The sequence below is a fragment of the Streptomyces sp. LZ34 genome (assembly GCF_053890475.1).
Map to the genome: position 1 here is coordinate 4181003 of NZ_CM132680.1, position 461373 is coordinate 4642375.

A 461373-nucleotide genomic window follows, 5' to 3' on the forward strand; every position below is an offset into this window, starting at 1 on the left:
CCTGCTCCCCCATGACCCAGGAAAGCGCGTCCACGACATTGGATTTGCCCGACCCGTTGGGGCCGACGACGCAGGTGATACCCGGCTCGAAGCGCAGCGTCGTGGCGGAGGCGAAGGATTTGAAGCCTCGGAGGGTCAGGCTCTTGAGATGCACGCCTTTGGACTCTACCTCCCGAGTCTCACCCGGCACCGCCCCTCGGCCGTGGCGCCGCGAGGTCGCCTTCGGCTTCTCTCGTGTTCTCTTCTCCGTGCTTCGCGGTTTCTTCTCGGTTTCACCGGTCAGAGGGAGGGGCACATCAGACGGTAAGGAAAGCGCGGCCGGCCGCCGCGGAAACGACGAAGGGACGCCATCGGCGTCCCTTGCAGATTCTCAAGCGGCTGACGGTGCAGCCCGACCGGCCCGGAAGCCGGGTCAGGCGAGCGCAGGCTCCGCCTGGGGTACGTCGATGCTTTCGAGCAGCGAGTCGCCGTGGTGAGCGGCGGCGGACAGAGCGTCGTTCTCGGCCTGGATCCGAATGAGCTCGGATTCGAGGTCCTGGACGCGCTGCTGAAGCCGTCGCATCTCGGCGAGGACTCGGGGGTCGGAACCGCCGACGTAACCGAGAAGCGCCTTTGCCATGATGGATGGTCCTCCACACTGAGTGACCGACCGAAGCGGTGGTGGGTCGTGAGGGATTTCGCACCCGCGATGCCTGCCGTTACTACCGTGCTGAGTGGCAAACAGTTAAGGTGCGCGGGGCTTCCAGCGTCTCACCAAATGGTTTGAGGGTCAACACGATCACAGGCCGACGGGGCCCTGCGGCCGGGGGCATATCGAGCGACGAGAAGCGCCGAGCCCGCATTGATCAGGCCGCCGAAGCGAGGGGATCATCCCCTACGCGGCAGCCTTCCACGGACCGGCCGCATTGGCAACCATCAGCTTGTTTCCGCTCACGCGCGGTGTAAAAAGCCCGCCCGGCGAGGGGCCGCGGCGGGCGGGTGCGGCGGGGTGGCTCAGCGGATCTCGAAGGTCTCGTAGCCGCCCTTGGGTGTGTCCCAGATCTCGGTCACCCCGTCGACGCGGCCGGGCGTGTCGCCGCCCCGCAGCCAGTCGAGCAGCTGTTCGCAGTACATGCGTTCCCCTTCGGCGACGACCTGGACCCGGCCGTCGGACAGGTTGGAGGCGAACCCGGCCAGCCCGCCGATGCGCAGCGCGTTTGCCCTGGTGAACCAGCGAAACCCGACCCCCTGGACCCGGCCGCGGACCCACGCGGTGAGGCGCACTCTCTCGTTCATGGGTGGCACGCTAGCTGAGCAATTTGCTCACCGGACACCGGAGCACCCCCGTCATGGCGTACAGTCCCGGCTCAACGCAATACTCACCCGTACGAGTGACGCATGTGACCCCGATCTTGCAAGGAAGGCAGGAGATGGGCCGCCATCGAAGATCTGCCCCCGGATCCGCGCCGACACCCCCCGCTCCCGGCGAAGGGCGCCACCGAGGAGCCCGCCGAAGCCATCTGGCGCCGGTGCGGACCGGACTGCTGAGTGTTTCCGCCGCCGTCGCCGTGGGCGCGGTGGCCATGGCCACCGGGCTGCTGCCGGGAGGTCCAACCCTTAGCGGAAGCAACGACCCGGCCGGAGGCGTGCGCGCCGACGCCCCGGTGGGCTCGGCCCTGGAGACCCAGGGCTCCCCGTCGGCGTCGCCGGTGGAGCGCGGTACGACCCCCGCGGACCGCGGCGACGACCGGCCGCACGCGCCGTCCACCACCCCCTCGAAGACCCCGGGCAAGTCCTCCCCCGCCCCCTCCACGACCCCCTCGAAGCAGCCGGGCTCCTCGGACTCCGGCCAAGCGACCGGGAACGGCAACGGCAACGGGAAGGCGAACGGCAAGGGGAACGGGAACGGGAACGGCAAGGGGAACGGAGGTTCGGGCGGCAAGGACTCCTCCCCGTCCAAGAAGCCCACCACGCCCCCGGGCCAGACCGCGGACCCCAACACGCCGGGGAACTCCGAGAAGACCGCCGCGCGGGAGGTCCTGGCGCTGGTCAACCAGGAGCGGTCGAAGGTCGGCTGCGATCCCGTGACCGCCGACCCGAAACTGACCCAGCTGGCCCAGGACTTCACCGACGACATGGCCCTGCGGGGCTTCTTCGACCACCTCGACCCGGACGGCGACACCCCCTGGGAGCGGGCGGAGCAGGTCGGCATCCTGAACCTGGGCGGGGAGAACATCGCCCGCGGCCAGCAGGACGCGCAGGCCGTGATGGACTCCTGGATGGACAGCCCCGGCCACCGCGCCAACATCCTCAACTGCAGCTACAAGACCCTGGGCGTCGGCGCGAACTTCGGGGACGGGGACGGCCCTTGGTGGACCCAGGACTTCGGCTACTGAGCCGGTCCTGAGCCCCGGCCCGCGCGCCGGGCGCGCCGCCCTCGCCCCCTCCCCGTCGGGCGGCGAGGGCGCCGCGCCCCACCCAGGCCACTAACTCACAGAAAGCGCAACCCGATGGTGAGCGCTGCGTGGGAGTATGCTCGTGACATGACGAGTGACCGCGCGACGGTGAGCACCGAATCGGGAGACGACGACCTGGCCTTTGACGTGTTCGCCCGCGCCTGCCCCTCCCGCGGCACGCTGGAGCACATCACCGGCAAATGGGGCGGCCTGGCCCTGGGGGCCCTCAAGGAGGGCAGCCTCCGCTTCAACGAGCTGCGCCGCCGGGTCGACGGAGTCAGCGAGAAAATGCTGTCCCAGACGCTGCACGCGCTGGAGCGCGACGGCCTGGTGCACCGCGAGGCGCAGCCGACCAACCCACCGCGCGTGGACTACGAGCTGACCCCGCTGGGCCACGCCGTCGCCGAGCGGCTGCTGGCGCTGATCGGCCTCGTCGAGGAGCGCATGCCCGAGGTGCTGACCGCCCGGGCGCGCTACGACGAGGAGCGCGGCACCGCGGTGCGGGGCGCCGCGGCCGTGCGTGCCGGGGCCGCCGGGCGCGGCGGTCGCTGACAGCGCGGGCAGAAGTAGCTGGAGCGGTTCATCCACGGGCGGCGGCGCATCGGCGTGGCGCAGCGGCGGCAGGGCTCGTTCTCCCGGCCGTACGCGTCCAGGGAGCGCTCGAAGTAGCCCGACTCGCCGTTCACATTGACGTACAGGGAGTCGAAGCTGGTGCCGCCGACCGCCAGCGCGGCGCTCATGACCTCGCGTACGTGGCCGAGGAGTTCGGCGCTGCGCGGGCGGGTGAGGCCGGCCGTCGGCCGGTCGTAGTGCAGCCGGGCGCGCCACAGCGCCTCGTCGGCATAGATGTTCCCGACCCCGCTGATCAGCGACTGGTCGAGCAGCGCCCGCTTGAGGGTGGTACGGCGGCGGCGCAGCGCGGTGTGGAAGGCGGCCTCGTCGAACGCCGGGTCCAGCGGATCGCGGGCGATGTGCGCGATCGCGGCCGGCAGTCCGTCCGCCGCGCCGGCCTCGGCCTCGTGCAGGGAGAGGCCGCCGAAGGTGCGCTGGTCGACGAAGCGCAGCTCGGTGCCTGCCGAGTCGGCGAAGCGCACCCGGATGCGCAGGTGCTTCTCGTCCGGGGCGCCGTGCGGCTGGACGAGCAACTGGCCGCTCATGCCGAGGTGCGCCAGCACCGACTCGTCGCCGTCGTCCAGCGGCAGCCACAGGTACTTGCCCCGGCGGCGGGCCACCCCGGCGCGGCGGCCCTTGAGGCGGGCGGCGAAGTCCTCGCCGCCCCCGAGGTGGCGACGCACCGCGCGCGGGTGCAGCACCTGCGCCTCGGCGACCGTACGGCCGCTGATCCAGCGCTCCAGGCCGCGGCGGACCACCTCGACCTCAGGCAGCTCGGGCAACGGGGGCCTCCTTAGACCGTCCGACAGTAGGGCCCGCGGCGTCGCGGGCCGATGACTCTCTCCCCCAGCTACCGCTGGGAGGTGCCCCCAGCCGCACCGCGCTCGTCGCACGCAGGGGGTACCGCCCAGCGGTAGCTGGGGGAGCCGCTGCGCTCTCCTCACGCGGCACACCCAGACTCGGCCCTCGACCCTCCCCCTAGGCCCTTCGGGCCTGGGAGGTACCCCCTCCTTCACCCGCGCTCCCTACCGCCGGACGGTCTTGGCCGAAGCCCTCGCCCTCCCCGTGGCCGGGGCGGTCGGGCCGCGCTCGGTCTCGGGGAGGGCGAGGAGGGTTGGATCAGTGTGCCGTCGGGGCCGTGTCGGCGGACTCGCCGTCCGAGGACACGGCGGTGCCCTGGGCCGCGGCAGCGTCGGCCTTGGCCTTGGCCTCGTCCGCCGCGGCGCGGATCGCGCGCCAGGCGGCCTCCGCCGCCTGCTGCTCGGCTTCCTTCTTGCTGCGGCCGGTGCCGGTGCCGTACGCGACACCACCGACGCGGGCAGCAGCCGTGAAGGTCTTCTCGTGGTCGGGTCCGGTCTCGGAGACCAGATACTCGGGGACCCCGAGGCCCTCGGTGGCGGTCAGCTCCTGGAGGCTGGTCTTCCAGTCCAGGCCGGCGCCCAGGTTCGAGGACTTCTCGATCAGCGGGTCGAAGAGCCGGTGGACCAGCTCCGCGGCGGCGTCCAGCCCCTTGTCGAGGTAGACGGCGCCGATCACCGCTTCGAGCGTATCGGCGAGGATGGATGCCTTGTCCCGTCCTCCGGTGCCCTCTTCGCCCCGGCCGAGCCGGATGAAGGCGCCGAGGTCGAGGCCGCGCCCCACCTCGGCGAGCGCGCGCGAGTTCACCACGGCGGCCCGCAACTTGGCCAGCTGGCCTTCGGGCAGGTCGGGGTGGATGCGGTACAGCGTGTCGGTGACCACCAGGCCGAGCACGGAGTCCCCGAGGAACTCCAGACGCTCGTTGGTGGGCAGCCCGCCGTTCTCGTACGCGAAGGACCGGTGGGTGAGCGCACGCACCAGAAGGGCGGTCTCGAGCTGGTACCCGAGCCGCCCTTCCAGGATCGTGTGGGACGAGGCCGTGTCCGCCTGGGCCGTTTCTCCCGCTCGCTTGCGGGGAGTCGTGTTGGCGTCCGACATAGAGCCTGTCACCCGCCGATCAGACCTCGAGGACCTGGCGGCGGTTGTAGGTGCCGCAGCTCGGGCACGCGATGTGCTGCTGCTTCGGCTCGTGGCAGCGCTCGCACGCCACCAGGGTGGGGACCGCAGCCTTCCACTGCGACCGGCGGTGGCGCGTGTTGCTGCGCGACATCTTCCGCTTCGGAACAGCCACGGCTACTTCTCCTGTGAGTCATCCCCGCGCTGGCGGGGTGCGTTGTCCGTCTCGCCGTCCCGAGTGGTCTCGGCGAGTCCCTGCAGTGCCGCCCAACGGATGTCGACGGCGTCGTGATGGTGGCCGGGGTCCTCCTCGAGCCGCGCGCCGCACTCGGCGCACAGCCCGGGGCAGTCCTCCCGGCACACCGGCTGCAGCGGCAGTGCCAGCACCACCGCGTCGCGCAGCACGGGTTCGAGGTCGAACAGGTCGCCCTCGAGAAAGAGCGTGTCCTCCTCCTCGGCGTCGTCGCCGGTATCCGCGAAGCGGCTCCGGTCGTCGGCGTCGGGGTAGGAGTACATCTCCTGGAAGTCCGCTTCGAGCTCCCGCTCCAGCGGCTCCAGACACCTTACGCACTCCCCTGCCAGCGGTGCACGGGCGGTGCCTGTGACAAGCACCCCTTCCATGACCGACTCCAGGCGGAGGTCGAGCTCGACGGTCACGCCCTCCCGCACCCCGATGACCTCGATGCCGAGATCCTTGGGGGCCGGGACCGAGCGGGAGAGCCTTTTGAGCGCACCGGGACGGCGGCCCAGCTCGCGTGTGTCGAACACGAGAGGGGCGCGGTGGTCGAGGCGGGCGTTCAGGGCTTCCTGCTTTCTACGGCTGCGGCGGGCCACCCGATGCCGATACGACGAAACGGGCAGCCGAGATCGCGGACCTACGCGCGACCGAACAGCCAGGATACTGGACCGGCCGCCGTAGACCCAATCCGCCTCCGGTGCGGGGGCTTGGGCCCGGCCTGGGGCTCAGCGGCCCTGCTCGTACTGACGCAGCTGGTCCAGGTCGATCATGCTGGTGTCGAACAGGCTGGTCTCGTCGAGGGCCGCGGCCGGCTGCTGGTGCTGGTGGTGCGGCTGGTGCTCGGGCTGCTGCGGCTGCTGCTGCTCGGGGGCGTAGCCGCCCGGGTCGTAGCCCTGGGGCTGCTGCTGCCAGCCGTACGCGTCCTGCTGCTGATAGCCGCCCTGGGCCGCCGAGTACGGGTCCTGCTGCTGGACATAACCCTGCTGCTGATAGCCGTAGGCGTCCTGCTGCTGGTAGCCGGCCGTGGCCGCGTAGTACGAGGCGTCGGGCGCCGCCTCGGGCCGCGCCGCGGGCATCTGCGCCTGGGACTGGGCCAGGTCCGCGAGGTAGTCGTCGTCGCTGGTCTGGTGGCCGAGCGGGGTGGCGGCGTCCTGGGCGGCCAGGTGCGCGCCCAGTTCGTCGATCGCCTGGGCCCCGAGCAGCTTCTGCCGGCCCCGGCCGACCGCCTCCAGCGTCTTGGTGAGCACCGCCGAGACCGCCCCGAGCTTGGTGTCCACGTACTCGTCGGCGCGCTGCCGCAGCGTCTGGGGGTCGGCGCTGCGCTCCGGCCCGTCCTCCAGCTGCCCCGCCGCCCCGTCCTGCTCCCCGCCCGCGGCGCGGCCGAGGAGCTTCTCGCGGCCGCGGTCGACGGAGCCGATGGTCTTGGTCAGCACGACCTCGAAGTTGGCGAGTTTGCTGTCGACGTAGTCGTCGGCCTCGGCGCGGATCTCCTCGGCCTCCCGGCGGGCCTCCTCCAGGATCCGGTCGGCCTCTTCCTGGGACTTCCTGGCCACCTCGGTGTCCGAGACCAGCGAGCCCCGGTGGGCGTGCGCGCCCTCGATGATCCGCTCGGCCTCCTGGCGGGCCTGCTCGACCATCCGGTCACGGCCGCCGATCACGTCCTGTGCCTGGGCGAGGGAGTCAGGGAGAGCGGCGCGCACCTCTTCGAGCATGGCGAGCAGCTCGGCGCGGTTGATCACACACGAGGCCGACATGGGCATGGACCGGGCGCTGCCGACGGTGCCGACGATCTCGTCGAGCTTCTTCTGCACGTCCACCTTGGGTGCTCGCCACTCTCTCTTGACGGAACTTGGCCTTGACGGAACTTGACGGAAATTGACGGGGACTTGACGGGCCTTGACTGGGACTTGACGGAACGAACGGGGACGGCCGGGACCGACCGGGGACGACTGTACGGCCAGCGGGCCCCGCCCGACACCCGTCGGCCCGGCCGTCAGCGGGTCAGCGCCGGCCCAGCCGCTCGGTCAGGGCCTGGAGCACCAGCGGGGGTACCAGGTGGGAGACGTCTCCGCCCCAGGCCGCGACCTCCTTGACCAGGCTGGAGGAGAGGAAGCTGTAGGTGGGGTTGGTGGGCACGAACAGCGTCTCCACCCCCGAGAGGCCGTTGTTCATCTGGGCCATCTGGAGCTCGTAGTCGAAGTCGCTGACCGCCCGCAGCCCCTTGACGATGGCGGGGATCTCGCGCTCCTTGCAGAAGTCCACGAGGAGCCCGTGGAAGCACTCCACCTGGACGTTTCCGTACTCGGCTGTGACCTGGCGGAGCAGGTCCATCCGCTCGTCCACGGTGAACAGGCCCTGTTTGGACTTGTTGATCATCACGGCGACGTGGACGACGTCGTACAGCTTGGACGCTCGGGCGATGATGTCGAGGTGCCCATTGGTGACGGGGTCGAAGGACCCCGGACAGACTGCGCGGCGCACTGGTGGTTCCTCGCTCTCGGGTCCGGTCATGACGCGTTGTCGCACGTCGAGGCGGCGCGACCGTACCAAAGCGTGCCCTCGCCGTAGCGACGGGCCCGCAAGCCCTCGAAACCGGCAGGCCATCCGAAATCTCCGCCTCGCGTGCTCCGCTCCACCGTGGCCAGCGCGGCGGTCGCGAGCCACCCGTTACCGGCGAGTGTGAGGAGGATCTCCCGCAGCTCCTCGTCGGCCACCGCGTACGGCGGGTCCAGGAACACCACGTCGTACGGGCCGCTCGCGGGGGCCGGTCCGGCGATGGCCTGCTCGGCCCGGCCGGTGCGCAGCTCGGCGCCGGGCAGGCCGAGCGCCCGGATGTTCGCCCGGATGGTGCGGGCGGCGCGCGCGTCGGACTCCACCAGCAGCACATGCTCCGCGCCGCGCGAGAGCGCCTCCAGACCGACCGCGCCCGAGCCGCCGTACAGGTCGAGCACCCTGGCCCCGCGCAGCGAGCCCAGCAGCGACTCCCAGGTGGAGAAGAGGCCTTCGCGCGCCCGGTCCGAGGTCGGTCGGGTGCCGTTTCCCGGCGGCACTGCCAGGCGGCGGCCGCCGGCGGCTCCGGCGATCACGCGGGTCATCGGTGACGCATTCCTTCGCGGTGGGAGGGGCAGCGGCGGGCCGTGTGGGGCCGCTGCCCTCCACGATATGGCGTCCCGGCCCGTGCTTCCGGTCTCTGGCTCCGACCGGCTGTCCGGCTGGGGCCTCTTGCCGCGTTCAGCCGTGGCTCAGCTCTTGTCACCCCTTGTCCAGATATTCTTCGCGCTCCTCGTCCAGGAACGCGTCCAGCGCCGTACGCAGCTCCGGGTACCCGGCCAGCTCGGGGTCGGCCGCGACGATCGCCGCGCCCTCCTCCCGGGCCGCCGCGATGACCTCCTCGTCGTCGATGACCGCGAGCACCCGCAGCGAGGAGCGCGCCCCGGACTGGGCCTGCCCCAGCACATCCCCCTCGCGCCGCTGCTCCAGGTCGATCCGGGACAGCTCGAAGCCGTCCAGCGTCGCCGCGACCGCGCCGAGCCGGGCGCGGGCGGGGCTGCCCTCCGGCATCTCGCTCACCAGCAGACACAGCCCGGCGGCCGACCCGCGGCCGACACGGCCGCGCAGCTGGTGCAGTTGCGAGACGCCGAAGCGGTCGGCGTCCATGATCACCATGGCGGTGGCGTTGGGGACGTTGACGCCGACCTCGATGACCGTCGTGGCGACCAGGACGTCCACCTCGCCCGCGGCGAAGCGGCGCATCACCTCGTCCTTGGCCTCGGGCTGCATCCGGCCGTACAACACCTCCACGCGCAACTCCCGCAGCGGGCCCTTGGCGAGCTGCTCGGCGACGTCGAGGACCGCGAGCGGCGGCCGCTTCTCTGCCTCGTCCTCGGGGGACTTGGCAGCGGTCTTGCCCGGGGACTTGGCCGACTTGCGCGCCGCGCCCTTGGGCTCGTCCTCCTCGTCGTCGCCGATCCGCGGGCACACCACATACGCCTGGTGGCCGGCCGCCACTTCCTCGCGCACCCGCTCCCACGCCCGCGCCAGGAAGTGCGGCTTGTCCTTCGCGGGCACCACATGGGAGGCGATCGGGGAGCGTCCGGCCGGCAGCTGGTCCAGGACGGAGGTCTCCAGGTCGCCGAAGACGGTCATGGCGACGGTCCGCGGGATGGGGGTGGCCGTCATCACCAGCAGGTGCGGCGGCTGCTTGCCCTTGGAGCGCAGGGCGTCGCGCTGCTCCACGCCGAAACGGTGCTGCTCGTCGACCACGACCAGGCCCAGGTCGTGGAACTGGACCTTGTCCTCGATCAGCGCATGGGTCCCGACCACGATCCCGGCCTCGCCGGTGACCAGGTCGAGCAGCGCCTGACGGCGGGCCGCGGCGCCCATGGAGCCGGTCAACAGCACGACCTTGGTGCCCTGTTCCGAGCCGCCCAGCATGCCGCCCTCGGCCAGGTCGCCCATCATCTCGGTGATCGAGCGGTGGTGCTGCTGCGCGAGCACCTCGGTGGGCGCGAGCATCGCGGCCTGTCCCCCGCTGTCCACGACGCCCAGCATCGCGCGCAGCGCCACCAGGGTCTTGCCGGAGCCGACCTCGCCCTGCAGCAGCCGGTGCATGGGGTGGTCGGTGGCGAGGTCGGCGAAGATCTCCCGGCTGACGCTCTGCTGGCCTTCGGTGAGGGTGAACGGCAGCCTCGCGTCGAAGTCGTCCAGCAGGCCGCCCTCGGCCGGGGCGCGCGGCACGGCGGGCAGCTGGGCGTCGGCGTGGCGCCGCCGGGCGAGGGCCACCTGGAGCACGAAGGCCTCGTCCCATTTCAGGCGGTCCCGGGCCGCCGCGATGTCCGTCTTGGTGCGCGGCCGGTGGATCTTCAGCAGCGCCTCGGGGAGCTCGGCCAGCCCGCGGCCGAGCCGCAGGCTCTCGGGCAGCGCATCGACCAGGCCGTCCCAGCCGGTGGCCTCCAGGGTGTCGAGGAGCGTCCCGACGGCCTTCTCGATCTTCCAGGACTCCAGCTGGGCGCAGGCGGGGTACAGCGGCCGCAGTTGGTTGGCCCACGCCTCCACGGCCGCGGCGCCGTCTTCCCTGCCGAGCATCTCGTACGCGGGGTGGGCCAGCTGCCGCACATTGCGGAAGACTCCGACCTTGCCCGCGAACATGCCCCGGCGGCCGGGGAGCAGCTCCTTCTGCGCCGCGTAGACCCCCCGGCCGAAGAAGACCAGTTGGAGCCGGCCGCTGCCGTCGGTGAGGGTGACCTCCAGGCGCTGTTTGGTGCCGCGGTCGAATTTGTGCACGCGGGCGTCGGCGACCTGGGCGACGACCGTCACATGCTCGTCCAGCGGCAGGTCGGACAGCCGGGTCAGCTCGCCTCGCTCGGCGTACCGCCTCGGGTAGTGGTGCAGCAGATCGCCGACCGTGTGCAGGTCGAGGTGGTCGGCCATCACCTTCGCGGTGTTGCCGCCGAGCACTTTCTTCAGAGGTTCATCCAGCGCGGGCACACTGTCCATTGCACACCACCGCACTGACAAGCGGGGCCACCCCGCCCCGGGATGTGCGGGGCCGCGCGGGCTATTCGATGCCTATGATCAGCGGCACGCCCGGCTGGCCGCCGTGGTAGACGACCGTGTCGACCGCGAAGTGCCCCTCTCGTACGTGGCGCTCCAGGTGCTCGGCGACGCCGTCGGAGACGTCCGCGCCGAGTACCAGCGTGACCAGCTCGCCGCCCGCGGCCAGCATCCGGTCCAGCACGGTCTCGGCGGTGCCCGCGAGACCGTCGCCGATCACCGCCACATCGCCGTCGATGAGGCCCAGCATGTCTCCCGCCTGGCAGACCCCGGCCATGGTCCAGGACTGGCGCTCGGCGACGGCCAGCTCGGCGTAGCGGGTGGCGCCCGCGGCGGAGGTCATGGCCACGACGTCCTCGTCGAAGCTGCGGCCCGGCTCGTGCACGGCGAGCGCGGCGAGGCCCTGGACCGGGGAGCGGGTGGGGATGACCGCCACCCGTACGCCCTCGGCGCGGGCCTGGGCGGCGGCGGCCGCGGCCGTGTGGCGCAGCTCGGCGTCGTTGGGCAGCAGGACGACTTCGCGGGCGCGGGCCCGGCGTACCGCCTCGGCGAGCTCGCCCGCGGCCGGGCGCTCACCGGGCCGCGCGGCGACCGTGGTCGCGCCGGCCTCGGCGCACAGCGCGGCCAGGCCCTCGCCGGGGACCACCGCGACGACGGCGCGCGGCGCGCGGTCGGCGCGGGCGCCCTGGGGCTCCTGGGCGCCCGGCCGGTCCGGCTGCCGCCCGGTGTCGTCCGTACGGGGACGGGGGCAGGGCTGGTCGGCGTGGGCCCGGCGGGCGGCGGCCGTGCCGAAGTGGGTGATGCGGATGCGGTGCGGGCGGCCCGCCTCGATGCCCGCCTCCACGGCCGCGCCCGCGTCGTCCACATGGACGTGCACATTCCACAGTCCGTCGCCGCCGACGACCACCAGGGAGTCGCCGAGCGCGTCCAGCCGGTCCCGGAGCCGGGCGACGGCTGTCTCGTCCGCCTCCAGCAGATAGATCACCTCAAAGGCGGGTCCGCCGTCGGGCCCGTCGCCGACGGAGCCGTCGGCGGTGGCCACGTGCCCGGCGGGCGGGCAGCCCCCGGGGACCGCGACAGGCCCGGCGCGCCCCGTGGCGGCTGCCCGGCCCGACACGGCCTCGGCGAGCGCGCCGAGGACCACCACCAGGCCGTAGCCGCCCGCGTCGACGACGCCCGCGCGGGCGAGCACCCCGAGCTGGGCGGGGGTGGCCTCCAGGGCGGTGCGGGCGCCCTCGTACGCGGCGCGGGCCACCGCGGCCGGGTCGTCCTCGGCGCGGGCGGCGGCGTCGGCCGCGGCCCGTGCGACGGTCAGCACGGTGCCCTCGACCGGGTGGGCCACACCCAGGTACGCCAGCTCGGCCGCGCGCCGCAGGGCCCGGCGCAGGCCGTCCGCCCCGCCATGGGGGCCCCCGGCCGCGGCCCTGCTGCCATCGCCGTCGCCGTCGCTGTCGCCGTCCGCGAGGACGTCCGCCATACCGCGCAGCAGCTGCGCCAGGATCGTGCCGGAGTTGCCGCGCGCGCCGATCAGGGCGCCATGGGCCATGGCGCGCACCGCCTCGGGCAGGCTCGGGCGAGCGGCGGGGCCCGGGGCGGCGGCGTGGCCGTCGAAGGCGGCGGTCACGGCCTGGGCGGCGGACTCGACGGTCAGGTAGAGGTTGGTGCCGGTGTCCGCGTCCGCGACCGGGTAGACGTTGATCGCGTCGATCTCCTCACGGGCCCGGCCGAGCGCGTCCAGCGCCAGGCCGCACCAGGTGCGTACCGCATCGGCGTCGAGCGTGTGCGGCACGTACGTCCTCCTCGGGAGGGCAGGGGCGGGACCGTCATCGCAGGGTAGTCGCCACCCGCGGCACAGAGCCGGGGGGCCATGGTAATTTCGAGGTAGCGGAGTGGGCGTTGTATGCTGCTCCGGTTGCCCGATGAGAATCGGGCCATTCCCCCCGGCACTGCCGATCGTTCACGATCCCGGCACGCTGGGGCTCACCGTAAGTGTCTGTCTCCTCGCGCAAGCGGGGTTGACCCGTCTTTGGAGTAACCCGTGGCTGCCAACTGCGACGTCTGCGGCAAGGGGCCGGGCTTCGGCAACAACATCTCGCACTCGCACCGCCGCACCCGCCGTCGTTGGAACCCCAACATCCAGACGGTGCGCGCTGTGGTCGGTCGGACCCCGAAGCGGCTCAACGTCTGCACCTCGTGCATCAAGGCCGGCAAGGTCTCGCGCTGACTTCTCCGCGTGGACGGGGGCGACCCCACTCACGCGCCGAGTGCGACCCTTCCGGTTGCCGAGCCGGTCCACCTTGGGGTGGGCCGGCTTTTCGCATGCCCTCAGCGCTGAGACCGTCCCCCCAGGCGTTTCAGCGCCACCGCCAGCCGTGATCCACCGGCCCGATCCCCCGGCCCAGCGGGAACCCGGCCGCGATCGCGCCCGTGACGTACTCCTTGGCCGCCGCGACGGCCCGCGGCACCCCCGCCCCCAGCGCCAGATACGAGGCGATGGCGGCGGCGAGGGTGCAGCCCGTGCCGTGCGTATGGCGGTTGTCGTGCCGGGCGGCCCGCAGCCAGTGCTCCTCGGTGCCGTCGGTGAGCAGATCGATCGCGTCGCCGTCCAGGTGGCCGCCCTTGATCAGCGCCCACCGCGGGCCGAATTCCAGGATCGCGTCGGCGGCCCGCCGCAGATCCCGTTCCGCCGCCACCTCCACGCCCGTCAGCTGGGCGACCTCGTCCAGGTTGGGCGTGGCCACCGTCGCGACCGGCAGCAGCCGTGTACGGACCGAGTCGAGGGCCTCCGCGGCCAGCAGGGCGTCGCCGTGCTTGGAGACGCCTACCGGGTCGACCACGACCGGGGCGGAGACGTCCGCGAGCAGCCCGGCGACGGTCTCGACGAGCTCGGCGGACGCCAGCATCCCGGTCTTGACCGCCTGCACCCCGATGTCGTCGACGACACTGCGGAACTGGGCCCGTACGGCCTCGGCGGGCAGCTCCCACGCGCCGCTCACGCCCAGCGAGTTCTGTGCCGTCACGGCCGTGATCACGCTCATGCCGTGCACGCCGAGGGCCAGCATCGCCTTCAGGTCGGCCTGGATGCCGGCACCGCCGCCGGAGTCGGATCCGGCGACGGTGAGCACGCGCGGCGGGGCCACGGGCGTGCTGGGTGGTGCGGGGGAACTCGCCATACAGCCGAATCTACTCGGCGCTTCTACTCGGACGCTTTGTCCTTCCCGAAGTGGTCCCAGCCCGCGTGCGGCCAGGGCGCGCCGTCCACGGTCACCTGCGGCAGCGCCGAGGGGTTGAGTACCTCGCCGATCACCTTCCAGCGGGCGGGCAGCTTCGCGTCGGGCGGGAAGGTGGCCACGATCGCGTGGTCCTCGCCCCCGTTGAGCACCCACTGGAGCGGATCGACGCCCACCGCCTGCCCGATGTCGGACATCTGGGAGGGGATGTCGATGTCCGCCGAGCGCAGGTCGATACGGACCTTGCTGGCCTCCGCGATATGCCCGAGGTCGGCGACCAGCCCGTCGCTGACGTCGGTCATGGCGGTCGCGCCGAGCCCGGCGGCCGCCGGGCCGGCGTGGTAGGGCGGCTCCGGCCGGCGGTGCGCCTCGACGAAGGCGCGCGGCGAGCGGAAGCCGCGGGAGAGCACCGCGTGGCCGGCCGCCGACCAGCCGAGCCAGCCCGTGACCGCGACCACGTCGCCCGGCTGGGCACCGGATCGGGTGACCGGTTCATGGTTGCGCAGATCGCCCAGGGCGGTGATGGCCACGGTGATGGTCTCGCCGCGCACCACATCGCCGCCCACCACGGCCGCGCCCGCCACCTGGCACTCGTCGCGGATGCCGTCCATCAGCTCGGCGGGCCAGGTCACCGGGAGTTCGGCGGGCACCACCAGGCCCAGCAGCAGCGCGGTCGGCACCGCGCCCATCGCCGCGATGTCCGCGAGGTTCTGGGCGGCGGCCTTGCGGCCGACGTCATAGGCGGTGGACCAGTCGCGGCGGAAGTGCCGGCCCTCCAGCAGTACGTCCGTACTGGCCACGACCCGCCGGTCCGGCGCGGCGACGACCGCGGCGTCATCGCCGGGCCCGAGCCGTACCGCCGGGGTGGTGGTGAGCCGGGAAGTGAGCTCTCTGATGAGCCCGAACTCCCCCAACTCGCCCACGGTGCCCTTCATCCCATTGCCCCTTCGCACTTGTCGCTCGCTGCCCGCCGCGCCGCGCACGCCGCGCGGGTCTCCCCGCGTCGCTCGGCGACGCGGTACCGTGGCGTCCCTTCTCCCCACATGATCCTCGTAGCCGCCCTGGAGGTTCCGTGGTACAGGCGTACATCCTGATCCAAACCGAGGTCGGCAAGGCGTCGACCGTGGCCGACGTCATCGCCAAGATCCCCGGAGTGATACAGGCCGAGGACGTCACCGGCCCGTACGACGTCATCGTGCGCGCTCAGGCCGAGACGGTCGATGAACTCGGCCGCATGGTGGTCGCGAAGGTCCAGCAAGTGGACGGCATCACCCGCACTCTCACCTGCCCCGTCGTCCATCTGTGACCCCCCGTATGCTCAGCCCGTGAATTCCGCACACCGTAGCCCCACCCGCAGGGTCCTCTCCACGTCCGCCGCCGCGGCGCTGCTCGCGCTGTCGGCGGCCGGGTGCTTGTTCACCGGAGGTTCGGACGGTTCGCTGTCGCTCACGGTTCCCAAGCCGACCGCGGAGATGGCCACGCTGTGCAGGGCGCTGCACAAGGAACTTCCCAAGACCGTGGAGGGGCTGAAGCGGCGCACCCCCAAGCCCGCTTCGGACCTCACCGCCGCCTGGGGCGACCCCGCGGTGAAGCTGCGCTGCGGAGTCGCCAAGCCCGCGGATCTCACGCCCGGCACCGAGCACTACAACCCTTACGCCCCGTCGGCCGAGGTCAACGGCGTGCGGTGGTTTCCTGAGCAGTTGGACGACGGCTACCGCTTCACGACCGTGCTGCGCAGGGCGTACGTCGAGGTGACGGTGCCCGGGAAGTACGCGCCGGAGGTCAACCCGCTCGTCGATCTGGCGGGCGCCGTCAAGAAGACCGTGCCGGAAGGCGTGGTCTGAGAGCCAGCGGTCCGAAGCCACCAGTCCGAGAGCCACCGGCCCGAGACCCGCTCCGGACACTCGCCGGTGCCCCGGGCGCGCCGCCCGGGGCGATGGCATCGTCCTTAGCGCAGCCCCGTCGGACGGCGCAGCGCGGCCTGGATGAGCCGGTCCACCAGCTCGGGGTAGCTCACCCCGCTCGCCTCCCACATCCGCGGGTACATCGAGATGGGCGTGAAGCCGGGCATGGTGTTGATCTCGTTGATCACGAATTCGCCGCTGTCCAGCAGGAAGAAGTCCGCGCGGACCAGGCCCTCGCAGGACGTCGCCTCGAACGCCCGCACCGCCAGCTCCCGCACGCGCTCGGTCTGCTCCTCGGTGAGCGGCGCGGGCACCACGCCGTCCGCCGAGTCGATGTACTTCGCCTCGAAGTCGTAGAAGTCGTGGGTGGAGACCGGCGGGATCTCGGCGGGCACGCTGGCCCGCGGGCCGTCCTCGAACTCCAGCACACCGCATTCGATCTCGCGGCCGCGCAGCAGCGCCTCGACGACGATCTTCGGGTCGTGGCGCCGCGCCTCCTCGATCGCCTCCTCCAGGCCGGAGATGTCGTCGACCTTGGAGATGCCGAAGGACGAGCCCGCGCGCGCGGGCTTCACGAAGACCGGCCAGCCGTGCTCGGCGGTGAAGTCGACGATCTTCTTCCGCGCGGCGGCGGGGTCCTTCTCCCACTCGCGGGGGCGGATCACCTCGTACGGGCCGACCGGCAGCCCGAAGGAGACGAACACCCGCTTCATGTACTCCTTGTCCATGCCGACGGCGGAGGCGAGCACCCCCGCGCCCACATAGGGCACGCCGGACAGTTCGAGCAGCCCCTGAAGGGTGCCGTCCTCACCGTAGGGGCCGTGCAGCATGGGGAACACCACGTCGACCTCGCCGAGCGCCTTGGGCACCGAGCCCGGCTCGGTGTAGACGACCTCGCGGCTGCCCTGGTCGACCGGGAGCAGGACCGAGCCCTCGGCGGACTCGGCGAGGCCTTCGACGCTGGGCAGCACCCGGTCCGCGATGGCCATCCGCTCGGGCTCGTCGGCGGTCAGCGCCCAACGCCCGTCCGTCGTGATCCCGATCGGCAGCACGTCGTACTTCTCGCGGTCGATGGCGCGCAGCACCGCGCCGGCGGTGACCACCGAGATGGCGTGCTCGGAGCTGCGACCGCCGAAGACGACGGCGACGCGCGGCTTCCGCGGCTCCCCTCCGGAGGAGGGCGGGACAGGGCTGGGGGCGGGGCTCTGGCTGCTCATAACGCGTTGAGGTTACCTTGCGGTCCGGGGCTCGTCAGTGCCGCTCGGGCTTGGCGCTGCGCGACATCAGCTCTTTCAGCGCCACCAGCGGCGGTTTGCCGTCGTGCACGACGCTCACCACCGTCTCGGTGATCGGCATGTCGACGTCGTGCCGCCGGGCGAGATCGAGCACGGACTCACACGACTTGACGCCCTCCGCGGTCTGCTTGGTGGCCGCGATGGTCTCCTCGAGCGTCATGCCCCGGCCGAGGTTGGTGCCGAAGGTGTGGTTGCGGGACAGCGGCGAGGAGCAGGTGGCGACCAGGTCGCCCATGCCCGCCAGGCCCGCGAAGGTGTGCGCGTCGGCGCCCATGGCCAGCCCCAGCCGGGTCGTTTCGGCCAGGCCCCGGGTGATCAGCGACGCCTTGGTGTTGTCGCCGAGCCCCATGCCGTCGGCGATGCCCACGGCGAGCGCGATGACGTTCTTGACCGCGCCGCCGAGCTCGCAGCCGACCACGTCGGTGTTGGTGTACGGGCGGAAGTACGGGGTGTGGCAGGCGGCCTGGAGGCGGCGCGCCACGTCCTCGTCGCGGCAGGCGACGACCGAGGCGGCGGGCTGGCGGGCGGCGATCTCCTTGGCCAGGTTGGGCCCGGTGAGCACGGCGACCCGCTCCGGGGACGCCTTGGCGACCTCCTCGATCACCTCGCTCATCCGCTTGGCGGTGCCCAGTTCCACGCCCTTCATGAGGGAGACGAGCACGGTGTCGGCGGGCAGCAGCGGCGCCCACTCTGCGAGGTTTCCGCGCAGCGTCTGGGAGGGCACGGCGAGCACGGTGAACTCGGCGCGGCGGGCCGCCTCCGCCGGGTCGGTGGTGGCCCGCACCGAGCGCGGGAGCTCGGTCCCCGGCAGGTAGTCGGGGTTGGTGCGGGTGGTGTTGATGGCCTCCACGGGGCCGGGCCGGCGGCCCCACAGCGTCACCTCACAGCCGGCGTCGGCGAGCACCATCGCGAAGGCGGTGCCCCAGGAGCCGGTGCCGTAGACGGCGCAGCGCGTCACTTGCTCTCCTCATCGGCCGCGGGGGGGTCCTCGGCGGCGCGGGACGTGCCGGGCCGGTAGTCGTAGCGCTCGATGGGCGCGGGCTCCCCGCGCACCTCGGAGAGGAGTTCGGCGACCGCCGCCATGATGTCGTCGGTGGCGGCCCGCAGCACCTCGGCGGTGGGCTCCCTGCCGTAGTACGCGGACAGGTCCACGGGCGGGCCCGCGTGCACCGTGAGCGTCTTGCGGGGGAAGAACCGGGGCCGCTTGGTGTAGGGCGGCAGCGCCTCGTTGGCGCCCCACTGCGCGACGGGGATCACCGGCGCCTTGGTGAGCAGCGCGACGCGCGCCGCGCCGGTCTTGCCGCGCATGGGCCACAGCGCGGGGTCGCGGGTGAGGGTGCCCTCGGGGTAGAAGGCCACGCACTCGCCCTTGTTGACCGCGTCCACGGCGGACCGGAAGGCGTTCGCCGCGTTGGTGGACTCCCGGTAGACGGGGATCTGCGCGGTCCCGCGCAGGAAGGCGCCCACGAAGCCGCCCTTGAAGACGCCGGCCTTGATGAGGAAGCGCGGCACGCGCCCGGTGTTGTACTGGAAGTGGGCGTAGGAGAAGGGATCGAGATGTGAGTTGTGGTTGACGGCGGTGATAAATCCGCCTTGGGCGGGAATGTGCTCCATTCCGCGCCAGTCCCGCTTGAAGAGGACCACGAGCGGCGGTTTCACCAGGACCGCCGCCATGCGGTACCAGAAGCCGATTCTGCGGCCGGACACTCGGAACATCCTCCTCTTGGACCCGCTGACCTGCTGGCTTTGCCGCCGTCCTGGCAGCCGCACAAGTGTCGCCCCAGGTACCCGGTCTGTCGAGGACACCGTAACCCCGCACGTCCCCGGCGGCTCCGGCAGCAGGCGAGAATGAGGCCCGTGGGAAGCGATGGAGCCCGTGTGGCGTGGACGCTGGTGGTGCCGCTGAAGCCCTTGTCCCGGGCCAAGAGCAGGCTCGCCGACGCCGCGGGGGACGAGCTGCGGCCGGGGCTCGCCCTCGCGTTCGCGCAGGACACGGTGGGTGCCGCGCTGGCGTGCCGGGCCGTGCGCGGGGTGACGGTCGTCACGGACGACCCGCTCGCGGGGCGGGAGCTGTCGGCCCTCGGCGCCCGGATCCTCCCGGACCCGCCGGGCGGCGGTCTGAACGCGGCGCTCGCGCAGGGCGCCCTGGCCGTGCGGCAGCGGCTCCCGACGGCCGCTGTGGCGGTCCTGAACGCCGATCTCCCGGCCCTGCGGCCCACGGAGCTCGAGCAGGTGCTCGACGCCGCCTCCGCCTTTCCACGGGCCTTTCTGGCGGACGCGGCGGGGGTGGGCACGACGCTGCTCGCGGCGGCGCCGGGGGTGGAGCTGTCCCCCGCGTTCGGCGGGCCCTCCCGGGCCCGGCACCGGGCGTCGGGGGCGCGGGAGATACGGCTGCGGGAGGTCGATTCGGTGCGGCGCGACGTGGATACGGGCGAGGACCTGCGTGCCGCGCTGGCCCTCGGCGTGGGCCCGCACACCGCCCGCCACGCCCCCTTTTTCAGGGCTCGGTTCGCCCCCAGCTAACGCTGGGAGGTGCCCCCGCCGGGGCGCCTTAGCCCCTGTCGACGGTCGACCGTGCTCGGCCCTTCGCGCGGCGGAGCCGGCTGCAGTCGTTATGCGGCTCCGCCGCGTGGCGATTGCAGCCTCAGGGCCTCCGCGCGCTCTCCCTTTCACAGCGCACATCAGCGCCTCCGGCGCGGGCGGCCGCGCCCCTTCGGATCACTCGCCAGGGGCTCGGGCGTCCAGTGGCCGCGGCAGACTCTAGGCTGGCGGCATGCAGGCGACCGCGTACACGTACGACCCCGAGACCCGCGCCGGCAGTGTGCTGCTGGACGACGGGACCCCGTTGCCCTTCGACGCGGCGGCCTTCGACGCCGGGGGGCTGCGGCTGCTGCGGCCCGGTCAGCGGGTGCGGATCGAGGTGGAAGGGCTCGAAGGAGCCCCCGAGGGGCGCCGCGTCGTGCTGGTGACCCTCCAGACCTTCTGAACGCACCGCGGGCCGGGCTCCTCAGGGGAGCCCGGCCCGACGCGTGACGCCGCCGCCGGATGCCGCTGACCGGCAGGTCAGCGCTTGCGGGCGGTGGTCTTCTTGGCGGTGGTCTTGCGCGCCGAGGCCTTCTTCGCCGGAGCCTTCTTCGCCGCCGCCTTCTTGGCCGTGGCCGCCTTCTTGGCCGTGGTCTTCTTCGCCGCCGCCTTCGCGGGCGCCTTCTTCGCCGCCGCCGCCTTCGCGGGGGCCTTCTTGGCCGCCGCCTTCTTCGCGGCGGGGGCCGCCTTCTTCGCCGTGGCCTTCTTGGCCGCCGCCTTCTTCGCCGCGGCCTGGAGGCTGCCCTTGGGGGCCTTCTTCACGGCCACCTCGCCGCCCCGCGGGAGCTTCTTCGAGCCGCTCACCAGGTCCTTGAACCCCTGGCCCGCACGGAAGCGGGGCACCGAGGTCTTCTTGACCCGGACACGCTCCCCGGTCTGCGGGTTACGGGCGTAACGAGCCGGACGCTCGACCTTCTCGAACGAGCCGAATCCGGTGACCGAAACTCGCTCCCCGGAGACGACCGCACGGACCATCGCGTCCAGTACCGCGTCGACCGCTTCGGCAGCCTGCTGCCGGCCGCCGAGCTTGTCGGCAATCGCTTCTACGAGCTGCGCCTTGTTCACGTCTTCCCCTTCGGAGACATTGCCAGAACGAATGTGTTCAAGCTTTTTCGCACGTTAGGCAGATATATACCGCAAATCAAACACGAAACGGGCTAATCACCCTTGTGCCGCAACGCACTCGGATGTCATGGACTTCCGTCGGAGTCAGGATCTTGGGGGAAACGTCCCTCGTCGAGGTCGTTCATCAACCGCTCCAGACGCCGCGCCGCGTCCGCGAGATCGTGTTTCGCCGCGGCCGTGATGACCAGCAGCTTCCGGGACAGCGCCATCCGTACGCCCTCCGGGACTTGCAGTGAGCGCACCCTTGTGTGCGCTTCCTTGAGCCGGTCCGCGACAAGCCCGTAGAGCTCGAGTTGACCGTCGCGTTCCATGCACTGATTGTGCCATCTGAGGCGAGTTGTCGCTTCAGGGGGCCTCAACATGCCGATGCGCCGCCGGTCCGAGGACTGGCGACGCATCGTGTCAAACATGCTCTGTACAGGGAAGACCCGGGGGGCTCAGACCTCAACCGTGCTCGGCTTGAAGGTCGGCCGCAGCGCCTCGTACGCGGTGATGTCGGCCTCCTGCCGGAGGGTGAGACTGATGTCGTCCAGCCCCTCCAGGAGCCGCCATCGGGCGTTCTCGTCAAGCTCAAAATCAGCCGTGATGCCCTCGGCTCGAACCTGGCGGTCGACCAGGTCCACGGTGATCTCGGCCGACGAGTCGGTCTCGATCAGTTTCCACAGCCGGTCCACGGTCTCCTGCGGCAGCACCACCGTCAGCAGGCCGTTCTTGAGGGAGTTGCCGCGGAAGATGTCGGCGAAGCGCGAGGAGACGACAGCCTTGAAGCCGTAGTTCTGGAGCGCCCACACCGCGTGCTCACGCGAGGAGCCGGTGCCGAAGTCGGGGCCGGCGACCAGCACGGTCGCGCCCTTGTGCTCGGGCCGGTTGAGCACGAAGTCCGCGTCCTTGCGCCAGGCCTCGAACAGCCCGTCCTCGAAGCCGTCGCGGGTGACCTTCTTGAGCCAGTGCGCGGGAATGATCTGGTCGGTGTCGACGTTGCTGCGGCGCAGCGGGACGGCCCGGCCGGTGTGCGTGGTGAATGCTTCCATGTCTGCTCAGGCCCCCACGGGAACGGTTGCGTCGGCGTCGGACAGGTCGGCGGGCGAGGCCAGATGACCGAGGACCGCGGTGGCGGCGGCCACCTGCGGGGAGACCAGGTGGGTGCGGCCGCCCTTGCCCTGCCGGCCCTCGAAGTTGCGGTTGGAGGTGGACGCCGACCGCTCGCCGGGCGCCAGCTGGTCCGGGTTCATGCCCAGGCACATCGAACAGCCCGCGTGCCGCCACTCGGCGCCGGACGCGGTGAACACCTTGTCCAGCCCCTCCTCCACGGCCTGTAGGGCGACCCGTACGGAGCCGGGGACGACCAGCATCCGCACCCCGTCGGCCACCGAACGGCCGGACAGGACCGAGGCGGCGGAGCGCAGGTCCTCGATGCGGCCGTTGGTGCAGGAGCCGACGAAGACGGTGTCGACCTTGATGTCCCGCAGCGCCTGACCAGCCGTCAGACCCATGTACTCCAGGGCCTTCTCGGCGGCGAACTGCTCGCTGGCGTCCTCGAAGGTGGCGGGGTCGGGGACGCTGGCCGACAGCGGCGCGCCCTGGCCCGGGTTGGTGCCCCAGGTGACGAACGGCGCGAGCTCGGCGGCGTCGATGACCACCTCGCGGTCGAAGACCGCGTCGTCGTCGGTACGCAGCGTGCGCCAGTACTCCACGGCGGCGTCCCAGTCGGCGCCCTGGGGGGCGTGGGGGCGGCCCTCGAGGTACGCGAAGGTGGTCTCGTCCGGGGCGATCATGCCCGCCCGGGCGCCGGCCTCGATGGACATGTTGCAGACGGTCATCCGCGCTTCCATCGACAGCTTCTCGACGGCGGAGCCCCGGTACTCGATGACATAACCCTGGCCGCCGCCGGTGCCGATCTTCGCGATGATCGCCAGGATCAGGTCCTTGGCCGTGACGTCCTCGGGCAGCTCGCCCTCGACCGTGATCGCCATGGTCTTGAAGGGCGCGAGCGGCAGCGTCTGGGTGGCCAGCACATGCTCGACCTGGCTGGTGCCGATGCCGAACGCGAGCGCGCCGAAGGCGCCATGGGTGGAGGTGTGGCTGTCACCGCAGACGACGGTGGTGCCGGGCTGGGTCAGCCCCAGCTGGGGGCCCACCACGTGGACGACGCCCTGCTCGACGTCGCCGAGCGGGTGCAGCCGCACACCGAACTCCGCGCAGTTCTTGCGCAGCGTCTCCAACTGGGCCCGGGAGACGGGGTCGGCGATCGGCTTGTCGATGTCGAGGGTGGGGGTGTTGTGGTCCTCGGTCGCGATGGTGAGGTCGGTGCGACGGACCTGGCGGCCTGCCTTGCGGAGGCCGTCGAAGGCCTGCGGGCTGGTCACCTCGTGCAGCAGGTGCAGATCGATGAAGAGGAGGTCGGGCTCGCCTTCGGCGCGCCGGACGACGTGGTCGTCCCAGACCTTCTCCGCGAGTGTCCGTCCCATCGCTTTCCCTCCGGCCGGCAACGTCGCCGGCCCTGCTCGTGTGTACTGCGCGCCCTGGTCTGCGGGCCCGCCATTACAGAGTGGCGCGTCGCCTCGTAAATTGAACTTGCGTTTCACAGTGTGAGACGCGAATATCGTTTCATGGACAACTCTAGTGGCGTCGGCGTTCTCGACAAGGCGGCTCTGGTATTGAGCGCTCTGGAGTCCGGTCCGGCCACCCTCGCCGGGCTGGTCGGGGCGACCGGTCTCGCGCGCCCCACGGCGCACCGGCTCGCGGTAGCACTCGAGCACCACCGGATGGTGGCGCGTGACATGCAGGGACGCTTCATTCTCGGCCCGCGCCTGGCCGAGCTGGCCGCCTCGGCGGGCGAGGACCGCCTGCTCGCCACCGCGGGCCCGGTCCTCACCCACCTGCGGGACGTGACCGGAGAGAGCGCGCAGCTCTACCGGCGCCAGGGCGACATGCGCATCTGCGTCGCGGCGGCGGAACGGCTGTCCGGACTGCGGGACACCGTGCCCGTGGGCTCGACCCTGCCCATGAAGGCCGGCTCCGCGGCCCAGATCCTGATGGCCTGGGAGGAGCCGGAGCGGCTGCACCGCGGGCTCCAGGGGGCCCGCTTCACCGCGACCGCGCTGTCGGGCGTACGGCGGCGCGGCTGGGCCCAGTCGATCGGCGAGCGGGAGCCCGGCGTCGCCTCGGTCTCCGCGCCCGTACGGGGCCCCTCCAACCGCGTCGTCGCCGCGGTCTCGGTGTCCGGCCCGATCGAGCGGCTGACCCGGCACCCGGGGCGGATGCACGCCCAGGCGGTCATCGACGCCGCCGCGCGCCTGACAGACGCCCTGCGCCGGGGAAACTGAGCCCCGGCCGGGGGCGCCTCCCGGCAGCAGCCCCGGCGAGTGAACCGAAGGGGCTGCAGCGCCCCGGAGGGGGCACCTCCCAGCGGTAGCTGGGGGAGAACCTAGCCCTCAAAAAGGCTGCCGGTCAGGCGCCCTTCAGGCTCAGCCGGTCGGCGGCGCGGTCGCCGCGGCGGCCGACCGGGATGACGCCGATGGCCTTGGCCAGGCCGAACTCCGGCATGTTGATGTAGACGGACTCGTGCGCGCCGGCCGGGACGACGAAGGTCTCATGCCAGAAGCCGACCTTGCCCCGGCCTTCCCGCAGCCGCCGGTTGAACGCGGTCCAGGCCGGCCGGTGCTCCTTGTCCTGGTCCACGGCGTACGCCAGCAGCTTCTCGTGCGACTCCCAGTACTGGACCAGATAGATCACCCGGGGCGGGCCGAACAGCAGGTGGTAGCCGAGCATGCCGCTGTCCTTGTCCCGTGACAGCTCGCGCAGCATCCGCGGCATCGACCGGAACACCGGCACCCAGCTGCGCAGCGCCCGGAAGCGGTTGATGCGCATGCCGATCATGAAGACGGTCACCCCGCCCTCGGCGTCGGCGGTCATGCGCCCGGCTATCGGCTTGGCACCCATGGCGATCCCCTCATCCCTCACAACGCGGTAATCTCGGATAGCGGCACTATCCAATGCTTGGATAGTGCCACTCTCCAACCAGGAAGGCAAGTGGATGCGTCTCAAGGAGCTGAGCGAGCGCAGCGGGGTGTCCACCGCGACGATCAAGTACTACCTGCGCGAGCGACTGCTGCCGCCGGGCGAACGCGTCAGCGCCACCCAGGCCGAGTACGGCGAGGAGCATCTGCGCAGACTGCGGCTGGTGCGGGCACTGATCCAGGTGGGCCGGGTGCCGGTGGCCACCGCCCGCGAGGTGCTGGAGACCGCCGAGGACGAGTCGTTGCCCCAGAACACCCGGATGGGGGCCGCGGTCTGGGCGCTGCCACACGGCCCCGAGCCCGCCGAGGACGACCCCGAGACGGAGGACGCCCGCCGCCAGGTCGACGCCCTGCTGGAGCGGCTCGGCTGGACGTACGGCCAGGAGCTGGGCGACACCTCCCCCGCGTACGGGATGCTGGTGGCGGCCATCGCCTCGCTGGCCCGCCTCGGCTATCCGCACGACATCGACCATCTGCTGCTGCACGCCCGCCTGGCCGCCGAACTGGCCGTCGCGGACCTGGATCTGGTGGAGAAGTACGGCGGCTCCCCCACGGAGCGGATCGAGGCGGTCGTCGCGCTGACGGTGCTGTACGAGCCGGTACTGCTGGCCCTGCGGCGGCTCGCGGAGACCGAGGAATCCGGTCGCCGCTTCAAGGATTGACTCCGGACGCAAGAAAGCCCCCCGTGAGAAACACGGAGGGCTTTCCGAAATGTACCCCCGACCGGATTCGAACCGGCGCTACCGCCTTGAGAGGGCGGCGTGCTAGGCCGCTACACAACGGGGGCTTGAGTACTGCGCTGGGCTACCAGGACTCGAACCTAGACTAAATGAACCAGAATCACTCGTGCTGCCAATTACACCATAGCCCATGGTATAGACCAGTACCCCCGACCGGATTCGAACCGGCGCTACCGCCTTGAGAGGGCGGCGTGCTAGGCCGCTACACAACGGGGGCCCTAGCGATCTCCATCTCCGGAAAGATGAAAGAGATCCGTACCCCCGACCGGATTCGAACCGGCGCTACTGCCTTGAGAGGGCAGCGTGCTAGGCCGCTACACAACGGGGGCTTGGTCCTACTGATCAAGGGATTTCCGGGAAAACCGGAAGAATCCCTTGCTGGGGTACCAGGACTCGAACCTAGACTAAGTGAACCAGAATCACTCGTGCTGCCAATTACACCATACCCCACCAAAACGCCACCCTTTTGGGGGTTTTGTCTGGCTTGCGCCCCGGTCCGGCCTCTCGGCCCGCCCGGGCGGCGCAGGAAGAACATTACCCGATGGTGGACGGGCCACCAAAACGAGTATCGCCGTGCCACAGACGGCAGAGGCGGCCACCGGGACCCGGCAACCGCCCCCTGCGCGGGTGAAGTGCGCGCAGAGCGCCTACGCCGTCAGCTTCGCCAGCGCCGCGTCGATCCGGGCGAGCGTGCGCTCGCGGCCCAGGACCTCCAGGGACTCGAACAGCGGCAGGCCGACCGTGCGTCCGGTGACGGCGACGCGCACCGGCGCCTGGGCCTTGCCCAGCTTGAGGCCCTGCTCCTCGCCGGCCGCCAGGACCGCCGCCTTCAGGGTCTCGGCGTTCCACTCGGCCTCGGCGACCCGGGTACGGACCGAGGCGAGCAGCGTGTCCGCGCCCGGCTTCATCGCCTTCGTCCAGGACGCCTCGTCCTCCACCGGCTCGTCGAGGAAGAGGAAGTCCACGTTCGCGGTGATGTCGGACAGGACCGTCAGCCGGGTCTGGGCCAGCGGAGCCAGCGCCTCGAACGCGGCCGAGTCGAAGGCCTCCGGGGCCCAGGACGCGTGCGGCGCCTTCAGCCAGGGCTCGCACGCCTCGATGAACGCCTTCACATCCAGCCGCCGGATGTGGTCGGCGTTGATCGCCTCGGCCTTCTTGAGGTCGAAGCGCGCCGGGTTGGCGTTCACCTCGGCGATCTCGAACGCCTCGACCATCTCGTCGAGCGAGAAGACGTCCCGGTCCGGCGCCAGCGACCAGCCCAGCAGGGAGAGGTAGTTGAGCAGGCCCTCGGGGAGGAACCCGCGCTCCCGGTAGAGGTTCAGCGAGGACTGCGGGTCGCGCTTGGAGAGCTTCTTGTTGCCCTCGCCCATCACATACGGCAGGTGGCCGAAGGCCGGCACGGCGCCGCCTCCGACGCCGATGTCGGCGAGGGCGCGGTAGAGCGCGATCTGGCGCGGGGTGGAGGACAGCAGGTCCTCGCCGCGCAGCACATGGGTGATCTCCATCAGCGCGTCGTCCACCGGGTTGACGAGCGTGTAGAGGGGGGCGCCGTTGGCCCGCACGATCCCGTAGTCCGTCACGTTCTCCGGCGTGAAGGTGAGCTCGCCGCGCACCAGGTCGGTGAAGGTGATCGGCTCGTCGGGCATCCGGAAGCGCACGATGGACGAGCGGCCCTCGGCTTCGTAGGCGGCGCGCTGCTCGGCGGTCAGGGTGCGGCACTTGCCGTCGTAGCCGGAGGGCCGGCCGGCCCTCCGGGCCTCCTCGCGGCGCTCGTCCAGCTCCTCGGCGGTGCAGTAGCAGCGGTAGGCGTGGCCGCTCTCCAGGAGCCGCTCCGCGACGTCCCGGTAGAGGTCCATGCGCTGCGACTGGCGGTACGGGGCGTGCGGGCCGCCGACCTCGGGGCCCTCGTCCCAGTCGAAGCCCAGCCAGCGCATCGCGTCCAGGAGCTGCTGGTACGACTCCTCGGAGTCGCGGGCGGCGTCGGTGTCCTCGATACGGAAGACCAGGGTGCCGCCGTGGTGCCGGGCGAAGGCCCAGTTGAACAGGGCGGTGCGGACCAGGCCGACATGGGGGTTGCCGGTCGGCGAGGGACAGAAACGTACCCGCACGGGAGCGGAGGGGGTTGCGCTAGCCACGCTTGATCACCTTGTTGGTGAGAGAGCCGATGCCTTCGATGGTGACGGCGACCTCGTCGCCGACGCTGAGCGGTCCGACGCCCGCCGGGGTGCCGGTGAGGACGACGTCGCCGGGGAGCAGCGTCATCGCCTCGGTGATGTGCACGATCAGGTCCTCGATCGGGCGCACCATCTCACTCGTACGGCCGAGCTGGCGCTGCTCGCCGTTGACGGTGCAGCCGATGCCCAGGCCCGCGCTGATGTCGGCGGGGTCGATGCCGGTCTCCACCCAGGGGCCGAGCGGACAGGAGGTGTCGAAGCCCTTGGCCCGGGCCCACTGCTTCTCGCGCTTTTGGACATCGCGCGCGGTGACGTCGTTGGCGCAGGTGTAGCCGAGGATCACGTCCTTGACGCGTTCCCTGGGCACCTCCTTGCACATCCGGCCGATGACCACGGCCAGCTCGGCCTCGTGGTGCACCTCCTGGGAGAAGGAGGGGTAGACGATCGGGTCGCCGGGGCCGATCACGGAGGTGGACGGCTTGAAGAAGGCGACCGGGACGTCGGGGACCTCATTGCCCAGCTCGGCGGCGTGCTCGGCGTAGTTGCGGCCGATCGCGACGATCTTGTTGGGCAGGACGGGCGGCAGCAGCCGGACCTCGCTCAGCGGGATCGTCCGGCCCGAACGCTCGAATTCGGCGAACGGATGGCCCTTGATGATGTCGATCACAGGACCGTCCTGGGCGGACGGCCCGTCCTCGACCACGCCGAAGGCGACGCTGCCGTCGATGGAGAACCTGGCAATGCGCACGGGAAGCTGCTGCCTCTTCACTGGACTCGCTGGAGACTGACGCTCCAGGCTATCGCTCCGCGTCCCGCGCACCCTTGCGCATTCTGCCCGCGAGCGGCTCCCCGGTGCTTGGGGGCGGCCGCCGGGTCAGCTGTTGGGCGCCTTGGTCAGGATGGTGCGCCTGGGGTTCGCGGTCTGCGTCGGGAGGTCGACGGGGTGCTCCGGGCGCTCCTCGGCCGCGGTCTGCAACTCACCGGCGTCCTTCAGGTGTGCCAGGGTGGTGCGCCGCGGGTTGGCTATGGTGCGGAACATCATCGTCGTCTTCACGTGAGTCATGCCTCGTGTGGTTGTCGTTTTGACCGGCTGTGTAAAGCGTCAGGCTAGAGGCCCCTTTGCCCACCGATCCGGTAAAGAAGTCGTGATCGCTCTGTGAGTTTCCTCACGACTCCCCGGGCAAATGCCGCATTAAAGGCACTTACCCCAAGCCCCCGAAACGGACATTGCCGCTCCGAAGGTGACGTTCCGATCTTGATCATCGCCACCCGGACACGAGCTGTTTGCGGGCAACTCGCAGGAAAAAGTCCGTTATCGCCGAGATGGCTTTCTACGTCCGGTAATAAATCCCGTACTGAGCGTCACGGCCGTCACAGCCTTTCCGCTTGCCCTTGTTGCAGCATCCGGCACTGTGCTGGAATTCCCGGGACCGCCGCGGACACAGCCGGCGCGCAGGGGGCGCAGGAGAGGGAGGCGCCGAGCGGCGGTGGCTCCTCTTCTCGACTACGGAAGGAAGCGCGCCGGTCACTCACGACCGCCAGGGGGGCCTGACCGTCCCCCACGACTCGACACCGCTTCACCGCACACCCGGTGAAGCGCCTGGTCCAGAGGTTGCGACACTAGTGCAGGGACGTTTCAAGAGGGAAGGTAAGGGGTCTCCCCCGGCCAGCCAGGGCCGAGGGGAAGCTTCGGCGGACCCGGAGCCGCGCGGCGGGACCGACCGCGGTTCCTCGCCCCCGCGTGCCCAAGTCACCGGGCGGGCCCCGGCCGACCACCAGAGCCCGGAGTCCACTACGCAGGCCGGCGGTGCCCCACCGGCCGGCCGGCCCAAGTCGAAGAGCCCCAGCGGACCGGGCGCCAGGCTCGCCCTGCGCAACTGGCGCATCAGCACCCGGCTGGTCTCCCTGCTGGCCCTCCCCGTGGTCGCGGCGACCACCCTGGGCGCGCTGCGTATCAACAGCTCGCTGGACAACATCGAGCAGCTCGACCGCATGAAGCTGCTGACCGAGATGACCCAGCAGGCCACCCAGCTGGCGAGCGCCCTCCAGGAGGAGCGCGACAAGTCGGCGGCGCCGCTGGCGAGCAAGGGCAACGCCAAGGACGACCGCGTCGTCGCGACCCGCGAGAAGACCGACCGCGAGGTGGCGGCGTTCAACCAGGCCACCCAGGACCTCGATCCGGGCGACAAGGCGCTGGCGGGCGTGCAGTCCACGCTCGTCGACATCAGCAAACAGCTCGGCAATATCAGCCAGATCCGCGACTCCGCCTATCAGGACGATCAGTACTACTCACTGACCGCCCAGGACTACAACGAGCTGATCGACTCACTGCTGCTGCTGTCCCAGGACATGGCCCAGGCCACCAGCAACAGCGACATGATCAACAATACCCGTGCGCTGGCCACTTTCTCCTCCGCCAAGGAGTACGCCTCGATCCAGCGCGCCCTCATCAGCGCCGCGCTCGCCGACCCCAAGGGCCCCGAGTTCTCCGCCAACGACCGCCGCTTCGCCAGGACCGCGGTCGACAAGGAGGAGGAGGCGCTGCGGCGGTTCAACCAGATCCGCGAAGGCAACTCCGAGGACCTGCTGGAGCCGCTGGACAGCCGCGCGGACATCAAGTCGGCGACCCTGTACGCCGACCGCGCGGTACGCGACCCCAGAGGGCTCCAGGCCGAGAAGCGCAGCGCCATCGACTGGTACGACCAGGACACCATCAAGATCGATGAGATGGCCCGGATCGAGCAGACGCTGCTGGGCGAGATGAAGCAGAAGGCGCGTGATCTACGCGCGGAAGCCCAGCAGGACGCGATCCTCAACGGGGCCCTGATCCTGCTGGTCCTCGGCGTCACGCTGGTCGGCGCGTTCGTCGTCGCCCGGTCCATGGTCCGCTCGCTGCGCCGGCTTCAGGACACCGCCCAGGACGTCGCCCAGAAGCGGCTGCCGGAGCTGGTCAAGCAGCTGTCCGAGTCCGACCCGCAGGACGTGGACATCTCCGTGGAGTCCGTCGGTGTGCACAGCCGGGACGAGATCGGCAAGGTGGCCACGGCCTTCGACGACGTGCACCGCGAGGCGGTCCGGCTGGCTGCCGAGCAGGCGCTGCTGCGGGGCAACGTCAACGCGATGTTCACCAACCTCTCGCGCCGCAGCCAGGGCCTCATCCAGCGCCAGCTCTCGCTGATCTCCGAGCTGGAGAGCCGCGAGGCCGACCCGGACCAGCTGTCCTCGCTCTTCAAGCTGGACCACCTCGCGACCCGTATGCGCCGTAACGGCGAGAACCTGCTGGTCCTCGCGGGCGAGGAGCCCGGCCGCCGGTGGACCCGGCCGGTCCCACTGGTCGACGTGTTGCGCGCGGCGGCGTCCGAGGTGGAGCAGTACGAGCGCATCGAGCTCAGCTCCGTCCCCACCAACGAGGTGGCCGGCCGGGTCGTCAACGACCTGGTGCACCTGCTCGCCGAGCTGCTGGAGAACGCCACCTCGTTCTCCTCGCCGCAGACCAAGGTCAAGGTCACCGGTCACGCGCTGCCCGACGGCCGGGTGCTGGTCGAGATCCACGACACCGGCATCGGGCTCTCGCCCGAGGACCTGGCGGCGATCAACGAGCGGCTGGCCAGCCCGCCCACGGTCGATGTGTCGGTCTCCCGGCGCATGGGCCTGTTCGTGGTCGGCCGGCTGTCGCTGCGCCACGGCATCCGTATCCAGCTGCGGCCGTCCGACTCGGGCGGCACCACGGCGCTGGTCATGCTGCCGGTGGACGTCGCCCAGGGCGGCCACAAGCCGGGCGCTCCGACACCGGGCAACGCGGGTCAGGGCGGCCCCGGTGGTCCCGGCGGCCCGGGCGGTCCCGGCGCCCCCGGTGGCGGCTCGGCCGGAATGCTGGGCTCCCTGCCGTCGCGGCGGCAGGTCCCCGGCTCCGGCTCGCGGGCCGCGCTGCCCGGCAGCGGACTTCCCACCCGCCCCGTCGGCGCGGGCGCGCCCGCTTCGGGCGGCGCCCCCTCCGGTCCGAACTTCTTCGAGGGCGGCAGCCGGCCTCCGGGCCAGAGGAACGCTCCGGCGGGCCCGCCCGGCGACTTTGCCGGGCGTCCCCCGCTCCCCTCGCGCGGCGACGGACGTGGCGAGGGCCCGACCGTGGCCCCGCCGACCGGTGCCCCGATACGCGCGGAGGCCCCCGGCGACCAGGGCGGCCGCCCGCAGCTACCGTCGCGCGGCGCGGCGCCCGAGCTCCCCGGCCCGCAGCAGCCCGGCACCAGCTGGGGGGCGCGCCGGTCGGGCCAGGACGACTGGCCGACCACGCGCGAGGCGATGGACTCGCCGCGCGGGCACGAGGAGAACGACACCACCGGCCCGTTCGCCCGGCCCCAGCTGGGCCAGGCGCCGAGCATGTTCGAGCCGCGGCGCGGCCCCGGTGACACCGGCGAGTTCGCGCGGCCGGGCCAGGCCGACGGCGGCGGCCGCGACCCGCTGGCGAGCCGCGGCCCGGGTGACACCGGCCAGTTCGCCCGGCCCGACTTCGGCCAAGGCCCCGGTGACACCGGTCAGTTCGCCCGGCCCGACTTCGGCCAAGGCCCGGGTGACACCGGCCAATTCGCCCGGCCCGACTTCGGCCAGGGCCCCGGCGACACCGGTCAGTTCGCCCAGCCCCGGTTCGGCGACCCCGCCGGGCAGGGCGGCCGCGGGCCCGGTGACACCGCCGAGTTCGCCCGGCCCGACTTCAACGCCCCGCGGCCGGAGGCCGACACCGGCTCCTACCGCCAGGGCGGCCCGGGCGTCGGGCGCGACCAGAACTCCGGCACCGGGGAGTTCCCGCTGCCGCAGGGCCCGGGTGGCGGCGGCGCCGCGGAGCCCGGCGCGCTCCCGCCCGCGGGGCCCGGCGACGGCCGGACGCCGATCTTCGACACGATCGAGTCGAACTGGTTCCGCTCGCAGGACGGCGGGACCCTGGGCGGTGGCCGGCGGCTCACCACCGAGCCGCCGGAATCCGGCCGCCCGGCGTCCGCCGTACCCCCCGCCCCGCGCCGCGAGCCGCGGCTGCCGTCCCGGGGCACCGGCGAGGGCCCCGCGTCGGGCGCCGGAGTCGGCACCGGCCCGGGCACAAACGGCTCCGGCCCCGGAACGAACGGATCTGGACCGAACGGCTCCGGACCGAACGGCTCCGGACCGGGACCGGACGGCTTCGGCCCCGGGGCGAACGGCAGTGGCCCGAGGTCCAACTGGCGTACGTCGCCGAATGACGAGGCCTGGCGCCGCGCCGAGCAGCTTCGCGAGGGGCCCGCGGCAGGCGGTGTGACGTCTTCCGGGTTGCCGCGTCGCGTGCCTCGCGCGAATCTCGTGGAAGGCGCCGCGCAGCAAGAGCAGTCCCGGCCGGCCGGACCGCAGGTTTCGCGCGCGCCCGATGACGTGCGCGGGAGGCTGACCAACCTCCGCCGGGGGATCCAGCAGGGCCGCCGGGCCGGAACCGGCCCGGACGGCAATCACGATCGCGGCGTAGGCCCGACTTACCAGCAGGAGCGTTAGTTGAGCCCGATGAGCCAGGCGGCGCAGAATCTGAACTGGTTGATCACGAACTTCGTGGACAACACCCCCGGGGTGTCGCACACGGTGGTGGTCTCCGCCGACGGACTCCTTCTGGCGATGTCCGAAGGCTTTCCCCGTGACCGAGCCGACCAGCTGGCGGCGGTCGCCTCCGGCCTGACCTCGCTCACCGCCGGAGCCTCGCGCATCTTCGAAGGCGGCGCGGTCAACCAGACCGTCGTCGAGATGGAACGAGGCTTCCTGTTCATCATGTCCATCTCCGACGGCTCCTCCCTGGCCGTACTCGCCCACCCCGACTGCGACATCGGCCTCGTCGGCTACGAGATGGCCCTGCTGGTCGACCGCGCGGGCAGCGTCCTCACCCCGGACCTGCGCGCCGAACTGCAAGGCAGCTTGCTGAACTGACCGACCACCTGCCGCCCACCCGCTCGGCTGACAGGCCGAACGCCCCCCAAACGGCACCGACCGACGGCAACACCGTCACCTGTCCCGACCGGAGGACCCATGACCCCGCCCCCTGCCTCGCCCGGCCCGTACGGCGGCCATCATCAATCGCCGTACGGGGCTGAAGGCGACCAGCCGTTGGTGCGCCCATACGCGATGACCGGTGGCCGGACCCGGCCCCGCTACCAGCTCGCCATCGAGGCGCTGGTCTCCACCACGGCGGACCCCGCGCATCTCCAGGGGCTGCTCCCCGAGCACCAGCGGATCTGCCATCTGTGCCGCGAGGTCAAGTCGGTCGCCGAGGTGTCCGCGCTGCTCAACATGCCGCTGGGGGTGGCCCGGATCCTGGTCGCCGACCTCGCCGAGGCGGGAATGGTGGCGATCCATCAGCCGGGCGGCAACGCGGACGCGGGCGGGACCCCGGATGTGACACTGCTCGAAAGGGTGCTCAGTGGACTTCGCAAGCTCTAGCGGCGGCGCTCCGCCGACCCGCGCGACCACCTCGGCCAAGATCGTGGTGGCGGGCGGCTTCGGCGTGGGCAAGACCACGTTCGTCGGCGCGGTCTCGGAGATCAACCCGCTGCGCACCGAGGCCGTGATGACCTCCGCCTCGGCCGGGATCGACGATCTGAGCCATGTGCAGGACAAGACCACGACGACCGTGGCGATGGACTTCGGCCGCATCACGCTGGACGACGACCTGATCCTGTACCTGTTCGGCACGCCCGGCCAGGACCGGTTCTGGTTCATGTGGGACGACCTGGTCCGCGGCGCCATCGGCGCCATCGTCCTCGTCGACACCCGCCGCCTCGCCGACTGCTTCCCCGCCGTCGACTACTTCGAGAACTCCGGACTGCCCTTCGTCATCGGCCTCAACGGCTTCGAGGGACACCAGCCCTACACCCCCGAGGAAGTCCGCGAAGCACTCCAGATCGGCCCGGACACCCCGATCATCATCACCGACGCCCGTCACCGCAGCGAGGCCAAGAGCGCGCTTATCACACTGGTGGAGCACGCACTGATGGCTCGACTGAAGTAGGCGTAAATTCCCATAAGTTGTCCGAAATCCGATGACCGGAGCGGGCTGTGTCCTACGACACGGCCCGCTCGGACGTTCATAACGTTTCGACAGAGAAAAACGCGGGATTCAATACGGAGCGCGGTCGGGCAGCTCCGTTGCGCGCTCAATTAGTTCGCCGTTTGACATGTCTCACCCGTAACGCCCGTTTTATCTCTGGTCCAGACAACTGGTCGGGCGCTTGACCGACTGTTTGGAAAGCACCGACGCAGCATGCTGGAATTCGCTGAACTGGGCGGTACGGGCTCAGCTGGGAACGGCACGACACAGGTGCCGACGCCGAGAGGTTGTTGGTCGAGTGAGGCGAAGCATGCCGGACTCCGCGAAACAGGTGCGGGGGAACTTCACCCCGCCGCCGCGCACAGCGGCGCTGCCCGCCGATGCGACGGCGCCCCCCGTCGCGGCCGGCGGGCGCCTGTCGCCGCGGAACTGGCGGGTGCCGGCCCGCCTGAACGCGATCCTGCTCATACCCGTCCTGGTCGCCCTGGTCTTCGGCGGCTTCCGCGTCCAGTCCTCCGTTTCCACCTGGAACGAGGCCGAGGACGCCGAGCGCACCGCCCGGCTGGTCCGAGCGGCCGCGTCCTACAGCCACGCCCTGGTCGACGAGCGGGATCGCACCGCCGTCCCGCTGCTCACCGGTTCCGCCGAGGACGAGGTGAAGAAGGCCCGGGCGGCGACCGACGCCGCGAAGGCCGAGTTCGACAAGTACGCCAAGACCATGCCGAACACCGCGAGCCTCAAGCGCCGCCTCAAGGCGTTCCAGGCGGTGGAGCCGCAGCTTGTCAGTCTGCGCCGCTACGCCTACACCGAGCGGTTGAACGGGGTGAAGACCGAAGAGGGCTATGTCGCGGTCGAACACTCACTGTTGGAGTTCGCAAACGAACTCGGTCTGGGCACCAGCAACATCACCTCCTACGGCCGCACCGTCTACGCGGTCTCGCTGGCCAAGGGAGCTGAATCGCTCCAACGCTCCATTGGCAGCCATCTGCTGGTCAAACCCGGCCCCTCGGCCGCCGACCGCAAGACCCAGCTCACCGCCTTCGGCTCGTACGTCTACCTGGAGAACATCGCCCTCACCGAGTTCCAGTCGGCCGGCCTCCCCGAGGACGTGAACCGGCTGAAGCAGGCCATGGCAGCGGGCAAGAAGAAGGGCGAGGAGCAGGTCAAAGAGGCCCGGCGGAAGGCCGCCGCCGAGGACCGGCAGTTCGTGGTCCCGCCGTCGATGGAACAGATGATCGCGGCCATCGGCGACGGCGGGAAACCGGCGGACCTCAAGGAGCGCGGCATCACCCCCCAGTCGTGGTTCGCCGCCTCCACGGCCAAGTTCGACGCCTACCGCGAGACCGAGAAGGACCTCGTCGACAAGGCGGTGAACGAGGCTTCGCAAATCTCCGCGAACGCAAAGCGCGACGCGTTTGTGAACTCCGCCATCGTGCTGCTCGCCCTCCTCTTGGCCTTCGTCGTGGCGGGCCGGATGGCCCGCTCCATGAGCCGCAGCATGCGGCAGCTGCGCAACACCGCCTTCGATGTCGCGGAGCAGCGGCTGCCCATGCTGGTCGACCAGCTGTCCCGCGCCGATCCGGGCCGGATCGAGACCCGGGTGACCCCGATCCCGATCACCACGCGCGACGAGATCGGCGAGGTGGCCCGCGCCTTCGACCAGGTGCACCGTGAGGCGATCCGGCTCGCCGCCGAGCAGGCGATGCTGCGCGGCAACGTCAACGCGATCTTCACCAACCTTTCCAGTCGCAACCAAGGCCTCATCGAGCGCCAGCTCTCGCTGATCTCCGAGCTGGAGAACCGCGAGGCCGACCCGGACCAGCTCGAGCACCTCTTCCGGCTGGACCACCTGGCGACCCGTATGCGGCGCAACGGCGAGAACCTCCTGATCCTCGCGGGCGAAGAGCCGGGCCGCCGCTGGAACCAGCCGGTGCCGCTGATCGACGTGCTGCGCGCCGCCTCCTCCGAGGTGGAGTCGTACGAGCGGATCGAGCTGGCCGGCGTCCCGGAGACCGAGATCCACGGCAACGCCGTGACCGACCTGGTGCACCTGCTCGCGGAGCTGCTGGAGAACGCCACCACCTTCTCCTCGCCGCACACCAAGGTGCGAGTGACCGCGACCCGGCTGCCCGACGGCCGCGTCATGATCGAGATCCATGACAAGGGCATCGGCCTGACCGCCGAGGACTTCGCGGACATCAACCACAGGCTGGCCAATCCGCCCACCGTCGACGTCGCGGTCTCCCAGCGCATGGGCCTGTACGTGGTCGGCCGCCTCGCCGACCGGCACCACATCCGGGTCCAGCTGCGCCCGCAGGGCGAGCAGGCGGGCACCACCTCGCTGGTCATGCTCCCGGACGCGATCACACACGGCGGGGGCGGCGAGGAGCTCCCCGCGGACCAGAACTTCACGGCCTCCCGGATCGCCCCGGAACAGGCCCAGCAGGCCCAGCAGGCGCCGCAGGCCGTCCCCCAGGCCCCTGTGGCGCCGCGGATGCCGCAGGCCGTCCAGGAGGCCGCAGCGCCGCGTACGGCCGCCGACTTCGGCTTCGACGACTCGGCATATGGCGGCGATCCCCTGTTCGGGCCGGCACCCGGGGCCACCGGAATCATCGGAACACCGGCCGCGCCGACCGGGCCGGCCGCACCCGCCACCCCGACCGGGCCCACGGCACAAACCGGGGCATCCGCCCCCGCGACGCCGACCGGACCGGCCATGCCGTTCCCGCCTTCTGCGGCGTATTCCGAACCGGAATCGGAATACCGGACTCCGACGGAGTCCGGGCCACCGCCGTACGCCGACTTCACTTCCCCTTCCCATCAGGGAAATTGGAGCGACACGGGTTCGTTTGAGTCGCCGTTTGGATCAAACTACCCAGTACAAGCGGAATCTGCGCCAAGCGCTCCCGAAGTTGCCGCGGAAAGCGTAGAGTTCCACCGTCCGGGGCCTGCCCCGAGCACAACCAACTCCCTGACCGACGCCGGTCTCCCCCGCCGCGAGAAGCAGTGGCAGCCGTCGGAGGACTCAGGGACCCAGCAGCCGACCGCGGAACCGGCGGCCCCCGCGGCGCCGGAGCTGCCCGGTCAGGGCTCGGGGGAGCACGCTTTCTCGGACACCTTCACGTGGCACCCGGAGAACGACCAGCGCTGGCACCGAGCCGAGCAGCTGCGTGAGCCGAAGGCCGGCGGGGTCACCTCTTCCGGTCTGCCCCGGCGAGTGCCCAAGGCCAACTTGGTCGAGGGCTCCGCGGAGTCGACCGGAGCGGGCGGCCCCCAGGTCTCCCGCGCGCCGGAGGACATCCGTGGCAGGTTGAGCAACCTGCGCCGTGGCGTCCAGCAGGGGCGCCAACAGCGTGACCAGCATGACCAACAGGGCTACGGCCCCGGCAGCACCTACGATCAGGAGCGTTAGTGTGAGCCCGATGAGCCAGGCGGCGCAGAACCTGAACTGGTTGATCACCAACTTCGTGGACAACACCCCCGGGGTGTCGCACACGGTGGTGGTCTCCGCCGACGGACTCCTTCTGGCGATGTCCGAAGGCTTTCCCCGTGACCGAGCCGACCAGCTGGCGGCGGTCGCCTCCGGCCTGACCTCGCTCACCGCCGGAGCCTCCCGCATCTTCGAAGGCGGCGCGGTCAACCAGACCGTCGTCGAGATGGAACGAGGCTTCCTGTTCATCATGTCCATCTCCGACGGCTCCTCCCTGGCCGTACTCGCCCACCCCGAATGCGACATCGGCCTCGTCGGCTACGAGATGGCCCTGCTGGTCGACCGCACGGGCAGCGTCCTCACCCCGGACCTGCGCGCCGAACTGCAAGGCAGTCTTCTCAACTAGCAAACACAAAGATGCGTTTCGCGCCACCGCGCCGTTAGGGTGCGGTGGCGCGACCGGCAGACAGGCAAGTTGGAGGAGGACACGTGACAACGCCCCCCAGTGGATATCCGTACGGCCATGGGCAGCAGGCCGAGCCGCACGGAGATGCCCCGTTGAAGCGCTTCAACTTCCCCTCCGCGCCAAGCCGTCAGGCCCGCACGGCACAGCAGCCCCCTGCCGCGCCTCAGGAGCCCGTTCAGCAGTCTCATGAGGCTCTGCCCCCACCCTCGCATCCGCAGCCCCTTCAGCAGCCGTACGCGCCGTCCTACGCCCCGCCGGGCGGCCCGGCGGGGCTCTCGTCCGAGCCCATGGTGCCGCACCAGCCGCCGCCCAGCCGGCCCGCGCCGCCGCCCGTACGGCACACGCCGGAGCCGTCCTCCCCGGCCACCGGCCACAACCCGCTGGTGCGCCCGTACGCCATGACCGGAGGCCGGACCCGGCCCCGCTACCAGCTCGCCATCGAGGCGCTGGTCTCCACCACGGCGGACCCCGCTCAGCTCCAGGGCCAGCTGCCCGAGCACCAGCGGATCTGCCACCTGTGCCGCGAGATCAAGTCGGTCGCCGAGATCTCCGCACTCCTGACCATTCCACTCGGCGTCTCCCGGATCCTCGTAGCCGACCTGGCCGAGGCCGGGCTCGTCGCCATCCATCAGCCCGGCGGCGACGAGTCCGCCGGCGGCCAGCCTGACGTGACACTGCTCGAAAGGGTGCTCAGTGGACTTCGCAAGCTCTAGCGGTGCAGCCCGCTCCACCACCTCCGCGAAAATCGTGGTGGCGGGCGGCTTCGGCGTGGGCAAGACCACGTTTGTAGGCGCGGTCTCGGAGATCAACCCGCTGCGCACCGAAGCCGTAATGACCTCCGCCTCCGCGGGGATCGACGATCTCACCCACGCGCCGGACAAGACCACCACCACGGTGGCCATGGACTTCGGCCGCATCACGCTCGACCAGGACCTGATCCTGTATCTGTTCGGCACGCCCGGCCAGGACCGGTTCTGGTTCATGTGGGACGACCTGGTCCGCGGCGCCATCGGCGCCGTCGTCCTCGTCGACACCCGCCGCCTCGCCGACTGCTTCCCCGCCGTCGACTACTTCGAGAACTCCGGGCTGCCCTTCGTCATCGCCCTCAACGGCTTTGACGGGCACCAGCCCTACACCCCCGAGGAAGTCCGCGAAGCACTCCAGATCGGCCCGGACGCGCCCATCATCATCACCGACGCCCGTCACCGCAGCGAGGCCAAGAGCGCGCTCATCACGCTCGTGGAGCACGCGCTGATGGCGCGTTTGCGATAGCGACAGCAACAGCGTCGGCGGCCACCACCGCCGCCGAACGCACAAATCCCCCGCTCTCCGGGAGAGCGGGGGATTTGTGCGCTTCGAGCCGCGTTTCCGGTTTCGGCTCCGCGGCCTCAGCCCTGCCAGCTGTGCGGGGCGCGGAAGCCCCGCTGGCGCTCCAGGCGGCGCCAGCCCGCCGCGCTGCGGCCGGTGCGGCCCGAGGAGCGCCGGTGACCGGCGTTGGCGGCCGCGCGGGCCAGGAGGACCGCGGTGACCGCGGCGAGTTCCTCGGCGTCCGCGTGCCCCTTCTCGACACGGACCAGAGTGGCGGCGCCGACGGCGGCGCCGGCCACGGTATCGGCGGGGTTGTCGGCGATGTCCTGTGCGATGCTCACGGTGGCTTCGTCTCCAATGCTCGCGTTACTGCGGCGGGTTGCCGTGCTTGCGGGACGGCAGGTCGGCGTGCTTGTTGCGCAGCATCGCCAGGGACCGGATGAGGACCTCGCGGGTCTCCACGGGGTCGATGACGTCGTCGACCAGGCCGCGCTCGGCGGCGTAGTACGGGTGCATCAGCTCGGACTTGTACTCCTTGACCATGCGGGCGCGCATGGCCTCGGGGTCGTCGGCCCCGGCGATCTGCCGACGGAAGATCACGTTGGCGGCGCCCTCGGCGCCCATCACCGCGATCTCGTTCGTCGGCCAGGCGTAGGTCAGGTCTGCGCCGATGGACTGGGAGTCCATGACGATGTAGGCGCCGCCGTACGCCTTGCGCAGGATGACCGAGATCCGCGGCACGGTGGCGTTGCAGTACGCGTACAGCATCTTGGCGCCGTGCCGGATGATTCCGCCGTGCTCCTGGTCCACGCCGGGCAGGAAGCCGGGCACGTCCAGCAGTGTGATGAGCGGGATGTTGAAGGCGTCGCACATCTGGATGAAGCGGGCGGACTTCTCCGACGCCTCGATGTCCAGCACCCCGGCCAGCGACTGCGGCTGGTTGGCGATGATGCCCACCACCTGGCCGTCCAACCGGGTCAGGGCGCAGATGATGTTGGTCGCCCAGCGCTCGTGGACCTCCAGGTAGTCGCCGTCGTCGACGATCTCCTCGATGACCTTGCGCATGTCGTACGGGCGGTTGCCGTCGGCCGGGACGAGGTCGAGCAGCGCCTCGCCGCGCCGCTCGGCCGGGTCGTCGGACTCGACGACCGGCGGGTTCTCGCGGTTGTTCTGCGGCAGCAGCGACAGGAGGTAGCGCACCTCCTCCAGGCAGCTCTCCTCGTCGTCGTACGCGAAGTGGCACACACCCGAGGTCTCGGCGTGCACATCCGCGCCGCCCAGTCCGTTCTGGGTGACCTTCTCGCCGGTCACCGCCTGGACCACGTCCGGCCCGGTGATGAACATCTGCGAGGTCTCGCGGACCATGAAGACGAAGTCGGTGAGCGCCGGGGAGTAGGCGGCGCCGCCCGCGCACGGGCCGAGCATCACGCTGATCTGCGGGATGACGCCGGACGCCTTAGTGTTGCGCTGGAAGATGCCGCCGTAGCCGGCGAGCGCCGAGACGCCCTCCTGGATCCGGGCGCCGGCACCGTCGTTGAGGGACACCAGCGGCGCCCCGGCCGAGATGGCCATGTCCATGATCTTGTGGATCTTCGTGGCGTGGGCTTCCCCGAGCGCCCCGCCGAAGATCCGGAAGTCGTGTGCGTACACGAACACGGTCCGCCCGTGTACGGTCCCCCAGCCGGTGACGACACCGTCGGTGTAGGGCCTCTTCGCCTCGAGCCCGAACCCGCTCGCGCGGTGCCGCCGCAGCGGCTCGACCTCGTTGAAGGACCCCTCGTCCAGGAGCAGATCGATCCGTTCGCGGGCCGTCAGCTTCCCCTTGGCCTTCTGAGCCTCGGTCGCCCGCTCGCTCGGGCCGCGCCGAGCCTGCTCGCGGATCGCGTGCAGCTCGGCGACACGCCCGCGGACGTCGCTCGCCTCATCGGGCGCACCTTCGAGATTGGTCATGCAATGACGGTACGTTCCCGGACCCCCCGAGACGCATGTCAATTCCATACAACGTCGGGCGCGTTTTGGTGGGTAGGCAGAACAGAACTGGACAGCGGATTTCTCGCCACCGTATGGGCCACCGGGCGATCGGCGCTGTCGGCACTCCACAAACCCCGACGTGGCGCGCCCCGGACCGGCGGACATGACCACCCGTATGGGCGCGCCCGGCCGGGCCACGGTCCGGCCCCGGGGCCGCCGGGTATCCGGAGATTTTGTGTGCGCGGGGAAAGGGGTTAAGGTAGGTGACGTTGAAGATTCAACTTAACTTCAACAGGACCAGCCCCGGCAGAGCTACACCCCCAAGGCTCCGCCGGGGCCGTGGTCACCAGCCGCTCCCCCGGCCGCCGAGCGGCCACGGTCTACTCCTGCGGCTCCACGCCGGCTCGCAGCAGCCCGTAGGCGTACGCGTCGTCCAGCGCCTGCCACGAGGCCGCGATCACGTTCTCCCCGACGCCCACCGTCGACCACTCGCCCTTGCTGTCCGCCGTCGCGACCAGCACCCGCGTCGTGGACTCCGTACCGTGCTTGCCCTCCAGGATGCGCACCTTGTAGTCCACCAGCTCCATCGTGGCCAGCTGCGGGTAGATGCGCTCCAGGCCCCGGCGCAGCGCGCGGTCCAGGGCGTTGACCGGGCCGTTGCCCTCCGCCGTGGAGACGATGCGCTCGCCCTTGGCCCAGAGCTTGACCGTCGCCTCGTTGGCGTGGGTGCCGTCGGGGCGGTCCTCGACGATGGCCCGCCAGGATTCGACGCGGAAGTAGCGGCGGGGCTGCCCCTCGACCTCCTCGCGCAGCAGCAGTTCGAAGGACGCGTCGGCGGCCTCGTAGGTGTAGCCCGCGAGCTCGCGCTCCTTGACCCGCTCGACGACGCGGCCGACCAGCTCCCGGTCGCCGCCGAGGTCGATGCCCAGCTCCTTGCCCTTGAGCTCGACCGACGCCCGGCCCGCCATGTCGGACACCAGCATGCGCATGGTGTTGCCGACCAGCTCGGGGTCGATGTGCTGGTAGAGGTCGGGGTCCACCTTGATCGCGGAGGCGTGCAGCCCGGCCTTGTGCGCGAAGGCCGAGAGGCCGACGTAGGGCTGGTGGGTCGAGGGGGTGAGGTTGACCACCTCGGCGATGGCGTGCGAGATGCGGGTCATCTCGGCGAGCGCGCCGGAGGGCAGGACCTTACGGCCGTACTTGAGCTCCAGGGCGGCGGTCACCGGGAAGAGGTTGGCGTTGCCGACCCGCTCGCCGTAGCCGTTGGCGGTGCACTGGACATGGGTGGCGCCCGCGTCCACGGCGGCCAGGGTGTTGGCGACGGCGCAGCCGGTGTCGTCCTGGGCGTGGATGCCCAGCCGGGCCCCGGTGTCGGCGAGGACCGTGCGGACCACCGCGTCGATCTGGGCCGGGAGCATGCCGCCGTTGGTGTCGCACAGCACCACGACGTCGGCGCCCGCCTCGTGGGCGGCGCTGACGACCTGCTTGGCGTAGCCGGGGTTGGCGCGGTAGCCGTCGAAGAAGTGCTCGCAGTCGACGAAGACCCGGCGGCCCTGGGCGCGCAGATGGGCGACGGTGTCCCGGACCATCTCCAGGTTCTCCTCCAGCGTGGTGCGCAGGGCGAGTTCCACATGGCGGTCGTGGGACTTGGCCACCAGCGTGATCACCGGGGCCCCGGAGTCGAGGAGCGCCTGGACCTGGGGGTCGTCCTCGGCTCGTACGCCCGCCTTGCGGGTGGCGCCGAACGCGACCAGCTGTGCGTGCCTGAAGTCGATCTCGGCACGGGCCCGGGCGAAGAACTCCGTGTCGCGCGGGTTGGCGCCGGGCCAGCCGCCCTCGATGAAGCCCACGCCGAAGTCGTCGAGGTGACGGGCGATGGTCAGCTTGTCCGCGACGGTGAGGTTGATGCCCTCGCGCTGCGCGCCGTCGCGCAGCGTGGTGTCGAAGACGTGGAAGCTGTCGTCGGGTAGGTCCTTCATGATGGTCTGGCTCCTGTGGGATCGATCTCGGTCTACCGGAATAACCGGTTCCGCGCCCTCCTATGATCCCTCGCGCTCCGCGTCCGGCGGGGTGGTCCGGAAAACGAAAAGACCCCTCGCGGGTGCGAGAGGTCTGCGCGCGGGTCTGGGGGCACGGTGTCCGCGCCGTACCGGGTCGTACGGGGCGGTCACTGCGGACCGGCGCGCCTGCTGCCAATAATCATGGCGAACGAGAGCACGGAGGCAGTCAAGCACATTCCGCCCCCGAGCCCCCATCCGTCTCAGGATGCGAGCCGCCGCACGAACACACGCCCAGACCGGAATCACGTTTCGGAATCACGTTCGGAGGGGCCGCCGCCGTGCACGACGTCGACCCGCCTCCCCGTCCGAAGCGCCCGGTGCGCCCCGTGCCCCGGTGCGCGGCTCCCGGCGTCAGCCCAGGCGGTGCATCCAGCCGTGGGCGTCCGGGGCGGCGCCCGTCTGGATGTCCAGCAGCGCCTTGCGCAGCCTCATCGTCACCTCGCCCGGCTGCCCGTCCGCCACGGTCCAGTCGGCGCGGGCGGACTTGACCGAGCCGACGGGGGTGATGACGGCGGCGGTGCCACAGGCAAAGACCTCGGTGAGGCTGCCGTCCGCGTTGCCCTCCCGCCAGTCGTCGACGGAGATCCGGCCCTCGGAGACCTCATGGCCCAGGTCGGAGGCGATCCGCAGCAGCGAGGCGCGGGTGATGCCCGGCAGCAGCGAGCCGGACAGCTCGGGGGTCACGATGCGGTCCCCGTACACGAAGTACAGGTTCATGCCGCCCATCTCCTCGATCCAGCGGCGCTCGATCGCGTCCAGCCAGACCACCTGGTCGCAGCCCTGCTCGGCGGCCTGCGCCTGGGCGACCAGCGAAGCGGCGTAGTTGCCGCCCGTCTTGGCGGCGCCGGTGCCGCCGGGGGCGGCGCGCACATACTCCTCGGAGAGCCACACGGAGACCGGCTTGACCCCGCCGGGGAAGTAGGCGCCGGCCGGGGAGGCGATGACGACGAAGAGGTACTCGTTCGCGGGCCGCACGCCGAGGCCGACCTCGGTCGCGAACATGAAGGGCCGCAGATAGAGGGACTCCTCACCGCTGCCGGGCACCCACGCCTTGTCCTGGGTGACCAGCGCGTCGCAGGCCGCGATGAAGGTCTCGACCGGCAGCTCGGGCATGCCCATGCGGCGCGCGGAGGCGCGGAAGCGCTCGGCGTTCTCCTCGGGGCGGAAGGTGGCCACGCCGCCGTCGGGCTGGCGGTACGCCTTGAGCCCCTCGAAGATCGTCTGGGCGTAGTGGAGGGTCATGTTCGCCGGGTCGAGCGAGAGGGGGGCGTACGGCACGAGCTGGGCGTCGTGCCAACCGCGCCCCTCGGTCCACTTGATGGTGACCATATGGTCGGTGAAGTGGCGGCCGAAGCCGGGGTTGGCCAGGATCCGCTCCCGCTCCTCGTCGGAGAGGGGATGCGCGGAAGGCTTGAGCTCGATCGTGGGCGTCGTCATGAGTGGTAGTCCTTCACCGTTGGTTGTAGCGGACCGCGCCCGCACCGTCCCGCCCCCGAGGGGTACTAGGACGTCCGAGCTTCCTCTCATACGACGGCCCCACGTCCGATTATCGCTCGGAGTGGGGCCGGGGTAGAGATGCGTGCGTTCGCGCGGCCCAGGTCGATGGTCGCACCCAGCCGCGCGTCGGCACAGGCTGGGGTCAGCCGGATACTCGCGCCGCGAGCGCGTCGCCGATCTCGTCGGTGGTGCGCGGCGTGTCGCCGCTGCGCTCCGCGAGGTCCTGGGCGACGGCGGTCTCGACACGGGCCGCCTCGGCCTCGTATCCCAGGTGCTGAAGCAGCAGGGCCACCGACAGCACTGTCGCGGTCGGGTCGGCCTTGCCGGTGCCCGCGATGTCCGGCGCGGAGCCGTGGACCGGCTCGAACATCGACGGGAAGGTGCCGGAGGGGTTGATGTTGCCGCTCGCGGCGAGCCCGATGCCGCCGGTGACGGCGGCGGCCAGGTCCGTGAGGATGTCACCGAAGAGGTTGTCGGTGACGATGACGTCGAACCGCTCGGGCTGGGTGACGAAGAAGATCGTCGCGGCGTCGACATGCAGATAGTCGGTGGTGACCTCGGGGAACTCCGCGCCGACCTGGTCGAAGATGTTCTTCCACAGGTGGCCCGCGTGCGCCAGGACGTTGGTCTTGTGCACGAGGGTGAGCTTCTTGCGCGGCCGGGCCGCGGCCCGGGCGTATGCGTCGCGCACCACGCGCTCGACGCCGTACGCGGTGTTCACGCTGACCTCGGTGGCCACCTCGGCCGGGGTGCCGGTGCGCAGCGACCCGCCGTTTCCCGTGTACGGGCCCTCGGTGCCCTCGCGGACGACGACGAAGTCGATGTCGGGGCGGCCGGCCAGCGGGGTGGCGGTGTTCGGGAACAGCTTCGACGGGCGCAGATTGACGTAGTGGTCGAAGACGAAGCGCAGCTTGAGCAGCAGCCCGCGCTCCAGCACGCCCGAGGGCACGGACGGGTCGCCGATGGCGCCGAGCAGGATCGCGTCGTGGTTCTTCAGCGACTCCAGCTCCGCGTCCGGCAGGGTCTCGCCGGTCGCGTGCCAGCGCCGGGCGCCGAGGTCGTACTCCTGGGTCTCGAGCTTCACGTCCTGCGGAAGGACGGCCGAGAGGACCTTGAGACCCTGCGGCACGACTTCCTGGCCGATACCGTCACCGGGGATCACTGCGAGACGAATGCTGCGAGACATACCGGGACCCTACCCCTCGTCCCACACATTGACATTGACCGTCCGAGATGTGGACAGATCCTCATCCGGATGGCTCACGTTCACCCGGCGTACCGCGTGAAGTCGCCTTCTGGGGGCAGATTCCGGCACATGGCTGACTTCTCCCGGGGCACGCCCCGCGCCTCCTCCGATGTCCCGCGGGTCGGCATTCCCGAGCGCCTGGCGCGCCGGATGACGATGGCCGAGCAGCACGAGTATCTGCGGACGAAGCTCTCCCGGCGCGGGGTGCTGCGCGGCGGCGTCGCGGGGGTGGGGACGGTGGCGGGGGCGGGCCTGCTCACCGGTTCGGCGGGCGCCGTGGAGGCGGGTCCGCCGAGTCCGCAGTCGACCCTGCTCAGCGGCCCGGCGTCGCGCACGGTGGACGGCTCGCTGGTCGCGCCCTTCGGCCGGCATCTCGCCTTCGGCGCCGACCCCAGGACCCAGATGCGGATCTCCTGGCAGGTCCCCTTCGCCGTCAAGGCGCCGCACGTACGGATCGGCCTCCAGCCCTGGGACCTGAGCCGGAAGATCGAGGCCGAGGTCCGCCATCTGCACACGCCCGCGCTCAGCGACAAGCTCCCGGCGGTCGACCAGTACTACCTCCACGCCGCCCTCGACGGGCTGCGCCCCGGCGTCACCTATTACTACGGCGTCGGCCACGACGGCTTCGACCCGGCCGACCCGCGCCACTTCTCCGCCCTGGGGACGTTCCACACGGCCCCGGGAAAGTCCGAGTCCTTCGTCTTCACCGCCTTCGGCGACCAGGGCGTCAGCTATGACGCGCTCGCCAACGACCAGCTGCTGCTCGGCCAGAACCCCGCCTTCCATCTGCATGCCGGGGATCTGTGCTACGCGGACACCACCGGCCACGGCCAGAATTCGGACGTCTTCGACGCCCGGGTGTGGGACTCCTTCCTCGCCCAGACCGCCTCGGTAGCGGCGAGCGTGCCGTGGATGGTGACCACCGGCAACCACGACATGGAGGCCTGGTACTCCCCCGACGGCTACGGCGGCCAGCTGGCCCGCTGGTCCCTCCCCGACAACGGCCCCGATCCGCGCAAGGCGCCCGGCGTCTACTCCTTCACCTACGCCAATGTGGGAGTCGTCGCGCTGGACGCCAACGACGTCAGCTACGAGATCACCGCCAACACCGGATACACCGGCGGAGAGCAGACGCGCTGGCTGGACCGGCGGCTGGGGCAGCTGCGCGCGCAGCCCGGCATCGACTTCATCGTGGTCTTCTTCCACCACTGCGCCTTCTCGACCACCAGCGCCCATGCCTCGGACGGCGGGGTGCGCGACGCCTGGGTGCCGCTGTTCGAGAAGCACCAGGTGGACCTGGTCATCAACGGCCACAACCACGTCTACGAGCGCACCGACGCCATCCGGGGCGGCCGGGCCGCCAAACGGGTCCCGGTCGGCGGCAGTGCCGACGCGGTGCGCGACGGCATCGTCTACGCGACGGCGGGCGGGGCCGGGGCGCGCCTGTACGAGTTCCCGGTGCCCGACAGCTACGAGGGCCATGTGAAGGACCTCGACGAGGTGAAGACCTTCCATTGGGCGAAGGACGGGTCGAAGAACAAGGACACGGCGGAGTGGTCGCGGGTGCGCTACACCGGCTTCTCGTTCCTCGCGGTGGAGGTGCGGCCGGGCCCGAGCCCGAAGCTGGTGGTCACGACGCTGGCCGAATCGGGTGAGCGCGTGGACCACTTCGAGGTGGTGCGCACGCCCGGGGGGTGACCCGGCTTCAGTGGCCGGTGGCGCCGCCGTTGTCGCGGCGGTCGAGCGCGCGCTGAAGCGCGGCGGCGGCGTTCTTGCGGTCGGTGTTGTCGGTCTTGCGGCGGGTCCTGCGGACAACCGTCTCAGCCATGATCGCGTCTCCCTGTGTCCTCGTGGCGTGGCCTTACGCGTGCTTCCCCGTTGCTGGAACGTCGCTGAAACCGCGAGAAGGTGCTGCTGCGGAAGATGCCGGAAGGGCGGGGGCCTGGGTGCGGCAGGGGTCACCTGCGCGTGTGCACCGGCCGCGGCCGCCATCGCTCGATGGAGCGAGACGTTCGGCTTCCACAAAAGTAAGGCCTCGGAGGCGGACTGTCCGCACAATTATTCGGACGTCCTACTATCTGAGACGCGGAAGGCGCCTTTTCGGGGCTTTCCGGGATGAAGAGAACGGCGTCGCACCACGGCGCCACGAGGAGGCCCTGTCATGGACATGGGCTGGTCGAGGCCAACCCCCGTTCGGCCTCGACCAACCAGTATTCGCGCCGTTCAGAAGGTGCTTACTCGTTGGTTAGCTTCGTAAACTGTCGTGAATAACGACTACTTGGCTGTCAGACGCTAGCACCGCCGCGCCTCCGCCGTCCATGACTTTTCGGCTTGTCACACCCGCCCGCATACGGCGCCGGCCGCCGCCTGCGCGGAGGCGCGGGCGGCGGCCGTCGGGGGTCTGCGTCGAGGGTTGGGCAGGGGTTCAACGGGGGGCTGAGCCGGGGGCTCAGCCCATGTGCGGGTAGCGGTAGTCGGTCGGCGGGGCCAGGGTCTCCTTGATGGAGCGGGTGGAGGTCCAGCGCATCAGGTTCTGCTTGGCGCCCGCCTTGTCGTTGGTGCCGGAGGCCCGCCCGCCGCCGAAGGGCTGCTGGCCGACGACGGCTCCGGTGGGCTTGTCGTTGATGTAGAAGTTGCCGGCCGCGAAGCGCAGCGCCTCGCAGGTGGCGGCGGCCGCGGCGCGGTCCTGGGCGATGACGCAGCCGGTGAGGCCGTACGGCGACGCCGACTCCATCTGGGCCAGCATCGCGTCGTACTCGGCGTCCTCGTAGACGAACACCCCGAGGATCGGGCCGAAGTACTCGTCCTTGAAGATCTCGTTGTCCGCGTCGGTGGAGACGAGGACCGTCGGGCGGACGAACCAGCCCTCACTGTCGTCGTAGGTGCCGCCGGCCACGATCTCGACGGTCGGGTCGGACTTCGCCCGGTCGATGGCCGCCTTGGACTTGGCGAAGGCGCGCTCGTCGATGACGGCGCCGAGGAAGTGGGACAGGTCGGTCACATCGCCCATCGCCAGGCTCTCCACCTCGGCGGCGAACTCCTCCTTGAGGCCGCTCTCCCACAGCGAGCGCGGGACGTAGGCGCGCGAGGCGGCGGAGCACTTCTGCCCCTGGTACTCGAAGGCGCCGCGGGTCATCGCCGTCTTCAGCACCTTGGGGTCGGCCGACGGGTGGGCGACGATGAAGTCCTTGCCGCCGGTCTCGCCGACCAGACGCGGGTAGGTCCGGTACGTCTCGATGTTGGCGCCGACCGTCTTCCACAGGTACTGGAAGGTGCGGGTCGAGCCGGTGAAGTGGATGCCCGCGAGGTCCGGGTGGGCCAGGGCCACCTCGGAGACGTCCTTGCCGTCGCCCGTGACCAGGTTGATCACGCCCTTGGGCAGCCCCGCCTCCTCCAGCAGCTCCATCAGCAGCACGGCGGCGTGGGTCTGCGTCGGGGACGGCTTCCAGACCACCACGTTGCCCATCAGGGCGGGGGCGGTCGGGAGGTTGCCCGCGATGGCGGTGAAGTTGAAGGGCGTGATCGCGTAGACGAACCCCTCCAGCGGCCGGTGGTCGCTGCGGTTCCAGACCCCCGGGGAGTGGGTCAGCGGCTGCTCGGCCAGGATCTGGCGGGCGAAGTGGACGTTGAAGCGCCAGAAGTCGACCAGCTCGCAGGGGGTGTCGATCTCGGCCTGCTGCGCGGTCTTGGACTGGCCGAGCATGGTCGAGGCGGCCAGGGTCTCCCGCCACGGGCCGGACAGCAGCTCGGCGGCCTTGAGGATGATCGCGGCCCGGTCGTCGAAGCTGAGCGCGCGCCACGCCGGGGCGGCGGCCAGGGCGGCGTCGATCGCGTCCCGCGCGTCGGCCTGGGTGGCGTTGGCGTAGGTGCCCAGCCGGGCCGCGTGGTTGTGCGGCTGCACGACGTCGAAGCGCGTCCCCGCGCCCATCCGCTTCTCGCCGCCGATGGTCATCGGCAGGTCGATGGGGTTCTGGGCCAGCTCCTTGAGCTTGGTCTCGAGGCGGGCGCGCTCCGGGGTGCCGGGGGCGTAGGTGTGCACCGGCTCGTTCACCGGCACGGGGACCTGGGTCACGGCGTCCATAGTGGCCTTTGTCTCCTTCGAGCGTCGGGTTCGTTCGTCGTACAGGCGAGGGGGCGGGGGAGCGTTCCGGCTGGTCAGCCGCGGCCGACCAGCGAGCGCAGGAAGAACGCCAGGTTCGCGGGGCGCTCCGCGAGGCGCCGCATGAAGTACCCATACCAGTCTGTTCCATACGGGACATAAACCCGCATGCGATGCCCCTCGGCAGCGAGCCGCTCCTGCTCGGCCGGGCGGATCCCGTACAGCATCTGGAACTCGTACTCGTCGAGCTTGCGGCCGAAGCGGCGCGCCAGTTCCTGGGTGATGGCGACCATGCGCGGGTCGTGGGAGCCGATCATCGGGTAGCCCTCGCCCGCCATGAGGATCTTCAGACAGCGCACATAGGCCAGGTCGACCTCGCGCTTGTCCTGGTACGCGACGCTCGCCGGCTCCTTGTACGCGCCCTTCACCAGCCGCACCCGCGAGCCCTCCCCGGCCAGCGCCCGGCAGTCGTCCTCGCTGCGGAGGAGATACGACTGCAGGACCGCGCCGGTCTTCGGGAACCGCCGGCGCAGCTCGGCGAGGATGGCGAGGGTGGAGTCCACGGTGGTGTGGTCCTCCATGTCCAGGGTGACGGTGGTGCCCGCCGCGTCGGCCGCCTCCACCACCGGGATCACATGGGCCAGGGCCAGGTCGTGACCGCCGGGCAGCGCCTGCCCGAAGGCGGACAGCTTCACCGACATCTCCGCCCGCCCGGCCAGACCCTCCGCGGCCAGCGCCTCGGTCAGCGCGAGATAGGCATCCCGGTTGCGCAGCGCCTCCGTCGGATCGGTGATGTCCTCGCCCAAGTGGTCGAGCGTCACCTCCAGGCCGCGCTCCGCCAGGGCGCGGACGACCGGGACGGCCTCGGCCAGGCGCTCACCGGCGACGAACCGGTCCACCGTCGGGCGGGTGACCGGTGCGGCCGAGATGACGCGGCGGATGACGGCACTGCGAGAAGCGGCGAGCAGCACGGGACCCAGCACGGGGCACCTCCACGATGACGGCCGTTCGGACGGCTTTGTCGACTCACCGTGAAACTTAAGGATCGCTCGGATCCGCGGCCATCGACAGCTGTCACGCATCCGTGTCCGGGATCTCAGACATATGTATGAGAATGGCAGCACGGCCGGGGGCGAAAGGAAGGCGGGAAGCCGGTGCTCGACGACTATCAGCAGCTTGTGGACGAGATCTCGGCGGCGCTCGGCGCGCCCGCGACGCTCGAGAACCGCGACTTCGAGCTGATCGCCTTCGGGGCCCACGGCAGCGGCGGAGACCCCGACGATGCCGACGGGGCGGGCGGGGTCGACGAGCCGGCGCTCGACCCGGTGCGTACCCGCTCCATCCTGCGGCGCCGGTCCACGGCGGCGGTGCGGGCCTGGTTCGAGGGCTTCGGCATCGCGCGGGCCCAGGCCCCGCTGCGGATCCCGCCGGACCCGGGGGCGGGGGTCTTCATGGGCCGGATCTGTCTGCCGGTGCGCCACCGGGGCGTGGTGCACGGCTATGTGTGGCTGCTCGACGACGGCCATCTGTCCGACCTGGAGCTCGGCGGACCGGCCGGCCCGCCGGACCCCCGGCTCGCCCGCGCCATGGAGACGGCGGCCCGGATCGGGGCGCTGCTGGCGGCGGAGGCCCGAGCGGACGAGGAGCTCGGCGGGCTGCTGCGCGACCTGTTGACCGGGCCGCCGGACGGCCGCGACACCGCGCGCACGGCCCTGCGCGCCGCGCTGCGCGGGGCGGCCGACGGGCCCCTGGCGGTTGTCGCGGTGACCCCGTGGGCCCCGGAGGACGCCGTGAACGCCGAGGATTACGACTCCGCCCGGCTGCCCAGCCCGCCCGGGGTGGCCGCCGTCTGCGTCCTCCCGGCGCCACCCGGTCCGGCCCCCGCGGCGGGCCCGGCCGCGGGGCGCTCACCGGCGTCGGGCCTGGCCGCGCTGGTCCGGCTGCGCGCCTCGACGGCCCTGGACCCGGCCCGTACCGCGGCCGAACATCTGCTGCGCTCCCCGGGCACGGCCGCCCCGGCTTCGGGCGGCGCGGCGCGCCGCGCGGCGACGAAGGGAGCCCGCGCGGCGGAGCGCCCCGAGACCGAGCGGGAAGGGAGGTTCGCGGGCGTCAGCGCGCCGCGCCGCGGCCTGGACGACCTGCCCGCCGCCTGGCCCGAGGCGCTGGCCGCCGCGCGGGCCGCCCGGGCGGACGCGCGGCTGGGCCCGGTCGCGGAGTGGTCCGCCATCGGCCCGTACCGCCTGCTGGCCGCGCTGCCCGCCGCGACCGGCCCCGACCCCGTCGTACAAGCCCTGTTGGAGCCCCCGCACGCCGAACTCGCCCGCACTGCCGAGGCGTTCCTGGACTGCGCGGGCCAGGCGAGCCGCACCGCCCAGGCGCTCGGCATCCACCGGCAGACGCTCTACTACCGGCTCTCCCGCGTCGAGCAGCTGACCGGCCTCGACCTGGACGCGGGCGAGGACCGGCTGCTGCTCCACATGGCGCTGAAGTCCGCGCGGCTGTGAGCAGCGCCCGTGACCTGGGCGCGGCCCGTTGTCGGTGGCGCGTGGCACAGTGGGCACCGCCGGTCGGGAAGGCGACCGGGAAACCCAGGAACAACAAGTAACGGGTAACAAGTAACGAGTGACGGCGACGGGGGCTGGGCCATGGGTGATTACTTTCAGCGGATCGTCGACGTGGAGACGGCCGAGGAGGAGGCCGGGCCGCTCGCCGAGCGGATGGTCGACTGGCTGGTGTCCGAAGGCGTGATCACGCGCGAGACGTCCGGCGAGGGCGTGTACAGCCAGACCGCGGACGAGGGGTATGCGCCCGGCCCCCGCTGGGACCGGGCCGTGGAGGGTTCCGCGGAGACGGGGTGGCAGCCGGGCCCGGTGGCGGTCATGGCCGGACGGGACTACTACGTCGGGGGCCAGGGGGCGGACGAGGCGGACTCCGCGATCTGCCCGCGCTGCGACGCCAAGACCGTGATCATCGACTATCCGGAGGAGTTCGAGGCGGACGAGGAGGTCTGGCGGCCGTTCCGGGACGCCATCGCCGCCTGGAAGGAGACGGGCGGGGGGAGCGTGGCCTGTTCGGCGTGCGGAGTGGCCGTCCCGGTCACCGAGTGGCGGTTCGGTTCCGGCTTCGACCTCGGGGCGCTCGCGTTCGACTTCTGGGGGTGGCCGCCGCTCGGCACCGCCTTCCTCGCGGAGTTCTCCAGGCGGCTGGGGCACCGTACGGAGGAGCAGGGCGGCAAGTTCTGAGGCCCCGCCGGGCTGGTCAGCCGGGGTCGGCGGGGCCGGCCGCGTACGCCCGCAGGAAGGTGTCCACCGCCGCGTTCGCCACCTCCCGCGTCTCGGCGGCGGAGACCTTGCGGGTGCCCAGCCGGGAGCGCGCCTCCATGGGGCCGGTGAGCAGCGCGAGGAGCTGCTCCGCGGCCTGCCCCGGGTCACACGGGCGCAGCCGCCCGGACAGCGAGAGCCGGGCCAGTCGGTCCGCCAGCGCCTCGCCGAGCCCGATCGAGGTGCGGCCCTGCACCGTCTCGATCAGCTCAGGGAAGGCCGCGGCCTGGGAGTAGGTCAGCGACCGCAGCGCGCGCGAGCGTTCGCCGCAGCACACCTTGAGCATCCGGTACGCCACGTCCTCCAGGGCCGCGCGCAGATCGTCGCCGGGGTCGCGCAGCCGCTCGACGACGGCCAGGTTCTCCCTCACCACCGCGTCGGCGGCGGTCTCCATGGCGTGCCGGAACAGGTTTTCCTTGTCGCCGAGGTGGTTGTACACCGTCGGCTTGGCGACGCCCGCCTCCTCGGCGATGTCCTGCACACCAGCCTGTGCGTAACCCCGGCGGGCGAAGACGGTGAAGGCGGCCTCCAGGATGGCCTGCCGCTTGTCGATACGTCCCCTTGAGGCCGTGCGCGCGTCCGGGACCCTCGCTCCTGTCACCTCGGCAGACTACCGCACGGCCGCGCCGAGTTGAACTCACTGGTTCATTCCCCTGTACCGCTTTACTTTTCATGTCAGGCCACTAGATTGAACCAGCGAGTTCAAATTTACGAGGATCCGCGAGGGGAGAACGCCCGTGATCGTCAACATCCTGCGCTTCAGCTTCAGGGACGGAACGACCGACGAGCAGAAGGCCGAGGTCCTGGCGGCCATGAGGCGCACGGCGGCCGTCGAGTCGGTCTCGTTCGCGACCGTCGGCCAGGACCTCGGCGATCCCGCCGAGGGCTACACCCACGCGTACTGCGTGGGGATCGACGGCCTGCCGGCCCTGGAGCGGTATATGCACGACCCCGTGCATCTCGAAGGCGACTTCGGGATCCTGCCGCACCTCGCCAGGCTCTCGGCGGTCCGGCTGTCGGACGACATGGACCCCGGGCTGGGCACCAAGGTCACGGAGATATTCCTGAAGAAGGTGGCGAAGTACCCGGAGTGGGGCCAACTCCTCAACTCGATCTCCGACACCCGTATCTCCACCGACGGCCGGACCGCCGGAAACGCCGCGTCACACGCCTGAGGACGCACCCGCGCCGTAAAAATCTGGGTCAATCGGCCGGGCGCGGTTCGGTCGCCGGGCCGGGGCGCGGGCCGGCAAGGATGCGGCGCATCGCCTCGGTCAGGTCGCGGGCACTGGGCGCGAGAGCGGGGTCGATGGCCATCTGGACGGCCATACCACCCATCAGGGTCATATAGAACGAACCCATGATCCGCGAGGTCTCCTCATCGACCTCCTCCTCCGGGATCCCGTCAAAGAGGGCCACCAGCCCGCTCCGTCCCTCCGGCCGGGCCCGCCCGAAGGCCTCGCGCAGCTCCGGATCACCCTCGACCTGCATGATCGCCTCGAGCTGGGCCCGCCACATCGCCCCGTGCTTGCCGAACAGTTCGAGCACCCGGGTCCACCCCGCCTCGAACCCCGTTGCCCGGCCCTCGACACCCGCGGCCTCCTCCTTCAGGGACCGCTCGACGTCATCCGCCCAGTCGCCCATGGCCGCGAACAGGGCCTCTCGCATCAGGGCGTCCTTGGACCCGTAGTGGTAGCCGATGGACGCCAGGTTGGCGCCCGAGGCGGCCACGATGTCCCGCGCGGTGGTGCGCGACCAGCCCTTCTCCAGCAGGCAGCGCTTGGCTCCCGCCAACAGATCCTCTCGATGTCCCATGGCGTCAGCCTATCCCGATACCCATACAACCGTCCCAGACAACCGTCCAACACAATCGTCTTACACGGTCGTACTAGACAAGCGTTTAAGACGTTCGTATAGTCCTCGGCATGACCTCGACTCCCGCCAATTCCCGTGCCGGACGCAGGGAATGGACCGCCTTCGCCGTCCTGATGCTTCCGCTGCTCCTGGTCTCCATGGACGTCTCGGTGCTGTACTTCGCGCTCCCGGAGATCAGCGCGCGGCTGCATCCCAGCTCCACCCAGCAGCTGTGGATCTTCGACATCTACGGCTTCGCCCTCGCCGGGCTGCTCATCACGATGGGGTCGCTCGGGGACCGGATCGGGCGCCGGAAGCTGCTGATGCTGGGCGCCGCGGCCTTCGGCGCCGCCTCGGTCGCCGCCGCGTACGCGAACAGCGCCGAGATGCTGATCGCGGCCCGTGCGCTGCTCGGCATCGGCGGCGCGACCCTGATGCCCTCGACGATGGCGCTCAGCCGCAACCTGTTCCAGGATCCGGGGCAGCGCGCCACCGCGATCGGCATCTGGTCCGGCGCGATGGCCGGCGGGGTGGCACTCGGCTCGGTGCTGAGCGGCGTGATGCTGGCCCACTTCTGGTGGGGCTCGGTCTTCCTCATCAACCTCCCGGCGATGGTGCTGCTGCTGGTGCTCGCCCCGGTCCTGGTGCCCGAGTTCAAGGACCCGGCCCCGGGACGGTTCGACCTGCTGGGCGTTCCGCTGTCCATGGGTGCGGTGCTGCCGGTGATCTACGGCCTGAAGGAGACGGCGGCTCACGGGTTCAGCGGGCCGCGGGCGCTGTGGATCGCGGCCGGGCTGCTGATCGGCCTCGCCTTCGTCCACCGCCAGCGCACCCACGCGCACCCCATGATCAGCCCCGAACTCTTCCGCCACCGCGGCTTCGGGTCCTCGATCGGGCTCAACCTCATGGCCTCGTTCGCCATGATGGGCTCCTCCCTCTTCACCACCCAGTACCTGCAGTCGGTGCTTGGCAAGGGCCCGCTTGAGGCCGCGCTGTGGAGCCTGCTGCCCTCCGTCATGGTGGGCGCCGCCGGCCCCGCGTCGGCCGCGATCGCGCAGAAGGTGAACCGCGCGTACGTCATCGGCGGCGGATTCCTCGTCGCGGCCGCCGGCTTCGGACTGCTGGCCCTCGCCGGCACGGACTCGCTGTGGCTCGTGCTGATCGCGGCGGGTGTCCTCGCCTCCGGCATCGTCACCGTGATGTCGCTGGTCACCGACATGGCGATGGGCACGGCCCCGGCGGAGAAGGCCGGTTCCGCGTCGTCCCTGCTGGAGACCGGCCAGGAGTTCGGCGGGGCGCTCGGGATGGCGCTGCTCGGCGTCGTCGGCAACGCCGTCTACCGCCACGACATGGCGGACAAGCTGCCCGCCGACCTGCCGTCCGACCTGCCGGCCGACGCGCTGGACGCGGCGCGCGAGACCCTGGGCGGCGCGGCGGCGGTGGCGGGCCGGCTGAGCGGGCGGGCCGGGGACGACATGCTGGGCGCGGCGCGCGAGGCGTTCACCCACGGTATGCAGGTGGCCGCCGTCGCGGGGGCGCTGGTCCTGGTCGCGGCCGCGGCCCTGGCGGCCGTCGCCCTGCGCCACGTACGGGTCGCGGCGCCCGAGGCCGAAGGGGCCGGCGCGGACACCGAGCTGAACTCCGAGCCGTACGGCATCGGTGCCGCGCAGGGGACGGCACCGGTCGATCTCCGGTCGGAGACGGTGGCGAGCCGCTGACGGCCCCCCTCACCCAACGCGACCCCACCCGGGACACGGGCGGGGTCGCGTCATGTCCGGCGCCGCCAACGACACCGAGATCACTGGAACTTGACTCGAATTCTCATCGACTCCGGCGGCAACCTTCCCCGGTGCGGCGGCAACCAGAAGCACAGAGCGCCACTCGTTTCGCACTGCCACCTGACATCCCAGAAGTCACCAAAGTCCCCTAATCCCCCCGAGAGGACTGATGCACCGTGCGCCTCATCCGAGCGTTAGTGACTGCCGCGCTCGCCACCGCGTTCCTGGTGGGGGCGGGCCATGCGCCCCAAGCCGTCGCGGGTGAACTGCCCGGCGACACCAAGTTCTTCACCGACCCCGAATCCCAGGTCAACAAATGGGTCGCCGCCAACCCCAGCGACTCGCGCCAGCCGCGCATAGCCTCGCGCATAGCCAGTCAGCCGCAGGCCGTCTGGTTCGCCCGCTACTCCCCCTCCACCGTCACCGCGGACGTCCGCAAGGTGACCTCCGCGGCGGCCGCCAAGAGCCAGGTCCCCGTCCTCGTCGCGTACATGATCCCCAACCGCGACTGCGGCGGCGCCTCCGCGGGCGGCGCTCCCGACCTCGCCGCCTACGACGCCTGGGCGCGCAACTTCGCCGCCGGGCTGGGCAGCGGGTCCTCGATCGTCATCCTCGAACCGGACTCGATCGCGCTCATCAGCTGCCTGTCGTCCAGCGAGCTCAGCGCCCGCTACGCCTCACTCGCCCGGGCCGCGAGCGCCATCCACGCCGCGAACCCCAAGGCCCGGGTCTACTTCGACGCCGGGCACTCCGCGTGGAACAGCGCCTCCGTACAGGCCTCGCGACTGCGCTCGGCGGGCGTGCTGACCAGCGGCGACGGCATCTACAGCAACGTCTCCAACTACAACCGCACCGCCAACGAGGTCGCCTTCGCCAAGAGCGTGCTCAGCCAGCTCGGCGGCTCGGGCCTGACCGCGGTCATCGACACCAGCCGCAACGGCAACGGCCCCGCCCCCGACAACGCCTGGTGCGACCCGCACGGCCGCAAGGTGGGCGAGAACCCGACGGCGAACACCGGCGACCCGGCCATCGACGCCTATCTGTGGATCAAGCTGCCGGGCGAGCTGGACGGCTGCGCGGGCGCCGCGGGCAGCTTCTCGCCGGACTACGCGTACGAGCTGGCGGGCTGACCGTGCGCGGACGTACGTCGTACGCGGTGGCGGCCGCGCTGCTGTGCGGGCTTCTGGCCGCACCCAGCGGGGCCGCCGCCGCGCGGCAGGGCCTGCCCCAAGGGCGCCCCACCGGCTGGGCCACGGCGGGCCCCGGCACCACCGGGGGCGCGGGCGCCGCGCCCGACAGCAGACATCTAGTGCGGAACCGTGCCGAGTTGAAGGCCGCCCTGGCCAACCACGGCGACCCCACCGCACCCAAGGTCATCACCATTCGCGGGGCCATCCACGGCAACCAGACCGACGACGGCCGCCTCCTCGGCGCCCAGGACTACGCCCCCGGCTGGGACCTGGAGCACTACATGGACTGCTTCGGCCCCGACGGCACGGCCTGGAGCGACGACCGCTACGAGTGGTGCAAGCGCATGCGCACGCTCCGGGTCACCGGCTCGAACGCCCAGAAGCAGCAGATCCAGCTGACCGTCCCCGGCAACACCACCATCCTCGGCGCCGGCGACGACGCGGCGCTCCTCGGCGTCGACCTCACCGTCAACACGGGCCAGAACATCATCGTCCGCAACCTCCGCTTCGAGGCGCCCATCGACCACTTCCCCAGCTGGGACCCCGGCGACGGCGACCAAGGCGCCTGGAACGCGCGCTTCGACGCCATGTCGGTGGTCACCGGCCGCAACCTCTGGATCGACCACTGCGCCTTCGGCGACGGCCGCTACCCCAACAGCCAGGCCCCCACCGGCTTCCACGGCAAGCCCGTCGAGCGCCACGACGGACTGCTCGACATGGAGGACGCCACCGACTTCGTCACCGTCTCGTACAGCCGATTCACCGACCACGAGAAGACCGTCCTCATCGGCTCCGGCGACGGCAAGGGCGACCGCGACCGCGGCCATCTGCGGATCACCTTCCACCACAACCTCTTCGCCGACACCGCCCAGCGCTCCCCGCGCGTGCGCTTCGGCCAGGTCCACGCGTACAACAACTACTTCCGCGGCTCCACCGACGACCCCGACTACCCCATGCGCGGCCAGGCCCTGGGCGGCAGCGCGTACTTCCTCGGGGTGGGCCTCGAATCGAAGCTGGTCTCCGAGTACAACGCCTTCGACCACACCGGCCCCGGCGCCTCCCCGGACATCACGGTGGCCAACTTCCACGGCCACCAGTTCGCGGATACGGGCTCCTGGTACCGGGGTCGGCGGATCGACGTGAACGCCATCGCCCGGCGGAAGTTCGAGGCCGCGGCGGCCGAGGCGCGAGCAGACGCGGAGGCGTCGGGCACCGAACCGCCGGAGTGGGCGACCCGCACCTTCACCACGGACGTCGGCTGGTCCCCCGCCGACATCTACCGCTACCGCCCGCTGCGCTCGGCGGCGGCCGTCAAACACACGGTCCTCCGCGAGGCGGGCCCCACCATCTCGAACCAGATCAACTTCCCGCCGATGCCGAACAGTTCCTCCCCGATCGCATAGCCGTCCCACGCGTCGGCACACAGCTGGACGAGCGCCAGGCCCCGCCCGCGGTCATCGTCGTCCCCCGCGACCTGCGCGCCGTCCAGCACCGGCAGCTTGGGGTTGGTGTCGCACACGCTGACGCGCAGTCGCCCCCTGGACCAGAGGATCCGGACCGACGCCGGACCGTCGGAGTAGCGCACGGAATTGGTGACCAGCTCGGACGTCAGCAGTTCGGCGGTGTCGATGAGTTCGTCGAGCCCGTGTTCCGCGAGGATCATCCGCACGGTGCGGCGGGCGATGCGGGGGGCGTGGAGTTCGTGCGGCATGTCGAGGGTGTACTGCCAGGCGTCATCGCTCATGCGGATCTCCTGTGGGCATGTGCTTCCGGCGCGTCTGACGCCGTAGCGTGAGTGACACGCGACACACCGTAGCGCATTGGAGCGATAACTTTCTCCCCTTCGGAGAAATACATCACTCCATAGACTGACGACGGCGACCACGGCAGACTGATCGCGACCAAGAAGGGGAGTGCATGACGTCGAGAGCGACACCCACCGCCCGTCAGCAACGCCTGGGCGCCGAGCTGCGCAAGCTGCGAGAGAAGGCGGGGATGACCGCCCGCGAGGCGGGCGAGGTGCTGGGCGGCAACCAAGCACGGATCAGCAACATCGAAACAGGGCGGGCGCCGGTCAGCTCAACGATGGTGCGCACACTTGCCTGTAACTACGACTGCTCGGACGACGTGCTTGTAGAAGCACTCGCCGGGATGACCGGCGAGCGCAAGAAGGGCTGGTGGGAGGAGTACCGGGGCATCCTGCCGCCGGGTCTGCTCGACCTCGCCGAGTTGGAACACCACGCCCTGGAGCTGCGGACGGCACAGACGTCCAGCATCCCTGGACTGCTCCAGACCGTCGATCACGCGCGGGTCGTCTTCCAGCAGAGCGTCCCCACACTCCCGCCACCAGAGGTCGAGCACAGGCTGTCACACCGGATCAAACGGCAGGCCGTCCTATACCGCGAAAGACCGCTCCCCTACTCCGCCATCATTCACGAGGCGGCGCTGCGCATGCAGTTCGGCGGCCGGACGACAACACGCGCGCAGCTTCAGCACATCCTGGATATGAGCGAGCGCGACAACATCAACGTCACGGTGGTCCCCTTCACCGCAGGAGCGTTCCCCGGCTCCGGCCAGACGGTCGTCTACGCTCGTGGACCGGTGCCCCAGCTCGACACCGTCCACCTGGACCAGTCCCACGGCACCGCACTGCTCGACGCCGAGGCCCAGTTGGGCAAATACCGCACACTCTTGGACCGGATGGACGCCATCGCGCTCAAGCCCGACGAGTCACGCGACTTCATCCATGACATCGCACGCAGCCTCTGAAAGGCGGAACCTTGTCCACGCTGGACTGGCAGAAGTCCTCCTACTGCGCCGAGGGAAGCAACTGCCTCAACCTCGCCGTCACCCCCGACCGCACGATACGACTCCGCGAAAGCGAAGACCCCCACATCACCGTCACCACCACCCCCGCCCGCCTCGGCACCTTCATACGCGCCGCCAAAGCCGGAGCCTTCGACCACCTCACGCCCTGAGTCCCGCAGATGCTCGACTTCAGGCACTGCCGGCCCGGATCGAGGCGCACGAAGCGAGCACGCACACGGCGTAGCACCCCCAGGGGATCGCTATTCGGACAGGGGGCGGTCGTCGACGACGTGCTTCATGACGAGGGTGGAGGTCAGTCGCTGGACTCCCGGCAGCCTGGCCAGCTGCTGGTCGTAGAGCTGCTGGAAGGCGGCCAGGTCGTTGGTGGCGACGCGCAGAAGGTAGTCGGGTTCGCCGAACAGACGCTGGGCCTGGAGCACGTGCGGCAAGGCGGCCACTGCCTCTTCGAACGCAGTGACCGTGTCGCGGCCCTCCCAGCGCAGGGTGGCGAAGACGAGGGCTTCGATGAAGTCCGGACGCACTCTGACCGTGTGCCGGCTGGAGGTGTTCGGCGTCGGGGACGGCGGGCGGTCGCTCGTCGCGAACGGGCAGCAGACGCTGATCCGCGTGAACAGGCCCGCGCAGTGACCGGCAGTCCAACCCCCAGAAGGTCCCCTTCTGGATAATCCGCCACGGATCGAATTGTTACCCTGGCGAGCATGACCGCCATGGCGCCCACGCGCAACGAACCGGACCTGTCGTTTCTCCTGGACCACACCAGCCACGTCCTGCGCACCCAGATGGCCGCGGCGCTCGCCGAGATCGGGCTGACGGCGCGCATGCACTGCGTGCTGGTCCACGCCCTGGAGGAGGAGCGCACCCAGGCCCAGCTCGCCGAGCTCGGCGACATGGACAAGACCACGATGGTGGTGACCGTCGACGCCCTGGAGACGGCCGGCCTCGCCGAGCGCCGCCCCTCCAGCCAGGACCGGCGAGCCCGGATCATCGCGGTCACCGAGGAGGGCGCCCGGGTCGCCGAACAGAGCCAGGAGATCGTCGACCGGGTGCACCGGGAGGCACTGGCGTCACTTCCCAAGTCCGACCGGACCACCCTGCTGCGGGCCTTGAATCAGCTGGCCGAAGGGCATCTCGCCACACCGACGGAGAGTCCCCGGCCGGCCCGGCGGGCGCGCCAGTAGCCGAAGCAGATCCGAAAGAGATCGTCTATAACAGAACTATCTGCTACGGTCTCTCCTGTCGCCATCATCTGAGGCACCGACAGGAGAGCCCGTATGTCCGTCACAGCCAGTTCCAAACCCGCCCTTTCCCGCTCGCGTTGGCTGGCCCTGGGCGTCATCGCCACGGGGATGCTGATGGTCGTCCTGGACGGCTCCATCGTGACCGTGGCCATGCCGGCGATCCAGGACGACCTGGGCTTCTCCCCCGTCGGCCTGAGCTGGGTCGTCAACGCCTACCTCATCGCGTTCGGCAGCCTGCTGCTCCTCGCGGGACGGCTCGGCGACCTGATCGGCCGCAAGCGCATGTTCCTGGCCGGCATCGCGGTGTTCACCGCCGCCTCGCTGCTGGCGGCCGCCGCCACCTCCCCCGCGGTACTGATCGCCGCCCGGTTCCTGCAAGGGATCGGCAGCGCCATGGCCTCCGCGGTCAGCCTGGGCATTCTCGTGACGCTGTTCACCGAGCCCAGGGAACGCGCCAAGGCGATCGCCGTGTTCAGCTTCACCGGGGCGGCCGGCGCGTCGATCGGCCAAGTGCTCGGCGGCGTCCTCACCGACGCGCTCAACTGGCACTGGATCTTCTTCATCAACCTGCCGATCGGGATCGCGGCCCTCGCGGTCGCCGTACCCGTCCTGCCCGCCGACCGAGGGCTCGGCCTCGCTGCCGGAGCCGACGTCATCGGCGCCCTCCTTGTCACCGCGGGGCTGATGCTGGGGATCTACACCGTGGTCAAGGTCGAGGAGTACGGCTGGACCGGGGCGCCCACACTGGGCTTCGGCGCCCTCTCGCTCCTCCTGCTCGCCGCGTTCGTCGCCCGCCAGGCCACCGCCCGTACGCCGCTGATGCCGCTGCGGATCTTCCGGTCGCGCAGCGTCGCGGGGGCCAACGTCATCCAAGTACTCATGGTGGCCGCCTTGTTCTCCTTCCAGATCCTCGTCGCCCTCTACCTGCAGAAGGTGCTGGGGTACGGCGCCGCCAAGACCGGCCTGGCCATGCTCCCGGCCGCCGCCGTCATCGGCGCGGTTTCCCTCGGCGTCTCCGCCCGGCTCAACGCCCGCTTCGGCGAGCGCAAGGTGCTGCTGGCGGGAATCGCGCTCCTGATCGGGACCCTCGGGCTGCTCATCCGCGTGCCCGTGCACGCGAACTACCTCACCGACCTCCTTCCCGTGATGCTGCTCGCCGCCGGATTCGGCCTCGCGCTCCCCGCGCTGACCACCCTCGGCATGTCCGGCGCGAAGGACGACGACGCCGGCCTCGCCTCCGGACTGTTCAACACCACCCAGCAGATCGGCATGAGCCTGGGCGTCGCGGTGCTGTCCACCCTGGCGGCTTCCCGCAGCGACAGCCTGCTCGCGCGGGGCGAGAGCCAGGCCGAGGCGCTGACCGGCGGCTACCACCTGGCCTTCACCGTCGGCACAGGGCTCCTCGTCGCCGCCTTCGTGGTCGCGTTCACCGTCCTCGCCCAGCCCGCGCCGATCCCCACAGCCGTGCGGAAGAACGCCGACCCGGCCGCCGAGCCCGCCACCGCCGCCTGACGTCCTCCCCCACCAGTGAAAGGCCTGACCCCATGAACGCGAACGTGGCGAACGAAGAAGAGCAGAAGCCGGGCGCCGGACCCGCGCCCCGGGCGCTCACGGACGAGGAGCTGTCCCGGCTCTTGCGAGAGCAGCAGTTCGGGGTGCTCGCGACGGTCAAGCGCAGCGGCCACCCCCACCTGTCGACCGTGCTCCACAACTGGAGCCCCGAGGAGCGCGTGGTCCGTATCTCCACCACGGCCGACCGCCTCAAGGTGCGCCAACTGCGCCGCGATCCGCATGCCGCCCTGCACGTCAACGGCCCGAATGTCTGGTCGTTCGCCGTCGCCGAGGGCGAAGCGGAGATATCCGAGGTGACGACCGAGCCCGGTGACGCGGTCGGGCGGGAACTGCTCTCCCTGACGCCCGGCTTCGACGATCCGAAGGACGAAGCGGCCTTCCTGGAGCAGATGGTGGCGGACCGGCGCGTGGTGATCAGGATCGGGGTGTCCCGCCTGTACGGAACGGCCCTCGACATCCCCGCCTCCGACTGATCAGACGGCCTGATCAAACAACCGACAGCTGCCGCAGCGCCGGACCGATGTCCGGCGCTGCGATCGCGCCGTAGCCGAAGACGAGGCCCGGGCGTACGGACCGGCTCATGGCGACCTCGGGCAGGGTGTAGAGCGCCACGCCTGAGGCACGGGCCCGGGCCGCCAGCCCGTCGAGACGCCCGGGACCGGCGAGGTCGCCGAGGGCGTAGGCGGTCACATGCAGACCCGCCGAGGACGGGACGACGTCGAGCCGGTCCGCGAAGCGCTCCGCGAGCGCGGTCGTGATCAGCTCGTGCCGGGCCGCGTACTCCTGTCGCATCCGGCGGATGTGGCGGGCGAGCAGACCGTCGTCGATGAACCTGGCCAGCGCCGCCTGGGTGGGGAGGGAGGTGCTCCAGTCGGTGACGTACTTGGCCGCGCGCAGCGCGTCCCGCAGCGGGGCGGGCGCGACGAGGAAGCCGATCCTCAGCGAGGGCAGCATGACCTTGGAGAAGGAGCCCACGTAGATCACGTGTCCGGCCCGGTCGACGCTCTGCAGGGGGTCGATCGGCCGCCCGCCGAAGCGGAACTCGCTGTCGTAGTCGTCCTCGATCACGGCGGCACCGTGACGTTCGGCCCACTCGACGAGGGCCATCCGGCGCCGCAGCGACATCGGCATGCCCAGCGGGAACTGATGGGAGGGCGTCACATAGACGACGCGGACATGGTCCGGGAGAGCGTCCACACACAGGCCCTCGTCGTCCACCGGCACCTCCACGACCGTGGCGCCCAGTGAGCGGAAGAGCATCCGGGCCGGCGGATAGCCGGGCTCCTCGACCGCGACGCCATCGCCCGGCTCGATCACCACCCGGCAGATCAGGTCGAGGGCCTGCTGAATGCCGTTGGTCACGACCACGTCGTCGGCACAGGCCCGCACCGCCCGGGAGAGGCCGATGTGGCGCGCGATCGCCGCGCGCAGTCCGCCGTGGCCGGCCGGATGACCGGGCCCCCGCGCGATCGCGGCCGACGGGCGCAGCTCGCGGGCGACCAGCCGCCGCCACGTCTGGTACGGAAAGAGCCGGGCGTCCGGCAGGCCCACGCGCAGGTCGTACGCGACGGAGGTCAGCCCGGCGTCGATCGAGCCGAGCCATGGGGAGACCACCCCGTCCCAGACAGGGCGCGGCCTGAGGGCGGAACCGGTGGTGGCGGCGCCCGGCGTCCGGCCGACGGCGCGCACGAATGTGCCCGCGCCGACCCGGCTGTCCAGATAGCCCTCGCTCGCCAGGCGGTCGTAAGCGACGCCGACCGTGTTGCGGGCCACCTCGAGCCGCCGGGCCATCTCCCGGGTCGGCGGCAGCGGATCGTCTGGGCGCAGCCGCCCGTCGAGGATGGCGGCACGGATCTGCCGGTAGATCTGGCCGGACAGGTCGCGATGCCCGTCCAGGCTGACATGCACCTCCATATTGGCTCAATCATATGCGGGGTTATTGGCCCTGGTGTTGGGCCATTGCCCGTTTCTAGGCTGCGGGTCATGGATATTCGAGAGCTGGACGTCCAAGAGCTCGACCGTCGGGCCCTGGCGCTCACCGGCGGGATCGTCGCCCAGTTGAAGGACGATCAGCTGACCCTGCCGACGCCGTGCCCCGACTGGACACTGCACGGCCTGACCCGCCATCTCGTCAGCCAGAACGAGGGTTTCGCCGCCACGGCGCGCGGCGCGGGCGGAACGCTTTCCGCCTGGCGCGGCGGCGACCTCGGCGGCGATGCACGCGCCGCGTTCGAGGCGTCGGCGACGCTGGTCAACGAGGCGTTCGCGGAAGACGGTGTGCTCAAGCGGCCGTTCGTCCTGCCGGAGGTACGGGACGGCGGCGCCTTTCCCGGGCACGTCGCCATCAGCTTCCACTTCCTCGACTACGTCGTCCACGCCTGGGACGTCGCGGTGACGATCGGCGTCCCGTGGGAACCCGACGAAGAGCTGACCGCCGCCGCGCTGCGGATCGCCGACCGGGTCCCGGACGACGGCCGCGGCCCCGGCGCCGCCTTCGACCGGCGCGTCCCACCCCCGGACGAAGCGCCACCGCACCACCGGCTGCTCAGCCTGCTCGGCCGCGTCCCGTCCTGGGCGGGCGGACCATGCTGAGATCGGGCTGGCACCCGGGGCCGGAGGCGGACACGGAGGGCCCGGTGCTCGTCAGCGTCACCGACTTCACCTTCGCCAGGCGGATGGACCTGCCCGGCATCGCTCGCGCGGCCGTTGGACTACGGCGCACCTGGCCGACGCTCGACGGGGCGGTCGGCCTGTGGCTGTGGACGGCGCCGCGGGCCCGGCGCTGCGGCGCGGTGTCTGTGTGGACCGGCGAGGAGGCCCTGCACGGATTCGTGGGCCGGCCGGACCACGTGGCGATCATGCGCAAGTACCGTGCGCGCGGCGAGGCCAAGGCGACGACCTGGATTGCTCCCCAGTTCGACGAGAGCGGTATCTGGCGGGAGGCCTACCGCGTGCTCACCGGATTCGGATCTACAGCCGGTCGATCTCGGTGAGGTCGATGTCGATGGTGAACGGCACCGGGAGCTTGAGCCGGTCGTGGTGGATGCCGGTCGGCACGTACGTGCGCGTCACCGGGTCAAGCTCGAAGACGTGGACGACCGGGCGGCGGCCTTCACCCTTCTCGATCAGCCAGAAGTGCGGGATTCCCGCCTCGGCGTAGAGCTGCGGCTTGCGCTTGCGGTCGCGTGCCTGCGAGTCCGCCGAGACCGCCTCCACCACGAGCACGACATCGGCCGCCTCGTAGCCCGTCTCATTCCCGTCGGCGGTCACCGCCTCGGCACGCAGCACGGAAAGGTCCGGCTCAGGACGGTTACACCGGTCCAGGGTCACGGTCATATCCCGGACCACCCGCAACGACTTCGGCGCCCATTGGCGCAGAGCGGTATTCAGCAGGCAGAGCACCAACGCCCAGTCCGGAAGCGGTTCTTCTGCAGTGAGAGATCCATCCATGGGCGGGATTCTGGTCGCGGATTCAAGCCCGGCGGGCCCGAACGCGGGGGCCGCCCCTCACACGAGTGAGGGGCGGCTCCTGCATTGACCGCCGCGAGTGGGCCTACCCCAGGTGCACCGGAAGCGGCGCCGTCTGCTCCGCGCCGGGCTGGCGGCTCGGCCGGGGGGTGTTCATCAGCAGACCCACCAGGACCGCCGCCACCGCGAGGATCACCGAGGACCACACGAACGCCTCCGAGAAGCCCTCGACCAGCCCCTCCTTGGCCAGCTGCGGGGTCACCTCACGGGCGCGGATCGCCGGGGCCAGGTAGTCGTTGGTGGTGCTGGTGGCGATCGTGTTGAGCATCGCCGTGCCGATCGAGCCGCCGATCTGCTGGGTGGTGTTGACCGTGGCGGAGGCGATGCCCGCGTCCTGGGGCTGGACGCCGTGGGTGGCGTAGTTCATCGCCGGGGCCATCACCAGGCCCATGCCGAAGCCGACGAGGAGTTCGGAGGGCAGGATGCCTGCCGCGTACGAGCTGCCGGGCTCCAGGGGGATCAGCAGCGCGACACCGGCGGCCGCGAGGAGCATGCCCGGGGTCACGAGGACGCGGGGCGGCAGCTTGGGGAGCAGGCGGGCGCCGATGCCGGCGGCCGCGGCCAGCACGGCCGCGGTCATCGGCAGGAAGGCCACGCCGCTGACCAGCGCCGAGTAGCCCTTGACGCGCTGCATGTAGTACGTGAGGAAGAGGAACATCGCGAACATGCCGACCACCGAGAGGCCGACCGCGAGGTAGGCGCCGCCGCGCGTGCGGTCCGCGATCACCCGCAGGGGCAGCAGCGGGCGTGCGACGCTGCGCTCGGTCAGGATGAACGCCGTCAGCAGGACCACGCCCAGGGTCAGCAGGCCGGTCACGGTCAGCGAGTCCCAGCCCTTGGACTCCGCCTCGCTGCACCCGTACACCACCGCGACAAGACCGGACACGGCCAGCAGCACGCCGGGCAGGTCGAAGCGGGCGCGGCCGCCCTCGGCGCGCTCGTCGGCGGGCAGGACGTACCAGCTGAAGACGGCGACGACGGCGATGGGGACGTTCACATACAGGCACCAGCGCCAGTTCAGGTACTCGGTCAGCAGCCCGCCGAGGACCAGCCCGATCGCGCCGCCGCCCGCCGCGATGGCGCCGAAGACGCCGAAGGCCTTGGCGCGCTCGCGCGGCTCGGTGAAGCTCACCGCGAGCAGGGACAGCGCCGCGGGGGCGAGCAGCGCGGCGAACACGCCCTGGAGCGCGCGGGCCGCGAGGAGCATGCCGAATCCGGAGGCCGCGCCGCCGAGGGCGGAGGCCGCGGCGAAGCCGATCAGACCGATGAGGAAGGCGCGCCGGCGGCCGGTGTAGTCGGCGATCCGGCCGCCGAGGAGCAGCAGGCTGCCGAACGCCAGCGTGTAGGCGGTGATGACCCACTGCCGGTCGCCGTCGGAGATCCCGAGGTCCTGCTGGGCCGAGGGCAGGGCGATGTTCACGACGGTGATATCGAGGACGATCATCAGCTGGGCCAGGCCGATGAAGAGCAGTGCCAACCAGCGCCGGGGGTTGTCCGCGGGCTGCTTGTCGAGGGGCTGGGCCATGACGGTGCCTTTCTGAGGCTTATCTGGAGATTCCATGCTTTGAGAGGCTTTCCCCGCCCGGGTTTGCCGGGCGAGGGGATTCCTCCGGAAGCGGCCGGACGGGTCAGCCGTCAGCCGGACCCGGCGTCCATCGCCCGCCCCCTGAGGCGCTTGACCGCGGCGGCGTCCAGGGCCGGGCCGGGCAGCCGGGCGTTGGGCCGGGCGCTGCCGGTGGGGCGCAGGCCGTCGATGTATACGTCCAGGTGGCGGTGTGCGAGCGCCTCGTCGTCCGGGATGACACCGCCGGGCAGCGGGCGGGACAGCCGGATGATCATCAGGGCGATGTCACCGAAGACGACGTCGGGGCGGATCAGCCCGGCCTCGCCGGCCCGCCGGAGCAGCTCGTCCACGGGGTCGGCGACGTCCTGGCGGACGGCCTCCAGGATCTCGTCGACGGTGACCCGGCCGACGAGGGCGGGCATGACCGAGCCGATCTTGAGGTCGAGGGCCGCGTGCATAAAGCGGCGCAGCGCGTCCAGCTCGTCGTACCCCGTCTCGGTCGCCTCGCGCGCGGCCTCGACCAGGGCGGTGAAGACGTCGATCGCCACCTCGCGGATCAGGTCGGCGCGCTCGGGAAACCGCCGGTAGAGGGTCGCGATGCCGACCCCCGCCCGGCGGGCGATCTCGTCGAGGGGGGCGTCGGGGCCCTGGTCGACGAAGACCGCGCGGGCGGCACGCAGGATCTGCTCGCGGTTGCGCCGGGCGTCGGCCCGCATCCGGGGCATCCGGGGCGACCCGGGCCCGTCGGCAGCGCCGGGGGCGTCGGCCGGGTCGGCGTCGGGGGTGGTGGTGGACACGGCGAACCTCCCGTGAGCAGGGGGCGCCTCCCAGCGGTCGCTGGGGGAACGGCACAGCACAGCTAGGTGGAGAGTTTTTCTCCACTTAGCTGTTTCAGCGTAGCCACCACGGCCAGGATATTCAACACGTGATGAAAAAGCGTCGTCGGGTCGCGAACGCGTACGCGGGCACGCACGCGGACGCGCCCACAACGAAGCCCGGCCCCCGCCGAAGCGGGGGCCGGGCCCTGTGCTGCTCTGTGTTGCTCTTGCTGCTCTGCCGTAAGAACGTTCCTCGCGCTCAGTCCACCAGGTTGACCGAGCGGGCCGACGAGGCCCCGATCTCCTCGGCGATCTCGGTGAGGACCGACTGCGGGATCGTGTCGTCCACGGTCAGCGCCACCAGCGCCGCCCCGCCCGCCACCGAACGCGAGACCTGCATGCCGGCGATGTTGATCCCCGCCTCGCCGAGGATGCGGCCGAGCGTGCCGACCACACCCGGGCGGTCGGTGTAGCGCAGGAAGGCCATGTGGTCGGCGAGCGTCAGGTCGACGTCGTACTCGCCGACCGCGACGATCTTCTGCTGGTGCTTGGGGCCGGCCAGCGTGCCGGAGATCGAGACCTCGTCGCCGCCGGAGAGTGTGCCGCGCACGGTCACCACATTGCGGTGCTCCGAGGACTCCGAGCTGGTGGTCAGGCGCACCTCGACACCGCGCTCCTGCGCGAACAGCGGGGCGTTCACATACGACACGGTCTCGTCGACGACGTCCTCGAACACGCCCTTGAGCGCGGAGAGTTCGAGCACCTTGACGTCGTGCTGGGTGATCTCGCCGTACACCTCGACGTCCAGCCGGACCGCGACCTCGCCCGCGAGCGCGGTGAAGATCCGCCCGAGCTTCTCGGCCAGCGGCAGCCCCGGCCGCACCTCCTCGGCGATGACGCCGCCCTGGACGTTCACCGCGTCCGGGACCAGCTCGCCCGCCAGGGCGAGGCGCACCGAGCGGGCGACCGCGATGCCCGCCTTCTCCTGGGCCTCGCCGGTGGAGGCGCCCAGGTGCGGGGTGACGACCACGTTGTCGAACTCGAAGAGCGGGGAGTCCGTGCACGGCTCCTTGGAGAACACGTCCAGGCCGGCCGCCGCGATCCGGCCCTCCTTGAGGGCCGCCGCCAGCGCCGCCTCGTCGACGATCCCGCCACGCGCGGCGTTGACGATGCGGACCTCGGGCTTGACCTTGCGCAGCGCCTCGTCGCCGATCAGGCCGACGGTCTCGGGGGTCTTGGGGAGGTGGACCGTGATGAAGTCGGAGACCTCGAGCAGTTCGTCGAGCGACAGCAGCTTGACGCCCATCTGGGCGGCGCGCGCGGGCTGGACGTAGGGGTCGTACGCGACGATCTTCATGCCGAAGGCGGACATCCGCTGGGCGACCAGCACGCCGATGCGGCCGAGGCCGACGACGCCGAGGGTCTTCTCGCTCAGCTCCACGCCCGTGTACTTGCTGCGCTTCCACTCGCCGTTCTTCAGCGCCGCGTTCGCCTGCGGGATATTACGCGCCGTGGCCACCAGCAGACCGCAGGCCAGCTCGGCCGCGGTGACGATGTTGGACGTCGGGGCGTTGACGACCATGACGCCGGCCTTGGTGGCCGCGGAGACGTCCACGTTGTCGAGGCCTACACCCGCGCGGGCGACCACCTTGAGGTGCTTCGCCGCGGCGATGGCCTCGGCGTCGACCTTGGTGGCGCTGCGCACAAGGATCGCGTCCACGTCGGCGATGGCGGGCAGCAGCTCGGCTCGGTCCGCGCCGTTGCAGCTGCGGACCTCGAAGTCCGGACCCAGGGCGTCCACCGTGGCGGGCGAGAGCTCTTCGGCGATGAGTACGACGGGTTTACCCGTGGAAGCAGTGCTCACGTGGTCTTCAGTCCTCACTAGTCCTATGCGGACGGCCGTCCCGACGGCCGCAGGCGTGAAGGGGGCAGCCGCGTGAAAGACGCACGACGCTGTGAGCCCTGACGCGTTTGGTCCCTGCAGTGTAGTAGCGTCCGGGAGGCGTTTTGCGCCATAGCGGCGGGATCACCCGCACGTGGTCTTGCATGATGGACAAGTCCGGGACCGGGCCCCCCGAGGTGCGGGCTCGGGGGGCCGGCCCCTGAGGCTCAGGCCTCGTCGTCGACCCAGCTCATCAGCTTGCGCAGCTCCTTGCCGGTGGTCTCCAGCAGGTGGTCGGCGTCGGCCTTCTTGTACTCGTTGTACTTCGGCAGGCCCGCGTGGTACTCGTCCATCCAGTTCTTGGCGAAGCTGCCGTCCTGGATCTCGGCGAGGACCTTCTTCATCTCGGCCTTGGTCTGGTCGGTGATGATCCGCGGGCCGGTGACGTAGTCGCCCCACTCGGCGGTCTCGGAGATCGACCAGCGCATCTTCTCCAGGCCGCCCTCGTACATGAGGTCCACGATCAGCTTCAGCTCGTGGAGGCACTCGAAGTACGCGATCTCCGGCTGGTAGCCGGCCTCGACCAGGGTCTCGAACGCGGCCTTGACCAGCGCGGAGGTGCCACCGCACAGCACCGCCTGCTCGCCGAAGAGGTCGGTCTCGGTCTCCTCGGTGAAGGTGGTCTTGATGACGCCGGCGCGGGTGCCGCCGATGCCCTTGGCGTACGACAGGGCGAGCGCGAAGGCGTTGCCGCTGGCGTCCTGCTCGACGGCCGCGATACACGGCACGCCGCGGCCCTCTTCGTACTGGCGACGGACCAGGTGGCCCGGGCCCTTGGGGGCGACCATGCAGACGTCCACGCCGGCCGGGGGCTCGATGAAGCCGAACCGGATGTTGAAGCCGTGGCCGAAGAACAGCGCGTCGCCGTCCTTCAGGTTGGCCTTCACCGACTCCTCGTAGACCTTGGCCTGGATCGGGTCCGGGACCAGGATCATGATCACGTCGGCCTCGGCGGCCGCCTCGGCCGGGGTGACCACGCGCAGCCCCTGCTCTTCGGCCTTGGCCTTGGACTTCGAGCCCTCGTGCAGACCGACCCGGACGTCGACGCCCGAGTCGCGCAGCGACAGCGCGTGGGCGTGGCCCTGGCTGCCGTAACCGAGGACCGCGACCTTGCGGCCCTGGATGATGGACAGGTCGGCGTCGTCGTCGTAGAACAGCTCGGCCACTTCGGGATTCTCCTAGCGTTTTCGGGTTGTGCGTCCCACCGTATGACGGGCGGGCGGGTGAAGGTTTCGGGGTCTCGCCATACGGGCCCCATACGGGCCCCGTACGGGCCACTCATGGGCCCGGATCGGCCATGATCGACCGCCCGGTGCCCGCTGACCGCTGCCCGGTGCCGCTGGTCAGGCGGTCCGGTCGAGCGCGCGCAGGCTCCGGTCGGTGATGGAGCGCGCGCCGCGCCCTATGGCGATGGTGCCGGACTGGACCAGCTCCTTGATGCCGTACGGTTCCAGCATCTTGAGCATGGCCTCGAGCTTGTCGCTGCTGCCGGTGGCCTCGATGGTCACGGCCTCCGGGGAGACATCCACGGTCTTGGCGCGGAACAGCTGGACGATCTCGACGATCTGGGAGCGGGTCTCGTTGTCGGCGCGGACCTTCACCAGGACGAGTTCCCGCTGGATCGCCTGGCTGCCCTCCAGCTCGACGATCTTGAGCACGTTGACGAGCTTGTTGAGCTGCTTGGTGACCTGCTCCAGCGGGAGCTCCTCGACGCCGACCACGATGGTGATCCGGGAGATGTCGGGGTGCTCGGTGACGCCGACCGCGAGCGAGTCGATGTTGAAGCCTCGGCGGGAGAACAGCGCGGCGATCCGGGCGAGGATGCCTGGGGTGTTCTCCACCAGGACGGAGAGCGTGTGCTTGGACATGGGCTCGGTCTCTCTTTCCTTAAGTCCCTTACGTCCCTGAGTCCTCGGCCTCAGTCGTCTTCGTTGTCGCCGAAGTCCGGGCGGACGCCGCGCGCCGCCTGGATCTCGTCGTTGGAGGTGCCGGCCGCGACCATCGGCCAGACCATGGCGTCCTCGTGGACGATGAAGTCCACGACCACCGGCCTGTCGTTGATCGAGTTGGCCTTCTCGATGACGGCGTCGAGGTCGGACGGGTCCTCGCAGCGGATCCCGATGCAGCCCATGGCCTCGGCGAGCTTGACGAAGTCGGGGACGCGGGTGCCGGCGCCGGTCTGGGCGGGGGTGTCCGGGCCGGAGTGCAGCACGGTGTTGGAGTAGCGCTGGTTGTAGAACAGCGTCTGCCACTGGCGGACCATGCCCAGCGCGCCGTTGTTGATGATCGCGACCTTGACCGGGATGTTGTTCAGCGCGCAGGTGACCAGCTCCTGGTTGGTCATCTGGAAGCAGCCGTCGCCGTCGATCGCCCAGACCGTGTGGCCCGGGGCGCCGGCCTTGGCGCCCATCGCGGCCGGGACGGCGTAGCCCATCGTCCCCGCGCCGCCGGAGTTCAGCCAGGTCGCCGGCTTCTCGTAGTCGATGAAGTGGGCGGCCCACATCTGGTGCTGGCCGACGCCCGCGGCGAAGATCGTGCCTTCCGGTGCCAGCTGTCCGATCCGCTGGATGACCTGCTGCGGGGACAGGCTGCCGTCCGCGGGCTGCTCGTAGCCCAGCGGGTAGGTCTCCCGCCAGCGGTTCAGGTCCGCCCACCAGCCGGAGTAGTCGCCGGCGTGGCCCGCGTCGTGCTCGGCCTGGACCGCGACGACCAGGTCCGCGATGACCTCGCGGGCGTCACCGACGATCGGCACGTCGGCGGCGCGGTTCTTGCCGATCTCGGCCGGGTCGATGTCGGCGTGGACCACCTTGGCGTGCGGGGCGAAGGAGTCGAGCTTGCCGGTGACCCGGTCGTCGAAGCGCGCGCCGAGGGCGACGATCAGGTCGGCCTTCTGCAGGGCGGTGACGGCGGCGACGGTGCCGTGCATCCCCGGCATGCCCAAGTGCTGCCGGTGGGTGTCGGGGAAGGCACCCAGCGCCATGAGGGTGGTGGTGACGGGCGCGCCGGTCAGCTCGGCCAGCACCTTGAGCTCGGCGGTGGCGTGGGCCTTGATGACGCCGCCGCCCACGTACAGCACCGGGCGCTCGGCCTGGGTGATCAGGCGGGCGGCCTCGCGGATCTGCTTGGCGTGCGGCTTGGTGACCGGGCGGTAGCCGGGCAGGTCGGTCTGCGGCGGCCAGGAGAAGGTGGTCCGCGCCTGAAGGGCGTCCTTGGCGATGTCGACCAGGACCGGGCCGGGGCGGCCGGTGGAGGCGATGTGGAACGCCTCGGCGATCGTCCGCGGGATGTCCTCGGCCTTGGTGACCAGGAAGTTGTGCTTGGTGATCGGCATGGTGATGCCGCAGATGTCCGCCTCCTGGAAGGCGTCCGTACCGATGGCCTTGGAGGCGACCTGCCCGGTGATCGCGACGATGGGGACCGAGTCCATGTGCGCGTCGGCGATCGGGGTGACCAGGTTGGTGGCGCCGGGGCCCGAGGTGGCCATGCAGACGCCGACCTTGCCGGTGGCCTGGGCGTAGCCGGTGGCGGCGTGGCCCGCGCCCTGCTCGTGGCGGACGAGCACGTGCCGGACCTTGGTGGAGTCCATCATCGGGTCGTACGCGGGGAGGATCGCGCCGCCGGGGATACCGAAGACGGTGTCGGCACCGACCTCTTCGAGCGAGCGGATGAGGGACTGCGCGCCCGTGACGTGCTCGACTGGGGCGGGCTGGGAACCGCCGTTACGGGGCCGCGGCTGGGGATGGTGGGCCCCGGTGGCCTGCTCGGTCATCGGCATTCTCTTCTCGGATGAGGATCTGTGCGGGGAGTAGGAGAGCGGTACGACATGTGTCAGTGCAACAAAAAACCCCTCGTGCCGTGAGGCAAGCGAGGGGAGCGCGCCGGTGGGGTCCGCAGGGCTTCTGAGATGGCCCTGCTCAGCCGACGCGCTTTCCAAGTACGAGAATTCGGGTGCGCATGGCTCCGACCCTCCCCCCGGCGCGTATCGGGTGTCAAGTGGGTGGGACGGGCGTCTCAGTATTTGAGCGGGATGGCGGATGTGTGTGAGACTCCGCCCGCCGCGGCCCATGCCCCGCGCCATGGGCGGCGCCATGCCCCGCTGGGTGGCCCGCACTATATGCGGCGATGTGGCCGAGGTGCCGGGTCGGCAGCGCGCCGCCGACCAGTACGGGGCTGTCCGAGCGCGGTACGGGGTACGAGCCGCGGTTCAGCGCGCGGCGCAGCCGGTGCTCGTCGAGCGGCCCGGAGAAGGCCGGCCCCTGGGCATGGGTGCACCCCATGGCCCGCAGGGCGACGATCTGCTCGGGCAGGTCGACCCCCTCCGCGAGGGACTGCATGCCCAGGTCGCCCGCGATCCGCAGCATCCCCGAGGTGATCTTGTGCAGCCGGGAGGACTCGACGACGCCCTCGACCAGCCCCCGGTCCAGCTTGAGCATGTCGATGGGGAGCCTGCGCAGCGCCCGGATCGCGGCATAGCCGCTGCCGAAGCCGTCGAGGGCGATGCGTACGCCCAGGCGCCGCAGCGCGCTCAGCCGGTGCTCCAGCTCGTCGAGCGGCACCCGCGGGTCGCTGTCCGTCAGCTCCAGGGTCAGCGCGCCGGAAGGCAGGCTGTGCCGGGCCAGCAGGGTCTCGACGCTCTTCGGCGGCATGGACTTGTCCACCAGGCGGCTCGCGGGGAGCCGTACGCACACCGGGACCGGGAATCCGTCGCGGCGGCGCTCCGCGGCCTGCTCGACGGCCTCCTCCAGCGTCCAGCGGGCCAGCTCGGCGGTGCGGGCCGCGTCCTCGCCGCCGCCGCGGCCCCCGTCGCGCCCGCTGTCGCGTCCGCTGTCGGCGACCCGCAGGAACTCGGCCGGGGTGAACAGGATGCCCTGGGCCGAGCGCCAGCGGGGCTGGGCGCCGACGGCGGTGATCCGGCCGCCGGCGAGCTCGACGACGGGCTGGTGCAGCAGGACGAACTCGCCGTCGTGCAGGGCGGTGCGCAGCCGGGTGGCGAACTCGGCGCGGCGCGTCACATCGGCCTGCATCTGCGGCGCGTACAGCTCGACCCGGTTCTTGCCCGCGGACTTGGCGCGGTACATCGCCAGGTCGGCGTTGCGCATCAGCTCTCCGGGGCCGATGCCGGGCTCGGCGAAGGCGACGCCGATGCTGGCCGCCACCCGGACCTCGGTGCCGCCCACGACCTGATAGGGCTGGGAGAGCCGGGCGCGCAGCCGGTCGGCGATCTCCAGGATGCGGCACTCGCGGGCGGCGGGGTCCCGGTCGCCGTCCCCGAGGATCAGCGCGGCGAACTCGTCGCCCCCGAGCCGGGCCGCGCAGTCGCCGGACCCGGAGCGCACGGACTCCTGGAGCCGGCGGGCCGCCTGGACCAGCAGCTCGTCGCCCGCCTGGTGGCCGACGGTGTCGTTGACGGCCTTGAAGCCGTCGAGGTCGATGAAGAGCACGGCGGTGCCCGCGTCGGTCCGGCGCCGCCCGGCCAGCGCGTGGCGGACCTGCTTGGTGAACAGGGAGCGGTTGGGCAGGTCGGTGAGCGGGTCGTGCTCGGCGCTGTGCTGGAGCTGGGCCTGGAGGCGCACCCGCTCGGTGACGTCCCGGCTGTTGAAGATGAGGCCGCCGTGGTGGCGGTTGATCGTCGACTCCACGTTGAGCCAGTCGCCGGAGCCGGAGCGGAAGCGGCACTCGATGCGGGTGGTGGGCTCCTCCCCCGGCGAGGCGGCCAGGAAGCGGCGGACCTCGTGGACGACCGAGCCCAGGTCCTCGGGGTGGATGAGGGAGGCCAGCTCGGAGCCGACCAGCTCGTCCGCGTCGCGGCCGTAGACCCCGGAGGCGGCCGGGCTGACGTAGCGCAGGATGCCGGTGGGCGCGGCGATCATGATGACGTCGCTCGAGCTCTGCACCAGGGAGCGGAAGTGGTTCTCCTTCTCCGCGAGCTCCTGGGTGAGCGTGATGTTGTCGAGCAGCATGATGGCCTGGCGCACGACGAGGGCGAGCACGACCGCGCAGGCGGTGAAGAGCATCACCCCGTCGATCGGTCGGCCGTCCATCACGTTGTAGAGGATCCCCAGGGTGCAGACAGCGGCGGCGAGGTACGGCGCGAGGGCGGCGAGCGAGCCCGCGCTGGCACGGCTGGGCTGCGCGGGGCGGCGGAGCGCGGCGGCGGGCGGGGCCTGCGCGGCCTCGCGCCGGGCCACCCAGGGGGCGTACGCGAGCAGTATGGAGCCCGCGAACCACCCGGCGTCAAGGATCTGTCCGGAGCGGTAGTGCTCGCGCAGCAGCGGCGAGGTGAACAGCGCGTCGCACAGCACCGTCAGCGCGAAGGCGGCGATCGCGGTGTTGATCGCGGAGCGGTTGGCCGAGGAGCGCCGGAAGTGCACCGCGACGACCATGCTGATCAGCACGATGTCCAGCAGCGGATAGGCCAGCGAGAAGGCCCTGCGCGCCACGGGCTCGCCGCCCCCGCCGAACTGGGCGGCGTGCGCGAGCGCCAGGCTCCAGGACAGGGTCAGCAGCGACCCGGCGATCAGCCACGCGTCCAGGGCCAGACAGATCCATCCGGCGCGGGTCACCGGGCGCTTGGCGAGCACCAGCATGCCGACGATGGCGGGTGGGGCGAAGAGCAGGAAGCAGAAGTCGGCGGGCGAGGGGCTGGGCACGGGGCGGCCGAGCACCACCTCGTACCAGCCCCATACGCCGTTGCCCAGCGCGGCCATGAAGGAGGACGCCGCGAACAGCAGCCAGGCGGGGCGCAGCCGCCCGGAGCGTGTACGCCCGTACCACAGGCAGGACACGGCGGCGGCCAGGGCGGCGGCGCTCAGGCCGAAGTCACCCATGAACAAGGCCAGTTCGGGAGAGCCCCAGCCGAGCGCCGCGCCCGCCGCATACCCGCCGCACATAAGGGCGAGCAGGGCCTGAGGCAGCAGCCCCACCCCGCCGCCGGACACCGACGGCCGGGCGAGCACCGCTCCGGTGGCGCTCACCGGACGGCCTTCGAGTGCCGCGCGAGGGCGCGGGAAGCTAGCAGTCGACGCCTGAGTCGCGTCGGGTCGTCGGTCCATTGGCCATACATCGCCCGTCGCCCCCCTTGAGTTCCGGTCCATCGCTGACGCCGTTAGGTCAGTGGCGCAGCCCCCGCTCGGGACGATACACCAGACTGGTCACTCAGGGACATAGGCCATCTACACACCGTAACCGACAACGGCGTTGTATATACGGAGTGCAGTCAAACCGTGTCTGTATGTGGTGCCACGGGCAATTCATCCAGTCGTTGTGACGATATGACTGAGCGGTTCACCGGCCGCGAAACGGTGCAGCTGGTCGCGCAGCAGCCGCTTCGCTCGGGGCAGGAAGGCCGACGACGGACCGCCCACGTGCGGGGTGATGAGCACTCCTGGAGCGTGCCACAGCGGATGCCCGGCGGGCAGCGGTTCGGGGTCGGTCACATCCAGCGCGGCCCGCAGCCGGCCCGTCTCCAACTCCGCGAGCAGCGCCTTGGTGTCCACCACCGGACCGCGCGCGACGTTCACCAGCAGCGCGCCGTCCTTCATCCGGGCCAGGAAGTCTGCCCCGGCCAGGCCGCGAGTGGCAGGCGTGAGCGGCGTGACGAGCACCACCACATCAGCTTCCGGAAGCAGTCGGGGCAAGTCGTCGATCGGGTGCACCGGACCGCGCTCGGTCGTGCGCGGGGAGCGCGCGACGCGTAGCACCCGCTCGCACTCAAACGGCACAAGCCGGTCCTCGATCGCACTGCCGATGGACCCGTAGCCGACGATCAGCACGGACTTGTCCGCGAGCGCGGGACGGAAGCCCTGATTCCACCGCCCGGCGTCCTGGGCGCGCACAAAGCCGGGGATGCCACGCAGCGAGGCGAGGATCAGGGTCAGGGTCAGCTCGGCGGTGCTCGCGTCGTGCACCCCGCGCGCGTTGCACAGCCGTACGCCGACGGGCAGCTCCGCGAGCACGGGCAACACATGGTCTATGCCCGCGGTAAGGGTCTGGACGACGCGCAGGTTCTTCATGGCGGGCAGCGGCCGCACGCCCTCCTTGTTCTTCATGTACGGCAGGCAGTAGAACGCGCAGCGGGCGGGGTCGGTGGGGTAGTCGGACTCGCCGTCCCAGTGGGCGTATTCCAGGCCGTCGGGGAGCCCGTCGATCTCGTCCGCGGGGAAGGGCAGCCACGCGAGGGGGCGCGGGGTGCCGGGGTGCGGGTTGTCGGAGTTGTCGCTGTGATCTGCGCTCATGCCTGGAGGCTATGCGATCACGGCGCGCACTCAGACGTTAGTTTGGTGCGGGAAACGGGAGGGGTCAGGCCAGGTGGAGCGCAGGAGAATCGGAGCGGGGGCGCTCGAGGTGGGCGCGATAGGCCTCGGGTGCATGCCCATGAGCTGGGCGTACACCGCTTCGCAGCGCAGCGGCGAGGACTCGGTGCGCGCCGTGCACGCCGCGCTCGATGCGGGCGCGAGCCTGCTGGACACCGCCGACATGTACGGGCCGTTCACCAACGAGCGGCTGGTGGGGCGGGTGCTCAAGGAGCGGCGCCGGGACACTTTTGTGTCCACCAAGTGCGGGCTGCTGGTGGGTGACGCGCACATCGTGGCCAACGGCCGCCCCGGGTATGTGAAGCGGGCCTGCGACGCCTCGCTACGGCGGCTGCAGACCGATGTCATCGACCTCTACCAGCTGCACCGGGCGGACCCGGAGGTGCCGATAGAGGAGACCTGGGGCGCGATGGCGGAGCTGGTCGCGGCGGGGAAGGTGCGGGCGCTGGGGCTGTGCGCGCTGGGGGCGCGGGCGCAGCGGCGGGCCGGGGCCGGGATGCACGACGCCACGGTGCGCCAGCTGGAGCGGGTGCAGCAGGTGTTTCCGGTCAGCTGTGTGCAGGCGGAGCTGTCGGTGTGGTCGCCGGAGGCGATGGAGGCGCTGGTGCCGTGGTGCGCCTCGCACGGGGTGGGGTTCCTGGCCGCGATGCCGCTGGGAAACGGCTTTCTGAGCGGGACCCTGACACCGGGGCAGGGCTTCGAGCCGGACGATGTACGGGCCAGACATCCGCGCTTCACCGCGGAGATGATGGCGGCGAACCAGCCGATCGTGGCCGGGCTGCGCCGGGTGGCGCAGCGACACGGGGACGCGGTCACGGCGGCACAGGTCGCGCTGGCCTGGCTGCTGGGGCAGGGGCGGCATGTGGTGCCGGTGCCGGGGACCAAGCGGGAGCGGTGGGCGGCGGAGAACTGCGCGGCCGCCGAACTGCGGCTGACGGACGGGGACTTCGCGGAGATAGCGGCGCTGCCGCCGGCCCAGGGGTCATGGGACTAGGGGGCCCAGGAGGCCTAGGGGGACCAGGGGGTGTTCCCGGTGGCGGGAACCCGCGGCGGGGCTGCGGTGTATAAGAATCAGTGCCGTGCCGAGGCACATGTGCCCACGGAGAGGAACCGAAGGTGCGACGTCCTGGTGTGACCCCTGTGCTCGCCTCCGCTGCCGCGTTGCTGTTCGCGGCGGGCTGCTCGTCCGGTGATGGCGGGGAGAGCCCGTTCGGCCACCGCACAAGCGCGTCCGGCCCCGCGAAATCCGGGTCCGGCGGCGATTCCTCGTCCTCGGGGCGGCCTTCCTCCTCCCCCTCTTCCTCTGCCCCGGCCGTCCCCAGCAAGGGCACCGCGAAGGTGGTCCGCACGCTCACCACCAAGCTGGACTCGCCCTGGGGGCTGGCCCCGCTGCCCGACGGAAACCTGCTGGTCTCCTCGCGCGACACGGGCAAGATCTTCAAGGTCGACGCGACCAGCGGGCAGAAGACGGAGGCGGGCTCGGTCCCGGGCGTCTCCCCCGGCGGCGAGGGCGGGCTGCTGGGCCTGGCGGTCTCCCCCGACTACGAGGCGAATCCGATGGTGTACGCGTACTTCACCACCGCGTCGGACAACCGCATCGCCCGCATGTCGTACGACGGCAAGCGCCCCGCCGGCTCCCAGCTCGGCGCCCCGGACACGGTCTTCAAGGGCATCCCCAAGGGCGCGATTCACAACGGCGGCCGGATCGCCTTCGGCCCCGACAAGATGCTCTATGCGGGCACGGGCGAGAGCGGCGACCGCGGGCTCGCCCAGGACCTGGACTCGCTCGGGGGCAAGATTCTGCGGATGACCCCGGAGGGCGAGCCCGCCCATGGCAATCCCAAGGCCGACTCGGTGGTCTATTCCTATGGCCACCGCAATGTGCAGGGCCTGGCCTGGGACATGGACAAGCGGCTGTGGGCCTCCGAGTTCGGGCAGGACACCTGGGACGAGCTCAATCTGATCCAGCCCGGCAAGAACTACGGCTGGCCCGAGGCCGAGGGCAAGGCCGGCAAGGAGGGGTTCGTCGACCCCATCGAGCAGTGGAAGCCCCAGGACGCCTCGCCCAGCGGCATCGCGTACGCCAAGGGCTCGATCTGGATGGCGGGGCTGCGCGGGGAGCGGCTGTGGCGCATCCCCCTGGACGGCACCCGGTCCGCGGGGAAGCCGCAGTCGTTCTTGGACGGGAAGTACGGGCGGCTGCGGTCGGTGGTGGCGACGGACGACGGCGGGCTGTGGGTGACGACGAGCAATACGGACGGGCGCGGGAAGCCCGGGAAGGAGGACGACCGGATTCTGAAGCTGAAGATCTCCTGAGGGAAGGTCCCCCGACGGGCCAGGGGAGATCATCGGGGCAGCGCTTAGACTGGCGGGAGTCGCTTGCCCCTGGGGGTCGCCGTGTTCAACATCATCGAGGAACTCTTCTCGCCGGGCCGTAGGAACACCGAGGAAGAGCGCAACCGGCTGGAGTTGACCGTGGACGACGTGGGCAACGGTGACAAGCCGTGGCGGGGGCCGATCGACCTGGACTCCGGCCGGGTGGTCGTCCGACCCCGCCAAGGCTGACCCTGACCCCGCCGGGCCTGGTCCCAGCCCGGCCAGGCCTGACCCCGGCGCCGCCGCCAGGCCTCAGCCCAGCCACAGCTCAGCCGTCACGCCCCGGCGCCCGCCCTCGGGAGCGGGCCGGCGCCCGTCGGCGCCCATCGGCGCCCATCGGCTCAGCGTGCCACCGCCTCGTCCGCCAGGCCGTCCACCAGCCTCAACCGGTGTGCCACCGCCGCCGCCTCGCCACGGCCCGACACCTCCAGCTTGGCCAGGATGTTGGACACATGCACGCTCGCCGTCTTCGGCGAGATGAACAGCTCCCCGGCGATCTGGCGGTTGCTGCGCCCCAGGGCCACCAGCCGCAGCACATCACGCTCGCGAGGGGTGAGCCCGAGGGCCTCGGCGGGGTCGGTGGGCTCGGCGGCGGGGTTCGGCGGGCAGGTCGCGGGGAGGGCGACGAGCGAGGTGGACGTGGAGCCGGGGGTCAGCGGCAGCCGGGCGCGGCGGGCCAGCAGTTCGATCCCCTCGCGCAGCGGGCGCGCCTCCAGCCGGGCCGCCGTGGTGTGTGCCGCCGCCAGCGGCTCGGCGACCCGCTCGCGGGCCGCGCCGGAGCTCAGCAGCGCCTCCGCCCAGCGGAAGCGGGCCCAGGCCAGGGGGTGCGGGCGGTCCAGCCGCTGGAAGGCGGTCACGGCGGCCGCCCAGCGGTCGGCGTCCTCCTGGCCCTCGGCGCGCGCCAGTTCGGCGTCCAGCAGCCGGCCGTAGGCCTGCCACACCGGCACCGGCTGCGCCACCCGCTTGGCGGCCGCCCGGATCCGGGCCAGCGCCTCGGCCCGGCCGGGCTCGGCCGCCGGCAGGCCGCGGGCGTCCGCCTCGGCCGCGGCGGCGGCCACCAACAGCGGCCAGGTGTAACGCTGCATGCCGGTGCGGAGCGTGTCCTCCAGGGCCCGCTCGAGAAGGGAGCGAACCTCCAGGATCCGGCCGCGGGCCGCCGCGAGGTCGAGGAAGAGATGTGTCAGCGGGATGGTGAACTGGGGCTCGCCGATGAGGTTCTGCTCCTCCCGGGCCTCCGCCAGCTCGCGCTCCGCGGTGTCCCAGTCGCCCCGGGCCAGCGCCAGCCGGGCGAACCGGTTCAGCGCCATGCGGCGCGACTTGTTGCCGATCGCCAGGCGCCGGGTGGCGGCCGCAGCCTCCTCCGCCTCGGCCCAGCGGCCCAGCGACAACAGCGACTCCGCCATATTGCCCGACACCCAGGCCAGGGAGTCCGTCAGCCCGAAGTGGTCCAGCATCCGCAGACCCTTCTCGGCGACCTCGACCGACTCGGCCGACCGACCGAGCCCCTCCAGCCCGGAGGTCAGATTGATGAAGCAGCGTCCCACGATGCTGACATCGCCCATCTCGATGGCAGCCTCGCAGACCTCCCGCATCTCGGCGAGGCCGCCCTCCGTGTCCCCGGACTCGGCCTTGAAATAGCCCAGCGTCAGCCGGGCGTGCAGCTCGGTGCTGCGGGCGCCGACCAGCCGGGCCAGCTCCACGGCCCGCTCGGCCACCGCGAAGCCTTCCGGCCCGGGACGGCGGACCATGCTCCAGCTCGCCGCCTGCGCCAGCACATCGGCGTGCACAGCGGACGGCGGCAGGCCGCGCACCAGCTCCTGGGCCCGGCCGAGCTCGGCCCAGCCGTCGCCCCGCCCCAAAGACCCGATCAGCTTGGACTTCTGGGTCCAGAACCAGGCGGCCCGCAGCGGGTCAGCGCTCTCGTCCAGCGCGCGCAGCGCCCGCCGGGCGACGGCCAGCGCCCGCTCCCGCTGCCCGGACCTGTTCGCCGCCACCACCACCTCGGCCAGCAGATCCAGATGGCGCAGCGCCTCGTCCTCGCAGCTGCACGCCGGGTACGCCTCGGCGTAGTCGAGGGGGCGCTGCGCCTGGCGGATCTCCTCGGGCACGTCCTCCCACAGCTCCATGGCGCGCTCCAGCAGCCTCAGCTGCTCGGCGTGTGCGTACCGCCGGCGGGCCTCGACGGAGGCCCGCAGCACGGCGGGCAGGGCCTTGGCCGGGTCGTGGGCGTGGTACCAGTAGCTGGCCAGGCGGGCGGCGCGCTCATCGGCCCGCACCAGCGCGGGCTCGGCCTCCAGCGCCTCCGCGTAGCGCCGGTTGATGCGGGAGCGCTCGCCGGGCAGCAGATCGTCGGCCACCGCCTCACGGACGAGGGCGTGGCGGAAACGGTAGCCGCTGTCGTCGCCCGTGGGCCGCAGGATGTTGGCGCCCACGGCGGCGCGCAGCGCGTCGATGAGGTCGTCCTCGCCGAGCCGGGCGGCCGCGCGCAGCAGTTCGTACTCCACGGTGGAGCCGCCCTCGGCGAGGATGCGCACCACCCGCTGGGCCTCCTCGGGCAGCGTCTCGACCCGCACCAGCAGCAAATCGCGCAGCGATTCGCTGAGCCCCGTGGAGCAGCCCTCGCTGATGCTGCGGGCGATCTCCTCGACGAAGAAGGCGTTTCCGTCGCTGCGCTCGAAGATGCGGTCGACCAGCGCCCGGTCGGGCCGGGCGCCGTAGATCCCGGCTATCTGGGCGTGGACTTCGGAGCGGTTGAAGCGGGGCAGCTCGATGCGGCGCACCGCCCGCATCCGGTCGATCTCGGCGAGGAAGGGGCGCAGCGGGTGGCGGCGGTGGATGTCGTCGGAGCGGTAGGTGGCGACGACCAGCAGCCGGGCGCTGATCAGGGAGCGGAACAGATAACCGAGCAACTCGCGGGTGGAGCGGTCGGCCCAGTGCAGGTCCTCGATCACGACGACCAGCGTCCGGTCGGCGGCCAGCCGCTCCAGCAGCCGGACGGTGAGTTCGAAGAGCCGGGCGCGGCTGTCCTCCTCGCGCGACTCCCGGGCCGTCTCGCCCAGCTCGGGCAGCAGCCGGGCCAGCTCGCCCTCCTGCCCGGCGGCGGCCCGGTCCAGCTCGCCCCCCAGCTTGCGGCGCAGGGAGCGCAGCACGGTGGACACGGGGGCGAACGGCAGGCCGTCGACGCCGATCTCGACACAGCCGCCGACCGCGGCGGCGACCCCGGCGGCGGTGGCCCCGGCCAGGAACTCGTCCACGAGCCGGCTCTTGCCGACCCCCGCCTCCCCTCCGACGAGCAACACCTGGGGCTCGCCCGCGGTGGCGCCGGCGAGCGCGTCGGTGAGAGTGGACAGTTCCTCGGCGCGGCCGACGAACACCGGGCTGACTGAGGTGTGGTGCACGCCGTCGAGGATCGCACAGGGGTCCGACAACGGGATACGGGCTTGAGCTGTGCCCTGCTCCCGAGTGGTGCCAGCAGTGGTGCCCACGGCAGCGGTGTCCACGGCAGCGGTGTCCACGACTCGGGCGATGTGGCGAACCCCCGCGGTGCGCGGTACGGGCAGCACGGCGCGGCCCGGCTGTCAGGCCGCGGTGCGGAACGCCCGCGACGAACGGCGGCGGCCCTCCCGCCGCTCCACGGTCTTCACCTGCCTTCCGGGTTCGTCGGCGGTGGATCGGCCCCTGCCCTCGCGCCGGGCCTGGCGGGCCAGCCGGTACGCGGCGGCCTCGCTCAGTGCCTCGGCCTCGCGGATCTTGTAGAGCTCGTGGTGGAACATCGTGTTCTCCTCGGTGACGGGTTCCCGTCGGTGACGGGGTTTTCAACGCCCCTCCACCTTCGTCCGCAAGGGGGGTCCACCACATCGGGAGAGTGCCCGATCTCCACCGGTGCCGGGGCCTTAGGCCTCCTGGGCCGCGCCCGGCGCAGGGGCCTTAGGACGGCTCTCGGGCCTTAGGCCCGGGGCCAGCGCCAGGGTGACCGCGACGGAGGCCGCCGCCATGACGGCCATCGCCGTCGCGGGCGAGGTGTACTGGGCGACGGCGCCCGCGAGGGCGGCTCCGACGCCCTGCATGGTGAGCATGCCCGAGAAGTGCAGCCCGAGCGCGTGCCCGCTCAGCTCCTCGGGGGTCAGGGCCATCAGCCGCTCCTGGAGCAGCAGGCTCGCCGCAAAGCCGACCGAGGCGAGGGTGACCGCCGCCACCGCGACCGGCAGCGCCGGGTGCAGGGCGAAGACCAGGTACGGGGCGGCGAGCAGCAGCCGCAGCGGGGCGCCGAGCCGCTCCCGCCACCAGGGCGGTACGAACCGGCCGGTCAGGGTGTCGCCGACGAGCATGCCGAGGGCGGCGCAGGCCAGCAGCAGCCCCGCGTGCCGGGGCGCGTAGGGGACGAAGAGGGATTCGCAGCCGACGATCAGCCCGTTGGGCACCCACAGCGCGAGATAGACATAGCGGCGTGGCACGGAGGACCACAGCCGGGCGTTGTCGCGCCAGGTCGCGGCGATCGACGGCCGCCCGGCGGCGCGCGGCGGCCGCCGGCTGAGCCCGAGGCGGGCGACGGCCGCGGCGGCGAGGTGGAGGGCGGCGGCGGTGAGCAGGGTGCCGCGCGGCGACAGGGCCGTCACCAGCACGCCGCCGACCGCGTATCCGCAGATCTGGGTGGTGCCCGCGGACATGTTGAGCATGGAGCGGCCGAGCAGATACCCCTCCCGCGCCAGGATCTCGTTGAGCAGCCCGGAACGCACCCCGCCGCCCAGCGAGGCGGTCGCCCCGAGGACCAGGAGGACCGCGAAGACGGCCGGCATCGGCAGGCCGGGGACGGCCTGGACTGCGGTGCCCAGGGCGAAGAACAGCGCCAGGGCGCAGATCGCCGCGCGCGGCGGCATCCGGTCGGCGGCCGACAGCAGCAGCGTCGCGCCGAGCACCTGGGCCAGGCTGGGGCCGAACATGCTGAGGGCGGACAGCAGCGGTGAGCCGGTCGCCGCGTAGACCAGGGTGCCCAGGGCCAGTCCGCTCACCGTCGTGGCGGCCACCTGGAGGGTGCCCGCGAGGAAGAGCGGCGTGAACTCCGGTACGGCGAAGACCTCTCGGTAGGTGCGCATGGCCCGGAGTCTCAGCGGTGCCCGCCCGGGGGCGTTACAGTTTCGCGCGGAGGCGAAACGATGGGTTGGTGGCTGGTCAACGCGGACACGCTCGCCGGGAGCCGGTTCCTCGTCTCACCGCTCGCCGAGGCCACCGCGGGCCTGATCTCCCTGGAGCGGGGCGTGGCCGAGCACCCGGGCGAGCGCGCCTGGCTCGACGCCCATCTGCCCGCCTACCGGGAGCGGCTGTCCGGCGACCCGCTCACCGCGCTGACCGTACGGGCCGCTCTGGGGCACCGCTGGATCGCGGACTTCCTCACCCCCACGCCCACCGGCGAGGGCGAGCCGGGCTTCGAGGAGGAGCTGGCGCGGGTCCGCGAGACCCCGCCCGGGACCGCCCGCGCCGATCTGACCGTAGCGCTGCGCGGCCCGCTCCCCGACCTGCTGCACCGCTCCGATCTCGCGGAGCGCACCGCCGATGTCCTGGAGTGGGTGTGGACCGAGACGGTGCTGCCCACCTGGCCCCGGCGCCGGCGGATCCTCGAGGCGGACGTGGTGGCGCGCACGGCGCGGCTGAGCCAGGGCGGCTGGGCCGCCGTGCTGAACGCCATGCGGCCGGGGATGCGGTGGCTCGGGGAGAGCCGGCTCCAGATCAACCCGTACGACAACCCGCCGCGGGAGATCTCGGGGGCGCGGCTGTTGTTCGTCCCGGTGACCCCGCACCACGGCTGGGTCTCCTGGGACGCTCCGCACCGGTACGCCGTGGTCTATCCCTGTTCGGGCGCGCTGGCCGAGACGGACCGGGCCTCGGTGCCCGAGTCCCTGGGCAGGCTGCTCGGCCCGGCCCGGGCGGCCGTCCTCGTCCTGCTCGACACCCCGAAGAGCACCACCCAGCTCGTCGCGCTGACCGGCCAGGGGCTGGGGTCGGTGGGCCGTCATCTCAAGGTCCTGCTCGACGCCCGCCTGGTGCGGCGGCGGCGCGCCGGGCGGTCCGTGCTCTACTACCGGACGGCCGCGGGCGAGGTGCTGGTGACGGCCCAGGCGGCCTGAGGGCCGGCTCGCGCGGCGCCTCGATGCTGATCCTCGGCAGCCACCGGTCCAGCCGGCGCGGCAGCCACCAGTTGGCCCCGCCCAGCAGGTGCATCAGGGCGGGCACCAGGAGCGTACGGAGTACGAAGGCGTCCAGGGCGACGGCGGCGGCCAGGCCGATGCCGAACATCGCGATGATCCGGTCGCCGCTGAGCACGAAGGCCGAGAAGACGGCGATCATGATGACGGCGGCGGAGTTGATGACCCGGCTGGTCTCGGTGAGGCCGACCCGCACCGCGACCCGGTTGTCACGGGTGCGGCGCCACTCCTCGTACATCCGGCTGACCAGGAAGACCTGATAGTCCATGGACAGCCCGAAGAGCACCGACACCATGATCACCGGCAGGAACGGCTCGATCGGACCGGCTCGGCCGAGCCCCAGCAACTCGCTCCCCCAGCCCCACTGGAAGATGGCGACGACGACCCCGAAGGACGCGGCGACGGCGGCCACGTTCATGGCCGCCGCCTTGACCGGGATGCCGATGCTGCGGAACGCGAGCAGCAGCAGGACGCTGCCGAGGCCGACGACCACCCCCACGAACAGCGGCAGCTTTCCGACGATCACCGTCGCGAAGTCGTCGTAGCCCGCGGTCAGTCCGCCGACGTACACCCTCAGCGAGGTGGCCTCCGCGGCCTTCGGCAGCACCTCATGGCGCAGCCGGGCCACCAGCTCGGAGGTGGCGCGCGACTGCGGGGCGGTCCTGGGGACGACCGTGATCAGCGCCGTGTGGCCGCTGGTGCTCATATCGGACCCGCTCACCGAGGCGACGCCCTCGATGCCGCGCAGGGTCTCCGGGAGCTTGCCGAAGGCGAGCCGGTCGGCGGCTCCGTCGATCCGGCCGACGAGCGTCAGCGGGCCGTTGAAGCCGGGCCCAAAGCCCTCGGCGAGAAGGTCGTAGGCGCGCCGGGTCGTCGAGGAGGCCGGGTCGTTGCCCTGGTCGGAGGTGCCCAGGCGGAGCGAGAGCGTGGGCAGCGCGAGGACCAGCATCAGCACGACCGCGACGGCGCCGAGCAGCTTCGGGCGCCGCTCGACCAGGGCCGACCAGCGGGCCGCGAACCCCCCGCGGGCCCTGGTCCGCGGCCCGTGCTTCGCCAGCCGGCGTCGCTCGCGGCGGCTCAGGGCGTGGGTGCCGATCAGCCCGAGCAGCGCGGGCAGCAGGGTGACCGAGGCGGCGACGGTGAGCAGGACGGTCAGCGCGGCCGCGACCGCCACCCCGTTCAGGAAGCTCAGCCGCAGCACCAGCATCCCCAGCAGCGCCACGCACACGGTCGCCCCGGCGAAGATCACCGCGCGCCCCGAGGTGGCCACCGCGCGCCGGGCGGCCTCGTCGACCGGCAGCCCCGCCTTGAGCCCCCGGCGGTGCCGGGAGACGATGAACAGCGCGTAGTCGATGCCCACCCCGAGCCCGATCAGCGTGCCGAGCATGGGCGCGAAGTCGGCGACGGTCATGGCGTGGCCGAGCAGCCCGACGCCCGCGTACGCGGTGCCCACGCCGACCACCGCGGTGGCGATCGGCACGAACGCCGCCGCGAGCGAACCGAAGGCGAGGAACAGCACGACGGCGGCCGCGGCGACCCCGATGACCTCGCTGAGGTGGGCCGAGCCCGTCCCCTGGGCCGCGCCGATGCCCGCGCCGCCCATCTCCACCTCGAGCCCGTCGATCGCCGCCGCGCGGGCGGTGTCGACCACCTCGCGCACCTGGGCCGCGCCGAGTTCGGAGGCGGGCCGGTCGAAGACGACGGTCGCGTAGGCGGTGTGCCCGTCGGCGCTGATCCGGGTCGCGTCCAGGGCCATGGCCGTGGCCGTATTGCCGGGTCGGTACGGCCCGGCCACGGAGACGACGCCGGGCAGCTTCTCGACCCGCTCCAGCGCCGCCGTCATGCGCTGCCGCACATCCACCGCGCGTACCGTGCCCGCGTCGCGCGCCGTGTGCCAGACGATCGTGTCGCTGTCCCCGGCCTGCCCCGGGAACTCCCGCTCCATCAGCGCGAAGACCCGCGCCGAGTCCGTGCCCGGGACGCCGTAGTCGTTCGAGTACGCGGACCCCGTGACCGCGGCCGCGACGGATACGCCCGCGAACGCGGCCAGCCACAGCGCGATGACGACGAAGCGGCACCTGAGGCACCACCGGGCGAGTGCGGCCATGGCCTGCTTTCCGGATATCGCGCCGAACGCGCCGGGCTCGGGATGGAGGGAAACGGCCGGGCCCGTGGCGGCGCACGCACTGAGGAACATGTGAGGGACCGCCACACGTCCTGGGCCTGGACCGGCGGCGAACTCCCCACGCACTCTGACAGCAGGAAGAGATCCTTTGTCCCCTTTGTGGACTTCCCCACACCTTCAGCGGCCGCTCACCAGCGCCTCGCCCACGCTCGTACGCGCATAGAGCACCAGCCGCCCGGTGCGGTGCGCGCTCACCAGGCCCGCCGCGCGCAGCGCCGTCAGGTGCTGGGAGACGCCGCCCGGTGAGAGGCCGATGCGGCGGGCGAGGTCCGTGGTGGAGGCGGGGGCGGCCAGTTCGGCCAGCAGCAGGGCGCGGGTGCGGCCGAGCACGCCGGCCAGGGCGTCGGAGCACGGCTGCGGGCGCTGCTCCCACAGGGTGCCGATGCCGCGTGGCGGATAGCGCAGATTGGGCTGCCAGTCGTCGCTGCCGAGGGTGGAGAAGATCCGCGGCCAGACGAATGCCGAGGGGACGAGCAGCAGGCCCCGTCCGTCCAGCCGCCGTACCCCACGGATGCAGCGATGGGCCATCTGCAAGGTGCCCGAATCCCAGGTGAGCTGCGGGTCGAGGTCGTCGAAGAGGCGCCGGGCGCCGCCTTCCGCGAAGCGCTTCGCGCGGTGCAGGATGTCGCTCTCGAACAGGGTGAGAATGCGTGGCCAGTACGGCGCGAGCGCCACCTCCCAGTACGCGGCGATCACCTCCGCCAGCCGGTCGAGCCCGCGCCTCGGGTCCTCGCGGAGCGCGGCGACACCCGCGTGTGCCCCCGGCGACGTCGTCCGCAGCAAGCCGGGCGGCGTGGCACGCAACGCCGCCAACTCCACCTCGAGCGAGGGCTGCGGGGTGGTGGGCGGCGGCACGAGGAAGGCGGGGATGCCCGCGGTGGGCACGGCGATCAGACGGGACAGCGGCGCCAGGTCCAGCCTCGCGGCCGCGAGCAGCGGTCGCACCTGTTCGGTCCACCGCCGGTGCATGCCGTGCCCGTCGGCGCCCTTGAGGACGCGCACGCTGGCCACCACCTCCCACAGCGGGGATACGGCGAAGCGGGTACGGGCGACGTCCTCGGCCGAGAACTCGATCTCCAGCCTGCCGCCCGCGGCCTGCGTGTCCTGCGCCTGCATCATTCAGCAGAGGCTAAATCATTGGAACGGGACCTCGGCCCCCGGCACCGTACTGGTCATGCCCACGGACAACCCCTGGCGGATACGCGACTTCCGAACACTGTTCACGGCCATGGCGCTCGGCCAGCTGGGCACCAACATCGGCTATGTCGCCGTTCCGCTGATCGCGGTGTCCGCCCTCGACGCGAGCCCCGGCCAGGTCGGGCTCCTGGCCACGCTGAGCACCGCCGCGTTCCTCCTCATCGGCCTGCCCGCCGGGGCCTGGGTGGACCGGATGCGCCACCGCCGCGTGCTGATCACCGCGGATCTGACGCGGGCCTGTCTGTTCGCGTCGGTGCCGGTGGCCTGGTCGCTGGACGCCCTCACCCTCCGGCAGCTGTACACCGTGGTCCTGCTGAACGGCTGCGCCACGGTCTTCTTCGACGTGAGTTCGCAGAGCTCTCTGCCGCAGCTGGTCGGCCGCGACGGCCTGGTACGGGCGAACGTCGCGGTGGCGAGCCTCCAGGCCGCGGGCACGGTGGCGGGCAGGGGCGCGGGCGGCGCGCTCGTACAGCTGCTCACGGCGCCGGTGGCCGCGGTGAGCATGGGGGTCTGCCATCTCGCCTCCGCGCTCCGCCTCGTCGGCCTTCGGCCTGCGCCGACGCCGTCGGCCGAACCCGCGCGGCCACCCGCCCGGCTGGGGGCGCAGATCGCCGAGGGGCTCCGCCATGTCCTGCGCGACCGTGAACTGCGTGCCCTCGCGCTCACCGCGTCCCTGACCAATCTCGGCGCGCAGATCATCAACACCCTGCTCCCGGTTCTGTTCGCCCGTGAACTCGACCTGCCCGCCGGCGTGCTGGGCGCGTACTGGGCAGCGGGCGGGATCGGCGTCTTCCTCGGCGCGTGCTGCGCCCGCCCCGCCGCCCGGCGCCTGGGCCACGGCCGCGCCCTCGCCCTGATCGGCCTCTGCGCGGCGCCCGTCGCGCTGGTCACCCCGCTCATCGACCGGGGCCCCGGGCTCTGGGCGGCCGGAGCGGCATGGCTGCTGATCACGTTCAGGATCGGCGTCGACAACGTACTGGGCGTCAGCCTGCGCCAGCGCCTGACGCCAGACCCGCTGCTCGGCCGCATGACCGCCACTTTCCGGTTCATGCTCTTCGGCGCCGTCGCCATCGGCTCCGCCGCGGCGGGCCTGATCGGTCAGTTCGCCGGGGTTCGCCCCGCGCTGTGGGTGGGCGGCTGCCTGCTGGCGCTCGCCTGTCTGCCCGTCCTGCTCTCCCCGGTGCGCACGCGGCGGGAACTGCCGCAGCAGGCGGGCCTTCCCCCTAATCACGATCCCCGCCCATCTGTGAAGGAGTAAAGAATGTTCGCGATATCGCTGGGTGACGACGGTGCCGAGCTGCGGCCGCTGGAGCCGTGGAACGCCGCGGAATACCTCGCCCATATCGACCGGAGCCGCGAGTACGTCAGCCCCTATATCGCGCTGGCGGACCGCGCCACCGACCTGGCGTCCGCGAGGGCGTTCCTCCGGTCGTACGCGGACAAGGCGGCCGCCGACAGCGGGCGCATCTACGGCATCTGGCTCGACGGCACGCTCGTCGGCGGCGTCCTCTTCAAGGCCTTCGACGCGGGTTTCGGCACCTGCGAGGTCGGCTGCTGGCTCGAACAGGCAGCCGTCGGACGTGGGCTGATCACGCGCGCGATCCGGGTGCTCATCGACTGGGCGGTCGAGGAGCGCGGGATCCACCGCGTGGAGTGGATCGCGGCCGCCTCGAACACCGCGAGCATCAATGTCGCCAAGCGGCTCGGGATGGTGCGGGACGGAGTGCTGCGGCAGAGCTATCCGCACCGGGGGGTACGCCGCGACATGGAGGTCTGGTCGGTGCTGGCACCGGAATGGCGCGCGCGGAATTACCCGGCCATCGATCAGCGCCCGAATAGGATTCCTGAATGAGACGCCTGGTGAGACGCCTGGTGAGACGCTCGATGAGATGCCCGGCTGAAAAGGCCTCATGACCGCAGCCCCGCTGCGCAAGCTGGGAAAGGATCAAGCTGGGAAAGGATTCCGCATCCGCATGAGCACGCCCTCCCCCGCCGGCCGCCGTCCGCGCATCGGCATCGGCGGCGTCTCCGCCCCCTCCAGCACCTTCAGCCCGCACCGCACCGGATACGACGACTTCCGCGTCACCCGCGGCGCCGGGCTGCGGGACCGCTACCCCTGGGCCCGGCCGGACGGCGAGCTGAGCGGCCTGGTGGAGTGGGTGCCGCTGGTCCACGCCGGGGCCCCGGCGGGCGGGCCGGTCGAGCCGGAGGCGTACCGCCGCCTCAAGACCGAGCTGGTGGACCGCGTACGGCAGGCGGGCCCCCTCGACGGCCTCGTCCACGACATCCACGGCGCGATGAGCGTGGTCGGCCTGGACGACGCCGAGGCCGATCTGACCGACGCGGTACGAGAGACCCTCGGCCCCGGCGCGCTGATCTCCGCCGCGATGGACCCGCACGGCAATGTCTCGCGCCGGCTCGCCGGGCGGCTGGACCTGATCACCGCGCACCGCCTCGCCCCGCGCCAGGACGCCGGCCGGACCCGCGAGCGCGCCGCCCGCAAGCTCGTCGAACGCCTCGTCGCGGGCAAGGGCCGCCCGCACCTGGCCTGGGTGCAGGTGCCGGTCCTGCTGCCCGGCGAGCGGACCAGCCCTCGCCTGGAGCCCGCCAAGTCGCTGTACGGGCGGCTGGGCTCCATCGAGGAGCTGGACGGCATCGTGGACGCGGCGGTCTGGGCCGGCTGCCCCTGGGCCGACGAGCCGCGCTGCAAAGCGGCCGTCGTCGTGACCGGCGACGACCCCGTCCTCGCCGTCGAGCAGGCGCGCTCGCTGGCCAAGGAGTACTGGGATCTGCGCCGCGACTTCGTCTTCGCCGGCCCCGCAGGCGACGCCGACGCATGCGTCGGGGCGGCCGTCGCCTCCCCCGCCCGCCCGTTCCTCATCAGCGACTCAGGCGACAACCCGGCGGCGGGCGGCGCGGGCGACCTCGCGTACATGCTGCGGCGGCTGCTGGCCAACGAGGACCTGGCTGCGGGGCGCGCCACCGCGCTGCACCCCGGTATCACCGACCCGGCGGCGGTCGCGGAGTGCTTCGCCGCGGGCGTCGGCGCGACGGTGCGGCTGTCGGTCGGCGGCGCGTACGGCGGCGGAGCGTACGGAACGGGCGCCGCGTGCGAGCCGTACGCGCTCACCGGCGAGGTCGTGGCCCTCCGAGAGGCCGACGAGGTCGGCGGCGACCTGGCCGCCGTGCGCCGCGGCGGGGTGACCGCGGTCCTGGTCAGCCGCCGCAAGCCGTTCCGTACCCGCGCGGACTTCGGCGAGTTGGACCCGCGCGGATACGACCTGGTCGTCGTGAAGGCAGGCTGCCCGGAGCCGGAGCTGTACGACCTGGCGGCCGACTGGCGCCTGGCCCTCACCCCGGGCGGCGTCGACCAGGACCTGGCCCGGCTGGGCCACCGCCGCGTGGAGCGCCCGCTGTTCCCCTTCGACCCGGACATGCCGGCCCCGGACCTCGCACCGGAGCTGCTGTAGCCGTAGCTCTGCGGTGCGGGACGGGCTTTGCCCCTACCTGCGGGCGGGGTCGCGGGTCAGGTGACGCGAGGAGGCGCAAAGCCCGACGGCGGGGCGCGCCCCCAGGGCACACCCCGCCGCCGCGTCCGGGACGCTCAGCCCTGGACGCCGAGCTTCTCCAGGATCAGCTCGCGCACCCGCGCCGCGTCGGCCTGGCCGCGTGTGGCCTTCATGACCGCGCCCACCAGCGCGCCCGCGGCCGCGACCTTGCCGCCGCGGATCTTGTCGGCGATGGCCGCGTTGCCCGCGATGGCCTCGTCGACGGCGGCGCCGAGCGCGCCCTCGTCCGAGACGACCTTCAGGCCGCGGGCCTGGACGACCGCGTCCGGGTCGCCCTCGCCCGCCAGCACGCCCTCGATGACCTGGCGCGCCAGCTTGTCGTTGAGCGAACCCTCGGCGACCAGGGCGCACACGCGCGCGACCTGGGCCGGGGTGATCGGCAGGGACGCGAGGTCCACGCCGTCCTCGTTGGCCCGGCGGGCCAGCTCGCCCATCCACCACTTGCGCGCCGACGCGGCGTCGGCGCCCGCGTCGATCGTGGCGGTGATCAGCTCGATCGCGCCCGCGTTGAGGACGGACCGCATCTCGTGCCCGGAGATGCCCCACTCCTCGCGCAGCCGGTTGCGGCGCACCCGCGGCAGCTCCGGCAGGGCGCCCCGCAGCTGCTCCACCCACTCCCGGGAGGGAGCGACCGGCACCAGGTCCGGCTCGGGGAAGTAGCGGTAGTCCTCCGCCTCCTCCTTGACCCGGCCGGGCGTCGTGGAGCCGTCCTCCTCGTGGAAGTGACGGGTCTCCTGGATGACGGTGCCGCCGCCGCTGAGCACGGCGGCCTGGCGCTGGACCTCGAAGCGGGCCGCGCGCTCGACGGAGCGCAGCGAGTTGACGTTCTTCGTCTCGGAGCGGGTGCCGAACTTGTCGGCGCCGTGCGGCCGCAGCGACAGGTTCACATCGCAGCGCATCTGGCCCATCTCCATGCGCGCCTCGGAGACCCCGAGCGCCTTGATGAGCTCGCGCAGCTCCGCGACATACGCCTTGGCGACCTCCGGGGCCCGGTCCCCGGCCCCCTCGATCGGCTTGGTGACGATCTCGATGAGCGGGATGCCGGCCCGGTTGTAGTCGAGGAGGGAGTGCTGGGCGCCGTGGATACGGCCCGTCGCGCCGCCCACGTGGGTGGACTTGCCGGTGTCCTCCTCCATGTGGGCGCGCTCGATCTCGACCCGGAAGACCTCGCCGCCGTCGATCTCGACGTCCAGATAGCCGTTGAAGGCGATCGGCTCGTCGTACTGCGAGGTCTGGAAGTTCTTCGGCATGTCCGGATAGAAGTAGTTCTTCCGGGCGAAGCGGCACCACTCGGCGATCTCGCAGTTCAGCGCGAGACCGATCTTGATGGCGGACTCGACGCCGGTCTCGTTGACGACCGGGAGCGAGCCGGGCAGGCCGAGGCAGGTGGGACAGGTCTGCGCGTTGGCCTCGGCGCCCAGCGCCGTGGAGCAGCCGCAGAACATCTTGGTCATGGTGCCGAGCTCGACGTGGACCTCGAGCCCCATCACGGGGTCGTAGGCGGCGAGGGCGTCCTCGTACGACACCAGTTCAGTGACGGTCACAGAAAACTAACCTCTCAGTCCGCCAGGACGTCGTCGTCGCCCATGCGCTTGAGCTCTCGGACGAGCAGAGCGACGGTGGTGACGATCGCGGCGGCCGAGACCACCGCGTCGACCAGCTGGAGCTTGTCGTTCTCGGATCGGGCCTTCTTGACCTGCTTGGCCACGCTCACCGCGCCGAAGAGCGAGGAGCCGATGGACAGGTAGGTGCCGGGCTTGGACTTCTTGAAGCTCTTGGCCTTCTTCAACGCACTCACAGTGACTGTGCCTCCTCAAGGAGCGGGTGGCCCCACTTGTCGACGAACGCGGCCTCGACCGCGGCACCCACCTTGTAGAGCCGGTCGTCGGCCAGGGCGGGAGCGATGATCTGCAGGCCGACCGGCAGACCGTCCTCCGGCGCCAGGCCGCAGGGCAGCGACATGGCCGCGTTCCCCGCGAGGTTCGCCGGAATGGTGCACAGATCGGCCAGATACATGGCCATCGGGTCGTCCACGCGCTCGCCGATCGCGAAGGCGGTGGTCGGGGTGGTCGGCGAGACCAACACGTCCACCTGCTCGAAGGCGCGCTGGAAGTCCTGGGTGATCAGGGTGCGGACCTTCTGCGCGGAGCCGTAGTACGCGTCGTAGTAGCCGGAGCTGAGCGCGTACGTACCGAGCATGATCCGGCGCTTGACCTCGGGGCCGAAGCCCTCCGCGCGGGTGAGCGCGGTGACGTCCTCGGCGGACCTCGACCCGTCGTCGCCGGCCCGCAGGCCGTAGCGCAGACCGTCGAAGCGGGCCAGGTTGGACGAGCACTCGGACGGCGCGATCAGGTAGTAAGCGGCCAGCGCCTTGTCGAAGGACGGGCAGGACAGCTCCACGACCTCGGCGCCGAGCTCGCGCAGCAGCTCCACCGACTCGTTGAAGCGCTGCACGACGCCGGCCTGGTAGCCCTCGCCGCTGAACTCCTTCACCACGCCGATGCGCATGCCGCGCACGCTGCCGTTGCGGGCGGCCTCGACGACCGGCGGAACCGGGGCGCTGATGGAGGTCGAGTCGAGCGGGTCGTGCCCGGCGATGACCTCGTGCAGCAGTGCCGCGTCCAGCACGGTCCTGGCGCACGGGCCGCCCTGGTCCAGGGAGGAGGAGAAGGCCACCATGCCGTAGCGGGACACCCCGCCGTACGTCGGCTTGACGCCGACCGTGCCGGTCACGGCGGCGGGCTGGCGGATCGAGCCGCCGGTGTCGGTCCCGATGGCGAGCGCGGCCTGGAAGGAGGCCAGCGAGGCGGAGGAGCCGCCGCCGGAGCCACCGGGGATGCGGGTGAGGTCCCAGGGGTTGTTGGTGGGGCCGAACGCGCTGTTCTCCGTCGACGACCCCATGGCGAACTCGTCCATGTTGGTCTTGCCGAGGATCACCACGCCCGCGTTCTTCAGGCGGGTGACCAGCGTCGCGTCGTACGGTGGGATCCACCCTTCGAGGATCTTGGAACCGACCGTGGTCGGGATCCCCTTGGTGGTGAAGATGTCCTTCAGCGCGAGCGGAACGCCGGCCAGCGGGCCGAGCTCCTCGCCGCGGGCGCGCTTGTCGTCCACGGCGCGGGCCTGCGCCAGCGCGCCCTCGCGGTCCACGTGCAGGAAGGCGTGCACCTTCTCGTCGACGGCCTCGATACGGGCCAGGTGCGCCTCGGTCACCTCGACGGCGGTGACCTCGCCGGAGGCGATCTTCTCGGCGATGCCGGAGGCGGTGAGCTTGGTCAGATCAGCCATGCGGGTCACTCCTCCCCCAGGATCTGCGGCACCTTGAATCGCTGCTGCTCCTGGGCGGGGGCGCCGGACAGCGCCTCCTGCGGGGTCAGCGACGGACGGACCACGTCCGGGCGCATGACATTGGTCAGCGGCAGCGGGTGGGAGGTCGGCGGTACGTCTTGGTCGGCGACCTCGGAGACGCGGGCGACCGCGCCAATGATGTCGTCGAGCTGTCCGGCGAAGTGCTCAAGCTCTTCGTCCTTCAGCTCCAGACGTGCCAGCCGGGCGAGGTGGGCGACCTCCTCGCGCGTGATGCCAGGCATGCAGCGATCCTCAGGGTGAGTGTGGAGAGTTTTCGCCCTAATCCTATGGCTCCGGCCACGCTGGGAGCGAAACGCTTTCCCCAGCCGCCCCGTACCGCCACATCGGCGCAGCCCCCGGGTTGGGAAGGGGCGGCGGGGTGGGGCGGTGGTGTGGGAAATCTGCCGGGCTATGTGACCGGCTGGTCCGCGTCCTCGTCGGCCACCGCGGCCGCGGTGGCGGCCGGGGCCGGGGCCGAGGAGGGGGAGGGGGTGGCCGCCGGGGCCGCGGACGCCACCGCGGCGGGGTCCTCGCGGTGCCAGCCGCCTTCGCCGCGGGCCCGCAGCCACGCCGTCGTCTCGTCGGGCGGCATCGCCGCCGCGACCAGCCATCCCTGCACGGCGTCGCAGCCCAGATCCCGCAGCCGCTCCCAGGTCTCGTCGTCCTCGACGCCCTCCGCGACGACCAGCAGCCCCAGCGAGTGGGCGAGGTCGACCGTGCAGCGGACGATCTCCGCGTCCTCGGTGTCGACGGCCAGCCGGGCCACGAACGACCGGTCGATCTTGAGCTCGCTCACCGGCAGCCGCCGCAGGTGGACCAGCGAGGAGTAGCCTGTGCCGAAGTCGTCGAGGGACATCCGCACGCCGTGTCCGGTGAGGCTGGCCAGCGTGTCGGCGGCCCGCTGCGGGTCCTCGAGCAGGACGTGCTCGGTGATCTCCAGCTGGAGGGCGCCCGCCGGGACGCCGTGGCGGGCGAGCCGCCCGGCGACCGCGCCGGCGAAGCCGGGGCTGTGCACATCACGCGGCGAGACGTTGACCGCGACGGGTACGTCCAGGCCGTCGGCGCGCCATCGGGCGACCTGGCCGAGCGCGGTCTCCAGGACGTACTCGGTGAGCCGGGGCATCAGCCCGGAGGTCTCGGCCATGGAGATGAACTCGTCCGGGGGGACCCGCCCCCGGACGGGGTGGACCCATCGGACGAGCGCCTCCAGGCCGGCGACATGCCCGTCGAAGCCGACCTTGGGCTGGTAGTGGAGCTCGACGTCGCCCGCGTCCAGCGCGCGTCGCAGATCGCCGAGCAGGCCGAGCCGGTCGGGGGTGTTGCCGTCGCGCCGGGCCTCGTACAGCTCGACGCCGCTGCGGTCACGCTTGGCCTGGTACATGGCGACGTCCGCGCGGCGCAGCAGCCCTTCGGCGTCGAGCGCGTGGTCGGGGTAGACGGCGACGCCGGCGCTGGCCTCCAGGACCAGGGTGAGCCCGTCCAGGTCCAGCGGCGAGCCGAGGTCGCCGACCAGGCTGCGGGCCGCCCGCTGGGCGCTGGTCAGCGAGTCGGTGGTGGGCAGCAGCACCGCGAACTCGTCGCCGCCGAGCCGCGCGACCTCCGCCCCGCGCGGCAGCGCGAGCCGCAGCCGGTCCGCGATCTGAAGCAGCAGCCGGTCGCCCGCCAGATGGCCCAGGGTGTCGTTGACCGAGCGGAAGCGGTCGAGGTCGAGCAGGACCAGCGCGCTGCGCGTGCCGCTCCGCTCGGCCTCGTCCAGCGCGGTCCAGGTGCGCTCGAGCAGCCACTGGCGGTTGGGCAGTCCGGTGAGCGGGTCGCGCAGCTGCTCCTCGGCGCGCACCCGGGCGATCCACAGTGTGGAGTCGAGGGCGATCAGGGGCACCGCGAACAGCGGGAGCAGCAGGGGCATCTCATCGGCGACGACGACGATGAGCGGGGCGATGCCGAGCAGCGCGATGCCGACGAGGGCCTGCCGGACGAGGGCGGTGCGGGCGAGGGTGGGCAGTCCGGCGCCGGGCGGAGCGAGGGAGTACCAGAGCAGGGCGCGGGTCACCGCGAGATAGCCGAAGGCGGCCAGGGCCGTCTGGGGGATGGCGGACATCTCCCAGCTCGCCGGCCGCCAGGGGTGCTCGACGGTGGGGACGGTGCCGAAGGCGGCGAGGGTCAGGGCGGCCGTGCCGACGCCGAGGATGTCGACCGCGCCGTGCAGTGCCGCCTGCCGCCAGCGGTGCCGCCGGGCGGCACCGACCAGGACGACGACGGCGAGGCTGACGAGCCCGGCCGGGAGCCAGCCGTACAGCAGCAGCGCGGCCAGGGTTAACGCGGCGCCGGATCCGGTGCCGCCCCACCAGCGGTCGCGGCCCATGGCGACCAGATGGCCGACGATGATTCCGGTGAGGACGGCGAGGGACCACCCCGCCGTGCCGTCGGGAAAGAGCGCATGGCCCGCGTCGAGCACCCGGAATACCCCGATGCCGAGTGCGAAAGCCGCCATGGCGACCGCCGCGGCGGGCAGCGCGGGCAGTACGAGCCGGCGCAGCCGCGACGCCGGGGCGGCGCTTTCGGTCGGTTTCATACCCGTCCCTCTCACAGCCGGCGGTGCCAGCGCCACGGCAGGCGCACACCATCAACAGTAGGCGGCAGATGGCTTTGCCGGGCGGCGATCGGCGACGGTTGCCCGAATGCCGCTCGACGATCCATAACCATCTGGTATGCGCTGTAAGGGTGATGCCCGCTCGCTATGCCCGGGAAGTGCTCCCGGTCGTATTCCGGCCAGGTTGGACCGGAACCCGCTCGGTACTCCACCGAACAGTTCGGCTGGACGGGTGATGCGGAGTCATCCGAGAGTCATCCGGATGACTCTGTTGACTCCGCTGACTCCGCTGACTCCGCCGGCGCCATCGCGGCCTCTCTCGCGGCCTCGGGCCCCTGTTCGAGCAGGACCGCAAATCCATCCTCATCGAGCACAGGAACCTTCAACTGCATGGCTTTGTCGTACTTCGATCCTGGATTGTCGCCGACAACAACAAAACTGGTCTTCTTCGAAACGGAACCCGCGACTTTGGCACCGCGGTTCTGTAGCGCGTCCTTCGCCCCGTCCCGCGTGTGCGATTGCAGGGTGCCCGTGACCACGACGGTGAGCCCTTCGAGCGGCCGCGGCCCCTCGTCCTCGGCCGCCTCCTCCTCCAGCCGCACCCCGGCCCGCCGCCACTTCTCCACGATCTCGCGGTGCCAGTCCTCGGCGAACCACTGCTTGACCGAGGCCGCGATGGTGGGCCCCACGCCCTCCACGGCGGCCAGCTCCTCCTCGCTCGCCTCGGCGATCCGGTCCAGCGAGCGGAACTCGCGGGCCAGCGCGGTCGCCGCGACCGGCCCGACATGACGGATCGAAAGACCGGTGATGATACGGGCCAGCGGGCGCTGCTTGGCCGCCTCGATGTTGGCCAGCATGGCAAGGGTGTTCTTCTTCGGCTCGCCCTTCTGATTGGCGAAGAAGGTGACGACTTTCTCCTCGCCGGTCTTGGGGTCGCGCTTGGGCAGTCCGCTGTCCGCGTCCAGTACGTACGACCTGATGGGCAGCAGCTGTTCGACCTTCAGCTCGAACAGATCACCCTCGTCCTTCAGCGGCGGTTCGGCGGGCTCCAGCGGCTGGGTGAGCGCCCCGGCGGCGACATAGCCGAAATTCTCGATGTCCAGGCACTTGCGGCCCGCGAGGTAGTAGACCCGCTCGCGGATCTGGGCCCGGCAGTATCGGGCGTTGGGGCAGCGCAGATCGACATCGCCCTCCTTCATCGGCTGTAGCGGAGTGCCGCACTCCGGGCACTCGGCGGGCATCACGAACTCCTGCTCGCTGCCGTCCCGCAGATCGACGACCGGCCCCACAATTTCCGGAATGACATCGCCCGCTTTGCGCAGCACGACGGTGTCGCCGATCAGCACGCCTTTGGCCTTGACGACGTCCTGATTGTGCAGGGTCGCGAATTCGACTTCCGAGCCCGCCACCGTGATCGGCTCGACCACCGCGAACGGCGTGACGCGCCCGGTGCGCCCGACGCCGACCCGGATGTCGACCAGTTTGGTGTTGACCTCCTCCGGAGGGAACTTCCAGGCGATGGCCCAGCGCGGCGCCCGCGAGGTGGAGCCGAGCCGCCCCTGTAGCGGGATCTCGTCGAGCTTGACGACGACGCCGTCGATCTCGTGCTCCAGCGAATGCCGCCGCTTGCCGTCCCCGTAATACGCGATGTACTCGCGGACGCCTTCGAGCGAATCCACGACCTTGTAATGCGCGGCCGTGGGCAGCCCCCACTCGTGCAGCAGCTCGTACGCCTGCGACTGCCGGTCGATGTCGAGGCCCTCGCGCGCGCCGATGCCGTGCACCACCATGCGCAGCGGGCGGCTCGCGGTGACCCTGGGGTCCTTCTGGCGCAGCGAGCCCGCCGCCGCGTTCCTCGGGTTGGCGAACGGCGGCTTCCCGGCCTCCACCAGCCGCGCGTTCAGCTCCTCGAAGCGCTCCCCGGGGAAGTAGACCTCGCCGCGGACCTCCACCAGCTCCGGAATCCGGTCGCCCTTCAGGCGGTCGGGGATCACGGAGATCGTCCGCACATTGGGCGTGATGTCCTCGCCGGTGCGGCCGTCGCCGCGGGTCGCGGCGCGGGTCAGCCGGCCCCGCTCGTACGTCAGGTTGACCGCGAGGCCGTCCACCTTGAGCTCGCACAGGAAGTGGTACGAGGTCTCCCCGAGCTCCTTGGCGATGCGCTCGGCCCAGGCGGCCAGCTCGTCGTCGTCGAAGGCGTTGTCCAGGCTGAGCATCCGCTCGCGGTGCTGAACCTCCGTGAACTCGGTCTCATATGCCCCCGCGACCTTCTGGGTCGGCGAATCGGGCGTCCTGAGCTCCGCGTACTCCTCCTCCAGCGCCTCCAGCCCGCGCAACAGCCTGTCGAACTCGGCGTCGCTGACGATCGGGGCGTCCTTGACGTAGTACCGGAAGCGGTGCTCCTCGACCTGCTCAGCGAGCTTGGCGTGCTTGTCCCGTACCTCGGCGGGCACTGTCGACTGCTGTTCGCCGGCCACCGTGTCGTCCTCCCGTTACTCAGGGTTTTCCGCGAGCGATCTCGCCGCCCGGACGCAGTGGGCCAGCGCGGCGCGCGCGTACGCGGGCGAGGCGCCCGCGAGGCCGCACGACGGGGTGACCACCACGGACTCGGCGAGAGTCCCCGGTGACAGCCCCAGCCTGCGCCACAGCGTCCTGACACCCATGACGCTACCCGCAGGGTCTGACAATGCGGCGTCGGTGCCGGGCACCGCGCCGACGAACAGCGAGGTGCCGCCCTCGACGGCCTCCCCGATCGCCTCCTCCTCACTCTCGGTGAGCAAGGAGAAGTCGAAGGACACCCCGGTGGCCCCGGCCCGCCGCAGCAGCCCGAAGGGCACGCCGGGCGCGCACGAGTGGACGACCACCGGCCCCTCCGCCACCGCGATCACATCCCGCAGCGCCCCCTCCAGCACGCCCCGGTCCACCGCGGCGTAGGTGCGATAACCGCTGGCCGTGCGGACCCGCCCGCGCGCCACCGCCATCAGGCCCGGCTCGTCAAGCTGTAGCACCACCTGGGCCCCCGGGATCCGGCGCCGCACCTCCTCCAGGTGGGCGCGCAGCCCCTCCACGAGCGAGGCGGTCAGGTCCCGGCAGGCGCCCGCGTCGTTCAGCGCGGCCTCGCCGCCCCGCAGTTCCAGCCCGGCGGCCAGGGTCCAGGGCCCGACGGCCGACACCTTGACCGCGCCCTGGTAGCCCTGAGTGAACTCCTCCAGGGCGTCCAGGTCCTCCCGCAGCCAGGAGCGCGCCCGCCGGGTGTCACGCCCGGGACGGTCGCTGATCCGCCAGCCGCTCGGCTCCACATGCGCGTACACCTCGACCAGCATCCCGGCGGTCCGCCCGATCATGTCCGCGCCGGGCCCGCGCGCGGGCAGCTCCGGCAGGTAGGGCAGCGCCTCCAGCGACCCGGTGACGGTCTTGGCGGCCTCCCGCGCGTCGCCGCCCGGCATCGACCCGACGCCGGTCGCGGCCCCGGCGCCCCAGCTCGGCTTGGTGGTGGTGTTCGCGTCGTTGGCGGTGTTCTTCTCGCTCACCCCGGAAGAGTACGAGCCTCAGGGCCGCTCGCGTGAACCGCTTGGCCGGCTCGCGGCGCCCGCAGGCCGAACCAGGCCAGCGCGGCGGCGGCCGCGTACGCCCCGCCGGCCAGCGCGAAGCAGGCCGCGGCGCCCGCGTACCAGCCGCCGGCGCCCGCGAGCACCGCGCCCATGACGGCGATGCCCACCAGCGTGCCGATCTGCCGGTTCGCGTTGAGCGTGGCCGAGGCGATGCTCGCGTGCTCGCGTCCGGCAGCGTCCATGAGGGCGCCGGTCATCGCCGGGGAGGCGACGCCGAGGCCGGTGTTGAAGGCGCCCAGGATCACGGCGAGCGCCCAATAGGGCAGCCCCGGGGAGAGGACGACCGCGAGGGCGATCGTCCCGGCCGCCGTGTACAGCAGCGACCCGGCGAGCGCGGCCCGGTTGCCCACCCGGTGCCCCACCCTGGCGTACAGGACATTGCCGAGCAGGAAGACCAGCTGGGTGGGGAGCAGTTGCAGGCCCGCCTCCATGGGGCTCGCGCCGCGCGCGTTCTGGAGGAAGAGCCCGAGCATGAACATCGCGCCGTAGCAGCCGAGGTTGAAGAGGAAGCCGACGGCGTTGGCGGTCGAGAAGTGCGCGTTGGCGAAGAGTTCGCCGGGCAGCACCCGGGCCCTCGTCCCCGCGGCCCGCTCCCGTACCGCGAAGGCGGCCCCGGCCAGCAGCGCGACCGCGAACGCGGCGAGCACCGGCGCCGCGCCCCACCCCGTCTCCGGCCCCTCGATGAGGCCGTACGCGAGCGCCGCGAGCGCGACCAGACCGAGCGCGTGCCCGCCCGCGCCCAACGGCATGGCCCGGCCGGGCAGCGGCGCGACGTAGCGGCGCGCGAGCGCCAGGGCGGCGAGCCCGACGGGCAGGTTGACCAGGAAGATGCTGCGCCAGCCGAGGCCGCCGACCAGCAGCCCGCCGACCGCGGGCCCCACTCCGGCCGCCGTCGAGACGATCGCGGACCAGATGCCCAGGACCCGGGTGCGCTCCGGGCCGCCCGGGAAGGCGTTCATGAGGAGGGTGAGCGAACTCGGCATGAAGAGCGCGGCCCCGGCCCCCTGCGCCAGCCGCCCGGCCACCAGCACGCCGGCGACCGGGGCCACCGCGCACACCAGCGAGGCCACGGTGAACAGCCCGAGCCCGGCCAGATAGATCCGCCGCGCCCCGAATCGGCCCGCCAGCGACCCGGCGAGCAGCAGCAGGGACGCGAAGACGAGGACGTAGCCGTCGACGACCCAGGTGAGGCCGGACAGGCTCAGATCCAGGCCGGACCGCAGCTGGGGCCCCGCGACGTTGATGATCGTCACATCCAGGGTCGCCATCACGAACCCGAGGGCCAGCGCGAGGAGTTGCACGCCCTGCCGCTTCGCCGCCTCTGCCTCTGTCGCTTTTGCTTTCGCTTTCGCTTTCGCGGGATGTTCGGGCTCGGCCGCCCGCCGCCGCGCCCTGTCCGTACGAGTGATCATGCACAGAAACTTACAGCTGTATTCATTACAGCTGCAATGGTGATAGCTGTAACTTTACTGAGCCCATACGAAAGCCCCCGGAACCCAAGGACTCGCCTGGGCTCCTGGGGGCTCCCGCGCCGCCTACCCCACCCGGTCGAGCGCCCTCAGCAGCTGCGTCCGCAGCTCATGGCGCCCCTGGTCGGTCAGGTGGTCCAGCGGCGAGTCCTTCCCCATCCGCCGCAGCAGATCCAGCCGCAGCTCCCGCCCCGCGTCGGTCAGGACCAGCTGCTTGGCCCTGCGGTCCGTGGGGTGCGGCTGCCGTACGACCAACCCCTGCTTCTCCATCTTGTCCATCACATACGTCACGTTCGGCGGCTCACAGCACAGCACCGCGGCCAGCTCCCGCGCCGTCTTCGGCTCCCCCAGCTCCTCCAGGGCCTTCGCCTGGGTGGGGGTGAGGCCGAGCTCGGCGATCCGGCTGCGCCGGTGCGCGTCCATCCGACGGGACAGCTCGGTGACGAGCCCCCGGATCTCCCTGACCCCGCACCCCGCCTGCTCGGCGGTCGCTCTCGCTTCGGCTTCGCTGCTCACCTCGTCAGCGTACGTCGGCGTGCGCGGTTCGCCGCCGACGCGTCGGGGCGCCTCGAACAACCGTCACCCCGCGCGACCGTCAGGCGAGCGGCCGCACCGACAGATCGGTGATCTCCGCGTCGCGCGGCAGGTCGAGGGCCGCGAGCACCGTCGTCGCGACGGACCCGGCCGTCATCCAGCGCTCCGGGTCGTACTCCTTGCCCTCCTGCTGGTGCACCTTGAGCTGCATCGGCGTGGCCGTACGCCCCGGATAGACCGTGGTCACCCGCACCCCGTGGCCGCTCTCCTCCCAGCGCAGCGCGTCGGCCAGCGCCTTGAGCCCGTGCTTGCTCGCCGCGTACGCGCCCCACTGGGCGCCGGCCCGCAGCCCCGCTCCGGAGTTGACGAAGACCACATGCCCCTGGGCCACCCGCAGCTGCGGCAGCAGCAGCCGGGTCAGCTCGGCGGGCGAGACCAGGTTGACGGCGAGCTGGCGGGTCCACAGCTTGGGGGTCAGCTCGCCGACCTCGCCGAGGTCCACCACACCGGCGATGTGCAACAGCGAGTCGAGCCGCTCGGGCAGCGTCTGGTGCCCCAGCGCCCAGGACAGCTTGTCCGGGTCCGCCAGGTCACCGACGACCGTACGGGCCCCGGGGAAGCGCCCCTCCAACTCCCGCGCCCGCCCGGCGTCGCGGGCCAGCAGCCACAGTTCCTCGCCCCGCTCGGCCAGCCGCTCGGTGACGGCCTCGCCGATGCCCGAGCCTGCTCCAGTGATCAGATGCGTTCCCATGCGTCCAGCTTGCCCCACCGGGTGAGCCCGCTGTGAGTCCGGGTGAGGGGGCGCCCCGTGCTCGTCCTACTGGTCCTGCGCGTACTGGTCCAGCTGATCCTGGACATGCCGGGCCTTCGCCTCCCGACGCTGGGCGCGGTACAGGTCGAGGGCCCGCAGCCGGTTCTCCCGGGCCTCCCCGGCCCGGCCCAGGGCCTGCTGTGCGTCGGCGATGTTGGCGAGGGTGTCGGCCTCGTCGTACGCGTTGCCCGCCTCGCGGAACAGCTCCAGGGCCTCGGCGTAGTGGTCGAGCGCCCGGTCGTGGCGGCCGGTGTGGTAGGCGATGTAGCCGAGGCTGTCCAGCGTCGACGCCTCGGCGCCCCGGCCTGCCTCGGCGCGGAACAGCACCAGGGCCCGCTCGCAGTGGTCGCGGGCCTCGTCGTAGCGGCCCAGCTGGGCGTGGCACCAGCCGACCGCGTTGAGCTGGTTGGCCCGCCAGACCGGGTTGCCGAGCCCTTCGTACAGGCGCAGGGCCTGGCCCGCGTGGCTCAGCGCGGCCTCTCTGTCGCCCTGTTGCTCCCAAACCCATCCCAGCGTGCGATGTGCATGGGCCTGGCCGGGGACATCGCCAGCCTGTTCGTACACCGCCAGGGCCCGGCCGAGGTGGTCCAGGGCCTCGGCCCCCTGTCCCAGGTGTGAGGCGGCCTGGCCCAGACGCCAGTGGGCGAGCGCCCGCGCGGGTGGATGACCCTGCCGCTCGGCGGCGGCGAGGCCCGCCCGCCAGACCCTGAGGTGGTCCCGGAAGTGGGCGCCGCGCCAGTGGTAGGAGATCAGCGTCCAGGCCAGCTGCCAGACCGCGGTGTGCCGTTCCTGCTTCAGGGCCAGCCGCTGGGCGGCCAGGACGCAGGCGCGTTCGGCGTCGAACCAGTCCAGGGCCGCGCCGGGGTCCTCAAGACGGACCGGGACGCAGCCGGGCGCGGGCGGGTCCAGCTCGGGTCGGAACGGCGTGTTCGGTCCGTCCACCAGGCGGTTGGCGGCGAAGGCGGTGTGCAGATAGAAGTCGACCAGCCGCCGTAGCGCGTCCGCGGCACGCCCGCTCTCCTCGGCCCGACCGCACTCGGCGGCGTAGAGCCGCACCAGATCGTGCATGCGGTAGCGGTCCGGGCCGTGCCGTTGGACCAGGTACGCGGCCTCCAGCTCGCCGAGCAGTACTCGGGTGCGCGGCACGCCGCGCCCGACGAGACAGGCCGCGGCGGGCAGGCCGATATCGGGGCCCGGAGCCAGGCCCAGCAGTCCGAACAGCTCGGCCGCCGGGGCGGAGAGGGCGCGGTGCGAGGCGGAGAAGACGGCGCGCAGATTCGCGGTCAGATCGCCGGTGTCCAGCGCGTCCAGCCTGGTCGCCGCCTCCCGCAGCTCCTCGGCGAGCGCGGCAAGGGGCAGCTCGGGGTGGGTGGCGGCGCGCGCGGCCACGATCCCCAGGGCCAGCGGAAGGCCCGCGCAGTGCTCCAACAGCGCGTCCACCACAGCCGGTTCGGCCTCGATCCGACCGGCCCCCAGGTGCCGCACCAGCAGCTCACGCGCCTCGCCCGCCCCGAAGACGTCGAGCGGCAGCGGCAGCGCGCCGTGCGTGGTGACCAGGGACGTGAGCCGGGAGCGGCTGGTCACCAGCACGGTGCAGGTGGGGCTGCCGGGCAGCAGCGGCCGCACCTGCCCGGCGTCGCGGGCGTCGTCCAGCACGACCAACACGCGCCGGCCCGCCAGCAGGCTGCGGTACAGCGCGGTCTGCGCGTCCAGGTCCACCGGAATCGAGTCGGGCACGACCCCGAGGGCGTCCAGGAACCCCCGGACCGCGACCGGCGGCGGCACCGGTTCCGCCGACGGGTCGAAGCCGCGCAGGTTGACGTACAGCTGCCCGTCGGGAAACCGCGCCATGTTCTCGTGGGCCCAGCGGACCGCCAGCCAGGTCTTGCCGACCCCGCCGATCCCGCCGATCGCCGAGATCACGACCGTCTCGCCGCCCGCCTCGGCCTCGGCGCGCACGTCGCACACCTCGCTCAGCCGCAGCAGCTCCCGCGCACGGCCGGTGAAGGCGGGCGGGGGCGCGGGGAGCTGACGGGGTACGGGGATGCGCGGCGGGGCGGAGGGGGGTGCGGGTGGCACCGCGGGTGCCGCGGGCGCCGCGGGCGCGGGTGCCGCCGATGCAGCGGGGGCAGGGGATGCAGGGGATGCCGGGGATGCTGCGAGCGCGGGGTCCGCCTCCAGGATCCGCTGGTGCAGTTGCTCCAGGGGCCGGCTCGGGCCGATCCCCAGCTCGTCGACCAGCCGGTGCCGCGTGCGCCGGAAGTGCTCCAGCGCCTCGGACGGGCGACCGCACCGGTACAGCGCGAGCATCAGCTGCCCCGCCAGCCGCTCGTCCAGCGGACGCTCCCCGGCCCGGGTGAACAGCCCGGCCAACAGCTCCCCGTGGCGCCCGCGGCGCAGCCCGGCGTCATTGCGGTCCAGCTCGGCCGCGAACCGCTCCTGTCCGAGGGTGTCGCGCAGCGCGTTGAACCAGGGCGTGTCCACCGCGCCGAAGGCGTCGCCGCGCCATAACCCGAGGGCCTGCTCCAGCAGCGCCTCAGCCCGTACGTCGTCGGCCGCGCCGCGGGCCTCGGCGACGAGCTCACGGAAGCGGTACAGGTCGATGGCCGCCGTTTCAGCCGCCAGGACGTAGCCCCCCGCCTCCTTCCCGATCCCCACCCCGGCTTCGGACAGAGCGGTCCTCAGCCGCGACAGATAGCTGTAGAGCGCCGTACGGAACCGCTGCGGCGGCCGGTCCCCCCAGACCCGGTCCGCGAGCTGATCGACGGAGACCGAACGGTTGGCGTCGACGAGCAGCGCCGCCAGAACGCACCGCTGCCGCACATGTCCGAGGTCCATCGGCCGATCGTCGACCCACGCCTCGATGCCGCCCAATAACCCGAACGTGACCGCCATTTCGCCCCCACCGTGGAAACAGCCCGCCTGTGACCGTCCATCCGACCAGCAGATTCAAGGTCTACACAAGGTCGGTGCAATGTCGGCCCTGAAGACTCTTCGTCGCGGCGCCCGACCGGGGGGCGGGTGCCGCCACACTTCGCCCGCGCGCCGCCCGGATGCGGCGGCGCGCGGCCCCCGGCCGGCGGAACCGCCCCGGCGGATGCCGAACCGGCGCGTACCGGCGTGGACCGGCGCGTGGTTCCGCCGAATTCCCGGCCCGAACACCGAATGGGGGGTGCGTCTGTCATGGACGTCACACGCCGAACAATTCTCCGCGGCCTATCCGCCGCTCCGCTCGCCGCGGCCACCGGCGGCCTGGTGCTCCCGTCCACAGCGCGCGCGGCGGGGTCCGACTTCCGGGTGAAGATGCGCGACCACCCGCGGCGGTCGACCAGCTACTCCTACCCGTACGCGATCGCCGGTCTCGCCAATGCCCTCCCGGCCGCGCCCCTGGTGGCGGAGGTGCTGCGGAACGCCGACCGTGAAGCGGCGGTGAACCACCACTGGCCCGACAGGGGCAAGCCGCAGAGGCTCAAGTACTCCTTCGGCTGGGACCCGGAGGAGGATGACGGCACCACTCGGGCGTGGTACCCGCAGGGCATCTCGACCAGCTACGACGCCTACCGCGGACCGATTCCGGGCACGAACACGGACGCGGAGAAGCAGGCGGTCCTGGTGTCCTGGTACGGAAAGGGCACGAACGCGTGGCAGGGCGCGCGTGTCACCTTCGTCGATGTGACCGTCCCCAGCAGGCCGCGATATCGGCACGTGCTGCTCGTGGAGCCCCTGAAGCGTCTCGGTCGGCCCTACGACTTCCGGCCGGTCAAAATCCACGCGGGAGGCATCGCCTGGTACGGGGACAGGCTCTACATCGCTGACAGCGCGGGCGGCGGATTGCGTGTGTTCAACATCAACCAGATGTTCCAGGTTTCCACCACTGGGCTTCCGTCCCCGGGCTACATCGGATACCACCAGGGAGACAAGAAGTACTACGCGTCGGGCTACCAGTACGTGCTTCCGCAGAGCCGTGCCTACGACAACGCGGGAGCAGAGCTGAGGTATTCGCAGGTCGCGGTGGACCATACGACCCCGCAGCCTTCCCTCCTCGTCAACGAGTTCTACGGCGGCGGCAGCACCCGGTGCGTGCGCTGGAACATGAACCCCAGCACGAGCTCCATCACCTCCGAAGATGCCGTCGACGCGACGTCGTTCGAGCGGGCCAACGTCCAGGGGGTCGTCAGCGTGAACGGCGCCTACTACTTCTCGGTCAGCAGAGGATCCAATCCCGGATACCTGTACCGCTGCCCGCGCGGCAGCTACGTGGCCAAAAAGCGCGGAAAGCTCTCGATCGGCCCCGAGGACCTCAGCTACGACGGTCACCGGAACGGCATCTGGAGTCTGGCCGAGCACCCACGCAGGCGCGCCGTGTACGTGGTGGGGCGCTGAGCCACGACACACCCAAGGCGTGGCTCCGCCCCGGCGGAGCCACGCTCACGGCTCTCACGGCTCTCACTGCTCCAGGTGCGCCAGCGCGTCCGCGCCGGTCTCCGCGAAGAAGACGAGCTCGCTGAGCGGGAGGGGCAGGAAGCCCTCGTCCTCCATCCGCTGGAACTGCTGCTTCAGCCCGTCGTAGAAGCCCGCCGTGTTGAGCAGCACCACCGGCTTGATGTGCAGGCCGTGCTTCTTCAGCTCCAGGATCTCGGTGGCCTCGTCCAGCGTCCCCGTGCCGCCCACCATGACCACAACCGCGTCCGCCCGGGCGAGCAACTGCGCCTTCCGCTCGGCGAGGTCCTTGGAGATCACCATCTCGTCGGCGTTCTCCCTGGCCTTCGCGGCCAGGAACTCCACCGATATCCCCACCAGCCGCCCACCGCTCTCCTGCACCCCGTCCGCCATCACCTTCATCAGACCGACGTCCGACCCGCCCCACACGAGCGTGTGGCCACGCTTGCCGATCAGCTCGGCGAACTCGCGGGCAGGGGCGGTGTAGCGGTCGTCCAGGTCGGCGGCGGAACAGAAGACGCAGATATTCATGCCCGCCACCCTACGGCCCGGGTCCGACAGCTCCGCGGATCCGCGCGGCTGATTCAGGCGGCGAGCGCCGCCGTGGGTGTCGGCGGAGTCCCGCCCCAGGCCAGCTCGAACCACACCGTCTTGCCGCCGAGCCCGAACGGCTCTTCCCCGATGGCACAGCCGCCCCACCGGTCGGCGAGGACGTCAAGGATGAACAGCCCCCGACCGCTGTCGAGCTCGGCGCAGGGCTTGAACGGCTCGGGGAGCTCGGGATTGGCGTCCGTGACGCTGACGCGAAGGACAGGGTGCAGCCACAGCAGCCGCACAGACGCACAGTCGTCGGAGTAGCGGACGGAGTTGGTGGCGAGCTCGGAGGTGAGCAGAGAGGCCAGGTCGACCAGTTCGCGCAGACCGTGAGCGGTCAGCACGGCGCGCAGGGTGGCCCGCACGATGCCCGGGCCACGGGGGTCTCGGGGGAAGCGGAGTTCGTACTCCCAGGGCTCGGTGAACAGCAGCGGTGGTGGATGCGGGGTCACGTGGCACCTCCGGTGGTGGTGTGTACTCCGGTACGCGGCATGGCACCGCTCGTTTTCCTCGGCGGGCGACGGCGTCAATGCCATTCGCCCTCCCGGACAGGGGAAACGTGCGCTCCCGTTGTGAGCGGCGGCGAATAGCGTGCCCACACCGTAAGGGCCCTCACATAACACGTGATACCAAGTTAGCTAGAACGGGTGAATAGTTCGGACTTCCTCACCGCACAGCGCTCACCTGGGCAAAACTGTGCGCGAACGCAAGAGAGGACCTATGGCACCCAAGCAAGCACCGACCGTCCGCCAGCGGAGACTCGGGGCTGAACTGCGGCGGCTCCGCGAGGAGGCGGGCATGTCCGCGCCGACCGCGGGCGGCCTCCTGGGGACCGACCGAACGATGATCTCCAACATCGAATCCGGCCGCTTCGGCATCAGCGAGGAGCGCCTGCGGCGGCTCGCCAGCATCTACCAGTGCGACGACTCAGCACTCATCGATGCCCTGGGCGAGATGACGGGAAGACAGAAACCCGGCTGGTGGGAGGAGTATCGAGGCAAGATCCCGCCAGGCTTCCTGGACGTCTCCGAGATCGAACATCATGCCCTCCGGCTACGAACCGTCCAGACCGCCCACCTTCCCGGCCTGTTCCAAACCGAGGAGCATGCGCGAGCGGTATTCGACCTCTTTCTGCCACCTCTACCGCGCCTGGAAGTGGAATTGCGAGTGGCCCACCGTCTCGCACGGCAATCCGTATTGCTCGGCGACAGGCCCACCCCTTACACGGGCGTGATCCACGAGGCGGCCCTGAGGATGCAGCTCGGCGGCAGGCGAGTCGCCCGCGCGCAGCTCGAACACCTGCTGAACGCAAGCGACCGCGAGAACGTCACCATCGTCGTGATCCCGTTCGAGGCGGGCGGCTATCCCCTCATGGGAGACTCGTCCGTCCTCTACGCCGAGGCACCGAACCAACGCCTGGACACCGTGCACATGGACTCGCCCACCGGCGCGGTGTTCGTCGACTCGCCCACCCAACTCGCGCACTTCCGAACCCGACTGGACTTGGTCGAGAAGGTGGCGTTGACTCCGGAGAAGTCGCGAGACTTCATCCAAGCGATCGCCAAAGACCTGTGAGGGGTTCCCTTCTTGTCCACCTTGAGCTGGCTCAAATCCTCCTTCTCTGACGCCGGCGGCAACAACTGCATAGAGCTCGCCGCCGACGGAAGCGCCATAGCCATACGCGAGAGCTCCGAGCCCAGCACAGTCCTGGCCACCGACCGAACCACGCTTCGCGCCTTCGTCCTCGGGGTGAAGGACGGGCGCTTCGACCGGCTGCTGGACCGTTAGGGCGCGGGCTGAGCGCCCGTCTCAGTGGCCGAAGGGCGGTTCGAAGCAGCCGGTCTCCATGTACGGGCCGTTCGTCCGCACCTCGTAGTTGGTCTTCTGCACGAAGGCCGTGACGCAGGCGTCGTCATGGACGCGCAGACCGACCCGGGCGCCTTCGGGCGTCACGTAGTGGTCGGTCTCGAAGCGTGGTTCCATCCCTCTCACGCTGAGCGTCCCGCCGAGCCGCGTACCCCCGGCCCCGGTCCGCTCCTCCTCGTACCCGAGCTTCAGCATCGCCGCGCGGACGCTCTTGACGTCCCACTTCTTCTCTTTCCAGAGCCGCTCGAGGACGGGCCTGATGCGGTCGGCCTCCTTCCGCGCGGCCTCCGCGCTGTCGGCGGACATCTCGCCGGGGCGGCGGCCGGCGTTGTTTTCGTTGTAGTGCGGGGCGCCGTCGCCTGCTCCGGGCTCCGCATAGGGGGAGGCGCCGGAGGAAGCCGGGCTGGTGCTCGGGGGCGGGGCCGGGACACCGGCCGCCGAGTCCGTGCCGCGCTGCTCACCACAGGCGGTCAGGGATATGGCGGTCCCCAGCAGAAGAGCGACCGCAGCGATGCGTCTGCGCCGCTCACGCGTCGAGGTCAACATGGGCATGACTCTGCCACGGCGAGGGCGGTTGGAGCCGCTTGGGACCCGTTTTCCCCGTACGCGCAGGTCGCGCCGGGCTGCCCGCCGGACAGGCAGGGGCCGTTCGCGGGAACCTTTGGGCCGTCAGGAGCGTTCAGCGCGGCGGGAGATGGCTTTGCCGTGTGCCCGTAGCCCCTGCCATCGCGGTGCGGTGAGGGCCTGATGCCGCTGTCGGCTTTGCTGTCAGGAAGGAGGTTGTGATGAGAGGTCCCTGAGGATCCCCCCAACACAGATTCACATGCGGGTAATTGGCGATACCCCGCCATCTGTATCGCCAGAAATTGGAGGAAATTATGCCGAGACTACCAAGGAGTACAAAACATGAACACATCCGGTTCCGAACTTAAGCGCTCCATCTTCCGATCGCTCGCCTGGCACTTTTTTGCCGCTTTCGCAATCTCCGTGATCACAGCATTGATCACAGGCTATATCGCCCTTGCAACAGGCTCTGAGATCATTGAATCCCTCAAGAGTACCTGGGAAATTTTCTATCAAGTGGCCACCCTATGTGTCCCGATCCTGGCCATGATCTGGACCGTGAAGGTGGCAGTGATTCTGAAATCGTAAATACTCAACAATGCGACCATGGGCCCCGGTGCGGACGCGCACCGGGGCCCGGCGCGTTACGCCCCGCCACGCGGCCGCGGCTCTGAATTGGGTAGTGACTCGACGCCCCGTGACTGATCATCGGGGGATGCGTCCGCTGCAGCATGGCTATACCAACCGCACCCTCGGCGACGGAGCCGTAGTCAAGAAGACCTATGAAGGTCCGGACGCCGAGCTCAGGCTCGACCGCGAGCGCACGCTGTTGACCCGGCTCCAGGGACGGCTCCCGATCCCACCAGTACATGAGGCCGACACCGGCACCCTCACGCTTGGCTTCATGACGGGCGTACCTGGCCAGGAACTGCTCGACGCCGGTCGCGCCGCGGAGGTCCTGGAGGCGTGCGGCGGGCTGCTGCGCCGCATCCATGGGACTGAGGCGAGGGTGCCGGCGCTGGGCGCCCGCGACGAGGGCGAGGTGTTGGTGCACGGGGACTACGGGCCCAACAATGTGCTGCTGGACCCCGTCACCTTCCAGGTCACCGCGGTGGTCGACTGGGAGTTCGCCCATCTCGGGGATCCGGTCGAGGACCTGGCGTGGTGCGAGTGGATCGTGCGGATGCACCACCCCGAGCACCGCCACGCTCTCGACGGCTTCTTCCGCGCCTATGGCGAGGATGTGGTGCCGCCCTGGCCGGTTCGCCAGGGCGCCATGCTGGCCAGATGCGAGTCCCTGCGGCAGTTCTGCCATCGCTGGGAGCCGAACGGTCCGGGCGTGACGCTGTGGCGTGAGCGTGCGGTCGCGACGGCGGGTTGGCAGGAATAGCCCAGGAAACGCGAGCTGACGCGCGGCTGACGAGGCATGAGCGGGTTAACCACCGGGTCGAAGGTAGGGCTAGCCCCATGTTCCGGGGCGGCAGAGTGTCGCTAGTTTCATCATCCGCACCGCGATTTTGGGCTACGACCTGTGCATCCGTCAGATCTCAGATTTCGGCAGCGCCGTGCGAATGGAGTTCTGCTGCGTCGGGGGCCTTGCTCTCGGTGGATTCACCGCCGAGCGCATCGACGCATTCGAGCCGCGGTTCGGAAAGGGACCCCAACTGTTCTTCAGAACCGGCATTTTCCAGCTCCATCGCGCTTCGATGCCTCCTGCGGTCGCCCGAACTGATGGAATTCCCCGAGACCTAGGAGATCTGCATGCGTTCGGAGCAAGAGCGGCCGACCGCGGACGAGCTGCTGCGCTTGCAGGACGTCCACAAGGTGTACGGGCGGTCGCGCAACAGCGTGGCGGCGCTGGCGGGGGTGTCGCTCGGCTTCCAGCGCCACACGTTCACCGCTGTGATGGGCCCCTCCGGCTCCGGCAAGAGCACCTTCCTGCACTGCGCCGCCCTCCTGGATCGGCCGACGTCCGGCAGCGTCTTCCTGGACGGCCAGGACCTGACGACGATGAGCGAGCGCTCGTTGACCAAGCTGCGCAGGAACCGGATCGGGTTCGTCTTCCAGAGTTTCAATCTGCTGCCCGCGCTGAACGTGGTGGATAACGTGACGCTGCCGCTGCGGCTGGCGGGCAAACGGCCCAACCGCGGGCTGGTGGACGACGTCATCGAGCGCACCGGCCTCACGTCCCGCCGCAAGCACCGCCCGGGCGAGCTCTCCGGCGGTCAGCAGCAGCGCGTGGCGATCGCCCGCGCCCTGGTCACCCGACCGGTCCTGCTGTTCGGAGACGAGCCGACAGGCGCCCTGGACACCGAGACCGCGCTGGAGATCCTGGGACTGCTGCGCGCGGCGGTGGATACCGGCGAGCAGACCGCGGTGATCGTGACGCACGACCCGGTGGCCGCATCGCACGCTGACCGCGTGGTGTTCCTTGTGGACGGTCGGGTGAGCGCCGAGCTCGAACGGCCCTCCGTCCAGGAGGTGGCCAGGCAGATGACCCGACTCGGCGCGTGGGCCCGGAGGCAGCAGCCCGTGCGCCCGGAACGGGTGGTCTGATGCTGCGTCTCGCGCTCAAGACCCTGCGGTACCGCAAGGGCGGGTTCCTCGCGTCGCTGATCGCGCTGTTCGTCGGCGCCGTCGTCGTACAGAGCTGCGGCGGTCTGCTGGAGACCGGTATCCGCGCCAACGTCAAGGCCGAGCGGCTGGCCGCGGCGCCCGTCGTGGTGACCGGCAGCCAGGATTATCCCGGCCACGCGGTCGGTACCGCGACCGATCCGATGACCGAGCGAGTGCTGCTGGACGAGAACCTGGTGGACGCCGTGGCCAAGGTGCCCGGTGTGGCCGCGGCCGTGCCGGACATCTCGGTGCCGATCACTGCGCTGGCCGGCCGGCCGGCCAGCGCGTCCGGGCACGGCTGGTCCAGCGCGTCACTCTCGCCGTACAAGCTGGTTGCGGGCGCCAAGCCGACCGCGTCCGGCGAGGTCGTGGTGGACAGCACCACCGCGAAGCGGCTGGGCGTGCGGCCGGGCGAGCGGCTGAAGGCGTCGGTGCGCGGCATCCCGCACGTCTTTCGGGTCAGCGGAATCGCCGAGAGCCGGATCGCCACCCAGTCTGTGCTGCTGTTCTCCGACGGCGAGGCCACTCGGCTGTACGACCGGCCCGGAAAGATCGACGACATCGGGGTGCTCGCCGCCCCGGGCACCGATCCGGCGAAGCTCGCCAACGCGATCGATGACGCCGTCGCGGACCGCGGTGCCCAGGTGCTTCACGGCGACGATCGGGGGGTTGCCGAGTTCCCGGACGCGATCAGCGGCAAGCAGAACCTGATTCCGCTCGCGGGCGCGTTCGGCGGCCTGGCCACCATGGTCGCGATCTTCGTGGTGGGCAGCACCGTGGGCATGTTGATGCAGCAGCGCCGCCGGGAGATGGCGCTGCTGCGCGCGACAGGGGTCACGCCAGGGCAGTTGCGCCGCATGGTGATGGCGGAAACGTCCGTGATCGCGCTGCTCGCGGCCGGCCTGTCGCTCGGACCAGGGCTCGCGTTCGGTCACTTCATGTACGACATCCTGGTCCGGCGGGACCTGATCCCGGGCGAGATGATCTTCAGCCAGGGGTTGATCCCGCAGCTCGCCGGCTTCGGCACCACGCTGTTCGCGGCGCTGGCCGCCGCGTTCATCGCCTCCCGCCGGGTGTCGAAAGTCCGGCCGACCGAGGCGATGGCCGAGGCAACGCTGCAGATCCGCTGGGTCAGCCCGATCCGCATGATCCTCGCGTTCCTGTTCCTGGGCGGTGCGACCGCGCTCGCGATCGTGACGGCGTCGGTGATGACCGGGCCGGTCGCGGCGAGCACGGCCGGGCCCGCCGCGATGCTGTGGGCGGTCGGGATCGCCCTGGTGTCCCCGGGCCTGTGCCGCTGGCTGGTGGCTCTGCTGCGTTGGCCGGTCGGCTGGTTCACCGGGCTGTCGGGGCGGCTGGCGATGCTGAACGCGTCAGTGCGCAAGGTCCGGCTGGCCTCGGCGGTCGTCCCGATCATGCTGGCGACCGGGCTGGCCACGGCACTGATCTACCTGCAGACCAGTCAGGACGATGCCAGCAGTCGGATGTTCGCCGACGGCCTGAAGGCGGACGCTGTGGTCAGTTCGCGGAGCGGTGCTCTCCCACCGTCGCTCGTGGACACGCTCTCCCGCCTGCCTCAGGTCGCCGGAGCGTCCGCTTCGGTGTCCGGCGAGGCGCGTCTGGAGACCGTCCTCGGCCCGGGCAAGGGCGACAGCGACAGCGACACGGTGGCGGATGGTCGGGTCAGGCCGAGTCGGCTCGACTTGCAAGGGGTCACGGCGTCCGGCGCGCGGCAGACGATCGGGCACCCGGCGGTGCGGGGCGACTACGGGCGCCTGACCGGCGACAGCATCGTGCTGCCCACGGATGTGCTGGACGACAGCGGCAAAGACGTCGGCGACCGGGTGAGGCTGCGCTGGGGCAACGGAGAGGTGACCACGATGACGGTCGTCGGATCGTTCACCCCGCCGCGCGGGTTCGGCTACGCGATGGTGCCCGCGACCGAGCTGCTGCCCCGCACAACAACTGGCGTACTGCCGCAGATCCTGGTGAAGGCGGAGCCGGGGGTGTCGTCCTCGGACCTGAAGGCGGCGGTGCGGAAGGCGGCGGGCGGTGTGCCCGGAGTCGTCGTCGTGGACCGCGCGGAAGCGACCGTGGCGCACGCGCAGAGCGATGAGACCGGCCGGGTGGCGAGCTTCCTGCTGGCCGCAGTGGTGGTCGGCTATGCGGTGATCGCGCTGATCAACTCGCTGATCGTGGCGACCGCCGAGCGGCGCGGCGAGTTCGCGCTGCAACGGTTGATCGGCTCGACCCGCGGCCAGGTGATGTGGATGATGTCGGTCGAGGCGTTGGTGACGGCGCTGGTCGGGGTCGTGCTCGGCACCGGGGTCGCCGCCGGGTCACTGGTCCCGTTCGGGCTGGCCCTGGACGGGTCGGTGCTGCCCAGCGGGCCTGTGTGGATCTACCTGACGATCGTCGGGACCGCGGTGGCGCTGACGTTCGCGACGATCCTGTTCCCGACGTCGGTCGCGCTGCGGGCGAGGCCTGTGGAGGCCACCGCCCGCCCATGACCACGGTCATGGGCGGGCGGTGAACCGGCCGTCGGGCAGTTTGTGCAGCCAGCCGCGGTCCCACGACCAGCACGAGCACCCTGAAGCAACGTCACGCCGGACCTCGGACTGGCCACTTCAAGATGGCGCAGCTTCAATGGTCCTATGCAGAACGGCGATACGGTGCTGACGGTGCGTCCCGAGCTCACCGACGACGACCTCAACGAGCTGTTCAGCGCCTCGTGGCCGAATCACACACCAACCGCCTTCGCACCGATGCTGGCCCGCAGTCTGGTGTGGATCGCCGCGAGCCGGGACGGCCGGCTCGTCGGATTCGTCAACGTGGTCGGCGACGGGGGTCTTCACGCCTTCATCCTGGACACCACCGTGCACCCCGGCGAGCGTCGGCAGGGGCTGGGGGTGCGGTTGGTGCGTGCGGCGGCGGATGAGGCGAGGGCGCATGGCGCCGAGTGGCTGCATGTCGACTATGAGCCGCACCTTGAGTCCTTCTACGCACAGTGTGGATTCCGGCAGACCGCCGCGGGCCTTATGCGCCTTTGAGCGGGCTGCCGCAGGTCACACCGGGTGCCTCAGGCGCCTCCCGCCGCTCCGCCGCCCGCCAAGCGCCGCTCCAGAGGCCGGATCGCCACGCTCGCCGTCAGTGCCAGGCAGCCCACGACCAGCCACGGCAGCACCCGGTTCATGCCGTACAGGACGCCGAAGAGGCCGGGCGTCACCATGTCCGCCGTCGCGAACGAGTACTGGAACGCCGCCAGATACGTACCGCGCGCCCCCTCCGGCGCCGACTCCGCGGAGAGCGCGTTCGAGGCCGGCCCGTGCAGCATCTCCGCCGTCGCCCACAGCAGCATCACCAGCGCCAGGTAGCCGACCAGCAGCGGACCTCGCGGCAGCAGCACCGCCACGGCGGCGGCCGCGCACCAGGCCGCCCACAGCCGGCCGCCCCAGGCCATCGCGCCGCCCCGGGAGGTGCGCCGCCGGATGCGGCGGGTGACCTCGGCCGTACAGGTGGCCACGACCGCTGTGGTGATCGTGAGGAAGGCGCCGACCGCCCAGCCCGGCGCGTGCAGCCCGCGGATCACGTAGACCGGAATCGCCACGGCGAGGAAGACCGTGCAGATGTTGAACAGGACGTTCACGCCGATCAGCCCCAGATAGGGACGGTTGCGCAGCAACTTCCGTACCCCGTCCGGGGATTCCCCGTCAGGCCCGCCGGCCGGCCGCCGCGCACCGCGTACGAACAGCCCGACGGTCACCGCCGCGACGACGAAGGAGATCGCGTCCGCCAGCACCATTCCCCGGTACGCGTGCTGCGAGGCGAGCGCGAGCAGCACGCCCGCTAGCACCGTGCCGACGCCGGTGCCGGCCGCCCGGATCATGCCCGCCCAGGCGAACCACTGGTCCTTGGCCTCCCCGTCCGCCTGCTCGGCGATCAGCGCGAAAACCGACGACCAGTACACCCGCAGCCCCACCGCCTCGACCATCGCCGCGAGGAAAAGCGACACCGGACCGGCCACCCCCAGGTACAGGAAGAACCCGGCGGCCTGCACCAACTGCCCCGCGATCACCACCGGCCGCGGCCCGATGCGGTCGACGATCCGTCCGACGAGCAGCGGCAGCACGAGCGAGCAGGCGGTGGCGGCGGTCAGCAGCAGGCCGACGTCGGCCTCCGACAGGTCGGTGACGGCGAGGAAGTAGACCATGGACAGGGGGAGATAGAGCCCGGTGCCGATGGCGTCGATGGCCAGCGCCACCGGTATCGCCCAGGCGGCGCCGTCGCGGGCCCGCGGCCACCTCACGGCTTGCCGGGTGCTGCGTACGCCGCCGCTCGGCGTCCGCCCGGGGGCGGCGTGCCGGCCGCCCGGCCCGCGGCCGCACTCGGCGCCGCCGCACTCGGCGCGGCCGCAACGCGGGCTTCCGGCTGTCGGGCGCCGCTCGTTCGCACTGGGTGGCCCTCCATCCCTGTGTGGGGGTCATCGGGATCTGCCGGATACGGCTCCCGGCGGGCCGGGGCCACAGGATCCGCGAGGCCCCCGTTGTCACCGCAGCCGTACGCCGGAGTCAACGGTATGTGGGGGCAGCGTCCCGTGGGCGGGGCACACGTAGCCGCCGGGCGTGGCGGACCGGCTCAGCTCGCGGACGCCGCCCGCTCCGCCCGCTCCGTCGTCGCGATGGTCGCCGATCCCACGACCCGCGTCCCGTCGTACAGCACGATCGCCTGGCCGGGGGCCACGCCCCGGACCGGCTCGACGAAGGTCACGCGGAGCTCGCCGTCGACGGCCTCGGCCGTCACCTCGGTTTCGCCGCCGTGGGCGCGCAGTTGGGCGGTGTAGGTGGCGGGGCCGGTGGGAGGGGTGCCGCACCAGCGGGGGGTGAGGGCGGTGAGGGCGGCGACGTCGAGGGCCTCGGCGGGGCCGACGGTGACGGTGTTGTTCACCGGGGAGATGTCCAGGACGTAGCGGGGCTTGCCGTCGGGGGCGGGGTGGCCGATGCGCAGGCCCTTGCGCTGGCCGATGGTGAAGCCGTACGCGCCCTCGTGGGTGCCGAGCTTGCGGCCGTCCTCGTCGACGATGTCGCCCTCGGCCGTGCCGAGGTGCCCCGCCAGGAAGCCCTGGGTGTCGCCGTCGGCGATGAAGCAGATGTCGTGGCTGTCGGGCTTCTTGGCGACGGCCAGGCCGCGCCGCTCGGCCTCGGCGCGGATCTCGTCCTTGGTGGTGAGGGTGTCGCCGAGCGGGAACATGGCGTGGGCCAGCTGGCGCTCGTCCAGGACGCCGAGGACGTACGACTGGTCCTTGGCCATGTCGGAGGCCCGGTGCAGCTCGCGGGTGCCGTCCTCGTGGTGGACGACCGTGGCGTAGTGGCCGGTGCAGACGGCGTCGAAGCCGAGGGCCAGCGCCTTGTCGAGGAGCGCCGCGAACTTGATCTTCTCGTTGCAGCGCAGGCAGGGGTTGGGGGTGCGCCCGGCCTCGTACTCGGAGATGAAGTTGTCCACCACGTCCTCGCGGAAGCGCTCGGCGAGGTCCCACACATAGAACGGGATGCCGATGACATCCGCGGCCCGGCGGGCGTCGCGCGAGTCCTCGATGGTGCAGCAGCCGCGGGCGCCGGTGCGGAAGGACTGCGGGTTGGCGGAGAGGGCGAGGTGGACGCCGGTCACGTCGTGGCCCGCCTCGGCCGCGCGCGCGGCCGCGACCGCGGAGTCCACGCCGCCGGACATGGCGGCGAGGACGCGCAGGCGACGGCCGTCGCGGGGACCTGTGGGCGCACCGGGGAAGTCATTCATAACCCCTCCAGGGTAGGCCCTGGGGGTGGAAGGGCATCGCCCCGCCAGGTCGTTACGGAATGTGTTCGGATGTCGGCTATCAGTGTTCGTCTGCGCCCTCCAGGACTTGCTGCGCCAGGTCCAGGGCCTGGTCCACGTCCTTGGCCAGATAGATCAGGTCCACGAAGGCGTGGCGCACGCCCGCCTCCTCCTCCGCCCGGGCCAGCACCGTCGCGATGTCCCGGACGGTGGCCTCGGATGTGGGGTTGACCCGCAGGATCGCGTCGAGCGCGGCGGGGTCCCGGCCCTCGCGCTCGGCCGCCTCCCGGATGTGCTCCATCGGGCGGACGACGGCGGCCTCGGGGTCGAACGGGCCGGGCGGGACGGCGATGGGGAGCCAGCCGGCGGCGCGGCGGGCCACCCGGCGGAAGGCGGTGGGGACGAAGCCCCCCAGGTAGACGGGCGGGTGGGGGCGGGCGGCCGGTTTGAGGTCGACGTAGGAGGCGGGCACGGTCCAGTGCTCGCCGCGGTGTTCGACGGGGTTGGCGGTCCACCAGGCGGTCAGGACGTCGAGGGTTTCGTCGAGGCGGCGGCCGCGCTCGGCCATCGGGACGTTCACGGCCTCGTACTCCTCCGGGGACCAGCCGGTGCCGAGCCCGACCAGCAGACGTCCCCCGCTGAGCGCGTCGATGGTGGTGAGGGAGCGGGCCAGCACGGCCGGCGGGTACCAGGGGGCGTTGATGACATTGGTGCCCAGCTGGACTCGCTCGGTGACGGCGGCAGCGGTGGCGAGGGTGGCGAAGGGGTCCAGCGCGGTGCGGAACTCCGGCGGGATCGTGTCGGCGCCCGCGTATCCGACGGTCGGATGGACCGGGTCGAGCAGCCGGTCGCCGACCCACAGGCTCGCCGCGCCGAGTTCCTCGGCTTGCCGCGCGAACCTGGCCACCTCCTCCGGGTGGTGCGCCAGAGCGCCGAACTGGGGCAGTGCGAACCCGATGCGCATGCTGTTCACTCCTCGTCGACTCGATAAACGGTCCTAGATGGTCCAACTTTCATCTACCCAGCGGCGGAGTGGTCGGTCCGTCGAACGCCGGGTTCACGCCATGATCCGGCAACGCCCGTGGAACCGGACGCACCTCGCCGCCCGTTGAGAGTTCCGTGAACGAACCCACGGACGCCGCCGCCCCGGAGCACGCGGGCTCCGGCAAGGACAGCGGCCAGGAGCCGTCGAGCGACGCGGCCCGCGGCGGCCGGCGGCGCCTCGGGAGGCGGGCGCTGCTGCTCGGCGGGGTCGCCGCCGGGCTGGCCGGGGTCGGCTACGCGGCGCGGGACGAGCTGGAGCGGCTGTGGTGGCGGCTGCCCGGCGTGGACCAGCCGCGCGAGGAAGGCGCGGTCGACTACCCGGGGGCGGAGTGGGTCGCGGCCTCGTCCGAGAACTGGCGGCGGGCGGACCGGCCGTACGACTACACCGTCGACCGGGTGGTGATCCATGTCGTCCAGGGGAGCTTCTACGACGCGCTGGAGGCGTTCCGGGACCCGAAGCACCAGGCCGCGGCGCACTATGTGGTGCGCCGCGACGGGCGTATCGCGCAGACGGTCCGCGAGTTGGACGTCGCCTTCCACGCGGGAAACCGCCCGTACAACGAGCGCAGCATCGGCATCGAGCACGAGGGGTTCGTGGACCGGGCGAGCTCCTTCACGGACCCGATGTACCGGGCCTCGGCGCGGCTGACGGCCAGAATCTGCGAGCGGTACGGATTTCCGGCGGACCGCGACCACATCGTCAACCACTCCGAGGTCCCGGGCACCGACCACACCGACCCCGGGCCGCACTGGGACTGGGACCGCTATCTGCGGCTGGTGCGCGCGGCCCTGGCGGACCGGTCAGCGGGTGAGCCAAAGCCGACTCCGAGCCGCTGAGCGGGGGTGTGCTGAGCGGGATGTACTGAGCGGGGGTGTTACGGCAGCCAGATGTGCCCGTTGTGCATGAAATCGAGTTCGCGCGGCGCCGTGACGGGCCAGCCGTTCGCGTCCTTCATCCCGGGAGCGAAGTAGCTGCCGTACGCGTTATAGACGCCGGAAGCCCGATTCCAGGGGCTGCGCACTTCGTGCCACACGGAGTCCTTGGAGACGTCCACGGTCGCCGCCGTGGCGTTTTGATCCCCGCCACCCGTGACGAAGGTCGTGATGTTCACCGGGACCGGAGTCCCCTCTTCCCGCCGTATCCGGATAACCGAGGCGACCTTGTACCCCTGGTCGTCCTTCTGGATGTCGTAGCAGGCCGCGACCTCGACCTCGCCGCCCTGGACACCGAACCAGGTGTGTCCGCAGAGCCTCCTCGGAGGGATTCCATTCCGGGAGGAGACTAACCGCCGGGCAGCATTTTTGAGGGCCGCCGGAAAGATATCCCGGCCCCCCTTGGAATGTTTTTCGCCACGGCGATTTCCATCATTGGTCGGGCCTTTGGTCGTGCCTTTGGCCGGGCCGTACCGGCGCAGGCGCGGCCGGCGTCCCTAGGACCTGTCCCGCAATTCTCCGAATATCCGTAACCCGGACAGCCGAGCATCGTTGAGCTGGACTCCACCGCAGGTGAAGCACAGCCTCTGCTCGGCAGATTCCGGTGGGCGACATGTCTACCCCAGGATGAGACCCGGCCTGCCGGGACCACGCCTGGGATGCCATGTTCGCAATCCGGACTGTCCCAGCATGACGGGACAGCTCTTAGCTCAAACCCGCGCCGCGCGCCCGCTCCACCACCGGGCCGATCGCGTCCGCCACCGCCTCCACGTCCGCCTTGGTGGAGGTATGGCCGAGCGAGAAGCGCAGCGTGCCGCGCGCCAGGTCGGGGTCGGCGCCGGTGGCGAGGACGACATGGCTGGGCTGGGCGACGCCCGCGGTGCAGGCCGAGCCGGTCGAGCACTCGATACCCCGCGCGTCCAGCAGCAGGAGCAGCGAGTCGCCCTCGCAGCCGGGGAAGGAGAAGTGCGCGTTGGCGGGGAGGCGGCCGGCCGGGTCCGGGTCGCCGCCCAGGATCGCGTCGGGGACGGTGGCCTGCACGGCGCTGATCAGCGCGTCGCGCAGCGCGCCGATCTCGCGCGCGAACTCCTCGTGGTGCGCGGCGGCGTGGGCGGCCGCGACCGCGAAGGCCGCGACGGCCGGGGTGTCGAGCGTGCCGGAGCGCACCTGGCGCTCCTGGCCGCCGCCGTGCAGCAGCGGCGTCGGGGTCCACTCGCGGCCGAGCAGCAGCGCGCCGATGCCGTACGGCCCGCCTATCTTGTGGCCGCTGACCGTCATCGCGGCCAGGCCCGAGGCGGCGAAGTCGAGGTCGAGCTGGCCGAAGGCCTGGACCGCGTCGGCATGCAGCGGAACGCCGAACTCCGCCGTTACGGCGGCCAGTTCGGGCACCGGCATGATGGTGCCGATCTCGTTGTTGGCCCACATCACGGTCGCGAAGGCGACATCGGAGGGGTCGCGGGCGATCGCCTCGCGCAGCGCGTCGGGGTGCACCCGCCCGTACGCGTCGACGGGCAGCCACTCGACCCGGGCACCCTCGTGCTCGGCGAGCCAGTCGACGGCGTCGAGGACGGCGTGGTGCTCGACGGGGCTGGCGAGCACGCGGATGCGGGCGGGGTCGGCGTCCCTGCGGGACCAGTAGAGCCCTTTGACCGCGAGGTTGTCGGCCTCGGTCCCGCCCGAGGTGAAGACGACCTCACTCGGGCGCGCGCCCAGCGAGGCCGCGAGCGATTCGCGGGACTCCTCGACGGTACGGCGCGCCCGGCGGCCGGCGGCGTGCAGCGAGGAGGCGTTGCCGGTGACGGCGAGCTGGGCGGTCATCGCCTGCACCGCCTCCGGAAGCATCGGGGTGGTGGCGGCGTGGTCGAGGTAAACCATGGTGGGCTCGATTCTACGAGCCGGAGCGGGGGCGCGTGCCGGGCGCACGGAAGGGGAGCCCTGTGCCCGATCCCTGCCCGGCCGCTGCTCGGTCGCTGCCCGGCCGCTACTCGGCCCCCGCTCGGCCGCTTGCCTTGGAGCACACTCCAACTCCTACCGTTCACGGCATGAGCAACGCGAACGACAAGATCAAGCAGGAGCGGTTCGAGTACGGCATGGAGGTGCTCAGCCGGATCGACGGCGAGGCCGGGGAGCGAGTGGTCGACTCGATGGCCGACATCTCCCCCGAGCTCGGCCACCAGATCGCCGCCTGGGCCTTCGGCGACATGTACGCGCGCCCCGAGCTGGCCCCCCGGGACCGGCAACTGGTCACCCTCGGCATCCTCACCGGCCTCGGCGGCTGCGAGCCACAGCTCGAGGTGCACATCAACGCCGCGCTGAACGTGGGGCTCACCCCGACCGAGATCACCGAAGCGCTGCTGCACGCGGCGGTCTACTGCGGCATTCCCAAGGCGCTCAACGCCACCTTCGTCGCCAAGAAGGTCTTCGGCGAGCGCGGGCTGCTGCCCGTCCCCGCCGCCAAAGCCGCCGCCAAAACCGCCGCCGACACCGACACCCGGCCGAACAGCTGACGGAACAGCTGACGGAACGACTGAGGGAAACAGCCTCGACAGGACTGTCATGAGCAACTAGCGTTTTGGTCATGACAGCCGAGAACTGGGCGCTGGACCGTACCCACCGCAGCTCCTCCGGCGAGGTCCGTTGGGCCGCGCTCGGCGCGCCGGACCGTCCGCCGGTCGTCCTCCTCCACGGCACGCCCTTCTCCTCGTACGTCTGGCGGTCCGTCGCCCGCGCGCTCGCCGACCGCCACCGGGTCTTCGTCTGGGACATGCCCGGCTACGGCACCTCGGAGAAGCGCGCGGACCAGGACGTCTCCCTGGCCGCGCAGGCCCGGGTCTTCACCGAGCTGCTCGACCACTGGGGGCTGGCCGGAGGCGAGCGGGCGCCGTCCGTCGTCGCCCATGACTTCGGCGGCTGCGTCGCCCTGCGCGCCCATCTGCTGCACGGCGCGCGCTACCGTCGACTGGCCCTGGTCGACCCGGTGGCCCTGGCCCCCTGGGGCTCGCCCGCCTACCGGCTGCTCGGCGAGCACGCCGAGGTCTTCGAGCGGCTGGCGCCCGGGCTGCACCGGGCTCTGGTGCGCGAGTACGTCGCCTCGGCGAGCGGCCCCGGGCTGCACCCGGCGGTCCTGGACCGGCTCGTCGAACCGTGGTGCGACGGGGAGGGACAGGCCGCGCTGTACCGGCAGATGGCGCAGAACGACCAGCGCTTCACCGATGAGATCCAGGGCCGCTACGGCGAGCTCGATCTGCCCGTCCTGGTCTGCTGGGGCTCCGCGGACACCTGGATTCCACCGGAGCGGGGGCGGGAGCTGGCGGCTCTGATCCCCGGTGCGCGGCTGCGTCTGTTCGAGGGCGCGGGCCATCTCGTCCAGGAGGACGCCCCGGCCGAGCTCACGGCCGCGCTGCTGGGCTTCCTCGGCGAGTAGGCGGCCGACCACCGTACGAACGGCCGGCCGCACGGCGCGGGTCAGCCCCGCATGTGCAGCAGCTTCGTGGCCAGCAGCGCGATGTGCTTGCGCCACTCGGCCAGCGCCGCGTCGCGCTCCTCGTCGGCCCCGGCCGGGCCGGTCTGGGTGAGGATCAGGCGGGCCCCGTGGCCGGTGCCGTCGGTCAGCCGCCAGCGGACCCGGCCCGCCGGGCGGCCGCCGAGGAGCCAGTCGTAGGCGAGCTCGCGGGGCGCGGTCACGTCCGCGACCGGGCCGGGTGGGACCGCGTCCGTACGGAACCCGATCGGCACCGCGCCGCCCACCACGGGCTCCTCGGCGCCGGCCGGTCCGGTCAGCGCCTGCCACACCGTCTCGGCCGGACGGACCAGCTGCCGCTCGAACCGCAGCCGCCAGCCGTCCTCGGTGGTCTCGACGACCCCCTCGGCCAGTCCGAACGCCTCGACATAGCGCTCGTGCAGCTCGGCCGCGTCCGCCGTTGTCCCGGTCTCTTCACCGGCCACCAGAGCGGCCAGCGCCGAGACGCAGGTGTGCCAGCCGGAGGCGAAGCTGGCCGCGCCGAAGCGGTCGCGGAAGGTGTGGGTGAGGGTCAGCGCGCAGCCCTCGGCCTCGGGGCGCAGCTCCCAGCGGAGCTGGTCGTCGCCCCAGGTGAAGGCGTAGACGCGCGGCGGGTCGAGCTCCGTGACGGCCCCGTGTGTGTCCGGTACGTCGTGCCCGGGGAAGACGAAGTCGATCCGCCCGCCGACCCGCGGCTCCAGCCGGACCTCGGCGGGGAACCAGTGGGCCAGCAGGGCGGGCTCGGTCAGGGCCCGCCAGACCTCCTCCGGCGGGCGGGCGATCCGCCGCTCCAGGCGCAGGGCGGAGCGGCCGCCATCGGTCGAGCTCAGGGTGTCCTTCACCGCTGTTCTCCCATCCACCGTGTGCTTCTCCACCGGGCGCTTCTCCACTGTGCGCTTCCCCCGTAAGAACCGCCCCTCGCCATACAACCACCGCTGACCGCGCCCTGAGCCGGCGCTGAGGGGCCCCTGGGAGGCTGCGCCGGTGAGCAATCTCGAGACGCACAAGAAGCTGACCCAGGCGTTCCGGGCCCGCGACTGGGCGGCCGCGGCCCTCCCCTTCAGCCCGGATGTGACCTTCATCGACCACCCCAGGGGCGAGGTCATCAAGGGAGTGGAGGGGGTGGTGGAGCACTCCAGGCGGGCGGCGGTGGCCTTCTCCGACGTCCATGTCGAAGAGGAGCGCTTCTACGACGCCGGGGACCACACCATCGCGGTCTTCGAGGGCTGTGGCGTCAACGACGGCGAGCTGATCCCGGGCGTGCCGCCCACCCACAAGCCGATGCGGATGACGATCTGCGAGATCCTGCGCTACGACGCGGAGGGCCGGGTGGTGGGCGGCGAGTACTTCTACGACGCGCTGTCCCAGCTCTCCCAGCTCGGGCTGATCGAGCCGCCGGCCGTGCCCTGACCGGCCCGCTCGGTCAGATTTCCTCAGCCGCCGTGCTGCGCCGGTTCCACGCGCGCGGTGCGCGCCACCCGAACCGCAACGCCATCAGCCGGACCAGGAACGCCACGGCGGCCGCGAGGGCGCTGGTGGCCCCGGTCAGCGCGTCGTAGTGGATGAGGAGGGCCGCGATCGTCGCGCCCACGATGGCCGGGACCGCGTACAGGTCGCGGTCCCAGCGCAGCACCGAGGGCACCTCGTGGGCGAGGAGGTCGCGCAGCACTCCGCCGCCGATCGCCGTGGTCATGCCGAGGACGGCGCAGAAGGTGAGGCCGAGCCCGTGGTCGTACGCCTTCATCGTGCCGGTGACGCAGAACAGCCCGAGCCCGGCCGCGTCGAAGACGCCCACCGCCGCCGTGATCCGCTCCACCTCGGGGTGGAGGAAGAAGACGAGGACGGTGGCGACGAGCGGGGTGAGGAAGTAGCCGAGATCGGTGAAGGCGGCCGGCGGCACGGCGCCGATGACCAGATCACGGAACACCCCGCCGCCCAGCGCGGTGACCTCGGCGAGCACCGCCATGCCGACGACGTCGAAGTTCTTGCGCACGGCGAGGAGCGCGCCGGAGATCGCGAAGACGAAGATTCCGGCGAGGTCGAGCGAGTGCTGGACGGAGGGGCTGAACAGATCGATGAACACCCGACATTTTTACTCATCGACACATCGACACATCGGGTGTCCTCACATCGGGTGTCCTCACCCCCGGGCTACTCCGCCTTCTTCTCCACCTTCGCAGCCGCCTCGGGCCCGGCCTTCTCCCCCGGCACCTGATCCGTACCACGCGGCGGTAGCTGCACATCGGATACAGACTCGGGGTGGTGGCAGGCCACCCGGTGCCCCGTCGCCAGCGCGATCAGCGGCGGCTCCTGCTGCTTGCACACCTCGGTCGCCTTCCAGCACCGGGTGTGGAAGCGGCAGCCGGACGGCGGCGAGATCGGCGAAGGCACATCGCCCTTGAGCAGGATCCGCTCGCGCTTGGCGCGCCGCCTGGGGTCCGGCACCGGCACCGCCGAGAGCAGCGCCTTGGTGTAGGGGTGCATGGGGCGCTCGTACAGGTCCTTGCGGTCCGCCAGCTCGACGATCTTGCCGAGGTACATCACCGCGATGCGGTCCGAGACATGCCGGATGACCGACAGGTCGTGCGCGATGATCACATACGTGAGGCCGAGCTCGTCCTGGAGGTCGTCCAGCAGGTTGACCACCTGGGCCTGGATCGAGACGTCCAGCGCCGAGACCGGCTCGTCCGCGACGACCAGCTTGGGGTTGAGTGCGAGCGCCCGGGCGATGCCGATGCGCTGGCGCTGGCCGCCGGAGAACTCGTGCGGATAGCGGTTGTAGTGCTCGGGGTTGAGGCCGACCACCTCCAGCAGCCGCTGCACCTCGGCCTTGATGCCGCCCTCCGGCTTGACCCCCTGGAGCCGGAAGGGCGCGCCGACGATGGTGCCGATCGTGTGCCGGGGATTCAGCGAGGAGTACGGGTCCTGGAAGATCATCTGCACATCGCGGCGCATCGGCCGCATCCCGGCGGTGCCGAGGTGTGTGATGTCCTTGCCCTCGAACTCGATCTTCCCGCGGGTGGGTTCCAGCAGCCGGGTGATCAGCCGTCCCATGGTGGACTTGCCGCAGCCCGACTCGCCCACCACGCCCAGGGTCTCCCCGGGCAGCACCTCGAAGTCCAGGCCGTCCACCGCCTGCACCGCGCCGACCTGCCGCTGCAGCAGCCCCTTCTTGATGGGGAAGTGCTTGACCAGGCCGGACACCTTGAGCAGGGGTTCGGGGGTGGTGGTCGCCTGCTCCGGGACCGTCATCTTCGGATCCTTCGTGTCCGTCACAGCTTCGGCGCAATCTCTTCGGTCCAGATCCGCGTGCGCTCCTCCTGCGTCATATGGCACGCGGAGAAGTGGTCACCGCCCCCGGCTTCACGCAGCTCCGGCCGCTCCGTGCGCGTGATGTTGTCCTTGGGCACATCGGCGTACGGGCAGCGCGGGTGGAAGGCACAGCCGGACGGCACGTTGATCAGGCTGGGCGGGGAGCCCTTGACCGGGATGAGGCGCTCGGTCTGGTCGCGGTCGATACGCGGCATCGAGCCGAGCAGGCCCCAGGTGTAGGGGTGCTGGGGCTCGTAGAAGACCTTCTCGGCCGGGCCGCGCTCGACGCAGCGGCCGCCGTACATCACCAGGAGGTCGTCGGCGAGCTCGGCGACGACGCCCAGGTCGTGGGTGATGATGATGACCGCGGAGCCGAACTCCTTCTGCAGATCCCGGATGAGGTCGAGGATCTGCGCCTGCACGGTGACGTCCAGGGCGGTGGTCGGCTCGTCGGCGATCAGCAGCTCGGGGTTGTTGACCAGCGCCATCGCGATCATCGCGCGCTGGCGCATACCGCCGGAGAACTCGTGCGGATAACTGTCCACCCGCTTGTCCGGCTGCGGGATGCCGACGCGGTCCAGCATCTCGACGGCGCGCTTGCGGGCCACGTCCTTGGTGACGTCGTGGTGGACCCGGTACCCCTCGGAGATCTGACGGCCGATGGTGTAGTAGGGGTGCAGCGCGGACAGCGGATCCTGGAAGATCATCGAGATTTCACGGCCGCGCAGCTTGCGCACCTCGTCCGGGTCGGCGCCCAGCAGCTCCTGCCCGTTCAGCCAGATCTCGCCGGAGATCTGCGCCTTGCGCCGACCGTACTGCCCGGCGGTGTGCAGGCCCATGATGCCCATCGAGGTGACGGACTTGCCGGAGCCGGACTCGCCGACGATGCCGAGCGTCTTGCCCTTCTCCAGCCGGAAGCTGAGCCCGTCCACCGACTTGACCAGGCCGTCGTCCGTCGGGAAGTGGACCTTGAGGTCGCGTACCTCGAGGAAGGTGGTGGGGGCCGGGGAGCCGGCCGCGGCCACCTCCCCGAGCGCGGTGCCGGTGGCCGGCAGATCGCCGGTCTTCTCGATCCCGGACTTTTCGATCCCGGACTTTTCGATATCGGTCATCCGAGCCTCACTCGCGGGTCGACGACGGCGTACAGAAGGTCCACGATGAGGTTGGCCACCACGATGAACAGGGCCGCCATCAAGGTGACGCCGAGGATGACCGGCAGGTCCTTGTTGCCGATCGCGGTCACCGCGAGTCGGCCGAGGCCTGGCAGGTTGTAGGTGGACTCGGTCAGCACCGCGCCGCCCAGCAGGGCGCCGAGGTCCAGGCCGAGCAGGGTGAGGATCGGCGTCCAGGTGGAGCGCATGGCGTGCCGTCCGATGACCACCCGCTCCCGCAGGCCCTTGGCGCGGGCCGTGCGGATGTAGTCCTCGCCCATGATCTCCAGCATGGTGGCGCGGGTGAGCCGGGCGTAGGTCGCGGCGTAGAGGAACGCGAGGGTGATCCAGGGGAGGATCAGGCTCTGGAACCACATGGCCGGATCCTCGGTGAGCCCCCTGTAGTCCACGTCGACCCAGTCCAGTTGGTAGCTGAAGATGGCCAGGGAGAGCAGACCGGTGAAGTAGATGGGGAGCGAGACACCGGCGAGGGCGACGCCCATCGCCGCGCGGTCCCACAGGGTGCCCCGGCGCAGCGCGGAGACGACGCCGGCGGTGACGCCGCCGACCAGCCACAGCACACAGGCGCCCGCGGCGAGCGAGAGGGTGACCGGCATGGCGTCGGTCAGCTGCGGCCAGACCGCCTGCTCGGTGCGGAAGGAGTAGCCGAAGCAGGGCGCGGGGCAGTGGGTGACATCGTTGCCGTTGGCATAGTCGCGGCCGACGAACAGACCCTCGATGAAGTGCCAGAACTGCACCAGCAGCGGATCGTCGAGGCTCAGCTTCTGTCTGATGCCCTCGATGGCCTCCGGGTCGGACTGTTTGCCGACGAAGAGGAGCGCGGGATCGGAACCGGCCCACTTCGGGATCATGAAGAAGATGGCGAAGGTCGTGAGTGTGACGACCAACAGCATCATGATGACGGCGAACAAGCGCCGGATGACATATGCAAGCACTGTGCGCGGCCCGGCGGCGGCCCGGGAGCCCCCGATCAGGGGACTCCCGGACCACCGCCCGCGGCCATCACCTGCCCTTCGGGCCTTATACGGTTCGGCGATGGTGGGGTGTGACGGTCGCTTGGCGAACCATCACTTGACGACGCCGAGCTGGGAGTAGTCGTAACGGCCGTTGTAGGCCGCCGAAGAGAAGGCGTTCGTCAGCCGGGAGCTGCGCCAGGTGATGTTCTTCTCGTAGAGGAAGGGCATCTGCACGGCCAGGTCGACGATCTTGTGGTTGATCGCCTTGTAGGACTCACCGGCCTTGGCGGGGTCGGTCTCCTTGAGCGCCGTGTCGAAGAGTCCGTTGATCGTCGGGTCGTTGGTCTCGGAAACGTTGTAGTTACCGGTCTGCTGGATGAAGCGGCCGTCGATCAGCGGCTGCTCGAAGCCCTGGCCGGTCGGGAAGTCGGGGCCCCAGCCGGTCATGGACAGACCCAAGTTGCGCTTCTTCATCACCGAGGGGGAGCCGGTGACGCTCGCCGAGGAGGCACCGTCGATGTTCTCGACCTGGAGCTTGATGCCGACCTCGCCCAGCGCCGCCTGCAGCGCCTCGGCGGCCTTGACCTCGTTCGGCTGGTCGTTACGGGCGACGATGTTGGCGGAGAAGCCGTCCGGCTTGCCGCACTGCTTCAGCTCGTCCTTGGCCTTGACCTGGGCCGCCTTCATGGCCGCCTTGTACTTCTTGCCCGTCTTGCTGGTGCGCTCGAGGACGCCGTACGGGTCGTAGTCGTCCCAGCCCGCGATGCTCTTGGGGAGCATGGTGGTGGCGATGTCACCGGCGGCCTGCGGGCCACCGCGAATGGTCTGCAGCGACGTGTAGTCGGTGGCGTAGAAGACCGCCTTGCGGCAGTGGATGTTGTCGAACGGCTTGACCTTGGTGGCGAAGTCGACGTACCGGACGAAGCTCGTCTCGATGTTGTCGACGTTGCCCTTGTGCTGCTTGAGCGCCTCGCTGCGGCCGGCCTGGCCCATGCCGGTGGCGCTGAGGAAGACGTCGTAGTCGCCCTTGATCAGCAGCTCGTCGACGGCATCGAGGTTGGAGTTGAGGGTCACCGTGACCTTGTCCGGCAGGGCCGGGCGGATCGGGTCGGACGCCTTGTTCCACTTGGGGTTGCGGACCAGTACCGCGCCCTTGCCCGGCTTGTACGACTGGACCTTGTACGGGCCGGAGGAGAAGGGCTGGTTGGTGTACTGGGCGCCGGTGTCCTTGGACGCCTTGACGGGCGAGCCGGTGGGCATCGCCAGCATCTGCTCGAAGTCACCGTTGGGCTTGGGCAGACGGAAGATGATGGTCTTCGCGTCCGGCGTCTCGATCGCCTTCAGGCCCAGCTTGTCCTTGGTCTTGTCCTTGTAGGGCCCCTTGTACTTGCCATCGGGGTCCAGGACCTGGCGCAGATAGGCCGGACCGCCGGAGATGAGGTCCTTGGCCCAGATGCGCTCGATGCCGTACTTGACGTCCTGGGCGGTGATCGGCGAGCCGTCCTCCCAGGTGATCCCGTCACGCAGGGTGTACGTGTAGGTCTTGCCGCCGTCGGTGATCTTGGCGTTGGACGTGGCCAGGTCGGGGACCAGCTCGTTGCTCGCCTTGCCCGGCTTGGGGGCGTAGGTGATCAGTTGGCGCGCGTAGAAGCGCGAAAAGTCCCAGGCGAAGCCGTAGTACTGGCGCTGCGGGTCGAGCGAGTCGAAGTCCTGCTTGTTGATGAACTTGAGCGTGCCGCCCGTTTTGGTCGACGCGTTGGCGATGCCCTTCGTCGCGGCGTTGAACCCGGCGCCCTCGCCCTTGTCGTCGTCCTTGCCACCACCGCAGGCCGCGGTGGCCATCAGGGCCCCGACGACGACCGCCGCACCGGCGATCCGCCTACTTCTCGACGAACGTAGGGGTTTCATTGTTTCGTGCAACCTCCGGGATATCGGTCCTTGGCATGGCGCCGGGGAACCATCGGGTGACCGCCGCCTGACAGGTGCGGCAAGGGCAGATTCGTTTCGGTGCGGCTGGGCCGCGGTCGCGCGGGGCGCCATCAACGCGTCCCCTTCGGGTCGAGGGCGTCTCGGACGCCGTCGCCGAAGAGGTTGAACGCCAGCACGGTGATGAAGATCGCCAGACCCGGAATGATCATGAACATCGGGTCGTCCTTGTAGGTGCCGACGGCATCGGAGAGCATCTGCCCCCAGGACGCGGTCGGCGGCTTCACGCCCGCGCCCAGGAAGCTGAGCGCCGCCTCGGTGAGAATGTTCGTGGGGATCATCAGCGTGGCGTAGACGGTGATGGGCGCGACCAGGTTGGGCAGCAGCTCCCGGAAGAGGATGTAGCGCCGGCCCGCGCCCAGGCTGCGCGCCGCCTCGACGTACTCCTTCTCGCGCAGGGACAGCGTCTGGCCGCGCACGATGCGGCCGACGTACGGCCAGCCGAAGAAGCCGATCACGGAGACCAGGATCGCGATGCGCACCCCGCTGCCGGACAGCCCCAGCAGATCGTTCGGCAGCACCGAGACCAGGGAGATGATGAACAGCAGCTGCGGGAAGGCCAGCAGCATGTCCATCACCCGGCTGATAACGGTGTCAACCCAGCCGCCGAAATACCCCGCGATGACGCCGAAGACAGTCCCCAGCACCACGGCGACGACCGCCGCGAGGAAGGCCACCAGCAGCGAGATCCGCGCGCCGTAGACGATCCGGCTGAACACATCGCGGCCGTTGGACGGTTCGACGCCGAAGAGGAAGTCGGAGCTGATACCGCCCCAGGAGCCCTTCGGGGTGCCGAACAGCGGGTCGATCTCCTCCTGGTGGAACTCATTGGGCGGATGCCCCAGCACGCTCACGATCAGCGGCGCGAAGACGGCCACCAGCACCAGGAGGACGACCACGGCCCCGCCGGCCAGCGCCAGCTTGTCCCGCTTCAGGCGCATCCAGGCGATCTGACGCAGCGACCGCCCCTCGACCGAGGCTTTGACTACATCCGCCGCGACATCGACGGGTGCGGCCGGTGCCGCATCCGTGCTCGTGTCGTGCAATGGTGCCGTCATCGTGGTGGGGACCCCTCTCGACCGGTGGTGACCGGCCCACGACCTGCCGCTGTAGCGGCGTGGTTCACAAACGCAGGTGAATATCGTGCTCGTGGTGCGGAAGTTTCGTGAAGGGGAAGCGCGCACTACCCGCAGGTACGGACACCTCCCGTTGCGGGAGTCTTCATCGCGTTCGTGATCACCCGCCAGCCCATCCGGGTAATGGATGCCTAACCGTGATGTGGTGAGGGGTGTTCCGTTATCCGGACCGCGACTCCGCTCAGCGGTGCGAACCGTCCGGTTAACAGGACCGTTACCGGGGTGGTGGCAGGGGTGTTACCAGGTGCTCGGCGCGGGTCCCGACTGCCGGCCGCCGTGCGGCGGCGGATAGCCGTACGAGGGGGCCGGCTGGGCCGCCCCGTAGGCGTCACGGTCGAAGAACGGGCGGGCGTTGGCCCGCATCCACATCGCCACCGGGTCGTACTCGTCGGACATCGCGACCGTGGAAACCGGCAGCCCGTCGGGCACCGCGCCGATCGACTGGCCCATCATCACCCGCGCGGCCTCCGCGCCCGCGGCGCCGGTGTCGTACAGGTCGAGCCCGATCGCCAGATACGGCGCGCCGAGCGCGGGCTGCACCCAGGCGCGGCGCAGCGACCGCACCGCGGGCGTGCGGTGCGCGTTCTGCCCCAAGAGGGCGTAGAACTGGGGGATTTCTATGGCGGGCTCGCTGAGCCGCAGTGGCCCGGCGGGCAGCCGGTCCATACCGCAGGCGATTCTGCGCAGATCGAGCCAGGGGATGCCGATGCCGCCGCCGGGGGCATGCGGATTGAGCCACAGGCCGTAGCGGTCGGGGAAGAGCGAGGACGCGATCTGACGGCCGCCCACCACCTCATGGGCGCGGTTCCAGCCGCTGGCGGCGAGCTCCTGGACGGAGGTCACACAGGGGGCGTAGCCGAGCCCGGCGACGTCCATGTTTCCGTACTGCGCGTCGGGTGAGCCGGGGGTGCCGTGCCACAGCAGCATCCAGACCTGGCCGTCGGCGAGCGCGTACAGCAGCGACTCGTAGGCGTCGTACCGGCCGGGAGCGACCTGCTGAATCATCCGCTCGACGTGGCCGCCTCCCGCGCTCACCTGGGTCCGCCCCTCTCTCGACCTGTCCACACACCTGGGCAGGGGCGCGCGACCGCGCCCCGCCACCGGTCATCCAACCAGCTTACGGGCCTTTACAGTGGTCTCCCGGGCGACTCAGCGGTCACGGTCGTAGAACGGTCGCACCCGCTCGCGCATCCAGTCCGCCACCGGGTCCTGGGCGATGTCCAGCAGAACGAGCTGGACCGTCCACGGCAACGGTACGGTGCCGAGCGCGCGACCGAGCGCCTCCACCGCGGTGGCCTGGCCTTCCGGCCCCGGAAGGTCCAGCTCGACGCCGACGAACAGCGCGGGCGGCTCCCCCTCGACGCTGGCCAGCGCGCGCCGGGCGGTCCGCACCCCGGCCACCTTGCCGAACTCGAGCCCGGCGGCCGCCAAAAAGTCGACCGGTTCTTCCTGCCAGTCCGGCTCGAAGAGACGCACCCGGCCGCCGGTGGCCGGACCGTCCAGCTCGCTGCGCCCGGTCCGGCACAACTCGGCCACGGCCGGCGGCGGAAGCGGGACGCCGACCGCGCCGCCGGGGTTCACCGCGATGCCGAGCTGGGGCGGCAGGCCGCGGGCGAATTCGACGGCCGGGGCGACGGTGAACGCCATATGGGCGCCGACGATCTGGAGGAACTGCTGTTCGGAGCTGAACACCGGCACATATGCGCCGCCTTCGATCTCCATGGTGGGCAGGTCCAGGCCGTTGCTGTCCGGGCCGCCCCCCATGGGCAGCGGCACCCAGATCCGGCTGCGGGCCAGGGTCTCGACGATGCGGGCGCCGGCGCCGGGGACGTCGACCGAGGCGGCGAGCACCTCTTCGAGCTCGTTGCCCGGAAATGCCGGAAACGCCGGAACTGCAGAAAACGCACCGTCAGGAAACCCGCCGTGAGCCGGTACTGGACCGTGCTGCTCCGGGATGCTCATTTCTGTTCAACCGCCATCTCGTCGGACCTGCACAGGCACCCTAACGGCTGCATCGCCGGGCGGCATCGGGGGCCGCCGATCTCCACAGCAAATCCCCAGGTGGAGGGCGAGGCGACGACCGAACGCGGACGACTTATGACCGCTTCAGATCACTTCAGAACGTAATCGTCGAGTTGCGTACAGTTCGCGCTCTTCGCACCGTGGTGTCGAGTACGCCCATACATCACCACAGCGAAGGAAGGTCTCATGATCCGCGCGTCCCGCAAGGCCGAAGTCCTTGTCACCTCCGTCATGGCCGGCTCTCTTCTGTTCGGCACCGCCGGCCTGGCCGCCGCCGCGGCCGGCGGATCCGGGGGCACGGCCGGCGCCAAGGCCCCGGCCCCCACCCCAGCGGCGCTCGCCGACACACGGATGAGTCCGGCCCAGACCCAGGCCATGCGCGATCTGCGGGTCCTCCTCGAGCGGGTGGTGGATCTGGCCAAGGCGGTGGAGGAGGCCCCCGACGGGATGCTCTCGGAAGCCGAGCTGGTCAAGCACGCGGCGGCGATCGACAGCGCGGTGAAGGCCGCCCGCAAGTCCGCCGAAGCGGCCCGCACCCCGCGGGCCGCTTCGCAGGTAAAGGAGAAGGTAAAGGAGAAGGAGAAGGTCCAGGGCAAGACCCAGGACAAGGGTCGGGAGCACGGCCGGAACCAGATGCCGTCGGACGACCCCGAAGCGGGCCAAAACCAGGGCCAGGGCCAGAACCAGGGGCAGGACCAGGGGCAGGACCAGGACCAAGGCCAGGCGCCGGGCCAGAACCAGAGCCAGGCTCCGGGCCAGATCACCGTGCCGCCGCAGGCCGCCGAGCAAGGGCAGGCCGCCGGGCAGGGGCAGGCCGAGACGCCGCCGTACGCCGTTCAGGTCGAGCCCACGGACATCTCGACGGACCCGCTGGACGCGCTCCAGCGGGCGATCGACGACCTGCTGGACGCCGTCGCCACCGGCGACGAAGCCACGGCCACCGCGGCGCTCCCTCGCATCGCCGACGCCATCATGGGGCTGATCAGCGCCATCATGGGCCCGCTCCCGGGGATGAACCAGCCGATGCTGCCCCCGATGCTGCCGCTCCCGGACGAGGCGTCGACCCTCGCCGACGAGGCGTCCGCGCTCGCCGACCGGAAGCCCGTCACGATGACGGCCGCCCCGGAGCGCACCACCCCCGAGCCCGGCACGAAGCCCGGCGCCGCCGAGCACGGAAAGAAGGACCACGGCAAGAAGCACGACGCCAAGAAGCAGGAGGCGAAGAAGCCGGAGGCGAAGAAGCACGACACCAAGCCCGGCGTCCCCGAGCCTGGCACCAAGCCCGGCGCCATGACGCCGAGCACGCAGCCCGACGCCCCCGAAGCCCCCGGCACCGACGTGCCTGGCGCCGACATGCCCGGCACCGACAAGCCCGGCACCGACAAGCCCGCCGCCCCTGAGCCCGGCGCCCACAAGCCCAGCACGAGACCGGACGTCAAGAAGCCGGGTACCCAGAGGCCCACCACGACGGCCGCCACCCCGATGTCCGCCGTCGAGTCCGCCGCGCCCAAGGTGGCCGAGGACGACTCCGTGGCCCCCATGCCGCTGCCTCACCCGGTGGAGGCCGCCGTCGACCAGGCTCCGTGACGGCTGCGCTCCACCGTCCCGCCGCGCGTCACTCGAAGCCGATGCGGCGCAGCGCGCTCGCGGCCGTCCGATCCAGCAGCGCCACCGAGGCGCAGCCTTCGGGCGGCCGCCCGCCCTCCGCGGCGGCGACCAGCCGCCCCACCGCGCGGCGGTGGCGCCCGAAGGCGTAGCGGGAGACCTCACGGCCGCGGGCGGCCTGTCCCTCCAGCGCCACCGCGGCCCCGACGTCCAGCAGCACCATGTGCAGCCGACGGCCGGTGCGCCGGGCGTCGCGGGCCAGCCAGCGGCGGACCCAGGAGAGCGTGCCGCAGTCGTGCACCACGACGCTCGCGCCCGAGCGCAGCGCCCGGCGCAGCCCGGCGTAGTGGGCGCACCGCACCAGCGGGCGGTAGAGGGCGTACGGCAGCCAGCGGGGCAGCCGCCGCTCCCAGCGCTCGCGGGTGTCCTGCGAGTCCACCCGCACCACCGCGCCCCCACTCTGGTCCAGACAGGGCACGGCCCGGCCGATCATGGTGCTCTTGCCGCTGCCGGGCAGCCCGGAGGCGACCACCACGTCCCCCGCGCGGTAGCGCAGCTCGCGCGCGCCGGGCCCGGGCCTGGGCTCAGGCCCGGACCCGGACCCGGACTCGGACCCGGATTCGGACCTGGATTCGGACTCGGCCCTGGCCCCGGACTCGGCCCCGGGCCTGCGTTCGGCCGCGTCGCCACCGCCGCGCAGGTCGTGCACGGGCGCCCGGCGCCCCGGCCTGAGCGCCCCTCCGGTTGGCGCCGCTCCCTGCGTCACCGGCAGGGGCCCACATGTCGTCGTCGCGTACGTACCCTGCCCGTGCACCGTGATCGTCCTCCTAGGTCGGTCACTGCGGCTCGTTCCCGAAGAGTGTCAAGAAAAGGTAATGTCCAGCAAGGTGGTATCCCTGTGGGCTGGGCATTCATGCCCTGTGAGTCGGGCCTGTGAGTGGGGCCGGTGAGTCCGGCCTGCGCGTGGGGCCTGTGAGTGGGGGGCCGGGGCGACAGCGGTTCCACCCGGTCAGGTCTTCCCTTCTCGGGCGTACGTGCGATGATGTTGCGCGCAACTCCATACCGGCCGCTTGAATCCGCGCGGGAGAGTCCTCGGCCACCGGCAGCAGTGCCGGCCGTCCGGGGCGCCGAAGGAGCAAGTCCTCCCTTGAATCTCTCAGGCCCCGATACCGCGCGGGCGAGGCAGATCTGAAAAGCGAGCCGCTGGCGTGGCTCCACCCACGGTGCAAGCCGGACCGCTCTCCGCGATGACGCCGACGATGTCGGCCGGGAGAAGGGGTCACGGCGAACCTCTCAGGTTCCGATGACAGATGGGGAGGACTCGTCCTCGTCGTCCTCGTCGCCGTCCCGCCCTGGAGCCAGCCCCCCATGACCGATGCCCCGATGCCCGACACATCCGTGACCGGCGCCCCGCCCACCCCCCGCCATACCGCCCTGGACGCGGTGCACCGCGCGCTCGGCGCCACCATGACCGACTTCGCCGGCTGGGAGATGCCGCTGCGCTACGGGAGCGAGCGCGACGAGCACACCGCGGTGCGCACCCGCGCCGGCCTCTTCGACCTCTCCCACATGGGTGAGATCACGCTCACCGGCCCGCAGGCCGGCGCCGCCCTGGACCGGGCGCTGGTGGGCCATCTGTCGGCGCTCGCCGTCGGCCGCGCCCGCTACACCATGATCTGCGACGCCCAGGGCGGCATCCTGGACGACCTGATCGTCTACCGCCTCGGCGAGCAGGAGTTCCTGGTGGTCGCCAACGCCTCGAACGCCCAGGTGGTGCTGGACGCGCTCACCGAGCGCGCCGAGGGCCTGGACGCGGCCGTACGGGACGACCGGGACGCGTATGCGCTGATCGCCGTCCAGGGCCCGGCGTCTCCCACGATCCTGGAGGGCCTGACCGACGCCAATCTGGACGGCCTCAAGTACTACGCGGGCCTGCCCGGCACGGTCGCGGGCGTCCCGGCGCTGATCGCCCGTACCGGCTACACGGGCGAGGACGGCTTCGAGCTGTTCGTGTCGCCGGACGACGCCGAGCGGCTGTGGCAGGCGCTGACCGAGGCGGGGGCCCCGGCCGGGCTGGTGCCGTGCGGGCTGTCCTGCCGGGACACGCTGCGTCTGGAGGCCGGGATGCCGCTGTACGGGCATGAGCTGACCCGCCGGACCACGCCCTTCGACGCGGGGCTCGGCCGGGTGGTGAAGTTCGACAAGCCCGGTGACTTCGTCGGACGCGCGGCCCTGGAGGCGGCGGCGCGCCGGGCCGAGACCGATCCGCCGCGGGTGCTGGTCGGCCTGGTCGCGGCGGGCCGCCGGGTCCCGCGTGCGGGGTACCCGGTGATCGGCGCGGACGGCGCGGTGATCGGCGAGGTCACCTCGGGCGCGCCCTCGCCCACCCTCGGCAAGCCGATCGCGATCGCGTATGTGGACGCCGGGCACGCCACGCCGGGGACGGCGGGTGTGTCAGTGGACATCCGCGGTACCCATGAGCCGTACGAGGTCGTGGCCCTCCCCTTCTACAAGCGGCGCTGAGCCCGCCGCCCGCCGGCGGCGCCGGGCCACCCCGTGCGTACTCCCCCAGCTACCACTGGGCGGTGCCCCTCCCGTACCGCCTGTCCCACCAGGCAAGACCCGTTTCCCAAGCATCCCCCCGTATCCAGGAGAATCGGACCATGAACAACCCCCAGCAGCTGCGTTACAGCAAGGAGCACGAGTGGCTGTCGGCCGCCGGCGAGGACGGTGTGTCGACGGTCGGCATCACCGAGTTCGCGGCCAACTCGCTCGGCGACGTCGTCTTCGTCCAGCTCCCGGAGGTCGGCACGACGGTCACCGCGGGTGAGACCTGCGGCGAGCTGGAGTCCACGAAGTCCGTCAGCGATCTGTACGCGCCGGTCACCGGCGAGGTCACCGAGATCAACGAGGACGTGGTGAACGACCCGGCGCTGGTGAATTCCGCCCCCTTCGAGGGCGGCTGGCTGTTCAAGGTGAGGGTGACGGACGAGCCGGACGAACTGCTCTCCGCCGACGAGTACGCCGCCTTCGCCGAAAACTGAACCCCTCCTTCGATCGGGACCCTGATGTCGCTTCTCAACAGCTCCCTGCACGAGCTCGACCCGGACGTAGCCGCCGCGGTCGACGCCGAACTCCACCGCCAGCAGTCCACCCTGGAGATGATCGCCTCGGAGAACTTCGCTCCGGTCGCGGTCATGGAGGCCCAGGGCTCGGTCCTGACCAACAAGTACGCCGAGGGCTACCCGGGCCGCCGCTACTACGGCGGCTGTGAGCACGTCGACGTGGTCGAGCAGATCGCCATCGACCGCGTCAAGGCGCTCTTCGGCGCCGAGGCCGCCAACGTCCAGCCGCACTCCGGCGCCCAGGCGAACGCGGCCGCGATGTTCGCCCTGCTCTCCCCCGGTGACACCATCCTGGGCCTGAACCTGGCGCACGGCGGTCACCTCACCCACGGGATGAAGATCAACTTCTCCGGCAAGCTCTACAACGTGGTGCCCTACCACGTGGACGTCGAGACCGGCCTGGTCGACATGGACGAGGTCGAGCGGCTGGCCAAGGAGCACCGCCCCAAGCTGGTGATCGCGGGCTGGTCGGCGTACCCGCGCCAGCTGGACTTCCCGGCCTTCCGCCGGATCGCGGACGAGGTCGGCGCGTACCTCATGGTGGACATGGCCCACTTCGCCGGCCTGGTCGCGGCCGGGCTGCACCCCTCCCCGGTGCCGCACGCCCATGTGGTCACCACCACCACCCACAAGACCCTCGGCGGCCCGCGCGGCGGCGTGATCCTCTCCACGGCCGAGCTGGCCAAGAAGATCAACTCCGCGGTCTTCCCCGGTCAGCAGGGCGGCCCGCTGGAGCACGTGGTCGCGGCGAAGGCGGTGGCCTTCAAGATCGCGGCGGGCGAGGACTTCAAGGACCGCCAGCAGCGCACCCTCGAAGGCGCCAAGCTGCTGGCCGAGCGGCTCACCCAGCCCGACGTGGCCAAGGCCGGGGTCTCCGTGCTGTCCGGCGGCACCGACGTCCACCTCGTCCTGGTCGACCTGCGCGACTCGGAGCTGGACGGCCGGCAGGCCGAGGACCGCCTCCACGAGATCGGCATCACGGTCAACCGCAACGCCATCCCGAACGACCCGCGCCCCCCGATGGTCACCTCCGGCCTGCGCATCGGCACCCCGGCGCTGGCCACCCGCGGCTTCACCGCCGACGACTTCCGCGAGGTCGCCGACATCATCGCCGAGGCGCTCAAGCCGTCGCACGACGCGGAGGCGCTCAAGGCGCGCGTCACCGCGCTCGCCGACAAGCACCCGCTGTACCCGGACCTCAAGAAGTAACGGGCCCCGAAGGTGTGCGGGGGCGCACACCCCCAGCGCCCCCGCACACCCGCACCACCACGCACGCACCCACCGTGCAGACGCAAGGAGTTCACCGGTGGCCATCTCCGTCTTCGACCTCTTCTCGATCGGCATCGGTCCGTCCAGCTCCCATACGGTCGGCCCCATGCGGGCCGCGAGAATGTTCGTCCGCCGGCTGAAGAACGACGGCCTGCTCGCCCACACCGCCGCCGTACGCGCCGAGCTCTTCGGCTCCCTCGGCGCCACCGGCCACGGCCACGGCACCCCCAAGGCCGTCCTCCTCGGCCTCGAGGGCAACTCGCCGCGCACCGTGGACGTCGAGACCGCCGACGACGAGGTGGCCCGCATCCGTACCGCCAAGCGGCTGCGGCTGCTCGGCGCGGAGATCGGCGCCGAGCACGAGATCGACTTCGACGAGTCCGCCGAGCTGGTCCTGCACCGCCGCCGCTCACTGCCGTACCACGCCAACGGCATGACCCTGTTCGCGTACGACGCCGACGGCCTCCCCCTCCTGGAGAAGACGTACTACTCCGTCGGCGGCGGCTTCGTCGTGGACGAGGACGCGGTCGGCGCGGACCGCATCAAGCTCGACGACACCGTCCTGAAGTACCCCTTCCGCACCGGCGACGAGCTGCTGCGCCTCTCCCATGAGACCGGCCTGTCCATCTCCGCCCTCATGCTCGAGAACGAGAAGGCCTGGCGCACCGAGGCGGAGATCCGCGCGGGACTGCTGGAGATCTGGCAGGTCATGCGGGGCTGCGTCGAGCGCGGCCTGTCCCGCGAGGGCATCCTCCCCGGCGGCCTCAAGGTCCGCCGCCGAGCCGCCACCGCCGCCCGCGCGCTGCGCGCCGAGGGCGACCCGGCCACCCGCGCCATGGAGTGGGTCACCCTGTACGCCATGGCCGTCAACGAGGAGAACGCCGCCGGCGGCCGCGTGGTCACCGCCCCCACCAATGGCGCGGCCGGCATCATCCCCGCCGTCCTCCACTACTACACACACTTCGTGCCCGGCTCGGACACCAGCTCGGACACCGGCTCGGACACCAACTCCGCCGCCGGCTCCCGCGACGACGGCATCGTTCGCTTCCTCCTCGCCGCGGGCGCCATCGGCATGCTCTTCAAGGAGAACGCCTCCATCTCCGGCGCCGAGGTCGGCTGCCAGGGCGAGGTCGGCTCCGCCTGCTCCATGGCCGCCGGCGGCCTCGCCGAGGTCCTCGGCGGCACCCCCGAGCAGGTCGAGAACGCCGCCGAGATCGGCATGGAACACAACCTCGGCCTCACCTGCGACCCGGTCGGCGGCCTCGTCCAGATCCCCTGCATCGAGCGCAACGGCATGGCCTCGGTGAAGGCCGTCACGGCGGCCCGTATGGCGCTGCGCGGGGACGGGCGGCACCACGTCTCCCTCGACAAGGTCATCAAGACCATGAAGGAGACGGGCGCCGACATGAAGGTCAAGTACAAGGAGACGGCGCGGGGCGGGCTCGCGGTGAACGTCATCGAGTGCTAGGGAAACAGGCCCTGACCAGCGTGTTCGTAACTTTCAGCGCTGTCAGGGCCTTCCCTGCTTACGCGGCGGAAAGTCCCCGAAAAGTCCCCGGGGAAATCCCCTCGAGACGGGCGTCTGACCTGGAGGTTCGCGGCGGTCACCGCACGCCGGACCCCCGCCGTCCGAGCGGCCCACCGTCACCGCACCGACAGGCTGCATCAAATCGATCCCCTCCGAGGGATTTGTGGGTGCCATTTGATACATGAATGCCGTGGAAAGCTCGCGCCTGGAGCAACGGCTGGCCGGGCTCTCCGCCACCTTCACCACAGCACAGGCGCGTCAGGCTTTGCTGTCACCCCGCGACCTGGCGTCCTTGGTTGCGGCGGGGGAGATAGACGAACTGTCCCGTGGCGTGTATCGGCGGGCCGACGCACCGGAGACCGCACATGCGGACCTCTTGGCCGTGTGCGCACGAGCCCCTCGCGCGGTCGTGTGCGGTGAGTCAGCCCTGGCCCTGCACGAACTGATCGACGACATCCCCTCAGCAGTGCACATCGCCGTGCCACGGGGTTCACGCCGCCCCACGATCTCCTATCCGCCGACCGTAGTGGCCCAGTACGCCGCCAAGACCTTCAGCCTCGGCATCGAACAGTTCGAAGCAGCACCGGGAGAGACGATCCCCATATACAGCCCCGCCCGCAGCGTCGTCGACGCGATGCGACATCGCAGCCGCATCGGCGAGACCCTCGCCCTGTCCGCGCTCGGCCGCTACCTACGCCGCAACGGACGTGGCGGAGTCAGTGAACTTCAGGACATCGCCCGCGAATTGGGCGCGCTGTCCGTCGTCCGCCCCGCCGTAGAGGCGGTGCTCGCCTGATGGTCAACCCGACTCGCGACACCACCGCCGGCCGGGTCTACAACGACCTGCGCAACCTGGCCCGCCGCAGCAGCCGGTCCACCGACGAGATCATGGTCAAGTACGTACTCGAACGCTTTCTCTACCGCCTGTCCGCATCGCCCCTCGGCCAGGAACACTTCGTCCTCAAGGGCGGCCTATTGCTCGCCCAGTTCGGCGCCCGCCGGATGACCCGTGACATCGACATCCTCGGCCGCGCGTTTCCCGCCAACGAAGCCGAGATCATCCGCAGGATCGCCACGATCTCCGGCACCGAGGTCGACGACGGGGTCACATTCGACCCCACGACGCTCAAGACCGTCCCCATCCGCGAGGAAGACGAGTACCACGGTCTGCGCCATTGACTAGACTCCGCACCCGACCTGGCCATCCTGCGCGAAGACGCACGCCGAGAGGGCAAGTGTTACAGCTTCGAGGACGTCCTTCTGATCTCGGAGGTCGTCTCGACCTCCTCGGCGCGCAAGGACTACGACGACTGCACCGCGAAGTACGGCCGCTACGGCATCCCTATCTACTTGGTCGTGGACCCCTACGCTCGGGAAGTTCCTGCACACCGAGCCCACCGCAAGCGGCTACAGCACGGCCCACACACGCGCATACGGCACAGGCAAGCTCCCCATCCCGCTGGCCGACGGCCGCACCTTCACCCTCGACCTCGACGAACTCCCCCTGTAGGAGCCGGAAGCAGACGCCCGCTGAGGGCACCCCGCGCTCCCCTGAGGGTCGTACCCACAACATGAAGTGAGCGAATATGGCAGCCGCGTCTGCTAACGCCGCAGCTCACAAAAGGTCCGCCCCGCACACGCGGAAATAGCTCCACCTCGGCGCGGGTGTTGCAGCCATCGCCGTCGTCCGCCCCGCGCACGCGGGGATAGCTCGGTCCCGGTGGGTAGCTCCTCCGCCAGCAGCCGGTCCGCCCCGCGCACGCGGGGTTGGCTGGCTCTATCTCGGTGGTGCCGTTGTGCGCGTCCTTCTGCGACCCAGCCCGCCGGGCCCGCCAGGTCGACGGGTCAGGTCGACAGCGTCAGCCGGGGGCGTCCGTGAGCATGCGCCAACCGGGCGCGTAGTTGCCGTGCAGGACGAGTGACGCGGCGCCCACGGCGCCGACGGTGTCGCCGATGACGCTCTGCTCGATCGCTATGGGTCGGATGACACGGGCCACGGACGTGGCGTTGACGGCCTTGTCGATCTCCTCCCGCATGAGGGGCTCGATACCGCGCAGCGCCTCGCCGCCGAGGACGATCCGGCCGACGTCGAGCAGGCTGACGGCTCCCCGGGCGGCCTGGCCGATGCGGCGGGCAGCGCGGCGTACGACATCGAGGGCGCCCGGGTCGCCGGTTCGGGCGGCCCGGCGCAGGGTCTTCCAGTCGCTGTGCAGGGAGTCCGGGGTGCAGACCAGGCCGATCCGGTCGGCCGCGGGCCGCCCGTGGCGGCGCAGCAGGTCGTCGATGATCGCGGACGGGCTGCAGTAGGGTCCCAGACAACCCGTGCCGCCGCAGTGGCAGACCCGGTCGCCGGGTTCAACGGCCATGTGGCCGAACTCGCCGGCGTTTCCCGAATCCCCGTGCAGGACGGTGTTGTTGAGCACGATGCCGGCGCCGATACCGGTGCCCAGGTAGACGAACAGGAAGCTGCCGGCCCTGGCCTTGCCACCGATCCAGCGCTCCCCGATGGCGGCGGCCGTCGCGTCGTTGTCCAGCGCGACGGGCATACCGGTGGCCTCGGCGAACATCTCCACCAGGGGCACGTGGCCCCAGCCGGGCAGGTTCGGCGGGGAGACGACGGCGCCCGCGGAGCCGTCGATCGGTCCGGGCGCGGCGATGCCCAGGCCCAGCAGCCGGGAGGCGTCGACCTCCGACCGGGCGACCAGCCGCAGCGCCGCGCGAGCGACGCGGTCGACGACGTCGGCGGGGTCGCTCGGGGCGGTGAGCCGCAGTCGACGACTGCTGATCACTTCTCCGGCCAGGTTGGCCAGGACGATGACGGCCGTGTCGGGGTCGAGGTGGACACCGAGCGCGTACGCGCCGTCGGGGCGGGGGGACAGCAGGGTGCGGCGCTTGCCGCCGTTGGACGGGGCATGGCCGGACTCCGTGACAAGGCCGATGTCGAGCAGCTTGCGGACGACGTTCGAGACGGTCTGGTTGGTCAGGCCGGTGAGGCCGGCCAACTCGACCCGGCTCACCGGGCCGCCGGTCCGGATAGCGTCCAGCACGACGGCCTGGTTGTACCCGCCGACCCGCGGCAGGTTCGTCCCACCGAGCATCGTCACCTGTCGGTCACCTGCCACACCTCATGTCGTGTCGTGCCGTGGTCTTGTCCTGTCGCCCTAGGCCGAGCACCCCATCGGCGTACGCGACAGGGTATGCGCCCGTGCCGCCGTTCGTAACGGAACTTTACATACCGGAAGCATTGACTTCATCCATCAATTGGATTTAGCTATCGCCACCAAGCAGGCCAGAGAAGGCCAGGTCGCAGGGGATCGTCGAGCTAAGCGGCCCGCACGACATGCTCACGCCATCGCGGCTTTCCCTCAGGTTTCGCGTTCCGGAGGAACCACTGTGCGTTCGAAACTCATCGCCGCCGCGGCCCTCACCGCCGCCACCGCCCTGGTCGCCACAGGCTGCAGTTCGGGCTCAGGGAGTTCCGCCAAGTCGATCAAGGTCGTCTACTGGCAGAACCTGGACAGCACGAACAAGCTCCAGGCGAACTTCCTCGCCTCGATGGTGAAGCAGTTCACCAAGGCCAACCCGGGCACCAAGGTGACCCTCGTCCCGGTCACCGCCTCCGAGAACGACTACTACACCAAGATCCAGCTCATGATGCGGTCCCCCTCGACCGCCCCCGACCTGGTCTACGAGGACACCGCCCTCATCAACTCCGACATCGCGGGCGGCTACCTCAAGCCGCTTGACGCCTACACCGCGAAGTGGGCCGACTGGTCGAAGTACGCGAAGGCGGCCAAGGGCGCGGTGACCGGCGCCTCCGACAGCAAGGTCTACGGCGTCCCGGACAACACCGACACCCGCGGGATCTGGTACAACAAGCAGCTCTTCGCGAAGGCCGGGATCTCCGTCCCGTGGCAGCCGAAGACCTGGGCCGACGTGCTGAGCGCCGCCCGGAAGATCAAGGCGAAGCTGCCCGGCGTCACGCCGCTGAACCTCTACACCGGCACGGCCGGCGGCGAGGCGTCCTCCATGCAGGGCCTGGAGATGCTGCTGTACGGCACCAAGGCCGGTGACAAGTCCCTCTACGACGCCGGCCAGAAGAAGTGGGTCGTGGGCAGCAAGGGCTTCAAGGACGCACTGGACTTCGTCCACACCGTCTACGGAGAGGGGCTCGGCCCCGCCAAGGACCAGGCCCTCGGCGCCAACTTCGGCACCACCGTCGGCACCGAGCTGCTGCCCCAGGGCAAGCTCGCGATGGACATCGACGGCTCCTGGATGCCCAACAACTGGGGCTCCTCCAGCGCCAAGCCGTGGAAGGACTGGCAGTCGGTGATGGGCACCGCGGCCATGCCCACCCAGAACGGCCAGGCGCCTGGCAAGACATCGATGTCAGGCGGCTGGGCCTGGTCGATCCCGGCCAAGGCCGACAACCCCGACCTGGCGTGGAAGTTCCTGACGTCCATCCAGACGAAGACCAACTCCGCGAAGTGGAACGCGCTCAACGCCACCATCGCGACGCGCACGGACGTCGCGACCGACCCGACGTACCTGAACGCGGTCCCGACGAACAAGTTCTTCACCGAGCTGGTGTCCTCGACCCACTACCGGCCCGGTCTGCCCGCCTACAACCAGGTGTCGACCGCGATCCAGAAGGCCATGGAGTCGGTGACCACCGGCCAGGCGTCGGTCGCCAAGGCGGCCGACACCTTCGACAGCGACGTGGCCGCCGCCGTGGGCAAGGACAAGACTGTCAAGGGCGCCTCGTGACCACGATGACCACCGCCCCCCGGAAGGCCGGCGACCACCGCCGGCCCTCCGGGGTGCCCGCCCCCGTGCGCTCCCTGCTGCGCGGCCTGCCCACCCTGCCGGCGGTGGTCCTGCTGGCCGTCTTCCTGGCCGGCCCGATCGCCTACTGCGTGTACTACGCGTTCACCGACATGCAGCTGACGGGCGCGTCCGGCACGCACTTCGTGGGCCTGGACAACTTCACCCGGGCCTTCGGCGACGCCGACTTCCTGAACGCGGTCTGGCTGACCTTCGTCTTCGTGATCGGCTCCGCCGTGATCGGCCAGAACACCCTGGGGCTGGCCCTGGCCGTCCTGATGGAAAAGGCCACCAAACCGGTCCGGGCGATCGTCAACGGGGTCGTCATCGCCGCCTGGGTGCTGCCCGAGGTGGTCGCCGGCTACCTGATGTACGCCTTCTTCTACAACCAGGGCTCACTCAACTCGATCCTCGACGCCCTGCATCTGCCGCAGCAGAACTGGCTGTACACGATGCCGATTCTGGCCGTCTGCCTGGCCAACGTCTGGCGGGGCACCGCCTTCTCGATGATGGTCTTCTCAGCCGCCCTCAACGACGTACCGCGGGAACTCCTGGAGGCGGCCGAGATGGACGGCGCGGGCCCCTGGCAGCGGCTGTGGCGGGTCACCCTGCCCGTCATCAGGCGGTCGATCATGACCAACCTGATGCTGATCACGCTGCAGACCCTCTCCGTCTTCGGGCTGATCTACACCATGACCCGCGGCGGTCCCGGCAACAAGAGCGAGACCCTGCCCATCTTCATGTACCAGCAGGCGTTCCAGAACAGCCTCATCGGTTACGGCACCGCCATCGCCCTGGTGCTGCTGGTGGTCGGTGCCCTGTTCTCCGCCGTGTACATCGCGCTGCTCAAACTGGAGGACGACTGATGGCCGTTGTCGCCTCACCGCCCGCCACCTCCGCCCGACCCGGTAAGACCGCCGCTCCGGCGCCCTCGCGACGGCGCCGCTCCCCGCTCGGCCGCCTCGCGGTCAACGCCGTCCTGCTGACGGTGTCCGTGATGTACGTCCTGCCGCTGCTGTGGATGCTGCTCGCCTCCGTCAGCGACACCAACAGCTTCCGGCTGACGTGGCCGTCGGCGTTCACCCTCGACAACTTCGACGCGATCCTCAACGTCGACACCACCTACCGGCCGATGCTCAACAGCCTGCTGCTGTGCGGCTTCGCGACCGCGGTCACCGTGGTGGCGTCGATCCTGTGCGCCTACCCACTGTCGCGCTACCGCTCCCGGCTGCGCCGCCCCTTCCTCTACACGATCCTGTTCTCCACGGGCCTGCCCATCACCGCCGTGATGATCCCCGTCTACAGCATGTTCGTGCAGGTCAACCTCATCGACTCGATGCCCGGCACGACGCTGTTCCTGGCCGCGTCCTCGCTGCCGTTCGGGATCTGGCTGATGAAGAGCTTCATGGACGGCGTGCCCATCGTGCTCGAGGAGGCCGCCCGGATCGACGGCGCGAACACCCTGCAGGTGCTGTGGCGGGTCGTCCTGCCGCTGATGAAGCCCGGTGTCGTCGTGGTCACCATCTTCACCTTCATCGGCATGTGGGGGAACTTCTTCGTCCCCTTCATCCTGCTGCTGTCCCCGGAGAAACTTCCCGCGTCCGTCAGCGTGTTCACCTTCCTCAGCGCCCATGACCAGACCCAGTACGGGCAGCTGTCGGCGTTCTCGATCATCTACTCCCTGCCCGTCGTGATGCTCTACCTCCTGCTGTCCCGCAAGCTGGGAGGCGGCTTCGCGCTCGGCGGCGCCCTCAAGGGCTGATCCCCCACCTCCCACGGCCACAACGGAGAAACATCCCATGCACAACGACCGCGAAGTCACCGAGCAACGACTGGACCGGGTGCTGAACGAACGCATACGGCCGGCCGTCCACGCCCGGGCGGTCCCCCTTCGGGTCGAGGTCTGGGACGTGCCCGGCGAACCCGTGCCGGTCCGCGACGGCCTCACCGCCCCCTACCGCTCCGCCCGGGTCGGCGACCACTGGGGCCCGGCCTGGTCGACCAGCTGGTTCAGGGTCAGCGGCACCGTCCCGGCCGAGTGGGCCGGGCTGCCCGTGGAGGCCGTACTGGACCTGGGCTTCGCCACCCATTCCGCCGGGTTCTCCGCCGAGGGCCTGGTCTACCGCGCCGACGGAACCGCGGTGAAGGCGCTCAACCCGCGCAACACCTGGCTCCCCGTGACCGGATCGGCCACCGGCGGCGAGGAGTTCGTGGCGTACATCGAGGCCGCGGCCAACCCGGTCGTCATGCACACCGGCCCCGACTCCGTCTCCTTCGGCCCCACCTCGGTCGGCGGACGCGCGCCCTGGCTGGGCGATCCGGCCGCCGACCCGGGCGCGCCCCTGTACCGGCTGCGCCGCCTCGACCTCGCCGTCTTCGACCGTGAGGTCCACGAGCTCGTCCAGGACCTGGAAGTACTCGGACAGCTCATGCACGAGCTGTCCCCCGACTCCCCGCACCGCTGGCAGATCCTGCGGGCGGTCGAGCGCGCCCTGGACGCGGTCGACCTGCAGGACGTCGGCGGCAGCGCCGCCGCGGCCCGCGCGGCCCTCGCCCCGGCCCTCGCGGCGCCCGCGAGCGCCAGCGCGCACCGCGTCTCCGCGGTCGGGCACGCGCATATCGACACGGCCTGGCTGTGGCCGCTGCGCGAGACCGTGCGCAAGGTCGCCCGCACCGTCTCCAACGTCACCCAGCTCATGGACGACCACCCCGAGTTCAAATTCGTGATGTCCCAGGCGCAGCAGCTCGCCTGGCTCAAGGAACACCGGCCTGAGGTGTACGCCCGCGCCCAGGAGAAGGCGAGGACCGGCCAGTTCCTGCCCACGGGCAGCCTCTGGGTGGAGCCCGACACGAACATCACCGGCGGCGAGGCGCTGGCCCGCCAGTTCGTCCACGGCAAGCGCTTCTACCTCGAGGAGTTCGGTGTCGAGACCGAGGAGATGTGGCTGCCGGACACCTTCGGCTACAACGCCGCCCTGCCGCAGCTGATGAAGCTGGCCGGCGTCCGCTGGTTCCTCACCCAGAAGATCTCCTGGAACACCACCAACAAGTTCCCCCACCACACCTTCTGGTGGGAGGGCATCGACGGCACCCGGATCTTCAGCCACTTCCCGCCCGTCGACAGCTACAACGGCGAACTGTCCGGCGCCGAGATCGCGCACACCGTACGGAACTTCCAGGACAAGGCCGCCGCCAACAGCTCCCTGATCCCCTTCGGCTACGGCGACGGCGGCGGCGGCCCCACCCGCGAGATGCTGGCCCGCGCCGCACGGCTGAAGGACCTGGAGGGCTCGGCCCGGATCGCCATCGAGAAGCCGGCCGACTTCTTCACCCGCGCGCACGCCGAGTTCGAGGAGAACGGCGGCGCCCCCGTGTGGTCGGGCGAGCTGTACCTGGAGTTCCACCGTGGCACCCTGACCAGCCAGCTCGCCACCAAACAGGGCAACCGGCGCAGCGAACACCTGCTGCGTGAAGCCGAGCTGTGGGCGGCCACCGCCACCGTGCGGCGCGGGCACCCCTACCCGTACGAGGCGCTGGACCGGGTGTGGAAGACGGTGCTGCTGCACCAGTTCCACGACATCCTGCCGGGCACGTCGATCGCCTGGGTGCACCGGGAGGCCGAGGAGACCTACGCGGCCGTCGCCCGCGAGCTGGAGCAGATCATCGACGACGCCCAGCGGGCGCTGGCCGGACCCGGCGAGGGCACCGTCGTGTTCAACGCCGCGCCCCATGCCCGCGGCGGCATCCCGGCGTTCGGCGCCGCACCACGCGCCACCACCGATTCCCCGGTGCGGCCGGTCGCGAACGACGACGGCTTCGTCCTGGACAACGGCCTGATCCGGGTGACCGTCGACGCCGAGGGCCTGATCACCTCCGCGTACGACCTGACCGCCGACCGCGAGGCGCTGCCCCCCGGCGCGCGGGCCAACCTGCTCCAGCTGCACCAGGACTTCCCCAACCAGTGGGACGCCTGGGACATCGACATCTTCTACCGCAACACCGTCCGCGACCTCGTCGAAGCCGAGTCGGTCACGGCGACCGACGGCGGCGTGCGCGTAATACGCGTCTTCGGCGCCTCACGGATCGAGCAGACCCTGACCCTGCCCGCCGGCTCCCGGCGGCTCGTGATCGACACCACCGTCGACTGGCACGAGAAGGAGAAGCTCCTCAAGTCGGCCTTCCCCCTGGACGTACGCGCGGCGCACTCGACCGCCGAGATCCCCTTCGGGCACGTCGAGCGTCCCACCCACACCAACACGAGCTGGGACGCGGCGAAGTTCGAGATCTGCGCCCACCGGTTCCTGCACGTCGGCGAACGCGACTGGGGTGCGGCGCTGGTCAACGACTCCACCTACGGCCACGACGTCACCCGCGACACCCGCCCCGACGGCGGCACCACCACCACGGTCCGCCTCTCCCTGCTGCGCGCCTCGCGCTTCCCCGACCCGGACGCCGACCAGGGCACCCACCGGTTGCGCTACGCCCTGGTGATCGGGGCGGACGTCCCCGACGCCATCCGCGAGGGCTACCACCTCAACCTGCCCGAACGCGTCCTGCCGGGGAGCGCGCCCGTAGCCCCCCTGATCTCGGTCGACCAGGAGGGGGTGGTCGTGGAGGCCGTGAAGCTCGCCGACGACCGCAGCGGCGACGTCGTCGTCCGCCTCTACGAGGCCCATGGCGTCCGTGCCCGCGCCACCCTCACCCCGGGGTTCCCGCTCGCTTCCGCCCTCGTCACCGACCTCCTGGAACGCCCCCTCGACGACCCGGCGAGCCACCAGGTCACCGACGGCACTGTCCGGCTGACGCTGCGCCCCTTCCAGATCCTCACCCTCCGCCTCCGCCCGGCGGCGCCAGTGTGGTGACGGTACGCGCGGCGACGGGCCGTCGGGCCGACTGTTCCGGTTCCGCTCCCGCGGGGCGTGTCGCCTCGTGGGGCGTGTCCACTGCCTGCGGGGCTGGTGCCGGGGCGGCCGGGCGCGGTGGGCGCGCCGGGGCCCTCGGCCCGGTCCGGGTCCGGGTTTCGTCCGCCGAGCGGGGTGGCGGGGCCGCGTTCTCGTCGACCACGGTGAGCGGTCGGGTGACCACGCTGCCGTCGGCGGACTGTGGGGCCAGCAGGTCCAGCACCTCGCGCGGCTCCGGCCGCCGCTCCGGCCGCTTGTCCAGGCAGGCGGCCAGCACCGGCCGCAGCGGCGCCGGGACGGCGGACAGATCCGCCAGTGGGCCGTCGTCCGTGACCAGGACGTTCGACGGCTTCATGTCCCGGTGGACCAGGCCCGCCTGGTGGATGGACTGCAGCGCCTCCGCCAGTCCTGCGCCCAAGCCGCGCACCGCCGCCTCCGACAGCGGGCCGTCGCGGGCGACGAGCGCGCCGAGGTCGGGGGCGGGGATGTACTGGCTGGCGACCCAGGGCGTGGCGGCGTCGGGGTCGGCGTCGACCACCGGAGCGGTCCAGAAACCGCCGACTTGCCGCGCCGCTTCGATCTCGCGGCGGAAGCGGTCGCGGAAAGCCTGAGCCCCGTCACCGCCGCCAAGAGACCACCCGTCCCCGTAAGACCGCTGCCACGCCGCGCATCGGTCTGGCTGCGGCGGCGTATCCGCTGGCGAGTCAGGCTAGGGGATCTCAGGTGTGTTCCTCCGCCGGAGCGAAGTGACCCCCGCCCCGCACCGACTCCAGCATGGCGCCGCAGTCGCGCCATACGACGAACAGCGCGCAGCCGGGCACCACGGCAAGACCCAGCAGCGGGGCCTGGTTGACGAGTGCCAGGGAGACGCCCAGCAGACCGAGGTTCAGCAGCGTGAGCGGCCAGCGGCGCACCGAGGCGTAGCAGGCCGCCAGCAGGGTGTGCCGGGAGACGGTCGGGTTTCCGGCCGGGTCTTGGGCCAGGCCGGCCATGGCAACGACTCCGGAGCTGAGGGCGAGGAGGATCACCACGGTCAGCAGGGGTGCCAGGGCCGACCCGAGGGCAGATCCCCAAAGGGCGGCCAGGTCGGCGGCCGCCACGGCGACCAGCAGGACGAAGGGGGACCAGCCGAGGAACGCCCGGGTGAACAGGCGCCGGTAGCCGCGGAACAGGTCGGCCACCGGCGCCCGCTCGTCCTCGGCGGTGCGCCGGAGGTAGGCGAACACCGCGGCGAGGGAGGGGCCGGCCCCGAGCGACAGCAGGCCGAAGAAGACCGGGTACCGCCAGGGCCGGTGCTCGGCGGCCAGGGCCAGCAGCAGCGGCAGGTTGGTCACCGCCACTCCGAGGTTGACCACCAGGACCCGGTGGACATGGGACCAGATGAGGTCCCACGAGTCGTGGCCGACGTTCAGCCGGATCCGGCGGCCACTCACCGGTGTGCTCATCCCCGCCACCTCACTTCATCCCGCTCGTGGCGATGCCCTGGACGAAGTACCGCTGGCCGAGCAGGAAGACCACCAGGATCGGCAGTACGGACAGCACCGAGCCGGTCATGATCATCGCGTACTCGGAGCTGTACATGCCCACGAACGACCGCAGGCCGAGCTGCACCGTCCACAGGTTGTTGTCCGTCAGGTAGATGAACGGACCCATGTAGTCGTTCCAGGTGTTGACGAAGGTCAGCAGGGCGAGGCTGGCCAGCGCGGGCCTCGACAGCGGCAGTACGATCCGCGCCCAGATGCCGTACTCGGTCAGCCCGTCCAGCCGCGCGGCCTCGCTGACCTCGTCCGGGATGGTCAGGTAGTACTGGCGCATCAGGAAGACGCCGAACGCGCCGAACGCCTGGAGCAGGATCAGCGACAGATGAGTGTTCACCAGGCCCAGCTTCTGCATGATGATGTACTGCGGCACCATGTACGCCTGCCACGGCACCGCGATGGTGGCGATGTAGGCCATGAAGACGGCGTCGCGCCCGGGGAAGCGGACCTTGGCGAAGCCGTAGGCCGCGAAGCTCCCGGTCAGCACCTGTAGTGCGGTGATGACGACGCTGAGGAACAGCGAGTTCCCCAGATAGGTCCACAGTGGGATCTCGGTCCAGATGTCGGAGAAGTTCTCCCAGCGGAAGGACTTCGGGATCCATTGGATCGGGGCCGTGAAGACCTCGGAGTCCGCCTTGAGCGAGGACACCAGCATCCATATGAACGGCACCAGGACCGCGGCCGACAGCACCGTCAGCACCACGTACAGCAGGGCCCGGCCGATGATCCGCCCCGGACCGCCCGGCCCCGCCGGGCCCCGGCGGCGGGGCCCGGCGGGAGCGATGCCGCGGTCACTCGAACGCGACGACTCGGCCGTCAAGCTGTCCTTCGGCAGCACGGTCGTCTTCATCGCTCGTTCCTCCGCTGGAATCGGAACTGGGTCACGGTGATGATCAGGACGATGACGAACAACACCAGGGAGATGGCCGAGGAGTAGCCGAACCGGCCCTGGGTGATGCCCTCCCTGAAGATGAGCTGGGACAGCACCAGCGTGGAGCGGCCGGGGCCGCCCTCGGTCATGACCTGCACCAGGTCGAAGACCTTGAAGCTGGAGACCGTCAGCATGACCAGGACGAAGAAGGTCGTCGGCCGCAGCGACGGCACCGTGACATGCCAGAACCGCTTCCACGCCCCGGCGCCGTCCACCCTGGCCGCCTCGTACAGCTCCGCCGGGATGGCCTGGAGCCCGGCCAGATACAGCACCATGTAGTAGCCCATGTCCCGCCACACACTGGTGATGATCACCGCGGGCAGCGCCCAGTCTGTGTCGGTGGTCCACCCTGGCGGGTGTGCGATCCCCACGGCCTTCAGCAGCTGGTTCACCGGCCCGGCGTCCGGGCTGAACAGCATGTTCCACACCACGGCCACCGCGACCAGCGAGGTGATGTAGGGGAAGAAGAAGGCCGTGCGGAAGAAGGCGACACCGCGCAGCTTCTGGTTGAGCAGCACCGCCAGGCCGAGGGAGGCCGCCATGGTGAGCGGGATGTGCCCGGCCGCGTACCAGGAGGTGTTGGTCAGGGCCGTCCAGAAGTTGTCGTTGTCCCACATCCGGCGGAAGTTGTCGAACCCGATCCACTGGGGGGTGTTGTACGAGTTCCAGTCGGTGAACGACAACAGCAGCGTGGCGACCACCGGGACCAGGGTCAGGGCGGCGAAGCCCAGCAGGTTCGGCAGGATGAAGCTCCAGCCCACCAGCGCGTTGCGCCGGCGTCGCCGCTTGAGGGCCGCGGTGTTGGAGGTCTTGCCGGGGCCCCCAGCGCCGGAGGTCTTGTCGAGGGCCGTAGTCGTAGCCACGGCTGCAGCTGTGGCCGCAGCCGTGGCGCCGGAGATCTCGCTCATTCGACTTCGGACTTCACGCGGGATTCCATCTCCTCGATGCCCTTGTCGATGGACTTCTCGCCGGACATCACCAGCTCGTGCTCCTCTTTGAGGATCTGGTCGATGTCGGAGGACTTGGGGCTGACCGGCATCTCCAGCGCGACGGTGTCCGGGCTCATGGCCTTCTTGGACAGGTCGTCGCTCGGCATGCCCTTGACGCCGAAGAAGTTCTTCATGACCGCGTCATCCGTGTAGGACGGCACGACGCCGACCTTGGCGATCGCGGCCGCCCCCTTCGGGCCGGAGGCCCACCGCACGAACTTCTTGGCCGCCTCGGAGTTCCTGGCCTTCTTGTTCACGGCGAACGCGGTCGGGGAGCCGAAGGTGACCGTCTTACCGTTCGCACTGGTCTGCGGCAGCGGTGCCATGCCCCAGTCGACGTCGTTCTTGCCGTCGGCCGTCAGCTGCAGCAGACGGGCCGCGAGCCAGGTGCCCATGGGCACCATCGCGGTCTTACGGGTGGAGAACATCGCGTCATAGGTGGTCTGCTGGGTCTTGGCCGTGGCGAACGGCATCACGGCTCCGGCCTTCTGCAGGTCCAAGGCCGTCTCGTACTGCTTCTTGAAGAATCCGTAGTCGCCGCTCAGCTGGTCCCCGCCGGTCTGCGCGGCGGCGATCGCCTGCACCACCGAGCGCCACGTCTGGTGGTAGGTGCCATAGACCTTGGACGAGCCCGAACCGGTGGTGAGCTTCTTGGCCAGCTCGGCGTAGTCGGACCAGGTGAGCTTGGACAGGTCCGCGCCGCTCTTCTTGAGGAGGTCCTTGTTGTAGAAGAGCACCCAGAAGTCCTGCCGGTACGGCAGGGCGTAGTACTCGCCCTTGAGGTCGAAGGCGTCGAGGCCGGAGTACTTGGCCTTGTTCAGCTTGTTGACGTCGGTGGTGAGCGACTGGAGCTGGCCGCGCGTGCCGTAGCGGGCGTAGTCGGTGACGTTCTTCATGGTCAGCACATCGGTGTTGTCACCCCCGGAGAGCATGGTGGTGATCTTGTTGGAGTAGTCGGCGGAGAGGATGTCGACCGGCTGCACGTCGATGTCCGAGTTCTCGGCCTCGAAGCCGTCGATCAGCGCCTTGAACTCGGGGGTCTTCTCGTAGTCCCACACCGCGACCTTGACGATGGTCTTGCCGTCGGCGGTCTTGCCACTGCCGCCGCTGCCGCCGCAGCCGACGGCGAACAGGGACAGCGCGACGGCCGCGGTCAGGCTTCTGACGGGACCTTTGCGGGTGCGTATCACGGAAGCGGCTCCTTGATGAGGGCTGTGTTGCGGGGGGTGCGTTGCGGGGTGCGGGGCTCGGGTGCTCAGGCACTCAGGCCGAGCGCCAGCGCCTCCGCGGTGATCTCGGATTGCAGGGGCTGGCGCGCGATCCACCGAGCCAGCTCGTCCATGGCGTGGTCGGTGAGGCGCCCGATCTCCGTGCCGAGCGAGCCCGCGATATGCGGGGTGATCATCACGCTGGCCTGGTGTCTCAGTGGCGAGTCGACGGGCAGGGGCTCGGGGTCGGTGACGTCGAGGATGGCGAAGAGGCGTCCGGAGGCGCACTCCGCGGCGAGCGCCTCGGAGTCGATGAGGCTGCCGCGCGCCGTGTTGATCACCGTCGCGTGATCGGGGAGCCGACTGAGCTGGTCGGCGCCGATCAGGTGGCGGGTCTCCCGCAGTGCGGGAGCGTGCAGGGACAGCACGTCGACGCGCGGAAGCAGTTCCTCCAGCGGGACCAGGGTGGCGCCCGCCCGCTTCACCTCCTCCGCGTCCGCGTAGGGGTCCGCGACCAGGCAGGTGGTGTCCCCGAGGACCTTGAGCAGGTCGACCACCTTGCGGCCGATCCGCGAGAACCCGACGACCCCCACGGTCCGGCCGAAGTTCGACAGGTCGCCGTACCCCGTCACCGTGCCCCAGCCCTGATAGGCGCGTTCCTCGTCGGCGGCGAGGAACGGGGCCTTCTTGCCGGCGAAGATGATGGCCGCCAGGGTGTACTCCGCGACGGGAATCGCGTTGGAGTCCGCGCCGCTGGTCACCCGGATCCCACGGCGCCACACCTCCTCGCCCACCAGGCCCCGCACACTGCCGGCGCAGTGCAGCACCGCCCGCAGCTCGGGGGCCGCGGCGACCCGCTCCGGCGTCAGCGTGGGCGCGCCCCAGGACGTGAGCATGACCTCCACACCCGCCAGGCGCGCCCGCACCGCCGGATGGTCGAGGTCGTCGGTCCAGACCGGGTCGCCCAGGGTCACCAGGTCCGCCAGGCGCGCGAGCCGGGCGGAGTCGAAGTGCGCGTCGAAGCTCTGCCTGCTCATGACGACCAGCGCTGTGGGCTTCGTCTGCATCGGGCGTCGAGTCCTTCCCTCGGCCGGTCTGGACCGGCACCGTTGCCATCTGACGCGAAGTCGTATGTCTCGCTAAATACCGTGTTGTGTCGAAGTTGCGTCGAACACATCGGAACTTGCCGAACACGTTGGAACAGGGATAGTGGTCAGCAGCACAGATCCGCCATAGATCGAACACAACCGAAGCAAATCGTTCAGACTCGAACAGGTCATTGACCGAAGGGGCCCGATGAGCGCAGACCGACCTTTCGCCCTTCAGCGCAGGGAACGACTGATGGACGAGTTGCGCCGGCACGGCACCGTGCGGGTCCGTGACCTCGCCCGAATGCTCGACGTCAGCGAACTGACCGTACGGCGCGACATCACGGCCCTGGCCGCCCGCGGTCTGCTCACCAAGGTGCACGGCGGTGCCACCCTGCCGACCGACCTCGACCCGGCCCCCGCCCGGCGGCCCCGCCCCACGTCGACGCCCTTCACGATCGGCATGGTCGTACCCTCCCTGGACTTCTACTGGCCGTCGATCGTCAGCGGCGCACGCGCGGCCGCCGCCGGGCTCGGCGTCCAGCTCCAGCTGCGCGGGTCGAGCTATGACCAGGCCGAGGACCGCCGCCAGATCAGCCGGCTGATCGAGGCCAAGCAGGTGCAGGGGCTGCTGCTGGCGCCCAACCTCGAGGGCAAGGGCGTCGAGGAGATGATCGACTGGATCGGCAATCTGCCGGTGCCGACCATCCTGGTGGAGCGGCAGACCTCGTCGTGGACGCCGACCCCGCGCCAGCTGGAATGGGTGCGCAGCGACCACGCGCTCGGCCTGGAACTGGCCGTACGCCACCTCCACGAGCACGGCCACCGCCGGATCGGTCTGGTGCTGTCCAAGGGCAGCCCGCACTCGGCCCACCTCACCCAGGGCTGGCTGAAGGCCTGCGCGGAACTCGACCTGCCCAGCGAGTTCGTGGTCCGCGAAAGCGTGGCCCTCGACGAGCCGGGCCACCGGCAGATCATCGAGGGCATCCTCGACCGGTGCCGCGGATCCCGGATCACCGCGCTGATCGTGCACAGCGACCCCGACGCGATGTCGATCGCCCAGTACCTCGCCGAGCAGGGGGTCGCCATCCCGGACGACATGGCTCTGGTCAGCTACGACGACGAGGTGGCCCATATCGCGGAGCCGGCGATGACGGCCGTCCGCCCGCCCAAGGCCCGGGTCGGCCGGGTCGCGGTCGAGATGATGGTGTCCAGGCTCATGGAGGGCAAGCGCCGCCCGGCACAGCGCGTCCTCATCCTGCCGGAGCTGATCCTCCGCGACTCCTCGGTCAGGCGGGCCCAGGCCCTGTGACGGCGCGGCGCGGGCCGGCGCCGGAGGCAGCGCGGCCGACCCGCCGGTGACGTACCGCCAGGGTGACGTACCGACAGGTCGAAGCCGACCGAGCTGGTCAGGGAGCCGCCGGGGGCACCAAGGGCACCGCAGGCAGATCGACTTCGGTGGTGAAGCCGTCCGGCCAGGTCAGCCGGGCCCGGTGGCCGCCGTCGGGACCCGGGTGGACGGAGACGGCGGGATCCGGGGCGCCCTGGTCGCCTTGACCGCCACCGTCGAGGGTCACCGCGGCCGCGAGCACCTCGCCGTACGGCACGCCGTCCGTGGCCAGCCACGGCGTCGCGGTCCGGGCGCCGAGCGGGCTGTCGTCCTTCCCGGTGGCGACTCCGCCGCGGCGCAGGCCCCGCAGGCCGCGCAGCGACGAACGCAGGGACGCGGTGGCCGCTTCGGCGTACGGCCCCGCGCCTGCGGGGCCGGTGCTCGCAGGGCCGGTGCCCCCGGGGCCGGTGCCCACCCGGGTCTCGGGCGGAGTGTCGGCCGCGACCGGCCAGCCGCCCATCCGCACACCGTCCCAGCTCAGCGCTGGGGCCGGAGCCGGGGCGTCCACCCTGACGAGCCGGACCTCAACCCCCGCGCGCAGCACCGAGGCCACGGTGACCACGGGCCCGGGTGTCGTCGGCCCGGTCCGGCCGGAGCCGTGGTCGGGCGAGTCGTCGGCGCCGGTGTCGACCCAGCGCACCGGCCCCCGGGAGGCGGCGGCGAGCACACCGCCGGGCAGCTCTCGGGCGAACAAGGTCTCGAACCCGGTGCGGTGGCTGGCCCGGCCGGCGTCGTCGAGCAGCACGACCGCGTTGTCGACCGGGTCAGCCGCCGACGCGGCGGTCAGCGGAGGCACGGTGGCGGTGGAGTAGCCGAGCCGTGCGTACAGTGGCGAGTCCGCGCTGGTGTCGCCGGGACGCGCGTGGTCGGTGCCGTGGTTGAGCACCACCGCGATGCCGTCGCGGCGCCGCGCGGAGACCAGCCAGCCGGGGGCCGCGACCACCCGTGCGACGTCTCCGGTCTCCACCGGCAGCGGGAGTTCCGGATCCGTCCACACGGGGTGGTCCTCGGGCAGCATCAGGCCGAGCATGCCCTTGGCCGCCCAGTACGGCGAGCCGGGTCCGGAGTAGGACTGCCGCATCGCCGGCCAGGCGGCGTGCCAGCCGAGGTTGAGCAGTCCGTCCCGGCCGGGCGCTCCCCGGTCGGTGAAGTGCCGGACGATGCCGCCGGTCACCCGGCGCACCAGTCCGGGCGGCTGCCCGCCCGCCCCGGTGATCGCGCCGACCCAGAAGGGCGCCGCGGCGGCGAAGCGGTAGATGAGACTGCGGCCCTGGAGCAGCGGGGAGCCGTCCGCGCCGACCAGGCGCACCGCGTCGTCGAGGTAGCGTGCGAGGTCCGCGGCCCAGGTCTCCCGGAGGGCCGGCGGGCACAGGGTGCCGGTGACGTCGAACAGGTGGGTCCACAGCAGCGGGTACAGGTGCAGTGCCCAGCCCGTGTAGTGGTCGAAGGCCCGTTCCTGCCCGTCGCTGAGCCAGCCGCCCGGCCGGCGCAGCGAGGCGTGCACGGCCAGGTCCTCCTCGATGTCGCCGGCCGACCACGGTCCGCCCGCCTCCCGCAGGAACGACTCGACGACGATCCTGAACCAGACCCAGTTGATGGGCGGGTAGGGCTGCCCGACGACGGTCCCCAGCCAGTCGGTGACCCGCTCGCGCACCCCGTCGTCGAGCCGGTCCCACAGCCAGGGCTTGGTCAGTTGCAGCACCAGGGCGATGGAGGCGGCCTCGACCTTGGACTGGCCGAGTCGGTCGGGGCGGGGCCAGGCCTCGGGTGAGTGCGGGTCGGTGCCCGCCGCCAGGCCGCGCGCGTACCGCTCCAGCAGGCCGCCGGGGTCCGCGCCCCGCTCCCCCGCGACGCGGAAGCCGGCGATCAGGAAGGTGCGGGCGAAGCCCTCCAGGCCGTCGGAGGTCGCGCCGTTTACGCTCGCCGGACCCGGCAGGTCGATCCGGGCCCCCGCCGGGGAGGCGTACGGCTGGGCGGCGGCGAGCATCCGGTCGGCGAGCGCGGTCCAGTGCGCCCTGGTCCAACCGGTGTACGGGGCGAGGTCCCGGTCCTCGTCAGGCGACACTGCTTCCTCCGGAAGTTGGTGGTGGGTGGTGGGTGATGGTGGCTGCCACCTCATCCCGTGGCATAGTTCCGAGTCAAGGATCAATCAACGAATCCGAACAGAATCGATCAGGAGAGATCATGGGCCTGGTAGAGCCGGTTTCCCCTGCGTACCGCTCCCTCCAGAGCCGGCTGGGCCCGGCCCTGAACCCCGGTTCCGGCCCCGATCCGCTGGTCGAACTCCTGCGCGGCGCCCCCGCACGACTGCCCGTCCCCGAGGTCACCGCGCGCTCCGTGTGGGAGGCGGTGGACGCCGCCACGCGCGAGGGGCTACTGGACGAGGCCGCTGCCGAACTCCGCAGGACCGCACCGGTCCTGACCGCGTCCGACTGGGCGCGGACGTTCCGCGACGGGGTGCGGACCGCGTACGAGGACTCCGCCCGGCGACTGCGCGAGCGCGCGACGCTGTTCGTGCTCGCCGCCACGCTCACCGGCGAAGTGGCCCCGGCCGACGCCCCGCCCGGGGCCGCGCCGTACCTCGACGCCGCGGCCGACGCCCTGATGTCCCTGGCGGAGACCAGCACATGGTGCTGGGCACCGCACGACCGCTTCGCCAAGGCCCGCGGCGAGGTGCTGCCGGGCCCGGACGAGCCGTTCCTCGACCTGGGCGCCGCCGAGGTGGCGTCTTTGCTGGCCTGGGCCGACCACGTACTGGGCCCGCATCTGGACACCCGGATCCCCGGGCTGCGCAGACGGCTCCGGCGCGAGGTGGACCTGCGGGTGCTGACGCCGTTCGAGCGCACGCGGGACTGGCACTGGATCGGCCTCGACGGGGACGCCCACAACTGGAACCCCTGGATCCATGGGGCGGTGCTCGCCGCGGCCCTCCTGCTGACCGAAGACGAGGAACGGCGGGCGCGGCTCGTGCGGCTCGTCGTCGAGGGCCTGGACCACTACCTCGCGGTGCTCCCCGACGACGGCGGGATCGACGAGGGCGTCGCGTACTGGTGGCAGGGGGCCGGCCGGCTCCTGGAAGCTCTCGACCTGCTCGCCGACGCCGGCGGCCCCCCGCTCGACGCCCGCGACCTGCCCGTATTCGGTCCGCTCAGCAAGTTCCCGCACCGTATGCACCTCGCCGGCGACTGGTACGTCAACGCCGGCGACGCCCCCGCCCGCCTGTGGCCCGACCAGCCCTGGCACCTGCTCTTCCAATGGGGCGAACGGCTGTCCGACCCCGACGTACGCGCCCACGCACTGGCATGCGCACGCGGAGGACCGACCGTACGCCCCCGGGCGGGCCTCGGCCGAGCCCTGGCCGGACTCTGCGCCCCCCAATGGCGCCACGCACTGACCGCCACTGCCGCCGAAGGCCTCGCCCCCTGGGCGGCACGGGAGACCTGGCTGCCCCGGGTCCAGGTGCTCGTCGCCCGGGAGACACCGGGCACGGCCGCGGGCCTGACGCTGGCGGCAAAGGCTGGCCACAACGGCGAGCGGCACAACCACCTCGACGTGGGCTCCTACTGGGTCGCCCTGAACGGCCGCCCCTTGGTCGTCGACATCGGCCAACCGACCTACACCGCCGCGAGCTTCGGCCCCGACCGCTACCGGGCATGGCCCCTCCAGAGCGCCTGGCACAACGTCCCCGACCCCGGCGCCGCCCAGCAACCGGGCCCCACCCACCGCGCGGACGACGTACGCGTCGACCTCACCCCCGCCGCTACCGCCCTGCACGCCGACCTCGCCGCCGCGTACCCGGCGGGTCTGCTGCACACCTGGCGCCGCTCCTCGCGACTGATACGCGCCACGGCGGACTCCCCGGCACACGTCCTGATCGAGGACCACTGGACGCCAAACACCGCTGCCCCAGTGTTGCTCCGGCACGTCCTGGCAGGAGACGTCGAACTGGCCGAGGGACGCGCACAGGTCACCGCCGACGGGCACTCGCTGTCGATCACCTGGGATCCGGAGCGCGCCACCGCGCGGCTCGAACACCGCGACCTCGACGACCCGTTGCTGCGCGAGTCGTGGGGAGACCACCTGACCAGGCTCACCCTGACCGTCGCGGCCCCCTCCGCCGGGGAGCCGTTCACCGTCCGGATGGAGCAGTCACGGTGAGACCGGGGCCGGTCCGGGGCGTCGACGTTGTGCAGCGGCCACACGGCTCCCGTTCGGGTCCAGCCTGAACGACCGGGGCGCTTCCGGCTCCATCCCCGGACTCTCCGAGTGCACCGCGGCCAGGGCGGGCGATGCCATCGCCTTGATGTTGACCTGACCGCCAGAAGCACGAGGCGGGCACCAACGATCAGATCCGGCCGAGGTCGATCTCCACCGGGAACGGGGCCGCGACCTTCACCACGCCGGTGAACACGTCGCCGTCCCGATAGACCCGGGCCGCCGGGTCGAGAACGTAGGTGTACACCAGCGGGACCCCGGTGGCTGCCTGCTCGATCCGCCAGTAGAAGGCGATCCCGGCCTTGGCGTACTGGTCCACCTTTACGATCCGGTCGGTGGTCTCCGACCCCGGGGACACGACCTCGGCGACGAGCAGCACATGCTCGGGGCGGGTGGGCGTGATGTCGATCGTCTCGGCGCGGTACACGACCACGTCCGGGCGGCGATTGGTGAGCGGTACGTCCTGCAACCGGACGTCGAAGTCCGTATCGGCGTTCCAGTCAGGCCTGGCGGCGGCATCCAGGGCGTTCGCGAGGATACGAGCCAGGCGGTTGTGCCGCTTGGACGCGCTGGGGCCTACGACGACTATCCCGTCCACGATCTCGACGCCCGCGCACTGTTCCTCGGACCAGGAGTCGTACTGATCGGGCGTGATCTGCTTGTGCGTCCACGCCGGAGTGACCATCTCGCCGGTCACGCCTCACCTCCTGAGCAAGCCGTACCCATCAGGCCGCCCCCACCTGTTCAAAGCCCCGGCCGGGTCAGGCGTTCGAGCCGGCCACCGTGTCGCCCTCGGGCTCCACGGTGACGGCCGGGTCGTCGCTCAGGCCGAGACGGAGGTGCTCGACGTGGTAGAGCGCCTGGTCGAGGAGTTCGGCGACATGGTTGTCGTAGAGGGCGTACACCACGGAGCGCCCCTTGCGGGTGCCGGTCACCAGGCCGAGGTTGCGCAGCAGGCGGAGCTGGTGGGAGCAGGCCGACTGCTCCATGCCGACCTCGGCGGCCAGCTCGGTGGCCGCGAGGGGGCCCTCGCGCAGCCGGGCGAGGATCAGCAGCCGGGAGGGGGTGGCCAGGGCCTGCAAGGTCGTGGCGACCCTGGCGGCACCGGCCGCGTCCAGGCGCGCACGGGGGACGGCGCTGGTGGGGGATGCGGCTCCATGACCCATGCGGCCATCGTACGGCGCCATGAATACATGAATTCTTGTTCATATATTCCTGTTACGGTGGGGCGTCGGATGCGACTCCTCCCGCCCCTGAAGGACCACTGCCACGATGTCGTCCACCCTCACCCGCCCGGCCCCCGCCGCCGGCGCCGCCCGCGACGAGGCGGCGCCCAGGCGTCGCACGCGGATCTTCGTCCTGCCCGAGGCCCGCTGGGCGGCCGCCGCGCTGGCGCTGTTCCTGGTCGGGCTGCCGCTGTATCTGCTGGGGGCGCCGGGGTGGGCATGGGGTCCGCTGTTCGCGCTGGTGTACGCCACCGGCGGCTGGGAGCCCGGCTGGGCGGGCCTTCAGGCACTCAAGGACAAGACGCTCGACGTGGACCTGCTCATGGTCGTCGCCGCACTCGGCGCGGCGGCCATCGGGCAGGTGCTGGACGGCGCGCTGCTCATCGTCATCTTCGCCACCTCCGGCGCGCTGGAGGCGATCGCCACCGCCCGCACCGCCGACTCCGTACGCGGCCTGCTCGACCTCGCCCCCGCCACCGCCACGCGCCTCGCCGACGACGGCGGGGAGGAAACGGTGCCCACCGAGCGGCTGCGCGTGGGCGACACGGTTTTGGTGCGGCCCGGGGAGCGCATCGGCGCCGATGGCCGGGTGCTGGACGGAGCGAGCGACGTCGACCAGGCCACCATCACCGGCGAGCCGCTGCCGGTGGCCAAAGAGACCGGCGACGAGGTGTTCGCCGGCACCCTCAACGGCACCGGCGCGCTGCGGGTGAAGGTCGAACGCGACCCGTCGGACTCGGTGATCGCCCGCATCGTGGCCATGGTCGAGGAAGCGGCCGAGACCAAGGCCCCCACCCAGCTGTTCATCGAGAAGGTCGAACAGCGCTACAGCCTCGGCATGGTCGCCGCCACCCTCGCACTGTTCGCGCTCCCTCTCGCCTTCGGCGCCGCCCTGCAGCCGACGTTGCTGCGGGCCATGACCTTCATGATCGTCGCATCGCCCTGCGCGGTGGTGCTGGCCACCATGCCCCCGTTGCTGTCCGCCATCGCCAACGCCGGGCGCCACGGCGTACTGGTCAAGTCCGCGGTGGTGATGGAACGCCTCGGCCAGGTCGACGCCGTGGCCCTGGACAAGACCGGCACGCTCACCGAGGGCACCCCGAAAGTGACGGACATCCGCCCGCTGCCCGCCTCCGGCCTCACCGAAGACGAGCTGCTACGGATCGCGGCGGCGGCCGAGCACCCCAGCGAACACCCCCTGGCCCGTGCCATCGTGGACGCCGCGCGTGACCGTGACCTGCAGATCCCGCCGGTCGAGGACTTCAACTCCACGCCCGGCACGGGTGTGACCGCTCGGGTCGACGGCAAGACGATCGCGGTCGGCAGCCCGGCCCGGCTCCTGGATGGCCACGACGACCACCCCGCCGCAGCGCTCGCCGAACGGCTGGAGAGCGAGGGCCGTACCGCCGTCCTGGTAATGGTGGACAACGCCCCGGTCGGCGCACTGGGCATCGCCGACCGCCTCCGCGACGAGGCCACCGCCACGGTCACCGCCCTCGCCGCGCTCAGCGGTACGGCGCCGGTCCTGCTGACCGGCGACAACCCGCGCGCCGCCGCGCGTCTGGCCGACGAAGTCGGCATCGCGGACGTACGGGCAGGACTGCTGCCGCAGGACAAGGTGGCCGCGGTACGGGAGTTGACGGCCGCCGGACGAACGGTCCTGGTCGTCGGCGACGGCGTCAACGACGCCCCCGCCCTGGCCGCCGCCCACACCGGCATCGCCATGGGCCGCGCAGGCTCCGACCTCGCCCTGGAGACCGCCGACGCGGTGGTCGTACGCGACGAACTGGCCACCATCCCCACTGTGGTCGCGCTCTCCCGCCGCGCCCGGCGGCTTGTGATGCAGAACCTGGTCATCGCCGGGACTTTCATCACCGGCCTGGTGGTGTGGGATCTGGCTGGGACCCTGCCCCTGCCGCTCGGCGTCGCGGGCCACGAGGGCTCCACGGTGATTGTCGGCCTCAACGGTCTGCGGTTGCTGGCTGATGGCGCGTGGCGCCGCGCGCGGGGAGGAGACTGCGAGTAAGCCGCCGCGCAACGCACGCCGCGAGGCCGCCCCCACACGCTGTTGCGTGCCACTATGGAAGGTCTCTACGGCGTGAGGGGGCGTCAGGTGAGCGCGTGGATGCGGTGGCTGCTGGCGGGGGTGGCGTCGCTGGTGGTGTTCGGGTTGTTCGTGTGGCTGGGCGAGTTGGTGTTGCCCTGGGATCGGCCTGAACGTATCGGGACGGGTGCGGGGGCGGGGGCTGTTGTGGCTGGGGTGCTGGTGGCCTGGGTGTCGTCGCTGACCGGGTCCCGGGCTCCGTCGCCGCCCGTGCCGCCGTCGCCCGGGGCGGGTTCGGGAGGGCCTACGGCGTCCGGGGAGCGGTCGGTGGCCGTGGTGGAGAACTCGGGTGTCATCGTGGCGGGTGACGGGTGACGGGGGCACGGTTCAGCGGTGAGCGAGGAGAGCGTGCCGTCCGCAGCCGGGGGCCGCTCGGCTGCGGCGGGGAGCAATTCCGGGGTGCTCGCGACCGGTGATCACAACCACATCGAGCACCGGACGGTGGTTCTGCCTGCGGGCGGTATGGGCGCGGCGGTATCGGATGACGCGGTGGCGCGGGTGAACAACCTGCCCGCGCTGGACAGTGCGGTGTTCCGGGGCCGGGACGAGGCCCTTGCGGTACTGGAGGCGTTACCGGCGGCCGGGACGGGGGTGGTGGCGCAGAGCGTGCGGGGGCTGGGCGGGGTCGGCAAGAGCACGCTGGTGCTGCATCACGCCCGACGGTTCCTGGCGGCGGGCGGCGGGCCGGTGTGGTGGATGGACGCCGAGTCGGCGTCCAAGGTGATGGCCGGGCTGGCCGCACTCGCTACAGCACTGAACCCCGTGCACGCGGGGCTGCCGCTGGAGGACGCGGCGCAGTGGGCGGTGGTCTGGCTACAAGGCCGCACCGGGTGGCTGCTGGTCCTGGACAACGCAGAGGACCCCGCCGACCTCGACCCGTATCTGGGGCGCCTGACCACCGGACAGGTGGTGATCACCACCCGCCGTGACCTGCCCTGGCGTGACCTGGGTACGCCGCTTCGCCTCGATACCCTCACCCCCGAGGCGGCGGTGGATGTCCTGCGGCAGATCACCGGCAGCAGGGATACGGCGGGGCTGGCCAGTCTGGCCGAGGAGCTCGGTTACCTGCCGCTGGCCTTGCAGCAGGCCGGCGCGTATCTGGCCCAGACCCGCACCAGCCCCGGTGACTACCTCGCCCAGCTCCAGCAGGACCCGGACGGGGTCCTGGCGGCCGCCACCCCGGGAGACCCCCAGCAGCGCACCATCGCCCAGCTGTGGAGCGTCACGCTAAGCGCTGTGCAGACCGCCGACCCGCACGCGGTGCACCTGCTGCGCATCCTCGCGTACTGCGCCCCGGACCCACTCCCGCGTGCCGTGCTGGATACGGCGCTGGAGACTCGGCGCGCCGTCGATCACGCCCTGGGCGTGCTGGCCGCCTACAGCATGATCACCCTCACCGAGACCACCGTCACCGTCCACCGCCTCGTCCAAACCCTTGTACGCACCACCACACCCCCCGCTGCCCCAACACCCCCTCTCCGGGGTATCCGTCGCCTCCTGCCCGACCGCAGACCACCCGCACTGCCACATCCCAGCTCCACCACCCTGGCGCTGCTAAGCGAGGCGATCCCGTCCGACAGCCCCGAGGGTGTCCAAACCTGGCCTGCGTGGCAGATGCTCCTGCCCCACATCCAAGCCGTGGTCAGCCATGATGAGGTCGTCGACAGCCATCCTGATCTCGCCTTTGTGCTGGGACAGTCGGCTCTCCACCTGCAGGCGCGGGGCCAGGCCGCACAAGCCCTACCACTGGCAGAGCGGGCGCTGAACATCACCGAAGCAGCCCTCGGACCCAACCACCCCGACACAGCCATCCGCCTGAACAACCTCGCCACCACACTCAGCGACCTGGGCCGCCACACCGACGCCCTACCACTGGCAGAGCGGGCGCTGAACATCACCGAAGCAGCCCTCGGACCCAACCACCCCGACACAGCCATCCGCCTGAACAACCTCGCCACCACACTCAGCGACCTGGGCCGCCACACCGACGCCCTACCACTAAAGGAACGGGCACTGAACATCACCGAAGCAGCCCTCGGACCCAACCACCCCGACACAGCCCTCAGCCTGGGCAACCTCGCCACCACACTCAGCGACCTGGGCCGCCACACCGACGCCCTACCACTGGCAGAGCGGGCGCTGAACATCACCGAAGCAGCCCTCGGACCCAACCACCCCAGAACCGCCACACGCCTCGGCAACCTCGCCACCACACTCAGCAGCCTCGGACGCCACACCGACGCCCTACCACTGGAGGAACGGGCACTTAACATCACCGAAGCAGCCCTCGGACCCAACCACCCCGACACAGCCCTCAGCCTGGGCAACCTCGCCCGCACGTTCAGCGACCTCGGCCGCCATACCGACGCCCTACCACTGGCAGAGCGGGCACTGGCCATCACCGAAACAACCCACGGCCCCGACCACCCAGACACTGCCCTCCACCTGAACAACCTCGCCATCCTGCGACGCCGTCTCGCGGACGACAGCGATGACGACACCTCGGGCTGAGCAGCGTGACGGGGCCGCGAAGTGCTGTGCCTCAGACCGTGGCAAATTCTCCGGATCGCACGGCGGCCGTGAACAAGCCCCACGCGTCGGTTGAGAAGACAAGAGCTGGACCTGCCGGGTTCTTGCTGTCCCGGACAGGGACGACACCGGCGGTCGCGGATATGCCAGGCGCGAACTCCACGCACTGGCCTTCGTTACCCCCGCTGTAGCTGGACTTGACCCATGTGGCGCGGGACAGGTCAGGGATGCTGCTCATCCGCTAGTTCCTCCATCACCTTGCGAATCAGGGCAATCGACGCCTCCGGGGAGAGGGCGTCAGCGCGGAGCCGATCATAGGCTGCGACGCTGTCCTCAACCACGGCCTGTGAGTCGATCACCGACCCGGATACGGGGTTCTCCACGTAGAGAAGGTCCGGGTCATCATCGAACCTCAGCAGAGTGAACGCCATATGCCGGGCAGGCGCTCCCGACGCGTAGGGCAGAACCTGGATGGTGACGTGCGGTGATTCCGAGTCCTGGATCAGGTGGGCCAACTGCGCCCGAAACACTTGGGGCCCACCCACCTTGCGCCTCAAGCACGACTCGTCGATGACACACCACAGCAGCGGCGGAGCGTCGCGCTGCAACACCTCACGCCGCTTCAGCCGCCGGTCCACCATCGCGTCGACCTTGTCCGCGCGCTCCCGGGGGTGCGCAGCCTGGAAGACGGCCCGCGCGTAGTCGGTCGTCTGAAGCAAGCCCATGATGAGAGTGGCCGAGTAGTCCAGGATTCCCGTCGCCTGCCGCTCCAACTGCACGTACGGCACGAACCACGCCGGATAACCGTGCTGGCTGGCTTGCTCTCGGAGCCGCGCGAACATGCCCTGCGTACCGAAGACCCGATCGCAAGCCTTGGCGAACGCCTGACTGGCCAGTCTCTCCCCCGCCTCCACCTTCGCCACGTACTGCTGCCCGTAGTTGGCCTCCAAGCCCAGCTCTCGCTGGCTCATCTTCGCGCCAGTCCGCCAGATCCGCACTTCCCTACCGAAATACGCGAGCCCGCTGACCGGCTGCCGCTCCTCGCTCGTCTCGCTCATCACATGAACCTCCCTCACCCCAGGCCGACTTGGTGTGCCGCCACCCCTGTTGCTTGCCGCCCCACAACGCAACGCTGGGAGTACACACAGTCATTAAAGCCCGCAAGGCACATCCAAGTCAGAAAGATCCACCCAAAGTAGCCAACACCGAACAGGTGACCGAATGAACGACCAATGTCCCACCTGCCGCCACTACCGCGCGCTGCGCGAGCAGGCCAAACAAACCGGGGACTACAGCAAGGCGACCGACTACGAGGTGCTGCGCCGCCGACACCCCACCCACGCCATCCACATGCCTCGGCAGTCGGGAGGGCGACGCGCATGAACACCGGAAGGACTGCCCCCGGCCTGGGCCAGGAGGCGTACGACCCGATCAGCGGCCGCTCAGGGGTGGTCCAGGCGATTCACGCCACCACGGAACTGCTCTTCGACCACAAAATGACGGGAAGCCGCGTCGCCTTCCTGCGCCCCGCCCGGGGCGGCGTCGAGTGGACGGCGGATGCTGCCACCCTTCGCTTCCCTCCGGAAGCCAAACCCCGCCCATGAAGCCCTGGGCCGCGTGACGGACACGGCTGACATGACTCCCTACGACCACGACCATGACCACGACCACGATCCAGGTTCGGATGTCGCGTTCGAGGGCTTGGACGGAGCGGTGGACACCCCGGCGGAGCTCTTGTTGGTCAGTTCGCCGAACCATCGCTCCACCAGGTTCAGCCACGATGGGGCGGTGGGCGTGAAGTGCAGACGATGAATGGGTGCGACTGCGGCCGCACCTACCTGAGTCCGGGACAGCGGGGCGGGCGTTGGAGGATGCGCCCAAGTCGGTGGCCGGGTTCCATACGGTGCCGCTCACTCCGCAGGCGACCGACGCGGTCCGCACGATGGTCGATCGGTGGCGGCCGCCGAGGACGGTCACGCCGATCGGCGAGGACCCGTACAACCTGGTGCCGGAAGACCGGTGTTCCGTGGCCCGCAGGGTCGCGCCTTGACGCGCCACAACTTCAGGAGGGTCTGGGTGCCGGCCATCCAGGCTGCGGGTATCGCTCGGAAGGTCAAGAACCGTGAGACCGGCCGTATGGAGTGGTGGCCTCAGGTGCATGACTGGCGGCACCTGTTCGCCACGTGGCTTGAGGATATGGGGATCGACGAGAAGGACACCCAGACGCCACCCCGGCCGGAGGTGGAGCGCATGGGTGAAGGCAGAAGAGGCCAGAGCGAGCGAAGGGGCGGTGCACGAACCGATACGGGTGTGCACCGCCCCTTCGTACGGCGTGCTCAGGAGGCCGCGATTCTCCGCACGATGACTTCCTCAACGCGCTCCGAACCGGCCTCCTTCGCATCGACCCGCTTCAGGTCTGACCGGTACCGCCGCTCAGCGCGCGTAGTAGAAGGCGTAGCGGCCGCCCGAACGCGGCTCACAGTTGAACCAGGTCACCTCACCCTGCTGGGCCAGAGTGTTCCCCACGGTCAGGCACTTGCCCAGGCTGCCGTACACGGTCCCCTGGTACGGCAGGACCGGGTGCCGGGCGGCCGAGGCCGCCCCGGCGCCGAACATGGAAAGGCCCACGGCCGCTGCTATGGTGCCGACGACAAGCGTGGCCTTACGGGAAACGGGGTTCACTTTCTCTCCACTCTTTTTGATGCCTGAGGTCAGGCATTCCGGAATTCTCGCGAGATCACCCGATCGGACTGAACGGGACATTCATGGAAGGCGCGGATAATTCGCGATCGGCTCCAGCGAAAAGCGGGTTCACCCGCCTTCCGAGGGTATCCATCCAGATCAGAACTCAACTTGCGCCGAGCTCTAGCAGCCTGGCCATTCAAGCCAACTCTCGCTCTGGGGGACGAAGACAGGACTTCTCGGTGACTCGGGGATGCGAACCGAACTGAGCAACCTCGATCGTCCATGAGGGCCCGCCAGGGCACTGCCGGGCCCACATGCACGATCGGGGTTATTACTAACGATTCGGATTGAAGTTGCATTCACCTGCGTCCACCCTGTGGATTGCGAATGCAGGTGTCGGGACTGCGAGCTCCCCCTGCAGAGCGGGGCTTCTTGATTCGGGACATTGTCCGGCTAGCTCCTTGTGCTGCCGCCAAACATCGGCTGGAAACCCAAAGGCCTACATCGCCTGAGAGAGCCGTTACCACTTGAACGGACCACAGTCGAACCCCTTGGGGAGTGCGAGATTAGCAGGACCGACTTGTCATTAGGTGACATAATCCGCGCATACTTTATTCACCTGCCTGCCTAAGGGAAACGACAGTACGGCGGCGGCTGGGCCGCGTCGACAGCGACGCGTTGGACCAGGCGGCCCGCCGATGTGGTGCCGCCGGAGGTCTGGAGGCCGAGTGTGCCGCCCTCGGCGGTGTGGTGGACGGCGGAGGGGCGGAGATACGCGTACGTCTGGGCGGCCTGTGCCATGGTCGCAATGCCCGGACCTGTCCGGCGGATCGGATACTGCCGGACAGGCCCAGGGCCGGAAGAACTCAGCGCTTGAGCGTGAGGGTGAAGTCGCCCGAAAGCTTGCCGCTCAGCCGGACTGTCGACACGAGGTTCCCTTCGGCCGGCAGTCTCTCGACCTCGGCTCACGGAAAGCCGAAGCCGTCCGCGATCAGTCGCACCGGCCGCACGGGTATCCACGCCGCAAAGCGGACCCAGACCTGGCCAACCCCGGCACAGGCGCCCACCGGCCGCGGTGTGTCCGGTGCGGCGGCGGACCGTACGGCGACTGCCAGGCCGGCCGCTCGGTTCGGCCCGAGCCGCCCACGTCGCGGCGCCGTACGACCGGGCCCTGGAACAATTCGGCTACCGGACCGGGGTCGTTGTCGTGCAGCAGGTTCAGGAGCTCGGGTTGTACGGAACTGACGTGGAATTCGCCGTTCGCCCGGAAGCGCCCGGAGGCGCACCTGTGGCAACGGCGGAGAACGATCGGCAGGCAGGTGGGCACGACCGCCCATTTTTTGGACACAGAGTTACACCGCTTCCAGTGAGAAGACCGCAGCGAAAAGGAGCACGGCGCACATGTGCGACGCGCGACGGATCAGCGCTTGAGGGGTCTCACTTGGTGTACAACGGCACGTCCTTGACAGGGTGACTGCGGGCGACAGCACGGTAACGGCACACCGGAGTGCGGCTCCACTGGTTTTCGGGCGGGTTGGCGATGCCTGGCTTGGCGATGCCTGGCGGCGGGCGGCCGCACCCCGCCCGCCATCGCGAACCGACGCTGAGGTCGTCCGAGCCGACAGTGCGCCCCGGCCGGATTGCCAGGCGCAGCTTTGAAGGCACGGCCTACTGCTGTTCGAGTCACTAGTCGAACCACTAGTTTTTTGCCCATGCCACGAGCCTCAAAGGCCCCACAAGCTGCCCCCGGCTCTTCGTCACCCCGGCGACTGCCTCCGCACACCGCCGCCGCGCAGGTGGCCTGGCTGTGTCTGCGCGAGGCGCGCCCCGTGGTTCAGGTGGTCTTCCTGGCGCGCTTCACCGTGGGGGCCCTCGGGGCCTGGCCGGACGGGCACTTACCGGCGGCGCGGGTCGCCACCGGCGCCCTGGCCTGGTTCTGTGCCACTGCCTCCGCCTATCTGCTCAATGGCGTGATGGACCTGCCGGAGGACCGGGCCAACGGCTCGCGGCGACCACTGGCCTCCGGGGCGCTACCGACCCGCGCCGCCCGCCGGGCCATTGCCGTCCTCACCCTGGCCGCTCTCCTCCTCAGCGTCTTCGACCTGGGGCTTTTTCTTTGTGTGGGCGGAATACTGTTCCTCGGCTGGGCGTACTCCGCGCCCCCGCTCAGCGCCAAGCGGCGCAGTTGGTCCTCGTCGTTGTCGGTGACCGTCACGGGCCTGTGCGCCTATGGGGCCGGGGCGCAGGCCGCGGGTGGTGAACCGCGGCCGGGCCTGTGGCTGTTCGCGGCCGTGATGTCGGCGTGGATGGGGCTGGTCGGGGCGTTCGCGAAGGATCTGGGCGACATCCCCGGGGACCGGGAGGGCGGCCGCCGTACGCTCGCGGTGGTGCGCGGCGAGAAGGCGGCCCGTACGGTCACGGCAGTGTGTGCCCCGGCGGTGGGGCTGGCGTTCGCCGTGGGCGCCCTGCTGTACGATCCGCCGCTGCTGGCCGCCGCCGTGGTGCTGTTGTGCGGAGCCGGCTGGATCTCCTGGCTGTGCCGACATCCCGCCACCGGGCGGGAACGCGCTCCCTACCGCGCCTTCATGGTCTGCCAATACACCACTCATCTGGCGATCGCGGCCGTTCTTCTCCTCGGGCCGTAGCAGACCAGCAAGACCCGCGCGAGGGCAACGGGCAAAGCTCTCAAACCGGTTGAGCCCGGCCTGGCGCCTTACTAGCCTGCCCAGTCGGCAGTGCCCATCGACCGAAGGAGCGTACGGGCTGGTGCACCGGGCATGACAAGGACAGGGTCTTCCCCGACTCTCCCCCCGTCCCCCCTCGACTCCTTCTCTCTCCCCAAGGCAGGCAGCATGCTGCGCGGCATCGATGTCAGTTCACACCAGAGCACCTTCGACACGGACGGGCTCGCCTTCGTCTTCGTCAAGGCGACCGAGGGCCGCTCGTACATCAACCCACGCCAGTCCTCACAGGCGGCCCGCGCCCGCGAGGCGGGGTGCGTGGTCGGCTTCTACCACTTCCTGTGGCCGGGCAATATCGCGGCGCAGGCCAGCTATTTCGTAGAGAAGTGCGCCTCCCAGTCGCATGATCTGCTCGCCGTGGACTGGGAGACCACATCCGAGGGCACCCACGCGAGCAACGCCGAGAAGGACCGGTTCATACGGGAGGTCAAAAAGCTCCGCCCCGGGCACCGGGTGCTGCTCTACTGCAACCGCACCTACTGGCTGAACGTCGACACCACGTCGTACGCCGGGGACGGGCTGTGGATCGCCGACTACGTGGAGGCGGGCAAGCCGCGCATCAAGGCGACCTGGCGGATCCACCAGTACGCCGAGCACCCGCTGGACAAGGACGTGGCGCGCTTCGACAGCAAGGCCGACCTGCGCGCCTGGGCCCGCAAAGAGTAGACGTGAAGGAGTGGCCCGGCAGGAGTGGCCCGGGGGCCGTGCGCCGCCCAGGGCGGCCGGGGCCGCTGTCGGTGGGTGGGCCTACCCTTCCGGTATGAGCTACGCAGACCTGCGCGAACTCCGCAGCGCGCTCACCACCGCGTCGGACATCGCCTTCTCCCTGGACGCCGCACCCTCCGGCCAGGAGAGCGAGCTGCTGACCGACGCCCTGCGCCGGGCGCTCGCCGCCGCCGGCGCGCTGGGGGCGGCGCACGGTGCGACGGGCTGCCCGGAGCATCCGCGCGGCGCCGTCGACCCGCTGTACGGGGACAAGGACGACCCGCTGCCGCCGGGATACGGCCGCTGCCTGCTGTGCAACGACCGCCGACGGCGGGCGAGCGCACAGCGGCGCGGCGGGCGGTGACCCGCCCGCCGCGCCGCGCATGCGGTTGTTCAGCTGCCGTTCTGGGCGGCCCAGAACTCGTCGAAGGACAGCAGTCCGTCGCCGTTCGAGTCATGGGAGTTGATCACGGCCTGGGCGACCGGCTCCGTGACATACGGGTCCCCCAGCTGAGCCATCACGCTCTTGTACTCAGCCGCGCTGATCAGTCCGTCCCCGTTGAGGTCGTACCGCTCGAACGCCTTCCGCGCCGCCTCGATGTCCGCCACGTGATCCGCCCCTTCTGTGCGTTTGTCTGACCCGCACAGATTAGCGGGCCCCGTCAGGGTGCGTCCGGGGCCCGCGCGGCGGCGCCTCAGGCGGCCTTGACCAGGTCGATGTAGCGGTCCCAGTCCCAGTACTCGCCGGGGTCGGTGTGGTCGGCGTTCGGGACCTCGCTGTGGCCGATGATGTGGGCCCGGGTCTTGGGCACGCCGTAGCGGTCACAGACGGCGGCGGTCAGGGCCGCGGAGGAGGCGTACAGCTCGTCCGTGAAGTACTCCGGCTTGTCCACCCAGCCCTCGTGCTCGATGCCGATGCTGCGGTTGTTGTAGTCCCGGTTTCCCGCGTGCCAGGCGACGTCCTTCTCGCGCACGAACTGCCCGATGTAGCCGTCGGCCGAGGCGACCATGTAGTGCGTGGAAACCTGCTTGGCCGGGTCCTGGAAGATCTTCATCGCGTCCTGGAACGTCTCCTGCGTCACATGGATGACGACGAAGTCGATCGGATACGCGGTGGGGCGGCTGGAGACCCGGTAATTGGAGGTGCTGGCCGGGATCCAGTGGGTGGGTGGGTAGGCGACGGCGGCTCGATCGTGTCTGGCGTCGGCCCGTGCGGGGGTCGTGGCGGCAGTGAGTCCCGCGGCGGCGGCGCCGAGATAGGCGCCGGAACGCAGCAGGGTACGGCGGGACGGGGTGCGGCCGTGCGTTTCCATGGGGGGTCTCCCGGAATCCATAGCCGTGACAGTGGGGGTGTGACGCGCGTAGCGCGATTCCATGGTGCGGCGTCGGCAGGGCCATGCCAAGGATTGAAAGGCAATGAAAGAATTCGCGTCACGGTATGGACCACTGGAAATTCAGCAGCCGGAAAGACGCCATAAAGGAAATTTACAGCCGCAGCCCACCATTAACAAGGCGAGTGTCGCACCTCACCTTGGATTGAGCTGGTTGCGGCTCCTGGCCTCTGCGATAGTGAGGCACGCGACCCCCATCGATCCGGGCCAGGTCGTTCACCCCTCTGCCACGGATGACACCCCTTTCACCATCCGTGGCGGATACGAAAGAGGCCCGCGCCGTCGCGAACCGACGGCGGGGGCCTCTTCGGCGATTCGGAATACTCAGGGTTCGGTGACTCGCATCTCGAACCACGTCGTCTTGCCGCGCGGCAGCAGATCCGCCCCCCACCGCTGGGAGAGCTGGTCCACCAGCATCAGCCCCCGCCCGCTCGTATCGAGGTCGGCCACCGGCATCAGACACGGCAGCCCGCGCGACGGGTCCCGCACCTCCACCCGGATCCAGCCACGCCGCCGCAGCATCCGCAGCCCGAACGTACGGGCGCCGGTGTGCCGGACGGCGTTGCCCACCAGTTCCGACACCAGCAGCACGGTGTATTCGGCCAGTTGGGGGGTCAGACCCCAGTCACGCAGGACGACGCATTCGGCCAGCCGGCGGGCGGTGCCGGCCGACTCCGGACGGGAGGGCAGCCGCACCTCGTCGACCGCGGGGTTTCCGAACAGATCGACCGCTTTGGCGACCGACTCGTCGTCGATGGACGGCACCCGCCGAGCCGCGGCCGTACCGGCGCGCTGCTGCGGCTGCTCCATACCCTCCAAGCCCGCCATGCCCCCCATCATGGCCGCCCGACAGGCCGTCCGGGGCCGAACCGTGGGATTCCGAACACCCGAGCCCCAGGCCCCACAAACCCGCTCCAACATGTGCCAGCGGCGGTCAGATATCCCAAATACCCCGCCTGGCCAGCGATATCACGGCGCGTATGCGCGATCACCCAGCGTACCGGAGCGGGTCGTCCGGGGACTCGCGGGTGGTCAAACAGATTCGCTCGCACGGGGCATAAACCCGGGCGACGACCGCCGCCGCCCGGGCCACCGCTCACCGGAACTTGGCCTTGCCCGGCCCCTCCTCGACAAAGCTCCGCATCCCGATCTCGCGGTCCTCGGTGGCGAACAGCCCCGCGAACCAGCCGCGTTCGATGGCGAGACCGGTCTCCAGGTCGGTCTCCAGGCCCGCGTCCACCGCCTCCTTGGCCGCGCGCAGCGCGATCGCCGGACCCCGCGCCAGCCGGGCCGCCCACGCGTGCGCCTGCTCGTAGACCTCCTCCGCCGGTACGACGCGGTCCACGAGCCCGAGCGCCAGCGCCTCGTCGGCCTTCACCTGACGGCCCGTGAAGATGAGGTCCTTGGCGCGGGACGGGCCGATCAGCCGGGCCAGCCGCTGGGTGCCGCCCGCGCCCGGGATCAGGCCGAGCAGGATCTCCGGCTGGCCGAGCTTGGCGTTCTCGGCGGCGATCCGGTAGTCGGCACACAGCGCCAGCTCGCAGCCGCCGCCGAGGGCGTAGCCGGTGACGGCGGCGACGACGGGCTTGGGGATCCGGGCGACGGCGGTGAAGGAGTCCTGGAGGGCGCGGGACCTGGCCACCATTCCGGCGTGGTCCATGTCCCGCATCTCCTTGATGTCCGCGCCGGCCGCGAACACCTTCTCGCCGCCCCAGATCACCACGGCCCGTACGTCGTCGCGGCCGGCCACCTCCTCGGCGAGCTCCCGCAGCCGGTCCTGCACAGCGATGTCCAGCGCGTTCATGGGCGGACGGTCCAGCCGGATGGTGCCGACGCCCTCGGCGACCTCGAGGTTCACAGTCATGAGCGCAGGTTAGCGCCCGTTAGCACGCCGCCCACAGCCTCCCCGTGAACACAGCCTCCCGTGCCTACTGCTCCTCGCCTGTCCTGGTCGTCCCCGTCGTCCCCGTCGTCCCTGTCATCCCTTCTGGCCGGCCTTCCACTTCGCCCACGACATGTTCCAGCCGTTGAGCCCGTTGTCCGGCTGGACGGTGTCGTCGTGCGAGTTCTTCACCACGACCACGTCACCGATGATCGAGTTGCGGAAGAACCAGGCCGCCGGGGTCGACTTGTCGCCGCCGCCCCGCTGGTCGAAGAGCCCGACGCAGCCGTGGCTGACGTTCGCCGAGCCGAACGTCGGCCGGCCCGCCCAGTAGTTGCCGTGGATGAAGGTGCCCGAGGTGGACAGCCGCATCGCATGCGGCACGTCCTTGATGTCGTACTGGCCGTCGTAGCCGACCGTGGCGCCGTTCATCCGGGTCACCGGCAGCCGCTCGCTGATGACCATCTTGCCGTTGTACGTCTCGTAACCGGGCGCGCCGGAGGTGATGGGGAGGGTCTTGATGGTCTTGCCGTCCCGCTTGACCACCATCTTCTTGCTCTTCGCGTCGACCACCGAGACCTGGCTGCGGCCAACGGTGAACTTCACGGTCTTCTTCTGCTCGCCGTACACGCCCGGCCGCCCCTCGACGCCGTCGAGGTCCATGCGGAGGGTGACCTTGGTGCCCGGCGCCCAGTACTTCTCCGGCCGGAAGTCCAGCCGGTCGTTGCCGAACCAGTGGCCCTCGATGGGCACCGACGGGGAGGCCGAGACCTCGATCCCCCGCTCCACGGACCCGGGGTCGGTGATGCCCCGGGAGAAGTGGATCGAGACCGGCATGCCGACACCGACCGTCGAGCCGTCCTCCGGTGTGTAGGTCCCGAGGAAGGTCTTCTCGGGGCGGAGCGTGGTGAAGGAGGAGTGCCGGGAAGCGGTCAGCCCCTGGGAGTCCTTGGCGACGGCGTCGACCGTGTAGGTGGTCGCGGAGCTCAGATGCCGGGCGGGCCGCCAGCGGCTGCCGTCCTCGGTGATCTTCCCGTCGATCTCGTTGCCCTTGGGGTCCTTGACCTTGACGGAGGTGAGCTTGCCCTTGTCCGAGGTCACCTTGAGCGCGCCATGTGTGTTGACCCCCTTCGCCCCGTCCTTGGGCGCGATCGCCACGACGGCGCGCGAGGCCTTCCGGCCGCCCCCGCCCTTGTCACCGTCCCCGTTCTTCTTCCCGTCGTCCGACCCGCCGTCCCCGCCACAGGCGGTCACGAACACCAGCATCCCCCCGGCCAGCAGCGCGAGAAGCCCCTTGCGGCCCCGCGCCCTCAGCGCCCCCGATATCGGCTGCACATCCACTACGGCTCTCCCCTCCGCCCGCACCGCGCCCCGCGGCACCCCCGCTGTGTGACGCGCACGCACGCATTCGACAGGAACTCATACCCACTGGAGCAGGGGGAGTTCGGCCGCGCGCACGCGCGTATGCGACAGGTAATCACACGCCACTGACAGCGGACTCCCGGTCTATGTCACGGTTCAGTCCCAGGTAAGTCCCAGGTGAGGGGCCCTGGCCCCGGGCACGCCGGGCGAAACGTGAGGGTTGACCCCAACGCGGGCAGAACTGTGAGAGGGCGGCAGCACTCCGCGCGGCACGGGACGCCGCGCGGGCTCACCCAGGCCGCCCGGGCCCTACTGCCGTACGGTCCCAGACCGTCGGCCGGAGCCGCGAACGCCGGAGGCGCCACGTGTCGCACGCAGCCGAGCAGAGCAGAGCGCACAACGGGCTGCCGAGGCCGCGCGCGGGCGCGGCAGGCATCGAACGGGCCATAGAACCAGGCGCGGCGGGCGGCCGCCGCGCGGACTCGGGGCCGCCCGCCGCGCCCGCGGCCCTCCCCGACCCGCACGGTGAGCCGGCCGGCGGCGCCCCGGTGTGGCCGGGGAGCGCGCAGCCGCTCGGGGCGCGGGTGCGGACCGGGCCCGGCGGGGTGGCCGGCACCAACTTCGCGCTGTGGGCGCAGGGCGCGGAGGCCGTCGAGGTGTGCCTGTTCGACGACGACGGGACCGAGACCCGCTGCCCGCTCACCGAGCGGACCCATGAGATCTGGCACGGCTTCGTGCCCGGCGTGCTCCCCGGGCGGCGGTACGGATACCGGGTGCACGGCCGCTGGGACCCGTGGACCGGCGCCCGCTGGAACCCGGCCAAGCTGCTGCTCGACCCGTACGCCCGCGCCGTGGACGGCGACTTCGGGGGCGCGGGGGTCGTCCCCCGGGAGTGGCGCGGCGCGCTGCCGCCCGAGGTCTACGGCCATGTGCGGGACTGGCCGCAGCAGCACATCGCCGACACCGTGCGCGACGACCGCGACTCGGCTCCGTACCTCCCCAAAGGCGTGGTCGTCGGCGACGACGACCCCGACGGCCCGCCCGACGAGTGGCTCGACGACCGGCGCCCGAAGACCCCCTGGGCCGACACGGTCATCTACGAACTCCATGTGCGCGGCTTCACCAAGCGCCACCCCGGCGTCCCGCCCGAACTGCGCGGCACCTACGCCGGGCTCGCGCACCCGGCCGCGATCGAGCACCTCACCCGGCTCGGCGTGACGGCCGTGGAACTGCTGCCGGTGCACCAGTTCGCGCACGAGGACCATCTGCTCCGGCGCGGCCTGCACAACTACTGGGGCTACAACTCCATCGGCTACTTCGCGCCGCACGGCGCGTACGCGGCGACCGGCACCCGCGGCGCGCAGGTCGGCGAGTTCCGGCGGATGGTGCGCGCGCTGCACGACGCGGGCATCGAGGTGATCCTGGATGTGGTCTACAACCACACCGCGGAGAGCGGCGAGCTGGGGCCCACTCTCTCGCTGCGCGGCATCGACAACCGCGGCTACTACCGCCTCCAGCAGGACCCGCGCCGCTACGCCGACTACACGGGCTGCGGCAACACCCTGCACGTGGTGCGCCCCCAGGTGCTGCGGCTGATCACGGACTCGCTGCGCTACTGGGTGACCGAGATGGGCGTGGACGGCTTCCGCTTCGACCTCGCCGCCGCCCTCACCCGCTCCGCGAACGACGTGGACATGCTCTCCCCCTTCCTGGCCGTGATCGCCCAGGACCCGGTGCTGCGCCGCGTCAAACTGATCGCCGAGCCGTGGGATGTGGGCTCCGGCGGCTATCAGGTCGGCGCCTTCCCCCCGCTGTGGTCGGAGTGGAACGACCGCTACCGCGACGCGGTGCGCGACTTCTGGCGCGGTGCCCTGCCCGACGTACGCGACCTCGGCACCCGGCTGTCCGGCTCCAGCGACCTGTACGCGTGGGGCGGCCGAAGGCCGTACGCCTCCGTCAACTTCATCACCGCCCACGACGGCTTCACCCTCCGCGACCTGGTCAGCTACGACCGCAAGCACAACGAGGCCAACGGCGAGGGCAACCGCGACGGCACAGGCGACAACCGCTCCTGGAACTGCGGCGCCGAGGGTGAGACCGAGGACCCGGCCGTACAGGCGCTGCGCCGCCGCCAGCTGCGCAACCTGCTCAGCACGCTGCTGCTGTCCACCGGCGTCCCGATGCTGGTCGCGGGCGACGAGATGGGCCGCACCCAGGGCGGCAACAACAACGCGTACTGCCAGGACAACGAGACCGGCTGGCTGGACTGGACGCTGCTGGAGGACCCGGGCTGGCGGTCGCTCACCGATCTCACCGCCCGCCTGGTCCAGCTGCGCCGTGACCACCCCGTACTGCGCCGCCGGGCATTCTTCTCCGGCCGCGCGCAGGGCCCCGACGGGCTGCGCGACCTGACGTGGTTCACCGCGGCGGGCACGGAGATGACCGAGCGGGACTGGTACGCGCCGACGGCCGCCCTGGGCCTGTACCTGTCCGGCCGCGACACCGCGCAGCGCGACGCGCAAGGGGCTCCGATCACCGACGACAGCTTCCTGGCGCTGCTGCACTCGGGCCCCGCGCCGGTGGACTTCACCCTCCCCGGCCCGCCGTGGGCCGCCGCGTACGAACTCCTCGTCGACACCTCCCGGGAGGACCAGGACGCGCCCCCGGGCGCCCGTCATCGCGCCGGCTCACGGATCGAGCTGCCCGGGCGCTCTGTGCTGCTCCTACGCGCCGTCACGGCTACGGAGGCGGACCGGAAAACCGAGTGAGCGCTGTCGGTGCCGGACCGTAACCTCGGCAGGTGATGGCTGCCACAAATGAACGACTCAGGAAACCGGAGAAGGAACCAGAGAACGAGACTGTCGGGCGCGGGCCTGCGCCCGGACACGGGCAGGCGACTGGGCGCGGGCGCTCGGCGACGCGCTCGCTGTCGCGCCTGTGGCCTTATCTGCGGCCCGTCAGAGCGCGCTTCTTCACGGCGGCCGGGGTCGCGGTCGTCGCCTCCTGTCTGGGCCTGGTCATCCCGCTCGTGCTCAAGTGGCTGGTGGACGGGCCGGTGGCCGGCCGGGACCCGGGCGGGGTGTGGCTGGGCGGAGCCCTGCTGCTGGGGCTCGGCGTCGCGGAGGCGGGGCTCTTCGGGGTGCGGCGCTGGCTGGTGTCCCGGCCGCTGGCCTCTGTGGAGGCCTCGATGCGCGCCGACCTGTACCGGCATCTACAGCGGCTGCCGGTCTCCTTCCACGACCGCTGGGCGTCCGGGCAGCTGCTCTCGCGCGCGACCACCGACCTGATGCTGCTGCGGATGTTCCTCGCCTTCCCGCTCACCTTTTTGGTGGTCAACGGGGTCACGGTGCTCGCCGGGTTCGCCATCCTGCTCGCGCAGGAGTGGACGCTGGGGCTGATCCTGCTCCTCCCGGCCATCCCGCTGACGATCCTCTGCTCCGTCTTCGAGACGCGCTACGCGGTCGTCGCCCGCTCGGTCCAGGACCAGACGGGCGATCTGACCACGGTCGTCGAGGAGGGAGTCCTCGGCGTCCGTATCGTCAAGGGCTTCGGGCGCCACCGCAGCCAGGCGCGCGCCTTCCGCGCGCTGACGGAGCGGGTCCGCTCGACGGAGCTGCACAAGGCGGGCCTGCTGGCCACGATCTGGGCGCTGATCATGACGCTGCCCGAGCTGGCGATCGGCACGGCGCTGGTCCTCGGCACGGTGCAGGTCGCCGACGACGAGCTGTCGGCGGGCACGCTTGTCGCCTTTCTCTCCACGGCGCTGACGCTGCGCTGGCCGGTGGAGTCGCTGGGCTTCCTGCTGGCGATGAGCCAGGACGCGGCGACCGCGACGGACCGGTTCTTCGAGGTGATGGACGAGCCGACGGCCGAGAAGCCGACCGCCGAGAAGCCGACCCCAGAGCAGCCGGCCGCGGAGAAGCAGCAGCCGACAGCACAGCAGCGGTCCGCGCCGCGGAACGGCAGCCAGAGCACCGCGCCACCACAGGACGGGCTGCGCTTCGAGGGCCTGGAGTTCCGGTACCTGGACGCGCCGCCGGACGCCCCGGCCGTCCTGGCCGGGGTGGACCTGCACATCCGCTCCGGCGAGACGATGGCCCTGGTCGGGGCGACCGGCTCGGGCAAGACCACGCTCACCGCGCTGGTGCCGCGCCTCCACGAGGCGACGCGCGGCCGGATCACCCTCGACGGGCGGGACATCACCACCCTCCCCCGGGACGAGCTGCGCGAACTGGTCGCCGTCGCGTTCGAGGAGCCCACACTGTTCTCCGCGACGGCGGGGGAGAACGTCCTGATGGGCACGGCCGGGGCGGCTGAGGCCGATCTCGTACGGGCGCTCGAGGTGGCCCAGGCCGACTTCGTGCACGCCCTGCCTCAGGGTGCCGACACCCAGGTCGGCGAGCAGGGGCTGAGCCTGTCGGGCGGTCAGCGCCAGCGCCTCGCCCTCGCGCGCGCCGTCGTCGGACAGCCCCGCTTCCTCATCCTCGACGATCCGCTGTCCGCGCTGGACGTGCACACCGAGGCCCTGGTGGAAGCCGCTCTCCGCCAGGTCCTGGCGACGACGACGGCGCTGGTGGTCGCCCACCGCCCGTCCACCGTGCTGCTCGCCGACCGTGTGGCGCTGCTCTCCGGCGGACGGATCACCGCGGTCGGCACCCACCACCAACTGCTGCGCGACAGCGCGGAGTACCGGTCGCTGATGGCCGGTGACGAGCGGGAGGAGGCTCGATGACCCAGACCGCTACCGGCACCAAGGACGGCAAGGCCGGAGCCGCGGACAAGCCCGGGGCGGCGCCGGGCGACGACCTTTTCGACCGGGATGTGCTGCCCACCCCGAAGGGCGCCTCCCTCGCGCTGCTGCGCTCCCTGCTCTCCCCGCGCCGCGGCCGGGTCTGGGTGGCGGCCGTACTGCTGCTTCTGCAGCAGGCCGCGGTGCAGGCCGGCCCGCTGCTCGTCGCGTACGCCATCGACACCGCCGTGCCCGCCTTCCGCGACGGCGGCCACGGCCCCCTCGTCGCGGTCGGCGTCGCCTACCTCGGCTGCGCGCTCGCCTCCGGGGCGCTGCAGTACACCTTCATCCGCACCTCCGCCCGGATCAGCCAGGACGTGCTGCTCGATCTGCGGGGCAGGATCTTCCGCCATGCGCAGGCGCTCAGCGTGGACTTCCACGAGCGCTACACCTCCGGCCGGCTGATCTCGCGCGCCACCACGGACGTCGAGTCGCTGCGCGAGCTGCTCAACGAGGGGCTGGAGGAGCTGCTCGGCGTCGCTCTCTCCGGCGTCTACATCTCCGTGACGCTGCTGTATCTGGACTGGGGACTGGGCGCCGCGGCCGTGCTCTCCTTCTGGCCGCTGTACCTGCTCATCCGCTCCTTCCGGCGCCGCTCCGGGCGCGTCTACCGCAAGCGGTCCACGGCCATCGCCGCGGTCATCGTCAAGTTCACCGAGACCATGAACGGCATCCGGCCGGTGCAGGCGTTCCGCCGCGAGCGGGTCAACGACGCGCACTTCCACGAGCTCAACCACCGCCATGAGCGGGTGAACGGGGACGCGATGCTGGAGATGGCCCGCTATGTGGTCAGCTCCCGGCTGGTGGCCAACGCGGCGGTGGCCGCGATCGTCCTGTGGGGCGCCTACCGGGTGGCCTCCGGAGACCTGGCGCTGGGCGTGCTCGCCGCGGCCGCGCTCTATCTGCGCAGGCTCTACGACCCCATCGACCGCCTGGGGATGTTCCTGAACTCGTACCAGTCGGCCGCCGCCTCGCTGGAGAAGATCGCGGGCCTGCTGGCCCAGCGGCCCTCCGTGGCCGAGCCCGCCGACCCCAGGCCGCTGCCGCCGCGCTCCTCCGAACTGCCCGGCCGCGAGGTGGCCTTCGACGGCGTGCGCTTCGCCTACCGTACGGGCGGCGAGGTGCTGCCCCACTTCGACCTCACGCTGCCGGCGGGGCAGACGGTGGCCGTGGTGGGCGCGACCGGCGCGGGCAAGTCCACACTCGCCAAGCTGCTCGCCCGCTTCTACGACCCCACCAGCGGCCGGGTCCTGCTCGACGGCGTGGACCTGCGCGAGCTGGCCACCCCGGAGCTGCGCCGAGGCGTGGTGATGGTCACCCAGGAGGCGTTTCTCTTCTCCGGCACGGTCGCCGACAACATCGCCATCGGCCGCCCCGACGCCACCCGCGCCGAGATCGAGCAGGCCGCGAAGGCCATCGGCGCGCACGACTTCATCGCCGCCCTGCCCGACGGCTACGACACGGATGTGCGCAAGCGCGGTGGGCGGATCTCGGCGGGCCAGCGACAGCTTGTGGCCTTCGCCCGGGCGCTGCTCGCGGACCCGTCGGTGCTGATCCTGGACGAGGCGACCTCCTCGCTCGACATCCCGGGCGAGCGCGCGGTGCAGCGCGCCATGCACACGGTGCTGCACGGCCGCACCGCCGTCGTCATCGCGCACCGTCTGTCGACGGTGGAGATCGCCGACCGGGTGCTGGTGATGGCGGACGGCCGGATCGTCGAGGACGGGTCGCCGGAGCGACTCATCGCCGGGGAGGGCCGGTTCGCGGCGCTGCACCAGGCGTGGCGGGAGAGCCTGGTGTGATCGCCGAGCAGCCCGGTGCGCCCCCGGTGCCACCTCCCCAGGCCTGCGCGCCTATGTCGCCCTGGTCACGGCCAGCGCCGCCTTGAGGCCTTGAGGTCCGCCCGGAACTCGGGCCGGACACCGATGCGGTAGCCCAGGCGGTACACGGTCGTCCGGCCGCTGTTCAGCCCCGCCCGTACGAGGCCATCAGCCCGGCGGCGAGCACCGGGTCCACGACCGGTACCCCCAGCCGGTCCTCCAGCAGCGGGCGGATCCCGATCGTGTTCAGGCCGGTGCAGGCCAGCAGCAGGGTGTCCGCGCCTGCCTCGACCAGCCCGGCGGCGGCCTCCAGCACCGCCGCGGGGCCCTCGGGCGCCAGCAGGTCCGTCGTACGGTGCACCCCTCTCGGCCGTGCCTCGCCCGCGAAGCGCTCACCGAGGACCGCGCGCACGGCGGGTGGCGCCTGGTCCCTGATGCCCAGCACGCCGACGCGGCTGCCGAGGCCGAGCGCCACGGCGGCGGCCGCCGAACCCGCGCCGATCACCGGCACGTCGACCGCCTCGCGGGTGCGCTCCAGCGCAGGGTCGGCGGCGCAGCTGATGACCAGGGCCGCGGCCCCTTCGCCGGCCAGTTCGCGGGCCAGCGCCACGATCTTCGGTTCGGCGCGGCGCTCGGACTCGTCGTCGTGGATGCCGTGCGGCTGCCCGGGGATGCACCGGGAGACGGCCGGAATGCCGTACCGCTCCTCGATGACCCTGCCGTGGGCCGCCACGGCCAAGGCGTCATCGCTGGTGAGGACACGGATCACGCCGATGTGCGAAGAGGGGTTCACTGCGGACGGGCTCATGCGTCGCTCCCGGGGTGGGTTCCGGGCGCCTGGGAGGGGCTGCCGAAGGCGGCCACCACCTCGCCCGCCATGCGGATCGCGATGGCCCTGGCCAGGAGTACGGGACGGCCGACGGCGCGGACCGCGGCCTCCCGCATCCGCTCGGTGTAGCCGATGCAGTCCAGAACGATCCAGGAACTGCCGCCCTCGACGAGGGTGCGCGCGGCGGCGGCGACCTCGTCCAGGGCCTGTTCCGGCGGTGCGTATGGATTGGCGGGGGCGGCCAGGACACCGCCGGGCAGTACGTCGGACCAGCGGCGGATCGCGTCCTCGGCCTGGTCCGGGTGCGGGCAGACGACGCCCACCGGGTCGGGGCCGACGGCGGCCGCGACGGCGTGCAGCGCCAAGGGTTCGGCGAACAGCAGCGGCCGGTTCGCCCGTACGGCCGGGAAGTGGCCGGTGCACAGCAGTAGCGTCGCGGCGGCTCCGTCCTGCTCCGCGCGGGCGACGGCCCGCTCGATGCGCGGGACCAGCGCCGTGTGGCCCAGCACCACCGAGCCGCCGTCCCGCAGCCGGGACACCAGCGGCGCCTCGCCCGGCTCGGGGGCCAGCAGCCGGCGGGTCTCCTGCTCGGCGGGGCCGTCGAACCGTTCGTCGTCGAGCGCGCCGTGTTCCACCAGGCGTACGCCCGGCAGCAGCGGTTCGGCGTCCGGCCGCAGATCGGAGCGCGGGGCCTGGCCGATGGTGACGAGGCCGAGGGCCGGGATGGTCACGGGTGGTGGCTCCTTCGAGTGTTCTGGGCGTTGGGGAAACAGGACGCGCGGTCGTGTTCTGCGTGTTCGGGAACAGGACGGGCGTGAGTGTTCTGCGTGTTCAGGGACAGGACGCGCCTGGGTGTTCGCGTGTTCAGGGACAGGACGCGCCTGGGTGTTCGCGTGCTCAGGGACAGGACACGCGTGGGTGTTCGCGTGTTCAGGGACAGGACGCGCCTGGGTGTTCTGCGTGTTCAGGGACAGGCGCCCGGCGCGCCCGGGTCACAGGGCCTTGGTGAGCTGGCCCACGTCGTTCAGCGAGCTCCCCGCGACCAGCCCGGCCCCCACGAGCGACAGATCGTTCTCCGCCTGCTCATCGGACTCCTTGCGCGCCTCGGGGTCGGTCAGCCCGCGACGGCGCCACATGGTGTACGCCTGGCGGATGGCCAGGGCGCCGAGCACCATCCACCCGGCGTCGGGGGTGGCCACCAGCAGACCGGTGGCCAGCAGAACGCCCATCTGCCGGGACGGCCCGCCGAGGAACTGGATGAGGGCTCCGGGGATCGCCCACAGCAGCATGGTGGTCATGGTGCCGGGTTCGAGGCCGCCCTTGATGGTGGCCACGTACACCTCGGACACCGGCGGCACCCGCCCGTCCGAGAAGAACGACTTCCAGGCGACGGCGACCACGACGAGCGCGACCCCGAAGCCGACGAGCTGGGCGAGGTACTGCTGGCGCCGCCCCTCGATCTCGAAGGGCTGCCACGGCACGGCGTTCCGGCGCAGCAGCCAGCCGGCCTTGAAGTCGTAGCCGAGATCGGCGAAGGCGGGGCCGGTGGAGGCGGTGTAGCCCACCATCAGGGCGAGCGGCACGGTGGGGATGTGCAGGACCAGGCCGATGATCAGGAAGATCAGCGTGACGGCGAAGGCCGGGAACCACCCGGAGTGCATCGCCGCGAGGCCCACGATGAGCTGGTGCACGATGGCGGCGATCCCGGCCAGCGCCACCCAGCCGACCAGGGCGGGGACGGACAGCCGGCCGGCCACTCCGCCGGCGATCGCGACCACGATCGCGCCGCACACGAAGAGCCCCATGCCTTCCAGCAGGCCACGGCGCAGCTGCGGAGCCTGGACCGTACGCTCGCCGTCGTCGGATGCGGCGCCATCGGAAACGGCGGAGGCCGGGCCGTCGCCGCGCCCCTTGCGGGTCCGCATCAGGAGCAGCGCCTGGACCAGGGCGACGAGACCGGCGCCGACCATCAGGCCGTGCGGCACGCGCTCGGCGCCGAGGTCGAAGCCGAAGTCCGGGGCGTACTGGCCGACGGCCAGCCCGACGCCGAACATCGCGAGCGCCCAGATGTTGCCCAGGAAGCCCACGCCCGCGGCGCTGGTGGGGAGCTTGAACAGCGCGCCCACCAGGCCGACGACCGCGCCCACGCCGAGGACCGCGGCCTTGCGCCCGCCGGTGTCCCCGGCCTTGATGGTCTCGGCCGCGGCGATGCCCGCGGGCCAGGAGCCGGTGGCGGGCAGCAGCCTGGAGTCGAACACCCGGTACAGCACCCAGCTGTCGACGGCCAGCCCGATGACGGCGCCGCCCAGCATGGGCCACACCAGGTCGGTACGGCCCAGGGCGAAGGGCACGGCGATGGGGGTGAGCAGGGAGTTTGCCGCGGCGAAGGTGGAGCCGGAGATCGCCGACTGCACCAGGTTCTGCCGGTGCTGGGAGCGCATCCGGGCCAGCACGCCGAGCGGGATGCGCCCGATCAGCATCGCCACCAGGGCGCCGATCACGGCCGTGTTGGGGGACACGCCGAGCGAGGTGATCAGCACGATGCCGATCAGGGCGCCGAGGACCGACATCAGGACGGTGATGACGAGGGTGACCGGTTCGAAGGCTCTGGGGTGCGCTTCGACCGGCGCGGAGGTGGTCTCCGGGGCGATCGGGGTGTTCGGGTTCATGGGGACTCCTGGGCGCGCTGGATCACTGCGCGTGAGCACGGTGCGGGATCACTGCGCTGGATCACGGTGCGGGATCACTGTGCGGGGACGAGCGCCTGCAGATGGGTCATGGGGCCGTACAGCTCGACCAGGCGCGCGAACTCCTCGTCGTTGAGGAAGCGCGCGGCTCCGCGGCCGAACTCCTTGGCGGTCTCGATCGCGAACCGGGCCGCGGCCGCGATGTCGGTCTCGTGGCTGGCGCCGGTGGCGCAGCCGGCCACGGCGGTCGCGGCGGTGATGGCGAGGCCGACGACGGGGGCCTTGGTGGCGACTGCGGGCTGGAGGATGGAGTTGAGGTGGTGCACCCCGTTGCCGTAGGGGGTGATGTCCTGCGTGGTGATGGGCAGCACGCGCGCGGGCTCCCCGGTGACAGTCTCCAGGATGGACACCAGGTCCTCGCTGACCCGCAGGATCCAGCCCTCGCGGACCGTCGGCGACAGGGCGAGACCGCGGTGGTTGAGCAGCCGGTTTCCCTTGGTGGTGTCGATGGAGACGACCGCGTCCATCGCGGGGGAGATCTCCTCCCGGTTGCACACCAGGGTGTCCACCGGGGAGTCCATGAAGGGCACCGGGTCGTGCGGCTGGGTGGGGGCCCATCCGCACACATGGGTGGAGAGCGTCACATCGCCGTCCAGGACGTCGCCACGGGCGTGCATGTCCAGCAGCTTGGCCGCGGCGGACAGCGCCGCGACCGCCCCGTCGGCGTCGGAGACCAGGCCGATCCGTTCCGGCCGGGCACCCACCCCGCCGAGCCGGCCGAGGATGCCGAGGGTCGGCGCGTCGCCGCCGCTCAGCCGGCCGCGGCGGCCGGGGACGGTGACGGTGACGAAGTCCGTGCTGCCCTTGTCGCCCTCGACGGTGCGCACCTCGATCCGCGGCGCGGTGGCCGGGTCGGCACCGGCCGCGGCCTGTACGGCGCGCAGGTGGTCGGCGAGCAGTTTCCCGCTGGTCTGCGGGCGGTCGAGGAGTTCGATGATCTCAAGGACGTGTTTGAGCACGGATGCCTCTCAGGACGAACGAGGGTGCGGGTGGTGCGGGTGGTGCGGGTATTGCCGGTATTGCGTGTGGTGCGGGTGTTGCCTGTGTTGCGGCGGGAGGCCCGGACGAGCGGCGATGTGGAAGCCCGGGCACCGGTTCGCCCCAGAGTCAGCCGAGCGTCCCGCCGAGCGCAATGTTTTCTCGATATGCGGGAATGTTTACTCTTCCTTCATGCCAGAGCAGTCACCCGTAACCGGTACGCCACCGCTCCAGACCGCGGATCGCGTCCTCAATGTCCTGCTGTCCTTCGACCGGGAGCGCCCGGAGTGGGGCGTCACCGAAATCGCCGCGGAGTTCGGCCTGGACAAGTCGGTCGCGCAGCGGCTGCTGGCCGCCCTGGCGTACCGCGGCTTCCTGGTCTCCGACCAGCGCACCCGCCGCTACCGGCTGGGCCCGGCGGTGTGGCATTTGTCACGTGTGTGGGAGCGTGGCGGCGGCATGGCCAGCCTGGTCCGGCCCACGCTGGAGGCGCTCGCCGAGGCGGTCGGGGTCGGTGCGCTGTTCGCGGTGCCGGACGGCGTCCATGTGCGCTGTGTCACGGCCGCGGACGGGGCGACCGGGCCGCTGCGGTACTACGCCCTGGCGGGCGAGCTGTACCCGGCACACGCCGGGGCCACCTCCCGCGCCTACTTCGGTATGCTGCCGCCCGGCGATCGGGCCGTCCTGCTGTACGGCCGCCCGATGGCGCGGTTCAGCGAGAACACGCTGACCGATCCGGTCCGGCTGGAGGAGCGGTTCGCCGAGGTGCGGCGCCTCGGCTACGCGTACTCCGAGGGCGAGTACGATCCGCAGACCGCGGCGCTCGCGGTTCCCGTGCTCGTCGGCAGGCGCCCCGTGGGCACGCTGTCCCTGGCCGCGGCGCTCGATGAGCTGCGGGGCCGCCGGGAGGAGCTGGTCGGCCCGCTACAGCAGGCCGCGGCGGACCTGGGCAGGCTGCTGACGCCGACCCATCCGCGCCATGCTCCGCCGCGCCGCGACGGGCGCTGAGCGGCTACGTCACGTCTGCTCCGTCACACGTCCGCCCTGCCACATCCGCCCGCTGACATCTGCCTCGCCACATCCGCCCCGTCACATCTGCCCCACCACATCCGCCCCGTCACAACGCTCCGTCCCAGGAAGGGCCACCCATCATGCGGTTGCTGCTGCTGTCCAACTCCACCGCCCCCGGGCGCGGTTATCTCGACCACGCACGGGAGGAGATCGGCGCGCTGCTCGACGGCGTACGGCGGCTGGTGTTCGTGCCGTACGCCCTGGCCGACCGGGACGGCTACACCGCGCAGGTGGCCAAGGCCCTTGAGCCCCTGGGCCTTGAGGTGACCGGCGCGCACACCGCCGCCGACCCGGCCGGGCTGATCGGGGGCGCGGAGGCGGTGTTCGTGGGCGGTGGCAACAGCTTTCGGCTGCTGAAGGCCCTGCACGAGCACGGCCTGGTGCGGGCCATCCGCGAGCGGGTGGCGGCCGGTGTGCCGTACATCGGGTCGAGCGCGGGCACCAACATGGCCTGCCCCACCCTGCGCACCACCAACGACATGCCGATCGTCCAGCCGCCCAGCTTCGAGGCCCTGGGCCTGCTGCCCTTCCAGATCAACCCGCACTACCTGGACCCCCGGCCGGACCTCGGCCACATGGGCGAGACACGGGCCGAGCGGCTGGAGCAGTTCCTGGAGGAGAACGACGTGCCGGTGGTGGGGCTGCGCGAGGGCACCTGGCTGCGCCGGGACGCGGACCGGCTGACGCTCGGCGGGATCGCGGCCGGAGCCGTTCTCTTCCAGCGCGGCGCGGCCCCCGCGGAGCTGGGCCCCGGCGCGGACCTGAGCGCCCTGCTGCGCGAGCGCCCGCGGTTCGACAGCCCGGCCGCCTGACCAGCCTGACCAGCCTGTCCCGCCTAACCCGCTTGTCCCGCCTGGCCAGCCCGACCCACCTGGCCCGCCCGACCCGCCTGATCCACGCGGGGCCCCGCGCCCCCGCGGCTCACTCCCCGACCGTGCCGTCGGCCAGCTCGCGCACGACGTCGAGCTGGCCGGCGTGCCGGGCGTACTCCTGGAGCAGATGGAAGAGGATCCAGCCGAGCGCCGGGGCCTCGGCCTCCGTGGCGAAACGACCGCCGGTGCGCGCCCGGCGGCCGAGCGGCACGTCGGCCACGGCCCGCCGCGACCAGGCGCACTGTTCCTCGAACCGCGCCCGGATCTCCCCCGGCGACCTGTCGTCGGGGACGTGCCACCGGTCGTCGGGGCCCCGGTCGCCCCAGGGCGACTCCACCGGCTCGCCGAGGAACCCCCAGCGCAGCCAGCGCCGTTCGACGTAGGTGAGGTGGTGGAGCAGCTCCAACGGGGTCCAGCCGGAGGGCAGTCGGGAGGTGCGCAGCTCGCTCTCGCTGAGCCCGTCGAGCTTCTGGAGCACGACGCTCCGGTAGTAGTCGAGATACGCGTCGAGCATCTCGCGGGGGTCGGCGAGCGAGCGCGGCGGCTCGTCGATGGGGTTGACGGGATTCGCGGGGACCGCAGGGTTCGCGGGGTCCATGGAGTCCATGGGGTCCATGGGGTCCATGGGGTTCGTGGGGTCCATGGGGTTCGTGGGGGTCGGCATGCCGCGATGCTACGGACGGACACCGCCCCCGCCGAGACACGCCACCGCACCCCCTCACCGGGCACTACACGCTCTCCATCCGACATGCGAACGCCCGCCGTTTGTCAACGAAGGCTTTCCGGCCAAGTTCTTGTCGCGCTCCTGACAGGACTAGTCCACCGATGACACTCTTCCCTCGGTCGGCGCACAGCTCCCCCACAGCTCACGGCTGAGCTTCGACACCGTCGGCACCCGCATTCGCACCTTCCCCCCATGCGTTCTGCCTCGTCATGCCCGGGCGGCCTCACCTGGCCGTCCGGTCGTACCCGGTCGCGCCACCGCGCGGCCAGCGCAGAAGGAGTCAATGTGAGATCGACCTCCCAACGCCCCCACAGACCCCACAGACCCCTCTCCCCCCACCGACGCGCCGTCGCGAGCGGCGCCCTGGTCGCCGCGGCGGCCATGCTCGCCGTCGGGATGCAGACCGGCCCCGCCGCAGCCCGCCCGGACACCTCCGCCCCGGCCGCCGGCACCGTCTTCGCCAAGCCGGACCCCGACTCCCTGCCGGTGGCCCTCTCCCCCACGCGGCGCGCCGAGCTGATCCGGGAAGCCGACGCCTCGAAGTCCGCCACCGCCAAGGCGCTCGGCCTCGGCGCCAAGGAGAAGCTGGTCGTCAGGGACGTCACCAAGGACGCCGACGGCACCGTCCACACCCGCTACGAGCGCACCTACGACGGGCTGCCGGTCCTCGGCGGCGACCTGGTCGTCGAGGAGGCCAGGAGCGGTGCCGTGCGGTCGGTCGCCAAGGCGACCAAGGCGCAGGTGAAGGTCGCCTCCACCGCCGCCGCCGTCGCGCCCGTCACCGTCGAGAAGGCGGCGGTGAAGGCGGCGAACACGCAGGGTTCGCGCAAGACGGAGGCCGAGCGGGCGCCGCGCAAGGTGATCTGGGCGGCGAAGGGCACGCCCACGCTCGCGTACGAGACGGTCGTCGGCGGCCTCCAGGAGGACGGCACGCCGAACGAGCTGCACGTCATCACCGACGCGAACACCGGCGCCAAGCTCTTCGAGTTCCAGGGCGTCAAGGAGGGCACCGGCAACAGCCAGTACAGCGGGCAGGTCACCCTCGGCACCTCGGGCAGCTCGGGCTCGTACAACCTGACCGACGGCGGCCGTGGCGGCCACAAGACGTACAACCTCAACCGGGGCACCTCGGGGACGGGCACGCTCTTCACCGACGCCGATGACGTATGGGGCAACGGGACGACGGGCGACGCCGCCACCGCCGGTGTGGACGCGGCCTACGGCGCCGCTCTGACCTGGGACTACTACAAGGACGTGCACGGCCGCACCGGTATCCGGGGCGACGGCGTCGGGGCGTACTCCCGGGTGCACTACAGCAGCAACTACGTCAACGCCTTCTGGCAGGACTCCTGCTTCTGCATGACGTACGGCGACGGCTCCGGCAACGCCAAGCCGCTCACCTCCATCGACGTGGCGGCCCACGAGATGACCCACGGCGTCACCGCCGCGACCGCCAACCTCACCTACAGCGGTGAGTCCGGCGGCCTCAACGAGGCCACCTCGGACATCTTCGCCGCCGCGGTGGAGTTCAACGCCAACAACGCGAACGACGCGGGCGACTACCTGGTCGGCGAGAAGATCGACATCAATGGCGACGGCACCCCGCTGCGCTACATGGACAAGCCCAGCAAGGACGGCGCCTCCAAGGACAACTGGTACTCCGGCGTGGGCAACGTCGATGTGCACTACTCCTCCGGCGTCGCCAACCACTTCTTCTACCTGCTGTCCGAGGGCAGCGGCGCCAAGGTGATCAACGGCGTCAGCTACGACAGCCCGACCTACGACAACCTGCCGGTCCCTGGCATCGGCCGGGCCAACGCCGAGAAGATCTGGTTCAAGGCGCTGTCCCAGCGCATGACGTCCAACACCAACTACGCGGGGGCGCGGGACGCCACGCTGTGGGCGGCGAGCGAGCTCTTCGGCCAGGCCAGCCCCGAGTACAACACGGTGGCCAACACCTGGGCCGCGGTCAACGTCGGGTCCCGGATCGTCGAGGGCGTCTCCATCACCGCGCCCGGCGACCAGACGAGCATCGTCGACCAGGCCGTCAGCCTCCAGATCGCGGCCACCAGCTCCAACCCGGGCGCGCTCACCTACTCCGCCACCGGGCTGCCCGCCGGGCTGTCGATCGGCTCCTCGACCGGCCTGATCTCCGGCACCCCGACCACGCTCGGATCCGGCACCGTGACGGTCACCGTGACCGACTCGACCGGCAAGTCGGCCACGGTCTCCTTCACCTGGACCGTGAACACCACCGGCGGCAACGTCTTCGAGAACACCGCGGACGTCGCCATCCCGGACGCGGGGGACGCGGTCACCTCCTCACTCACGGTGAGCCGGGCCGGCAACGCGCCGTCCAACCTCCAGGTGGGCGTGGACATCGTGCACACCTACCGCGGTGACCTGGTGATCGACCTGGTGGCGCCGGACGGTACGGCCTACCGGCTGAAGAACGCCAGCTCCCTGGACTCGGCGGACAACGTGAAGACCACGTACACCGTCGACGCCTCGTCCGAACTCGCCGTCGGCACCTGGAAGCTGCGGGTGCAGGACCTCTACGCACAGGACACGGGCTACATCAACAGCTGGAAGCTGACGTTCTGAGGGGCCTGAGGGGCCTGCGGGTTCTGAGGGTTCTTAGGGCTCTGAGCGATGCACACATCCGGATGAGGCGCTGAGCCGACTCTCCGGCCGGCAGACAGGCGCCGCCAGGGGTGACTCGACTCCCCCTGGCGGCGCCTCTTTTGCCGTCTTTCATTGTCAACTCAGAGCCCAACTCCACTCCGACCCCTGTCCATATGCGGCTCCGCCGCGTGGCGGAGATTGATCAACACTAGACGAACATTTTCCCTCTCACCTGGCCCAAGATCCGTGACATGTACGCGCCTTGTGTGACAGTCTGCCCACGCGATCGCACCCGTACCTCTTGTTCAGGCCCGGGCGGCTCTTCCCCGCCGCCCGGACCTGACCCCCCACAGCAATGAGGAGTTCGCGTGAGCAAGACCTCCAACATGCCCGTTTCCCCCGCCCGCAAGAAGCGCCGCACGGCAGCCGCCGCCGGTGCCGCGGTCGCGGCGGCGGCCCTGCTGGCCACCGGCGTCACCACGGGCCAGGCCGGCGCCGCCACCACCACCGGCACCACCGGCGCCACCGCAAAGGCGCTGGGCCTCGGTGCCAAGGAGAAACTGGTCGTCAAGGACGTCGTACGGGACGCCGACGGCACCGTCCACACCCGCTACGAGCGCACCTACGACGGCCTCCCCGTCCTCGGCGGCGACCTGATCGTCCACAAGTCCGCCGACGGCGCGGTCAAGGGCGTCACCAAGGCCGTCAAGGCCACCCTCGCGGTCCCCTCCACGACCGCCAAAGTGGCTCCGGCCTCCGCCGAGCGGACCGCGGTCAAGCGCGCCCAGGCGGACGACGCCCGGCGGGCCGCCGCCGACGGCGCCCCGCGCAAGGTGATCTGGGCCGCCACCGGCAAGCCCGTCCTCGCGTACGAGACCGTCGTCGGCGGCGTACAGAAGGACGGCACGCCCAACCAGCTGCACGTCATCACCGACGCGAACACCGGCGCCAAGCTGTACGAGTACCAGGGCATCGAGACCGGCAGCGGCACGAGCCAGTACAGCGGCAAGGTCGACCTCGGCACCACCAAGGAAGGCAGCGGCTACACGCTGACCGACGCCGACCGCGGCGGCCACCGGACCACCGACCTCAAGGGCGCCGAGTCCGGCGAAGGCGCGGCGTTCACGGACGACGACGACACCTGGGGCACCGGAAAGCCCGACGATGCGCAGACCGCGGCCGTCGACGCCCACTACGGCGCCGCCCTCACCTGGGACTACTACAAGAGCGTGCACGGCCGCGACGGCATAGCGGGCGACGGCAAGGGCGCGTACTCCCGGGTGCACTACGGCCACGACTACGTCAACGCCTTCTGGGACGACAGCTGCTTCTGCATGACGTACGGCGACGGCCAGGGCGACAAGGCCCCGCTCACCTCGATCGACGTCGCGGCCCACGAGATGACCCACGGCGTCACCTCGGCCACCGCCAACCTGCAGTACAGCGGCGAGTCGGGCGGCCTCAACGAGGCCACCTCCGACATCTTCGCCGCCGCGGTGGAGTTCAACGCGAAGAACGACAGCGACCCCGGCGACTACCTGGTCGGCGAGAAGATCGACATCAACGGCGACGGCACCCCGCTGCGCTACATGGACAAGCCCAGCAAGGACGGCGGTTCCGCCGACAACTGGTCCGACTCCGTGGGCGACTTGGACGTGCACTACTCCTCCGGCGTCGCCAACCACTTCTTCTACCTGCTGTCAGAAGGCAGCGGTGCCAAGGAGATCGGCGGCGTCAAGTACGACAGCCCGACCGCCGACGGCTCGAAGGTCGAGGGCATCGGCCGCGACAAGGCCGAGAAGATCTGGTTCAAGGCCCTGACCACGTACTTCACCTCCACCACCGACTATCACGCGGCGCGTGAGGCGACGTTGAAGGCCGCGAGCGATCTGTACGGGGCGGACAGCGCCGAGTACAAGGGCGTGAACTCGGCGTGGGCCGGAGTGAACGTCAAGCCGTAAAAGCGCATCAGACAAAGTGCACCACATAGCCGGTGTCCGGGGCCCGTTCCCGGGCACCGTCTTGTTTCCGCACTTTGTTCGGCCGGGCGGCCACTTCGGCGCCCGGCACCCCACAGAAACAGGCACCGCACAGAAACAGGAGACAACGTGACGCAAGGGTCGACCTCCGGCAGATCCAGCACCTCCCGCATATCCCGCGCCTCCGTGCACAAGCGCTCCCGTACCGTCGTCGCCGCGGGGGCGGCGACGCTCGCCGGAGCCCTGATCGCCGCCGGCGCCACCGCCGGCACCGCGGGCGCGGCCACCCCGCCGCCCCCGCCCACCGCGACGGGCGCCTCGTCCATCGCCCTCTCCCCCTCCGTCCGCGCCGAGCTGCTGCGCGAGGCCGACGCCGCCACGTCCGGCACCTCCCGGTCCCTCGGGCTCGGTGCCAAGGAGAAGCTGGTCGTCCGGGACGTCATCAAGGACGCCGACGGCACCGTCCACACCCGCTACGAGCGCACCTACGGCGGCCTCCCCGTCCTCGGCGGCGACCTGGTCGTCCACAAGTCCGCCGACGGCGCGACCGAAGAGGTCACCAAGGCCACCGACGCCACGATCAAGGTCGCCGACACCAAGGCCGCCATCGCCCCGGCCGGCGCCGAGCGGACCGCCGTAGGCGCCGCGAAGGCCGAGGCCGGCGACAAGGCCGACACCTCCGCCACCCCCCGCAAGGTCATCTGGGCCGCCACCGGCAAGCCCGTCCTCGCGTACGAGACCGTGGTCGGCGGCTTCCAGGACGACGGCACCCCCAGCAAGCTGCACGTCATCACCGACGCCGACACCGGCAAGAAGCTGTACCAGTTCCAGGCCGTCCAGAACGGCACCGGCACCGGCCAGCACAACGGCAAGGTCACCCTCGGCACCGCCAAGAGCGGCACCCAGTACCTGCTCAAGGACACTGCGCGCGGCGGCCACATGACGTACAACCTCAAGCACGCCGAAGACGGCAGGGGGTCGAAGTTCCTGGACGCCAACGACGTCTGGGGCAACGGCAAGCCGACCATCGCACAGACCGCCGCCGTCGACGCCCACTACGGCGCGGCCATGACCTGGGACTACTACAAGAAGGTCCTGGGCCGCAACGGCATCAAGAACAACGGCAAGGCCGCCTACTCGCGCGTCCACTTCAGCAACGAGTACGTCAACGCCTTCTGGGACGACGACTGCTTCTGCATGACGTACGGCGACGGCGAAGGCAACAAGAAGCCGCTCACCTCGCTCGACGTCGCCGGCCACGAGATGAGCCACGGCCTAACCGCCGCCACCGCCAAGCTCGAGTACAGCGGTGAGGCGGGCGGCCTCAACGAGGCCACCTCCGACATCTTCGGCACGGCCGTCGAGTTCTACGCCAAGAACCCCAAGGACGTCGGCGACTACCTCATGGGCGAGAAGATCGACATCAACGGCGACGGCACCCCGCTGCGCTACATGGACAAGCCCAGCAAGGACGGCCTGTCCTACGACTACTGGTCCAGCAGCATCGCCCAGGACGACCCGCACTTCACGTCCGGGCCCGCCAACCACTTCTTCTACCTGCTCTCCGAGGGCAGCGGCCGCAAGGTCATCAACGGCGTGACCTACAACAGCCCCACCAAGGACGGCCGCACCGTCACGGGCATCGGCCGCGCCAAGGCCGAGAAGATCTGGTACAAGGCGCTCACCACTTACATGACCTCGACCACCAACTACGCCAAGGCGCGCACCGCGACGCTCAAGGCGGCGAAGGCCCTGTACGGCGGCACCAGCACCGAGTACAAGGCGGTGAACAACGCCTGGGGCGGCATCAACGTGCGGTGACGCACTGAGCTGAGGCCTGCGCCGGTGGCCGGGCGGGCGGGCGCACTGCCCGCCCGCCCGTTGCCACAGACCAGGACTCACCCCACCCGAAGTCACGAGGCCTCGGGCATCAGGCCGCACCGGGCACCCGGGCCCGCAGGGCGGCCCCGGCCCAGTCGAGCACCGGCGTCAGACTCTCCGGCGCCGGCCAGCCGTTGACCACCGCGAGCAGCCGCGCGTACCGCTCCCTGCGCGGATCGTTGACGCTCTCCAGCCGGCCCAGCAGCCGGCGCCGCAGCTCGATGTCGTCCGGGCACCCGACCACCCGCGCGTAGTGCCCCACGACCCCCTCGACGACCGGATCGGCCCGCCGCGAAGCCGGATCGACCCCGGCCGCCAGCACCGGCCCCACCCGCTCCCGCACCACCGCGACCACGTCGCGGCGCGGGCCGTCCCCCCAATCCCGCTCCGCCGCCTGCTCCTCGACCACCCCCCGCACCAAGGCCCGGAACTCCGCATCCCGCGACAGCTCCGCCAACTCCACCCACGCCCGCACCTGCTCCGCCTCCGGGCTGTCGGGAAGCTCGGGCGTCATCGAGCGCCTCACCCCCGCGAATTCCGGATGCCCCTCCAGCCCGCCGAAAACGGCGTCCAGGAATTCGCCGATCAAACGCCGCCGCTCGTCCTCCGAGAGCCTGGCCAGCTTGTGCATGAGTTCCATCTCCTCCGGGCTCGCCCCGCGCTCCGCCACCGCATTCAACACCGCACGCCGCAGCCGCAGCGTCCGGATCTGCACCGCCAGCGCCTCCGCATGCGCCGCCGCGACGTCGGCCAGAGCCAGCTCCCGGTCCACGACCTTCCGGATCGTCGCCAGATCCAGCCCCAGCTCACGCAGCGTCCGCACCAGCTCCAGGCGCGCGACGGCATCGACGTCGTACAGCCGGTATCCGGCCGGGCTGCGGTCCGTCGGCGCCACGATCCCTCGGTCGGAGTAGAACCGAATGGTCTTGACCGTGAGCCCGGTCCGCCGGGCCAGGTCACCGATCGAGTAGAGCGCGCCGCCGTCCATGCCCCCACCTTCGCGTCTCCCCCTACGGGAGACTCAACCCGGCCCGTCTTCCGTTCATCCGGCGTGGCGGCCGTCAACCTGCTTTCCGCTGGACCCGTAGACGAAGTCGGTCGTGGTGTCCAGGATGAATTCCATCGGGAAGCCCAGTTCGATCGCGCTGGCCTTGTCCAACCGGCTGACCGCGTCTTCGGGCAGTTCCAGGTCGATCGCGGCGAGGTTGTCCGTCAGCTGCCCCACGTTGCGGGCGCCGAGGATGGGGTGGATCCAGGGCCGGTGCGCTCGCGTCCACGCGATGGCGACCTGCGAGGAGGACACGCCGAGCTCGTCGGCCACAGAGTCCACCGTGCGCGCGATGGTCAGGTCGCGTTCGGAGACGGCGGAGCGGTCGACCCGGGAGGGACCGTCCGCGCCGGAGCGGGTGAACTTGCCCGACAGAACACCGGCGGCCAGCGGCGACCACGCGGCCACCGACAGTTCCAGAGCCGAGGCCATCGGCAGCAGCTCACGCTCGATGTCGCGCTTGACCAGGCTGTAGGGCAGCTGCAGCCCGGCGAAGGGCGCCCACCCGCGGAACTCCGCGATGGTGTTGGCGCGCGAGACCAGCCACGCGGGCGCGTCGGAGATCCCGACATACAGCACCTTGCCCGCCCGCACGAGATCGTCAAGAGCCCGCATCGTCTCCTCGATCGGCGTATTGGGGTCCCAGATGTGCACCCACAGCAGATCGATGTACTCGGTGCCCAGCCGCCGCAGGCTGGCCTCCACCGAACGGACCAGATTCTTCCGGTGGTTGCCGCTGGCGTTGGGGTCGGTGCCGTCCATGGTCAGCGTGTACTTCGTGGACACCACGAAGCGGTCACGGTCGGAACCGAGCAACTCCCCGACGATCCGCTCGCTGCTGCCCTCGGTGTACCGATTGGCGGTGTCGATCACGTTCCCGCCCGCCTCCGCGTAGGCGGTGAACATCTTGCGGCACTCCTCGACGGAAGCGCCCCACCCCCACTCCTCGCCGAAGGTCATCGTGCCAAGAAACGCTTCGGACACCCGCAGCCCGGTGCGGCCAAGCAGTCGGTAACGCATCCCCATCACCCATCCTCACGCTCGTGCCAAGTTGGCGTCGCGAAGGAAACTAACCGCCGTGGTCACCCGCCGTATTGCACGTTCTTGCCCCTCCCGGGTCAGCGCACGGCCCAGCCGGCCCACTCCGTACCCCGATACGTCGACTGGTACCTGGCCGGTGTCACCCCATAGGCCCCGGCGAACACACGGGTCAGATGGGATTGATCGTGGAATCCCGTCTCGTACGCGACCTCGGCGATCCCCGCGCCACGCCGGAGCAGCTCCCTGGCCCGATCGAGCCGGAGCCGCAGGTGCAGCTTGTGCGGCGGCAGGCCGAACCACGCCGTACACGCGCGTGCGAGCCGGTACTTGCTCAGGTCCGCCACCGCGCTGAGCTCGTCCAGCGTCACGTTGCGGGCCAGATTCGCCCGCAGATACTCACGCACGATCTCGGGCACGCGCCGCGCCGTGCCCGTCCCGCCCTCAGCACCAGCACCAGCACCAGCACCGTATGAATGGCGCGCCAGCACGGAGATGAACTCCAGCACCCCCGTCTCCCCCCTCAGCGCCGAACCGGGTTGCCCCGAAGGCCGGTAGAGGGAGCCGTGTACGGACCGGAAGCGGTCTGCCAGCCCACTGTCCCGGATCACCGGATCCCCGTACCGCACATCCTCAGGCGCGGTGACCTCGGCGATCAACGACGGTGACACACACATGATGAGCCAGCGCGCCGAGCCGGGGTCGTCCGGCGTCCCGGAATGCGCGTCGTCCGGGTGGAGAGCGACCAACTGGCCAGGAGCGGCCCGGAAGGTCGTGCCTCGCCTGCGTACGGTGAAGCCGGAGCCGGTCACGAGCACGAGCTTGAGCTCTTCATGGACATTGCCGCTGTAGGACTGCGCCCGCCCGTCCACCACGACGACGTCCGGCACATCGACGGACGCCTGTGGCACCCCCGCCTGATCCGCCCCCGTCATGGCCACAACACTAGCGCCACACCCCTCACAACCCGGGATCAGACAGCATCGGCATCCGGGCCCGCAGGGCTGCCACGGCCCAGCCCAAGGGGCCGTCGGGCCGACACGGCGTTTCCCTCACACGCTTGATCCGGTAACGCGACCCGGAGCCCAAGCCCGCAGCCCTGCCACGGCTTCCTCACGGGTCAGTGCGCCGTGCTCCAAGGCCAGCTCCTTGAGATGCCTGGTTGCCTCGCCGACCACCGGGCCGGGGCGGACCCCGAGTATCTCCATGATCGTGTCGCCGTCCAGAACAGCAGGCAGCCGGTCCAGCTCCCGACGCCTTTCGTACTCCGCGTCGGCCCGAAACTCCTCCTCGCGCTTCGCCAGCGCAAGGTCGTAACCCAGAGCCCGCCCGGCCCGCCCGGCCCTGCGCCAGCCGTCCATGTCGCGTTCCCAACCGAGCCCGATCTCCTGAAACAAGTCGTCATAGGCCGGTTGTCCAGGGTTGTGCCGCGACATCTGCCTGCTGGGCGCGGCACCGAGCAACGCCAGCACGCCATTGATCGGCCAGTCCCGGCGCGGGCCGGAGAAGTCCTTGTCGTAGGCCGGACCCCATACCCTTGCCCCATCCCGCCAGGCGACGGCGTTCTGCCAACCGTCACCGCCGAAGAAGTCGGCCTCCACACACCCGACCGGTCCGTGCCGGGACCATTCCCTCAACGTCCGCTCGAACACCGGCGACATCCAAACGAACGGCTCGTCCGACGTCGGCTCCACGGATCGTCGCGATGCCGCGGCGGCTGGCTCCTTGGGCAGCAAGTCCGTGACCGGTACCAGTGCCAATCCCTGACGCAGCATGGCGACAGCGGCCGACTGCAACCCCGCGACACGGTCCCGCAGCAGCTCGAAACCGCCTATCACGGCGCACAACCGGTACACCCGCCACCCCCACGTCGGAATCGCCACCCAACCTCCCGGCAGCGATCCAACCTATCGCCAACGGCCCCTGGTCTCGTGGGGACTACCGCTGCGGGCAGCGGATCTCCGGCCGCACCCGGTGCGGGCTGCACGCGATCAGGCACACGGACAGGAATCGCTGCCCCGTGAGGTACCAGCCCCCAACGACGTCTTCCCCACTCACCGCCGCCTCCACCGCGCGGGCAGCCCTGCCCGCGAGCCACGCCTCATCCCGGTCGTGGGTCGAGACGAACGAAGCCGCGCGGGCACGGGCCTGCCGCCCGAACCAGTCGGCCGCCTCCTTCGGCTCGGTCCAGGTCCCCTGGATGAAGGAACGCGGCTTGAGCAGCCAGTGCGCCAGCTCAAGAGGGACGACCTTGCTGGAGGTGAACTCGGGGTGCAGCGGGCGCCTCGGGCCGTCCTTGAGCAGCTCATGCCCGGAGCCGAGCCAGATGTAGCCGTGGTGGTGCATGCCGTGCCCTCACTGATCGGGGGCAGCCCCCACCCAGGTGGATGGGGACTGCCCGACCTCTGACATGTCACTGACGGCCGCAGCCGTCACCATCGCCACAGCCGCCCTGCTGTCCGCCCTCGGTCGGCCCGTCATCCTCCGGGTCCTGCCGGATCACGGCCTTGAATCCGCGTAAGCGCATCGGGACAATTCCCTTCTGTGCTGTCAGCGCGGGGACTCTCCTCACGCCGTCGTGCACGTGCACCCGTTCCGGGCTGGGCTCGACCTGCCAGGGCTCCGGTCCAGCCGGGACGGGGGTCTTTGAGACAGCTCACCGAGCGGTGGCCTTCTTGGTCTGTTCCTCCAGCACGGGGCACATGAGGATGTCCGCGAGCCGGTTCGCGCTATCCAGCGGGATACGGCCCAGAAGGACGGACGACCGTCTTCAGTACCGCTGTCGGCCGCCCGGGTAGCGGATCGGCTGGCGGCATTCCGGTGCATCGGTGGGCGGCTGCTGCCCGCCGAGCGCGTAGCACAAGGCCGCGTGCAACTGCTCGGCCTCGGCCGGGGTCAGCTCCAGTTCGGCAATTAGCGCGGTGCTGCCCGCCGCTGCTGATCTGGAGAGGTAGCGCCAGCTCTCCATCAGGTGTGCGGCGCAGGCCCCGCCCGGGGACGGGTCCGATCTGCCAGTCAGTCACGACGGGCCCCCAGCACTTCCAGACGCTGGACCCTCGACCGCGATGTCTTCCGGCTCCTCCGGGCCGTCGCCTTCCCCGTGCGCGGGCAGACGCCCGCCCCTGCTCTCGGCGACCCGCAGTACGTCGCCCAACGACTCACACAGCCGATCCGCCAGGAACCGCAGTTCCCTCACGTCGGCCTTACGGTCCTCAAGCAGCACACGGGCATGACGGAGAAGTTCCCTTCCCATCGCCACCTGTAGCGCCTCGATCTCGTCCGCACGTCGGCTCAGACGGCTGTTCCCGTCGTCCGACGCCAGATAACACGGCTTGCCGTCCGGGTCGGACCACGGCAGCAAACGCAGACCGGTCATCGCGCCCATCCGGACACCTCCACACCATGGATCACCCGGGGCCCGACATCGACGCCATGGACCGCGAGCCACAACGCCCACCTCTGCCGCGCTCGCAACCGCTGTTCCTCCCGCTCGTGAGCCACGAAATACGGGCGCACCAGGGCAGGCGCCCCGCCGTCAAGCGACGGAGCGGCCGGACGGAGTTGGACGGTCGCAGAGCCCGAGTCCCCTACGTCGGGCCGTGAGACGGCCGTACGCGGTGCGGGAGGTACCGTCCCGGCCCGGTGACGGCCGGACGGCCGTAAGGCGAGAAGTGCACTCACACATTCGAAGAACCACCCCGTAGGGTTGCTCATGTTCATCAGCTCCTCTGAGGCTGGTGGGCCACGCCCCCGGACGCAGCCACGTCGCGGGGGTCTTTCTCATCAGGACAGGATTCGGCGATGAGCAGTGCAGGGTCGATACCCGGGCGGTAATCTCACCGTGGGATAACTTCTCATCCCGCGGCGAACTGGGGGGATCATGTCAACAACACTCACAGCGATCGAACTGCCTGAGTGGGCTTGGCAACGGGCCGAAGCGCGTAAGGCTCTGCGTGCGCGCGACATGGGCGCGGTGTTTCGCCACGTCCAGCAATATGGCGGAGTAAGTCAGGCCAGGATTGCGACGGCTGTAGCCATGACTCAGGCACGGGTGAACGAGATTATCAACGGCAGAAGAGAAGTCACTCGGCTGGACGTTTTCGAGCGCATCGCGGCCGGGCTGAACATGCCGGATGACGCTCGGCATTTGATGGGCCTTGCAGCGGCACATGACGCGCGAAACGGCGACAAGACGTTCGACTTGTCAGAATTTCCAGAGGTCGTACAGGTGTACGCCCAACAGACTGCCGCCTCGGAGGACATCAAGCAGCTCGCGGCATCGGCCGAAGAATTGGACGTGCTGGCCGTTCGCGGTCTTGGTCTCATCGGGTTGAAAGACTCTCTTCTTCGTTCATCTCTCGCTCGACCAGCAGGACAGCAAGGGCCCCGTGTTCGCATTTTGCTACTCGACCCCGAATCCCCAGCGCTGGCCGTCCGTGCAGCGGAGATTGGCGAGTCGCCTGAATCGCTAGCGGGCGGGGTCACACTTTCTGAAACGCGACTCCGTGAACTGTCGGGCGTCTGTGATCTTCAGGTGTATCGCTACGACATGCGTCCAACGTGGCGTGTAATTCGAGTGGATGACACCATGTTTGTTTCGACATTCGATGCCGATTGGGAGGGGCATGAGTCAGCTACATATAAAGTCATGGAGGCACCACAGGGCCCACTATATCGAGGGTTCCAGCGAACGTTCGAGGCCATGCTTAAAGAAGGAAATCGCATTGTATGAGTGGAGGAGTGAAAATTGATCGAGGCTGAGCTGAAAGCACGAGTGCGAGATCCTGAATCCGTAATGAGACAGCTTGATCAGCGGGCAGACGCAATCGCCGAGCTGTATCGAGATACCTACTACGACGCCCCCTCGGGCGATCTTGAGACACAGGACCGAGAATTGAGGGTTCGGACAATTCAGGGAGAGGGTTCGCTCCGCTCTGTGCTCACCTATAAGGGCACTCGAATCGACGAAACATCCGGGTCGAAGCCGGAACACGAAACACGAGTGGACGATCCGGAAGCTGTTGACGCCATACTTCGCGGACTCGGCTTCTCTCCCGTTACGGCATTTCAGAAGCGTTGTCGAAACTACCACTTCAGCGCCCATGGTCGCCGCGTGCTTGCCACTCTTGTTCAAGTGCCTGAGATCGAAGGTACATTCCTGGAAGTGGAGACCCTCGTTCGAGAGGAGGGCGAACTACTGGCCGCGCTCAATGACGTCCGTATGATCATGACTGAGCTCGGTATTCATGAAAGTGACCTCACGGCAGAGCTCTACACTGACGCTGTTGCGGCTTACCGCGCATCCTGACTTCACCAAGTGCTGTGTCCTGGGTGCCCATCAGCAGCCCCTGGAGAGTGGCCCCGCGATCACGTGGTGTCGTGTCGTGCGGGTCTCGCCATCAGCGTGACGCCGCCGGAAGAGGGATCCTTCGTCAATTGGCGCGAGGAGCAGCGCCGCCGGGACGCGGGCCTGAACCCGGCCACCGGGCGGCCCTGGTATTAGGCCCAGTGCTTGCTGGTGACTTGCGCAGCCGAGGCAGGGACTTGCGCTTGCGGTGAGTTTGGGACGGCGACACGCCGAAGCGAGGGCGTGTCGCCGTCTCAAACTCACCGCAAACTCACCGGCGGGTCATGCGCCATGAGACGTTCGGCGCGCAGCCCCGCCATTCAGGGAGCCGGGTGTGGCTTCGGCTCGGCGGGACGCGCCGGCGGGTGGCCGCGGAACGCGGGTCGGGTCAGGAGCCAGGCCCAGGTGGCCGCCAGCAGCGGGCGGATGTGCTCTGCCGCGCAGTGGGTGGCGCCGGGCACGATCCACACTGTGGTGTTCGGGCGGTTGGCCAGCCGTGTGGTGTCGCCGCGTGGAATGAAGTGGTCGTGTGCGCCGTTCGCGGCGCCGGTCGGCCCGCCGATGTTCACCGCCGCGTCGACCACGCCGCGCACGGCCGGCTTGACCGCCCAGTAGCCGCCGAAGCTCAGGCCCAGGTAGGCCACGGGCTCGTCCGGGCGCCAACTGCGTACTTCGTCGACGAGTCCGGACAGGAGGAGATCGCTGTCCGGTGTCAGCGGGCCGGTGCCTCGCCGGTGCCGGGCATGTCGACGGAGACGACCGGCAGCCCCGTCGCCAGCGCGGTGGCCGTGGCCATGCGATGCAGCTCGACCTTCCAGGTGTCGACCCCGCCCGCGAGCACCAGCACGCCGGGGCGGCGCCACCGGCGGCGGGCCATGAGGTGCACGGGGTACGGGACCGTACCCCCGCCCTCCGCCGGGAGCTGTACGTTCCCGCGCGTGAAGCGCACCGGCAGGCGGCGGCCGGCGGTCGCTCGCGCATAGGCGGCACGCTGCCGCGCGTACGCCTCGTGGCGCTCGGGTGTGGCCAGCGCCGGGAAACGGGCAGCGCCCCACAGTCGCGCCGCGCGCGACCACTGCCCGGCTCGCTCCGCCTCCTCGGCCAGACTCGCCCAGACCGGCACCCAGCCGTGCGGACCGGTGCCCCACATATCGGTGATCGCGTCGCGGGCCCGGGCGACTGTCCGGGCGGGAATACCCCAGGCGGTGAACTGGCGGGCGCGCTCTTCGAAGAGCTCGGCGGGAGCGATGTCGAAGCTGAACACCGCTCTAGGATGTGAGCAAAACTCAGTAACGACAACTCGCCTTGGACAAGCCGTGACCGCATCCTCCACACCACGCAAAAGGCCACGTCAAGAGCGATCCCAGGAGACCTATGACGCCATCGTGGAGGCCGCTGCTCAGCTTTTCGAACGGGACGGATACGCAAAGGCGACCACGAACCGCATCGCCGAGCGCGCGGGCGTGTCCATCGGCTCCCTCTACCAGTACTTCCCGAACAAGGACGCCCTGCTGTACGCCATCGGCGAGCGGCACGTACACCACACCCTGGCCGAACTCGCGGACCAACGGCCGCCGGGCTACGCGAAGTGCAGCGGAGCATCGCGGCCGAGGTCGAGTTCCATCTGTGTCGGCTGGGCGTGGGCGGCCCCGACCCGGGCCTCACCGCGATCTTGCTGGTCCAGGGGGTGGAGGCGCAGCTCCACGGAGCGCTCCTCGACCCGCCGCCAGGACGCACCGTCGGCGAAGTGATCGAAGCGGTCGAGACGCTGTGCGTGAAAGCCCTCATCCCCTAGGAGCGTGTCTCAGTAACGCGTGAAAGCCGGACGACACGACAGCGAAGTCCGACCCCCGGAGATCAGGCCGGACTTCGCTGCTCAGCTGCTGCTCAGAGCCCTTGCCGGTGCTGAGCACGGTTCACATAGGTTTGGGCTCCTCGGAGAGAAGAAGGAGCAGGCCGGTGGGCGGAAACGATGCCTCGAGCCGGCACGTACACGGACGCGTCGGGCCTGGGGGACGAGACCGAGAACGCCCGCCTGACCTGGGAAATGTGCGGGGACGAGGCCGACTTCGACGTGGACTCCGAGTCCATCGTGGCTTGGGGTATCACCACGGGAGCGGACATCTACTGCTGGCTGACCACGGACGAGGACCCGGACCGGTGGCCGGTGCTGGTGTGCGGGCGGCACACCAGCCCGTCCTTCCAGGTGCACCCCTTCGGCATGGCCGAGTTCCTTCGGCGGCTCCTCGGCGATGCCGAGTTCCAGGAGGAGACGATCAGTGTGACACTGCCGGAAGAGAGGGCCTTCGCCAACTGGCGTGAGCAGGAGCGCCGCCGCGAGGCGAGGGTGAACCCGGTCGCCGGGCGGCCCTGGTACCAGGCACAACTTTTTACCGGGCTTGACAGTCAAGGTGAACGACTGCCGTATAAAGGCCCAACTGCCAGTGCCGAAGCGCTGTGGCCGATGGGCGAACCGACGTACTGGAGAGAACCTGGATGTCCCGCCCCACCCACCGCCGGCCCGCCGCCGTGACCGCCGTCCTGCTGGCCGCCTCCCTGGCGGTGTCCGGCGGCCTCGCCGCGCCGGCCGCCGCCAAGAGCACGAGGCCCGTCATCGACTTCAACGGTGACGGGTACGCGGACCTCGCCGTCTCCGCGCCCGGCGGCACCGTCTCCGGCTTCTCGGAGGCGGGCTACATATCGGTGCTGTACGGCTCCACGGCCGGTGTCGACACCGCACACCCGAAGCTGATCACGCGGGCGACCGAGGGCGTGCCGGGGGACGTCGAGCAGTACGGCGCCTTCGGCCGCACCACGGCCGCCGGTGACCTCGACGGCGACGGTTACACGGACCTGGTCGTGGGCGACTTCTCCGCCCCGGCGGTCCTCTGGGGCTCCGCGAAGGGTCTGCGCACAGGCAGCGCGCTTCCCGGACCCGCCGCCACCCTGGCGACGGGCGACATCAACGGCGACGGCCACGCCGACCTCGTGACCAAGAACGACCAGGGCCTGCAGGTGCGCTACGGCCCCTTCTCCCGCGCTGGAGTGCCCGCCTCCGTTCAAACGCTCCCCTTCGAGGACGGGGACCACCCCAAGGCCATCGCCGTGGGCGACATGACGGGCGACGGCGCAGACGACATCGTCACGACGCACAGTTTCGACGATGTGCCGGGCAAGTCCCGCTTCTGGGCAGGTGGGAAGGACGGCCTCAGCCGCACCTTCAGGACCACCGGCCACTACACGACCGACGGAGTCATCGCCGACGTGAACAAGGACGGCTACGGCGACCTCGTCGCCCCGCAGGTCGACCAGGTCTCGGAGGACCGCGACGCCGACGCCGGCACGCTCCGCGTCGTCTACGGCTCGGCGTCCGGCCCCTCCACCCGTACCGCGAAGATCACCCAGGACACGCCGGGCGTCCCCGGCACGAGCGAGGCGGGCGACCACGACGTCAACTCCGGCGATCTGTTCGGCCACTCCCTGGCCGCCGGCGACGTCACCGGCGACGGCTACCCGGACATCGCCGTGGGCGTGCCCGGCGAGGACATCGGCTCGGTCCGCGAGGCGGGCGCCATCGTTCTGCTCAAGGGCAGCGCGGCGGGCCTCACCGGCAAGGGGGCGCAGGCCTTCCACCAGTCGACCTCGGGCGTACCCGGCATCTCCGAAGAGGGCGACTACTTCGGCCGGACCGTGCTCCTCGCCGACGTCAACGCCGACAACCGCGCCGACCTGGCGGTGGCCACCCCCTACGAGGACGGCCGCTACGCGGACTCGGGCGCCGTGTGGGTCCTGCGCGGCTCCAGGTCGGGCCTGATCACCGGCGACATCGCTTCGTTCGGCCCGCGCGCGCTGGGCGCGCCCGAGAAGGAGGCGCGATTCGGGGACAACATCGCACGGTAGGAGGACGCCCGGCGGCAGCAGGACGCCCGCCGTCCCGACCGTGTCGCCGCATCGCGGGGCGGGCTGTGACGGCGGGCGCGCGGGTCAGCTGTAGAAGTTGCGCTGCCAGCGGTGGTTGGCGAGTACGGCCAGCTGCTCGGCGGTCAGCGGACGCCCGTCGCTCAGGGCCGTGTTGCGTTCGACGTTGCGTACGGTGCGCATCCCGGGGATGACGGTGGACACCGCCGGGGAGCTGAGTACGAACCGCAGCGCGGTCTCGGCGATCTCGTCGGGGGCGATGCCGAGGTCGGCGACGATCGCGGACACTCGCTGTTCGACCTGTGCCGGGCGGTCGTCCCGGAAGTAACGGTTGCGGAAGTCCCCCTCGGGGAACGTCGTGCCGGCGGTGATACGACCGGTGAGGCCGCCCTCGTCCAGGGCCACCCGCACGATGACACCGACGCCGTGCTCCACACAGGCCGGCAGCAGCGCGTCGGCGGGCGCCTGGTCGAAAATGTTGTAGATGACCTGCACGCTGTCCACGGCACCGCCGGCGACAAGGGCAAGAGCGTTGTCGGGCTCGTGGTCGTTGATGGAGACGCCGAAATGGCGGATCTTACCCGCCTGCTTCAGCTCGGCGATCGTCTCCAGCCAGTCGCCACGGCCGACCCACTCGTCGCTCCAGACATGGAACTGGAGGACGTCGAAGTGGTCGAGGCCGCTGACCCGGAGGCTGGTCTCCAGGCTTTCGCGGATGTGCTCGCCCGGGAAGGTCTCGGCCGGGTCCAGGCCGTCGGGTGCGGGCCAGACGCGGTTCTTCGGGGGGACCTTGGTCGCGACGAGCACCTGGTCGCCGGCCCCGGCCCGCTCGCGGACGACCCGGCCGACGATCCGCTCGCTCTCGCCGTAGCCACGGGCGGTGTCGATGAAGTTCACGCCGAGGTCGATGGCGCGGTTCAGGGCGCGTACGGATTCGTCCTCGGTGGCGCCCACCCAGTTGGACTCACCGATGCCCCAGGCGCCGTAACCGATCTCGGAAACGGACAGCCCGCTGCGTCCCAGCTCGCGATAGCGCACCTTTTCCCTCATCCTTCCGTCGGGTCCGTCGGGGTACTACTCCTTGCGGCCGGTCGCGGCGACGGTGACGCCGAGACCGATCATGGCGAGCCCGCCGACCCCGCCGACCATCGCCAGCCGCTGCGGTGAACGGGCGAACCAGCCGCGTGCGGTGGCGGCGACAAGGCCCCAGACGCTGTCGGAGGCCACGGCGATGATGTTGAAGACGAGGCCGAGCAGCAGCATCTGAAGTGCGACGTGCCCCTGGTCGCGGTCGACGAACTGGGGCAGTACGGCGGCGAAGAAGACGATGGTCTTGGGGTTGGCCACGCCGACCGCGAACCCCTCCCAGAACGTGCGCAGGGCACCCGTCTCCGCGGGGCCGTCCCCGCTGAACGCGGCACGCAGCGAGCCACGTTGCCGCACCGCCTTGACCCCCAGGTACACCAGGTACGCGGCGCCCACCAGCTTCAGCGCCGTGAAGACGAGGACCGAGCGCTCCACGATGGTGCCGACCCCCAGCGCCACCGCCACCACGAGCACATACGCGCCGACCGTGTTCCCCATGACGGTGGTCAGCGCGGCCCGGCGCCCCTGGGCCAGGGCCCGGCCGATCACGAACAGCACACTGGGGCCGGGGATCACGATCAGCAGGAAGGACATGGCCGCGAAGGCGAGGAGGCGGTCGGTGGACACCATGGGGGCCATATAAGCACGCGCCGCCTCCGCCCTCGCAGCTCTTTTTCCGTGCGCGCGCCGGGGAAGGGCCCCGACCGGCAGAGGACTGGCTCCCAGAAGACTGCTATATACCCACTTCGCGCCGGGTCGGGACGATGGGCGGCGGCCGGGGGGTGTCTCGGCCCCACCGATTCCCGCCAGTGGAGGTCCGCGATGAAGGCTCGTCGTCCCGCCCGCCCCCGCCGTACGTTCATGAGAGCCGGCGCGGCCGTTCTGGGCACCGTGGCGATGTCCGGGGTGTTCCTGGCCTCGCCCGCCCGCGCCGACGACGAGCCGGTATCCGGGACCCCGTGCACCCCCGGCTCCTATTACCTCTACGTCCAAGCTGCGGAGGTCAACCCGGTCCTCACCCACTTCTACAGCTTCAACGTCACCGACGGCACCACGGGCGAGCGGACCTACACCCTGAGCAAGGTCAACACCGTGACCACGAGCGTCGGCACCAGCACCGAGATCAGCGTGTCGGGCGAGGCGCTGTTCGCGAAGGTGGCCGTGAAGGTCGGCTTCTCCGTGCAGACCACGACGTCCACCACCGACACCGAGTCCACGACGATGAAGTGGAACTTCACCAAGCCCGGCTACTACGGCATGTACAAGGGGACCCGCGCCGTCTCGGGTACGTTCCGCCAGTGGTCCTGCCTCCGCAACTTCGGCTCGCCCACTGGCGGCTCATGGGGGAACAGGGCGGGCACCCAGCCGTACACGACCTTCGCGAATGTCGAGGAGGGCACCATCCGCTGCGACGACCAGGTCCCTCCCGGCACGCTGCGGGAGCGGGCGCGGCTGCAGCTCGGCTGCTAGGGGCTGCTGAGCCGTACTTTCGTCACTTTCGTCAGGGGCGCGCCCAGCCCGCCGCGGGGGATGCTGGGCCCATGATCCGGTGGATACGACACGGTGGCGCCGCGCGAACGGCCCTGCTCCTGTGGCTGGCGGCCTGCGCGCCCGTCCTGCTGAAGGCCACATCGGCGAGCGGACGCGACCTGTGGGTGCTGCTGGCCGGGTTTCCGCTGCTGGCGGGCGCGGCGGCGGTGGGGCGGACGCGGCCGCTGGTGGGGCTGGCGGTCGCGGTGGGGCTGAGCCTGGCCCTCAACCTGGAGCTGTTCACGTCCTCCTACTGGGCGGCGCTGGCGCTGTGGGGGTATCTCACGGGGCGGTGGACGGCGGGCGCACGACCCGCGCTGTGGTTCTTCGCGGCCTTCGCGGTGGCGGGCGCGCTGCTCGCCTGGCTGAGGGACGCCGGGGTCTGGGCATGGTTCACCGCGCTGACCACGCTGCTGTTCAACGTCGTGGTGCCGTGGCTGCTGGGCCGCTACCGCCGCCAGTACGACCATCTGGTCCGCGCCGGCTGGGAGCTCGCCGACCGGATGGAGCGGGAGCAGCGGGCCGTCGCCGACCGCGCGCGGCTGCGCGAGCGGTCCCGGATCGCCGGGGACATGCATGACTCGCTCGGCCACGACCTGGCCCTGATCGCGCTGCGCGCCGCGGCCCTACAGGTCGACCCGGAGCTGAGCGACCGGCACCGGGCGGCGGCCGCCGAACTGCGGGAGGCGGCCGCGGCGGCCACCAGCCAGCTGCGGGACATCATCGGGGTGCTGCGGACCGGGGACGACCCCGCCCCGACGGCCCCCGCCGACGAGGGCGTCGGCGCGCTGGTGGAACGGGCGCGGGCCTCCGGGCTGGCCGTCGAGCTGGAGTACGGGCCTGAGGCCGGGTCTGAACACGGGCCGGACAGCGGGCCTGAACACAGGCCTGAGACCCGGCCTGAGCACGGGCCGGCGCGCGGGCCTGAGGCCGGGAAGCACAGCTACGGCGCGGCTGATGCAGAGGAGAAGAAGGGGGAGAAGGGGGAGAAGGGCCCGGACCTGCCGCCCATGGCCGATCGGGCCGTGTACCGCGTGGTCCAGGAGTCGCTGACCAACGCCGCCAAGCACGCCCCGGGCGCCGCGGTCCGCGTCCAACTGGTCCGGGACCCGGCGGCGGGCGAGATCGTGGTGTCCATCGCCAACGGCCGGCGCCCGGCGGACGGTTCTCCGCCTGATCTGGCCTCGGGCGGCAACGGCCTGGTGGGCCTGGACGAGCGGGTACGGCTGGCCGGCGGGGTGCTCACCCACGGCCCGTCGCCCGACGGCGGCTTCGAGGTGTCGGCGCGCCTGCCGCTCACGGCCGGGGTCGCGCTCGTCGCCGAGCGGGCGGCGGCGCCGTCGTCCACGTCGGCCCGGGAGCTGGCCCGCGCCCGGCAGCGGGTGCGGCGCAGGCTGGTGGAGTCGATCGCGGTGCCGCTGGCCGTGACCGCCGGACTGGCGGTCCTCTGGGGAGGGTTCACCTTCTATACGCAGTACCACTCGGTGCTGGACCGGCGCACCTACGACCGTCTCGAGATCGGCGAGCCCCGCGCCGACGTCGAGTCGCAGATGCCGCCCTACACGATGGACGGGCCCCCGGACGGCGTCGCCCCGTCGCCCAAGGGCTGGGACTGCGCGTTCTACGGGGTGCGCCGGTACGACGGGCGGTCCGCGTATCGGCTGTGCTTCACGGACGGGCGGCTGGTCGCCAAGGACGTGGTCACCAGCCGGGAGTGACGTGGTCACCAGCCGGGAGTACGGGCCGGTGCGCGGAGAACGGTGAGGAGTAGGGGGCCGGTGCGCGGAAGGTCAGCACCTTGTTCCGCCCCGGGAACAGCCCGAGAAATCCGCGGAGAGGGGCGGCAACCTTTCCGGCCAGAGCGGCGACCACACCCCGACACCCCCCGCACCCGCGCACTCCTCCCCCACCCCCCAGGAGGTCCCGTGGCACCGCCGCACGGTTCGCCCGCCCCCTCCGTTCGCCGCCGGGCCAGACGCGTCGCGCTCGCCCTGGCCGCCGTCGGTGCGCTGCTCACCACCGGGCCCGCCGCCCTCTCGCACGCCGCCCCGGCCGACAGCACGAAAGCCGGCAGCGCGAAAACCGACAGCGCGAAAGCCGGCACCACCAACGCCACCGACGCCAAAGCCGCCATCCAGGCCGCCCAACTGGAGAAGCTGGACCGCGGGCTGGTCAGCGTGCACACCGGCAACGACAACCTGGTCAGCTGGCGCTGGCTGGCGACCGACCCGGACGACGTCGCGTTCAACCTCTACCGGGGCAGCGTCAAGGTCAACTCTTCCCCCATCACCACCACCAACTACCTCCACAAGGACGCCCCCAACAGCGCCGACTACACCGTTCGCGCGGTCGTGGGCGGCGCGGAGCAGCCCGCCTCGCCGAGCGCCATCCAGTTCCGCTCCGGCTACTACGACGTGGCGATCTCACCCCCGTCCGGCGGCTCGGGCTACACCTACGAGGCCAATGACGCCTCGGTGGGCGACCTGGACGGCGACGGCGACCTCGACATCGTCCTCAAGTGGCAGCCGACGAACGCCAAGGACAACTCGCAGTCCGGCGTCACCGGCAACACCATCGTCGACGGCTACACCCTCCAGGGGCAGCGGCTGTGGCGGATCGACCTGGGCCGCAACATCCGCTCCGGCGCCCACTACACCCAGTTCCAGGTGTACGACTACGACGGCGACGGCAAGGCCGAGGTCGCGATGAAGACCGCGGACGGCACGGTCGACGGCACCGGCAAGACCATCGGCAGCGCCTCCGCCGACTACCGCAACTCCAGCGGCTATGTGCTGGACGGCCCCGAGTTCCTGACCATGTTCAACGGGCAGACGGGCGCGGCGGCCTCCACCGTCGACTACGTCCCGCCGCGCGGCACGGTGTCCTCGTGGGGCGACTCGTACGGCAACCGCGTGGACCGCTTCCTGGCCGGCACCGCCTACCTGGACGGCTCGAAGCCCTCGCTGATCGAGGCGCGCGGCTACTACACCCGTACGGTCATCAGCGCCTGGAACTACAGCGGCGGACAGCTCACCCGCAAGTGGACGTTCGACACCAACAGCTCCACCAACAGCGGCAAGGGCTACGACGGGCAGGGCAACCACGCGCTGGCGATCGGCGATGTGGACTCCGACGGCAAGGACGAGATCGTCTACGGCTCGATGGCCGTGGACGACAACGGCTACGGCCTGTGGACGAACAAGAACGGCCACGGCGACGCGGCCCACCTCGGCGATCTCGACCCGTCCCGGCCCGGTCTGGAGTACTTCAAGGTCGACGAGGACTCCTCCAAGCCGTCGTCGTACTTCGCCGACGCCAGGACCGGCCAGGTGCTGTGGTCCACCGCGGCGAGCGGCGACAACGGGCGCGGCGTGGCCGGGGACATCTGGGCGGGCAACGACGGCGCCGAGATGTGGTCGGCCGCCGACGGCTCGATCCGCGACGAGGGCGGCGGCACCAAGGGCCGCAAGCCGTCCTCGATCAACTTCCTGTCGTGGTGGGACGGCGACCCGGTGCGCGAGCTGCTGGACGGCACGCATATCGACAAGTACGGCACCTCCGCCGACACCCGGCTGCTGACCGGCTCCGGAGTGCACTCCAACAACGGCACCAAGGCCACCCCGTCGCTCTCCGGCGACATCCTCGGCGACTGGCGCGAGGAGGTGATCTGGCCGACCTCGGACAACAAGGCGCTGCGGATCTACTCCACGCCGTACGAGACCGACCGGAAGATCACCACGCTGCTGCACGACCGCCAGTACCGGACGGCCCTGGCCTGGCAGAACACCGCGTACAACCAGCCGCCGCACCCCAGCTTCTTCATCGGGAACAAGATGGCGACCCCGCCGCGGCCGAAGATCGCCACCCCCTGAACGACCGTCCCCCGCACAGTTCCACCGGCACCACCGGCACCACCGGCACCACTCGCTCCACCCGCACCCCCACGTATCACCGGACAGAGGAGAGTGACATGGCAGTACCGGCACCGCGCACCAAGCATCTGAACAGGAAGCGGGCTATGGCCGGCCTCCTGGGCGCCGTCGCCCTGACCACGGGCGCCGTCACCACCGGTCTGACCCTCCCCGCCGCCTCGGCCGCCACCTGGCCCACGCCCAGCGGCACCCCCCAGGCGGTCACCGCGACCATCCCGGTCAGCGGGACCGTCGACGGCGGCATGAAGCGCTACTACGGCTCCGGCGACCTGGGCTCCGGCGGCCAGAACGAAGATCAGGACCCGATCTTCAAGCTCGCCGACGGGGCCACCCTCAAGAACGTCATCGTCGGCGCCCCGGCCGCCGACGGCATCCACTGCTCGGGCAGCTGCACCCTGCAGAACGTGTGGTGGGAGGACGTCGGCGAGGACGCCGCCACCTTCCGGGGCAGCGGCAAGACCTTCAACGTCATCGGCGGCGGCGCGCGCAAGGCCGCGGACAAGATCTTCCAGTTCAACGGCGGCGGCACGCTGAACATCTCCAACTTCGCCGGCCAGGACTTCAAGACCTTCGTCCGGTCCTGCGGCAACTGCTCATCGCAGTACAAGCGCACCATCAACGTGAGCAACACGGAGATCACCGCGCCCGGCAGCGTCATCGGCGGGATCAACACCAATTACGGTGACTCCCTCACGCTGCGCTCGATCACCATCGTCGGCGACAGCAGCAAGAAGATCGTCCCGTGCCAGAAGTACATCGGAAACAACACGGGCGCCGAACCGACGAAGAACGGCAGCGGCCCCGACGGCACGTACTGCAAGTACTCCACCTCGGACATCACCTACAAGTGACCATGAGTTGAGGTGACCGGCAGGTGATGGGCCGGCCCGGCGTGCCTGACCCCGGCAGGGACAGGCACGCCGGGTTCGGCTGCCGCACACTGGTCCCCATGGACACACCTGCCGCGCTGGGGGACTTCCTGCGCACCCGCCGCGCCCGCCTGCGGCCCGAGGACGTCGGGCTGGTCTCGTACGGGACCCGCCGCCGGGTGCCCGGGCTGCGCCGCGAGGAGCTGGCACAGCTGGCCGGGGTGAGCGTCGCGTACTACACGCGGCTGGAGCAGGGCCAGTCGGCGGGCGCGTCGGACGGCGTGCTCGACGCGATCGCCCGGGCACTGCGGCTGAGCCCCGACGAGCACGCGCATCTGCGCAATCTGGCCCGCCCGGCGCGGGCCGGGCGCCGTCCGGCGCCGCGCGCCGAGACCGCCCGGCCGAGCACCCGCCGGCTGATCGAGGCCATGGCCGGGGTGCCCGCCCTCGTGCTGACCGCCCGGTTCGACGTACTGGCCTGGAACCCGTTGGGACACGCCCTGATCGCCGGGCATCTGGCCGCCGACGGCCCGGAGCGCCCCGCCGACCGCCCCAACACCCAGCGGCTGCTCTTCCTGGACCCGCACACCCGCGAGCTCTACCCCGGCTGGGAGGGCGAGGCGCGGCGCGCGGTCTCCGCGCTGCGGCTGGCGGCGGGCGCGTGCCCCGACGACCGGCGGCTCGCGGAGCTGATCGGCGAGCTGACCATGAAGAGCGGCGAGTTCGCGGCGCTGTGGTCCCGCCACCCGGTGTGCAAGTGCTCCTTCGGGGCCAAGTCGTTCCACCACCCCCTGGTCGGGCCGATGGAGCTGACCTTCGAGATGACGCGGCTGCCGGACTCCGCGGGCCAGTGCCTGCTGATGTACGGCGCGGAGCCGGGCTCCTCGTCGGAGGCGGCCCTGCGTCTGCTGGCGGCGGGCGTGGCGCCCCGACTCCCGCCGCAACTCCCGCCGCAACTCCCGCCCCAACTCCCCCGGCAACGACCGGAATTCACCGCAACCCTGCCCCAAGAACGCCACATTCCCTGACGACCGATCTGGCCGATTTAACCCCCCAAAGCGGTCTTGTCCCGATCCTCCTCCCCACGAGAGGCTGACGCCGTCGAATTGGGGAGGGGGATCGATCCATGCCGGATACGAGTGCCGACCGCCGGCGCCGGGCCTCGGCCGTCGTCGCGGGCCTTGTCGCGGGCCTCGCCGTGGCGGTTCTGACGGCCATGCTGCCGACCGCGACCCTGCCTGCTCAGGCCGCGCCCGCGCAGGGGCGGATCAGGGCGGCGGGCATGGCGGCCGCGGTGGACGGCAGTTACATCGTCACATTGAAGAAGGGGGCGGGAGGCATCCGCGCGGACTCCGAGCGGGGCAGGGGGCTCGCCGCGCGGTACGGGGCGAGAATCAGCCGTACGTACAGCACCGCGCTGAACGGCTACGCGGTGCGGGCCGACGAGACGCAGGCCAGGCGGCTGGCGGCCGACCCGGGCGTGGTCTCCGTCGCGCGGGACACCCACGTGTCGCTGCGCACCGAGCAACACCAGCAACAGCAACGCCGGCAACAGCGACAGCAACAGCCCCGGTCGTGGGGCCTGGACCGGATCGATCAGCCGGAGCGCACGCTGGACGCGTCGTACACCTCGCCGCGCAGCGCCGGCCGGGGCACGACGATCTACGTCCTGGACACCGGTGTGCGCACCACGCACCGGGACTTCGGCGGGCGGGCCCGCTCCGGCTGGGACTTCGTGGACGACGACGCGGTCGCCGAGGACGGCAACGGCCATGGCACGCATGTCGCGGCCACCGCCGCCGGGTCGGCGTACGGGGTGGCGAAGAAGGCGGCCGTCGTCGCGGTCAAGGTGCTGGACGACACGGGCCAGGGCACCAGCGCCCAGGTGCTGGCCGGGCTCGACTGGGTGATGAAACACGCCCACAGGCCCGCCGTGGTCAATCTGAGCCTGGGTTCCACACAGGCCGCCCCGATCCCCGAGTGGGACGACGCGGTACGGTCCGGCATCGCGTCCGGCCTCACCTTCACGGTCGCCGCGGGCAATCAGAACCGCTCCGCGGGCTCGTACTCCCCCGGCCGGGTGGCGGACGCCATCACGGTGGGTTCGGCGGGCCGGGACGACCGCCGCTCGGCCTTTTCCAACTGGGGCCCCGCGGTTGACCTGTTCGCACCCGGGGAGCGGATCGTCTCGGCGTCGAACGCGAGCGACACGGGGACGAAGGTCATGTCGGGCACCTCGATGGCCGCCCCACACGCCGCCGGTGCGGCCGCGCTCCACCTCGCGGACCATCCGCGGGCGACCCCGGCCCAGGTGAGCGCGGCGCTGACGGCCCGTGCGGCCAAGGGCAAGGTGCGCAACGCGGGGGCGGGGTCGCCGAACCGCCTCCTACAGGTGGGCAACTGACGGGCACATACCCCATACGCAATTCCACGCGCAATCCCACGGGCAGCGCCCGGGAAGGGAAGCCATCGGCCCCATACGGTTCCTGTTTCAGGAACCGTACGGGGCCGAGCGCGTTACGCACGGGAAGTTAACGGGAACCCGGATTGTCCCCCCGCGCCGCATGGGAAGGCTTTCCGAACACGCCCCCCATGGCCGACCCCATCCGCCCACCAGAGTGAACGCGGACAGGAGCTGTCATGCCCGCAACCCGTCGCAAGGCAGCACAACCGATACAAAGGACAAAAGCCGCCAAAGCATATACGCCCGCAACGCCGTCAGGTGATCCTATGATCGGTCGCATCCCCGTCCTGGACATCCGCCCGCTCATCGACTGCGGCCGCCGCCCCGCGAAGGCGGTGGTGGGCGAGACCTTCCAAGTGAGCGCCACCGTGTTCCGGGAGGGCCACGACGCGGTCAGGGCCAATGTCGTCCTGCGCGACCCGGCCGGACGCTCGGGGCCATGGACGCCGATGCGTGAACTCGCCCCCGGCACCGACCGCTGGGGGGCCGACGTCACCCCGAGCGCGCAGGGCCGCTGGTCTTACACGGTCGAGGCATGGAGCGACCCGATCGGCACCTGGCGCCACCACGCCACCGTCAAGATCCCCGCGGGGATCGACACCGAACCGGTCCTGGAGGAGGGCGCGCGGCTGCACGAGAGAGCGGCGGGGGCCGTCCCCAAGAGCGACGGCCGGGAGGCCGTACTGCGGGCCGTCGACGGACTGCGCGACGGGCGGCGCCCGGTGGCCGACCGGCTCGCCGCCGCCCTCGCCCCCGATGTCACCGCGGTCCTCGACCGCCACCCGCTGCGCGAACTGGTCACCGCCTCCCGCCCGATGCCGCTGCTGGTGGAGCGGGAGCGCGCGCTGTTCGGGTCCTGGTACGAGCTCTTCCCGCGCTCGGAGGGTGCCAAGGTCGCCGAGGACCGGCGGCCGGTGAGCGGCACGCTGCGCACCGCCGCCGAGCGGCTGCCCGCCGTCGCGGCCGCGGGCTTCGACGTGGTCTACCTCCCGCCGATCCACCCCATCGGCACCGCGTTCCGCAAGGGCCCCAACAACGCGCTCTCGGCGGGCCCGTACGACGTCGGCTCCCCCTGGGCGATCGGCTCCGCCGACGGCGGCCACGACGCGGTCCACCCCGACCTCGGCACGCTTGACGACTTCGACCACTTCGTGGCCCGCGCCCGCGAACTGCGCATGGAGGTCGCGCTCGACTTCGCCCTCCAGTGCTCGCCCGACCACCCCTGGGTGGACAAGCACCCCGAGTGGTTCCACCGGCGGGCCGACGGCACGATCGCGTACGCCGAGAACCCGCCCAAGAAGTACCAGGACATCTATCCGATCGCGTTCGACACGGACTTCACGGGGCTCGTCCGCGAGACCGAGCGGGTGCTGCGCTTCTGGATGTCCCACGGGGTGCGGATCTTCCGGGTGGACAACCCGCACACCAAGCCCGTGGTCTTCTGGGAGAAGGTGATCGGCGACATCAACCGGACCGACCCCGATGTCATCTTCCTCGCCGAGGCCTTCACCCGTCCGGCCATGATGCACACCCTCGGCGCCATCGGGTTCCAGCAGTCGTACACGTACTTCACCTGGCGGAACACCAAACAGGAGCTCACCGACTACCTCACCGAGCTCTCCGGGGACGCGGCCGGATACATGCGGCCCAACCTGTTCGTGAACACCCCGGACATCCTGCACGCCTACCTCCAGGAGGGCGGTCGCCCCGCCTTCGAGGCGCGGGCCGTCCTGGCCGCCACGCTGGCCCCCACCTGGGGCGTCTACGCGGGCTACGAGCTGTGCGAGAACGCCCCGCTGCGCCCCGGCGGCGAGGAGTACCTGGACTCCGAGAAGTACCAGCTGCGGCCGCGCGACTGGGCGGCCGCCGAGCGCGCGGGACGTACCATCACACCGCTGCTCAGCTGTCTGAACCGGCTGCGACGCCGCCACCCCGCCCTGCGGCAACTGCGCAACCTGCGATTCCACCACGCCGACAACGACTCTGTCATCGCCTACTCGAAGCGAACGGGCGACTCGTGCGTGCTCACGGTCGTCAACCTGGACCCCCACCACACCCAGGAGGCGACGGTCTCGTTGGACATGCCGGAACTCGGCCTCGACTGGCATGAGTCCGCCCCGGTGCGCGACGAGCTCACCGGCGAGACCTATCACTGGGGCAGGAAGAACTATGTGCGCCTGGAGCCGGGCCGCCAGATGGCCCCCGCGCATGTGCTGTCCCTGCGACCGTCCTCACCGATCGGAGGGTCACCCACATCATGATCTTCAACGAGCCCGTCCCGGACAAGTTCGAGGACACTCCGGCCAAGGACCGTGATCCCGACTGGTTCAAGCGCGCCGTCTTCTACGAAGTGCTGGTGCGCTCCTTCCAGGACAGCAACGGCGACGGCGTCGGCGACCTCAAGGGGCTCACGGCCAAACTCGACTATCTGCAGTGGCTGGGCGTGGACTGTCTGTGGCTGCCGCCCTTCTTCGCCTCCCCGCTGCGCGACGGCGGCTACGACGTGTCCGACTACACGGCCGTGCTGCCGGAATTCGGGGACCTCGCCGACTTCGTCGAGTTCGTGGACGCCGCCCATCAGCGCGGCATGCGGGTGATCATCGACTTCGTCATGAACCACACCAGCGACCAGCACCCGTGGTTCCAGGAGTCCCGCACCGATCCGGACGGGCCGTACGGCGACTACTACATGTGGGCCGACGACGACAAGCAATTCCAGGACGCCCGGATCATCTTCATCGACACCGAGACGTCCAACTGGACCTTCGACCCGGTACGCAAGCAGTACTACTGGCACCGCTTCTTCTCGCACCAGCCGGACCTCAACTTCGAGAACCCCGCCGTCCAGGAGGAGGTACTGGCCGCCCTGCGCTTCTGGCTGGACCTGGGCATCGACGGCTTCCGGCTGGACGCCGTCCCCTATCTGTACGCGGAGGAGGGCACGGACTGCGAGAACCTGCCCCGCACCCACGAGATGCTGAGGCGGGTCCGCGCCGAGATCGACGCCCACTACCCGGACACCGTGCTGCTCGCCGAGGCCAACCAGTGGCCGGAGGACGTCGTCGACTACTTCGGCGACTTCACCAAGGGCGGCGACGAGTGCCACATGGCCTTCCACTTCCCGGTCATGCCGCGCATCTTCATGGCCGTACGACGCGAATCCCGCTACCCGGTCTCGGAAATCCTCGCCAAGACCCCCGCCATCCCCTCCGGCTGTCAGTGGGGCATCTTCCTGCGCAACCACGACGAGCTGACGCTGGAGATGGTCACCGACGAAGAGCGCGACTACATGTACGCGGAGTACGCCAAGGATCCCAGAATGCGCGCCAACATCGGCATCCGCAGACGACTGGCGCCCCTCCTGGACAACGACCGCAACCAGATCGAGCTGTTCACCGCGCTGCTGCTGTCCCTGCCCGGCTCGCCGATCCTCTACTACGGCGATGAGATCGGCATGGGCGACAACATCTGGCTCGGCGACCGCGACGCCGTACGCACCCCCATGCAGTGGACCCCCGACCGCAACGCGGGCTTCTCCTCCTGCGACCCCGGGCGGCTGTTCCTGCCCACGATCATGGACCCGGTCTACGGCTACCAGGTCACCAACGTCGAAGCGGCCATGAGCAGCCCGTCCTCGCTGCTCCACTGGACCCGCCGGATGATCGAGATCCGCAAGCAGAACCCCGCCTTCGGGCTGGGCTCCTTCACCGAGCTGACCTCCTCCAATCCGGCCGTCCTCGCCTTTCTCCGCGAGGCCCCACCGACAGAGGAAGGAGGAGATGACCTCGTGCTGTGCGTGCACAACTTCTCGCGCTTCGCCCAGCCCACCGAGCTCGATCTCCAGTCCTTCACCGGCCGCCACCCGGTCGAGCTGATCGGCGGCGTCCGGTTCCCCGCCATCGGCGAACTCCCGTATCTGCTGACGCTCGCGGGCCACGGCTTCTACTGGTTCCGGCTGCGGGCGGGCGACGCGGCGGGTCACTGGACCGACTGACCGGCACCCGGCGACCCTCCGCCGACCGAAGCGCTCCGGTCTTAACGCTCGTCCCGCCGTTCTCGTCCGTACGCGTCCATCTCGGGCGCGTACGGGCGTTTTCGGCACCACATCATGGGCAGTCTCCCTACTACCGCACGGGCGGAGCCGATCGCGTACTCCGTACTGCTCCGTGCCGCTCCATATCGCTCCGTACTCGCCGTACGGACGATCCTCGCCCGACACGTCCCGCACCGTCGCACAGTCAATGCCGCAATCCGGGACACTTTGCCCTGATCTGTCGTGTGCCCGGGGAAAGGACGCGACGCCATGCCGGAAGCTTCGTTCTCCCGGGGGGCACAGCACCCGCCGACCGCTGTACCGCGGGCCGACCCCCCGCCGTCCGCCACCCGCGCCACCGCGGCCGCGGGCCCTGACGGGCTGCTCGCCTCCCTCGCTCCCCTGCTCTCCGAATGGCTGCCCCGGCAGCGCTGGTTCGCGGGCAAGGGCCGCCCGGTCACCGGCTTCGCCCTCGTCTCCGCGACCGAGCTGCTGCCCTGTGCGGCCGGCGGTACCACGCCCGGCCTGCTCCATCTGCTCATCCGCGCCCAGCAACCCGAGCCGCCCGGCCACCGGCACGGCTCCGGCTGCGGGCACCGGCGCGGCGCGGCGGCCAGCGACTGCTACCAGATCCTCCTCGGCGTGCGCTCCACCCTCCCGCCCCGGCTCGCCCCCGCCCTCATCGGCCGCCCCAGCGGCGGGCCGCTGCACGGCCGGACCGTCTACGAGGCGCTGCTGGACCCCCGCCTCGCCACGCTCCTCCTCGAACGGCTGCGGATGCCCGGCACCCTCGGGCCGCTGCGCTTCGAGCGCGAGCCGTCCGCGGCCATCCCCTCGGCGCTCGCTCCCCGGCTGGTGACCGCCGAGCAGTCCAACTCCTCGGTGATCTATGGAGATACGTTTATCCTCAAGCTCTTCCGCCGGGTGAGCCCCGGCACCAACCCCGACCTCGAACTGCCCCTGGCCCTGGCCCGCGCGGGCTGCACCCGGGTGCCCGCCCCGGCCGCCTGGTTCGAGGCCGCCCAACCCGTCGAGAGCGCGGGCGCGGGCCCGCGCGCCGACCCCTTCACCCTCGGCGTGCTTCAGCCCTACCTCGCCGGCTCCACCGACGGCTGGCAGCTCGCGCTCGACGCGCTCGCCACCCGGGGCGACTTCACCGACGCCGCCCACGCTCTCGGGCAGGCCACCGCCGAGGTCCACCTGGCGATGGCCCGCGCGCTGCCCACCTCCATCCTGCGCCGCCCCCAGATCGAACACCTCGCGGCCGCCATGTCCGAGCGCCTGGACTCGGCCGCCGCGGCCGTACCCGCCCTCCACCCCTACCGCGCCGCGCTGCACACCGCGTACGAGGACCTGGCCGCGCTCGGCCGCGCCGGGCGCACCTGGACGGCCCAGCGCATCCACGGGGATCTGCACCTCGGCCAGGTGCTGCGGCAGACGGTCGAGGGCGAGGCCGACGGGGGCAGTGGCACGGGCGAGGGCAGCGGCAGGGGTGCGGGCAGCGGCAGGGGTGCGGGCAGCGGCACGGGTGAGAGCGGGGCCGGGGCGCGCTGGTCCCTGATCGACTTCGAGGGCGAGCCCTCGCGCCCCCTCAGCGAACGCCTTCGCCCCCAGCCGCCCGTGCGTGACATCGCGGGCATGCTCCGCTCATTCGACTACGCGGCCGCCGTGGGCGGCCACGACAGCCCCCAGGACTGGGCCGGCCGCACCCGGGCCGCGTACTGCGCGGGCTACGCGGAGGCGTCCGGGACCGACCCGCGCGACGACCCGGAGCTGCTGCGGGCCCACGAGACCGACAAGGCGGTGTACGAGGTGGTCTACGAGGCCCGCCACCGCCCCGAGTGGCTGCCCGTCCCGATGTCCGCCATCCGCCGCCTGGCCGCGGCCCGCACCTGACACGCACCCAGCCCCCCTGGGAGGACACCCCCGTGACCGCACGTCCGCCGTCCGACCCGACCCCGCCCGACCCGCCCTCGTACAAGCCGCCCTCGTCCGACCCGACCCCGCCCGTCCCCGCCACCTTCCGCCCGGAACCCGCCCGGCCCCCCGCCCACCGCGCCGCCGCGCACGGCCCCGGAGACGGCCCCATGTCCCGCTCCTCGTACACCGCCCCACCCAGCCCGCGAGCGCCCAGGCTCAGCCCCACCCCCGCCGACCCGCCACACGCCGAGGCCACGCCGCGCGCCGAGACCGCACCCCGCCCCGAGACCCCGCCCCCCTCCGGCGGGGGTGTGCGCGCCGCGGCGCCGCTCGGGGACACCGACCGGGAGCGGCTGCTCTCCGGCTCCCATCACGACCCGCACGCCCTCCTCGGCGCCCACCCCGTGCGCGGCGGAATCCTGTTCCGCGCGCTGCGCCCGTACGCCCGGTCCGTGGCCGTCACCGCCACCGGGTTGCGCGCACAGTTGCACCCCGAGGGGGACGGGCTGTTCTCCGGGGTGATCCCGCTACGGGAGATCCCCGACTACCGGCTGCTGGTCGACTACGCGGAGGAGGAGCGGAAGGGGGAGCAGGAGGAGAAGCGAAAAGGGGCGGGAAAGGGGGAGGCCTCGCAGCACGACCCGTACCGCTTCCTCCCCGCCCTCGGCGAGCTGGATCTGCACCTGATCGGCGAGGGCCGCCACGAGGAGCTGTGGCGCGCGCTGGGCGCGTACCCGATGACGCACCAGGGCGTGGCCGGGACGCGGTTCACGGTGTGGGCGCCCGACGCCCGTGGGGTGCGCGTGGCCGGGGACTTCAACTACTGGGACGGTACGGCCCTCCCCATGCGCTCGCTGGGCGGCAGTGGCGTATGGGAGCTGTTCCTGCCCGGCGTGGGCGAGGGCGCGGTGTACAAGTTCGACATCACCCGCCCGGACGGGAGCCACACCCTGCGCGCCGACCCGATGGCGCGCCGTACCGAGTGTCCGCCCGCCACCGCCTCGATCGTGCACGCCTCCCACCACCGCTGGCACGACGAGGAGTGGATGGCCCGCCGGGCGGGCCGGCGCGTCCACGAATCACCGTTCTCGGTGTACGAGGTGCACCTGCCCTCGTGGCGGCCGGGTCTGACCTACCGCCAGCTGGCCGAGCAGCTTCCCGCGTACGTCAAGGACCTCGGCTTCACGCATGTCGAGCTGATGCCGGTGGCCGAGCATCCCTTCGGCGGCTCGTGGGGCTACCAGGTCACCGGCTTCTACGCGCCCACCGCCCGCCTCGGCACCCCCGACGACTTCAAGTACCTGGTCGACGCCCTGCACCAGGCGGGCATCGGCGTGCTGGTCGACTGGGTGCCCGCGCACTTCCCCCGGGACGCCTGGGCGCTGGCCGAGTTCGACGGCAGACCGCTGTACGAGCCCGCCGACCCGGCCCGGGCCGCGCACCCGGACTGGGGCACCTTGGAGTTCGACTACGGCCGTACGGAGGTGCGCAACTTCCTGGTGGCGAACGCCGTGTACTGGTGCGAGGAGTTCCATGTGGACGGCCTGCGCGTGGACGCCGTGGCCTCCATGCTCTACCTCGACTACTCCCGCGAGCCGGGCCAGTGGACGCCCAATGTCCACGGCGGCCGGGAGAACCTGGACGCCGTCGCGTTTCTCCAGGAGATGAACGCGACCGTCTATCGCCGCTGCCCGGGCGTGCTGACCATCGCCGAGGAGTCCACCGCCTGGGACGGCGTCACCCGTGCCACCCACCACGTGGGCCCCAGCGGCTTCGGCGGCCTCGGCTTCGGGCTGAAGTGGAACATGGGGTGGATGCACGACTCGCTCGGCTACGTCGGCCATGATCCGGTGCACCGCAGGTACCACCACCACGAGATGACCTTCTCGATGGTGTACGCGTACAGCGAGAACTACGTGCTGCCCATCTCCCATGACGAGGTGGTGCACGGCAAGCGGTCGCTGGTGTCGAAGATGTCCGGCGACTGGTGGCAGCGGCGCGCCGACCACCGCGCGTATCTGGGCTTCATGTGGGCGCACCCGGGCAAGCAACTCCTCTTCATGGGCCAGGAGTTCGCCCAGGGCGCGGAGTGGTCGGAGAGCCACGGCCCGGACTGGTGGCTGCTCGACCCCTCGTACTCCGCCGAGCCCGACCACCGCGGCGTACGCGACCTGGTCCGCGAGCTGAACCGGGTGTACCTGGCCACGCCCGCGCTGTGGCAGCGGGACACCGTCCCGGAGGGGTTCGCCTGGGTCGAGGGCGACGGATACGAGGACAACGTCTTCGCCTTCCTGCGCTTCGCCGCGGACGGCTCGCCGCTGCTGGCCATCAGCAACTTCTCGCCCGTCGTACGCCATGACTACCGCATCGGCGTGCCGGACCGGATCCCCCTGTGGCGCGAGGTGCTGAACACCGACGACGGCCGCTACGGCGGCAGCGGCGTCCTCAACCCGGAACCGCTCAAGGCCGAACCCACCGCCTGGCACGGGCGGCCGGCGAGCATCCTGCCGGCGCTGCCGCCGCTGGCCACAATCTGGCTGCGGCCGGCCTGAACAACACCACTGAACAACGCCACTGAACAGCACCACGCACACGCTGTCAGGAAATGAACGCGCACGAGCCATTGACGCCCTCTCCGCGTGCACCTACATAAACGTGAGAGCGCTCTCATACCCGCGACACCCCCGGCACCCCCGACACAAGGACCCCGGCACCCCCCACCCAGCTTCCTGGAGGTCGTTCCCCGTGAGTACACGCACGAGCACCAGACCCAGGGCACCCCTCACCGCCGCGCTGGCCGCCGCCGCGCTCGCGCTGGCGGCCCTCGCCACGCTGTTCGGCACCTCGCCCGCGCGGGGCGAAGTGCCGCCCGCCCCCGGGTGGACCCTTCAGTGGAGCGATGACTTCAAGGGTTCCGCCAACACGCTGCCGTCCTCGACCAACTGGCAGATAGACACCGGCCATTCCTACCCCGGCGGCCCGGGCAACTGGGGCACCGGCGAGATCCAGAACTACACCAACTCCACCAGCAACCTCAGCCTCGACGGCAGCGGCAACCTGCGCATCACCCCGCTCCGCGACGGCGCGGGCAACTGGACCTCGGCCCGTATCGAGACCCAGCGCGCCGACTTCAAGGCCCCGGCGGGCGGCGTGCTGCGCGTCGAGAGCCGCATCCAGATGCCGAACGTCACCGGCAACGCCGCGCTCGGCTACTGGCCCGCCTTCTGGGCGCTGGGCAGTCCGTACCGGGGCAACTACTGGAACTGGCCCGGCATCGGCGAGTTCGACATCATGGAGAACGTCAACGGCATCAACTCCGTCTGGGGGGTGCTCCACTGCGGAGTCAGCCCGGGCGGGCCCTGCAACGAGACCACCGGCGTCGGCGCCAGCCGCGCCTGCCCCGGCGCGAGCTGCCAGTCCGCCTTCCACACGTACCGCTTCGAGTGGGACCGCAGCACCACGCCCAACCAGCTGCGCTGGTACGTGGACGACCAGCAGTTCCACAGCGTCAGCCAGAACAGCGTCGACGCCGCCACCTGGTCGAACATGACCGACCACGCGGGCTACTTCATCCTGCTGAACGTCGCGATCGGCGGCGCCTTCCCCGACGGCGTCCATGGCTCGGCCACCCCCACCGCGGCCACCGACCCCGGCCACCCCATGCTCGTCGACTACGTCGCCGTCTGGACCCGCGGCGGCGGCACCACCGACCCGCCCACCGATCCCCCGTCCGGCTCCGCCACCCGCTACCTGGGCAGCGGCGGGGCCCTCGGCGCCGCATCCTCCTCCGCGTCCACCGCGCCCCTGCCCTCGGCGGGCGGCACCAACCACGACGGCACGCCCTACCAGCCGCAGACCTTCCTCGCCTCCGGGCTGAACGCCACCTACAACGGCGGCGCCACGCAGTTCGACCTGTTCGTGGACGCGGGCACCACCGTGGCCAACGGCCAGCAGGTCCGTGTCTCCTACGACCTGACCGGCGACGGCAGCTGGGACCGCACCGAGACCTACCAGTACTTCGCCACCGATCCCGTCGCGGGCTACGAGCACTACACCCAGGCCCGCGGGCTGAAGTCCGCCACCGGCTCGCTCGGGAACCTGAGCAACGGGAAGGTGCGGGTGGAGGTCTGGAACGCCATCGGCAACGGCACCAGCACGCTGGGGACGGGCAACCAGTCGTACGTCCGGATTCCGTTCGGCTGAGCAGAAGGCAGCATCGACGGAGGTAGGACGTGCGACCTCGCCGGGACGGCACCGCCCGTCCCGGCGGTCGCCGATCCCACCCGGCCGCCCGCAGCGGGTGCAGAACAGCCGGGGATGCGCTGCGCCTCCGACCTGTAAAGATTCCGGATGTCCTCTCCGGCTTCGACGTTTCCGAGTGGTAGGGCCGGCCGGTTGGGGGACCGCAAGGAGCACCGGACCGGTGACCCGGTGCGCTCCTGCGCGAGAGCGGACGGGCGATGTCTGCTGTCGCCTGGGTCCTGTGTCATCGGGAGGCACGGTCTACGATCAACGCTGCCGAGTGAAAAGCGCTTGCCGCCGGGGGACGTAAGGCTGTGGACGACCGAGATCTGACACTCGCTGACCGCTACCGCCTGGTGCGCCCGCTGGGGCGCGGCGGGATGGGGGAGGTGTGGGAGGCGCAGGACGCCAGTCTACGGCGGCCGGTCGCGGTCAAGGTGATCTCGGTCCTTGCGGGTGGCGGCAGTCGGGCCGACGAGGCGCGCGCCCGGTTTCTGCGGGAGGCGCGGATCACCGCCGCGCTTCAGCATCCCCATATCGTGACCGTCCACGACCTCGGTGAGGCAACCACCGGCCAGGGCACGACGCCGTTCCTCGTGATGGAACTGCTCCGGGGCGAGGGCCTGGACGCCGTTGTCCGGCGCGGACCTGTCGGCGAGGAGGAGGTGGCGCGGTGGGGGGCGCAGGTGTGCGACGCGCTGGGTGAGGCGCATGCCGCCGGCATCCTCCACCGCGACATCAAGCCCGCAAATCTGTTCGTCGCGGCCTCGGGCAGCCTGAAGGTGCTCGACTTCGGGATCGCCCGCGCCGCCGACGCCTCGGCGACCGGTGACCGGCTGACCCACACCGGGTTCATGGTGGGCACGGCCGCGTACATAGCACCGGAGCAGGCACGCGGGCGCCCCGAGCAGCGCAGCGACCTGTACTCCCTCGGGTGTGTGCTGTTCGAACTGCTCACCGGGCGGCTGCCGTTCGACGCCCCGGACACCCTCGGGTATGTCACGGCGCACCTTCACGACCCGCCCCCCGCGCCGAGCAGCCTCGTGCCCGGCGTCTCCGCTCCATGGGACCGCCTGGTCGGTCGACTGCTGGCCAAGGACCCGCGCGAGCGATACGAATCGGCCGCCGTGCTCGCCGACGAGCTGCGGCGCTTCGGTGGTGTGCGGCAGGCCGTACCCGCGGTTCGCTACACCCCCACCGTCGCCGACCGGGAGGAGCACGGGGCGAGCTCACCGCCTTCGGCTGCCTCCGTGTCCGACGATCTCGCGGCGGCAGCTACGGTTCAGGCGCCTGCCGGGCCGTTCGGTGGAACGGGCATGAGCCGGCGCAGCCTGCTCCTGGGGGGCGCGGGCGTCGCCGCGGTCGCGGTCGCCGGAGGGGCGGCGGCGATGTACCTGACCGGCGACCCCAAGCGGGACCCGGTCGCCTGGTCGCAGAAGATCGCAGACGTCGACGTGATCAACTCCGACGGCCCGGACGTCGTCCTGGCCGACGGCCGGTGTCATGTGGCCGCCGGTCACTACTACAAGGAGACCGCCGCGCTCCACACCTTCGACCTTGCCACCGGTAAGCGTCTGTGGAAGGCGTCCCTCAACGCGGCCTGGGAACGGGAAGCACGCTTCACGGTCGTCGGCGGCACGGTACTCGCCCTGACCCAGGACTCCGAGAACAAAGGCGGACTGGTGCACGCCTTCGACGCTGCCACCGGCGAGCGCCGGTGGCAGCATTCGGTCTCCTACAGCGCCATGGGGCTGGATGTGCACCGGCCCAGCGGCCTGCTGATCACCGGAGAGGACGGTCGGGTGATCGGAATCGATCCGCGCACCGGCCAACAGCGATGGGTGACCGACGTATCCTCCCCCTACAACGCCACATGGATCCTGGCCGGCGACCTGATCCTCTGCAGTCGCGGAACCGCAGTACTCGGCAAGACGGGCAAGAAGCTGTGGACACGCTCCGGCTTCCAGCCGCAGGGCGACCTGGCGCAGCCCCTGGGTGAGGGCCTGCTCTGCTACGAGGCCGGCAAGACAGTCCCCGTCGACCTCGTCTGCCGCAAGGCGGACACAGGTGAGGTGATGTGGCGGAGCCCGTTCCAGAAGACCAAACCGGACACCCTCACCACCGGGGCCTTCCAGCCGCTCGACGAGCTGGTGTCGGACACCACGGTGTTCCTTCCGCTGGCCGCGGGGTCCCGCCGGAAACCGACCGCGCTGAACGGACTCACCGGCGAGCAGACCTGGACCTACGGCAGTACGTACCAAGAGGTTGGCCTGAAGGAACAGGCGACGACGAGCGTGGCGGGCGGGTTCGTCCTGCCCACGGGATCGGGATTGGTGTGCCTGGCCGCCGACGACGGCACAAAACGGTGGCACGCCGATACTCAGAGAGTGCAGACCACCGGCAAATACGCCCTGCTCTCCGGGACAGAGCAGGCGCGAGTGTTCCAGCGCTGGACCAGCGTGCGGATCGTCGGAGTGGAGCACGGCCGCAGGCTCTGGACGGGCCAGTTCGACAGCACGGCCATGAGCGAGCCTGCCGCGAGCGGCGACTCGATCGTGTTCCTCGACGGCGGCGGCACACTGTGGGCGGTGCGCGTGTGACCTTTTGGGCCTGGCGGGAGGGCGGCCACTGCCGCTGGCTGAACAGCGGCTGTTGCGGGCGCCCTCCATCGCGCTCATCGCGGGCGGCCTCGTCACGGCGTTCGGCATCACGGCGACGACGGCGAGCGCCGCCCCCGTCATCAGGTGCTGCTAGGTCACCCGAGCCGGCCGAGTTCCTCGCGGACCCGGCCGGCGTCCGGGTGGCCGAGGGTGTCGAACATGGTCAGGGCCTGCTGCCAGGTGTCCCGGGCGCCGGGGACGTCGTCGGCGGCCAGCTGGGCGCTGCCCAGGCGGTACATGGTCTCGGCCGCCCTGACCCGCTCGCCGCGCTCGTGGCGCAGCTCCACGGCGTTCCGGTAGCAGACGATGGCCTGCTCGTGGTCGCCGAGGCGGTGGTGGGCGTAGCCGAGGCTGTCCCAGGCGGCGGAGGCGCCCCGCCCGTCGTGCGCCTGCTCCAGCATCCGCAGCGCCTTCTCGCAGTGGACCAGGGTCTGCTGGTACTCGCCGATCATGGCGTACGCCCAGCCGACGTTGTTGAGCGCGTACGCCTCCCCGCTGCGCTGGCCGACCTCGCGGTACAGCTCGAGGGTGCGCTGCGCGTGGTACAGCCCCTCCTCGTGGCGGCCCTGCCGCTCGCCCGCCAGGTTGAGCGCGACGTGGATGAGCGCCTGGCCGGCCGGGTTGCCGGTCTTGCCGTGCAGGTCCAGGGCGCACATCAGGTGGTCGCGGGCCCGGTCGTAGCAGGCCATGCGCAGATCGGCGAGGCCGAGACCGTGGTGGGCATGGGCCTGCCCGGCCAGGTTGTCCGTACGCTGCGCCGCGTCGAGCGCCACGGCGTGTACGACGCCCTGGTCGTGCCAGTGTCCGAGCTGGTCCAGGAACTCGGCGAGCGACCAGGCCAGCTGCCAGGCGTGGGGCTCGAATCCGCTCTCCGCGGCCTGCTGCTGCGCGGCGACCAGCACCGGATGCTCGACGGTGAACCAGGTCAGCGCCTCGCCGTAACAGGCGAACGACTCGGTGCTCACGCCGGGCTGCGCGGCGGGGAGGGTGAGGGGCGTGCGCTGCGGGGTGAACACGCGGCCGGCGGCGACGGCGGTGTGCAGATAGTGGTCGAGGGTCCGGTGCAGGGCGGCGCGCCGGTCGGCCTCGGATTCGTACGCCTGGGCCAGCTCCGTGGCGTAGGCGCGCAGCAGGTCGTGCAGCGCGTACTGGCCCGGGCTGCGCTCGGTGAGCAGGTGGGCCCGGGTCAGCTGGAGCAGCAGCCGCCGGGCCTGCGGTACGGGCAGCCCCACCAGGCTGGCCGCGGCGGCGGCCGAGATGTCCGGGCCGGGGTGCACGCCCAGCAGCCGGAACAGCCGCGCGGCGTCGGTGCCGAGGGTGTGGTACGACCACGAGAACACCGCCCGGACGTCGGTGGTGGCGTCGCCGCCGTCGAACGCGTCCAGGCTGCCGCGGGCGTCGTGCAGCTCGCAGGCCAAGGCTTCGAGGGAGAAGCCGGGGTGGGTGGCCGCGCGGGCGGCGACGATGGCCAGCGCCAGGGGCAGCCCCGCGCACACCGTGATGACGTCCTCCACCGCCTCCGGCTCGGCCGCCACCCGCTCGGAGCCCAGCCTGCGGACGAGCAGTTCGCGTGCCTCGGCGCGGTCGAGCAGATCCAGCGGCAGCGGCTGGGCCTGCTCCGCGACGACCAGGCTGGTGAGCTCGTTACGGCTGGTCAGCAGCACCAGACAGCCGGGCGACCCGGGCAGCAGGGGGCGGACCTGGTCGGCGTCGCGGGCGTTGTCCAGCAGGATCAGCACCCGGCGGCGGGCCAACAGACTGCGATACAGGGCGGTCTGGGCCTCGACGGTGGCCGGTATCCGGTGCGCGGGCACCTGGAAGGCGTCCAGAAAGCCGCGCACCGCCTCGGAGGGGGTCATCGCCGAGCCGGTCGGGCCGAAGCCGCGGAGGTTCACATACAGCTGGCCGTCGGGGAAGCGGTCGCGGACCCGGTGAGCCCAGTGCACGGCGAGGGTGGTCTTGCCGAGGCCGCCGCTGCCCGCGATCACGGAGATCACCGCCGCGGTGGACACCCGCCCGGCCCCGGCCCCGGGCGCCGGGCGCAGCAGCGCGTCGAGCCCTGCCAGCTCCCGCTCCCGCCCGGTGAAGTGGGCGACGTCGGCGGGGAGTTGCTGGGGTACGGCGACCCCGGCGGCCGGTGGGGAGTGGGAAGGGGGCGGTGGGGACTCGGAGGGGGGTGCTGGGGACGGCGCGGGCGAGACGCCCTCCGGGGCGGATGGCGCGGGGGCTGGGGGGGCTGTGGGCGCTGGGGCCGTGGGGGCCGCGGGCGCTGGGCCTCCGACCGCCGCCGGGGGCAAGGTAGTTGGGGGTACAGCTGTTGGGGGTACAGCTGTTGGGGGTACGGCCGCCGGGGGCACGGCTGCCGAGTCCGCGATCGCCCGGCCCGCTCGCGACGGCTGCGAGTCCAGCACCTGCCGATGCAATCGCTGGAGGTCGTCCCCCGGCTCGATGCCCAGTTCGTCGACGTACCGCTGCCGCGTGCCGCGGAAGAGCGCGAGCGCGTCGGCCCGTCGGCCGCTCCGGCTCAGCGCCTCCATCAGCAGGCCCACCGACCGCTCCCGCAGCGGGTGTTCCGCCACCAGAGGGGACAGCACGGCGACCGCCTCCTGGTGCCGCCCCGAGCGCAGATCGATCGCGGCGCACTCCTCCACCACCGCGCGCCGCTCCTCCTCGAGGCCCGCCCCGACGGTCTCGGGCAGCCAGCCTCCCGCGACATCCGCGAGCGCGGGGCCGCGCCACAGCTGGAGCGCCGAGTGCAGCAGCTCGCCGGCCGGGCCGTCGCCGACCGTCCGCCCCTCGCGCACCAACTCCCGGAAACGGTGCAGATCCACCCGCTCCTGGTCGATGGTGAGGCAGTAGCCTTGCGCGGAGGTGGACAGCTCGGTGTCGGGCAGCGCGGCCAGGATCCTGCGCAGCTTGGATATCTGGACCTGCACGGCGTTGCGCGCCGACCCCGGCGGGTCCTCTCCCCATACGGCCATCACCAGCCGGTCCACGGAGACCACCCGCCCCGGCTCCAGCAACAACATCGCCAGGACGGATCGCTGCTGGGCGGCGGTCGGGCCGAGTCCCAGTTCGCCCTGCCATATCCCGACCGGGCCCAGCAGACGAAACTCGGTCCCGTGCACGCGCTTCCCCCGTCGGTACCTGAGATTCCCTGCGGCCATCTCGCAGCCTACCCACAGGGACAGGTCAGCGCCGCATCAGCGAGATATCAGCTCCGCGTTGCACCCTACGGGCAATGAGGGCGCCGCGGCGCACCCACGCTCACGTCCGGCGCAGACCCCGCTGGATGGGGAGCCCGCGGTAACGGGGAGCCCTCTGTACCCAGACAACGGGGGCGGCATGGGGGGCTTGATTCGCGTATCGACTACCGCCAGACCGGCCGAACCAGCCAGACCGGCCGGACCGACCGGACCGCGCCGACCAGGCGGCCGGTACAACCGGGCCCTGGCCGCCGGACTCCTCGCGGTTGGATTTCTCGGGGCGGCCGGCTACAAGGCCGAGGCGGCTAGATGCGCGCCAACAGGCAGCGCTATGGCGAAAGGGCAGCTCATGACGGCTACGGGACAGACTCGCACCCTTCCTCGGATAGGCGATCTCGTGTACGACATCGAGCGCGAGGCCATCGGCCGCGTCGCCTATATCGACACCGGCGGAAACGTCGCCTGGATCAAGCCCCAGAACGACGGCCCCGAATGGACCGCGCTCCCGGAGCAGCTGCGGCTCGCCGTGGACGGCGAACACTGACGCGCTTGCGCAGCGGCACTTCCGTACGGATTTCAGCAAGCGCTTAACTCCCGCTGATGTCTCGCTGATGTCAGCGCCCTTATACGCCCGCGCCTTCCACGGGGGGAGGCGCGGGGTTGTCGGCTACCGCTCGCCCGTACCGCTCAGCACACCTTGCGGTACGGGACCTCCGGGATGTACGTCTTCCAGTCGGCGCGGTGCAGGCCGCCGCCCGCGCGCTCGCAGACGGCGGTGGTGACGCGCTCGGGGTCGATGGCGAACTTCTGGAGCGGCACGTGTTCGCCCGCGACCAGCAGGGTTCTGCCGTCCTCGGTGAAGGAGACGGCCCGGACGGCGTCGCCCGCGGTCAGCAGAGCGGACCCCAGCGGAAGGCCGGACGCCGTGTCCCACAGCCGCAGCGTCCCCGTCTGTCCCGCAACGGCCAAGATCTTGCCGTCGGGCGAGTAGGCCAGGGCCTGCACGGGCTCGGCGCTCTCGCGCCCCTCGCCGGTGAGCGTCCCGGCGACGACACCCAGACGCCGCTCGGCACTGCCGTCCCACAGCGTCACCTGCCCCGAATCCGTGCCGCGGGCCAGTTGCTCATCGTCAGGGCGGTAGGCCAGCGCATAGACCGGCTCCTGGGAACGGGTGGGTCGCTCCGGACGGCCTGAGGGGAGGGTGAAGCGCTCCCCCGACGCCGTGGTGACCATCCGGCCGTCGGGCCGTACGGCCAGGGCGGAGGAGTCGGGGAAGGACAGCCAGAAATCGCCAGTACCACCGGTCACTACGTCCGCCATCCCGTTCGGCCGCCGGGTCACCTTGGTGCGGCTGCGAATTCCCCAGAGCTCCAGGGTCTCCGAAGAGTGCCGGTAGGCGAGCACGGTCTTGCCGTCCGGCGTCAGGGCGATCGAGTCGACGCCCGACCCGTCTTCGCCCTTTGGGGTGAGAACTAGGTCGGCCGTCTTACGGCGCTTGCGTACGTCCCACACGGCAACCCGCTCCGCCCGGGGCCGACCATTGGCCGCGTTGCGCTCGCCGAACCCATAGGCGAAGGTCTGCCCGTCCGCGCTGAACGCCATGAGCGGTAGGCAGTACTGGCCCTTGTGCCCCGGTTGACCGGTGGTCCGGCAGTCGGCCGAGGGCAGGGCGGCCGCAGCCGAAGCTCCGCCGCCGGTGCGCCGAAGCTCGATCCGTGCGCGCTCGCCCGACGTCCGCATCTCCGCGATCAGGCTCGCGTCGGGGCTGAACAGGGCCTCGCCATCCTGCTTCGGCCCCCACTTGGAGGTGGTGGCGCTGCCCAGGTAGAGGGTGCGCACCGCGTCGCTCGCCATGCCGTCCCCCTCCTGGTACCGGATGATCCCATGGTCCGCGTCCAGGCGTAGCCCGGAGATCCGCCGACCGGCCAGGGGGTGCCGGTAGACCGGCTCCCCGGGGCTGTCGAGCCGCCACACCAGAATCTCCTGGTCATCTGCGGCCGCCAGCATCCGTCCGTCACGGCTGAGAGTGAGGTCCCAGAGCCCGGCGTGGGTGATGCTCGGCAGTTCCTTTCCGGAAGCCAGTTCCCAGCCGCGTACCCCCTTCGCGGTGGTGATCAGCAGCCTTCGGCCGTCCGGTGTGAGAGCGACCTCCATGTCGACGTCGGCGTCCGGGTCGCAGACCAGGCGCAAGATGGCAACCGGGAGCGTACGTATGCGGCGATGCGCGCGGACATCCCACACTTCCAGCTCGTCCTGGTCCGAGCACAGTGCGATCCTCCCGTCGTCCGCACTGAGCGCCGGCTCCTGCACGGTCTCGCTGGGCCGACGGAACAGGAGGCGGCGGTGCCGGATGTCCCACAGCCGGAGCCAGTGTCCGTCCTGCACGACAAGGGTGCGTCCGCTCGCCCCGAAGTACGCGTCCCCATCCCCCTCGTCCATTTCGATGAGAGGGCCGATGAGTCGGCCGGAGGCGCGGTCCCGCAGTCGAAGACCGGCCTCCCCGAACGTCACCACCTGCCGCCCGTCCGGAGAGACGGCCGTCGCGGTCTCCGTCTCGTCGCTCAGCTTGACGGAGCTGATCCGGCGGTGGGTGGCCAGATCCCAGCCGACCACCCCGCTGTTCATCCCGGAGGTCACAAGCGCACGGCCGTCGGCGCTCAGCAGCGCGTTGTCGTCCGCGCTCCCTCCCGAGGCGGTGAAAGTGTCCTGCGGGCGCTGCGCCATCGCCCCCAGCAGCGCTGATCTCGCCTCCACCGTGTGGCTGACGTTCCACGCCGCCACGCTCAGCCGCATCGCCGTCACCGGATCCGCGTACCGCATGTTCTGCGCGACGGACGCGATCCGCCGGGAGGTGGCCTCCGCCCGCCGCTGCTCCCCCGCCCGGTTCTGCTGCCACGCCACCACTCCGGCCACGAGCGCCAGCGCCACCAGCACCGCCACCGAACCCACGAACGTGCGCACCCGTCGGCGCTCCCGCGTGCCCGCGGTCCGGCTGGCTGCGAGGAAGTCGCGCTCCACGGCGGTGAGTTCGGCCGAGGCGTCGGGCTCGTCGAACGCCTCTCGCGCCTCCACCAGCCGCGCGCCCCGGTAGAGCGCGCCGGGATCCCGTCCCAGCTCCTCCCAGGTCCGGGCGGCCTCGGTCAGCTTGCGGTGGGTACGCAGCCGCTGGCGGTCCTCGTCGATCCAGCCGCGCAGCCGCGGCCAGGCTGTGATCAGGGCCTCGTGGGCGAGGTCGACCGTGCCCTCGTCGAGGGTCACCAGCCGCGCCCGTACCAGGCGTTCCAGCACGAGCGCCGCATCAGCCGCATCAGCCGCATCACCCATGCCCGAGTCGGAGCCGGAGCCGGAGTCCAGCCCCAGCTCCTCCCGGTCCACCGGGCGCCGGGTGTCCTGGGCCCCTTCCCCCGGTGTGATCAGCCGGAGCATGATCCGCCGCGCGGCCTCCGCCTGCCGCTCGCTGAGCTCCTCGTACACCCGTTCCGCGGTCAGGGCGATGGCGCCGTGCACGCCGCCCGCCGCCTCGTACGCCTCGACCGTCAGCGCCCGGCTGCGGCGGCGGCGCCAGGTCTCCAGCAGGGCGTGGGACATCAGGGGCAGACCGCCGGGTTCGTCGACGACCTCTTCCACGATCCTGGCGGTCAGCGCCCGTTCGACGATCAGCCCTTCGGCCGCGGCCGGCTTGACGATCGCCTCCCGCAGCTCCGCCCGCCCCATGGTCCCGACCAGCAGCGTGGCGCCGCGCAGCGCGGCCGTCAGCTCGCGGTGTTCGGCGCAGCGGCCGAAGAAGTCGGCCCGTACGCCGATGACCACGCGCAGCCGGCTGTCCTCGTCCTGGGCGGACAGCAGCCGTTCGATGAACTCGGCGCGCTCGGCCGGGTCCTGGCAGAGGGTGAAGACCTCCTCGAACTGGTCGACCACGATCCAGGTGTCCCCGTGGTCCCCCTTCGGGCCGAGCTTCGGCCCGAGCGCGTCGGCGTGGGTGCGGAGCGGGCGGTCGCCGGGGGTGAGGACGCGGATCACGGACGGGCGGGGTAACGGCGCCGCCGTGCCGTCGCGCAGGGCCGGGATCAGACCGGCCCGCAGCAGTGAGGACTTACCGCTGCCCGAGGGGCCGAAGACGGCGGCGAACCTGCTCTCCCGCACCAGCTCCAGCAGATCGGAGACCAGTCGTTCCCGGCCGAAGAACCGCTCGTGGTCGCCCGGCTCGAAGCGGGCCAGTCCGCGGTAGGGCGGGGTGGCGTCGTCGTCCTCGGGCGGGAGGCCGGTCGCCTCCGCCTCCGCCTCGCGCCAGCGCTCCTCCCAGTGGGCCCGCTCGCCGCCGCATGCCTCCACGTACGCGAGCGTGACCGGCAGCGAGGGGAGTTGCTCCCCCGCGGCGGCCCTGGACAGCGTGGTGAGCGAATACGGCACCCGCTGCGCCATCGCCCGGTAGGTCGGTGCGCCCGCCTCGCTCCTCAGCTTGCGCAGCTCGTACGCGAACCGCTGGACCGGGCCCGCGTTCGGATCCAGCGGGCTCTCCCGGCGGCCCATGCTCCACCCCCCGTCTGGACGGCCTCAAGCTCGACAGCCTCGTCCGGACCCCAGACGCTACTCCCATTGTTCCGTGCGGCGACGGGGGCTGCCGAACAACTGCCGGACCGCTGAAGTGGACCGTACGTCCTCCGCGGGGGTGAGGGCGTGACAGGGATGGAGCAGTAAGAAGGGAGGTGGGCTCATGCCTCTTTGGGGGCGGATCGCCACGGCGGTCATGGGGGTCGCCCTGTTGGTCGCCCCGTTCCTCCCCTTCTTCCCAGGGGTCCACGCGGAAACGGCCACGGGGGTCGTGCACTTGCCCGCGGGGTTCTCGGGCAGGGGATGAACTGGCGCGGCCCTGCCCCGATTCAGGAGGGCAGGGCCGCGGTGGCCGTGCGCGATGCGTGCCGCGCGGGCGGGGCAGATCAGATAGAGGCGTGCTCCTTCGCCGTGCCCGAGCCGCCGCCACGCTGCTCCGGCACCGTGTCGTCCGCGTCGTCCGCGGCCTCCACGCCATGCCCATCGGGCGAGAGCGTCGTCTCGTCGAACGGCAGCCGACCGGCGAGCACTTCCTGCATGCGCTCCTTGTCGATCTCCTTGGTCCAGGTGCCGACCAGAACGGTCGCGACCGCGTTGCCCGCGAAGTTGGTGAGGGCGCGCGCCTCGCTCATGAACCGGTCGATGCCGACGATCAGTCCGACGCCGTCCACCAGGTCCGGCCGGTGCGACTGGAGGCCGCCGGCCAGCGTGGCCATGCCCGCGCCGGTCACGCCCGCCGCGCCCTTCGACGCGATGATCATGAACGCCAGCAGGGAGATCTGCTCGCCGATCGAGAGCGGGTTGCCCATGGCCTCGGCGATGAACAGCGACGACATGGTCAGGTAGATCGCGGTGCCGTCCAGGTTGAAGGAGTAGCCGGTCGGCACGGTGATGCCCACGACGGGCTGGCTGACGCCCGCGTGCTCCATCTTGGCGATCAGGCGCGGCAGCGCGGACTCGGACGACGAGGTCGACACGATCAGCAGGAATTCGCGGGCCAGGTACTTCAGCAGCGCGAAGATGTTCACGCCCGCGACCAGCCGCAGGATCGTGCCGAGCACGAGGAACACGAACAGCGCACAGGTGATGTAGAAGCCGATCATGATGACGGCGAGCGACTTCAGCGCGTCCACGCCCGTCTCGCCGACCACCCCGGCTATCGCGCCGAAGGCACCCACCGGCGCCGCCCACATGATCATGGACAGCACGCGGAACACCAGCCGCTGTATGTGGCCGATCCCACGCAGCACCGGCTCGCCGGTCTTGCCCATGGCCTGCAGCGCGAAGCCGACCAGCAGCGCGACCAGCAGGGTCTGCAGCACCTCGGGCGCGGTGAAGGCGGAGACGAGGGTGGTCGGGATGATCCCGAGCAGGAAGTCCGTGGTGGACTCGTGGGCACCCGCCGCCTGGCCCTGCCCGGCCTCTGCCGCCGCATGGGTCAGGTGCAGGCTGCTGCCCGGCTCGAGGATGTTGCCGACGACCAGGCCGATGGCGAGGGCGACGGTCGACATCACCAGGAAGTAGCCGAGCGCCAGGCCACCGACCGCACCGACCTTCGCGGCCTTCCGCACCGAGCCGACGCCGAGCACGATCGTGCAGAAGATGATCGGCGAGATCATCATCTTGATGAGATTCACAAAGCCGGTGCCGATCGGCTTGAGCTCCACGGCGGTGTCGGGGGCGACGAAGCCCACCAGGATGCCGAGCCCGACCGCGGCGATCACCGCGATGTAGAGGAAGTGAATCCGGTCCTTCTTCGGCCGCCCGGCATCCGTACCCACGGAATCGGGCGGCGAGGTCTGCGCAGCCACGGTGCTGCCTCCTTCTGCTCTGCCGTCCAGCTGTCCCGGCTGATGCGTCGTGCGGCTCGCACTTCGCCCTGAACGGTCCCGAGGACTATGCACCCCGCCTGTGATGGCGGTCACCCTTCCGTTCATTTCGTTCACGAAACGGCCATGTGCACACTGTGTGGCATGCGCGTCCCCCGTCCCCGGAGTCTGGCAGGCCAGCTGTTCGCGATGCAGGTGGTCCTGGTCGCCGCCGTGGTCGCCGGGTGCGCCATCTTCTCGTACGTCACCAGCCGGAGCCAGGCGGAGGAGTCCGCGCGCCGCCAGGCCACCGCCGCCGCGACCGCCGTCGCCGACTCACCGACGGTCGCCGAGGCCGTACGGTCCGACGACCCCACCGCCCGGCTCCAGCCGTACGCCGAGCAGGTGCGCCATGACACCGGTGTCGCCTTCGTCACCATCATGAATACGCGGGGAATCCGCTGGACCCACCCCGACCCGGACCGTATAGGGGAGAAGTTCCTCGGCAACACCGGGGCCGCGCTGCACGGCCGGATCTTCGACGAGACCTACACCGGCACCCTGGGCGCGTCCGTGCGCGTGGTGGCCCCGGTGCGCGACGCGCGGGCCGGGGGCAAGATCACCGCACTGGTCAGCGCGGGCATCACCGTCGACACCATCAGCGCACAGGTGCGCCGCCAGATGCTGGCGCTGTTCGTCGTCGCCTTCGCCGCGCTGGCGACCGGCGGCATCGGCACCTACGTCATCAACGCCCGGCTGCGCCGCCATACGCACGGCATGAACGCCACCGAGCTGAGCCGGATGCACGACTACCACCAGGCCGCGCTGCACGCCGTACGGGAAGGGCTGCTGATGCTCGACGGCCGGCGGCGCATCGCGCTGGTCAACGACGCCGGCCGGGAGCTGCTCGGCCTGTCCGAGGACTCGGTCGGCCGGTACGTCTCCGACCTCGGGCTGCCCCCGCCGCTGACCGGCGCGCTGCTGGCCGCCGAGCCGCGGGTGGACGAGCTGCATCTGACCGCCGAGCGGGTCGTGGTCGTCAACACCTCCCCGGTCAGCAGCGGAGAGCAGCGCGGCACGGTCGTCACGCTGCGCGACCACACCGAGCTCCAGGCGCTGTCGGGCGAGCTGGACTCCGTACGCGGCTTCACCGAGGCCCTGCGCTCCCAGGCGCACGAGGCGGCCAACCGGCTGCACACCGTCGTCTCGCTGATCGAGCTGGGGCGGGCCGAGGAGGCGGTCGACTTCGCGACCGCCGAACTGGAGCTGGCGCAGGTGCTGACCGACCAGGTGGTGGGCGCCGTCGCCGAGCCGGTGCTGGCCGCCCTGCTGCTGGGCAAGGCGGCCCAGGCCAATGAGCGCGGCGTGGAGCTCGTCCTCGCCCCCGACAGCCGCATCGACGACGGGCTGCTCCCGCCCGGCCTCCCGGCCCGCGACCTGGTGACGATCCTCGGCAACCTCATCGACAACGCGACGGACGCCGCCGTCGAGGGCGCCGGCCGCGGCGCGGCCCGCAGCGCCCGCGTCACGGTCACCGCGCGCGCCGTCGCCGACGAGCTGACGCTGCGGGTCAGCGACACGGGCGCCGGCCTTGACCCGGCAACGGCCGAGGCGGCCTTCGGGCGCGGCTGGAGCACCAAGTCCGCGGGGCGGGGGCTGGGGCTCGCCCTGGTGCAGCAGGCGGTGCGGCGCAATTCCGGCACGGTCGAGGTGTCCCGGACGCCGGACGGCGGCGCGGAATTCACGGTCCGAATGCCCCTGGCGGAAGCCGCGCTGCCCCAGGCGGAACCCGCACCGCCCCTGGCAGAAACCGCCCCACAGGAACACGCCCAAGAGCAACCCGCCCAAGAAGAGGAATCCGCCCGATGAGCCCGTCGCAGGCGAACCCGGCGCGGCCCGCCCCGATACGGGTCCTCGTCGTCGAGGACGACCCGGTCGCCGCGGACGCGCACCGGATGTACGTGGAGCGGGTCCCCGGCTTCGCCGTCGTCGGCGCGGCGCGGACGCGCGGCGACGCGCAGCGCCAGCTGGAGCGCACCCCCGCCGATCTGTTGCTCCTGGATCTGTATTTGCCCGATGGACATGGTCTACAGCTGCTCCGGGCGCTGCGTGCGACGGGTCACACCGCGGATGTCATCGCGGTGACCTCGGCCCGTGACCTGGCCGTGGTCCGCGAAGGCGTCTCGCTCGGGGTGGTGCAGTACGTACTCAAGCCGTTCACCTTCGCAACGCTTCGGGACAGGCTGCTGCGCTACGCGGAGTTCCGCGCGAGCGTGGGGGAGGCCAGCGGCCAGGACGAGGTGGACCGCGCGCTGGGCGCGCTGCGCGCGCCGCAGCCGGCCGAGCTGCCCAAGGGGCTGACCCCGGCCACTCTCCAGGCCGTGACCGACACGCTGCGCGCCGCCGACGACGGGATCTCCGCCGCCGCGACGGCGGAGGCGGTGGGAATCTCGCGGATCACCGCGCGCCGCTATCTGGAGCACCTGGTCGACGCGGGGCGCGCGGCGCGGGCCCCGCAGTACGGGCAGGTGGGCCGCCCCGAGCTGGTCTACCGCTGGCTGACCAAGCAATAGGAAACTTTCCTATCCACCATCTTGTCGGCGCGGCATCGGCTCGCTAGCGTTCACAGCCGCAACCCCCTCCACGGACGGATGTTCGGCGCACATATGCTCCACTGTCGTCCCTGTCGCGCGTTTCGTCCCCGTCACACGGCCGCCGAACCCACCGCCTCCTCCCCGACCCCCCTCAGGAGGACAACCCCGTCATGAAGACGTCCAAGCGCACCCGCAGACTCGCCCTCACCGCGACCTGCGCGCTGATAGCCACGGGCGGCGCGGCGACCGTCGCCGCCACGGGCGCCCAGGCCGCCCCGACCGCCCCGAAAGCCCCGACCACGGCCGCCGCCGCCAGCGGCCAGACCGGCCCGTACCTCTACCTCGGCTGGGGCAGCCCGCCCAAGGCCACCGACGTGATGTCGGCCACCGGCACCACCCAGTTCACGATGGCCTTCATCCTCTCGGACGGCGGCTGCAACCCGAAGTGGGACGGCTCCCGCGCGCTCGCCGGCGGCAACGACCAGTCCACGATCAACTCCATACGCTCGGCCGGCGGCGATGTCACGGTGTCCTTCGGCGGCTGGAGCGGCAACAAGCTCGGCGAGAAGTGCTCCTCCGCCTCCGCGCTGGCGGGCGCGTACCAGAAGGTGATCGACGCCTACAAGCTCAAGTCGATCGACATCGACATCGAAGCGAGTGAGTTCGAGAACGCGACGGTCCGGCAGCGGGTGATCGACGCGCTGAAGATCGTCAAGCAGAACAACAGCGGCATCAAGGTGTACGTCACCTTCGGAACGACCACCAGCGGCCCCGACGCCAACGGCAAGGACCTGGTCAAGCGCGGCGCCGCGGCCGGCGTCGACGTGGACGGCTGGGCCGTCATGCCGTTCGACTTCGGCCAGGGCTCCCTCGACATGGCCGCGGCCACCAAGTCGGCGGTCGACGGCCTGAAGAACACGGTCGCGAGCGCGTACGGCCTGTCCTCCGACGCCGCGTACCGCAAGGTCGGCTTCTCCTCCATGAACGGCAAGACCGATGTCGCGGGCGAGACGGTCACCCTCGACAACTTCAAGTCCGTGGTCTCGTACGCCAAGAGCCACCACCTGGCCCGGGTCAGCTTCTGGTCGCTCAACCGCGACCGCAAGTGCGGCTCCGGCACGGACGCGGACGCGTGCAGCGGCATCAACCAGGGGACGTACGACTTCACCAAGGTGCTGGCGGGCTACACCGGCTGACGGCCGCCCCGCCCCCGCCATCTCCGCGCTGGCGTTCGATCAAGGGCGTTCCTGGTCAAGGGGATTGACCTTGCTGCGGGCCCGACCGTACGGTCGGGCCCGCAGCCCCAGAGGCCAGCAAGGAGGTCGTGCCCGTGCGCCCCACCGCCCCACTGATCCTCACAGCCGCCACCCTCGTCGCCGCCGCAGGACTCACTGCCTGCGGCGGCGGCTCGGGCAGCGACCCGGACACCGTCAAGATCGCCTACAACCGCAGCACCGACAACAAGATCAGGTTCAAGGACAACTTCCTGGCCGGAGTGAAGAGAGAGTTCGAGAAGGCGAACCCCGGCAAAAAGGTCAAGCTGATCCCGATCCAGGCCCAGGACAACGACTACGCCACCAAGGTCCAGCAGATGATGCGGTCCCCCAAGACGGCGCCGGACCTGGTCTACGAGGACACCTTCCGGATCAACTCCGACATCAAGGCGGGCTATCTGCGCCCCCTCGACGACTATCTGGACAAGTGGCAGACCTGGGACCAGTTCGTCGACACCGCGAAGGCGGCGGCCAAGGCCGAGGACGGCAAGACGTACGGCATCCCGGACGGCACCGACACCCGCGGCCTGTGGTTCAACAAGAAGATCTTCGCCAGGGCCGGGTTGCCGGCCGACTGGCAGCCCAAGAACTGGGACGAGATCCTCGACGCGGCCCGCACCATCAAGGAGAAGGTCCCCGACGTCACCCCGCTCAACGTCTACACCGGCAAGGCCCCCGGTGAGACCGCCGTCATGCAGAGCTTCGAGATGCTGCTGTACGGCACGGGCGAGAACCCGCTGTACGACCCGAAGGCGAAGAAGTGGGTCACCGGCGGAAAGGGCTTCGAGGACGCCCTGACCTTCATCAAGACCGTCTACTCCGAGAAGCTGGGCCCTGACGTCTCCGACGCCCTCGACCCGAACGTCGGCACCACCGTCTTCAGCGAGTGGCTCCCGGAGCGCAAGCTCGCCATCGACCTCGACGGCTCCTGGCTCGGCCAGAACTGGCTGAAGACCGGCGGCAAGCCGTGGCCCGAGTGGTCCAAGACCCTCGGCCAGGCGCCCATGCCCACGCAAGCCGGCCAGGCGCCCGGCAAGGTCAGCATGTCCGGCGGCTGGACCTGGGCGATCACCGCCAAGTCCAAGAACCCCGATCTGGCCTGGAAGTTCATCGAGCAGCTCCAGACCAAGAAGAACGCCGTCGAGTGGTGCGTGACCGGCGCGCAGATCGCGGTCCGCGACGACGTCGCGAAGGACCCGCGCTATCTGTCGTCCATGCCGGGCATCAAATTCTTCACCGGCCTGGTGCAGTACACCCACTACCGGCCGGCGCTCCCCGTCTACCCCCAGGTCTCCACCGCGATCGGCGAGGCCATGGAGTCGGTGACCACCGGTGACGCCTCGCCCGACAAGGCGGCCGAGTCGTACGGCGACCAACTCAAAACCATCGCCGACGGCGCCACGGTGGCCAGGGGCTGATGGCGACCGCGACCAAGGTGGCGGCGGCCCCGGCACGCCCGAGGCGCCGCCGCCCCCTGCGCTGGCTCCCGATCGCCCCGGCAACGGTGCTCCTGCTGCTCTTCCTCGGCGGGCCGATCGGCTACTGCGTCTACATCGCCTTCACCAACATGCAGCTGACCGGCGCCGCCACCACGGACTTCGTCGGCCTCGACAACTTCCGGCGCGCCTTCGCGGACGACAACTTCCGCAACGCCGTCGTCCTCACCCTCGTCTTCACCCTGCTGTCTTCCCTCGTCGGCCAGAACACCCTGGGGCTGGCCCTCGCCACCGCCATGCAGCGGGCCTCCAAGCCGGTACGGACCGTCACCGGCTCGATCGTCATCGCGGCGTGGGTGGTGCCCGAGATCGTCGCGGGCTTTCTGCTGTACGCCTTCTTCCGCCGCGAGGGCACCCTCAACGCCATCCTGGACTGGCTCCACCTGCCGTCCCAGAACTGGCTCTACACCCTCCCCATCCTCGCCGTCTCCTTCGCCAACGTCTGGCGCGGCACGGCCTTCTCCATGCTCGTCTACTCCGCCGCGCTCTCCGAGATCCCCAAGGAGATCAACGAGGCCGCGGAGGTCGACGGCGCGAGCGGGCCGCGCCGCTTCTGGCACATCACCCTGCCGATGATCCGCCGCTCCATCGGCACGAACCTGATGCTCAACACCCTCCAGACGCTGTCCGTCTTCGGCCTGATCTGGGCCATGACCCGAGGCGGCCCCGGCAACCGCAGCCAGACCCTCCCGGTCTTCATGTACGACCAGGCGTTCAACAAGTCGCTCATCGGCTACGGCACGGCGGTGGCGCTGCTGTTGCTGCTGGTGGGGGCGCTGTTCTCGCTGGTCTACCTGCGGCTGATGCGCGAGGAGGTCTGAACGACGGCCTCCCGGAAGGCGGCCCAGGCGGCGGGCGCCACGCGGAGTATGGGGCCTTCGGGGTGCTTGGAGTCGCGTATCGCGACGGTGTCGGGGTGGTTGGTGGCCACCTCGACGCATTCGTGGTCAGCGGTGCTGTGGCTCGACTTCCGGAACTCAAGCGTGGTCATCTCTCACATCTCTTCACGGAGGACTTCGATAAATGCCTTGGTCTCCGGCTCAGTGAGGGCGCTTCGGGAGATCTTCTCAAAGAGATCCTGGTGCTGGGCGGCTTCGTCGCCTCCCTCAACCCACAGCTGACCGAAGGCGGTTTCTGTATACACCACGTCCATGGCGCCGGGCTCGGCGAACGAGATGATGTTGAACGCGCCGCCCATACCCAAGTGCGCTCCGGCCGTGAACGGCAGGACCTGGAGCCCCGAAGAGGCATATCGAGCACGTCGTTCGTGAGCTGGATCCGGAGTCCTACATGCGGCTCATGCTGGTGGTGCGGGAGGTGGCTCTCGCGGTGGAGGACTGCGTGGGCGCCGAGCGGACGTACCTGTACTCCTTGGGCAGCCAGCAGGGGAACGCACATCTGCACTGGCACATCGCCGGGTTGCCGCCGGACACCCCGTACGAGCAGCAGCAGTTCGCGTCGCTGATGACCGAGAACGGCGTGCTGGCCATGGATCCCGAGGAAGCCTCCGACATGGCCGCGCGCATCCGTGACCGCATCGCGGCCCGGGGCGGTTCAACACACATGGGTGACTAATCTTCCTGATCCCGCCGTGGTCCGAGGTAGGGACTGAAGTGGTCCGCGACGTCATCGGCGATGGCCATGGCGTCGCGGGAACCGTCGACTTCGAGCACCCGGATACCCAGCCCACGGGCAGTACGCACAGCCTCCTCGGCGATGAGGCGGTCACGGACGAGGCGATTGGCCTGCGCCCTGGCCGGGTCGCTGACGGGGTGGTTGAGCGCGGCGGCCCGGGGCAGTACGCGAACTTGGTGTTGGCGGAACTCGGGCGTGGGCACCATGACGATCATCCGACGCGGTGAGTCGATGATGGGGGCCACGAGTTCGGGGCGGAGGCCCCAGCCTTCGGCGATGATCGGCCTTCCGGAGACCAGCGCACGCAGGTCGTCCAGCGTCCACTCGAAGCGGACCGGGAAATCGGTCAGAGCCCGGGCAGCCATCGCCTCGGGGGTGGCGTTGACCCACGCCTCGTCCAGATCAGGATCGGCGGCGGGCTCGCCCAGACCGATGCGGCGTGCGACCCGGCGATCGTTGTGCGCGCGGGCGTCGTGATAGTCGTAGTGATAGACGGTGACGCCGTATCGGGCCGCCAGAATTCGGGCGACGGTCGATTTTCCGGCCCACTGGCCGCCGCAGATCCATAAGGCCTGGCGCAAGGTCCCCAAGGGGTCCCACACTTCGCTTTCAGTATCGAGGTCGCGGCTGGTCACACGATGCCCTTCTGTGCCTGTTGTCACTTGTTGTCGCCTGTTGTCGCCTTTCATCAACTGCCGATCCCGGACCGCGCGAGGCCCCCTCGACTCAGAAGGCTTGCCGGGCCAGGCGATCGACGACTGACTGGCGCAGGGGCGCGGTGTCGGCCGGCTCCAGTTCCTCCAGAAGCCGTCGCAGGGCGGCGACGGCTTGCAACCCGACACCGGGGTCCTTGTTGGTGACCTGGCTCGCCAGTTGGGCGGCCGGGGACTCGTCAACCGTCATGTTGCCAGGACTCCCTGACACCCTCCTCGCGTCAAGGAACCCTGACAAGAGTCGGACGCAGACCGCGGGCGACAGGGAGGGGGCGGGCCCGCGCCGTAGCCGTCCGCCGGCCCGGTGAGTGGGGTGTTATTCGAGGTAGTTGTGGGGTGGGTTGGTGTAGGTGTGGCCGGTGGGCGCGGTCCAGGTAGTGATCCCGGTGCCGGGGTCCCGATGCGCGCTCAACGCCCGCCTCCCCCAGGCGGGCTCACACCCCCATCCTCCCTCACCCTCCGTGATCAAACCAGGTCACAACCCCAGATCCACCCCTTCGGGTGACTATTCGGAACCCGGAACTCCGTTCCCAGCCCGGCCCAATCACCCCCAGGCCCAACCTCACCCTCGGGCCTCACACGCCATCGACCGCCACTCCCGGTCGGCCCGTCAGCCGCCGACGATGCCCCGCGCTCTCCCTCCCCGCCGCCCCGCTGCACTGCGCCCCGTAATGCAGTGCAAGTCGCTGACGCGGGGGGCAGGGTCTCGGCCGGGCCATGGGTGGCTGGATAGGCTTTCGGTCATGAATACGGCCATGCCCAGCAGCGGGACCGCTGAGCCGGTCATCCTGAGTGCGATGGAGTTGATGTCCGATCCGGACCTGGGAGCCCGGTTTGCGGAGTCGGCCCACCGGATCCTGGCGGACCTGGTCCGCGGAGGTGCCGCGCTTGGCTGGGTCGAACCGCCCTCACGCCAAGAGGTGGCGGAACTCCTCGGCCAAGTCGTCACCGCGGTGCGGGCCGGGGACGGGGCCCTGCGCGCCGCTTACCTCGACCGTCGACTGGTCGGGCTGGGGTACTGGCTGCGCTATGCCCGACCGACCCACCGGCCGCATGCCGACCTGGAGAAGATCGCGGTGGCTGCCGCCGCCCATGGGCGTGGGGTCGGCCGGGCGCTGACCGCTGCCTTGATCGCTGACGCCCGGCGGGCGGGTATCGAAGTCCTCACCCTGGACGCCCGTGGCGACAACGGCAATGCCCTGCGCCTCTACCGGTCGCTGGGCTTCACCGAATACGGCCGTCTGCCCGACTTCGTCGCCGTCGGCGAACGCCGCTACGACAAGGTCTTCTGCATGCTGGACCTCCGCCGACAAGGCTGCCCAGGGAAGCACACCGGATGTTCCGGCCGCGCCGGGCGGGTCACGACGGTGTCGTGACGGTGGGTGAGTCGGTGGGTGAGTCGGTGGGTTGTGCCTGCTGAGCGGAGACTTCCGCGGGCTTGGACTTCACCAGCCACAGGCCCGTGAACACGGCGCCGGCCAAGGTGACGGCGCCGGCCGCGACGAAGGCGCTGTTGAGGCCGGCCTCGAAGGACGCGCCACCCGATTCCCGGGTGCGGACGACGGCTCCGAGCACCGCTACGCCGAGCACCGCGCCGATCTGCCGGGTGGTGCTGCTGATGCCCGATGCGAGGCCACCCTCCTGCGGGCTGACCGCTTGGATCGCGGCGCCGGTCAGCGGGGACATGGTCAGAGCGAAACCGATGCCGACGATCGCCAGTCGCCACCACACATTCCCGTAGCCGGTGTCCGCGTGGACGAAGCCCAGCGCCAGCAGCCCCAGCCCGGCCAGAGCCAGGCCGATGGTGACCACGATCCGGAAGCCGTACTTCGCGGCGAACCGGCCCGCAAAGGGGCTGACGATCACCATGGCGAGGGAGACGGGCAGCGTCTGCAGACCGGCGCGCAGAATCGAACTGCCCTGGACGTACACGAAGAACTGGGAGAAGAAGAAGGACGAACCCATGAGCGCGAAACCCACCACGACCATCGCCGTGTTCGACACAGTAAACAGCTGCTGCCGGAACAGCCGCAGCGGCAGCATCGGCGTCGAACTACGTCCTTCGACGGCGACGAAGGCCGCGAGGATCACCACCGCGGCGGCGAAGCTGCCCAGGATCACCGGCGACGTCCAGCCAAGCGAACCGCCCTCGATCAGCCCGTAGGCCAGGGCCCCCACACCCAGGACGGACAGGACCGTCCCCGGGATGTCGATCGCCGGCGCGCTCGGATTGCGGGACTCGTCCAGGACGCGCAGACCGGCCAGGAGCAGGACCGCGCCGATGGGCGCATTGACGAGGAAGATGGCGGGCCAGCCGAAGGCATCCACCAGAATGCCACCGGTCAACGGTCCGGCGGCCAGGCCGATTCCGCTGAATCCGGCCCATAGCCCGATCGCCTTGACTCGTTCCTGCGGAACGGGATACGCGGCGGCGAGCAGGGCCAGCGAGGCGGGGCTCAGCGCCGCGGCCCCGATGCCCTGCACCACCCGTCCGGTGATCAGCCAGCCGATCGAGGGCGCGATGGAGCACAGCACGGACGCGACGGTGAACACCGCGACGCCGGCCATGAACACCCGCTTGCGGCCGAAACGGTCGGCGAAGACGCCGCCGGACAGCAACAGCATGGCGACCAGCAGCACGTAGGCATCGACAATCCACTGCAGACCGTTCAACTGGGTGTGCAATCGCTGCTGCATATCGGGCAGCGCCGCGCCGACGATCGTGCTGTCGAGCAGCACCATGAACTGCCCCAGGCAGATCACTGTGAGCAGTGCTGCCCGATGCGATCGAATGCCTACGGCCACAGGCGATCCGGCCTTTGTCGTGCTTTCGTGTGCGGTCAACGCAGTTCCCTCCCACGATACGGATGCCACCCCAAGGATAGTTCCATAATCCCGAACTATCGAAGGAATGATAGCGTGGAGGCATGCGACCGCTACCCGAGCCCGCGCGCGAGTCATTGACGCTCGCGCCCGTACTGCACGCGCTCGGTGATCCGGTGCGCTTGGAGTTGATGCGGCGGGCCCGGGGCAATCCCGAGTCGACCTGTTCCGCTCTCGCCGACGGTTTGGGTGTGCCGGTGTCGACGCTGTCCAATCACTGGCGGATCCTGCGCGAGGCCGGGCTGATCAGCATGACCGTCGACGGCAGACACCGGCGGATCCGGCTGCGCGCCGACGATCTGAGCGACCGCTTCCCGGGCTTGCTCGATCCGATCCTGCGCCTCGCCGCGACCGAGTCGCCGCACAGCGGCCCGCTGTGAGGCCGGCCGTCAAAGGCGCCCCGACCAGTCGGCGTAGAGGTGCGGGCACTTCCCGAGCTGATGAACATCACCTTGCGCCCGAGAACGTCACTGTGTGACCGAGAACATCAACGTGTGACCGAGAACGCACCCCCAACCCGAAAGGCAGCGCGCGATGCCCCCTTCCGAGACGGCAGCCCTCAGCCCCACCGCCCTCCTGGCGGCCATGCCCTTCGCGACACAGTTGGGCGTCGAACTCCACGAGGCCGCCCCCGACCGGGCCGTGGGCAGTCTGGCCTGGTCCCCGGAGGTCTGCACCGCGGGGGGAATTCTGCACGGCGGTGCCCTGATGGCGCTGGCCGACTCCGTCGGCGCCGTGTGCGCCTATCTCAACCTCCCGCAGGGCGCCGGGACGTCCACGGTGGAGTCCAAGACCAACTTCCTGCGGGGAGTGGCCTCCGGGCGGGTCCACGCCACGGCCCGCCCCCTGCACGTCGGCGGCACCCTCATCGTCGTGCAGACCGACCTACGGGACGACAAGGACCGGCTCGTGGGGCAGACCACCCAGACCCAGATCGTGCTCGCCGCGAAGGACAGCGCCACGGGCTGATCCCGCCGAATCCCGCGGCCTGCTCGCCCTACGCGCGCAGGCCACGCAGCAGCAGCTCGCACACCTCCGCGAAGTCCGCGTCGATCTCCGGCTGCGCCCACTCGGACGCGTACATCGGGTCATGGAAGCGCGCCGTCGCGTCCCACAGCGCCCGCGCCGTGGCCGCCGCGTCCCGCGCGGCGAACTCGCCGCCCGCGACCCCGCTCTCCACGATCGTGGCGAGCTGCCGCAGCAGCGTCGTGAGATACCGCGCGACGGTGCCGCTGTTCTCGCGGGCCAGCTCCATGAACGTGGCGAACAGCTCCGGGTCGTCGCCGGCCTTGCGCCGCTTCGCCGCGAAGAGGGCCGCCAGCCAGCGCCGCAGGCGGTCCTCCGCGGGACCCTCGCCGTCGGCGATGGCCGACAGCTCGTCGTGCTCCCGGTCGAGCCACCGCTCGGTGACCGCCTCGCGCAGCGCCGCCTTCGTGGGGAAGTGGCGGTAGACGCTGCCGTGGCTGACCCCCAGCGCGCGGGCGACGTCCACGACCGTGGCCTTGGCCGGGCCGTAGCGTCGCAGCACGTCCTCGGTGGCTTCGAGGACGCGGGCGGGGGTCAGAGGGTTCTCGGGCGGCGGCATCGGGTCCCTTACGTCATCGGCTACTTCTCACTGTCGAGGAGGGCCATCTGCTCTTCCGGGTAGCGCGCGCCTGCCGCGGCGCCGGCCGGAACGGCCTCCTCGATGGCTGCCAGGTCGTCGGCATCGAGCGTAACGTCCAGCGCGCCGAGCGATTCCGCCAGGCGGTCGCGACGGCGGGCGCCGACGAGCGGCACGATGGCGGCGGACTGCCGGGTGTTCTGGGCCAGCACCCAGGCGATGGCCGTCTGCGCGACGCTGACGCCCTTGCCGTCGGCGACCTCGCGGAGCGCGTCGACGAGGGCGAGGTTGCGGTCGAGGTTCTCCCCGCTGAAGCGCGGGCTGTGGACGCGGAAGTCGTCGGCGGCTGCCTTGCGGTCCCGGCTCCAGTGGCCACTGATCAGGCCGCGCGAGAGCACCCCGTACGCGGTGATGCCAATGCCCAGTTCGCGGCAGACGGGCAGGATCTCGTCCTCGATGGCTCGGTCGAGCAGGGAGTACTCGATCTGGAGATCCACGATCGGGGCCGTGGCCGCGGCCCGGCGGAGGGTCTCGGGGCCCACCTCCGAGAGGCCGATGTGCCGTACGTACCCGGCCTGGACGGCCTCGGCGATGGCGCCGACCGTCTCCTCGATGGGCACGGCGGGGTCGACGCGGGCGATGCGGTAGATGTCGATGTGGTCGGTGCCCAGGCGCTGCAGGGAGTAGGCGAGGAAGTTCATGACCGCTTCCGGGCGGCCGTCATTGCCCCGCCAGCCGCCGTCCGGGGCGCGCAGGGCGCCGAACTTCACGCTGGTCAGGGCCTGTTCGCGCAGGGCGGCCGGGGCGGTGCGCAGCGCCTCATTGATGAGCAGTTCGTTGTGGCCCATGCCGTAGAAGTCGCCGGTGTCGAGGAGGGTGATCCCGGCGTCGAGGGCGGCGTGGATGGTGGCGATGGACTCGGCGCGGTCGGCGTCGCCGTACATGCCGGACATGCCCATGCAGCCGAGGCCGAGCGCGGAGACCTGAGGGCCGGTGGTGCCAAGGGTGCGGGTGTGCACAGGACGCTCCTCGGGACGGGGGTGGGGTGCGCCCAAGAAGCATGGCATGTATGGCTGACAGATTTCAATATTTGTCAGTCCGGGCAGGTAGACCGCCATCGCGACCTTCGCCGCCGAACTGCTGCTGTCGGCTGGGTACGACTTGCCGGCTACACCGCATACGGCCGGGTCGGCAGAGCCGCGGGTGCTCGGTCTTCGGACCGAGCCGGTGGGCCGCCCGCCCTGGTCCCCGCCGCTCCGGCCTTCCCGTTCGCCCGGCCGATGACCACCGGCTCCGTCCGTGTCCACAATGCGGTGACGGACAAGGCAAAGGAGCCGATCATGTCGTACCCCGAACCCCGCTATCTCGGCGAGAACGGCGAAGTCAACGCGGTGTTCAGGCCGGTTGACACCCCGCCCGAGCTGGACTCCCCCACAGGCAACCGGACCCACTACCTGGCCACCCACGCCACCACCGGGGGTGAATTCGGGCTGTACCGGGTTGACATGGGACCCAGATCGCCGGGCCCCAGCACCCACTTCCACCGCTCGATCTCGGAGTCCTTCTTCATCCTGTCGGGGTCCGTGCGGCTGTACGACGGCGATCACTGGATCACGGCGCGGTCGGGAGACTTCCTCTATGTGCCGGTGGGCGGGTTGCACGCGTTCAAGAACGACTCCGAAGACCCGGCGTCCATGCTGCTGCTCTTCTCCCCGGGCGCACCGCGCGAGGAGTACTTCGAACAGGTCGCGGAGATGACCCGGCGCGGCGGCCGGGAACTCGAAGAGTTCCGCATCCGCCACGACAGCTTCTTCGTGGAGTAAGTGGAGCGAGTGGAGCAAGTGGACCGAGCGGGCCGAGCGGGGCCGAGCGCCCTCCGTGTCACTCGACGGGGTGGTCCTCCCTGACGACCGAGTCCAGATGGGTCGACAGGTCATCGACCATGCGGCCGAGGAGACGTACGAGGTCTCGCTGGTCCGCGTCGGACCATCCGGACAGGGCATCGGCGAACCAGTCGTTGATGACCCGCAGATAGCGGCCGGTGAGCCGTTCGCCCGCCGCGGTGAGGGTGATCAGACGGGCCCTCTGGTCGTCGGGATCGGCCACCCGCTCCACCAGTCCGCGCTGCTCCAGCCCGTGAATCTGCCTGGTGGCGTGCGGGCCGGCGACCTGCATCCGCTGTGCGATCTCCCCGACCCGCAAGGGCCGTTCGGCCGCGTTGAGGATGACCAGGATGGTCACGGCGGGCCGCTCCAGGGTCACCCCGGCGGCCGCGGTGGCCCGCTCGAAGAGCTGTCCGCGGCTCAGCGTGCCGCTGAGCCGGTTCATGGCGGGCAGCAGTCCCCTCAACTCCTCGTTGTCGAACGCCACGAACACTCCCTTGATAGTTACCTAAGTTAGGTATACATTCACCTCAGTCGAGCGGCTCCCCCAAGGGAACGTCCGCCTTCAATAAAGATACCTAAGTTAGGTAAGGGCTGTCATGACCGAGAACGACTCGACCCTGAGCGACGTACTGATCGTCGGTGCCGGACCCACCGGGCTGACGCTGGCCTGCGATCTCGCCCGGCGCGGTATCACCTGCCGCGTCGTCGAGGCCGCGGAGCGGCCCAGCACCGCCTCGCGCGCCAAGACCATCCAGCCGCGCGCGCTGGAGATCGCCGACGACCTCGGCGTCATCGACCGCGTCCTGCGACTGGGGGCCATCCACGTCCCGACCCGGCACTACGACCGGGAGCGCGTGGTCTCCGAAGCGGTGGAAGTGGCCCTCGGCACCTCGGCCCCCGGCGTTCCGTACGCGCCGGTCTGGCTGTCACAGCCCCAGCTCGAGTCGATCCTGCGCGACCGCCTGGCAGAGCTCGGCGGCCGGGTGGAATGGGGGTCGGCCGTGACCGACCTCCGGCAGGACGCCGACTCCGTCACCGCGACCGTACGGACGGCGGCCGGGCCACGCGAGGTTCGCGCGCGTTACCTCGTCGGCTGTGACGGGGGCCGCAGCGTCGTCCGGCAGCGGGTGGGGGCCGCGCTGCGGGGCACTTCCTACGGGGACCACCGCTGGTACCTGGGCGATGTGCGCATCGAGGGTCTCGACCGCCACTGCCAGCACCTCTGGGCGAGCCCCGAGCACGGAATCCTGTCGCTCTTCCCGCTGCCCGGCACCGACATCTGGCAGTTCCAGGCGTCCGTCCCCGCCGACGAGCGGGAGCCCGCCACACCCTCACTGGAACTGTTCCACCGCATCTTCGCCGAACGCGCGGGGGTGCCGGGCGTGGTCCTCCAGGACGCGGGTTGGCGCTCGCTGTACAAGATCAACGTATGCCTGGTCGACCGGTATCGCGTCGGCCGGGTCTTCCTCGCCGGAGACGCGGCGCACATTCACTCGCCCGCCGGCGGACAGGGCATGAACACCGGCATCCAAGACTCCTACAACCTGGGCTGGAAACTCGCCGCCGTCCTCGGCGGCGCCGACACCACCCTGCTGGACACCTACGAACAGGAACGCCGCCCCGTCGCACAGGCCGTCCTCGACGACAGCACCTCCCGGCTGCACGCGGTGATGGGCGCCTTTGGCAACGGCGACGGCCCGACCGCCCTGCGCGGCCTCACCGACGACTTCACCACCGGTCTCACCATCGCCTACCCCGACAGCCCGCTCACCCATCACCGCCACCTGCCGTCACAGCCCGGCAGCCTCCGGGCCGGCGACCGGGCGCCCGACGCGCCCTGCCTCGACGCCGCGACCGGCCGCGGGCTCCGCCTCTTCGACCTGCTGCGCGGCCCGCACTGGACGCTGCTCTCCTTCGACCGAGGGCAGGACCGCGGCCACGACCTCGCACCCGGCACGCCGCCGGAGACGTCCGTCCCGCTGCGCACCTACCGCGTGACCACCGACCCGACCGCGACCGGTCACGGCACGGTCATCGACGTCGAGGGGATCGCACACAAGACCTATGACACGGACGGAGACGAACTCGTGCTCATCCGCCCGGACGGCTACCTCGCCACGCGCTGCGCCGTCGACCAGGGCACCGACGCCATGCGCCGGGCCACCGCGCTCGCGGCCCAGGGCGGCTGACGCCACGCAACGTGACGTGTCGGCAGTCTTCCCCGCGGCCGGGGTGGGCGGTTTCATGTACGGGACGCTGATCAACTCACTGATCGACTGCGCCCGAAGGCGCGAGGAGGTCCGAGGTTGTCCGCACTCCCCGGCCGCACCTTGTCCCATCCGCCCACGTCAGCCCGGCCCCGATCCCGTACCGCCAAGCGCCGTACTGCCAAGCGCCGTACCGCCGGTCCCCGCACCGCCTGGTCGCCCCGCACCCGCCGCCGGCTGGCCGCCGACGCCGCCCTGCTCGTCGTCGCCGCGGCCTTCGTGCTCCCTCTGGCCTGGCTGGTCCTGGCCTCTCTGGACGGCGAGGCGACCTTACGCGTCTCCGCCCCCGGCTCCCCCACGCTGGACAACTTCCAGGCGGTGTGGACGGACGAGATCACCTTCACGCCGATGCTCAACAGCCTGCTGCTGTGCGGCGGGGCCACCATCCTGACCGTGGCGTGCGCGGCCCTCGCCGCCTATCCGCTGTCCCGGTTCCGTTCCCGCCTCGTACGCCCGTACCTGCTGACGATCCTGTTCAGCACCTGTCTGCCGATCACCGCCATCATGGTCCCGGTCTACGGCCTCTTCGTACAGGTCGACCTGATCGACACGGTGTACGGAACGGCGCTGTTCCTGGCGGCCTCGCAACTCCCCTTCGCCATCTGGCTGATGAAGAACTTCATGGACGGGGTCCCGGTCATCCTCGAAGAGGCCGCGTGGACGGACGGCGCGTCCTGGCTACAGAGCCTGACGCGCGTCATCCTCCCCCTCATGGGACCGGGTATCACGGTCGTGATGATCTACAGCTTCATCATGATGTGGGGCAACTTCTTCGTGCCCTTCATGTTGCTGCTCACCCCCGACCAGCTTCCGGCGTCGGTGAGCATCTTCACCTTCTTCGGCAACTACGGCCAGGTCGCCTACGGGCAGCTGGCCGCCTTCTCGATCCTCTACTCGACCCCCGTGATCCTGCTGTACGTGCTGATCGCCCGCCGGATGGGCGGCGGCTTCGCGCTGGGAGGGGCCGTCAAGGGGTGAGGGGCCGCAGTTGACACCGATCAGCCGGCCAAATAGCTTTGCATTCAAAGATGCTTTGCTTTCAAAGCAAACGTGTCTGTTTCTGTGTGCAAGCTACCCGGCCGAACGGAGATTCACCATGCCCCACTTCACCGTGCAGATCCGCGAAGAGGACCTCGACGGGAAGACCGAGCCGAAGCTCATCCGGGCGCTGACCGATGCGGTGGGCGCGGTGTACGGCGAGCGGCTGCGCTCCGTCGCGGTCGTCGACCTGTTCGGCGTCCCGCGCGGGCGCCACGGCATCGGCGGCGTACCGACGGAGGAGAACGCCCCAGCCGTCACGCTGAGCATGCGCGAAGGGGCGCTGAACCTGCCGCAGTTCGAGAACGCCCCCGCGCGGCTGATCGCGTCGATCACCGATGCCGTCGTCGAGGTCTTCGGCGAGTCCGTCCGCAAGCAGGTGTCCGTGGGCATCGTCGGCGTGCCCGCGGGGCGTTCCGGGGTCGGCGGCGAGGTCGTCTGAGCGGCGGCCGCTCACCCACCAGCGGGCGTGGTCACCCGCCCGGCTAGGTCACCCACCGGGCGTGGTCACCTTCCCGGCTTGGTCACCCTCCCGGCTTGGTCACCCTCCCGGCGTGGTCGGCGTCCCGCAGCCGTGGTTCCGCGCCGACCGCTCCGCGAACGCCCTGAGGGCGGCGCGCTCGTACGCCAGGTCCGGCTTGCGGCGGGTGTCGTCCTCGGTGCCGTCCGCGCGGACGAGGAACAGCGCGTCCTCGCCGCTGTCCGGGCAGGAGGCGCTGGCCCAGTAGGCGCTCTTGCCCAGCCGCCCGGAGGGCAGCTCGGCGGGGGTCGGGCCGTCCTCGGCCAGGCCGCCGGCGTACTCGTCGCGGGTCTCCTCCGCGTACGGGCCGAAGTACGCGTCGAGGCGGTAGCGCGGCGAGCCGTCCCGCGCGCCGAGGGCGCAGGCCTCGCGCGGCGCCCGGTCGCGGGCGGTCTCCCGGGCCGTGGACACCGCGGAGCGGGCGGCCGTCGGGACGCCCGCGCAGGTGCCCTTGGCACCGAGCAGCGGCTCGTACTCGTCCTCGTTGACCGGCAGGCCCACCGTGCGGACCGGTTTGCCCAGGCGCGCGCCGCAGCCCCAGTGGTCGTTGGCGGCCTTGGCGGTGGCGGTCGCGGTGCGGACGAAGTCGGGGCGGGCGGCGGGGTCGTCGAGCGTGGCGCCGCCGAGCTTCGTCTCGACGGTGATCAGCAGGCTGGTGCCGCCCTTGGCGCAGTCGAGCAGTACGGCGGTGGTCGCCTCGCCGTCCTCGTTGTCGTCCTGCCGCACATTGTCCGTGCCGAAGAGCCCGGACCAGCCGTGGCCGAGGGGGACCGCGAGGGTGTCCCGCTCGGGCATGGAGGTGTACATCCCGCCGACGCCGTACGTGGTGCGGGGCCGCGGCGCGCCCGCGATGGTCACCCTGACGCTGCCCTTGCCGTGGGCGGTCACCTCACACCGTACGGCGAGGGTGTTGGCCTGGTCCTCGTCACCCTCACCGGCATCCTCACCGGCACTGTCACCGTCGCCCTTGGCGTTGGCGTTGGCGTGGAACGTGCCCTTTGTGCGGTTGCTCACGCTGATCTCGCCGTCGCCGAGCACCGCGCGGACCTCGTCCTTGGCCAGCACTCCGTCGCAGGCCTCGTCGAGCGCACGGTCGTCGCTGCCGGCGAGCCAGACGGCCGTGCCCGCCAGCGCGGCCAGCGCCACCGCGACGGCCGCGAGGCCCCACAAGCGACGGCGGGTGAGCCGGCCACCGAGCCACCCCGAAGGGCTCTCGCCGTCCTGTTCGCCGTCCTGTTCGCCGGGCCGCCCGCCAAGCCGCAGTCTGCTCAGTGCCATTCCTCGACCTCCCCCAGCACCTTCGTATCGCGGCACCCCGCCGACTTCGGCCAGCCGTCCGCGGCGCTCAGATAGCGGTCCAGCGCCGTGCGTGCCGTACGGGAGAGCTTGGCGCGGTCCTTGGCGCCCAGGGTGGCGGTCGCGCCGTCCTCGATCAGGATCGTGGGAATCACCGAGACGCGGTGGTAGGTCTCCCGGCCGCCGCACACCGAGCGTGCCCACAGGGCGAGTTGGGGGTCCTCGACATAGGAGGAGATCCGGTCCTCGCCCTCGGCACCGGCAGTCCCACCGCCCTTGCCGTCACCGGCGGGCTTTCCCTGGTTCTGGGACACTCCCCACCCCGGCACATGGCCCTCGCGCTCGTACGAGTCGTACGCGGTCCGGCCGAGGATGCCCGCCCAGCTGGCCGCCTCGACGCCGGTGATCTGCCAGTCCGCCGGACGGTTCCCGTCGTTCTCCTCGGCCTCCCCGTCCCAGGTGCCCTGGCAGGCGTTCAGCACGCCGGACTCCTGGAGGTCGCCGAGGGTGGTCCAGGCTCCGGGCATCACGCCGGGGAGCGACCGGGGGTTGATCCAGCCGCACTTGCGCAGATCGCGGCCGGGCTCCTCGATGCGCTCGGACCGCCAGTCGCCGTTATCGTTGTGCGACTCGTAGGTGTCCAGCACCTCGGTCGGCGCCTTGAGCGGGGTGCTCCCGCAGCCCTGAGCCTTGGTGATGGCGTTCGCGACATGGACGGCGGTGCGGAATCCGGTGAGGGCGGCGGCCCGTTCGACCCTGGTCCGCTCCTCGCGCTCGGCGGTGCTCCCGGCCTCGTGTTCGCCGTCGGTGACCAGTGCCGCCACATACAGGTCGGTGGTGGGCCGGACCCGGCCGCGCAGGCCGTCCACACACTCGGCCACCAACCAGGCACCCCGCCCGCCGTACTGGCCGGTGGTGCCGGGGGCCACATACGTGCCGTCGGTGCCGGCCGTGCCGAGGAGGTCATCGGTCTCCATGCCCTCGGGGACGTCGGAGACGAGCGCCTCGGCGTGGACGGTGACGCCGTATCCGTCTCCCCACGACAGCTTGCAGTCCAGCAGCGAGCGGCTCTCCTGGCCCGGCTCGAGCATCGTGCCGTGCTGGCTGAGCTCGCCCGCCCGGCCGTCGCGGACCAGCCGCTTCAGGTCCCCGTACGGCAGGCTGCCGTCGCATGCCTTCCGTAGCTGGGCGCGGTTGGCCGCGAGGTGGCCGCCGTCGCTGTCGCGGTTCGCGACGACGAAGACCGCGACCAGCGCTATGACGAGTACCACCAGGGCCGTGTGGCGCAGCCACACGCGGGCCCACAACCGACGCATCCCGCCCCCGCTCCTTCGTCCCCCTTGATCAGGTGATCAGGTGATCAGGTGATGTGATCAGCCGATCAGCCAACCCCGCTGATCAAGCCGGGACAGTACCAGAGCCCGCTCGGCGCGGCACCAAGGTTGAGGCGGCGTCAAAGAGGCGGCGTCAAAGTTGGCGTCAAAGTTGAGGAGGAGCCCGAGCCCGCGTCAGAAGACCGACTCGGCCTCGTCCATGCGGTCCACCGGAACCGTCTTGAGCTCGGTGACCGCCTCGGCGATCGGCACCATCGCGATGTCCGTGCCGCGCAGCGCGGTCATCATGCCGAAGTCGCCGCGGTGGGCGGCCTCGACGGCGTGCCAGCCGAAGCGGGTGGCCAGGACCCGGTCGTACGCGGTCGGGGTGCCGCCGCGCTGGACGTGGCCGAGGATGACCGGGCGGGCCTCCTTGCCCAGGCGGCGCTCCAGCTCGGCGGCGAGGCGGTTGCCGATGCCGGTGAACCGCTCGTGGCCGTACTGGTCGATCTCGCCCTTCTTGTACTCCATCGTTCCCTCGGCGGGGTGCGCGCCCTCGGCGACACAGATCACCGCGAACTTCTTGCCGCGGGAGAAGCGCTCCTCGACCATCTTCACCAGCGCGTCGATCTCGAACGGCCGCTCCGGCAGGCAGATGCCGTGCGCGCCGCCCGCCATGCCGGACTCCAGCGCGATCCAGCCCGCGTGGCGTCCCATGACCTCGACGACCATGACCCGCTGGTGGGATTCGGCGGTGGTCTTGAGCCGGTCCATGGCCTCGGTGGCCACGCCGACGGCGGTGTCGAAGCCGAAGGTGCGGTCGGTGGAGGAGATGTCGTTGTCGATCGTCTTCGGCACGCCGACGATGGGCAGCCCGGCGTCGGAGAGCATCCGGGCGGCGGTGAGCGTGCCCTCGCCGCCGATCGGGATCAGCACGTCGATGCCGTAGTCGCGGGCGTGGTCCTTGGAGGTCTCACAGGCCTCGCGCAGCCGGGCCCGCTCCAGGCGGGAGGAGCCGAGGATGGTGCCGCCGCGGGCGAGGATGCCCGCCACGGCGTCCAGGTCGAGCTTGCGGTGGCGGCCGTCGAGCAGCCCCTTGAAGCCGTCCTCGAAGCCGATGACCTCGTCACCGTGGCCGGCCACCGCGCGGTGGACGACCGACCGGATCACAGCGTTCAGGCCGGGGCAGTCGCCGCCTGCGGTGAGAACTCCGATGCGCATCGTGCTGTGTCTCCTGCTGCCTACGGGTAGATGTGAGCCAGTCCGATTGTTTCATGGGCCCGGTGGTGCTGTGTTCGCCCTCCGGGCCTGTGTACCTGAGGAGCGCTTTATCGATGGCCGCAGGTATTGTCAAGGGGACAGGGCCGCCGATACGGCCGCTTTTGGGGAAGTTTCGACCGGACTTTCAGGCCGGAGCCGGAGTGTCGACCGTCAGATCGGAGTGCCAGGCGTGACGCGCAGCGTGTACGTGACCGGGATCGAGCGCGGCGACGGCCGCCAGGTCGTCGAACTCGGGGTCATGGAGCTCCTGACCCGCCATGTCGACCGGGTCGGCGTCTTCCGTCCTCTGGTGCACGACAACCCCGACCGCCTCTTCGATCTGCTGCGCTCCCGCTACCGGCTGGGCCAGTCGCCCGAGTCCGTCTTCGGGATCACCTACGACGAGGCGTCCGCCCTCCAGGCCGAGCGGGGCACCGACGAGCTGGTGGCGCACCTGCTCGGCCGCTTCCACGAGGTGGCCCGCGACTACGAGTACGTCCTGGTCCTGGGCAGCGACTACGCCGCGGCCAGCGGCCTCCCCGACGAGCTGGGGCTGAACGCGCGGCTGGCCAATGAGTTCGGCGCCTCGGTGATCACCGTCGTGGGCGGCCAGGAGCAGAGCGTCGAGTCCGTCGGCGCCGAGGCGCACAACGCCTACCGCGCCTATGACGCGCAGGGCTGCGATGTCGTCGCCGTCGTGGTGAACCGGGTGGCCCCCGGCGACCGGGAGGCCGTGGCCGAGCGGCTGCGGGACCGCCTCCCCGTCCCCTGCTACGCGCTGCCCGAGGACTCCTCGCTCTCCGCGCCCACCGTCTCCCAGGTGGTGCGCACCCTGGGCGCCGAGGTGCTGCTCGGCGACCACGGGGGGCTGTCCCGGGACGTACGGGACTTCGTCTTCGGCGGCGCCATGCTGCCCAGCTTCCTGCCCGCGCTGACCGAGGGCTGCCTGGTGGTGACCCCCGGCGACCGCGCCGACCTGATCGTCGGGGCGCTGGCCGCGCACAGCGCGGGCGCCCCGCCGATCGCCGGGGTGCTGCTCACCCTGGACGAGCGGCCAGGACCGAACATCCTGGCGCTGGCCTCCCGGCTGGCCCCGGGCACCCCGGTGGCGGCCGTGGCGGGCGGCAGCTTCCCGACGGCGGCCGAGCTGTTCGCGTTGGAGGGCAAGCTCACCGCGGGCTCGCCGCGCAAGGCCGAGACCGCGCTCGGCCTGTTCGAGCGGCATGTGGACACCGCCGGGCTGACCGACCGGATCTCGGTCGCCCGCTCGGGCCGCGTCACCCCGATGATGTTCGAGCACGAGCTGATCGAGCGGTCGCGCACCAACCGCCGCCGGGTGGTGCTGCCCGAGGGCACCGAGGAGCGGGTGCTGCGCGCCGCCGATGTGCTGCTGCGCCGCGATGTGTGCGACCTCACACTGCTGGGCGAGGAGGACGCGGTCCGCAAGCGCGCCGCCGAGCTGGGCATCCAGCTCGCGGACGCGCAGATCATCGACCCGCAGACCTCGCCGCTGCGCGAGCGCTTCGCCGAGCTGTACGCGCGGCTGCGCGCCCACAAGGGCGTCTCCTACGAGCTGGCCCACGACGTGGTCGCCGACGTCTCGTACTTCGGCACCCTGATGGTGCAGGAGGGCCTGGCCGACGGCATGGTCTCCGGCGCCGTGCACTCCACCGCCGCCACCATCCGGCCCGCCTTCGAGATCATCAAGACCGCGCCGGACGCCCAGATCGTCTCCTCGGTCTTCTTCATGTGCCTGGCGGACCGGGTGCTGGTGTACGGCGACTGCGCGGTCAACCCGGACCCGGACGCCGAGCAGCTCGCGGACATCGCCATCCAGTCGGCGACGACGGCCGCCCAGTTCGGTGTGGAGCCGCGGATCGCGATGCTCTCGTACTCCACCGGCACCTCCGGCTCCGGCGCCGACGTCGACAAGGTGCGCAAGGCGACCGAGCTGGTCCGCGAGCGCCGCCCGGACCTGCTGGTCGAGGGCCCGATCCAGTACGACGCCGCGGTGGACGCGGCTGTCGCGGCGACCAAGCTGCCGGACTCCGAAGTGGCGGGCAAGGCCACGGTCCTGATCTTCCCGGACCTGAACACCGGCAACAACACCTACAAGGCGGTCCAGCGTTCGGCGGGCGCGGTCGCGGTCGGCCCGGTGCTGCAGGGGCTGCGCAAGCCGGTGAACGACCTCTCCCGCGGGGCGCTCGTCCAGGACATCGTCAACACCGTCTCGATCACCGCCATCCAGGCCCAGACCCCCGCACAGCCCCAGGCCCCCTCCCCCGTCTCCCCCGCACAGACCCCCGCCCCCGCACAGAAGGCGCAGAACCCCGCGTGAACGGCTCCGTGAACGGTTCCCGAGTCCTCGTCCTCAACTCCGGCTCCTCGTCGGTCAAGTACCAGCTGCTCGACATGGCCGACGGCGGCCGGCTCGCCTCCGGCATCGTGGAGCGGATCGGGCAGGGCCCGGTCGCCGACCACTCGGCCGCCCTCAAGCAGGTCGCCGAGGAGCTGGCCGCGCAGGGCCTGGGCCTGGACTCGCCCGAGCTGGCGGCGGTCGGCCACCGGGTGGTGCACGGCGGCACCCGGTTCACCGAGCCGACCCTGATCACCGACGAGGTGGTCGCGGAGATCGAGAAGCTGGTGCCGCTGGCCCCGCTGCACAACCCGGCGAACGTCACCGGGATCAAGGTGGCCCGCGCGCTGCGCCCGGACCTGCCGCAGATCGCGGTCTTCGACACCGCGTTCCACGCCACGATGCCGGAGGAGGCGGCGCGCTACGCCATCGAGCGGGCCACCGCCGACCGGTACGGGGTGCGGCGCTACGGCTTCCACGGCACCTCGCACGCGTACGTCTCGCGGGCCACCGCCGCGCTGCTGGGCCGGGACGTCTCCGAGGTCAACACGATCGTGCTGCACCTGGGCAACGGCGCCAGCGCCTCCGCGGTGCGCGGCGGGGTGTGTGTGGACACCTCGATGGGGCTGACCCCGTTGGAGGGCCTGGTGATGGGTACCCGGTCAGGGGACCTGGACCCGGCGGCGATCTTCCACCTGGCCCGGGTCGGCGGGATGTCGATCGACGAGATCGATGCCCTGCTGAACAAGCGCAGCGGGCTGCTGGGCCTGTGCGGGGACAACGACATGCGTGAGATCGGCCGCCGGATGGGCGAGGGTGACCAGGCGGCTCAGCTGGCCTTCGACATCTACATCCATCGGCTGCGGAAGTATGTGGGCGCGTACACCGCGGTGCTGGGGCGGGTGGACGCCATCGCCTTCACCGCGGGCGTCGGGGAGAACTCCGCGGCGGTGCGGGAGGCGGCGATGCGCGGCCTTCCGGCGTTCGGCATCGAGGTGGACGCGGTGCGCAACGCGGTGCGCGGCACCTCGGCGCGGCTGATCTCCGCGGAGACCAGCCGGGTCGCGGTGGCCGTGGTGCCCACCGACGAGGAGCTGGAGATTGCCAGCCAGGCGTTCGAGCTGGTCACCGCCTAGTCTCCGGCCCGTCGGCGGCTCTTGTCCCGGCATTGCACCGTTTTCCATAGCTTAAATATTCCGCTCCGAAACAAACCGATAGGATCTGCCTCATGCGCCGTTCCAAAATCGTCTGCACTCTGGGCCCCGCCGTCGACTCCTACGACCAGCTGAAGTCGCTGATCGAGGCCGGGATGAACGTGGCCCGATTCAACATGAGCCACGGGAGCCACCCGGAGCACGAGGAGCGGTACCACCGCGTCCGCAAGGCCTCCGAGGAGACCGGGCACGCGGTCGGCGTGCTCGCCGACCTCCAGGGCCCCAAGATCCGGCTCGAGACCTTCGCCGACGGCCCGGTGGAGCTGTTGCGCGGCGACGAGTTCACCATCACCACCGAGGACGTGCCGGGTGACCGGACGATCTGCGGCACCACGTACAAGGGGCTGCCGGGCGACGTCTCCAAGGGCGACCAGGTCCTGATCAACGACGGCAATGTCGAGCTGCGGGTCACCGCGGTCGACGGCCCGCGGGTCAAGACGATCGTCATCGAGGGCGGCGTGATCTCCGACCACAAGGGGATCAACCTGCCCGGCGCGGCGGTCAATGTGCCCGCGCTGTCCGAGAAGGACATCGTGGACCTGAAGTTCGCGCTGGCGATGGGGTGCGACATGGTCGCCCTGTCCTTCGTCCGGGACGCCGCCGACGTCCGCGATGTGCACCGCGTCATGGACGAGGTGGGGCGCCGGGTGCCGGTGATCGCCAAGGTGGAGAAGCCGCAGGCCGTCGCCAACATGGAGGGGGTCGTCGCGGCGTTCGACGGCGTCATGGTGGCCCGTGGCGACCTGGCCGTCGAGTATCCGCTCGAGAAGGTCCCGATGGTGCAGAAGCGCCTGATCGAGCTGTGCCGCCGGAACGCCAAGCCGGTGATCGTCGCGACCCAGATGATGGAGTCGATGATCACCAACTCGCGGCCGACCCGCGCCGAGGCGTCCGATGTCGCCAACGCGATCCTGGACGGCGCCGACGCGGTCATGCTCTCCGCGGAGTCCTCCGTCGGCGCGTATCCGCTGGAGACGGTCAAGACGATGTCCCGCATCGTCCAGGCCGCCGAGCAGGAGCTGCTCTCGCGCGGTCTGCAGCCGCTGGTCCCCGGCAAGAAGCCGCGCACGCAGGGCGGCGCGGTCGCCCGCGCGGCCTGCGAGATCGCCGACTTCCTCGGCGCCGAGTCGCTGGTGGCCTTCACCCAGTCCGGCGACACCGCCCGCCGGCTGTCCCGCTACCGCGCCCAGCAGCCGATCCTGGCCTTCACCACCGACGTGGCCACCCGCAACCAGCTGGCGCTCAGCTGGGGTGTGGAGTCGTTCGTGGTGCCGTATGTGGAGCACACCGACGCGATGGTGGACCTCGTCGACGCCGAGCTGTCGAAACTGGGCCGCTACAACGACGGCGACACCATGATCATCACGGCCGGCTCGCCCCCCGGCGTCCCCGGCACCACCAACATGGTCCGGGTGCACCACGTGGGCGGCGAGACCAAGTAGCCCCGTAACCCGGCCCTGAGCGGGCGGCAGACGCGCCGGTGGGCACCACCCCGAGCTTGGGGCGGTGCCCACCGGTGTTCGCCCTCCCAAAGGAGGGCCTTGCGGCTCCCGAACGGGTCTGTGCTCCGGGGTTATTCCCCCGTCTTGTAGATGTGCATGCCGGGGATGGTCAGGTCGCCGCCGAACTGTCCGGCCTGTGTGACCGTCGCATCGGTGAAGAACACCTCGGGGAGGTTTATCGGCGGCGGGCTCTTGGGGCTGAAGGTGATCGGGATGATCCCCAGGAGGTTGCCCGACAGTTCCTCGGTGTACATGGTGATCGGGCCGTTGCTGAAGGTGGAGGTGGAGCCCTCGCGCGCGGCCACGTGGGTGGTCGTCCCGCCGGCGCCGACCACCAGCTGGTGCAGATCCTTGATGTCCACGCCGGAGGCGGTGAACTTGAGGACCTTCTTGACCTTCCCGCTGTACGTCTTGACCTCGACGATGCCCTTGTAGTCCAGCCCGTGCAGGGTCAGCAGGGTGCTCTTGAGCGTCCAGGGCTCGTCGGGCAGCAGGCTGGAGGTCGGCTCGGTCTCGGCGTTCTCGTATGCCTCGGCGTCGTACGTGGGGCAGGGGAACGGCTCCTTGCCGTCCTTGTCACGGTCCTCGGCCTTGGGGGAGGACGAGGAGGTGGGGCCGGGCGACGGGGTGTCGTCGGCCTTGTCCCCGGCGTCCTTGGCCTTGTCGACCGTGTCCTTCGCCGCCTTGCCGGCCTTGTCGACCGTGTCCTCGGCCTTGTCGGCCGTGTCCCCGGCAGGGTCGGTCGTCTTGCCCGGCGAGCGGGTCGCGGAGGACGACGGGGTCGGCGTGGCGCTCGGCTCGGCCGTCTTGTCCTCGTCGTCACCGCCCCCGGTGAAGATGTCCTTGATCGCGTCCCCGAGGCCCAGCGGGTCCAGCGGGTTCTTGCTCTTGGACTCGGACGGGCTCGGCGTAGGGGACTTCTCCGGCGTCGTGTCGTCCGCCTTGTCGTCCGTCTTGCTGCCGGAGGAGCCGGAGTCGGCGGAGGACGTGGCGGAGGGCGTCGGCGTGGCGGAGGGCTTGGAGCTCTCGTCCGCGCTCTTGTCCTCGGAACCCTTGTCCTGGCTCTTCGAGCCCTTGGAGCCCTTGTCCTTGGAGCCCTTGGACGGCTCGCCCGCCTCGTCGGTGCTCTTGTGGTCCTTGGCGTCGTCCTTGTCGGCCTCGTCGGGCTGGGTGACGCACGGCCCTGGCTTGTAGCGGTCCTCGGCCCTGGAGGTCGCCTGGGCTAGCTGCGGGGTCAGCCCCATGCCCATCAGCACGGCCGTCGGCATGGCGGCGAGCGCTATCGCCTTGCCGGCGGGCACCTGAAGGCGGGTGAGCATCGACTTCTTGGGGGCCGCATGCCGCGGCCCCGTTCTCGCCCGGCGTGGACTCGTGACGCTCGCACCCTCCGACTGCTCTTGTTCACCCCGCACGGTGCCTCCCATCCCTGGATTCCTGGTCCGGCGCGGCCCCCGCGACGGCCGGCTCCGGCTCGCCGCCGCCTGCGCCGTCCCCAGCGTCCGCGTCGTCCACACCGTCCGTGCCGTCCGTGGGCGCGGGCCCCGCGTCCTTCGCCGGCTGCTCGGTCGGGGTCTCGCCCGGCGCCCAGGCGACGCTCATCCCGCCGCCGAACAGCGCGAGCAGGAAACCCACCAAGAAGCCCCCGAAGTTGGCCACGGGGATCGAGACCAGGCCCAGCAGAATGGTGGCGACTCCCGCGAAGACCCGCACGATGGGCTGGAACCACATGGTCAGGCCCAGCACTATCAGCAGGACGCCGATGATCAGCGATCCGGACCCGGTGGTGGTGGACATCCGGACGGTGAGCTGACCCAAGGTGACGTTGGCATACGGCAGGTACCCGATCGGCAGCCCGGCCAGAATGGTCAAGAGCCCTGCCCAGAACGGGCGCTGCCAGCGCCAGTACTTGAAAGCCCTGCGCAGGTGGCTGACGGCGTCACTCGCCTCCGGCGACTCGGCACTCAATGAAAACAGCTCCCTGGGGCCGGCGATCTGGACGATCGCAAGTGTTCTGATGCGGTACTGATAAACGCGGTGCTGATGCCCCTGACGCCGCTGAGCGATGCCGGGTGAGGGGCGGTGGTACGGCCCCCCACCCCGCTCAGCGCGTCAGAAGCACTCGTTCTTGCCCTTGCTGACCTTCATCGAAAGGCCGGAGAGCTTGAACGTGCCCGCGTTGGTCGCCCATGCGGTCTGCTTGACACCCTTCAGCGTCACCGAGTCGGCTTCCTGACTGAAGGAACTGGGGTCCTTCTTGTTCGTGTCGCCCTTGGGACCCTTGGTGGTGTCGCCGGCCGCCACACCGATGTTGAGACCGCGGAACGTGGCGTCCGCCTCGAGCTGGTCGAGGTCGATGAAGAGGTTCTTCGCCACGACCTCCTTGCCGCCGTTGCCGGCCTCCAGCCTCAGCGTGACATCGCCGAAGAGCGGGACCGGGACCACCACCGACTGGCACAGGCCCTTGATCTTGGCGTTCTTGAACGCCGACACGGCCACGGGGATCTTCTTGCCCCCGTGCTGTGTGTCAAGGGTGCCGTACTGGACGAAACCCTTTCCGTTGAGCAGGTCCGCGCTGACCTTGAACTGCTGGCCGGACACGCTGAACGACGCCGCGAGCGCACCCTGCGCGAGGGCTACACCGATCGCGGCCGTGGCAGCGACGCTCGGCACCATGACAACGGCAAACCGCTTCCATCTGGTCCCGCCACGAGCCTGGGACTCCATGACTTTCCTCCTTCTCGGACGTACATCTCCGGCTGGGGCCGAGGCCCGAGCCTGGGATGGGAGAAGTGCTACGTCCTCGGGAAGGAGAGCGCCCACGTCTCGCAGGCGCGAACCGCACCCGAAACACCGGCGATCACCCCCGAGCGACAACCACTGGCCACGCCTTCGCGCAACCTCCTGGACAGGCCCTGCCGGTAGGCAGAGACCCCCCTGTCCACGGCCGACGCCACTGCCGCCGACCTACTCGGTGGGGACCCATCGCGCCGACCACGCCGACCGGATGCCGGGCTGCGGGAAATGGGACCGAGCTTGGCCGATCGTGGTGCATTTACGGGCAGGTGCACAAGGGGTTCGTTACTAGCGAGTAACGGGCGGATAACCGTACAGCGGCAGGGAGATAGAGGCCGGGTACTCAGGGTCGCCGCCACATGCCCGGAAAGATGGGGCGATCTACGCCATGACCGGACAAAAACCTGACGTTCACTTACCGTCAGTTACAGCGACCGCGTTTACCAAGTTTTGGTAAAGCGCGGCCGCTTCTCTGTTTGAGGTGGCAGAGGTCAGAACAGCACGCGCGCCAACGCGCCGCGTGCCGAGACCACCCGGGGATCGTCCGCTCCGATCACCTCGAAGAGCTCCAGCAGATGGAGCCGCGCCGCCTCCCGGTCCTCCCCCACCGTCCGCCGCACCGCGTCCACCAACCGCCCGAAGGCGTCCTCCACATGACCCCCCACCAGGTCCAGGTCCGCCGCGGCGATCTGCGCCGCCGGGTCCGCCGGATTGTCGGCCGCCGCCTTGCGCACCTGCTGCGGGTCCGCCCCCTGCACCCGGCTCAGCAGCTCGGCCTGCCCCAGGCCCAGCTTCGCCTCGGTGTTGCCCGGGTCGTCGGCCAGTACGTTCTTGTACGCCTGCACCGCGCCGCCCAGATCGCCGGCGTCCAGCGCCTCGTGCGCCGCCGCGAGCGCGCTGTCGTACGGGGTCACGGGCTGCTGCGCGACCGGCTCGCCGCCCTCGTCGCCCTCGTCTCCCGCGTCCTGCACCGGGGCGCCCACGATGCCGAACTGCTGCTCCGCCGCCTGGACCAGCTGATCCAGCACCTGCCGGATCTGCGCCTCGGGCGCGGCGCCCTGGAAGAGGGGCACCGGCTGGCCCGCGACCACCGCGAACACGGCGGGGATGCCCTGCACCCCGAACTGCTGGAAGAGCATCTGGTTGGCGTCGACGTCGATCTTCGCCAGGACGAAGCGGCCCGCGTACTCCCCCGCCAGCCGCTCGAGGATCGGACCGAGCTGCTTGCACGGCTCGCACCACTCGGCCCAGAAGTCGATGACGACCGGTACTTCAGTGGAGCGCTGCAGGACATCCTGCTGGAAACCCGCCTCGTCGACGTCGAAGACCAGACGGGTGGGGGCGGGCGCGCCGCCCGTGCGGGCCGCGTCGGCCCGCGCCTTCTCCGCCTTCTGCTTCGCTTCTCCGGCCGCCTTCACCGCGGCGAGGTCGACCACTCCACTCATGGACATGTTCCGTGGCTGCATGGTCCTATCCTCCCCTCTTCCCCCGGTGAATGGAAAAGCGCACACCCTTACGCTACGAGCCGTAGCGTAACTGGTAGGGCCCCGGGAGTTCCAGGGGGCATGGCCCGCCTGCGGGTAGGGTCACGGGCATGAGCCCGCCAGCGCGGCGCACCGGCCGCCCCCGCAGTGCCGAGGCCGACCGCGCCATCCTCGGCGCGACGCGGGCCGCCCTGGTCGAGCTCGGCTGGTCCAAGCTGACGATGGGCGATGTCGCGGCCCGGGCGGGCGTGGCCAAGACCACCCTCTACCGCCGCTGGACGAACAAGAGCGAGCTGGTGGTGGACGCGGTCGCGGCCCTCCTCGACGAGCAGCTGGAACTGCCCGACCTGGGCTCGCTGCACGCCGATGTGGAGGAGACGGTGCTCCGGTTCGCGGCGCTGCTGGCTCGCCCGGAGGCCGGGACCTCGCTGATGGCCGTGGTCTCCGAGGCCACCCGCGACGAGGCGCTGCGGGAGCGGATCCGCACCACGATCGTCGACCGGCAGAAGCGGCTGGTGCTGCTCGGCCGCGAGCGCGCCCAGGCCCGCGGCGAGCTGCCGCGGGAGGCCGACCCCGCCGCGGCGGCCCGCAGCGCGGACCTGATCTTCGATGTGATCGCCGGCGCGGTGATGCACCGGACGCTGGTGAGCGCCGACGCCGTCGACGCGCCCTGGGCGCGCGACTTCGCGGAGCTGCTGCTCTGCGGCTTCCCTGCGGCGACGGGACGGGGCGAGGCGGGGCCGGCTCAGGGGCCGGCCCCGAAGCGCGGCCCGGCTCGGAACCCGGCCGCGACTCAAAAGCCCGCCGCCCAGAAGCGCGCCACGCCTCAAAAGCCGGCCCCCGCCCAGAAATCACCGCAGAGATCACCGCAGAAACCAGCCCAGAAACCAGCCCAGAAACCAACCGCCGCTCAGAAGCCCGCCGGCTCCGTGTAGGTTCCCCACTCCTCGCGCAGCGTGCCGCAGATCTCGCCCAGGGTCGCCTCCGCCCGGACCGCCTCCAGCATCGGCTCGATCATGTTCGAGCCGTCGCGCGCGGCGGACAGCATCCGTTCCAGTGCGGCGGTCACCCGCGCGTCGTCGCGGGCCTCCTTGCGGGCGGCGAGCGCCCGCACCTGCTCGCGCTCGACCTCATGGCCGACCCGCAGAATCTCCAGGTCGCCCGTGACCGAGCCCTCGTGGCAGTTGACGCCGACGACCTTCTTGTCGCCCTTCTCCAGCGCCCGCTGGTACTGGAAGGCCGACTCGGCGATCTCGCCGGTGAACCAACCGTCCTCGATGCCGCGCAGGATGCCGGAGGTGATCAGCCCGATGGGGTGCTGTTCACGGGGCACCGCCCGGCGGCCGCGCTCCTTGATCTGTTCGAAGATCTTCTCGGCGTCGGCCTCGATGCGGTCGGTCAGCGCCTCGACGTACCAGGAACCGCCCAGCGGGTCGGCGACATTGAGGATGCCGGTCTCCTCCATCAGCACCTGCTGGGTGCGCAGGGCGATCTCGGCGGCCTGCTCGCTGGGCAGCGCGAGCGTCTCGTCCAGGGCGTTGGTGTGCAGCGAGTTGGTGCCGCCGAGCACCGCGGACAGCGCCTCCACGGCGGTGCGCACGACGTTGTTGTACGGCTGCTGCGCGGTGAGCGAGACCCCGGCGGTCTGGGTGTGGAAGCGCAGCCACTGCGCCTTCTCGGTCTTGGCCCCGTACACATCCCTCATCCAGCGGGCCCAGATCCGGCGGGCCGCGCGGAACTTGGCGATCTCCTCGAAGAAGTCGAGGTGCGCGTCGAAGAAGAAGGACAGGCCGGGCGCGAAGGTGTCGATGTCGAGCCCGCGGGAGAGCCCCAGCTCGACGTAGCCGAAGCCGTCGGCGAGGGTGTACGCGAGCTCCTGCGCGGCCGTGGCCCCGGCCTCACGGATGTGGTAGCCGGAGACCGACAGCGGCTTGTACGCGGGGATGCCGCGCGCACAGTGCTCCATCAGGTCGCCGATCAGACGCAGATGCGGCTCCGGCTGGAAGAGCCACTCCTTCTGCGCGATGTACTCCTTGAAGATGTCCGTCTGGAGCGTGCCGTTCAGTACGGAGGTGTCGACGCCCTGGCGCTCGGCGGCGACCAGGTACATGCAGAAGACGGGGACTGCGGGGCCGCTGATCGTCATCGAGGTGGTGACGTCGCCGAGCGGGATGTCCTTGAAGAGGATCTCCATGTCGGCGGCGGAGTCGATGGCGACGCCGCAGTGGCCGACCTCGCCCAGCGAGCGCGGGTCGTCGGAGTCGCGGCCCATCAACGTCGGCATGTCGAAGGCCACTGACAGGCCGCCGCCGCCCGCCTTCAGGATCATCTTGTAGCGCTCGTTGGTCTGCTCGGCGTTTCCGAAGCCCGCGAACTGGCGGATGGTCCAGGCGCGGCCGCGGTAGCCGGTGGAGTACAGCCCGCGGGTGAAGGGGAACTCGCCGGGCCAGCCGATGCGCTCGAAGCCCGCGACGCTGTCGCCGGGGGCCGGTCCGTAGACCGGATCCACGGGATCCCCCGAGAGCGTACTGAAGTCGGCCTCGCGCTTGCGCGCGGCGTCGTACCGGGCCTGCCAGCGCCGGCGGCCCGCCTCAATGCCTTCGACGTCCATGACTGCAAATTTACTAGGACGTCCAAGTATTTGTCGACGCGAAACGGGCCCAACCGGTCACCCACTACTCCGAACGGGCCCCGCCGCAGGTCAGCCGCGCAGTGCCCGCAGGTGGGCGCTCCGTACCTCGGCGGTCTGGCCCTGCACCACCAGGAACAGCCCCTCCCGGGCCAGCCGCTGCGCCGGGCTGCCGAGGCCGAAAGCACGGCCCCCGCCCGCGACGATCGCCGCAGTGGTCGCCGCGCGCAGCACGTCGTAGGCCCGCGTCTTCACCGCCAGCCGGTCCGCCAGGCGCTCTCCCGCCGGGACCTCGTCGACCAGCGCGTATGCCTCCCGCCGCACCTCGCGCAGCCGCTCGCCCAGCACCCCCGCCGTCTCCGTCGCCTCCGGGTCCCCGGCGGCCTCCAGCAGGTCGAGGGCGGCGCGGGCCACGCCGAAGACGGCCGGGTTGGGGTTGGTGTTCTTCGGCCGGTCCGCGACCGCCCACTCCTCGAACGGGCGGCTCCAGACCACCGCCTCCTCGGGCACCACCAGGCCGTCCAGCTCCAGCCCGACCGTGCGGGTGCCGGTCAGCGCGGCCAGCTGGAGGGGCGGGGTGGGGCGCAGCCCCGGCTGCTCACGGGCGTCCGCGAAGGCGAACAGGACCTCACCCTCGTCGGTGACCCCGCCGAGCAGCAGCACGTCGTTCAGGCCCCAGCCGGTGTACCACGGCACCCGCCCGTCGAAGCGCCTGCCGCCCGGTACCCGGCCGACCCGCACCGGCGTGCGGGGGAAGGCCCGCAGGTGGGAAAAGGCGATGCCGGACAGCAGCGTGCCGTCGCACAGCGGCCGCAGCAGCCGCTCGCGGGCCGGGGAGGCGGACGCGGCGAGCATCCTGACCGGGCTGTGGTGCTGCGCCTGGACGAAGTACGTGGAGCAGCAGGCCCCGGCGAGGATCTCGGCGATCTCGCGGGCCACCGAGTCAGGCGCCTGCGTTCCGCCGTACGCCGCGGGGCCGCTCACCCCGAGCACTCCGGCCCCCTTGACCGCGGCGATCGCGGCCGGGGTGACCCCCTCGCGGTCGGCGGACTCGGCACCGGGGGCGAGCACCTCGTCGGCGAGGCGCCGGGCCGCCTCGATCAGGGTCGGGGCCGGGGCGGTCATGACCGCTCCTTTCATTGACTCGTCGGCTCGTCGGGCTCGTCGGGCTCGTCGGGCTCGTCGGGCTCGTTCATGGTCTTACGGGGTCAGCCCGTGGCGCGCTCGGTACGCCGGTAGGCCCGCAGGTAGAGCCAGGCGCCCGCGACGAGGAGGATCGCCACGGACACCGCGAGGGCGGAGGCGAGGCCGAGCTCCTGGTCGCTGAACGCGATCTTCCTGATCGCCAGCGGCACGGTGGTCGAGCTGTCCAAGGGACCGCCCTGCGCCAGCAGGTACGGCAGGTCGAAGTCGTACGCCGTCCAGATGGTGCGCATCAGCATCGCGACGAGCAGCGCCGGGGCGATCCACGGCAGCGTCACATGGCGGAACGAGCCCAGCCGCCCGGCCCCGTCGAGCGAGGCCGCCTCGTACAGCTCGCGCGGCACGGTCTGGAGCCGGGCGAGGACGACGATGACGACGAAGGGCACGTACTTCCAGCAGTTCACCGCGATCAGGGCGAGCATCACGGTGTCGGGGTCGCCGAAGGGGCTCACCGGCTGGTCGCTCGCGCCGGATGCCTTCAGCAGATAGCCGACCAGGCCGGTGGTGTCGTTGAACATGAAGCGGAAGACGATCGCGGCGACCACGGCCGGGACCACGTACGGGAACAGCACAAGGCCGCGGGCGAGGGTCTGCCCGCGCAGCCCGGCGTTGAGCACGAGCGCGACGGCCACGCCCGCGACCGCCTGGATGACCACGTTCCCGGCGACCCACAGCACGCTCCGCCCGAAGGCGGCGCGGGTGGCGGGGTCCTCCCACAGGCGACGGTAGTTGTCGAGGCCCAGGAAGTCGCGCTGCCGGGTGAGGAAGTCGATCCGGAAGAAGCTGTCGACGACGGACGCGACGAACGGGTAGACGGCGAAGCACAGCAGCAGGGCGAGCGCGGGCAGCAGCATCAGGCTGCCCAACTGCCGGTCGGTCAGCCCGCGCCGCGGCCGCTCGCGCGTGCCCGAAGGCACGCCGGTCCTGTGCGCACCGGTCCTGTGCACGCCCGTCCTGTGCACACCCGTCTTGCGGACGCTCATTTGACGGCCCCCTGACCGACCCCACCCACCAGGAACTTCTGGACGAACGCGAACAGCACCACCACCGGCAGGACGACGATCACGGCCGCGGCCATGAGCACGCCCCATGAGTAGACCCCGGTCTGGTCCATGAGCAGCGCGAGCCCGGGGCTCAGGGTGAGGTTCTCCGGGTCGGTCATCAGGGTCGCCGAGAAGAGGTACTCGCTCCAGGCCGCGTTGAAGGTGAAGACGGCGGTGGCGATGATGCCGGGCAGGGCCTGCGGGACCACCACCCGGCGGAAGGCGCCGAAGCGGGTGCAGCCGTCGACCATGGCCGCCTCCTCCAACTCGACGGTGAGCCCGTGGAAGTACGAGCGCAGCGTCCACAGCGCGAAGGGCAGCAGCGTGGCGGTGTAGAGGACGACGAGCGCCGTCTTGTCGTTGGCCAGCCCGAGCCGGTTCACCAGCTGCGCCGTCGGGACCAGGACCAGGATGGGCGGCACCATGTAGGCGAACAGCGACAGCTCTCCCACCCATCGCAGGCCGGGGATGGTGAAGCGGCTGAGCGAGTACGCGGCGAGGGTGCCGAGCACCACCGTGGCGGCGGTCGCGGCGAGGGAGACGACCGCGCTGTTGGCGAGGTAGGTGCCGAAGTCCGAGATGGCGAAGAGGTTGGTGAAGTTCTCGAACGTCATCTCGTGCGGGTAGAGGGTGGGCGGATAGGCGACGATCTCGGTGTCGGGCTTGACGGCGGTGAGGACGATCCACACCAGCGGCAGGTCCGCGACGACCACGATCACGGCGAGACAGGCGTACTGGAAGACCCGGAAAGGGCGCACGCCGAGGCGGGCGGCGGTCATGGCTCAGGCGCTCGGCTTCCAGTCCGGATGGGCGGTCCGCCACTCCTTGGCGGCCTTCTCCAGCTTGGCCACCGCGTCCTTCCACGCCTTCTCGGGGTCGGTCCCCCGGATCAGGATGTCCTGGATCATCGCCCCGTCGGCGGGCGGCGGCGCCCACGCCCTGCCGGCCCAGGGGCAGGGGTTGGACAGCCGGCCGTCGTAGGTGTGGTCGTGCACCGAGCCCATGCTGAGGTCGGGGCTCATCGCGTCCGGCACCAGGTCCATGATCGTGGTGACCCAGTCGCCGTGCTTCTTGAGGTACGCGTCCTCGGACTTCGGTATCTCGGCGCGCAGCCGGGCCGACACCGACTTCAGCGGCGGCAGCAGGTGGCCGGGGACGGTGAGGGAGAAGGCGAGGGCGTTGGCGCCGGTGGTGAGTGCCTTGAGGAAGGCGATCGCCTCGGCGCGGTGCTTGGTCCTGGCGTAGACGCTGTACTGGTTCTTGCCGCCATAGGAGAGCCTGCCGGTGCGGAACGGCCCGGCCGGGACGGCGATGACGCCCGTGTTCTCGGCGATCTTCGGATTCTGCTTGGCGAGGTTGACCCCGAGGCGGCCGGCCATGGTGGCGAACGCGGCGCGGCCGGAGATGTAGGTGCTCATCAGGTCGGGGTAGTTGGTGTTGTACGCGCCCTTGCGGGCGTGCCGCATGATCGCCACATGCCGCTTGACGCCCTCCAGCACTTCGGGCTTTCCGAACAGCACCTCACCGTCGGCGGAGTAGTAGTCCCAGCCGGACTGATAGACGTACGGGGCGAGGAACTGGGTCGTCATTCCGGGGGTGTTGCTCGCGCCGGAGGAGATCCCGTCGACGCCGTCCTTGCCGTCGAGCTCGGTGACGGCGTCGAGGAAGTCCTGGTAGGTCTTCGGCGGCTCGATCCCGGCCTTCTGTAGCAGGTCCTTGCGGTAGTAGAGCACCGACGCGCCCGCCTGGAAGGGTATGGCGTAGTCCTCGCCCTTGACCCGGATGCGGGTGCCCGCCAGGAAGTCGTCCGCTCCGATGTCCTTGACCAGGTCGGTCAGCGACAGCAGATAGCCCTTCTCCGCCCAGTCCAGGATGTTGGCGCCGGGCGGCGCGAAGACGCCGATGTCGTTGCCCGTCTGCATCGCGGTCTGGAGATACTGCAGCTGGTTCTCGTCCTGGTAGAGGGTGATCTTGACCTTGACGCCCGGGTGCGCCTTCTCGAACTTCGCGATCACCATCTTGTAGAAGGCGAGCGACTGGGGATCGTTCTCGGTCGTGTAGAAGGGGACGGCCTTCTTCCCCGAGCCGGAGTCCGAGCCGCAGGCGGTCAGCAGGGCCGCGGCGGACATGCCCGAGGCCAGGGAGAGAAACGAGCGGCGGCCGATGCGACCGCGCCGCAGCTGGTCACTCAGGGCATCGATGCGGCGCACTTCTTCGCGTATGCGGGAGCGCGAGGTGGAGGGCATGACAAGTCCTCATCAGAACAAGAAACGTGAAGGCGTGGGACAGGCTGAGGGGGCGCTCGAAGGCGCGGACGCCCGAGGAAGGTCCGGGCCGGGAGGGGCTCCGGGCCGGGAGGGGCCGGGAGTCGGTTCTTGGGTCGTCCGGACGGCCGTCAGCCGCGACAGCTGGTGCTGGAGCTGCGCCGCAGATCGAGGTAGAGGCGCGCGGAGAACAGGCGGCGGTGCAGGGGGAGGGCGGGGCGTGCCGACACGCGGACCGTCATCCTCTCCCCCTCTTTGCCTGACACAGGCCGGATTTCCTGGCGCAGGCGGATTCCCCGGCGCAGGCCGCACGTGTGTATGCCGCAAGTAAAGCCGGGACGGAAGCTAACCTTCCGTGCTTGTACGCGTCAACAAAAACGCGCGCGCCGTCCGGAGTCCGGACGGCGCGCGCGGGGTGGTGCGAGCCCAAAAACAGCGGCGGGCGCAGGTCAGGCCTGGGCGGGCTCCGGCTCGGCGCCGCTGACCAGCGGCTCGATCTCGGCCACGACCTTGCGCTCGACGAAGAAGACCGCCGTGGGGACGGTGCCCGCGAGCAGCACCCAGGCCAGCTTGCCGAAGGGCCACTTCGCCTTGGAGCCGAGGTCGAAGGCGAAGACCAGGTAGAGGACGTAGAGCCAGCCGTGTGCGATACCGACGACGCTGACGAAGCCGGACGCGCCGTCCACGTCCAGCAGATACTTGGCGATCACACCGATCGTGAGCAGGATCAGCAGGACGCCCGTGACATAGGCCATGGTCCGGTAGCGCGTCAATACGCTTCGCTTCATGACGTCGAGCGTAACCGTCCGTTCCGGGGCGATCTTCGCCACCCCCACCGGTATGACCACCGGTGTTACTGCCCCCGCCGGTGTTACTGCGCGTCGAAGTCACCCGCCGCGACCCGGAGGGGCCGCAGCAGCTCGAAGATGCCCGAGCAGTCCTCGGCGTCGTACACCCCGAGGCCGAAGTCCATCGCCATCAGGTCGCGGGTGGCCGACTCGACCACCTCACGGCCCCGGTCGGTGATCGAGGCGAGCGTCCCGCGGCCGTCGTTCGGGTTCGGCCGCTTGGCCACCAGGCCGGACGTGACCAGGCGGTCCACGGTGTTGGTCACCGAGGTCGGGTGGACCATCAGCCGCTCGCCGATCTTGGACATGGGCAGCTCACCGGCCTGGGAGAAGGTGAGCAGCACCAGCGCCTCGTAGCGGGCGAAGGTCAGTCCGTACGGCTTGACCACCGCGTCGACCTGGCCCAGCAGAATCTGCTGAGCCCGCATGATCGAGGTGATCGCGGCCATCGACGGCACGGACCCCCACCGTCGCTTCCACAGTTCGTCTGCGCGGGCGATGGGGTCGAAGGAGAGGCTGAGCGGCTTGGGCACGTCACCGACCCTACCGGCCGGTCATATCGTGGTCAGCCCGGTCTCACGTTTCGGGCCCGGCGACCCGACACCCTCGCCCTGCCGCCCTTCTCCCCGCATCGGCCCTGCCCTCTCGCCGAAACCCCACCTCGCCGTCACCCACCTCGCCGTCACCCCACCTCGCCCGTAACCCGCGGCCGTGCCGTACCGCGTCGCACCAGCACCACCACCAGCAGTGAGCACACCGTGCCGAACACTCCCGCCGCGGTCACCACCAGATGCACCGGCGCCAGCTCGGCGATCGCGCCCGCCACCGCCATGCCCAGGCCCTGCGCGGTCATCAGCCCCGCCGTCATCACCGTCATCGCCCGCCCCCGCAGCTCCTCCGGTACGGCCGCCATGAACCACTGGTCGAGGCCGAGGCTGTACGCCATGCCGCAGCCCGTCGCCACCTGGAGCGCCAGCGCCCAGCCGAACGAGGGCTCGAAGACGTACCCCAGGGAGGGCAACGTGCACACCACCGCCACCACCAGGGTCAGCCGCGCCCGGCCTGCCGGGCCGAGCAGCGTGCCCGCCAGGGCCTCGCTGACGATCGCCCCGATCGGCATCCCGCACATCAGCAGCCCGAGCCCGGTCGAGCCGAAGCCCAGCCCGTCCGCGTACGGCGTCATCAACGCCTCCGACATCACCACGAACGTCGGCGGCACCCAGCTCAGCAGGAACAGGGCCCGGATCCGCGGGTTGGCGAACAGCTGCCGCATCCCGCGCAGCGAGTCGCCCAGCAGCGCCCCCCGGCGGCCGTCCGTACGGGCCGGACGGCGGCGGGTGCCCAGGCGCAGCACCAGCGCCGACCCCACGAACGACGCCGCCGTGATCGCGAGCACCGCGCGCGGCGAGACCGCGGCCAGCAGCAGCCCGCCCGCGGCGAACCCGGCGAGCTGCGCGCCCTGCGCGGTGAGCCGGATGACGGACCGGCCGAGCACGAACAGGTCTCCCTCTCCCAGCATGTCGCCGAGGGTCGCGGACCGCGTCCCGCTGAACACCGGAGAGATAGCGGCGGGCACACAGCGCAGCACCAGCAGCAACCCGACGGGCATGCCCGGCACCACCATCGCGGCCACGCACACGGCGCTGGCCAGATCGCATACGACGAGCACCCGGCGGGCGGGGTAGCGGTCGGCCACGGCGGACAGCAGGGTGCCGCCGATGACGTACGGGAGCAGGGCGAAGGCGAAGGCCAGGGCGGACAGCAACGGCGAGCCGGTGACCCGGTAGACCAGGACGGACAGCGCGATCCCGCAGACGACCTCGCCGAGCATGGAGAGCAGATGCGCGACGAACACGGCCCGGAACTCGCGCACCGCGAAGACGGCCGAATAGCCAACGCCTCCCGGGCGGGGTTCCGGGACGGCGGGGCCCTCGGCGCCCTCGGCCGCGGGCTCGGGTCGGGAGGCGTCTGCGGCAGGGCGCGTCGGGATGGGGTCCGCGGTCCCGGACCCGGAAGGCGTTGGCATGGCGGCAGCCTGCCCGGGGCCGGTCCAGGAGCTCTAGTGTTTCGCTCCGAGGCGAATCTCTGTCGGGCCGCTTCACGGGGCCCGTATACGGGAGCTCTTCGGGGGCGCTTCACGGGGCAGGGAAACCGGGAGACGCATGCCACTCCACATGAGCTTCGGGCAGGACGACTTACTGCGCTGCCGGTTCGCCATTTCACCGCTGTGCCAGACGCACGAGGCGGTGCGGACCCTGCTGCGTTCCGAGCGGCACGGCTATCACCTGCCGTGGCTGCGCCGGGTCCGCTCGGCCGCGGCCGGGCTCGATCTCTCCCTGCTCGCGCTGTTCATGCCCATCCGCGGCTACACCCCGGACTTTCTGGGTCCGCCGCCTGAGGTGCCGTATCCCTCGTTCGAGGAGGAGCTGGCGCGTCTGCGGGCGACCGGGCCGGAGACGGCCCGCCGGGAGATGGCCCGTTCCCTGGTGTGCACGCCGGGGGCCGCCGGCTCCGCGGCCGGGCGCTCGGTGCTGGACGACCCCGCGCGGGCGGTGCGGCGGCTCGGGGATCAGACCGAGCGGGTCTGGCACGCGCTGCTCGCGCCGGACTGGCCCCGGGTGCGCGCCTTGCTGGAGGCCGATGTGGCCTATCGGGCCCGGCAGCTGGCCGACGGCGGCCTTGAGCGGCTCTTCGCCGATCTGCGCCCCGCGCTGTCCTGGGCCGATGGGCGGCTCACGGTCCGCACCCGCGCCGGAGGCCCGGAGGTGCAGGAGCTCGACGGCCGGGGCGTGCTGCTGATGCCGAACGTCTTCGTCTGGCCGGATGTCATCAGCGGCTTCGCGCCGCCTTGGCAGCCGACGGTGATCTATCCGGCGCGCGGGGTGGGCGGGCTCTGGCAGGAGCCCGCCGAGGGCGCGGCGGACGCGCTCGTACGGCTCCTCGGAGCCAACCGCGCCGCCGTTCTCAGCGCCCTGGAGGAGCCCGCCGCCACGACGGCGCTGGCCCAGCGGCTGGGTCTGGCGCCGTCGTCGGTCTCGGCACACCTGGGGGTGCTGCGCGCGGCCGGCCTGCTGACCTCGCGCCGCGATGGCCACCGGGTGCTGTACGAGCGCACACCGCTCGGCATCGCGCTGCTGGGCGGTGGCGCGGCCTAGAAGGCTCTGCCTAGAAGCTCTACCTGGAAAGCTCTGCCCAGAAGGCTCTGCGGCCTACGCGGACAGATGCCGCTCGACCGTCTCGACCTTCGAGGTCAGTCCGTCCGTGACGCCCGGGCGGATGTCCGCCTTGAGGACCACGGACACCCGCGGCGCCCGCGCCTCCACGGCCGCGACCGCCCGCTTGACGACGTCCATGACCTCGTCCCACTCGCCCTCGATGGACGTGAACATCGCGTCCGTACGGTTCGGCAGGCCGGACTCGCGCACCACCCGCACCGCGTCGGCGACGTACTCCCCCACGTCCTCGCCGACGCCGAGCGGCGTCACGGAGAAGGCGACGATCATGCGTTGACCACGCCGTCGCGGCGCGCCCGGTCGGCGATCACGCTGGCCTCCGCCTCCCGCTTGAGCTTGCGCTCGGCGAAGAAGCCGCCGGTCGGCAGGATGGAGAGCACGAAGTAGAGCGCGGCGGTCTTGCGGTCCCACTGGGCGCGCTTCCAGGCGTCCAGCCAGAAGACCAGGTACAGGATGAAGAGGATGCCGTGCACCATGCCCATCACCGGGACCGCGTTGAAGTCGGTCGTGCGCTTGAGCACCGAGCAGACGAGCAGCAGGAGGAAGGAGACGGCCTCGGGCGCGGAGACCAGGCGGAGCCGCCGCAGTGCGGTGGCGGTCTTGAAGTCCACGGGAGCAGCACCTTTGGGTGAGAAGGACGATGAGACGACGTTGACACGCAGGATGACACGCCGGATGACACGCAGCGAGAGCTTGTGAAGTGATGCACAAGCTCCCCTCGCATTGTCGCAGCCTCGTAACCGATCACCGCGCCGGGGTCCGGCTGTCCCTGTTCCGCGCCGTTCGGTCCCGATAACGTCGGATCCGTGGCTCAGTTTCGGCTCCAGGGGAGCAAGGTGCTCGCCGTCGACATGACGGGCGATTCCGTGAAGGCCAAGAACGGTTCGATGGTCGCGTACGAGGGAGAGATGACCTTCAAGAAGAAATCCGGCGGCGGGGAGGGGCTGCGCGGGATGGTGACCCGGCGGCTCACCGGCGAGCAGATGGAGGTCATGGAGGTCAAGGGGCACGGCACGTGCTACTTCGCCGACCGGGCGAGCGAGATCAACCTGGTGTCGCTGCACGGCGAGACGCTCCACGTGGAGGCCAGCAATCTGCTGTGCGCGGACGCCGCGCTGCGCACCGGGACCTCCTTCACCGGGCTGCGCGGCTCCTCGCAGGGCAACGGCCTGTTCACCACGACCGTCGAGGGGACCGGGCAGGCGGCCATCCTCTCCGACGGCACGGCGGTGGTGCTGCGCGTCACCCCGCAGCTGCCGCTGCAGGTCGACCCGGGCGCGTACATCGCCCATACGGGCAAGCTCAAGCAGCACTTCCAGTCCGGGGTGAATTTCCGCACCCTCATAGGGGAGGGCTCGGGCGAGGCGTTCCAGATCCGCTTCGAGGGCGAGGGACTGGTGTACGTACAGCCGAGCGAGCGCAACACGATCGGCGGGGACGTCTGATGCCCTTCAACGTCCTCAACTCACGCATGGTCGAGGCGCAGGTGCAGCCCGGCCAGACGCTCTTCAGCCAGCGCGGCGCGATGCTGGCCTACCGGGGCGAGGTGCGGTTCACGCCGAGCATCACCGGCGGTCAGCGCGGAGTGATGGGCATGATCGGCCGCCGGGTCGCGGGCGAGGCGACCCCGCTCATGACCGTCGAGGGCAGCGGCACGGTGATGTTCGGCCACGGCGGCCACCATGTCGAGGTGATCCACCTGGCCGGCGACAAGCTGTACGCCGAGTCGGACCGGCTGCTCGCCTTCGACGGGTCGCTGCGCCAGGGCACGATGTTCATGGGCTCACAGGGCGGGGTGATGGGCATCGTGCGCGGCCAGGTCACCGGCCAGGGGCTGTTCACCACCACGCTCGAGGGGCATGGCTCGGCGGCGGTCATGGCGCACGGCGGCGTGATCCAGCTGCCGATCACCCCCGGCCGCCCGGTCCATGTCGACCCGCAGGCGTATGTCGCCCACCGCGGGGACGTCCGCAACAAGCTCTCGGCCGCGCTCGGCTGGCGCGAGATGGTCGGCCGCGGCTCGGGAGAGGCCTTTCAGCTCGAGCTCTCGGGCACCGGCACGGTGTATGTCCAGGCATCGGAGGAGAAGCTGTGAACAGCCCCGTCATCCACGACGCGTACACCCTCCCGGCCGACGACAACATCAATCCGTACGCCTTCAGCGTGGAGCTGAACGGCCAGTGGTTTCTGCAGAAGGGGAAGATGATCGCCTATTACGGGCGGATCGACTTCCACGGCGTGGGCCTGGGCCGGCTGGACCAGCTCATCGCGCACAGCTTCCACTCCCCGCTGCACGCCGCGGACTGGGTGGTGGCCGAGGGGCAGGGCAAGATGGTGCTCGCGGACCGGGCCTTCGACGTCAACTCCTACGACCTCGACGACGGCAATCTGACCATCCGGTCGGGCAATCTCCTCGCTTTCCAGCCCTCGCTCTCCCTCAAGCAGTCGATCGTCCCGGGCTTCCTCACCCTGATCGGCACCGGCAAGTTCGTCGCGGCCTCCAACGGCCCGGTGGTCTTCATGGAGCCGCCGATCCGGGTGGACCCGCAGGCCCTCGTCGGCTGGGCGGACTGCCCCACGCCCAACCACCACTACGATCACGAGTACTTGCGGGGCATCCTCGGCGGGATCCGGGCGCACACCGGCCTTGGGGGCACCTCGGGTGAGGAGCATCAGTTCGAGTTCGTCGGCGCGGGGACGGTCCTGCTCCAGTCGACGGAAGAACTCATGAACGAGGTGCCCATAGGGGCTACAGGGGGCACCGGTTCGTGAGCGAGAGCATGCGGAGTGTAACCTCGAACAGGTGACCTCATATCCATTGGTTCGAAATTCAACTTCTATAGGTAGAATACTTCCCATGGAGACCGAGAACGGCACGCGCTGGCTCAGCGACGAGGAACAGCGCGCCTGGCGCATCCACCTGGACGTCAGCCGGCTGCTGAGCTACCAACTCGAACGCGACCTACAGCCGTTCGGCCTGACCATGAACGACTACGAGATCCTGGTCAACCTCTCGGAGTCGGAAGGCCACCGGATGCGCATGAGTGACCTGGCCGCCGCCACCCTTCAGTCCAAGAGCCGCCTCTCCCATCAGATCACCCGGATGGAGAACGCCGGCCTCGTCCGCCGCGAGCACTGCGAATCCGACCGGCGCGGGCTCTACGCGGTGCTCACCGAAGACGGCTGGGAGACCATGCGCAAGGTCGCACCGCACCACGTCGAGTCGGTGCGCAAGCACTTCATCGACCTGCTCAGCCCGGAAGCCCTCGATGCCGTCCACACCTCCCTGACCCCGATCGCCGAACACCTGCGCGCCCAGCGCGGCCGCGTCTAGACGCGCGCGCCAGGGCCGGCCGGACGCCGGGCGGAAGGTCACGGGGGCCGGGGGACGGCCCAGGGCCGGAAGATCACGCGGCCGGAAGATCACGCGGGGCCAGGAGACGGCCCGGGGCCGGGAGTTCGCGCGGCAGCCGCACCTCGAACAGCGCACCGCCGCCCGGCGCGGTCCGCACGCCCAGCCGCCCGCCGTGCCGCAGCACCACGTCGCGCGCGATGGCGAGGCCGAGCCCGGCCCCGCCGTCGTCGCGGCTGCGCGCGTCGTCGAGCCGTACGAACCGCTCGAAGACGCGCTCCCGCTCCCCCTCGGGCACCCCGCTCCCGTCGTCGGCGACCTCCACGACCCCCCAGTCGCCCTCCTCCCGCACCGTCACCCGCACCTCGTCGCGGGCGTGCCGCTGCGCGTTGTCCACCAGGTTCCCCAGCACCCGCGCCAACTGCCCGCGCGACCCGGCGACCTCCACCGGCCCCAGCTCGCACCGCACCGCCACCCGGTCCCCCACCCGCTGCGCCAACTCCTCGCGCACCAGCTCCGCGAGCGCCACCCGGCCCCCCGAGGGCCGCTCCCCGGCGTCCAGCCGGGCCAGCAGCAGCAGATCGCCCGCCAGCCGCTGGAGCCGCACCACGTCCTCCACTGCGCCGTCCACATCCAGCAGCCCCGGATGCGCCGCGCCCACCTCCAACTGGGTGCGCAGCGAGGCGATCGGGCTGCGCAGCTCATGCGACGCGTCGGCGACGAACGCCCGCTGCCGCTCCACGGCCCCCTCCAGCGCCGCGAGCGTCTCGTTCGTCGTACGCGCCAGCCGGGCCACCTCGTCCCGCGACCGGGGCACCGGCACCCGCCGGGACAGATCCGTACTGGCCGTTATGGCCGCCATCTCCCGCCGGATCGCCTCCACCGGACGCAGGGCGCGCCGGGTCACCAGCCAGGTCACCACCGCCACCACCGCCGACAGCAGCGGCAGTCCGAGCAGCATGGCGTCCCGTACCGACCCGACCGTTTCGGTGGCGAGCGGGGCGCCCGCGTACACCGTGACGGACTCCTCCGCCGGGGTGATCACGCGCATCGCGGCCCACTGGTACTCCGCCTCGTCCCCGTCCACCCGGGCGGTGCCCTCGGCGAACCGGGGCTTCGCCGCCATGCTCCCGGGGTCGTCCTCGTCCTCCATTTCGACGTCCACCGGCACCACCTCACGGCTCCCCGTCCCCGTCACGGCCTCCAGATCGTCGCTCACCGCCCGCACCCGGCCCTGACTGTCCACGATCTGCACGGGGTCCTCGCCCAGCCCCAGCGCGCCGAACTCCTCCCCGGCCGCGACCTTCGAGGCCACCGAGCGCGCACGCACTTCGGACTGCAGCCTGGCCTGCTCCGACAGATTCGTCCGCAACACCTCCAGCACCGCGAGCCCCGCCGCGACCAGGGCCACGGCCACCACGACCGTCGCCCCCACCGCGGCCCGCGTCCGCACCGACCCCCTACGCACGCCCCACCAGCCGATACCCGGCTCCCCGCACCGTCTCGATGACCCCCGCGCCCAGCTTCCGCCGCAGCGCGCTCACATACACCTCGACGATGTTGGGATCGCCCTCGTACGCGAAGTCCCACACATGCTCGAGGATCTCCGCCTTCGACACGACCTCCCCCGGCCGCACCACCAACTGCTCCAGCACGGAGAACTCCTTGGCGGTCAGCGCGGCGTCGCTCCCGTCCCGCTCCACCCGGCGGGCCCCCCGGTCCACCACCAGGTCCCCCACCCGCACCACCGGTGAGGCCCCCTGCCCCCGCCGCCGCAGCAGCGCCCGCACCCGCGCGAGCAGCACCACATACGAGAACGGCTTGGTCAGATAGTCGTCGGCGCCCGTGTCGAGCCCCTCGGCCTCGTCGTACTCCCCGTCCTTCGCCGTCAGCATCAGGATCGGCACCTCGCACCCCGCGGCCCGCAGCGCGCCGCACACGCGGTAGCCGTTCATCCCCGGCAGCATGATGTCGAGAACGACCAGGTCGTACACCCCCTCTTCGGCCCGGTGCAGCCCCTCCCGGCCGTCGTGCACCACATCCACGGCGAAGCCCTCCGCCATGAGCCCTTTGGCCAGCGACACCGCGAGCCGCCGCTCGTCCTCCACAATCAGCAAACGCATGGGGAAAGGGTCCCAAAGACAACCTGAAGATGCCTTCAGGCGGCTTCAGCCTGGCTTCAGCCCCGCCGCGGGACAGTGGTTCCCGTCAAACCAATTGGGGAGGAACCCACATGAAGCGCACCACCGTCATCGCCACCCTCGCCGCCGCGGCCCTGGCCGCGGGCGCCGCCACGGCCGTCGCCAGCTCGACGGCGCCGGAGGCCCCGGCGACCAAGACGGCTTCAGCGGCCAAGGAGGCTTCGGCGGCGCACAAGACCCCGGCGGCCCCGGCGGCCCCGGCGGCGGTTTCCCTCGCGCAGGCGGTCGAGGCGGCCCAGAAGGCCGCGCCGGGCACCGTGACCTCCATCGAGCGCGACGACGACCGTCCCGGCTGGGAGGCGGACGTCCTCGGCAAGGACGGCAAGTGGCACGAGGTGAGGATCGGGGCGAACGGCAAGGTGCTCGGCCAGCAGGTCGACACGGACGACGACGCGGAGGACAAGGCCGAGACCGAGGCCGTCCGCGCCGTGCTGCGGACCGCCAGGGTCGACGCCGTCGAAGCGGCCGACCGGGCCACGTCCGGCGCCGCGGTGACCTCCGTGGAGCTCGACGGCAAGGTCTGGGAGGTCGAGCGCGCAGGCAGGGCCCGCGACGTGAACGTCGACCCGCGCACGGGTGCGGTCACCGCGTCCCACGACCACGAGGACGACCGCCGGCACGACGACGAGGACTGACCCCCGGGCGCCTCAGGGGCCGGCCAGGTCGCACGGCCGGCCCAGCGGGGGCGGCATGGTGTACTGCACAGGTGACCGAATACGACGTGCTGCGTGTCTTCTGCGGGCCCGACGGCCGCCACGGCAACGCGCTCGGCGTGATACGCCGAGGTTCGGCCGTCCCCGGGGCGGCCGAACGCCAGGCCCTGGCACGGAAGCTGGGCTTCAGCGAGACCGTGTTCGTCGACGACCCGGAGCGCGGCGTCATCGACATCTACACGCCGACGCTGCGGCTGCCGTTCGCCGGGCACCCGTGCGTGGGCACGGCCTGGCTGCTCGACGTGCCCGAACTGGTCACGCCCGCGGGCCTGGTGGGCGCCCGGCTCGAAGGGGAGTTCAACTGGATCGAGGCGCGGCCCGAGTGGGCGCCGCCGCGCACCCTGCGCCGATACGGCTCCGCGGCCGAGGTGGACGCCCTGGAGGTGCCGGAGCCGGGTGAGTGGATCTACGCGTGGGCGTGGGAGGACGAGGCGGCCGGCCGGATCAGGGCCCGTGCCTTCCCCGGGCGCGGCGACGGCATCGACGAGGACGAGGCGACGGGCGCGGCGGCACTGCTGCTGACGGCCCACCTCGGCCGCGCCCTGAACATCGCGCAGGGGCGCGGCTCACAGATCCTGACGGCGCCGCGGCCGGATGGCCTGATAGACGTGGGCGGACGGGTACGGCTGGAGGCCACGGAGAGGCTGTAGCCGCCGACGCGACGGGAGGGGGCGGGGGTGCAGGGGTGGCGCCCTGGACGCTTACGCATATGTGTGGCGCCACGTTCCGGCCCACCCCACGCTTCGGGTCACCGGCGCCGTAAATACGCGGTCCGGGGTGACAGCCCCGGAGGCCCCGCACCCGCACCCGCACGCACCCCGGGCGCACCACCCACGCACCCGCACCACCCATGCGCCGAGCACACCCGCACGCACCCGCTCAGCCCGAGGTCACCCCCGCCACCAGCTCGTCCGCCGCCGCGTACGGATCCAGCTCCCCCGCCGCCACCCGCTCGGCCAGCGCCCCCAGCCGCCGGTCGCCGTGCAGGTCGCCGATCCGCGCGCGGAGCGCCGTCACGGCGATGGTCTCGACCTCGCCCGCCGCGCGGCGCAGCCGCCGCTCCGCCAGCACCCCGCGCTCCTCCATCCACGCCCGGTGCTTCTCCAGGGCCTCGACCACCTCGTCGACGCCCTCGCCCCGTGCCGCCACCGTCTTCACGATCGGCGGCCGCCAGTCCCCCGGAGCGCGGGCCTCGCCGAGGCCGAGCATGTGTCCCAGCTCACGGGCCGTGGCGTCGGCGCCCTCCCGGTCGGCCTTGTTGACCACGTACACATCGCCGATCTCCAGGATCCCGGCCTTGGCCGCCTGGATCCCGTCGCCCATGCCGGGCGCGAGCATCACCACGCTCGTGTCGGCCTGCGCGGCGATCTCGACCTCCGACTGCCCGACGCCGACGGTCTCCACCAGCACCACCTCGCACCCGGCCGCGTCGAGCACCCGGATCGCCTGCGGGGCGGCCCAGGCCAGCCCGCCCAGGTGCCCGCGGGTGGCCATGGAGCGGATGTAGACGCCGGGGTCGGACGCGTGCTCCGACATCCGTACCCGGTCCCCGAGGAGCGCCCCGCCGGAGAAGGGCGACGAGGGGTCCACGGCGAGCACCCCCACCCGCTTCCCGGCCTTGCGGTACGCGGTGACCAGCGCGGAGGTCGACGTCGACTTGCCGACCCCCGGCGAACCGGTCACCCCGACCACATACGCGCCCCCCGCCAGCGGAGCCAGCGCGGCCATGACCTCCCGCAGCTGCGGTGAGTCGCCCTCGATCAACGAGATCAGCCGGGCCACCGCGCGCGGCCGCCCCTGCCGCGCCTGCTCCACCAGCGTGGGCACATCAGCCATCGCTGCTGCTCCCTTCCACTCACGACCGGTCACGACCGCTCAGGACGACTCAGGACGACTCAGGACGACTCAGGACGACAAGAACCACCCGGCGCACCGGACCCACAGGCCGCGCACAGAGCTACGCGCGCGGCACCCGGACGATCAGCGCATCCCCCTGCCCACCCCCGCCGCACAGCGCCGCGGCGCCCACGCCGCCGCCCCGCCGCCGCAGCTCCAGGGCCAGGGACAGCACGATGCGCGCGCCCGACATCCCGATCGGGTGACCGAGAGCGATCGCGCCGCCATTCGCATTCACCTTTTCGGAGGAAACGCCAAGATCCTTCATTGACTGCACCGCGACCGCCGCGAACGCCTCGTTGATCTCGATCAGATCAAGATCGGAGACCTCGAGCCCCTCCTTCCGCAGCGCGTGCGCGATCGCGTTGGACGGCTGCGACTGGAGCGAGTTGTCGGGTCCCGCCACATTCCCGTGGGCCCCGATCTCCGCGATCCACTCCAGGTCCAGCTCCTCCGCCTTGGCCTTGCTCATCACGACCACGGCGGCCGCCCCGTCCGAGATCTGCGACGACGTCCCGGCCGTGATCGTCCCGTCCTTGGTGAAGGCGGGCCGCAGCTTGGCGAGCGACTCCACGGTGGTCTCCGGGCGGATGCCCTCGTCCTTGTCGAAGATCACCGGCTCGCCCTTGCGCTGCGGGATCTCCACTGGGGTGATCTCGGCGTCGAAGACGCCGTTCTTCTGGGCCGCGGCGGCCCGCTGGTGGGAGAGCGCGGCGATCTCGTCCTGCTCGGGCCGCAGGATGCCCAGCCGGGTGTTGTGCTTCTCGGTCGACTCGCCCATGGCGATGCCTTCGAATGAGTCGGTCAGCCCGTCGTACGCCATCGCGTCGAGCATCTCGACGGCGCCGTACTTGTAGCCATCCCGGGACTTGGGCAGCAGGTGGGGGGCGTTGGTCATGGACTCCTGGCCGCCCGCGACCACGATGTCGAACTCACCGGCCCGGATCAGCTGGTCGGCCAGCGCGATGGCGTCGAGCCCGGAGAGGCAGACCTTGTTGATGGTGAGCGCGGGCACCGCCATGGGGATGCCGGCCTTCACCGCGGCCTGCCGGGCGGGGATCTGCCCGGCGCCCGCCTGGAGCACCTGCCCCATGATCACGTACTCCACCTGGTCGCCGCCGATCCCGGCTCGCTCCAGGGCCGCCTTGATCGCGACCCCGCCGAGGTCCGCTCCGGAGAAGGATCGCAGGCTGCCCAGCAGCCGTCCCATCGGCGTGCGCGCGCCCGCCACGATCACAGATGTCCGAGTCATGGTGCGTCCTCCAGAGGAGAAGGAAGTTAACGAGGGTTATCGTCAATGTACTGACGAGTACCCGCCGGGTCACCGGGCCATCAGTGTGATCGCGCGCACGTTGCGTAACCACCCGTGTGAGCGGTGCACTGGAACCATGCTGACCAGAATCGACCACATCGGGATCGCCTGCTTCGACCTCGACAAGACAGTCGAGTTCTACCGTGCCACGTATGGCTTCGAGGTGTTCCACACCGAGACCAACGACGAGCAGGGGGTCCGCGAGGCCATGCTCAAGATCAACGAGACCTCGGACGGCGGGGCCTCGTACCTTCAGCTCCTGGAGCCCATCCGGGAGGACTCCGCCGTCGGAAAGTGGATGGCCAAGAACGGCGAGGGGGTGCACCACATCGCCTTCGGCACGGCGGACGTGGACACTGACTCCGAGGCCATCCGCGCCAAGGGCGTCCGGGTGCTGTACGAGGCGCCCCGCCGCGGCTCCATGGACTCCCGGATCACCTTTCTGCACCCCAAGGACTGCCACGGCGTGCTCACCGAGCTCGTCACGGCGGCGGACCACACCCCCGAGCACCAGTCCGCAGACCGTTCCACAGACCAGTCCGCGGACCGCTGACCGCGGCGAACGCACGGCCCGCCGAGTGCGACTACCCGACCGAAGCGACCCGCACAAGCGGGACCGAGGAAGTCCACCACTCAAGCGGACCACTGACCTTCCGCTTCCCCGGCCGGTAGAGTGCAGCATCGGCCGGGGTACAGGAACGGGATCAGAAAGGGATCGGGGTCCGGCCCAGGCTTTGCCGATGATCTGACACCATTTCTTCGGAAGGGCTAGCTCCGGTCCGGCCGCCACGGCCGGACGCCAGGTCGGGACCGCGAGGTGCCACGTGGCACCCCAGGTACGGAGCCGGCCGCCAACGCGACCAGGGGACGGATGGGACCGCGCAGTGCGGGGCTACGACCGCTACGAGCCTGACGACCACCTCTCGAAGTTCGAGGCCGAGATGGAGCGGCTGAAGACCGAGCGGGAGAAGGCCGTCCAGCACGCCGACGATCTCGGCTACCAAGTCGAGGTGCTGCGCGCCAAGCTGCACGAGGCGCGCCGCAATCTCGCGAGCCGCCCTGCCTACGACAGCGCCAACCTCGGCTACCAGGCCGAGCAGTTGCTGCGCAACGCGCAGGTCCAGGCGGACCAGCTGCGCGCCGACGCCGAGCGCGAGCTGCGCGAGACCCGGGCCCAGACCCAGCGGCTGCTACAGGAGCAGGCCGAGCGGCAGGCCCGACTCGAAGCCGAGCTGCACGCCGAGGCGGTGACCCGCCGTCAACGGCTGGACCAGGAGCTCGCCGAGCGCCGCGCCACCGTCGAGTCGCACGTCAACGAGAACGTCGCCTGGGCCGAGCAACTGCGCGCCCGTACCGAGGCGCAGGCCCGCCGGCTCATGGACGAGTCGCGGTCCGAGGCCGAGCAGGCACTGTCCGCCGCCCGCACCGAGGCCCAGCGGCTGGCCGACCAGACCCGCGACCGGCTCGGCTCGGAGGCGGAGTCGGCCCGCTCGGAAGCCGAAGCGATCCTGCGCCGCGCCCGTACCGAGGCCGAGCGGCTGGTGAACACGGCCGGCGCCCAGGCGCAGGAGGCCACCCACCACGCCGAGCAGCTGCGCACCTCCACCGCCTCCGAGTCCGACCAGGCGCGCCGCCAGGCCACCGAGCTGACCCGGACGGCCGAGCTGCGCATCCAGGAGGCCGAGACGGCGCTGCGCGAGGCGCGCTTCGAGGCCGAGAAGGTGCTCACGGAGGCCAAGGAGGCGGCGGAGAAGCGGCTGTCGGCCGCCGAGACGGACAACGAGCAGCGCGCCCGCACCGCCAAGACGGAGATCGCCCGGCTGGTCGGCGAGGCCACCAAGGAGGCCGAGGCGCTGCGCGCCGAGGCCGAGCAGGTACGGGACGACGCCCGCGCCGAGGCCGAGCGGCTGATCGCCGAGGCCGAGGAGACGGCGCGCGCCAAGACTGCCGAGGACTCCGCGGCGCAGCTCGCCAAGGCGGCCCGCAGCGCCGAGGAGGTGCTGACCAAGGCCTCGGAGAACGCGCAGGCCACCACCAAGGCGGCGGCCGACGAGGCGGAGCGGATCCGGGCCAAGGCGGAGGCCGAGGCGGACCGGCTGCGGGCCGAGGCGCACGACACCGCCGCGCAGCTGAAGGGCGCGGCGAAGGACGACACCAAGGAGTACCGCGCCAAGACCGTCGAGCTGCAGGAGGAGGCCCGTCGGCTGCGCGGCGAGGCCGAGCAGCTGCGGGCGGAGGCGGTGGCCGAGGGCGAGCGGATCCGCGCCGAGGCCCGCCGGGAGGCGGTCCAGCAGATCGAGGAGGCGGCCAGTACCGCCGAGGACCTGCTGGCCAAGGCGAAGGCCGGCGCCGAGGAGACCCGCGCGTCCGCCACCGCCGAGAGCGAGCGGGTACGGACCGAGGCGATCGAGCGGGCCGCGTCGCTGCGACGCCAGGCCGACGAGGCGCTGGAGCGGGCCCGCGGCGAGGCCGAGGAGCTGGTGACCTCGGCCGATACCCAGGCCGAGCAGCTCAGGTCTGAGGCGGCGGAGGCGGCCCGGCGGATCCGCGACGAGGCCGAGGCGGCCGCCGCCGATCGCCGCGCGGAGGCCGAGGCCGAGCTGGTCCGGCTGCACGGGGAGGCCGAGCAGCGGCTCGCCTCGGCCGATCAGGCGCTGCGGGACGCCCGCGAGGAGGCCCAGCGGCTGCGCCGGGAGGCGGCCGACGACACCGAGCGGCTGCGTGCCGAGACCGCCGAGCGGCTGGCCGCGCTGCGCCAGCAGGCCGAGGCGGAGGCCAACCGGCTGCGCGACGAGGCCGTCGCGGACGCGTCGAACATGCGCGCCGAGGGCGAGTCGGTCGCGGTACGGCTGCGCGGTGAGGCCGCCGCGGAGGCCGAGCGGCTGCGTGCCGAGGCGCAGGACACGGCCGACCGGGTGCGGGCGGAGGCGAACGCCGCCGCCGAGCGCATCGGGGCCGAGGCCGCCGAGGCGCTGGCGGCCGCGCAGGAGGAGGCGGCCCGCCGCCGCCGCGAGGCCGAGGAGACGCTGAGCGACGCCCGCGAGGAGGCCCAGCGGGAGCGGAGCCTGGCGCACGAGCAGAGCGAGGAGCTGCTGGCCGCCGCCCGCAACCGGGTCGCCGAGGCGCAGGCCGAGGCGCAGCGGCTGGTCGAGGAGGCCGAGCGGCACGCGGCGGAGCTGGTGGCCGCGGCCGAGCAGACGGCGCAGCAGGTGCGGGATTCGGTCGCGGGGCTGCACGAGCAGGCCGAGGCGGAGATCACGGGGCTGCGTACGGCCGCCGAGCACGCCGCGGACCGCACCCGCCACGAGGCGCAGGCGGAGGCGGACCGGGTCCGCGCGGACGCGCACGCCGAGCGGGAGCGGGCGGCCGAGGACGCGGCGCGGCTGCGGCGCGAGGCCTACGAGGAGTCGGAGGCGGCCAAGGCGCTCGCGGAGCGCACGGTCGCGGAGGCGATCGCGGAGGCGGACCGGCTCTCCAGCCAGGCCCGGGAGGAGGCCAACCGGCGCCGCTCGGACGCCGCCGAGCAGGCGGACCGGCTGGTCGCCGAGGCCGCGAGCGAGGCCGAGCGGCTGCGCGCCGAGGCCCAGGACGTCCTGGACGATGCGCGGCGGAGCGCCAACAAGCAGCGCAGCGAGGCCGCCGAGCAGGCCGACACGCTGGTCAGCGGCGCGACCGAGGAGGCCCAGCGGCTGGTCTCGGAGGCGGGTACGCGGGCGCAGCAGCTGCGTACGGAGGCCTCCGACGCGCGGGCGGCGGCCGAGCAGGACGCGGCGCGCACTCGGGCCCAGGCCCGCGGGGACGCCAACAACATCCGCTCGGAGGCGGCCGGGCAGGCCGACCGGCTGGTCGGCGAGGCGACGAAGGAGGCCGAGCGGCTGCTGGCGGACGCCGGTGCGGAGGCCGAGCGGCTGCGCACCGAGGCGTCGGAGACCGTGGGTTCGGCGCATCAGCACGCGGCGCGTACCCGTGCGGAAGCGGAGCGGGTGGCCACCGAGGCCGCCGCGGAGGCGGAGCGGATCCGTTCCAAGGCGCAGTCCGAGGCCGAGCGGACGGTCGACTCGGCGCGCGAGGACGCCAACAAGCGGCGTTCGGAGGCGGCGAAGCAGGTCGACCGGCTGATCACCGAGTCCACGGCGGAGGCGGAGCGGCTCACGAAGGAGGCGCGGGAGGCCGGGCTGCGGACCGCGACCGCCGCCGAGGAGCAGGCCGACACGATGGTCGGGGTCGCCCGCAAGGAGGCCGACCGGCTCGTCAGCGAGGCGACCGCACAGGCGAACAGCCTGGTGGAGAAGGCCCGTACGGACTCCGACACGATGCTCGGCGAGGCCCGGGGCGACGCGACCCGCATCCGGGAGCGGGCCGAGGAGCTGCGGACCCGGGCCGAGGCGGACGTCGAGGAACTGCACGAGCGGGCCCGCCGGGAGTCGGCGGAGCAGATGAAGTCGACCGGCGAGCGCGTCGACAAGCTGGTCGCGGCCGCGACCGCGCAGCTGATGAAGGCCGAGGAGAAGGCCACGACGCTGGTCTCCGACGCCAACAGCGAGGCCAGCCGGGTCCGTATCGCCGCCGTGAAGAAGGCCGAGTCGCTCCTCAAGGAGGCCGAGCAGAGGAAGGCCGACGCCACGCGGGACGCCGAGCGCAGGCGTACCGAGGCGGAGACCGAGGCCAAGCGGATCGTCGACGACGGCAAGCGGGAGCTGGAGTTGCTCAAGCGGCGCCAGGAGGACATCAACGCGGAGATCTCCCGTGTCCAGGACGTGCTGGCGGCGTTGGAGTCTTTTGAGGCCCCCGCATCCGGCGGCTCGGGCGGGAAGGAGAACGGTGGGGTCAAGACGGCGGCCGGGGCGGGGACCCGGGCGAGCGGCAAGCGCTCGGACGGCTGAGGGTCCTGGGCCACGGTCCCGCGTCACGGTCCTGGGGGGTCACGGTCCTGGCGGTCACAGTCCTGGGGGCGGGCGCCGCTGAGTGGTAGTGGTTCCGTGCGGGGGCGCTAGAGACACACCCCATGTCGTGTCCGTATCATCCCGACGAGTGACAAGCCATCCGCCTGCCTGCCACTCAAAAGGCTGGACATTCTCCAGATCAAACGGACGTTGACTCGTTGACACGCCGTTTGGCCCCCTAGGATTCCCTCTATCACCTCACCGGTCTCTTTCGACAGGAACCCCATGAGCGACACTTCCTCCCCCTTCGGCTTCGAGCTCGTGCGGCGTGGATACGACCGCGGTCAGGTGGACGACCGCATTACCAAACTCGTCGCCGACCGTGACAGTGCACTGGCCCGTATCACCTCTCTGGAAAAGCGCATCGAGGAGCTGCACCTCGAGACGCAGAACGCTCAGGCCCAGATCAACGACGCGGAGCCGTCCTACGCGGGGCTCGGCGCACGCGTGGAGAAGATCCTCCGTCTCGCCGAGGAGGAGGCCAAGGACCTGCGCGAGGAGGCCCGCCGGGCCGCCGAACAGCACCGGGAGCTCGCCGAGTCGGCGGCCCAGCAGGTGCGCAACGACGCCGAGTCGTTCGCCGCCGACCGCAAGTCGAAGGCGGAGGACGAGGGCGCGCGTATCGTCGAGAAGGCCAAGGGCGACGCGGCGACGCTGCGCCAGGACGCCCAGAAGGACGCGCAGCAGAAGCGCGAGGAGGCCGACTCCCTCTTCGAGGAGACCCGCGCCAAGGCCGCCCAGGCCGCCGCGGACTTCGAGACGAACCTCGCCAAGCGCCGCGAGCAGTCCGAGCGGGACCTGGCCTCCCGTCAGGCCAAGGCCGAGAAGCGGCTGGCGGAGATCGAGCACCGGGCGGAGCAGCTGCGCCTGGAGGCCGAGAAGCTGCGTACGGACGCCGAGCGCCGCGCCCGCCAGACGGTGGAGACCGCGCAGCGGCAGGCCGAGGACATCGTGGCCGACGCCAACGCCAAGGCCGACCGCATCCGCAGCGAGTCCGAGCGCGAGCTGGCGGCGCTCACCAACCGCCGCGACAGCATCAACGCCCAGCTGACCAACGTCCGCGAGATGCTGGCCACGCTGACCGGTGCCGCGGTGGCCGCGGCCGGCTCCCCCACCGAGGACGAGCCGATCTCGCGCGGTGTCCCGGCCCAGCAGAGCCGCTGACGCCGAAAGCCGCTGACGCCGGATCACGCGCGCATTTCGTGCCCCGCGCCCGCCTTGTGCGGCGCGGGGCACGCGCATGACGGCGCATCGGGCGCCGCGTTACGGGCATCCGGCGTCTTCCCGGTGCACGACGCCTTACCAGCGCACGACGTCTTACCGGCGGGGTCTTACGGGCGGGGTCTTACGGGCGGGGTCTTACGGGCGGGGTCTTACGGGCGGGCGGCCGAGGTGCGTAACCTCCCCCTGTGACCGACCGCAGCCTCGTGGCCCTGGGGTTCGCCGATGTGCCCGCGCTACGGCCGCTGGCCTATCCCGGCCGACCTGTCGCCACGCCCGCGCTCCTCGCGGGGTCCGAACTGTGGGAGTTGACGCCCTCGCCGGGCGCGTTGGGCGGCTGGCCGGTGCTCGGGGCGCCGTTCGGCCCGCCGCGCGAGCCGCTCGACGCCGTGCTGGCCCGGCTCGGCCAAGTGCCCTCCGGACAGCGCCATCCGGTCATCGCGGTGGGCTCCAACGCCTCGCCCGCTCAGCTGCACCACAAGCTGACGGCGCTCGGGCATCCGGCCGCCGTGCCGATGGTGCCGTTGCGGGTGCGCGGCATAGGGGTCGGCTGCTCGGCGCACATCGGGCGGTACGGGTACGTCGCCACCGCGCCGTACGCGGACCCGGCGGCCGAGACGCCGCTGGTGGTCAGCTGGCTCGACGCCGGCCAACTGGCGTCGGTGGACGCCACCGAATTCCCCAACTACCGGCGGATCCTGCTGCCCGGCGCGAGCTTCCCGATGGTGCTGCCGTCCGGAGAACGGCTGGGCGGCGCGTATCTCTACGTCAGCGTGCGGGGGGTGCTCGCGAGCCCCGACGGCGCCCCGGACCGCCCCTCCGGCAGGCCGCGGCCGGGCGGCGGCGACCAGAGCGCCCTGCTGACCGGGCTGCTGGCGTCCTCGGCGCGGCTGCGGAACCTGTTGGGGCCCGACCCGCAGGCCTGGATCCGGCGTGCCGCGGCGGACCGCGCGCTGCGGGAGACGGCCGCCTCGGTCTTCGCCGAGGAGGGCTGGGTGCTGCACGGTCACGATCCGCTCTCGACTCTCGCTTAACGGGAACCGCGTTGTCGCGGTTATCCTCCTTACCCGCACGGGGACAACGCCCCGGACGCATCGCACGAGGGGCGGAGCATGATCGAGGCAGTCGGCCTGACGAAGCGCTACGGCGCCAAGACGGCCGTGTACAACCTGTCGTTCCAGGTGCGGCCAGGCGCTGTCACCGGCTTCCTGGGACCCAACGGATCCGGCAAATCGACGACGATGCGCATGATCCTGGGGCTCGACGAGCCCACCGCGGGCCATGTCACGGTGGGCGGCTACCCCTTCCGCCGGCTGCCCAACGCCCCGCGTCAGGTGGGTGCGCTCCTCGACGCGAAAGCCGTGCACGGCGGGCGCAGCGCCCGCCAGCACCTGCTGTGCCTGGCCCAGCTGTCCGGCATTCCGGCCCGCCGGGTCGACGAGGTGCTGGGCGTGGTCGGGCTCCAGAGCGTCGCGAAGAAGCGCTCCAAGGGGTTCTCGCTGGGCATGGGGCAGCGCCTGGGTATCGCGGCCGCGCTGCTGGGCGACCCGCAGGTGCTGCTCTTCGACGAGCCGGTCAACGGCCTGGACCCGGAGGGCATCCTGTGGGTCCGCAACCTCATGAAGCAGCTGGCGTCCGAGGGCCGTACGGTCTTCGTCTCCAGCCACCTGATGAGCGAGATGGCGCTGACCGCCGACCGCCTGATCGTCATCGGGCGCGGGCAGCTGCTCGCCGACATGAGCGTCAAGGACTTCATCTCCTACAACTCCGCGGACTTCGCGCGGGTCCGCACGCCCGACGGGGAGACGGACCAGCGCGAGAAGCTGACCGCCGCGCTGAGCGAGGCGGGCGGCCAGGTGCTGCCGGAGCAGGACGGCGCGCTGCGGGTGACCGGGCTGCCGCTGCCGCGGATCAGCGACCTGGCCCATGGGGCCGACGTCCGCCTGTGGGAGCTCTCCCCGCATCAGGCGTCGCTGGAAGAGGCGTACATGCGGATGACGCAGGGCGCCGTGGACTACCGCTCGACCGCCGACCAGCGGGCGGGGCTACAGGAGGCCGCACCGGGCATGGCCCCGCAGGGCGGGCCGTACGGCTACGCCCCGCCGAACGCGGGCGGCGCGCCCGGCGGCTACCCGCCCGCGGGCGCCATGCCGGGCTACAACCCGCCGCCCGCGCCCCAGGGCCAGTTCGCCCCGGGTCAGTCCGCCCCGGGTCAGCCCGCGCCCGGCCAGCCCGCTCCGGGGCAGGCCCCCTGGCAGCCGCAGCAGCCCTTCGTCGGGCAGGGCACGCCGCAGCAGCCCGCCGCCCCGGCGCAGCCGCCGGCCGCTCCCCCCGCTCCGGCCGCCGCGCCGGCCACCGCCGACATGAACAAGCGCGACAGCGAGGACGCCCGATGACGACCCCTTACCAGCCACAGGCCCAGGCTGCCCAGCCGTCCGCCCCGCCCCAGCCGCCCCAGCAGGCACCCCAGCACCAGGGCGTGCCGGGTGCGCCGGGCATGCCGGCCGCGCCGCAGCAGGCACCCCACCAGCCGGCGCAGCAGCCGGGCATGCAGGGCGCGCCGCAGCAGTCCTACGCCCCCGCCGGGTACACCTCGCCGATCCCGATCCGGCGTACGCACCTGGGGCACGCGATCGCCTCCGAGTGGACCAAGATCAAGTCGGTGCGTTCGACGATCTGGACGCTGAGCGTCATGGGCGCGCTGGTCGTCGGCATCGGGCTGCTGGTGGCCTCGGGCACCAAGGACAGCGACTACTCCACCACCCCCACCACCATCCCCGGCCTGTTCGGCACGCTGCTCGGCCAGCTGTGCATCGTCACGCTCGGTGTGCTCGTCGTCACTTCCGAGTACGGCACCGGGATGATCCGCACGACCTTCACCGCCTCGCCGCAGCGCTCGCGTGTGCTCACCGCGAAGGCCCTCGTCTTCTTCCTGGTGTCCTTCGTGACCACGACCGCCGCGCTCGGGCTGGTGGCCTTGGCGAGCACGGGGATGCACAGCGGGGCGGAGGTCACGGAGCCGACCGGCAAGCAGATGCTCGGGGCGACCATGGGCGCCGGGCTGTACGTCTCGCTGCTCGGGCTGCTCTCGCTCGCGGTCGGCAGCATGCTGCGGCACTCCGCCGGCGCGATCACCGCGATGCTCGGTGTGGTGCTGCTCCCCGCGATCCTCCCCGCCTTCCTGATGATGTCGAGCAGCCTGCAGACGCTGGGCGAGAAGATGCAGAAGTACTCCTCGCCCAACTCGCTGGCCGCGCTCTTCCAGATCGACGATGAGCTCGGGACCGGCTGGTCGCAGCTGGGGCTGCTGGCCGGGGTCACCGCCGCGGCGCTCATCGCGGCGTACGCGCTGCTGGAGAAGCGCGACGTGTGACAGCGCGGGTGACAGCCGCGGGTGTGACAGCCGCGGGTGACAGCCGCGGGTGACAGCCGCGGGTGACAGCCGCGGGTAACAGGCCGATGCCCTGCGGGATCCGCTGATACCTCGGCTAATACGTCGGTTAACACTTCGGCTAATACTTCGGTGCGTTACGGGACCGCTGGAGCTTCGCGCTCCGGCGGTCTCTCGCGTTCCAGCAGGACTTGTGCCAGTGGCGGCGGTCGTCCACGCCGCTGTGCTGCTGCCAGGCGACGATATGCGGCACACCGGGCGGGATCTCCTGGTCGCAGCCCGGGCAGCGGTAGTGCTTGGCGGCGGCGTCACCGCCGACCTGGCGCACCACCCACTCCTCGTCCCGCCAGTTCTGCGTCGTCTCCAGCCCATAGCGGTCCGCGCGGTCTTCGTCTGGGCTGCCGATCGGGTTCTCGCCGCCTCGCGGGCGGTTTCGGCGTGGAGACACGGGGCACCTCGAAGGACGCTGGGAGCTACTGGCTGTGACCAGCGTACGCGTTACCGTCACGGTCCCAAAAAGCCGCGTCCACAACCGTCCTCCGATCATCATGAAAACTTCTTGCCAGGCCGTGCCCTTGGCACGTGTCAGGCGTTAATGCCTATACGGGGGAGGGCGCCCGTGGCGGCGATGGCCGCAAGAGGAGGCAGATGGCAATGCGTGTGGGGGCTTTCATCCTCGCCGCTCAATTCCCGGGTCAGGGCCAGGGGGAGGCGCTGCACCGGGCGGTACGGTCCGCACAACTCTCCGAAGAGGCGGGGCTGGACGCGGTGTGGCTCGCGGAGCACCACTTCGTTCCGTACGGCGTCTGTCCGTCCGCGGTCACGCTCGCCGCGCTGCTGCTCGGCCGTACGCGCGCGATAGGCGTCGGCACGGCCGTGAGTGTGCTGCCGACCGCGCATCCCGTCGCGCTGGGTGAGCAGGCCGCGCTGCTCCACCTCGTCTCCGGGGGGCGCTTCACGCTGGGCGTCGGCCGGGGCGGCCCCTGGGTGGACCTGGAGGTGTTCGGCACGGGCCTGCGGGCGTACGAGCGGGACTTCCCCGAGTCGCTGGACCTGCTGCTGCGCTGGCTGCGCGAGCCTCGGGTGGGCGCGGCCGGGGACCGGTTCGTCTTCCGCGAGGTGCCGGTCGTGCCACGCCCCGACCAGGCACTGGGCGGCGAGACGCCGGGCGGGCGGGCGGCGGCCGGTCCCCCGGTGATCGTGGCCTGTACCTCACCGGGCAGCGTGCGGCTGGCCGCCGAGCGCGGGTTGCCCATGATGCTGGGGATGCACTGTGGCGACGATGAGAAAGCCGAGGCGGTCGGGCTGTGGCGAGAATCCGCGCTGGCCGCGGGCCGCTCCCCGGAGGAGGTCGCGACGGTGGCGGAAGAGCATGTCTCGGCGGGGGTGGTGCAGATCGCGGACGCGCGCCCCGTTGCGGCGGAGACCCTCGTCAAGGCCATGCCCGGCTGGCTGCGCCAGGGGCTTGACGCGCATGTGACGGTGGACGGAAGACCGCGCCGGATGCGCGATCCGCTCGCCTACGCCGAGCTGCTGTGCGGGCTGCACCCGGTCGGGCCGCCGCGGCTGTGCGCGGACCGGCTGGCGGCGACGGCGGAGCGCACCGGCATCCGCCGCTTCGCCCTGCTGGTCGAGGGCTCGGGAGATCTGGCGGCCACGGAGGAAAATGTGCGCCGGCTGGGCGCCGAAGTGCTGCCGCTCCTGCGCTGAAGACCTCCTGTGCCGAAGTCCTGCGCGCTCAAGACACCTCCCCCTCGTGGAGCGGCAGCGGACAGTCGGGTCAGCAGTCGCGCAGCTCGGGTGACTGGTTCAGCAGCTGCCCGCGCGGCGAGGTGAAGCGGGCCAGTCTCTGGTCGGCCGACGCGTCCAACGGGAACACCGCCACCCGGTGGCAGTTCTGGAAGGCCAACCGCACCCCGAAGTGGCGCTGTAACGCGCCTCGTATCGCGTCGCTCGCGAGTGCCCGCAGCAGCTGACCGCGGGCCTGCTCGTCCGGCGGCGGTGTCTGGTTGTCGGCGAATTCCCCGCCGTCGACCTTCAACTGGGCCACCAGAGAGCTGATCATCTCCCATGCATAAGGTAGGGAGTTCCGGACGCAGTCGACGAAGTCGGCTTCGTCGACCTCGCCTCGCTCGGCCTGTGCCAGGAGGGCCGGTGAGACGTCGAGCGACATGGATTCTCCTCTCGCGACCCCCATGACGGGGGTCAGGGACGGATGAGCGGACGGCGACGGAGCGTACCCGCGTGACGACCGCCCGCTTCAACGGTAATTCGGCCACTGTGGCCGCACCAGGAGAATGCGTGCACAACCAGCCACCCCTGTAGGGGTCCGCCGTCGGACGAATCGCGTAGGCCACCCGCCGTCGAGTAGCGTTGCCGACCATGCGTCTCGTCATCGCCCGCTGCTCCGTGGACTACGCCGGCCGGCTCACCGCCCACCTCCCCTCGGCACCCCGTCTGATCCTGATCAAGGCCGACGGCAGTGTCTCCATCCACGCGGACGACAGGGCCTACAAACCCCTCAACTGGATGTCTCCGCCGTGCACCCTCAAGGAAGGTGACGGCGATGTGTGGACGGTGGTGAACAAAGCGGGCGAGAAGCTCATCATCACCATGGAGGAAGTGCTGCACGACTCCTCGCATGAACTCGGGGTGGACCCCGGTCTGATCAAGGACGGCGTGGAAGCCCATCTCCAGGAGTTGCTGGCCGATCGCATCGAGACACTTGGCGATGGCTGGACGCTTATTCGGCGTGAATACCCCACTGCCATTGGCCCCGTGGACATTCTCTGCCGGGACGCCGACGGCGGCACCGTCGCGGTGGAGATCAAGCGGCGCGGGGAGATCGACGGTGTGGAGCAGCTCACCCGCTATCTCGAACTGCTCAACCGCGATCCGCATCTGGCCCCGGTGAAGGGGATCTTCGCGGCGCAGGAGATCAAGCCCCAGGCGCGGGTGCTCGCCACGGACCGCGGCATCGGCTGCGCCGTCCTGGACTACGACGCGCTGCGCGGCATCGAGGACGACAAGCTGCGGCTGTTCTGAGGCCCGGCTGTTCCGAGGCCCGGTACGCCGCGCGGCGCGGTCCGGCATCGCCGGGCCGCGCCGCGTGCTGTATCGGGCCGCGTGCTGTGTCGGGTGCGTTTACGTCGGCACACTCATAGAAGAGGCCGACGAGGTCGGGGCGGTGGACGCGGAGCTGCTCGCCGTGCTCGCCGGGCCGCTGGCCGTGTTCGTGGTGTCGCCTCCGGGGCTCGTGGTGGAGCTGGTGGGCGGGGTGGTCGTCGGGTTGGTGGGCGGCTTGGTGGTGGTGGTCGGCGGCGGGGTGGTCGGCGGCGTCGTCGGGCGGTGGGTCGGGGTGTGCGTGGTGGACCCGGACGAGGACGGGGTCGTCGGCTTGGCCGTCGGCGACGCCTCACCGCTGGACGACGGGGCGGCCGGGCTCTCGGAGCTGCTGGGCGAGCCGCTGACGAGCGTGGAGGGGGACGTGGGCGCCCCGGGGACGCCGCTGGGGCCCGGCTGCTGGCTCTCGCCCACGCCGCTCGTGGGCTCTTCGGCGGTCACCCCCTTGTCGTCGGCCTTACGGGAGGACGACTCGCCGGGCCTGACGGTGTCGGCGGAGCCCTTGTCCCCGTCGCCCGCGGTGATGCCGAGCGTCACCACCGTGCCGAGGACGGCCACGAGCAAAGCGCCCGCACCCGCCGCGACCAGGTTGCGCCGGGCGCCGGTGAGCGCCGCGAGGCGGCGGCCGAGCGGGGTCCTGCCGCCGCCCTGGCCACCACGCCGGCCACCGCCTTGGCCGCCGAGACCGCCGGCGCCGCCCGCACCGGCCTTGCCGCTCGCGCCGCCACCCGTGCCGCCGCCGGTGCCGATCGCGGCGAGCACGTCGACGCCGCTGAGGCGCTCGGTCGTCTCGACCCGCGGCGTGATGACCGTGATCTCCGTGTCGGCCGGATCCTGCCGCCCCGCGGGCACCCCGCCGGGCGGGGAGGCCGACTCGTCGTGGCGCGCTTCCGCGACCTCCTCGCCCGCCGTCGTACGGCCGCCGGGCGCGGCGAAGACGCCGGGGGCCGCCGGGCCGCCGGAGCGGTCTGTGACCAGGGCCAGGGCACGTCGGCCCGCGACCGTGCCGCGCTTGTCGGCCAGTACGCCGCGCAGCCCGATGGACGCCTCCAGCTCGGCCCGCGCCCGGTCGAGGCTGCCCGTGCACAGCGCGAGGACGCCCAGCTCGTGGTGGAAGTAGGCCTCCTCCGCGACCTGCCCGGCCAGCCGTGCGGCCTCCTGCCCCCGGCGCAGGGCGCGCTCCCAGGCGCCCCAGTGGAGCGCGGCGGCGAAGGCGGGGGTGGCGCTGCGGGCCAGCAGTACGGCGGTCTCGGCGCGGCCCGCCTCGCGGGCGGCGACCAGGGCGGCCATCGCGGTGAGGATCGCGTCGGCCTCGACGGCGACCCGTTCCGGGGCGACCGAGGGGTGGCCGGCCCACCAGGCGTAGTGCCGGGCGACGGCGCCCGCCCGCTCGGCCGTCCGGTCCGCGTAGCCGTCGGCGGCGAGTTGGTCGGCCACGCCGACCGCCAGCCGGTAGTGCGGTCCCGCGGGCGTGACCAGCCCGCCGGCGATCAGCTCGCCGAGCGCCGTGTCGGCGTGGGTGTCCCCGGCCAGCGCGGGCAGATGCGTCTGGTGCGGGCACTCGCCGCCGAGCGCGACCGCGAACCGCAGGGTGTCGCGGGCCGCCTCGCTCAGCCGGGAGGCGATCAGCGCGACGGGGGCCGCGCCCTCGGCGAGCGTCGGCAACGGGGTGCTGTCCCGCACGCCCGCCTCGGCGGCGGCGCCGCCCGCCGCGGCCAGGTCCTCGGCCGAGCCGGAGGCCTCGGCAAAGCCGGAAGCCTCAGCCGAGCCCGACGCCCCGGCAGGCCGGCCCTCGCCCCGTAGCGCGTCGCGCTGCCGCAGCAGCGCTCCCGCCTGGATGAACCGCAGCGGCAGCCCCTCGGACTCGAACCACAGGTCCGCGGCCCAGCTCCGCTCGTCCTCCTCCAAGGGGCGCCGTACGGCCCGTTCGAGCAGCTCCAGGGACCCGGTGCGGCTCAGTCCGGAGAGAAAGACCTCTTCGAGGTGCGACTCGGTGGAGGGGGCCGCGACGGCGGGGGTGGCCGAGATCAAGAAGGCGCATTCGGGCATCGCGTCCAGGAACTCGTCCAGCGCGGCGCCGCCGAACTCGATGTCGTCCAGCACGACGACCGCGCCGACCTCCGCGACCGCCGCCAGCAGCTCCGCACGGCCGGGGCGGTACAGGGGGGCGCGGTAGACGGCGGCGTACAGCTCGTACAGCAGGTCGGTGGCGGTGCGGCGGTAGCCGGAGAGGCGTACGACCCCGTCGGGCGCCAAGTCCTCGCAGTCCGCGGCGACGGCGTCGAGCAGGGTGCTGCGGCCCGCGCCGGAGGGCCCGGTGACCCGCACCGACCGGCCGCGGGCGAGCAGCCGCGCCAGGCGCTCGCGCTCGTCCTCGCGCTCCAGCATCGGCACCTCGAAGGCCACCGCGCCCGCGGGCAGCGGCGGCGCGGCGGCCCGGCGCAGCTCGGTGCGCTCGTCGGGGCCGCGGCGCTCGGGGCGGGTGGGCCGCCGGCCGGGCGGGCAGGGCTCTATCTCGCTGCCGTCGACCGGGTTGATGGTCAGCAGGTAGTCGCCGGAGACCAGCTGGACCGTGCGCACGGGCGCGGGCGCCTGGCCGCCGCCCTCCGCCGGGTGCGGGGTCGGGGTGTCGCGGCCGTGCTCTTCGGGTCCGCGGTTCGTCGGATCCATGGTGAAAGCCCCCCAGGTGCGTGGCGTACTGTCCAAGCTTCCGGCCTGTCCGCACGCTCGCCTTGCCGTCGCTTCCGGTGCGGTGCCCGCCGAAGGGAATGATGTCCGGCGGAGTTACCGAACCCTAGATCTCCCCACAGTATCCACCGACGGGAAGGGGCCTCGCGCCGCCCCGGAAGGCCGCGCGCCGCGCTCACACGCGCGGCAGCGACACACCCACCACCAGCACGCCCCGACTTCCGCGCCATGTGGCGGCCCGTGCTCACACGCGCGGCAGCGACTCCGCTTCGAGCCCGCCCTCGATGGCCAGGATCCGGTGCAGCCTCGTGGCCACCAGCAGCCGCTGCATCTGGGGCGGCACCCCGCGCAGTACCAGTCGGCGGCCCGCTCGGCCGGCCTTCCGGTGCGCTCCCATGATCACGCCGAGCCCGGTGGCATCCCAGGAGTCGAGCTCGGTCAGGTCGAGTACGAGGTCCCCACCGCCGGATTCCAGCGCGGTGTGCAAGGCCGTACGGGCGTCCGCCGCGCTCCGGACGTCGAGTCGGCCCCCGACGACGAGCTCGGCGTGGTCGCCCCTGATGTGCATATGCGCTCCCCAATGTGGCGCTCCCCCAGCTGTCGCTGCGAGGTGCCCCCTGTCTCCCATGAGTCAATCTGGTCTACCGAACTGACTGTGTCTCATGCGGTGAAGTTGCCGCTTGTAAGCGAACCGATACCGAATTCACCCGCAAGGGTGCACCTGCCCCTGATTGCGTTTGAGATGCGCAACAGGGACAGGATCGCCGTGCGGGCGGACCGGGTCAGTAGCGGTAGAACCCGCCGCCGCTCTTCCGTCCGATGTCCCCGGCGTCGACCATGCGGCGCATGATCTCCGGCGGCGCGAACTTCTCGTCCTGGGACTCGGTGTAGATGTTCTCCGTGGCGTGCAGCAGGATGTCCACGCCGGTCAGGTCGGCCGTCGCGAGGGGTCCCATCGCATGGCCGAAGCCCAGCTTGCACGCGGTGTCGATGTCCTCGGCGGTGGCCACCCCGGACTCGTACAGCTTGGCCGCCTCGACGACGAGCGCGGAGATCAGACGGGTGGTGACGAACCCCGCGACGTCGCGGTTGACGACGATACAGGTCTTGCCGACGCCCTCGGCGAACTCCCGTGCGGCGGCGAGGGTTTCGTCGCTGGTCTTGTAGCCGCGCACCAGCTCGCAGAGCTGCATCATCGGCACGGGCGAGAAGAAGTGGGTGCCCACGACCCGCTCGGGGCGCTCGGTGGCCGCCGCGATCTTGGTGATGGGGATCGCGGAGGTATTGGAGGCGAGGATGGTCTCATCCTTGACCAGGCCGTCGAGGGTGCGGAAGATCTCGCGCTTGACCTCGATCTTCTCGAAGACGGCCTCCACGACGACATCGGCGTCGGCGGCGGCGTCCAGGTCGGTCGTGGTGGTGATGCGCGCCAGGGCCCGCTCGGCGGCCTCGGCGTCCAGCTTGCCTTTGCTGACGAACTTCTCGTACGAGGCACGGATGGCGTCGGTGCCGCGGCGCAGCGCCTCGTCGGTCACGTCACGGAGCACGACGTCCCAGCCCGCCTGGGCGGAGACCTGCGCGATGCCGGATCCCATGAGTCCGGCCCCGATGACCGCGAGCTTCCTGGCCACGACTACATCCCTTCATCCGTTTCGTACGTTGCGTAACTGACGCCGTTGGCCGGACCTTAACGCCCGTTCACCCCTTGTGGCAGCCCCTAGTAAGGCGCGTCACGGTGTGTTCTTCACCGCATAGTTGAGAACGCTCTCGCTGAGGAGCGACTCCATGACGTCGATCTGCCGCAGCAACTCCACGGAGATCTGCTCCGGGGTGCCGCCCGCGGCCTGGGCGCGCCCGATGCTGCGGTGCACGGCGTTCTGCGCGCCGACGAGTTGGTGGGCGATGAACTCGGGCGTCGGGTCGTCGGGGGCGGCACCGGTCTCCTCGCGCAGGGTGGCGGCGAGCCGGTCGACGGTCCGGCCCTGCATCCGCAGCAGCCGGGCCATCAGCGTCGGCGAGTCCTGGACGACCTTCATGAAGCGCGGGTAGCCCGCGTCCATCCCGGCGTACGGGTCCCGCTCCGCGATGTCCTGCCGGAGCCGGTCCAGCACCGCCCGCGCCGCGGAAACGCCCGCCGCGCGCTCGCGGACGAGCAGCGAGGAGCGCTCGACGACCTCCTCCTCGCGGTCGAAGAAGAGGTCCTCCTTGGCGGGGAAGTAGTTGTAGACGGTGTTGACCGAGACGTCGGCGACCTCGGCGACCGCGGCGATGGTGACCGCATCGAAGCCGTGCTCCAGGAAGAGCGCGGTGGCCATGTCCGAGATGCGCTGCTTGACCTGCCGCTTCTTCCGCTCCCTGAGCCCTTCCGTCATGCCCTCATCCTAGCTTCGATGGGACCACTGCATTTTTGAGACGGCAGCATTTTTGGGGTCATTGCAAAATTTAAGTGTCCCTGCTTTTCTATGTGCATGCCTGTCATCAGCACGGCCGGGCTCGCCCGGACCTTCCAGACCAAGCACGGCCCCGTCGAGGCCGTCCGCGGCATCGATCTCACCGTCCAGCCGGGCGAGATCCTCGGCTTCCTCGGCCCCAACGGCGCGGGCAAGACCACGACCCTGCGCATGCTCACCACGCTGCTCACCCCCACCGGCGGGGCCGCGACCGTCGCCGGCTGCGACCTCGCCCGCGACCCGGCGGGGGTGCGGCGGAACATCGGGTACGTCGCCCAGTCCGGCGGCGTCGACCCGTCCGTCTCCGTCCGCGAGGAACTCGTCACCCAGGGGCGCCTGTACCGGCTCGGCAAGGCGGAGGCGGCCGCCCGCGCCGAGGAACTCGCCGCCGAGCTCGGCCTCACCGAGCTGCTGGACCGCAAGTGCGGCGCCCTGTCCGGCGGGCAGCGGCGCCGCCTCGACATCGCCATGGGCCTCATCCACCGGCCCGCGGTCCTCTTCCTCGACGAGCCGTCCACCGGGCTCGACCCGGGCAGCCGGGCCGACCTGTGGGACCTGATCCGCCGGCTGCGCGCTCCTTCGTCACTGCGCGGCTCCTCGGTCCAGCCCGCGCAGCGCCCCGGGACACGCTCATCCGGACACGCCATGACGGTCTTTCTGACCACCCACTACCTCGACGAGGCGGAAGCGCTCGCCGACCGGCTCGTCATCGTCGACCGCGGCACGGTGGTCGCCGAAGGCACCGCCGCCGCCCTCAAGGCCGAGTACGGCGGGTCGCCCGACGCCACCCTCCAGGACGCCTTCATCGCCATCACCGGGCGCGGCGCCGCACAGCCCGACACCGACGCCGCCCCCGCCCCCATCGCCATCTAGCCGCCCAGGAGCCCTCCGCCGTGGCCCAGCCCGACATCACCCGCAACAGCTCCCCCGACACCGTCCCCCGCACCGCCTGGCGACCCCAGGAGTCCTCCGCCGTGACCAACCTGCTCTCCGACACCGGCCTGATCTTCGGCCGCTATCTGCGCCAGGCCGTGAACTCCAAGGTCGGCGTGGTCTTCGGGCTGCTGCAGCCCATGTTCTACCTCGTCTTCTTCGGCCCGCTGCTGCACGACGTCCCGCTCGGCGGCGAGGGCGACTCCTGGCAGACGCTGGTCCCCGGACTGCTCATCCAGCTCGGCCTGTTCAGCGCCGCGTTCGCGGGCTTCGGCATCCTCGTCGAGAAGCAGTTCGGGGTGATCGAGCGGATGCGGGTCACCCCGGTCAGCCGGCTCGCGCTGCTGCTGGGCCGGGCGCTCAAGGACGTGGTCCAGCTGCTGGTCCAGTCGCTGGTCCTGGTGATCGTCGGCGTCGCCCTGGGGCTGCGCGCGCCGGTGCTCGGGGTGGCTGTCGGCTTCGTCTTCGTCGGCCTGCTCACCATCTCGCTGGCCTCGCTGTCGTACGCCCTGGCCATGCGGGTCGACAGCCCGCAGGGCTTCGCCCCGGTCATCAGCACCGTCAACATGCCCGCGATGCTGCTCTCCGGCGTCCTGCTGCCGATGGCCCTGGCGCCGGGCTGGCTGGACACCGTCTCGCGCTGCGTGCCGTTCCGCTACCTCGTGGACGCGGTGCGCGCCGCGTATGTCGGGGACTACACCTGGGACACCGTCGGCCTCGGCGCGCTGGTCGGGCTCGCCCTGTGCGCCGTCTCCATGACGGTCGGCACCCGGGTGTTCCGCAAGGCCGGGGCGTAGGGCCTGTTCTCCGGCCCCCCGCGCGTAGGCTCGGACACATGGTCAGACTCACCCGCATCTATACGCGTACCGGGGACACGGGCACCACGACCCTCGGCGACATGAGCCGCACCGACAAGACCGACCTGCGGATCGCCGCGTACGCCGACGCGAACGAGGCGAACGCGGCGATCGGGGTGGCCATCGCGCTGGGGGCGCTGCCCCCGGAGATCGTCAAGGTGCTGGTCCGCGTCCAGAACGACCTGTTCGACGTGGGCGCGGACCTGTCCACCCCGGTGGTCGAGAACCCCCCGCACCCGCCGCTGCGCGTCGAGCAGAGCTACATCGACAAGCTGGAGGCGGACTGCGACCTCTTCCTCGAAGGGCTGGAGAAGCTGCGCAGCTTCATCCTCCCCGGCGGCACGCCCGGTGCGGCCCTGCTGCACCAGGCGTGCACCGTCGTACGGCGGGCCGAGCGCTCCACGTGGACGGCGCTCGCCGAGTACGCGGCGTCCATGAACCCGCTCACCGCCACCTATCTCAACCGTCTCTCCGACCTGTTGTTCATCCTGGCCCGGGTGGCCAACAAGGAGGTCGGGGACGTGCTGTGGGTGCCCGGCGAGAACCGCTGATCACCGCTTGGTGAGGGACCAGGGCCGACCGCTTCCGTCGGCCCTGGTCTTCTCCTTCGGGGGCCAGACGGTGTAGCCGACGGCGATCAGCAGGTGGATGCCCGCGACCTTCAGCATCTGAAGCTGCCACGCCACCATCGAGCCGGTGCTGTCCCCGTCGCCGATCAGCCAGACGCACATCTGCAGCACGGCCACCGCGATCGCCGCGGCGATCAGCGTCATCCGCCACAGCCGCCACTCGTGCCGCACCCGCGCCACGCCGTATTTCGGCGGCTTGACCGGGGGCGGCCCGCCCGCGAACCGGTGCGCGAAGCGCCCGTCCGCCCACGTGATCATGTAATGCCCGTACGCGACGGAGAAGCCGAGGTAGACCGCGGCCAGCCCGTGCGCCGTCGACGGCTCGGCGCCCCGCCGCAGATCGATCACGGTGGCGACCAGCAGCACCACGTCCAGCAGCGGGACACAGGCCAGCAGCGCCGCCCCCGCCCGCGGCTTCCGCAGGACGTACCGCACACACAGGCCGCCGAGCAACACCACCCAGAAGCCGACCTCGCTGGCGACGATCAGTCCGACGATCACGGCCTGTTCTCCCTTCCTCCGCCCGTCCCCTTACCGTCCCGCGCGATCCGGGCCGCCGCGTCGTCGGCGACGACGAGACCGGACTGCATCCTTCGATGTACGCCGAGCGCCCCTGACGCGTCCGGAAGCGGACGCGGCCGCGGCGGCCTCGTGTTGTGATGGACCCATGCCGCCCCGACTGCCGCCGCCGCACCGCGTCGACGTCGCCATCGCCCTCGGCGGACTCCTCGGCGGACTGCTGCTGATGGGGCTGGGGCTGCGCGGCGGGGTGTATCTGGGCGAGCTGTCCCCCGTCACGCTGCCCCCCTGGTCGACGGTCACCGCGCTGGTCGCCATGGCGGGTGCCGAGCTGCTGCGCCGGGTGGCCCCGCGTACCGCCCTGGCGCTCGGCACCGCCGCCCTCGCCGTGGACCTGTGCGGCGGCTCGCTCATCGCGACCGTCCTGATGTACACGGACGTGGTGTACGCGGCGGTCCTCTACGGACCGGCGTCCCTGGCCCGGCGGCTGCCCTCCTGGTGTGTGCTGGCCACCGTGATCACCACGGTCGCGCCGCTGGCGCTGCTGCGCACCCCCGAGTCGCTGTTCATCGGCGTGGCCACCGCCCTGCTCACCCTCACCCCGGCCGGCACCGGGGCGATCGTGCGCAATCACCGGGAGGCCGCCGAGGCCGCCCGGCTGGAGGCCGAGCGGACGGCCCTGCTCGCCGAACTGGACCGGCGGGAGGCAGTGGTGGCCGAGCGCGGCCGTATGGCCCGCGAGCTGCACGACCGGGTCGCCGGGCATCTGTCGGCCATCGCCATCCACTCCACCGCCGCGCTGTCCCTGGGCGACGCCGCCGCGACCGACCAGGCGCTCGGCGTCATCCGGGAGAACAGCGTGCTGGGCCTGGCCGAAATGCGCCGCCTCATCGAGCTGTTGCGCGACGCGGGCGGGGAGACGGAACCCACCGCGGCGCCCACCCTCGACGCCCTTGACGCGCTGGTCGAGCGCGCCCGCTCGGACGCCACCTCCGTCAGCGGGCTGAAGTTCACGCTGTGCGACGACCGCCCGCCGGGCGGCGCCTCGCTCCCCGCGCCGGTCGAGCTCGCCGCGTACCGCATCGTCCAGGAGTCCCTGACCAACGCCCTCAAGCACGCGGCGCCCGGCGAGGTGACCGTGCGCCTCGCCCAGGACGCCGACGGGTCCCAGGAGGCCGGCGTCCTGGAGGTCGGCGTCACCAGCCCGTTCGACACCCGCCCCGGCGACACCCGCCCCGGCCCCCGCGCGCCCGGCTCCGGCATGGGCCTCATCGGGATGCGCGAGCGCGTCTCCCTGCTCGGCGGCACCCTCGAAGCGGGCCCGCACACCGGGCCCATCGGCACGGTGTGGCGGGTGCGCGCGGCGCTGCCCCTCGACGGCAAAGGAGCCATGACACGGTGAAGGAGCGGTACGACGGGGTGGACGAGCCCGAGGGAGCCGGGATCCGGGTGGTGGTCGCCGAGGACCAGTTGGCCGTACGGGCCGGGCTGGTGCTCATCCTGCGGTCCGCGCCCGATATCGAGGTGGTCGCGGAGGCGGCCGACGGCGAGCAGGCCGTACGCCTGGCCCGGGAGCTGCGCCCCGACCTGGTGCTGATGGACGTCCAGATGCCTCGCCTGGACGGGGTCTCGGCCACCCGCGAGATCGTCGCCGAGCAGTTGGCCGATGTGCTGATCCTGACCACCTTCGACCTCGACGAGTATGTCTTCGGGGCCCTGCGCGCCGGGGCCGCGGGCTTCCTCCTCAAGGACAGCGACGCGGCCGGCCTGCTGGCGGCCGTGCGGACGGTGGCCCGCGGCGAGGGCATGATCGCCCCGGCCGTGACCCGCCGCCTGATCGCCGAGTTCGCCCGCCCGCGGTCCGCACCGGCGGCCCTGACCGCCGACCCGGCGGCGCTCGCCTCCCTCACCCCGCGCGAGCGCGAGGTGCTGGGGGCCCTGGGCCGGGGCCTGTCCAACGCCCAGATCGCCGACCACCTCGCCATGGCGGAGGCCACCGTGAAGACACACGTCAGCAGGGTGCTCGGCAAGCTGGAGCTGCGCAGCAGGGTGCAGGCGGCGGTGCTGGCCCAGGAGCTGGGGGTGGCCGGGCCCTGAGGGTCCGGCCCCCAGGGTCCGGCGCGGCCTGACGCGCGGCCTGACGCGCGGTCAGTCGGTGGTCGCGGTGGCGGCCTTGACGAACGGCAGCTCCAGGATGGTCCGGCAGCCGGGCTCGGCGGCGCACACCGGGCCGATCAGGTTGACGATGCGGGAGGCGTTGAGCTGGATGAGCCCGTCCACACCGAGGTGGGCGAAGTCCACCGAGATCGTGGGGTCGCCCTCGACCCGGATGGTGAACTCCGGGTCGCTCTCGGACTGCTGCCACCCCTCCCCCAGGCCCAGTTCGGCGATGTGCTCGATGACCGTGGTGTGCCAGGGCTTGCCGTCCACGTAACCGGTGAACTCGTAGCGCATCCCGGCGGCCGTGCCCTCGGGGATGGTCAGCCCGCTGGCCGGGAGGTGCAGCTCGCGGGGGGCGGGCAGGATCTCCCAGGCGGTGGTGCGCAGCTCGTCGAGCTTGAGCCCGAGGGCGTCGGTGACCAGGTGCGCGGCCTGCCCCTCGTACCAGTGGAACGCCTGCCCCAGCATCTGGGCGCGGCCGCTGTCCGGGGCGCACTCCTCCACCGGGGCGCCGAAGCCGAGGAGCTGCAGCACCTCCTTGGCGGCGTAGTCGCGGTGGAAGTTGCGCTCGCGGGTCCAGATGCGGCGGACGTTGCTGGTGTAGCCGGAGAGCACCAGCGGCAGTACGTCGTTGAGCAGACCGGGCATGTTGCCGCCGCCGGTGAGGGTGGTGCCGCCGTCCCGGGCCGCCTGCTCCATCGCGTCGTGGAAGGGGGTGCCGCGCAGGTCGAAGCCGCCGGTGGGGGTGACGACGTTCTTCCCGGACCGCAGGATGCGTGCCACCAGCTCACCGTCCCAGAAGGGCGGGTTGAGCAGGACGCAGTCGGCTTCCACGGCGAGTGCGGCCTCGACGTCGGTGGTGGCCCGGACGCCGATCGGGCCGATGCCCGCGATCTCGCCCGCGTCCACCCCGTCCTTCTCCGGTGTCTGGGTGACGACCGCGACGAGTTCGATGTCGGAGCGCTCCGCCAGGAGTTTGATCTGCTTCTTGGCGATGGTGCCGGTGTACCACTGGATCACCCGGAACATCGGGCTGCCTCCTCGGTCGGGGAAGGGAGTCGGGGAAGGGAAGGGGGTCGAGAGGGAGAGAGGGGTCAGGGAAGAGAGGGGAAGGGAAGCGCTCAGCCGAGTGCCGCCATGAGGTCGGCCTCGTGGTGCTCGATCACGCGCGGGGCGGCGCCCAGCGCGGCCAGGGCCGCGCGGTAGCCGGGGCCGGGGTGCAGATCGGTCAGGTGCGGCGGGACCGGCGGCCCGGGCCGGTCGCGCCAGTGCTCCAGCCGGGGCGGGGCGTCCGGCGGGCTGACGGTGAGCAGCGCCGGGTCCACCAGCAGACCGTGGCCGGTGGCCTTGAGCACGGCCTCCTTGCGGCACCAGTAGCGGGTGAAGCCCGCCGTCCGGTCGGGTTCCGGGAGGCGCGCCAGGGCCTGCCGCTCGGACGCGGCGAGCACGGTGGACGGCAGATGCTCGTCGTACGACTCCGCCACCCGCTCGATGTCCACGCCGATCTCGGTGCCCAGCGCCAGCGCCACGGCCACGCGCCGGCCGGAGTGCGAGAGGGACAGTTCGAGCGGCAGCGGGGAGCCCACCAGGACGGGCTTGCCGTGTGCCTTGCCGCAGCGTCCGCAACTGGCGGTGAAGCGCAGCTCGGCGGGGCTGGTGCCCAGCTGGGCGGCGATGACCCGGCGGGCCAGCGCGTGCGCGGTGAGGTAGAGCGCGCGGGCGGACTCCACGACGGTGTGCCGGTACCGTTCGCGCTCGGTGTCGTCGAGCAGGTCCAGCAGATTGAGGTCCGAGCAGGCTTCGGCGAACCACACATGGCACTCCCCGCCGCGTACGGTGCCGATGGCCGAGGTGGTCACCGTCTGGGGTCCAGGGCGAGCTTTCCCACGGTCCGCCGGGCGCTCAGGTCCTCATGCGCCTGCCGTACCTCGGACAGCGGGCGGACCCCGCCGGAGATCACCCGCAGCCTGCCCCGCGCGACCTCGTCGAACAGCTCGCGCATGGCCCGCTCCAGCAGTCCCGGGCGGCTCATGGCGCCTTCGAGCGTCAGCCCGCAGACGGTGGCCGAGGACTGCATCAGGGCGGGCAGCTCGACCGGCTTGGGCGGCTTGCGGCTCGCCATGCCGTAGAAGACCAGCCGGCCGAGCGGCGCGAGCGCGGTCAGGCTCTCGTCGGTGATGTGGCCGCCGGTCATCTCCAGCACGATGTCCAGCCCGCGTCCGCCGTTGGCCTTGCGGGCGGCGGCGGCCAGGCCGGGCGCGGTGGAGTCGAGCACGGCGTCGGCCCCCAGGTCCAGGGCCAGCGCGCGCTTGGCCTCGGTGCCGGCCGCGGCGATCACCCGGCCCGCGCCGGCGGCCTTGGCCAGCTGCACGGCGAGGCTGCCGACGCCGCCCGCCGCCGCGTGCACGAGCACCGATTCGCCCTCGCGCAGCCGGGCGCTCTCGTGCAGCAGCAGCCAGGCCGTGGTGCCCTGGACGAGCAGCGCCAGGGCGGAGAAGTCGTCCACGGCGTCGGGGATGTCGACGGCGAGCCCCTGGGGCACGACGGCACGCTCGGCATATCCGCCGCGCGGGACGACCGCCGCCACGCGCCGGCCGCCGGGGGCGGTGCCGACCACCTCCATGCCGGGGATCAGCGGGAGGGCGTCGCCGGGCAGGGCGCCGACCTCGGATTGATGGGTGTCGCGGTAGTTGATTCCGGCCAGGACGACGTCGACGAGCAGCTCCCCTTCAGCGGGGCGCGGGTCCGGGAGTTCGACCAGTTCGAGGACTTCGGGGCCGCCGAAATTCTTGATGTGGACAGCTCGCACGATCTTCACCATAGAGGGTGTGCCGATGAGTTTCCAGAGCTTTCAAGCATTCGATGCGGAAGGCGAGTTGGGGGAGCTGGTGAGAAATTGAGGGTACCGCCGACATGGCGACCGCATATAGGATCACGCCGACCAGAGGAACCAAGCCACCTACAAATTCAGCGCGTTGACGACATATACGTCGACTACGTCGGCTTGACGGCCTTCACGGCGCATATGTCGCGTGTTCCATCGCAGTCTGCTTTACACGTGCGGATTCAGCAGCCCAGGCAGTACCGGGCACCGCCCCGGTGGCCGGGCCACGGGGAGAGGAACCCATGTCGACTACGAGTCAGTTGCTGCCGTTCCAGGAGATTCCGGGCCCGAAGGGGCACCCCATCGCCGGCCTGCTCCCGGACTTCAACGCGGACCCGCTCGGCTTCCTGATGAACGGCTTCCACAACCACGGAGACCTGGTCTCCTACCGGTTCGGCCCCAAGGTGGCGGTGGGCAAGACCATCCTCGCCGCCTACCACCCCGAGCTGGTGCATCAGCTGCTGATGGACACCGAGCGCACCTTCGGCCGGGACAGCGACGGCTTCCGGGCCACGTACGAGCTGGTCGGGCGCGGTCTGATGACCACCGAGGGCGCCTACTGGCGCAGCCGCCGCCATATCCTCCAGCCGCTGTTCACCCCCAAGCGCGTCGCCCGCTACACGGAGCTGATGACCGCCGAGGCCGAGCGGATCATCGTCGAGCACGAGAAGCACGAGGGCACGCCCATCGACCTGTTCCACGCGATGATGCGCTACTCGCTGAGAGTGGTGGGCCGCGCCCTGTTCGGCGGCGACCTGGACGACGCCGAGGCCGATCTGCACCGGCTGATCCCGGACGCCAACAAGGGCATCATGGCCCGCACCACCCAGATCCCCAAGCTCCCGCTGGGCTTCCCCTCCCCCACCAACCGCCGCTTCCTGAAGACGAAGGAGGAGCTGTACGGCCTGATCGACCGGGTCATCGAGCGCAGCGGCAGCCACGGGGCGGCCGAGGCCGGGGACAACATCGTCTCCCGGATGCGCCAGTCCGAGGACCCGGAGACGGGCAAGCCGCTGACCGAGCAGGAAGTGCGCAACGAGGCGCTGCTGCTGTTCATGGCGGGCCACGAGACCACGGCGATGGGGCTGACCTTCGGGCTGCACCAGATCGGGCTGCACCCGGACATCCAGGACCAGATCGCCGAGGAGATCGCCGCGCACCACAAGGCGGGCGGCACGGCCGCCGAGTACGCGGGCAACCGCGACACGCTGGGCCGCGCCTCGCTCAACGAGGCGCTGCGGCTGTTCCCCTCCGTGCACATGACCGAGCGGGTGGCCCGCGAGGACCTGGAGCTGAACGGCTACCTCGTCCCGAAGGGCACCTCGGTCTTCCTCGTGCCGTGGGTCACCCACCGGCACCCCGACTTCTGGCCCGACCCGGAGAAGTTCGACCCGACCCGGTTCATCGGCAAGCACGACCGGCCGCGCTACGCGTACTTCCCGTTCGGCGGCGGCCCGCGGGTGTGCATCGGGGAGCACTTCGCGCTGCTGGCCTCCGGGGTGCTGATGGAGGCGCTGCTGCGCAAGTACCGGATCACCTCGCACGACGACAAGATCTCCATGAAGGTCCTCAACAGCATCCGCCCGGACAAGCCCGTCCGCACCACCTTCACCGCGCGGTAGTGACGGACAGGACGGGAGGAGCACGAGGATGACCACGACCACATCGGCCCGGCCCTTCTCCGAGGTGCCCGGGCCCAAGGGCAACGCGCTCGCCGGGGTGGCCCCCGAATTCCTGCGCGACGCGATCGCGGTGCTGGAGAGCGCCTACCGGGAACACGGCGACCTGGTGTCGTTCCCCTTCGGCCCGCGCGGCCCGCTCGGCAAGGTGGTGGTGGCCGCCTACCACCCCGACGCCGCCCAGCAGGTGCTCACCGACACCGAGCGGACCATCGGCCGCGGCCCCTCCAGCACCCAGGTGCTGGAGGACATGATCGGCTGCAATCTGATGACCACCGACGGCCCCGTGTGGCGCCGTCAGCGGCGCACCCTCCAACCGCTGTTCACCCCCAAGCGGGTCGCCCGCTACACGGATCTGATGGCCGCCGAGGCCGAGCGGATCGTGACCCGCGAGGTGCCCGAGCGCGCGGACCGGGTCGATCTGCACAAGCTGATGCTCCGCTACTCGCTGCGGGTCGTCGGCCGGGCGCTGTTCAGCGGGGACATCGACGACACCGGGCCCGAGTTGCACGGGCTCATCCCGCTCACCAACGAGCTGATCATCGGCCGGACGACCCAGCTGCTGAAGCCGCCGCTGTCCGTGCCCACCCCGCGCAACCGCCGCTTCGTGAAGACCAGGGAGCAGCTGTACGCGCTGATCGACCGCATCATCGAGCGGACGGACAAGGAGTCGGCCGGCGCCGAGCGGGACGACATCGTGACCCGGCTGCGCGACGCGCGCGACCCGGAGACCGGCGAGGGGCTGAGCGTCCCGGAGATCCGCGACCAGACCCTGCTGATGATGATGGCGGGCCACGAGACCACGGCCACGGCCCTCACCTTCGCCCTCCATCTGCTGGGCCTGCACACCGACATCCAGCAGGAGGTGGCCGAGGAGGGCGCGGCCCACATCGCGGACGGCGGCACCGCGGCCACGTACGCGCAGGCCCGCGAGACGCTGGCGCGGGCGAGCCTGCTGGAGGCGATGCGGCTGTACCCGCCGGTCTACATGACCGAGCACCTGGCCACCAGCGATATCGAGCTCGGCGGCTACCAGGTGCCCGCGGGCACGGCGGTGTTCCTCTCGCCGTGGGTCACCCACCGGCGCCCGGACTTCTGGCCGGACCCCGAGCGGTTCGACCCGACCCGGTTCATCGGCGAGCACGACCGGCCGCGCTACGCCTATCTGCCCTTCGGCGGCGGCCCCCACGTGTGCATCGGCGAGCACTTCGCGCTGCTGGCCGCCACGGTGCTGCTGGACGCCGTGGTGCGGCGGTTCCGGGTGGAGTCCGCCGACAAGACCGTCTCGTACCAGCAGACGGGCAACCTGCGGCCGGACAAGCCGGTCTGGGCCTCGCTCACCGCCCGCTGACCGCGGCGAGCCGAGCGGAGCTGTCCGAGGGCGCGCGTACCGACCCGGTACGCGCGCCCTCGCCATGGGGCGCGCGCCGGGCGGCTAGCCGAACAGGCCGGTGAAGCGGTCACGCAGAACGCGGGCCGCGCCGGACATGATGCGGTCGGCCACGACGTCCACATGGCGGCCGCGCCAGTCCTCCAGGTCCGTCCCGCGCACCCACTCGTTGAACGCGCCCATGGCCGGGCCGCAGTGGACGGCGTAGTCGACCCGCCGGTCCGGGTCGCCGGCCACCGCGAACCGGGCGCACCGGTCCAGGTACCAGCGGAAGACCAGCGCCATCCGGTGCTTGGCGCTGCCCTCGGCCCTGGCCAGTTCGCGCGGGTCGGCCTCGCGGAGGGCGGAGGACAGCTCGGCCCACACCGAGTCGAAGGAGCGGCGCAGATAGGTGTTCTCGATCTGCTCGCGGGTTGCCGCGTCGAGCTCCTCGAACGCGTCGTGACGGCGCCACAGATCGTGCAGCTTGGCCGCGCGGGCGGGCTGGAAGACCCCCCGCTTGAGCGACCGCACCCGCCCGCCGATCTCGAACTCCTCGCTCCAGGGGGCGCTGTCCACGTCGTGGACCTCGGCCTCCTGCAGCATCCGCCGCACCGGCTCGCTGGTGGCGGCCTGCACGGTGGACTGGTTGACCGAGCCGGTGATCACGAACTCGGCCCCCAGCAGGAACGCGGCGGCCGCGGCCTCGGGCGTGCCGATCCCGCCCGCCGCGCCGACGTGCACCCGTGGCCCGCCCGCGTCCAGCGCGTCGCGCAGCCGCGTCACCGTGGGCAGCAGCGTGGCCAGCGACCCGGCGTCGGGGCGCCAGCCGTCCGCCTCCACACACAGGTCGTCGGCCACCGGCCGGCTCCCGTAGCGGGCGATCTCCGCCTCGCCGATCTGCCCCTGCTCCCGCAGCCGGTCGAGCACGGCGCGGGGCGGCGGGGAGAGGAAGGCCCGGGCCATATCCGCGCGCGACACCTTGGCGAGCACCCGCCCGCCCTTGAGGCGGTACTTGACCAGGGCGGGGGTGATCTGCAGGAATCCGGACGCCTCGACGGTACGGATGCCCAGCCGCAGGAACAGGTCGACGAGGGCCAGTTCGGCCTCGGGGCTGTCGTGACGGTAGAGGAGGTTCGCGCCGAAGGGCCCGTCGTCGCCGAGGGCGGCGATCACGGCGCGCAGCCCGTCCTCGATCTCGGCGGGCCGCAGACCGCCGGTGCCGAAGAAGCCCATGCCGCCGGCCTTGCCCAACCGGGTCAGCATCTCCGTGCCGGAGACCCCGCCGTGGAGGGACCCGGCCAGATACGCGTAGCGCAGGCCGTACCGCTCCCGGAAGCCGCGGGCCCCCAAGTCCTCGGCGGCGAGCTCGCGCGGCGAGAGGGGCACGGGGTGGGCGGCGAAGACGGGCACGGGGGTGACGGGTACGGGGGTGACGGGTTCGGGGGTGACGGGTTCGGGGGTGACGGGTTCGGGGGTGACGGGTTCGGGGGTGGGGACGGGCTGGGCCACGGGTACGGGTACGGGGGCGGGCGCGGGCTCAGGCACCGGTACGGGTACGGGTACGGGCACGGGCGTGGGTTGGGCCACCGGCACCGGCTCGGGCACGGCGCGCTGCTGGGCGGCGGGCTCCGGCACGGGCGCGTACTGCGGGACCGGCTGTGGGACCGGCTGCGCGGCGGGCTGCGGGACCGGCTGGGCGACCGGCTGGGCGGCCCGCTCCTCGACGTACAGCGGCTCGGACTTCTCGCGGATCTTCCTGACCAGCTTGGTCAGGACGGTCCCGGGGCCGATCTCCTCGAATTCCAGCTCGCCTTTCCCCATCAGAAAGCGGATCGTCTCGATCCACCGCACACCGCTCCAGATCTGCCGGGTGAGAGTATCGGTCAGCCCGTCCCGATCGGCGGGATACGGACGGGCGTCCGCGTTGGAAATGACCGGAATGCTCGGCGGGCTCAACCGGAACCCGTTCAGGAAATCGGTGAACTCCTCCGCCGCGGGCCGCATGAACTCCGAATGGAAAGCGCCGCTGACCCTCAGCCGGGTGTAGAACGCCTTGTCCGCTTCGAAGAAGGCGCGGGCGATGTCGATTTTGTCGCGCGGCCCGGTCAGCACGAATTGTTCGGGTGAGTTGTAATTCGCGATCGTCAGTCCGGCCAGTTCGGGGCGGCGCAGCGTCTCCTCGACGCGCTCCTGTGCCAGACCCACCACGGCGGCCATGCCACCGCCCTCTGAACGGGCCGTGAGCTCGGCCCGGCGCTGCACCAGTCGCAGCCCGGTCTCGAAGTCGAAGACGCCCGCGGCGAAGAGCGCCACGTACTCGCCGAGGCTGTGCCCGATGACGTACGCGGGCGGCTGCGGGTCCTCCTTCAGCCGCTTGAGGTACGACAGCGCGCTGACCACGTACAGGGCGGGCTGGGTGAACTGGGTGAGGCTCAGCTGCTTGTCCGGGTCCTCGACGCACAGCCGCTCGATCGAGTACCCGAGCACGGCGTCCGCCTGCGCGGTGCGCTCGGGGAACTCCGCGAACAGGCCCTTGCCCATGCCTTTGACCTGCGACCCCTGGCCGGGGAACCCGTAGACCTTCACGCTGCCTCCCGGGGCGGCCGGCACGGGTGCGGGGTGGGGGCGGCGCGCGGGGACCGCCGCGCGGGCGGCAGCCAGCAGATGGGTGTTGGTGCCGAACGGGCTCAGCAGCGGCATCGAGGTGGACCGGGAGCCGGGGCGGAGGTTGTTGCGCACGAAGTTGTGCAGCGTGCCCGAGGGGCCGAGGTCCAGATAGCGGTGCGGGCCGCGCGCCTCCAGCGCCTCGACGGTGCGCTGGAACTCGATCGGCTCGCGGGCCACCCGCCAGAAGTGCTCGGGGGTCAACGCCGCCACCGGCCCGCCCACGGCGCTGGACACCAGCGGAATACCCGGCGGCCCCGGGCGCACCTCGGCCATGGCCGCCGCGCAGGCGTGGTACGCCGGGTCCATCAGCCGGGAGTGGAAGCCGCGTTCGACCGGCACCCGCTGGTAGGGGATGTCCAGGGCGCGCAGCCGCGCCTCGGCGGCGGCCAGCGCCTCCTCGGTTCCGGCGACCACGAAGTGCTGGTCGTAGTTGCGGGCCGCCAGTTCGGTGCCGTCGCGCAGCTCGGACAGCTCCTCGTACAGCGACTGCCGGGCGAGTACGGCCAGCATTCCGCCGGGCGGGCAGGCGTCGAGCGCGCGCGCCTGGCGCACCAGCATCCGCAGGCACTCGTCCTCGGGCAGCACTCCGGCCAGCACGCCGGCCGTGAACTCGCCGAGGCTCGCGCCGAGCAGCAGGTCCGGCTGGATGCCTTCGGCTCTCAGCGTCTCGGCCAGGGCGAGTTCGACCATGACGATGGCCGGGTGGGTGACCGCGGTCTCCAGGAACGGATGGGCCTTGGAGCGGCCGTCGTCGTACATGCGGCTCAGCACGGACTCGCCGAGCTCGGTGCGGACGACGGCGTCCATCCGGTCCATCGCGGCCGCGAAGACCGGCTCGGATCCGTACAGGTCCCGGCCCATCTGGTAGTACTGCGAACCCTGTCCGGAGAACATGAAGACCGTGGGGAGCTCATCGGTCGCGGTCATGGGGCAACCTCCTCGATGCCGGAGAGGACCTCGCCCACCGAGCGGTCGGGGCGGGCCACGATGTCCTGGATCAGGTCGGCGAAGAGCCGCAGCCTGCGGGCCGGCTCACCGGGTGGGAAGCCGCCCGAGTAGGTGTTCAGGTTCAGTACGAAATGCGAATCCAGGAAGATCGCCTCGATGCGCATCGGATGCTCGGTCTGGTTGACGAACTCCACCGGCTCCGCGCCCAGGTCGCCGTCGAACCGGCCGAAGACCCCGGACAGCTCGGGGAAGGTCTCGTTGACGAGGTAGCTGTCGAAGAGGAAGCCGTCCTCCGCCACCCCCGCCCACTCCCGCAGGAGCCGCACCGGCACATGCTCGTGGCGGGCGATGTCGCCCACCTTGCGCTGGAGCGCGTGCAGCCAGTCCCGCAGCGGCGCGGCGCGGTCGATCCGCATCCGCACCGGCAGGATGTTGAAGAACTGGCCGACCCCGTGGTCGACCTCGACGAGCGCGGAGCCGCGGCCGGAGAAGACCGAGCCGAAGACGACGTCGGACGCCCCCGAGCCGTGGTGCAGATGCAGCGCCCAGGCGGCCTGGACCAGGGTGAACGGGGTGATCTCCAGCCGCTTGGCCAGCGCCAGCAGGCCCCGGGTGACCTCGTCGGGCACCAGCAGCCCGTCGTGCAGCAGATCGGGTTCCTCCGCGACCGGCACCCGCTCGGCGGCGGGCGGGGCCAGGGCCGGTGCGGGCAGGTCGAGCCCGGCCAGCTCGGCGCGCCAGAACGTCTCGGCGGGGCCGAGGTCCCGGTGGCGCTGGGAGACGCAGAAGTCCCGGTAGACGGTGTCCGGGCGCGGGGCGGCGGGTTCGCGCCCGGCGGCGTACTCCCCGTACGCGTCGAAGAGCACCTTCATGATCATCGGGTAGCTCCAGCCGTCCTGGAGCGCGAGGTTGAACATGTAGAGGTAGTCGTAGGTGTGCTCCTCCAGCCGGAAGAGGGCGACATGGCTCTGCGGGGCCCGCGCCGGGTCGAAGCCCGCGCGGCGCCGGGCGGCCACATACGCCTGGAGCCGGCGCTCCTGCTCGGACGGCTTGAGGCCGCGCCAGTCCAGCTGCCGCACCTCCAGCTCCGCCTCGCGGTGCACGACCTGCACCGGCTCCACGAGCCCCTCACACAGGAAGGAGGTGCGCAGCACGGGGAAGTGGTCGACGGTGTGCTGCCACGCGCGGGCGAAGGCGTGCGGGTCGAAGGCGGCGCCGGTGATCCGGAACCGCTGGTGGACGACGTTGCCGCCGGGTTCGCGGGTGGTCAGCAGGCGGTGCAGGACGTTGTGCTGGGTGCCGGTGAGCGGATAGGCGTCGACGGCGTCGGGGCACCGCTCGCGGACCTGGGCCAGCGTCTCGTCGTCCAGTGCGGGGGCATCGCGGCCCACGTCGGCCGCCTCGACGCCGGCCCCCGACTCCTTGCGCAGCCGGGCGGCCTCGGCCAGCTCGGCGACCGTCTTGTACTGGAAGACGTCCTGCGCGGTCAGCGGCAGCCCGCGCCGGACCGCCTTGTTGACCAGCCGGATGCTCAGGATCGAGTCGCCGCCGACCTCGAAGAAGTTACTGGTGACGCCGGTGCCCTGGACGCCCAGGACCTCGGCCCACACCTCGGCGAGCTGCGTCTCCTCGGGGGTGCGGGGGGCGACGTACTCGGTGTCGGCGCCGGCGGTGTCCAGTACGGGCAGCGGCAGCGCCCTGCGGTCCAGCTTGCCGTTGGCGTCGGTGGGCATCTCGGGCAGCGCGACGACCGCCGAGGGCACCATGAACTCCGGAAGCTTCTCCCGGAGAAAGGCGTGGGCCGAGGCGGTGAGACGGCGGCTGAGCCGGTGCAGCAGCGGGTTGTTGGTGTACGAGTGGAGCGGGCGCGGGCGCTCGGGCCGGTGGCTCCAGCCGGGTGCGGGCCCCTTGCGCAGCAGCACCTCGTAGCCGCCGTCGGCGCGTCCGCCGGCCCAGGAGACGTCCGCCTGGTAGCCGAGTTCGCCGGCCAGCCGCCACCACTGCTCGGGGTCGGCCCCGCCCTGGTCCCCGTCCTGCTCTTCGGCCGTCCGGGCCGCCGCCGCGGCGCGCAGCTCGGCGACGGTGGCCGGGCCGGGGCGGGCGGCGAGCGCCCGCAGCAGCCCGGCGGCCGGTGCCGTACGGGAGTTGGGGACGGAGCGCAGCAGCAGGGCGGCGGGGGCGCGCTCGGTCAGGGTGCGGCGCACCCGCTCGGGGTCGAGGCCGTCCCGTTCCCAGTCCAGCTCCAGCGGCGCGGGGGCGTCGGGTGCCTCGGCCCCGATGTGCAGGGCGACGTCGTAGCGGTACCGGGTGAGTTCATTGGCGAAGTCGCCGCGTTTGAGCATCACCTCGACGTGGGAGATGCGCGGCAGCTCCCGGCGCAGCACGACGAACAGCTCGGGGTCGACGACCAGTTCCTGCTCCTGGGCGACGCGCCCGGCGATCCGGCGGCGCAGCAGCTCGACGGGGGTGTCGGGCTGGGTGCGCTCCGTCTCCACCTCGGTGTGGAACGCCTCGAGCAGCGGCAGGCTGCGCAGGTCGCCGAGGAAGAGGACGCCGCCCGGCCGGAGCCTGGTGACGGCCTGGGCGATGACATCGCGCAGATACGCGGTGTCGGGGAAGTACTGCACCACCGAGTTGATCAGGACGACGTCGAAGGTCTCCTCCGCCAGGCCTTCGAAATCGTCGGCGCCGCGCTCCAGCAGCGTCACCTCGGCGTCGCCGGTGAGCGGCCCCACGATGCGCTCACGCACGAAGTCCAGCGCGCGCCCGGAGATGTCGGTGCCGGTGTAGTGGGTGCAGTGCGGCGCGATACGGGACAGCAGCAGCCCGGTGCCGCAGCCGATCTCCAGCACCCGCCGGGGCGTCCGCTCCAGTACGCGCCCGACGGTCGACTCGACCCAGACGCGCATCTGGCCGGCGGGCAGCGGCTCGCCGGTGTAGCTGGAGTTCCAGCCGACGATGTTGAAGTCGGCGTCCTGCGGGTCCTGCGTGTCGTAGGTGCGGCTGAAGACGCTCTCCCACTCGGCGACCTGGGCGTCGGCCGCCGCCCCACCGCTGTCTCCGCCCTCGCCGCCCTCGCCGCCGTCGCCGTCGCTGTCGCTGTCGCCGTCGAGGGCCGCGTCCGGCTGCGGCACCACATAGGCCACCAGCCGCTTGTGCTCGTCCGGGGCGCTCTCGTCGTCCCCGCCCAGGGCGCGGGCGAGCACCGCGACCTCGCGCACGGCCGGGTGCTCGGCGAGCGCCGCCTCGACCTCGCCGGGCTCGATGCGGAAGCCGCGCACCTTGACCTGGAAGTCGGTGCGGCCCCGGTATTCGATCGTGCCGTCGGGCAGATAGCGGGCGAGGTCACCAGTCTTGTAGAGCCGGTCCCCGGGGGCGGCGGAGAACGGGTCGGGGATGAAGCGCTCGTGGGTCAGCTCGGGCCGCTTGTGGTAGCCCTTGGCGACCTGGACGCCACCGATGTGCAGCTCGCCGGGGGCGCCGACGGGCACGGGGTTGAGATAGCGGTCGAGGATGTGGACGCGGGTGTTGGCGACGGGCCGCCCGATCGGCACCGCGCGCGGACCGCCCTCCGGCGGACAGGCCCAGTGCGTGACATCGACGGCGGCCTCGGTGGGCCCGTACAGGTTGTGCAGCCGCGCGGACCCCAGGCGCTCGTAGAAGCGCTCCTGGACGGTGTACGGCAGGGCCTCGCCGCTCGCGAACACCCGCCGCAGGGAGCGGGTGCGGCCCTCGAGGTCCGGCTCCTCCAGGAAGGCCTGGAGCATCGAGGGCACGAAGTGGCAGGTGGTCACCCGCTCCGCCGCGATCAGCTCGGCGAGGTAGCCGGGCTCCCGGTGGCCGCCCGGCCGGGCGAGCACCATGCGGGCGCCGGTGATCAGCGGCCAGAAGAACTCCCACACCGAGACGTCGAAGCTGAACGGCGTCTTCTGAAGCACCCGGTCGTCCGGGGTGAGCCCGTACTCCTCCTGCATCCACAGCAGCCGGTTGCGGATGGCCCGATGGGTGATCATCGCGGCCTTCGGCTTTCCGGTGGAGCCCGAGGTGTAGATCATGTACGCGAGGCTGTCCGGACCGGCCCCGGAGTCCGGCGACTCCTCGGGCCGCCCCGCCAGCGCCTGCCAGGTGGCGTCGAGGCAGACCACGCGCGCCGAGTGCGGCGGCAGCGCCGACCGCAGCCGCTCCTGGGTCAGCAGGATGTCGGGCGCGGCGTCCGCCATCATGAACGCCAGCCGCTCGGCGGGATAGCCGGGGTCGATGGGGACGTACGCGCCGCCCGCCTTGAGGATGCCCAGCAGCCCGACGACCAGCTCCGGGGAGCGCTCCATGCAGATGGCCACCGGCTTGTCAGGACCGACACCCATCTCGCGGAGCAGATGGGCGAGTTGGGCGGCCCGCCGGTCCAGTTCGGCGAAGGTCAGCCCGTCGTCGCCGAAGCGGACCGCGAGGTCGCCGGGCGCGGCGCGCGCGGCCCGGTGCGCGACCAGTTCGTGCAGGGTGCGGCCGTCCGCGTCGGGGTAGTCGCGCGCGGTGCGGTTCCACTCGACGAGGATCTTGTGGCGCTCCTCCTCCGGCAGCACCCGCAGCTCGCCGACCCGCTGCCCCGGGGCGTCCGCGAGGGACCGCAGCAGCACCAGATAGCTGTCGATGAAACGCTGGATCGTGCCGTGCTCGAAGATGTCCGCGTTGTACTCGACCGAGCCGGTGAGCAGGCCCTCCCGCTCGGCGATGGAGATCCACAGGTCGAACTTGCTGGTGCCGTTCCTGATCTCCTGGACCGGCCCGAGGATGGAGTCCGCACCGGCCGCCTCGGCGGGTGCGGTCTGCAGCGCGAAGCACACCTGGAACAGCGGGTTCATGCTCATGCCCTGTTCCGGGCGGAACTCGTTGACCAGGAGCTCGAAGGGCACGTCCTGATGCGCGTAGGCGCCCTTGGCCGTGTCCCCGACCCGCTCCAGGACCTCCTCCACCGTGGGGTTCCCGGACAGGTCCGTGTCCAGCACCAGGGTGTTGACGAAGAACCCGATCAGACCCTCGATCTCCTTGTGGTGCCGGTTGGCGATCGGGGTGCCGACGACCACCTCGTCGTCGCCGGTCCAGCGGTGCATGAGGATCTTCAGCGCGGAGACCAGCGTCACGAACAGCGTGGTGTTCTGCTTGCGGCTCAGATCCCGCAGCGCCGAGGCCAGCTCGGGGTCGAGGTCGAAGCGGGCGGCGCCACCGCGGAAGGTCTGCACGGGCGGCCGGGGCCGGTCGAGCGGCAGCTCGGATCCGGGTCTGCGGTCGCCGAGCCGCTGGCGCCAGTGGGCAAGTCGCTCCTGGAGCGCGTCGCCGCTCATGCGCTCGCGCTCCCAGAGGGTGTAGTCGGCGTACTGGAGCGGCAGCGGGGGCAGCGGGGACGGGCGGTCCGCCGCGTACGCCGTGTGGAGCAGCAGCATCTCGCGGACGAAATTGTTGATCGACCAGCCGTCGGTGACGATGTGGTGGGTGTTGAGAACGAAGTTGTGGGTGTGCTCGTCCAGCCGGAAGAGGGTGACCCGCAGCAGCGGCCCGCGCGCCAGGTCGAAGATATGACACGCGTCCTCCCTGGCCAGCCGCTGGAACTCGGCCTCGCGCTCATCGCCTTCGAGCGCGGACAGGTCGACGACCGGCAGCGGCAGGGTCAGGGAGGGCGCGATCTCCTGCCAGGGCTCGCCCGCCGTGCTCGGGAAGGTGGTGCGCAGCACCTCGTGGCGCCGCACGATCTCGTTGACGGCGCGCTCCAGCAGCGCGGGGTCGAGGGGGCCGTTGAGCCGGAAGCTGAGCACGACGTTGTACGCCGGGCTGTCCGGCACCAGCTGGTCGAGCGACCACAGCCGCTGCTGGTGGAAGGAGAGCGGCGGCCGGCCGCCCCCGGATCGGCGTGGGATGACCGCCCGCCCTTCGCCGCGCGCCGTGCCCTTGAGCTTCTTCAGCAGCGCGAGCTTGGCGGGCGAGAGCTGGGCCCGGCGGGCCACCAGCGCATCGTCCAATGACATACGAATCCCTTCCTCGTCCGTTCCTGGTCCCTCCTCGGCGGTCACGGGTCAGTTGGCGGACATGGCGCGGGCGGTCTCGTCCGGCAATTCGTCGATCCTTTCGATGACCTCGGCCTCGACCAGCGCCGCCATCTCGGGGACGGTGGTGGCCGTCATCAGCTCCCGCAGCTCCAGCTCGAAGGGGAGGTTGTCGTTCAGCCGGGCCTTGATGCGGGAGGCCATGATCGAGTCGCCTCCCAGGTCCTGGAAGGTGTCGGTCTCGCGGACCTCCGCCACGCCGAGGACCTCCTTCCACGCCTCGGTGACCAGGCGCTCGATGTCGTTGTCCGGCGCGGCGGCGGGCTCGGGGGCGGCTGCCGGAGCGGGCTCGGGGGCGGGTTCGGGGGCGGGGGCGCTTGCCTGGGCCGGGGCGGGAGCGGGCTCCGGGACCGGGGTTACGGCAGGGGTGGGCACGGGGGCGGGGGCACGGTCGGGGTCGGCCGGGAGGCCGTCGCTCTCGGCCAGCAGCACGCTCTCCGAGAGCCGGTCCTCGCGCAGCGGCATCCCCGACAGCACCCGCATCCCGCGGAAGCCGTTGCGCTCCATGGCCCGTCGCCACATCGGCACGCTCAGCAGCGGCGAGCCGGGCAGCCGCTCGTCCTCGAACGCCCACCACCCCTCCAGCAGACCGAAGGCGATGGTCAGCAGCTCGTGCAGGCGGGTGATCTCGAAGAGCGCGAGCAGCCCGTTCGGCCGCATCAGGGACTTGGCATGGGCCAGGGTGCGGTCCAGGTTCCGGGTCGCGTGCAGCACATTGCTGGCGATCACCAGGTCGACCGACCCGGCCTCGAATCCCTGGTCCAGCGGCGGGCGCTCGATGTCCAGCTGCTTGAACTCCACGAACCCGTGCCGCCCGTACTCCTGGGCGCCGTACTGGACGAAGCTGCTGCCCAGGTCGGTGTAGAGATAGCGCAGCCGGTCGCCGTAAGGGCCGAGGGCGGCCAGCACACCGCGGCTGGTGCCGCCGGTGCCCGCGCCGATCTCCAGCACGGTCACCCGGGCCCCCGGGTCGCGCTCCAGCCGGGTGCGCACATAGGCGGTCGCGGCTCGCACCATCAGCTCGTTGGTCTGCTGCTGGTTCTTGTAGATCTGGTCCATCAGGTCGAAGGAACCGCCGGGGAACAGCACGTCCAGGGGGTCCCGGCGGCCGGTGAGCACGTCCGGGTAGGCGCGTACGCACACGTCCAACACCTTGAGCAGGCCGTCGTTGTCCGGGGCGCGCTCCAGCAGGGCGCGCTGCTCCCCGGCCAGCTTGTCCACCTCGGCCTGGAGGTCGTGCTCGTCCACCGGGGCGGTGACCACGTCGTCGCCGTCCAGGCGGACATAGCCCGCCTCGGCGAGCAGCCCGAGCAGGGCGTCGAAGAGCCGGTGGTGCTGGGCCGCGACGGCCATGCGGTCGCGCAGCGCGGCGCGGCCGACCCGCTCCCCCGCCACCCGCAACGCGCCCATCTCCCGGAAGGTGCTCAGCAGGGAGACCCGGCAGATGCGGCTGAGCGCGGCCACCGTGTCCTGGTAGGCGGCGAGGTCGGCGAGACCGGCCTCGACCTCGTACACGCGCGGGCGGGTGGCCGTCGCCTCCTCGACGTCGGACAGCAGGGAGGGGGCCGCCCCGGCGAGCGGCGCGGCCGGGCCGGAGCCCGGCTGAGCCTGACCGCCAGCGGGCGCCTCGGTGAGCACGTCGGTGATCCAGTAGCGCTCGCGGGCGAAGGGGTAGGTGGGCAGCGGCACCCGCGCCGGGCGCGCCGGGTGCAGCAGGTCCCACGCGACGGGTACGCCGCTGACCCACAGCTGGGCGGCCTCGGCCAGGTCGCCGCCGACCGCGGCCGCGCGGACCAGCTCCGCCGCGTCGTCCCAGGCGACCAGCGCCCTGGCGTTCGCGGCCTCGGCGGTGCCGGTGTTGCCGTGGAACGCCGTGGGCGAGGCCGCGCCGTCGAGATGGGCGGTCAGCCCGGCCGCCAGCTCGACGAGGTCGCGGGCCACCACGGCCAGCCGCTCCGGAAGCTGCTCACGGCCGGTCAGCAAGGTGTACGCGATCTCGTGCACCGTCGGCAGCTCCCGGGCGGGCGCGGCGGGCGCCGCGGCCCGGCCGGGCTCCGGGCCGAGCTCGCCGAGCCGGTCCGCGTGCTCCTCGCACAGATGGCTGGCCAGGGCCTCGAGGGAGGGGTGGCGCTCGGCGGCGGTCGGCGCGAGCACCACCCCGAACTCCCGGCCGATGCCCAGCAGCAGCCGGGCCCGGGCGATGCCGTCGAACCCGGCCGCCGCCAGCTCGGCGCCGGCGACGGCCTCGACGTCCTGGGCGGGCCTGCCGAGCACGCGGCCGGCGATGGCGACGAGGCGTTCTCGGACCCGCTCCTGGGCGGCGGAGCCGGTCTGCCCGGCGGGGGCGGCGCCCGTGACGAAGTCCCGCAGCCGCTCCGCGTACGCGCGCAGCCGGTCGGCGTCCCGGGCGGACAGCACCACCATCGCCGGGCCGTCCAGGGCGGGGCGCGCCCGTTCGCCGCGGTACTCCTCCAGGACCACATGCGCGTTGGAGCCGCCCGCGCCGAAGCTGCTGACCCCGGCGCGCAGCGGCTGCTCGCGGCCGTCCACGACGGGCCGCCGCCACGGGCGCAGCTCGGTGTTGACCTCCAGCGGCGTGCCGGAGAAGTCCAGTTTGGGGTTGCGGGGGGTGGCGTGCAGGGTGGGTGCCAGCTCCTTGTGGCGCAGCTGGAGCAGGACCTTGGTGACCCCGGCGATACCGGCGGCGGCCTCGCAGTGCCCGATGTTGGACTTGACCGAGCCCAGGGCGCAGGAGGTGCCGTCCCGGCGCGGGCCGCCGAGCGCTTCGCCGAGCCCCGCGACCTCGATCGGGTCGCCCAGCGCCGTACCGGTGCCATGGGCCTCGACGTAGCTCACGGTCCGCGGGTCGACCCCGGCGTCCTGCAGCGCGGCGGTGATCACCTGGCGCTGCGCCCGGGGGCTGGGCACGGTGAACCCACCGGCCTTGCCGCCGTGGTTGACGGCGGTGCCCTTGATGACGCCGTGGATGTGGTCGCCGTCGCGCTCGGCGTCCCGCAGCCGCTTGAGGAACAGCACCCCGACGCCCTCGCCGGGGACCATGCCGTCCGCGCCCGCGCCGAACGCGGCGCAGCGGCCCTCGGCGGACAGGAACTCGCCCTGGCTGAGCACCAGGTACTTGTTGGGGTGCAGGGACAGGTTGACGCCGCCGACGAGCGCCGCGTCGATCTCCCCGGCGCGCAGCGCCCGGGCGGCGAGGTGGAGGGTGGTCAGCGAGCTGGAGCAGGCGGTGTCGACCATCATGCTCGGGCCGTCGAAGTCGCAGACGTAGCTGACCCGGTTGGCGATGGACGCGCCGCCGGCCCCCAGGCCCACCCGGCGGCCGTCGGGCCCGGTGCGCTCCGCCGCCAGCAGCGGATAGTCCTGGAACATCACGCCCGCGTACACGCCGACGCTGTGGCCGCGCAGGCTGTCGCGGGTGTGTCCGGCGTCCTCCAGGGCGGCCCAGGAATGCTCCAGGAACAGCCGCTCCAGGGGGTCGATGGCCACCGCCTCGTTCGGCGCGATGGAGAAGAACAGCGGGTCGAAGCGGTCGGCCTCGTCGATGAAACCGCCGCGGTCGCAGTAGCTGTAGCCGAGCTGCCCCGGCCGGCCGCCGCCGTAGGGCCGGTGGTCGAAGCGCTCCGGGGGGATCGGGGTCACGCAGTCGCGCCCGGTGCGCAGGCTGTGCCAGAACGCGCCGAGGTCGGCGCCGCCGGGGTAGCGGCCCGACATGCCGACCACGGCGAGGTCGCCCTGGGCGGGCGGGAACGGCACGGGGGCGGCGGGTGTCGTGGCGGGGGCGAGCGTTGCGACGGCCGCCGGTGCGGGTGCGACTGGGGGTGCGGGTGCGACTGGGGGTGCGGGCGTGGGTGTTGTGGGCGCGGGCGTGGCGGGAAGCCGGGGGGCCAGCCAGGCGGCCAGGTCCTGGACGGTGGTGTGCTCGAACAGCAGCGTCGGGGGCAGGGTGGCGTCCAGCCGGTGCTGCAGCGCGCTCACCACGCGCAGCAGCGCGGCCGAGTCCAGCCCCATCTCGTAGAACCCGGCGCGGACGTCCACCGCCCCGGGCGCGACGCCCAACTCCCGTGCCAGCAGCCCGCGCAGCAGCTCCTGGGCATCCTGCGGCTCTGCGGTGTCGGCGGGGGCGGGGGCGATGGCCGGGGCTGGGGCGATGGCCGGGGTGCGCTCGGGCTTGCTGGTGAAGCCGCGCAGTTCGGCGATCTGCCGGCCGTGTGCGTCGTAGTACTCCACGTTCAGGGTGAGCAGATCGTTCTCCCGGCGCACCGAATCGGCCGGGATACGGGCCAGACACCGGCCGGTGAGCGGGCCCGCAGCACGGAACGACTCGTAGCACAGCGGCAGATACAGCCCCGCCCCGCCTGTCTCGCTCGCATGCGCGAACCCGGCGGCGACGGCACTGGCGTCCAGCAGCGCGGGGTGGGCCAGGAACTCGGCCGCGTCGGACAGCGCCTCGGGGCCCAGCTCCGCCTCGACGAGCACGCCGGCCGGGGACCGGTGGATCCGGCCGAGGGTCTTCATGGCGCCGCTGTGCGTGAGCTCCCGCTCGCGGCAGCGGCGGTAGACCTCCTCCAGGTCGATGACCTCCGCGGCCGCGGCCCGCTCGGCGGCCGGGTCGAGCACGCGGTCGAACGGGGCGGGCGCCACGCGGTGCACATCGGCCGAGGCGTAGCCGACCGGGGCCGCGGCGCCGGCGGGCCGCCCGGTCACCTCCACCCGCCAGACGCCCGGGGTGGCCTCCTGCGCGGTGAGCGACAGCGGGACGGCCTGGTCCCGCCCCACCGTCAGCGGCGCGTAGATGCTCAGATTGCGCAGCTCCAGCTCGGTGAACGGATGCCCGTGGCGGGCGAAGACCTGGAGGACGAGGTCCACGTAGGCCAGGCCGGGCAGCAGCGCCTGCCCGCGCACCACGTGCCCGGCGACGAGCGGGTTGCGCTGCGTGAGGTCGAAGTGTGCGGTCAGCAAGGCTCAGTACCTTTCCCAGACGGTGAGCTGCGTGGCATTCCCCTCGGGCGGCGCGGGGGCAGCCGGAGCCGAGTACTTCTCCCAGACCGACGGCCGGGCCGCGGCGCCGCGCTCGGCACCGGGCAGCGGGCGGCGGTCCAGCAGGGGCGGGGACAGCGGCTTGCGGCCGGGGGCCGGGGCCGCCTCCTCGTCCCACGCCTGGAGGATGACGGCGGCGTTGGCGCCGCCGTCGGCGAAGCAGTTGACCGCGACGACGGGCCGCTTCCCGGGCAGCGGCATCCCCTCGCGCGGGAAGCGGAACGGCGAGGCCGCCAGGTCGAAGTGGTCGAGCGGCTGCTGCCCGGACAGGAACGGCACCTGCTGCCGGTTGCGGAGCATGAGCACGGCCTTCAGGAACGCCGCGATGCCCTCCGCGCACAGCGGATGCCCGATGTTGGGCTTGATGGAGCCCAGCGTGCACGGCTCGGTTGAGTCCGGGCGGTAGACGGCCTGGATCGCCTTCAGCTCCAGCAGATCGGTGACCTGCGAACCGGAGCCGTTGGTCTCCACATGGCCGATGTCCTCGGCCCGCAGGCCGCTGCGCTCCAAGGCGGCGCGCAGCACCTCCTTCTGGGCCTCGAAGCTGGGTGCCGTCGGGCCCGCCGTGCGGCCGCTGTTGTTGACCGCGACGGACTTGAGCACCGCGTGGACCCGGTCCCCGTCCCGTACCGCCGCCTCCAGCGGTTTGAGCAGGACCAGGCCGCAGCCGTCGCCCAGCACGGCCCCGCTCGCCCTGCGGTCGAAGACGTGGAAGACGGGCTCGGGGCTGAGGATGCCCCGGTTGCGCATCCCGTCGTGGGCCTCGCCGCTGGTGAGCAGCGAGACCGCGCCGACGACGGCGGAGTCGATCTCGCCGGTGCGCAGGGCCTGGACCGCCATGTGCATCGCGGTCAGCGCGGAGGAGCAGGCGGTGTCGACCACGACACCGGGCCCGCGCAGGTCGAAGAACTGGGACAGGTTCGCGGCCAGGTAGTTCTGGCCCACCGCGCGGATCGAGTGCCGGGTCTCGTCCTCGGCGCGCAGCCTGCCCCGGGCGCCGATGTAGACGCCGGTGCGCGCCCCCTTGACCTCCTCCCGGGTGTATCCGGCGTGTGCGATCAGGGCGGCGCACTCCTCCAGCAGCACCAGCGCCTGCCGGTCCATCGCCGCGGCCTCCTCGGGCGGGATGCCGAAGAAGTCCGTGTCGAAGGAGGTGACTTCGGGCAGCAGCGCCGCGTGGTCCCCCGGCCGGGCGCCCCAGCGCTCGGCGGGCACCTGCGCGATCGCGCTGCGCCCGTCGCCGAGCATCCGCCAGTAGTCGTCCAGGTCGCTGCCACCGGGGAACCGCCCGGCCAGCCCGACGATCGCGATATCCGTGGCGGCGGGGGCCCCGGTGACGGCCGCGGGGGCGGGCGCGGGGCCGGCCGCCGGGGCCGTGCCGCGCGCGGGCCGCCGCTTGGCGCGGCGCGGCGAGCGGCGGGCCGGGGCCCGCTGCGGGCGCGGTCCGGCGGGGGCGGCGGGTACGGGCGTGGGGGCGGGGGCTTCGGCGGCGGGGGCCACGGGAGCGGCACCGACCACCGGGGCCAGTTCGCCACCCCGGGTGTCGGCCAGCCACTGGGCGAACTCGTCGAAGGTCGCGTACTCGTACAGCGCCGACGGGTCGATCGGCTCGGCGATCTTCCGGTTGATCGGCTGGAGCACCTGGGCCAGCAGGATGGAGTCCACGCCGAGTTCGTGGAAGGGCACCTCGCCGTCCAGCTGCTCGGCGGGCATGCGCAGCTCCTCGGAGAAGAGCTGGACGAGCCACGCCCGGACCACCGCGACCAGGTCCTCCGCCGCGACCGGAGCCGGTGCGGGAGCGGGAGCGGGGGCAGCCTTGGCGGGGACGGGGACGGGGACGGCGGGCGGGGCGGGCCGCTCGTCCGGTGCCGCCCCCGGTACGGCCGGGATCTGCCGCCCGAGCAGGTCCTCGGGCCGCCAGTTCGCCCGGTCGGGGATGGACGGCAGCAGGACCGCCGCCGGCCTGCGGGCCAGGATCTCGTCCAGCATCCGCAGCCCTTCCTCATCGGTGTGGCTGCCCAGGCCGGTCCGCCGGTAGGCGGGGGTGGTCATCTCGCCGAAGCCGCTCTCCCGCCAGCTGGACCACTGGACGCTGACCACCGGGAGCCGCCCGGCGTGGGCGCCGGCGAAGAAGTCCAGACAGGCGTTGGCCGCCGCGTAGTCGCAGTTGGCCGCGCCGAGGCTGGGCACCGCCGAGGCCGTCGAGGAGAACAGCACCCAGAACCGCAGGGGCTGGTCCGCCAGGCACGCGTGGAGCACGTCCAGGCCGTCCGCCTTCGGTTCGTACACCCGCCGGACGGACTCCAGGGGCTTGCGGATGAACGCCGGGTTCTCCGCATCGCCCGCCCCGGCGGCGTGCAGCAGGCCACCGACCGGCCCCATGTCCCGCACGACCGCGCGCACCGCCTCCCGCATCGCGTCCCGGTCGCCGAGCCGGGTGGTCAGCACCCGCACCTCGGCGCCGTCCGCCTCCAGGGCGAGGAACGCGGCCAGCTTGCGGCCGAGCGCGGAGTCCTCCCCGGCCAGCTCCGCCCACCGGGCCCGCTCCGGCAGCGGCTCCCGGCCCATCAGCACCACCTTGCGCGCGCCGTGGCGGCGTACGAAGTGGCGTGCGGCGAGCAGCCCGAGCCCTCGGGTGCCACCGGTCACCCAGAGCACCTGGTCGGCGGGGAACGGCTCGGGCGCGGGCGTGTCCGGAGCGCCGGGCTCCTCGTGCAGATACGGCAGGTGACGGGCGCCGTCGCGGTAGCAGACGGCCGGGGGCTCGTCCTGTGCGGCGTACTCGGCGCCGATCTGGGCGGCCAGCGCCTCCACATCGGCGAGGTCGGCGTCGGTGTCGAGGTGCCGGGAGGCCAGATGGGCGTACTCGCTCTGCAGCGCCCGGTACAGCCCGGCCCGGGTCGCGCCCGCGAGGTTGACCGGACCGTCACTCAGGGGGCCGGCGGGGTCGAACGGTTCGAGCCGCCGGGTCACGCCCAGCACCCGCATCCGGTCCCGGCGGCCGGACTCGATGAACCTCTGCAGCAGCCCGATCCACTCGTCCGAGCCGACTGAGCCATCCGTGCCGTCCGCCCGGTCCGCGGAGCCGCAGCCCACCAGGTCGATCCAGCCGTCACACTTCTCCCAGCGCGGGTCCGGGAGGTCCGCCGGGCCGTCCACCTCGCGCACCACCACCTCGTGGCGCGGCGGCAGATGCCGGTCCAGCGCCCAGGCGAGGTCGCGGGTCTGTGCGGTGGACAGCACGACCACCCGGCGGCGCGGGCCGTCCTCCTCCTCGGGGGCCGGCGGTGCCGCCTCCGCCTGCCGCCACCGCTTGGTGAGGAAGACGTGGCGCCGCTCTTCCTCCTCGTCGCCGCCCAGGTCCGCGCTCACGAGCCCGGAGCAGTGCGTCAGATAGCCGTCCGCCGGGTCCGGGGCCTCGGTGGCCACCTCGAAGCGGACCGTCCCGTCCTCCTCGGCGTCCAGCAGCACATGCAGCCGGGCGGCCCCGGCCGCGTCGCCGGCCGGCGCGGGCACGGGCACCGGCTCGTGCCACTCGGTGCCGTACGGCTCGATCAGCTCCTCCGGAACCTCCAGCGCCCGCGCGGCGGCGGCCTGCACCAGGCCGAGCACCGCGTCGTCGGGCAGCGGGTGGCCGGCCGTCAGCTCGGCGGTGAAGCGGGTCTCGTCGAGGGTCGAGGTGTTGCGCAGCGGCTCCGCCGCCGGCTCGCCGGACCGGCGCAGACCGGGCCGGGCGCCGGGGAGCCAGTAGCGGTCCCGGGCGAACGGGTAGGTGGGCAGCGGGGCGCGGCGCGGAGCGCGGCCCGGGTAGCAGGCCCGCCAGTCCACGTCGAGGCCCACGGCCCAGGAGGCGGCGAGCTTGTCGAAGGCACCGCGGGCCGTCCAGCCGCGCACCACCTCCTGGTACGCGTCGTCGTCGGCGAACAGGGCGACCATGTCCTTGTTGCCCTTGGCCGCGCCCCGGTGCACCCCCGGGATCTTCTGTTCGCCGTCGACGAACGCCGTGAGCTGCCGGACCAGTTCGTCGAGGTCACGGGCGACGAAGGCGGCCCGCTCGGCCATCGCCCGGCGGCCCACCTGGAAGGTGTACGCCACCTCGGCGAGCGTGTGGCGCGGTGGCCCGGTCCGCCCGCCCAGCCGCTCGGCGGCCGCGTCGAGGCTCCCGGCGTCCAGCAGCTCCGCCGTCGTCACCCGCAGCCGCGCCTCCTCGTACAGCCGCTCCTCCAGCGCCGCGAGGTGGATCGGCTCGACGCCCTGCTCCTGCCACGGGGCGGCGGTGTCGAGGTCGCCGCGGTCCACCCCGAGCAGACCGGCGAGCAGCCGGCCCGTCAGCTCCCGGACGTCGGTGGAGCGGTCGGCGGTGAGGCGGGCCAGCAGGGCTTGGGCGTACGCGGTGAGCCGGTCGGCGTCGCGCGCGGACAGCGGCACCACCGCCGGGCCCGGCCACGTGTCCGTACCGGCCGCGCCCTCCACGGGCTCCGGGATGTACTCCTCGACCACCAGATGGGCGCTGGAGCCGGTGGCGCCGATGTTGCTCACCCCGGCCCGCAGCGGCAGGGGCGCGCCGTCCGCCCCGAGGACCGGCCGCCACTCCTCCAGGGTGCGCTGAACCTGGAAGGGCGTGCGCTCGATCCCCAGGTGCGGGTTGGGCGGGTCGGCGTGCAGCGAGGGCACCAGGGTGCGGTTCTTGAGCTGCAGCACGGCCTTGGTCAGGGCCGCGATGCCCGCCGCGCCCTCGGCGTGCCCCATGTTGGACTTCACCGAGCCGAGCCCGCAGAAGCCGGTGTCCCGGGTCCCGTGCGGCCCGGCCCGGAACGCCCGGGCCAGGCCCTCCACCTCGATCGGGTCGCCGAGGGAGGTGCCGGCGGCGTGGGCCTCGACATAGCCGATGGTCCGCGGGTCGATTCCGGAGTCCGCGATGGCGCGGGCGATGATGTCCGCCTGACCCACCGGGCTGGGCACGGTGACCCCGCTGGTGGTGCCCGCGTGCCCGGCCGCGCTGCCGCGGATCACCGCGTAGACGTGGTCGCCGTCGCGCTCCGCGTCCGCCAGCGGCTTGAGCACCACCGCGCCCACGGCCTCGGCGGACACATAGCCGTCGCCGCCCTCGCTGAAGGAGTGGCACACGCCGTCGGAGGCGTGCATGTTGGCCATCCCGTACGTCAGGTACTTGGCCGGGTGCAGCGACAGGTTGACCCCGCCGACGATCGCCACCCGGCTCTCCCGCGCCCGCACGCTCTGCACCGCCAGGTGCACGGCGCCGAGCGTCGAGGAGCAGACGGTGTCCATGGTGATGCTGGGCCCGTGGAAGTCGCAGAAGAAGGAGACCCGGTTGGCGATCTGCCCTTGGTTGAGCACCAGCGGGACGGCGGCCCCGGCGGCGAGCGCGTCGGCCCCGATCAGCAGGTAGTCGTGTTGCATGACGCCGGCGAACACGCCGACGTGGCGCCGGTTGTCGGGGCCGGTGGGCGGGCAGAGCGTGGCCGGGGTGTATCCGGCGTCCTCGACGGCCTGCCAGCAGGTCTCCAGGAAAAGTCGCTCCTGGGGGTCCATCCCCTCGGCCTCGCGCGGGGAGATGCGGAAGAAGCCCGCGTCGAAGCGGTCCACGTCCTCCAGGAAGCCGCCCCACCGGGACACCTCCCGCCCGCTGGGCCCGCGCACATGGGCCACGTCCGCCCGCGGCCAGCGCGACTCGGGCACCTCCTGGACGGTGTCGCGCCCGTCGCGCAGATTCGTCCAGAACGCGTCGAGATCGGCCGCGCCCGGATAGCGGCCCGCCATCCCGATGATGGCGATCGGCTCGCCCGGGCCGGAGACGGGGGCGGGTGCGGGGGCGGGGGCGGCTACGGAGTCGTGTACGGGAGCGGGTGTCGGCACCGGCGCGGGCGCGGTTGGGGTTGGGGTTGGGGTTGAAGTCGGGGTCCGGGTCGGCGTCGGGGCTGCCAGGTCGCCGCCGAACGCCTGCGGATGGGCCTCGGCCAGATGTGCCGCGAGGTCGCGGACGGTGGCGTACTCGAACGGCAGCGTGGGCGACAGCGGGGCCCCGACGGCCCGCTCGATCGCGCCGACGAGCTCCAGCACCTGGGCGGATTCCAGGCCCAGTTCGTAGTAGCCGGTGCCGGTGTCGATGTCCTCGGCCGGCCGTCCGGTGCGCTCGGCGACCAGGCCGCGCAGGAAGGCCGCGGCCCGGGCCGGGTCGCCGCGCCGCACGACGCGCGGGGGCGGGCCGGCCTGCTCCGGTTCCGGTGTCCCTGCCTGCTCGGGTGTTGTGGCCTGCTCGGGTGTTGTGGCCGGCTCCGGTGCCGTGGCCGTGGCCGTGGCCGTGGCCGTCGGGAGGGATCCGGCGCGTACGAGCTTGCTGGTGAGCCGCTCCAGGCGGGCGATCTGCCGGCCCGACTCGTCGTAGAAGTCGAGGGTCAGATACACCAGCTCGCCCGCGCGGCCCACGGTCTCCTTGCCCACCCGGGCCACGGCGTGCCGCCCCAGGGGCCCGCTCGCGCGGAAGGACGCGACGTGGATGGGCAGGAAGAGGCTCCCCTCCTCTTCCGCCGCGGCCCGGAACAGCGGCCCGGCCGCGATGGCGCCGCCGTCCAGCAGTGCCGGGTGGAAGAGGAACCGGTCCGCCGGGGCCTCGTCGCCGGCCGACACGGAGGCGACCAGCTGCCGCTCGTCCTCCCACACCTCGCCCCGCGCCCGCAGCGCACCGCTGTGCGTCAGGCCCCGCTCGCCGTGGTGTGCGTACACCGTCTCCAGGGCGACGGGCGTGCCGGGCAGCGCCGTGACGTCCAGCCGTCCGGGGAACGCCGGGGGTTCGCAGGGCAGGACCGAGACGGTCGCGTACGGGCGGCCGGTGTCCCGCGGATCGACGACCCGCACCCGCCATCCGCCCGCCGCCAAGGGCTCGCCCTCGATGTCGACCTCGCGGTGCCCGCCGTCCGGCACCTCCAGCGGCCGCAGAATGGTCAGATCGCGCAGCTCCAGGCGGCCCGGAGTGTGACCGTGCGCGCGGAACGCCTGGTGCACCAGGTCGACATAGGCCAGGGCGGGCAGCAGCAGCCGCCCGTTCACCCGGTGGCCGGCGACCGCCGGGTCGGCGGCGGACAGGTCAAGTCGCTCGCGCACGCGCGCTCCCTCGGTGGTCGGCCGCCCGATCGGACGGCGGTTGAGCTGGGGCAGGGCGGCGCGGCCGCGCCGCTCGCGCCCGTCGTCGTCGGGTCCGGCCCACGCCTCGACGATCACGTGGGCGTTGGTGCCGCCGTCGGCGAAGCAGTTCACGGCGGCGACCGGCCGCTCCCCCGGCCAGGGCTCGGCGGCCCGGACGAACCGGAACGGGGACGCCGCCAGGTCGAAGTGGTCCGGCGGCCGCTGCCCGGAGAGGAACGGCACCTGTTCGCGGTGGCGCAGCATCAGCACCACCTTGAGGAGACCGGCGATGCCCTCCGCGCACAGCGGATGCCCGATGTTGGGCTTGACCGACCCCAGGGCGCAGGGCTCCTCCCGGGGCCCCGTCTCCTCGCGGGCCTCCTCGTGTGTCTCCTCGCCATAGACGGACGAGACGGCCTTCAGCTCCAGCAGGTCGGTCACGGCCGAGCCGGAGCCGTTGGCCTCGATGTAGCCGATGTCCTGGGGGCGCTTGCCGCTCGCCGTGAGCGCGGCGCGCAGCACGGCGCGCTGCGCGGCGATGTTGGGGGTGGCCGGGCCCGCGGTGCGGCCGTCGTTGTTGACCGCCAGACCCTTGATCACGGCCCGGATGTCGTCGCCGTCGGCCAGCGCCCGGTGCAGCGGTTTGAGCAGCACCAGCCCCACGCCCTCCGACAGCACGATGCCGCGGGCACGCTGGTCGAAGACGTGGAAGGCGGGCTCGTCGGTGAGGATGCCGCGCCGCGAGAACACCCGGTGCGCGTCGTCGGAGTTGAGCAGGCTCACCCCGCCGACGACGGCGGCCTCGATCTCCCCGCCGCGCAGCGCCTGGGCGGCGATGCCCAGCGCCACCAGAGCGGAGGAGCAGGCCGTGTCCACGACCACGCTCGGGCCGCGGAAGTCGAAGAACTGCGACACGTTGGCGGCCAGGTAGTTCTGGCCGACGGCCACGATCGGGTTGCGGGCGCGCAGCAGCGTCTCCTCGTCCGGGACGTGGTGCGCCCGGCCTCCGATGTAGACACCGATGGGCCGTCCCTTGAGGTCGGTGTGCGGATAGCCCGCGTCGGCGCACAGCGCGAGCGTCTCCTCCAGCAGCAGGAGCGCCTGCGGGTCCATCGCGGCGGCGTCCGCCTCGGGGATCAGGAAGAACCCGGGGTCGAACTCCCCGTATCCGTCGACGAGTCCCGCCTGGAAGGGGCTGTCGTGGCCCCAGCGCTCGCGGGGCACCGGCCCGATGGCGCTGCGCCCCTCGCGCAGCAGCCGCCAGTACTCCTCGGGCGTCCGGGCCCCCGGGAAGCGGCAGGCCATGCCGACGACGGCGATGTCGAGCGGCCCGCCCGCCCCGGCCGGGCCCGGCGGGTCCGCGGGGGCGTACGCCCGTGCCGTGACCGGGGCCCGGACGGCAGCGGGAACGGTGGCGGTGGCGGGTGTGGCGGTGGCGATCGGGGCGGCGGGTGTGGCGGTGGCGGGTGTGGCGGTGGCCTCGGGCGGCGTCGCGCCGCCGAAGGCCGCGGTCAGCGCCGGCCCGTGCCGAGCGGCGAGCCAGGAGACGAACGCCGAGACCGTGGAGTGCTCCAGGAGGGCCGACGGGTCGAGCTCGGTGTCCAGGCGCTTGGCGACGGTCGTCAGCAGCTGGGTGACCATGATCGAGTCCATGCCGTAGTCCTCGACGGGCACATCGGCGCTGAGCTTGTCCCGGTCGAAGCGCAGGTCCTCGGCGAGCACGCCCAGCATCCAGTCGACCGCCGCGGCGACGACCCCTGGCGCCACCGCCTGAACAGCGGGAGCGGCTGGGGCAGCCGGGGCCTGCCGCGGCGCGGCCTGGCGGTCCGCGCCGAGGCGGCGTCCGGTCAGGGCCGCCGGGTCGAAGGCGGTGGGGTCGGCGATGGCCGCAGGCAGCACCACGCGCCCGTACCCGCCGTCGAGCACCCGGTCCAGCAGCTCCAGCCCCTCCTCGTCGCCGAGGCTGCCCATGCCGGTGCGCCGGAAGGCCGGGCTGCGGACCTCGCCCATGCCCGTATCGCGCCAGCTCGGCCACTGGACGCTGACGAGCGGCAGCCCGTACGCCGCCGCCTCGGCCGCGTAGTCCAGCCGCGCGTTGGCCATGGCGTAGTCGCTCTGGCCGACCGCGAGCGCCGGCACGGCGGCCGCGACCGACGAGAACAGCGCGAAGAAGCGCACCGGCTCATGCGCGAAGCAGCCGAGGAGCGCGTCCAGGGCGGCCGACTTGGGGGCGAGCACGTCGCGCACCCGCTCCAGCGGCTTGCGGACGAAGGCCGGGTTCTCGCCGTCGACGAGGCCCGCGCAGTGCAGGACGCCACCGGCCGGGCCCATCGTCTCCCTGACGTCGCGCAGGGCGGCGGCGAGGGCGTCCGCGTCGGTCAGCGGCACGGACAGCACCCGCAGGTCGACGCCCTCGTCGGCGAGCGCGAGCAGCGCCCGCAGCTTCTCGCCGCGCGCGCCGGGCTCGTCGCGCAGCTCGTGCCACCGCTCGCGCGGCGGCAGTTGCTCACGGCCGGTGAGGACCAGCTTGCGCACCTTGTGGCGGCGTACGAAGTGCCGGGCGGCCAGCAGCCCGAGCCCTCGGGTACCTCCGGTGACCCACAGGACCGCGTCCTTTGGGAAGGGGGTGCGGGGGGCTTCGGCGACCGCGGGCGCGGGCAGCTCCCGCAGCACGGCCCGGAACCGCTCGCCGTCCCGGTGCGCGGTCTCGGCATCCGCACCGCCCGCGGCCAACTCGGCCAGCTCGGCCAGGATCTGGCCGACCTCGCCCTCCGGGTCCGCCCCGGGGTCCAGGTCGGTGTGGCGGGAGCGGAGCCGCCCGTACTCGCTCTGCAGCATCCGGTACAGACCGGCCCGCGTCGCGCCCGCCGCGGGGTGCGCGGCCGGCGCCGGTTCGTCCGCGAGCCGTTCGAGCCCACGGGTGACGCCCAGCGCGATCAGGCCCTCGGCGGCGCCGCCGACCAGGCGCTGCAGCCAGGGCAGCCAGTCGTCCAGGTCGTCCAGGCCCGGCCCGGCGGGCCCGCCGCGGCCGGTCAGGTCGATCACCGCGTCGTAGCGCTCCGCCGGGTCCTCGCCCGTACGCACCGCCTCGGCCAACTCGGCGGGCCCGAGCACCCGGGCGCCGGGCAGGGCCGCCCGCAGCCGCTCGGCCAGGTCGGCGCTGCCCGGGTGGGCCAGGATCGCGGCGCCGTGCGGCAGCCGGCCGGGCTCGGCGGGGGGCGCGGGGGCGGGCTCCCACGCCTTGGCCAGCAGGGCGGTGTCCCGGCGCGGGGCGCGTCCGGCGCCGCCCGCGCCACCGGAGCCACCGCGCTCGTCCCCCGGTCCCGTCAGGACCGCCGAGTCCAGCCAGCAGCGCTCGCGTTCGAAGGGGTAGCCGGGCAGCGGCACGGGCGCGGTGCGGCCGTCGCGCGGCCAGTCGACGCGGCCGCCCGCGACCCAGTGCCGGGCCAGGTCCGGCAGCGGCAGTTCGTCCGCGCGCCGCACCGGCTGGGCGCCTCGTCCGGCCGTTCCCGTCCACAGGCCGGGGACCTGGGCCGGGGCCGGGGCCGGGTGTCCGGCGGGGGCGGCGAGGAACGCCTCCAGCCGCTCCAGCAGCTCGCGGTTGTCGGTGAACTCCACGGCCAGCCGGTGGGCCATCGCCTCCCGGCCGGTGTGCACGGTGCCCGCCATCGCCGCCGGGTCGGTGTCCGCGCCCTCGCCGCGCAGGAACTCGGCGAAACCGGCGGCGTGGGCGCGCAGCCGCGCGCCGTCCCGGGCGGAGAGCGTGAACAGGTGCGGGCCGGGGGCGGGGGCCGGCGGCGGGGCGGCGGTGGGGACGTACTCCTCCAGGATCAGATGGGCGTTGCTGCCCCCCGCGCCGAACGCGCTCACCCCGGCCGCCCGCGGCAGCTCCCTGCCCCGCGCGTCACGGGGCGCGGGCCAGGGCGCGGCGTCCCGCTGGATCACGAACGGCGTGGCGTCCAGGTCGATGTTCGGGTTGACCCGCTCGGCGTGCAGCGACGGAACGAGCTGCCGGTGCCTCAGCTGGAGCAGCACCTTCGTCACGGCGGCGATACCGGCGGCCGACTCGGCGTGTCCGATGTTCGACTTGACCGAGCCGAGGGCGATCCGCCGGCCGCTCAGGTCGACGCCCAACTCCTCGTACGCCCGCAGCAGCCCGCTGATCTCGACGGGGTCGCCGAGCGCCGTTCCGGTGCCGTGCGCCTCGATGTAGTTGATGGCGTGCGGGTCCACGCCCGAGCGGGCCATCGAGGCGGCGATCAGCTCGCCCTGGGCGCGCGGATTGGGCACGCTGTAGCCCTTGCTCGCGCCCCCGTGGTTGACCGCCGACCCCTTCAGCACCGCCAGGATCCGGTCGCCGTCCCGCTCTGCCGCGGCCAGCGGCTTCAGCAGCACCGCGCCGGTCCCCTCGCCCGGCACATAGCCGTCGCCGCCCTCGCCGAAGCTGCGGCACCGCCCGTCGGTGGACAGGAAGCCGCGCTGGCACAGCTGGAGATACTTCAGCGGGTGGCTGGAGATGTTCACCCCGCCCGCGACGGCCGTCTCGCAGTCGCCGTCGCGGATGGCCTGCGCGGCGAGGTGGATGGTCACCAGCGAGGAGGAGCACATGGTGTCCACGGCGACGCTGGGGCCGGTGAAGCCGAAGAAGTACGAGGCCCGGTTGGCCACCGAGGCGTACGAGGAGGAGGTCGAGGCGCCCTCGCCGCGCAGCGCCTCCTCGACCCCGTACAGCTGGTAGTGCCCGTACATCATGCCGACGAACAGGCCGGTGCGCCCGGCCGACAGACTCTCGCGGGTCCGGCCCGCGTCCTCCAGCAGATGCCAGACGGTCTCCAGGAAGACCCGCTCCTGCGGGTCGAGGTGTTCGGCCTCGGCCTTCGACATGCGGAAGAACATCGGGTCGAACTTGTCCGCGTCGGAGAGGAATCCGCCCCACTTCGCATACGCCCTGCCGGCGGCGCGCGGATCGGGGTCGAAGTAGCGCGCGTGGTCCCAGCGGTCGGCGGGCACCTCCTCGACGCAGTCCCGGCCCTCGACCAGGTTGCGCCAGAAGTGGGTGAGGGTTTCGGCCTGCGGGTAGCGCCCGGCGACGCCGATGATCGCGATGTCGTCGCGCGCGGAGGTGGGGGCCGGGGCGGGCCGGGACTCCTCGGGCACCGTGACCGTGACGGTGGCCCGTGGCTGAGCGGTGGGAACGGCGCTCGGGGCGGCACTCGGGACGGCGGCCGGGGCCGGGCTCGGGGCGGTTGCCGGGGCCGGGGCCGGGCTCGGGGCGGTTGCCGGGGCCGGGTTCAGCACGGCGACCAGTTTCTCGGGGTGCTTCTCGACGAAGTACCCGGCCAGTTCGCGCACCGTCAGGTACTCGAAGAACAGCGTCTTGGACAGGGTGCCGAACCGCTTCTCCAGCTCCCCGGTCAGGCTCATCACCAGCAGCGAGTCGATCCCGTACCGCTCGAACGACTCGGTGCGGTCGATCTGCTCGGCGGGCATCCGCAGTTCTTCGGCGAGAAGTTCGACGAGGAACGACTCGGCGCGCTCGGCGAGATCGTCGGGTGTCTCGGGATCGGGGTGGGCGGCTGGTGCGGCGTGCTCCGCCGCCGACGCCGCCTCGTGGGTCGATGTCACCGTGCCGGCCGGTGCCGCGGCCGCGAGCGCGCGGGCCACCGCCGCGCGGTCGCCCGCCCCCGCCAGCATCTCCGGTTCCCCCGCCGCCAGCGCGCACTCCCACGCGTCCAGGGCGGCGGCGGAGTCCAGGGGTACGAGGCCCAGACCGTCGCGCATCCGGCGGACGCCGTCGGCGTCGGGGCTCATGCCGCCGTCCCGCCACAGCGGCCAGTGGACGGCGAGGCCGGCACCGGACCGCAGTCCGCGGGCCCGCAGCCGCTCGCGGCGGGCGAGGAACGCGCCGAGGAAGGCGTTGGCGTAGGCGTAGTCGCCCTGGCCGACGTTGCCGAAGACCGCGGCCGCCGACGAGAAGGCGGTGAAGTGGGTCAGCGGCTCGTCCTGGGTGGCCTCGTCCAGCCACAGCGCGCCCAGGACCTTGGGGGCGAGCACCGCGTCCGCGTCGGCGCGGTCCTTGCGCAGCACGAAGCCGTCCCGCAGCAGCCCGGCGGCGTGCACCACGCCGGTGACCGGGCCGAAGCGCCGCCTCACCTCCTGGACGAGGTCGGCCACCTGCCGCCGGTCGGCCACGTCGGCGCGCAGATGCTCGACGCGGGCGCCGGCGGCGCGCAGCGCGGCGATGCGGGCGGCCGCCTCCGGCGTGGGCGCCGAGCGGCCGACCAGCACGACGGTGCCGGTGTCCGCGAGCCGGGCGGCCAGTCGTTCGGCGATGAGCAGCCCGAGCCGGCCGGTGCCGCCGGTGACCAGGTGCGCCCCGCCCGCGCCGAAGGGCGCGGCAGACCCCAGGGTGACCTCGCGCCACGCGCGCACCTGGCGTCCCGTACCGTCCGCCCGCACCTCGACCGGGTCCACCCCGGTGGCCGGGGCGAGTTCGGAGACGATCGCGGCCTGCGGGTCGACGTCCGGCCCGCAGGCCAGGGTGGTCATCCGCAGCCCGGGGTTCTCCAGCCGTACGGACCGGGCGAAGCCGCCGAGCGCGGCGTCGAACGCGGCGTGCCGCGAGCTCTCCTCGTACGCGTACAGGTACCGCACCGGACCCAGCCGCCGCTCGAGCCACCCGCGGCAGAACGCGAGCGCGGCGCCGAATCCCAGGTCCACGGCGCGCTGGTGGTCCCCGGTGCGCGGCGCCAGGTGCACCACGTGCACCGGCTCGCCGGGCGCCGTGGCGGCCAGCCGCTCCACGGCCTCCGCCGCGTCGTCCGCGGCCCGCAGCCGGGCCCGGGTCACCCGGACGCCAGGGGCGCGCCGGGCCAGCGCCTCTTCCAGCGCGGGCCCGTCGGTGCCCTGCGCGTCGAGGACGAGGACGCTGCCGCTCGGCACAGCGTCGCCCGAGGGGGCGTCGGCCCGCTCCCAGCCGGGCGCGAACGCGAACAGCTCGCCCGGTACGTCAGGCGCGCCGGGCACGGACGAGGACGCCGACGCGGGCGGCACGGCCGAGTCATCGTGCACACCAGGAGCACCGGCCGCGAACACGGCCGGGGACACGGGCACCGCCCGCGGCCCGAACACCGCCGGGGACGCGGGCGCCAACCCGGGCGCGGACACACCGGCGTGTCCCCCGGTCCTGCCGTCTCCCGCGACCGGGCCGGCGGAGCCCGGCACTGGCCGCAGGGTGAAGCGCTCGATGCGGGCCAGCACCGTCCCGGTCCCGTCCGCGAGGCGGATGTCGAAGACCGCCGCGCCGCCGTCGGCGCGGGTCACCTGGGCGTACTGGGCCCGGGCCAGGTCGCCGAGCAGTTCCACCGCGCCGATGGCGTACGGCAGGTGCGGCACTCCGCCGGCCGAGGCGGCCGCGAAGACCCCGACGGTCTGCAGCGCGGCGTCCAGCAGCGCGGGGTGGAAGCGGTAGTCGGCCGCGTCCGCCCGCAGCGCCCAGGGCAGCCGGAGCTCCGCCAGCGCCTCGTCGTCCCCGAACGCCACCTCCTCGATCACCCGCAGCGCGGGCCCGTAGGCGAAGCCGTGCCGGGTGAACTCGGCGTAGCACTCCTCCCGGGTGAGCAGCCGTCCGCAGCGCCGCCGGACCGCGTCCGGGTCCAGCCGCTCAGGCGCCGTGGCGCCGGAGCCGAAGAGCAGCCGGCCGCGCCCGTGGGTGGAGCGCTCCCCGCGCTCGTCGACGGAGACCAGTTCGTACCCGGCCCGGTCGCCCTCCGGCGCGATCCGCATCCGCACCCGCCGGGGCCGCCCGCCGTCGAGCGCGACGGGCGCGGACCATACGACCTCCTCGACGCGGCTCACCCGCGCGTCGCCGCGGGCCAGTTCGCCGGCGAGCCGCGCCATCTCGAGGTAGGCGACGCCGGGCAGCACGGGGGTGCCGCTGACGACGTGGTCGCGCAGATAGAACTCGTCGCCGGTGAGCGTCTTGTCGTAGGCGTGGGTGTGGGGGTGGGGGTGGGCGTGGCCGCCCGAGGGCCCGGGGGCCGGGGGCGCCTCGGCGTCCAGCAGGGTGGGGTGCAGGGGCGCTGGGTGCGCGGTCCCCGGCGCGGGCACTGAGCCAGGCACGGGCACGGGCCCGAACGCGGCTGCGGGCGCGGGCGCGGACCCGAACGCGGCCGCGGCTGCAGGCACGGGCGCGGACCCGAACGCGGCCGCGGGCACGGACCCGAGCGCGGCTGCGGGCACGGACGCGGACCCGAGCCCGGCCGCGGACCCGAGCCCGGCCGCGGAAGCGGGCACGGGCGCGGAAGCGGGCACGGGCGCGGACCCGAACGCGGCCGCGGGCACGGGCCCGAACGCGGCTGCGGGCACGGGCGCGGACCCGAACGCGGCTGCGGGCATGGCCCCGGCCGCGGAAGCGGGCACGGACGCGGACCCGAGCCCGGCCGCGGGGACAGGCACAGGGCCAAGCGCCGTCCCAGCCACGGGCACAGGCTGGCCGGGCCTCGCGGCGTTCACCCAGTGGCGGGTGCGGGCGAAGGGGTAGGCGGGGAGGGCGATCCGGCGGGGCGCGCGGTCGCCGTGCGGGGCGGGCCACAGGGCGGACCAGTCGGGGTCCGCGCCCTCCGTCCACGCCAGGGCGAGCGCCGCCGGGCCGCGCCCGGCCACGGGTTCGGGGCGCGGGGCCCGGCCGCGCCCGCGTACGGTGCCGCGGGCGGCGCCGGGGGCGTGGGAGCCGCGCGCCGCGGCGTCGAGGTGGGCCAGCAGCTCGTCGCGGCCGGTGGCGACGACGGCCAGCCGCTCCTCGAAGGGCTCGCGGGCGACCTGGAGGGTGTGGGCGACATCGGCCAACGCGGGCCGCGCCGCGCCGGGTTCGGCCCGGCGCAGGAAGGCCGCGAGCCTGCCCGCCGCCTCCGCCAGCGCCTCGGGGGTACGGGCGGACAGCGGGAAGACCAGCTCGCCGGGGATGTCGGGCTCGCCGGGAACCTCGCCCGCCTCGGCCCGGCGCGGGGCCTCCTCCAGGACGATGTGCGCGCCCGCGCCGCCGAACCCGAAGGAGCTCACCCCGGCGCGGCGCGGCAGCGCGCGCCCGTCGGCGTCCGTCGGGGCCGGCCAGGGCCTGGTGTCCGCGACGACCTCGAAGGGGGTGCCGTCGAAGTCGAGATACGGGTTCTGCCGCCGGTAGTGCAGATTGGCGGGGATCAGCCCGTGCCGCAGCGCCAGGACGGCCTTGAGCAGACCGGCGATGCCCGCCGCGCCCTCCAGGTGCCCGATGTTGGTCTTCACCGAGCCGAGCCCGCAGGTCGGCCGTTCGGGAACGGGGCGCCCCGCCTCCCGGTACAGCTCGGTGAAGGCGGTCTTCAGGCCGCTGACCTCGATCGGGTCGCCGAGCGCGGTGCCGGTGCCGTGGGCCTCCAGGTAGCCGACCGTGGCCGGGTCGGTGCCGGCCCGCCGGTGGGCCTCGGCGACGAGTTCGGCCTGCGCCTCGGGGTTCGGGGAGGTCAGCGAGTTGGTGCGGCCGCCGTGGTTGACCACGGCCGCTTTGATCACCGCGTGCACGGGATCGGCGTCGCGCTCGGCGGCGGCGCGCGGTTTGAGCAGCACGACGCCCACGCCCTCGCCGCGCACATAGCCGTTGGCGCGGTCGTCGAACGCCTTGCAGCGGCCGTCCTCGCTGAGCATCTCGCCGCGGCTGAGCGCCACGTACAGCGCGGGGGTGAGGATCAGGTTCACCCCTCCGGCCAGGGCCAGGTCGCACGCCCCGCCGCGCAGCGCCGTGACGGCCTGTTCGACGGCGGTCAGCGAGCTGGAGCAGGCGGTGTCCACGGCGAGGCTCGGCCCGCGCAGGTCCAGCAGGTACGAGACGCGGTTGGGGATCACGGAGAGGGCCGAGCCGGTGACCGTGTGGCCCTCGATGCCGCGCCCGGCGTGCCGCTGCACCTCGGGATAGTCGGAGTTGGTGACGCCGAGGAAGACGCCGACCCGCTTGCCCGCGAGGTCGCCGGGCCGGTAGCCGGCGTTCTCCACGGCGGCCCACACGGTCTCCAGGACGAGCCGCTGCTGCGGGTCCATCAGTTCGGCCTCGCGGGGCGAGATGCCGAAGAAGGCGGCGTCGAACCGGTCGACGTCGGGCAGGAAACCGCCCCACCGGGAGCGTGAGGTCGCTTCCTGGCCCGAACCCTCGGCGTACTCCCGCCAGTCCCAGCGGTCGGCCGGGATCTCCTGGACCAGGTCCCGCCCGGCGACCAGGTGGTCCCAGAAGGCGTCGAGGTCCGGCGAGGAGGGCAGCCGGCCGGCCATGCCGATGATCGCGACGTCCGCGTCGGTGACGGCCGGATCGGGCCGGGGCGCCGGGATCGGCCGCGCGGCCGGCTCGGGCCGCAGCCGGCCGTACGCGGCGGTGAACGCGCCCGCGTGGGCTTGGAGCAGATGCGGGACGAGCGTGGCGGGGGTGGGGTGGCGGTAGAAGAGCACCGGGCTGACCTCGATGCCGAAGCGCCGGCCCAGCTCGGTGGCCAGGGCGGTGAAGCTCACCGAGTTCATGCCGAGTTCGCCCAGGGGGGCGTCGAGCGGCACCTCGGCCGGGTCGACGGCGGTCAGCGCGCCCACCATGCGGGTGAGGTCCGCGGTGAGCCGGGCGGTGTGGGAGTCCGTCCCGTCGGCCTGCCCGGTGTGCTCCGCGCCCGCGCCGGGCCCTGGCCGGTGGTCGGCGAATCGGGCGCCGTCCCCGTACCCGTAGCGGCGGCGCAGTTCGGTCAGGGACAGCTCCGCCAACGCCTTGCGGTCCACCTTGCCGTTGAGCGTCTGCGGCCAGCTCCGCAGCGGCACCAGCACGTCGGGGATCATGTAGTCGGGCAGCCAGCGGCGCAGCTCGTCCTTGTCGGGCGCGGGCCCGGCGTCCGACACGTTCCCGTCCCGCAGCAGGAAGCCGCGCAGCGACAGGGCGCCGGGGGTGGTCTCGCGGGCCACGACCACGGCCTCCCGGACGCCGGGCAGCCGGCGCACGGTGGTCTCGATCTCCTCCAGCTCGACGCGGAACCCGCGCAGTTTGACCTGCGCGTCCAGCCGCCCCAGGTACTCCAGGCGCCCGTCGGGCAGCGCGCGCACCAGGTCGCCGGTGCGGTAGAGGCGCGGCGAGGGCGCCCCCGGCAGCGGGTTGGGCACGAAGCGCTCACGGGTCAGGGCGGGGCGGCCGAGGTAGCCGCGGGCCAGCCCGTCGCCGCCGATGTACAGCTCTCCGGGCACGCCGGGCGGCAGCGGCCCGCCCCGCTGGTCCAGCACATACAGCTGGGTGTTGGCGATGGGCCGCCCGAGGGTCACCCGGTCGCCGGGCGCCAGTCTGCAGGCCGCGGACCAGATGGTGGTCTCGGTGGGCCCGAAGAGGTTCCACAGCTCCTGGCAGCGGGAGGCCAGTTCACGGGCGGTGTCCTGGTCGAGCGCTTCGCCGCCGCACAGCGCCCGCAGCCGCGGGTCGCCCTCCCACCCGGCCGCCAGCAGCATCTTCCAGGTGGCGGGGGTGGCCTGGACGACGCTCGCCCGCCCGGACTCCAGCAGGCGGCGCAGCCGCTGCCCGTCGCGCGCGACCTCGGTCGGCACGATCTCCGTCCGGCCGCCGGTGACCAGCGGGAGGTACAGCTCCAGGCCCGCGATGTCGAAACAGACGGTGGTCAGCGCCAGCAGGTGGTCGTCGGGTCCGAAGCCGGGCTCCCGGGCCATCGAGGTGAGGAAGTTGACCAGGGCGCGGTGGCCGACCTCGACGCCCTTGGGCTCGCCGGTGGACCCGGAGGTGTAGATGACGTACGCGGTGTCCTCGGCGGTCGCGCCGGGGACGCCGCCGGTGCCCCCGGAGGCGGCGATGGCCTCGCGGTCGCGGTCCAGCACGACGGTGCGTACGCCACTGGCCGCGAGGAGGCCCGCGGTCGAGGAGTGCGCGATGAGCAGGTGCAGCCGGGCGTCGGCGGCCATGTAGGCGAGCCGGTCGGCCGGGTAGGCGGGGTCGAGCGGAACGTACGCGCCGCCCGCCCGCATGACGGCCAGCAGCGCGACGACCATGTCGGCCGACCGTTCGACGAGCACGCCGACCGTGCGGCCCGGTGCCACGCCCAGGGCGCGCAGATGCCCGGCGAGCGCGTCGACGCGGTCGGCGAGCCGGCGGTAGGTCAGGGACTCGGCTCCGTCGATCAGCGCGACCGCGTCGGGCCGGGCGGCCACCTGGTCGTCGAACAGCTCGCAGGCGAGCCGGTCGCGCGGATAGTCGCGGCGGGTGGCGTTCGCCCCCGAGTCAAGGCTCCGCCGCATGGCCTCGTCCAGCAGCGGGGCGTCGCCGATGGCCCGGGCGGGCTCGGCCACCAGGGCGCGCAGCAGCCGCAGGAAGTCCTCGCCGAGCCGGCGCACGGTGCCCTCGTCGAACAGGTCGGGGTTGTACTTGACGGTGTAGCGGCAGCCGGCGCGCTCCTCGATGACCTCGAGGGTGACGTCGAACTCGCCCTCCTGGTGCACCCCGTCGACCATGCCGCGCACCAGGCCGTCCTCGCCGCGGCCCCGGTCCAGCCAGTTCTGGAAGTAGAAGGCGGCCTGGAACAGCTGTCCGGCCGCGCCGCGCCCGGCCCGCCGCAGCTCCTCCGCCACGCTGATCAGCGGATACGCGCTGTGCTCGACGGCCTCGGCTGCGGTGCGGTGGAGCCGGGCCAGGAGCGTGCGGAAACTGTCGTCGCTCTCGACGTCGGCGGCGAGCACGACCATGTTCATGAAGTAGCCGAGCACATCGTCGAAGCCGTCGGCGGGGCGGCCGCCGGCCGGGGTGCCGACCAGGATCCGGCGCTGGGCGCCGTAGCGGTGCAGCAGCGTGACGTACGCCGAGACCAGCACGCTGAACAGCGACACCCGCTCGGCGCGGGCCAGCTCCTTGGCCGCCTCGGTCAGCTCCGCCTCGATCCGCCCCTCGACGCTGGCGCCCCGGTAGCTGGGGACGGCGGGCCGGGGGCGGTCCAGCGGCAACTGGAGGACGGGCGGTTCGGCGTCCAGCCGGTGCAGCCAGTAGGCGCGCAGCCGCTCCCCTTCGGGCCCGTCCAGCATGGCCCGCTGCCGCGCGGCGAAGTCGCCGTAGGTGGCCCGGGGGCGTACGGCGGACGGGGCGCGCCCGGCGTGGGCGTCCCGGTAGGCGTCCTCCAGTTCGCGCAGCAGGATCCCGATCGACACGCCGTCGAAGACGATGTGGTGGAAGGCCAGCAGCAGCGCCTGGCGGCCGTCGGCGAGGCTGAAGAGGGTGGCGCGCAGCAGCGGCCCGCGGGCCAGGTCGAAGGGGGCCCGCGCCTCTTCGCGGATGCGCGTCACCACCGTGGCCTCGTCGGTGACCGTCAGATACCGCCGGGTGAAGGAGAGTTCCCGCCACCCCTCGACGTGCTGGTAGGGCGTGCCGTCCTCGGTGCGGATGGTGGTGCGCAGCGCGTCGTGGCGGTCGAGCAGGCTCTGCAGGGCGACCCGCAGGGCGGTCACGTCCACCGCAGGGTCCAGCCAGGACGCCAGAGGCAGGTTGTACGCGGGCCCGTCGCCCGCCAGCTGTTGGATCACCCACAGGGCGCGCTGCCCTTCGGACAGCGGGTGGCGGGTCGGCGGCGGGAGTTGGGCGGGCGGCCCGCCGAGGAGCGCGGCCGCGGCGGAGTGGGGCGCGGCGGGCGTTACGGGGGCGGGCGTTACGGGGGCGAGCGGGGCCGCCGGAGCCGCCACGGCCGCCGGAGCCGTTGGGGCCGGGGCGGGTGCGGGGGCGGGGCGCACGGGCTCCGGGACGTCGACCGTCAGGGTGCCGCTCTCCAGGAAGTACCGCGTGGCCTCGCGCACCGTCGGGTAGTCGAAGAAGTCGTTCAGCGACACCTTGACGCCGAACTCGTCCTCGATCCCCGAGACGATCTTCATGCCGGTCAGCGAGTCGAATCCGTACTCCGGCAGCAAGCGGTCCGGGTTGACCGGCTCGTCCAGCTTCAGGGCCCGCTCCACGATCGCGTTCAGCCGGGCCAGCAGCGCCGCCTCGGCCCGCTCGGCCCGGTCGGTCTGATCCAGGGCAGGGCTCGCCGCCACCGCGACCTCCGCGGCCAGCTCGGTGGCCGCCCCCGGCGCGGAGGGCGGCCCCTCCGCGCGCACCGCGCCGCCGTCGTGCTCGCCGACGATCACGGTCTGGCCGAGGTCGGTGCCCCGCGAGTCGGTGCGGCCGAGCACGACCGCCTCGCCGAAGCCCTCCTCGCCCAGCAGCCGGGCCCAGACGGCCGGGTGGGCCAGCGGGGCGTCCGGGATGCGCAGCTGAGGATCCCGGGACAGCCACCACCCCTCCAGCACGCCGCCGCCGACGGTGTTGCTGCTGCGCAGCGTCGTCAGCTCGTTGAGCACCAGCCAGCCGCCCGGCTTGAGCAGCAGCCGGGCCTTGCGCAGGGTGGCCCGCAGATCGCGGGTCGCGTGCACCACGTTGGTGGCGACCACGACGTCGAACGAGCCCGACGCGAAGCCCTGTGCCGCGACGTCCTTCTCCAGGTCCAGGACGCGGAAGGAGGCGAACGGGTAGCGGGCGCCCAGGCGTTCCCGGCCGTGTTCCAGGAAGCGCGGCGAGATGTCGGTGAACCAGTACTCGGCCCGGTCCGCGAGCGGGGCGAGCACCGGCAGCACCCGCTCGGAGGTCGCGCCCGTCCCCGCGCCGAGCTCCACGACCCGCACCCGGTCCCCGGCGGCGGGCCCGGACTCCAGATAGCCGCGCACGGCGTCGGCGACCATGTCGTTGAAGGAGTCGGTGAGCGGATTGCCCTTGTAGAAGTCCTGGACCAGGTCCATGGACGCGTCCGGGAACATGATCTCGGTGGCGCGCAGCCGTCCGCGCAGCACCTCGGGGTAGCTCTCCATGCACAGCCGGGTGAGGGTCACGGTGGGGGCGAGGTCGGGGTGGGCGGCGGCCAGCCGGTCGAACGCGGCGCGCAGCGCCTCCGGGGCGACGGGCGCCGAGTCCACGGCCGCCAGGGTGCGCACGTGGTCGCCGTCGTCGGCCAGATGTCCGGCGCGGATCAGGATGTTGAGCAGCGCCGTGAACTGACGGTCCAGCTTGGCGGCGACGCCCAGCCGGCCGGCCAGCCCCTCCTTCGGGTGCCGCTCCCCCGCGCGTGCGAAGACACCCATCCGCTGGAAGGCGCCGAGCAGCGCGGTCTCGCTCAGCTCGTCCAGCGTCCGGTACGCGTCGACCACCCGGTCGATCCCGGGGGCGTCGGGGCGCGGCCGGGTGAGCTGTGGCGCGGCTTCCGCCAGCCCCCGGCGCGGCGCGTCCTCGGCGAGGCCGAGGGCGGCCAGCGCCTGGGAGTTGGCGCGGATGGGCATCACCTGCGGCAGGTCGCCGCCGATGACCGCCGGGATGGCGGCAAGGCCTTCGCGGACGCTGAACGCCTCGATGCCGAAGGTGCGGAACATCTGGCGCAGGCCCGGCCGGTCGCCGGAGCCGACCTCGCCCCAGTAGCCCCAGTTCAGCACCCGGACCGGATAGGGCAGCCGCTGGTCGAGGTCGAGGGCGTAGGCGTCCTCGAAGGCGGTGGCCGTGGTGTACGTGCCGTTCCCCTGGGCGCCCGCGAAGGCGCCCACGGAGGAGAAGAAGGCGAGGAAGTCCAGCGGTTCGCCGCGCACCACCTCGGCCAGCGCGGCGCTGCCTTCCATCTTCACGGCGACGGCATCCCGGAACTCGCGCTCGGTCAGACCGGCCAGCGGCGTGTCGTTGAAGGCCATCGCGGAGTGGAACACGCCGTGCAGCGCCCCGAACCGGGCCTTGGCCTCCTCGACCGCGCGCCGCAGCTCGCCCGGGTCGCAGGCGTCGCCGCGCAGCTGCAGCACCTCGCCGCCCGCCGCCCGGACCCGCTCGACGGTGCGACGCTGCGCGGCGCCGAGTTCGCCCCGGCTGAGCCACACCAGCCGGGCGCGGTGGCGGACGGCCAGCTCCTCGCTGAGCGCGAGCCCCACCCCGCCGGTGCCGCCCACCAGCAGATACGCCCCCTGGTCGCGGTAGACGGGGGTGCGCGGCGCGGCGGGCGTCACGGCCTGAAGCCGCCGCAGGTGGCGGACGCCCCCGCGCAGCAGCACCGTGGCCCCGGAGCGGTCGCAGGGCTCGGCCGTCACCGCGTCGAGCACCCGGGCGCGCCCGGCCTCGTCGGCCGCGTCCTCGGTGGCGAAGTCGACGCATACGGAGCGCAGTTCGCGCAGCTCCTTGGGCAGCACCTGGGTGAGGCCGTGCAGTCCGGCGCCGTGCGGATTGCCCCCGCTGCCCGTGGGCAGCCGGTGCACATCGCTGGTGACGACGGTGAGCCGCGCCGCCCGCCCGGTACGGGCCCACTCCTGGGCCAGCCGGAACAGGGTGGCGATGCCCCACTCCTGGTCCCGGGCCAGCTCTTCGGGGCGCGCCGGGCCCTGTCGTACGCCGCCGAGGTGGTAGACCCGGTCGGCGTCCGAGGCACTGGTGGCGGACGCGGCGGTGGCGCCGTGCGGGCCGTCGTCCAGCCGGACCACCCGCACCTCGTCGTGCGCGTGCCGTCGCGCGATCCCCTCGGCGAGCCAGGCCGAGGCGGCGGTGGCCAGCACGGCCACGCGGAGGCCGCCCGGCTCGTCGGGGCGCGGATCCGCCCCGGCCTCGGCGGGGGCCCACACCGGCCGGTAGTAGCCCATGGGGGCCGTCTCGGCCGTGGGGACCGGCTCGGTTACCGGGGCGGGCTCCGGCGCGACCGCCGTGTGCGGCACGCCCGCCGTGCGCTCCGGCAGGTCCGGCAGCCAGTACCGCTTGCGGGCGAACGGGTAGGTGGGCAGGGTCACGAGCGAGCGGGCGGGCCCGGGGTGGAGGCGGGCGAAGTCCACGCGGGCGCCCTGGGTCCACAGGGCCGCAAGACCGTCCAGGTCGCGCTCGTCGAGGGCGCGGGCGACCCGCTCGCGCGCGGTCGGGTCGGGCGCGGTCCGCTCGGCCGGCAGGCCGGTCGCCACGCTCCGGCCGCCGCGGCCTTCGGCGTGGGCGCGCAGCAGGTCCCGTACGTCCGCGATGCCCGACGCCGTGAAGGCGAGCCGGGCGTCCATCGCCTCCCGGCCGATCTGCAGGGTGTACGCGAGCGACGCCAGATACCCGGCCTCGGCGGCCTGCCGGGACCGCTTGGCGTCCGGCGCGGCCAGCGTCTCGGCCAGGCCGCGCAGCGAGGTGCCCACCAGCCGTGCGGCGGGCACCTCGGTGCCGAACTCCTCGCGCAGCCGCTCGGCGAAGGCGACCCGCTCGGCGGCGCCGAAGCCGAAGTCCGCGAGGTCCGCGTGGCCGTCCAGGTCGGTGTCGGCCACGCCCAGGATCGCGGCGGCCAGCCGGGCGCACCGCTGGTAGGCGCGCGTCTCCTCGGCCCGGGTGGCCCCCGGGCCGCGCAGGGTGGCCAGCCGCCGGTCCAGGAAGTCGGCGAGCCGCCGCGCCTGTTCGCGCAGGCGCTCCTCGGTGCGGGCCGAGAGTACGAACAGCTGGGGGCCGTCGGCCGGCTCGGCCCGCTCCGGCCGCTCCCTGGGCACGTACTCCTCGATCACCACATGGGCGTTGGCCCCGCCGCCCCCGAAGGAGCTGACCCCCGCCCGGCGCGGCACCGGCACCGGCTCGCCGTCCGGGCCCGGGGCGAAGCGGCGCGGCCAGGGGACGAGCTTCTGCTGGACGACGAACGGCGTGGCCGAGAAGTCGATCTCGGGGTTCGGCTCGGCCGAGTGCAGGGACGGCGCGATCTGCCCGTGCCGCAGCTGGAGCAGCACCTTGGTCAGGCCCGCGATGCCCGCGGCCGATTCGAGGTGTCCGATGTTGGACTTCACCGACCCGACGGGGATGGGCTCGCCCTGCCCCTGCCCCTGCCCCTCACCCTGCCCCTGGCCGGGCAGGGCCTTGCCGATCGCCTCCTGGAGGCCGGAGATCTCGATGGGGTCGCCGAGCGGGGTGCCCGTCCCGTGGGCCTCGATGTAGCTGATGTCGGCCGGGTCGACGCCCGCGCGCCGCAGCGCGCCCTTGACCACCTCGGCCTGGGCGACCGGGCTCGGCACCGTATAGCCGACCGTCTTGCCCCCGGCACCCAGGGCCGAGCCCTTGATGACGGCGTGGATGCGGTCGCCGTCGGCGATGGCCCGGCTCAGCGGCTTGAGCAGGATCGCGCCCACGCCCTCGCCCGCCACGAAGCCGTCCGCGCCCACGCCGAAGCTCTTGGTGCGGTCGTCGTGGGAGACCATGCGGCGCCGGGCGTACAGGGCCAGGTGCTTGGGGTGCAGGATCAGATTGACCCCGCCCGCGAGGGCGACCTGGCACTCGCCGCGCCGCAGGCTCTCGCAGGCCAGGTGCACGGCGGTCAGCGAGGCCGAGCAAGCGGTGTCCACGGCCAGGCTGGGGCCGGTGAGGTCGAGCACGTGGGAGACGCGGTTGGCGATCGACCAGTGGTCGGAGTGGGCGTCGGTGGGCACGCCCAGGGCCGCCGCCTCGCCGCCCATCCACTCGTAGTTGCTGTTCATCAGGCCGACGAACACGCCGACCGGGTTGTCACGGCCGAGCCGGCCCGGCGGGTAGCCCGCGTCCTCCAGGGTGGCCCAGGCGGTCTCCAGGAACAGCCGCTCCTGGGGGTCCATGTTCTCCGCGACGGTCGGGGAGATCTGGAAGAACAGCGGGTCGAACTTGTCGACGTCGGTGAGGAATCCGCCCCACTTGGTGTACGCCTTGGCGGGGTCTGAGCCGTCCGGGGAGAAGTGCGCGTCCGCGTCCCAGCGGTCGGCGGGCACTTCGGTGATGCAGCTCCGGCCGTCCCTCAGGTTGGCCCACAGCTCGTCGGGGGTGTCCGCGAGCGGATAGCGCCCGGCCAGGCCGATGACGGCGATGCCCTCGTCGGCCGGCCCGGCGCCCTGCCGCCGGCCGGCGGCGACGCGCTGCAGCAGCTTGTGCAGGAGTGCGCGCTTGTCGTCCATGTGCCGTGCCCCGTTCTCTCCCCCGGTCGGTCCGCTCGCTCCGGCTTGGCTGGGTCTGCGTGTCACACCTGTCCCCTGCTTCCCCTGGGGGTGGTTCCCCTGCGGGCGGCGGCGCGGCGGGACGTACGGCCCCTCGCGGCCTCGCCGCCCGCCGCCGCACCGCTCGGCGCCTTCTCGTGGCCGCCGTCCGGACCGGCCTCGCCGTGCCACTCGGCGACGAGGTGATCGGCGAACGCGCGGATGGTCGGGTATTCGACGAACGCGGAGGACGGCACCGGCCGGTCCAGCTCGGTGCCGAGCCGGGCGGTGATGTCGATGAGGATCAGCGAGTCCACATCCATGTCGAAGAGGCTGCGGTCGAGTTCGGGCGGGTCGTCGCTGCCCCGGCCGAGCACCGTGGCCACCTGGCCCTGCACGTACTCCTGAAGCAGGCGGCTGACCTCGGCCCGGTCGGCGCCCGCGATCCGCCGTGCCAGCCCGCCGCCGTCCGCGGGCCGCGGCGCGGGGGCGACGGCGCGGTCGGCCGGCGTGGCGTGGTCGGCCGGCGCGGCAGGCATGACAGGTGCGGCAGGGGTGGCGAGTACGGCCGGGGTGACGGCCGCGGGCTCGGGCGCGGCCGGTGCCGCCTGTCGCCGCGGGGGCTCCACCCAGTGCCGGACGCGCTCGAACGGGTAGCCGGGCAGCGGCACCCGGCGCTGCCGCTCCCGCGGATACCAGGCGTCCCAGTCGAGGTAGGCGCCCTGGACCCAGGCGCGGCCCACGCCGCGCAGCAGCGCCGCCGTCGCCGGGCCGCCGTTCCCCTCGGCCGGCTGCTCCCCGGCCCCGCCCGCCACGCCCGGCTCGCCCGGTTCGTTGTCCAGCGCCATCTCGACCGGGATCAGCCCGGAGGCGGCGAGCAGGGCGGAGCGCGCCTCGGCGTCGGCCTCCGCCGCGACCGGCTTGGTCCACACGGCGGGGTCGCGGGCCTCCTCGGGCGTCAGCCAGCGGGTGCCCGCGCCGAGGGCGAGGGGCAGTTCGGGCGCGCCGAGCGGGGTGCGCGGCAGGGGCGCGGCCTCGCCCGCGGCGTACGCCTTGGCCAGGGCGAGCGCGTCGGCGAGGCCGAACACCCCCGCCAGGGCGCCGACGACGGCCTGCGCGGGCCCGGTGCCCAGCAGCGCGCCGGGCCGCAGGCCCCAGTCGTCCTGCCACACCCGCGCCAGCGCGTACCCGGTGATGAACGCGGCGACCCCGTCGTCCGCCGTGAGCAGCGCGTCGGCCCCGTATCCGGGCGGGGTGTCCAGCGCCGCCGCGCACTCCTCCACCGCCGCCCGGAAGGTGGGCAGCTCCCGGTAGAGCTCGACGGCGCGCGCGCCGCCCGCGCCGTCGGGCGGGCCGGAGAAGACGAAGGCGGGCCGGGGCGTCTCCTCGCCCGGCTGCCCCTGTGCCATCCGCTCCGGGTCGGCGACGGCCAGGGCCACGGCGGCCTCGGGCACGGTGCGGGCGACCACGGCGCGCCGGTGCGGGTACCGCTGCCGCCCGGCGGTCAGCGTGTACGCGACCGCGTCGAGGTCCAGTTCGGGGTGGCGCCGCAGATGGCGGCCCACGGCCAGGGCGAGCCGGTCGAGGGCCTGCGGGGTCCGGGCGGAGAGGACCAGCAGTTCGGCGGGGCGCGGCGGGGCGGCCGGGGTGCGCCGGGGCGGCTCTTCGAGGACGACGTGGGCGTTGGTGCCGCCGATGCCGAAGGAGCTGACTCCGGCGCGGCGGGGCCCGTGGCCCGCGGGCCAGGTCGCGGTCTCGGTGCCCACGCGGAAGGGCCCGGCGGCGAAGTCGATGTCGGGGTTGGGGGAACGGTAGTTGAGGCTGGGCACGAGCGTGCCCTCGCGCAGCATCAGCGCGGTCTTCATCAGCCCCGCCATGCCGGCCGCGGTGTCCAGGTGGCCGATGTTGGTCTTGACCGAGCCGATGACGCAGCTGCCGGGCCCGCCCGCGGCGCCGAACGCCTCGTTGAGGGCGGCGATCTCGATGGGGTCGCCCAGCGGGGTTCCGGTGCCGTGCGCCTCGACGTAGCCGATGGTCTCCGGCGGGCAGTCGGCGATGTCCTGCGCGTCGGCGATGACTGCGGCCTGCCGCTCGACGCTGGGGGCCGTGTAACCGGTCTTGGCCGCCCCGTCGTTGTTGACGGCCGAGCCCTTGACGACGGCGTGCACGGTGTCGCCGTCCTCCAGCGCGTCGGCGAGCCGCTTGAGGACGACGACGCCGACGCCGCTGCCGATGACCGTGCCGCGGGCCTCGGCGTCGAAGGCGCGGCAGTGCCCGTCCGGGGAGAAGATCATGCCTTCCTGGTGGACATGGCCCGCGTGCTGCGGCACCCGCAGGTGCACCGCCCCGGCCAGGGCCATGGAGCACTCGCCGGACAGCAGGCTCAGACACGCCTGGTGGACGGCGACCAGGGAGGTGGAGCAGGCGGTGTTGACGCTGAGGCTGGGGCCGCGCAGATCGAGTTTGTAGGAGACCCGCGTGGCCAGGAAGTCCTTGTCGTTGGCGAGCATCAGCCGGTAGTGCCCGACGGAGGAGGCTTCCCGGTAGCGGGCGGCGAGGTGGTGCAGCAGGTAGGTGTTCAGCCCGGCGCCGGCGAACACGCCGACCTCGCCGTCGTGGGTGCCCGGCGCGTATCCGGCGTCCTCCAGCGCGTGCAGGGAGCACTCGAGGAAGAGCCGGTGCTGCGGGTCCAGGATCTCCGCCTCATCGCCGGGGATCTTGAAGTGTGCCGCGTCGAACTGCTCGATGTCCGGCAGGATCTGCCCGGCCCTGACATAGCCGGGCAGCGCCAGCTCGTCCGGGCCGACGCCGGCCGCGCGCAGTTCCTCGTCGGTGAAGAACGTGGTGGTCTCGCGGCCCTCCGTCAGAGTCCGCCAGAAGGCGTCCACGCCCTCGGCGCCCGGGAACCGGCACACCATTCCGATGATCGCGACGTCGGAGTCCCTGATCTCGTCACCCTGCTCCATGCCGTCCGTCTCCCTAGAGCCTGATGTCCATGTCGGCGGCCACGCTGCGCATGTCGAGGAAGCTGCGGGCGACGAACCGCGCCGCGTCCTCGGTCGCGTCCAGCTGCTTGAAGACCTCGATGAGCTCCCGCTCGTGCTCGGCCGGGTCGCCGCGCTGCTCGGCGATCTCCAGTACGACCCGCTTCATCCGCTCCTCGATGTCGGCGATGTTGGCGGCGCGCGGGAACTTGATGGAGAAGGTGGAGCGGTCGTAGTCCTTGTTGCGCTGCACCGAGCGGCGGTGGCTGGAGGCGTTGAGCTTGTAGAACATGCAGTCCCAGTTCTTGAACGAGTAGTAGTTCAGGAGCGGGAAGAGCGTGCAGTGGGTCTCCAGCGGCGAGGACTCGTACAGCCCCTTGGCCTTGAGCTCGGCGACGATGCGGTCGGGGTCGTAGTCGTAGCGCATCGCGATGAACGGGAAGACGATCTTGGGGAGGTCCTCGTCCTCGGCGAACAGGACCTCCTCGATCTCACCGCGGAACAGCTCGTCGGTCATCCGCGGGCCGAAGGTGCGGTAGAAGCCGCGCACGACCTCGCGCGCGTTGGACTCCATGGTCAGGATCTGCTGCGGGTCGGCGCACAGCGCGATGTACGGGATCTTGTGGCGGTAGGCGTAGAGGATCGCGCGGAGCACGAAGAAGGTGCGGCAGGAGACGCACGGCAGCTTCTCGTCGAGGTACTTGCCGGGCTTCTTGGACGAGGGCCGGTTGAAGACGTCCCGCATCATCTTCTTGATGTTGTCGTCGTCGGAGTCGAGGACGAACTTCGCGGGGATCTTCTGCTGGGCCAGCTTGATGTTCTGGGCGGCGTGCGCGCTCTCGAAGGGGACGTCGAAGGTGTAGGAGACCACGCGCTTGCCGTACTCGTTGACGAACTTGTCCAGCATGTAGGTGCTGTCCTTGCCGCCGCTGTACATGAACAGGCAGTCGTAGTCACCGGTCGGGTTGGGGCCGCTGCTGGTGAACTCCTCGTAGACCCGGTTGGTGTAGTTGAAGTTGTCCAGCAGCTCGCTCGCGAAGTCCAGCTTGCACAGATTGCACACCCCGTCCTCATCGAGCGTGATACCGGGATGGCCTTCCTTGAGGGAACACGTGGTGCACATGCGCATGTCTGCTCAACTCCCCGTATCAAAGCGCTTGCCGTGTGCGTGCGTGCGTGCTGTCTGCCTGCGTCCGTTCCTGTCCGTCTCCATCCGCGCAGCTCTGTGCGCGCAGCCCTATCCGCGCAGCGGTCTGCGCTCCGGGCGTGCCTGGCGCCGTCGGCGCAGCGTGCCGAGGGCGCCGCGGTCGTGGTCGGCGGCGCGCGGGCCCGAGGGATCGGGGCCGCGCGCCCTCTTGGGTTCGGGGCGGCCCGCGTCCAGGAACCGGGCCATCGCGCGGATGGTCGGGTACTTGAACATCTCGACCCGGGTCAGCGGCCGGCGCAGCTCGTCCTTCAGCCGCGCCATCACCCGCATCAGCAGCAGCGAATTGCCGCCCGCCTCGAAGAAGTTGTCCTCGGCCCCCACCCGCTCCGAGCGCAGCACCTCGCGCCAGATCCCGGCGATGGCGCGCTCGGTGCGGCTGTCCGCGGCCGTCGGCGGGGCCCCGGTGGCCGGCACCGCCGTCGGGCGCGGCAGGGTCTTGCGGTCGGTCTTGCCGTTCGCGGTCAGCGGGACGGCCGCCAGCTCCACGAACGCCGCCGGGATCATGTATTCGGGCAGCCGGCCGCGCAGCCCCTCACGCAGCCGCGCCACCTCGAGGCCCGGCCCGCGGGGCACTATGTACGCCACGAGCCGGCGGTCGCCCGGCTCGTCCTCCCGTACGACCGCCACGGCCCGGTCCACGGCGGGGTGCGCCAGCAGCTCCTGCTCGATCTCGCCGAGCTCGATGCGGTAGCCGTGCAGCTTGACCTGGTTGTCCACCCGGCCCAGGTACTCCAGGGCGCCGTGCGGCAGATGGCGTACGAGGTCGCCGGTGCGGTAGAGGGCGCCCGCCGCCGGGTCGAAGGGGTTGGGGACGAAGCGCTCGGCGGTCAGCTCCGGGCGGCGCAGATAGCCGAAGGCCAGCCCGTCGCCGCCGATGTACAGCTCGCCCGGCACCCCCGGCGGCACCGGCCGCAGCCGCTCGTCCAGCACATAGAACTGGGTGTTGGCGATGGGCCGCCCGAGGGTGACCGGGTCGCCGGGCGCCAGCCGGCAGGCCGCGGACCAGATGGTGGTCTCGGTCGGCCCGTACAGGTTCCACAGCTCGGGAGCGCGCGCGGTCAGCGCCTCGGCCAGGTCGCGGGGCAGCGCCTCGCCCCCGCACCACACCCGGGGCGCCGCGGTGCCGCCCCGCCAGCCCGCGTCGATGAGCATCTTCCAGGTGGCGGGGGTCGCCTGCATCACGGTGGGCGGGCGCTCCTCCAGCAGGGCGCGCAGCCGGAAGCCGTCCGCGGCGGTCTCGGTGGGGGCGATCTCGACCTGTCCGCCGGCGATCAGCGGGAGGTACAGCTCCAGGCCCGCGATGTCGAAGCAGATGGTGGTGACCGCCAGCAGCCTGTCCGCCTCGGTGAAGCCGGGGGTGCGGGCCATGGAGGTGAGGAAGTTGACCAGGGCCCGGTGGCCGACCCGCACACCCTTGGGGCGTCCCGTGGAGCCGGAGGTGTAGATGACATACGCGGTGTCCCCCGCGCTCACCTCCGCGCCCCGCTCGGGGGCGGCCCGGTCGATCTCGGGCCAGTCCCGGTCCAGGACCAGCGTCTCGGCCCGGCCGGCGGGCAGCCCGGCGGCGAGCGCGGACTCGGTCACCACCAGCGGCAGCCCGGTGTCCTCCAGCATGTGGGCGATGCGGTCCCGGGGGTAGATGGGGTCCAGCGGCACATACGCGGCACCGGACTTCATGATCCCCAGCAGGGCCGTCAGCAGCTCGGCCGAGCGGTCCAGACAGACGCCGACGAGCGCGCCCGGCCCGATGCCGCGCGAGCGCAGATATCCGGCGAGCGCGGAGGAGCGCCGGTCCAGCTCCCCGTAGTCGAGGCTGGTGTCGCCGCAGGTCACGGCCGTGGCGCGGGGGTTGCGGGCCGCGCGCTCGGCGAAGAGGTGGTGGACGCAGCGGTGGCGCGGATAGTCGGCCGCGGTGTCGTTGAACTCCACCAGGACCCGGCGGCGCGCGGCGTCGTCGCACACCGGTGCGGCGGCCAGGTCCGCGCCCGCCGGGCCCGCGACGGCGGCCAGGAACGCGCCCGCGTGACCGGCCAGTTCCCGCGCGGCCGACCGGGCCGGCGCGTCGGCGCGCACCACCCACTCACAGTGCTCGCCGGTGGCGGGGACGCGTATCAGCAGCGCGGTGCCGGGGCGGGGCGCGGCGGGAGTGGCGGGCCCGGCCGGGTCGGCGAGTTCGACGGCCACCGGCAGCCCGCGCGCCGCGGGACGCCGCTCCCGCAGCTCGGGGCGGCGCACCCACAGGTCCAGCGGGTAGGGGCCGCGCCGGGCCACCTCCTCGGCCCGCCCGGCCACCTCCCGGGCGAACTCCGCCATGCTCGGCCCGTCCGCCACATCGGGCGTGCGCAGCGGCGCGTACGGGGCGTACAGGCTGTCCGTGACGGGGTGTCCGGTGCCGGTGTCCGTCCGGCCCGCGACCCGCAGGTCCACGTCGGCGAAGCCCTCGCGCGCGGTCCTGGCGAGGAACGCGAGCGTGGCGGCGAGCAGCCACTGCTGGCGCGAGACCCCCGCGTCGGCCGCCGCGCGCCGTGCGCCGGCGGGCACCGGCACGGACAGCGACAGCTCGCCGTCGCCCGCCGGTGCGCCGTCGCGGTAGGGCGGCTCGGCGGGGCGCAGCGCGCCCAGCCGACGGGCCCAGTACCGCTCCTGGCGCAGGGCGGCCGACTCGGCGCGCGTCGCGGCGGCCGACAGCGGGGCGGCCACGGCCCAGGGGGCGGCGGGGGCCGTGGCCGGTGCCGGGGCGAGCGGTTCCCCGGCGGGGGTGGTCAGGCCGGTCAGCCGTACGTCGTGGGTCGCCGTCGCCACGACGGCGCCGCTCCCGTCCCACGCCAGTACCGTCCCCGGGGCCGCCCCGGACCGCTCCCCCAGCACCTCCAGGCCGCCCACCAGGGCCGCCCGGTCGCCGACGGCCACCTTCGCGGTGCCGAACTCATTGGGGTGGCTGCCGAAGTCGGTGGCCCGCACCGCCGCGGCCAGCTCCTCGGCGGGCCGGTCGAAGGCGAGGAAGCCACCGCCGGGGGGACGGTCGTAGCGGCCGTGGTAGCCGCGCCGGGACAGATCCTGCGGGCGGCGCTCGGCGCGCCCCTCGGCGAGCGCCGCGATCAGCTCGGCGAAGGACGCCACGCCCGCTTCCAGGCACTTGACGTTGAGCGTGTGGCTGGTCTCGTCGTCGGCGACGTCGACCTCGCGCTGGACGAGGACGTCACCGGCGTCGGCCTCCTCGGTCATCACATGCCAGGTGACTCCGTGGCGCCGTTCGCCCTCCAGCACCGCCCAGGTGGTGGCGTGCACCCCGGCGTGGCGCGGCAGCAGCGCGTCGTGGAAGTTGACGGCCAGTCCGCGCGGCAGGGAGAGCACCGGCGCTGGCAGGATGCGCAGGTTGGCGATGCTGAACAGGTGGTCGAAGGGGCGCTGGGATAAAAACCCTTCGAGCCCGGGGCCGACGTCGGCGGTGGCGAGGCCGCGTTCGCCGGCCCAGGCGCGGATCTCCGGGTTGGGGGAGACCACGCCCAGCACCTGGTGGCCGGCTTCGAGCAGCAGCTCGGCGCAGGACACCAGGAGCGAGTTCTCACCGATCACATAGCAGCTGAAGGTCCCGCTCACGAGTTCTCCTCCCGGGTGCCGCCGCCCAGCACGGTCATCAACTCGCCCAGCAGCTCGTCCACTTCGGCGTCCGACAGCCCGTCGACGACGTTCGCCACGGCGGGGTCGGGCTGTGGCCCGGCTTGTGGCTGTGGCTGTGGCTGTGGCTCCTGCGGTTGCGGCTGTGGCTGTGGCTGTCGCTGGGCCTGAGGACGTGGCTCGGGCCCGGGCGCCGCGGGCTCCGGCTCCGCTTCCGCTCCGCCCGCGAGCCGCCTCAGCGCCTCGGCGCGCTCGGCGTGGAAGTAGCCCGCGAGCCTGCCGATGGTGGTGTGCTCGAACAGCAGCGGTGCCGGGAGCCGCCCGAAGTCGGCCTCCAGCGCCCGCTTCAGCTCGGGCACCACCAGCGAGTCGATGCCATAGGCCTCGAACGGCGCGTCGGGGTCGAACTGCGCGACGTTCATCTCCAGCACCCGCGCGAACACCTCGGTCACCCGCCGCACCGCCGCCTCGGCCAGGTCCACCGAGCGGCCCGCACCGGCCGCCGGGGCGGCCTCACCGCCGGGCGCGGGCCCCGTCCCGGCCTCCGCCGCGCGCTCCGGTTCCCGTTCCGGGTCCGGTTCCGCTTCTTGCTCAGGGCTATTGGTGGCCGCCGCCTGCACCACGCCGTCGCTCTCCGCCAGGATCAGGCTCTGCTGCACCGGCCCCTCGGCCGTGGGCGGCAGCTCCTGGACGGCGGTGCCGGTGAAGCCGCCCACCGCCAGCACGTCGTGCCAGGTCGGGACGGTGAGCAGCGGCGAACCGGGGATGCGGTAGCCGGTGTCCTGGTACATCCACCAGCCGCTGGTCAGCCCGAAGATCAGCGGCAGGAAGCAGGCGAACCCGGTCCCCTCGTTGGCCAGCACCAGCCCGCCCGCGCGCAGCAGCCGCTTGGTGTTCTGCATGGTCCGCTCGATCGACGGGGTGACGTGGAAGACGTTGGTGCCCAGGACGATGTCGTAGCTGTCCGGCGTGATGCCCTGCGCCAGCGGTTCCGCGTCGATGTCGAAGACCTTGAACTCGGCGAAGGGGTAGCGGGCCGCGAACTGCTTGCGCCCGTGGCGGACGAAGGCGCTGGTGACGTCGGTGTACGTGTAGCCGACGCGGTCGGCGTACGGGGCGAGCGCCGCGAGGACGGGCCCGCTGGTGGACCCGGTGCCCGCGCCGACCTCCAGCAGCCTGATCCGGGCCGACGGCTCCGCCTCCAGCCGCCGCCGCACCCAGGCCGCCGCGGCCCGTGCCACCAGCTCGTTGTAGGCGTCGCTGAGGGCGCTGCCCCGGTAGACCCCGACCACCAGGTCCATGGAGCCGTCCGGGAAGAGGACGTCCATGTGGCTCTGCTCGCCGGTGACGACCCTCGGGAACGCCTCCAGGCAGCGGGCCAGCAAGGTGGCCACCGCCTCGATCTCCGGGTAGCGGCCGATCAGGGCGCGGGTGGCGGCCTGCGGGTCGGCGTTGACGCGCAGCACCTCCGCGTCGGAGACCAGGGCGGTGGTCACCAACTCGGCCCCCTCGGCCCGCAGGTAGCCCCCGTCGGTCAGCATGTCGAGCACGGACTCGTGGAGCCGCCCGTACTGCGGCGCGACGCGCAGCCGCTCGCGCAGCCCCGCGCGGGTGTGCCGCTCGCCCTCGGCCAGCAGGACCCCCATCCGGCGCACCGCCCCGACCAGCAGCAGCCGGGCCAGGTGCTCGGCCTCGCGGGAGGCACGCTGGTAGGACTCGACGCGCGCCAGCTCGTCCGGGGCAAGCGGCTCGGGCGCGGGCAGCGCGCCGATGAGCGAGGGGAGTTCGACCGGCCGGGGGCGCGCCTCGGTGCCGGTGTCCACTCCCATCGCGGCCAGCACCCGGTCCTTGGCGCGCACCGCGAGCACCTGCGCCGGGGCGCTGCCGAGGAACCGTTCCAGGGTTGCCATGCCCTCGCCCGCCCCGATCGGGGTCGCGCCGGAGGCCATGGCGGCCGCCAGCACCCGCTCCCGCTCGGGCCTCCCGGCGGCGTGCCAGAAGCCCCAGTTGAGGACCTTGACCGGGAACGGCGCGGTGCGGGCGAGGCTCAGCGCCAGCGCGTCCGCCGCGCAGCAGGCCGCGGCGTACGCGCTCTGGCCGGCGGCGCCCTGGAAGGCCGCGCCGGAGGAGTAGAACAGCAGGAAGTCCAGCGGCTCGTCGCGCACCGCCGACCAGGTGGCCCAGGCCGTGGCCTCCTTGGAGTCGAGGGCGGCGCGCAGCAGCGCCTCGTCCATGTCGGCCAGCGTGGCGGTGGCGAAGTCCATCACGGAGTGGATCACCCCGTGCAGCCCGCCGAAGCGCTCCTTGGCGCGGGCCACGGCGTCCCGCACCTGCTCGGTCCGGGCCGCGTCGCACCGTACGTACAGCACCTCGGCGCCGGCCGCCTCGAGACGGGCGACGCGCTCACGGCGCCCGGCGTCCAGCTCGCCGCGGCCGAGCAGCAGCAGCCGGGCGCGGTAGGCGCGGGCCAGGTGCAGACTGGTGTCGAAGCCGATCACGCCCAGGCCGCCGACCACGGCGTACACACCGCGCTCGCGCAGCCGCGGCCGGGCGGGCTCGGGCAGCCGCAGCCGCTCCAGCCGGCGGGTGTACCGCACGCCGCCGCGGATGGCCACCGGGTGCGCCCGGTCCTGGCACGGCTCGGCGACGATGTGCGGCGCGGCATCGGACGCCTCCCGCCCGCGGATGTCCACACAGGCGATCCGCAGCCCGGGGTGCTCCTTCTCCAGCGCCGAGCACAGGCCCAGCAGGGCGGCCGGGCCGGGTCGGGCGGGGTCGTCGTCGTGCAGCGGGAAGGCGTCGGCGGTGACCGTCTTCAGCAGCGGCGGGCGGCCCGGTTCCGCGCGCCGCAGCACGGCCTTGGCCAGCCGGAACAGCGCGATCACGCCCTGCTCCCGGTCGGCGGTGGGAGTGCCGGCGCTGGCGAGGAAGTACACCAGGTCCGGCCGGAGGCCGTCGGCCAGCACCCGCTCGGCGGCTTCGGCGGACAGCCCGTCCGCGCCGATCTCCAGGTGGGCCACGCGCGCACCGGGGTGCGCCCGGGCCAGCTCCGCGGCCAGCGGACCGGCCTCGCGCGGGGCCGCGATCAGCACGCCGCGCGCCCGCGCGCCGCGCCGCTGCTCGGCGTCCGCGTCCGCGGTGTCGTCGGCAAGGTCATCGGCGCCGTCATCGGCACGGTCGGCACCGAGGGGGCTCTCCACCCAGCGGGGCCGGTGCGCGAACTGCGGGTGCGGGTCCTTCTGTTCGCGCACCGACAGCCCGTCGAAGCGCACGCACACCCGGCCGTCGGCGTCGAGGAGCGCCACGTCGTAGCGGTTGGCGCCCAGGTCGGTGACGTACGCATAGCCGCTGAGGGGCACCGGGCGGTGGGCCCGCACCCGGTCCACGGCGAACGGCAGCAGCGGCAGGTCATCGGCGCCGCGCGTCTCGAAGTGCAGGGCCGCGACGGTGTGCAGAGCCGCGTCGACCACGGCCGGGTGCAGCGGGTGGCGCGCGGCGTCCGCGGTGAACCGGTCGGGCAGCCGCAGCCGGGCGAGGGCCTGTCCCGGGCCGGTCCACATCCGCTCCACCAGCCGGAAGTACGGCCCGTAGTGGACGCTGAGCCGTTCCATGCCCGCGTAGAACTCGTCCCCGCCGAGCGACCGGGGCAAGGCGGCCTTGACCTCGTCGACGGAGACGTCCGGCGGGGCGGGGGTGGCGTCGGCGGGGGCCAGGATGCCGCGGGCGTGCACGGCGCGCGCCGCGCCCGTCCCGCTGCGCACCTCGTACTGCACGGCGTCGCCCGCCGGGCGGGTGGCCACGGTGAGCCGCTTGGCCTCGCGGCCGACGACGACGGGCGCGAGCCAGTACACGTCGTCGATCACGCGGTCGGTCACACCGTCGCCGGCGCGGGCCCCGAGGGCGCCCAGGACGAGGTCGAGGTAGCCGGCCCCGGGCAGGATGGTGCGCCCGCTGACGACGTGGTCGCGCACCAGCGGGTCGGACGGCTCCAGCGTGAGCGGCAGTTCGGCGGCGCTCCGTCCCGCGGGGGCGGCGGCGACGGCCGGGACGTTGGCCGGGGCGGCGGCCGGGGCGGCGGCCGTGGGCGGGGTGGCCGTCAGCCAGTGGCGTTCCCGCGCGAACGGGTACGTCGGCAGCGACACCCGCCCGGCGGGGCCCTCGCGCAGCGCGGCCCAGTCCAGCTCGACCCCCGCCACCCACAGCGCGGCCAGTTTGGCGCGCTGTCCGGCGCCCGCCAGGGCCCGGACGAAGTCCCGGCCGCCCGTGCCCTCGGTGAACAAGGTGGCCAGCTCGCCGTCGGTCCGCGCGTTGCCGCGCGAGAGCCCGGCGACCGACTCGCCGCGCGCGAACGCGGTCAGCTTCGCGGCCGCGTCGGCCAGGTCGCGGGCCTCGAACGCCAGCCGCTCGGCCATCGGCTCCCGGCCGGTCTGCAGGGTGTGGGCAACATCGGCCGGCCGCAGCCCGGCCCTTCCCCCGGCGCGTTCCCCGGCGCGCCCCAGGAAGGCGCCCAGCTCGGCCGCGTACGCGCGCAGCCGCTCCTCGTCGCGGGCGGACAGCACGATCAGCTCGGGTCCGCCGGAGGCCGCCGCGCGCGGCCGGTCCGGCACGAACTCCTCCAGGACGACATGGGCGTTTGTGCCGCCCGCGCCGAACGAGCTGACCGCCGCCCGCCGCGGGGCGCCCTGCTCACGCGGCCAGTCGGCCGCCTCGCGCTGCACCCGGAACGGGGAGTCGGTGAAGTCGATCACCGGGTTGGTCTCCTCGGCGTGCAGCGAGGGCAGCAGCCGCCCGTTGCGCAGCTGCAGCACCGCCTTGGTCAGGCCCGCGATGCCCGCGGCGCCCTCCAGATGGCCGATGGCGGACTTGACCGACCCCAGGGCGCAGAACCCCCGGTCGGCGGTGTGGCCGCGGAACGCCTGGGCCAGCGCCGTGTGCTCGATCGGGTCGCCGAGCGCGGTACCGGTGCCGTGTGCCTCGACGCAGCCGATGTCGCGGGCGCTGAGACCCGCCCTGGCCAGGGCCTTCTCCACCAGCGCCCGCTGGGCGTTGGGGTTGGGCACGGTGAATCCGTTGGTGCGGCCGCCGTGGTTGACGACCGTCGACTTGATGACCGCGTGCACCTGATCGCCGTCCGCGAGCGCCTGCGCCAGGGGCTTGAGCAGCACCGCGCCCACGCCCTCGCCCGGCACATAGCCGCTGCCGCCCGCCCCGAAGGAACGGCAACGGCCGTCGTCGGCCAGCATCTTCTTGCGGCTGAGGTGCACATACTTCAACGGGTGCGCGGAGACGTTGACCCCGCCGGCGATCGCGTAGGCGCACTCCCCGGCCCGCAGGCTCTCACAGGCCATGTGCAGCGCCACCAGCGAGGCCGAGCAGGCGGTGTCGACGACGACGCTGGGGCCCCGGAAGTCGCCGAAGTAGGAAACCTGGTTGGCGACGGACGCCCGGTTCCCCATGGCCACGACGTGGTTGCCCTTGAAGGACTCCTCGGCGCCGAGCGTCGCGTAGTCGTCCCACATGACGCCGACGAACACGCCCACGTCGCGCCCCTCGTCGCCGTACTCGGGCCGTGGCAGCGCGTCGAGGCGGTATCCGGCGTCCTCCAGCGCCGCCCACGACGACTCCAGGAACAGCCGCTCCTGCGGGTCCATCGACTTGGCCTGGAGCGGGGAGATCGCGAAGAAGAGCGAGTCGAAGGCGTCCACGTCCGCCAGGAAGCCGCCCCAGCGGCCGTAGCTCTTGCCGGGCGCGTCCGGGTCCGGGTCGTAGAAGGCCTCCGCGTCCCAGCGGTCGGCCGGAATCTCGGTGACGCAGTCCCGCCCGGCGCTCAGGTTCTCCCAGAACTCCTCCAGGTCGCGTGCCCTGGGGTAGCGCCCGCTCATCCCGATGATGGCGATGTCGCCGTCGTACGGGCGGGACGCCGCCGGGCGCGGTACGGGCGCCGCTGCCGCCGCCGGGGCCGGGACCGGCCGCTCCCGAGCGCCGTCCTCGGCGCCGGTGCCGCTCTCGACGTCCGTACGACGTGCCGCGCCGAACAGCCGGGCCACCTCGTCGGCGTGTTCGCGCACCAGATACCCGGCCAGGTCCGCCACCGTGCGGTACTCGAAGAGCAGCGTGCCCCGCAGACCGCTGAAGTCCCGGCCCAGCAGGGCGTTGACCTCCATGATCATCACGGAGTCGATGCCGTACCGGTCGAGCGGGGCGCGGCTGTCGATCCCGGTGGCGGCCAGCCGCAGCACCTCGGAGAGCCGTTCCCGCAGATAGTCCACGACAGCGGGCATGAACGCCTGGGCGGAGGCGGGCTCGGCCGCGTGGTGTGCGGGCGTGTGGTGTGCGGGCGTGTGGTGTTCCGGCGCGTGGTGTTCAGCGGCGCCCAGCGCCCGGGCCACCCGGGCCGGGTCGCCCGCCACCGGCGCCACGACCGGTCCGTCAAACTCCCAGGCGCGCTCGAACGCCTCCAGCGCCTGCGCCGGGCTGAGCCGTTCCATCCCCGTCGCCTCCCGGTAGGTGTCCAGCTCGTCGGGGTGTACGAGGGCGTCCACACCGCCCGCGTCCCACAGCGGCCAGTCCAGCGACAGGGTGCGCCCGCTGCGCGCGCCGCTCGCGGCCCACGCGTGGCGTGCCGTCAGATAGCTGTCCACGAAGCGGTTGGCCGCCGCGTAGCTGCCCGCGCCGAAGTCCCCGGCGAGGGAGGAGACGGAGGAGAAGGCGGCGAACACGGACAGGGCGTCGGCGCGGGTGAGGACGTCGAGGTTGACCACACCGCTCGCCTTGGCGGCCATCGCCCGGCGGAACCCGACGCCGTCCGTCTCGGTCACCGGCAGCCGGTCGGCGACCCCGGCGAGATGGAAGACCCCGTCGAGCCGGCCGAAGCGGCCCCGGGCCTCGACGAGCGCGGCCCGCACCTGCGGGGCCTCGGCCACGTCGGCGCGCACCGCCAGCACTTCGGCCCCCAGCTCCTCCAGTTCCGCGCGCAGCTCCGGCGCCAGCGGCGAGCGCCCCAGCAGGACCAGCCGCGCCCGGTAGCGCTCGGCAAGGTGGCGGGCGAGCAGCCGCCCGATGCCCCCGGCCCCGCCGGTGATCAGGTAGACCCCGCGCTCGGCGAGCGGCGCGGCGTCCTGGCCCGTCGGGTCGGCGGGGCCGCTGACCCGGCGCACCGTGCGCTCCCCGGCCTCGTAACGGACCTCCTCGCCGCGGCGCGGCCGCTCGGCGGTCAGCTCGGCCGCGAGCCGGTCCGCGGGCAGCCCCGCCGCGTCGTGGCGGACCGTGAACAGCTCGAAGTCCGGCGCGTGCCGCGCGGTCGACAGCGCCAGCCCGGCGACGGCCTCGTGCTCGGGGACGCCCGCTTCCCCGTCCCCTTCGTGGACGTACGCGCAGCGCACCCGGCCCGCGACGGGGGACGCGTGGGACGCGCGCAGCAGGTGCACCACGGACACCAGCCCGCGGGTGAGGGTCGCCTCGTGCCGCGCCGCGAGCTCCGCCGGGTCCGGTTCGGGGGCCGGGTGGCCGGGCGGAGGTGGCGCCGTACGGCTCCACAGATGGACGACGTCGAGCCCGGCCTCATCAAGCCCGCTGAGGTCGGCCAGCAGCCGCCGGTAGTGCTCCGGGTCGTCCGGGTCGAGCGTGTAGCGGTCCGCCGTATGGCGCTCGAAACCCGCGCCCGCCAGCGCCTCCACGGCCCGCTCCCAGCCCCCGGCGCGGGCCAGTTCGGCCGCGGCGCCGGTCCGGTCGGCAAGGACGAGCAGGGTTCGGGCCGCCGGGCGGGCGGGCGCGGGGGCCGGTTCGGCCGTCCAGGTGGGCCGGTAGAACCGGGTGGGCCGGGGCGCTTCCGCCACGGCCCGTGGCTCCCGCTCCGCCCCGGCGTCCGTGAACAGTCGGCCCACCAGGTCCTCGACTCGGGCCAGCCGCCGCCCGTCGGGGTCCACGAGCGTGACGGCGTAGCGCCAGGTCTCCCGGTCGGCGCCGCCCTCCAGCAGCTCGGCGTGCGCGTAGGTCACCTCCGGCAGCGCGCCGTCCACCGTCAGCGCGCCGACGCCGAACGGCACCGCCAGCTCGTCCGCCCGCGGCGCGCTCTCGCGGCCGATCCAGTGGCAGGTGCGCAGCGCGCCGTCCAGCAGCGCCGGGTGGAGCGTGTAGCCGTCCGCGCCGCGCGCGGCGGGCGGCAGCCGCAGCTCGGCCAGGGCCTCGCGGGGCCCGATGTGCACGCCCCGGATGACGCGGAAGCCCGCCCCGAAGCGGAATCCGGTGGCCTCGTAGGCGCGGTCGACGAGTTCGCCGTCGCGGCGGGTGGCACAGCGCCGCCGCACGGCCTCCAGGTCGAGGGCGGCCGGGGCGGCGCTCCGGCCGCCGTAGTGCGCCTTGCCGCGCAGATGGGTGACGCGGGCCCCGTCCGCCTCGCCGTACACCTCGAAGGCGAGCGCGTCGCCGTCGGCGCGGAACCCCGCGTACAGCTCCAGGGCCTCGCCCGGCACGGTCACCGGGCGGCCCCACACCACATCGGCCAGTGCGCGCAGCGGGCGGCGGCTGGCCAGCTCGGCCGCCGCGCGCACGAGTTCGAGGGTGGTGGCCGCGGCCAGCACGGGCCGGCCGCCGATCACATGGTCCGTCAGGAGCGGATCGTCCGCGCGCAGCGTCTTGCGGAAGCGCTGCTCCTCGACGGTCGACTCGTTGGCGTCCACGAGCGGGTGGAGCGCGGCGCCGGCGCTGCTCGAGGTGTCCGGGCGGAGCGCGTCGGCAGCCGTGGGGATCCAGTGCCGCTCGCGGGCGAACGGGTAGCCGGGCAGCGGTACGCGGCGCGGCTCGGCGCCGTCGGCGGCCGGCAGGCCGGTGGCGGAGAGCTCCCCGCGGACCCACAGCGCGGCCGCCTCGCGCACGCCCGCGCCCGCCGCCGGGGCGGGCGGCGGCCCGCCCGCGTCGCCGTCCGGTGCGGCGGTGCCGCGCAGCAGCCCGGCGGGGTCCTCGCCGCGCGCGAACGCCGCCAGCGACCGGGCCAGTTCGCCGCCGTCGGCGGTCACCACGGCCAGCCGCTCGGCCATCGGCTCCCGGCCGACGCGCAGCGTGTACGCGATGTCGGCGAGCGCCGTCCGCTCGCGCTCCAGGTACGCGCCGAGCCGGCCCGCGTACTCCCGCAGCCGCTCCTCGTCCCGCGCGGACAGCACGAACACCAGGGGCTCGGCGGCCCGCTGGGCGGCGGAGGCGGCCGAGGGCTCCGGGCGGCGCGGCTCGGCCGGGTGCTCCTCGATCACCAGGTGGGCGTTGGCGCCTCCCGCGCCGAAGGAGCTGAGCCCCGCGCGGCGCGGCAGCGTCCGCCCGTCCACCACCGGCCGCGGCCAGGCGGCTGCCTGACGGGCCACGGTGAACGGCGAGCCGGCGAAGTCGATGTTCGGGTTGGTCTCCTCGGTGTGCAGGGACGGGGCGATGCGCCCGTGCTTGAGCTGAAGCAGCACCTTGGTGAGTCCGGCGATGCCGGCCGCCGACTCCAGGTGGCCGATGTTGGACTTCACCGATCCGATGGCGCAGAAGCCGGTGTCGGCCGTACTCGCGCGGAACGCCTTCGTCAGGCCGGTGATCTCGATCGGGTCGCCGAGCGAGGTGCCGGTGCCGTGCGCCTCCACGTACGAGATCGACCGCGGGTCGACGCCCGCCGAGTCGAGCGCCCGCTGGACGACCTCCTGCTGGGCGCGCGGGTTGGGCACGGTGTAGCCGCTGCCGCTGGGCCGCCCGCCGTGGTTGACGGCGTCCGCGAGGATCACGCCGTAGATGTGGTCGCCGTCCTCGACGGCCTTGCGGCGCGGCTTGAGCAGCACCGCGCCCACGCCCTCGCCCGGCACATAGCCGCTGCCGCCCGCGCCGAACGCCCGGCACCGCCCGTCCGCCGACAGGAACCGGCTCTGCCCGAGCAGCACGTACTTGTAGGGGTGGACCGAGACGTTGACGCCGCCCGCGATGGCCAGCTCGCTCTCGCCCCGCCGCAGGCTCTCGCACGCCAGGTGGATCGCCGTCAGCGACGACGAGCACATGGTGTCCACCGCGAGGCTGGGGCCGTTCAGGTCGAGCGCGTAGGAGACGCGGTTGGCGATCAGCGCGTACGAGGACTCGGTGACCGGGCGGCCGCCGCGCAGCGCGTCCACGGCCCCGTACAGCTGGTACTCGCCGTACATCACACCGACGAACACCCCGACCCGGCGGCGGCTCAGCTCCCCCGCCCGGTAGCCGGCGTCCTCCACGGCGTGCCAGGAGGACTGCAGGAACAGCCGCTCCTGCGGGTCCATCAGCTCGGCCTCGCGCGGCGAGATCGAGAAGAAGAGGGGGTCGAACTCCGCCACATCGGGCAGGAAGCCGCCCCACTTGCCGTAGGTGCCGCCCTTGCGGGTGGGGTCCGGGTCGAAGAAGCGGTCGTGGTCCCAGCGCTCGCGGGGGACCTCGGTCACACAGTCCCGGCCCTGCTCCAGGTTGCGCCAGAACGTGTCCAGGTCGTCGGCCATCGGATAGCGGCCGCTCAGCCCGATGATCGCGATCGCGTCGTCGTCGGCGTCTGCCGCGTCGGGCGTCTCAGCCGCGTCAGGCGTCTCAGCCGTCGCTACGGTCGGCAGGCGCCAGCCGGAGGCGGTCGTGGCGACGGTCCCCGCGGCGGTTCCGGCCTCGGTCTCGGCCTCGGTCTCGGCCTCGGCCTCGGGGGCCGCCGGGCGCAGCGCCTCGCCGTGTTCGGCCGCCAGGTGTCCGGCGATCTCCTCAAGGGTGTCGTGCTCGAAGAACAGCGTCTTGGACAGTCCGTCGCCGAAGCGTTCCTCCAGCGCCCGGTTCAGCTGGGCGATGACGATGGACTCGATGCCGTAGCGGGCGAGCAGCGGTGCCCGGCCGTCGATCGCCGCCGGGTCGCTGCCGATCGCGTCCGCGACGAGGCCGCGCAGCAACTCCAGTGCGGGGGCGAGCAGTTCGGCCGGGGCATGGTCGGCGTCGCCCCGGGCCCGCCGCGGCGCCGGCGCGCCGGGGGCCAGCCGCTCGGCGATGCGCTCCGCGTCCCCGGCGGCCACCAGCACCTCCCCGCCGGTGAGCGCGAGCGCGTCGTCGAACGCGGCCAGGCCCTGTGCGGTGGAGATCGACACCACCCCGAGCCGGTCCCGCAGCACCTCGGCGTCCTGCTCGCCGAGCGCCATCCCGCCGTCCCTCCAGTGCGGCCACGCGATGGACACCGAGCGGCCGGAGCGCCGCCCAGCGGCCACCAGGCGGTCCCGGTGCGCGGCGAAGGCGTCGAGGAAGGCGTTGGCGTAGGCGTAGTCGGTCTGTCCGATGTTGCCGAAGGCCGCCGCGATGGAGGAGAAGAGGACGAAGAAGTCCAGGTCCGCACCGCGGGTGTGGCGGTCCAGGTGGAGCGCCCCGGCGATCTTCGGGGCCGTCACCGCGCGCAGTTCGGCCTCGGTCTTCTTCAGCAGGAACGAGTCGCGCAGCGTGCCGGCGGCGTGGATCACGCCGTGCAGCGCGCCGTGCTCCGCGCGGACCCGGGCGATCAGCTCGCGGACCGCGTCGTCGTCGCCGACGTCCGCGCGCAGATGTGTGACGGTGCTGCCGCCCGCCCGTACGGCCGCCAGCCGCTCCTGGACCGGCGCGCCCGGCTCGGAGCGGCCGACGAGCACGAGGTGGACCCGGGCCTGGGCGGCGAGGTGTTCGGCGAGCAGCAGGCCGAGCCCGCCCGCGCCGCCGGCGATGAGGTAGACGCCGCCCTCGCGCACCGGGATCCGCCGGTCGGCCCGCGGCGCGCCCTCGACCGCCCGGTGCACACGCACCAGCCGCCGCCCGCCGGCGTACCGGACCTGCACGGCGGGTTCCTCGGCGGCGGACAGCTCGCGCACGGCGGCGGACAGCGCGCCGTCGGCGTCGTCCGCGCCCACCACCTGATACCGCAGGCGCGGGTTCTCCAGGCGGGCGCTGCGCGCGAACCCGGCGGCCGCCTCGTGGAGCGGGGACGGCCCGTCAGGGCCGTCGGCGTGCGCCAGCACCAGACGGACCGGGCCGCCGCGGCGCCGGGCGAGCAGCGCCTTGGAGAGGTGGAACAGGGCGGTGACGCCGAGGGTCAGCTCCCGGTCCGGGACGCCGGATTCCAGGTCGGGCACACCGCCCCACGCGTGTACGACGGCGGAGGGCGCGGCGGTGTCCTCGGCGCAGTCGGCCAGCAGCCGGGCGTAGTGCTCCGGGTCGGCCGGGTCGAGGGCGTAGGTGTGCCGGTCGCGCTGCTCGTACGCGTCCGCGGGCAGGGCGAGCACCACGGGCGCGGCCGGACGGCCCGCCGCGCGCAGCGCCTCCCGCAGCCGGTCGCGCTGTGTCTCGTCGGTCCCCAGCAGCAGATACGGCCCGTCGGGCAGCTCGCCGGCCTCGGCCGACGGGGCCTCTTCCCACCCGCCGCGGAACAGCAGGCGTACGGCGTCGTCGTCGGTGGCGGCGGCGTCGGCCGGATCCGGGCGGGTGACCCGCAGGACGACATCCCGCATGCGGACGAGGACGGTGCCGTCCGGATCGAGCAGTGACACCTCGGCCGTCACCGCTCCCGACTCCACACCACCGCTGATCACCCGCACATACGCCAGACACTCCGGCCGCAACGCCCCGAAGATCTCCACCTCACCCACCGCATACGGCAAAAACGCCACGCCCTCGCCCACCCCCTGCGTCAACAACCCCACCGCCGCCTGCAACCCCCCATCCATCAACGACGGATGCAACCCCCACTCACCGAACCCCGCCACCAACCCCTCCGGCACCCGCACCACACCCAACGCCTCACCCCCACCACACACCAACCCCACCAACGACCGAAAACCAGACCCGTACACCAACCCACGCCCAGCAAAATCCCGATAACACTCCTCAACAAACCTCACCACACCCAGCCGGGACTGCAGCCCCGCCACGTCCACCCGCCCTCCATCACGCCCCACGCCCTCCGACACCAACTCCAACTCACCCCGCGCGAACACCTCACTCCCACACGACACCTCAAACCCCACCCCACCCCCGGCCAACGGAACCAACCCCACCCCCACCTCACGCACCCCACCCTCAAACCCCAACACCCGCTCAAACACAACACCCCGCACCACACCCACCCCACACCCCGACGCCAACACCCCGGCAACCCGACCCAACTCAACAAACACCACCCCAGGCCACACCCGCCGCCCAAACACCACATGATCAGCCAAATACCACTCACCCCCATCCCGCCACGCCACATACCGCTGCTCCACCAACGTCGACACATTCACATCCACCAACGGATGCAACCGCGGTCCACCCGCGGTCACCCCCGCGTCACCGGCGCGCAGCACCGGCAGTTCGTCCGCGGTCGCCACCCAGCAGCGCTCGCGGGCGAAGGGGTAGCCGGGCAGCGGGATCCGCCGCGGCGTGGCGCCGGGCTGCCGGTCCGCCGCCAGGTCCCAGTCGGCGTCGGCTCCGGCGCACCACAGCCGGGCCAGCTCGGCGTGGTCCCCGGCCCGTACGGCCGCGCGCACGGCGTCGGCCATCCCACGCGCCGCGCCGCCGCGCGCGGTGCCGCGCAGCACCTCGGCGGGGGCGTCCCCGTCGGCGTACCGGCGCAGCGCCCGCACCAGCTCGCCGCCGTCGGCGGCCACCACCGCCAGCCGCTCCGCCATGGCCTCGCGGCCCACCCGCAGCGTGTACGCCACATCCGGCAGCGCCACCCGCTCCCGGTCCAGGAAGCCGGACAGCAGCCCCGCGTACTCGCGCAGCCGCTCCTCGTCGCGCGCCGACAGGACGAACACCTGCGGCGCCGCCAGGCGCTGGCCACCCGCCGCCACGGCCGGCGTCGGCCGGTCCGCCCCGTCGTGTTCCTCCAGCACCAGATGGGCGTTGGACCCGCCCGCGCCGAAGGAGCTGAGCCCCGCGCGGCGCGGCACCGCCCGGCCGTCAGGGGCGGGGGCGGGTGCGGGCCAGGGCCGCGACTCCTGCTGCACCCGGAACGGCGTGGCCGCGAAGTCGATGTTCGGATTCGTCTCCCCCGAGTGCAGCGAGGGCACCAGCCGCCGGTGCTTGAACTGCAGCAGCACCTTGGTGAGCCCGGCGATGCCCGCCGCCGACTCCAGGTGCCCGATGTTGGACTTCACCGACCCGATGGCGCACGGCTCACCGCGCTCGGCGGCCGGGCCGAATACCTTGCCCAGCCCCGTGACCTCGATCGGGTCGCCGAGCGAGGTGCCGGTGCCGTGCGCCTCGACGTACGAGACGGTGTCCGCCGCCACGCCGGCCCGGCGCAGCGCGGTGGCGATGACCCGCTCCTGCGCCTTGGGGTTGGGCACGGTGTAGCCGTTGGTCTTGCCGCCGTGGTTCACGGCGTCCCCGAGGATCACGCCGTAGATGTGGTCGCCGTCCTCAATGGCCTTGCGGCGCGGCTTGAGCAGCACCGCCCCCACGCCCTCGCCGGGCACATAGCCGCTGCCGTCCGCGCCGAAGGACCGGCACCGCCCGTCGTCGGACAGGTAGCCGCCCTGGCTGAGGAAGACGTACTTGTAGGGGTGGACGGAGACATTGACGCCGCCCGCGATGGCCAGTTCGCTCTCGCCCCGCCGCAGGCTCTCACAGGCCAGGTGGATCGCCGTCAGCGACGATGAGCACATGGTGTCCAGCGCCAGGCTGGGGCCGTTGAGATCGAGCAGGTAGGAGACGCGGTTGGCGATCGAGGCGTACGACGAGTTGGTCACGGGCAGGCCGCCGCGCAGCGCGTCCACGGCCCCGTACAGCTGGTACTCGCCGTACATCACGCCGACGAACACCCCGACGCTGCGGTCCTTGAGGTCCCGCCGCCGGTAGCCGGCGTCTTCCAGCACATGCCAGGAGGTCTGCAGGAACAGCCGCTCCTGCGGGTCCATCAGCTCGGCCTCGCGCGGCATGACGGGGAAGAACAGCGGGTCGAACTTGTCGACGTCCGTCAGGAAACCACCCCAGCGCGCGTACGCGCCGCCGGGCGTGTTCCGGTCGGGGGTGAAGAAGCGGTCGTGGTCCCAGCGCTCGGGCGGGATCTCGGTGACGCAGTCCCGGCCCTGCTCCAGGTTGTCCCAGAACGCGTCCAGGTCGTCGGCCATCGGATAGCGGCCGCTCAGCCCGATGATGGCGATGGCCTCGTCGTCGGCGGGGGCGGGCGCTGCTCCGGCGGGCGGCTCGTTCCGCTCCCGGGGCAGGAACCGCCCCAGCGGCAGGACGCCCCCCGCTTCCCCGGTGGTCGGGGCCTGGGCGGGAGGGGGCTCCTGGTGGACCGGCTCGGCGGGGGCGGTCAGCTCCTGGATGCGCCCGCCGTGTTCGTCCAGGAAGTACTCCACCAACTCGGCCAGGGTCTGGTACTCGAAGAACAGCGTCTTGGACAGCCGTACGCCGAGCCGGTCCTCCAGCGCGGCGTTGAGCCGAGTGATCATCAGCGAGTCGATGCCATAGCGCTCCAGTGGGGCGTCGGCGTCGATGTCGGCGATGTCGAGCTTGGTGGTGTCGGCGAGGATGCCGGTGAGGAAGCGCTCGGTGCGCTCGCGGGGATCGTCGCCGTCCGCGCCGTCGCCACCGGCCGGGGGTACCGACCGGCCGGCCGCGCGCGGGGCCTCGACGGCCGGTGGCGCGGTGTCCTCGGCCGGCTCGGCGCCGTCGCCGTCGCCGGCATCGTCCGTGGGCAGCGCCCGGATCACCACGTCGCGCATGCGGACGAGGACGGTGCCGTCCGGATCGAGCAGCGACACCTCGACCATCACCGCACCCGACTCCACACCACCACCGACCACCCGCACATACGCCAGACACTCCGGCACCAACGCCCCGAAGATCTCCACCTCACCCACCGCATACGGCAAAAACGCCACACCCTCGCCCGCACCCTGCGCCAACAACCCCACCGCCGCCTGCAACCCCCCATCCATCAACGACGGATGCAACCCCCACTCACCGAACCCCGCCACCAACCCCTCCGGCACCCGCACCACACCCAACGCCTCACCCCCACCACACACCAACCCCACCAACGACCGAAAACCAGACCCGTACACCAACCCACGCCCAGCAAAATCCCGATAACACTCCTCGACATCCCTCAACACACCCAGCCGGGACCGCACCCCAGCCACATCCACCCGCCCTCCATCACGCCCCGCATCCCCGTCCTCCGACACCAACTCCAGCTCACCCCGGGCACACACCACACCCCCCGACGACACCTCGAACCCCACCCCACCCCCGGCCAACGGAACCAACCCCACCCCCACCTCACGCACTCCACCCTCAAACCCCAACACCCGCTCAAACACAACACCCCGCACCACACCCACCCCACACCCCGACGCCAACACCCCAGCAACCCGACCCAACTCAACAAACACCACCCCAGGCCACACCCGCCGCCCAAACACCACATGATCAGCCAAATACCACTCACCCCCATCCCGCCACGCCACATACCGCTGCTCCACCAACGTCGACACATTCACATCCACCAACGGATGCAACGTCCCGGAACCAGCACCCCCGGCAAGCCCGGCCGTACCCGCCTCGTCCGCCTCGCCCGCCCCGTCCGCCTCGCCGCCCGGCAGCCAGCAGCGGCGGCCCTCGAACGGATACGTGGGCAAGGGGACACGACGGCGGCTCTCCTCGCCGAAGTAGCCGGACCAGTCGATGTCGACACCCACCAGCCACAGGCGGCGCACCGTCTCCAGCGGTGGCTCGTCGCCCGCCCGCAGCACCGCGAAGCCATTCCCGGGACCTTCCGGCGGGGCCTGGGTGTCCAGCGGCCGGACGGGGAACCGAGGGGCCTTCCGACCGCCCTTCGCCACGGCCGTACCCGACTCGGCGCCCACGGCGGCCACGGCGGCCACCGCGTCCTTCAGGCCGACGGTGCCGGCCAGGCACTCGGCCACCAGCGCGCCGACGCCCCGCCCGTACGCGGCCTCGGGTCGGATCCCGAGCTCGAGCCACAGCCTGCCGAGGGCGTACTGCACCGCGAACGCGGCGCCCGCGGCGCCGTGGCGGGCCACGCCCGCCCTCCGGCAGGCCATGTAGTACTTCTTGAACCGCGGCTCCCGCTCGCTCAGCAGCGCCGCGAGCCGCTCCGCCTGTCCGGGGCCGCCCGGCTCGTCGTCGAAGACGAAGACCGCCGCTAAACCGTCGCCCACCGGCCCGCCGTCGCTCACAGCCGCGCGCCGCGCCACGCCCTCCAGCGCCTCGACGGCATCCGGAAGGTCCCGGCACACCACGGCGCGCCGGAAGGGGTACATCCCGCGTCCGACGGCCAGCGTGTAGGCGACATCGGCCGGCGGCAACTCCGGGTGCTCGCGCAGATGGCCGGCGAGGTTGGCGGCCATGGCCGCCAGCGCCGTCTCCGTCTTCGCCGACAGCAGGATCAGCTGCTCGGGGCGCGACGGCCCGGAGGGCGCGGGCTGCGGGGCCTCCTCGAGCACGGCGTGCGCATTCGTCCCGCCGATGCCGAACGAGCTGACGCCCGCCCGCCGGGGCGTGCCGTCGCTGTCCCAGTCACGCAGCTCGGTGCTGACCCGGAACGGGCTGTTCTCGAAGTCGATGTCCGGGTTGGGGCGGGTGAAGTTGATGGTGGGCACGAGCGACTTGTGGCTGAGCATGAGGGCGGTCTTGATCACCCCGGTGACCCCGGCGGCGGCGTCCAGGTGCCCGACGTTGGACTTCACCGAGCCGATCGCGCAGAAACCCCTGTCCGCCGTGGCCTGCCGGAACGCCTGGGTCAGCGCCGAGACCTCGACCGGGTCCCCCAGCCGGGTGGCGGTGCCATGCGCCTCCACGTAGCCGATGGTCCCCGGGTCCACGCCCGACACCGCGTGTGCCTCGGCGATGACGGCGGCCTGCCCCGCCTTGCCGGGGGCGGCGTAGCTCACCTTCATCGAGCCGTCGTTGTTGGTGGCGGTGCCCTTGATCACCGCATGAACGGTGTCCCCGTCGGCGAGGGCGTCGCGCAGCGACTTGAGCACGACCACGCCCACGCCGTTGCCCAGCACGGTGCCACTGGCATCGGCGTCAAAGGTACGGACATGGCCATCCGCGGAAAGGATGGCACCTTCTTCATAGAGATAGCCCTTGACCTGCGGGAGTTTCACGGTAATTCCGCCGGCGAGCGCTATGTCGCATTCGCCATTGATGATGCCCTGACAGGCCAGGTGAATGGCCACAAGCGAGGTGGAACAGGCCGTTTGTATCGAATAGCTGGGCCCCTTGAGGTCCAGCTTGTATGACACACGCGTGGCCAGGTAATCCTTGTCGTTGCCCACCATGACGGCGAAGTGACCGGACGTGGTGGTTTGGTCCACATTGGGCAGCACATTCTGCTGCAGGTAGGTATTGACGGCGGCGCCCGCATAGACGCTGATCAGTCCGGGATATCGGGCCGGATCGTAGCCCGCGTTCTCCAGCGCGGCATGGCAGTGCTGGAGGAAGAGCCGCTGCTGCGGGTCTATGACCTCGGCCTCAGCAGGGGTGAACTCGAAGAAAGAGGTATCGAAGAGGTCGACATCGGACAGAACGCCGTGCGCCCCGACATAACGGGGATCAGCGACCAGCCCGGGCTTTGCACCGGCCGTGAGCAGCTCTTCGTCGTTGAATCTGGAAACACCTTCGCGCCCCTCGCGGAGCAGTTGCCAGAACTCTTCCAGGTCATCGGCGCCAGGAAAGCTGCCCACCATGCCGACGATGGCGATATCGGTCGAATTCGCCGGATGGTGTTCATGCGCAGCAGAGGGTTGAGACACTGGGCGATCCCCGTTTCGTCGTTGCGAACCACACCGCTTGCCTGCACTTACTTGCACCGCAGCCGCTGACACAACGCTCAGACGGATGGCGCGCCTCATCGGGCGCGGCAGCCGTTACTGGCACATTACCTAGTCCGTTGATCGCTGCGCCAAGAATTTTTTCTAAACCTGAGAGGGATGGCATGAAGATGAAAGGAAAGCCATCACACCGATATATCGCTGCGATCCATGTCGACGAGGCCCGTCATCTATAGTCGAGGCGCTCGGCATCGCCCGGTCAGCCCCGGGCCAACCAGCCAGTGCTCATGGCTACTTGTGTCGGTTTGAACGGTCATACCCCCCCCAACGCTCGCGTGAGCGCGCCGTACTGCGACAAGGAGACTCCATGACCGACAGCGCGTCTGCCCGCGCCGACCTGCTCACCGAAGAGACACTGCAGGACCCACACGCCCTGTACGCCCAGCTCCGCGAAGAGTCCCCCGTGCAGAAGGTGATCCTCCCCCAGGGCCTGAAGGCCTGGCTGGTCACGCGCTACGAGGACGTGCGCACCGCGCTCACCGACCCCCGGCTGCACAGCGACAAGCGCGACATCGACGGTGTCCTGAGCGGCCATCTCGACGACCAGGGCGCCCGCGACAGCTTCGTCGACGACCTCTCGCGCAATCTGCTGAACACCGACGCCCCCGACCACACCCGGCTGCGCGGGCTGGTCAACAAGGCGTTTACGCCCCGCCGCGTCGCCGCTCTGCGGCCCCGTGTCGAGCAGATCACCGATGAGCTGCTGGACCGCATGCCCACGGGCGTGGAGACCGATCTGCTCGCCGGGTTCGCCCTGCCGCTTCCCATCATCGTCATCTGCGAGCTGCTGGGGGTACCGCCCAAGGACCGCGGCGCCTTCACCGAGTGGTCCAACGCCCTGCTGTCGGCCGAGGACGGCGCGGCCACCGCCGAGGCCGGCCAGGCGATGGTGGGCTTCCTGATGGGCCTCCTGGCCGAGAAGCGGGCCCACCCCACCGACGATCTGCTCAGCGCGCTGGTCCAGGCCCGGGACGACGACGACCGGCTGGACGAGAGCGAACTGATCTCCATGGCCCTGCTGTTGCTGGTGGCGGGCAATGAGTCGACGGTGAACCTCATCGGGAACTCCGTGCTGGCGCTGCTGCGCCATCCGGAGCAGCTGGCCGCGGTCCGCGCCGACCCGGGGCTGCTGCCCGGCGCGATCGAGGAGTTCCTGCGCTACGACGGGCCGATCAACCAGGCGACGTTCCGCTGCACCAGCGAACCGGTCCGGATCGGGGACACCGAGATCCCGGCGAACGAGCTCGTCGTGGTCGCCCTCACCTCCGCCAACCGCGACCCAGGGCAGTTCCCCGACGCCGATCGCCTCGACATCCGGCGGCCCGCACAGGGCCATCTGGCCTTCGGCCACGGCCCGCACTTCTGCCTGGGCGCCCCCCTGGCGAGACTGGAGGGACAGATCGCGCTGGGCAGGCTTCTGGAGCGCTTCCCGGAGCTGCGGCTGGCCCGCCCGCCCGAGGAGCTGACGTATCGCTTCAGCACGATCATCCGGGGCCTTACGGAGCTTCCCGTCGTGCTGTGAGGCTTCTCCGGTGAGACCGCTCAGCCCGCCGGAAGGTGGGCCCGCTTCTCGGCCGGCCGGCTCGCCGTCCCGTCAGGCGACATTCACCCGCTGTCCCGGCGGGGCGGCCTCCAGCCAGGCGAGGAAACCGGTCAGCGCGTCCTCACTCATCGCCAGCTCCAGCCGGGTGCCGCTGTGCAGACACGCCAGCACCACGGCGTCGGAGAGCAGCGCCAGCTCCTCCTCGCCCTTCGGCGTGCGCCGCTCCAGCACCTCGATCGAGGCGCGCTCCAGCACCCGGCGCGGCCTGGGGGCGTACGAGAAGACCCGGAACCACTCGATCCGGTCGCCGTTGTAGCGGGCGACCCCGTACACCCAGCCCTTGCCGCCGAGCTCCGGCTCGCCCTCGGGCCCTGGCGCGTTCCAGCGCAGTGAGCAGTCAAAGGTTCCGCCGGACCGCTGGATCAGCCGCCGCCGCAGACCGAAGACGAAGAGTCCCACCACCACCAGCGCGACGACCACGCCGCTCACAAGCAGAGCGAGGACCATCTTCACCGACCTCCTCGCGTCATCCGGAAAAACCGCACCTGCATCGCCTCAGCCGCGGACCGGCGCAGGGGAGTTCCCGCGCGGCCCGCGGCTGAGGGTCTCGACCGTTCGTGACAGTCTTCAGCGCACTCCCGCCACCGCGCGCAGCCGGACGTCGGCCCGCCGCTCGGCGGCGGCGTCCGTCTCCGCCTTCGCGCGCTCCAGTGCCCGCTCCGCCCGCTTGACATCGATCTCGTCGGACAGCTCCGCGACCTCGGCGAGCAGCGAGAGCTTGTCGTCCGAGAACGAGATGAAGCCGCCGTGGACGGCGGCGACGACCGTCCCGCCCTCGGTCGTGCGGATGGTCACCGGGCCGGACTCCAGCACACCGAGCAGCGGCTGGTGGCCGGGCATGACGCCGATGTCACCGGATGTGGTGCGCGCGATGACCAAGGTGGCCTTGCCGGACCAGACACTACGGTCCGCCGCGACCAGCTCGACATGCAGCTCAGCAGCCAACGTGGCTCCTCGGGTCTTCACCTGCCGGGGGCGACAGGGCTTTCGTCAAAGGATAACGGGCGTACGGAGAGGGGCGGGACGCGGCCCACCCCTCTCCGGTGACCTCGGGCTTCGGGAAGACCGGGCTCAGGAGACGCCCAGCTCCTTGGCCTTGGCCTTCAGGTCCTCCAGACCACCGCACATGAAGAACGCCTGCTCCGGGAAGTGGTCGTACTCACCATCGGCGATCGAGTTGAACGCGGCGATCGACTCGTCCAGCGGCACGTCCGAGCCGTCGACGCCGGTGAACTGCTTCGCCGCGTGGGTGTTCTGCGACAGGAAGCGCTCGATACGGCGGGCGCGGAAGACGGTGAGCTTGTCCTCCTCGCCGAGCTCGTCGATGCCGAGGATGTTGATGATGTCCTGCAGGTCCTTGTACTTCTGCAGGATGGACTTGACCCGCGAGGCGCAGTCGTAGTGCTCCTGCGAGATGTACCGCGGGTCCAGGATCCGGGAGGTGGAGTCCAGCGGGTCCACCGCCGGGTAGATGCCCTTCTCCGAGATCGGACGGGAGAGCACCGTCGTCGCGTCGAGGTGCGCGAAGGTGGTCGCCGGGGCCGGGTCGGTCAGGTCGTCCGCGGGGACGTAGATCGCCTGCATGGAGGTGATCGAGTGACCGCGGGTCGAGGTGATGCGCTCCTGGAGGATGCCCATCTCGTCGGCCAGGTTCGGCTGGTAGCCCACCGCGGAGGGCATGCGGCCGAGCAGGGTCGAGACCTCGGAACCGGCCTGGGTGAAGCGGAAGATGTTGTCGATGAAGAACAGCACGTCCTGCTTCTGCACATCGCGGAAGTACTCCGCCATGGTCAGACCGGCCAGGGCGACCCGCAGACGGGTGCCCGGGGGCTCGTCCATCTGGCCGAAGACCAGCGCGGTCTTGTCGAGAACGCCGGCCTCCTCCATCTCGACCATGAGGTCGTTGCCCTCACGGGTGCGCTCGCCGACGCCGGCGAACACGGAAACGCCCTCGTGCAGCTTGGCCACACGCATGATCATTTCCTGGATGAGGACGGTCTTGCCGACGCCCGCACCGCCGAACAGACCGATCTTGCCGCCCTTGACGTACGGGGTCAGCAGGTCGACGACCTTCAGGCCGGTCTCGAACATCTCGGTCTTGGACTCGAGCTGGTCGAAGGCCGGGGCCTTGCGGTGGATCGACCAGCGCTCGGTGATCTCCGACTCGGCCTCGGGCTCGTTGAGGACCTTGCCCAGGGTGTTGAACACCCGGCCCTTGGTCATGTCACCGACCGGGACGGTGATGCCGTCGCCGGTGTTGGTCACCGGGGCCTGGCGGACCAGGCCGTCGGTGGGCTCCATGGAGATCGCGCGCACCAGGCCCTCACCGAGGTGCTGGGCGACCTCGAGGGTGAGCGTCTTGGTCTTGCCCTCCTCGGAGGGGTCGGCGACATCGACGTTCAGTGCGTTGTAGATTTCCGGCATCGCGTCGACGGGGAACTCCACGTCGACGACCGGGCCGATGACCCGCGCGACGCGGCCAGTGGCCACGCCGGCAGGAGCGGTCGGCTCAACAGTGGTGGTCATAGTTGTCAGTCACTCCCCGCAGAGGCGTCGGCCAGGGCGCTCGCGCCACCGACGATCTCGCTGATTTCCTGGGTGATTTCGGCCTGGCGGGCCGCGTTGGCAAGCCGCGAGAGCGACTTGATGAGCTCTTCGGCGTTGTCGGTCGCCGACTTCATCGCCCGGCGGGTGGCCGCGTGCTTGGACGCCGCGGCCTGTAGCAGGGCGTTGTAGATCCGGGACTCGACGTACCGCGGCAGCAGCGCGTCGAGCACCTCCTCCGACGACGGCTCGAACTCGTACAGCGGCGCGATCACGTCCTTCGCCACCGCCTCCTCCGCCGTCTTCTCCATGCTCAGCGGCAGCAGCCGGTGGTCCACCGGGGTCTGCGTCAGCATCGAGACGAACTCCGTGTAGACGATGTGCAGCTCGTCCACGCCGCCCTCGGCGGTGTCCTGCTGCACGGCGTCGATCAGCGGGCCCGCGATCTTCTTGGCGTCCGCGTAGGTCGGGTTGTCGGTGAACCCGGTCCACGACTCCGTGACCTTGAACTCACGGAAGCCGTAGTAGGCGACACCCTTGCGGCCGACGATGTAGGTGTCGACCTCCTTGCCCTGCTCGGTGAGGGCCTTGGTGGCCTGCTCGGCCGCCTTGATCACGTTCGACGAGTAGCCGCCGGCCAGACCGCGGTCGCTGGTGATGAGCAGCAGCGCGGCCCGGGTCGGGTTCTCCGCCTCGGTGGTGAGCGGGTGCTGGGTGGTGGAGCCGGTGGCCACCGCGCCCACCGCCCGGGTGAGCTCACTGGCGTACGGAGTCGACGCGGCCACCTGGCGCTGCGCCTTGACGACGCGCGAGGCGGCGATCATCTCCATCGCCCTGGTGATCTTCTTGGTCGCAGAGATGGTTTTGATACGCCTCTTGTAGACCCGAAGTTGGGCACCCATGCTCAGCCCTCGCCCAACAGCTTGCCGTCCGAGGTCTCGAACTGGCGCTTGAAGCTTTCCACGGCCTCACTCAGCGCGCCGAGGGTGTCGTCGGACATCTTGCCGCCCTCGACGATGCTGGTCATCAGGCCCTTGTGCTCACGGTGCAGATAGTCGTGCAGCTCGCGCTCGAAGCGGCGGATGTCCTCGACCGGAACGTTGTCCATCTTGCCGTTGGTGCCGGCCCAGATCGAGACGACCTGGTCCTCGGTGGCGAACGGAGCGTACTGCGACTGCTTGAGCAGCTCGACCATGCGCGAACCGCGCTCCAGCGAGGCCTTGGAGGCCGCATCCAGGTCGGAGCCGAAGGCGGCGAACGCCTCGAGCTCACGGAACTGGGCGAGGTCCACGCGGAGCCGGCCGGAGACCTGGCGCATGGCCTTGTGCTGGGCGGAGCCACCGACGCGGGAGACCGAGATACCGACGTTCAGAGCCGGGCGCTGGCCGGCGTTGAACAGGTCGGACTCCAGGAAGCACTGGCCGTCGGTGATGGAGATGACGTTGGTCGGGATGAACGCCGAGACGTCGTTGGCCTTGGTCTCGACGATCGGCAGACCGGTCATCGAGCCGGCACCCATGTCGTCGGAGAGCTTGGCGCAGCGCTCCAGCAGCCGGGAGTGCAGGTAGAAGACGTCACCGGGGTACGCCTCGCGGCCCGGCGGGCGGCGCAGCAGCAGCGAGACGGCGCGGTAGGCGTCGGCCTGCTTGGACAGGTCGTCGAAGACGATCAGGACGTGCTTGCCCTGGTGCATCCAGTGCTGGCCGATGGCCGAACCGGTGTAGGGGGCCAGGTACTTGAAGCCCGCCGGGTCGGACGCCGGGGCGGCGACGATCGTCGTGTACTCCAGGGCGCCGGCCTCCTCCAGCGCGGCGCGCACGCCGGCGATGGTGGAGCCCTTCTGGCCGATGGCGACGTAGATGCAGCGGACCTGCTTCTTCGGGTCGCCCGAGCGCCAGTTGTCGCGCTGGTTGATGATCGTGTCGACGGTCAGCGCGGTCTTGCCGGTCTGCCGGTCGCCGATGATCAGCTGACGCTGGCCGCGGCCGATCGGGGTCATCGCGTCGACGGCCTTGTAGCCGGTCTCCATCGGCTCGTGCACCGACTTGCGCTGCATGACCGTGGGGGCCTGCAGCTCGAGGGCGCGGCGGCCCTCGGTGTCGATCTCGCCGAGGCCGTCGATCGGGTTGCCCAGCGGGTCGACGACGCGGCCGAGGTAGCCCTCGCCGACAGCGACCGAGAGCACCTCGCCGGTGCGCTGCACCTGCTGGCCCTCTTCGATGCCGCTGAACTCACCGAGGACGACCGCGCCGATCTCGCGCTCCTCCAGGTTGAGGGCGAGGCCGAGCGTGCCGTCCTCGAACTTCAGCAGCTCGTTCGCCATGGCCGAGGGAAGACCTTCGACCTTCGCGATGCCGTCGCCGGCCACGGTGACCGTACCGACCTCCTCGCGCGAGGCCGCGTCCGGCTTGTACGCCTGGACAAAGTTCTCCAGCGCGTCCCGGATCTCCTCCGGCCGGATCGTGAGCTCCGCCATCTGGGTTCCCTGCTCTCCTTGTTGGGCCCGAAGTGTCTGACTACGGCCCAACTCGGGCCGCGTAGATGCTTGTTGAGTTGGCTTTTGAGTTGGCTTTTGAGTTGGTACGGCCGAAGTCAGCCGGCCATCCGCCGGGCCGCCTCGTCCAGGCGGTCGACGATGGTGCCGTCGATGATCTCGTCGCCGATGCGCACCTCGATCCCGCCGAGGACCTGGGGGTCCACGTCCAGGTTGAGGTGCACCTTGTGGCCGTACAGCTTCGCCAGAGCCGCACCGAGACGCTGCTTGTGCCGGTCGCTGAGCGGCACAGCCGAGGTCACCACCGCGACCAGGCGGTCGCGGCGGGCCGCGGCGAGCCGCGAGAGGGCCTCCAGCCCCGCTTCCAGGCTACGTCCCCGCGGCTGTGCCACAAGACGGGCGACCAGCCGCTCGGTGACCGGATTGGCCCGGCCGCCCAGCAGCTCGCGCACCAGCGCGACCTTGGCCGACGTGGTGGCGACCCGGTCGGTCAGCGCGGACCGCAGCTCGGTGGACGAGGAGATGATCCGGCCGAACCGGAACAGCTCGTCCTCGACGTCGTCGAGGGCGTCGGCGCGCTGGGCCGCCACGAGGTCGGCGGAGGCCGCCAGCTCCTCGATGGCGTCCACCAGGTCGCGCGAGCGCGACCAGCGGGACCGGACCATGCCGGACACCAGGTCGATGGTCTCGCCGCCGACCTGGCCGGACAGCAGGCGCGCGGCCAGCTCGGCCTTGGCCTCGCCGGGCTGCGCCGGGTCGGTGAGGACCCGGCGCAGCGAGACCTCGCGGTCGAGCAGCGCGGTGACGGCGGCCAGCTCGTCCGCGAGCTTCGCGGCGTCGACGGAGGTGCTGTCCGTCAGCGCGTCGAAGCGCTCGCGCGCGGCGGCCAGTGCCTCCCGGCTCGCTCCGTTCATCGGCCGGCCTCGGCCTTCGTCTCGCCGACGGCCTTCTCAGCCTTGTCTTCGAGTTCGTCGAGGAACCGGTCGATCACGCGGCTCTGCCGGGCGACGTCCTCGAGGGACTCGCCGACGAGCTTGCCGGCCAGGTCGGTGGCGAGCTTGCCCACGTCCTGGCGCAGCGTCTGCGCGGCCTGCTTGCGGTCGGCCTCGATCTGGGCGTGGCCCGCGGCGATGATCTCCTCACGCTGCCGCTGGCCCTCCGCGCGCATCTCGGCGATGAGCGCGGCGCCCTGCTCCTGCGCCTCCTGGCGCAGCCGCGCGGCCTCGTGACGGGCGTCGGCGAGCTGAGCGCGGTAGTCCTCGAGGACCTGCTGGGCCTCGGCCTTACGGGCCTCGGCCTCCTCCATGCCGCCCTCGATCGCCGCACGGCGCTCGTCCAGAACCCGGTTGATGTTCGGGAGGAGCTTCTTGGCGAAGAAGAAGAAGACGATGGCGAAGGCGATGAGGCCGATGACGAGCTCTGGGATCGGCGGGAGGAGCGGGTTTTGCGTCTCCTCAGCCAGGGTTGTCAAGGCGTTCACATCATTGCCTTTCGTCCGGGGGACCGGTCGTACGCCGCGGTCACTTGTACGGGTAGACGAACGGCATGACCAGACCGATCAGGGCGAGCGCCTCACAGAGAACGAAGCCGAGGATCTGGTTGGCGCGGATCAGACCGGCCGCCTCGGGCTGACGGGCCAGCGCCTGGGTGCCGTTACCGAAGATGATGCCGACGCCGACGCCGGGGCCGATCGCCGCGAGGCCGTAGCCGATCGAACCGAGGTTGCCCTTGATCTGGACAGCGTCGGCGGCGAGGGTCTGGAGAGCGGACATGCCGTTTCTTCCTTCTCTTTCACGGACCGGTGGGGGTTGGCCACCGGACGCCTGTTTGGGACGGGACTGGCCGGTGGCTCAGTGGTGCTCGGCGAGAGCGCCCTGGATGTAGGTGCAGGCCAGCAGGACGAAGACGTAGGCCTGAAGGGCCTGGATGAACAGCTCGAAGGCGGTCAGCAGGATGACCATCACGAACGAGACGCTCGCGTACGCGATGCCGATGCCGTTCAGCAGGTACCAGCTGGCGATCGTGAAGATCAGCAGCAGGACGTGGCCCGCGAACATGTTCGCGAAGAGCCGGACGGCGTGGGTGAACGGCCGGATGAGGAGGTTGGAGAACGTCTCCAGGACCATCACCAGGGGCAGCACCGCGCCCAGCGACTTGTCGTAGCCGGTGATGTTCTTCCAGCCGCCGACGAAGCCGTGCTTCTTGAAGGTCAGGCTGACCCACAGGATGTAGACGATCGCGGCGAGGCCGGCCGGGAAGGCGATGATCGACGTCACCGGGAACTGGGCGAGCGGGATGACCGACCAGAGGTTCATGATCCAGATGAAGAAGAACAGCGAGACCATGAGGGGGACGTACTTGTCGCCCTCCTTCTTGCCCAGGGCCTCGTAGACGACGCCGCGGCGTACGAAGTCGTAGCCCGCCTCACCGACCATCTGCAGCTTGCCGGGCACGACCTTGGCCCTGCCGAAGGCGGCCCAGAAGAACACCACCACGACCACGGTGCCCAGCAGAGCCAGCAGAACCGGCTTGGTGAACTCGAAGCCGCCGATGGTGGCGATCGGCTCGAACGTGAACGAGTGGAGCCCTGGGGCCGGGAAGCCGCACCCGTCGAAGATGTGGCAATCGGTCTCGAAGGCGAGTGTCTGGTCAGGACTCACCGCGAGCTCCTTCAGCGTGGCGCATGGGTACGGCAACCTCGTTGTGTCGGCGCGGCGCATGGCCGCGGAACGGCACTGGACTGGTCTTACGAATGTGGGGGCGGCTTGTCGGCACAAGTCCGGTGTGGTCGGTGGGCAACAGCTGCATGGGCCGCCGATTCCGTCCCGTGGAATCCGGGGGTTCAGCCACCTGCGCCCGCTGTGCCTCAGATGGCACCGGACGATAGCAGGTGAGCGGACGTGCCCTTATACCGGCCCTACAGATCACGATGGGGACCCGGCGGGAGAAGCCTTCTTCTCCCCCGCCGGGGTCCGTTCGTCTTCGGACTCCGGCTGCACATAGAAGATCTTGGCCTTCATGTGTGCGCGGGTCTGCGCGGTGATCCACATCAGCGTCGCGGCGAGCAGCGAGAACGCGAAGGCCCTGGTGTTGAAGAGAGTGGTGTCCTTGAAGACGCCGAGCACCACCGCCATCAGCAGGAACTGCACGGCGTAAAGCGCGAGACCCATCATCTGGAAGATCTGCGGAAGCTTGTTGGCGGTCCGCACCAGCACGATCAGGTCGATCGACATCAGTGCGATCACCAGAATCGCCCCGAACGCGGCCCCCAACGCACCCTTGCCACCGGCGAGTACGGCACCGACGGCAACGGCGGCGGCGCCGACGACTGCGGTGGGCACGGCACACTGCAGAAGCGTTCGGGCGTCGTTGGACTGCATGAAGGGTTCTCCGGCAAGAGTCGGAAGCAACGGTTCGTCGTTGACGAGCGTATCCCCGGGGATGAAAGGAACCTCACGACGAAGGACAGTCGCACTACGGCCCTTCGGCTCTGGCACCGGGTTTTCGTGAACGGTATCACAAACTATTTGATGAGGTCTTTACCTACCGGATGTGCTGCACATCACACGGGAGGGTTATGGAGCATATCGCACATTGACGGCGGCGGGCCGATCCGTTATGCGATCGACGCCCGGAAAAGCCGGAAGGTATCGATATGCGGCTACCGCCGCGTGATGTGTTCGCGGGCCGCCGAATCAGCCGCTACCGAGAGCTGCCGATCTTGTTCCCCCAGCCACCGCTGGGAGGTGCCCCCTGCTGGGTGAAGCGGGAGCGGTCGCCGATAGCGGTGGCCCCATTGATCCCCGCCGGGATCCGTCCCGCCGGCTCGCCTTCCGAGTCGGGCCCGGGCTCACTTCCCGGCGCTCCGGCGGAGGCCTCCCGCGCGGCCGCGGCGACCCGGCTCCCGCGGCGGCGGTACCGCGGCGGAACGAAGCGCTCCGCCCAGCGCGGCACCCGCGGGGTGAACCGCGGCAGAAGCAGAAGGACCAGCCCCACCGCGCTCAGCCCCACGATCGAGAGCACAAACCACATGCTGACCGAGTTCACCGAGTACGCCACGGCGCCGAAGGCGATCAGCGCCGACCAGAAGTACATGATCAGCACCGCGCGGCTGTGCGAGTGGCCGATCTCCAGCAGCCGGTGGTGCAGATGGCCGCGGTCCGCGGCGAACGGCGACTGGCCCCGCCAGGTGCGGCGGACGATGGCCAGCACCAGGTCGGCGAACGGCACCGCGATCACGGTCAGCGGCAGCAGCAGCGGGATGTAGACCGGGACGGTGGCGTGCACCGCGGCGGTCTCGGAGCCGACGAACAGCTTCATCGCGTCCGGGTCCACCTGGCCGGTGATGGAGATCGCGCCCGCCGCCAGCACCAGGCCGATGAGCATCGAGCCGGAGTCGCCCATGAAGATCCGGGCCGGGTGGATGTTGTGCGGCAGAAAGCCCAGGCACATCCCCATCAGGATGGCGGCGAACAGGGTCGCGGGGGCGGCCGACTCCAGGCCGTAGCCGTACCAGATGCGGTACGCGTACATGAAGAACGCCGCGGCCGCGATGCACACCATGCCCGAGGCCAGGCCGTCCAGGCCGTCCACGAAGTTCACGGCGTTGATGGTGATCACCACGAGCGCGACCGTGAGCAGCGTGCCCTGCCAGGGCGTCAGCGAGACCGGGCCCACCCCGGGCACCGGCAGCCACAGGATGGTGAGCCCCTGGAGCACCATCACGCCCGCGGCGATCATCTGGCCGCCCAGCTTGATCAGCGCGTCCACGCCCCACTTGTCGTCCAGAACGCCCAGCAGCCAGATCAGCCCGGCCCCGGACAGCAGCGCGCGCGGCTCGTTGGACAGCTCGAAGACGCCCTTGAGGTTGGTGAGATGGGCAGCGACCAGCAACCCCGCGCACAGCCCGCCGAACATCGCGATGCCACCGAGCCGCGGCGTGGGCTCGCGGTGCACATCGCGCGCGCGGATCTCCGGCATCGCGCCCGCCGCGATGGCGAACTTCCGAACCGGCCCGGTCAGCAGATAGGTCACCGCGGCCGTGATGCACAGAGTCAGCAGATATTCACGCACAGACTGCCCCACAGATGTCGCCGGCCATCTCAGCAACACACATTAGCCGCCTCCGACGAGTGAGATGGGCCATCGACGAGGACGTTGGCCCAACCTGAGTCGGTTCCGGATGAATCGGTGAACGCGATGTATGCGAACGCGGTGTATCTGCACGCGGTCTACACGGGCTCCGGATACGGCGGGAATTCCCCGGCCAATGCGGCCACCTCATTCCGCACGGCCCGTACGGCCCGCTCGCCCCGCAGCGCCACCATCAGCAGCTCGGCGATGCGCGCCATCTCGTCCGGCCCCATCCCCTGTGTGGTCACCGCCGCGGTGCCCAGCCGGATGCCCTTGACGCAGCCGCCCGGCTCGGTCGCGGACGCCAGGGCGCAGCTGTCCAGCACGAGTCCTGCCGCGGCGCAGCGGGCCCGGGCGGCGGGGCCGTCCAGGCCCAGTGAAGCGGGGTCGGCGGTGATCAGATGGGTGTCGGTACCGCCGGTGGTCACCGGGACGCCCTCGGCGACCAGGGCATCGGCCAGCGCATGGGCGTTGGCGACGACCCGGTGGGCGTACACGGTGAACGCGGGCTGCGCGGCCTCGCCGAACGCGACGGCCTTGGCGGCGACGGAGTGCATCTGCGCGCCGCCCTGTGTGAAGGGGAAGACCGCGCGGTCGACCCGCTCGGCGAGGTCCGCGCCGCACAGCACCATCCCGCCGCGGGGCCCGCGCAGCACCTTGTGCGTGGTCGCGCACACCACATCGGCGTACGGCACCGGGTTGGGCGCCGCCTTCCCGGCCACCAGGCCGATGGGGTGGGCGGCGTCCGCGATCAGATACGCGCCGACCTCGTCGGCGATCTCCCGGAAGGCCGCGTAGTCCACGTGGCGGGGGTAGGTGATCGAGCCGCAGACGATCGCCTTGGGGCGGTGGGCCCGCGCCAGGTCGCGGAGCTGGTCGTAGTCGATCAGGCCGGTGTGCGGGTCGACGCCGTAGCCGATGAAGTCGAACCAGCGGCCGGAGAAGTTGGCCGGGGAGCCATGGGTGAGGTGTCCGCCGTGCGCCAGCGCCATCGCCAGGACCGTGTCGCCGGGCCGCAGCAGCGCGGCGTACGCGGCGAGCACCGCCGAGGAGCCCGAGTGCGGCTGCACATTGGCGTGCTCCGCACCGAACAGGGCCTTCGCCCGGTCCATGGCGATCCGCTCGGCGACGTCGACCAGCTCGCACCCGCCGTGGTAGCGGGCGCCGGGGTAGCCCTCGGCGTACTTGTTGGCCAGCGGCGAGCCGAGGGCGGCGAGCACGGCCCGGGAGGTGAAGTTCTCCGCGGCGATCAGCTGGAGCCCGCTCCTGACGCGGTCCAGCTCGCCCAGCACGACCCCGGCGATATCGGGGTCCTGCCGGCGCAGCGCGTCGAAGTCGGACTCCCAGGAAGTACGGGCCGCACCGGGCGGCCCGGCCGGGGTGCCGCGCGGCGGCGCGGGGGTAGCGGCCATCGCATGCTCACAGCCTCAGGGGGGAGGAAGTATCGCGTCCTCCCAATGTAGGCCCGCCCCCGGCCGGGGGCTACGCGGGAGCGGGCACCCCCGTCAGGGCCGTCACCACCGGGTCCAGGGCCTCGTGGATCTCGTCGCCGATGCTGCGGAAGAAGGTGATCGGCGCGCCGTACGGGTCGTGCACCTCGTCCGCGTCCTCGGTCGGCGCCAGCAGCCACCCGCGTAGCGCGGCCGCCGCCAGGACCAGGGCGCGGGCCCGGTCGACCACGCCGCCCGCCTCCTCCGGGTCGGGCAGCGTCGCCGGGTCTATGGCCCGGACCAGCCGGGTGAACTCCTTGAGCGTGAAGGTGCGCAGCCCCGCCGAGTGCCCCATGGAGATGACCTGGGCACGGTGGTCGCGGGTCGCGGTGAGGACGAGGTCGGCGCGGATGACGTGCTCGTCGAGCAGTTCGCGGCCGAGGAAGCCGGCCGGGTCGGCGCCGAAGTCGTTCAGGACGGTGGCGGCGTGCGCCTCCATGGGCGCGCCCTCGTGGCCCCAGGTCCCGGCGCTCTCCACGATCAGCCCGCTGGTGCGCTCGCTGCCCAGGCGGTCCGCGAGGGCATGCCGGGTCAGCCGCTCGGTGATCGGCGAGCGGCAGACGTTGCCGGTGCTGACGTGGAGGATGCGGAAGGTGTGGTCGGCGCTGTGGTGACGGTGTTCCGCTATGCCACGCCCCTCAGGGGCTGTCAATTGGCCACCTCGAGGTCGGGTACGACCTCCCGGAGCTGCTCGGCGCTCAGGGCGCCCGCCCGCAGCAGCACCGGCACCTTGCCGGTCACATCGACGATGGAGGACGGGACGGCGGCGGGGGTCGGCCCGCCGTCGAGATAGACCGACACCGAGTCGCCGAGCATCTCCTGGGCCGCGTCGCAGTCCTGCGGGGAGGGGTGGCCGGTGAGGTTGGCGCTGGAGACCGCCATCGGGCCGAAGTCGTTGAGCAGCTCGATCGCGACCGGGTGCAGCGGCATCCGCACCGCGACGGTGCCGCGGGTCTCCCCCAGGTCCCAGGTGAGCGACGGCTGGTGCCGGGCGACCAGGGTGAGCGCGCCCGGCCAGAAGGCGTCCACGAGCTCCCACGCCTGCTCGGACAGGTCGGTGACCAGGCCGTGCAGGGTGTTCGGGGAGCCGACGAGGACGGGCGTGGGCATGTTGCGGCCGCGGCCCTTGGCCTCCAGCAGGTCGCCGACGGCCTCGGCGTTGAAGGCGTCCGCACCGATTCCGTAGACGGTGTCGGTGGGCAGCACGACCAGCTCGCCGCGGCGGACGGCGGACGCGGCCTCACGCAGGCCGGTCTTGCGGTCGGTCGGGTCACCGCAGTCGTATCGCCGTGCCATCACTTCTCCTTCGCTGGGTATCCGGTAGTGCGGGGCATCACCGGATCGCTACTTTCCGTCCGCCGGGGTCACGGCATGGCCTTCCGCGCCGTGGCGAAGCGGGGCCGCTTGTTCAGGTCGGGGTGGTCGGCGGCGTCCGCCCAGCCACGCTCCTCGGTGAAGATCCACGGCACCTGGCCGCCCTGGGTGTCGGCGTGCTCGATGACCACGACCCCGCCGGGGCGCAGCAGCCGGTGGGCGGTGCGCTCGAGACCGCGGATCACATCGAGGCCGTCCTCACCGGAGAACAGCGCCACCTGCGGGTCGTGGTCGCGGGCCTCGGGCGCGACGTACTCCCACTCGGTCAGCGGGATGTACGGCGGGTTGCTGATCACCAGGTCCACCTGTCCGTCGAGCTCGGGCAGGGCCCTCAGCGCGTCTCCGTGGTGGAGAACGACGCGGGACCCCTCGACGTTCTTACGGGCCCACCGCAGGGCGCCCTCGTCCAGCTCCACCGCGTGCACCCGCGAGCGCGGCACCTCCTGCGCCAGCGCGAGGGCGATGGCCCCGGAGCCGGTGCACAGGTCGACGATCAGCGGCTCGACGACGTCCATGGCGCGTACGGCGTCTATGGCCCAGCCGACGACCGACTCGGTCTCCGGGCGGGGCACGAAGACGCCGGGGCCCACCTGGAGCTCCAGATAGCGGAAGAAGGCGCGCCCGGTGATGTGCTGGAGGGGCTCGCGGGCCTCGCGGCGGGCGACGGCCTCCCAGTAGCGGGCGTCGAAGTCGGCGTCGGCGACGCTGTGCAGCTCACCCCGCTTGACGCCGTGCACAAAGGCGGCCAGTTCCTCGGCGTCGAAGCGCGGAGACGGCACGCCGGCGTCGGCCAGCCGCTGGGTGGCCTGCGCCACCTCGGCGAGCAGCACATTCACTGAATTCCTCCAGCCGGTCCGGACAAAGGCTACAAAGGCTACAAAGGCTACGGGGCTTCCCTGTGGGGGTGTGGCCGACCCTACTGAGCGGCCGCGAGCTTGGCTGCGGCGTCGGCGTCGACGCACGCCTGGATGACCGGATCGAGTTCGCCGTCGAGCACCTGGTCCAAGTTGTACGCCTTGAACCCGACCCGGTGGTCCGAGATCCGGTTTTCCGGAAAGTTGTAGGTGCGGATGCGCTCGGACCGGTCCACCGTGCGGACCTGGCTGCGCCGCGCGTCCGACGCCTCCCGCTCGGCCTCCTCCTGGGCCGCGGCGAGCAGCCGCGAGCGCAGGATCCGCAGCGCCTGCTCCTTGTTCTGAAGCTGGCTCTTCTCGTTCTGGCAGGAGACCACGATGCCCGTGGGGAGGTGGGTGATGCGCACCGCGGAGTCGGTGGTGTTCACCGACTGGCCGCCGGGGCCCGAGGAGCGGTAGACGTCGATCCGCAGGTCGTTCTGGCTGATCTGGACCTCGACCTCCTCGGCCTCCGGGGTGACCAGCACACCGGCGGCGGAGGTGTGGATGCGGCCCTGGGACTCGGTGGCGGGCACCCGCTGCACGCGGTGCACCCCGCCCTCGTACTTCAGCCGGGCCCACACGCCCTGGCCGGGCTCCGCGTTGCTCTTGGCCTTCACCGCGACCTGGACGTCCTTGTAGCCGCCGAGGTCGGACTCGTTGGCTTCGAGGATCTCGGTCTTCCAGCCGACGCGCTCGGCGTAGCGCAGATACATCCGCAGCAGGTCACCCGCGAACAGCGCCGACTCCTCGCCGCCCTCACCGGCCTTGACCTCGAGGATCACGTCCTTGTCGTCGCTGGGGTCGCGCGGCACCAGCAGCAGCCGGAGCCGGTCGGTCAGCTGCTCGCGCCGCGCCTCCAGCTCCTTGACCTCGTCGGCGAAGTCCGGGTCGTCCTGGGCCAGCTCGCGCGCGGTCCCGACGTCGTCCCCGGTCTGCTTCCAGGACCGGTACGTGCCGACGATCGGGGTCAGCTCGGCGTACCGCTTGTTGAGCCGCATCGCCTCGCGCTGGTCGGCGTGGACCGCGGGGTCGGCGAGCCGCTTCTCGAGGTCGGCGTGTTCGCCGATCAGTTCCTCGACCGCCTCGAACATCAAGGGCTCCTGGGTGCGTGGAATGGGCTGCGTGGGGAGGGTGAAGGACCGTAAACAACAACGACAAGCCGTGACGACAAAACGCCGGTCCGGCCGCCCCAGGGAAGGGGCGGCCGAAGACCGGCGCCGTGCGGGTCGCTACTTCTTGGCGGACCCGGCGTTCTTGCCGAAGCGGGCCTCGAACCGCGCCACACGGCCACCGGTGTCGAGGATCTTCTGCTTGCCCGTGTAGAACGGGTGGCACTCGGAGCAGATGTCGGCACGGATGGTGCCGCCCGCCACGGTGCTACGGGTCGTGAAGGAGGCGCCGCAGGTGCAGCTGACCTGCGTCTCGACGTACTCCGGGTGGATGTCGCGCTTCAAGGGATTCTCCTAGGTTCGGGAGGGCACCGGGTCGAAAGGCGGGTTGCCTGACGTGAACCGGGGCCGACGGTCCAGTCTGCCAGGACTGGCCGCATCCCCCAAAACCGGGGGTAGGGCCCAGATATTCCCGGGCGGCCGGAGCACGGGGCAGACGGCCGGAACGGGGTCAGGGGTTCCGGACGACCTTGCCGGCGTCGCCGGTCGCGTCGCCCGCCGAGCCCTTGGTCGCGGACGCGGGGATCGGCTCGTCCCAGCGCAGCGCCCGCCAGACCTGCCGGGCCTTGGAGTCGATCGGCAGCACGCGGTTCGGGTCGTTCGGGTCGTACTGCACGGGCAGCGTCACCATGTGCATGTCCTCGGAACCGATGTTCTTCAGGCTCTTGCCGAAGCCGAGCAGCTTGTTGACGGAGGCCAGCTCGGAGTCGGTGGTCAGCGCCTTGGTGGAGGTGTCGGCCAGACCGTAGAGCTTCTTCGGGCTGCTGAACAGGTCCACGGACTTGATCTGGTCCAGCAGCGCCTTGATGAACGCCTGCTGGAGCTTGATCCGGCCGAGGTCGCTGCCGTCGCCGACGCCGTGCCGGGTGCGCACCAGGCCGAGGGACTGCTCCCCGTTGAGGGTGTGCTCGCCGGGCTCCAGGTCGAGATGGCTCTTCTGGTCGTGGATCGGCTGGGTGGTGGTGATGTCCACGCCGCCGAGCTGGTCTATGAGGTGCTTGAAGCCGGAGAAGTCGACCTCGAGGTAGTGGTCCATGCGGATGCCGGTCATCGACTCGACGGTCTTGACGGCACAGGCCGGGCCGCCGACCTCGTACGCGGAGTTGAACATCGCCAGGCGCGCGGCGGGAACCGTCTGGCCGTCCTTGGTGCAGGCGGGGCGCCGGATCAGGGTGTCGCGCGGGATGCTGACGACGCCGGCCTTCTGGCGGCCCTTGTAGACGTGCACGACCATCGCGGTGTCGGAGCGGGAGGTGCCCTCGTCGGTGCCGTACTTGGCGTTCTGGCCGGCCCGCGAGTCGGAGCCGAGGACCAATATGTCCATGGAGCCGTTGTCGACGTTCTTGGGGCGGTCGGAGCCGAGGGCGCCGTTGATGTTGACCGCGGTGATATTGCCGTTCAGCTTGTAGTAGAGATAGCCGAAACCCGCGCCGCCCAGGACCAGCACGGCCCCCAGCGTCCACACCGTGCCCAGCAGCGCCTTGCGGCGCGTACTGCGGGGCGCCGTGGCCTTGCTGTGGCGGCCGCTCCCGCGGGCACGGCCTGGCCCCGAATCCTCCGGTGTGCTGCTGTGGTCAGCCATGCGCTCCTCAGTCCTTGCTGTCCGGGTACCCCCACCATCACGGTTAGGCGTGTTCTCGCCGTGATTCGACCTGACAGACGACAGGTCGTCCGTCAGGGTTGCATATGGAGGTCTCCCGTTCCGGATCCGAGCGCCACTGCCCCGCCTGGCCCCGGCCTGCCGGGCTCGCGCCGCTGACCTGGGGTTTCGTGGCGTACGACGGAGATCGCGCAGGTCGGCGGGGGTGGCGGCGGATGTGTCCCAGATCTCACCACAACGTGACGAGGGCCTCTCCGCCGCGGCGGAGAGGCCCTCGTTGTTTCAGGAATTCAGGAATTCAGGAATTCAGGAGAGCGTCGCTGATCAGTCGCCGTTGCCCGGGGCGGGCGTGGTCTTGGCGATCTGCATCAGGAACTCGGCGTTCGACTTCGTCTGCTTCATCTTGTCCAGGAGCAGCTCGATCGCCTGCTGCGAGTCGAGCGCGTGCAGCACCCGGCGCAGCTTCCAGACGATGCTCAGCTCCTCCGGCGCGAGGAGGATCTCCTCCTTGCGGGTGCTGGACGCGTCGACGTCGACCGCCGGGAAGATGCGCTTGTCGGCGAGCTTCCGGTCGAGCCTGAGCTCCATGTTGCCGGTGCCCTTGAACTCCTCGAAGATCACCTCGTCCATCCGCGATCCGGTCTCGACCAGCGCGGTGGCCAGGATGGTCAGCGAGCCGCCGTCCTCGATGTTGCGCGCGGCGCCGAAGAACTTCTTCGGCGGGTAGAGCGCGGTCGAGTCGACACCACCGGACAGAATGCGGCCGGAGGCGGGCGCCGCGAGGTTGTACGCGCGGCCCAGACGGGTGATCGAGTCCAGCAGGACGACCACGTCATGACCCAGCTCGACCAGGCGCTTGGCCCGCTCGATCGCCAGCTCGGCGACGGTGGTGTGGTCCTCGGCCGGGCGGTCGAAGGTCGAGGAGATGACCTCGCCCTTGACCGACCGCTGCATGTCGGTGACTTCTTCCGGCCGCTCGTCGACGAGGACGACCATCAGATGGCACTCGGGGCTGTTGCGGGTGATCGCGTTGGCGATCGCCTGCATGATCATGGTCTTACCGGTCTTCGGCGGGGCCACGATCAGACCACGCTGGCCCTTGCCGATCGGCGCGACCAGATCGATGATCCGGGTCGTCAGCCCGCCGGCCTCGGTCTCCAGACGCAGTCGGTCTTGCGGGTACAGCGGGGTCAGCTTGCCGAACTCCGGCCGCCCGCGCCCGGTTTCGGGCGCCATGCCGTTGACCGAGTCGAGGCGGACCAGCGCGTTGAACTTCTCGCGGCGCTCGCCCTCGCGCGGCTGGCGGACCGCGCCGGTGACGTGGTCCCCCTTGCGCAGGCCGTTCTTGCGGACCTGGGCGAGCGAGACGTACACGTCGTTCGGGCCCGGCAGGTAGCCGGAGGTCCGGATGAACGCGTAGTTGTCGAGGATGTCGAGGATGCCGGCGACCGGGATCAGGACATCGTCCTCGGACACCTGCGGCTCGTTGCCGAATTCCTCGCGGCCACGACGGCCACGGCGGTCGCGGTAGCGGCCGCGGCGCCCGCGGCGCCCGCCGTCGAAATCGTCGTCTTCATCGGCACCGGGGCGCTGCTGGCCCTGGCCGCGGGTGTCGCGCTGCTGACGGCCGCCGCCCTGCGCGGCGCTGTCGTCGCTCTTGCCACCACGGCGGTCACGCCCGTCGCGGCCATCACGGCCGTCGCGGCTGTCACGGCCATCACGCTCGCGCTGGCCGTCGCGCTCGCGCTGCCCGCCGCGCTCCCGGCGGTCGCTCTTCTGGCCGCGCTCGGCGCGCTCGGACCGGTCCTGGCCCTTGGCGCCCTTGCCCTCGGCGGTGTCCACGGCGGCCTCGGCCTTGGCGTCGGCCCGGGCGGCGGTCTTGGTGGCGGCCTCGGCTGCCTCGGCCTTGGCCTCCGTCTTGGTCTCGACGGCGGTGGCGGTGGCCGCGTTGTCGGTGGTGGCGGTGACCGGCGCGGTGGCCCGCCGGCGGCGGCGCCCCTCGGCCGGCTGCTCGTCGGCGGCAGGCTCGCCCGGCTGGCCCGGGATCTCGATCTGCTGCTGAGCGGTGGCCTTCTCCGCCTTCGCGGCCTGGTCGTCCTTGGTGCCGTCGGCCTTGGTGCTTTCCGCCTTGGCCGCGGCCGGCTCGCTTTCCACGCCCGTACGGGCCTTGGAGGTCGCGCGGCGCTTGGGCTTTGTCACCCCCTCCGCGGCGGCGGGGGCAGCCTCGGCGGGCTTGGCGGAGGCGCCGGAGCCGGAGGCCTGCGTCTCCTTGATGACCTCGATCAGCTGGCTCTTGCGCATCCGCGCGGTGCCCCTGATGCCGAGGCTCGAGGCGAGCTGCTGCAGCTCGGCCAGGACCATGGCGTCGAGGCCGGTGCCCGAGCGGCGTCGCCGCGGGGCAGCGCCAGTGGCAGCACCGGTGGCAGGCGCGGGAGCGTCCGTGGCGGGCGCGGCATTGCCGACACCGCTGTCGGAGGTGCCGGAGGCGTTCACGCCCATCAGATCGGTGGTGTCGCTCACGAAGGGTCCTTCCCTGGAGCGGGCGTCGGCCTGTCTGGCTCGGCGACCGGTTGTGCTGTCCGGCTGTGGTCCTTCTCGTGCGGACCGGCCGGGGCGGTGGTCCGCCAGGTATGGCGGAGAGATCGATTCATTGGTTCCCGACGGGACGGAGGCTTCGCGCCTGGATCCGCCACGCCATTCCGGAGCGTGCTCGGAACTGCTCAGGCAGGCTGCTCAGGCAGTTTGGGAGGCTCCCGGAAGAAAGGTGGTCCCGGATGGGGACACTGAGCACTGCGCCCCCCAGCCCGGCGATCACTCCGAGCATGAGGCATCAAGTGCAGACTTGAGGTTAACACTACCGGATCCAACAAACATTCCCCCTTCCAAGACCGGCTATCGAGTTTTTCGGGACCCTGAGGCCGCCTGGGCCGCCTCGGTCGTCCGCGGTGTCAGGTGAGCGGCAGGACGCTCGCCCCCCCGGCGTCGAGAGCCAGCCGGTTGGCCGCCCACCCCTCGCCCGCCAGCCGTGCGACCTTGTCGGCCGCACCGTCTTCGACCAGCGCGAGCACCGTGGGGCCCGCGCCCGAGATAACTGCGGGGACGCCGTCCGCCCGCAGTCGGTTCACCAGGGCCACGCTCTCGGGCATCGCCGGAGCACGGTAGTCCTGGTGCAGCCGGTCCTCCGTCGCCGCGAGCAGCAGTTCGGGGCGCCTGGTCAGCGCCTCCACCAGCAGCGCGGCCCGCCCCGCGTTCGCCGCGGCGTCCACATGCGGAACGGTGCGCGGCAGCAGCCCCCGGGCGGTCGCCGTGAGCACCGGCCGGCCGGGCACGAAGACCACCGGAACGATGGAATCGGAAGGGTCCATTCTGATCGCCCGGGCGGTCCCCGCGTCCGTCCAGGCGAGGGTGAAGCCGCCGAGCAGACAGGCGGCGGCATTGTCGGGGTGACCCTCGATCTCGGTGGCCAGCTCCAGCAGCGCCGCGTCGTCGAGCCGCTCGGCGCCGCCTATGGTCACCGCGCGCGCGGCGACTATCCCGGCGCAGATGGCGGCCGAGGAGGAGCCCAGGCCCCGTCCGTGCGGAATCCGGTTGGCGCAGACGACCTCCAGGCCGCGCGGCTGTCCGCCAAGCAGGTCGAAGGCGGTGCGCAGGGACCGTACGAGCAGATGGCCTTCGTCGCGCGGCAGCGTCTCGGCGCCCTCACCCGCGATGTCGATGTGCAGGCCGGAGTCGGCGACCCGGACCACCACGTCGTCGTACAGCCCCAGGGCCAGGCCGAGGGCGTCGAAGCCGGGACCGAGGTTGGCGCTTGTGGCGGGCACGCGCACTCGGACGGCGGCGGCGCGGAACGCTGGACCGGCCATCGCTCGATGACTCTCCTTGTGTGACTGGGATTGCTCGAAGAGGTACGGAACACCGCGAGGGCCGTGACGGGAAGTACGGCAACGCCGTGCAGAGGCGGCTGCTCTGCGTCGGGGCGGATTCAGTACAGCCTATCGAAGGAAGGTTCTGTGGCGACATAGGGCGCACGGGAGGCGCACGGTGCGTGTCGCGCTCCCTCTCGTCGTCCGCGACCACTCTACTGGAGCGTTCCGCGCGCCCTCCTCGCTCCTGTCTTTCTCCGCCCGCACTCTAGTGGATCTTGAGACGCGGCGCCGGGCAACGGGCGGGGGCGTACCCCCGGCGCTGCCCGGCGCCGCGTGAACCGGGCTGGTGAAGCCGGAAATCAGGCCGACCGGAGCTCGGACCAGCCGAGACCGGCCCGACCGGAAAATCAGGCCAGCCCGAGCCGCTCGGCGGCCACGTCCGCGTCCACCGGCACCGTGACCGGCTGCGGCGCGCCCGCCACCGCCCAGTCCGGGTCCTTGAGGCCGTTTCCGGTCACCGTGCACACGATGCGCTGGCCGGGGTCGACCAGACCCTCCTCGGCGGCCTTGAGCAGACCCGCGACGCTCGCCGCGGAGGCCGGCTCGACGAAGACACCCTCCTGGGCGGCGAGCAGCCGGTAGGCGGCGAGGATTTGACGGTCGGTCACCGCGTCGATGAGGCCGCCGGACTCGTCGCGCGCCTGCTCGGCGAAGGCCCAGGAGGCGGGGTTGCCGATGCGGATCGCGGTGGCGATGGTGCTCGGGTCCTTGACCGGCTCGCCGCGCACGATGGGCGCCGCGCCGGACGCCTGGAACCCCCACATCCGGGGCGTACGGGAGGCGGGGGCGCCGAGCGGGCCGTCCGTCGCGTACTCCCTGTAGCCCTTCCAGTAGGCGGTGATGTTGCCCGCGTTGCCGACCGGAAGCACATGGATGTCGGGCGCGTCGCCGAGCATGTCAACGATCTCGAAGGCGGCGGTCTTCTGCCCTTCGATACGCGCCGGGTTGACCGAGTTGACCAGCGCCACCGGGTACTTCTCGGACAGCCCGCGGGCCAGCGTCAGACAGTCGTCGAAGTTGCCGTCGACCTGGAGGATCTTGGAGCCGTGGACCAGGGCCTGGCCCATCTTGCCCAGCGCGATCTTGCCCTGCGGGACCAGCACGGCGCAGACCATTCCGGCCCGTACCGCGTAGGCGGCGGCGGAGGCCGAGGTGTTGCCGGTGGAGGCGCAGATGACGGCCTGGGCGCCCGCCTCCTTGGCCTTGCTGATGGCCATGGTCATGCCGCGGTCCTTGAAGGACCCGGTGGGGTTGGCGCCCTCGACCTTGAGGTGCACCTCGCAGCCGGTGCGCTCGGAGAGCACCTGGGCGGGGACGAGCGGGGTGCCGCCCTCGCGCAGGGTGACGACGGGGGTCGTCCCGCTGACCGGCAGCCGGTCGCGGTACTCCTCGATGATGCCCCGCCAGCCCTGCCAGCGGCGGGTGCCGGACATCGCGGGCCCGGCGTCAGCGATTGTGTTCATGATCTTCCTTTACTCCCCTGCTCCCCTACTCGCCCTCACTCGCCCTCGACCCGCATGATGCTGGCGACGTCGCGGACGGTGTCCAGCCTGCGCAGCGCCTCGACGGTCGCCGTCAGAGCGGCGTCGCTCGCCCGGTGGGTGACCACGACGAGGGACGCCTCGCCGTCCTTGCCTTGCTGGCGGACGGTGTCGATGGATACGCCGTGCTCGGCGAAGACCGTGGCGACCTGAGCAAGAACACCGGGTTTGTCGGCGACGTCGAGGCTGATGTGGTAGCGCGTGATCACGTCGCCCATGGGGCTCACGGGCAGCTGCGTGTACGCGGACTCGCCCGGTCCGGTGGTCTGGGCGAGCTTGTTCCGGCAGGCGGCGACCAGGTCGCCGAGGACCGCCGAGGCGGTCGGCGAGCCGCCGGCCCCGGGCCCGTAGAACATCAGCCGGCCGGCGGCCTCGGCCTCGACGAAGACCGCGTTGTACGCCTCGCGGACGGAGGCGAGGGGGTGGCTCAGCGGGATCATGGCCGGGTGCACCCGGGCGGTGACCGAGCGGCCGTCCTCGGCGCGCTCGCAGATCGCCAGCAGCTTGACCGTGCAGCCCATGCGCCTGGCGGAGGCGATGTCGGCGGCGGTGACCTCGGTGATGCCCTCGCGGTGCACATCGTCGAGGGTGACCCGGGTGTGGAAGGCGATCCCGGCCAGGATCGCGGCCTTCGCGGCGGCGTCGAAGCCCTCCACGTCGGCGGTCGGGTCGGCCTCGGCGTACCCGAGCGCGGTGGCCTCGTCCAGGGCCTCGCTGTAGCCGGCGCCGCTGGAGTCCATCCGGTCGAGGATGAAGTTGGTGGTGCCGTTGACGATGCCGAGGACCCGGTTGACCGTGTCCCCGGCCAGGGACTCGCGCAGCGGCCGCACCAGCGGGATCGCGCCCGCGACCGCGGCCTCGTAGTAGAGATCGGCGCCGCGCTCCTGCGCGGCCGCGTGCAGGGCCGCGCCGTCCTCGGCGATCAGCGCCTTGTTCGCCGACACCACGCTGGCGCCGTGCTCGAAGGCGGTGGTGATGAGGGCGCGCGCGGGCTCGATGCCGCCGATGACCTCGACGACGACGTCGATGTCGCCGCGTTTGACCAGTGCGGTGGCGTCGGTGGTGATCAGCTCGGCCGGCACCCCTTCCCGCACCCGGTTGGGGCGGCGCACGGCGATCCCGGCCAGCTCGACCGGGGCGCCGATGCGCGCCGTGAGGTCCGCCGCGTGCGTCGTCATGATGCGCGCCACCTCTGAGCCGACCACTCCACAGCCCAGCAGCGCCACTTTCAGCGGACGCGTACGCATCATCCGACCTCGCTTCTCATCCATCTAGGTGGTGCACCAGTCTCACTCACTGGACGGGACTTTCTATCCCTGGTCCAGTATCCGAGATTTGATTCTCGCTAGCCGACATCGAGCCGCAGGAGATCTTCCTCCGTCTCGCGCCGGACGATCTCGCGCGCCTGCCCGTCCTTCACGGCGACGACGGGCGGGCGGAGCGCGTGGTTGTAGTTGCTCGCCATGGAACGGCAGTACGCGCCGGTGGCGGGGACCGCGATCAGGTCCCCGGGCGCCAGGTCGGCGGGCAGGAAGGCGTCCCGTACGACGATGTCGCCGGACTCACAGTGCTTGCCGACGACACGGGAGAGCATCGGCCCGGCGGTGGAGGTACGGGAGACCAGCGCCACCGAGTACTCGGCGTCGTAGAGCGCCGTACGGATATTGTCGGACATCCCGCCATCGACGCTGACGTAGGTCCGCAGCGCCGGCAGCTCCTTGACCGTCCCCACCTCGTAGAGCGTGAACGCGGTCGGCCCGGCGATCGCCCGCCCCGGCTCCACCGACAGCCGCGGCACGGCCAGACCGGCCGACTCGCACTCCCGGTGGACGATGTCGCGCAGCGCCTTGGCGATCTGATGCGGCTCGCTGGGGTCGTCCTCGGAGGTGTACGCGATGCCGAGGCCGCCGCCGAGGTCGATCTCGGGCAGCTCGACCCCGTGCTCGTCGCGGATCTCCTTGAGCAGCCCCACCACGCGGTGGGCGGCCACCTCGAAGCCGGAGGTGTCGAAGATCTGCGACCCGATGTGCGAGTGGACGCCGATGAGCTCGAGCCCGTCGAGCTTCAGCGCCCGCCGCACGGCCTCCGCGGCCAGCCCGCCGGCCAGCGGAATGCCGAACTTCTGGTCCTCGTGGGCGGTCGCGATGAACTCGTGGGTGTGCGCCTCGACGCCGACGGTGACCCGGATCTGGACGCGCTGCCGCTTGCCGAGCCGCGCGGCGATGTGCGCGACACGCACGATCTCCTGGAACGAGTCGAGCACGATCCGCCCCACCCCGGCCTCGACGGCCCGGCGGATCTCCGCCTCGCTCTTGTTGTTCCCGTGCAGGGCGATGCGCTCGGGCGGCATCCCGGCGGCCAGCGCGGTGGCCAGCTCCCCGGCGGAGCACACGTCGAGGTTGAGCCCCTCCTCGTTCAGCCAGCGCACGACGGCGCGGCACAGGAACGCCTTCCCGGCATAGAACACGTCGGCGTCCGCCCCGAACGCCTCACGCCAGGCCCGGCAGCGGGCCCGGAAGTCGGCTTCGTCGAGGAAGTACCCCGGCGTCCCGAACTCCTCGGCCAGCGTCTTCACATCCACCCCGCCGACGGTGACGACCCCGTCGGCGTCACGGCCGACCGTACGGGCCCATACGCGCGGGTCCAGGGCGTTGAGGTCGGTGGGCGGTGCGGTGTAGTGCCCCTCGGGCAGCACATCGGCGTAGCGGGGCCCGGCGGGGTGTGCGGAACGGCTCATGGCGTCTCTCTCAGGTGTCTCACAGATGTTCCGGTGCGCTGATGCCGAGCAGGTGCAGGCCGCCGGCCAGCACCGTCCCGGCAGCCTCGGCGAGGGCCAGCCGGGAACGGTGGGCGGCCAAGGGTTTCTGCTCGCCGCGCGGCAGGGGCGGGCACGCGTCGTGAAAGCGGAAGAAGGCGTCGGCGGTGGCCTCGAGGTGCCGGGCGAGCCGGTCGGGGGCGCGGTGGCGGGCGGCGGATTCGAGGAGGCGGGGGTAGTCGCCGAGGAGGGAGACGAGGGCGACGGCGGTGGGATGGCTGTAGGCACTGTCGGCGCCGATGCCATCGGAACTGAGACCGACCCCAAGATCGAGCCCATTCCTGAGGAGAGCCCGAACCCGGGAGTGGGCATACCGCACCCGGAACAACGGATTGCCCTCCCGCTGCGCGAGGAGCCGACCGGGATCGAGATCGGGCAGATCGTGCGCGGCGGGCCGCAGCAGCGCCCAGCGGGCGGCGTCGGACCCGAGCCGACCCAGCAGCTCCTCTGCGCTGATTCCGGCGGACCGCACGGCGAGCACCTCGCCCCCCTCAGCAACCTCTGCCTCTCCACCACAAGCATCCACCAGCCGCATCACAACGGCCCCGACCAGCGCCCCACGCAGCTCCCGCCCCGGCGCAAGCGTCACCCGCGTACCGGCGAGCGCGTCCGAGCGCCCGTAGCCCGCCCCGCGCTCCAGCACGCCCCGCACCAGCGCGGCATGCCCGCCGGGATCGACGGTGATGTTCAAAAACCCGGGCCCGGCGATCTCCACCCCGACGATCCCAGGCGTACGCACCAACCGCCGCCGCAACACCTCGGCCACCCGCAACGCCGCCGCAGGTCCCCCGTCCTCGACCCCCCGGGCGAGCTGCAGCGCCACATTCGTCGCGTAATCCCCACACCCCGCCCGCGGCGGACTCTGCACCTTCACCCGCTCCGGCAGCACAGCCACCCGCAGCTCGTCGGCCTCGACGGCACGACGCACGGTCTGCAGCACGGTGCGGGAGAGCTGGGCGGGTGTCACGGCACAAGCGTATGGGAGGAGGGGGGCCACCCCGCGAACGGGTTTCGCCTCTCGGACGGCGAGCAGGCCTCGGGACCGACACCGGCCGACGCGGGGGCTCAGGGCCAACGCGACAGGCGAGAGGCCTCGGGACCAACGCGACCGTTGACCTTGACCGCAGCCGCCCAGGCACAGACCACCCCGAGCCCGACACACCCCGGCCCGGCCCACCCTCAGGCCTACGGGCTGAACCCCTCGGCCTGAGGGCAGGACGGCCCACGGGCTCAGCCGGTAGGCCCCACAACAGGCTCCGCATCCCCAGGAGCCGCCGCGGCGGCCCCCCGGGTCATCAACCGACGCACCAGCTTCACCAGCGCGGCGGGCTCAAAGGGTTTCGCAAGGAACGCATCCACCCCCGCGGCCCTGCCGCTATCCACTTCGTACTGCGTACACGCGCTGATGATCGCGACGGGCACATGACACGTACGCGCATCGGCACGTAACCGGGATGCCGTATGCAGCCCATCCAGTCTGGGCATCACGACATCGAGAGTGATCACATCGGGCCGCACCTGGTGAACAATCTCCAGGCACTCGGCACCATCGGCCGCGGTCACGACCTCGAAGCCCTCAAGCTCGAGGTTGACCCTGATCAGCTGCCGGATGACCTTGTTGTCGTCGACGACAAGGACCCGGCCGGACAAGCCAGGCACATCTCGAAGGGTAGGCGCGCACCCTGCGCTGCGTCCGGGTTTTCCCCACTTCCGCCACGTGCGGGGGACCTTTCCTCAAGACGCCGCCACCAACGCCCCGAATCCGGTATACCCCCCTCCGCTCCCCACCCCGCGGCCAGCCCCGACCCCCACCAAGCACCCCACCGCCCACCCTGATCGGCCACCCTCCGGCCACCCCCGAAAAGCGTTCATGACCACCCCGAGCAAGCTGGTAGGGTTCTACCCGTCGCCGCAAACAACAGCGACCCGCCCCCGTAGCTCAGGGGATAGAGCAACGGCCTCCGGAGCCGTGTGCGCAGGTTCGAATCCTGCCGGGGGCACTTCGCTTGAAGTGCCAGAAGACCCCGCCACTAGCCGCGAAGCTAGATGCGGGGTCTTTATGCATGCGCAGGTCCGAACACCATGAGAGGCAACCTCTTTCAGCTACGAGCTCTTCCTGCGCATGTCGTCCACGACATATATCGTTACGGGAGTGGACGAGCTCTTCACGATCGAGATCGAACCCGAGGTGCGTGACTGGCTGGAAGCTCTGCCGGCCAAGCACTTCCTCAAGATCGATGCGTACGTCGGACTCCTTGCCGAACACGCCGCTGCACTCAGCGAGCCATACGCCCGCTACCTCGGTGACGGGGTCCGGGAACTGCGCCCCACCCTGGACGGCGCGGACATACGCATCACGTACTGGCTCACCCCCGATCGGACGGCCGTCCTGCTGACTGTCTTCCGGAAAACGAAGATGCGGGAGGAGGCCGAGGTCAGGCGGGCCAAGCTCGCTCAGAAGATCTGCCAGGCAGAACACGGCCCCGCGCACGAAGAGTTCGTTCGCGTCATCGAGGAAGGAGAGTTCGAGTCATGAACCACAGCCGCTGGAAGACCCTGCGCGAACGGAAGCTCGCCGAGGGGTTCACCGAGCCGGACGACGTGGCCGAGGCCCGTCAGCAGATCGAGCTGTCGATGGCCCTCGCCCACGCCGTTTACGAGCGCCGCACCGCGCTCGGCCTGACCCAGAGCGAACTGGCTGCCCGTGCCGGACTGACGCAAGCCAAGATCTCGCGCATCGAAGGCTCCGACACCGTTCCCACGCTGCCTCTACTCGCCAAGCTGGCCAAGGCCCTGGATGCCTCACTCAACATCGCCCTCGACGACGCCGAGACACGCGTGACCTTCACCCCGCACCAGACCGACGCAGCTTGACACCAGCGAGAGAACGAACGGCCACCGCACCCGCGCCAGGTGCGCAGCGCACAGAAACGCGGAGCGTGGTGCCGTCGGCACGCCGCCCACTGGCGCGTCTGGACAGCCACGGCCACGCTTCTCACCCCCACAACAGACTTGGAAAGTTTTGTGGGTCGGCTGCAGCATCCAGCCTCGCTGGACGGCCCCAGTCTGCGTCTCTTCTGCGTCGAGACAAAGGAGGCATGGCCCTCACGCCGTCGGGGTGCCGGGTGTCGGCCGCGTTCCAGCCAACTCGCCACTCGGACCGGGTATCCAGCAACCTCGCCCTAGGTAGGGTGGCCAGTCTGGCGGAGGTCCGCCTTGCATGGAAATCCGGCGAATGTCGACCGACTTCCATCTACCCTGCAAGACATGGCAAGTATGGAGTCGCGGTGGCGCAACAGAAACGACTCTTGGCGGCTTCTGCGAGGTGCCCGATCATGCCCCGCCGGTATGGCTGGCCGGGAACTCAAGCGGGGCAGAACCTTCCAAGCCGCCCTGGAGCAGTCAGAACAGTTTCTTCGCAGCGCCGAAGGCGCAGGGCCCCGTCAGCGACCCCATGCCAGTGGCGTTATCACGGCTGCCCTGGTGAGCTCCCAGAGAGCTATCGCCTCAGAGGGACGCGTCATGCAGTTGGGCGGGGGGGTAGGGCGCGCGGGGTGAGTGCGCTGGGTTCGGGCTGGGTTGTAGAAGTGCCGTGCCGGACATTCGTGGGCGGGTTGAGGGGAGTTCGCTTTGGCGGAGATAGAGGTGCCTCCCGGTTGGGTGGAGATTCGGCTGGCCGACGTTCTTCGCAGCCCGCTGGCCAGCGGTCGGCCGAAGACCAGCGACGCCAACGGCGGATGGCCGGTGCTGCGGCCAACGGCACTGGCCGGAGCGAAGGTGGACTGCAGGGATGCCAACCAGAGTGACGGGAGCGCTGGGAGAGGGGCTCCGGTTCTTGCCCGGGAGGGCGACTTTCTCGTCTGCCGTAGCTCGGGGGTGCTGCATCGGCTCGGCCGCGGAGCGCTGGTCGGGGACGGATCCGTGCCGGTGGCCCTTCCAGATAGCATGACGCGGATTCGCGTGCGACCTGAGGTCCTGAATCCCGAGTATTTGGGACACCTGTGGCAGTCCTCCCGGGTCCGTGAACAAATCGAGGCATGTGCAGGCAGCGGCCGCATGCGCTCGCTGAGCATGCGCGCACTACGAGACATCAGGCTTCCTTTGCCGCCGTTGACGGAGCAGCATCGCATCGTTGTAATACTTCGCGAACGGCTCCAACGTATCGATCGTGGTAATGACGCCCTTCGTCGAGCTGCTGCCGGAATTACTGCGCTGCAAGACGCGGCCCACAATGCCCTGACGCCAGGCTGCGATATGTTCTTAGGAAGCATCCCCCACGGCTGGTCATGGGGACGGCTCGGCGACGTCATCAATGTGATCGAAGCAGGGCGATCACTGGAGCACGACGGGCGGCCGGCGCGGGGCGACGAGTGGGGAGTGATCAAGACCAGTGCAGTGACCCAAGGGGCATTCCTCGAGACCGAGAACAAGGCTGTGCGTGCAGGAGTGCGCGTCGACGAACGACATGAGATCAAGGCCGGTGACATCTTGCTGTGTCGCGCCAACAGCCCTGACCATGTCGGTGCGTCCGTTTGTGTCACCGCATGCCGCCCACGCCTGCTTCTGAGCGACAAGAGCCTTCGCCTGGTGCCCGAGCGTAATGTCGATGGGCGCTGGCTGGTACAGCTGCTCGCCACCTCCTATGTGCGTACTCAGATCGCGCAACGAAGCAGCGGCACTCTCAGGTCGATGCGCAACATTTCTCAGTCCAACCTAAGGGACATCCCGATTCCCATTGCACCTCCATGCGAGCAGGAAAGGCTGGGCCGGAAAGCGACCGCGTGGAATCAGGGAGCACACCGTTTGTCTTCCCGGGTGCAGAGGGCCTTGGAGACTTCGGACGAGCTGCGTCAAGCACTTGCTGATGCGGCCTGCACCGGACGGCTCGTGCGTTCAGCGGTCGCCGGCACACCGCAGGAAGAAAGCGCCATGCCCATCCGGTCGGGTCCGTCCCCCTGTGGCGAAGACAGCGTCGGGCGATCCGGCCGTGTGCCCGCCCCACGGGCGGCGGCCCATCCGCACACCAAGACCTTCGCCGCTGTGCAGCTGGAGCTCGAGCTATGACGGACTCGCTTGCTTTCCCCCCACCGGTTCCGGTATCGAACGGCAAGTCCTCGAACCTGGCCGTTCGGCTCCTAGATTACTGCAACGTGCTCTGCGACCGCGGGCTGTCCACCATGGAGGCCGTCGAACAGCTCAGCTATCTCCTTATGCTCAAGATCGAGGACGAAGTACTCAGTCTGCCGTCCACCATGCCCCGCGAAAACTGGCCGGCTTCGCCTTCGCCGTACGGTTGGAGATCACTGACCCAGCGGCGCGGAGATGAACTCGTAGCCCACTTCACCAAGGTTCTCGCCTACCGGTCGCATCATGGGACCGGCACGGCGCTGGATGTTATCTTTGCCGGTGCGCAGAACCATATCCGTGACGCACGGCTGCTGGATCAGCTTGTTTTCGATCTCTTCGAAGCGCGGAGATGGACTTCGGACGGGACGCAGCTCCTGAGCGAGGCTTACGAGGACCTCCTGGCGAGGGCGGTGAGCGATTCGAGGACCGGTGCAGGCCAGTTCTTCACGCCTCGCCCCCTCATCGACGCCATTGTCGAGGCGATTCAACCGGAGCTGACCGATACCATCACCGATCCGGCCTGCGGTACGGGTGGCTTCCTGATCGGCGTGCACAACTACGTGGCACAACATGAGCTGTTCCACGCTACTCGCGATGAGTGGTATCGCTACAACACAGAGCAGATCTGGGGACAAGAACTGGTCCCCGGCACTGCCCGGTTGGCGACGGCGAACCTGCTGCTGCACGGCATCGGGTGTGCCGGGCAACCAGCACCGATCGCTGTGGGCGACGCTCTTGCCCGACCGCCCCGCAGGCGAGCCTCACTGGTGCTGTCACACCCGCCCTTCGGCAAGCATGCAGCGGTACCCGGCGAGCCCTCCAGCACCGCCCGCCATGACACGGACGCGCGAGAAGACTTCGTGGCCAAGTCAATCGACAAGCAGGTCAACTTCCTACAACACGTCATGTCGTTGACGGCGAAGCCGGGACGTGCAGCCGTCGTCGTGTCCGACGGCATCCTCTTCGCTAGGGGCGCAGCGGAGACCGTACGACGGTATCTGCTCGACCAATTCGACGCCCATACGGTGCTCAGGCTACCTGCAGGCATCTTCCCCAACAGCAGTATCAGAGCGAATGTCATCTTCTTCGACCGACCTCCACACCGCACAGACAACCGTCCTCAGACAACCAGGATCTGGGTCTACGACCTGCGCTCGAGCCGTCAGTTCGCGCACGTCCACACCCCGCTTGTCCGTAGAGACCTGGACGATTTCGTCTCGGTGTATCTGCCGGGCAGACCGCGCACGGATAGAGCGGAGACGGAACACTTTCGCTGCTTCGACGTCCGTGACGTGCTGGATCATGATCACGCCCGCCTAGACCTCACATGGCCCCAGGGACCATCAGGCACCGACCTCCTGATGCCCCCCGAAGAGATTGCCCAGTACGTCGTACACGACCTGCGTCTCGCCCTCCAGGAGTTCGAAGAGCTCGCCGCAGAGCTGCACGGCGAGGCCTAGCGATCCGCGCACCTGTAGCCCCGGCAGACTGCCCCGGGGCACTGCCGTGGGTTCTGAGAAATGCAAACGGTGGCGAATGGGTGCCCACGTCACGACCGTCACGACCTTCTGAGCCGTGCTCGGAACATCCTTGAGTCAGCCCAGCCCACATCGCTCTTCCTGTCCTGCCCCCCGCGACGACGCCCAACTGACAGGGACGAGCAGCCCCGCCGCCCGTCAGAACGTGAACGTGTCAGATCTTGGGAACGCCCAGATCAGCGAAGAGCTGTCGGGTGTCCGAATCCACCGAGTACAGCACCGTGCCGCGAATGGAGCGCGTCATGAGAACCCCGTATGCGTTGCGGATCCGCTCCGCCAACTCATCGTCGAAGCGAACCCGGCTGGCCTTGCTGCGCACATGCTCACGGTCCAAAGCCCAAGACCCTCCGGTCCAGGTGAGATCGGGTCCCATGATGACACCGCCCCACTCGTACTCGAGCCCTTGCGCCGTGTGAACACAGCCGATCTGCCCGAATCCTCCCGGATCCGTGGCCCAGAACCGGCGCTTCGGCACACCGGGGGTCCGGTGGCTGTCGCCGGCATTCCACGGCCGCGCCCAGCCCTCCTCTGGCGCGACATCCGGCGCGGTGCCCGTGTCATCGGTCCACTTCCAGCACATCCCAGCAGTCATCCGGGCACTCAATCCCGCATCCAGCTTCGACTTCAGGAACTTCTCCATCTGTGCTGCGCTGTCGGCGTAGTACAGCTCGAACGGTTCCGGGTCCTGACCGACATCCTGGTTCCACGGCAGCGGATCACCGAGGAAGAGCCGCTGCACCCACGTGTCGTAGGTGGAACTTCCGACCGCGCGAAGCGCGCGGTCGAGACGGACCGGCACGACCTCCGCCCTCAACTCCTGAATTGCGTTGATGAGTTCGTTCTCGGACCACATCTCCTCTGCGAACAGTCGCTGGTCTCCGTCGATGAAGAAGACAGGAACCTTGGCCCGCGTCACGATCACGGACACCGACGACTCGCCCGGCCGCATGGAGAACGAGCCCGTCATCGGGCGTTCGGTGAGCCGGTGCGCTTCATCGCACAGCAACAGGTCCAGCTGGTTGGGACCCAGCCTGTCTGCGACCTGGTTCAAGGTCGTGAAGGCCTGCCCTCTGCCCTTGACGCCGCGTTTGAAATTCTCCCGGGAAGCCACACCCCCTGAAACGAAGCGCGCGTCGGACCCGCCTTTGAGGGCCTCGCCCAGCAGTGTCAGTGCCACAAGTGACTTCCCGGTGCCCGCCCTGCCGCTGACGACATACACCTTCTTCGCGCCAGGCGACGGCTTCCGGACCGAGGCCATGATGCTGTCCACAGCTTCGCGCTGCTTGTCCAGCAAGCTGAACTTCGTGTAGCCGTTGACGATTGCCCCAACTTCTGACGTCAGCAGCGACGTCGTGCGACGGCGGGCAAGAAGCTCCTGCGCTGCTTCCGCGTCCGTCGTCGGGCTGAAGCGGCTCTTCAGGAACTTGCGAAGATCCGCCGGCTGGCGGGCGGTGAAGGTCGCGATGCCCGCCGCTGGCCGCACCATACCGATCCACTGGGACTGTGGGTCCTTGAGGTTGTGCAGGTATGTGGCCCCGGCAAGATGCACGTACCGGTCGTCGAACATGCTGTGATGGCGCCTGAGGGCGTCCAGGTTGTCCCTGACCTGTACGGCAGGGTGCTTCTTGTGGTGTCCGTAGAACGGTGCAAAGACTCGCTCCACGGCGCAGCCATCACATAGCGATCCTGTGGTGGAGTTTCTGCACTGGACGCAAAGCCCGACCGTCCCTTTCGAGGGGTCGGGGCGTTCGACCTCGCTCCACTGCTTCAACTCGATCGCGGCGAAGCTCAGCCCACCGTCTGCATGCCTGCCGGCGAGCACGACGTCGATCGGGTTCATCGCCGGATGGACGCGGTACTCCACGAAGATGTACACCTGCCCGAGTCCGAGATCGGCCAGCGCCGTGGCCACCTCGTAGACGCTCTCCCGCCACGAATCCTTGTCGCTCTCAGAGGGCTCCTTCCCCTTGGGGTGCGCGGCCTCGTAGCAGGCCACAATCTTGGGGATGAGGCGCTCCCGGTCCCGCACCAGCTCCTCAGCCGGCCAGAACGCCTCCAGCTCCGACCACGTGCCCCCGCCAGCCATTACGCCTACCTGCTTCCGATGCCGACCGTCCGCCCCGGACACCAACGCTCTCTACAGCTGCGATGCTAGTGACCAAGAGGTGGATGAGTATCTCAGTCGTCCAAGGTGACGACAGTGATACCCGGTCGAACAGCGACCTGTTACGGTCGGCATTACGGCGGCGCCGGACATGCGACCGAGCGCAAGCTCACCGACTCGCTTCCGCGTCGCCGACACCATAGAGCGACCGCAGAGCCCCCAGGACCCCAGCACAGCAAACGCCCACGCTCGATCGCTCGCGACCTGTACGGGCTGTCAAGAAGTCCTGCTCGCAACCCGTTGAAGCGATGCCTCTAGGAGTGCGGTCCCGGCACCTGCCATGGCCACGAGCAGAAGTGACCGAACCAAGACACGCCCCGCCTTCGAACGGCTTTCAAGCCTCGGGATCCGGACGGTGAGGATGTGCTGGCCGGCGCGTACTCGCCGGCCAGCGCTGGGCCCTTCCTCGTTTTACAGGCCAAGCCAGGAGCAGATGAGCTGTCCAAGTACGTAGACGCTCACCTTAATCAGGGCCTGTCCGACGGGCCGCAAAACGGTCCGCCGCTTGGTGCACTTCTCCGTGTCCAAGAGGTTTCCTCTCTCAGCAATGGCCCGCCCCAGCCGGTGCGGGGAGTGCCTCCCGGCGACTCCGCCGGGAGGCCGAACCCGCGTATCGGGTAAGGCGGATGAAGCTTGAGAAAGGGCTTGAGGGAAACAGTACCGGTCTGCGCGCCAAGGCGGCTCGCTCCGCTCAGCGCGCGCGGCACGGCCCCCGGCCGGGCCTGTGGGGCCGCCTGCAACGAAGCCGTGCTGCACCGGCTGGACGACGTTGGCCTGATCGACGTCACCCGCGTCGTCCTCGACACCGCCCACGTCAGGGCGAAAAAAAGGGGCGAACACGCAGGTCCGAGCCCCGTGGACCAGGGCAAGCCGGGTTCCAAGATGCACATCCTGTCGGACGCGAACGGACTGCCCCTGGTCGTCGGCGTCTCCGCCGGCAACACCCACGACAGCGAAGGGCTGAAGCCGATGGTGGCCGGTCACCAAACGAGACACGACCCCGACCGCGGCCACCACTTCAAGCCCCAGCGCCTGCACGCGGACAAGGTATACGACCGCCCGGACCTGCGGAAATGGCTACGCGGCAAGCGCATCGGAGTCCGGATCGCACGCAAAGGCATCGAGTCCAGCGAACGGTTGGGCCGCCGCAGATGGGTGATCGAGCGCACGATGTCCTGGCTGTCGGGCTACCGCAGGCTCAGCCCCCGCTACGAGCGCCATCCCCGCAACTACCTGGCCTTTCTCGGTCTCGCCGCGGCCATGTGCTGCTACAAGCGCCTCGTCCGCCTCACCACATAGGACACGGCCTAAGCGGCCGCCCGGGCGGCACATGATCCGTGCGAGGGCGCACGCCCGCGCGGCGAAAGGCGCGCTTCGGCCGGGCGCGAGTCGAATCAGTAGCGACAGGCGGGAACCACCCGTCAACCCTTGGCGTGTCCCTGACCGACCGCGTCAATGTTTCTGCTAACGTGACATTAAGGCGTCGAATCAGCCGATTCCGGGGGGTAAGGGTGACATTCGACAGCGAATGGGCGGAGCTCGTATCGGCCGCGAGGGAAAAGCAGTCGGTCGGAATGCGGCTCAACAAGGCCGAGCCGGGGGCAGGGGGCTCCGGGGCGAATCACGATCTTGTTGTCCATCAAGACGATCTCGGAGCAGTCGGACACGAGGCCTTCGAAGTGCACGGGATGTTGCACAAGAAGGCCGACATCGCCGGCGCGGGCATCGACAAGAGCGGGGCAGGCTCCACCGCCCAGGCCGCCAAAGAGCTGTCGACGCGCCAGCTCACCATGGGCGACGAGCTGTACACCACGCTCGAGGTCTGGACCACACAGGTCAAGACGGTCCTGCAGATGTGCGCGCACATCTCGAATCACCTCGACTACTCGAAGAAGGCCCACGCCAAAGACGACGCGGAGATCGCGGCTTCGCTGCGCCAGCGGGACGGGTCGGCGGTGTCGGTCTCCGAGATATCCAAATACGTCAAATAACGGGGGAAATAGATCGTGGGAGGGTTCTTATACTCGGATCTCATCTCGGTGGATCTGGGAAAGTTAGGCACGGCCGTCGGCGACTGGAAAACCATGGTCGGCGAGCTGGACAAGCTCAGGACCAGCGTCTACAGCGGCCTGGTGCAGAAATCCGACGCGGCCAGGTGGCGGGGGGTCAACGCCGGGGTCACCAAGGACTTCGTACGCAGCACCGCCAAGGAGTTCCTCGATCTGCACGCCGAGGCGCAGAGTATCTACAACGTCCTGCAGGACGCGCACACCGAGCTGACGAGCATCCAGAAGCGGGCCAAGTCGCTGACCGAGGAGGCCCGCCGAGGAGACCCGTCGAAGGAGCCTCCGGATCCGGGTCTGGTCGCCTCGGACGGGGGCAATGGCACAGTAAAGGTGCAGATGGCGAACATGTGCACCACGAAGGACACCCCGCAGCGCACCCTGGACCTGATGAAGTGGTATGCCGACACACTCACCGGTCTCGTGTCTCACGCCTCGGAGATCGACGCCGCCGTCACACGGGCGCTGCGGAAGAGCCACGGCGGAGACCCCTATAACGCGGGCCACGCCACATACACATCACTCGACGAGGAGCAACTGCCCCGCGCTACGCAATTGGCCTCGCTCGGCAAGGACGCGAACGAGAAGCAGCGGGCCGAGTTGCGGAGGCTGTGGGAATCGCTTAGCCCCGAGGCACGGGCCAAGCTGTGGCAGGGGCACAAGGACGATCTGCTGGCGGCGGGGTTGCTGAGTCCTACAGTCAAGCGGGCGGCGCCGGATCCGGGGTCGGGGCCGCACGGTGCCGAGTCCCCCGGCGGGGCGGAGCGGCGGAGCAGGGAGAAGATGAATCTGCTGGCCGAGGGCGCCGACTGGCAGGGGATGAACGACGCCTCGCGCCACATGGCGCACTATCTGGGCAACAGCGGGGACCCCGTGAAACTTCCGGTGGACAAGATGCTGTGGGACGACGGGGGATTCAGGAACCACATCGACCAGAGCATCAGGCAGAACCAGAACGAATGGCGCAAGCAGGCGCTGGAAGAATTCAAGAGAAACGGCGGCCAGCCGGTCGCCATCCCCGTGGAGAGCAAAAACCACGACTACAGCTTCGACCAGGGCAAGGACCCGAACTGGTTTTACGCGGTGGGCTCCACCAGATCGAATGTCACCGGGGTGGTCACGGTTGTGCCGGACGCCAACGGCCAGCCCAAGGTCGGCCTCGACTACCAGGTCAACGCCTGGGACCGCTACAACTGGGACCAGGGCAAAGGCGTGAGCATCGGGCCGGTCGACATCCCCGACGGAATGCCGGCCCGCCTCCACAAGACGGGTCTCGCCCAGGAGTTCGACATGTCGGGCAGCAGCTCGGTCAAGCACTACGATCTGGGCGCATCGGTCCCGAACAACGAGCCGCTCCCGGGCCCGGATGAGCCGGGGCGCGAGGGCGGACGTACGGACCCCGGACGGGAGCAACAGGACGCCAACGGTCGTTGAGCACCATCAGCATCACAACCCATCGGGAGCCAGCAGTGCGCCGCCGATTTCTCATTGCCGGAGGATCAGTTCTCGCGATCGCTGTCGCGGCCGTTGTCACGTTCGCCATCATCGCGGACGACGCGGTGTCCGACCAGGCGGACCAGGACAAGAAGTGCTGCTGGAAGAGTGGCGCCACACCTGCCTGGATGAGCGAGACGATGGGCATTCGGATCCCGGCGGCGGCATCGGATCGGCGGGCCGGGTACAAGACGAGCTCGCGTTACGACATCGGGGTCCTGTCCTTCACTCTGCCCCGCCGGGAGGCGGACGCATACCTCTCCCAGCTGGTCCCGGCGGACCAGGAGATGATCGCCAACCTCCATCCGGAGCAGAAGGGGTACAAACCGATGGCGCCGTTCGCGCATCTGGGGCTCCCAGAGCCGGAGACCCTGGTCAAGGGGGCGCGGCGGGTCGGTTTCTGTCCGGACGAGCTCACCTCCCCCGAGGGGAAGCACCTCCACTACTGCGTCGACCTCTTCGCCCATGAGTTCGCACCGGGCAGCACTCGCGTCTACATCCGGTCGACGATCGAGCCTGGTGTGACGCCGCCGCCCGCGAGCGGCCCCGGCGAGTAACGGACCGGCTCCTGGCCGGACGTCACCGCCCGCTCGCCGGAGCAGGAGCGCCCGTGGTCGCTTCAAGCGTAGTCGGCTGGTTGGTTGCCAGTTTCCCTCCTCCTATTCGGCTCCGGACAACTGGTGTACGACAAAGTTCATGTGCTGCGTGTGGCCGACCCGGATCCATGTCTCGGCGTTACCCGAGCCACGCGGACCCTCGCCATGCGCACAGGCGTGCAGCCAGCGTTCTCCATCGCTGGGGCACCCCCGTGGATGCCGCGGAAGAAGTCGGCCTCCGCGATCCAACGGGCCATGGCGCGGACCCGGGCGGCGCGGTCGCTGCCCCTGGTGGGGGCCCGCGCGACGAGAAAGCCGTCCGGTGCGGTGTAGCGCAGCAGGCCCCAGGGCGGGCCGGGCCGCCGGACGGATGGGATGTTGGCGCTGAACGCGTGCTCCACGGAATAGTCGCCGTAGACCAACGAGTTCAGCGCTTCGGGACGGGCGGCGCGCACCGATCGGTAGAGCTGCCAGTCGTGGCGCTGAATGACGCGGGTGGGCTGAGCGTCGAGGTGTTCGATGGTGCGGGGGAAGGCTCCGGAGGTGAGAACCGTCGTCCGCCAGGGCACGAGGGCACCAAGCAGATCGAGCGCGGCGAGAGCCCGCTTGTCGATGTCGCCGCTGCCTGCGACCGGACCGGCGTCCAGTATGAGGTCGAGCCGCGAGGGTGGCAGGCACAGCCGGTCGATCAGGTTCAGGAGATCCGTCGAGAGGGGCCGGTCCGGCGGATCGTCGAGCAAGACGCGTATGCCGAGGCCGCGTCCGCTGAGGAAGGCGAGGTCGGCGGCGTAGCGCTGATGCGCGGGGTCCCGTTCCGGGCCGGTGACCAGCCGCAGCCGGCTCCTGGTCGCCACCTGCCACAAAGCCACGGCTGAGGCATCGAGATCGCTCTCGACATGACCGGCGTCCACCTAGCCGGTGAGCCCCTCCGTGGCCCTGATGAGGTTGTCCATGCGGGCGGTGAGCCAACGCCGCAGCCCTGCCTGATCGGTGTCCGGATTCGGGACGGGGCGCACGCCCCGCGTCCGCTCCGGCCCGACCCGTGGGACGACCGTCCACAGCGGGGCGATCCGCTGGCGTATGCCGAACTCCAAAAGCGTGTATGCATCCCAGGCATCCCGTCGTGCTGGAAGGACCGGTACATAGATCGGCTCGACCATCGCGGCTCCCCCATCGGTCCCGCTGTATCGCCCCTGATTGAAGGGTGAAGGGGGGCGATCGGCGATGAAAGAACGCAATTCCGGCCAATGACCACGCCACGTCCTGGTGGGGCGCCCGCTCAGTCCCAGGGTCCGACGATCACCTCTCTCCCGGGCGGTAGGCCACGACGCTCCCGGCGACCACCCACACCCGATACGATCTGAGCCGGGGATATTGCTGCCGAGCAGCCGCAATCAGGACAGATCGACGTGGACACGAAGCGGGGATGGCGCATGCGGGACGGCCGGTGGGTCACGGTCACCGAATCCGAGTTCCAGCACGAGCGCCGCGGGCTGGAGGCCATCCGCGAGAAGCTCCCCGACAACGATCCCTGGCGTGCCTGGTCGAACTTCACCTTCACGGCGCACAGCGGCCACGTGCGAGAAGTGGACCTGCTCGTCGTCGCCCCCGGCGGGGTGTACCTGATCGAGCTGAAGGACTGGCACGGCTCCGTCGAGGCCCGTAACGGCACCTGGCTGCAGACCCAGCCCAGCGGACGGCAGGTCACGCATGGCAACCCGCTCCACCTGGCGAACAAGAAGGCCAAGGAGCTGGCTGGACTTCTGGCCCAGGAGGGCGAGCGGGTGTGGGTGTCGGAGGCCGTGTGCTTCACCGACTCGTCACTGAAGAACCGGCTGCCCGCCCACGACCAGCACGGCCTCTACACCGTCCACCAGCTCGCCCAGATGCTGGCGGAGCCCCCGCGCGAGGAGCGCCGGCGGATCGACAGGTCACGGTCGCGCCGGATCGCGTCCGCCCTGGAGCGGGTGGGCATCGCGCGCAGCGACGCCGAGTACAAGGTCGGCCCCTATCTGCTGCACCGCAAGTCCTTCGACTCCGGTCCGACCTGGGCGGACTATCTGGCCCGCCATAGCGAGCTGCCGGAGGCCGCCCGCATCCGCGTCTATCTGCGAGAGCGCGGCTCGGATGCCGAGCTGCGGGCTTCGGTGGAACGCGCGGCACGGCGCGAGGCCTCGGTGCTGCGGCGCTTCCGGCACCCCGGTGTCGTACAGCTGAAGCAGTACGACCCGTCCGGGCACTCGGCCGGACCGGCGCTGATCTTCGACTTCGATGCGCGAACGCTGCGCCTGGATGAATACCTGGCGCAGTACGGCGAGAAGCTGGACATCCTCAGCCGGATGGCGCTGGTACGGCAGCTGGCCGAGACCGTGCGTTCGGCACACGGTCGGCGGATCTACCACCGCACCCTCGCGGCCCGCGCCATCCATGTGCTCCCCCGCCCCCGGGGCCGCGCGGCGGGCGCGGACAGTGAAGAGGCCGGCTGGCTCAGCCCGTATCTGCAGATCTCGGACTGGCAGGTCGCCGTCCAGCGTGGCCCGGGGACCGGCACGCCGAGCGACGGTGAGCGTTTCGCGCCGACCACGCTCTCGCGTGCGGGCGCCCATCTCGCCGAGGGCGCGGATCCGTATCTCGCCCCGGAACTGACCGCGCTGAAGGCCGACCCCGTCGCGCTGGACATCTACGGGCTCGGCGTCCTCACCTACCTGCTGGCCACCGGAAAGGCCCCGGCCGCCAGCCAGGCTGAGCTACTGGCCCGTTACGAGGCGGGCGAAGGACTGCGCCCCAGCTCGGTGGTGGACGGTCTGTCGGAGTACATCGACGAACTGGTCCAGGCGGCCACCGCCTACCACGTCAACGACCGCCTGGACTCGGTGGACGACTTCCTGGAGATGCTGGAGGTCGTCGAGTCGGTCCTGACCGAGCCCGCCCCCGCAGAGCCCATACGGCCGGCCGAGCCCGAGAAGGACCCCCTGGAAGCGGTCGCGGGCGACGTGCTGGCCGGCAGGTGGGAGGTCCGGCGCCGACTCGGCACGGGGTCGACCAGCCGCGCCTTCCTCGTACGGGACCTGACCGCAAGCCCGGACGTGCGCTTCTCGAAGACCCTGGCGGTGCTGAAGGTCGCCATCTCCGACAGCCGTGGCGAGATGCTGGCCCGCGAGGCCGAGGTGATGGGGCGGCTGCGCCCCGATTCGCGGATCATCCGCCTCGTTGAACCGGAGCCGCAGCGCATCGGCGGTCGCACGGTCCTCGTCATGGAGTACGTCGGTGACGAGCGCGAGGCCGACGGCGAACCCGCCGCGCCCGGGGAGCGGAGGAGCAGACGGCGCGAGGAAACCGTCGCCCGGCAGCTGCGGGAGTTCGGCCGCCTGTCGGTGGACCAGCTCGAGGCGTACGGCGACTACCTGTTCGGTGCGGTGGACTTCCTCGAGGGCGAGGGTGTGTGGCACCGCGACATCAAGCCGGACAACATCGCGATCCGCATCCGCCCGAACCGCACTCGTGAGCTGGTGCTGATCGACTTCTCGCTGGCCGGCTACCCCGTACAGGAGACCGCAGCCGGGACGGACGGCTATCTGGATCCGTTCATCGGCACTCTCACCGAGCGCTCGGTCTACGACGGGCACGCCGAGCGGTACGCCCTGGCGGTCACCCTGCACGAGATGGCCTCCCGCGAGCTTCCGGTCTGGGGCGACGGAAGGGTGTCGCCGCGCCAGACCGACTCGAAGAAGGAGCCGTACCCGAAGATCGCGGCGGACGCGTTCGACCCGGCGGTGAAGGACGGCCTGGTCGACTTCTTCCGGCAAGCGCTGCACCGGGACGGGGCACAGCGCTTCCCCGACCTCAAGCCGATGCGGGACGCCTGGAAGAAGATCTTCCTGGCCATGGACGAGGCGAAGCCGTCGTCGCGCCGCTCCCGTCAGCCCGCCGCTGCGACGGGGGGTGCGGGCGACACCGAGGAGGCGGTGGCGCAGGCCCAGGACGCCCCTATCCCCGCCGCCGAGGAGGAGAGCGCCGATCAGCAGCGCGACCGGCTGGCGGCCCAGGCCGACCGCAAGACCCCCATCTCGGCCTCGGGTCTCAGCCCGGCCGCCGAGTCCTTCGTCTACGGACTGCGCGTCAACGACGTCGGTGGTCTGCTCGACTACAGCCGCCATCAGCTCGTCAACGCGCCCGGCCTGGGCGCCAAGACCCGCAAGGAAGTCCTCCGCCGCATCAAGGAGTGGCGGCAGCGGCTCGCCGAACAGCCCGCCACCCCGCTCACCCCCGAGGGCCGCAAGGCCGCGAAGGAGGAGCTGTCAGCCGCCGAGGCCGCGCTCGCGAACGCGATGGCGGAAGGCGGCGGCGCGGAGGGGCTGCCCGAACGTGCCCTGCGCAGGGTCAGCCTCGACACGCTCGCCACGCTCTTCGTCCCGGAGCTGAAGAAGGACGAGACGAACCGCAACGAGTGCGAGATGGTACGGCTGCTCCTGCGGATCCCCGATGACCGGGGTGCGTTGCCCGACATCGGCGTCTGGCCCAAGCAGAAGGACGTCGCGAGCGCCCTGGGACTGTCGGCCGGCCGCATCCCTCAGATGCTGAAGACCCAGCGCACCCGCTGGAAGCGGTACCCCGCCATCCAGGTGCTGCGCGCCGAGATCCTGGAGCTTCTCCGCGACCTCGGCCGCGTCGCCTCCGCGGCGGAGATCGCCGACGCCCTGGCGCTACGGCGCGGCACCGAGCTTCCCGAGCGCGAGCAGCGCCGGGCGCTGGCGCTGGCCGCGGTACGGGCGGTGGTGGAGGTCGAACAACTCGTGCCGGACGAGGCCGAGTTCCAGCACGCGCCGAACCGCAACGCGGCGGACGAGGGCATGGGCGCGGGCCTGCTGGCCCTGGAAGTCGGCCCGGATGACGCACCCGAGACACCGTCCGGGCCCGGTCTGCTCAACTACGCCCAGAAGCTGGGCCGGGTCGCCGACCGATTGGCGAAACTGGACACCCTGCCGACCGCGGCGACGGTGCTCGCGGAGCTGGGCGCCATCGCCCCTCCGAGCACGACTGTGGAGTGGGACGAGCGGCGCATCGTCGAGATCGCCGCCGCCGCCTCGCGCCGGGCCGCCGCGACGCCCCGCCTGGAGATCTATCCCCGTGATCTCCCGCTCGTGCGGGCGCTGCGTCTCACCCAGGCGGGTCTGGTGCCGCGCATCCCTGGCGTGCCGGACGAGCGGCTGCCTGGGCTCACGCCCAAGGACATCCACGAGCGGGTACGGTCACGCTTCCCGGAGCTGCTGAACGAGCGGCGCGGCCACGCGCTGCCAACTGGCGGCCCACTCACGCGGGCGCTGCGGGACGCCGGGTTCGACCTGGAGCTGAAGACCCGCGAGGGCCACGGGACGCTGCGCTACATCCCGCGCCAGCCCGACGGCGGCTCCTCCTACCTGTCGTCAGACGCCGCCCGCCAGGCCACCGGCACCCTCACCGCGCACCGCTACTCCGACGACCCCCAGCTCGCGGGGGCGGCGGTCGCCGAGGAGCAGTTGCTGGCGTCTGCCCGCCGGGACGGTTTCCGGGTGCTGACGGTACGGACGGGGATGGCGAGCTATGCGGTGCGCGAGCTGGTGACGGACCGGTTTGGTGCTGAAGTGGTGTCGGTGACCGATCTGTTCCTGCGAGCACTGCATGAGCAGGTGGACCCGCGGCCCAAGCCGACGTGGGAGACGATCCTGCGCGCGGACGGGGCGGAGCCGGGGTCGAAGGCGGCGATGCGGTTCGCCGAGTATGCACGGACGAGTTGGGGTGCGGTGGAGCCCCAGCTGAGGGAGCTGGTGTCGGGGGTACGGGGGTCGGGGTCTTCTCCCGTGCTGCTCACGGATGCGGGCGCCTTCGCGCGGTACGACGCGATGGCGGTGCTGGAACGGCTGGCCGAGGTCGCGCGGGAGGGGGGGCGCGGACTGTGGCTGCTGTGCCCGCAGAGCGATCCGGCGCGACCGCCTCGGCTCGGCGCGGTGGCTGTGCCGTACCAGGCGGGATTGGGAGAATGGATCGAGCTGCCGGAGTCGTGGGTGGCGAACGAGCACCGGGCCGAGGGGGCGGCGGCGGGTAATGGCGCGGGCGGGGGCGCTGGCGCTGTTGAGGCAATGGGGACAACGGGGATTACGGGAGACGAGACGACGTGATTGACGCTGCCGCGCTGCGGGCCGACCTGATCAAGCAGGTCAAGGCGATCGAGGTGGACCTCGCCAAGCAGGTCAAGGACGGAGAGTCGGTCCTCAAGCCGCTGCGGCAGGAGTACGAGAAGGCGAGCAAGGCGGATCCAGGGACCCCGAGGTGGAGTGCTTGGCTGGATGCGCGTTTGGCTGAGGGTGGCCTGTCAGCGGACCGGGTGGAGCAGTTGCGCGCGGCGGACTCGGTTGCCGGTCGGTTGCGGGCCGAGTACGACGAGGCGCGCAAGCTGGGGCGTACGGCGGCGACGTGGAGCACTTGGCTCGACGAGCGGGTCACGCAGGTCGCGGTGGCGTGGGTGCTGGGCACGGTGTTCGTACGGTTCTGCGAGGACAACCTGCTTATTGCGGAGCCGTATCTGACGGGGCCTGACGCGGAGCGCCGGGATCTCGCGGAGGCGCGGTACGCGCAGTACGTGGAGGAGGACCCAGACCCTACGTACCGGGGGTGGCTGGAGCGGGCCTTTGAGGAACTGGGCGCGGGCCAGGCCGGGAAGTTGCTGTTCGACACGCGGCGCAATCCGCTGTACCAGATTCCGTTGTCGCACGATGCGGCTCGGGGGTTGGTGGAGTTCTGGCGCGAGCGAGGTGCGGGCGATGACGGCGACAGGCTGGTCCACGACTTCACCGACCCGCTGAACGATGACGGTACGGAGGGGTGGGACACCCGGTTCTTGGGTGACCTGTACCAGTGGCTGTCGGAGTCGGCGCGAAAGACGTATGCGCTGCTTCAAACACCCGAGTTCGTCGAGGAGTTCATCCTTGACCGGACGATGGATCCGGTGGTGCGGGAGCTGGGCGGCAAGTTCGGCGAGCTGAAGATGATCGACCCGACGTGTGGGTCGGGGCACTTTGTGCTGGGTGCCTTTCGGAGGATGGTCCGGCTGTTCGCGGAGCGGGAGCCGGGGCGGGATGTGCATGAGCGGGTGCGGGGTGCGCTGAACGCGGTGCACGGGGTGGACATCAACCCGTTCGCGGTGGCTATTGCGCGGTTCCGGTTGCTGGTAGCTGGGATGGCGGCGGCGGGTATGCGGACGCTGGCGGAGGCGGGTAGGTACGACTGGCCGATTCACCTGGCGGTAGGCGACTCTCTTATCAAGGCACGGCAGCTTGAACTGACGCTGCTGGGCGAGGAGTCGGGGGACCCGCTGGCGGAGTTCTCGTATGCGACGGAGGACGTGCACGCGTATCCAGGGATTCTGGAGCAGGGGAGGTATGACGTGGTGGTAGGGAATCCGCCCTACATCACCGTCAAGGATAGAAAGCTGAATGAGCTGTATAGGGAGCTGTACGCATCCTGTGCAGGGACATACGCCTTGTCCGTGCCCTTCGCTGAGCGGTTCTTCCAGTTGGCGAAGGTGGGCAATCCCGACGGGCACGGATACGGCATGGTGGGGCAAATCACCGCGAACTCTTTCATGAAGCGCGAGTTCGGCACCAAGCTGATCGAGGAATACTTCGCACACAAGGTAGAGCTGACAGAGGTTATTGACACCTCGGGGGCATATATTCCCGGGCATAGCACACCGACAGTGATTCTTGTGGGGCGGCGACGATCGGGAAGCAGTCGCGCACAAACCGTGCGGACAGTCCGGAATATCCAGGGCGAACCTGCGATTCCCGCAAATGGCGTAGACGGTCTTGTGTGGAATTCGATCATAAACCAGATCGATAACCCCGACCCCGCAAATCGATGGGTTTCGGTGGATGATCTAGAGCGTGAAAGGTACTTCAGCCGCAAGCCGTGGATCCTTACGGATGGCGGATTGGAGATGATCGAGCAGATCGATTCCGCAAGCATCGCCAAGATCAAGTCCCAGCTCGTACGGATTGGCTTTTACGGTGACACGCATGCCGATGACGCCTTGACGTTCCCTCGCAGGACCCTAAACAATCTCTCCGTCGAGTCAAACTTTGTCAAGCGCCTCGGAGTCGGCGATGAGGTGCGCGATTACACGATCTCCGACGGAGACTACGTAATCCACCCCTACGACGCTTCCCGCACCATTGTCCCGCTCAGTGAGACTCCAAACCTTCACCGCACCTTGTGGCCTAATAGGACCGAATTGGGTAAACGCTCAACCTTCTCGGGGCGAAACTACTTCACCGAGAACCGCCCATGGTGGGAGTGGCACCAGCTCCCAAAGGACAACGGCGCACATCCCTGGTCCCTGAACTTCGCGTTCGTGGCTACGCATAACCATGTGGTACTTGATCGCAGCGGCTTCGCGTTCACTCGCACTGCCCCGGTTATCAAGTTGCGAGAGGATTCAACCGAGGAAGACCATTTGCGATTGCTAGGGCTACTTAACAGCTCTACCGCCTGTTTCTGGCTCAAGCAGGTGAGTCACAGCAAGGGAAACGCCACGGCTGCTAGCGGAATGCCTGACCAGCCCTGGTCTTGGAATTACGAGTTCACCGGCACCAAGCTCCAAGACTTCCCGCTCCCCTCGACCTACCCCACTACACTCGCGAAAGAACTCGACACGCTGGCCCAGGAACTGGCGCGCACAATCCCCTCCGAGCTGATCTCAGCTAAAGGTCAAGTACCTACGACTGCCGTATTGCGCGACGCCCGCGCCCAGTGGGAGGCCACTCGGGGGCGGATGGTCGCCCTCCAGGAGGAGATGGATTGGCAGGTCTACTCGATCTATAATCTGCACCCTGATGATCTGAGCCTCCCTGAAAGTTACATTCCGACGCTCGCCCCCGGTGAGCGGGCCTTCGAGATAGTTCTTGCACGCAAGATTGAAAGTGGCGAGATCTCGACAAAATGGTTCAGCCACCACGGCCACACCCCCATCACCGATATCCCCGCCCGTTGGCCTGATGCGTACAAGACTCTTGTCCAGAAGCGCATCGATGTCATCGAGACATCCCGCGCCATCGGCATGGTGGAGCGTCCCGAGTACAAGCGTCGCTGGGCGACCGAGGGGTGGGACCTCCTCCAGCAGCGCGCTCTCAGGTCCTGGCTGTTGGACCGGATGGAGAACCGCGAGCTGTGGTTCCCCGACGGGCAGCCGACCATCCTCACCCGCGACCAGCTCACCTCGGCCCTTTCTCTCGATGAGGATTTCGTATCCGTCGCGGAGCTGTACGCGCCCCGCACAGAGCTGGCCATCATCGTCGCCGGCCTCCTCGCCGAGGAGCACGTGCCGTTCCTCGCTGCGCTCCGCTACAAGCCCACCGCACTCAAGAAGCGTGCCGACTGGGAGTACGTCTGGGACCTCCAGCGCAAGGAGGACGCCGCCCCGGACGAGCCTGCCAAGCGAAAGATCCGAGACACCATCCCCGTGCCCCCGAAGTACACGTCCGCCGACTTCCTCAAGCCGTCCTACTGGCGGGCCCGAGGCAAGCTTGACGTACCCAAGGAGCGGTTCATCTCGTATGCGACCGGCGCGATCTCCGGGACGCCCAAGCTGTTCGGCTGGGCAGGCTGGGATCACCGGGAGCAGGCGCAGGCGCTCGCCACGTATTTCACCAACCACGATGGGCTGTCGTCCGAGGAGATGACGCCACTTCTCGCAGGCCTGCTCGAACTGCAGCCCTGGCTCGACCAGTGGCACGACGACTTCGACCCGCTGTACGGCAGCTCCCCTGCGGCCTTCTTCACGGGCTACCGCACCACCCAGCAGGGTGAACACGGTCTAACCGACGACGATCTGCGGGCCTGGCGGCCCGCCCCGGCCGCTCGTGGCCAGCGCTCGGCCAAGAGCTGATCGCTATCCCTGTGTCTCCTCCCCACCTCTCTGCGGGGAGGAGACACCAGCGTCCCGCACCGTCAGCGGCCCGGTGGCATCGATCCGCAGCGCAGAGCCGTCGTCCAGCCCAAGCACGACGGTGTGCCCACCATCCGACGCAGACCGCTCAGTGCCCACGCTCCGGACCGCGTGCCATGCGCCCCACACCCGTACGCACTGACCTGCGCGGACCGCTGCTGCAGCGATCTCGATCCCCTCGCGTTCCGGCACGAGATGCGGAGCCTTCAGTTCCGACCAGACCGTTTTGCCGATCCCACACGCGCGTTGCTCGAACCCCCAGCGATGAGCCAGCGCCTCCACGAGAAGCAGTCCACGCCCGCCCGTCTCATCATCGCCAGGCGCCCGCACCTCGGGTTTCCCTTCGCCCGCGTCACTGACCTCCAGGCGCAGCAAGCCGTCTTCCGCCAGCCACGCGATCCGTACGCCCACCAGTCGATCACATGGCACACGCACCCGCAGCGCGTTGGTCACCAGCTCGGAGAGAACTAACTCACCGGTTTCCACCGCATCTTGCCCGACTCCCCACTCGCCCAGTGCGGCGTACAACAGGGCCCGCGCCCTTCGAACGCTACTGCGACGACGGGGCAGCCGGAAGGTGACTTCGTTCGGTGCAGCCATGTCGGCCCCCAGGAGGTCCAAGTTCGCCCGGAATCCCATGGCCGACAGCCACAGGACGCCGATGTCCGTGCCCAGCAGGATGACAAGGCACCACACGAATCTGCAACGTTGCCGACTGACATCATGCCAACTTTCCCTCTTCTGGGTTAATCGCAGCCCGCTGGGGTCGCTGTTTTGCTAGAGCTGTACACATGCCTGCGAAGAGCACCAGCCCGAGCCCATCAACCGTTCTCGGCCGCCAACTTGGAGATGAACTGAAGCGGTTGCGAGACGCGTCGGGTCTCACCACCGCCCAAGCTGCCGAGGCCCTCGACTGCACCAAAGGCAAGATCAGCCGCATCGAAAACGGGCGGGTGGCGGTGCGACTCCCGGATCTGACGGCGATGTTGCAGGCGTACGGCGTGACTGATGCCGAGGTGAGAGGGCGGCTGGCTGCGCTGGCGCGCAAGGCCAATCGCCGACGCAGGCAGGGTTGGTGGAATCAGTACGGCTCAGTTCTTGCCGATACCTACCGTGATTACATTGCCTTGGAGGCCATGGCCAGCTCCATCCGCACGTTCCAGGCTCAACTTGTCCCCGGCCTGCTTCAGATCCCGGAGTACATCCGGGCTGTGACTGTGGCTTCGCAGCAGTGGCAGACCGCAGACGAGATCGAGGCGTTCGTCCAGGTGCGTCTGGCTCGGCAGGAACGCGTCACTGGCGACTCCCCTTTGCATGTCTGGGCGGTTCTGTCAGAGGCCGTACTCCTGCAACAGGTCGGCGGAGCTGAGGTGATGAAAGCGCAGCTACAGCACCTACTGGACCTCTCCGAGAACTCCAACGTGACCATCCAGGTGCTGCCGTTCGCGCGCGGAGCACATGCGAGTATGTTCGGGCCGTACGTAGTGCTGGGTTTTCCCGAGGAGGGGGCACTCGACGTCGTGCTGGCGGACAACCCAACCGGCTCCACCTGGTTCGAGCAGGAGGCCGAGGTCGCCCGTTACCAAGACCTCTTCGACGCCGCGCGCACATCTGCGCTCTCTCCAATGGAGTCCCGTGGCATCATCCGTCGCAGGGCCAAGGAGCACGGAGCATGAAGAGTGCCTACCACATAGCACCGGACTTGTCTGGTGCGAGATGGCGTAGGAGCACATACAGCGGTGGCAATAATGAGTGCGTTGAGGTCGCGGACAACCTCCCCCACCTCGTTCATGTCCGGGACAGCAAGCGCCCCGCCGGTCCCGTCATACGCGTCAGTCGAGTGGCCTGGGCCTCATTCATCACGCACCTGCGCTGAGCCGGACCACGCCCCGCTCGTCGGCGCAGAGCCCGCACCACCCCGCCCGGAAGGAACCACTCACGGACACAAGAAAGGCTGGCTGATGGAGAAGGCAGACCTCTACTCGATCGACCCCGCCACGCTCTCCTGGCAGAAGAGCAGCTTCACCGCCAACAACGGCCAGTGCTTCGAACTAGCCGCCCTCCCTGATGGAGGCCTAGCTGTCCGCGACTCCAAGAACCCCTCCGGCCCACACCTCTGCTTCACCTCCGGCGAGTGGAAGGCGTTCAAGGCCGGAATGGCCGCCGGAGACTTCGACAACCTGTAGTCGTTGACCCTGCGGCTCACCCCAGTCGCATCCAGCGCACGATGCACGCTGGCCCTCTCCCATACGCAAACCGTTACGATCGGGGACGAGCACACTTGCACGTGCGAGTGTGGTCGGGCGAAGTCGTGCGACTGACGACAACACAACCGGGACCACGCGGAAGCAATCCGTGACCAGCGCGGCGCCCGGCCAAGGGGGGAGCACCCTGCTGTCCAGGCCCGCATGACAAGAGGACGCAGGAACCAGGAGAAGCGAGACACAGATGGCCCCGAACGCCACCGGCACGGCCCCACTGCTCCGCGACGTCATCGACATCAAGACGTCGATCTCCACCTCCGACTTCGTTCTGAAGCTCGCCGAGGCCGTCACCGAAGAGGGGGCGGCCCGCGCGCTGCGGGACTACGTCGTCACGGAACGCCTCCTGGAGAACTTCGACGAAGCTCTCAGCCTCATCAAAGCGTCGCTCGACGGGCGCACCTCAAAGGCCGCCTACCTCCACGGCTCCTTCGGTTCCGGTAAGTCCCACTTCATGGCCGTCCTGCACGCCCTCCTCCGAGGCGACCCGGCCGTCCGCAGCCGTGGGGACTTCGACCCCGTCCTCGCCAAGCACGAGTGGCTGTCCACCGACGGCAAGCGGTTCCTGCTCGTCCCATACCACATGCTCGGCGCGAAGTCGCTGGAGCAGCGCGTCCTCGGCGGGTACGTCAGCCACGTCAAGGCTCTACACGAAGACGCCCCGACCCCCCAGGTGTACCGGACCGACGCCCTCTTCGAGGACATCCGCTCCCACCGCCGCCGCGTCGGCGACGAGACCTTCATCGCCGGCCTGGCCGACGCCCCCACCCCCGGGGCCACCGCCGACGACGAGGATGACGACGAGTGGGGCGAGCCGTTTGCGTGGACCCCGGAACTTCTCGAAACCGCACTGGCCGCCGAGGAGCTGGACGGCGGTGAGGTGAACCTCAACCTCGTCAATCCCAGCACCCCGGCCGAGCTACGCGCGAAGCTCGTGCATGACGCGAGCGTCACCTGGTTCCCCGGGTTCGCCAGGAACGCCGCCGAGGACGAGCACGGTTTCATCTCCCTCGACGCCGGCCTCGCCGTCATCGCCGAGCACGCGAAGTCGCTCGGGTACGACGGGCTGATCCTCTTCATGGACGAGCTGATCCTCTGGCTCGCCAACCGGATCCACGACCAGAAGTTCGTCTCCCGCGAAACGGACAAGATCACCAACTTTGTCGAGGGCGCCGACTCGCGCCGGGCCATCCCGATCGTCTCCTTCATCGCCCGCCAGCGCGACCTGCGGGAACTGGTCGGTGAGGAGACGTCCGGCGCGGCCGAGACCGCGATCCAGGACAGCCTGAACCTGGCGTCCGGCCGCTTCGACAAGATCACGCTGGAGGACCGCAACCTCCCCCAGATCGCCCACGCCCGCCTCCTCAAGCCCAAGGACGCGGATGCCTCCGCCAAGCTGGACGCGGCCTTCGCGAAGATCAAGCGGGTCGGGCCGCAGATCTGGGACGTGCTGCTCGGCTCGGACGAGGCGACGACCGGCGCGGACGAGGAGTCGTTCCGGCTGACGTATCCCTTCTCCCCCGCCTTCATGGACACCCTCGTCCACATCTCCTCCGCCCTCCAGCGCTCCCGCACCGGCCTCAAGCTCATGGGCCAGCTGCTCGCCGATCACCGGGACGACGCGACGCTGGAGAACCTGATCCCGCTCGGCGACCTCTACCCCGTCATCGCCGACGGCGGCGACAAGCCGTTCGTGGACAGCCTGAAGGTGGAGTTCAAGGTCGCGGACAAGCTGTACCGGACCAAGCTGCGGCCCCACCTCATCGCGACGTACGACATCAGCGAGGAGGACGTCGAGCGCTATCAGCACCGCCGCGAGACCATCACCGACCAGCAGCTTCTCGGCCGCTGCAGGGGTTTCGTCGGCGACAACCGGCTGATGTGCACGCTGCTGCTGTCCGCCCTCGCCCCCGGCGTTCCCGCCCTCCGCGACCTCACCATCCGGCGGCTCGGCGCGCTGAACCACGGCTCGGTCCTCTCCCCGATCCCCGGGGCGGAGGTCGGCGTCATCCAGGCGAAGGTCGATGAGTGGGCCACGCGCTTTGTCGAGATCAAGTCGACCGGCACCAAGACCAACCCCGGCGTGCGGCTCGAACTGGCCGGGGTGGACGTCGACTCCGTCATCGCCAACGCCAACGTGAACAACAACCGCTCCAACCGCCGGGCCCTCGCCAAGCGGCTCCTCGCCAAGGAACTAGGACTGGCCGGGCACGAGCGGCTGGGCGAGGACGAGCTGACGCTCGTCTGGCGCGGGTCGGACCGCACAGCCGAGGTCGTCATCGGCGATGTCAACGACCAGGAGAACATGGCCGACCATGAGTTCTCCCCGAGCCAGGACGGTCTGTGGCGGCTGGTGATCGACCTGCCCTACCACGAGAGCGAGCACGGTCCCGTCGAGGCCGCCAACCGCCTGCGTAACCTGCGGGAGCTGTCCGGCACCGGGCCCCACACCGTGGGCTGGATCCCCACCTACCTGTCGGCCGCCCGCTACAAGGACTTCCAGAAGCTGGTGGTCATCGACTACGCACTCGCCGACCAGCGTCGCTTCGACACCCACTACGCCCAGCACCTCAACGCCGACAACCGGGCGCGGGCCAGGGTGCTCCTCGAAGAGCAGCGAGAGTCCCTCATCAAGGCGGTGAAGGGGGCGTTCAAGCAGGCGTACGGCTGCGCGGACAAGAAGGCGGCCGACGTCGACGTCTCCTTCGACGAACACTTCCAGTCGCTGCGTGACGTTCCCGAGCTCAAGGTCTCCATCGGCCAGACGCTGTCCGACGGTGCCCGGCACATCGTGAAGAAGCTGCTGGCGTACCAGTTCCCCGCGCACCCCGACCTGGACCCCGAGGGCGCCAACACGGCGGTCACGCCCGCGCACGCCCGTACCGTGTTCGCCCACCTCCGGACGGCGGCGGAATCCGCCGAGCGACAGGTCGAGGTCCCCTCCAAGGACCGCGTGTGGATGCGGCGGATCGCCGCGCCCCTTGGGCTCGGCCAGCAGAAGGAGGTCTACTTCCGGCTCTCCAGCCGCTGGGTGGACCACTTCAACCTGCAGGCGCGCACCGACGGGGGTCCGGGCGACCTGAGCGTGGTCAAGCTGGCCGAATGGATCGACCGGCCCGAGCCGATGGGCCTCGACCCCTTCCTCGCCAACCTGGTCATCGCCTCCTACGCGGAGATGGACGACCGGGTCTGGGTGCGCGCCGGCTCGCTGCTCGACCCTGCCCCCGAACTCTCGGCGATCAAGCCCCAGGACGCCCTGCGCTCCCAGCCGCTGCCGGAGGAATCCGTGTGGGAGGAGGCGGGTCGCCGGTTCTGGGACATCTTCGGGGAGCAGCCCCCGAAGCTGCGCCGAGGCCGGCTGGTCAGCCATTTCGCCCGGCAGATCACGAGCAAGGCACGCGACTACAAGCCGCATGTGGACACCCTCGTCGAGGAGCTGGAGAAGCACGCGGCGCTGCTCGGCCTGGACGGGGCGGACGAACCCGCTACCGGCAGGCTCACCCTCGCCCGTCGCTCGCGTGACCTGCTGGGCGAGCTGTATGGCATCTCCCAGGGCTCGGCCGGGGGTACGGCGGCGGCCAAGCAGGTCATCACCGCCTTCGCTGCCTTCGACATGGGCGAGGCGTCCGCCGGCCGCTACGGGGCCTCGATCAAGCAGGCGAAGGCGGTCGCCGACGCGCTGGTCGTCGCGGCCTGGGACATGCTGAAGCTCGCGCCCAATTACGGGCCGCAGGGCGAGGCGGTGCTGGAGGCGCTGCGCGGCGCTGCGCGTGCGGATCAGCGCACGATGCGGCTCGAGGACGCCTTGCGGGACGCGCGAAAGTCCATCGTCGCCGTCATCGAGCGCAGCCAGGCGCCCGCCCGGCCGCAGCCGCCTGCGGCCACGCCCGCCCCCGCGGTCCCGGCTGCCCAGCTCACCACGCCCAATGAGGTGAGTCTGAACAACGACACCGCCCGGCCGCCCGTGTCCACCAACCACCCGCTGCCCGGCCAGCGCGCCGCGCGCCGCTCGGGCGGCGGACGGACGAGGGCGTCCCAGGCGATTGCTCAGCTCCGGGCGGAGTTGGACGAACTGACCGCCACCGAGCCCGATGCGACGATCGAGATCACCTGGCGGGTCGTGGAATGAGCGGAACGAGGCGTGTGCGGTGACCACCACGGCCAACACAACCAGCACCAGCACGGAGACGACCACGAGTGCGGTACGGCTCAACTCCGCCACCATCACCCAGTACCTGGCGTCACAACAGCGCGGTCTGGCCCCGGACAAGCGCCGGGCCGTGCTGCTGCGCGCCGCGCCGAGCTGGGACGGCCCGGCCGAGCTGACATGGGGTGAGCGGCGGCAGGTGTCCGTCGCCGTCGCGCCCTCGCCGCTCGCCGCGTACGAGCTGGTGCTGACGCACCAGGCGCCCTCGGCGCCCGGCCCCGACGTGCTGGTGGTGCTCACCGACCGGGAGGAGGCCGAACTCGGCCCCGATCTGCTGGCCAAGGTGCACCGGCACCGTGTCAACGCGGTGGACACATGGGACGTCGTCCGGGAGACCTTCCGCGCGGTCAGCACCGATCGCCGACTACTCCACGAGAACTGGGCCGCCGAGGCGCTTCTCGATGCCACCCCGCCGGGCGGCTGGCCGCAGCTGCCGGGCGGGGTGCTGTCGTGGGACAAGGCGCTCAGTGAACTCACGCTCCGCAGGCTCGGCATCGGCCGCTACGACCCGGACCGTGACCAGCACCCCCATTCGGCGAACGGCGACGCACTCGACATCCACACCCTGCTGAGGTGGTCGCTGGCGTCCGGCGGCCCGGACCGCTATCTGGCGCTGCGCGCGCCCGAGCGTGCCGGTATCCGGGAGTTCCTCGGCGAGTCCGATCAGGCGGGGCAGGCCGGGCGGGCGCTGCTCGCCCTGGTCGCGGCCGAGCACGGGCCGGACGCCGTCGCCTTCGGCCTCGTCTGCGCCTCGCTGTGGGGGCATGACGACGCTGCGGCGGGCGCGGAGAACTACCGGGCCCGGGGGCGTGCGGAGCGCTGGTTCGGGGAAGAGCCGCCTGCTCATGGGCAAGATCTCGACGCGCTCGTGGCGGCCTTCGGGCGGTCCTGCGAGGAGTTCGTCTCCGGACTGCTGCTGACCGGGCGATCGGCCCACGAAGAGTCGGCGGCGACCGCACGCCGGCTGTCCGGCTCCGTATGCGACCGTGCGGCCACCCTGGCACGGCAGTTCGGCGCGGAGCATGCCATCCGTACGAGCCCCCTGCTGGCAGCGGGTCTCGAAGCCCGTTTCACCATCGTTGGGGAGTCGCTCCTGGCCGGCCACCCGGCGCGGCTGGCGCAGGCGGTACAGGCACTGGACGACCACCGGCTGGCCCCCGACTCCGCTGCCCGCCCCCGCATCGAGCGAACGCGCATGGCGCAGCGGCTCACCCAGTGGCTCGCGACGAAACCAGCGGTGGAGAGCGAGAGTGTGCGGGCCGTCATCGGCCGGCATGTCGCTGACACCGGCTGGGTGGACCTCGCACTCGATCACATCGAGTCGGGTGGGGACCCGGATCCGACGCTGAAGTCCGCCTACGACGCCCTCTGCGGCTCCGTACGCTCCCTCCGCCGGGATATCGACCGGCACTTCGCCCGGTCCCTCGCCGCCTGGACAGCGGGTGGCAGGCCACCGGAGGACATGCTGACGGTGGAGACCTTCCTGCCCAAGGTCGTCGCTCCAGTCGTGAAGTCGGGAAAGCGCCGGGTCCTGCTTCTGGTCCTCGACGGGATGAGCGCCGCTATCGCCGCCGAGCTCGGCGAGGAACTGCGCGACCACTGGGTGGAGTACGACCCGCTGCCCAAGGCGAAGGACACTCCACGGCGCCGGGCGATGGCCGCCGCGCTGCCCACCGTCACGGCAGTGTCGCGGACCTCCTTGTTTGCCGCCCGGCTCATGAGGGGCGCCCAGGCCGATGAGAAAAGGCTCTTCCCGGAGCACCGTTTCTGGGGCGAAGAGGAGGCCGCCGTCTTCCACAAGGACGACCTGCGCGGCGAGACCAGCGGTGCTCCCTTCGGGCCCGGGTTGCACGAGGCCCTGGTCGGTGACCGTACGCATGTCGCCGTGGTGCTCAACACCATCGACGACCGGCTTGCCACGGAGCAGAAGCTCGGTGACGGCACCTGGCGGCTGGGAGAGATAGGAGGACTCCTGGACCTGCTGCGTTTCGCCGCCGCCCAAGGCCGGGCGGTGATTCTCACCAGCGACCACGGCCATGTCATCGACCGCCACGGAGTGCGGGTCGACACCGACCCCGACCGGGTGGAATCAGCCCGGCACCGTGCCGTGGGGGGCCCGCTCACGGAGACGGAAATCACCCTCTCGGGACCGCGCGTAGCCGCCCCGGAGCCTGACGGCGAGATCGTCGCGCTCTGGGACGCCGACTCCCGCTACACCTCGCAGAAGGCCGGATACCACGGCGGGGCCGCCTTGGCGGAGGTCGCCATCCCGGTGCTCGCCTTCCTCCCCTTCGGCGCCGAACCGCCGAGCGGCTGGCGGGAGCTGGGCAGCCAGCAGCCGCCGTGGTGGTCGCTCACCCCGACCGCTGCCGAGCCGGCACCCGTGCGGCCTGCCCCGGCCGCCGCGCCCGCGAAGAAGCCGTCCGGCCGGGCCAAGAAAGAGGCCGAGCTGGCCAAGAGCCACGACTCGCTCTTCGACGTGGTACTGGTCCCCGCGGAAGGGGATGACGCCCTGCTCTCCGTCAGGCCGGTCTCGCCGGACGAAGCGTTGGTGAGCAGCCTGATGGCATCCGAGATCTTCGAAGCCCAGGTGGAACTACTCGCCCGCAGGCCCCGCCCGCCGGAGCTGGCCCGGGTGGAGAAAGCCGTACGGGCTCTGCTGGACGCGGGGGGCACGCTCCCGGTGACGGCTCTGGCCCAGCGCATCGGCCTGCCCGCCACCAGGGCGGCCGACGGCTTCGCCGCCGTACTGCGGCAGCTGCTGAACCACGACGGCGTGCAGGTCCTGGAGACCTTGCCGGACGGGCGGACGCTGCGGCTGCACGCGGGCCTGCTGCGGGACCAGTTCGAACTGGCGTAACGGGTCCCGCGGCGGCCGGCGTCAGGCGAGCTGCCGGAGCAGCCCCACGAACTGGCGCAGTTCGTCACTCAACCTCTTCGACAGCGGCTCGGGATCGAAGTGCGCGATCATATTGCGGACCACCCGCACCCGGTCAAGCTGGTGCACGAACTGGATGCGGTCCACCCCCGTCCAGCCAAGGGCCTGCCAATTCTGGTCGGCGAGAGGGCAGAACGCCGGGTTCTGCTGGTGGCCGTCGAGGAGCTTCACATAGCCGTTGAACATCAGATCGGTTATCTGACCGGTCTTCTTGTTCTTCGGCTGCACCGCGCGGATGTTGTCGGGGTCGAGGGCCGCCCCCAGGCACTTGCGGAGCCGGAACTCGATCTCTCCCACCACGAAGAAGGGCCATGCCGTCGCATCGAAACGCTCGGTGATATCAGCGCCTGTGACGATTCCGGTGAACTGCCCGCTGTTGTCCCTCACAAGCACATAGCCGTACTCGCTGATGATCGGCAGGAGAGAGAAGAAGTCCTGGCGGGAGGCGGCGATCGGCGGATCGTCCACTAAGGCGTTGGCCAGGGTGATCGCTCCGTTGGTCTCATACATCTTGGCCACCGAGCTCCAGGTGACGACGCCATGCAGAGTCGTCCTGCCGTCGATGACGGGCACCTGCGAGTAGTTCTTGGTGCGCATGAGATAGGTGGCTGTGGTGACCTGCGCGTTCGACGGCACGCAGTCGACCCCGCCGTACGCGGCCGGTAGATCCCCGATCCGGAAGGAGTGCGGAGGCAGTGCTCCAGGCGTCAGCCCATCCGTCTCCTCCTCTTCGTCCTGGCCGTCCGACTCGTCCTCCGGGGCCACGACGGATTCGAGGGGCACGATGTGGACGTCGGCCCGGCCGTTGCAGTTGGCGAAGTAGGGAACGGTGGAAAGGCCGGCGTCCTTCAACCTCTGCGTGATCAACAGCACGGCCTGTTCGCTACGCACTCGCGTCCCAAAGAGCGCGAGGAGCTCTTTCACTGGGATCTTCTCGCCCTTGAGCGCGTGAAGCTGTTCTTCGGAAGGCGTCTGCGACATCGCTCCACTCACCAGTCCGCCGTGTCACGGAAGACGGTGCGCTTGCCCATGGCGGACTTCACCAGCTCGAGGAGTTGCCGGGCGCGGTTCTCGTAGAAGCGCTCGAAGTCCGCCTCATGCAGCGCCGCCGGATCGACGAGATGGGTGGCGAGGACGTCGTCGAACCACTCGGGGCGCATCCCCGACTCCAGCGTGAGCGACTTCAGGTAGACGGCAGGGGAACCGACGATGCTCCGGCCCGCCCGGAAGGACAGCGGCGTCTTGTTGACGATCGAGTTCGCCTTCGCGGCGCGGTTGGAAGCGTTCTTGGCGATCCATCCCTTGGGAAAGATCTGCCGTACTTCCACGTTGTGCTCGATCAGTCGACCCGCGGTGAGTGGTGCCTCGGTGAAGTACCAGTCCACCGCACCCTGCTTGACCAGCAGCGCGTAGATGCCCTTGTAGGCGGCGCTGTTGCGCGTGGTCAGGCTGTCCAGCCGGTCGTCCAGGAAGGCGGCTTCGGTGACCGTGTCGGGGATGATCTCTCGAGCGTCCCCGACCCAGCCGATGAGCTGTTCCACGTCGCGGGTGAACCGACTCTCCGTCGATCCGCCATACATCTCGCCGAGCACACCGCACCAGTACCACTGAGCGATTCGCTCGTCCGCTCCGGGAGTGTCCGTCGCCTCGCCGAGGACGGCCCGGACAGCGGCGAGGGGGACGAGCTGGGTGCGGTACGGAAGGTCAGCCGCGCGCACGATGCACTGCTGCTCCAGAAACGCGCCCACCCATTTGAACGCCTCCGCCACCCGCGGCGCCAGGCGCCGGAAGTCGGCCAGCGGCAGGCGCAGCAGATCACGGCGTTTACAGGACACCGAGCTGCGGAGCCTGGCCTGCTTCTCCTCCCAGGTGCGCACCAAGGCGACGGCCTGCAGGAAGTCGCTGCTGCTCAGGCCGTCCTCGACGCCGGCCTCCATACGGCCGAACACCGGGTAGGAAGCGGTCAGGTCCTTCTTGATCTGTTCCCATTCGACCGGAAGCCGGTAGTAGTCGCCGTACTCCGCGACATGCTCCTGATTGCCCGCGTACGTGGCCGTGAGCAGTTCGAAAACGTTGAGCGACACACCACCGGTGTTCACCCGCTCGAACACGGCGCACACGGCGTCCATGGTGGTAGAGGCCGGGAGCTTGATCATCGGTACCTGGAACTGCTGCACATGGTTGAGGACATGCTGCTGGAACTCGCTCCAGACGCCCCAGTTCGCCGGATCGGCCTTCACGAACTCCTGGAGCCACTGGTTCACACGATGCGGGTCGAACGCGATGTGGAGCGGGAAGAAGCCGGCCGCACACTCCTGCTCGGTCGTGCTCAGGTCGAGCACGACCTTGCGGGCGAAGCCAGACCTGAGGATCCGGTCCTCGGGGACGGAGACGACGGCGTCGTCGCGATCCGCGGGCGCCCCGATGGCCTTGGCGATGTCGATGTAGTACCAGCGCTCGAGCGGCTTGCCGCGCCCGTCGACCGTCTCCACCGGATGGTCCCGGTACAGCGCCTGGAAGAGGGAGGTCATACGCTGCTGCCCGTCGAGGAGCAGTAACTCGGGGACGGTGCCTTCCGCGCTCTCCGCGCCGCTGAGCGTGCGAGGCTTGAACTTGGGGGTGCCGCCGGTCTGCAGCGCCATCACGACGCCGAGCGGGTAGTCGAGCGTCACCGTGGCGACCAGGGCCCTGATGCGTTCGTCATCCCATACCCATTCGCGTTGGAAATCGGGTAGCTGCAAAGCTCCGGATGCGACGTCTTTGAGAACATTGCCTAGATTGAGGCCGTCGAGCGCCACGCTGGGTCTTCTCCCGAATTGAGGCTGAACGGTGAACAGACGATTGCACCAAGTAACCACTCGTGCGTCAAGTGCCATAGCGCAACAGTCAGATGTATCCGTCGCAGTGCGAGACTGACGGGGTGAGTACAGACAGCCCCGGCCGAACCGGACCCGTCAGTGCCGCCCGACGCCGTGATGTGATCGACGCCCTTCGACGCGGAGCCGTTCCCGAAAGCGGACTCGGCCTCCTGGCGACTGGCCTCGAGCGGTTCGAGCAGGCACTCGACGCGGAACTCGACGCCGTCGCGTCGGGAGCTTCGGTCTTCAAGGCGGTCCGGGGCGAGTACGGTTCCGGCAAGACGTTCTTCACCCGGTGGCTGGGCGAACGCGCCAAGCGACGTCGTTTCGCTGTCGCCGAGATCCAGATCTCGGAAAACGAGACACCGCTGCACAAACTGGAGACCGTCTACCGTCGGCTGACCGAGCGGTTGACCACTCCTGGATTCCCCCCGAGTGCCCTGCGGCCAGTGGTGGACGCATGGTCCTACGCGCTGGAAGAGGACGCCCTCGCCGCCGGAGCCTCGGAGGAGGAGCTACCTGACGAGGTCGAACGGCTGATGACGGCCCGGCTCGCCGAAGTCTCACGGCACGCTCCGTCGTTCGCCATCGCGCTACGGGGATACCGGGCCGCTCTCGCGGCCGGTGACGAGGTCACCGCATCGGCGGTCATGGCCTGGCTGGGCGGCCAGCCGCATGTGGCCGCCGCTGCCCGCAAGGCCGCTGGAGTGCGCGGCGATCTGGACCACTTCGGCGCCCTCGGTTTTCTGCAAGGCCTTCTGACCGTGCTGCGCGACTCGGGGCACGCAGGGCTCTTCGTCGTACTGGACGAGGTGGAGACGCTCCAGCGGGTTCGCTCCGACGCACGTGACAAGGCGCTGAACGCACTGCGCCAGCTCATTGACGAGGTGCATTCGGGGCGCTTCCCCGGGCTCTATCTGTTGGTCACCGGGACGCCCGCGTTCTACGACGGCCAGCAGGGCGTCCAGCGGCTGGCCCCCCTGGCCCAACGGCTGGCCACCGACTTCACCACCGACCCCCGCTTCGACAATCCGCGGGCGGTGCAGCTGCGGCTCTCCGGCTTCACTCTCGACTCGCTCGTCGGCCTGGGGCTGACCATCCGTGATCTGTACGCCAGCGGCTCTTCGAACCCGGAGCGCGTCAAAAGCGTCGCGGACGAGACGTACATCGCCGATCTCGCGAAGGCCGTGGGTGGAGCGCTCGGAGGGAAGGTCGGCGTCGCGCCCCGGCTGTTCCTGAAGAAGCTAGTCGGCGACGTTCTTGACCGTATCGATCAGTTCGAGGACTTCGACCCACGTGAGCATTACGCGCTCACCGTGAACGCGGCGGAGCTGAGCGAGGTCGAACGCAACGCGGCGGCGGTTACGAG

General features: G+C 71.3%; 346 protein-coding genes, 6 tRNA genes, 10 pseudogenes and 1 riboswitch (2 of these 363 only partly in view). Of the genes and pseudogenes, 156 read left to right on the top strand and 206 right to left on the bottom strand.

The annotated features are described in order from the left end of the window. The 3 genes from ACWY4P_RS16200 to ACWY4P_RS16210 all read right to left on the bottom strand — a co-directional run. A protein-coding gene (locus tag ACWY4P_RS16200) for an AAA family ATPase (RefSeq protein ID WP_456211260.1) crosses the window boundary here: on the bottom strand, positions 1 to 154 show its start. The gene continues 3974 nt to the left of window position 1, outside the view; 154 of the gene's 4128 nt are visible here — the first part of the coding sequence; it begins with the start codon at positions 152 to 154; the stop codon falls past the left edge of the window. Positions 155 to 412: 258 nt separating this feature from the next. Continuing rightward, complete coding sequence (locus tag ACWY4P_RS16205) at positions 413 to 619, bottom strand: hypothetical protein (RefSeq protein ID WP_014176082.1); 207 nt, start codon at positions 617 to 619, stop codon at positions 413 to 415. 374 nt (positions 620 to 993) lie between these two features. Next, entirely contained in the window at positions 994 to 1275 is a 282-nt protein-coding gene (locus ACWY4P_RS16210) for an acylphosphatase (RefSeq protein WP_456211261.1), read from the bottom strand. A gap of 134 nt (positions 1276 to 1409) precedes the next feature. Between ACWY4P_RS16210 and ACWY4P_RS16215 the strand changes: the two genes are divergently transcribed. Next, a complete protein-coding gene (locus ACWY4P_RS16215) occupies positions 1410 to 2375 on the top strand; it encodes a CAP domain-containing protein (RefSeq protein WP_456211262.1) in 966 nt (321 codons plus the stop codon). 147 nt (positions 2376 to 2522) lie between these two features. Next, entirely contained in the window at positions 2523 to 2987 is a 465-nt protein-coding gene (locus ACWY4P_RS16220; RefSeq protein ID WP_456211263.1) for a winged helix-turn-helix transcriptional regulator, read from the top strand. On the opposite strand, the gene mutM is transcribed toward ACWY4P_RS16220, so the two are convergent. The 9 genes from mutM to ACWY4P_RS16265 form a co-directional block, all read right to left on the bottom strand. Then, positions 2909 to 3829, bottom strand: a complete 921-nt coding sequence (gene mutM / locus ACWY4P_RS16225) for a bifunctional DNA-formamidopyrimidine glycosylase/DNA-(apurinic or apyrimidinic site) lyase (protein ID WP_456211264.1) — start codon at positions 3827 to 3829, stop codon at positions 2909 to 2911. The two genes, ACWY4P_RS16220 and mutM, sit on opposite strands and share 79 nt — an antisense overlap. A 337-nt stretch (positions 3830 to 4166) precedes the next feature. Continuing rightward, entirely contained in the window at positions 4167 to 5003 is an 837-nt protein-coding gene (gene rnc, locus ACWY4P_RS16230) for a ribonuclease III (RefSeq protein WP_456211265.1), read from the bottom strand. A gap of 19 nt (positions 5004 to 5022) precedes the next feature. Next, positions 5023 to 5196 carry a 50S ribosomal protein L32 gene (rpmF, locus tag ACWY4P_RS16235; RefSeq protein WP_009714764.1) on the bottom strand — a complete coding sequence of 58 codons (174 nt, stop codon included), beginning with the start codon at positions 5194 to 5196 and terminating at the stop codon, positions 5023 to 5025. A 2-nt stretch (positions 5197 to 5198) separates the two neighbouring features. Further along, complete coding sequence (locus ACWY4P_RS16240) at positions 5199 to 5822, bottom strand: YceD family protein (RefSeq protein WP_456212939.1); 624 nt, start codon at positions 5820 to 5822, stop codon at positions 5199 to 5201. A 162-nt stretch (positions 5823 to 5984) separates the two neighbouring features. Next, complete coding sequence (locus ACWY4P_RS16245; RefSeq protein ID WP_456211266.1) at positions 5985 to 7076, bottom strand: cell division initiation protein; 1092 nt, start codon at positions 7074 to 7076, stop codon at positions 5985 to 5987. Positions 7077 to 7260: 184 nt separating this feature from the next. After that, complete coding sequence (gene coaD, locus ACWY4P_RS16250; protein ID WP_456211267.1) at positions 7261 to 7770, bottom strand: pantetheine-phosphate adenylyltransferase; 510 nt, start codon at positions 7768 to 7770, stop codon at positions 7261 to 7263. Then, entirely contained in the window at positions 7767 to 8354 is a 588-nt protein-coding gene (gene rsmD, locus ACWY4P_RS16255; RefSeq protein WP_456211268.1) for a 16S rRNA (guanine(966)-N(2))-methyltransferase RsmD, read from the bottom strand. Before rsmD ends, coaD begins: the two co-directional genes overlap by 4 nt. 157 nt (positions 8355 to 8511) lie before the next feature. After that, the gene (gene recG, locus ACWY4P_RS16260; protein WP_456211269.1) at positions 8512 to 10755 is read right to left on the bottom strand and encodes an ATP-dependent DNA helicase RecG; all 2244 of its coding nucleotides are present in this window, start codon (positions 10753 to 10755) and stop codon (positions 8512 to 8514) included. A gap of 61 nt (positions 10756 to 10816) precedes the next feature. After that, positions 10817 to 12601, bottom strand: coding sequence for a DAK2 domain-containing protein (locus ACWY4P_RS16265; protein WP_456211270.1), 1785 nt, complete (start codon positions 12599 to 12601; stop codon positions 10817 to 10819). Between the two features lie 249 nt (positions 12602 to 12850). Here ACWY4P_RS16265 and rpmB point away from each other — a divergent pair. After that, positions 12851 to 12961: pseudogene (gene rpmB / locus ACWY4P_RS16270) on the top strand (50S ribosomal protein L28); the annotation flags it as partial. 205 nt (positions 12962 to 13166) lie between these two features. On the opposite strand, the gene thiD reads toward rpmB, so the two are convergent. Both thiD and ACWY4P_RS16280 read right to left on the bottom strand, forming a co-directional pair. After that, positions 13167 to 13985: a bifunctional hydroxymethylpyrimidine kinase/phosphomethylpyrimidine kinase gene (thiD, locus tag ACWY4P_RS16275; RefSeq protein WP_456211271.1), complete on the bottom strand. Its 819-nt coding sequence runs from the start codon at positions 13983 to 13985 to the stop codon at positions 13167 to 13169. A gap of 23 nt (positions 13986 to 14008) precedes the next feature. Then, positions 14009 to 14977, bottom strand: a complete 969-nt coding sequence (locus ACWY4P_RS16280; RefSeq protein ID WP_456211272.1) for a thiamine-phosphate kinase — start codon at positions 14975 to 14977, stop codon at positions 14009 to 14011. A gap of 137 nt (positions 14978 to 15114) precedes the next feature. Between ACWY4P_RS16280 and ACWY4P_RS16285 the strand changes: the two genes are divergently transcribed. Then, positions 15115 to 15348, top strand: a complete 234-nt coding sequence (locus ACWY4P_RS16285) for an Lrp/AsnC family transcriptional regulator (RefSeq protein ID WP_014176096.1) — start codon at positions 15115 to 15117, stop codon at positions 15346 to 15348. A gap of 19 nt (positions 15349 to 15367) precedes the next feature. Continuing rightward, complete coding sequence (locus ACWY4P_RS16290; RefSeq protein WP_456211273.1) at positions 15368 to 15886, top strand: DUF3515 domain-containing protein; 519 nt, start codon at positions 15368 to 15370, stop codon at positions 15884 to 15886. Between the two features lie 104 nt (positions 15887 to 15990). Here the strand turns inward: ACWY4P_RS16290 and ACWY4P_RS16295 are convergent, their stop codons facing one another. From ACWY4P_RS16295 to ACWY4P_RS16305, 3 genes are read right to left on the bottom strand one after another with little or no spacing between them, the layout of a single operon-like run. Further along, the gene (locus tag ACWY4P_RS16295) at positions 15991 to 17163 is read right to left on the bottom strand and encodes a D-alanine--D-alanine ligase family protein (protein WP_456211274.1); all 1173 of its coding nucleotides are present in this window, start codon (positions 17161 to 17163) and stop codon (positions 15991 to 15993) included. A gap of 34 nt (positions 17164 to 17197) precedes the next feature. Further along, positions 17198 to 18199, bottom strand: a complete 1002-nt coding sequence (locus ACWY4P_RS16300) for an NAD(P)H-dependent glycerol-3-phosphate dehydrogenase (RefSeq protein WP_456211275.1) — start codon at positions 18197 to 18199, stop codon at positions 17198 to 17200. After that, positions 18196 to 18948: a lysophospholipid acyltransferase family protein gene (locus ACWY4P_RS16305; RefSeq protein WP_456211276.1), complete on the bottom strand. Its 753-nt coding sequence runs from the start codon at positions 18946 to 18948 to the stop codon at positions 18196 to 18198. Before ACWY4P_RS16305 ends, ACWY4P_RS16300 begins: the two co-directional genes overlap by 4 nt. A 171-nt stretch (positions 18949 to 19119) precedes the next feature. Here ACWY4P_RS16305 and cofC point away from each other — a divergent pair, with 171 nt between their 5' ends. Together cofC and ACWY4P_RS16315 are read left to right on the top strand one after the other, a co-directional pair. Then, positions 19120 to 19764, top strand: coding sequence for a 2-phospho-L-lactate guanylyltransferase (gene cofC, locus ACWY4P_RS16310; RefSeq protein ID WP_456211277.1), 645 nt, complete (start codon positions 19120 to 19122; stop codon positions 19762 to 19764). A gap of 250 nt (positions 19765 to 20014) precedes the next feature. Continuing rightward, the gene (locus ACWY4P_RS16315) at positions 20015 to 20227 is read left to right on the top strand and encodes a hypothetical protein (protein ID WP_456211278.1); all 213 of its coding nucleotides are present in this window, start codon (positions 20015 to 20017) and stop codon (positions 20225 to 20227) included. A gap of 77 nt (positions 20228 to 20304) precedes the next feature. Here ACWY4P_RS16315 and ACWY4P_RS16320 read toward each other — a convergent pair whose 3' ends face one another. The 4 genes from ACWY4P_RS16320 to leuC all read right to left on the bottom strand — a co-directional run bounded on the left by ACWY4P_RS16320 (position 20305) and on the right by leuC (position 23417). Further along, complete coding sequence (locus ACWY4P_RS16320) at positions 20305 to 20889, bottom strand: HU family DNA-binding protein (RefSeq protein ID WP_456211279.1); 585 nt, start codon at positions 20887 to 20889, stop codon at positions 20305 to 20307. A gap of 125 nt (positions 20890 to 21014) precedes the next feature. Beyond that, positions 21015 to 21260, bottom strand: coding sequence for an SCO5555 family protein (locus tag ACWY4P_RS16325; RefSeq protein ID WP_014176104.1), 246 nt, complete (start codon positions 21258 to 21260; stop codon positions 21015 to 21017). A 126-nt stretch (positions 21261 to 21386) separates the two neighbouring features. Next, positions 21387 to 21980, bottom strand: coding sequence for a 3-isopropylmalate dehydratase small subunit (gene leuD, locus ACWY4P_RS16330; protein ID WP_456211280.1), 594 nt, complete (start codon positions 21978 to 21980; stop codon positions 21387 to 21389). Between the two features lie 6 nt (positions 21981 to 21986). Then, positions 21987 to 23417: a 3-isopropylmalate dehydratase large subunit gene (leuC, locus tag ACWY4P_RS16335; RefSeq protein WP_456211281.1), complete on the bottom strand. Its 1431-nt coding sequence runs from the start codon at positions 23415 to 23417 to the stop codon at positions 21987 to 21989. A gap of 141 nt (positions 23418 to 23558) precedes the next feature. Here leuC and ndgR point away from each other — a divergent pair, with 141 nt between their 5' ends. Continuing rightward, positions 23559 to 24275 carry an IclR family transcriptional regulator NdgR gene (gene ndgR, locus ACWY4P_RS16340; RefSeq protein WP_456211282.1) on the top strand — a complete coding sequence of 239 codons (717 nt, stop codon included), beginning with the start codon at positions 23559 to 23561 and terminating at the stop codon, positions 24273 to 24275. A gap of 124 nt (positions 24276 to 24399) precedes the next feature. Here the strand turns inward: ndgR and ACWY4P_RS16345 are convergent, their stop codons facing one another. Then, complete coding sequence (locus tag ACWY4P_RS16345) at positions 24400 to 24891, bottom strand: DUF4188 domain-containing protein (protein ID WP_456211283.1); 492 nt, start codon at positions 24889 to 24891, stop codon at positions 24400 to 24402. A 94-nt stretch (positions 24892 to 24985) separates the two neighbouring features. Between ACWY4P_RS16345 and ACWY4P_RS16350 the strand changes: the two genes are divergently transcribed. Beyond that, complete coding sequence (locus ACWY4P_RS16350) at positions 24986 to 25630, top strand: MerR family transcriptional regulator (protein WP_456211284.1); 645 nt, start codon at positions 24986 to 24988, stop codon at positions 25628 to 25630. 52 nt (positions 25631 to 25682) lie between these two features. On the opposite strand, the gene ACWY4P_RS16355 is transcribed toward ACWY4P_RS16350, so the two are convergent. The 8 genes from ACWY4P_RS16355 to ACWY4P_RS16390 form a co-directional block, all read right to left on the bottom strand. Then, positions 25683 to 25755 (bottom strand) — tRNA-Glu (locus tag ACWY4P_RS16355). Between the two features lie 12 nt (positions 25756 to 25767). After that, a tRNA-Gln gene (locus ACWY4P_RS16360) sits at positions 25768 to 25839 on the bottom strand. 13 nt (positions 25840 to 25852) lie between these two features. Then, positions 25853 to 25925 (bottom strand) — tRNA-Glu (locus ACWY4P_RS16365). A gap of 39 nt (positions 25926 to 25964) precedes the next feature. Beyond that, a tRNA-Glu gene (locus tag ACWY4P_RS16370) sits at positions 25965 to 26037 on the bottom strand. A 49-nt stretch (positions 26038 to 26086) separates the two neighbouring features. Further along, positions 26087 to 26158 (bottom strand) — tRNA-Gln (locus tag ACWY4P_RS16375). Positions 26159 to 26355: 197 nt separating this feature from the next. After that, positions 26356 to 27843 (bottom strand): glutamate--tRNA ligase, encoded by a 1488-nt coding sequence (gene gltX, locus ACWY4P_RS16380; protein ID WP_456211285.1) that lies wholly within the window; start codon positions 27841 to 27843, stop codon positions 26356 to 26358. Further along, positions 27836 to 28630, bottom strand: coding sequence for a fumarylacetoacetate hydrolase family protein (locus ACWY4P_RS16385; RefSeq protein ID WP_456211286.1), 795 nt, complete (start codon positions 28628 to 28630; stop codon positions 27836 to 27838). Before ACWY4P_RS16385 ends, gltX begins: the two co-directional genes overlap by 8 nt. A 126-nt stretch (positions 28631 to 28756) precedes the next feature. Continuing rightward, entirely contained in the window at positions 28757 to 28936 is a 180-nt protein-coding gene (locus ACWY4P_RS16390; protein WP_456212940.1) for a hypothetical protein, read from the bottom strand. A 569-nt stretch (positions 28937 to 29505) separates the two neighbouring features. Here ACWY4P_RS16390 and ACWY4P_RS16395 point away from each other — a divergent pair. The 8 genes from ACWY4P_RS16395 to ACWY4P_RS16430 all read left to right on the top strand — a co-directional run bounded on the left by ACWY4P_RS16395 (position 29506) and on the right by ACWY4P_RS16430 (position 40101). Further along, complete coding sequence (locus ACWY4P_RS16395) at positions 29506 to 33393, top strand: nitrate- and nitrite sensing domain-containing protein (RefSeq protein ID WP_456211287.1); 3888 nt, start codon at positions 29506 to 29508, stop codon at positions 33391 to 33393. Positions 33394 to 33402: 9 nt separating this feature from the next. Then, a complete protein-coding gene (locus tag ACWY4P_RS16400; protein WP_305257046.1) occupies positions 33403 to 33816 on the top strand; it encodes a roadblock/LC7 domain-containing protein in 414 nt (137 codons plus the stop codon). A gap of 99 nt (positions 33817 to 33915) precedes the next feature. Continuing rightward, positions 33916 to 34326, top strand: coding sequence for a DUF742 domain-containing protein (locus tag ACWY4P_RS16405; protein ID WP_456211288.1), 411 nt, complete (start codon positions 33916 to 33918; stop codon positions 34324 to 34326). Then, positions 34307 to 34894 (top strand): GTP-binding protein, encoded by a 588-nt coding sequence (locus ACWY4P_RS16410; protein ID WP_456211289.1) that lies wholly within the window; start codon positions 34307 to 34309, stop codon positions 34892 to 34894. The genes ACWY4P_RS16405 and ACWY4P_RS16410 overlap by 20 nt, the downstream gene beginning before the upstream one ends. A 349-nt stretch (positions 34895 to 35243) precedes the next feature. Beyond that, positions 35244 to 38345, top strand: a complete 3102-nt coding sequence (locus ACWY4P_RS16415) for a sensor histidine kinase (RefSeq protein ID WP_456211290.1) — start codon at positions 35244 to 35246, stop codon at positions 38343 to 38345. 10 nt (positions 38346 to 38355) lie between these two features. Next, entirely contained in the window at positions 38356 to 38769 is a 414-nt protein-coding gene (locus tag ACWY4P_RS16420) for a roadblock/LC7 domain-containing protein (RefSeq protein ID WP_014176114.1), read from the top strand. Positions 38770 to 38852: 83 nt separating this feature from the next. Continuing rightward, complete coding sequence (locus tag ACWY4P_RS16425; RefSeq protein ID WP_456211291.1) at positions 38853 to 39542, top strand: DUF742 domain-containing protein; 690 nt, start codon at positions 38853 to 38855, stop codon at positions 39540 to 39542. Then, a complete protein-coding gene (locus ACWY4P_RS16430) occupies positions 39523 to 40101 on the top strand; it encodes a GTP-binding protein (RefSeq protein ID WP_078610434.1) in 579 nt (192 codons plus the stop codon). Before ACWY4P_RS16425 ends, ACWY4P_RS16430 begins: the two co-directional genes overlap by 20 nt. A 116-nt stretch (positions 40102 to 40217) precedes the next feature. Here ACWY4P_RS16430 and ACWY4P_RS16435 read toward each other — a convergent pair whose 3' ends face one another. From ACWY4P_RS16435 to ACWY4P_RS16455, 5 genes are all read right to left on the bottom strand, one after another. After that, positions 40218 to 40472, bottom strand: a complete 255-nt coding sequence (locus ACWY4P_RS16435) for an acyl-CoA carboxylase subunit epsilon (RefSeq protein WP_456212941.1) — start codon at positions 40470 to 40472, stop codon at positions 40218 to 40220. Positions 40473 to 40503: 31 nt separating this feature from the next. Continuing rightward, on the bottom strand, positions 40504 to 42087 hold the full coding sequence (locus tag ACWY4P_RS16440; RefSeq protein WP_456211292.1) for an acyl-CoA carboxylase subunit beta: 1584 nt from the start codon (positions 42085 to 42087) through the stop codon (positions 40504 to 40506). 401 nt (positions 42088 to 42488) lie between these two features. Then, positions 42489 to 44087 (bottom strand): citramalate synthase, encoded by a 1599-nt coding sequence (gene cimA / locus ACWY4P_RS16445; RefSeq protein WP_456211293.1) that lies wholly within the window; start codon positions 44085 to 44087, stop codon positions 42489 to 42491. Positions 44088 to 44519: 432 nt separating this feature from the next. Then, the gene (locus tag ACWY4P_RS16450; RefSeq protein WP_456211294.1) at positions 44520 to 45605 is read right to left on the bottom strand and encodes a branched-chain amino acid aminotransferase; all 1086 of its coding nucleotides are present in this window, start codon (positions 45603 to 45605) and stop codon (positions 44520 to 44522) included. A gap of 202 nt (positions 45606 to 45807) precedes the next feature. Further along, entirely contained in the window at positions 45808 to 46851 is a 1044-nt protein-coding gene (locus tag ACWY4P_RS16455; protein ID WP_456211295.1) for a 3-isopropylmalate dehydrogenase, read from the bottom strand. 129 nt (positions 46852 to 46980) lie between these two features. Between ACWY4P_RS16455 and ACWY4P_RS16460 the strand changes: the two genes are divergently transcribed. Further along, a complete protein-coding gene (locus ACWY4P_RS16460; protein ID WP_456211296.1) occupies positions 46981 to 48609 on the top strand; it encodes a fibronectin type III domain-containing protein in 1629 nt (542 codons plus the stop codon). Between the two features lie 7 nt (positions 48610 to 48616). Here the strand turns inward: ACWY4P_RS16460 and ACWY4P_RS16465 are convergent, their stop codons facing one another. The 3 genes from ACWY4P_RS16465 to ACWY4P_RS16475 all read right to left on the bottom strand — a co-directional run bounded on the left by ACWY4P_RS16465 (position 48617) and on the right by ACWY4P_RS16475 (position 51993). Continuing rightward, positions 48617 to 48739 carry a hypothetical protein gene (locus ACWY4P_RS16465; protein WP_319693819.1) on the bottom strand — a complete coding sequence of 41 codons (123 nt, stop codon included), beginning with the start codon at positions 48737 to 48739 and terminating at the stop codon, positions 48617 to 48619. Between the two features lie 621 nt (positions 48740 to 49360). Continuing rightward, a complete protein-coding gene (gene pruA / locus ACWY4P_RS16470) occupies positions 49361 to 50992 on the bottom strand; it encodes an L-glutamate gamma-semialdehyde dehydrogenase (RefSeq protein ID WP_456211297.1) in 1632 nt (543 codons plus the stop codon). Positions 50993 to 51066: 74 nt separating this feature from the next. Continuing rightward, a complete protein-coding gene (locus ACWY4P_RS16475; protein ID WP_456211298.1) occupies positions 51067 to 51993 on the bottom strand; it encodes a proline dehydrogenase family protein in 927 nt (308 codons plus the stop codon). A gap of 171 nt (positions 51994 to 52164) precedes the next feature. On the opposite strand from ACWY4P_RS16475, the gene ACWY4P_RS16480 reads away from it, so the two are divergent. Continuing rightward, positions 52165 to 53514 (top strand): PucR family transcriptional regulator, encoded by a 1350-nt coding sequence (locus ACWY4P_RS16480; RefSeq protein WP_456211299.1) that lies wholly within the window; start codon positions 52165 to 52167, stop codon positions 53512 to 53514. A gap of 141 nt (positions 53515 to 53655) precedes the next feature. Further along, a complete protein-coding gene (locus ACWY4P_RS16485) occupies positions 53656 to 54252 on the top strand; it encodes a hypothetical protein (RefSeq protein ID WP_456211300.1) in 597 nt (198 codons plus the stop codon). 16 nt (positions 54253 to 54268) lie between these two features. Here the strand turns inward: ACWY4P_RS16485 and ACWY4P_RS16490 are convergent, their stop codons facing one another. Then, positions 54269 to 54931, bottom strand: a complete 663-nt coding sequence (locus ACWY4P_RS16490) for a TetR/AcrR family transcriptional regulator (RefSeq protein ID WP_456211301.1) — start codon at positions 54929 to 54931, stop codon at positions 54269 to 54271. Between the two features lie 136 nt (positions 54932 to 55067). Between ACWY4P_RS16490 and ACWY4P_RS16495 the strand changes: the two genes are divergently transcribed. Beyond that, on the top strand, positions 55068 to 55505 hold the full coding sequence (locus tag ACWY4P_RS16495) for a Dabb family protein (protein ID WP_456211302.1): 438 nt from the start codon (positions 55068 to 55070) through the stop codon (positions 55503 to 55505). A gap of 28 nt (positions 55506 to 55533) precedes the next feature. Here the strand turns inward: ACWY4P_RS16495 and ACWY4P_RS16500 are convergent, their stop codons facing one another. Continuing rightward, positions 55534 to 56145, bottom strand: a complete 612-nt coding sequence (locus ACWY4P_RS16500; protein WP_456211303.1) for a TetR/AcrR family transcriptional regulator — start codon at positions 56143 to 56145, stop codon at positions 55534 to 55536. 110 nt (positions 56146 to 56255) lie between these two features. Here ACWY4P_RS16500 and ACWY4P_RS16505 point away from each other — a divergent pair, with 110 nt between their 5' ends. From ACWY4P_RS16505 to ACWY4P_RS16515, 3 genes and pseudogenes are all read left to right on the top strand, one after another. Beyond that, positions 56256 to 57902, top strand: a complete 1647-nt coding sequence (locus ACWY4P_RS16505) for an MFS transporter (protein WP_456211304.1) — start codon at positions 56256 to 56258, stop codon at positions 57900 to 57902. 236 nt (positions 57903 to 58138) lie between these two features. Further along, the gene (locus tag ACWY4P_RS16510) at positions 58139 to 59092 is read left to right on the top strand and encodes a glycoside hydrolase family 6 protein (RefSeq protein WP_456211305.1); all 954 of its coding nucleotides are present in this window, start codon (positions 58139 to 58141) and stop codon (positions 59090 to 59092) included. Positions 59093 to 59496: 404 nt separating this feature from the next. Beyond that, a pseudogene (locus ACWY4P_RS16515) lies at positions 59497 to 60129 on the top strand (pectate lyase family protein); the annotation flags it as partial. 305 nt (positions 60130 to 60434) lie between these two features. Here the strand turns inward: ACWY4P_RS16515 and ACWY4P_RS16520 are convergent. Next, positions 60435 to 60896 carry an ATP-binding protein gene (locus tag ACWY4P_RS16520; protein WP_456211306.1) on the bottom strand — a complete coding sequence of 154 codons (462 nt, stop codon included), beginning with the start codon at positions 60894 to 60896 and terminating at the stop codon, positions 60435 to 60437. A gap of 173 nt (positions 60897 to 61069) precedes the next feature. Here ACWY4P_RS16520 and ACWY4P_RS16525 point away from each other — a divergent pair, with 173 nt between their 5' ends. After that, the gene (locus ACWY4P_RS16525) at positions 61070 to 61921 is read left to right on the top strand and encodes a helix-turn-helix domain-containing protein (RefSeq protein WP_456211307.1); all 852 of its coding nucleotides are present in this window, start codon (positions 61070 to 61072) and stop codon (positions 61919 to 61921) included. 11 nt (positions 61922 to 61932) lie between these two features. Next, positions 61933 to 62130 carry a DUF397 domain-containing protein gene (locus tag ACWY4P_RS16530; protein ID WP_456211308.1) on the top strand — a complete coding sequence of 66 codons (198 nt, stop codon included), beginning with the start codon at positions 61933 to 61935 and terminating at the stop codon, positions 62128 to 62130. A 90-nt stretch (positions 62131 to 62220) separates the two neighbouring features. Here the strand turns inward: ACWY4P_RS16530 and ACWY4P_RS16535 are convergent. Further along, positions 62221 to 62484 (bottom strand): annotated as a pseudogene (locus ACWY4P_RS16535) (Lrp/AsnC ligand binding domain-containing protein); the annotation flags it as partial. A gap of 1 nt (position 62485) precedes the next feature. On the opposite strand from ACWY4P_RS16535, the pseudogene ACWY4P_RS16540 reads away from it, so the two are divergent. From ACWY4P_RS16540 to ACWY4P_RS16555, 4 genes and pseudogenes are all read left to right on the top strand, one after another. Continuing rightward, positions 62486 to 62608, top strand: a pseudogene (locus ACWY4P_RS16540) (DUF4442 domain-containing protein); the annotation flags it as partial. Between the two features lie 71 nt (positions 62609 to 62679). Continuing rightward, positions 62680 to 63159, top strand: coding sequence for a MarR family winged helix-turn-helix transcriptional regulator (locus ACWY4P_RS16545; RefSeq protein WP_456211309.1), 480 nt, complete (start codon positions 62680 to 62682; stop codon positions 63157 to 63159). Positions 63160 to 63252: 93 nt separating this feature from the next. Then, entirely contained in the window at positions 63253 to 64731 is a 1479-nt protein-coding gene (locus ACWY4P_RS16550) for an MFS transporter (protein ID WP_456211310.1), read from the top strand. Positions 64732 to 64763: 32 nt separating this feature from the next. After that, complete coding sequence (locus tag ACWY4P_RS16555; protein WP_456211311.1) at positions 64764 to 65264, top strand: PPOX class F420-dependent oxidoreductase; 501 nt, start codon at positions 64764 to 64766, stop codon at positions 65262 to 65264. A 13-nt stretch (positions 65265 to 65277) separates the two neighbouring features. On the opposite strand, the gene pdxR is transcribed toward ACWY4P_RS16555, so the two are convergent. Next, a complete protein-coding gene (gene pdxR / locus ACWY4P_RS16560; RefSeq protein ID WP_456211312.1) occupies positions 65278 to 66705 on the bottom strand; it encodes a MocR-like pyridoxine biosynthesis transcription factor PdxR in 1428 nt (475 codons plus the stop codon). A 69-nt stretch (positions 66706 to 66774) separates the two neighbouring features. Between pdxR and ACWY4P_RS16565 the strand changes: the two genes are divergently transcribed. Both ACWY4P_RS16565 and ACWY4P_RS16570 read left to right on the top strand, forming a co-directional pair. Then, entirely contained in the window at positions 66775 to 67383 is a 609-nt protein-coding gene (locus tag ACWY4P_RS16565) for a TIGR03086 family metal-binding protein (RefSeq protein WP_456211313.1), read from the top strand. Then, entirely contained in the window at positions 67377 to 67784 is a 408-nt protein-coding gene (locus tag ACWY4P_RS16570; protein ID WP_456211314.1) for a hypothetical protein, read from the top strand. The genes ACWY4P_RS16565 and ACWY4P_RS16570 overlap by 7 nt, the downstream gene beginning before the upstream one ends. Here the strand turns inward: ACWY4P_RS16570 and ACWY4P_RS16575 are convergent. The 9 genes from ACWY4P_RS16575 to ACWY4P_RS16615 all read right to left on the bottom strand — a co-directional run bounded on the left by ACWY4P_RS16575 (position 67762) and on the right by ACWY4P_RS16615 (position 80877). Beyond that, entirely contained in the window at positions 67762 to 68241 is a 480-nt protein-coding gene (locus tag ACWY4P_RS16575; RefSeq protein WP_456211315.1) for a Uma2 family endonuclease, read from the bottom strand. The two genes, ACWY4P_RS16570 and ACWY4P_RS16575, sit on opposite strands and share 23 nt — an antisense overlap. 103 nt (positions 68242 to 68344) lie before the next feature. Further along, on the bottom strand, positions 68345 to 69844 hold the full coding sequence (locus ACWY4P_RS16580; RefSeq protein ID WP_456211316.1) for an MFS transporter: 1500 nt from the start codon (positions 69842 to 69844) through the stop codon (positions 68345 to 68347). Positions 69845 to 69954: 110 nt separating this feature from the next. Next, positions 69955 to 70680, bottom strand: a complete 726-nt coding sequence (locus ACWY4P_RS16585; protein ID WP_456211317.1) for a TetR/AcrR family transcriptional regulator — start codon at positions 70678 to 70680, stop codon at positions 69955 to 69957. Between the two features lie 280 nt (positions 70681 to 70960). Beyond that, the gene (gene serA, locus ACWY4P_RS16590) at positions 70961 to 72565 is read right to left on the bottom strand and encodes a phosphoglycerate dehydrogenase (RefSeq protein WP_456211318.1); all 1605 of its coding nucleotides are present in this window, start codon (positions 72563 to 72565) and stop codon (positions 70961 to 70963) included. 245 nt (positions 72566 to 72810) lie between these two features. Next, complete coding sequence (ilvC, locus tag ACWY4P_RS16595) at positions 72811 to 73809, bottom strand: ketol-acid reductoisomerase (RefSeq protein WP_456211319.1); 999 nt, start codon at positions 73807 to 73809, stop codon at positions 72811 to 72813. A 177-nt stretch (positions 73810 to 73986) separates the two neighbouring features. Then, entirely contained in the window at positions 73987 to 74511 is a 525-nt protein-coding gene (gene ilvN, locus ACWY4P_RS16600; protein WP_456211320.1) for an acetolactate synthase small subunit, read from the bottom strand. 50 nt (positions 74512 to 74561) lie between these two features. Continuing rightward, a complete protein-coding gene (locus ACWY4P_RS16605) occupies positions 74562 to 76418 on the bottom strand; it encodes an acetolactate synthase large subunit (RefSeq protein WP_456211321.1) in 1857 nt (618 codons plus the stop codon). 214 nt (positions 76419 to 76632) lie between these two features. Continuing rightward, entirely contained in the window at positions 76633 to 79617 is a 2985-nt protein-coding gene (locus tag ACWY4P_RS16610) for a putative bifunctional diguanylate cyclase/phosphodiesterase (protein ID WP_456211322.1), read from the bottom strand. A gap of 276 nt (positions 79618 to 79893) precedes the next feature. Continuing rightward, the gene (locus ACWY4P_RS16615) at positions 79894 to 80877 is read right to left on the bottom strand and encodes a 2-hydroxyacid dehydrogenase (protein WP_456211323.1); all 984 of its coding nucleotides are present in this window, start codon (positions 80875 to 80877) and stop codon (positions 79894 to 79896) included. Between the two features lie 73 nt (positions 80878 to 80950). On the opposite strand from ACWY4P_RS16615, the gene ACWY4P_RS16620 reads away from it, so the two are divergent. The 3 genes from ACWY4P_RS16620 to ACWY4P_RS16630 all read left to right on the top strand — a co-directional run bounded on the left by ACWY4P_RS16620 (position 80951) and on the right by ACWY4P_RS16630 (position 83520). Beyond that, the gene (locus ACWY4P_RS16620) at positions 80951 to 81949 is read left to right on the top strand and encodes an aldo/keto reductase (RefSeq protein ID WP_456211324.1); all 999 of its coding nucleotides are present in this window, start codon (positions 80951 to 80953) and stop codon (positions 81947 to 81949) included. Positions 81950 to 82071: 122 nt separating this feature from the next. Then, complete coding sequence (locus ACWY4P_RS16625) at positions 82072 to 83271, top strand: PQQ-dependent sugar dehydrogenase (RefSeq protein WP_456211325.1); 1200 nt, start codon at positions 82072 to 82074, stop codon at positions 83269 to 83271. Positions 83272 to 83334: 63 nt separating this feature from the next. Beyond that, the gene (locus ACWY4P_RS16630) at positions 83335 to 83520 is read left to right on the top strand and encodes a DUF6191 domain-containing protein (protein ID WP_456211326.1); all 186 of its coding nucleotides are present in this window, start codon (positions 83335 to 83337) and stop codon (positions 83518 to 83520) included. Positions 83521 to 83672: 152 nt separating this feature from the next. On the opposite strand, the gene ACWY4P_RS16635 is transcribed toward ACWY4P_RS16630, so the two are convergent. From ACWY4P_RS16635 to ACWY4P_RS16645, 3 genes are all read right to left on the bottom strand, one after another. After that, a complete protein-coding gene (locus tag ACWY4P_RS16635) occupies positions 83673 to 86846 on the bottom strand; it encodes a helix-turn-helix transcriptional regulator (RefSeq protein WP_456211327.1) in 3174 nt (1057 codons plus the stop codon). A gap of 63 nt (positions 86847 to 86909) precedes the next feature. Beyond that, positions 86910 to 87104: a hypothetical protein gene (locus ACWY4P_RS16640; protein WP_456211328.1), complete on the bottom strand. Its 195-nt coding sequence runs from the start codon at positions 87102 to 87104 to the stop codon at positions 86910 to 86912. A gap of 120 nt (positions 87105 to 87224) precedes the next feature. Next, a complete protein-coding gene (locus ACWY4P_RS16645; RefSeq protein WP_456211329.1) occupies positions 87225 to 88424 on the bottom strand; it encodes an MFS transporter in 1200 nt (399 codons plus the stop codon). A gap of 60 nt (positions 88425 to 88484) precedes the next feature. Between ACWY4P_RS16645 and ACWY4P_RS16650 the strand changes: the two genes are divergently transcribed. Continuing rightward, positions 88485 to 89453 (top strand): transcriptional regulator, encoded by a 969-nt coding sequence (locus ACWY4P_RS16650; protein ID WP_456211330.1) that lies wholly within the window; start codon positions 88485 to 88487, stop codon positions 89451 to 89453. Here ACWY4P_RS16650 and ACWY4P_RS16655 read toward each other — a convergent pair. Then, the gene (locus ACWY4P_RS16655) at positions 89344 to 91638 is read right to left on the bottom strand and encodes an MMPL family transporter (RefSeq protein ID WP_456212942.1); all 2295 of its coding nucleotides are present in this window, start codon (positions 91636 to 91638) and stop codon (positions 89344 to 89346) included. The two genes, ACWY4P_RS16650 and ACWY4P_RS16655, sit on opposite strands and share 110 nt — an antisense overlap. Positions 91639 to 91833: 195 nt before the next feature. Continuing rightward, positions 91834 to 92835 (bottom strand): winged helix-turn-helix domain-containing protein, encoded by a 1002-nt coding sequence (locus ACWY4P_RS16660; RefSeq protein WP_456211331.1) that lies wholly within the window; start codon positions 92833 to 92835, stop codon positions 91834 to 91836. 55 nt (positions 92836 to 92890) lie between these two features. Between ACWY4P_RS16660 and ACWY4P_RS16665 the strand changes: the two genes are divergently transcribed. From ACWY4P_RS16665 to ACWY4P_RS16675, 3 genes are all read left to right on the top strand, one after another. Beyond that, a complete protein-coding gene (locus ACWY4P_RS16665; RefSeq protein ID WP_456211332.1) occupies positions 92891 to 94171 on the top strand; it encodes an MFS transporter in 1281 nt (426 codons plus the stop codon). A gap of 3 nt (positions 94172 to 94174) precedes the next feature. Then, the gene (locus ACWY4P_RS16670; protein WP_456211333.1) at positions 94175 to 94765 is read left to right on the top strand and encodes a GNAT family N-acetyltransferase; all 591 of its coding nucleotides are present in this window, start codon (positions 94175 to 94177) and stop codon (positions 94763 to 94765) included. A gap of 121 nt (positions 94766 to 94886) precedes the next feature. Next, complete coding sequence (locus ACWY4P_RS16675) at positions 94887 to 96383, top strand: M81 family metallopeptidase (protein ID WP_456211334.1); 1497 nt, start codon at positions 94887 to 94889, stop codon at positions 96381 to 96383. A gap of 134 nt (positions 96384 to 96517) precedes the next feature. Here the strand turns inward: ACWY4P_RS16675 and gatB are convergent, their stop codons facing one another. From gatB to ACWY4P_RS16730, 11 genes are all read right to left on the bottom strand, one after another. Beyond that, positions 96518 to 97969, bottom strand: a complete 1452-nt coding sequence (gene gatB, locus ACWY4P_RS16680) for an Asp-tRNA(Asn)/Glu-tRNA(Gln) amidotransferase subunit GatB (RefSeq protein WP_456212943.1) — start codon at positions 97967 to 97969, stop codon at positions 96518 to 96520. 71 nt (positions 97970 to 98040) lie between these two features. Further along, a complete protein-coding gene (locus tag ACWY4P_RS16685; protein ID WP_456211335.1) occupies positions 98041 to 98280 on the bottom strand; it encodes a hypothetical protein in 240 nt (79 codons plus the stop codon). Then, complete coding sequence (gene gatA / locus ACWY4P_RS16690) at positions 98277 to 99770, bottom strand: Asp-tRNA(Asn)/Glu-tRNA(Gln) amidotransferase subunit GatA (RefSeq protein WP_456211336.1); 1494 nt, start codon at positions 99768 to 99770, stop codon at positions 98277 to 98279. The genes ACWY4P_RS16685 and gatA overlap by 4 nt, the downstream gene beginning before the upstream one ends. Positions 99771 to 99775: 5 nt before the next feature. After that, on the bottom strand, positions 99776 to 100072 hold the full coding sequence (gene gatC / locus ACWY4P_RS16695; RefSeq protein ID WP_319693890.1) for an Asp-tRNA(Asn)/Glu-tRNA(Gln) amidotransferase subunit GatC: 297 nt from the start codon (positions 100070 to 100072) through the stop codon (positions 99776 to 99778). 167 nt (positions 100073 to 100239) lie between these two features. Continuing rightward, a complete protein-coding gene (locus ACWY4P_RS16700; protein ID WP_456211337.1) occupies positions 100240 to 102402 on the bottom strand; it encodes a putative bifunctional diguanylate cyclase/phosphodiesterase in 2163 nt (720 codons plus the stop codon). A gap of 272 nt (positions 102403 to 102674) precedes the next feature. Continuing rightward, on the bottom strand, positions 102675 to 104897 hold the full coding sequence (ligA, locus tag ACWY4P_RS16705; protein ID WP_456211338.1) for an NAD-dependent DNA ligase LigA: 2223 nt from the start codon (positions 104895 to 104897) through the stop codon (positions 102675 to 102677). Positions 104898 to 104912: 15 nt separating this feature from the next. After that, positions 104913 to 105866: a methionine synthase gene (locus ACWY4P_RS16710; RefSeq protein ID WP_456212944.1), complete on the bottom strand. Its 954-nt coding sequence runs from the start codon at positions 105864 to 105866 to the stop codon at positions 104913 to 104915. An 80-nt stretch (positions 105867 to 105946) separates the two neighbouring features. Continuing rightward, a complete protein-coding gene (locus ACWY4P_RS16715) occupies positions 105947 to 107443 on the bottom strand; it encodes an MFS transporter (RefSeq protein ID WP_456211339.1) in 1497 nt (498 codons plus the stop codon). 123 nt (positions 107444 to 107566) lie between these two features. Beyond that, positions 107567 to 108016, bottom strand: coding sequence for a MarR family winged helix-turn-helix transcriptional regulator (locus ACWY4P_RS16720; protein WP_456211340.1), 450 nt, complete (start codon positions 108014 to 108016; stop codon positions 107567 to 107569). 79 nt (positions 108017 to 108095) lie between these two features. Beyond that, positions 108096 to 108785 carry an SDR family oxidoreductase gene (locus tag ACWY4P_RS16725; RefSeq protein ID WP_456211341.1) on the bottom strand — a complete coding sequence of 230 codons (690 nt, stop codon included), beginning with the start codon at positions 108783 to 108785 and terminating at the stop codon, positions 108096 to 108098. A 66-nt stretch (positions 108786 to 108851) separates the two neighbouring features. Further along, positions 108852 to 111740 carry an AfsR/SARP family transcriptional regulator gene (locus tag ACWY4P_RS16730; protein WP_456211342.1) on the bottom strand — a complete coding sequence of 963 codons (2889 nt, stop codon included), beginning with the start codon at positions 111738 to 111740 and terminating at the stop codon, positions 108852 to 108854. Positions 111741 to 112028: 288 nt separating this feature from the next. Here ACWY4P_RS16730 and ACWY4P_RS16735 point away from each other — a divergent pair, with 288 nt between their 5' ends. Then, on the top strand, positions 112029 to 113228 hold the full coding sequence (locus ACWY4P_RS16735) for a hypothetical protein (RefSeq protein ID WP_456211343.1): 1200 nt from the start codon (positions 112029 to 112031) through the stop codon (positions 113226 to 113228). A 63-nt stretch (positions 113229 to 113291) separates the two neighbouring features. Here ACWY4P_RS16735 and ACWY4P_RS16740 read toward each other — a convergent pair whose 3' ends face one another. Next, complete coding sequence (locus ACWY4P_RS16740) at positions 113292 to 113816, bottom strand: LOG family protein (RefSeq protein ID WP_456211344.1); 525 nt, start codon at positions 113814 to 113816, stop codon at positions 113292 to 113294. A 53-nt stretch (positions 113817 to 113869) separates the two neighbouring features. Continuing rightward, a complete protein-coding gene (locus ACWY4P_RS16745; protein WP_456211345.1) occupies positions 113870 to 114331 on the bottom strand; it encodes an ATP-binding protein in 462 nt (153 codons plus the stop codon). Between the two features lie 346 nt (positions 114332 to 114677). Between ACWY4P_RS16745 and ACWY4P_RS16750 the strand changes: the two genes are divergently transcribed. Continuing rightward, positions 114678 to 115454, top strand: a complete 777-nt coding sequence (locus ACWY4P_RS16750) for a helix-turn-helix domain-containing protein (RefSeq protein WP_456211346.1) — start codon at positions 114678 to 114680, stop codon at positions 115452 to 115454. Positions 115455 to 115466: 12 nt separating this feature from the next. After that, positions 115467 to 115667: a DUF397 domain-containing protein gene (locus tag ACWY4P_RS16755; RefSeq protein WP_456211347.1), complete on the top strand. Its 201-nt coding sequence runs from the start codon at positions 115467 to 115469 to the stop codon at positions 115665 to 115667. A gap of 21 nt (positions 115668 to 115688) precedes the next feature. Here the strand turns inward: ACWY4P_RS16755 and ACWY4P_RS16760 are convergent, their stop codons facing one another. Next, positions 115689 to 116291, bottom strand: a complete 603-nt coding sequence (locus ACWY4P_RS16760) for a hypothetical protein (RefSeq protein ID WP_456211348.1) — start codon at positions 116289 to 116291, stop codon at positions 115689 to 115691. 360 nt (positions 116292 to 116651) lie between these two features. Between ACWY4P_RS16760 and ACWY4P_RS16765 the strand changes: the two genes are divergently transcribed. After that, positions 116652 to 116897, top strand: coding sequence for a hypothetical protein (locus tag ACWY4P_RS16765; RefSeq protein ID WP_456211349.1), 246 nt, complete (start codon positions 116652 to 116654; stop codon positions 116895 to 116897). 127 nt (positions 116898 to 117024) lie between these two features. After that, a complete protein-coding gene (locus ACWY4P_RS16770) occupies positions 117025 to 117699 on the top strand; it encodes a phosphotransferase family protein (protein WP_456211350.1) in 675 nt (224 codons plus the stop codon). A gap of 157 nt (positions 117700 to 117856) precedes the next feature. On the opposite strand, the gene ACWY4P_RS16775 is transcribed toward ACWY4P_RS16770, so the two are convergent. Next, the gene (locus ACWY4P_RS16775; protein WP_450496603.1) at positions 117857 to 118006 is read right to left on the bottom strand and encodes a hypothetical protein; all 150 of its coding nucleotides are present in this window, start codon (positions 118004 to 118006) and stop codon (positions 117857 to 117859) included. Between the two features lie 64 nt (positions 118007 to 118070). Between ACWY4P_RS16775 and ACWY4P_RS16780 the strand changes: the two genes are divergently transcribed. The 3 genes from ACWY4P_RS16780 (at position 118071) to ACWY4P_RS16790 (ending at position 121975) form a co-directional block, all read left to right on the top strand. Beyond that, complete coding sequence (locus ACWY4P_RS16780; RefSeq protein WP_456211351.1) at positions 118071 to 118865, top strand: ABC transporter ATP-binding protein; 795 nt, start codon at positions 118071 to 118073, stop codon at positions 118863 to 118865. Beyond that, the gene (locus ACWY4P_RS16785; RefSeq protein ID WP_456211352.1) at positions 118865 to 121435 is read left to right on the top strand and encodes an FtsX-like permease family protein; all 2571 of its coding nucleotides are present in this window, start codon (positions 118865 to 118867) and stop codon (positions 121433 to 121435) included. The genes ACWY4P_RS16780 and ACWY4P_RS16785 overlap by 1 nt, the downstream gene beginning before the upstream one ends. A gap of 144 nt (positions 121436 to 121579) precedes the next feature. Beyond that, the gene (locus tag ACWY4P_RS16790; protein ID WP_456211353.1) at positions 121580 to 121975 is read left to right on the top strand and encodes a GNAT family N-acetyltransferase; all 396 of its coding nucleotides are present in this window, start codon (positions 121580 to 121582) and stop codon (positions 121973 to 121975) included. A gap of 29 nt (positions 121976 to 122004) precedes the next feature. Here the strand turns inward: ACWY4P_RS16790 and ACWY4P_RS16795 are convergent, their stop codons facing one another. From ACWY4P_RS16795 to ACWY4P_RS16805, 3 genes are all read right to left on the bottom strand, one after another. Next, complete coding sequence (locus ACWY4P_RS16795) at positions 122005 to 123231, bottom strand: MFS transporter (protein ID WP_456211354.1); 1227 nt, start codon at positions 123229 to 123231, stop codon at positions 122005 to 122007. A 329-nt stretch (positions 123232 to 123560) separates the two neighbouring features. Beyond that, positions 123561 to 124715: a tRNA 2-thiouridine(34) synthase MnmA gene (gene mnmA, locus ACWY4P_RS16800; protein ID WP_456211355.1), complete on the bottom strand. Its 1155-nt coding sequence runs from the start codon at positions 124713 to 124715 to the stop codon at positions 123561 to 123563. Between the two features lie 79 nt (positions 124716 to 124794). Next, positions 124795 to 125697 (bottom strand): TIGR03619 family F420-dependent LLM class oxidoreductase, encoded by a 903-nt coding sequence (locus tag ACWY4P_RS16805; protein WP_456211356.1) that lies wholly within the window; start codon positions 125695 to 125697, stop codon positions 124795 to 124797. A gap of 155 nt (positions 125698 to 125852) precedes the next feature. Here ACWY4P_RS16805 and ACWY4P_RS16810 point away from each other — a divergent pair, with 155 nt between their 5' ends. Then, positions 125853 to 126614 (top strand): N-acetylmuramoyl-L-alanine amidase, encoded by a 762-nt coding sequence (locus ACWY4P_RS16810; protein ID WP_456211357.1) that lies wholly within the window; start codon positions 125853 to 125855, stop codon positions 126612 to 126614. A gap of 38 nt (positions 126615 to 126652) precedes the next feature. On the opposite strand, the gene ACWY4P_RS16815 is transcribed toward ACWY4P_RS16810, so the two are convergent. Together ACWY4P_RS16815 and ACWY4P_RS16820 are read right to left on the bottom strand one after the other, a co-directional pair. Further along, on the bottom strand, positions 126653 to 126889 hold the full coding sequence (locus tag ACWY4P_RS16815) for a hypothetical protein (protein WP_456211358.1): 237 nt from the start codon (positions 126887 to 126889) through the stop codon (positions 126653 to 126655). A gap of 526 nt (positions 126890 to 127415) precedes the next feature. Further along, entirely contained in the window at positions 127416 to 128585 is a 1170-nt protein-coding gene (locus ACWY4P_RS16820; protein WP_456211359.1) for a cysteine desulfurase family protein, read from the bottom strand. Positions 128586 to 128752: 167 nt separating this feature from the next. Here ACWY4P_RS16820 and ACWY4P_RS16825 point away from each other — a divergent pair, with 167 nt between their 5' ends. Both ACWY4P_RS16825 and ACWY4P_RS16830 read left to right on the top strand, forming a co-directional pair. Beyond that, positions 128753 to 129217, top strand: a complete 465-nt coding sequence (locus ACWY4P_RS16825; protein WP_456211360.1) for a carboxymuconolactone decarboxylase family protein — start codon at positions 128753 to 128755, stop codon at positions 129215 to 129217. Between the two features lie 71 nt (positions 129218 to 129288). Continuing rightward, complete coding sequence (locus ACWY4P_RS16830) at positions 129289 to 130134, top strand: alpha/beta fold hydrolase (RefSeq protein ID WP_456211361.1); 846 nt, start codon at positions 129289 to 129291, stop codon at positions 130132 to 130134. Between the two features lie 41 nt (positions 130135 to 130175). Here ACWY4P_RS16830 and ACWY4P_RS16835 read toward each other — a convergent pair whose 3' ends face one another. Then, a complete protein-coding gene (locus tag ACWY4P_RS16835; protein ID WP_456211362.1) occupies positions 130176 to 131051 on the bottom strand; it encodes an SRPBCC family protein in 876 nt (291 codons plus the stop codon). Between the two features lie 142 nt (positions 131052 to 131193). Between ACWY4P_RS16835 and ACWY4P_RS16840 the strand changes: the two genes are divergently transcribed. Continuing rightward, positions 131194 to 131619, top strand: coding sequence for an ester cyclase (locus ACWY4P_RS16840; RefSeq protein WP_456211363.1), 426 nt, complete (start codon positions 131194 to 131196; stop codon positions 131617 to 131619). 13 nt (positions 131620 to 131632) lie between these two features. On the opposite strand, the gene ACWY4P_RS16845 is transcribed toward ACWY4P_RS16840, so the two are convergent. From ACWY4P_RS16845 to ACWY4P_RS16880, 8 genes are all read right to left on the bottom strand, one after another. After that, complete coding sequence (locus ACWY4P_RS16845) at positions 131633 to 132292, bottom strand: trimeric intracellular cation channel family protein (protein WP_456211364.1); 660 nt, start codon at positions 132290 to 132292, stop codon at positions 131633 to 131635. A 68-nt stretch (positions 132293 to 132360) separates the two neighbouring features. Next, positions 132361 to 133461 carry an ABC transporter ATP-binding protein gene (locus tag ACWY4P_RS16850; RefSeq protein ID WP_456211365.1) on the bottom strand — a complete coding sequence of 367 codons (1101 nt, stop codon included), beginning with the start codon at positions 133459 to 133461 and terminating at the stop codon, positions 132361 to 132363. Between the two features lie 20 nt (positions 133462 to 133481). Then, entirely contained in the window at positions 133482 to 134633 is a 1152-nt protein-coding gene (locus ACWY4P_RS16855; protein WP_456211366.1) for an ABC transporter ATP-binding protein, read from the bottom strand. Beyond that, positions 134630 to 135604 carry an ABC transporter permease gene (locus ACWY4P_RS16860; RefSeq protein ID WP_456211367.1) on the bottom strand — a complete coding sequence of 325 codons (975 nt, stop codon included), beginning with the start codon at positions 135602 to 135604 and terminating at the stop codon, positions 134630 to 134632. The genes ACWY4P_RS16855 and ACWY4P_RS16860 overlap by 4 nt, the downstream gene beginning before the upstream one ends. A 156-nt stretch (positions 135605 to 135760) precedes the next feature. Next, positions 135761 to 137557 (bottom strand): ABC transporter substrate-binding protein, encoded by a 1797-nt coding sequence (locus ACWY4P_RS16865; protein WP_456211368.1) that lies wholly within the window; start codon positions 137555 to 137557, stop codon positions 135761 to 135763. Positions 137558 to 137688: 131 nt separating this feature from the next. Further along, positions 137689 to 138693: an ABC transporter permease gene (locus ACWY4P_RS16870; RefSeq protein ID WP_456211369.1), complete on the bottom strand. Its 1005-nt coding sequence runs from the start codon at positions 138691 to 138693 to the stop codon at positions 137689 to 137691. Positions 138694 to 139008: 315 nt separating this feature from the next. Beyond that, positions 139009 to 139776 (bottom strand): enhanced serine sensitivity protein SseB C-terminal domain-containing protein, encoded by a 768-nt coding sequence (locus tag ACWY4P_RS16875; protein WP_456212945.1) that lies wholly within the window; start codon positions 139774 to 139776, stop codon positions 139009 to 139011. Positions 139777 to 139920: 144 nt separating this feature from the next. After that, the gene (locus ACWY4P_RS16880; protein WP_456211370.1) at positions 139921 to 140733 is read right to left on the bottom strand and encodes an enhanced serine sensitivity protein SseB; all 813 of its coding nucleotides are present in this window, start codon (positions 140731 to 140733) and stop codon (positions 139921 to 139923) included. A gap of 246 nt (positions 140734 to 140979) precedes the next feature. On the opposite strand from ACWY4P_RS16880, the gene ACWY4P_RS16885 reads away from it, so the two are divergent. After that, complete coding sequence (locus ACWY4P_RS16885; protein ID WP_456211371.1) at positions 140980 to 142380, top strand: hypothetical protein; 1401 nt, start codon at positions 140980 to 140982, stop codon at positions 142378 to 142380. 28 nt (positions 142381 to 142408) lie between these two features. Here the strand turns inward: ACWY4P_RS16885 and ACWY4P_RS16890 are convergent, their stop codons facing one another. Beyond that, a complete protein-coding gene (locus ACWY4P_RS16890; RefSeq protein ID WP_456211372.1) occupies positions 142409 to 143107 on the bottom strand; it encodes an AAA family ATPase in 699 nt (232 codons plus the stop codon). A gap of 362 nt (positions 143108 to 143469) precedes the next feature. Then, positions 143470 to 143580, top strand: a riboswitch (glycine riboswitch). 186 nt (positions 143581 to 143766) lie between these two features. On the opposite strand from ACWY4P_RS16890, the gene gcvT reads away from it, so the two are divergent. The 7 genes from gcvT to ACWY4P_RS16925 all read left to right on the top strand — a co-directional run bounded on the left by gcvT (position 143767) and on the right by ACWY4P_RS16925 (position 149895). Beyond that, positions 143767 to 144921 carry a glycine cleavage system aminomethyltransferase GcvT gene (gcvT, locus tag ACWY4P_RS16895; RefSeq protein ID WP_456211373.1) on the top strand — a complete coding sequence of 385 codons (1155 nt, stop codon included), beginning with the start codon at positions 143767 to 143769 and terminating at the stop codon, positions 144919 to 144921. A gap of 140 nt (positions 144922 to 145061) precedes the next feature. After that, positions 145062 to 145442 (top strand): glycine cleavage system protein GcvH, encoded by a 381-nt coding sequence (gene gcvH, locus ACWY4P_RS16900; protein WP_456211374.1) that lies wholly within the window; start codon positions 145062 to 145064, stop codon positions 145440 to 145442. Positions 145443 to 145466: 24 nt separating this feature from the next. Continuing rightward, positions 145467 to 146732: a serine hydroxymethyltransferase gene (gene glyA / locus ACWY4P_RS16905; protein ID WP_456211375.1), complete on the top strand. Its 1266-nt coding sequence runs from the start codon at positions 145467 to 145469 to the stop codon at positions 146730 to 146732. Between the two features lie 97 nt (positions 146733 to 146829). Then, complete coding sequence (locus tag ACWY4P_RS16910; RefSeq protein WP_456211376.1) at positions 146830 to 148260, top strand: L-serine ammonia-lyase; 1431 nt, start codon at positions 146830 to 146832, stop codon at positions 148258 to 148260. Between the two features lie 241 nt (positions 148261 to 148501). Further along, on the top strand, positions 148502 to 149116 hold the full coding sequence (locus tag ACWY4P_RS16915) for a type IV toxin-antitoxin system AbiEi family antitoxin domain-containing protein (protein WP_456211377.1): 615 nt from the start codon (positions 148502 to 148504) through the stop codon (positions 149114 to 149116). Next, positions 149116 to 149499 carry a nucleotidyl transferase AbiEii/AbiGii toxin family protein gene (locus ACWY4P_RS16920; RefSeq protein ID WP_456211378.1) on the top strand — a complete coding sequence of 128 codons (384 nt, stop codon included), beginning with the start codon at positions 149116 to 149118 and terminating at the stop codon, positions 149497 to 149499. Before ACWY4P_RS16915 ends, ACWY4P_RS16920 begins: the two co-directional genes overlap by 1 nt. 27 nt (positions 149500 to 149526) lie before the next feature. Further along, complete coding sequence (locus ACWY4P_RS16925) at positions 149527 to 149895, top strand: Uma2 family endonuclease (RefSeq protein WP_456212946.1); 369 nt, start codon at positions 149527 to 149529, stop codon at positions 149893 to 149895. Positions 149896 to 150179: 284 nt separating this feature from the next. Here ACWY4P_RS16925 and ACWY4P_RS16930 read toward each other — a convergent pair whose 3' ends face one another. Further along, entirely contained in the window at positions 150180 to 151418 is a 1239-nt protein-coding gene (locus tag ACWY4P_RS16930) for an ROK family transcriptional regulator (protein ID WP_456212947.1), read from the bottom strand. A gap of 295 nt (positions 151419 to 151713) precedes the next feature. On the opposite strand from ACWY4P_RS16930, the gene ACWY4P_RS16935 reads away from it, so the two are divergent. From ACWY4P_RS16935 to ACWY4P_RS16950, 4 genes are read left to right on the top strand one after another with little or no spacing between them, the layout of a single operon-like run. Then, the gene (locus ACWY4P_RS16935; protein WP_456211379.1) at positions 151714 to 153087 is read left to right on the top strand and encodes an extracellular solute-binding protein; all 1374 of its coding nucleotides are present in this window, start codon (positions 151714 to 151716) and stop codon (positions 153085 to 153087) included. A 5-nt stretch (positions 153088 to 153092) separates the two neighbouring features. After that, the gene (locus tag ACWY4P_RS16940; protein ID WP_456212948.1) at positions 153093 to 154010 is read left to right on the top strand and encodes a carbohydrate ABC transporter permease; all 918 of its coding nucleotides are present in this window, start codon (positions 153093 to 153095) and stop codon (positions 154008 to 154010) included. Then, a complete protein-coding gene (locus ACWY4P_RS16945; RefSeq protein WP_456211380.1) occupies positions 154010 to 154906 on the top strand; it encodes a carbohydrate ABC transporter permease in 897 nt (298 codons plus the stop codon). Before ACWY4P_RS16940 ends, ACWY4P_RS16945 begins: the two co-directional genes overlap by 1 nt. 37 nt (positions 154907 to 154943) lie before the next feature. Then, positions 154944 to 158006, top strand: a complete 3063-nt coding sequence (locus tag ACWY4P_RS16950) for an alpha-mannosidase (RefSeq protein WP_456211381.1) — start codon at positions 154944 to 154946, stop codon at positions 158004 to 158006. A 355-nt stretch (positions 158007 to 158361) separates the two neighbouring features. On the opposite strand, the pseudogene ACWY4P_RS16955 reads toward ACWY4P_RS16950, so the two are convergent. The 6 genes and pseudogenes from ACWY4P_RS16955 to ACWY4P_RS16980 all read right to left on the bottom strand — a co-directional run. Beyond that, a pseudogene (locus tag ACWY4P_RS16955) lies at positions 158362 to 158655 on the bottom strand (protein kinase domain-containing protein); the annotation flags it as partial. 109 nt (positions 158656 to 158764) lie between these two features. Further along, positions 158765 to 159490 (bottom strand): DUF624 domain-containing protein, encoded by a 726-nt coding sequence (locus tag ACWY4P_RS16960; protein ID WP_456211382.1) that lies wholly within the window; start codon positions 159488 to 159490, stop codon positions 158765 to 158767. A gap of 10 nt (positions 159491 to 159500) precedes the next feature. Beyond that, a complete protein-coding gene (locus ACWY4P_RS16965; RefSeq protein ID WP_456211383.1) occupies positions 159501 to 160433 on the bottom strand; it encodes a carbohydrate ABC transporter permease in 933 nt (310 codons plus the stop codon). Next, positions 160430 to 161377, bottom strand: a complete 948-nt coding sequence (locus tag ACWY4P_RS16970; protein ID WP_456211384.1) for a carbohydrate ABC transporter permease — start codon at positions 161375 to 161377, stop codon at positions 160430 to 160432. The genes ACWY4P_RS16965 and ACWY4P_RS16970 overlap by 4 nt, the downstream gene beginning before the upstream one ends. A 41-nt stretch (positions 161378 to 161418) precedes the next feature. Further along, positions 161419 to 162693, bottom strand: coding sequence for an ABC transporter substrate-binding protein (locus ACWY4P_RS16975; RefSeq protein ID WP_456211385.1), 1275 nt, complete (start codon positions 162691 to 162693; stop codon positions 161419 to 161421). A gap of 65 nt (positions 162694 to 162758) precedes the next feature. Next, positions 162759 to 163778 carry a hydroxyacid dehydrogenase gene (locus ACWY4P_RS16980; RefSeq protein WP_456211386.1) on the bottom strand — a complete coding sequence of 340 codons (1020 nt, stop codon included), beginning with the start codon at positions 163776 to 163778 and terminating at the stop codon, positions 162759 to 162761. A 274-nt stretch (positions 163779 to 164052) separates the two neighbouring features. Here ACWY4P_RS16980 and ACWY4P_RS16985 point away from each other — a divergent pair, with 274 nt between their 5' ends. Continuing rightward, the gene (locus ACWY4P_RS16985) at positions 164053 to 165111 is read left to right on the top strand and encodes a substrate-binding domain-containing protein (protein WP_456211387.1); all 1059 of its coding nucleotides are present in this window, start codon (positions 164053 to 164055) and stop codon (positions 165109 to 165111) included. 97 nt (positions 165112 to 165208) lie between these two features. On the opposite strand, the gene ACWY4P_RS16990 is transcribed toward ACWY4P_RS16985, so the two are convergent. Continuing rightward, complete coding sequence (locus ACWY4P_RS16990) at positions 165209 to 167254, bottom strand: DUF2264 domain-containing protein (protein WP_456211388.1); 2046 nt, start codon at positions 167252 to 167254, stop codon at positions 165209 to 165211. 119 nt (positions 167255 to 167373) lie between these two features. Here ACWY4P_RS16990 and ACWY4P_RS16995 point away from each other — a divergent pair, with 119 nt between their 5' ends. Next, the gene (locus ACWY4P_RS16995; RefSeq protein WP_456211389.1) at positions 167374 to 169347 is read left to right on the top strand and encodes a heparinase II/III domain-containing protein; all 1974 of its coding nucleotides are present in this window, start codon (positions 167374 to 167376) and stop codon (positions 169345 to 169347) included. A 187-nt stretch (positions 169348 to 169534) separates the two neighbouring features. Here the strand turns inward: ACWY4P_RS16995 and ACWY4P_RS17000 are convergent, their stop codons facing one another. Both ACWY4P_RS17000 and ACWY4P_RS17005 read right to left on the bottom strand, forming a co-directional pair. Continuing rightward, positions 169535 to 170101 (bottom strand): Uma2 family endonuclease, encoded by a 567-nt coding sequence (locus ACWY4P_RS17000; RefSeq protein ID WP_456211390.1) that lies wholly within the window; start codon positions 170099 to 170101, stop codon positions 169535 to 169537. A gap of 64 nt (positions 170102 to 170165) precedes the next feature. After that, positions 170166 to 170570, bottom strand: coding sequence for an ArsR/SmtB family transcription factor (locus tag ACWY4P_RS17005; protein ID WP_456211391.1), 405 nt, complete (start codon positions 170568 to 170570; stop codon positions 170166 to 170168). A gap of 106 nt (positions 170571 to 170676) precedes the next feature. Here ACWY4P_RS17005 and ACWY4P_RS17010 point away from each other — a divergent pair, with 106 nt between their 5' ends. Beyond that, entirely contained in the window at positions 170677 to 172656 is a 1980-nt protein-coding gene (locus ACWY4P_RS17010; protein WP_456211392.1) for a heavy metal translocating P-type ATPase, read from the top strand. Positions 172657 to 172739: 83 nt separating this feature from the next. On the opposite strand, the gene ACWY4P_RS17015 is transcribed toward ACWY4P_RS17010, so the two are convergent. After that, positions 172740 to 173030, bottom strand: coding sequence for a hypothetical protein (locus ACWY4P_RS17015; RefSeq protein WP_456211393.1), 291 nt, complete (start codon positions 173028 to 173030; stop codon positions 172740 to 172742). Positions 173031 to 173067: 37 nt separating this feature from the next. Between ACWY4P_RS17015 and ACWY4P_RS17020 the strand changes: the two genes are divergently transcribed. Next, a complete protein-coding gene (locus tag ACWY4P_RS17020; protein WP_456211394.1) occupies positions 173068 to 175245 on the top strand; it encodes a tetratricopeptide repeat protein in 2178 nt (725 codons plus the stop codon). 31 nt (positions 175246 to 175276) lie between these two features. Here the strand turns inward: ACWY4P_RS17020 and ACWY4P_RS17025 are convergent, their stop codons facing one another. Beyond that, positions 175277 to 175501, bottom strand: a complete 225-nt coding sequence (locus ACWY4P_RS17025) for a DUF397 domain-containing protein (RefSeq protein WP_456211395.1) — start codon at positions 175499 to 175501, stop codon at positions 175277 to 175279. Then, positions 175485 to 176321 (bottom strand): helix-turn-helix domain-containing protein, encoded by an 837-nt coding sequence (locus ACWY4P_RS17030; RefSeq protein WP_456211396.1) that lies wholly within the window; start codon positions 176319 to 176321, stop codon positions 175485 to 175487. Before ACWY4P_RS17030 ends, ACWY4P_RS17025 begins: the two co-directional genes overlap by 17 nt. Before the next feature lie 163 nt (positions 176322 to 176484). On the opposite strand from ACWY4P_RS17030, the gene ACWY4P_RS17035 reads away from it, so the two are divergent. After that, a complete protein-coding gene (locus ACWY4P_RS17035) occupies positions 176485 to 176646 on the top strand; it encodes a hypothetical protein (protein WP_456211397.1) in 162 nt (53 codons plus the stop codon). Continuing rightward, positions 176643 to 176867, top strand: coding sequence for a hypothetical protein (locus ACWY4P_RS17040; RefSeq protein ID WP_456211398.1), 225 nt, complete (start codon positions 176643 to 176645; stop codon positions 176865 to 176867). The genes ACWY4P_RS17035 and ACWY4P_RS17040 overlap by 4 nt, the downstream gene beginning before the upstream one ends. A gap of 67 nt (positions 176868 to 176934) precedes the next feature. Here the strand turns inward: ACWY4P_RS17040 and ACWY4P_RS17045 are convergent. From ACWY4P_RS17045 to ACWY4P_RS17060, 4 genes and pseudogenes are all read right to left on the bottom strand, one after another. After that, positions 176935 to 177080: pseudogene (locus tag ACWY4P_RS17045) on the bottom strand (IS630 family transposase); the annotation flags it as partial. A 616-nt stretch (positions 177081 to 177696) separates the two neighbouring features. Then, positions 177697 to 177945 carry a hypothetical protein gene (locus ACWY4P_RS17050; RefSeq protein ID WP_043486726.1) on the bottom strand — a complete coding sequence of 83 codons (249 nt, stop codon included), beginning with the start codon at positions 177943 to 177945 and terminating at the stop codon, positions 177697 to 177699. A gap of 630 nt (positions 177946 to 178575) precedes the next feature. After that, positions 178576 to 178749, bottom strand: coding sequence for a hypothetical protein (locus ACWY4P_RS17055; protein ID WP_456211399.1), 174 nt, complete (start codon positions 178747 to 178749; stop codon positions 178576 to 178578). A 65-nt stretch (positions 178750 to 178814) separates the two neighbouring features. Then, positions 178815 to 179275 (bottom strand): annotated as a pseudogene (locus ACWY4P_RS17060) (DUF1062 domain-containing protein). A gap of 385 nt (positions 179276 to 179660) precedes the next feature. Between ACWY4P_RS17060 and ACWY4P_RS17065 the strand changes: the two are divergent. The 3 genes from ACWY4P_RS17065 to ACWY4P_RS17075 all read left to right on the top strand — a co-directional run bounded on the left by ACWY4P_RS17065 (position 179661) and on the right by ACWY4P_RS17075 (position 181758). After that, complete coding sequence (locus tag ACWY4P_RS17065; protein WP_456211400.1) at positions 179661 to 180593, top strand: UbiA family prenyltransferase; 933 nt, start codon at positions 179661 to 179663, stop codon at positions 180591 to 180593. A gap of 207 nt (positions 180594 to 180800) precedes the next feature. Then, entirely contained in the window at positions 180801 to 181355 is a 555-nt protein-coding gene (locus ACWY4P_RS17070; protein WP_456211401.1) for a glycoside hydrolase family 25 protein, read from the top strand. Between the two features lie 94 nt (positions 181356 to 181449). Beyond that, entirely contained in the window at positions 181450 to 181758 is a 309-nt protein-coding gene (locus ACWY4P_RS17075) for a hypothetical protein (RefSeq protein ID WP_456211402.1), read from the top strand. Positions 181759 to 181787: 29 nt separating this feature from the next. Here ACWY4P_RS17075 and ACWY4P_RS17080 read toward each other — a convergent pair whose 3' ends face one another. From ACWY4P_RS17080 to ACWY4P_RS17100, 5 genes are all read right to left on the bottom strand, one after another. Next, positions 181788 to 182003 (bottom strand): EF-hand domain-containing protein, encoded by a 216-nt coding sequence (locus ACWY4P_RS17080; RefSeq protein WP_014176249.1) that lies wholly within the window; start codon positions 182001 to 182003, stop codon positions 181788 to 181790. Positions 182004 to 182089: 86 nt separating this feature from the next. Then, positions 182090 to 182707, bottom strand: a complete 618-nt coding sequence (locus ACWY4P_RS17085; RefSeq protein WP_456211403.1) for an N-acetylmuramoyl-L-alanine amidase — start codon at positions 182705 to 182707, stop codon at positions 182090 to 182092. A 402-nt stretch (positions 182708 to 183109) separates the two neighbouring features. Next, positions 183110 to 183625: an ATP-binding protein gene (locus ACWY4P_RS17090; protein WP_456211404.1), complete on the bottom strand. Its 516-nt coding sequence runs from the start codon at positions 183623 to 183625 to the stop codon at positions 183110 to 183112. Between the two features lie 256 nt (positions 183626 to 183881). Next, a complete protein-coding gene (locus ACWY4P_RS17095; RefSeq protein ID WP_456211405.1) occupies positions 183882 to 184649 on the bottom strand; it encodes an enoyl-CoA hydratase/isomerase family protein in 768 nt (255 codons plus the stop codon). 114 nt (positions 184650 to 184763) lie between these two features. Beyond that, the gene (locus tag ACWY4P_RS17100; protein WP_456211406.1) at positions 184764 to 186008 is read right to left on the bottom strand and encodes a L,D-transpeptidase; all 1245 of its coding nucleotides are present in this window, start codon (positions 186006 to 186008) and stop codon (positions 184764 to 184766) included. Positions 186009 to 186394: 386 nt separating this feature from the next. On the opposite strand from ACWY4P_RS17100, the gene glgX reads away from it, so the two are divergent. Genes glgX through ACWY4P_RS17115 form a run of 3 tightly spaced genes read left to right on the top strand, consistent with a single transcriptional unit; the run spans position 186395 to position 192620 of the window. Continuing rightward, entirely contained in the window at positions 186395 to 188797 is a 2403-nt protein-coding gene (gene glgX / locus ACWY4P_RS17105) for a glycogen debranching protein GlgX (protein ID WP_456211407.1), read from the top strand. A 35-nt stretch (positions 188798 to 188832) separates the two neighbouring features. After that, complete coding sequence (locus ACWY4P_RS17110; RefSeq protein WP_456212949.1) at positions 188833 to 190761, top strand: ABC transporter ATP-binding protein; 1929 nt, start codon at positions 188833 to 188835, stop codon at positions 190759 to 190761. Further along, positions 190758 to 192620, top strand: coding sequence for an ABC transporter ATP-binding protein (locus ACWY4P_RS17115; protein WP_456211408.1), 1863 nt, complete (start codon positions 190758 to 190760; stop codon positions 192618 to 192620). Before ACWY4P_RS17110 ends, ACWY4P_RS17115 begins: the two co-directional genes overlap by 4 nt. A 163-nt stretch (positions 192621 to 192783) precedes the next feature. Here ACWY4P_RS17115 and ACWY4P_RS17120 read toward each other — a convergent pair whose 3' ends face one another. From ACWY4P_RS17120 to ACWY4P_RS17135, 4 genes are all read right to left on the bottom strand, one after another. Continuing rightward, positions 192784 to 193446, bottom strand: coding sequence for an aspartate/glutamate racemase family protein (locus tag ACWY4P_RS17120; RefSeq protein WP_456211409.1), 663 nt, complete (start codon positions 193444 to 193446; stop codon positions 192784 to 192786). After that, on the bottom strand, positions 193443 to 194198 hold the full coding sequence (locus ACWY4P_RS17125; protein WP_456211410.1) for an AroM family protein: 756 nt from the start codon (positions 194196 to 194198) through the stop codon (positions 193443 to 193445). Before ACWY4P_RS17125 ends, ACWY4P_RS17120 begins: the two co-directional genes overlap by 4 nt. Before the next feature lie 261 nt (positions 194199 to 194459). Further along, a complete protein-coding gene (locus tag ACWY4P_RS17130; protein WP_456211411.1) occupies positions 194460 to 196136 on the bottom strand; it encodes an OPT family oligopeptide transporter in 1677 nt (558 codons plus the stop codon). Between the two features lie 74 nt (positions 196137 to 196210). Continuing rightward, entirely contained in the window at positions 196211 to 197173 is a 963-nt protein-coding gene (locus ACWY4P_RS17135) for a DUF1177 domain-containing protein (RefSeq protein ID WP_456211412.1), read from the bottom strand. 211 nt (positions 197174 to 197384) lie between these two features. On the opposite strand from ACWY4P_RS17135, the gene ACWY4P_RS17140 reads away from it, so the two are divergent. Both ACWY4P_RS17140 and pepE read left to right on the top strand, forming a co-directional pair. Next, the gene (locus ACWY4P_RS17140) at positions 197385 to 198200 is read left to right on the top strand and encodes an IclR family transcriptional regulator (protein WP_456211413.1); all 816 of its coding nucleotides are present in this window, start codon (positions 197385 to 197387) and stop codon (positions 198198 to 198200) included. A gap of 143 nt (positions 198201 to 198343) precedes the next feature. Further along, on the top strand, positions 198344 to 199075 hold the full coding sequence (pepE, locus tag ACWY4P_RS17145; protein ID WP_456211414.1) for a dipeptidase PepE: 732 nt from the start codon (positions 198344 to 198346) through the stop codon (positions 199073 to 199075). Positions 199076 to 199184: 109 nt separating this feature from the next. Here the strand turns inward: pepE and ACWY4P_RS17150 are convergent, their stop codons facing one another. Next, positions 199185 to 199742, bottom strand: coding sequence for a DinB family protein (locus tag ACWY4P_RS17150; protein ID WP_456212950.1), 558 nt, complete (start codon positions 199740 to 199742; stop codon positions 199185 to 199187). A gap of 498 nt (positions 199743 to 200240) precedes the next feature. Here ACWY4P_RS17150 and ACWY4P_RS17155 point away from each other — a divergent pair, with 498 nt between their 5' ends. From ACWY4P_RS17155 to ACWY4P_RS17165, 3 genes are all read left to right on the top strand, one after another. Next, positions 200241 to 202463: a M4 family metallopeptidase gene (locus ACWY4P_RS17155; RefSeq protein WP_456212951.1), complete on the top strand. Its 2223-nt coding sequence runs from the start codon at positions 200241 to 200243 to the stop codon at positions 202461 to 202463. A gap of 407 nt (positions 202464 to 202870) precedes the next feature. Next, positions 202871 to 204445 (top strand): M4 family metallopeptidase, encoded by a 1575-nt coding sequence (locus ACWY4P_RS17160; RefSeq protein ID WP_456212952.1) that lies wholly within the window; start codon positions 202871 to 202873, stop codon positions 204443 to 204445. A 204-nt stretch (positions 204446 to 204649) separates the two neighbouring features. Then, on the top strand, positions 204650 to 206284 hold the full coding sequence (locus ACWY4P_RS17165; RefSeq protein WP_456212953.1) for a M4 family metallopeptidase: 1635 nt from the start codon (positions 204650 to 204652) through the stop codon (positions 206282 to 206284). A gap of 109 nt (positions 206285 to 206393) precedes the next feature. Here the strand turns inward: ACWY4P_RS17165 and ACWY4P_RS17170 are convergent, their stop codons facing one another. The 7 genes from ACWY4P_RS17170 to ACWY4P_RS17200 form a co-directional block, all read right to left on the bottom strand. Beyond that, positions 206394 to 207332: a MerR family transcriptional regulator gene (locus tag ACWY4P_RS17170; protein WP_456211415.1), complete on the bottom strand. Its 939-nt coding sequence runs from the start codon at positions 207330 to 207332 to the stop codon at positions 206394 to 206396. Positions 207333 to 207386: 54 nt separating this feature from the next. After that, complete coding sequence (locus ACWY4P_RS17175) at positions 207387 to 208412, bottom strand: aldo/keto reductase (RefSeq protein WP_456211416.1); 1026 nt, start codon at positions 208410 to 208412, stop codon at positions 207387 to 207389. Between the two features lie 98 nt (positions 208413 to 208510). Beyond that, on the bottom strand, positions 208511 to 209365 hold the full coding sequence (locus ACWY4P_RS17180) for a helix-turn-helix domain-containing protein (RefSeq protein WP_456211417.1): 855 nt from the start codon (positions 209363 to 209365) through the stop codon (positions 208511 to 208513). A 117-nt stretch (positions 209366 to 209482) separates the two neighbouring features. Next, positions 209483 to 210313, bottom strand: coding sequence for a hypothetical protein (locus ACWY4P_RS17185; protein ID WP_456211418.1), 831 nt, complete (start codon positions 210311 to 210313; stop codon positions 209483 to 209485). Positions 210314 to 210368: 55 nt separating this feature from the next. After that, positions 210369 to 210776 carry a hypothetical protein gene (locus ACWY4P_RS17190; protein WP_456211419.1) on the bottom strand — a complete coding sequence of 136 codons (408 nt, stop codon included), beginning with the start codon at positions 210774 to 210776 and terminating at the stop codon, positions 210369 to 210371. Positions 210777 to 211200: 424 nt separating this feature from the next. Further along, positions 211201 to 211398 (bottom strand): hypothetical protein, encoded by a 198-nt coding sequence (locus ACWY4P_RS17195; RefSeq protein ID WP_456211420.1) that lies wholly within the window; start codon positions 211396 to 211398, stop codon positions 211201 to 211203. 51 nt (positions 211399 to 211449) lie between these two features. After that, a complete protein-coding gene (locus ACWY4P_RS17200; protein ID WP_456211421.1) occupies positions 211450 to 211815 on the bottom strand; it encodes a hypothetical protein in 366 nt (121 codons plus the stop codon). Between the two features lie 495 nt (positions 211816 to 212310). On the opposite strand from ACWY4P_RS17200, the gene ACWY4P_RS17205 reads away from it, so the two are divergent. Both ACWY4P_RS17205 and cyaB read left to right on the top strand, forming a co-directional pair. Next, positions 212311 to 213162, top strand: coding sequence for a helix-turn-helix domain-containing protein (locus ACWY4P_RS17205; protein WP_456211422.1), 852 nt, complete (start codon positions 212311 to 212313; stop codon positions 213160 to 213162). Between the two features lie 15 nt (positions 213163 to 213177). Beyond that, complete coding sequence (gene cyaB, locus ACWY4P_RS17210; RefSeq protein ID WP_456211423.1) at positions 213178 to 213738, top strand: class IV adenylate cyclase; 561 nt, start codon at positions 213178 to 213180, stop codon at positions 213736 to 213738. 359 nt (positions 213739 to 214097) lie between these two features. On the opposite strand, the gene ACWY4P_RS17215 is transcribed toward cyaB, so the two are convergent. Together ACWY4P_RS17215 and ACWY4P_RS17220 are read right to left on the bottom strand one after the other, a co-directional pair. Continuing rightward, positions 214098 to 214421: a hypothetical protein gene (locus ACWY4P_RS17215; RefSeq protein ID WP_456211424.1), complete on the bottom strand. Its 324-nt coding sequence runs from the start codon at positions 214419 to 214421 to the stop codon at positions 214098 to 214100. Positions 214422 to 214489: 68 nt separating this feature from the next. Further along, positions 214490 to 215041, bottom strand: a complete 552-nt coding sequence (locus ACWY4P_RS17220) for an alpha/beta hydrolase (RefSeq protein WP_456211425.1) — start codon at positions 215039 to 215041, stop codon at positions 214490 to 214492. On the opposite strand from ACWY4P_RS17220, the pseudogene ACWY4P_RS17225 reads away from it, so the two are divergent. From ACWY4P_RS17225 to ACWY4P_RS17240, 4 genes and pseudogenes are all read left to right on the top strand, one after another. After that, a pseudogene (locus ACWY4P_RS17225) lies at positions 215025 to 215237 on the top strand (TetR family transcriptional regulator); the annotation flags it as partial. The gene ACWY4P_RS17220 and the pseudogene ACWY4P_RS17225 overlap by 17 nt on opposite strands. Positions 215238 to 215365: 128 nt before the next feature. Beyond that, a complete protein-coding gene (locus tag ACWY4P_RS17230) occupies positions 215366 to 215572 on the top strand; it encodes a hypothetical protein (RefSeq protein ID WP_456213389.1) in 207 nt (68 codons plus the stop codon). Positions 215573 to 215749: 177 nt separating this feature from the next. After that, on the top strand, positions 215750 to 216310 hold the full coding sequence (locus tag ACWY4P_RS17235) for a hypothetical protein (RefSeq protein ID WP_456211426.1): 561 nt from the start codon (positions 215750 to 215752) through the stop codon (positions 216308 to 216310). Next, entirely contained in the window at positions 216274 to 217677 is a 1404-nt protein-coding gene (locus tag ACWY4P_RS17240) for an FG-GAP-like repeat-containing protein (protein ID WP_456211427.1), read from the top strand. Before ACWY4P_RS17235 ends, ACWY4P_RS17240 begins: the two co-directional genes overlap by 37 nt. 84 nt (positions 217678 to 217761) lie before the next feature. Here ACWY4P_RS17240 and ACWY4P_RS17245 read toward each other — a convergent pair whose 3' ends face one another. Further along, a complete protein-coding gene (locus ACWY4P_RS17245) occupies positions 217762 to 218733 on the bottom strand; it encodes an aldo/keto reductase (RefSeq protein WP_456211428.1) in 972 nt (323 codons plus the stop codon). A 36-nt stretch (positions 218734 to 218769) separates the two neighbouring features. Then, the gene (locus ACWY4P_RS17250; protein ID WP_456211429.1) at positions 218770 to 219411 is read right to left on the bottom strand and encodes a LysE family translocator; all 642 of its coding nucleotides are present in this window, start codon (positions 219409 to 219411) and stop codon (positions 218770 to 218772) included. 192 nt (positions 219412 to 219603) lie between these two features. On the opposite strand from ACWY4P_RS17250, the gene ACWY4P_RS17255 reads away from it, so the two are divergent. The 12 genes from ACWY4P_RS17255 to ACWY4P_RS17310 all read left to right on the top strand — a co-directional run bounded on the left by ACWY4P_RS17255 (position 219604) and on the right by ACWY4P_RS17310 (position 240371). After that, the gene (locus tag ACWY4P_RS17255) at positions 219604 to 220251 is read left to right on the top strand and encodes a hypothetical protein (protein WP_456211430.1); all 648 of its coding nucleotides are present in this window, start codon (positions 219604 to 219606) and stop codon (positions 220249 to 220251) included. A 71-nt stretch (positions 220252 to 220322) separates the two neighbouring features. Then, on the top strand, positions 220323 to 222029 hold the full coding sequence (locus ACWY4P_RS17260; protein ID WP_456211431.1) for a sensor histidine kinase: 1707 nt from the start codon (positions 220323 to 220325) through the stop codon (positions 222027 to 222029). A gap of 207 nt (positions 222030 to 222236) precedes the next feature. Then, entirely contained in the window at positions 222237 to 224183 is a 1947-nt protein-coding gene (locus ACWY4P_RS17265) for a rhamnogalacturonan lyase (RefSeq protein WP_456211432.1), read from the top strand. A 98-nt stretch (positions 224184 to 224281) separates the two neighbouring features. Next, the gene (locus ACWY4P_RS17270) at positions 224282 to 225094 is read left to right on the top strand and encodes a pectate lyase (RefSeq protein WP_456211433.1); all 813 of its coding nucleotides are present in this window, start codon (positions 224282 to 224284) and stop codon (positions 225092 to 225094) included. Positions 225095 to 225192: 98 nt separating this feature from the next. Continuing rightward, entirely contained in the window at positions 225193 to 226140 is a 948-nt protein-coding gene (locus ACWY4P_RS17275; RefSeq protein ID WP_456211434.1) for a helix-turn-helix domain-containing protein, read from the top strand. A 98-nt stretch (positions 226141 to 226238) separates the two neighbouring features. Continuing rightward, positions 226239 to 227516 carry a S8 family peptidase gene (locus ACWY4P_RS17280; RefSeq protein WP_456211435.1) on the top strand — a complete coding sequence of 426 codons (1278 nt, stop codon included), beginning with the start codon at positions 226239 to 226241 and terminating at the stop codon, positions 227514 to 227516. 326 nt (positions 227517 to 227842) lie between these two features. Continuing rightward, entirely contained in the window at positions 227843 to 229837 is a 1995-nt protein-coding gene (locus ACWY4P_RS17285; RefSeq protein WP_456211436.1) for an alpha-1,4-glucan--maltose-1-phosphate maltosyltransferase, read from the top strand. After that, the gene (gene treS, locus ACWY4P_RS17290) at positions 229834 to 231570 is read left to right on the top strand and encodes a maltose alpha-D-glucosyltransferase (RefSeq protein WP_456211437.1); all 1737 of its coding nucleotides are present in this window, start codon (positions 229834 to 229836) and stop codon (positions 231568 to 231570) included. The genes ACWY4P_RS17285 and treS overlap by 4 nt, the downstream gene beginning before the upstream one ends. Before the next feature lie 309 nt (positions 231571 to 231879). Further along, positions 231880 to 233505 carry a maltokinase N-terminal cap-like domain-containing protein gene (locus ACWY4P_RS17295; RefSeq protein WP_456211438.1) on the top strand — a complete coding sequence of 542 codons (1626 nt, stop codon included), beginning with the start codon at positions 231880 to 231882 and terminating at the stop codon, positions 233503 to 233505. A gap of 32 nt (positions 233506 to 233537) precedes the next feature. Then, entirely contained in the window at positions 233538 to 236081 is a 2544-nt protein-coding gene (gene glgB / locus ACWY4P_RS17300; protein ID WP_456211439.1) for a 1,4-alpha-glucan branching enzyme, read from the top strand. 193 nt (positions 236082 to 236274) lie between these two features. Beyond that, complete coding sequence (locus tag ACWY4P_RS17305; RefSeq protein ID WP_456211440.1) at positions 236275 to 237732, top strand: glycoside hydrolase family 16 protein; 1458 nt, start codon at positions 236275 to 236277, stop codon at positions 237730 to 237732. A 353-nt stretch (positions 237733 to 238085) separates the two neighbouring features. Further along, the gene (locus ACWY4P_RS17310) at positions 238086 to 240371 is read left to right on the top strand and encodes a serine/threonine-protein kinase (RefSeq protein ID WP_456211441.1); all 2286 of its coding nucleotides are present in this window, start codon (positions 238086 to 238088) and stop codon (positions 240369 to 240371) included. A gap of 155 nt (positions 240372 to 240526) precedes the next feature. Here ACWY4P_RS17310 and ACWY4P_RS17315 read toward each other — a convergent pair whose 3' ends face one another. Then, positions 240527 to 243559 carry an AfsR/SARP family transcriptional regulator gene (locus tag ACWY4P_RS17315; RefSeq protein WP_456211442.1) on the bottom strand — a complete coding sequence of 1011 codons (3033 nt, stop codon included), beginning with the start codon at positions 243557 to 243559 and terminating at the stop codon, positions 240527 to 240529. 475 nt (positions 243560 to 244034) lie between these two features. Here ACWY4P_RS17315 and ACWY4P_RS17320 point away from each other — a divergent pair, with 475 nt between their 5' ends. Beyond that, positions 244035 to 244181, top strand: a complete 147-nt coding sequence (locus ACWY4P_RS17320; protein WP_456211443.1) for a hypothetical protein — start codon at positions 244035 to 244037, stop codon at positions 244179 to 244181. Positions 244182 to 244324: 143 nt separating this feature from the next. Here the strand turns inward: ACWY4P_RS17320 and ACWY4P_RS17325 are convergent, their stop codons facing one another. Continuing rightward, a complete protein-coding gene (locus tag ACWY4P_RS17325; RefSeq protein ID WP_456211444.1) occupies positions 244325 to 248167 on the bottom strand; it encodes an nSTAND1 domain-containing NTPase in 3843 nt (1280 codons plus the stop codon). Between the two features lie 407 nt (positions 248168 to 248574). After that, the gene (locus ACWY4P_RS17330) at positions 248575 to 249999 is read right to left on the bottom strand and encodes a cation:dicarboxylate symporter family transporter (RefSeq protein WP_456212954.1); all 1425 of its coding nucleotides are present in this window, start codon (positions 249997 to 249999) and stop codon (positions 248575 to 248577) included. Between the two features lie 162 nt (positions 250000 to 250161). Between ACWY4P_RS17330 and ACWY4P_RS17335 the strand changes: the two genes are divergently transcribed. From ACWY4P_RS17335 to ACWY4P_RS17355, 5 genes are all read left to right on the top strand, one after another. Further along, positions 250162 to 251865 carry a sensor histidine kinase gene (locus tag ACWY4P_RS17335; RefSeq protein ID WP_456211445.1) on the top strand — a complete coding sequence of 568 codons (1704 nt, stop codon included), beginning with the start codon at positions 250162 to 250164 and terminating at the stop codon, positions 251863 to 251865. Further along, positions 251862 to 252569 carry a response regulator gene (locus ACWY4P_RS17340; protein ID WP_456211446.1) on the top strand — a complete coding sequence of 236 codons (708 nt, stop codon included), beginning with the start codon at positions 251862 to 251864 and terminating at the stop codon, positions 252567 to 252569. Before ACWY4P_RS17335 ends, ACWY4P_RS17340 begins: the two co-directional genes overlap by 4 nt. A 191-nt stretch (positions 252570 to 252760) precedes the next feature. Continuing rightward, a complete protein-coding gene (locus ACWY4P_RS17345; protein ID WP_456211447.1) occupies positions 252761 to 253786 on the top strand; it encodes a chitinase in 1026 nt (341 codons plus the stop codon). 134 nt (positions 253787 to 253920) lie between these two features. Continuing rightward, positions 253921 to 255282 carry an extracellular solute-binding protein gene (locus ACWY4P_RS17350; protein ID WP_456211448.1) on the top strand — a complete coding sequence of 454 codons (1362 nt, stop codon included), beginning with the start codon at positions 253921 to 253923 and terminating at the stop codon, positions 255280 to 255282. Continuing rightward, positions 255282 to 256181: a carbohydrate ABC transporter permease gene (locus ACWY4P_RS17355; RefSeq protein WP_456211449.1), complete on the top strand. Its 900-nt coding sequence runs from the start codon at positions 255282 to 255284 to the stop codon at positions 256179 to 256181. Before ACWY4P_RS17350 ends, ACWY4P_RS17355 begins: the two co-directional genes overlap by 1 nt. On the opposite strand, the gene ACWY4P_RS17360 is transcribed toward ACWY4P_RS17355, so the two are convergent. Both ACWY4P_RS17360 and ACWY4P_RS17365 read right to left on the bottom strand, forming a co-directional pair. Next, positions 256151 to 256351, bottom strand: coding sequence for a DUF397 domain-containing protein (locus ACWY4P_RS17360; RefSeq protein WP_456211450.1), 201 nt, complete (start codon positions 256349 to 256351; stop codon positions 256151 to 256153). The genes ACWY4P_RS17355 and ACWY4P_RS17360 overlap by 31 nt on opposite strands. A gap of 3 nt (positions 256352 to 256354) precedes the next feature. Then, positions 256355 to 256558, bottom strand: a complete 204-nt coding sequence (locus tag ACWY4P_RS17365; protein WP_456211451.1) for a Scr1 family TA system antitoxin-like transcriptional regulator — start codon at positions 256556 to 256558, stop codon at positions 256355 to 256357. Between the two features lie 92 nt (positions 256559 to 256650). Between ACWY4P_RS17365 and ACWY4P_RS17370 the strand changes: the two genes are divergently transcribed. Continuing rightward, entirely contained in the window at positions 256651 to 256935 is a 285-nt protein-coding gene (locus ACWY4P_RS17370) for a hypothetical protein (RefSeq protein WP_456211452.1), read from the top strand. On the opposite strand, the gene ACWY4P_RS17375 is transcribed toward ACWY4P_RS17370, so the two are convergent. Both ACWY4P_RS17375 and ACWY4P_RS17380 read right to left on the bottom strand, forming a co-directional pair. After that, positions 256932 to 257630: a hypothetical protein gene (locus ACWY4P_RS17375; protein ID WP_456211453.1), complete on the bottom strand. Its 699-nt coding sequence runs from the start codon at positions 257628 to 257630 to the stop codon at positions 256932 to 256934. The genes ACWY4P_RS17370 and ACWY4P_RS17375 overlap by 4 nt on opposite strands. A gap of 91 nt (positions 257631 to 257721) precedes the next feature. Beyond that, positions 257722 to 257898, bottom strand: a complete 177-nt coding sequence (locus ACWY4P_RS17380; protein WP_456211454.1) for a hypothetical protein — start codon at positions 257896 to 257898, stop codon at positions 257722 to 257724. A 565-nt stretch (positions 257899 to 258463) separates the two neighbouring features. Here ACWY4P_RS17380 and ACWY4P_RS17385 point away from each other — a divergent pair. After that, positions 258464 to 259084, top strand: a complete 621-nt coding sequence (locus tag ACWY4P_RS17385) for an N-acetyltransferase family protein (protein ID WP_456212955.1) — start codon at positions 258464 to 258466, stop codon at positions 259082 to 259084. Here ACWY4P_RS17385 and ACWY4P_RS17390 read toward each other — a convergent pair. Next, the gene (locus tag ACWY4P_RS17390; protein WP_456211455.1) at positions 259068 to 260450 is read right to left on the bottom strand and encodes a DHA2 family efflux MFS transporter permease subunit; all 1383 of its coding nucleotides are present in this window, start codon (positions 260448 to 260450) and stop codon (positions 259068 to 259070) included. The two genes, ACWY4P_RS17385 and ACWY4P_RS17390, sit on opposite strands and share 17 nt — an antisense overlap. A gap of 185 nt (positions 260451 to 260635) precedes the next feature. Here ACWY4P_RS17390 and ACWY4P_RS17395 point away from each other — a divergent pair, with 185 nt between their 5' ends. Both ACWY4P_RS17395 and ACWY4P_RS17400 read left to right on the top strand, forming a co-directional pair. Continuing rightward, entirely contained in the window at positions 260636 to 260971 is a 336-nt protein-coding gene (locus ACWY4P_RS17395; RefSeq protein ID WP_456211456.1) for an ArsR/SmtB family transcription factor, read from the top strand. 154 nt (positions 260972 to 261125) lie between these two features. Then, positions 261126 to 261560, top strand: a complete 435-nt coding sequence (locus ACWY4P_RS17400; protein ID WP_456211457.1) for a PaaI family thioesterase — start codon at positions 261126 to 261128, stop codon at positions 261558 to 261560. Between the two features lie 28 nt (positions 261561 to 261588). On the opposite strand, the gene ACWY4P_RS17405 is transcribed toward ACWY4P_RS17400, so the two are convergent. Both ACWY4P_RS17405 and ACWY4P_RS17410 read right to left on the bottom strand, forming a co-directional pair. Continuing rightward, positions 261589 to 262176: a TetR family transcriptional regulator gene (locus ACWY4P_RS17405; RefSeq protein WP_456211458.1), complete on the bottom strand. Its 588-nt coding sequence runs from the start codon at positions 262174 to 262176 to the stop codon at positions 261589 to 261591. 20 nt (positions 262177 to 262196) lie between these two features. Continuing rightward, positions 262197 to 263213: an aldo/keto reductase gene (locus tag ACWY4P_RS17410; protein ID WP_456211459.1), complete on the bottom strand. Its 1017-nt coding sequence runs from the start codon at positions 263211 to 263213 to the stop codon at positions 262197 to 262199. A 321-nt stretch (positions 263214 to 263534) separates the two neighbouring features. On the opposite strand from ACWY4P_RS17410, the gene ACWY4P_RS17415 reads away from it, so the two are divergent. Further along, entirely contained in the window at positions 263535 to 264017 is a 483-nt protein-coding gene (locus ACWY4P_RS17415; RefSeq protein WP_456211460.1) for a cupin domain-containing protein, read from the top strand. A gap of 58 nt (positions 264018 to 264075) precedes the next feature. Here ACWY4P_RS17415 and ACWY4P_RS17420 read toward each other — a convergent pair whose 3' ends face one another. Further along, the gene (locus ACWY4P_RS17420) at positions 264076 to 264564 is read right to left on the bottom strand and encodes a MarR family winged helix-turn-helix transcriptional regulator (RefSeq protein ID WP_456211461.1); all 489 of its coding nucleotides are present in this window, start codon (positions 264562 to 264564) and stop codon (positions 264076 to 264078) included. Positions 264565 to 264676: 112 nt separating this feature from the next. On the opposite strand from ACWY4P_RS17420, the gene ACWY4P_RS17425 reads away from it, so the two are divergent. The 3 genes from ACWY4P_RS17425 to ACWY4P_RS17435 all read left to right on the top strand — a co-directional run bounded on the left by ACWY4P_RS17425 (position 264677) and on the right by ACWY4P_RS17435 (position 267827). Continuing rightward, entirely contained in the window at positions 264677 to 266269 is a 1593-nt protein-coding gene (locus ACWY4P_RS17425; protein ID WP_456211462.1) for an FAD-dependent oxidoreductase, read from the top strand. Between the two features lie 117 nt (positions 266270 to 266386). Further along, positions 266387 to 267325: a carbohydrate ABC transporter permease gene (locus ACWY4P_RS17430; protein ID WP_456211463.1), complete on the top strand. Its 939-nt coding sequence runs from the start codon at positions 266387 to 266389 to the stop codon at positions 267323 to 267325. A gap of 118 nt (positions 267326 to 267443) precedes the next feature. Next, on the top strand, positions 267444 to 267827 hold the full coding sequence (locus tag ACWY4P_RS17435; protein ID WP_456211464.1) for a tautomerase family protein: 384 nt from the start codon (positions 267444 to 267446) through the stop codon (positions 267825 to 267827). Positions 267828 to 267926: 99 nt separating this feature from the next. On the opposite strand, the gene ACWY4P_RS17440 is transcribed toward ACWY4P_RS17435, so the two are convergent. The 3 genes from ACWY4P_RS17440 to ACWY4P_RS17450 all read right to left on the bottom strand — a co-directional run bounded on the left by ACWY4P_RS17440 (position 267927) and on the right by ACWY4P_RS17450 (position 271735). Then, positions 267927 to 269183, bottom strand: a complete 1257-nt coding sequence (locus tag ACWY4P_RS17440; RefSeq protein ID WP_456211465.1) for a hypothetical protein — start codon at positions 269181 to 269183, stop codon at positions 267927 to 267929. Continuing rightward, on the bottom strand, positions 269174 to 270517 hold the full coding sequence (locus ACWY4P_RS17445; protein ID WP_456211466.1) for a hypothetical protein: 1344 nt from the start codon (positions 270515 to 270517) through the stop codon (positions 269174 to 269176). Before ACWY4P_RS17445 ends, ACWY4P_RS17440 begins: the two co-directional genes overlap by 10 nt. A gap of 192 nt (positions 270518 to 270709) precedes the next feature. Next, the gene (locus tag ACWY4P_RS17450) at positions 270710 to 271735 is read right to left on the bottom strand and encodes a 6-phosphofructokinase (RefSeq protein WP_456211467.1); all 1026 of its coding nucleotides are present in this window, start codon (positions 271733 to 271735) and stop codon (positions 270710 to 270712) included. A 229-nt stretch (positions 271736 to 271964) separates the two neighbouring features. Here ACWY4P_RS17450 and pta point away from each other — a divergent pair, with 229 nt between their 5' ends. The 3 genes from pta (at position 271965) to pyk (ending at position 276786) form a co-directional block, all read left to right on the top strand. Continuing rightward, complete coding sequence (gene pta / locus ACWY4P_RS17455; protein WP_456211468.1) at positions 271965 to 274112, top strand: phosphate acetyltransferase; 2148 nt, start codon at positions 271965 to 271967, stop codon at positions 274110 to 274112. Positions 274113 to 274120: 8 nt separating this feature from the next. After that, positions 274121 to 275266: an acetate kinase gene (locus ACWY4P_RS17460; RefSeq protein ID WP_456211469.1), complete on the top strand. Its 1146-nt coding sequence runs from the start codon at positions 274121 to 274123 to the stop codon at positions 275264 to 275266. Positions 275267 to 275358: 92 nt separating this feature from the next. Next, on the top strand, positions 275359 to 276786 hold the full coding sequence (pyk, locus tag ACWY4P_RS17465; RefSeq protein ID WP_456211470.1) for a pyruvate kinase: 1428 nt from the start codon (positions 275359 to 275361) through the stop codon (positions 276784 to 276786). A gap of 131 nt (positions 276787 to 276917) precedes the next feature. On the opposite strand, the gene ACWY4P_RS17470 is transcribed toward pyk, so the two are convergent. The 4 genes from ACWY4P_RS17470 to ACWY4P_RS17485 form a co-directional block, all read right to left on the bottom strand. Next, positions 276918 to 278165, bottom strand: coding sequence for a hydrogenase expression protein HypF (locus ACWY4P_RS17470; RefSeq protein WP_456211471.1), 1248 nt, complete (start codon positions 278163 to 278165; stop codon positions 276918 to 276920). An 82-nt stretch (positions 278166 to 278247) separates the two neighbouring features. Next, positions 278248 to 278811, bottom strand: a complete 564-nt coding sequence (locus ACWY4P_RS17475) for a DUF6114 domain-containing protein (RefSeq protein ID WP_456211472.1) — start codon at positions 278809 to 278811, stop codon at positions 278248 to 278250. 144 nt (positions 278812 to 278955) lie between these two features. Next, positions 278956 to 279570 (bottom strand): DUF6230 family protein, encoded by a 615-nt coding sequence (locus tag ACWY4P_RS17480; RefSeq protein WP_456211473.1) that lies wholly within the window; start codon positions 279568 to 279570, stop codon positions 278956 to 278958. Positions 279571 to 280130: 560 nt separating this feature from the next. Next, entirely contained in the window at positions 280131 to 281105 is a 975-nt protein-coding gene (locus tag ACWY4P_RS17485; protein ID WP_456211474.1) for a tetratricopeptide repeat protein, read from the bottom strand. Between the two features lie 128 nt (positions 281106 to 281233). Between ACWY4P_RS17485 and ACWY4P_RS17490 the strand changes: the two are divergent. Next, positions 281234 to 281830: pseudogene (locus ACWY4P_RS17490) on the top strand (TetR/AcrR family transcriptional regulator); the annotation flags it as partial. 203 nt (positions 281831 to 282033) lie between these two features. Here ACWY4P_RS17490 and ACWY4P_RS17495 read toward each other — a convergent pair. The 8 genes from ACWY4P_RS17495 to ACWY4P_RS17530 form a co-directional block, all read right to left on the bottom strand. Beyond that, positions 282034 to 283734, bottom strand: coding sequence for an acyl-CoA mutase large subunit family protein (locus ACWY4P_RS17495; protein ID WP_456211475.1), 1701 nt, complete (start codon positions 283732 to 283734; stop codon positions 282034 to 282036). A gap of 90 nt (positions 283735 to 283824) precedes the next feature. Continuing rightward, the gene (locus tag ACWY4P_RS17500; RefSeq protein ID WP_456211476.1) at positions 283825 to 284877 is read right to left on the bottom strand and encodes an acyl-CoA dehydrogenase family protein; all 1053 of its coding nucleotides are present in this window, start codon (positions 284875 to 284877) and stop codon (positions 283825 to 283827) included. A gap of 83 nt (positions 284878 to 284960) precedes the next feature. Continuing rightward, on the bottom strand, positions 284961 to 285872 hold the full coding sequence (locus ACWY4P_RS17505; protein ID WP_456211477.1) for a carbohydrate ABC transporter permease: 912 nt from the start codon (positions 285870 to 285872) through the stop codon (positions 284961 to 284963). A gap of 62 nt (positions 285873 to 285934) precedes the next feature. After that, positions 285935 to 286777, bottom strand: a complete 843-nt coding sequence (locus ACWY4P_RS17510; protein ID WP_456211478.1) for a carbohydrate ABC transporter permease — start codon at positions 286775 to 286777, stop codon at positions 285935 to 285937. Positions 286778 to 286780: 3 nt separating this feature from the next. Next, entirely contained in the window at positions 286781 to 288244 is a 1464-nt protein-coding gene (locus tag ACWY4P_RS17515) for an ABC transporter substrate-binding protein (protein ID WP_456211479.1), read from the bottom strand. A 467-nt stretch (positions 288245 to 288711) separates the two neighbouring features. Next, entirely contained in the window at positions 288712 to 289050 is a 339-nt protein-coding gene (locus ACWY4P_RS17520) for a DUF3817 domain-containing protein (RefSeq protein ID WP_352129536.1), read from the bottom strand. Positions 289051 to 289133: 83 nt separating this feature from the next. Continuing rightward, positions 289134 to 289643, bottom strand: coding sequence for a MarR family transcriptional regulator (locus ACWY4P_RS17525; protein WP_456211480.1), 510 nt, complete (start codon positions 289641 to 289643; stop codon positions 289134 to 289136). A 149-nt stretch (positions 289644 to 289792) separates the two neighbouring features. After that, complete coding sequence (locus ACWY4P_RS17530; protein ID WP_456211481.1) at positions 289793 to 291136, bottom strand: MFS transporter; 1344 nt, start codon at positions 291134 to 291136, stop codon at positions 289793 to 289795. Between the two features lie 136 nt (positions 291137 to 291272). Here ACWY4P_RS17530 and ACWY4P_RS17535 point away from each other — a divergent pair, with 136 nt between their 5' ends. Further along, positions 291273 to 292265: a DUF5937 family protein gene (locus ACWY4P_RS17535; RefSeq protein WP_456211482.1), complete on the top strand. Its 993-nt coding sequence runs from the start codon at positions 291273 to 291275 to the stop codon at positions 292263 to 292265. Between the two features lie 54 nt (positions 292266 to 292319). Here the strand turns inward: ACWY4P_RS17535 and ACWY4P_RS17540 are convergent, their stop codons facing one another. After that, entirely contained in the window at positions 292320 to 292613 is a 294-nt protein-coding gene (locus ACWY4P_RS17540) for an MTH1187 family thiamine-binding protein (RefSeq protein WP_014176340.1), read from the bottom strand. Next, a complete protein-coding gene (locus ACWY4P_RS17545) occupies positions 292610 to 292954 on the bottom strand; it encodes a DUF3817 domain-containing protein (protein WP_456211483.1) in 345 nt (114 codons plus the stop codon). The genes ACWY4P_RS17540 and ACWY4P_RS17545 overlap by 4 nt, the downstream gene beginning before the upstream one ends. Positions 292955 to 293194: 240 nt before the next feature. Between ACWY4P_RS17545 and ACWY4P_RS17550 the strand changes: the two genes are divergently transcribed. The 4 genes from ACWY4P_RS17550 (at position 293195) to ACWY4P_RS17565 (ending at position 295677) form a co-directional block, all read left to right on the top strand. Next, positions 293195 to 293788, top strand: a complete 594-nt coding sequence (locus ACWY4P_RS17550; RefSeq protein ID WP_456212956.1) for an AIM24 family protein — start codon at positions 293195 to 293197, stop codon at positions 293786 to 293788. Beyond that, on the top strand, positions 293788 to 294438 hold the full coding sequence (locus ACWY4P_RS17555) for an AIM24 family protein (RefSeq protein ID WP_456211484.1): 651 nt from the start codon (positions 293788 to 293790) through the stop codon (positions 294436 to 294438). The genes ACWY4P_RS17550 and ACWY4P_RS17555 overlap by 1 nt, the downstream gene beginning before the upstream one ends. Then, on the top strand, positions 294435 to 295115 hold the full coding sequence (locus ACWY4P_RS17560; RefSeq protein WP_456211485.1) for an AIM24 family protein: 681 nt from the start codon (positions 294435 to 294437) through the stop codon (positions 295113 to 295115). Before ACWY4P_RS17555 ends, ACWY4P_RS17560 begins: the two co-directional genes overlap by 4 nt. Before the next feature lie 85 nt (positions 295116 to 295200). Beyond that, the gene (locus ACWY4P_RS17565) at positions 295201 to 295677 is read left to right on the top strand and encodes a MarR family winged helix-turn-helix transcriptional regulator (protein WP_456211486.1); all 477 of its coding nucleotides are present in this window, start codon (positions 295201 to 295203) and stop codon (positions 295675 to 295677) included. A gap of 73 nt (positions 295678 to 295750) precedes the next feature. Here the strand turns inward: ACWY4P_RS17565 and ACWY4P_RS17570 are convergent, their stop codons facing one another. Both ACWY4P_RS17570 and ACWY4P_RS17575 read right to left on the bottom strand, forming a co-directional pair. Next, positions 295751 to 297148, bottom strand: a complete 1398-nt coding sequence (locus tag ACWY4P_RS17570; RefSeq protein ID WP_456211487.1) for a sensor histidine kinase — start codon at positions 297146 to 297148, stop codon at positions 295751 to 295753. Positions 297149 to 297155: 7 nt separating this feature from the next. Next, entirely contained in the window at positions 297156 to 297818 is a 663-nt protein-coding gene (locus tag ACWY4P_RS17575; RefSeq protein ID WP_456211488.1) for a response regulator transcription factor, read from the bottom strand. Between the two features lie 110 nt (positions 297819 to 297928). Between ACWY4P_RS17575 and ACWY4P_RS17580 the strand changes: the two genes are divergently transcribed. Together ACWY4P_RS17580 and ACWY4P_RS17585 are read left to right on the top strand one after the other, a co-directional pair. Then, positions 297929 to 298531, top strand: coding sequence for a PepSY domain-containing protein (locus ACWY4P_RS17580; RefSeq protein ID WP_456211489.1), 603 nt, complete (start codon positions 297929 to 297931; stop codon positions 298529 to 298531). A 71-nt stretch (positions 298532 to 298602) separates the two neighbouring features. After that, entirely contained in the window at positions 298603 to 299259 is a 657-nt protein-coding gene (locus ACWY4P_RS17585) for a PhzF family phenazine biosynthesis protein (RefSeq protein WP_456211490.1), read from the top strand. A gap of 229 nt (positions 299260 to 299488) precedes the next feature. On the opposite strand, the gene meaB is transcribed toward ACWY4P_RS17585, so the two are convergent. Next, on the bottom strand, positions 299489 to 300445 hold the full coding sequence (gene meaB / locus ACWY4P_RS17590; protein WP_456211491.1) for a methylmalonyl Co-A mutase-associated GTPase MeaB: 957 nt from the start codon (positions 300443 to 300445) through the stop codon (positions 299489 to 299491). 121 nt (positions 300446 to 300566) lie between these two features. Further along, complete coding sequence (locus tag ACWY4P_RS17595) at positions 300567 to 301757, bottom strand: acetyl-CoA C-acetyltransferase (protein WP_456211492.1); 1191 nt, start codon at positions 301755 to 301757, stop codon at positions 300567 to 300569. A gap of 136 nt (positions 301758 to 301893) precedes the next feature. Here ACWY4P_RS17595 and mce point away from each other — a divergent pair, with 136 nt between their 5' ends. From mce to ACWY4P_RS17625, 6 genes are all read left to right on the top strand, one after another. Beyond that, entirely contained in the window at positions 301894 to 302370 is a 477-nt protein-coding gene (gene mce / locus ACWY4P_RS17600) for a methylmalonyl-CoA epimerase (protein WP_456211493.1), read from the top strand. A 331-nt stretch (positions 302371 to 302701) separates the two neighbouring features. Continuing rightward, positions 302702 to 306700 (top strand): polarized growth protein Scy, encoded by a 3999-nt coding sequence (scy, locus tag ACWY4P_RS17605; RefSeq protein ID WP_456211494.1) that lies wholly within the window; start codon positions 302702 to 302704, stop codon positions 306698 to 306700. Positions 306701 to 306985: 285 nt separating this feature from the next. Then, on the top strand, positions 306986 to 307924 hold the full coding sequence (locus tag ACWY4P_RS17610; RefSeq protein WP_456211495.1) for a cellulose-binding protein: 939 nt from the start codon (positions 306986 to 306988) through the stop codon (positions 307922 to 307924). A gap of 245 nt (positions 307925 to 308169) precedes the next feature. Further along, the gene (locus ACWY4P_RS17615; protein WP_456211496.1) at positions 308170 to 309015 is read left to right on the top strand and encodes a hypothetical protein; all 846 of its coding nucleotides are present in this window, start codon (positions 308170 to 308172) and stop codon (positions 309013 to 309015) included. A gap of 78 nt (positions 309016 to 309093) precedes the next feature. Beyond that, the gene (locus ACWY4P_RS17620) at positions 309094 to 310377 is read left to right on the top strand and encodes an ATP-binding cassette domain-containing protein (protein WP_456211497.1); all 1284 of its coding nucleotides are present in this window, start codon (positions 309094 to 309096) and stop codon (positions 310375 to 310377) included. After that, entirely contained in the window at positions 310374 to 311354 is a 981-nt protein-coding gene (locus tag ACWY4P_RS17625; RefSeq protein ID WP_456211498.1) for an ABC transporter permease subunit, read from the top strand. The genes ACWY4P_RS17620 and ACWY4P_RS17625 overlap by 4 nt, the downstream gene beginning before the upstream one ends. Before the next feature lie 139 nt (positions 311355 to 311493). On the opposite strand, the gene ACWY4P_RS17630 is transcribed toward ACWY4P_RS17625, so the two are convergent. Then, positions 311494 to 311820 (bottom strand): ATP/GTP-binding protein, encoded by a 327-nt coding sequence (locus ACWY4P_RS17630; protein WP_456211499.1) that lies wholly within the window; start codon positions 311818 to 311820, stop codon positions 311494 to 311496. A gap of 206 nt (positions 311821 to 312026) precedes the next feature. On the opposite strand from ACWY4P_RS17630, the gene ACWY4P_RS17635 reads away from it, so the two are divergent. Further along, positions 312027 to 313082 (top strand): LLM class flavin-dependent oxidoreductase, encoded by a 1056-nt coding sequence (locus tag ACWY4P_RS17635; RefSeq protein ID WP_456212957.1) that lies wholly within the window; start codon positions 312027 to 312029, stop codon positions 313080 to 313082. A gap of 70 nt (positions 313083 to 313152) precedes the next feature. Here the strand turns inward: ACWY4P_RS17635 and ACWY4P_RS17640 are convergent, their stop codons facing one another. Further along, positions 313153 to 313545, bottom strand: coding sequence for an SCO5389 family protein (locus tag ACWY4P_RS17640; protein WP_456211500.1), 393 nt, complete (start codon positions 313543 to 313545; stop codon positions 313153 to 313155). A gap of 209 nt (positions 313546 to 313754) precedes the next feature. On the opposite strand from ACWY4P_RS17640, the gene nucS reads away from it, so the two are divergent. Continuing rightward, entirely contained in the window at positions 313755 to 314417 is a 663-nt protein-coding gene (nucS, locus tag ACWY4P_RS17645; RefSeq protein ID WP_456211501.1) for an endonuclease NucS, read from the top strand. Positions 314418 to 314516: 99 nt separating this feature from the next. Here the strand turns inward: nucS and ACWY4P_RS17650 are convergent, their stop codons facing one another. The 4 genes from ACWY4P_RS17650 to ACWY4P_RS17665 all read right to left on the bottom strand — a co-directional run bounded on the left by ACWY4P_RS17650 (position 314517) and on the right by ACWY4P_RS17665 (position 319555). Beyond that, a complete protein-coding gene (locus tag ACWY4P_RS17650; RefSeq protein WP_456211502.1) occupies positions 314517 to 317165 on the bottom strand; it encodes an ATP-binding protein in 2649 nt (882 codons plus the stop codon). Positions 317166 to 317427: 262 nt separating this feature from the next. Beyond that, positions 317428 to 317751 carry an STAS domain-containing protein gene (locus ACWY4P_RS17655; protein ID WP_398531296.1) on the bottom strand — a complete coding sequence of 108 codons (324 nt, stop codon included), beginning with the start codon at positions 317749 to 317751 and terminating at the stop codon, positions 317428 to 317430. 214 nt (positions 317752 to 317965) lie between these two features. Then, positions 317966 to 318814 (bottom strand): 3-hydroxyacyl-CoA dehydrogenase family protein, encoded by an 849-nt coding sequence (locus tag ACWY4P_RS17660; RefSeq protein WP_456211503.1) that lies wholly within the window; start codon positions 318812 to 318814, stop codon positions 317966 to 317968. Between the two features lie 99 nt (positions 318815 to 318913). Beyond that, the gene (locus tag ACWY4P_RS17665; protein WP_456211504.1) at positions 318914 to 319555 is read right to left on the bottom strand and encodes a TetR/AcrR family transcriptional regulator; all 642 of its coding nucleotides are present in this window, start codon (positions 319553 to 319555) and stop codon (positions 318914 to 318916) included. 96 nt (positions 319556 to 319651) lie between these two features. Between ACWY4P_RS17665 and ACWY4P_RS17670 the strand changes: the two genes are divergently transcribed. From ACWY4P_RS17670 to ACWY4P_RS17680, 3 genes are all read left to right on the top strand, one after another. Continuing rightward, positions 319652 to 320506: an ABC transporter ATP-binding protein gene (locus ACWY4P_RS17670; protein WP_456211505.1), complete on the top strand. Its 855-nt coding sequence runs from the start codon at positions 319652 to 319654 to the stop codon at positions 320504 to 320506. A gap of 101 nt (positions 320507 to 320607) precedes the next feature. Beyond that, complete coding sequence (locus ACWY4P_RS17675; protein ID WP_456212958.1) at positions 320608 to 321363, top strand: ABC transporter permease; 756 nt, start codon at positions 320608 to 320610, stop codon at positions 321361 to 321363. A gap of 38 nt (positions 321364 to 321401) precedes the next feature. Next, positions 321402 to 321974, top strand: a complete 573-nt coding sequence (locus ACWY4P_RS17680) for a cob(I)yrinic acid a,c-diamide adenosyltransferase (RefSeq protein WP_456211506.1) — start codon at positions 321402 to 321404, stop codon at positions 321972 to 321974. On the opposite strand, the gene ACWY4P_RS17685 is transcribed toward ACWY4P_RS17680, so the two are convergent. Then, positions 321975 to 322553 carry a hypothetical protein gene (locus ACWY4P_RS17685; protein WP_456211507.1) on the bottom strand — a complete coding sequence of 193 codons (579 nt, stop codon included), beginning with the start codon at positions 322551 to 322553 and terminating at the stop codon, positions 321975 to 321977. It lies immediately after the preceding gene. 166 nt (positions 322554 to 322719) lie between these two features. Between ACWY4P_RS17685 and ACWY4P_RS17690 the strand changes: the two genes are divergently transcribed. Together ACWY4P_RS17690 and ACWY4P_RS17695 are read left to right on the top strand one after the other, a co-directional pair. Continuing rightward, positions 322720 to 323973, top strand: coding sequence for a sensor histidine kinase (locus ACWY4P_RS17690; RefSeq protein ID WP_456211508.1), 1254 nt, complete (start codon positions 322720 to 322722; stop codon positions 323971 to 323973). Further along, complete coding sequence (locus tag ACWY4P_RS17695; protein ID WP_456211509.1) at positions 323970 to 324668, top strand: response regulator; 699 nt, start codon at positions 323970 to 323972, stop codon at positions 324666 to 324668. Before ACWY4P_RS17690 ends, ACWY4P_RS17695 begins: the two co-directional genes overlap by 4 nt. 51 nt (positions 324669 to 324719) lie before the next feature. On the opposite strand, the gene ACWY4P_RS17700 is transcribed toward ACWY4P_RS17695, so the two are convergent. The 3 genes from ACWY4P_RS17700 to ACWY4P_RS17710 form a co-directional block, all read right to left on the bottom strand. Continuing rightward, positions 324720 to 325760: a dihydrodipicolinate reductase gene (locus tag ACWY4P_RS17700; RefSeq protein WP_456211510.1), complete on the bottom strand. Its 1041-nt coding sequence runs from the start codon at positions 325758 to 325760 to the stop codon at positions 324720 to 324722. Positions 325761 to 325852: 92 nt separating this feature from the next. Then, positions 325853 to 326590, bottom strand: a complete 738-nt coding sequence (locus ACWY4P_RS17705; protein WP_456211511.1) for a 4'-phosphopantetheinyl transferase family protein — start codon at positions 326588 to 326590, stop codon at positions 325853 to 325855. Next, on the bottom strand, positions 326587 to 327540 hold the full coding sequence (locus ACWY4P_RS17710; RefSeq protein WP_456211512.1) for a quinone oxidoreductase family protein: 954 nt from the start codon (positions 327538 to 327540) through the stop codon (positions 326587 to 326589). Before ACWY4P_RS17710 ends, ACWY4P_RS17705 begins: the two co-directional genes overlap by 4 nt. Positions 327541 to 327857: 317 nt before the next feature. On the opposite strand from ACWY4P_RS17710, the gene ACWY4P_RS17715 reads away from it, so the two are divergent. Next, positions 327858 to 329237, top strand: coding sequence for a cytochrome P450 (locus tag ACWY4P_RS17715; protein ID WP_456211513.1), 1380 nt, complete (start codon positions 327858 to 327860; stop codon positions 329235 to 329237). Positions 329238 to 329265: 28 nt separating this feature from the next. After that, positions 329266 to 330645 (top strand): cytochrome P450, encoded by a 1380-nt coding sequence (locus ACWY4P_RS17720; RefSeq protein ID WP_456211514.1) that lies wholly within the window; start codon positions 329266 to 329268, stop codon positions 330643 to 330645. Between the two features lie 84 nt (positions 330646 to 330729). Here ACWY4P_RS17720 and fabD read toward each other — a convergent pair whose 3' ends face one another. The 8 genes from fabD to ACWY4P_RS17760 all read right to left on the bottom strand — a co-directional run bounded on the left by fabD (position 330730) and on the right by ACWY4P_RS17760 (position 398050). Next, on the bottom strand, positions 330730 to 334260 hold the full coding sequence (gene fabD / locus ACWY4P_RS17725) for an ACP S-malonyltransferase (protein ID WP_456211515.1): 3531 nt from the start codon (positions 334258 to 334260) through the stop codon (positions 330730 to 330732). Beyond that, a complete protein-coding gene (locus ACWY4P_RS17730; RefSeq protein ID WP_456211516.1) occupies positions 334257 to 340298 on the bottom strand; it encodes an amino acid adenylation domain-containing protein in 6042 nt (2013 codons plus the stop codon). The genes fabD and ACWY4P_RS17730 overlap by 4 nt, the downstream gene beginning before the upstream one ends. 48 nt (positions 340299 to 340346) lie before the next feature. Further along, positions 340347 to 345356: a beta-ketoacyl synthase N-terminal-like domain-containing protein gene (locus tag ACWY4P_RS17735; protein ID WP_456211517.1), complete on the bottom strand. Its 5010-nt coding sequence runs from the start codon at positions 345354 to 345356 to the stop codon at positions 340347 to 340349. 3 nt (positions 345357 to 345359) lie between these two features. Continuing rightward, a complete protein-coding gene (locus tag ACWY4P_RS17740) occupies positions 345360 to 371537 on the bottom strand; it encodes an amino acid adenylation domain-containing protein (protein ID WP_456211518.1) in 26178 nt (8725 codons plus the stop codon). 62 nt (positions 371538 to 371599) lie between these two features. Continuing rightward, entirely contained in the window at positions 371600 to 374521 is a 2922-nt protein-coding gene (locus ACWY4P_RS17745; RefSeq protein WP_456211519.1) for a type I polyketide synthase, read from the bottom strand. 13 nt (positions 374522 to 374534) lie between these two features. Continuing rightward, entirely contained in the window at positions 374535 to 375668 is a 1134-nt protein-coding gene (locus ACWY4P_RS17750; protein ID WP_456211520.1) for an OzmP, read from the bottom strand. Positions 375669 to 375776: 108 nt separating this feature from the next. Continuing rightward, positions 375777 to 379100: an amino acid adenylation domain-containing protein gene (locus tag ACWY4P_RS17755; RefSeq protein ID WP_456211521.1), complete on the bottom strand. Its 3324-nt coding sequence runs from the start codon at positions 379098 to 379100 to the stop codon at positions 375777 to 375779. 242 nt (positions 379101 to 379342) lie between these two features. Further along, positions 379343 to 398050, bottom strand: coding sequence for an SDR family NAD(P)-dependent oxidoreductase (locus ACWY4P_RS17760; RefSeq protein WP_456211522.1), 18708 nt, complete (start codon positions 398048 to 398050; stop codon positions 379343 to 379345). 451 nt (positions 398051 to 398501) lie between these two features. Here ACWY4P_RS17760 and ACWY4P_RS17765 point away from each other — a divergent pair, with 451 nt between their 5' ends. Beyond that, positions 398502 to 399716 (top strand): cytochrome P450 family protein, encoded by a 1215-nt coding sequence (locus ACWY4P_RS17765; RefSeq protein WP_456211523.1) that lies wholly within the window; start codon positions 398502 to 398504, stop codon positions 399714 to 399716. Positions 399717 to 399788: 72 nt separating this feature from the next. Here ACWY4P_RS17765 and ACWY4P_RS17770 read toward each other — a convergent pair whose 3' ends face one another. The 25 genes from ACWY4P_RS17770 to ACWY4P_RS17890 all read right to left on the bottom strand — a co-directional run bounded on the left by ACWY4P_RS17770 (position 399789) and on the right by ACWY4P_RS17890 (position 426438). Then, complete coding sequence (locus tag ACWY4P_RS17770) at positions 399789 to 400244, bottom strand: DUF2550 domain-containing protein (protein WP_456211524.1); 456 nt, start codon at positions 400242 to 400244, stop codon at positions 399789 to 399791. Between the two features lie 120 nt (positions 400245 to 400364). Then, the gene (locus ACWY4P_RS17775; protein WP_456211525.1) at positions 400365 to 400742 is read right to left on the bottom strand and encodes a F0F1 ATP synthase subunit epsilon; all 378 of its coding nucleotides are present in this window, start codon (positions 400740 to 400742) and stop codon (positions 400365 to 400367) included. Between the two features lie 126 nt (positions 400743 to 400868). Continuing rightward, on the bottom strand, positions 400869 to 402323 hold the full coding sequence (atpD, locus tag ACWY4P_RS17780; protein ID WP_456211526.1) for a F0F1 ATP synthase subunit beta: 1455 nt from the start codon (positions 402321 to 402323) through the stop codon (positions 400869 to 400871). Positions 402324 to 402328: 5 nt separating this feature from the next. After that, positions 402329 to 403243 carry a F0F1 ATP synthase subunit gamma gene (locus ACWY4P_RS17785; RefSeq protein WP_456211527.1) on the bottom strand — a complete coding sequence of 305 codons (915 nt, stop codon included), beginning with the start codon at positions 403241 to 403243 and terminating at the stop codon, positions 402329 to 402331. Positions 403244 to 403245: 2 nt separating this feature from the next. After that, on the bottom strand, positions 403246 to 404817 hold the full coding sequence (atpA, locus tag ACWY4P_RS17790; protein ID WP_456211528.1) for a F0F1 ATP synthase subunit alpha: 1572 nt from the start codon (positions 404815 to 404817) through the stop codon (positions 403246 to 403248). Positions 404818 to 404933: 116 nt separating this feature from the next. Continuing rightward, the gene (locus tag ACWY4P_RS17795; RefSeq protein ID WP_456211529.1) at positions 404934 to 405749 is read right to left on the bottom strand and encodes a F0F1 ATP synthase subunit delta; all 816 of its coding nucleotides are present in this window, start codon (positions 405747 to 405749) and stop codon (positions 404934 to 404936) included. Next, positions 405746 to 406315, bottom strand: a complete 570-nt coding sequence (locus ACWY4P_RS17800) for a F0F1 ATP synthase subunit B (RefSeq protein WP_456211530.1) — start codon at positions 406313 to 406315, stop codon at positions 405746 to 405748. The genes ACWY4P_RS17795 and ACWY4P_RS17800 overlap by 4 nt, the downstream gene beginning before the upstream one ends. Before the next feature lie 40 nt (positions 406316 to 406355). Further along, positions 406356 to 406607 (bottom strand): ATP synthase subunit c family protein, encoded by a 252-nt coding sequence (locus tag ACWY4P_RS17805; RefSeq protein WP_351509907.1) that lies wholly within the window; start codon positions 406605 to 406607, stop codon positions 406356 to 406358. Between the two features lie 78 nt (positions 406608 to 406685). After that, positions 406686 to 407495: a F0F1 ATP synthase subunit A gene (gene atpB, locus ACWY4P_RS17810; RefSeq protein ID WP_456211531.1), complete on the bottom strand. Its 810-nt coding sequence runs from the start codon at positions 407493 to 407495 to the stop codon at positions 406686 to 406688. A gap of 264 nt (positions 407496 to 407759) precedes the next feature. After that, positions 407760 to 408215 carry a hypothetical protein gene (locus ACWY4P_RS17815; RefSeq protein WP_456211532.1) on the bottom strand — a complete coding sequence of 152 codons (456 nt, stop codon included), beginning with the start codon at positions 408213 to 408215 and terminating at the stop codon, positions 407760 to 407762. Between the two features lie 322 nt (positions 408216 to 408537). Beyond that, positions 408538 to 409908, bottom strand: coding sequence for an MraY family glycosyltransferase (locus ACWY4P_RS17820; RefSeq protein WP_456211533.1), 1371 nt, complete (start codon positions 409906 to 409908; stop codon positions 408538 to 408540). Between the two features lie 158 nt (positions 409909 to 410066). Next, the gene (locus tag ACWY4P_RS17825; RefSeq protein WP_456211534.1) at positions 410067 to 411380 is read right to left on the bottom strand and encodes a serine hydroxymethyltransferase; all 1314 of its coding nucleotides are present in this window, start codon (positions 411378 to 411380) and stop codon (positions 410067 to 410069) included. Positions 411381 to 411450: 70 nt separating this feature from the next. Next, the gene (locus tag ACWY4P_RS17830) at positions 411451 to 412110 is read right to left on the bottom strand and encodes an arsenate reductase/protein-tyrosine-phosphatase family protein (protein WP_456211535.1); all 660 of its coding nucleotides are present in this window, start codon (positions 412108 to 412110) and stop codon (positions 411451 to 411453) included. After that, positions 412107 to 412754 (bottom strand): L-threonylcarbamoyladenylate synthase, encoded by a 648-nt coding sequence (locus ACWY4P_RS17835; protein WP_456211536.1) that lies wholly within the window; start codon positions 412752 to 412754, stop codon positions 412107 to 412109. Before ACWY4P_RS17835 ends, ACWY4P_RS17830 begins: the two co-directional genes overlap by 4 nt. Positions 412755 to 412822: 68 nt before the next feature. Beyond that, a complete protein-coding gene (gene prmC / locus ACWY4P_RS17840; protein ID WP_456211537.1) occupies positions 412823 to 413668 on the bottom strand; it encodes a peptide chain release factor N(5)-glutamine methyltransferase in 846 nt (281 codons plus the stop codon). 80 nt (positions 413669 to 413748) lie between these two features. Continuing rightward, positions 413749 to 414819, bottom strand: a complete 1071-nt coding sequence (prfA, locus tag ACWY4P_RS17845; RefSeq protein WP_456211538.1) for a peptide chain release factor 1 — start codon at positions 414817 to 414819, stop codon at positions 413749 to 413751. Between the two features lie 138 nt (positions 414820 to 414957). Further along, the gene (rpmE, locus tag ACWY4P_RS17850; protein WP_014176386.1) at positions 414958 to 415182 is read right to left on the bottom strand and encodes a 50S ribosomal protein L31; all 225 of its coding nucleotides are present in this window, start codon (positions 415180 to 415182) and stop codon (positions 414958 to 414960) included. 166 nt (positions 415183 to 415348) lie between these two features. Further along, complete coding sequence (locus ACWY4P_RS17855; protein ID WP_456211539.1) at positions 415349 to 416479, bottom strand: LCP family protein; 1131 nt, start codon at positions 416477 to 416479, stop codon at positions 415349 to 415351. A gap of 342 nt (positions 416480 to 416821) precedes the next feature. After that, positions 416822 to 419017, bottom strand: coding sequence for a transcription termination factor Rho (rho, locus tag ACWY4P_RS17860; RefSeq protein WP_456211540.1), 2196 nt, complete (start codon positions 419015 to 419017; stop codon positions 416822 to 416824). Between the two features lie 428 nt (positions 419018 to 419445). Beyond that, a complete protein-coding gene (thrB, locus tag ACWY4P_RS17865; RefSeq protein ID WP_456211541.1) occupies positions 419446 to 420360 on the bottom strand; it encodes a homoserine kinase in 915 nt (304 codons plus the stop codon). 410 nt (positions 420361 to 420770) lie between these two features. Further along, positions 420771 to 421856, bottom strand: a complete 1086-nt coding sequence (thrC, locus tag ACWY4P_RS17870; protein WP_456212959.1) for a threonine synthase — start codon at positions 421854 to 421856, stop codon at positions 420771 to 420773. A 65-nt stretch (positions 421857 to 421921) separates the two neighbouring features. After that, positions 421922 to 423214 (bottom strand): homoserine dehydrogenase, encoded by a 1293-nt coding sequence (locus tag ACWY4P_RS17875; protein WP_456211542.1) that lies wholly within the window; start codon positions 423212 to 423214, stop codon positions 421922 to 421924. Between the two features lie 95 nt (positions 423215 to 423309). Continuing rightward, the gene (gene lysA / locus ACWY4P_RS17880) at positions 423310 to 424701 is read right to left on the bottom strand and encodes a diaminopimelate decarboxylase (protein ID WP_456211543.1); all 1392 of its coding nucleotides are present in this window, start codon (positions 424699 to 424701) and stop codon (positions 423310 to 423312) included. A gap of 19 nt (positions 424702 to 424720) precedes the next feature. Beyond that, entirely contained in the window at positions 424721 to 425746 is a 1026-nt protein-coding gene (gene nrtL / locus ACWY4P_RS17885; RefSeq protein ID WP_456211544.1) for an ArgS-related anticodon-binding protein NrtL, read from the bottom strand. A 263-nt stretch (positions 425747 to 426009) separates the two neighbouring features. Beyond that, a complete protein-coding gene (locus tag ACWY4P_RS17890; protein WP_456211545.1) occupies positions 426010 to 426438 on the bottom strand; it encodes a response regulator in 429 nt (142 codons plus the stop codon). Between the two features lie 269 nt (positions 426439 to 426707). Between ACWY4P_RS17890 and ACWY4P_RS17895 the strand changes: the two genes are divergently transcribed. The 5 genes from ACWY4P_RS17895 to ACWY4P_RS17915 all read left to right on the top strand — a co-directional run bounded on the left by ACWY4P_RS17895 (position 426708) and on the right by ACWY4P_RS17915 (position 431366). Then, positions 426708 to 426779 (top strand) — tRNA-Arg (locus ACWY4P_RS17895). Positions 426780 to 426931: 152 nt separating this feature from the next. Next, positions 426932 to 427315 carry a type II toxin-antitoxin system RelE/ParE family toxin gene (locus tag ACWY4P_RS17900; protein ID WP_456211546.1) on the top strand — a complete coding sequence of 128 codons (384 nt, stop codon included), beginning with the start codon at positions 426932 to 426934 and terminating at the stop codon, positions 427313 to 427315. Then, positions 427312 to 427653 carry a helix-turn-helix domain-containing protein gene (locus ACWY4P_RS17905; RefSeq protein WP_456211547.1) on the top strand — a complete coding sequence of 114 codons (342 nt, stop codon included), beginning with the start codon at positions 427312 to 427314 and terminating at the stop codon, positions 427651 to 427653. The genes ACWY4P_RS17900 and ACWY4P_RS17905 overlap by 4 nt, the downstream gene beginning before the upstream one ends. Positions 427654 to 428439: 786 nt before the next feature. After that, positions 428440 to 429843 (top strand): restriction endonuclease subunit S, encoded by a 1404-nt coding sequence (locus ACWY4P_RS17910; RefSeq protein ID WP_456211548.1) that lies wholly within the window; start codon positions 428440 to 428442, stop codon positions 429841 to 429843. Beyond that, positions 429840 to 431366, top strand: coding sequence for an N-6 DNA methylase (locus tag ACWY4P_RS17915; RefSeq protein WP_456211549.1), 1527 nt, complete (start codon positions 429840 to 429842; stop codon positions 431364 to 431366). Before ACWY4P_RS17910 ends, ACWY4P_RS17915 begins: the two co-directional genes overlap by 4 nt. 232 nt (positions 431367 to 431598) lie before the next feature. Here the strand turns inward: ACWY4P_RS17915 and ACWY4P_RS17920 are convergent, their stop codons facing one another. Further along, positions 431599 to 433530 (bottom strand): DNA/RNA helicase domain-containing protein, encoded by a 1932-nt coding sequence (locus ACWY4P_RS17920; RefSeq protein ID WP_456211550.1) that lies wholly within the window; start codon positions 433528 to 433530, stop codon positions 431599 to 431601. A gap of 791 nt (positions 433531 to 434321) precedes the next feature. Here ACWY4P_RS17920 and ACWY4P_RS17925 point away from each other — a divergent pair. The 4 genes and pseudogenes from ACWY4P_RS17925 to ACWY4P_RS17940 form a co-directional block, all read left to right on the top strand. Further along, positions 434322 to 434907, top strand: a pseudogene (locus tag ACWY4P_RS17925) (IS5 family transposase); the annotation flags it as partial. Positions 434908 to 435119: 212 nt separating this feature from the next. After that, positions 435120 to 435599 (top strand): hypothetical protein, encoded by a 480-nt coding sequence (locus tag ACWY4P_RS17930; protein WP_456211551.1) that lies wholly within the window; start codon positions 435120 to 435122, stop codon positions 435597 to 435599. A gap of 15 nt (positions 435600 to 435614) precedes the next feature. Further along, entirely contained in the window at positions 435615 to 437105 is a 1491-nt protein-coding gene (locus ACWY4P_RS17935) for a hypothetical protein (protein ID WP_456211552.1), read from the top strand. A 35-nt stretch (positions 437106 to 437140) separates the two neighbouring features. Further along, on the top strand, positions 437141 to 437722 hold the full coding sequence (locus tag ACWY4P_RS17940; protein ID WP_456211553.1) for a hypothetical protein: 582 nt from the start codon (positions 437141 to 437143) through the stop codon (positions 437720 to 437722). A gap of 137 nt (positions 437723 to 437859) precedes the next feature. Here ACWY4P_RS17940 and ACWY4P_RS17945 read toward each other — a convergent pair whose 3' ends face one another. Together ACWY4P_RS17945 and ACWY4P_RS17950 are read right to left on the bottom strand one after the other, a co-directional pair. Continuing rightward, complete coding sequence (locus ACWY4P_RS17945) at positions 437860 to 438615, bottom strand: beta family protein (protein WP_456211554.1); 756 nt, start codon at positions 438613 to 438615, stop codon at positions 437860 to 437862. Between the two features lie 57 nt (positions 438616 to 438672). After that, positions 438673 to 438921 (bottom strand): hypothetical protein, encoded by a 249-nt coding sequence (locus tag ACWY4P_RS17950; RefSeq protein ID WP_456211555.1) that lies wholly within the window; start codon positions 438919 to 438921, stop codon positions 438673 to 438675. Positions 438922 to 439194: 273 nt separating this feature from the next. Between ACWY4P_RS17950 and pglW the strand changes: the two genes are divergently transcribed. After that, positions 439195 to 443916, top strand: a complete 4722-nt coding sequence (pglW, locus tag ACWY4P_RS17955; RefSeq protein WP_456212960.1) for a BREX system serine/threonine kinase PglW — start codon at positions 439195 to 439197, stop codon at positions 443914 to 443916. Beyond that, entirely contained in the window at positions 443913 to 447680 is a 3768-nt protein-coding gene (pglX, locus tag ACWY4P_RS17960) for a BREX-2 system adenine-specific DNA-methyltransferase PglX (RefSeq protein WP_456211556.1), read from the top strand. Before pglW ends, pglX begins: the two co-directional genes overlap by 4 nt. Before the next feature lie 3 nt (positions 447681 to 447683). Here pglX and ACWY4P_RS17965 read toward each other — a convergent pair whose 3' ends face one another. Then, on the bottom strand, positions 447684 to 448436 hold the full coding sequence (locus ACWY4P_RS17965; RefSeq protein WP_456211557.1) for an ATP-binding protein: 753 nt from the start codon (positions 448434 to 448436) through the stop codon (positions 447684 to 447686). Positions 448437 to 448531: 95 nt separating this feature from the next. On the opposite strand from ACWY4P_RS17965, the gene ACWY4P_RS17970 reads away from it, so the two are divergent. The 5 genes from ACWY4P_RS17970 (at position 448532) to pglZ (ending at position 457068) form a co-directional block, all read left to right on the top strand. After that, entirely contained in the window at positions 448532 to 449416 is an 885-nt protein-coding gene (locus ACWY4P_RS17970; RefSeq protein ID WP_456211558.1) for a helix-turn-helix domain-containing protein, read from the top strand. Next, positions 449413 to 449616 (top strand): DUF397 domain-containing protein, encoded by a 204-nt coding sequence (locus tag ACWY4P_RS17975; RefSeq protein ID WP_456211559.1) that lies wholly within the window; start codon positions 449413 to 449415, stop codon positions 449614 to 449616. The genes ACWY4P_RS17970 and ACWY4P_RS17975 overlap by 4 nt, the downstream gene beginning before the upstream one ends. A gap of 85 nt (positions 449617 to 449701) precedes the next feature. Then, the gene (locus ACWY4P_RS17980; RefSeq protein ID WP_456211560.1) at positions 449702 to 449926 is read left to right on the top strand and encodes a DUF397 domain-containing protein; all 225 of its coding nucleotides are present in this window, start codon (positions 449702 to 449704) and stop codon (positions 449924 to 449926) included. 262 nt (positions 449927 to 450188) lie between these two features. Further along, positions 450189 to 454130 (top strand): BREX-2 system ATPase PglY, encoded by a 3942-nt coding sequence (gene pglY / locus ACWY4P_RS17985; protein ID WP_456211561.1) that lies wholly within the window; start codon positions 450189 to 450191, stop codon positions 454128 to 454130. Positions 454131 to 454149: 19 nt separating this feature from the next. Further along, complete coding sequence (gene pglZ / locus ACWY4P_RS17990) at positions 454150 to 457068, top strand: BREX-2 system phosphatase PglZ (RefSeq protein ID WP_456211562.1); 2919 nt, start codon at positions 454150 to 454152, stop codon at positions 457066 to 457068. A gap of 21 nt (positions 457069 to 457089) precedes the next feature. On the opposite strand, the gene ACWY4P_RS17995 is transcribed toward pglZ, so the two are convergent. Then, positions 457090 to 458019, bottom strand: coding sequence for a CBS domain-containing protein (locus tag ACWY4P_RS17995; protein ID WP_456211563.1), 930 nt, complete (start codon positions 458017 to 458019; stop codon positions 457090 to 457092). 116 nt (positions 458020 to 458135) lie between these two features. Next, complete coding sequence (locus ACWY4P_RS18000) at positions 458136 to 459887, bottom strand: GmrSD restriction endonuclease domain-containing protein (RefSeq protein ID WP_456211564.1); 1752 nt, start codon at positions 459885 to 459887, stop codon at positions 458136 to 458138. A 179-nt stretch (positions 459888 to 460066) separates the two neighbouring features. On the opposite strand from ACWY4P_RS18000, the gene brxD reads away from it, so the two are divergent. Then, positions 460067 to 461373, top strand: the 5' portion of a protein-coding gene (brxD, locus tag ACWY4P_RS18005) for a BREX system ATP-binding protein BrxD (RefSeq protein ID WP_456211565.1). It continues 31 nt past the right edge of the window; only the first 1307 of its 1338 coding nucleotides appear in the window; it begins with the start codon at positions 460067 to 460069; the stop codon falls past the right edge of the window.

Bases quoted from the DNA above. Each gene is read 5' to 3' on its own strand.
- ACWY4P_RS17180 (WP_456211417.1), bottom strand. From the start codon at position 209,365: ATGACGGGGGCGGATCAGGCGGGGGTGCCACAGGCGTCCGTCGATGTG.
- recG (WP_456211269.1), bottom strand. From the start codon at position 10,755: ATGGACAGTGTGCCCGCGCTGGATGAACCTCTGAAGAAAGTGCTCGGC.
- ACWY4P_RS17260 (WP_456211431.1), top strand. From the start codon at position 220,323: ATGATCCGGTGGATACGACACGGTGGCGCCGCGCGAACGGCCCTGCTC.
- ACWY4P_RS16715 (WP_456211339.1), bottom strand. From the start codon at position 107,443: ATGATCACTCGTACGGACAGGGCGCGGCGGCGGGCGGCCGAGCCCGAA.
- ACWY4P_RS16660 (WP_456211331.1), bottom strand. From the start codon at position 92,835: ATGATGCAGGCGCAGGACACGCAGGCCGCGGGCGGCAGGCTGGAGATC.
- ACWY4P_RS17915 (WP_456211549.1), top strand. From the start codon at position 429,840: ATGACGGACTCGCTTGCTTTCCCCCCACCGGTTCCGGTATCGAACGGC.
- ACWY4P_RS16825 (WP_456211360.1), top strand. From the start codon at position 128,753: ATGAGCAACGCGAACGACAAGATCAAGCAGGAGCGGTTCGAGTACGGC.
- ACWY4P_RS17440 (WP_456211465.1), bottom strand. From the start codon at position 269,183: ATGGCACTGAGCAGACTGCGGCTTGGCGGGCGGCCCGGCGAACAGGAC.
- ACWY4P_RS16400 (WP_305257046.1), top strand. From the start codon at position 33,403: ATGAGCCAGGCGGCGCAGAATCTGAACTGGTTGATCACGAACTTCGTG.
- ACWY4P_RS17655 (WP_398531296.1), bottom strand. From the start codon at position 317,751: ATGCACATCAGGGGCGACCACGCCGAGCTCGTCGTCGGGGGCCGACTC.
- coaD (WP_456211267.1), bottom strand. From the start codon at position 7,770: ATGACCGGACCCGAGAGCGAGGAACCACCAGTGCGCCGCGCAGTCTGT.
- ACWY4P_RS16345 (WP_456211283.1), bottom strand. From the start codon at position 24,891: ATGGGTGCCAAGCCGATAGCCGGGCGCATGACCGCCGACGCCGAGGGC.
- ACWY4P_RS16565 (WP_456211313.1), top strand. From the start codon at position 66,775: ATGGATATTCGAGAGCTGGACGTCCAAGAGCTCGACCGTCGGGCCCTG.
- ACWY4P_RS17040 (WP_456211398.1), top strand. From the start codon at position 176,643: ATGAACACCGGAAGGACTGCCCCCGGCCTGGGCCAGGAGGCGTACGAC.
- ACWY4P_RS16770 (WP_456211350.1), top strand. From the start codon at position 117,025: ATGCGTCCGCTGCAGCATGGCTATACCAACCGCACCCTCGGCGACGGA.
- ACWY4P_RS17875 (WP_456211542.1), bottom strand. From the start codon at position 423,214: ATGATGCGTACGCGTCCGCTGAAAGTGGCGCTGCTGGGCTGTGGAGTG.
- ACWY4P_RS16645 (WP_456211329.1), bottom strand. From the start codon at position 88,424: ATGCGCACCTACCGAGAGGTCTTCGCCGTACCGGAGTTCACGCCGCTC.
- rnc (WP_456211265.1), bottom strand. From the start codon at position 5,003: ATGTCGGACGCCAACACGACTCCCCGCAAGCGAGCGGGAGAAACGGCC.
- ACWY4P_RS17355 (WP_456211449.1), top strand. From the start codon at position 255,282: ATGGCGACCGCGACCAAGGTGGCGGCGGCCCCGGCACGCCCGAGGCGC.
- ACWY4P_RS17075 (WP_456211402.1), top strand. From the start codon at position 181,450: ATGAGCTACGCAGACCTGCGCGAACTCCGCAGCGCGCTCACCACCGCG.
- ACWY4P_RS17295 (WP_456211438.1), top strand. From the start codon at position 231,880: ATGCCGGAAGCTTCGTTCTCCCGGGGGGCACAGCACCCGCCGACCGCT.
- ACWY4P_RS17450 (WP_456211467.1), bottom strand. From the start codon at position 271,735: ATGCGCATCGGAGTTCTCACCGCAGGCGGCGACTGCCCCGGCCTGAAC.
- ACWY4P_RS16980 (WP_456211386.1), bottom strand. From the start codon at position 163,778: ATGCAGACGAAGCCCACAGCGCTGGTCGTCATGAGCAGGCAGAGCTTC.
- thiD (WP_456211271.1), bottom strand. From the start codon at position 13,985: ATGGCGAGTTCCCCCGCACCACCCAGCACGCCCGTGGCCCCGCCGCGC.
- atpA (WP_456211528.1), bottom strand. From the start codon at position 404,817: ATGGCGGAGCTCACGATCCGGCCGGAGGAGATCCGGGACGCGCTGGAG.
- ACWY4P_RS17500 (WP_456211476.1), bottom strand. From the start codon at position 284,877: ATGACCGCCCCGGCCCCGACCCTGATCGAGGCGGCCCGGCGCCTCGCC.
- atpD (WP_456211526.1), bottom strand. From the start codon at position 402,323: ATGACCACCACTGTTGAGCCGACCGCTCCTGCCGGCGTGGCCACTGGC.
- ACWY4P_RS17975 (WP_456211559.1), top strand. From the start codon at position 449,413: ATGAAGAGTGCCTACCACATAGCACCGGACTTGTCTGGTGCGAGATGG.
- ACWY4P_RS16570 (WP_456211314.1), top strand. From the start codon at position 67,377: ATGCTGAGATCGGGCTGGCACCCGGGGCCGGAGGCGGACACGGAGGGC.
- ACWY4P_RS17085 (WP_456211403.1), bottom strand. From the start codon at position 182,707: ATGGAAACGCACGGCCGCACCCCGTCCCGCCGTACCCTGCTGCGTTCC.
- ACWY4P_RS17640 (WP_456211500.1), bottom strand. From the start codon at position 313,545: ATGTCGCTCGACGTCTCACCGGCCCTCCTGGCACAGGCCGAGCGAGGC.
- ACWY4P_RS16735 (WP_456211343.1), top strand. From the start codon at position 112,029: ATGGACGTCACACGCCGAACAATTCTCCGCGGCCTATCCGCCGCTCCG.
- ACWY4P_RS16830 (WP_456211361.1), top strand. From the start codon at position 129,289: ATGACAGCCGAGAACTGGGCGCTGGACCGTACCCACCGCAGCTCCTCC.
- ACWY4P_RS17030 (WP_456211396.1), bottom strand. From the start codon at position 176,321: ATGAGCGAGACGAGCGAGGAGCGGCAGCCGGTCAGCGGGCTCGCGTAT.
- ACWY4P_RS16640 (WP_456211328.1), bottom strand. From the start codon at position 87,104: ATGTTCCACCACGAGCTCTACAAGATCCGCGAGGCCGAGGCACTGAGC.
- ACWY4P_RS17390 (WP_456211455.1), bottom strand. From the start codon at position 260,450: ATGGTGCTGCTCGACAGCACGATCGTCGGCGCGGCGCTGCCCGATATG.
- ACWY4P_RS16865 (WP_456211368.1), bottom strand. From the start codon at position 137,557: ATGAAACCCCTACGTTCGTCGAGAAGTAGGCGGATCGCCGGTGCGGCG.
- ACWY4P_RS16820 (WP_456211359.1), bottom strand. From the start codon at position 128,585: ATGGTTTACCTCGACCACGCCGCCACCACCCCGATGCTTCCGGAGGCG.
- ACWY4P_RS16855 (WP_456211366.1), bottom strand. From the start codon at position 134,633: ATGACCGATATCGAAAAGTCCGGGATCGAAAAGTCCGGGATCGAGAAG.
- ACWY4P_RS16325 (WP_014176104.1), bottom strand. From the start codon at position 21,260: ATGGAACGCGACGGTCAACTCGAGCTCTACGGGCTTGTCGCGGACCGG.
- ACWY4P_RS16420 (WP_014176114.1), top strand. From the start codon at position 38,356: ATGAGCCAGGCGGCGCAGAACCTGAACTGGTTGATCACCAACTTCGTG.
- ACWY4P_RS17360 (WP_456211450.1), bottom strand. From the start codon at position 256,351: ATGACCACGCTTGAGTTCCGGAAGTCGAGCCACAGCACCGCTGACCAC.
- ACWY4P_RS17680 (WP_456211506.1), top strand. From the start codon at position 321,402: ATGGTCAGACTCACCCGCATCTATACGCGTACCGGGGACACGGGCACC.
- rsmD (WP_456211268.1), bottom strand. From the start codon at position 8,354: ATGACCCGCGTGATCGCCGGAGCCGCCGGCGGCCGCCGCCTGGCAGTG.
- ACWY4P_RS16995 (WP_456211389.1), top strand. From the start codon at position 167,374: ATGGGCCTGGTAGAGCCGGTTTCCCCTGCGTACCGCTCCCTCCAGAGC.
- ACWY4P_RS17005 (WP_456211391.1), bottom strand. From the start codon at position 170,570: ATGGGTCATGGAGCCGCATCCCCCACCAGCGCCGTCCCCCGTGCGCGC.
- ACWY4P_RS17270 (WP_456211433.1), top strand. From the start codon at position 224,282: ATGGCAGTACCGGCACCGCGCACCAAGCATCTGAACAGGAAGCGGGCT.
- ACWY4P_RS17345 (WP_456211447.1), top strand. From the start codon at position 252,761: ATGAAGACGTCCAAGCGCACCCGCAGACTCGCCCTCACCGCGACCTGC.
- ACWY4P_RS17065 (WP_456211400.1), top strand. From the start codon at position 179,661: ATGCCACGAGCCTCAAAGGCCCCACAAGCTGCCCCCGGCTCTTCGTCA.
- lysA (WP_456211543.1), bottom strand. From the start codon at position 424,701: ATGAGCCGTTCCGCACACCCCGCCGGGCCCCGCTACGCCGATGTGCTG.
- ACWY4P_RS17480 (WP_456211473.1), bottom strand. From the start codon at position 279,570: ATGGAGTCCCAGGCTCGTGGCGGGACCAGATGGAAGCGGTTTGCCGTT.
- ACWY4P_RS16405 (WP_456211288.1), top strand. From the start codon at position 33,916: ATGACCCCGCCCCCTGCCTCGCCCGGCCCGTACGGCGGCCATCATCAA.
- ACWY4P_RS16505 (WP_456211304.1), top strand. From the start codon at position 56,256: ATGACCTCGACTCCCGCCAATTCCCGTGCCGGACGCAGGGAATGGACC.
- ACWY4P_RS17140 (WP_456211413.1), top strand. From the start codon at position 197,385: ATGCCAGAGCAGTCACCCGTAACCGGTACGCCACCGCTCCAGACCGCG.
- ACWY4P_RS16960 (WP_456211382.1), bottom strand. From the start codon at position 159,490: ATGAGCACACCGGTGAGTGGCCGCCGGATCCGGCTGAACGTCGGCCAC.
- ACWY4P_RS16205 (WP_014176082.1), bottom strand. From the start codon at position 619: ATGGCAAAGGCGCTTCTCGGTTACGTCGGCGGTTCCGACCCCCGAGTC.
- ACWY4P_RS17730 (WP_456211516.1), bottom strand. From the start codon at position 340,298: ATGTCATTGGACGATGCGCTGGTGGCCCGCCGGGCCCAGCTCTCGCCC.
- ACWY4P_RS17760 (WP_456211522.1), bottom strand. From the start codon at position 398,050: ATGGTGGGCAGCTTTCCTGGCGCCGATGACCTGGAAGAGTTCTGGCAA.
- ACWY4P_RS16850 (WP_456211365.1), bottom strand. From the start codon at position 133,461: ATGACGGTCCCGGAGCAGGCGACCACCACCCCCGAACCCCTGCTCAAG.
- ACWY4P_RS17195 (WP_456211420.1), bottom strand. From the start codon at position 211,398: ATGGAGAGCTGGCGCTACCTCTCCAGATCAGCAGCGGCGGGCAGCACC.
- ACWY4P_RS16950 (WP_456211381.1), top strand. From the start codon at position 154,944: ATGCACAACGACCGCGAAGTCACCGAGCAACGACTGGACCGGGTGCTG.
- ACWY4P_RS17110 (WP_456212949.1), top strand. From the start codon at position 188,833: ATGGCTGCCACAAATGAACGACTCAGGAAACCGGAGAAGGAACCAGAG.
- ACWY4P_RS17445 (WP_456211466.1), bottom strand. From the start codon at position 270,517: ATGCGTCGGTTGTGGGCCCGCGTGTGGCTGCGCCACACGGCCCTGGTG.
- ACWY4P_RS16440 (WP_456211292.1), bottom strand. From the start codon at position 42,087: ATGACCAATCTCGAAGGTGCGCCCGATGAGGCGAGCGACGTCCGCGGG.
- ACWY4P_RS17785 (WP_456211527.1), bottom strand. From the start codon at position 403,243: ATGGGTGCCCAACTTCGGGTCTACAAGAGGCGTATCAAAACCATCTCT.
- ACWY4P_RS17275 (WP_456211434.1), top strand. From the start codon at position 225,193: ATGGACACACCTGCCGCGCTGGGGGACTTCCTGCGCACCCGCCGCGCC.
- ACWY4P_RS17380 (WP_456211454.1), bottom strand. From the start codon at position 257,898: ATGACGGTTGACGAGTCCCCGGCCGCCCAACTGGCGAGCCAGGTCACC.
- ACWY4P_RS17395 (WP_456211456.1), top strand. From the start codon at position 260,636: ATGCGACCGCTACCCGAGCCCGCGCGCGAGTCATTGACGCTCGCGCCC.
- ACWY4P_RS17530 (WP_456211481.1), bottom strand. From the start codon at position 291,136: ATGCCAACGCCTTCCGGGTCCGGGACCGCGGACCCCATCCCGACGCGC.
- ACWY4P_RS16465 (WP_319693819.1), bottom strand. From the start codon at position 48,739: ATGGCTGAGACGGTTGTCCGCAGGACCCGCCGCAAGACCGACAACACC.
- ACWY4P_RS17555 (WP_456211484.1), top strand. From the start codon at position 293,788: ATGCCCTTCAACGTCCTCAACTCACGCATGGTCGAGGCGCAGGTGCAG.
- leuD (WP_456211280.1), bottom strand. From the start codon at position 21,980: ATGGAAGCATTCACCACGCACACCGGCCGGGCCGTCCCGCTGCGCCGC.
- ACWY4P_RS17650 (WP_456211502.1), bottom strand. From the start codon at position 317,165: ATGGATCCGACGAACCGCGGACCCGAAGAGCACGGCCGCGACACCCCG.
- ACWY4P_RS17905 (WP_456211547.1), top strand. From the start codon at position 427,312: ATGAACCACAGCCGCTGGAAGACCCTGCGCGAACGGAAGCTCGCCGAG.
- ACWY4P_RS17365 (WP_456211451.1), bottom strand. From the start codon at position 256,558: ATGGGCGGCGCGTTCAACATCATCTCGTTCGCCGAGCCCGGCGCCATG.
- ACWY4P_RS17070 (WP_456211401.1), top strand. From the start codon at position 180,801: ATGCTGCGCGGCATCGATGTCAGTTCACACCAGAGCACCTTCGACACG.
- ACWY4P_RS16785 (WP_456211352.1), top strand. From the start codon at position 118,865: ATGCTGCGTCTCGCGCTCAAGACCCTGCGGTACCGCAAGGGCGGGTTC.
- ACWY4P_RS16920 (WP_456211378.1), top strand. From the start codon at position 149,116: ATGGTCAACCCGACTCGCGACACCACCGCCGGCCGGGTCTACAACGAC.
- ACWY4P_RS17470 (WP_456211471.1), bottom strand. From the start codon at position 278,165: ATGCTCACCCGCCTTCAGGTGCCCGCCGGCAAGGCGATAGCGCTCGCC.
- ACWY4P_RS16315 (WP_456211278.1), top strand. From the start codon at position 20,015: ATGCAGGCGACCGCGTACACGTACGACCCCGAGACCCGCGCCGGCAGT.
- ACWY4P_RS16415 (WP_456211290.1), top strand. From the start codon at position 35,244: ATGCCGGACTCCGCGAAACAGGTGCGGGGGAACTTCACCCCGCCGCCG.
- ACWY4P_RS17120 (WP_456211409.1), bottom strand. From the start codon at position 193,446: ATGAGCCCGTCCGCAGTGAACCCCTCTTCGCACATCGGCGTGATCCGT.
- ACWY4P_RS16965 (WP_456211383.1), bottom strand. From the start codon at position 160,433: ATGAAGACGACCGTGCTGCCGAAGGACAGCTTGACGGCCGAGTCGTCG.
- ACWY4P_RS16605 (WP_456211321.1), bottom strand. From the start codon at position 76,418: ATGCCGATGACCGAGCAGGCCACCGGGGCCCACCATCCCCAGCCGCGG.
- ACWY4P_RS17745 (WP_456211519.1), bottom strand. From the start codon at position 374,521: ATGGAGCAGGGTGACGAGATCAGGGACTCCGACGTCGCGATCATCGGA.
- nucS (WP_456211501.1), top strand. From the start codon at position 313,755: ATGCGTCTCGTCATCGCCCGCTGCTCCGTGGACTACGCCGGCCGGCTC.
- ACWY4P_RS17980 (WP_456211560.1), top strand. From the start codon at position 449,702: ATGGAGAAGGCAGACCTCTACTCGATCGACCCCGCCACGCTCTCCTGG.
- ACWY4P_RS16575 (WP_456211315.1), bottom strand. From the start codon at position 68,241: ATGGATGGATCTCTCACTGCAGAAGAACCGCTTCCGGACTGGGCGTTG.
- ACWY4P_RS17515 (WP_456211479.1), bottom strand. From the start codon at position 288,244: ATGCCCTCCACCTCGCGCTCCCGCATACGCGAAGAAGTGCGCCGCATC.
- ACWY4P_RS17190 (WP_456211419.1), bottom strand. From the start codon at position 210,776: ATGCACCACCACGGCTACATCTGGCTCGGCTCCGGGCATGAGCTGCTC.
- pglY (WP_456211561.1), top strand. From the start codon at position 450,189: ATGGCCCCGAACGCCACCGGCACGGCCCCACTGCTCCGCGACGTCATC.
- prfA (WP_456211538.1), bottom strand. From the start codon at position 414,819: ATGTTCGAGGCGGTCGAGGAACTGATCGGCGAACACGCCGACCTCGAG.
- ACWY4P_RS16210 (WP_456211261.1), bottom strand. From the start codon at position 1,275: ATGAACGAGAGAGTGCGCCTCACCGCGTGGGTCCGCGGCCGGGTCCAG.
- ACWY4P_RS16650 (WP_456211330.1), top strand. From the start codon at position 88,485: ATGGGTTGGTGGCTGGTCAACGCGGACACGCTCGCCGGGAGCCGGTTC.
- ACWY4P_RS17240 (WP_456211427.1), top strand. From the start codon at position 216,274: ATGTCCCGCCCCACCCACCGCCGGCCCGCCGCCGTGACCGCCGTCCTG.
- ACWY4P_RS16730 (WP_456211342.1), bottom strand. From the start codon at position 111,740: ATGGCGGTCACGTTCGGGTTATTGGGCGGCATCGAGGCGTGGGTCGAC.
- meaB (WP_456211491.1), bottom strand. From the start codon at position 300,445: ATGGCTGATGTGCCCACGCTGGTGGAGCAGGCGCGGCAGGGGCGGCCG.
- gatB (WP_456212943.1), bottom strand. From the start codon at position 97,969: ATGGGGCTCGAGGTCCACGTCGAGCTCGGCACCATGACCAAGATGTTC.
- ACWY4P_RS17370 (WP_456211452.1), top strand. From the start codon at position 256,651: ATGCGGCTCATGCTGGTGGTGCGGGAGGTGGCTCTCGCGGTGGAGGAC.
- ACWY4P_RS16220 (WP_456211263.1), top strand. From the start codon at position 2,523: ATGACGAGTGACCGCGCGACGGTGAGCACCGAATCGGGAGACGACGAC.
- ACWY4P_RS17920 (WP_456211550.1), bottom strand. From the start codon at position 433,530: ATGGCTGGCGGGGGCACGTGGTCGGAGCTGGAGGCGTTCTGGCCGGCT.
- ACWY4P_RS16455 (WP_456211295.1), bottom strand. From the start codon at position 46,851: ATGTCTCGCAGCATTCGTCTCGCAGTGATCCCCGGTGACGGTATCGGC.
- ACWY4P_RS17740 (WP_456211518.1), bottom strand. From the start codon at position 371,537: ATGGACGACAAGCGCGCACTCCTGCACAAGCTGCTGCAGCGCGTCGCC.
- ACWY4P_RS16520 (WP_456211306.1), bottom strand. From the start codon at position 60,896: ATGAGCGATGACGCCTGGCAGTACACCCTCGACATGCCGCACGAACTC.
- ACWY4P_RS16915 (WP_456211377.1), top strand. From the start codon at position 148,502: ATGAATGCCGTGGAAAGCTCGCGCCTGGAGCAACGGCTGGCCGGGCTC.
- ACWY4P_RS17595 (WP_456211492.1), bottom strand. From the start codon at position 301,757: ATGACTCGGACATCTGTGATCGTGGCGGGCGCGCGCACGCCGATGGGA.
- glyA (WP_456211375.1), top strand. From the start codon at position 145,467: ATGTCGCTTCTCAACAGCTCCCTGCACGAGCTCGACCCGGACGTAGCC.
- ACWY4P_RS17425 (WP_456211462.1), top strand. From the start codon at position 264,677: ATGACCGAGAACGACTCGACCCTGAGCGACGTACTGATCGTCGGTGCC.
- ACWY4P_RS17325 (WP_456211444.1), bottom strand. From the start codon at position 248,167: ATGGGCCGCCGGGAGAGCCCGCTGGATCCGAACGCGGGCCCGGTCCAG.
- ACWY4P_RS17715 (WP_456211513.1), top strand. From the start codon at position 327,858: ATGTCGACTACGAGTCAGTTGCTGCCGTTCCAGGAGATTCCGGGCCCG.
- ACWY4P_RS17575 (WP_456211488.1), bottom strand. From the start codon at position 297,818: ATGCGTTTGCTGATTGTGGAGGACGAGCGGCGGCTCGCGGTGTCGCTG.
- ACWY4P_RS16740 (WP_456211344.1), bottom strand. From the start codon at position 113,816: ATGAATATCTGCGTCTTCTGTTCCGCCGCCGACCTGGACGACCGCTAC.
- ACWY4P_RS16485 (WP_456211300.1), top strand. From the start codon at position 53,656: ATGGGTGATTACTTTCAGCGGATCGTCGACGTGGAGACGGCCGAGGAG.
- ACWY4P_RS17340 (WP_456211446.1), top strand. From the start codon at position 251,862: ATGAGCCCGTCGCAGGCGAACCCGGCGCGGCCCGCCCCGATACGGGTC.
- ACWY4P_RS17335 (WP_456211445.1), top strand. From the start codon at position 250,162: ATGCGCGTCCCCCGTCCCCGGAGTCTGGCAGGCCAGCTGTTCGCGATG.
- ACWY4P_RS17200 (WP_456211421.1), bottom strand. From the start codon at position 211,815: ATGGGCGCGATGACCGGTCTGCGTTTGCTGCCGTGGTCCGACCCGGAC.
- ACWY4P_RS17025 (WP_456211395.1), bottom strand. From the start codon at position 175,501: ATGAGCAGCATCCCTGACCTGTCCCGCGCCACATGGGTCAAGTCCAGC.
- treS (WP_456211437.1), top strand. From the start codon at position 229,834: ATGATCTTCAACGAGCCCGTCCCGGACAAGTTCGAGGACACTCCGGCC.
- ACWY4P_RS16670 (WP_456211333.1), top strand. From the start codon at position 94,175: ATGTTCGCGATATCGCTGGGTGACGACGGTGCCGAGCTGCGGCCGCTG.
- gcvH (WP_456211374.1), top strand. From the start codon at position 145,062: ATGAACAACCCCCAGCAGCTGCGTTACAGCAAGGAGCACGAGTGGCTG.
- ACWY4P_RS17635 (WP_456212957.1), top strand. From the start codon at position 312,027: ATGCGTGTGGGGGCTTTCATCCTCGCCGCTCAATTCCCGGGTCAGGGC.
- ACWY4P_RS17035 (WP_456211397.1), top strand. From the start codon at position 176,485: ATGAACGACCAATGTCCCACCTGCCGCCACTACCGCGCGCTGCGCGAG.
- cimA (WP_456211293.1), bottom strand. From the start codon at position 44,087: ATGAAGGACCTACCCGACGACAGCTTCCACGTCTTCGACACCACGCTG.
- ACWY4P_RS16555 (WP_456211311.1), top strand. From the start codon at position 64,764: ATGAACGCGAACGTGGCGAACGAAGAAGAGCAGAAGCCGGGCGCCGGA.
- ACWY4P_RS17580 (WP_456211489.1), top strand. From the start codon at position 297,929: ATGAAGCGCACCACCGTCATCGCCACCCTCGCCGCCGCGGCCCTGGCC.
- ACWY4P_RS16765 (WP_456211349.1), top strand. From the start codon at position 116,652: ATGAACACATCCGGTTCCGAACTTAAGCGCTCCATCTTCCGATCGCTC.
- ACWY4P_RS17950 (WP_456211555.1), bottom strand. From the start codon at position 438,921: ATGGTCGAGCCGATCTATGTACCGGTCCTTCCAGCACGACGGGATGCC.
- ACWY4P_RS17540 (WP_014176340.1), bottom strand. From the start codon at position 292,613: ATGATCGTCGCCTTCTCCGTGACGCCGCTCGGCGTCGGCGAGGACGTG.
- ACWY4P_RS16710 (WP_456212944.1), bottom strand. From the start codon at position 105,866: ATGCCGGGCGGCGACGCGCGGGAGGCCGCCAAGACCGTCACCGGGTCG.
- ACWY4P_RS17285 (WP_456211436.1), top strand. From the start codon at position 227,843: ATGATCGGTCGCATCCCCGTCCTGGACATCCGCCCGCTCATCGACTGC.
- ACWY4P_RS16580 (WP_456211316.1), bottom strand. From the start codon at position 69,844: ATGGCCCAGCCCCTCGACAAGCAGCCCGCGGACAACCCCCGGCGCTGG.
- pyk (WP_456211470.1), top strand. From the start codon at position 275,359: ATGCGCCGTTCCAAAATCGTCTGCACTCTGGGCCCCGCCGTCGACTCC.
- ACWY4P_RS16880 (WP_456211370.1), bottom strand. From the start codon at position 140,733: ATGAGCATCCCGGAGCAGCACGGTCCAGTACCGGCTCACGGCGGGTTT.
- pepE (WP_456211414.1), top strand. From the start codon at position 198,344: ATGCGGTTGCTGCTGCTGTCCAACTCCACCGCCCCCGGGCGCGGTTAT.
- ACWY4P_RS17610 (WP_456211495.1), top strand. From the start codon at position 306,986: ATGAGCGACACTTCCTCCCCCTTCGGCTTCGAGCTCGTGCGGCGTGGA.
- ACWY4P_RS16780 (WP_456211351.1), top strand. From the start codon at position 118,071: ATGCGTTCGGAGCAAGAGCGGCCGACCGCGGACGAGCTGCTGCGCTTG.
- ACWY4P_RS16525 (WP_456211307.1), top strand. From the start codon at position 61,070: ATGACGTCGAGAGCGACACCCACCGCCCGTCAGCAACGCCTGGGCGCC.
- ACWY4P_RS17400 (WP_456211457.1), top strand. From the start codon at position 261,126: ATGCCCCCTTCCGAGACGGCAGCCCTCAGCCCCACCGCCCTCCTGGCG.
- thrC (WP_456212959.1), bottom strand. From the start codon at position 421,856: ATGTCCGGCACCCGCCGCTGGCAGGGCTGGCGGGGCATCATCGAGGAG.
- ACWY4P_RS17700 (WP_456211510.1), bottom strand. From the start codon at position 325,760: ATGTTCCGGGTGATCCAGTGGTACACCGGCACCATCGCCAAGAAGCAG.
- ACWY4P_RS16790 (WP_456211353.1), top strand. From the start codon at position 121,580: ATGCAGAACGGCGATACGGTGCTGACGGTGCGTCCCGAGCTCACCGAC.
- ACWY4P_RS17155 (WP_456212951.1), top strand. From the start codon at position 200,241: ATGCTCGCCGTCGGGATGCAGACCGGCCCCGCCGCAGCCCGCCCGGAC.
- ACWY4P_RS17690 (WP_456211508.1), top strand. From the start codon at position 322,720: ATGCCGCCCCGACTGCCGCCGCCGCACCGCGTCGACGTCGCCATCGCC.
- ACWY4P_RS17280 (WP_456211435.1), top strand. From the start codon at position 226,239: ATGCCGGATACGAGTGCCGACCGCCGGCGCCGGGCCTCGGCCGTCGTC.
- ACWY4P_RS17970 (WP_456211558.1), top strand. From the start codon at position 448,532: ATGCCTGCGAAGAGCACCAGCCCGAGCCCATCAACCGTTCTCGGCCGC.
- ACWY4P_RS17765 (WP_456211523.1), top strand. From the start codon at position 398,502: ATGACCGACAGCGCGTCTGCCCGCGCCGACCTGCTCACCGAAGAGACA.
- ndgR (WP_456211282.1), top strand. From the start codon at position 23,559: ATGGACAACTCTAGTGGCGTCGGCGTTCTCGACAAGGCGGCTCTGGTA.
- ACWY4P_RS17150 (WP_456212950.1), bottom strand. From the start codon at position 199,742: ATGGACTCCATGGACCCCGCGAACCCTGCGGTCCCCGCGAATCCCGTC.
- mce (WP_456211493.1), top strand. From the start codon at position 301,894: ATGCTGACCAGAATCGACCACATCGGGATCGCCTGCTTCGACCTCGAC.
- ACWY4P_RS16940 (WP_456212948.1), top strand. From the start codon at position 153,093: ATGACCACCGCCCCCCGGAAGGCCGGCGACCACCGCCGGCCCTCCGGG.
- ACWY4P_RS17435 (WP_456211464.1), top strand. From the start codon at position 267,444: ATGCCCCACTTCACCGTGCAGATCCGCGAAGAGGACCTCGACGGGAAG.
- pdxR (WP_456211312.1), bottom strand. From the start codon at position 66,705: ATGGAGGTGCATGTCAGCCTGGACGGGCATCGCGACCTGTCCGGCCAG.
- ACWY4P_RS17095 (WP_456211405.1), bottom strand. From the start codon at position 184,649: ATGACTGTGAACCTCGAGGTCGCCGAGGGCGTCGGCACCATCCGGCTG.
- ACWY4P_RS17620 (WP_456211497.1), top strand. From the start codon at position 309,094: ATGATCGAGGCAGTCGGCCTGACGAAGCGCTACGGCGCCAAGACGGCC.
- ACWY4P_RS16700 (WP_456211337.1), bottom strand. From the start codon at position 102,402: ATGAAACCGACCGAAAGCGCCGCCCCGGCGTCGCGGCTGCGCCGGCTC.
- ACWY4P_RS16675 (WP_456211334.1), top strand. From the start codon at position 94,887: ATGAGCACGCCCTCCCCCGCCGGCCGCCGTCCGCGCATCGGCATCGGC.
- ACWY4P_RS17665 (WP_456211504.1), bottom strand. From the start codon at position 319,555: ATGACGGAAGGGCTCAGGGAGCGGAAGAAGCGGCAGGTCAAGCAGCGC.
- pruA (WP_456211297.1), bottom strand. From the start codon at position 50,992: ATGGACGCCGTGACCCAGGTCCCCGTGCCGGTGAACGAGCCGGTGCAC.
- ACWY4P_RS16500 (WP_456211303.1), bottom strand. From the start codon at position 56,145: ATGGGACATCGAGAGGATCTGTTGGCGGGAGCCAAGCGCTGCCTGCTG.
- ACWY4P_RS17535 (WP_456211482.1), top strand. From the start codon at position 291,273: ATGCCACTCCACATGAGCTTCGGGCAGGACGACTTACTGCGCTGCCGG.
- ilvN (WP_456211320.1), bottom strand. From the start codon at position 74,511: ATGTCCAAGCACACGCTCTCCGTCCTGGTGGAGAACACCCCAGGCATC.
- ACWY4P_RS17255 (WP_456211430.1), top strand. From the start codon at position 219,604: ATGAAGGCTCGTCGTCCCGCCCGCCCCCGCCGTACGTTCATGAGAGCC.
- ACWY4P_RS16350 (WP_456211284.1), top strand. From the start codon at position 24,986: ATGCGTCTCAAGGAGCTGAGCGAGCGCAGCGGGGTGTCCACCGCGACG.
- ACWY4P_RS17550 (WP_456212956.1), top strand. From the start codon at position 293,195: ATGACGGGCGATTCCGTGAAGGCCAAGAACGGTTCGATGGTCGCGTAC.
- ACWY4P_RS17235 (WP_456211426.1), top strand. From the start codon at position 215,750: ATGCCTCGAGCCGGCACGTACACGGACGCGTCGGGCCTGGGGGACGAG.
- ACWY4P_RS17835 (WP_456211536.1), bottom strand. From the start codon at position 412,754: ATGGCACGGCGATACGACTGCGGTGACCCGACCGACCGCAAGACCGGC.
- ACWY4P_RS17055 (WP_456211399.1), bottom strand. From the start codon at position 178,749: ATGGCACAGGCCGCCCAGACGTACGCGTATCTCCGCCCCTCCGCCGTC.
- ACWY4P_RS16460 (WP_456211296.1), top strand. From the start codon at position 46,981: ATGGCTGACTTCTCCCGGGGCACGCCCCGCGCCTCCTCCGATGTCCCG.
- gcvT (WP_456211373.1), top strand. From the start codon at position 143,767: ATGACCGATGCCCCGATGCCCGACACATCCGTGACCGGCGCCCCGCCC.
- ACWY4P_RS16280 (WP_456211272.1), bottom strand. From the start codon at position 14,977: ATGAAGGGCACCGTGGGCGAGTTGGGGGAGTTCGGGCTCATCAGAGAG.
- thrB (WP_456211541.1), bottom strand. From the start codon at position 420,360: ATGGCCGGTCCAGCGTTCCGCGCCGCCGCCGTCCGAGTGCGCGTGCCC.
- ACWY4P_RS16550 (WP_456211310.1), top strand. From the start codon at position 63,253: ATGTCCGTCACAGCCAGTTCCAAACCCGCCCTTTCCCGCTCGCGTTGG.
- ACWY4P_RS16760 (WP_456211348.1), bottom strand. From the start codon at position 116,291: ATGTTGACCTCGACGCGTGAGCGGCGCAGACGCATCGCTGCGGTCGCT.
- gatA (WP_456211336.1), bottom strand. From the start codon at position 99,770: ATGGCTGATCTGACCAAGCTCACCGCCTCCGGCATCGCCGAGAAGATC.
- ACWY4P_RS17495 (WP_456211475.1), bottom strand. From the start codon at position 283,734: ATGGACGTCGAAGGCATTGAGGCGGGCCGCCGGCGCTGGCAGGCCCGG.
- ACWY4P_RS17385 (WP_456212955.1), top strand. From the start codon at position 258,464: ATGCCCAGCAGCGGGACCGCTGAGCCGGTCATCCTGAGTGCGATGGAG.
- ACWY4P_RS16885 (WP_456211371.1), top strand. From the start codon at position 140,980: ATGATCCGCGCGTCCCGCAAGGCCGAAGTCCTTGTCACCTCCGTCATG.
- ACWY4P_RS17160 (WP_456212952.1), top strand. From the start codon at position 202,871: ATGCCCGTTTCCCCCGCCCGCAAGAAGCGCCGCACGGCAGCCGCCGCC.
- ACWY4P_RS17015 (WP_456211393.1), bottom strand. From the start codon at position 173,030: ATGACACCCGAGTTCTCCACCACGGCCACCGACCGCTCCCCGGACGCC.
- ACWY4P_RS16775 (WP_450496603.1), bottom strand. From the start codon at position 118,006: ATGGAGCTGGAAAATGCCGGTTCTGAAGAACAGTTGGGGTCCCTTTCC.
- ACWY4P_RS16215 (WP_456211262.1), top strand. From the start codon at position 1,410: ATGGGCCGCCATCGAAGATCTGCCCCCGGATCCGCGCCGACACCCCCC.
- ACWY4P_RS16450 (WP_456211294.1), bottom strand. From the start codon at position 45,605: ATGACGACGCCCACGATCGAGCTCAAGCCTTCCGCGCATCCCCTCTCC.
- ACWY4P_RS16870 (WP_456211369.1), bottom strand. From the start codon at position 138,693: ATGACGGCACCATTGCACGACACGAGCACGGATGCGGCACCGGCCGCA.
- fabD (WP_456211515.1), bottom strand. From the start codon at position 334,260: ATGACCGCGACCGATGAGCTCCCCACGGTCTTCATGTTCTCCGGACAG.
- leuC (WP_456211281.1), bottom strand. From the start codon at position 23,417: ATGGGACGGACACTCGCGGAGAAGGTCTGGGACGACCACGTCGTCCGG.
- ACWY4P_RS16805 (WP_456211356.1), bottom strand. From the start codon at position 125,697: ATGCGCATCGGGTTCGCACTGCCCCAGTTCGGCGCTCTGGCGCACCAC.
- ACWY4P_RS16725 (WP_456211341.1), bottom strand. From the start codon at position 108,785: ATGGGAACGCATCTGATCACTGGAGCAGGCTCGGGCATCGGCGAGGCC.
- ACWY4P_RS17770 (WP_456211524.1), bottom strand. From the start codon at position 400,244: ATGGTCCTCGCTCTGCTTGTGAGCGGCGTGGTCGTCGCGCTGGTGGTG.
- ACWY4P_RS17625 (WP_456211498.1), top strand. From the start codon at position 310,374: ATGACGACCCCTTACCAGCCACAGGCCCAGGCTGCCCAGCCGTCCGCC.
- gatC (WP_319693890.1), bottom strand. From the start codon at position 100,072: ATGCCTGGCATCACGCGCGAGGAGGTCGCCCACCTCGCCCGGCTGGCA.
- ACWY4P_RS17855 (WP_456211539.1), bottom strand. From the start codon at position 416,479: ATGGCTGACCACAGCAGCACACCGGAGGATTCGGGGCCAGGCCGTGCC.
- ACWY4P_RS16655 (WP_456212942.1), bottom strand. From the start codon at position 91,638: ATGGCCGCACTCGCCCGGTGGTGCCTCAGGTGCCGCTTCGTCGTCATC.
- ACWY4P_RS17485 (WP_456211474.1), bottom strand. From the start codon at position 281,105: ATGCAGCCACGGAACATGTCCATGAGTGGAGTGGTCGACCTCGCCGCG.
- ACWY4P_RS16875 (WP_456212945.1), bottom strand. From the start codon at position 139,776: ATGATTCAGCAGGTCGCTCCCGGCCGGTACGACGCCTACGAGTCGCTG.
- ACWY4P_RS17175 (WP_456211416.1), bottom strand. From the start codon at position 208,412: ATGCGTTACCGACTGCTTGGCCGCACCGGGCTGCGGGTGTCCGAAGCG.
- ACWY4P_RS17805 (WP_351509907.1), bottom strand. From the start codon at position 406,607: ATGTCCGCTCTCCAGACCCTCGCCGCCGACGCTGTCCAGATCAAGGGC.
- mnmA (WP_456211355.1), bottom strand. From the start codon at position 124,715: ATGAATGACTTCCCCGGTGCGCCCACAGGTCCCCGCGACGGCCGTCGC.
- ACWY4P_RS17825 (WP_456211534.1), bottom strand. From the start codon at position 411,380: ATGGCCGCTACCCCCGCGCCGCCGCGCGGCACCCCGGCCGGGCCGCCC.
- ACWY4P_RS17130 (WP_456211411.1), bottom strand. From the start codon at position 196,136: ATGAACCCGAACACCCCGATCGCCCCGGAGACCACCTCCGCGCCGGTC.
- ACWY4P_RS16945 (WP_456211380.1), top strand. From the start codon at position 154,010: ATGGCCGTTGTCGCCTCACCGCCCGCCACCTCCGCCCGACCCGGTAAG.
- ACWY4P_RS17720 (WP_456211514.1), top strand. From the start codon at position 329,266: ATGACCACGACCACATCGGCCCGGCCCTTCTCCGAGGTGCCCGGGCCC.
- ACWY4P_RS16930 (WP_456212947.1), bottom strand. From the start codon at position 151,418: ATGCTCGGTGGGACGAACCTGCCGCGGGTCGGCGGGTACAACCAGGCC.
- ACWY4P_RS16750 (WP_456211346.1), top strand. From the start codon at position 114,678: ATGTCCGCGCCGACCGCGGGCGGCCTCCTGGGGACCGACCGAACGATG.
- pglW (WP_456212960.1), top strand. From the start codon at position 439,195: ATGCGGGACGGCCGGTGGGTCACGGTCACCGAATCCGAGTTCCAGCAC.
- ACWY4P_RS17405 (WP_456211458.1), bottom strand. From the start codon at position 262,176: ATGCCGCCGCCCGAGAACCCTCTGACCCCCGCCCGCGTCCTCGAAGCC.
- ACWY4P_RS17670 (WP_456211505.1), top strand. From the start codon at position 319,652: ATGCCTGTCATCAGCACGGCCGGGCTCGCCCGGACCTTCCAGACCAAG.
- ACWY4P_RS17565 (WP_456211486.1), top strand. From the start codon at position 295,201: ATGGAGACCGAGAACGGCACGCGCTGGCTCAGCGACGAGGAACAGCGC.
- ACWY4P_RS16545 (WP_456211309.1), top strand. From the start codon at position 62,680: ATGACCGCCATGGCGCCCACGCGCAACGAACCGGACCTGTCGTTTCTC.
- ACWY4P_RS17250 (WP_456211429.1), bottom strand. From the start codon at position 219,411: ATGGTGTCCACCGACCGCCTCCTCGCCTTCGCGGCCATGTCCTTCCTG.
- ACWY4P_RS17795 (WP_456211529.1), bottom strand. From the start codon at position 405,749: ATGAACGGAGCGAGCCGGGAGGCACTGGCCGCCGCGCGCGAGCGCTTC.
- ACWY4P_RS17010 (WP_456211392.1), top strand. From the start codon at position 170,677: ATGTCGTCCACCCTCACCCGCCCGGCCCCCGCCGCCGGCGCCGCCCGC.
- ACWY4P_RS16985 (WP_456211387.1), top strand. From the start codon at position 164,053: ATGGACGAGTTGCGCCGGCACGGCACCGTGCGGGTCCGTGACCTCGCC.
- ACWY4P_RS17815 (WP_456211532.1), bottom strand. From the start codon at position 408,215: ATGCAGTCCAACGACGCCCGAACGCTTCTGCAGTGTGCCGTGCCCACC.
- ACWY4P_RS17170 (WP_456211415.1), bottom strand. From the start codon at position 207,332: ATGGACGGCGGCGCGCTCTACTCGATCGGTGACCTGGCCCGGCGGACC.
- ACWY4P_RS17090 (WP_456211404.1), bottom strand. From the start codon at position 183,625: ATGATGGGGGGCATGGCGGGCTTGGAGGGTATGGAGCAGCCGCAGCAG.
- ACWY4P_RS17750 (WP_456211520.1), bottom strand. From the start codon at position 375,668: ATGCGCATGTGCACCACGTGTTCCCTCAAGGAAGGCCATCCCGGTATC.
- ACWY4P_RS16665 (WP_456211332.1), top strand. From the start codon at position 92,891: ATGCCCACGGACAACCCCTGGCGGATACGCGACTTCCGAACACTGTTC.
- ACWY4P_RS17510 (WP_456211478.1), bottom strand. From the start codon at position 286,777: ATGACCGCCGCCCGCCTCGGCGTGCGCCCTTTCCGGGTCTTCCAGTAC.
- ACWY4P_RS17520 (WP_352129536.1), bottom strand. From the start codon at position 289,050: ATGAAGCGAAGCGTATTGACGCGCTACCGGACCATGGCCTATGTCACG.
- ACWY4P_RS17115 (WP_456211408.1), top strand. From the start codon at position 190,758: ATGACCCAGACCGCTACCGGCACCAAGGACGGCAAGGCCGGAGCCGCG.
- ACWY4P_RS16295 (WP_456211274.1), bottom strand. From the start codon at position 17,163: ATGAGCAGCCAGAGCCCCGCCCCCAGCCCTGTCCCGCCCTCCTCCGGA.
- ACWY4P_RS17415 (WP_456211460.1), top strand. From the start codon at position 263,535: ATGTCGTACCCCGAACCCCGCTATCTCGGCGAGAACGGCGAAGTCAAC.
- ACWY4P_RS17205 (WP_456211422.1), top strand. From the start codon at position 212,311: ATGTCAACAACACTCACAGCGATCGAACTGCCTGAGTGGGCTTGGCAA.
- ACWY4P_RS16615 (WP_456211323.1), bottom strand. From the start codon at position 80,877: ATGAGCGCAGATCACAGCGACAACTCCGACAACCCGCACCCCGGCACC.